This is a genomic window from Actinoallomurus vinaceus (assembly GCF_039542055.1).
GTDB lineage: Bacteria > Actinomycetota > Actinomycetes > Streptosporangiales > Streptosporangiaceae > Actinoallomurus > Actinoallomurus vinaceus.
Genome location: NZ_BAABHK010000001.1, coordinates 621,954 through 1,068,994 on the forward strand (window position 1 = coordinate 621,954; position 447,041 = coordinate 1,068,994).

The 447,041-nt window shown below is 70.1% G+C and carries 461 protein-coding genes, 4 tRNA genes and 5 pseudogenes (1 of these 470 only partly in view); 309 read left to right on the forward strand and 161 right to left on the reverse strand.

From position 1 onward, the window contains the following. Together ABEA24_RS02645 and ABEA24_RS02650 are read right to left on the reverse strand one after the other, a co-directional pair. On the reverse strand, window positions 1-253 hold the start of the coding sequence (locus ABEA24_RS02645; protein WP_345428965.1) for a GH25 family lysozyme. It extends 584 nt beyond the left edge of the window; 253 of the gene's 837 nt are visible here — the first part of the coding sequence; it begins with the start codon at window positions 251-253; its stop codon lies off the left edge, out of view. A 123-nt stretch (window positions 254-376) separates the two neighbouring features. Further along, on the reverse strand, window positions 377-1,255 hold the full coding sequence (locus ABEA24_RS02650) for a LysR family transcriptional regulator (protein ID WP_345428967.1): 879 nt from the start codon (window positions 1,253-1,255) through the stop codon (window positions 377-379). 124 nt (window positions 1,256-1,379) lie between these two features. On the opposite strand from ABEA24_RS02650, the gene ABEA24_RS02655 reads away from it, so the two are divergent. The 3 genes from ABEA24_RS02655 to ABEA24_RS02665 all read left to right on the forward strand — a co-directional run bounded on the left by ABEA24_RS02655 (window position 1,380) and on the right by ABEA24_RS02665 (window position 3,558). Further along, entirely contained in the window at window positions 1,380-1,781 is a 402-nt protein-coding gene (locus tag ABEA24_RS02655; RefSeq protein ID WP_345428969.1) for a carboxymuconolactone decarboxylase family protein, read from the forward strand. Window positions 1,782-1,909: 128 nt separating this feature from the next. Continuing rightward, on the forward strand, window positions 1,910-2,248 hold the full coding sequence (locus ABEA24_RS02660; protein ID WP_345429604.1) for a YciI family protein: 339 nt from the start codon (window positions 1,910-1,912) through the stop codon (window positions 2,246-2,248). A 5-nt stretch (window positions 2,249-2,253) separates the two neighbouring features. After that, window positions 2,254-3,558 (forward strand): RNA polymerase sigma factor, encoded by a 1,305-nt coding sequence (locus tag ABEA24_RS02665; RefSeq protein WP_345428971.1) that lies wholly within the window; start codon window positions 2,254-2,256, stop codon window positions 3,556-3,558. Between the two features lie 5 nt (window positions 3,559-3,563). On the opposite strand, the gene ABEA24_RS02670 is transcribed toward ABEA24_RS02665, so the two are convergent. After that, a complete protein-coding gene (locus ABEA24_RS02670) occupies window positions 3,564-4,175 on the reverse strand; it encodes a PadR family transcriptional regulator (RefSeq protein WP_345428973.1) in 612 nt (203 codons plus the stop codon). Between the two features lie 100 nt (window positions 4,176-4,275). Between ABEA24_RS02670 and ABEA24_RS02675 the strand changes: the two genes are divergently transcribed. Beyond that, window positions 4,276-5,148, forward strand: coding sequence for an alpha/beta fold hydrolase (locus ABEA24_RS02675; RefSeq protein ID WP_345428975.1), 873 nt, complete (start codon window positions 4,276-4,278; stop codon window positions 5,146-5,148). Window positions 5,149-5,157: 9 nt separating this feature from the next. Here the strand turns inward: ABEA24_RS02675 and ABEA24_RS02680 are convergent, their stop codons facing one another. Next, a complete protein-coding gene (locus tag ABEA24_RS02680) occupies window positions 5,158-5,946 on the reverse strand; it encodes an SDR family NAD(P)-dependent oxidoreductase (protein ID WP_345428977.1) in 789 nt (262 codons plus the stop codon). 68 nt (window positions 5,947-6,014) lie between these two features. Further along, on the reverse strand, window positions 6,015-6,590 hold the full coding sequence (locus tag ABEA24_RS02685) for a TetR/AcrR family transcriptional regulator (protein ID WP_345428979.1): 576 nt from the start codon (window positions 6,588-6,590) through the stop codon (window positions 6,015-6,017). Between the two features lie 146 nt (window positions 6,591-6,736). On the opposite strand from ABEA24_RS02685, the gene ABEA24_RS02690 reads away from it, so the two are divergent. After that, complete coding sequence (locus tag ABEA24_RS02690; RefSeq protein ID WP_345428981.1) at window positions 6,737-8,224, forward strand: hypothetical protein; 1,488 nt, start codon at window positions 6,737-6,739, stop codon at window positions 8,222-8,224. A gap of 43 nt (window positions 8,225-8,267) precedes the next feature. Here the strand turns inward: ABEA24_RS02690 and ABEA24_RS02695 are convergent, their stop codons facing one another. Then, complete coding sequence (locus ABEA24_RS02695; protein ID WP_345428983.1) at window positions 8,268-9,455, reverse strand: efflux RND transporter periplasmic adaptor subunit; 1,188 nt, start codon at window positions 9,453-9,455, stop codon at window positions 8,268-8,270. 180 nt (window positions 9,456-9,635) lie between these two features. Between ABEA24_RS02695 and ABEA24_RS02700 the strand changes: the two genes are divergently transcribed. The 5 genes from ABEA24_RS02700 to ABEA24_RS02720 are packed head-to-tail and all read left to right on the forward strand — an operon-like array spanning window position 9,636 to window position 14,043. Further along, entirely contained in the window at window positions 9,636-10,862 is a 1,227-nt protein-coding gene (locus ABEA24_RS02700) for an efflux RND transporter periplasmic adaptor subunit (protein ID WP_345428985.1), read from the forward strand. Further along, window positions 10,859-11,602, forward strand: coding sequence for an ABC transporter ATP-binding protein (locus ABEA24_RS02705; protein ID WP_345428987.1), 744 nt, complete (start codon window positions 10,859-10,861; stop codon window positions 11,600-11,602). The genes ABEA24_RS02700 and ABEA24_RS02705 overlap by 4 nt, the downstream gene beginning before the upstream one ends. Further along, the gene (locus tag ABEA24_RS02710) at window positions 11,599-12,861 is read left to right on the forward strand and encodes an ABC transporter permease (RefSeq protein WP_345428989.1); all 1,263 of its coding nucleotides are present in this window, start codon (window positions 11,599-11,601) and stop codon (window positions 12,859-12,861) included. Before ABEA24_RS02705 ends, ABEA24_RS02710 begins: the two co-directional genes overlap by 4 nt. A 16-nt stretch (window positions 12,862-12,877) precedes the next feature. Beyond that, entirely contained in the window at window positions 12,878-13,576 is a 699-nt protein-coding gene (locus ABEA24_RS02715; RefSeq protein ID WP_345428991.1) for a DUF5666 domain-containing protein, read from the forward strand. Window positions 13,577-13,602: 26 nt separating this feature from the next. Beyond that, a complete protein-coding gene (locus ABEA24_RS02720; protein ID WP_345428993.1) occupies window positions 13,603-14,043 on the forward strand; it encodes a PT domain-containing protein in 441 nt (146 codons plus the stop codon). 288 nt (window positions 14,044-14,331) lie between these two features. Here the strand turns inward: ABEA24_RS02720 and ABEA24_RS02725 are convergent, their stop codons facing one another. Then, window positions 14,332-15,486 carry an NADH-quinone oxidoreductase subunit D gene (locus ABEA24_RS02725; RefSeq protein ID WP_345428994.1) on the reverse strand — a complete coding sequence of 385 codons (1,155 nt, stop codon included), beginning with the start codon at window positions 15,484-15,486 and terminating at the stop codon, window positions 14,332-14,334. Between the two features lie 93 nt (window positions 15,487-15,579). On the opposite strand from ABEA24_RS02725, the gene ABEA24_RS02730 reads away from it, so the two are divergent. The 3 genes from ABEA24_RS02730 to ABEA24_RS02740 are packed head-to-tail and all read left to right on the forward strand — an operon-like array spanning window position 15,580 to window position 18,880. Beyond that, window positions 15,580-16,245 (forward strand): PH domain-containing protein, encoded by a 666-nt coding sequence (locus ABEA24_RS02730; RefSeq protein ID WP_345428995.1) that lies wholly within the window; start codon window positions 15,580-15,582, stop codon window positions 16,243-16,245. Continuing rightward, on the forward strand, window positions 16,242-17,693 hold the full coding sequence (locus ABEA24_RS02735; protein ID WP_345428996.1) for a PH domain-containing protein: 1,452 nt from the start codon (window positions 16,242-16,244) through the stop codon (window positions 17,691-17,693). Before ABEA24_RS02730 ends, ABEA24_RS02735 begins: the two co-directional genes overlap by 4 nt. Then, on the forward strand, window positions 17,690-18,880 hold the full coding sequence (locus tag ABEA24_RS02740; RefSeq protein ID WP_345428997.1) for a cytochrome P450: 1,191 nt from the start codon (window positions 17,690-17,692) through the stop codon (window positions 18,878-18,880). The genes ABEA24_RS02735 and ABEA24_RS02740 overlap by 4 nt, the downstream gene beginning before the upstream one ends. Window positions 18,881-18,909: 29 nt before the next feature. Here ABEA24_RS02740 and ABEA24_RS02745 read toward each other — a convergent pair whose 3' ends face one another. Continuing rightward, on the reverse strand, window positions 18,910-19,917 hold the full coding sequence (locus ABEA24_RS02745; RefSeq protein ID WP_345428998.1) for an SAM-dependent methyltransferase: 1,008 nt from the start codon (window positions 19,915-19,917) through the stop codon (window positions 18,910-18,912). Window positions 19,918-20,007: 90 nt separating this feature from the next. On the opposite strand from ABEA24_RS02745, the gene ABEA24_RS02750 reads away from it, so the two are divergent. The 8 genes from ABEA24_RS02750 (at window position 20,008) to panD (ending at window position 28,253) form a co-directional block, all read left to right on the forward strand. Beyond that, on the forward strand, window positions 20,008-21,216 hold the full coding sequence (locus ABEA24_RS02750; protein ID WP_345428999.1) for a sensor histidine kinase: 1,209 nt from the start codon (window positions 20,008-20,010) through the stop codon (window positions 21,214-21,216). Continuing rightward, window positions 21,213-21,896, forward strand: coding sequence for a response regulator (locus ABEA24_RS02755; protein WP_345429000.1), 684 nt, complete (start codon window positions 21,213-21,215; stop codon window positions 21,894-21,896). Before ABEA24_RS02750 ends, ABEA24_RS02755 begins: the two co-directional genes overlap by 4 nt. A 140-nt stretch (window positions 21,897-22,036) precedes the next feature. Continuing rightward, window positions 22,037-22,801 carry an ABC transporter ATP-binding protein gene (locus tag ABEA24_RS02760; protein ID WP_425551144.1) on the forward strand — a complete coding sequence of 255 codons (765 nt, stop codon included), beginning with the start codon at window positions 22,037-22,039 and terminating at the stop codon, window positions 22,799-22,801. A gap of 1 nt (window position 22,802) precedes the next feature. After that, window positions 22,803-25,313 (forward strand): ABC transporter permease, encoded by a 2,511-nt coding sequence (locus ABEA24_RS02765; RefSeq protein WP_345429002.1) that lies wholly within the window; start codon window positions 22,803-22,805, stop codon window positions 25,311-25,313. Between the two features lie 165 nt (window positions 25,314-25,478). Beyond that, window positions 25,479-25,790 carry a chaplin gene (locus ABEA24_RS02770; protein ID WP_345429003.1) on the forward strand — a complete coding sequence of 104 codons (312 nt, stop codon included), beginning with the start codon at window positions 25,479-25,481 and terminating at the stop codon, window positions 25,788-25,790. Between the two features lie 117 nt (window positions 25,791-25,907). Continuing rightward, window positions 25,908-26,828 carry a Rossmann-like and DUF2520 domain-containing protein gene (locus tag ABEA24_RS02775; RefSeq protein WP_345429004.1) on the forward strand — a complete coding sequence of 307 codons (921 nt, stop codon included), beginning with the start codon at window positions 25,908-25,910 and terminating at the stop codon, window positions 26,826-26,828. Beyond that, window positions 26,825-27,694 (forward strand): pantoate--beta-alanine ligase, encoded by an 870-nt coding sequence (gene panC, locus ABEA24_RS02780; RefSeq protein ID WP_345429005.1) that lies wholly within the window; start codon window positions 26,825-26,827, stop codon window positions 27,692-27,694. The genes ABEA24_RS02775 and panC overlap by 4 nt, the downstream gene beginning before the upstream one ends. 133 nt (window positions 27,695-27,827) lie before the next feature. Beyond that, on the forward strand, window positions 27,828-28,253 hold the full coding sequence (gene panD, locus ABEA24_RS02785) for an aspartate 1-decarboxylase (protein ID WP_345429006.1): 426 nt from the start codon (window positions 27,828-27,830) through the stop codon (window positions 28,251-28,253). A gap of 6 nt (window positions 28,254-28,259) precedes the next feature. Here the strand turns inward: panD and ABEA24_RS02790 are convergent, their stop codons facing one another. After that, a complete protein-coding gene (locus tag ABEA24_RS02790; RefSeq protein WP_345429007.1) occupies window positions 28,260-28,484 on the reverse strand; it encodes a hypothetical protein in 225 nt (74 codons plus the stop codon). 42 nt (window positions 28,485-28,526) lie between these two features. Further along, window positions 28,527-29,468 (reverse strand): LLM class flavin-dependent oxidoreductase, encoded by a 942-nt coding sequence (locus tag ABEA24_RS02795; RefSeq protein WP_345429008.1) that lies wholly within the window; start codon window positions 29,466-29,468, stop codon window positions 28,527-28,529. Between the two features lie 147 nt (window positions 29,469-29,615). Between ABEA24_RS02795 and ABEA24_RS02800 the strand changes: the two genes are divergently transcribed. The 5 genes from ABEA24_RS02800 (at window position 29,616) to ABEA24_RS02820 (ending at window position 35,106) form a co-directional block, all read left to right on the forward strand. Continuing rightward, window positions 29,616-31,241, forward strand: a complete 1,626-nt coding sequence (locus ABEA24_RS02800) for an L-aspartate oxidase (protein WP_345429009.1) — start codon at window positions 29,616-29,618, stop codon at window positions 31,239-31,241. After that, complete coding sequence (gene nadC, locus ABEA24_RS02805) at window positions 31,238-32,134, forward strand: carboxylating nicotinate-nucleotide diphosphorylase (protein ID WP_345429010.1); 897 nt, start codon at window positions 31,238-31,240, stop codon at window positions 32,132-32,134. Before ABEA24_RS02800 ends, nadC begins: the two co-directional genes overlap by 4 nt. Beyond that, window positions 32,134-32,925 carry a type III pantothenate kinase gene (locus ABEA24_RS02810; protein ID WP_345429011.1) on the forward strand — a complete coding sequence of 264 codons (792 nt, stop codon included), beginning with the start codon at window positions 32,134-32,136 and terminating at the stop codon, window positions 32,923-32,925. Before nadC ends, ABEA24_RS02810 begins: the two co-directional genes overlap by 1 nt. A 52-nt stretch (window positions 32,926-32,977) precedes the next feature. Next, window positions 32,978-34,465 (forward strand): bifunctional lysylphosphatidylglycerol synthetase/lysine--tRNA ligase LysX, encoded by a 1,488-nt coding sequence (lysX, locus tag ABEA24_RS02815; RefSeq protein ID WP_345429012.1) that lies wholly within the window; start codon window positions 32,978-32,980, stop codon window positions 34,463-34,465. A gap of 185 nt (window positions 34,466-34,650) precedes the next feature. After that, window positions 34,651-35,106, forward strand: coding sequence for a DoxX family protein (locus ABEA24_RS02820; protein ID WP_345429013.1), 456 nt, complete (start codon window positions 34,651-34,653; stop codon window positions 35,104-35,106). 13 nt (window positions 35,107-35,119) lie between these two features. Here the strand turns inward: ABEA24_RS02820 and ABEA24_RS02825 are convergent, their stop codons facing one another. From ABEA24_RS02825 to ABEA24_RS02850, 7 genes are all read right to left on the reverse strand, one after another. Next, on the reverse strand, window positions 35,120-35,653 hold the full coding sequence (locus ABEA24_RS02825; protein WP_345429014.1) for a GNAT family N-acetyltransferase: 534 nt from the start codon (window positions 35,651-35,653) through the stop codon (window positions 35,120-35,122). Between the two features lie 44 nt (window positions 35,654-35,697). Further along, a complete protein-coding gene (locus tag ABEA24_RS02830; RefSeq protein ID WP_345429015.1) occupies window positions 35,698-36,297 on the reverse strand; it encodes a DUF1266 domain-containing protein in 600 nt (199 codons plus the stop codon). A 47-nt stretch (window positions 36,298-36,344) separates the two neighbouring features. Then, window positions 36,345-37,196: a helix-turn-helix domain-containing protein gene (locus ABEA24_RS02835; RefSeq protein ID WP_345429605.1), complete on the reverse strand. Its 852-nt coding sequence runs from the start codon at window positions 37,194-37,196 to the stop codon at window positions 36,345-36,347. Between the two features lie 237 nt (window positions 37,197-37,433). Continuing rightward, entirely contained in the window at window positions 37,434-37,661 is a 228-nt protein-coding gene (locus tag ABEA24_RS02840; RefSeq protein WP_345429016.1) for a hypothetical protein, read from the reverse strand. Further along, window positions 37,619-38,407, reverse strand: a complete 789-nt coding sequence (locus ABEA24_RS02845; protein ID WP_345429017.1) for a hypothetical protein — start codon at window positions 38,405-38,407, stop codon at window positions 37,619-37,621. Before ABEA24_RS02845 ends, ABEA24_RS02840 begins: the two co-directional genes overlap by 43 nt. Before the next feature lie 294 nt (window positions 38,408-38,701). Further along, a complete protein-coding gene (locus ABEA24_RS53385; protein WP_425551130.1) occupies window positions 38,702-38,794 on the reverse strand; it encodes a DUF397 domain-containing protein in 93 nt (30 codons plus the stop codon). 2 nt (window positions 38,795-38,796) lie between these two features. Then, on the reverse strand, window positions 38,797-39,588 hold the full coding sequence (locus tag ABEA24_RS02850) for a helix-turn-helix domain-containing protein (RefSeq protein WP_345429018.1): 792 nt from the start codon (window positions 39,586-39,588) through the stop codon (window positions 38,797-38,799). Between the two features lie 126 nt (window positions 39,589-39,714). Between ABEA24_RS02850 and ABEA24_RS02855 the strand changes: the two genes are divergently transcribed. Then, window positions 39,715-39,921, forward strand: a complete 207-nt coding sequence (locus ABEA24_RS02855) for a hypothetical protein (protein ID WP_345429019.1) — start codon at window positions 39,715-39,717, stop codon at window positions 39,919-39,921. A 41-nt stretch (window positions 39,922-39,962) separates the two neighbouring features. Here the strand turns inward: ABEA24_RS02855 and ABEA24_RS02860 are convergent, their stop codons facing one another. Further along, the gene (locus tag ABEA24_RS02860) at window positions 39,963-40,436 is read right to left on the reverse strand and encodes a GNAT family N-acetyltransferase (protein ID WP_345429020.1); all 474 of its coding nucleotides are present in this window, start codon (window positions 40,434-40,436) and stop codon (window positions 39,963-39,965) included. 18 nt (window positions 40,437-40,454) lie between these two features. Further along, window positions 40,455-42,404 carry a tetratricopeptide repeat protein gene (locus ABEA24_RS02865; protein WP_345429021.1) on the reverse strand — a complete coding sequence of 650 codons (1,950 nt, stop codon included), beginning with the start codon at window positions 42,402-42,404 and terminating at the stop codon, window positions 40,455-40,457. A 457-nt stretch (window positions 42,405-42,861) separates the two neighbouring features. Between ABEA24_RS02865 and ABEA24_RS02870 the strand changes: the two genes are divergently transcribed. Both ABEA24_RS02870 and ABEA24_RS02875 read left to right on the forward strand, forming a co-directional pair. Then, the gene (locus ABEA24_RS02870; RefSeq protein ID WP_345429022.1) at window positions 42,862-44,070 is read left to right on the forward strand and encodes an MFS transporter; all 1,209 of its coding nucleotides are present in this window, start codon (window positions 42,862-42,864) and stop codon (window positions 44,068-44,070) included. A 309-nt stretch (window positions 44,071-44,379) separates the two neighbouring features. After that, the gene (locus tag ABEA24_RS02875; RefSeq protein WP_345429023.1) at window positions 44,380-44,868 is read left to right on the forward strand and encodes a hypothetical protein; all 489 of its coding nucleotides are present in this window, start codon (window positions 44,380-44,382) and stop codon (window positions 44,866-44,868) included. Between the two features lie 172 nt (window positions 44,869-45,040). Here ABEA24_RS02875 and ABEA24_RS02880 read toward each other — a convergent pair whose 3' ends face one another. Next, the gene (locus tag ABEA24_RS02880) at window positions 45,041-45,232 is read right to left on the reverse strand and encodes a DUF5999 family protein (RefSeq protein ID WP_345429024.1); all 192 of its coding nucleotides are present in this window, start codon (window positions 45,230-45,232) and stop codon (window positions 45,041-45,043) included. A gap of 150 nt (window positions 45,233-45,382) precedes the next feature. Further along, on the reverse strand, window positions 45,383-46,150 hold the full coding sequence (locus ABEA24_RS02885) for an IclR family transcriptional regulator (RefSeq protein WP_345429025.1): 768 nt from the start codon (window positions 46,148-46,150) through the stop codon (window positions 45,383-45,385). A 159-nt stretch (window positions 46,151-46,309) separates the two neighbouring features. Here ABEA24_RS02885 and ABEA24_RS02890 point away from each other — a divergent pair, with 159 nt between their 5' ends. Then, a complete protein-coding gene (locus ABEA24_RS02890; protein WP_345429026.1) occupies window positions 46,310-47,533 on the forward strand; it encodes an ABC transporter ATP-binding protein in 1,224 nt (407 codons plus the stop codon). Between the two features lie 456 nt (window positions 47,534-47,989). Beyond that, on the forward strand, window positions 47,990-48,724 hold the full coding sequence (locus ABEA24_RS02895) for a CHAP domain-containing protein (protein WP_345429027.1): 735 nt from the start codon (window positions 47,990-47,992) through the stop codon (window positions 48,722-48,724). A 28-nt stretch (window positions 48,725-48,752) separates the two neighbouring features. Here ABEA24_RS02895 and ABEA24_RS02900 read toward each other — a convergent pair whose 3' ends face one another. Further along, the gene (locus ABEA24_RS02900; RefSeq protein ID WP_345429028.1) at window positions 48,753-49,757 is read right to left on the reverse strand and encodes a LacI family DNA-binding transcriptional regulator; all 1,005 of its coding nucleotides are present in this window, start codon (window positions 49,755-49,757) and stop codon (window positions 48,753-48,755) included. 469 nt (window positions 49,758-50,226) lie between these two features. On the opposite strand from ABEA24_RS02900, the gene ABEA24_RS02905 reads away from it, so the two are divergent. From ABEA24_RS02905 to ABEA24_RS02920, 4 genes are read left to right on the forward strand one after another with little or no spacing between them, the layout of a single operon-like run. Beyond that, window positions 50,227-50,457, forward strand: a complete 231-nt coding sequence (locus ABEA24_RS02905) for a helix-turn-helix domain-containing protein (RefSeq protein WP_345429029.1) — start codon at window positions 50,227-50,229, stop codon at window positions 50,455-50,457. Between the two features lie 44 nt (window positions 50,458-50,501). Beyond that, window positions 50,502-51,017: an amino-acid N-acetyltransferase gene (locus tag ABEA24_RS02910; protein ID WP_425551131.1), complete on the forward strand. Its 516-nt coding sequence runs from the start codon at window positions 50,502-50,504 to the stop codon at window positions 51,015-51,017. Then, window positions 51,014-51,601, forward strand: coding sequence for an RDD family protein (locus tag ABEA24_RS02915; RefSeq protein ID WP_345429030.1), 588 nt, complete (start codon window positions 51,014-51,016; stop codon window positions 51,599-51,601). The genes ABEA24_RS02910 and ABEA24_RS02915 overlap by 4 nt, the downstream gene beginning before the upstream one ends. Further along, window positions 51,598-52,119 (forward strand): RDD family protein, encoded by a 522-nt coding sequence (locus ABEA24_RS02920; protein ID WP_345429031.1) that lies wholly within the window; start codon window positions 51,598-51,600, stop codon window positions 52,117-52,119. Before ABEA24_RS02915 ends, ABEA24_RS02920 begins: the two co-directional genes overlap by 4 nt. Here the strand turns inward: ABEA24_RS02920 and ABEA24_RS02925 are convergent. Next, window positions 52,105-55,386 (reverse strand): UvrD-helicase domain-containing protein, encoded by a 3,282-nt coding sequence (locus ABEA24_RS02925; protein ID WP_345429607.1) that lies wholly within the window; start codon window positions 55,384-55,386, stop codon window positions 52,105-52,107. The genes ABEA24_RS02920 and ABEA24_RS02925 overlap by 15 nt on opposite strands. Before the next feature lie 813 nt (window positions 55,387-56,199). On the opposite strand from ABEA24_RS02925, the gene ABEA24_RS02930 reads away from it, so the two are divergent. From ABEA24_RS02930 to ABEA24_RS02940, 3 genes are all read left to right on the forward strand, one after another. Beyond that, window positions 56,200-56,520, forward strand: coding sequence for a histone-like nucleoid-structuring protein Lsr2 (locus ABEA24_RS02930; RefSeq protein ID WP_345429032.1), 321 nt, complete (start codon window positions 56,200-56,202; stop codon window positions 56,518-56,520). Window positions 56,521-56,762: 242 nt separating this feature from the next. Further along, window positions 56,763-59,270, forward strand: coding sequence for an ATP-dependent Clp protease ATP-binding subunit (locus ABEA24_RS02935; protein WP_345429033.1), 2,508 nt, complete (start codon window positions 56,763-56,765; stop codon window positions 59,268-59,270). A 103-nt stretch (window positions 59,271-59,373) separates the two neighbouring features. After that, complete coding sequence (locus ABEA24_RS02940) at window positions 59,374-60,285, forward strand: SAM-dependent methyltransferase (RefSeq protein WP_345429034.1); 912 nt, start codon at window positions 59,374-59,376, stop codon at window positions 60,283-60,285. Between the two features lie 10 nt (window positions 60,286-60,295). On the opposite strand, the gene ABEA24_RS02945 is transcribed toward ABEA24_RS02940, so the two are convergent. Continuing rightward, entirely contained in the window at window positions 60,296-60,910 is a 615-nt protein-coding gene (locus tag ABEA24_RS02945; RefSeq protein WP_345429035.1) for a PadR family transcriptional regulator, read from the reverse strand. A gap of 76 nt (window positions 60,911-60,986) precedes the next feature. Between ABEA24_RS02945 and ABEA24_RS02950 the strand changes: the two genes are divergently transcribed. After that, on the forward strand, window positions 60,987-61,844 hold the full coding sequence (locus ABEA24_RS02950; RefSeq protein ID WP_345429036.1) for an SDR family NAD(P)-dependent oxidoreductase: 858 nt from the start codon (window positions 60,987-60,989) through the stop codon (window positions 61,842-61,844). Window positions 61,845-61,871: 27 nt separating this feature from the next. Continuing rightward, window positions 61,872-62,717, forward strand: coding sequence for an SDR family NAD(P)-dependent oxidoreductase (locus ABEA24_RS02955; protein WP_345429037.1), 846 nt, complete (start codon window positions 61,872-61,874; stop codon window positions 62,715-62,717). A gap of 16 nt (window positions 62,718-62,733) precedes the next feature. Here ABEA24_RS02955 and ABEA24_RS02960 read toward each other — a convergent pair whose 3' ends face one another. Next, window positions 62,734-63,261: a DinB family protein gene (locus tag ABEA24_RS02960; RefSeq protein ID WP_345429038.1), complete on the reverse strand. Its 528-nt coding sequence runs from the start codon at window positions 63,259-63,261 to the stop codon at window positions 62,734-62,736. Between the two features lie 20 nt (window positions 63,262-63,281). Then, window positions 63,282-64,157 carry an HhH-GPD family protein gene (locus ABEA24_RS02965; RefSeq protein WP_345429039.1) on the reverse strand — a complete coding sequence of 292 codons (876 nt, stop codon included), beginning with the start codon at window positions 64,155-64,157 and terminating at the stop codon, window positions 63,282-63,284. Window positions 64,158-64,222: 65 nt separating this feature from the next. On the opposite strand from ABEA24_RS02965, the gene ABEA24_RS02970 reads away from it, so the two are divergent. Beyond that, complete coding sequence (locus tag ABEA24_RS02970; RefSeq protein ID WP_345429040.1) at window positions 64,223-64,891, forward strand: hypothetical protein; 669 nt, start codon at window positions 64,223-64,225, stop codon at window positions 64,889-64,891. An 8-nt stretch (window positions 64,892-64,899) separates the two neighbouring features. Here the strand turns inward: ABEA24_RS02970 and ABEA24_RS02975 are convergent, their stop codons facing one another. After that, window positions 64,900-65,469, reverse strand: coding sequence for a TetR/AcrR family transcriptional regulator (locus ABEA24_RS02975; protein ID WP_345429041.1), 570 nt, complete (start codon window positions 65,467-65,469; stop codon window positions 64,900-64,902). Window positions 65,470-65,563: 94 nt separating this feature from the next. Between ABEA24_RS02975 and ABEA24_RS02980 the strand changes: the two genes are divergently transcribed. Continuing rightward, the gene (locus tag ABEA24_RS02980) at window positions 65,564-66,412 is read left to right on the forward strand and encodes an SDR family NAD(P)-dependent oxidoreductase (protein ID WP_345429042.1); all 849 of its coding nucleotides are present in this window, start codon (window positions 65,564-65,566) and stop codon (window positions 66,410-66,412) included. Here ABEA24_RS02980 and disA read toward each other — a convergent pair. After that, window positions 66,403-67,482 carry a DNA integrity scanning diadenylate cyclase DisA gene (gene disA, locus ABEA24_RS02985; protein ID WP_345429043.1) on the reverse strand — a complete coding sequence of 360 codons (1,080 nt, stop codon included), beginning with the start codon at window positions 67,480-67,482 and terminating at the stop codon, window positions 66,403-66,405. The two genes, ABEA24_RS02980 and disA, sit on opposite strands and share 10 nt — an antisense overlap. Before the next feature lie 92 nt (window positions 67,483-67,574). Continuing rightward, a complete protein-coding gene (gene radA, locus ABEA24_RS02990; RefSeq protein ID WP_345429044.1) occupies window positions 67,575-68,975 on the reverse strand; it encodes a DNA repair protein RadA in 1,401 nt (466 codons plus the stop codon). Between the two features lie 150 nt (window positions 68,976-69,125). Here radA and ABEA24_RS02995 point away from each other — a divergent pair, with 150 nt between their 5' ends. Beyond that, window positions 69,126-69,974 carry an SGNH/GDSL hydrolase family protein gene (locus tag ABEA24_RS02995; protein ID WP_345429045.1) on the forward strand — a complete coding sequence of 283 codons (849 nt, stop codon included), beginning with the start codon at window positions 69,126-69,128 and terminating at the stop codon, window positions 69,972-69,974. 11 nt (window positions 69,975-69,985) lie between these two features. Here ABEA24_RS02995 and ABEA24_RS03000 read toward each other — a convergent pair whose 3' ends face one another. Then, on the reverse strand, window positions 69,986-70,573 hold the full coding sequence (locus ABEA24_RS03000) for a class I SAM-dependent methyltransferase (RefSeq protein ID WP_425551145.1): 588 nt from the start codon (window positions 70,571-70,573) through the stop codon (window positions 69,986-69,988). A gap of 146 nt (window positions 70,574-70,719) precedes the next feature. Here ABEA24_RS03000 and ABEA24_RS03005 point away from each other — a divergent pair, with 146 nt between their 5' ends. The 6 genes from ABEA24_RS03005 (at window position 70,720) to ABEA24_RS03030 (ending at window position 75,077) form a co-directional block, all read left to right on the forward strand. Next, entirely contained in the window at window positions 70,720-71,601 is an 882-nt protein-coding gene (locus ABEA24_RS03005; RefSeq protein WP_425551132.1) for a sugar phosphate isomerase/epimerase family protein, read from the forward strand. Next, window positions 71,598-71,792, forward strand: coding sequence for a hypothetical protein (locus ABEA24_RS03010; protein ID WP_345429048.1), 195 nt, complete (start codon window positions 71,598-71,600; stop codon window positions 71,790-71,792). The genes ABEA24_RS03005 and ABEA24_RS03010 overlap by 4 nt, the downstream gene beginning before the upstream one ends. Continuing rightward, entirely contained in the window at window positions 71,789-72,373 is a 585-nt protein-coding gene (locus tag ABEA24_RS03015; RefSeq protein WP_345429049.1) for a TetR/AcrR family transcriptional regulator, read from the forward strand. The genes ABEA24_RS03010 and ABEA24_RS03015 overlap by 4 nt, the downstream gene beginning before the upstream one ends. Before the next feature lie 216 nt (window positions 72,374-72,589). Further along, a complete protein-coding gene (locus ABEA24_RS03020; RefSeq protein ID WP_345429050.1) occupies window positions 72,590-73,312 on the forward strand; it encodes an ABC transporter ATP-binding protein in 723 nt (240 codons plus the stop codon). Next, window positions 73,309-74,043: an ABC transporter permease gene (locus tag ABEA24_RS03025; protein WP_345429051.1), complete on the forward strand. Its 735-nt coding sequence runs from the start codon at window positions 73,309-73,311 to the stop codon at window positions 74,041-74,043. The genes ABEA24_RS03020 and ABEA24_RS03025 overlap by 4 nt, the downstream gene beginning before the upstream one ends. 107 nt (window positions 74,044-74,150) lie before the next feature. Next, window positions 74,151-75,077, forward strand: coding sequence for a proline dehydrogenase family protein (locus tag ABEA24_RS03030; protein WP_345429052.1), 927 nt, complete (start codon window positions 74,151-74,153; stop codon window positions 75,075-75,077). A 156-nt stretch (window positions 75,078-75,233) separates the two neighbouring features. Here ABEA24_RS03030 and ABEA24_RS03035 read toward each other — a convergent pair whose 3' ends face one another. Both ABEA24_RS03035 and ABEA24_RS03040 read right to left on the reverse strand, forming a co-directional pair. Then, entirely contained in the window at window positions 75,234-78,530 is a 3,297-nt protein-coding gene (locus tag ABEA24_RS03035; RefSeq protein WP_345429053.1) for a S8 family peptidase, read from the reverse strand. A gap of 154 nt (window positions 78,531-78,684) precedes the next feature. Then, on the reverse strand, window positions 78,685-81,969 hold the full coding sequence (locus ABEA24_RS03040; protein ID WP_345429054.1) for a S8 family serine peptidase: 3,285 nt from the start codon (window positions 81,967-81,969) through the stop codon (window positions 78,685-78,687). 148 nt (window positions 81,970-82,117) lie between these two features. Between ABEA24_RS03040 and proC the strand changes: the two genes are divergently transcribed. Further along, complete coding sequence (gene proC / locus ABEA24_RS03045; protein WP_345429055.1) at window positions 82,118-82,912, forward strand: pyrroline-5-carboxylate reductase; 795 nt, start codon at window positions 82,118-82,120, stop codon at window positions 82,910-82,912. 81 nt (window positions 82,913-82,993) lie between these two features. Next, window positions 82,994-83,392, forward strand: coding sequence for a hypothetical protein (locus ABEA24_RS03050; RefSeq protein ID WP_345429056.1), 399 nt, complete (start codon window positions 82,994-82,996; stop codon window positions 83,390-83,392). Window positions 83,393-83,476: 84 nt separating this feature from the next. On the opposite strand, the gene ABEA24_RS03055 is transcribed toward ABEA24_RS03050, so the two are convergent. From ABEA24_RS03055 to ABEA24_RS03065, 3 genes are read right to left on the reverse strand one after another with little or no spacing between them, the layout of a single operon-like run. After that, complete coding sequence (locus ABEA24_RS03055; protein ID WP_345429057.1) at window positions 83,477-84,451, reverse strand: DNA-3-methyladenine glycosylase family protein; 975 nt, start codon at window positions 84,449-84,451, stop codon at window positions 83,477-83,479. A gap of 46 nt (window positions 84,452-84,497) precedes the next feature. Further along, entirely contained in the window at window positions 84,498-84,746 is a 249-nt protein-coding gene (locus ABEA24_RS03060) for a hypothetical protein (protein WP_345429058.1), read from the reverse strand. A gap of 5 nt (window positions 84,747-84,751) precedes the next feature. Further along, window positions 84,752-85,099: a DUF6247 family protein gene (locus ABEA24_RS03065; RefSeq protein WP_345429059.1), complete on the reverse strand. Its 348-nt coding sequence runs from the start codon at window positions 85,097-85,099 to the stop codon at window positions 84,752-84,754. A gap of 247 nt (window positions 85,100-85,346) precedes the next feature. Between ABEA24_RS03065 and trpS the strand changes: the two genes are divergently transcribed. Further along, the gene (gene trpS, locus ABEA24_RS03070) at window positions 85,347-86,327 is read left to right on the forward strand and encodes a tryptophan--tRNA ligase (RefSeq protein WP_345429060.1); all 981 of its coding nucleotides are present in this window, start codon (window positions 85,347-85,349) and stop codon (window positions 86,325-86,327) included. Window positions 86,328-86,477: 150 nt separating this feature from the next. On the opposite strand, the gene ABEA24_RS03075 is transcribed toward trpS, so the two are convergent. Further along, window positions 86,478-87,521 carry an alpha/beta hydrolase gene (locus ABEA24_RS03075; RefSeq protein ID WP_345429061.1) on the reverse strand — a complete coding sequence of 348 codons (1,044 nt, stop codon included), beginning with the start codon at window positions 87,519-87,521 and terminating at the stop codon, window positions 86,478-86,480. Between the two features lie 126 nt (window positions 87,522-87,647). Here ABEA24_RS03075 and ABEA24_RS03080 point away from each other — a divergent pair, with 126 nt between their 5' ends. Genes ABEA24_RS03080 through ABEA24_RS03090 form a run of 3 tightly spaced genes read left to right on the forward strand, consistent with a single transcriptional unit; the run spans window position 87,648 to window position 89,698 of the window. Further along, the gene (locus tag ABEA24_RS03080) at window positions 87,648-88,322 is read left to right on the forward strand and encodes a FadR/GntR family transcriptional regulator (protein ID WP_345429062.1); all 675 of its coding nucleotides are present in this window, start codon (window positions 87,648-87,650) and stop codon (window positions 88,320-88,322) included. After that, complete coding sequence (locus tag ABEA24_RS03085) at window positions 88,319-89,503, forward strand: CynX/NimT family MFS transporter (protein ID WP_345429063.1); 1,185 nt, start codon at window positions 88,319-88,321, stop codon at window positions 89,501-89,503. Before ABEA24_RS03080 ends, ABEA24_RS03085 begins: the two co-directional genes overlap by 4 nt. 48 nt (window positions 89,504-89,551) lie before the next feature. Continuing rightward, window positions 89,552-89,698, forward strand: a complete 147-nt coding sequence (locus ABEA24_RS03090; RefSeq protein ID WP_345429064.1) for a hypothetical protein — start codon at window positions 89,552-89,554, stop codon at window positions 89,696-89,698. A 3-nt stretch (window positions 89,699-89,701) separates the two neighbouring features. Here the strand turns inward: ABEA24_RS03090 and ABEA24_RS03095 are convergent, their stop codons facing one another. Beyond that, complete coding sequence (locus tag ABEA24_RS03095; protein WP_345429065.1) at window positions 89,702-89,875, reverse strand: DUF1272 domain-containing protein; 174 nt, start codon at window positions 89,873-89,875, stop codon at window positions 89,702-89,704. 52 nt (window positions 89,876-89,927) lie between these two features. Between ABEA24_RS03095 and ABEA24_RS03100 the strand changes: the two genes are divergently transcribed. From ABEA24_RS03100 to ABEA24_RS03125, 6 genes are all read left to right on the forward strand, one after another. Next, a complete protein-coding gene (locus tag ABEA24_RS03100; RefSeq protein WP_345429066.1) occupies window positions 89,928-91,091 on the forward strand; it encodes an acetoin utilization protein AcuC in 1,164 nt (387 codons plus the stop codon). A 5-nt stretch (window positions 91,092-91,096) separates the two neighbouring features. Continuing rightward, the gene (locus ABEA24_RS03105; protein WP_345429067.1) at window positions 91,097-91,903 is read left to right on the forward strand and encodes a phosphatase; all 807 of its coding nucleotides are present in this window, start codon (window positions 91,097-91,099) and stop codon (window positions 91,901-91,903) included. Between the two features lie 108 nt (window positions 91,904-92,011). Then, window positions 92,012-92,215, forward strand: a complete 204-nt coding sequence (locus ABEA24_RS03110) for a helix-turn-helix domain-containing protein (protein WP_067466901.1) — start codon at window positions 92,012-92,014, stop codon at window positions 92,213-92,215. A gap of 133 nt (window positions 92,216-92,348) precedes the next feature. Beyond that, complete coding sequence (locus ABEA24_RS03115) at window positions 92,349-92,447, forward strand: 30S ribosomal protein bS22 (RefSeq protein ID WP_018654693.1); 99 nt, start codon at window positions 92,349-92,351, stop codon at window positions 92,445-92,447. Between the two features lie 83 nt (window positions 92,448-92,530). After that, entirely contained in the window at window positions 92,531-93,535 is a 1,005-nt protein-coding gene (locus ABEA24_RS03120; protein WP_345429068.1) for an NAD-dependent epimerase/dehydratase family protein, read from the forward strand. 10 nt (window positions 93,536-93,545) lie between these two features. After that, the gene (locus tag ABEA24_RS03125) at window positions 93,546-94,475 is read left to right on the forward strand and encodes a lysophospholipid acyltransferase family protein (RefSeq protein WP_345429069.1); all 930 of its coding nucleotides are present in this window, start codon (window positions 93,546-93,548) and stop codon (window positions 94,473-94,475) included. Window positions 94,476-94,768: 293 nt separating this feature from the next. Here ABEA24_RS03125 and ABEA24_RS03130 read toward each other — a convergent pair whose 3' ends face one another. Next, a complete protein-coding gene (locus tag ABEA24_RS03130) occupies window positions 94,769-95,656 on the reverse strand; it encodes a helix-turn-helix transcriptional regulator (RefSeq protein ID WP_345429070.1) in 888 nt (295 codons plus the stop codon). Between the two features lie 273 nt (window positions 95,657-95,929). Between ABEA24_RS03130 and ABEA24_RS03135 the strand changes: the two genes are divergently transcribed. Together ABEA24_RS03135 and ABEA24_RS03140 are read left to right on the forward strand one after the other, a co-directional pair. Then, window positions 95,930-96,910 carry an aldo/keto reductase gene (locus ABEA24_RS03135; protein WP_345429071.1) on the forward strand — a complete coding sequence of 327 codons (981 nt, stop codon included), beginning with the start codon at window positions 95,930-95,932 and terminating at the stop codon, window positions 96,908-96,910. Window positions 96,911-97,012: 102 nt separating this feature from the next. Next, complete coding sequence (locus tag ABEA24_RS03140) at window positions 97,013-97,984, forward strand: aldo/keto reductase (RefSeq protein WP_345429072.1); 972 nt, start codon at window positions 97,013-97,015, stop codon at window positions 97,982-97,984. Window positions 97,985-98,316: 332 nt separating this feature from the next. On the opposite strand, the gene ABEA24_RS03145 is transcribed toward ABEA24_RS03140, so the two are convergent. Then, window positions 98,317-99,192 carry an HAD family hydrolase gene (locus tag ABEA24_RS03145; RefSeq protein ID WP_345429073.1) on the reverse strand — a complete coding sequence of 292 codons (876 nt, stop codon included), beginning with the start codon at window positions 99,190-99,192 and terminating at the stop codon, window positions 98,317-98,319. Between the two features lie 64 nt (window positions 99,193-99,256). Beyond that, window positions 99,257-99,928 (reverse strand): sigma-70 family RNA polymerase sigma factor, encoded by a 672-nt coding sequence (locus ABEA24_RS03150; protein ID WP_345429074.1) that lies wholly within the window; start codon window positions 99,926-99,928, stop codon window positions 99,257-99,259. 145 nt (window positions 99,929-100,073) lie between these two features. Here ABEA24_RS03150 and ABEA24_RS03155 point away from each other — a divergent pair, with 145 nt between their 5' ends. From ABEA24_RS03155 to ABEA24_RS03200, 10 genes are all read left to right on the forward strand, one after another. Beyond that, a complete protein-coding gene (locus ABEA24_RS03155) occupies window positions 100,074-101,636 on the forward strand; it encodes a putative quinol monooxygenase (protein WP_345429075.1) in 1,563 nt (520 codons plus the stop codon). Next, on the forward strand, window positions 101,629-101,874 hold the full coding sequence (locus ABEA24_RS03160; protein WP_345429076.1) for a glutaredoxin family protein: 246 nt from the start codon (window positions 101,629-101,631) through the stop codon (window positions 101,872-101,874). The genes ABEA24_RS03155 and ABEA24_RS03160 overlap by 8 nt, the downstream gene beginning before the upstream one ends. Window positions 101,875-102,150: 276 nt before the next feature. Next, the gene (locus tag ABEA24_RS03165) at window positions 102,151-102,855 is read left to right on the forward strand and encodes a redox-sensing transcriptional repressor Rex (protein ID WP_345429077.1); all 705 of its coding nucleotides are present in this window, start codon (window positions 102,151-102,153) and stop codon (window positions 102,853-102,855) included. Between the two features lie 70 nt (window positions 102,856-102,925). Beyond that, window positions 102,926-104,191: a glutamyl-tRNA reductase gene (locus ABEA24_RS03170; protein ID WP_345429078.1), complete on the forward strand. Its 1,266-nt coding sequence runs from the start codon at window positions 102,926-102,928 to the stop codon at window positions 104,189-104,191. 29 nt (window positions 104,192-104,220) lie between these two features. Next, the gene (gene hemC, locus ABEA24_RS03175; protein WP_345429608.1) at window positions 104,221-105,093 is read left to right on the forward strand and encodes a hydroxymethylbilane synthase; all 873 of its coding nucleotides are present in this window, start codon (window positions 104,221-104,223) and stop codon (window positions 105,091-105,093) included. Next, window positions 105,090-106,697: a bifunctional uroporphyrinogen-III C-methyltransferase/uroporphyrinogen-III synthase gene (locus tag ABEA24_RS03180; protein ID WP_425551133.1), complete on the forward strand. Its 1,608-nt coding sequence runs from the start codon at window positions 105,090-105,092 to the stop codon at window positions 106,695-106,697. Before hemC ends, ABEA24_RS03180 begins: the two co-directional genes overlap by 4 nt. A 19-nt stretch (window positions 106,698-106,716) precedes the next feature. Continuing rightward, a complete protein-coding gene (hemB, locus tag ABEA24_RS03185) occupies window positions 106,717-107,703 on the forward strand; it encodes a porphobilinogen synthase (protein WP_345429079.1) in 987 nt (328 codons plus the stop codon). Between the two features lie 206 nt (window positions 107,704-107,909). Further along, window positions 107,910-108,575 carry a bifunctional DNA primase/polymerase gene (locus ABEA24_RS03190; RefSeq protein WP_345429080.1) on the forward strand — a complete coding sequence of 222 codons (666 nt, stop codon included), beginning with the start codon at window positions 107,910-107,912 and terminating at the stop codon, window positions 108,573-108,575. A 19-nt stretch (window positions 108,576-108,594) separates the two neighbouring features. Next, complete coding sequence (gene hemL / locus ABEA24_RS03195) at window positions 108,595-109,887, forward strand: glutamate-1-semialdehyde 2,1-aminomutase (RefSeq protein WP_345429081.1); 1,293 nt, start codon at window positions 108,595-108,597, stop codon at window positions 109,885-109,887. Window positions 109,888-110,412: 525 nt separating this feature from the next. After that, entirely contained in the window at window positions 110,413-110,862 is a 450-nt protein-coding gene (locus tag ABEA24_RS03200) for a hypothetical protein (RefSeq protein ID WP_345429082.1), read from the forward strand. 468 nt (window positions 110,863-111,330) lie between these two features. Here ABEA24_RS03200 and ABEA24_RS03205 read toward each other — a convergent pair whose 3' ends face one another. From ABEA24_RS03205 to ABEA24_RS03235, 7 genes are all read right to left on the reverse strand, one after another. Beyond that, window positions 111,331-112,041, reverse strand: a complete 711-nt coding sequence (locus tag ABEA24_RS03205; protein WP_345429083.1) for a winged helix-turn-helix domain-containing protein — start codon at window positions 112,039-112,041, stop codon at window positions 111,331-111,333. A 5-nt stretch (window positions 112,042-112,046) separates the two neighbouring features. Further along, the gene (locus ABEA24_RS03210) at window positions 112,047-113,585 is read right to left on the reverse strand and encodes a PH domain-containing protein (protein WP_345429084.1); all 1,539 of its coding nucleotides are present in this window, start codon (window positions 113,583-113,585) and stop codon (window positions 112,047-112,049) included. Continuing rightward, the gene (locus tag ABEA24_RS03215) at window positions 113,582-114,073 is read right to left on the reverse strand and encodes a PH domain-containing protein (protein ID WP_345429085.1); all 492 of its coding nucleotides are present in this window, start codon (window positions 114,071-114,073) and stop codon (window positions 113,582-113,584) included. The genes ABEA24_RS03210 and ABEA24_RS03215 overlap by 4 nt, the downstream gene beginning before the upstream one ends. A 315-nt stretch (window positions 114,074-114,388) precedes the next feature. Further along, window positions 114,389-115,942: an MFS transporter gene (locus tag ABEA24_RS03220; protein WP_345429086.1), complete on the reverse strand. Its 1,554-nt coding sequence runs from the start codon at window positions 115,940-115,942 to the stop codon at window positions 114,389-114,391. Window positions 115,943-116,159: 217 nt separating this feature from the next. Beyond that, a complete protein-coding gene (locus ABEA24_RS03225; RefSeq protein WP_345429087.1) occupies window positions 116,160-117,077 on the reverse strand; it encodes a TIGR03619 family F420-dependent LLM class oxidoreductase in 918 nt (305 codons plus the stop codon). Continuing rightward, window positions 117,074-117,943: a dihydrodipicolinate synthase family protein gene (locus ABEA24_RS03230; protein WP_345429088.1), complete on the reverse strand. Its 870-nt coding sequence runs from the start codon at window positions 117,941-117,943 to the stop codon at window positions 117,074-117,076. The genes ABEA24_RS03225 and ABEA24_RS03230 overlap by 4 nt, the downstream gene beginning before the upstream one ends. 47 nt (window positions 117,944-117,990) lie before the next feature. Beyond that, window positions 117,991-118,896 carry an EamA family transporter gene (locus tag ABEA24_RS03235; RefSeq protein WP_345429089.1) on the reverse strand — a complete coding sequence of 302 codons (906 nt, stop codon included), beginning with the start codon at window positions 118,894-118,896 and terminating at the stop codon, window positions 117,991-117,993. A 74-nt stretch (window positions 118,897-118,970) separates the two neighbouring features. Here ABEA24_RS03235 and ABEA24_RS03240 point away from each other — a divergent pair, with 74 nt between their 5' ends. Continuing rightward, window positions 118,971-119,900: a LysR family transcriptional regulator gene (locus ABEA24_RS03240; protein WP_345429090.1), complete on the forward strand. Its 930-nt coding sequence runs from the start codon at window positions 118,971-118,973 to the stop codon at window positions 119,898-119,900. A 213-nt stretch (window positions 119,901-120,113) separates the two neighbouring features. Continuing rightward, window positions 120,114-120,959, forward strand: coding sequence for an NmrA family NAD(P)-binding protein (locus ABEA24_RS03245; protein WP_345429091.1), 846 nt, complete (start codon window positions 120,114-120,116; stop codon window positions 120,957-120,959). Between the two features lie 43 nt (window positions 120,960-121,002). Here the strand turns inward: ABEA24_RS03245 and ABEA24_RS03250 are convergent, their stop codons facing one another. Continuing rightward, window positions 121,003-121,818 carry an alpha/beta fold hydrolase gene (locus ABEA24_RS03250; protein ID WP_345429092.1) on the reverse strand — a complete coding sequence of 272 codons (816 nt, stop codon included), beginning with the start codon at window positions 121,816-121,818 and terminating at the stop codon, window positions 121,003-121,005. A gap of 200 nt (window positions 121,819-122,018) precedes the next feature. Between ABEA24_RS03250 and ABEA24_RS03255 the strand changes: the two genes are divergently transcribed. The 4 genes from ABEA24_RS03255 to ABEA24_RS03270 all read left to right on the forward strand — a co-directional run bounded on the left by ABEA24_RS03255 (window position 122,019) and on the right by ABEA24_RS03270 (window position 125,686). Next, window positions 122,019-122,579: an RNA polymerase sigma factor gene (locus tag ABEA24_RS03255; RefSeq protein ID WP_345429093.1), complete on the forward strand. Its 561-nt coding sequence runs from the start codon at window positions 122,019-122,021 to the stop codon at window positions 122,577-122,579. A gap of 14 nt (window positions 122,580-122,593) precedes the next feature. After that, window positions 122,594-123,769: a CU044_5270 family protein gene (locus ABEA24_RS03260; protein ID WP_345429094.1), complete on the forward strand. Its 1,176-nt coding sequence runs from the start codon at window positions 122,594-122,596 to the stop codon at window positions 123,767-123,769. A gap of 180 nt (window positions 123,770-123,949) precedes the next feature. Beyond that, window positions 123,950-124,882 (forward strand): ATP-binding cassette domain-containing protein, encoded by a 933-nt coding sequence (locus ABEA24_RS03265; protein ID WP_345429095.1) that lies wholly within the window; start codon window positions 123,950-123,952, stop codon window positions 124,880-124,882. 3 nt (window positions 124,883-124,885) lie between these two features. Beyond that, window positions 124,886-125,686 (forward strand): ABC transporter permease, encoded by an 801-nt coding sequence (locus ABEA24_RS03270; protein ID WP_345429096.1) that lies wholly within the window; start codon window positions 124,886-124,888, stop codon window positions 125,684-125,686. A 150-nt stretch (window positions 125,687-125,836) separates the two neighbouring features. Here the strand turns inward: ABEA24_RS03270 and ABEA24_RS03275 are convergent, their stop codons facing one another. Continuing rightward, window positions 125,837-126,745, reverse strand: coding sequence for an alpha/beta fold hydrolase (locus tag ABEA24_RS03275; protein ID WP_345429097.1), 909 nt, complete (start codon window positions 126,743-126,745; stop codon window positions 125,837-125,839). A gap of 63 nt (window positions 126,746-126,808) precedes the next feature. Between ABEA24_RS03275 and ABEA24_RS03280 the strand changes: the two genes are divergently transcribed. The 6 genes from ABEA24_RS03280 (at window position 126,809) to ABEA24_RS03305 (ending at window position 132,955) form a co-directional block, all read left to right on the forward strand. After that, window positions 126,809-127,405, forward strand: a complete 597-nt coding sequence (locus ABEA24_RS03280) for a helix-turn-helix domain-containing protein (protein ID WP_345429098.1) — start codon at window positions 126,809-126,811, stop codon at window positions 127,403-127,405. Window positions 127,406-127,414: 9 nt separating this feature from the next. Then, window positions 127,415-128,329: an LLM class flavin-dependent oxidoreductase gene (locus ABEA24_RS03285; RefSeq protein WP_345429099.1), complete on the forward strand. Its 915-nt coding sequence runs from the start codon at window positions 127,415-127,417 to the stop codon at window positions 128,327-128,329. A gap of 110 nt (window positions 128,330-128,439) precedes the next feature. Beyond that, entirely contained in the window at window positions 128,440-128,964 is a 525-nt protein-coding gene (locus ABEA24_RS03290; RefSeq protein WP_345429100.1) for a PadR family transcriptional regulator, read from the forward strand. Further along, window positions 128,961-129,680: an ABC transporter ATP-binding protein gene (locus ABEA24_RS03295; protein ID WP_345429101.1), complete on the forward strand. Its 720-nt coding sequence runs from the start codon at window positions 128,961-128,963 to the stop codon at window positions 129,678-129,680. The genes ABEA24_RS03290 and ABEA24_RS03295 overlap by 4 nt, the downstream gene beginning before the upstream one ends. Window positions 129,681-129,784: 104 nt before the next feature. Next, complete coding sequence (locus ABEA24_RS03300; protein WP_345429102.1) at window positions 129,785-132,142, forward strand: FtsX-like permease family protein; 2,358 nt, start codon at window positions 129,785-129,787, stop codon at window positions 132,140-132,142. 120 nt (window positions 132,143-132,262) lie between these two features. Then, window positions 132,263-132,955 (forward strand): prolyl oligopeptidase family serine peptidase, encoded by a 693-nt coding sequence (locus ABEA24_RS03305; protein ID WP_345429103.1) that lies wholly within the window; start codon window positions 132,263-132,265, stop codon window positions 132,953-132,955. Window positions 132,956-133,088: 133 nt separating this feature from the next. Here the strand turns inward: ABEA24_RS03305 and ABEA24_RS03310 are convergent, their stop codons facing one another. Continuing rightward, window positions 133,089-133,409, reverse strand: coding sequence for an ATP-binding protein (locus ABEA24_RS03310; RefSeq protein ID WP_345429610.1), 321 nt, complete (start codon window positions 133,407-133,409; stop codon window positions 133,089-133,091). 12 nt (window positions 133,410-133,421) lie between these two features. Here ABEA24_RS03310 and ABEA24_RS03315 point away from each other — a divergent pair, with 12 nt between their 5' ends. From ABEA24_RS03315 to ABEA24_RS03325, 4 genes are all read left to right on the forward strand, one after another. Beyond that, window positions 133,422-133,823, forward strand: coding sequence for a DUF5753 domain-containing protein (locus ABEA24_RS03315; protein WP_345429611.1), 402 nt, complete (start codon window positions 133,422-133,424; stop codon window positions 133,821-133,823). 2 nt (window positions 133,824-133,825) lie between these two features. Continuing rightward, entirely contained in the window at window positions 133,826-133,930 is a 105-nt protein-coding gene (locus ABEA24_RS53390) for a DUF397 domain-containing protein (protein ID WP_425551146.1), read from the forward strand. 61 nt (window positions 133,931-133,991) lie between these two features. Continuing rightward, the gene (locus ABEA24_RS03320; protein ID WP_345429104.1) at window positions 133,992-134,468 is read left to right on the forward strand and encodes an HIT family protein; all 477 of its coding nucleotides are present in this window, start codon (window positions 133,992-133,994) and stop codon (window positions 134,466-134,468) included. Between the two features lie 143 nt (window positions 134,469-134,611). Beyond that, window positions 134,612-134,839 (forward strand): helix-turn-helix domain-containing protein, encoded by a 228-nt coding sequence (locus ABEA24_RS03325; protein ID WP_345429105.1) that lies wholly within the window; start codon window positions 134,612-134,614, stop codon window positions 134,837-134,839. A gap of 72 nt (window positions 134,840-134,911) precedes the next feature. Here the strand turns inward: ABEA24_RS03325 and ABEA24_RS03330 are convergent, their stop codons facing one another. Beyond that, window positions 134,912-135,469, reverse strand: coding sequence for a hypothetical protein (locus tag ABEA24_RS03330; RefSeq protein WP_345429106.1), 558 nt, complete (start codon window positions 135,467-135,469; stop codon window positions 134,912-134,914). Between the two features lie 264 nt (window positions 135,470-135,733). On the opposite strand from ABEA24_RS03330, the gene ABEA24_RS03335 reads away from it, so the two are divergent. Beyond that, on the forward strand, window positions 135,734-137,434 hold the full coding sequence (locus ABEA24_RS03335) for a serine/threonine-protein kinase (protein ID WP_345429107.1): 1,701 nt from the start codon (window positions 135,734-135,736) through the stop codon (window positions 137,432-137,434). Between the two features lie 50 nt (window positions 137,435-137,484). Here the strand turns inward: ABEA24_RS03335 and ABEA24_RS03340 are convergent, their stop codons facing one another. Beyond that, window positions 137,485-138,660 (reverse strand): L,D-transpeptidase, encoded by a 1,176-nt coding sequence (locus ABEA24_RS03340; protein ID WP_345429108.1) that lies wholly within the window; start codon window positions 138,658-138,660, stop codon window positions 137,485-137,487. A gap of 187 nt (window positions 138,661-138,847) precedes the next feature. On the opposite strand from ABEA24_RS03340, the gene ABEA24_RS03345 reads away from it, so the two are divergent. From ABEA24_RS03345 to ABEA24_RS03370, 6 genes are all read left to right on the forward strand, one after another. Continuing rightward, window positions 138,848-139,480, forward strand: a complete 633-nt coding sequence (locus tag ABEA24_RS03345; protein WP_345429109.1) for a histidine phosphatase family protein — start codon at window positions 138,848-138,850, stop codon at window positions 139,478-139,480. 55 nt (window positions 139,481-139,535) lie between these two features. Next, on the forward strand, window positions 139,536-140,111 hold the full coding sequence (locus tag ABEA24_RS03350) for a TlpA family protein disulfide reductase (protein ID WP_345429110.1): 576 nt from the start codon (window positions 139,536-139,538) through the stop codon (window positions 140,109-140,111). 46 nt (window positions 140,112-140,157) lie between these two features. After that, the gene (locus ABEA24_RS03355) at window positions 140,158-140,889 is read left to right on the forward strand and encodes a cytochrome c biogenesis CcdA family protein (RefSeq protein WP_345429111.1); all 732 of its coding nucleotides are present in this window, start codon (window positions 140,158-140,160) and stop codon (window positions 140,887-140,889) included. A 25-nt stretch (window positions 140,890-140,914) separates the two neighbouring features. After that, window positions 140,915-142,501 (forward strand): cytochrome c biogenesis protein ResB, encoded by a 1,587-nt coding sequence (resB, locus tag ABEA24_RS03360; RefSeq protein ID WP_345429112.1) that lies wholly within the window; start codon window positions 140,915-140,917, stop codon window positions 142,499-142,501. Between the two features lie 5 nt (window positions 142,502-142,506). Next, window positions 142,507-143,463, forward strand: coding sequence for a c-type cytochrome biogenesis protein CcsB (ccsB, locus tag ABEA24_RS03365; RefSeq protein WP_345429113.1), 957 nt, complete (start codon window positions 142,507-142,509; stop codon window positions 143,461-143,463). A 109-nt stretch (window positions 143,464-143,572) separates the two neighbouring features. Continuing rightward, window positions 143,573-144,721: a L,D-transpeptidase gene (locus tag ABEA24_RS03370; RefSeq protein WP_345429114.1), complete on the forward strand. Its 1,149-nt coding sequence runs from the start codon at window positions 143,573-143,575 to the stop codon at window positions 144,719-144,721. 59 nt (window positions 144,722-144,780) lie between these two features. On the opposite strand, the gene ABEA24_RS03375 is transcribed toward ABEA24_RS03370, so the two are convergent. Then, window positions 144,781-145,128 carry a PLD nuclease N-terminal domain-containing protein gene (locus tag ABEA24_RS03375; RefSeq protein WP_345429115.1) on the reverse strand — a complete coding sequence of 116 codons (348 nt, stop codon included), beginning with the start codon at window positions 145,126-145,128 and terminating at the stop codon, window positions 144,781-144,783. A 140-nt stretch (window positions 145,129-145,268) separates the two neighbouring features. Between ABEA24_RS03375 and ABEA24_RS03380 the strand changes: the two genes are divergently transcribed. Together ABEA24_RS03380 and ABEA24_RS03385 are read left to right on the forward strand one after the other, a co-directional pair. Further along, on the forward strand, window positions 145,269-146,234 hold the full coding sequence (locus tag ABEA24_RS03380) for a hypothetical protein (RefSeq protein ID WP_345429116.1): 966 nt from the start codon (window positions 145,269-145,271) through the stop codon (window positions 146,232-146,234). Between the two features lie 10 nt (window positions 146,235-146,244). Then, window positions 146,245-146,508: a hypothetical protein gene (locus tag ABEA24_RS03385; protein ID WP_345429117.1), complete on the forward strand. Its 264-nt coding sequence runs from the start codon at window positions 146,245-146,247 to the stop codon at window positions 146,506-146,508. Window positions 146,509-146,539: 31 nt separating this feature from the next. On the opposite strand, the gene ABEA24_RS03390 is transcribed toward ABEA24_RS03385, so the two are convergent. Beyond that, window positions 146,540-146,755 (reverse strand): BldC family transcriptional regulator, encoded by a 216-nt coding sequence (locus ABEA24_RS03390; protein ID WP_252840677.1) that lies wholly within the window; start codon window positions 146,753-146,755, stop codon window positions 146,540-146,542. Window positions 146,756-147,065: 310 nt separating this feature from the next. Here ABEA24_RS03390 and ABEA24_RS03395 point away from each other — a divergent pair, with 310 nt between their 5' ends. Continuing rightward, window positions 147,066-148,067, forward strand: a complete 1,002-nt coding sequence (locus ABEA24_RS03395; RefSeq protein WP_345429118.1) for a threonine ammonia-lyase — start codon at window positions 147,066-147,068, stop codon at window positions 148,065-148,067. Window positions 148,068-148,246: 179 nt separating this feature from the next. Beyond that, the gene (locus ABEA24_RS03400) at window positions 148,247-148,597 is read left to right on the forward strand and encodes a DUF4229 domain-containing protein (protein ID WP_345429119.1); all 351 of its coding nucleotides are present in this window, start codon (window positions 148,247-148,249) and stop codon (window positions 148,595-148,597) included. Between the two features lie 151 nt (window positions 148,598-148,748). Here ABEA24_RS03400 and ABEA24_RS03405 read toward each other — a convergent pair whose 3' ends face one another. Next, window positions 148,749-149,441, reverse strand: a complete 693-nt coding sequence (locus tag ABEA24_RS03405) for a demethylmenaquinone methyltransferase (RefSeq protein WP_345429120.1) — start codon at window positions 149,439-149,441, stop codon at window positions 148,749-148,751. Between the two features lie 262 nt (window positions 149,442-149,703). Here ABEA24_RS03405 and ABEA24_RS03410 point away from each other — a divergent pair, with 262 nt between their 5' ends. The 16 genes from ABEA24_RS03410 to ABEA24_RS03485 all read left to right on the forward strand — a co-directional run bounded on the left by ABEA24_RS03410 (window position 149,704) and on the right by ABEA24_RS03485 (window position 167,651). Next, window positions 149,704-150,984: a geranylgeranyl reductase family protein gene (locus ABEA24_RS03410; protein ID WP_345429121.1), complete on the forward strand. Its 1,281-nt coding sequence runs from the start codon at window positions 149,704-149,706 to the stop codon at window positions 150,982-150,984. A 96-nt stretch (window positions 150,985-151,080) separates the two neighbouring features. After that, on the forward strand, window positions 151,081-151,440 hold the full coding sequence (locus ABEA24_RS03415; protein WP_345352310.1) for an NADH-quinone oxidoreductase subunit A: 360 nt from the start codon (window positions 151,081-151,083) through the stop codon (window positions 151,438-151,440). 2 nt (window positions 151,441-151,442) lie between these two features. Then, entirely contained in the window at window positions 151,443-151,997 is a 555-nt protein-coding gene (locus ABEA24_RS03420) for a NuoB/complex I 20 kDa subunit family protein (RefSeq protein ID WP_345429122.1), read from the forward strand. Continuing rightward, the gene (locus ABEA24_RS03425) at window positions 151,994-152,740 is read left to right on the forward strand and encodes an NADH-quinone oxidoreductase subunit C (RefSeq protein WP_345429123.1); all 747 of its coding nucleotides are present in this window, start codon (window positions 151,994-151,996) and stop codon (window positions 152,738-152,740) included. Before ABEA24_RS03420 ends, ABEA24_RS03425 begins: the two co-directional genes overlap by 4 nt. Continuing rightward, the gene (locus ABEA24_RS03430) at window positions 152,737-154,083 is read left to right on the forward strand and encodes an NADH-quinone oxidoreductase subunit D (protein WP_345429124.1); all 1,347 of its coding nucleotides are present in this window, start codon (window positions 152,737-152,739) and stop codon (window positions 154,081-154,083) included. Before ABEA24_RS03425 ends, ABEA24_RS03430 begins: the two co-directional genes overlap by 4 nt. Beyond that, complete coding sequence (nuoE, locus tag ABEA24_RS03435; protein ID WP_345429125.1) at window positions 154,080-154,748, forward strand: NADH-quinone oxidoreductase subunit NuoE; 669 nt, start codon at window positions 154,080-154,082, stop codon at window positions 154,746-154,748. Before ABEA24_RS03430 ends, nuoE begins: the two co-directional genes overlap by 4 nt. Continuing rightward, window positions 154,745-156,043, forward strand: a complete 1,299-nt coding sequence (gene nuoF, locus ABEA24_RS03440; protein ID WP_345429126.1) for an NADH-quinone oxidoreductase subunit NuoF — start codon at window positions 154,745-154,747, stop codon at window positions 156,041-156,043. The genes nuoE and nuoF overlap by 4 nt, the downstream gene beginning before the upstream one ends. Further along, window positions 156,040-158,481 carry an NADH-quinone oxidoreductase subunit G gene (locus ABEA24_RS03445; protein WP_345429127.1) on the forward strand — a complete coding sequence of 814 codons (2,442 nt, stop codon included), beginning with the start codon at window positions 156,040-156,042 and terminating at the stop codon, window positions 158,479-158,481. Before nuoF ends, ABEA24_RS03445 begins: the two co-directional genes overlap by 4 nt. Further along, window positions 158,478-159,824 (forward strand): NADH-quinone oxidoreductase subunit NuoH, encoded by a 1,347-nt coding sequence (nuoH, locus tag ABEA24_RS03450; protein WP_345429128.1) that lies wholly within the window; start codon window positions 158,478-158,480, stop codon window positions 159,822-159,824. The genes ABEA24_RS03445 and nuoH (ABEA24_RS03450) overlap by 4 nt, the downstream gene beginning before the upstream one ends. Further along, window positions 159,817-160,344: an NADH-quinone oxidoreductase subunit NuoI gene (gene nuoI / locus ABEA24_RS03455; protein ID WP_345429129.1), complete on the forward strand. Its 528-nt coding sequence runs from the start codon at window positions 159,817-159,819 to the stop codon at window positions 160,342-160,344. Before nuoH (ABEA24_RS03450) ends, nuoI begins: the two co-directional genes overlap by 8 nt. Next, complete coding sequence (locus ABEA24_RS03460) at window positions 160,341-161,171, forward strand: NADH-quinone oxidoreductase subunit J (RefSeq protein WP_345429130.1); 831 nt, start codon at window positions 160,341-160,343, stop codon at window positions 161,169-161,171. Before nuoI ends, ABEA24_RS03460 begins: the two co-directional genes overlap by 4 nt. Continuing rightward, complete coding sequence (gene nuoK, locus ABEA24_RS03465; protein WP_345429131.1) at window positions 161,168-161,464, forward strand: NADH-quinone oxidoreductase subunit NuoK; 297 nt, start codon at window positions 161,168-161,170, stop codon at window positions 161,462-161,464. Before ABEA24_RS03460 ends, nuoK (ABEA24_RS03465) begins: the two co-directional genes overlap by 4 nt. Before the next feature lie 19 nt (window positions 161,465-161,483). Further along, window positions 161,484-163,415 (forward strand): NADH-quinone oxidoreductase subunit L, encoded by a 1,932-nt coding sequence (gene nuoL / locus ABEA24_RS03470; RefSeq protein ID WP_345429612.1) that lies wholly within the window; start codon window positions 161,484-161,486, stop codon window positions 163,413-163,415. Window positions 163,416-163,455: 40 nt separating this feature from the next. Then, the gene (locus ABEA24_RS03475; protein ID WP_345429132.1) at window positions 163,456-164,991 is read left to right on the forward strand and encodes an NADH-quinone oxidoreductase subunit M; all 1,536 of its coding nucleotides are present in this window, start codon (window positions 163,456-163,458) and stop codon (window positions 164,989-164,991) included. 85 nt (window positions 164,992-165,076) lie between these two features. After that, the gene (gene nuoN / locus ABEA24_RS03480; RefSeq protein WP_345429133.1) at window positions 165,077-166,639 is read left to right on the forward strand and encodes an NADH-quinone oxidoreductase subunit NuoN; all 1,563 of its coding nucleotides are present in this window, start codon (window positions 165,077-165,079) and stop codon (window positions 166,637-166,639) included. A 16-nt stretch (window positions 166,640-166,655) separates the two neighbouring features. Further along, entirely contained in the window at window positions 166,656-167,651 is a 996-nt protein-coding gene (locus ABEA24_RS03485; RefSeq protein WP_345429134.1) for a polyprenyl synthetase family protein, read from the forward strand. Window positions 167,652-167,743: 92 nt separating this feature from the next. Here the strand turns inward: ABEA24_RS03485 and ABEA24_RS03490 are convergent, their stop codons facing one another. Further along, complete coding sequence (locus tag ABEA24_RS03490) at window positions 167,744-168,316, reverse strand: hypothetical protein (RefSeq protein WP_345429135.1); 573 nt, start codon at window positions 168,314-168,316, stop codon at window positions 167,744-167,746. A 271-nt stretch (window positions 168,317-168,587) separates the two neighbouring features. Here ABEA24_RS03490 and ABEA24_RS03495 point away from each other — a divergent pair, with 271 nt between their 5' ends. The 5 genes from ABEA24_RS03495 (at window position 168,588) to ABEA24_RS03515 (ending at window position 173,730) form a co-directional block, all read left to right on the forward strand. Continuing rightward, a complete protein-coding gene (locus ABEA24_RS03495) occupies window positions 168,588-169,403 on the forward strand; it encodes a trypsin-like serine peptidase (protein WP_345429136.1) in 816 nt (271 codons plus the stop codon). A 93-nt stretch (window positions 169,404-169,496) separates the two neighbouring features. Beyond that, window positions 169,497-170,402, forward strand: coding sequence for a trypsin-like serine peptidase (locus tag ABEA24_RS03500; RefSeq protein ID WP_345429137.1), 906 nt, complete (start codon window positions 169,497-169,499; stop codon window positions 170,400-170,402). Window positions 170,403-170,622: 220 nt separating this feature from the next. Continuing rightward, window positions 170,623-171,543: a trypsin-like serine peptidase gene (locus tag ABEA24_RS03505; protein ID WP_345429138.1), complete on the forward strand. Its 921-nt coding sequence runs from the start codon at window positions 170,623-170,625 to the stop codon at window positions 171,541-171,543. A 65-nt stretch (window positions 171,544-171,608) separates the two neighbouring features. Continuing rightward, entirely contained in the window at window positions 171,609-172,517 is a 909-nt protein-coding gene (locus tag ABEA24_RS03510) for a trypsin-like serine peptidase (protein ID WP_345429139.1), read from the forward strand. Window positions 172,518-172,845: 328 nt separating this feature from the next. Continuing rightward, window positions 172,846-173,730 (forward strand): hypothetical protein, encoded by an 885-nt coding sequence (locus ABEA24_RS03515; protein WP_345429140.1) that lies wholly within the window; start codon window positions 172,846-172,848, stop codon window positions 173,728-173,730. Window positions 173,731-173,737: 7 nt separating this feature from the next. Here ABEA24_RS03515 and rarD read toward each other — a convergent pair whose 3' ends face one another. Further along, window positions 173,738-174,643: an EamA family transporter RarD gene (rarD, locus tag ABEA24_RS03520; protein ID WP_345429141.1), complete on the reverse strand. Its 906-nt coding sequence runs from the start codon at window positions 174,641-174,643 to the stop codon at window positions 173,738-173,740. 103 nt (window positions 174,644-174,746) lie between these two features. On the opposite strand from rarD, the gene msrA reads away from it, so the two are divergent. The 8 genes and pseudogenes from msrA to ABEA24_RS03560 all read left to right on the forward strand — a co-directional run bounded on the left by msrA (window position 174,747) and on the right by ABEA24_RS03560 (window position 179,653). Continuing rightward, entirely contained in the window at window positions 174,747-175,403 is a 657-nt protein-coding gene (gene msrA, locus ABEA24_RS03525) for a peptide-methionine (S)-S-oxide reductase MsrA (protein ID WP_345429142.1), read from the forward strand. A gap of 267 nt (window positions 175,404-175,670) precedes the next feature. Continuing rightward, window positions 175,671-176,765 carry a hypothetical protein gene (locus ABEA24_RS03530; RefSeq protein WP_345429143.1) on the forward strand — a complete coding sequence of 365 codons (1,095 nt, stop codon included), beginning with the start codon at window positions 175,671-175,673 and terminating at the stop codon, window positions 176,763-176,765. A gap of 13 nt (window positions 176,766-176,778) precedes the next feature. After that, entirely contained in the window at window positions 176,779-177,204 is a 426-nt protein-coding gene (locus tag ABEA24_RS03535) for a hypothetical protein (protein WP_345429144.1), read from the forward strand. Continuing rightward, a complete protein-coding gene (locus ABEA24_RS03540) occupies window positions 177,201-177,428 on the forward strand; it encodes a hypothetical protein (RefSeq protein ID WP_345429145.1) in 228 nt (75 codons plus the stop codon). The genes ABEA24_RS03535 and ABEA24_RS03540 overlap by 4 nt, the downstream gene beginning before the upstream one ends. Window positions 177,429-177,493: 65 nt before the next feature. Beyond that, window positions 177,494-177,595, forward strand: a pseudogene (locus ABEA24_RS03545) (peptide-methionine (S)-S-oxide reductase MsrA); the annotation flags it as partial. Next, window positions 177,592-177,912, forward strand: a complete 321-nt coding sequence (locus ABEA24_RS03550; protein ID WP_345429146.1) for a hypothetical protein — start codon at window positions 177,592-177,594, stop codon at window positions 177,910-177,912. The pseudogene ABEA24_RS03545 and the gene ABEA24_RS03550, both read left to right, overlap by 4 nt. Next, window positions 177,909-178,427, forward strand: coding sequence for a flavoprotein (locus ABEA24_RS03555; protein WP_345429147.1), 519 nt, complete (start codon window positions 177,909-177,911; stop codon window positions 178,425-178,427). Before ABEA24_RS03550 ends, ABEA24_RS03555 begins: the two co-directional genes overlap by 4 nt. Window positions 178,428-178,447: 20 nt before the next feature. Beyond that, on the forward strand, window positions 178,448-179,653 hold the full coding sequence (locus ABEA24_RS03560; RefSeq protein ID WP_345429148.1) for a helix-turn-helix domain-containing protein: 1,206 nt from the start codon (window positions 178,448-178,450) through the stop codon (window positions 179,651-179,653). A gap of 90 nt (window positions 179,654-179,743) precedes the next feature. On the opposite strand, the gene ABEA24_RS03565 is transcribed toward ABEA24_RS03560, so the two are convergent. Then, on the reverse strand, window positions 179,744-180,013 hold the full coding sequence (locus tag ABEA24_RS03565; protein ID WP_345429149.1) for a hypothetical protein: 270 nt from the start codon (window positions 180,011-180,013) through the stop codon (window positions 179,744-179,746). 602 nt (window positions 180,014-180,615) lie between these two features. On the opposite strand from ABEA24_RS03565, the gene ABEA24_RS03570 reads away from it, so the two are divergent. After that, on the forward strand, window positions 180,616-181,164 hold the full coding sequence (locus tag ABEA24_RS03570; RefSeq protein WP_345429150.1) for a GrpB family protein: 549 nt from the start codon (window positions 180,616-180,618) through the stop codon (window positions 181,162-181,164). 161 nt (window positions 181,165-181,325) lie between these two features. After that, on the forward strand, window positions 181,326-181,697 hold the full coding sequence (locus ABEA24_RS03575) for a MerR family transcriptional regulator (protein ID WP_345429151.1): 372 nt from the start codon (window positions 181,326-181,328) through the stop codon (window positions 181,695-181,697). Window positions 181,698-181,739: 42 nt separating this feature from the next. Here the strand turns inward: ABEA24_RS03575 and ABEA24_RS03580 are convergent, their stop codons facing one another. Together ABEA24_RS03580 and ABEA24_RS03585 are read right to left on the reverse strand one after the other, a co-directional pair. After that, window positions 181,740-182,741, reverse strand: coding sequence for an aldo/keto reductase (locus ABEA24_RS03580; protein ID WP_345429152.1), 1,002 nt, complete (start codon window positions 182,739-182,741; stop codon window positions 181,740-181,742). A 165-nt stretch (window positions 182,742-182,906) separates the two neighbouring features. After that, window positions 182,907-183,431, reverse strand: coding sequence for a hypothetical protein (locus ABEA24_RS03585; protein ID WP_345429153.1), 525 nt, complete (start codon window positions 183,429-183,431; stop codon window positions 182,907-182,909). Between the two features lie 334 nt (window positions 183,432-183,765). Between ABEA24_RS03585 and ABEA24_RS03590 the strand changes: the two genes are divergently transcribed. From ABEA24_RS03590 to ABEA24_RS03605, 4 genes are all read left to right on the forward strand, one after another. Beyond that, the gene (locus ABEA24_RS03590) at window positions 183,766-184,395 is read left to right on the forward strand and encodes a hypothetical protein (protein ID WP_345429154.1); all 630 of its coding nucleotides are present in this window, start codon (window positions 183,766-183,768) and stop codon (window positions 184,393-184,395) included. Window positions 184,396-184,498: 103 nt separating this feature from the next. After that, window positions 184,499-185,215 carry an HD domain-containing protein gene (locus tag ABEA24_RS03595; protein ID WP_345429155.1) on the forward strand — a complete coding sequence of 239 codons (717 nt, stop codon included), beginning with the start codon at window positions 184,499-184,501 and terminating at the stop codon, window positions 185,213-185,215. A gap of 108 nt (window positions 185,216-185,323) precedes the next feature. Next, window positions 185,324-185,527, forward strand: a complete 204-nt coding sequence (locus tag ABEA24_RS03600) for a DUF4236 domain-containing protein (RefSeq protein ID WP_345429156.1) — start codon at window positions 185,324-185,326, stop codon at window positions 185,525-185,527. A gap of 169 nt (window positions 185,528-185,696) precedes the next feature. Continuing rightward, entirely contained in the window at window positions 185,697-187,922 is a 2,226-nt protein-coding gene (locus ABEA24_RS03605; RefSeq protein ID WP_345429157.1) for a protein kinase domain-containing protein, read from the forward strand. Between the two features lie 1,218 nt (window positions 187,923-189,140). On the opposite strand, the pseudogene ABEA24_RS03610 reads toward ABEA24_RS03605, so the two are convergent. From ABEA24_RS03610 to ABEA24_RS03630, 5 genes and pseudogenes are all read right to left on the reverse strand, one after another. Then, window positions 189,141-189,311 (reverse strand): annotated as a pseudogene (locus ABEA24_RS03610) (ISKra4 family transposase); the annotation flags it as partial. 57 nt (window positions 189,312-189,368) lie between these two features. Further along, entirely contained in the window at window positions 189,369-192,350 is a 2,982-nt protein-coding gene (locus ABEA24_RS03615; RefSeq protein ID WP_345429158.1) for a tetratricopeptide repeat protein, read from the reverse strand. 295 nt (window positions 192,351-192,645) lie between these two features. Beyond that, window positions 192,646-193,734 (reverse strand): hypothetical protein, encoded by a 1,089-nt coding sequence (locus ABEA24_RS03620; RefSeq protein ID WP_345429159.1) that lies wholly within the window; start codon window positions 193,732-193,734, stop codon window positions 192,646-192,648. 111 nt (window positions 193,735-193,845) lie between these two features. Beyond that, complete coding sequence (locus tag ABEA24_RS03625) at window positions 193,846-194,268, reverse strand: TrkA C-terminal domain-containing protein (RefSeq protein WP_345429160.1); 423 nt, start codon at window positions 194,266-194,268, stop codon at window positions 193,846-193,848. Between the two features lie 21 nt (window positions 194,269-194,289). Continuing rightward, a complete protein-coding gene (locus ABEA24_RS03630) occupies window positions 194,290-194,484 on the reverse strand; it encodes a hypothetical protein (protein ID WP_345429161.1) in 195 nt (64 codons plus the stop codon). On the opposite strand from ABEA24_RS03630, the gene ABEA24_RS53395 reads away from it, so the two are divergent. Beyond that, window positions 194,395-194,598: a class I SAM-dependent methyltransferase gene (locus tag ABEA24_RS53395; RefSeq protein ID WP_425551147.1), complete on the forward strand. Its 204-nt coding sequence runs from the start codon at window positions 194,395-194,397 to the stop codon at window positions 194,596-194,598. The two genes, ABEA24_RS03630 and ABEA24_RS53395, sit on opposite strands and share 90 nt — an antisense overlap. Window positions 194,599-194,662: 64 nt before the next feature. Here ABEA24_RS53395 and ABEA24_RS03635 read toward each other — a convergent pair whose 3' ends face one another. Continuing rightward, window positions 194,663-194,911 carry a hypothetical protein gene (locus tag ABEA24_RS03635; protein WP_345429162.1) on the reverse strand — a complete coding sequence of 83 codons (249 nt, stop codon included), beginning with the start codon at window positions 194,909-194,911 and terminating at the stop codon, window positions 194,663-194,665. A gap of 231 nt (window positions 194,912-195,142) precedes the next feature. On the opposite strand from ABEA24_RS03635, the gene ABEA24_RS03640 reads away from it, so the two are divergent. The 4 genes from ABEA24_RS03640 to ABEA24_RS03650 all read left to right on the forward strand — a co-directional run bounded on the left by ABEA24_RS03640 (window position 195,143) and on the right by ABEA24_RS03650 (window position 197,971). Next, window positions 195,143-195,910, forward strand: a complete 768-nt coding sequence (locus tag ABEA24_RS03640; protein WP_345429163.1) for a helix-turn-helix domain-containing protein — start codon at window positions 195,143-195,145, stop codon at window positions 195,908-195,910. Then, complete coding sequence (locus tag ABEA24_RS53400) at window positions 195,907-195,996, forward strand: DUF397 domain-containing protein (RefSeq protein ID WP_425551148.1); 90 nt, start codon at window positions 195,907-195,909, stop codon at window positions 195,994-195,996. The genes ABEA24_RS03640 and ABEA24_RS53400 overlap by 4 nt, the downstream gene beginning before the upstream one ends. Before the next feature lie 22 nt (window positions 195,997-196,018). Continuing rightward, the gene (locus ABEA24_RS03645; RefSeq protein ID WP_345429164.1) at window positions 196,019-196,408 is read left to right on the forward strand and encodes an Imm7 family immunity protein; all 390 of its coding nucleotides are present in this window, start codon (window positions 196,019-196,021) and stop codon (window positions 196,406-196,408) included. Between the two features lie 114 nt (window positions 196,409-196,522). After that, window positions 196,523-197,971, forward strand: coding sequence for a serine/threonine-protein kinase (locus ABEA24_RS03650; protein WP_345429165.1), 1,449 nt, complete (start codon window positions 196,523-196,525; stop codon window positions 197,969-197,971). A gap of 14 nt (window positions 197,972-197,985) precedes the next feature. On the opposite strand, the gene ABEA24_RS03655 is transcribed toward ABEA24_RS03650, so the two are convergent. Beyond that, window positions 197,986-199,806, reverse strand: coding sequence for an ABC transporter ATP-binding protein (locus ABEA24_RS03655; RefSeq protein ID WP_345429166.1), 1,821 nt, complete (start codon window positions 199,804-199,806; stop codon window positions 197,986-197,988). 90 nt (window positions 199,807-199,896) lie between these two features. Further along, on the reverse strand, window positions 199,897-201,672 hold the full coding sequence (locus tag ABEA24_RS03660) for an ABC transporter ATP-binding protein (protein ID WP_345429167.1): 1,776 nt from the start codon (window positions 201,670-201,672) through the stop codon (window positions 199,897-199,899). A 356-nt stretch (window positions 201,673-202,028) separates the two neighbouring features. Between ABEA24_RS03660 and ABEA24_RS03665 the strand changes: the two genes are divergently transcribed. Together ABEA24_RS03665 and ABEA24_RS03670 are read left to right on the forward strand one after the other, a co-directional pair. Continuing rightward, the gene (locus tag ABEA24_RS03665; protein ID WP_345429168.1) at window positions 202,029-202,373 is read left to right on the forward strand and encodes a hypothetical protein; all 345 of its coding nucleotides are present in this window, start codon (window positions 202,029-202,031) and stop codon (window positions 202,371-202,373) included. A 203-nt stretch (window positions 202,374-202,576) separates the two neighbouring features. Next, window positions 202,577-203,854, forward strand: a complete 1,278-nt coding sequence (locus tag ABEA24_RS03670; RefSeq protein ID WP_345429169.1) for a D-arabinono-1,4-lactone oxidase — start codon at window positions 202,577-202,579, stop codon at window positions 203,852-203,854. Window positions 203,855-203,886: 32 nt separating this feature from the next. On the opposite strand, the gene ABEA24_RS03675 is transcribed toward ABEA24_RS03670, so the two are convergent. From ABEA24_RS03675 to ABEA24_RS03700, 6 genes are all read right to left on the reverse strand, one after another. After that, on the reverse strand, window positions 203,887-204,594 hold the full coding sequence (locus ABEA24_RS03675; RefSeq protein ID WP_345429170.1) for a hypothetical protein: 708 nt from the start codon (window positions 204,592-204,594) through the stop codon (window positions 203,887-203,889). 53 nt (window positions 204,595-204,647) lie between these two features. After that, on the reverse strand, window positions 204,648-206,447 hold the full coding sequence (gene asnB / locus ABEA24_RS03680; protein ID WP_345429171.1) for an asparagine synthase (glutamine-hydrolyzing): 1,800 nt from the start codon (window positions 206,445-206,447) through the stop codon (window positions 204,648-204,650). Window positions 206,448-206,591: 144 nt separating this feature from the next. Next, the gene (locus ABEA24_RS03685) at window positions 206,592-207,185 is read right to left on the reverse strand and encodes an HD domain-containing protein (RefSeq protein ID WP_345429172.1); all 594 of its coding nucleotides are present in this window, start codon (window positions 207,183-207,185) and stop codon (window positions 206,592-206,594) included. Window positions 207,186-207,392: 207 nt separating this feature from the next. Beyond that, window positions 207,393-208,022 (reverse strand): DJ-1/PfpI family protein, encoded by a 630-nt coding sequence (locus ABEA24_RS03690; protein ID WP_345429173.1) that lies wholly within the window; start codon window positions 208,020-208,022, stop codon window positions 207,393-207,395. A 10-nt stretch (window positions 208,023-208,032) separates the two neighbouring features. After that, on the reverse strand, window positions 208,033-209,004 hold the full coding sequence (locus ABEA24_RS03695) for a GlxA family transcriptional regulator (RefSeq protein WP_425551134.1): 972 nt from the start codon (window positions 209,002-209,004) through the stop codon (window positions 208,033-208,035). A 49-nt stretch (window positions 209,005-209,053) separates the two neighbouring features. Further along, window positions 209,054-209,800 (reverse strand): TetR/AcrR family transcriptional regulator, encoded by a 747-nt coding sequence (locus ABEA24_RS03700; protein WP_345429175.1) that lies wholly within the window; start codon window positions 209,798-209,800, stop codon window positions 209,054-209,056. A 90-nt stretch (window positions 209,801-209,890) separates the two neighbouring features. Between ABEA24_RS03700 and ABEA24_RS03705 the strand changes: the two genes are divergently transcribed. Further along, entirely contained in the window at window positions 209,891-210,754 is an 864-nt protein-coding gene (locus ABEA24_RS03705) for an NmrA family NAD(P)-binding protein (RefSeq protein ID WP_345429176.1), read from the forward strand. Window positions 210,755-210,847: 93 nt separating this feature from the next. Here ABEA24_RS03705 and ABEA24_RS03710 read toward each other — a convergent pair whose 3' ends face one another. The 8 genes from ABEA24_RS03710 to ABEA24_RS03745 all read right to left on the reverse strand — a co-directional run bounded on the left by ABEA24_RS03710 (window position 210,848) and on the right by ABEA24_RS03745 (window position 218,982). Beyond that, window positions 210,848-212,236 (reverse strand): serine hydrolase, encoded by a 1,389-nt coding sequence (locus ABEA24_RS03710; protein WP_345429177.1) that lies wholly within the window; start codon window positions 212,234-212,236, stop codon window positions 210,848-210,850. A gap of 132 nt (window positions 212,237-212,368) precedes the next feature. Further along, the gene (locus tag ABEA24_RS03715) at window positions 212,369-213,571 is read right to left on the reverse strand and encodes an alpha/beta hydrolase family protein (RefSeq protein ID WP_345429178.1); all 1,203 of its coding nucleotides are present in this window, start codon (window positions 213,569-213,571) and stop codon (window positions 212,369-212,371) included. 101 nt (window positions 213,572-213,672) lie between these two features. Continuing rightward, entirely contained in the window at window positions 213,673-214,716 is a 1,044-nt protein-coding gene (locus ABEA24_RS03720; RefSeq protein WP_345429179.1) for an ABC transporter permease, read from the reverse strand. Continuing rightward, a complete protein-coding gene (locus ABEA24_RS03725; protein ID WP_345429180.1) occupies window positions 214,713-215,606 on the reverse strand; it encodes an ABC transporter ATP-binding protein in 894 nt (297 codons plus the stop codon). The genes ABEA24_RS03720 and ABEA24_RS03725 overlap by 4 nt, the downstream gene beginning before the upstream one ends. Next, window positions 215,603-215,998 (reverse strand): GntR family transcriptional regulator, encoded by a 396-nt coding sequence (locus ABEA24_RS03730; RefSeq protein WP_345429181.1) that lies wholly within the window; start codon window positions 215,996-215,998, stop codon window positions 215,603-215,605. Before ABEA24_RS03730 ends, ABEA24_RS03725 begins: the two co-directional genes overlap by 4 nt. A gap of 133 nt (window positions 215,999-216,131) precedes the next feature. Beyond that, window positions 216,132-217,082, reverse strand: a complete 951-nt coding sequence (locus tag ABEA24_RS03735) for a ribose-phosphate diphosphokinase (RefSeq protein WP_345429182.1) — start codon at window positions 217,080-217,082, stop codon at window positions 216,132-216,134. A gap of 80 nt (window positions 217,083-217,162) precedes the next feature. Next, window positions 217,163-217,825 carry a response regulator gene (locus tag ABEA24_RS03740; protein ID WP_345429183.1) on the reverse strand — a complete coding sequence of 221 codons (663 nt, stop codon included), beginning with the start codon at window positions 217,823-217,825 and terminating at the stop codon, window positions 217,163-217,165. Then, window positions 217,822-218,982, reverse strand: coding sequence for a sensor histidine kinase (locus ABEA24_RS03745; RefSeq protein ID WP_345429184.1), 1,161 nt, complete (start codon window positions 218,980-218,982; stop codon window positions 217,822-217,824). Before ABEA24_RS03745 ends, ABEA24_RS03740 begins: the two co-directional genes overlap by 4 nt. A gap of 119 nt (window positions 218,983-219,101) precedes the next feature. Between ABEA24_RS03745 and ABEA24_RS03750 the strand changes: the two genes are divergently transcribed. The 5 genes from ABEA24_RS03750 (at window position 219,102) to ABEA24_RS03770 (ending at window position 224,205) form a co-directional block, all read left to right on the forward strand. Further along, window positions 219,102-219,995 (forward strand): ABC transporter ATP-binding protein, encoded by an 894-nt coding sequence (locus ABEA24_RS03750; protein WP_345429185.1) that lies wholly within the window; start codon window positions 219,102-219,104, stop codon window positions 219,993-219,995. After that, window positions 219,992-220,984, forward strand: a complete 993-nt coding sequence (locus ABEA24_RS03755; protein ID WP_345429186.1) for an ABC transporter permease — start codon at window positions 219,992-219,994, stop codon at window positions 220,982-220,984. The genes ABEA24_RS03750 and ABEA24_RS03755 overlap by 4 nt, the downstream gene beginning before the upstream one ends. Before the next feature lie 68 nt (window positions 220,985-221,052). Next, window positions 221,053-222,660, forward strand: a complete 1,608-nt coding sequence (locus ABEA24_RS03760) for an alpha/beta hydrolase (protein ID WP_345429187.1) — start codon at window positions 221,053-221,055, stop codon at window positions 222,658-222,660. 68 nt (window positions 222,661-222,728) lie between these two features. Beyond that, complete coding sequence (locus tag ABEA24_RS03765) at window positions 222,729-223,241, forward strand: isochorismatase family protein (protein ID WP_345429188.1); 513 nt, start codon at window positions 222,729-222,731, stop codon at window positions 223,239-223,241. 133 nt (window positions 223,242-223,374) lie between these two features. Then, window positions 223,375-224,205 carry a maleylpyruvate isomerase family mycothiol-dependent enzyme gene (locus ABEA24_RS03770; RefSeq protein ID WP_345429189.1) on the forward strand — a complete coding sequence of 277 codons (831 nt, stop codon included), beginning with the start codon at window positions 223,375-223,377 and terminating at the stop codon, window positions 224,203-224,205. 16 nt (window positions 224,206-224,221) lie between these two features. On the opposite strand, the gene ABEA24_RS03775 is transcribed toward ABEA24_RS03770, so the two are convergent. Then, complete coding sequence (locus tag ABEA24_RS03775) at window positions 224,222-225,103, reverse strand: alpha/beta fold hydrolase (RefSeq protein ID WP_345429190.1); 882 nt, start codon at window positions 225,101-225,103, stop codon at window positions 224,222-224,224. Between the two features lie 56 nt (window positions 225,104-225,159). Here ABEA24_RS03775 and ABEA24_RS03780 point away from each other — a divergent pair, with 56 nt between their 5' ends. After that, window positions 225,160-225,747 (forward strand): TetR/AcrR family transcriptional regulator, encoded by a 588-nt coding sequence (locus ABEA24_RS03780; RefSeq protein ID WP_345429191.1) that lies wholly within the window; start codon window positions 225,160-225,162, stop codon window positions 225,745-225,747. Window positions 225,748-225,826: 79 nt separating this feature from the next. Here the strand turns inward: ABEA24_RS03780 and ABEA24_RS03785 are convergent, their stop codons facing one another. Then, window positions 225,827-226,675 carry an ABC transporter permease gene (locus ABEA24_RS03785; RefSeq protein ID WP_345429192.1) on the reverse strand — a complete coding sequence of 283 codons (849 nt, stop codon included), beginning with the start codon at window positions 226,673-226,675 and terminating at the stop codon, window positions 225,827-225,829. Beyond that, window positions 226,672-229,368, reverse strand: a complete 2,697-nt coding sequence (locus tag ABEA24_RS03790; RefSeq protein ID WP_345429193.1) for an alpha/beta fold hydrolase — start codon at window positions 229,366-229,368, stop codon at window positions 226,672-226,674. Before ABEA24_RS03790 ends, ABEA24_RS03785 begins: the two co-directional genes overlap by 4 nt. Before the next feature lie 164 nt (window positions 229,369-229,532). Here ABEA24_RS03790 and ABEA24_RS03795 point away from each other — a divergent pair, with 164 nt between their 5' ends. From ABEA24_RS03795 to ABEA24_RS03820, 6 genes are all read left to right on the forward strand, one after another. Beyond that, entirely contained in the window at window positions 229,533-231,299 is a 1,767-nt protein-coding gene (locus ABEA24_RS03795) for a hypothetical protein (protein WP_345429194.1), read from the forward strand. A gap of 46 nt (window positions 231,300-231,345) precedes the next feature. Continuing rightward, a complete protein-coding gene (locus ABEA24_RS03800; RefSeq protein WP_345429195.1) occupies window positions 231,346-232,020 on the forward strand; it encodes a response regulator in 675 nt (224 codons plus the stop codon). Continuing rightward, complete coding sequence (locus ABEA24_RS03805) at window positions 232,017-233,480, forward strand: ATP-binding protein (RefSeq protein WP_345429196.1); 1,464 nt, start codon at window positions 232,017-232,019, stop codon at window positions 233,478-233,480. Before ABEA24_RS03800 ends, ABEA24_RS03805 begins: the two co-directional genes overlap by 4 nt. Continuing rightward, window positions 233,477-234,013: a hypothetical protein gene (locus ABEA24_RS03810; RefSeq protein WP_345429197.1), complete on the forward strand. Its 537-nt coding sequence runs from the start codon at window positions 233,477-233,479 to the stop codon at window positions 234,011-234,013. The genes ABEA24_RS03805 and ABEA24_RS03810 overlap by 4 nt, the downstream gene beginning before the upstream one ends. Window positions 234,014-234,029: 16 nt before the next feature. Next, entirely contained in the window at window positions 234,030-234,575 is a 546-nt protein-coding gene (locus tag ABEA24_RS03815) for a hypothetical protein (RefSeq protein WP_345429198.1), read from the forward strand. 780 nt (window positions 234,576-235,355) lie between these two features. Then, window positions 235,356-236,177, forward strand: a complete 822-nt coding sequence (locus ABEA24_RS03820; protein WP_345429199.1) for a SecDF P1 head subdomain-containing protein — start codon at window positions 235,356-235,358, stop codon at window positions 236,175-236,177. 122 nt (window positions 236,178-236,299) lie between these two features. On the opposite strand, the gene ABEA24_RS03825 is transcribed toward ABEA24_RS03820, so the two are convergent. The 5 genes from ABEA24_RS03825 to ABEA24_RS03840 form a co-directional block, all read right to left on the reverse strand. After that, complete coding sequence (locus tag ABEA24_RS03825; protein ID WP_345429200.1) at window positions 236,300-237,100, reverse strand: crotonase/enoyl-CoA hydratase family protein; 801 nt, start codon at window positions 237,098-237,100, stop codon at window positions 236,300-236,302. A gap of 159 nt (window positions 237,101-237,259) precedes the next feature. Further along, complete coding sequence (locus tag ABEA24_RS03830) at window positions 237,260-238,291, reverse strand: 2-oxoacid:ferredoxin oxidoreductase subunit beta (protein WP_345429201.1); 1,032 nt, start codon at window positions 238,289-238,291, stop codon at window positions 237,260-237,262. Continuing rightward, a complete protein-coding gene (locus tag ABEA24_RS03835) occupies window positions 238,288-240,126 on the reverse strand; it encodes a 2-oxoacid:acceptor oxidoreductase subunit alpha (protein ID WP_345429202.1) in 1,839 nt (612 codons plus the stop codon). Before ABEA24_RS03835 ends, ABEA24_RS03830 begins: the two co-directional genes overlap by 4 nt. 254 nt (window positions 240,127-240,380) lie before the next feature. Next, window positions 240,381-240,521, reverse strand: coding sequence for a putative leader peptide (locus ABEA24_RS53405; RefSeq protein WP_425551135.1), 141 nt, complete (start codon window positions 240,519-240,521; stop codon window positions 240,381-240,383). A gap of 178 nt (window positions 240,522-240,699) precedes the next feature. Continuing rightward, window positions 240,700-242,232, reverse strand: a complete 1,533-nt coding sequence (locus ABEA24_RS03840) for a hypothetical protein (protein ID WP_345429203.1) — start codon at window positions 242,230-242,232, stop codon at window positions 240,700-240,702. Between the two features lie 1,320 nt (window positions 242,233-243,552). Here ABEA24_RS03840 and ABEA24_RS53410 point away from each other — a divergent pair. Then, complete coding sequence (locus ABEA24_RS53410) at window positions 243,553-243,942, forward strand: endonuclease domain-containing protein (RefSeq protein WP_425551136.1); 390 nt, start codon at window positions 243,553-243,555, stop codon at window positions 243,940-243,942. A 122-nt stretch (window positions 243,943-244,064) separates the two neighbouring features. After that, on the forward strand, window positions 244,065-244,409 hold the full coding sequence (locus tag ABEA24_RS53415) for an NADH-quinone oxidoreductase subunit A (RefSeq protein ID WP_425551149.1): 345 nt from the start codon (window positions 244,065-244,067) through the stop codon (window positions 244,407-244,409). Between the two features lie 38 nt (window positions 244,410-244,447). On the opposite strand, the gene ABEA24_RS03850 is transcribed toward ABEA24_RS53415, so the two are convergent. Beyond that, a complete protein-coding gene (locus ABEA24_RS03850; RefSeq protein ID WP_345429205.1) occupies window positions 244,448-245,068 on the reverse strand; it encodes a Uma2 family endonuclease in 621 nt (206 codons plus the stop codon). Between the two features lie 179 nt (window positions 245,069-245,247). On the opposite strand from ABEA24_RS03850, the gene ABEA24_RS53420 reads away from it, so the two are divergent. From ABEA24_RS53420 to nuoH (ABEA24_RS03865), 3 genes are read left to right on the forward strand one after another with little or no spacing between them, the layout of a single operon-like run. Next, window positions 245,248-246,603, forward strand: coding sequence for an NADH-quinone oxidoreductase subunit B (locus tag ABEA24_RS53420; protein WP_425551137.1), 1,356 nt, complete (start codon window positions 245,248-245,250; stop codon window positions 246,601-246,603). Next, window positions 246,593-247,267 (forward strand): NADH-quinone oxidoreductase subunit C, encoded by a 675-nt coding sequence (locus ABEA24_RS03860; RefSeq protein WP_345429206.1) that lies wholly within the window; start codon window positions 246,593-246,595, stop codon window positions 247,265-247,267. Before ABEA24_RS53420 ends, ABEA24_RS03860 begins: the two co-directional genes overlap by 11 nt. Next, window positions 247,260-248,225, forward strand: a complete 966-nt coding sequence (nuoH, locus tag ABEA24_RS03865) for an NADH-quinone oxidoreductase subunit NuoH (RefSeq protein WP_345429207.1) — start codon at window positions 247,260-247,262, stop codon at window positions 248,223-248,225. Before ABEA24_RS03860 ends, nuoH (ABEA24_RS03865) begins: the two co-directional genes overlap by 8 nt. Window positions 248,226-248,424: 199 nt before the next feature. Here the strand turns inward: nuoH (ABEA24_RS03865) and ABEA24_RS03870 are convergent, their stop codons facing one another. Then, a complete protein-coding gene (locus ABEA24_RS03870) occupies window positions 248,425-248,856 on the reverse strand; it encodes a hypothetical protein (protein WP_345429208.1) in 432 nt (143 codons plus the stop codon). A gap of 197 nt (window positions 248,857-249,053) precedes the next feature. Between ABEA24_RS03870 and ABEA24_RS03875 the strand changes: the two genes are divergently transcribed. The 3 genes from ABEA24_RS03875 to ABEA24_RS03885 all read left to right on the forward strand — a co-directional run bounded on the left by ABEA24_RS03875 (window position 249,054) and on the right by ABEA24_RS03885 (window position 250,951). Then, window positions 249,054-249,344, forward strand: coding sequence for a hypothetical protein (locus ABEA24_RS03875; RefSeq protein WP_345429209.1), 291 nt, complete (start codon window positions 249,054-249,056; stop codon window positions 249,342-249,344). Window positions 249,345-249,533: 189 nt separating this feature from the next. Then, window positions 249,534-250,370: an alpha/beta fold hydrolase gene (locus ABEA24_RS03880; protein WP_345429210.1), complete on the forward strand. Its 837-nt coding sequence runs from the start codon at window positions 249,534-249,536 to the stop codon at window positions 250,368-250,370. A 14-nt stretch (window positions 250,371-250,384) separates the two neighbouring features. Then, window positions 250,385-250,951, forward strand: coding sequence for a TetR/AcrR family transcriptional regulator (locus ABEA24_RS03885; RefSeq protein ID WP_345429211.1), 567 nt, complete (start codon window positions 250,385-250,387; stop codon window positions 250,949-250,951). Between the two features lie 32 nt (window positions 250,952-250,983). Here ABEA24_RS03885 and ABEA24_RS03890 read toward each other — a convergent pair whose 3' ends face one another. Genes ABEA24_RS03890 through ABEA24_RS03905 form a run of 4 tightly spaced genes read right to left on the reverse strand, consistent with a single transcriptional unit; the run spans window position 250,984 to window position 254,262 of the window. Next, entirely contained in the window at window positions 250,984-251,622 is a 639-nt protein-coding gene (locus tag ABEA24_RS03890) for a response regulator transcription factor (RefSeq protein ID WP_345429212.1), read from the reverse strand. A 9-nt stretch (window positions 251,623-251,631) separates the two neighbouring features. Continuing rightward, on the reverse strand, window positions 251,632-253,014 hold the full coding sequence (locus tag ABEA24_RS03895) for a sensor histidine kinase (RefSeq protein ID WP_345429213.1): 1,383 nt from the start codon (window positions 253,012-253,014) through the stop codon (window positions 251,632-251,634). Then, window positions 253,002-253,523: a hypothetical protein gene (locus ABEA24_RS03900; protein WP_345429214.1), complete on the reverse strand. Its 522-nt coding sequence runs from the start codon at window positions 253,521-253,523 to the stop codon at window positions 253,002-253,004. Before ABEA24_RS03900 ends, ABEA24_RS03895 begins: the two co-directional genes overlap by 13 nt. 52 nt (window positions 253,524-253,575) lie before the next feature. Then, window positions 253,576-254,262, reverse strand: a complete 687-nt coding sequence (locus tag ABEA24_RS03905) for a ComEA family DNA-binding protein (protein WP_345429215.1) — start codon at window positions 254,260-254,262, stop codon at window positions 253,576-253,578. A gap of 107 nt (window positions 254,263-254,369) precedes the next feature. On the opposite strand from ABEA24_RS03905, the gene ABEA24_RS03910 reads away from it, so the two are divergent. The 8 genes from ABEA24_RS03910 to dacB all read left to right on the forward strand — a co-directional run bounded on the left by ABEA24_RS03910 (window position 254,370) and on the right by dacB (window position 263,484). Next, window positions 254,370-254,861 carry a NuoI/complex I 23 kDa subunit family protein gene (locus ABEA24_RS03910; RefSeq protein ID WP_345429216.1) on the forward strand — a complete coding sequence of 164 codons (492 nt, stop codon included), beginning with the start codon at window positions 254,370-254,372 and terminating at the stop codon, window positions 254,859-254,861. Next, complete coding sequence (locus ABEA24_RS03915; RefSeq protein ID WP_345429217.1) at window positions 254,858-255,517, forward strand: NADH-quinone oxidoreductase subunit J family protein; 660 nt, start codon at window positions 254,858-254,860, stop codon at window positions 255,515-255,517. The genes ABEA24_RS03910 and ABEA24_RS03915 overlap by 4 nt, the downstream gene beginning before the upstream one ends. After that, window positions 255,517-255,882, forward strand: a complete 366-nt coding sequence (gene nuoK / locus ABEA24_RS03920; RefSeq protein WP_345429218.1) for an NADH-quinone oxidoreductase subunit NuoK — start codon at window positions 255,517-255,519, stop codon at window positions 255,880-255,882. The genes ABEA24_RS03915 and nuoK (ABEA24_RS03920) overlap by 1 nt, the downstream gene beginning before the upstream one ends. Further along, window positions 255,879-257,900, forward strand: coding sequence for an NADH-quinone oxidoreductase subunit 5 family protein (locus ABEA24_RS03925; protein WP_345429219.1), 2,022 nt, complete (start codon window positions 255,879-255,881; stop codon window positions 257,898-257,900). The genes nuoK (ABEA24_RS03920) and ABEA24_RS03925 overlap by 4 nt, the downstream gene beginning before the upstream one ends. Then, the gene (locus tag ABEA24_RS03930; RefSeq protein WP_345429220.1) at window positions 257,897-259,429 is read left to right on the forward strand and encodes a complex I subunit 4 family protein; all 1,533 of its coding nucleotides are present in this window, start codon (window positions 257,897-257,899) and stop codon (window positions 259,427-259,429) included. The genes ABEA24_RS03925 and ABEA24_RS03930 overlap by 4 nt, the downstream gene beginning before the upstream one ends. Then, entirely contained in the window at window positions 259,426-260,883 is a 1,458-nt protein-coding gene (locus tag ABEA24_RS03935) for an NADH-quinone oxidoreductase subunit N (RefSeq protein ID WP_345429221.1), read from the forward strand. The genes ABEA24_RS03930 and ABEA24_RS03935 overlap by 4 nt, the downstream gene beginning before the upstream one ends. 62 nt (window positions 260,884-260,945) lie before the next feature. Next, window positions 260,946-261,803 carry a zinc metalloprotease HtpX gene (htpX, locus tag ABEA24_RS03940; RefSeq protein ID WP_345429222.1) on the forward strand — a complete coding sequence of 286 codons (858 nt, stop codon included), beginning with the start codon at window positions 260,946-260,948 and terminating at the stop codon, window positions 261,801-261,803. 121 nt (window positions 261,804-261,924) lie between these two features. Further along, complete coding sequence (gene dacB, locus ABEA24_RS03945; protein WP_345429223.1) at window positions 261,925-263,484, forward strand: D-alanyl-D-alanine carboxypeptidase/D-alanyl-D-alanine endopeptidase; 1,560 nt, start codon at window positions 261,925-261,927, stop codon at window positions 263,482-263,484. 141 nt (window positions 263,485-263,625) lie between these two features. On the opposite strand, the gene ABEA24_RS03950 is transcribed toward dacB, so the two are convergent. Together ABEA24_RS03950 and map (ABEA24_RS03955) are read right to left on the reverse strand one after the other, a co-directional pair. Beyond that, window positions 263,626-264,147: a GNAT family N-acetyltransferase gene (locus tag ABEA24_RS03950; protein ID WP_345429613.1), complete on the reverse strand. Its 522-nt coding sequence runs from the start codon at window positions 264,145-264,147 to the stop codon at window positions 263,626-263,628. A gap of 101 nt (window positions 264,148-264,248) precedes the next feature. Continuing rightward, window positions 264,249-265,007 carry a type I methionyl aminopeptidase gene (gene map, locus ABEA24_RS03955; protein ID WP_345429224.1) on the reverse strand — a complete coding sequence of 253 codons (759 nt, stop codon included), beginning with the start codon at window positions 265,005-265,007 and terminating at the stop codon, window positions 264,249-264,251. A 36-nt stretch (window positions 265,008-265,043) separates the two neighbouring features. Here map (ABEA24_RS03955) and ABEA24_RS03960 point away from each other — a divergent pair, with 36 nt between their 5' ends. Beyond that, window positions 265,044-265,313: a helix-turn-helix domain-containing protein gene (locus ABEA24_RS03960; RefSeq protein WP_345429225.1), complete on the forward strand. Its 270-nt coding sequence runs from the start codon at window positions 265,044-265,046 to the stop codon at window positions 265,311-265,313. Window positions 265,314-265,746: 433 nt separating this feature from the next. On the opposite strand, the gene ABEA24_RS03965 is transcribed toward ABEA24_RS03960, so the two are convergent. Continuing rightward, on the reverse strand, window positions 265,747-266,238 hold the full coding sequence (locus ABEA24_RS03965; RefSeq protein WP_345429226.1) for a YajQ family cyclic di-GMP-binding protein: 492 nt from the start codon (window positions 266,236-266,238) through the stop codon (window positions 265,747-265,749). Window positions 266,239-266,397: 159 nt separating this feature from the next. Between ABEA24_RS03965 and ABEA24_RS03970 the strand changes: the two genes are divergently transcribed. The 5 genes from ABEA24_RS03970 to ABEA24_RS03990 all read left to right on the forward strand — a co-directional run bounded on the left by ABEA24_RS03970 (window position 266,398) and on the right by ABEA24_RS03990 (window position 271,170). Further along, window positions 266,398-266,479: transfer RNA gene (locus tag ABEA24_RS03970), tRNA-Tyr, on the forward strand. Window positions 266,480-267,271: 792 nt separating this feature from the next. Further along, window positions 267,272-267,805 (forward strand): hypothetical protein, encoded by a 534-nt coding sequence (locus tag ABEA24_RS03975; RefSeq protein ID WP_345429227.1) that lies wholly within the window; start codon window positions 267,272-267,274, stop codon window positions 267,803-267,805. 47 nt (window positions 267,806-267,852) lie between these two features. Then, the gene (locus ABEA24_RS03980; RefSeq protein WP_345429228.1) at window positions 267,853-268,872 is read left to right on the forward strand and encodes a hypothetical protein; all 1,020 of its coding nucleotides are present in this window, start codon (window positions 267,853-267,855) and stop codon (window positions 268,870-268,872) included. 31 nt (window positions 268,873-268,903) lie between these two features. Further along, window positions 268,904-270,238 (forward strand): Dyp-type peroxidase, encoded by a 1,335-nt coding sequence (locus ABEA24_RS03985; RefSeq protein WP_345429229.1) that lies wholly within the window; start codon window positions 268,904-268,906, stop codon window positions 270,236-270,238. A gap of 62 nt (window positions 270,239-270,300) precedes the next feature. Further along, window positions 270,301-271,170, forward strand: a complete 870-nt coding sequence (locus tag ABEA24_RS03990) for a bile acid:sodium symporter (protein WP_345429230.1) — start codon at window positions 270,301-270,303, stop codon at window positions 271,168-271,170. Between the two features lie 547 nt (window positions 271,171-271,717). Here the strand turns inward: ABEA24_RS03990 and ABEA24_RS03995 are convergent. The 4 genes and pseudogenes from ABEA24_RS03995 to ABEA24_RS53425 form a co-directional block, all read right to left on the reverse strand. Continuing rightward, on the reverse strand, window positions 271,718-273,277 hold the full coding sequence (locus tag ABEA24_RS03995) for a tyrosine-type recombinase/integrase (RefSeq protein ID WP_345429231.1): 1,560 nt from the start codon (window positions 273,275-273,277) through the stop codon (window positions 271,718-271,720). Continuing rightward, window positions 273,277-273,474 (reverse strand): helix-turn-helix transcriptional regulator, encoded by a 198-nt coding sequence (locus ABEA24_RS04000; protein ID WP_345429232.1) that lies wholly within the window; start codon window positions 273,472-273,474, stop codon window positions 273,277-273,279. Before ABEA24_RS04000 ends, ABEA24_RS03995 begins: the two co-directional genes overlap by 1 nt. 228 nt (window positions 273,475-273,702) lie before the next feature. Continuing rightward, a pseudogene (locus ABEA24_RS04005) lies at window positions 273,703-274,236 on the reverse strand (DUF3987 domain-containing protein); the annotation flags it as partial. A gap of 28 nt (window positions 274,237-274,264) precedes the next feature. After that, window positions 274,265-274,594: pseudogene (locus ABEA24_RS53425) on the reverse strand (DUF3987 domain-containing protein); the annotation flags it as partial. 11 nt (window positions 274,595-274,605) lie between these two features. On the opposite strand from ABEA24_RS53425, the gene ABEA24_RS04010 reads away from it, so the two are divergent. Next, window positions 274,606-274,893 carry a nucleotidyltransferase domain-containing protein gene (locus ABEA24_RS04010; protein ID WP_425551150.1) on the forward strand — a complete coding sequence of 96 codons (288 nt, stop codon included), beginning with the start codon at window positions 274,606-274,608 and terminating at the stop codon, window positions 274,891-274,893. A gap of 105 nt (window positions 274,894-274,998) precedes the next feature. Here ABEA24_RS04010 and ABEA24_RS04015 read toward each other — a convergent pair whose 3' ends face one another. Together ABEA24_RS04015 and ABEA24_RS04020 are read right to left on the reverse strand one after the other, a co-directional pair. Then, window positions 274,999-275,859, reverse strand: a complete 861-nt coding sequence (locus ABEA24_RS04015; RefSeq protein ID WP_345429234.1) for a DUF1963 domain-containing protein — start codon at window positions 275,857-275,859, stop codon at window positions 274,999-275,001. A gap of 203 nt (window positions 275,860-276,062) precedes the next feature. Next, window positions 276,063-277,082 carry an AraC family transcriptional regulator gene (locus ABEA24_RS04020; protein ID WP_345429235.1) on the reverse strand — a complete coding sequence of 340 codons (1,020 nt, stop codon included), beginning with the start codon at window positions 277,080-277,082 and terminating at the stop codon, window positions 276,063-276,065. A gap of 208 nt (window positions 277,083-277,290) precedes the next feature. On the opposite strand from ABEA24_RS04020, the gene ABEA24_RS04025 reads away from it, so the two are divergent. After that, on the forward strand, window positions 277,291-277,611 hold the full coding sequence (locus ABEA24_RS04025; protein ID WP_345429236.1) for an EthD family reductase: 321 nt from the start codon (window positions 277,291-277,293) through the stop codon (window positions 277,609-277,611). 371 nt (window positions 277,612-277,982) lie between these two features. Here ABEA24_RS04025 and ABEA24_RS04030 read toward each other — a convergent pair whose 3' ends face one another. Continuing rightward, on the reverse strand, window positions 277,983-278,462 hold the full coding sequence (locus tag ABEA24_RS04030; RefSeq protein WP_345429237.1) for a hypothetical protein: 480 nt from the start codon (window positions 278,460-278,462) through the stop codon (window positions 277,983-277,985). 76 nt (window positions 278,463-278,538) lie between these two features. Here ABEA24_RS04030 and ABEA24_RS04035 point away from each other — a divergent pair, with 76 nt between their 5' ends. After that, window positions 278,539-279,027 (forward strand): hypothetical protein, encoded by a 489-nt coding sequence (locus tag ABEA24_RS04035; RefSeq protein WP_345429238.1) that lies wholly within the window; start codon window positions 278,539-278,541, stop codon window positions 279,025-279,027. Between the two features lie 171 nt (window positions 279,028-279,198). Then, on the forward strand, window positions 279,199-279,852 hold the full coding sequence (locus ABEA24_RS04040) for a class I SAM-dependent methyltransferase (protein ID WP_345429239.1): 654 nt from the start codon (window positions 279,199-279,201) through the stop codon (window positions 279,850-279,852). On the opposite strand, the gene ABEA24_RS04045 is transcribed toward ABEA24_RS04040, so the two are convergent. Continuing rightward, the gene (locus ABEA24_RS04045; protein ID WP_345429240.1) at window positions 279,831-280,529 is read right to left on the reverse strand and encodes an AraC family transcriptional regulator; all 699 of its coding nucleotides are present in this window, start codon (window positions 280,527-280,529) and stop codon (window positions 279,831-279,833) included. The two genes, ABEA24_RS04040 and ABEA24_RS04045, sit on opposite strands and share 22 nt — an antisense overlap. A 149-nt stretch (window positions 280,530-280,678) precedes the next feature. Between ABEA24_RS04045 and ABEA24_RS04050 the strand changes: the two genes are divergently transcribed. Beyond that, a complete protein-coding gene (locus ABEA24_RS04050) occupies window positions 280,679-281,239 on the forward strand; it encodes a DinB family protein (RefSeq protein WP_345429241.1) in 561 nt (186 codons plus the stop codon). 39 nt (window positions 281,240-281,278) lie between these two features. On the opposite strand, the gene ABEA24_RS04055 is transcribed toward ABEA24_RS04050, so the two are convergent. From ABEA24_RS04055 to ABEA24_RS04065, 3 genes are all read right to left on the reverse strand, one after another. Continuing rightward, window positions 281,279-281,941 carry a VC0807 family protein gene (locus tag ABEA24_RS04055; protein WP_345429242.1) on the reverse strand — a complete coding sequence of 221 codons (663 nt, stop codon included), beginning with the start codon at window positions 281,939-281,941 and terminating at the stop codon, window positions 281,279-281,281. Then, the gene (locus ABEA24_RS04060; protein ID WP_345429243.1) at window positions 281,938-282,540 is read right to left on the reverse strand and encodes a TetR/AcrR family transcriptional regulator; all 603 of its coding nucleotides are present in this window, start codon (window positions 282,538-282,540) and stop codon (window positions 281,938-281,940) included. The genes ABEA24_RS04055 and ABEA24_RS04060 overlap by 4 nt, the downstream gene beginning before the upstream one ends. Window positions 282,541-282,638: 98 nt before the next feature. Beyond that, the gene (locus tag ABEA24_RS04065) at window positions 282,639-283,271 is read right to left on the reverse strand and encodes a TetR/AcrR family transcriptional regulator (RefSeq protein ID WP_345429244.1); all 633 of its coding nucleotides are present in this window, start codon (window positions 283,269-283,271) and stop codon (window positions 282,639-282,641) included. Window positions 283,272-283,352: 81 nt separating this feature from the next. On the opposite strand from ABEA24_RS04065, the gene ABEA24_RS04070 reads away from it, so the two are divergent. Continuing rightward, entirely contained in the window at window positions 283,353-284,246 is an 894-nt protein-coding gene (locus tag ABEA24_RS04070) for an NAD(P)H-binding protein (RefSeq protein ID WP_345429245.1), read from the forward strand. 99 nt (window positions 284,247-284,345) lie between these two features. Here the strand turns inward: ABEA24_RS04070 and ABEA24_RS04075 are convergent, their stop codons facing one another. Together ABEA24_RS04075 and ABEA24_RS04080 are read right to left on the reverse strand one after the other, a co-directional pair. Further along, window positions 284,346-284,618 (reverse strand): hypothetical protein, encoded by a 273-nt coding sequence (locus ABEA24_RS04075; protein WP_345429246.1) that lies wholly within the window; start codon window positions 284,616-284,618, stop codon window positions 284,346-284,348. Window positions 284,619-284,641: 23 nt separating this feature from the next. After that, a complete protein-coding gene (locus ABEA24_RS04080) occupies window positions 284,642-285,400 on the reverse strand; it encodes a L,D-transpeptidase (protein ID WP_345429247.1) in 759 nt (252 codons plus the stop codon). A gap of 93 nt (window positions 285,401-285,493) precedes the next feature. Here ABEA24_RS04080 and ABEA24_RS04085 point away from each other — a divergent pair, with 93 nt between their 5' ends. Beyond that, the gene (locus ABEA24_RS04085; protein ID WP_345429248.1) at window positions 285,494-286,183 is read left to right on the forward strand and encodes a response regulator transcription factor; all 690 of its coding nucleotides are present in this window, start codon (window positions 285,494-285,496) and stop codon (window positions 286,181-286,183) included. Continuing rightward, window positions 286,173-287,963 (forward strand): sensor histidine kinase, encoded by a 1,791-nt coding sequence (locus ABEA24_RS04090; RefSeq protein ID WP_345429249.1) that lies wholly within the window; start codon window positions 286,173-286,175, stop codon window positions 287,961-287,963. Before ABEA24_RS04085 ends, ABEA24_RS04090 begins: the two co-directional genes overlap by 11 nt. A gap of 68 nt (window positions 287,964-288,031) precedes the next feature. Here the strand turns inward: ABEA24_RS04090 and ABEA24_RS04095 are convergent, their stop codons facing one another. Further along, on the reverse strand, window positions 288,032-290,473 hold the full coding sequence (locus ABEA24_RS04095; protein WP_345429250.1) for a HelD family protein: 2,442 nt from the start codon (window positions 290,471-290,473) through the stop codon (window positions 288,032-288,034). A 311-nt stretch (window positions 290,474-290,784) separates the two neighbouring features. Between ABEA24_RS04095 and ABEA24_RS04100 the strand changes: the two genes are divergently transcribed. The 3 genes from ABEA24_RS04100 to ABEA24_RS04110 all read left to right on the forward strand — a co-directional run bounded on the left by ABEA24_RS04100 (window position 290,785) and on the right by ABEA24_RS04110 (window position 293,207). After that, a complete protein-coding gene (locus ABEA24_RS04100; protein WP_345429251.1) occupies window positions 290,785-291,210 on the forward strand; it encodes a GlcG/HbpS family heme-binding protein in 426 nt (141 codons plus the stop codon). A 123-nt stretch (window positions 291,211-291,333) separates the two neighbouring features. Continuing rightward, entirely contained in the window at window positions 291,334-292,182 is an 849-nt protein-coding gene (locus ABEA24_RS04105; RefSeq protein ID WP_345429252.1) for an LLM class flavin-dependent oxidoreductase, read from the forward strand. A 95-nt stretch (window positions 292,183-292,277) separates the two neighbouring features. Further along, window positions 292,278-293,207, forward strand: a complete 930-nt coding sequence (locus tag ABEA24_RS04110; RefSeq protein WP_345429253.1) for a phosphotransferase family protein — start codon at window positions 292,278-292,280, stop codon at window positions 293,205-293,207. A gap of 16 nt (window positions 293,208-293,223) precedes the next feature. Here the strand turns inward: ABEA24_RS04110 and ABEA24_RS04115 are convergent, their stop codons facing one another. Beyond that, the gene (locus tag ABEA24_RS04115) at window positions 293,224-293,892 is read right to left on the reverse strand and encodes a YdcF family protein (RefSeq protein ID WP_345429254.1); all 669 of its coding nucleotides are present in this window, start codon (window positions 293,890-293,892) and stop codon (window positions 293,224-293,226) included. A 527-nt stretch (window positions 293,893-294,419) separates the two neighbouring features. Here ABEA24_RS04115 and ABEA24_RS04120 point away from each other — a divergent pair. The 3 genes from ABEA24_RS04120 to ABEA24_RS04130 all read left to right on the forward strand — a co-directional run bounded on the left by ABEA24_RS04120 (window position 294,420) and on the right by ABEA24_RS04130 (window position 297,277). After that, window positions 294,420-294,956 carry a hypothetical protein gene (locus tag ABEA24_RS04120; protein ID WP_345429255.1) on the forward strand — a complete coding sequence of 179 codons (537 nt, stop codon included), beginning with the start codon at window positions 294,420-294,422 and terminating at the stop codon, window positions 294,954-294,956. Between the two features lie 94 nt (window positions 294,957-295,050). Continuing rightward, window positions 295,051-296,385: an alpha/beta hydrolase family protein gene (locus ABEA24_RS04125; protein ID WP_345429256.1), complete on the forward strand. Its 1,335-nt coding sequence runs from the start codon at window positions 295,051-295,053 to the stop codon at window positions 296,383-296,385. A gap of 463 nt (window positions 296,386-296,848) precedes the next feature. Continuing rightward, the gene (locus tag ABEA24_RS04130) at window positions 296,849-297,277 is read left to right on the forward strand and encodes a hypothetical protein (protein WP_345429257.1); all 429 of its coding nucleotides are present in this window, start codon (window positions 296,849-296,851) and stop codon (window positions 297,275-297,277) included. A gap of 119 nt (window positions 297,278-297,396) precedes the next feature. Here the strand turns inward: ABEA24_RS04130 and ABEA24_RS04135 are convergent, their stop codons facing one another. Continuing rightward, a complete protein-coding gene (locus ABEA24_RS04135; RefSeq protein WP_345429258.1) occupies window positions 297,397-298,644 on the reverse strand; it encodes an MFS transporter in 1,248 nt (415 codons plus the stop codon). A gap of 105 nt (window positions 298,645-298,749) precedes the next feature. Here ABEA24_RS04135 and ABEA24_RS04140 point away from each other — a divergent pair, with 105 nt between their 5' ends. After that, entirely contained in the window at window positions 298,750-299,241 is a 492-nt protein-coding gene (locus ABEA24_RS04140) for an Lrp/AsnC family transcriptional regulator (RefSeq protein WP_345429259.1), read from the forward strand. Between the two features lie 201 nt (window positions 299,242-299,442). On the opposite strand, the gene ABEA24_RS04145 is transcribed toward ABEA24_RS04140, so the two are convergent. The 3 genes and pseudogenes from ABEA24_RS04145 to ABEA24_RS04150 form a co-directional block, all read right to left on the reverse strand. Further along, on the reverse strand, window positions 299,443-299,961 hold the full coding sequence (locus ABEA24_RS04145) for a hypothetical protein (RefSeq protein ID WP_345429260.1): 519 nt from the start codon (window positions 299,959-299,961) through the stop codon (window positions 299,443-299,445). Window positions 299,962-300,013: 52 nt separating this feature from the next. Then, window positions 300,014-300,226: pseudogene (locus ABEA24_RS53430) on the reverse strand (SigE family RNA polymerase sigma factor); the annotation flags it as partial. Window positions 300,227-300,322: 96 nt separating this feature from the next. After that, window positions 300,323-301,228, reverse strand: a complete 906-nt coding sequence (locus ABEA24_RS04150; protein ID WP_345429261.1) for an amidohydrolase family protein — start codon at window positions 301,226-301,228, stop codon at window positions 300,323-300,325. Window positions 301,229-301,490: 262 nt separating this feature from the next. Between ABEA24_RS04150 and ABEA24_RS04155 the strand changes: the two genes are divergently transcribed. The 4 genes from ABEA24_RS04155 (at window position 301,491) to ABEA24_RS04170 (ending at window position 305,121) form a co-directional block, all read left to right on the forward strand. After that, window positions 301,491-302,156, forward strand: a complete 666-nt coding sequence (locus tag ABEA24_RS04155; RefSeq protein ID WP_345429262.1) for a DUF4097 family beta strand repeat-containing protein — start codon at window positions 301,491-301,493, stop codon at window positions 302,154-302,156. A gap of 102 nt (window positions 302,157-302,258) precedes the next feature. Beyond that, window positions 302,259-303,434: a serine hydrolase domain-containing protein gene (locus tag ABEA24_RS04160; protein WP_345429263.1), complete on the forward strand. Its 1,176-nt coding sequence runs from the start codon at window positions 302,259-302,261 to the stop codon at window positions 303,432-303,434. 98 nt (window positions 303,435-303,532) lie between these two features. Then, window positions 303,533-304,438, forward strand: a complete 906-nt coding sequence (locus ABEA24_RS04165) for an ABC transporter ATP-binding protein (RefSeq protein WP_345429264.1) — start codon at window positions 303,533-303,535, stop codon at window positions 304,436-304,438. Next, a complete protein-coding gene (locus tag ABEA24_RS04170) occupies window positions 304,435-305,121 on the forward strand; it encodes a hypothetical protein (protein ID WP_345429265.1) in 687 nt (228 codons plus the stop codon). The genes ABEA24_RS04165 and ABEA24_RS04170 overlap by 4 nt, the downstream gene beginning before the upstream one ends. Window positions 305,122-305,144: 23 nt before the next feature. On the opposite strand, the gene ABEA24_RS04175 is transcribed toward ABEA24_RS04170, so the two are convergent. After that, window positions 305,145-305,957 (reverse strand): MerR family transcriptional regulator, encoded by an 813-nt coding sequence (locus ABEA24_RS04175; RefSeq protein WP_345429266.1) that lies wholly within the window; start codon window positions 305,955-305,957, stop codon window positions 305,145-305,147. 114 nt (window positions 305,958-306,071) lie between these two features. On the opposite strand from ABEA24_RS04175, the gene ABEA24_RS04180 reads away from it, so the two are divergent. Then, a complete protein-coding gene (locus ABEA24_RS04180; protein ID WP_345429267.1) occupies window positions 306,072-307,199 on the forward strand; it encodes an acyl-CoA dehydrogenase family protein in 1,128 nt (375 codons plus the stop codon). Here ABEA24_RS04180 and ABEA24_RS04185 read toward each other — a convergent pair. Then, window positions 307,174-308,187 (reverse strand): alpha/beta fold hydrolase, encoded by a 1,014-nt coding sequence (locus ABEA24_RS04185; protein WP_345429268.1) that lies wholly within the window; start codon window positions 308,185-308,187, stop codon window positions 307,174-307,176. The genes ABEA24_RS04180 and ABEA24_RS04185 overlap by 26 nt on opposite strands. Window positions 308,188-308,583: 396 nt before the next feature. Between ABEA24_RS04185 and ABEA24_RS04190 the strand changes: the two genes are divergently transcribed. From ABEA24_RS04190 to ABEA24_RS04215, 6 genes are all read left to right on the forward strand, one after another. Further along, window positions 308,584-308,659 (forward strand) — tRNA-Thr (locus ABEA24_RS04190). Between the two features lie 99 nt (window positions 308,660-308,758). Continuing rightward, window positions 308,759-308,835 (forward strand) — tRNA-Met (locus tag ABEA24_RS04195). Window positions 308,836-308,910: 75 nt separating this feature from the next. Continuing rightward, window positions 308,911-309,075, forward strand: a complete 165-nt coding sequence (rpmG, locus tag ABEA24_RS04200; RefSeq protein WP_345429269.1) for a 50S ribosomal protein L33 — start codon at window positions 308,911-308,913, stop codon at window positions 309,073-309,075. A gap of 147 nt (window positions 309,076-309,222) precedes the next feature. Continuing rightward, on the forward strand, window positions 309,223-309,660 hold the full coding sequence (locus ABEA24_RS04205) for a MaoC family dehydratase N-terminal domain-containing protein (RefSeq protein WP_345429270.1): 438 nt from the start codon (window positions 309,223-309,225) through the stop codon (window positions 309,658-309,660). Between the two features lies 1 nt (window position 309,661). Further along, window positions 309,662-310,087 (forward strand): MaoC/PaaZ C-terminal domain-containing protein, encoded by a 426-nt coding sequence (locus ABEA24_RS04210; RefSeq protein ID WP_345429271.1) that lies wholly within the window; start codon window positions 309,662-309,664, stop codon window positions 310,085-310,087. After that, complete coding sequence (locus ABEA24_RS04215; RefSeq protein WP_345429272.1) at window positions 310,087-311,172, forward strand: UDP-N-acetylmuramate dehydrogenase; 1,086 nt, start codon at window positions 310,087-310,089, stop codon at window positions 311,170-311,172. Before ABEA24_RS04210 ends, ABEA24_RS04215 begins: the two co-directional genes overlap by 1 nt. A gap of 3 nt (window positions 311,173-311,175) precedes the next feature. Here the strand turns inward: ABEA24_RS04215 and ABEA24_RS04220 are convergent, their stop codons facing one another. Together ABEA24_RS04220 and ABEA24_RS04225 are read right to left on the reverse strand one after the other, a co-directional pair. Continuing rightward, window positions 311,176-312,093, reverse strand: coding sequence for a GNAT family N-acetyltransferase (locus ABEA24_RS04220; RefSeq protein ID WP_345429273.1), 918 nt, complete (start codon window positions 312,091-312,093; stop codon window positions 311,176-311,178). Between the two features lie 26 nt (window positions 312,094-312,119). Beyond that, window positions 312,120-313,157 (reverse strand): adenosine deaminase, encoded by a 1,038-nt coding sequence (locus tag ABEA24_RS04225; protein WP_345429274.1) that lies wholly within the window; start codon window positions 313,155-313,157, stop codon window positions 312,120-312,122. Between the two features lie 160 nt (window positions 313,158-313,317). Between ABEA24_RS04225 and ABEA24_RS04230 the strand changes: the two genes are divergently transcribed. From ABEA24_RS04230 to ABEA24_RS04240, 3 genes are all read left to right on the forward strand, one after another. Beyond that, window positions 313,318-314,292 (forward strand): hypothetical protein, encoded by a 975-nt coding sequence (locus tag ABEA24_RS04230; RefSeq protein WP_345429275.1) that lies wholly within the window; start codon window positions 313,318-313,320, stop codon window positions 314,290-314,292. A gap of 79 nt (window positions 314,293-314,371) precedes the next feature. Further along, window positions 314,372-314,887: a SigE family RNA polymerase sigma factor gene (locus tag ABEA24_RS04235; RefSeq protein WP_345429276.1), complete on the forward strand. Its 516-nt coding sequence runs from the start codon at window positions 314,372-314,374 to the stop codon at window positions 314,885-314,887. Window positions 314,888-314,890: 3 nt separating this feature from the next. Beyond that, a complete protein-coding gene (locus tag ABEA24_RS04240) occupies window positions 314,891-315,631 on the forward strand; it encodes a hypothetical protein (RefSeq protein WP_345429277.1) in 741 nt (246 codons plus the stop codon). 242 nt (window positions 315,632-315,873) lie between these two features. Here the strand turns inward: ABEA24_RS04240 and ABEA24_RS04245 are convergent, their stop codons facing one another. Then, the gene (locus ABEA24_RS04245; protein WP_345429278.1) at window positions 315,874-317,076 is read right to left on the reverse strand and encodes a pyridoxal phosphate-dependent aminotransferase; all 1,203 of its coding nucleotides are present in this window, start codon (window positions 317,074-317,076) and stop codon (window positions 315,874-315,876) included. A 171-nt stretch (window positions 317,077-317,247) separates the two neighbouring features. Between ABEA24_RS04245 and ABEA24_RS04250 the strand changes: the two genes are divergently transcribed. The 9 genes from ABEA24_RS04250 (at window position 317,248) to rplL (ending at window position 323,274) form a co-directional block, all read left to right on the forward strand. Next, window positions 317,248-317,321: transfer RNA gene (locus tag ABEA24_RS04250), tRNA-Trp, on the forward strand. A gap of 102 nt (window positions 317,322-317,423) precedes the next feature. After that, window positions 317,424-317,666, forward strand: a complete 243-nt coding sequence (secE, locus tag ABEA24_RS04255; RefSeq protein ID WP_345429279.1) for a preprotein translocase subunit SecE — start codon at window positions 317,424-317,426, stop codon at window positions 317,664-317,666. Between the two features lie 49 nt (window positions 317,667-317,715). Continuing rightward, window positions 317,716-318,447, forward strand: coding sequence for a transcription termination/antitermination protein NusG (nusG, locus tag ABEA24_RS04260; RefSeq protein ID WP_345429280.1), 732 nt, complete (start codon window positions 317,716-317,718; stop codon window positions 318,445-318,447). 154 nt (window positions 318,448-318,601) lie between these two features. Continuing rightward, window positions 318,602-319,036 (forward strand): 50S ribosomal protein L11, encoded by a 435-nt coding sequence (gene rplK, locus ABEA24_RS04265; protein ID WP_345429281.1) that lies wholly within the window; start codon window positions 318,602-318,604, stop codon window positions 319,034-319,036. A 75-nt stretch (window positions 319,037-319,111) separates the two neighbouring features. Continuing rightward, entirely contained in the window at window positions 319,112-319,834 is a 723-nt protein-coding gene (gene rplA, locus ABEA24_RS04270; protein ID WP_345429282.1) for a 50S ribosomal protein L1, read from the forward strand. Between the two features lie 219 nt (window positions 319,835-320,053). Beyond that, window positions 320,054-320,902 carry an SCO4651 family lipoprotein gene (locus tag ABEA24_RS04275; protein WP_486303919.1) on the forward strand — a complete coding sequence of 283 codons (849 nt, stop codon included), beginning with the start codon at window positions 320,054-320,056 and terminating at the stop codon, window positions 320,900-320,902. A 192-nt stretch (window positions 320,903-321,094) separates the two neighbouring features. After that, the gene (locus ABEA24_RS04280; protein ID WP_345429284.1) at window positions 321,095-321,937 is read left to right on the forward strand and encodes an SCO4651 family lipoprotein; all 843 of its coding nucleotides are present in this window, start codon (window positions 321,095-321,097) and stop codon (window positions 321,935-321,937) included. Window positions 321,938-322,236: 299 nt separating this feature from the next. Further along, window positions 322,237-322,812 carry a 50S ribosomal protein L10 gene (gene rplJ / locus ABEA24_RS04285; protein WP_345429285.1) on the forward strand — a complete coding sequence of 192 codons (576 nt, stop codon included), beginning with the start codon at window positions 322,237-322,239 and terminating at the stop codon, window positions 322,810-322,812. Window positions 322,813-322,887: 75 nt separating this feature from the next. After that, on the forward strand, window positions 322,888-323,274 hold the full coding sequence (gene rplL / locus ABEA24_RS04290) for a 50S ribosomal protein L7/L12 (protein ID WP_345429286.1): 387 nt from the start codon (window positions 322,888-322,890) through the stop codon (window positions 323,272-323,274). Between the two features lie 78 nt (window positions 323,275-323,352). On the opposite strand, the gene ABEA24_RS04295 is transcribed toward rplL, so the two are convergent. Next, window positions 323,353-323,973 (reverse strand): hypothetical protein, encoded by a 621-nt coding sequence (locus tag ABEA24_RS04295; RefSeq protein WP_345429287.1) that lies wholly within the window; start codon window positions 323,971-323,973, stop codon window positions 323,353-323,355. Window positions 323,974-324,382: 409 nt separating this feature from the next. On the opposite strand from ABEA24_RS04295, the gene ABEA24_RS04300 reads away from it, so the two are divergent. The 41 genes from ABEA24_RS04300 to map (ABEA24_RS04500) all read left to right on the forward strand — a co-directional run bounded on the left by ABEA24_RS04300 (window position 324,383) and on the right by map (ABEA24_RS04500) (window position 362,121). After that, a complete protein-coding gene (locus ABEA24_RS04300) occupies window positions 324,383-325,405 on the forward strand; it encodes an ABC transporter ATP-binding protein (RefSeq protein ID WP_345429288.1) in 1,023 nt (340 codons plus the stop codon). Next, complete coding sequence (locus ABEA24_RS04305; RefSeq protein ID WP_345429289.1) at window positions 325,405-326,199, forward strand: MlaE family ABC transporter permease; 795 nt, start codon at window positions 325,405-325,407, stop codon at window positions 326,197-326,199. The genes ABEA24_RS04300 and ABEA24_RS04305 overlap by 1 nt, the downstream gene beginning before the upstream one ends. Next, window positions 326,199-327,050: an MlaE family ABC transporter permease gene (locus tag ABEA24_RS04310; protein ID WP_425551138.1), complete on the forward strand. Its 852-nt coding sequence runs from the start codon at window positions 326,199-326,201 to the stop codon at window positions 327,048-327,050. The genes ABEA24_RS04305 and ABEA24_RS04310 overlap by 1 nt, the downstream gene beginning before the upstream one ends. Window positions 327,051-327,100: 50 nt before the next feature. Continuing rightward, window positions 327,101-328,408: an MCE family protein gene (locus ABEA24_RS04315; RefSeq protein WP_345429290.1), complete on the forward strand. Its 1,308-nt coding sequence runs from the start codon at window positions 327,101-327,103 to the stop codon at window positions 328,406-328,408. After that, window positions 328,405-329,424, forward strand: coding sequence for an MCE family protein (locus ABEA24_RS04320; protein WP_345429291.1), 1,020 nt, complete (start codon window positions 328,405-328,407; stop codon window positions 329,422-329,424). The genes ABEA24_RS04315 and ABEA24_RS04320 overlap by 4 nt, the downstream gene beginning before the upstream one ends. 36 nt (window positions 329,425-329,460) lie before the next feature. Continuing rightward, entirely contained in the window at window positions 329,461-330,504 is a 1,044-nt protein-coding gene (locus ABEA24_RS04325) for an MCE family protein (protein WP_345429292.1), read from the forward strand. Window positions 330,505-330,523: 19 nt separating this feature from the next. Then, window positions 330,524-331,789, forward strand: a complete 1,266-nt coding sequence (locus ABEA24_RS04330; protein WP_345429293.1) for an MCE family protein — start codon at window positions 330,524-330,526, stop codon at window positions 331,787-331,789. Further along, complete coding sequence (locus ABEA24_RS04335) at window positions 331,786-333,222, forward strand: MCE family protein (protein ID WP_345429294.1); 1,437 nt, start codon at window positions 331,786-331,788, stop codon at window positions 333,220-333,222. Before ABEA24_RS04330 ends, ABEA24_RS04335 begins: the two co-directional genes overlap by 4 nt. Next, complete coding sequence (locus ABEA24_RS04340) at window positions 333,186-333,713, forward strand: hypothetical protein (RefSeq protein WP_345429295.1); 528 nt, start codon at window positions 333,186-333,188, stop codon at window positions 333,711-333,713. The genes ABEA24_RS04335 and ABEA24_RS04340 overlap by 37 nt, the downstream gene beginning before the upstream one ends. Beyond that, window positions 333,710-334,330, forward strand: coding sequence for a hypothetical protein (locus ABEA24_RS04345; protein WP_345429296.1), 621 nt, complete (start codon window positions 333,710-333,712; stop codon window positions 334,328-334,330). The genes ABEA24_RS04340 and ABEA24_RS04345 overlap by 4 nt, the downstream gene beginning before the upstream one ends. A gap of 355 nt (window positions 334,331-334,685) precedes the next feature. Continuing rightward, window positions 334,686-338,156: a DNA-directed RNA polymerase subunit beta gene (rpoB, locus tag ABEA24_RS04350; RefSeq protein ID WP_345429297.1), complete on the forward strand. Its 3,471-nt coding sequence runs from the start codon at window positions 334,686-334,688 to the stop codon at window positions 338,154-338,156. Window positions 338,157-338,295: 139 nt separating this feature from the next. Beyond that, on the forward strand, window positions 338,296-342,171 hold the full coding sequence (locus tag ABEA24_RS04355) for a DNA-directed RNA polymerase subunit beta' (RefSeq protein ID WP_345429298.1): 3,876 nt from the start codon (window positions 338,296-338,298) through the stop codon (window positions 342,169-342,171). 261 nt (window positions 342,172-342,432) lie between these two features. Further along, a complete protein-coding gene (locus ABEA24_RS04360) occupies window positions 342,433-344,781 on the forward strand; it encodes a hypothetical protein (protein WP_345429299.1) in 2,349 nt (782 codons plus the stop codon). A gap of 458 nt (window positions 344,782-345,239) precedes the next feature. Next, window positions 345,240-345,614, forward strand: a complete 375-nt coding sequence (rpsL, locus tag ABEA24_RS04365) for a 30S ribosomal protein S12 (RefSeq protein ID WP_019632621.1) — start codon at window positions 345,240-345,242, stop codon at window positions 345,612-345,614. 1 nt (window position 345,615) lies between these two features. After that, window positions 345,616-346,086, forward strand: coding sequence for a 30S ribosomal protein S7 (gene rpsG, locus ABEA24_RS04370; protein ID WP_345429300.1), 471 nt, complete (start codon window positions 345,616-345,618; stop codon window positions 346,084-346,086). Between the two features lie 40 nt (window positions 346,087-346,126). Further along, the gene (gene fusA / locus ABEA24_RS04375) at window positions 346,127-348,238 is read left to right on the forward strand and encodes an elongation factor G (protein ID WP_345429301.1); all 2,112 of its coding nucleotides are present in this window, start codon (window positions 346,127-346,129) and stop codon (window positions 348,236-348,238) included. Window positions 348,239-348,315: 77 nt separating this feature from the next. Beyond that, window positions 348,316-349,509, forward strand: a complete 1,194-nt coding sequence (gene tuf, locus ABEA24_RS04380) for an elongation factor Tu (protein WP_345429302.1) — start codon at window positions 348,316-348,318, stop codon at window positions 349,507-349,509. Between the two features lie 102 nt (window positions 349,510-349,611). Further along, complete coding sequence (gene rpsJ / locus ABEA24_RS04385) at window positions 349,612-349,920, forward strand: 30S ribosomal protein S10 (RefSeq protein ID WP_345429303.1); 309 nt, start codon at window positions 349,612-349,614, stop codon at window positions 349,918-349,920. A gap of 14 nt (window positions 349,921-349,934) precedes the next feature. After that, window positions 349,935-350,582: a 50S ribosomal protein L3 gene (rplC, locus tag ABEA24_RS04390; protein ID WP_345429304.1), complete on the forward strand. Its 648-nt coding sequence runs from the start codon at window positions 349,935-349,937 to the stop codon at window positions 350,580-350,582. Then, window positions 350,583-351,197, forward strand: a complete 615-nt coding sequence (gene rplD, locus ABEA24_RS04395) for a 50S ribosomal protein L4 (protein WP_345429305.1) — start codon at window positions 350,583-350,585, stop codon at window positions 351,195-351,197. Beyond that, the gene (gene rplW, locus ABEA24_RS04400; protein WP_252780425.1) at window positions 351,194-351,493 is read left to right on the forward strand and encodes a 50S ribosomal protein L23; all 300 of its coding nucleotides are present in this window, start codon (window positions 351,194-351,196) and stop codon (window positions 351,491-351,493) included. Before rplD ends, rplW begins: the two co-directional genes overlap by 4 nt. A gap of 41 nt (window positions 351,494-351,534) precedes the next feature. Continuing rightward, entirely contained in the window at window positions 351,535-352,368 is an 834-nt protein-coding gene (gene rplB, locus ABEA24_RS04405) for a 50S ribosomal protein L2 (RefSeq protein WP_345429306.1), read from the forward strand. Between the two features lie 9 nt (window positions 352,369-352,377). Next, window positions 352,378-352,659, forward strand: coding sequence for a 30S ribosomal protein S19 (rpsS, locus tag ABEA24_RS04410; protein WP_345429307.1), 282 nt, complete (start codon window positions 352,378-352,380; stop codon window positions 352,657-352,659). A 37-nt stretch (window positions 352,660-352,696) separates the two neighbouring features. Beyond that, window positions 352,697-353,077, forward strand: a complete 381-nt coding sequence (gene rplV, locus ABEA24_RS04415; protein ID WP_345429308.1) for a 50S ribosomal protein L22 — start codon at window positions 352,697-352,699, stop codon at window positions 353,075-353,077. Continuing rightward, window positions 353,077-353,943: a 30S ribosomal protein S3 gene (gene rpsC / locus ABEA24_RS04420; RefSeq protein ID WP_345429309.1), complete on the forward strand. Its 867-nt coding sequence runs from the start codon at window positions 353,077-353,079 to the stop codon at window positions 353,941-353,943. The genes rplV and rpsC overlap by 1 nt, the downstream gene beginning before the upstream one ends. Before the next feature lie 7 nt (window positions 353,944-353,950). Beyond that, window positions 353,951-354,370, forward strand: a complete 420-nt coding sequence (rplP, locus tag ABEA24_RS04425; RefSeq protein ID WP_252780460.1) for a 50S ribosomal protein L16 — start codon at window positions 353,951-353,953, stop codon at window positions 354,368-354,370. Beyond that, a complete protein-coding gene (gene rpmC / locus ABEA24_RS04430; RefSeq protein WP_252780978.1) occupies window positions 354,370-354,618 on the forward strand; it encodes a 50S ribosomal protein L29 in 249 nt (82 codons plus the stop codon). The genes rplP and rpmC overlap by 1 nt, the downstream gene beginning before the upstream one ends. Then, entirely contained in the window at window positions 354,611-354,883 is a 273-nt protein-coding gene (rpsQ, locus tag ABEA24_RS04435; protein WP_252780482.1) for a 30S ribosomal protein S17, read from the forward strand. Before rpmC ends, rpsQ begins: the two co-directional genes overlap by 8 nt. 79 nt (window positions 354,884-354,962) lie before the next feature. After that, entirely contained in the window at window positions 354,963-355,331 is a 369-nt protein-coding gene (gene rplN, locus ABEA24_RS04440; RefSeq protein WP_252780494.1) for a 50S ribosomal protein L14, read from the forward strand. Further along, window positions 355,331-355,645: a 50S ribosomal protein L24 gene (gene rplX / locus ABEA24_RS04445; protein ID WP_345429310.1), complete on the forward strand. Its 315-nt coding sequence runs from the start codon at window positions 355,331-355,333 to the stop codon at window positions 355,643-355,645. The genes rplN and rplX overlap by 1 nt, the downstream gene beginning before the upstream one ends. Beyond that, entirely contained in the window at window positions 355,645-356,220 is a 576-nt protein-coding gene (gene rplE / locus ABEA24_RS04450; RefSeq protein WP_345429311.1) for a 50S ribosomal protein L5, read from the forward strand. The genes rplX and rplE overlap by 1 nt, the downstream gene beginning before the upstream one ends. A 1-nt stretch (window position 356,221) precedes the next feature. Further along, the gene (locus ABEA24_RS04455) at window positions 356,222-356,407 is read left to right on the forward strand and encodes a type Z 30S ribosomal protein S14 (protein WP_252780511.1); all 186 of its coding nucleotides are present in this window, start codon (window positions 356,222-356,224) and stop codon (window positions 356,405-356,407) included. Window positions 356,408-356,514: 107 nt separating this feature from the next. Further along, on the forward strand, window positions 356,515-356,913 hold the full coding sequence (gene rpsH / locus ABEA24_RS04460) for a 30S ribosomal protein S8 (protein ID WP_345429312.1): 399 nt from the start codon (window positions 356,515-356,517) through the stop codon (window positions 356,911-356,913). 16 nt (window positions 356,914-356,929) lie between these two features. Beyond that, window positions 356,930-357,466 carry a 50S ribosomal protein L6 gene (gene rplF / locus ABEA24_RS04465; RefSeq protein WP_345429313.1) on the forward strand — a complete coding sequence of 179 codons (537 nt, stop codon included), beginning with the start codon at window positions 356,930-356,932 and terminating at the stop codon, window positions 357,464-357,466. Between the two features lie 2 nt (window positions 357,467-357,468). Further along, window positions 357,469-357,855: a 50S ribosomal protein L18 gene (gene rplR, locus ABEA24_RS04470; RefSeq protein WP_345429314.1), complete on the forward strand. Its 387-nt coding sequence runs from the start codon at window positions 357,469-357,471 to the stop codon at window positions 357,853-357,855. A gap of 46 nt (window positions 357,856-357,901) precedes the next feature. Next, the gene (rpsE, locus tag ABEA24_RS04475) at window positions 357,902-358,510 is read left to right on the forward strand and encodes a 30S ribosomal protein S5 (protein WP_345429315.1); all 609 of its coding nucleotides are present in this window, start codon (window positions 357,902-357,904) and stop codon (window positions 358,508-358,510) included. After that, on the forward strand, window positions 358,507-358,689 hold the full coding sequence (rpmD, locus tag ABEA24_RS04480; RefSeq protein WP_345429316.1) for a 50S ribosomal protein L30: 183 nt from the start codon (window positions 358,507-358,509) through the stop codon (window positions 358,687-358,689). The genes rpsE and rpmD overlap by 4 nt, the downstream gene beginning before the upstream one ends. A gap of 1 nt (window position 358,690) precedes the next feature. Next, a complete protein-coding gene (rplO, locus tag ABEA24_RS04485; protein ID WP_345429317.1) occupies window positions 358,691-359,143 on the forward strand; it encodes a 50S ribosomal protein L15 in 453 nt (150 codons plus the stop codon). A gap of 157 nt (window positions 359,144-359,300) precedes the next feature. After that, the gene (gene secY / locus ABEA24_RS04490; protein WP_345429615.1) at window positions 359,301-360,602 is read left to right on the forward strand and encodes a preprotein translocase subunit SecY; all 1,302 of its coding nucleotides are present in this window, start codon (window positions 359,301-359,303) and stop codon (window positions 360,600-360,602) included. Continuing rightward, the gene (locus tag ABEA24_RS04495; protein ID WP_345429318.1) at window positions 360,602-361,255 is read left to right on the forward strand and encodes an adenylate kinase; all 654 of its coding nucleotides are present in this window, start codon (window positions 360,602-360,604) and stop codon (window positions 361,253-361,255) included. Before secY ends, ABEA24_RS04495 begins: the two co-directional genes overlap by 1 nt. Window positions 361,256-361,320: 65 nt before the next feature. Continuing rightward, entirely contained in the window at window positions 361,321-362,121 is an 801-nt protein-coding gene (map, locus tag ABEA24_RS04500) for a type I methionyl aminopeptidase (protein WP_345429319.1), read from the forward strand. Between the two features lie 108 nt (window positions 362,122-362,229). Here the strand turns inward: map (ABEA24_RS04500) and ABEA24_RS04505 are convergent, their stop codons facing one another. Then, window positions 362,230-363,324 (reverse strand): hypothetical protein, encoded by a 1,095-nt coding sequence (locus ABEA24_RS04505; RefSeq protein WP_345429320.1) that lies wholly within the window; start codon window positions 363,322-363,324, stop codon window positions 362,230-362,232. A gap of 186 nt (window positions 363,325-363,510) precedes the next feature. Here ABEA24_RS04505 and ABEA24_RS04510 point away from each other — a divergent pair, with 186 nt between their 5' ends. After that, window positions 363,511-363,948, forward strand: a complete 438-nt coding sequence (locus tag ABEA24_RS04510) for a DUF1707 domain-containing protein (protein WP_345429321.1) — start codon at window positions 363,511-363,513, stop codon at window positions 363,946-363,948. Between the two features lie 14 nt (window positions 363,949-363,962). Here the strand turns inward: ABEA24_RS04510 and ABEA24_RS04515 are convergent, their stop codons facing one another. The 4 genes from ABEA24_RS04515 to ABEA24_RS04530 all read right to left on the reverse strand — a co-directional run bounded on the left by ABEA24_RS04515 (window position 363,963) and on the right by ABEA24_RS04530 (window position 367,715). Continuing rightward, complete coding sequence (locus ABEA24_RS04515) at window positions 363,963-365,318, reverse strand: S53 family peptidase (protein WP_345429322.1); 1,356 nt, start codon at window positions 365,316-365,318, stop codon at window positions 363,963-363,965. 152 nt (window positions 365,319-365,470) lie between these two features. After that, on the reverse strand, window positions 365,471-366,460 hold the full coding sequence (locus ABEA24_RS04520) for an ABC transporter permease subunit (RefSeq protein WP_345429323.1): 990 nt from the start codon (window positions 366,458-366,460) through the stop codon (window positions 365,471-365,473). Further along, on the reverse strand, window positions 366,457-367,326 hold the full coding sequence (locus tag ABEA24_RS04525) for an ABC transporter ATP-binding protein (protein ID WP_345429324.1): 870 nt from the start codon (window positions 367,324-367,326) through the stop codon (window positions 366,457-366,459). The genes ABEA24_RS04520 and ABEA24_RS04525 overlap by 4 nt, the downstream gene beginning before the upstream one ends. Further along, window positions 367,323-367,715 carry a GntR family transcriptional regulator gene (locus ABEA24_RS04530; protein WP_345429325.1) on the reverse strand — a complete coding sequence of 131 codons (393 nt, stop codon included), beginning with the start codon at window positions 367,713-367,715 and terminating at the stop codon, window positions 367,323-367,325. The genes ABEA24_RS04525 and ABEA24_RS04530 overlap by 4 nt, the downstream gene beginning before the upstream one ends. A gap of 309 nt (window positions 367,716-368,024) precedes the next feature. Here ABEA24_RS04530 and infA point away from each other — a divergent pair, with 309 nt between their 5' ends. The 8 genes from infA to truA all read left to right on the forward strand — a co-directional run bounded on the left by infA (window position 368,025) and on the right by truA (window position 372,992). Next, entirely contained in the window at window positions 368,025-368,246 is a 222-nt protein-coding gene (gene infA, locus ABEA24_RS04535) for a translation initiation factor IF-1 (RefSeq protein ID WP_067912209.1), read from the forward strand. Between the two features lie 119 nt (window positions 368,247-368,365). Beyond that, window positions 368,366-368,479, forward strand: a complete 114-nt coding sequence (rpmJ, locus tag ABEA24_RS04540) for a 50S ribosomal protein L36 (protein ID WP_141956754.1) — start codon at window positions 368,366-368,368, stop codon at window positions 368,477-368,479. 172 nt (window positions 368,480-368,651) lie between these two features. Continuing rightward, window positions 368,652-369,032, forward strand: coding sequence for a 30S ribosomal protein S13 (gene rpsM, locus ABEA24_RS04545; protein ID WP_345429326.1), 381 nt, complete (start codon window positions 368,652-368,654; stop codon window positions 369,030-369,032). Between the two features lie 61 nt (window positions 369,033-369,093). After that, complete coding sequence (gene rpsK, locus ABEA24_RS04550; protein WP_345429327.1) at window positions 369,094-369,495, forward strand: 30S ribosomal protein S11; 402 nt, start codon at window positions 369,094-369,096, stop codon at window positions 369,493-369,495. Window positions 369,496-369,512: 17 nt separating this feature from the next. Continuing rightward, window positions 369,513-370,142 carry a 30S ribosomal protein S4 gene (gene rpsD, locus ABEA24_RS04555; protein WP_345429328.1) on the forward strand — a complete coding sequence of 210 codons (630 nt, stop codon included), beginning with the start codon at window positions 369,513-369,515 and terminating at the stop codon, window positions 370,140-370,142. Between the two features lie 91 nt (window positions 370,143-370,233). Next, entirely contained in the window at window positions 370,234-371,247 is a 1,014-nt protein-coding gene (locus ABEA24_RS04560; RefSeq protein ID WP_252840846.1) for a DNA-directed RNA polymerase subunit alpha, read from the forward strand. Window positions 371,248-371,375: 128 nt separating this feature from the next. Next, on the forward strand, window positions 371,376-371,888 hold the full coding sequence (rplQ, locus tag ABEA24_RS04565) for a 50S ribosomal protein L17 (RefSeq protein ID WP_345429329.1): 513 nt from the start codon (window positions 371,376-371,378) through the stop codon (window positions 371,886-371,888). A gap of 252 nt (window positions 371,889-372,140) precedes the next feature. Beyond that, the gene (gene truA, locus ABEA24_RS04570; protein ID WP_345429330.1) at window positions 372,141-372,992 is read left to right on the forward strand and encodes a tRNA pseudouridine(38-40) synthase TruA; all 852 of its coding nucleotides are present in this window, start codon (window positions 372,141-372,143) and stop codon (window positions 372,990-372,992) included. Window positions 372,993-373,059: 67 nt separating this feature from the next. On the opposite strand, the gene ABEA24_RS04575 is transcribed toward truA, so the two are convergent. After that, window positions 373,060-373,578, reverse strand: coding sequence for a hypothetical protein (locus tag ABEA24_RS04575; protein WP_345429331.1), 519 nt, complete (start codon window positions 373,576-373,578; stop codon window positions 373,060-373,062). 141 nt (window positions 373,579-373,719) lie between these two features. Between ABEA24_RS04575 and ABEA24_RS04580 the strand changes: the two genes are divergently transcribed. Further along, window positions 373,720-374,445 carry a TetR/AcrR family transcriptional regulator C-terminal domain-containing protein gene (locus ABEA24_RS04580; RefSeq protein ID WP_345429332.1) on the forward strand — a complete coding sequence of 242 codons (726 nt, stop codon included), beginning with the start codon at window positions 373,720-373,722 and terminating at the stop codon, window positions 374,443-374,445. Here the strand turns inward: ABEA24_RS04580 and ABEA24_RS04585 are convergent. From ABEA24_RS04585 to ABEA24_RS04595, 3 genes are all read right to left on the reverse strand, one after another. Beyond that, complete coding sequence (locus ABEA24_RS04585; RefSeq protein ID WP_345429333.1) at window positions 374,430-375,632, reverse strand: hypothetical protein; 1,203 nt, start codon at window positions 375,630-375,632, stop codon at window positions 374,430-374,432. The genes ABEA24_RS04580 and ABEA24_RS04585 overlap by 16 nt on opposite strands. Before the next feature lie 238 nt (window positions 375,633-375,870). Then, the gene (locus ABEA24_RS04590) at window positions 375,871-377,085 is read right to left on the reverse strand and encodes a hypothetical protein (protein ID WP_345429334.1); all 1,215 of its coding nucleotides are present in this window, start codon (window positions 377,083-377,085) and stop codon (window positions 375,871-375,873) included. A 38-nt stretch (window positions 377,086-377,123) separates the two neighbouring features. Then, on the reverse strand, window positions 377,124-377,873 hold the full coding sequence (locus tag ABEA24_RS04595; protein WP_345429335.1) for a CAP domain-containing protein: 750 nt from the start codon (window positions 377,871-377,873) through the stop codon (window positions 377,124-377,126). A 274-nt stretch (window positions 377,874-378,147) separates the two neighbouring features. Here ABEA24_RS04595 and rplM point away from each other — a divergent pair, with 274 nt between their 5' ends. The 4 genes from rplM (at window position 378,148) to ABEA24_RS04615 (ending at window position 381,015) form a co-directional block, all read left to right on the forward strand. Next, window positions 378,148-378,591: a 50S ribosomal protein L13 gene (gene rplM / locus ABEA24_RS04600; protein ID WP_345429336.1), complete on the forward strand. Its 444-nt coding sequence runs from the start codon at window positions 378,148-378,150 to the stop codon at window positions 378,589-378,591. 33 nt (window positions 378,592-378,624) lie between these two features. Then, window positions 378,625-379,131 carry a 30S ribosomal protein S9 gene (gene rpsI, locus ABEA24_RS04605; RefSeq protein ID WP_345429337.1) on the forward strand — a complete coding sequence of 169 codons (507 nt, stop codon included), beginning with the start codon at window positions 378,625-378,627 and terminating at the stop codon, window positions 379,129-379,131. Between the two features lie 174 nt (window positions 379,132-379,305). Further along, window positions 379,306-380,646, forward strand: a complete 1,341-nt coding sequence (glmM, locus tag ABEA24_RS04610; protein WP_345429338.1) for a phosphoglucosamine mutase — start codon at window positions 379,306-379,308, stop codon at window positions 380,644-380,646. Between the two features lie 162 nt (window positions 380,647-380,808). After that, window positions 380,809-381,015: a dodecin family protein gene (locus tag ABEA24_RS04615; protein ID WP_345429339.1), complete on the forward strand. Its 207-nt coding sequence runs from the start codon at window positions 380,809-380,811 to the stop codon at window positions 381,013-381,015. A 52-nt stretch (window positions 381,016-381,067) separates the two neighbouring features. Here ABEA24_RS04615 and ABEA24_RS04620 read toward each other — a convergent pair whose 3' ends face one another. The 9 genes from ABEA24_RS04620 to ABEA24_RS04660 all read right to left on the reverse strand — a co-directional run bounded on the left by ABEA24_RS04620 (window position 381,068) and on the right by ABEA24_RS04660 (window position 387,512). After that, the gene (locus ABEA24_RS04620) at window positions 381,068-381,484 is read right to left on the reverse strand and encodes a hypothetical protein (protein WP_345429340.1); all 417 of its coding nucleotides are present in this window, start codon (window positions 381,482-381,484) and stop codon (window positions 381,068-381,070) included. 9 nt (window positions 381,485-381,493) lie between these two features. After that, complete coding sequence (locus tag ABEA24_RS04625; protein WP_345429341.1) at window positions 381,494-382,024, reverse strand: DoxX family protein; 531 nt, start codon at window positions 382,022-382,024, stop codon at window positions 381,494-381,496. Between the two features lie 90 nt (window positions 382,025-382,114). Further along, window positions 382,115-382,597 carry a hypothetical protein gene (locus ABEA24_RS04630; RefSeq protein WP_345429342.1) on the reverse strand — a complete coding sequence of 161 codons (483 nt, stop codon included), beginning with the start codon at window positions 382,595-382,597 and terminating at the stop codon, window positions 382,115-382,117. Beyond that, window positions 382,594-383,097: an RNA polymerase sigma factor gene (locus ABEA24_RS04635; RefSeq protein WP_345429343.1), complete on the reverse strand. Its 504-nt coding sequence runs from the start codon at window positions 383,095-383,097 to the stop codon at window positions 382,594-382,596. Before ABEA24_RS04635 ends, ABEA24_RS04630 begins: the two co-directional genes overlap by 4 nt. Continuing rightward, window positions 383,094-383,987: an alpha/beta fold hydrolase gene (locus ABEA24_RS04640; RefSeq protein WP_345429344.1), complete on the reverse strand. Its 894-nt coding sequence runs from the start codon at window positions 383,985-383,987 to the stop codon at window positions 383,094-383,096. The genes ABEA24_RS04635 and ABEA24_RS04640 overlap by 4 nt, the downstream gene beginning before the upstream one ends. Window positions 383,988-384,110: 123 nt before the next feature. Further along, window positions 384,111-384,827 carry an ABC transporter permease gene (locus ABEA24_RS04645; protein WP_345429345.1) on the reverse strand — a complete coding sequence of 239 codons (717 nt, stop codon included), beginning with the start codon at window positions 384,825-384,827 and terminating at the stop codon, window positions 384,111-384,113. After that, entirely contained in the window at window positions 384,824-385,735 is a 912-nt protein-coding gene (locus ABEA24_RS04650; RefSeq protein ID WP_345429346.1) for an ABC transporter ATP-binding protein, read from the reverse strand. The genes ABEA24_RS04645 and ABEA24_RS04650 overlap by 4 nt, the downstream gene beginning before the upstream one ends. After that, window positions 385,732-386,622 (reverse strand): ABC transporter permease, encoded by an 891-nt coding sequence (locus ABEA24_RS04655; RefSeq protein WP_345429347.1) that lies wholly within the window; start codon window positions 386,620-386,622, stop codon window positions 385,732-385,734. Before ABEA24_RS04655 ends, ABEA24_RS04650 begins: the two co-directional genes overlap by 4 nt. After that, window positions 386,619-387,512: an ABC transporter ATP-binding protein gene (locus tag ABEA24_RS04660; RefSeq protein WP_345429348.1), complete on the reverse strand. Its 894-nt coding sequence runs from the start codon at window positions 387,510-387,512 to the stop codon at window positions 386,619-386,621. Before ABEA24_RS04660 ends, ABEA24_RS04655 begins: the two co-directional genes overlap by 4 nt. A gap of 291 nt (window positions 387,513-387,803) precedes the next feature. On the opposite strand from ABEA24_RS04660, the gene ABEA24_RS04665 reads away from it, so the two are divergent. From ABEA24_RS04665 to ABEA24_RS04680, 4 genes are all read left to right on the forward strand, one after another. Beyond that, complete coding sequence (locus ABEA24_RS04665) at window positions 387,804-388,496, forward strand: hypothetical protein (RefSeq protein ID WP_345429349.1); 693 nt, start codon at window positions 387,804-387,806, stop codon at window positions 388,494-388,496. Window positions 388,497-388,635: 139 nt separating this feature from the next. Further along, window positions 388,636-389,355 (forward strand): VC0807 family protein, encoded by a 720-nt coding sequence (locus ABEA24_RS04670; RefSeq protein ID WP_345429350.1) that lies wholly within the window; start codon window positions 388,636-388,638, stop codon window positions 389,353-389,355. A 32-nt stretch (window positions 389,356-389,387) separates the two neighbouring features. Beyond that, window positions 389,388-390,401, forward strand: coding sequence for a glycoside hydrolase family 113 protein (locus tag ABEA24_RS04675; RefSeq protein WP_345429351.1), 1,014 nt, complete (start codon window positions 389,388-389,390; stop codon window positions 390,399-390,401). A 92-nt stretch (window positions 390,402-390,493) separates the two neighbouring features. After that, the gene (locus tag ABEA24_RS04680) at window positions 390,494-391,945 is read left to right on the forward strand and encodes an ATP-binding protein (RefSeq protein ID WP_345429352.1); all 1,452 of its coding nucleotides are present in this window, start codon (window positions 390,494-390,496) and stop codon (window positions 391,943-391,945) included. Between the two features lie 67 nt (window positions 391,946-392,012). Here ABEA24_RS04680 and ABEA24_RS04685 read toward each other — a convergent pair whose 3' ends face one another. Further along, window positions 392,013-393,269, reverse strand: a complete 1,257-nt coding sequence (locus ABEA24_RS04685) for an SUKH-4 family immunity protein (RefSeq protein ID WP_345429353.1) — start codon at window positions 393,267-393,269, stop codon at window positions 392,013-392,015. Between the two features lie 93 nt (window positions 393,270-393,362). Next, window positions 393,363-393,776, reverse strand: coding sequence for an ATP-binding protein (locus ABEA24_RS04690; protein ID WP_345429354.1), 414 nt, complete (start codon window positions 393,774-393,776; stop codon window positions 393,363-393,365). 88 nt (window positions 393,777-393,864) lie between these two features. On the opposite strand from ABEA24_RS04690, the gene ABEA24_RS04695 reads away from it, so the two are divergent. From ABEA24_RS04695 to nagA, 6 genes are all read left to right on the forward strand, one after another. Further along, entirely contained in the window at window positions 393,865-394,680 is an 816-nt protein-coding gene (locus ABEA24_RS04695) for a helix-turn-helix domain-containing protein (RefSeq protein WP_345429355.1), read from the forward strand. Continuing rightward, window positions 394,677-394,832: a DUF397 domain-containing protein gene (locus ABEA24_RS53435; RefSeq protein WP_425551139.1), complete on the forward strand. Its 156-nt coding sequence runs from the start codon at window positions 394,677-394,679 to the stop codon at window positions 394,830-394,832. Before ABEA24_RS04695 ends, ABEA24_RS53435 begins: the two co-directional genes overlap by 4 nt. 34 nt (window positions 394,833-394,866) lie before the next feature. After that, window positions 394,867-394,989, forward strand: a complete 123-nt coding sequence (locus ABEA24_RS04700; RefSeq protein ID WP_345429356.1) for a DUF397 domain-containing protein — start codon at window positions 394,867-394,869, stop codon at window positions 394,987-394,989. Window positions 394,990-395,064: 75 nt separating this feature from the next. Continuing rightward, window positions 395,065-395,535: an AAA family ATPase gene (locus ABEA24_RS04705; RefSeq protein ID WP_345429357.1), complete on the forward strand. Its 471-nt coding sequence runs from the start codon at window positions 395,065-395,067 to the stop codon at window positions 395,533-395,535. Beyond that, complete coding sequence (locus ABEA24_RS04710) at window positions 395,532-396,287, forward strand: tRNA(His) guanylyltransferase Thg1 family protein (RefSeq protein WP_345429358.1); 756 nt, start codon at window positions 395,532-395,534, stop codon at window positions 396,285-396,287. The genes ABEA24_RS04705 and ABEA24_RS04710 overlap by 4 nt, the downstream gene beginning before the upstream one ends. Before the next feature lie 57 nt (window positions 396,288-396,344). Beyond that, window positions 396,345-397,499 (forward strand): N-acetylglucosamine-6-phosphate deacetylase, encoded by a 1,155-nt coding sequence (gene nagA, locus ABEA24_RS04715; protein WP_345429359.1) that lies wholly within the window; start codon window positions 396,345-396,347, stop codon window positions 397,497-397,499. Here the strand turns inward: nagA and ABEA24_RS04720 are convergent. Beyond that, window positions 397,496-398,374, reverse strand: coding sequence for a helix-turn-helix transcriptional regulator (locus ABEA24_RS04720; protein WP_345429360.1), 879 nt, complete (start codon window positions 398,372-398,374; stop codon window positions 397,496-397,498). The genes nagA and ABEA24_RS04720 overlap by 4 nt on opposite strands. 149 nt (window positions 398,375-398,523) lie before the next feature. Between ABEA24_RS04720 and ABEA24_RS04725 the strand changes: the two genes are divergently transcribed. After that, window positions 398,524-399,942 (forward strand): MFS transporter, encoded by a 1,419-nt coding sequence (locus ABEA24_RS04725; RefSeq protein ID WP_345429361.1) that lies wholly within the window; start codon window positions 398,524-398,526, stop codon window positions 399,940-399,942. A 328-nt stretch (window positions 399,943-400,270) separates the two neighbouring features. Beyond that, a complete protein-coding gene (locus tag ABEA24_RS04730) occupies window positions 400,271-400,786 on the forward strand; it encodes a hypothetical protein (protein ID WP_345429362.1) in 516 nt (171 codons plus the stop codon). A 42-nt stretch (window positions 400,787-400,828) separates the two neighbouring features. On the opposite strand, the gene ABEA24_RS04735 is transcribed toward ABEA24_RS04730, so the two are convergent. Together ABEA24_RS04735 and glmS are read right to left on the reverse strand one after the other, a co-directional pair. After that, window positions 400,829-401,359: a DUF1697 domain-containing protein gene (locus tag ABEA24_RS04735; RefSeq protein WP_345429363.1), complete on the reverse strand. Its 531-nt coding sequence runs from the start codon at window positions 401,357-401,359 to the stop codon at window positions 400,829-400,831. A gap of 4 nt (window positions 401,360-401,363) precedes the next feature. Then, complete coding sequence (gene glmS / locus ABEA24_RS04740) at window positions 401,364-403,208, reverse strand: glutamine--fructose-6-phosphate transaminase (isomerizing) (protein ID WP_345429364.1); 1,845 nt, start codon at window positions 403,206-403,208, stop codon at window positions 401,364-401,366. Window positions 403,209-403,320: 112 nt separating this feature from the next. On the opposite strand from glmS, the gene coaA reads away from it, so the two are divergent. After that, the gene (gene coaA / locus ABEA24_RS04745; RefSeq protein WP_345429365.1) at window positions 403,321-404,277 is read left to right on the forward strand and encodes a type I pantothenate kinase; all 957 of its coding nucleotides are present in this window, start codon (window positions 403,321-403,323) and stop codon (window positions 404,275-404,277) included. 76 nt (window positions 404,278-404,353) lie between these two features. Here coaA and ABEA24_RS04750 read toward each other — a convergent pair whose 3' ends face one another. Then, a complete protein-coding gene (locus ABEA24_RS04750; RefSeq protein ID WP_345429366.1) occupies window positions 404,354-405,745 on the reverse strand; it encodes an MFS transporter in 1,392 nt (463 codons plus the stop codon). Window positions 405,746-405,949: 204 nt separating this feature from the next. Here ABEA24_RS04750 and ABEA24_RS04755 point away from each other — a divergent pair, with 204 nt between their 5' ends. The 10 genes from ABEA24_RS04755 (at window position 405,950) to tsaD (ending at window position 414,676) form a co-directional block, all read left to right on the forward strand. Beyond that, on the forward strand, window positions 405,950-406,828 hold the full coding sequence (locus ABEA24_RS04755; protein WP_345429367.1) for a helix-turn-helix transcriptional regulator: 879 nt from the start codon (window positions 405,950-405,952) through the stop codon (window positions 406,826-406,828). Window positions 406,829-406,841: 13 nt separating this feature from the next. Further along, window positions 406,842-407,198 carry a holo-ACP synthase gene (locus ABEA24_RS04760; RefSeq protein WP_345429368.1) on the forward strand — a complete coding sequence of 119 codons (357 nt, stop codon included), beginning with the start codon at window positions 406,842-406,844 and terminating at the stop codon, window positions 407,196-407,198. A gap of 13 nt (window positions 407,199-407,211) precedes the next feature. Next, entirely contained in the window at window positions 407,212-408,708 is a 1,497-nt protein-coding gene (locus ABEA24_RS04765) for an NAD(P)H-hydrate dehydratase (protein WP_345429369.1), read from the forward strand. 53 nt (window positions 408,709-408,761) lie between these two features. Further along, on the forward strand, window positions 408,762-409,886 hold the full coding sequence (alr, locus tag ABEA24_RS04770) for an alanine racemase (protein WP_425551140.1): 1,125 nt from the start codon (window positions 408,762-408,764) through the stop codon (window positions 409,884-409,886). Continuing rightward, complete coding sequence (locus tag ABEA24_RS04775; protein ID WP_345429370.1) at window positions 409,883-410,965, forward strand: alpha/beta fold hydrolase; 1,083 nt, start codon at window positions 409,883-409,885, stop codon at window positions 410,963-410,965. The genes alr and ABEA24_RS04775 overlap by 4 nt, the downstream gene beginning before the upstream one ends. A 29-nt stretch (window positions 410,966-410,994) precedes the next feature. Next, window positions 410,995-411,417: a tRNA (adenosine(37)-N6)-threonylcarbamoyltransferase complex ATPase subunit type 1 TsaE gene (tsaE, locus tag ABEA24_RS04780; protein ID WP_345429617.1), complete on the forward strand. Its 423-nt coding sequence runs from the start codon at window positions 410,995-410,997 to the stop codon at window positions 411,415-411,417. 139 nt (window positions 411,418-411,556) lie between these two features. Continuing rightward, window positions 411,557-412,285, forward strand: a complete 729-nt coding sequence (locus tag ABEA24_RS04785) for a hypothetical protein (RefSeq protein WP_345429371.1) — start codon at window positions 411,557-411,559, stop codon at window positions 412,283-412,285. A 218-nt stretch (window positions 412,286-412,503) separates the two neighbouring features. Next, the gene (tsaB, locus tag ABEA24_RS04790) at window positions 412,504-413,166 is read left to right on the forward strand and encodes a tRNA (adenosine(37)-N6)-threonylcarbamoyltransferase complex dimerization subunit type 1 TsaB (protein ID WP_345429372.1); all 663 of its coding nucleotides are present in this window, start codon (window positions 412,504-412,506) and stop codon (window positions 413,164-413,166) included. Further along, entirely contained in the window at window positions 413,163-413,648 is a 486-nt protein-coding gene (rimI, locus tag ABEA24_RS04795) for a ribosomal protein S18-alanine N-acetyltransferase (protein WP_345429373.1), read from the forward strand. The genes tsaB and rimI overlap by 4 nt, the downstream gene beginning before the upstream one ends. Next, window positions 413,645-414,676: a tRNA (adenosine(37)-N6)-threonylcarbamoyltransferase complex transferase subunit TsaD gene (gene tsaD / locus ABEA24_RS04800; RefSeq protein WP_345429374.1), complete on the forward strand. Its 1,032-nt coding sequence runs from the start codon at window positions 413,645-413,647 to the stop codon at window positions 414,674-414,676. Before rimI ends, tsaD begins: the two co-directional genes overlap by 4 nt. On the opposite strand, the gene ABEA24_RS04805 is transcribed toward tsaD, so the two are convergent. Further along, window positions 414,657-415,418 (reverse strand): TetR/AcrR family transcriptional regulator, encoded by a 762-nt coding sequence (locus ABEA24_RS04805; protein WP_345429375.1) that lies wholly within the window; start codon window positions 415,416-415,418, stop codon window positions 414,657-414,659. The genes tsaD and ABEA24_RS04805 overlap by 20 nt on opposite strands. Before the next feature lie 83 nt (window positions 415,419-415,501). Here ABEA24_RS04805 and ABEA24_RS04810 point away from each other — a divergent pair, with 83 nt between their 5' ends. Then, window positions 415,502-416,410, forward strand: a complete 909-nt coding sequence (locus ABEA24_RS04810; protein ID WP_345429376.1) for an NmrA/HSCARG family protein — start codon at window positions 415,502-415,504, stop codon at window positions 416,408-416,410. 65 nt (window positions 416,411-416,475) lie between these two features. Here the strand turns inward: ABEA24_RS04810 and ABEA24_RS04815 are convergent, their stop codons facing one another. From ABEA24_RS04815 to ABEA24_RS04830, 4 genes are all read right to left on the reverse strand, one after another. Further along, a complete protein-coding gene (locus tag ABEA24_RS04815; RefSeq protein ID WP_345429377.1) occupies window positions 416,476-417,279 on the reverse strand; it encodes an ABC transporter permease in 804 nt (267 codons plus the stop codon). Next, window positions 417,276-418,250, reverse strand: a complete 975-nt coding sequence (locus ABEA24_RS04820) for an ATP-binding cassette domain-containing protein (protein WP_345429378.1) — start codon at window positions 418,248-418,250, stop codon at window positions 417,276-417,278. The genes ABEA24_RS04815 and ABEA24_RS04820 overlap by 4 nt, the downstream gene beginning before the upstream one ends. Window positions 418,251-418,610: 360 nt before the next feature. Then, entirely contained in the window at window positions 418,611-419,483 is an 873-nt protein-coding gene (locus ABEA24_RS04825) for a DUF4097 family beta strand repeat-containing protein (protein ID WP_345429379.1), read from the reverse strand. Window positions 419,484-419,551: 68 nt separating this feature from the next. Beyond that, entirely contained in the window at window positions 419,552-420,076 is a 525-nt protein-coding gene (locus tag ABEA24_RS04830) for a toxin-antitoxin system HicB family antitoxin (RefSeq protein ID WP_345429380.1), read from the reverse strand. A 496-nt stretch (window positions 420,077-420,572) separates the two neighbouring features. Here ABEA24_RS04830 and ABEA24_RS04835 point away from each other — a divergent pair, with 496 nt between their 5' ends. Then, window positions 420,573-421,004 carry an SSI family serine proteinase inhibitor gene (locus ABEA24_RS04835; protein WP_345429381.1) on the forward strand — a complete coding sequence of 144 codons (432 nt, stop codon included), beginning with the start codon at window positions 420,573-420,575 and terminating at the stop codon, window positions 421,002-421,004. A 277-nt stretch (window positions 421,005-421,281) separates the two neighbouring features. Beyond that, the gene (locus ABEA24_RS04840; RefSeq protein WP_345429382.1) at window positions 421,282-421,647 is read left to right on the forward strand and encodes a hypothetical protein; all 366 of its coding nucleotides are present in this window, start codon (window positions 421,282-421,284) and stop codon (window positions 421,645-421,647) included. Between the two features lie 354 nt (window positions 421,648-422,001). Here the strand turns inward: ABEA24_RS04840 and ABEA24_RS04845 are convergent, their stop codons facing one another. The 4 genes from ABEA24_RS04845 to ABEA24_RS04860 form a co-directional block, all read right to left on the reverse strand. Further along, complete coding sequence (locus ABEA24_RS04845; RefSeq protein ID WP_345429383.1) at window positions 422,002-422,922, reverse strand: phosphotransferase family protein; 921 nt, start codon at window positions 422,920-422,922, stop codon at window positions 422,002-422,004. A 161-nt stretch (window positions 422,923-423,083) separates the two neighbouring features. Further along, window positions 423,084-424,328 carry a coiled-coil domain-containing protein gene (locus ABEA24_RS04850; RefSeq protein ID WP_345429384.1) on the reverse strand — a complete coding sequence of 415 codons (1,245 nt, stop codon included), beginning with the start codon at window positions 424,326-424,328 and terminating at the stop codon, window positions 423,084-423,086. A gap of 146 nt (window positions 424,329-424,474) precedes the next feature. Then, entirely contained in the window at window positions 424,475-424,690 is a 216-nt protein-coding gene (locus ABEA24_RS04855) for a TFIIB-type zinc ribbon-containing protein (RefSeq protein WP_345429385.1), read from the reverse strand. Between the two features lie 247 nt (window positions 424,691-424,937). After that, window positions 424,938-426,131, reverse strand: coding sequence for a class I SAM-dependent methyltransferase (locus ABEA24_RS04860; RefSeq protein WP_345429386.1), 1,194 nt, complete (start codon window positions 426,129-426,131; stop codon window positions 424,938-424,940). 349 nt (window positions 426,132-426,480) lie between these two features. Between ABEA24_RS04860 and groES the strand changes: the two genes are divergently transcribed. From groES to ABEA24_RS04880, 4 genes are all read left to right on the forward strand, one after another. After that, on the forward strand, window positions 426,481-426,792 hold the full coding sequence (gene groES / locus ABEA24_RS04865; protein ID WP_425542373.1) for a co-chaperone GroES: 312 nt from the start codon (window positions 426,481-426,483) through the stop codon (window positions 426,790-426,792). Window positions 426,793-426,882: 90 nt separating this feature from the next. Beyond that, window positions 426,883-428,505 (forward strand): chaperonin GroEL, encoded by a 1,623-nt coding sequence (gene groL, locus ABEA24_RS04870; protein ID WP_345429387.1) that lies wholly within the window; start codon window positions 426,883-426,885, stop codon window positions 428,503-428,505. A 266-nt stretch (window positions 428,506-428,771) separates the two neighbouring features. Beyond that, window positions 428,772-429,359 (forward strand): sigma-70 family RNA polymerase sigma factor, encoded by a 588-nt coding sequence (locus ABEA24_RS04875; protein ID WP_252841151.1) that lies wholly within the window; start codon window positions 428,772-428,774, stop codon window positions 429,357-429,359. Continuing rightward, a complete protein-coding gene (locus ABEA24_RS04880) occupies window positions 429,356-430,135 on the forward strand; it encodes a hypothetical protein (RefSeq protein ID WP_345429388.1) in 780 nt (259 codons plus the stop codon). Before ABEA24_RS04875 ends, ABEA24_RS04880 begins: the two co-directional genes overlap by 4 nt. 110 nt (window positions 430,136-430,245) lie before the next feature. On the opposite strand, the gene ABEA24_RS04885 is transcribed toward ABEA24_RS04880, so the two are convergent. Next, entirely contained in the window at window positions 430,246-430,632 is a 387-nt protein-coding gene (locus tag ABEA24_RS04885; protein WP_345429389.1) for a DUF5319 domain-containing protein, read from the reverse strand. 132 nt (window positions 430,633-430,764) lie between these two features. Between ABEA24_RS04885 and guaB the strand changes: the two genes are divergently transcribed. The 4 genes from guaB (at window position 430,765) to ABEA24_RS04905 (ending at window position 436,732) form a co-directional block, all read left to right on the forward strand. Then, window positions 430,765-432,267, forward strand: a complete 1,503-nt coding sequence (guaB, locus tag ABEA24_RS04890) for an IMP dehydrogenase (RefSeq protein WP_345429618.1) — start codon at window positions 430,765-430,767, stop codon at window positions 432,265-432,267. A gap of 57 nt (window positions 432,268-432,324) precedes the next feature. Next, window positions 432,325-433,437: a GuaB3 family IMP dehydrogenase-related protein gene (locus ABEA24_RS04895; protein ID WP_345429390.1), complete on the forward strand. Its 1,113-nt coding sequence runs from the start codon at window positions 432,325-432,327 to the stop codon at window positions 433,435-433,437. Between the two features lie 96 nt (window positions 433,438-433,533). Beyond that, window positions 433,534-435,279 (forward strand): glycerol-3-phosphate dehydrogenase, encoded by a 1,746-nt coding sequence (glpD, locus tag ABEA24_RS04900; protein ID WP_345429391.1) that lies wholly within the window; start codon window positions 433,534-433,536, stop codon window positions 435,277-435,279. A gap of 157 nt (window positions 435,280-435,436) precedes the next feature. Next, entirely contained in the window at window positions 435,437-436,732 is a 1,296-nt protein-coding gene (locus ABEA24_RS04905) for a phospholipase D-like domain-containing protein (protein ID WP_345429392.1), read from the forward strand. Window positions 436,733-436,903: 171 nt separating this feature from the next. Here the strand turns inward: ABEA24_RS04905 and ABEA24_RS04910 are convergent, their stop codons facing one another. Beyond that, complete coding sequence (locus ABEA24_RS04910) at window positions 436,904-437,554, reverse strand: TetR family transcriptional regulator (RefSeq protein ID WP_345429393.1); 651 nt, start codon at window positions 437,552-437,554, stop codon at window positions 436,904-436,906. Between the two features lie 200 nt (window positions 437,555-437,754). Here ABEA24_RS04910 and ABEA24_RS04915 point away from each other — a divergent pair, with 200 nt between their 5' ends. The 3 genes from ABEA24_RS04915 (at window position 437,755) to ABEA24_RS04925 (ending at window position 441,410) form a co-directional block, all read left to right on the forward strand. Beyond that, window positions 437,755-439,332, forward strand: coding sequence for a succinic semialdehyde dehydrogenase (locus ABEA24_RS04915; RefSeq protein WP_345429394.1), 1,578 nt, complete (start codon window positions 437,755-437,757; stop codon window positions 439,330-439,332). Between the two features lie 8 nt (window positions 439,333-439,340). After that, window positions 439,341-441,062, forward strand: a complete 1,722-nt coding sequence (locus tag ABEA24_RS04920) for a GMC oxidoreductase (protein WP_345429395.1) — start codon at window positions 439,341-439,343, stop codon at window positions 441,060-441,062. Between the two features lie 123 nt (window positions 441,063-441,185). Then, window positions 441,186-441,410, forward strand: a complete 225-nt coding sequence (locus ABEA24_RS04925; RefSeq protein ID WP_345429396.1) for a hypothetical protein — start codon at window positions 441,186-441,188, stop codon at window positions 441,408-441,410. Window positions 441,411-441,574: 164 nt separating this feature from the next. Here the strand turns inward: ABEA24_RS04925 and ABEA24_RS04930 are convergent, their stop codons facing one another. Continuing rightward, a complete protein-coding gene (locus ABEA24_RS04930) occupies window positions 441,575-442,297 on the reverse strand; it encodes a DNA alkylation repair protein (RefSeq protein WP_345429397.1) in 723 nt (240 codons plus the stop codon). A 69-nt stretch (window positions 442,298-442,366) separates the two neighbouring features. Continuing rightward, window positions 442,367-443,269 carry a zinc metalloprotease gene (locus ABEA24_RS04935; RefSeq protein WP_345429398.1) on the reverse strand — a complete coding sequence of 301 codons (903 nt, stop codon included), beginning with the start codon at window positions 443,267-443,269 and terminating at the stop codon, window positions 442,367-442,369. 215 nt (window positions 443,270-443,484) lie between these two features. On the opposite strand from ABEA24_RS04935, the gene guaA reads away from it, so the two are divergent. Together guaA and ABEA24_RS04945 are read left to right on the forward strand one after the other, a co-directional pair. Next, a complete protein-coding gene (guaA, locus tag ABEA24_RS04940) occupies window positions 443,485-445,056 on the forward strand; it encodes a glutamine-hydrolyzing GMP synthase (RefSeq protein WP_345429399.1) in 1,572 nt (523 codons plus the stop codon). A 264-nt stretch (window positions 445,057-445,320) separates the two neighbouring features. Continuing rightward, window positions 445,321-446,946: a serine/threonine-protein kinase gene (locus tag ABEA24_RS04945; protein ID WP_345429400.1), complete on the forward strand. Its 1,626-nt coding sequence runs from the start codon at window positions 445,321-445,323 to the stop codon at window positions 446,944-446,946. The last annotated feature ends 95 nt before the right edge of the window (window positions 446,947-447,041 follow it).

The window sequence follows — 447,041 nt, forward strand, 5'->3', positions numbered from 1 at the left end:
CCGCGTTCCAGTCGACGTTGCCCTGCCAGCCGCTGACGTCCAGGCCGGGAATCCCGTCCGGAGCGACCGCCGGCCGAGCCGACTGCGCGTGCCGCGCGGCCGCACCTCCGGCGTGGTCCTGTTCGGGATGGGCGAGTCCACCGCCGGGCGTAGGAGTGGCGGCCGCCGCCGTGCCGGCGGTCAACGCACCGCACGCGAGTGCTCCGGTCGCGAGGATGGTGACGAAACGGCGCGTGCGCTGAGCTGAACGCATAGCAGCGCTCCTTCCGTTCAAGATCGTTTCTGCCGGGGTGATACGACTCGGCGTCATCGAAGGTCGTTCGGGGGCGCTGGTAACAGAAAGATCACAATGCGCGGCGGTATTGCCGGTGCGGTATCAGGCGAGGTCGGCGAGGACCTCGCGGAAGCGTTCGACGAGCGGGCTCGTGTCGGCCGTCCGCCAGACGAGGTAGAGGGTGGTCGAGGTGTCCGCCAGCGGGCGGGCCGCGACGCCGACCCGGCGCAGCGCGCGATGGGAGTCGGGCATCACGGCGGCACCGAAGCCGGCCGCGACCAGTGCGAGTAGCGTCTGCGCGCTCCGTCCCTCCGCCGCGATCCGGGGCACGACGCCGACGTGGTGGCAGAGCGCGATGATCTCGTCGTACGAGCGGGGCGAGACGTCGCGTGGCCAGAGGACCAGCGGGATCTGCCCCAGCGTCGACAGCGGCGCCGGCTCGGGCGAGTGGGCGAGCGGATGCCCGGCGGGCATGAACAGTGTGAGCGGCTCCCGCCACCAGGCCCGCGTGGCCAGCCGGGCGTCCCGCATGGGCAGCCGCTGGACCGCGATGTCGAAGCGCCCATCAAGCACTCCGGCCGACATCTCCGCGTCGTTGAAGCTCTCCGCCAGGCGCAGGTCGACGCGCGGCAGCTCCCGGCGTATCCGCCCGAGCGCCCCGCCGAGCGGCCCGTTGATCCCCGAGCCGGCGAAGGTCACGGTCAGCCGCCCGGCCAGCCCCCGCGCCGCCAGCCGTACGTCCTCCAGAGCGCCTTCCGCCTCCGCCAGCACGGTGGTCGCTCGCCGTACGAGGGCCTGCCCGGCAGCGGTCGGCGTCAGCCCCCGGCCCTCGCGGGAGAACAACTCGACGCCCAGCCGTCGTTCGAGCTCACGGAGCTGCCGGCTCAACGTCGGCTGCGTCAGGTTCAGCCGGCGAGCCGCGGCGCTGACGCTTCCCTCCTCGGCGATCGCGACCACGTAGCCGAGCAGTCTCAGATCCATCCATACCTCCAAGGCATGGGAAGCATAGCCATCGATGCTCTCAGCGCAGATCGGGCCGTCGCCCAGGACAGGCTTGGGACATCGCACCGGGAGAGCCGATGCGAACGACTTCTAGGAGTGACGGATGACCCGCGAAGAGCGTTACGAGCACGGTATGAAGGTCCTGGAGCAGGTGGACGGTGAGGCGGGTCAGCGGATCGTGAACTCCCTCGCCGACACCTCACCCGAGCTGGGGCACCAGGTGGTCGCGTGGGCGTTCGGTGACATGTACGCCCGCCCCGAGCTGCCGCCCCGGGACCGGCAGCTGGTCACCCTGGGCGTGCTGACCGCGCTCGGCGGCTGTGAGATCGAGCTGGACGTGCACATCAACGCCGCGCTCAACGTCGGCCTCACGCCCACTGAGATCTCCGAGGCGCTGCTGCACTCGGCCGTCTACTGCGGCATGCCGAGGTCCATCAACGCGACCCTCGTCGCCAAGAAGGTCTTCGCCGAACGGGACCTGCTCCCGATCACGAACGTGGCGTAGCCGAAAATTCTTCGGGGGTCGGTGTCCATATGACCGGGGGACGCTCGTAGTCATGGTGTGCGGCCGCGAGGCCGTGCGAGAACAGAACGGATGACCACCGGACGTACGGGAGTCGAGTCGTGAAGTACATGCTGCTGATCCACGCGGGCGACGAGGGCGCGCCGGAGACGGCCGAGCAGTCCTTCTTCGAGGACTGGGTGGCCTACGACAAGGCGGTGAAGGAGGCGGGGATCTGGGTCTCCGGGCACTCGCTCGCCGATCTGACCACCGCCACGACGGTGCGGGTGGACGCCGCGGGCGAGCGGATCGTCACGGACGGGCCGTTCGCCGAGACTCGGGAGGTGCTCGGCGGCTACTACGTCATCGACGTGCCCGACCTCGACGTCGCGCTGGACTGGGCCGCCCGCTGTCCCGGCGCGCGCGTCGGGTCGATCGTGGTGCGGCCGGTCGCCGAGTTCGAGGTCTGACAGTGATGGACGAGCGACCGGCCGATGCCGTGTCCCCGGCGGAGGCGCCGGTGAGGTCTTCGGTGGAGGCGGTGTTCCGTGAGGAACGAGGCCGGTTGCTCGCCGCGCTGGTCCGCCGCTTCGGTGATCTGGATCTGGCCGAGGAGGTCACCTCCGAGGCGATCGAGGCGGCGTTGGTGCGCTGGCCGGTCGACGGTGTTCCGCCCAAGCCCGGTGCCTGGCTGATGACCACGGCTCGGCGCAAGGCCGTCGACCGGCTGCGGCGCGATCAGGCGTACGCCGCCCGGCTCGCCATGCTGCAGGTGGAGGCGGAACGCGCCGACCCGGCGCCGCCCGCCGACATCGACGGAGGCCTGCCCGACGAGCGGCTGGAACTGTTCTTCGCCTGCGCTCACCCGGCGCTGGCCGCCGAGGACCGCGTGGCACTGACCCTGCGCTGCCTCGCCGGGCTGACCACACCCGAGGTCGCGCGGGCCTTTCTCGTCCCGGCCGAGACGATGGCCAAGCGGATCGTACGGGCCAAGAAGAAGATCCGTCAGGCCCGGATCCCGTTCCGCGTGCCCGACGCGCAGGAGTTGCCGCGGCGGCTGTCCGGGGTGCTCCAGGTCCTGTATTCGATCTTCACGGAGGGGTACGCGGCCAGCGCGGGCCCGCGGCTGCAAAGGCTCGAGCTGGCGGAGGAGGCCATCCGGCTGGCGCGGATCCTGCGCCGGTTGCTGCCCGCCGAGCGCGAGGTCGCCGGCCTGCTGGCGTTGATGCTGCTGGTCCATGCCCGGCGTGACGCCCGCACCGGCCCGGATGGCGAGCCCGTACTGCTCGCCGACCAGGACCGTGGCCGGTGGGACCGCACGATGATCGAAGAGGGCCGGGATCTGGTGGTCGTCGCGCTGACCGGCGGCCCGCCCGGCCCGTACGGAGTGCAGGCCGCGATCGCCGCGCTGCACGACGAGGCGGTGGACGCGGCGTCCACCGACTGGCCCCAGATCGTGGCGCTGTACGACGTGCTCCTCGCCCTCACGCCGTCGCCGGTCGTCGCACTCAACCGGGCGGTGGCGGTCGCGATGCGCGACGGTCCCGAAGCGGGTCTGGCGCTGCTCGACGAACTGGCCGACGAGCCGCGGCTGCGCGACTACCACCCGTACCCGGCCACGCGAGGCGACCTGCTGTGCCGGCTCGGCCGGTTCGGCGAGGCCGCGGCGGCCTACCGGCAGGCGATCGCCCTGGCCGGCACCGACCCCGAACGCGCACACCTGCGACGCAGGCTCGCCGCCGTCGAGCCGACCAGCCGGGACGACGCATCCGGCGCCTGACCGCTCTATGAGCGGCTCGGATCCATGGGGGGCTCGGCCGAACCGGCCGGGGCTTGTTCTTCGGCGGCGCGGCGGAGCGAGTCGGCGAGCCGGGTGACGAAGCGGTGCTCGGTCTCCAGGAGGGCGAGGTGGTACTCCTCGTCGACCAGGAACACCCAGGACACGCCGGCGTCGGCGGCGGCTCCCGCGGCGGTGCGGATCTCCTCGATCTCGGCCGCCAGCGCCCGCAGCCTGCGGTCGAGCAGGCCGGCCGCGTCGTCCGGCGGCAGGACGCTGATCAGCGACAGCGCCACCCCGAAGTGCGGGTACTCGCGCTGCGGCTCGGCGACCAGCTCCCGCAGCCAGTCCCGCATCTCGTCGCGGCCCTCGTCGGTGATCGCGTACACGGTGCGCTCGGGCCGCGCGCCCTCGCGGACGGTGCCCTGCTCGGCGACGAGGCCGACCTTGGCGAGCTGCTTGATCACCATGTAAAGCGAGCCGTGGTTGTACCTGACGCTGCGGTCCTTGTCGGTCTCCCGCAGCCGCTTGCCCAGCTCATAGGGGTGCATCGGCGCCGCGGACAGGAACGCCAGCACCGCCAGCGCGAGCGGGTTCGACACCTTACGCTGCTTCGCCATCACACCTCCGGTCGGTCCTGATTATAACTCAGTGGATAGTTGTCATCGACTATTCGGCTCCTTATAGTCAGTATCAACTATCACCAGGATCGGAGATTCCATGGACGCCAGCACCCTGACCGAGCTGTCGCTGGTCTCCAGGGACGGCACGACGATCGGCTACCGCCGGCTCGGCCGGGGCCGCGGCATCGTCGTCGTCCACGGAGCGATGTCGTCCGGCTACCACCACCTGCAGCTCGCCGAGGCGCTGGCCGGCGACTTCACCGTGCACCTGATGGACCGGCGCGGCCGCGGTCTCAGCGGGCCGTACCACGACGACCACGACATCGCACGCGATGTGGAGGACCTGGAGGCGGTGCTCGCCGCGACCGGCGCCCGCAACGTCTTCGCCGTCAGCGCCGGAGCGCTGATCGCGATGCAGGCGGCACTGACGCTGCCCGCCATCGAGCGGCTCGCCCTCTATGAGCCGCTGCTGTTCCCCGACCGGGAGACCGGAGCCAGGGTGATGGAGCGCTACGACCGGGAGCTGGCCCAGGGGAAGGTGGCGGCGGCGCTCGCCACGGCCATGAAGGGCGCGCAGCTTGGGCCGGCGTTCCTGAACGCCATGCCGCACTGGCTGCTGACCGCCATGACGAAGGGCATGGCGAGCCGGACGCCCGAGGGCGACTACCCCTCCTTCGCCGAACTGGCCGCCGCCCTGCACTACGAGGGCCACCTGATCACCGAGGTGAGCGGTCGCCCGGACGTCTTCCGGGACATCCGGGCGAGCGTGCTGCTGATCGGTGGCGGCAAGAGCTCCGCGCTGCTCAAGAACGCCCTGGCCCGCGTGGCGGAGGCCGTGCCCGACGCCACGCGCGTCGAGCTGCCCGGCCTCGACCACTCCTCCACCTGGAACAAGGAGCTGCGTGGCGACCCCGAACCCGTCGCACGCGTCCTCGCGGAGTTCTTCCGCGCCGCCGTACCCGCGGGGTGAGACGGGCTCTTAGGAGGCCTTCAGGGTGCCGCCGTCGATGACGTGGTCGGCGCCGTGGATGTTGGCGGCGCGCTCGGACAGCAGGAAGGCGACCAGGTCGGCCACCTCTTCGGGCTTGGTGATGCGTCCCGAGGCGATGCCGAACTGCCCGGGGAGGTTCTCGAGAAGATCGCCGTGGCTGACGCCAGAGGCATCGGCCACCTTGCCGCCGAAACCGTTCGGGTCGGTCCAGAGTGGGCTCGCGACCGGACCCGGGGACACGGTGTTGACGCGAACGCCGTGCGGTGCCAACTCCTCGCTGAGCCGCTTGCCGAACTGGGTCAGTGCCGCCTTGGCCTCGGCGTAGCCGACCGGTGACCCGGTGGGCACGCGGGCGTTGATCGACGAGATGTTGACGATCGCGCCCTTGCGTTCCAGGATGCTCGGCAGCGCCGCCCTGGTCGTCCAGACCGCGCTGAACAGGTTGAGATCGAAGATGGTCTGCCACTGCTCGTCGTCGACGTCGAGAATGCCGCCCAGGGACAGCTTGTCCGGGTCGCCTGCGCCGACGTTGTTGACCAGGAAGTCGATCCCGCCGACCGCGGCGATCGCCTGCTCGACCACCCCCGTCGCCCCGTCGCGCGTGCTCAGGTCGACCGATACGGTCGCGGCGGCCGCCTTCTCCAGCTCCGGCGTGATGGTGCGGGAGGCGCCCACCACCCTGACGCCTTCCGCGGCCAGGGCCTGGGCGATGGCGAGGCCGATGCCGCGGCCGGCACCGGTGACGATGGCGGTCTTTCCGCTGATTCCGAGTTCCATGATCTTCCCTTCTTGAACTGCGGGTCAAAAACTAGGGCGCAAAAAGGGCCCCGGCGGGGCCTTGTGAGTCAGAGGCCCGCCAGAGCCGTGTCGATGATCCGGTACAGGGCCGGCCCGTCGAACGCCTTGGCCATGACGCGCAGCCCCAGGACGGTGTTCATGAGGAACTGCGCCTGCGCCCTGGCGTCGATCTCGGGGGCGACATCGCCGTCACGCCGGCCCTGCTCGATGCGGGCGGCGAGCAGGTCGATGGTGTGTTCTCCGATGCGGCGAACGGTCCGGGTGGCCTCCGCGTCCTTTCCGCCCAGCTCCAGTGCGGTGTTCGCGGCGAGGCAGCCGCGCCGGACCGGCCCGTTCAGGTCCATGTCCACGAGGAACCTCAGGTAGGCGCGGATGCGCTCCTTGGCGGTGCCCGGCCGCGAGAGGAGCTCCTCGGTCATCTCGGAGCCGGTGCGGTCGTAGAGCGCAAGGACCTTGTCGAACAGCTCGCGCTTGGAACCGAAGGCGTTGTAGAGGCTGCCCTTCGCCACCCCGGTCGCCTCGGCGAGGTCGGCGGGGGAGGTGCCGGCGTAGCCGTTGGTCCAGAACGTCTCCATCGCCTGCGCGACCACCACGTCCGGCTCGAAGCTCTTCGGTCTCCCCATGGCTGCACCGTAGCGAGTATTTGACCTGGAGGTCAAATAAACTCCGAACGCGATCACCGGTGGCCTGGTGCGGCCAACCCGCTTGCGCGCAATGCCTGGAATGTAAGGTTTGTGATCTTGATTCTGGGCTGTGGCGGAGGATGGTCATGGGGTTCCGGAGATCTGCGCTCATCACCGGGCTCGGCGGGGCCCTCGTCCTCGCCTCGCTGCCCGCGACCGCGTCGGCCACGACCTGGCGATACCTCACGATCAAGGGGCTGAGCCGGGCCGGGAAGGTGCCCTGGATCACGGCGCAGATCTACGACCCGGCCGCCCAGAAGTCCTGGCCCGTCATGGGGCGCGACAACGCCGTGGCGAAACTCCCGGACAAGCGGACGTACGAGATCTACGCGACCCTCGCCCGTGCCGAGCCGAACGAGGCGCCGGAGAACACCGTCGTCCTCACGACCTTCAAGCTGTCCAAGGGCCACGACAAGGTCACGCTGAGCGCCAAGAGCGGGAAGCCGATCGACGTCTCCGTCGGCGACTCGTCCGTGCAGGGCCGGATCCGGGTCCACGTACGGCACGGGGCGATGGACTTCACCACCGACGACGTCCCCGGGCGCTTGTACGCCGTGCCGGTCAAACGGTCCGGGGTGACGTTCAGCCAGGGCAGCACGTGGACGGGCTCCGGCGTGCTCTACCGGCTCGGCACCTCGTACTCCGGCGGCGTCCCGGCGGGGGTGACCCAGCACGTCACGAAGGCGGACCTCGCGTCCGTCAAGGTCACCTACCGGTCGTTCGGCGACGGCATGAAGGTGAACCCGCGCTGCCGGGGCGCCATCTGGGGCGGCGACGACGAGATGTGGCTGGACGCGCCCGCCACCGTGACCGAGTACGTCCAGCCGGGCGCGGCCTGCAAGCGGGAGCTCTGGTACGAGTCGTCGTCCCACCCGCTGTTCGGCAACGTGACGGTCGGCACCCGTACGTACGCCAAGGGCGAGGCGCTTGCGGAGACCTGGAACGCGGCGGTGTTCGCGCCCGCGGCGCCCGGCGGCTACCGGACCGGGGACACGCTGCACTACGCGCCCGCCAACCTGCTGTCCGACGGCCCCGGCAACTGGGGCTTCGACCAGTTCACGATCGCGAACGTGAAGCTGCGGACCGGCACGAAGACGCTCGGGCTCGACGCGTACGAGCCGGACGTCACGCTGGGGAAGAAGACGGCGGCCTACCGCCTCGACGTGACGGCGACCCGCGACGGCGCCGAGGCGACCCTGTCGGACCGCGTCCAGGTGAGCTGGGTCTTCAAGTCCGCGCGGACGTCGAAGAAGACGGCGCTGCCGCTGACCACGGTGCGGTTCGCCCCGCGCGGCCTCGACGACCGGAACGCCGCCGCGCCCGGCTCCACCACCGAGATCCCGGTCCGCGTCGTCACCAACCCCGGCGCGACGGCCCACGCGGTCACCACGCTGAAGGTCGAGGCGTCGACCGACGGGGCGAAGACCTGGCAGACCCTCCCCGTCGCGAACGGAGTCGCCTCGGTCGTTAACCCGGCCCAGGCGGGGTACGTCGCGCTGCGGGCGACCGTGGTCGACAACGCCGGGAACCAGGTGACCGAGACGATCTCACGGGCCTACCGGGTGACGGGCTGACCCACCGGCCGGGCGGGGCGCCACCGGGTGGCGGGCTGAGCGGCTACCCGGACGTCACCACCCGCTCGCCCTTCGACAGACCCGACTTGACCTCGACGTACGTGTCGCCGCGCACGCCGACCGTGACCGTACGGGTGACGGTCCGGTCGCCCTGCCGCACCCGGACCGTGGACGTGCCGTTCGCCCCGGTCCGTACGGCCGAGGACGGGACGTAGAGCACGTCCGCCGCGGACGCCGTGGTCACCGACACGGTCCCGGACTGGCCGATCAGCACCTTCGACGGCACGTCGTCGAACGCGATCATCACTCCGTACTTGACGAGCCGGTCGCTGGTCGTGGCGTTCGCGTCGATGTGCGTGACCGACCCGCCGTACGTCTTCGTGCTGTCGGTGCTGAGGGTGATCTTCGCTTCCTGGCCGATGCGGATGTGCGCGACGTCGTTCTGGGAGAACGTCGCCTTCAGCTGCAGTTCGTTCAGGTCCCCGATGGTGATGAACGTGGATGACGAGGCGGTGTCGCCGGCCTGGCCGTTCACGGCGAGAACGGTGCCGTCGATCGGCGCCTTGATGACCGTTCCGGCAAGGGTGCGTTCCGCCTGGGTCAGGGTGTTCTTGGCCTGGATGACCCGCGCCTCGAGTTGCGCCGTCGACGTCGTTCCGCCCGGCGATCCCGATTTCCCGGTGGTGGGCGATTTCGAGGCGCCGGGATTCCGTGTACTGCTCGGCCGGCTCGACGGCTTTTTCGTCGTGCTCGGCTTCGTTGACGGCGTCGGGGTGGGCGTCGCGGTCGTCGTCGGCCGGTAGGCGGCCAGGGCGACCGTCCCGCTCCCCGTCGCCGCCGCTCCGGTGGCACCCCCGCTCGTCGTGGCTCCGGCGGCGCCCCCGCTCGTCCCGCTGGTCCCGTTCGCGGCGGCCGACTCGGCGGCGGTCAGCGCTGCGCGGGCGGCGGCCACGTCTTCCAGGGCCTTCGTCTGGTCGATCCGCGCCAGGCGGGCACCCTCCTTCACCTTGGCGCCGACCTTGACGTACACCTTCCTCACCGCTCCGGATGTGCTGAACGCCAGGTCCCTGCTGTCGGCGCTCGCGACGTTGCCCGCCGCGCCCGCCGATGCGGTCACCCCACCCTCGGCCACCGTGGCGTACGTCGTGGCGGCTCCGCTCCGGCCGCCCGTGCCGAGGGCGACGGCCGTCACCGTGCCGACCACCACGACGCCGAATAGGCCGGTCGCCATCTGGGTACGTTTACGCCGGAAATCCGGTGCGGACAGCCGAAATCTCATGGCGCGCCATGATGACGAGCCCAGATGATGGAAGTCTGGGCCGAAAATGAGAGTTTCCTTGAAGGCCGACTCTCATCGTTTTCTTATCTTCGGATTAGGGGAATTCAACTTCGCGCCGCCAGCTTGTGCGGGGTGAAACGTCTACTCAGGCGCAGATCCCTCGTGGTCAACGGCGCGCTCGGCGTGCTCCTGGCCACCGGCATCGGCGTCGGATATCTCTCGCTGACCGGCGGAGACGACTCGGCGGGGGCGTCCGCCCTCACCCGTACGACGCAGGTCGTGCGCGGCACCGTGGTCTCGTCGGTGTCGGCCTCGGGATCGGTGGACAGCGCCCGGAGCCGGTCGCTGTCCTTCACCACCTCCGGCACCGTCGCCAAGATCTACGTCCAGGCCGGCGACAAGGTCTCCAAGGGCGAACTGCTCGCCCTCCTCGACACGACCTCGGCCGAGGAGAACCTCAAGTCGGCCAAGGCGAACCTCAGCGCCGCCGCGGACGGCGACACCTCCAGCGCCTCGGGCTACTCGTCGTACGTCTCGGCGAAGAACGCCTACAACCAGGCCGTCCGCGCCCTCGCCGGGACCGAACTGCGGGCGCCGTTCTCCGCGACGGTCGTCGCCCTCAACGGCACGGTCGGGGGCTCCTCCAGCGGCTCCGGCTCGTCCAGTTCCTCGTCCTCCGGGTCGCAGAGCTCCGGGTCCGGCTCCTCGGGCGGCCCGTCCGGCGGCGGCACCGGCGGCTCGTCCTCTTCCTCCTCCACGAGCAGCTCGTCGAGCAGTTCCTCCGGGAGCGGCTTCATCGAGCTGGCCGACCCGAAGAAGCTCAAGGTCACCGGGGAGTTCACGGAGGCGGACGCGATCAAGTTGAAGACCGGTCAGCGCGCCACCGTCTCCTTCGACGCGCTCAGCGGCGTGACCGCCACCGGCAAGGTGACCCAGATCGACATGTCGCCGACCACCAGCAACAACGTCGTGCAGTACGGCGCCACCATCACCCTCACCAAGATCCCGGGCTCCGTGCGGATCGGCCAGACCGCGACCGTGCAGGTCACCACGGCCACGGCGCAGAACGTCCTGTACGTCCCGACGGCGGCCGTCCGGACCGCCGGCGGGCAGAGCACGGTCACCGTCCTCCAGGGCGGCAAGCCGGTGATCAAGCCCGTCCAGACCGGCGTCAAGGGCACCCAGGGAACCGAGATCAAGTCCGGGCTGAACGAAGGCGACCAGGTCCAGATCACGACGACGACCACCAGCACGAGCGGCTCGACCGGCTTCGGCCGGGCCGGTGGCGGTGGCCTGGGCGGTGGCATCGGCGGCGGTGGCGGCGCGCCGGGCGGCGGTCCCGGGGGAGGACGGCCGTGACGCCCGGGCACCCGGTCCTCGACGTCCAGGCGCTGACCAAGGTGTACGGCCACGGCGACACCGCCGTACACGCCCTGCGCGGCGTGTCCCTCCGCGTGGAGCGCGGCGACTACGTCGCGATCATGGGAGCGTCCGGGTCCGGCAAGTCGACGCTGATGAACATCATCGGCTGCCTCGACGTGCCGACCGGCGGCCGCTACCTCCTCGACGGCACCGACGTCGGCGCGCTCGACGAACGCCGCCTGTCCATCCTGCGCAACCGCCGGATCGGGTTCATCTTCCAGTCGTTCAACCTGATCCCGCGGATGTCCGCGCTCGCCAACGTCGAGCTGCCCCTGGCCTACGGCGGCATACGGCCCGCGGAGCGCCGGCGGCGGGCCCAGGCCGCGCTCCGGCAGGTCGGCCTCGCCGACCGGATGGACCACGAGCCGAACGAGCTGTCCGGCGGCCAGCAGCAGCGCGTCGCGGTCGCCCGTGCCCTCGTCACCGCGCCGGCGCTGCTGCTCGCCGACGAGCCCACCGGCAACCTCGACACCCGCTCCACCGCCGACGTGCTCGCCATCCTCGACCAGCTCAGCCTGTCCGGCCGCACGATCGTGCTGATCACCCATGAGGACGAGGTCGCGGCCCGCGCCAAACGCGTGATCCGGCTGGTCGACGGCGAGATCATCGAGGACCGTCGGCAGTCCCGGGTGGACGGCCCGCCGCCCGCCGCGTCGCTCGCGGGGGGCGTGCGGTGAGCGCCTGGGAGATCCTGCGGTTCGCCCTGCGCGGCCTGACCGCCAACAAACTGCGCAGCGGGCTGACCATGCTCGGCATCCTCATCGGCGTCGGCGCCGTGATCATGCTGGTCGCGGTCGGCAACGGCTCCTCCGAGCAGATCAAGAACAACATCTCGCGGCTCGGCGCCAACTCCCTCACCGTCATGAAGTCGACCTCCGGCGGGGGCGCGGGCGGCTTCGGAGGCTTCGGCGGCACGCGGAGCCGCCAGCAGACCAACGGCCCGCGGACGCAGGCCCGCGACCTCACCGTCGACGACGCCAAGGCCCTCGTCGACCCGGTGAACGCTCCCTCCGTCAAGAGCGCCTCCCCGGTCACGACGTCCTCCTCCGTGACGACCACGTACGAGGGAACCAGCCACTCGATCAGCCAGTTCGTCGGGACGTACCCCGGCTACTTTGCCGCCGCGAACAAGGAGATCGCTCGGGGAGCGGCGTTCACGGACGACGACGTGACGAGCGGCCGAAAGGTGCTGGTGATCGGCCAGACGGTGGCCGAGGACCTGTTCGGCACCGTCGACCCGCTGAACAAGCAGGTCAACGTGGGCGGCACGCCGTTCACGGTCGTCGGCGTGCTCAAGGAGTCCGGCTCCTCCGGGATGCAGGACGCCGACGACGTCGCGATCGGCCCGCTCACCGCCGTCCAGCAGAACATCACCGGTTTCGGATCCCTGAGCTCCATCGTCGTGGAGGCCAAGAACTCCAAGGTCACCGACCAGGCCCAGAGCGAGATCACCGACATCCTGAACCAGCGGCACGAGATCTCCGGGTCCAACAGCGCCGACTTCCAGATCCTGAACCAGGCGAGCCTGCAGTCGGCGGTCAGCGCCTCCAGCAAGACCTTCACCGTGCTACTGGGCGCCGTCGCGGCCATCAGCCTGCTGGTCGGCGGCATCGGCATCACCAACATCATGCTCGTCACCGTCACCGAACGGACCCGCGAGATCGGCATCCGCAAGGCCATCGGAGCGCCGAAGGGCGCGATCCTCGGCCAGTTCATCGCGGAGGCGACCGTGCTCAGCCTCCTCGGCGGCGTGCTCGGCGTCGTGGTCGGCGTCGTCGGCAGCCTGTTCAAGGTCGTCGGCGTCCAGCCGGTGATCGTGCCGTCCTCGATCGCGCTGGCGCTCGGGGTGTCCGTCGCGATCGGCCTGTTCTTCGGCAGCTACCCGGCCAACCGCGCCGCCAAGCTGCGCCCGATCGAGGCCCTGCGCCATGAGTGACCCGAAGGAGAACGCCATGAGCGGCCGCAGAATGTGGACGCCGTACGGGGAGGGCGGTGGGTCTCCGGCGTCGTACGGGGAGGGCAGTGCGTCTCCGGCACCGTCCGGGGAGGCGAACGCGTCTCCGGTGCCGTCCGGCGGACCGGAGGCGTCTCCCGCCTCCGTGACCCGGGACGACGTCCTCTCCAACTCGCCGTTCGACGGCGACCTGGAGGCCGAGCTCGCCAAGGCCCCGAAACCCCGGCGGCTCCCGGGCCTGACCGCCTACCTCGGCGCGGGCGCGCTGCTCGCGGCCGGTTTCGGCATCGGCGCCCAGGTCGACCGGCACTTCGGCCACCAGGCGACGACCACCGCCCAGGGCACGCGAGCGATGCCGGGAGGCGGCATGCCGGGCGGCGGGATGCCCGGCATGGCCGGCGGCCGGTCGGGCGGGACCGGGGGAGGCCGGGCCGGGACCTCCGGGGCGGCCGGAGCCGGCTCGGGCTCGGCCACCACCGGCACGGTCCAGAAGATCGACGGCAAGACGATCTACGTCAAGACCGCGAACGGCGTCGTGCGCGTCAAGGTCACGGGCACGACCAGCCTCCGCGTGCTCCGCTCCGGCTCGGCCTCCGCTCTCAAGACCGGCACCACCATCGTCGTCCAGGGCTCTCAGGCCCAGGACGGAACGCTCACCGCCACGTCCGTCACCCAGGGCACGTCATCCGGCGGTTGAGCGCGAATCCCTCATGAGGAGGACAAATGATCACTAAGCAGATGACGATCCGCCTTGTCGGTGGCACGGCCGTCGCCGGGACCCTCCTGCTCAGCGCCGCCTGCGGCGGCGGCAGCGACAAGGCCTCGGCGCAGACCGGCGGGCAGGCCGCCCAGGGCGGCGGCCCGAACTCCAGTGCCATGGCCGCCTACCGCCAGTGCATGGAGAAACAGGGCGTGAAGATGCCCAGCCGCGGACCGGGCGGGCCGGGCGGCCAGGGCGGCCCGAGCGGCAGACCGACCGGAAGGCCCTCGGGCATGCCCACCGGCAACCCGACGGCCAGGCCCTCGGGGCGGCCGAGCGGCATGCCGACCCTGTCCGCGGCCCAGCAGAAGGCGTTGAAGGCCTGCGCGTCCCTGCGCCCCAGCGCCGGCCCCGGCGGACCGGGCGCCCCCGGCGGCCAGGGCGCGAACCAGAGCGGCTCCTGACTGAAATAGTCGCTTAACGTGTCCAGGCGAGTGCTGTCAGTGTGAGAATGGCGGCTGTGATGGATGGCGTGAAGCGATGGAGAGACACCAGGCACGGCCAGGCCGCCGCCGAGTCCGAGCGGATCGCCGCGCTCGGAGAGGCCCTGATGGCCGAAGCTTCGGAGACGAGTGGCTCGTCGTCGCCTGACAGGTGACCGAGCCAAGGCAGCGTCGGGAATGCTGACGGGCGGGCGGCGACCAGGTGATCGTCGCCCGTCGGCGCTCGCCGGATCCGGCGCGCTCTGAGGGCTACTTGTCGATGTCGCCGACGACGAAGAACATCGAGCCGAGGATGGCGATCATGTCGGCGACGAGGTGGCCGGGGAGCATCTCGCGGAGCACCTGGATGTTGTTGAACGACGCCGACCGGAGCTTCAGCCGCCACGGGGTCTTCTCGCCGTGGGAGACGAGGTAGTAGCCGTTGATGCCGAGCGGGTTCTCCGTCCAGGCGTACGTGTGGCCCTCCGGGACCTTGAGCACCTTCGGCAGCCGTACGTTGATCGGCCCGGGCGGCAGCGTCTTGAGCCTGGCGACGCAGGCGTCGGCGAGGTCGAGGGAGGCGTGCACCTGGTCGAGCAGGCACTCGAACCGCGCCAGGCAGTCGCCCTCCGTGCGGGTGACCACGCGCAGCACGTCCTGCAGCTCCCCGTAGGCGAGGTACGGCTCGTCGCGCCGCAGGTCGAAGTCGACCCCGGACGCGCGGGCGATCGGGCCCGACACGCCGTACTGCTCGATCTGCTCGCGGGTCAGCACGCCGACGCCGCGCGTACGGGCCCGGAAGATCTCGTTGCCGCTGATGAGCCGGTCGAGGTCGGCGATGCCGTGGCGTACGGCCGCGACCGCGTCGGTGACCCGGCCGAGCCATCCGGCGGGCAGCTCCTCCTTCAGTCCGCCGACCCGGTTGAACATGTAGTGCATCCGGCCGCCGGAGATCTCCTCCATGACGCGCTGCAGCTGCTCGCGCTCCCGGAAGGAGTAGAAGATCGGGGTGATCGCGCCGATCTCCAGGGGGTAGGAGCCGAGGAACATCAGGTGGTTGAGCACGCGGTTCAGCTCGGCCAGGAGCGTCCGTGCCCACACCGCGCGGACCGGCACCTCCATGCCGAGCATCCGCTCGACCGCGAGGACCACGCCGAGCTCGCTGGCGAACGCCGACAGCCAGTCGTGCCGGTTGGCCAGCACGATGATCTGTCGGTAGTCGCGCACCTCGAACAGCTTCTCCGCGCCCCGGTGCATGTACCCGATGATCGGCTCGGCGGCGGTGATCCGCTCGCCGTCCAGCGTGAGCCGCAGCCGGAGCACGCCGTGCGTCGACGGGTGCTGTGGTCCGATGTTGAGCGTCATGTCCTCGGTGGCGAGGTCCTTGGTCCCCGCCCCTACGCCCACGATCCGCTCGGTGCTCACGACCCACTCGCCTTCTCACATCGCTCCGATCACCCATCGTGCCATGCGAGGTCTCGCGGAACGTGGCCCGGTTGGGGTTGACTTGGGATCGACATGAATGCAGGCGATCAGTATCCCAATCAGCGCGAGCCACAGGACATGCCGCCGGGCAGTCCGAGCATCCTGCCGCCCGGCGCGTCCGCCGCGCCGCAGCAAGGGCCCCCGTTGCCACCGCCGCCCGCCCCCGCCGGCCCGCCCGGGCCCTCTCCGGTGCCGATCGGCGCCCGCGCGGAGCAGGCGTTCGACCCGCCGAGCGGCATGACGTGGGCGCGGGTCTCGCCGCGGCTGACCTGGCATCGGCGCATCGCCGTGCTGCTGTGGGCGCTGCCGGTCACGATCGTCGGGGCCTTCGTGATGTCCCGGACGAGCGGCCTCGCCGGCGGGCTGATCTGGCTGGCACTGGTCCTGGTCTCCTGCGGGATGGGCTGGATCATCGCCGAGCTCACCTACCGGTCCTGGGGCTTCGCCGAGCGCGCCGACGACCTCCTGGTCACGCACGGCTTCTTCGTCCGTCACCTCGTGGTCGTGCCGTACGGGCGCATGCAGTACGTCGACGTGACCGCCGGGCTGCTCGAACAGTGGCTGGGCGTGGCGACCGTGCGCCTGCACACCGCGACGGCGGCCACCGACGCGCGCATCCCCGGCCTGCCCGCCCGTGACGCCGCGATCCTGCGGGACCGGCTCGCGCAGAAGGGCGAATCGAGGTCGATCGGGCTTTGAACGGTCCCTACGGTCCGAACCGGCCGCCGTACGGCCCGACCCACGTGCCGCGCCCGCAGTTCGGGCCGCCGATGTACGGGCCGCCGCCGCCGGGATATGGTCCGCCGCCGTACGGGCCGCCGCCCCGGCCTCCGGTGCACTTCTCCCAGGGGGTGCACCGGCTGCACATGGCCACCGCGGTGATCAACGCGGTCGGGGTCGTCGTCATCGCCTTCGTGCTCGGCGGCTACTCGCTGCTGGTCACCCAGACCGACAGCGGCATCGCGCTGATCCTCACGCCGAAGGTGATCGCCCGCTTCCTGGTCGTGATGCTGCCGGTCAGCGCCATCGCGGCGGCCGTCGGCTTCTGGACGTGGTGGTCGCTGAAGTTCTGGATCGCCGGGGACGACCTGGTGGTCGAGACCGGCATCCTGCGCCGCCGCAACCGCCGGGTCCCGCTGTCGCACATCCAGGCGGTCGACGTCGTACGGCCGCTGGTGTCCCGCCTGTTCGGGCTGGCCGAGGTGCGGGTGGAGCTGGCCGGCGGGGACCAGGCCGAGACGAAGTTCCGCTACCTCGGGCGGCCGATGGCCGAGCAGCTGCGGGCGGAGCTGCTGGCGCGGGCCGCCGGGCTGCCGGGCCACACGCCCGAGGCGCCCGAACGCCCGTACTGGCGGGTCGGGTTCGGCGCGCTCCTCGGGTCGCAGCTGATGAAGCTGCCCGTCATCGGGGCCCTGCTGCTGTTCGTCGCGCTGCTGGCGTTCGGCGTCGTCTTCGGCGAGCTGGGGGTGCTGGCCGCCGCGCTGCCGGTGCTGCTCGGCCTGGCCCGTGGCGTGATCGCCCCGCTGGTGATGCACACCAACTTCAAGGCGGCCCTGTCGCCGGACGGCCTGCGCCTGCGGTACGGCCTGATGGAGACCCGGATGCAGACCGTGCCGCCCGGCCGGGTGCAGGCCGTACGGGTCGTGGAGCCGCTGCTGTGGCGTGGGAACGGCTGGGCGCGCATCGACGTCACCGTCGCCGGTTACGTCGGGGAGCGGCAGGCGCTGTCGTCGGTGCTGCTGCCGGTCGCGCCCCGGCACGTCGCCATCCAGATGGTCGGCCTGGTCTTCCCCGGCACGAACCCCGAGAAGGTGCCGCTGTCGCCGTCGCCCCGGTCGTGGCTGGCGCCGTTCGGCAAGGGCGAGGCCGGCACCGACGACTCCCTCTTCGTCACCCGCCGGGGCCGCGTGTGCCGGCGGCTCGACGTGATCGCCCACGCGCGGGCGCAGAGCGTCCGCCTCACCGCCGGCCCGCTGCAGCGGCTGCTCGGGTTCGGCACCGTCCACATCGACGCGCCCGCCGGACCGGTGCAGGTCGCCGCGGAGAACCGCGAGCTCGGCGAGGCGCGGGCGATCGTCGAGTCGGCGGCCGGGCGGGCGGACCGGGCCCGCGCCACCGACGCCCGTTCCGACAGGTGGGCCAGATGATCGATTACGCGCCCGGGTCGCCGGAGTTCGTCGCCGACCCGTACCCCGCGTTCGAGCGCCTCCGCCGCGAGTCGCCGGTCTTCTTCCACGAGCCGACGGACCAGTGGATCATCACCCGGTACGCCGACGTCAACGCGCTGCTGCGGGACCGGCGGCTCGGCCGGACGTACCTCCACGTCGCCACGCACGAGGAGTTCGGGCGGCCGGCCCCGGCGGAGTTCCTCGCGCCCTTCTGGGACCTCAACAACGCGGGCATGCTCGACATGGAACCGCCGGACCACACCCGGCTGCGGCGGCTGGTGTCGAAGGCATTCACGCCGCGCATGGTCGAGGACCTGCGGCCCCGGATCCGGGCGCTCGCCGAGGGCCTCGTGCGCGGCCTCGTCGAGCGGGGCGGCGGCGACCTGGTCGCCGAGGTCGCCGAGCCGCTGCCGGTGACCGTGATCGCCGAGATGCTCGGCGTCCCCGAGGGCGACCGGCACCTGCTGCGGCCCTGGTCGGCGGACATCTGCGGGATGTACCAGCTCGACCCGTCGCAGGAGATCCAGCACGCGGCGGTGCGCGCCTCGATCGAGTTCTCCGACTACCTGCGCGACCTTTCCCGCGCCCGCCGGAAGGACCCGGGCGACGACCTGATCAGCGCCCTGTGCCAGGTCGAGGGGCTCACCGAGGGCGAGCTGATCGGCACGTGCGTCCTGCTCCTCAACGCCGGACACGAGGCGACCGTGAACGCCACGGGCAACTCCTGGTGGGCGCTGTTCCGCAACCCGGGCGAGCTGGAGCGGCTGCGCGCGGACCACGGCCTGATCGGCACGGCCGTGGAGGAGCTGCTGCGGTACGACACGCCGCTGCCGCTGTTCGAACGCTGGGTCTTGGAGGACATCGAGGTCGGCGGCGTGCCGATCCCGCGCGGCGCCGAGGTCGCCCTGCAGTTCGCGTCGGCCTGCCGGGACCCAGAGGTGTTCGCCGGCCCGGACGCGCTCGACCTGTCCCGTACGCCCACTCCGCACCTGGCGTTCAGCGCGGGCATCCACTTCTGCCTGGGCGCTCCGCTGGCCCGGGTGGAGCTGGCCGAGTCGTTCCGCGCGATCCTCGGCCTCGCTCCGAAGCTGAGCCTCGCCGCGGAGCCAGAGTGGAAGCCGGGCTTCGTCCTACGCGGCCTGCGGGCGCTTGAGGTCGCGGTCTGAGCCGTCTCCAGCGCGGCCCGCGGCGCCCTTCAGGCCGAGGTCTGAGCCGTCTCCAGGACGGCGGGCACGTCGATGCCGACGGTCTGCACCAGCCATCCGAAGCTGCCCAGGCCTGACGGGTCGATGAGCTCGGCGTCCTCGCCCGCGGCGCGCAGCGCCTGGATGTAGCCGCGCGGATCGGAGCGGGCCAGCTCGAGCGGGGGACGCTCGCCGCGCAGACCGAGCGCGCGCAGCGCGGCACGCTGGGTGGTCAGCACGGTGGCGGTCGCTCCCGCCTCCCGGCCGGCCTCGACGCAGGCGTCGAGGGCGACGTGCGCGGTGATGTCGCAGGAGCCGTCGGGGACCGGGGAGACGCAGCGGCCGTCGCGGTAGCCGGTCAGCGTGCCGTACGGCGGGCGGTGGTCCCGCTCGTGCGCGTAGTCGACGGCCAGGGCCAGACCGCCGCGGAGCCGCTCGAGGACGGACGCCCACGCGGCGCACCGGTACCGGCCGACCTCCGCGCGGTCGCCGGGCTCGCGCAGCGGCCACCAGCGTTCGAGCCACTCGGCGTCCTCCGGCGCGGGCGCGGGGCCCGGCAGCTCGGCACCGCTCCGCGGGTCGACGACCACGAGGCGGGGACCGTCGCCGGTCAGCTCGACGACGTCGAGGGGGACGTTGTCGAGCCATTCGTTGGCGATGACCAGCCCGGTGATCCGCTCGGGGAGGGAGGGCCGCCACTCGATCGCGGGGTTCAGCCCCTCCGGGCGCGGGGCGACCTCGACGGCGACCGGGCGCAGCCGCCCGGACAGGCCCGCCACGGGCAGGATCTCGGTGAGGAGCTCCCCGCACCCGGCCCCCACGTCGACGAGGTCGAACCGGGGCGGGTGCCCGAGCGCCGCGTCGACCTCGACGATCAGGCGCGCGATGGCGAGCGCGAACCGGTGTGAGGCGTGCACCGAGGTCCGGAAGTGCGCGGCGGGGCGCTCGCCCCGTGTGTAGAAACCCTCGGGCCCGTACAGCGCCCGCTCCATCGCCGTCCGCCAGCCGACCTGACTCACGTCTTGACCGTACCGCGTGCGCCCCACGGCGGACGCCGTGTCAGACCTTCGGCTGACGCGGACCCCGATGGTCGAACGTACGCTGTTGCGGTGTTCGTCCGTCTTTTCCGCTGGCTCCGGCGGCACCCCCGGCTCGTCGACCTGCTGTGGGCGTTGCCGATCCTCGGCACCTCGCTGAGCGTGATCGGCACGTACACCCACCCGAACATCATGTATCAGCGCCCCGTCGCCTGGTACGCCTACCTGGCCATCGTCTCGGCCATGTGCGTCCCGATGATCTGGCGTCGCCGGTGGCCGCGTGCGGTGTTCGCGTTCATCTCCTGCGTCGCGTTCGTGCAGTGGGCGTTCAACGCCCAGGTCGGACCGGCGGACCTCAACCTGTTCGTCATGCTGTACACGGTCGCGGCCGAGTGCGCGTTCCTCTGGTCGATCGCGGCGGCCGCCATCGTCGAACTCGGCGCCGTGCTCGCTGTGTGGCGCTGGTGGGTGGATCAGGACGCGGGCCAGAAGTGGAGCACGCTGATCCCCTTCACGATCTTCGCCGGGGCGATGTGGGTGTGGGGGCTCTACGTCAGCACGCGGCGTAAGTACACCGCCGAGCTGGAGGAGCGCGCGAAGCGTCTGGAACGAGAACGGGACGCGCACATGCAGGTCGCGGCGGCGGGCGAGCGGGCGCGGATCGCCCGGGAGATGCACGACGTGATCGCGCACAGCGTCAGCGTCATGGTGGTCCAGGCCGACGGCGCGTCGTACATGGTGGACATCGACCCGGCACGGGCCAGACGGGCGATGGAGACGATCGGGGCCACCGGACGGCAGGCGCTCACCGAGATGCGGCGCATGCTCGGCGTGCTGCGCGAGGGTGACGACGCCGGCCCGTACGCGCCACAGCCCGGCATCGAGCAGCTGACCGAGCTGGTCGGCCAGATCCGTACGGCCGGATTGCCGGTCGACCTCACGGTCGAGGGCGTGCCCTCGGAGCTGCCCACCGCGCTGCAGCTGACGGTCTACCGGATCGTGCAGGAGGCGCTGACGAACACCCGCAAGCACGCCGGACCCGCGGCCACGGCAGAGGTGAACCTCTACTACGGTGATGACGCGGTGGAGATCCGCATCCGAGACGACGGCCGAGGTGCCGCCGCTCCCGACGACGGGCGGGGGCACGGCCTGGTCGGCATGAGCGAGCGGGCCGCCCTGTACGGCGGGTCGGTGCGCACCGGGCCACGGCCCGGCGGCGGGTACGAGGTCTCTGCCCGCCTGCCGGTGACCGAGCCACGAGCGGAGACGAGTGCGGCATGACGGACGAGGCGACGCCGATTCGGGTGATGCTCGTCGACGACCAGGAGCTCGTGCGCGCGGGTTTCCGCATGGTGCTCGACGCGCAGCAGGACCTGGAGGTCGCCGGTGAGGCCGGCGACGGCGAGCAGGCCCTGCGCGTCCTCGCGCGGACCCCGGCGGACGTGGTGCTCATGGACGTGCGCATGCCGCGCATGGACGGCATCGAGGCCACCCGGCTGATCTGTGCGCTGCCGGACGCCCCCAAGGTGATCATCCTGACCACGTTCGACCTGGACGAGTACGCCTTCGCGGCGCTGAAGGCCGGGGCGGCGGGGTTCCTCCTCAAGGACGCCGGGCCCACCCAGCTGATCGAGGCGATCCAGGCCGTGTGCAGCGGCGACGCGGTCGTCGCGCCCAGCACCACGCGACGCCTGATCGACCGCTTCGTGCCGCATCTGCCGGCCGAGGAGCCAGCGCCGGACGGCAGGCTGGACACGCTGACCGCCCGCGAGCGCGAGGTGCTCCACCTCGTGGCCAAGGGCCTGTCCAACGGAGAGATCGCGAGCCGCCTGTACGTCTCCGAGGCGACGGTCAAGACGCACGTCGGGCGGATCCTCATGAAGCTGGAGCTGCGCGACCGGGTCCAGGCGGTCGTGTTCGCGTACGAGACCGGCCTGGTCCACAGCGGCACGTCCGACTGAACGCCCCTGCGGTGTGACACCGCCGTACGACCCAGGTTTGACATCGGGCGGACACGTCACCGAGAAAGCTGACGAAACGCTGTCCTGAGGTCCGATGGCGGATCCGCCGCCGAAATCTAGCTTCGTTCACGACATTCCGGATCAATGAGGAGTCAGTCGTGACAAGCACCGTCGTAGGCGCTCCGCCCGCCGTCCTGGCCGAGCACGTGGTCAAGGAGTACGGCTCCGGCGACGCCGCCGTCCGCGCTCTGCACGGGGTGAGCGTGGGGTTCGCCCGCGGCGCCTTCACCGCGATCATGGGCCCGTCCGGGTCCGGCAAATCCACCCTCATGCACTGCCTGGCGGGCCTGGACACCGTGAACGAGGGCACGATCCGCATCGGCGACGTGGAGGTCACCCGGCTGTCGGACAGGCAGCTCACGCTGCTCCGCCGCGACCGGGTCGGCTTCATCTTCCAGGCGTTCAACCTGCTGCCCACGCTCACCGCCGAGCAGAACATCCTGCTCCCCCTCGAACTGTCCGGTCGCAAACTGGACCGCCGGTGGTTCGACCACGTCGTCGACACCGTCGGGCTGCGGCCGCGCCTGAGCCACCGGCCCAGCGAGCTGTCCGGCGGCCAGCAGCAGCGGGTGGCGTGCGCACGGGCGCTCGTCAGCCGGCCCGAGGTGATCTTCGCGGACGAGCCGACGGGGAACCTCGATTCCAAGTCCGGAGCCGAGGTCCTGTCGTTCCTGCGGTCCTCGGTGCGGGAGATGGGCCAGACGATCGTCATGGTCACCCACGACCCGGTGGCGGCCTCGTACGCCGACCGCGTGGTGTTCCTGCGGGACGGGCGGATCACCTCCGAGCTGTACGGCCCGACCCCGGACAGCGTCCTGGACGCGCTGAAGAGGCTGGAGGCCTGAGGTGCTGAAGACGACACTGGCCGGGCTCCGCGCCCACCTGCTGCGCCTCATGCTCACCGCCCTCGCCATCACGCTCGGCGTGGGCTTCGTCGCGGGCACGTTCGTGCTCACCGACACGATGAAGGCCGGGTTCGACCGGCAGTTCACCGCCTCCGCCGACAAGGTCTCGGTGGCCGTCCTCGCGGACGGCGACAAGAAGGTCCCGGAGGCGACGCTGGGCGCGATCCGCGCAGTGCAGGGCGTCCAGGACGCCCAGGGGCAGGTACGCGGCGACGCCCCGCTCCTCGGCAAGAACGGCCGGGTGTACGGCGACACGCCGACGGTGGGCATGTCGATGGCCACCGGGGCGCTGGCCCGCTACACGATCGAGAAGGGCCGCGCTCCGGCCGGCCCGGGCGAGGCCGTCCTGGAGAAGACGGTGGCCGGGCACACGGGCTACCACGTCGGCGACACGATCCGGGTGCTGGACAAGAAGAGCGTCCCGCACACGTTCACGGTGACCGGACTGGTCGACGTGGGCGTCGATCAGGAGATCGGCTTCCGCGGCGCCGTCGGCTTCACCGAACCGGTCGCAGCCGAGATGACCGGCGAGCGCGGTTACGTCGAGGTCGACGTCAAGGCCGCCCCCGGCGTCTCCGCCGAGGGACTGCGCACCGCCGTCGCCCAGGCGGCCGGATCGTCGTTCACCACGGTGACGAGCCACGGGCTCGCCAAGCGGCTCGCCGCCCGATCCGGCCTGGACGTCAACCAGATCGCGACGTTCTTCCTGGCTTTCGCGATCGTCGCGCTGTTCGTGGCCGCCCTCGTCATCTACAACACCTTCAACATCCTCATCGCCCAGCGGACGCGGGAGATGGCGCTGCTGCGCTGCGTCGGCGCGACCAGGGGCCAGGTCTTCCGGGGCGTCCTGATCGAGTCGGCGGTCGTCGGCCTGCTGGCCTCGGTCCTCGGCGTGGTCGTCGGAATCGGGCTCGGGTACGGCGCGGCCCTCGTCTTCAACTCCGGGACCGGCATGCCGGGCGGCTCGCTGGTCGTCTCGGCCACCCCGTTCCTCGTCGGCATCCCGGTGGGCCTCGTCGTGACCGTGCTGTCGGCCCTGATGCCGGCCCGCGCGGCGACGCGCGTGCCGCCGGTCGCCGCGCTCCGTACCCAGTCGGAGGGGCCGGTGCGGGGACGGGCCGGAATCATCCGCATCATCGTCGGTGCGCTGCTCACCGCGGCCGGAACCGGGGTGGCCACCCTCGCGCTGACCACCAAACCGGGGCAGGGCCCTTTCCTCATGGTCATGGTGGCGGGCGCACTGGTCTTCCTGGGCGTCGTCGCGCTCAGTCCGCTGCTCGTACGGGCGCTGAGCGGGATCGTCGGGGGGCTGCCCGCGCGGATCTTCGGGGTGCCCGGCCGCCTCGCCCTGGCGAACTCCCGGCGCAATCCCAAGCGCGCGGCGGTCACCACGGTGGCGCTGACGGTGGGCGTCACGCTGATGACGATGTTCTCGGTGGCGCTGGCGTCCGTACGGTCGACGGCGGACAACAGCCTCACCCACCAGTACCCGGTCGACTACCAGCTGAGCGCGCAGGCGAGCACGCAGGCGAGCGAGGACCGGCCGATCCCCGGCGGCGCGGTCGCGCGGCTGCGCGCCCAGCCGGACTTCTCGGCCGTCATCGAGGTCCACACGGCGTCCGCCAAGGTGAACGGGCAGGACGGGGACGTCGGGTCGATGACCCAGCGCTACCTCGGCCGTGATCTCAAGCCGACGGTCGCCTCCGGCTCGCTGGCCGACCTGCGGCCGGGCGCCGTGGTACTGCACCAGAACGAGGCGAGCGGGCTCGGCGCGCGGGTCGGCGGGACGGTGTCCCTGCAGACCCGCCAGGGCACCGCGACGCTGCGCGTGGCCGCGATCGTGTCGGGCGAGTCCATCCTCCCGGAGGTCCTGCTCGACGAGACGGACTTCACGCGGTCGTTCGGCTCGAAGGACCCGGACCGGGTCTTCCTGATCGCGAAGAAGGGGGTGTCGGCGACCACCTCGCGCGCGGCCGTCGACACGGCGCTCAAGGACTACCCGATCGTGCGGGTGGCCTCTGCGGCCGATATCAAGAATCAGCTGTCGGACGCCCTGGACCAGGTGTTCCTGGTCGTCGCGGCCCTGCTCGCCCTGGCGATCGTCATCTCGCTGATCGGCATCGCGAACACCCTGACCCTGTCGGTGGTGGAGCGGACCCGGGAGTCGGCGCTGCTGCGGGCGCTGGGCCTGACCCGGCGGGGGCTGCGCCGGATGCTGTCGCTGGAGGCCCTGATCATCTCGGTGATCGGCGCGCTCATCGGCGTGGTGCTCGGCGCGGCGCTCGGCTGGGTGGCGATCTCCGCCGCCATCGACAACGCGGTGCTCGGTCTGCCGATCGGCCGGATCGTCCTGTTCCTCGTCCTGGCGGCCTTCGCCGGCGTGGCCGCGGCGATCATGCCCGGAAGGCGCGCCGCGCGGACGTCGATCGTCGAGTCGCTGGCCGCCGAGTAAGGGGCGGTCAATATCGACAGACGGCGACAATGCAGTCACTTATTGTAACGATACGATTACGCCCAGGTAGATCCGCTTACTGTTACCTAGGAGTATCTGGATAACTACCGTACGTACCGGCCGCCCTCCGGGGCGGCTGTGAACCGAAGTACGGGAGGAATTCAGGTGCTCAAGAAACTCACCGCGGCCGGGGTGGCCGCAGCGGCCGTCACCGGCGCGCTGCTGCTCGCCGCCCCCGCCAACGCCGGGATCATCGGCACGAGCGGCGAGGGAGGCGTCCTGTCCGGAAACCAGGTCATCGTGCCGATCACGGCCCCGATCAACGTGTGCGGCAACGCCGTCTCCGTCATCGGCGTCGCGGGCGCCGGCTGCAAGGGCGGCGCCTCGGTCGGCGCCCCCGGCGGCTACCACCGCCCGCCCTGCCACCACCACCGGCCGCCGTGCCACCGCCCCCACCGCCCGTGGTCGTCGTCCTGACCCGGTAACCCCGAGCAAGCGTTCTCCGGCCCGCCCGCAGTGCCACCGGGCGGGCCGGTGCGCTTTCTCGATTCCGGCCGAAGGTAGGCTGTGGGCCGCTCTGCGGATGGAGGTCGGATGACCGCGTCGTCCCACGACCGGCCGGGACGGCTGGCCGTCGGCGTGGTCGGCGTCGGCCGCGTCGGCTCGGCCCTCGGCCACGCGCTCGCCCTCGCCGGCCACACGGTCGTGGCCGCCGCCGGCGTCTCCGACGCCTCGCGCGAACGCGCCCGGGAGCGACTGCCCGGCGTTCCGCTCCTTCCGGTCCAGGACGTCGTCGCCGCCGCCGACCTGGTCCTCCTCGCCGTTCCCGACGACGCGCTCCCGCCACTGATCGCCGGGCTGACCGCCACCGACGTCAAGGTCGAGGGCAAGCTGCTGGCGCACACGAGCGGCCGGTACGGCGTCCGCGTCCTCGACCCCGCCACGCGCGCCGGCGCCCTCCCGCTCGCCATTCACCCGGTGATGACCTTCACCGGACGGCCCGACGACGTCCATCGGCTGGCCGGCATCTGCTTCGGCGTAACCTCGCCCGAGCCGCTGCGCCCCGTCGCCGAGGCCCTCGTCGTCGAGATGGGCGGCGAACCCGTCTGGATCCCCGAGGACCGGCGCGCGCTCTACCACGCGGCACTCGCCGGCGGCGCGAACCACCTCGTCACGCTCGTGGCCGAGTCGATGGACCTGCTGACGCGGGCGGGCGTCGAGGCGCCCGGCCGGATGCTCGGGCCGCTGCTCGGCGCCGCGCTCGACAACGCCCTGCGGCTCGGCGTACGGGGCCTGACCGGTCCCGTGGTCCGCGGCGACGCCGGCACGGTCGCCGAGCACGTCACCGAACTCGCCCGCGTCTCGCCCGAGGCGCTGGGCGCGTACGTCGCGCTGGCCCGGCTCACCGCCGACCGCGCGCTGGCCGCCGGGCTGCTCCGCGCGGAGGACGCCGAGCGCCTGCTCGACGTCCTCGGGGGCAGCCGCGGAGACGACACCGAGGGGAACCGGCCATGACACCCGTCATCGCTCGCACACGTGAGGAACTCTCCGCCGCCCGGGGCTCCCTGCACGGGACCCTGGCGCTCGTGCCGACCATGGGCGCGCTGCACGAGGGCCACCGGTCGCTGCTGCGCCGGGCCCGCGAGGTCGCCGACACCGTCGCGGTGAGCATCTTCGTCAACCCGCTGCAGTTCGGGCCGAACGAGGACCTCGACCGGTACCCCAGGACGCTCCCCGACGACATCGAGGTGTGCGCCGCGGAAGGCGTCGACCTGATCTTCACGCCCACGGTCGACGTCATGTACCCGTCCACCGCGCTCGGCGCCCGGGTCACGGTCGACTCCGGCCAGATGGGCACGATCGTGGAGGGCGCCTGCCGCCCGGGTCACTTCGACGGCGTGCTCACCGTCGTCCTCAAGCTGTTCAACCTCGTCCGCCCGGACGTCGCCGTCTTCGGCGAGAAGGACGCCCAGCAGCTCGCGATGATCCGCCGGATGGTCACCGACCTGAACGTCCCCGTCCGCATCGTCGGCGCCCCGACCGTGCGCGAGGAGGACGGGCTCGCGCTGTCCAGCCGCAACCGCTACCTGTCCCCGGCCGAGCGCCTCACCGCCGTGTCGCTGTCCATGGCCCTGCGCGCGGGCGCCGACGCGGTCGACGACGGCCCCGCCAAGGTCGTACGCGCGGCGCGGACGGTCCTCGACGGGGCGATCGCCAGCGACCCGCCGCTCGAACTCGACTACCTCGTGCTCGTCGACCCGGAGACGTTCCAGGAGATCGACGACGCCCACACCGGCCCGGCCGTCCTCGCCGTCGCCGGCCGGGTCGGCACCACCCACCTGATCGACAACATCCCCCTCCACTTCGGCCCCGCGGAGTGAGCCCCAGACAGGCCGAATCGACAGTGGCTGCGTCGGCGCCCCCGTACCCGAGAACTGACCCGTTGTAGGGTGAGCGAACCGCCCTTGACTTGCAGAAGACGCAGGCAGGGAGCCTGAGTTCGGGAGTGCCGCGATGCTGCGTACGATGTTCAAATCCAAGATCCACCGCGCCACGGTGACGCAGGCCGACCTGCACTACGTCGGCTCGCTGACGATCGACGAGGACCTCATGGAGGCGGCCGACCTGCTGCCCGGCGAACAGGTCCAGATCGTCGACATCGACAACGGCGCCCGCCTGGAGACGTACGTCATCACCGGCCCGCGCGGCAGCGGCGTGATCGGCATCAACGGCGCCGCCGCGCACCTTGTGCACCCCGGCGATCTGGTGATCATCATCAGCTACGGCACGATGACGGACGAGGAGGCCCGGTCGTTCCAGCCGCGCGTCGTCCACGTCGACCGCGACAACCGCATCATCGACCTGGGCACCGACCCGGCCGAACCGGTCCCGGGCACGATGACCGTCCGCGGCGACGCCGTGGAGGACGTCCCCGCCTGACACCGCTCAGCGGTGGGCGTTGCGCGGGTGGTTCTTGGCGGTGCGCTCGTTGCCGCGCCGGTAGTTACCGGTCCAGCGCGCCATGACCTCCTGCGGGTCGCCCAGCTCGACCTCGGCGAGGAACGCCGCCGCCCGGTCGCCGCGCAGAGTCGTCGCGGCGCGGCCCCGGTGCTCGATGAGCACCGAGCCGTCCGCGCGGACCGTGTGGTCGAAGCCCTCTGGAACGGCCATACCGAGCATGCTGGCACCCCGGGCGCCTGCGCACTACCGAATTTATGCCCGTAGCGCGGGGAGCAGCGCGGCGATCTGGTCGAGCTGGTCGCGTTGGGCGCTCAGGTCGAGCGCGCCCAGGCGGAGCACCAGGTGGCGCGCTCCTGCGGCGACATACCGGCCGAGGCCGTCGAGGACCTGGTCGGCGGAGCCGGTGACGACCGCCTGGATCTTCTCCAGCTCCTCCAGCGGCATGCCGTACGTCGCCCGCGCGTAGTCCTCCAGCGCCCGGCGGCCGTTCTCGACGCTCTCATCGACCCGTACGGAGACGAACAGGGCCGGAGTGACGTCCTCGGGCGGACGGCCCGCCTCGGCGGCGGCCTTCCGTACGTCGAGCAGGCCCGTCTCGTAGTCGGCGGGGTCGGGCGGGTACGGCAGCCAGCCGTCGTACAGGCGCCCGGTGCGGGCGAGCGCGGCTGGGGTCGCGCCGCCGAGCCAGATCGGCGGGCCGCCGGGGCGGAAGGGCATGGTCGCGGGCGGGATGTCGTCGAACTGGAGGATCTCGCCGTGGAAGGAGGTCGCTCCGTTCCACAGGTCGCGCCAGAGCGTCACGGTCTCGTCCAGCCGGGCGAAGCGCCGTTCCCACGGCACCTCGGACAGTGTGTAGAAGGGCCGCCCGAACCGGCCGGGGAAGCCCGCGCCGACCGCCACCGTCAGCCGGCCGCCGGACAGCAGGTCGATCGACGCCAGCTGCTGTGCGGCCTGGATCGGGCGGCGCAGGAACGGCAGCAGCGCGCCGGTCCCCAGCGTCACGTGTTCGGTCGCCGGGGCGAGCGCGGCGAGCATGGTCAGCGCCTCGATGCGCGGGCTGATCAGGGAGTCGTTGACGAAGAGCGAGGAGAACCCCGAGCGCTCGGCGTGGACGCCGAAGGCGACGAGGTCGCGGGGGTCGCCGTCCGGGCCCCACTGCGCGCTTCCGGTCGGAAGCAGTACGCCGATGTCCATGCCGCCGATGCTCACAGCCGGTGTTCGGCGGCCACAATTCCCCGCCGGGAATGACGCGGGCACGGCGCGGCGGACCCGGAGGAATGGGGCATCGGGGGCGAGGGGTTATAGTCAATCTGACGAGAACTCACCTCCGGAGGAGGGTCCATGATCCCTCGACGCCTCACCGCCCCCGACCCAGGCTGGACCACCGACGCCGACATCGTCGTGATCGGCTCCGGCATCGCCGGACTCGTGACGGCGCTGCGGGCCCGTACGGCGGGACGAGTGCTGCTCGTCACCAAGGCGCTGCTCGACGACGGGTCCACGCGGTGGGCGCAGGGCGGCATCGCGGCGGCACTCCACCCCGACGACTCCCCGGAGGAGCACCTCCAGGACACGCTCACCGCCGGTGTGGGCCTGTGCGACCCCGAGGCCGTACGCGTGCTCGTGACCGAGGGCCCGGACGCGGTGCGCCGGCTGATGGACCTCGGCGCCGAGTTCGACCGGAACGACGACGGGGGCATCGCGCTGACCCGCGAGGGCGGGCACCTCAAGCGCCGGATCGCCCACGCGGGCGGGGACGCCACCGGCGCGGAGGTCAGCCGCGCGCTGCTGGCGGCCGCCAAGGACCAGGGCATCGAGGTGATCGAACACGCCCTCGTGCTCGATCTGCTGACGGAGAACGGCCGGGCCGCCGGCGTGACACTGCACGTCATGGGGGAGGGGCGCCGCGACGGCGTCGGATCCGTCCGCGCCCGCGCGGTGATCCTCGCGACCGGCGGGCTCGGCCAGGTCTTCCAGGCCACCACGAACCCGGAGGTGTCGACCGGCGACGGCGTCGCGCTCGCGCTGCGCGCCGGGGCGGCCGTCGCGGACCTGGAGTTCGTGCAGTTCCACCCCACCCCGCTGTGGCTGGGGCCGGACACGAAGGGCCGGCAGCCGCTGATCTCCGAGGCCGTCCGCGGCGAGGGCGCGTTCCTCATCGACGAGCGGGGCGACCGGTTCATGGCCGGGCGGCATCCGCTGGCCGACCTCGCCCCGCGTGACGTCGTCGCCAAGGCGATCATGTCGATGATGCGGGAGACCGGTGCCTCCTGCGCGTACCTCGACGGTCGGAACCTCGGGCCGCGGATCTGGGAGACGCGCTTCCCGACGATCCTCGCGGCGTGCCAGGCGCACGGCATCGACCCCGTGCACGAGCCGATCCCGGTGCTCCCCACCGCGCACTTTTCCAGCGGCGGCGTCCGTACGGACCTGTGGGGCCGTACCTCCGTGCCGGGCCTGTACGCCTGCGGCGAGGTGGCCTGCACCGGCGTGCACGGCGCGAACCGGCTCGCGTCCAACTCCCTCCTCGAGGGCCTCGTCTTCGGGCAGCGGATCGCCGAGGTGCTGCCCGGCGACCTCGCCGCCGAGGCCCCCGCGGGGACTCCCGGTGACCTCCCGGAGGCGCGGCTGCTCGACCCGAGCGTGCGCGCCGAGGTGCAGCGCATCATGACCATCGACGCGGGCGTGCTGCGGAACGGTCCAGGACTGGAGCGGGCCGCCGAGGAGCTCGCCGTCCTCGCGGACCGGACGACCGGCCGGCCGTGCACCGAGGCGTGGGAGGCGACCAACCTGCACACCGTCGCCTCCCTGATCGTGGCGGCGGCGCGGCGCCGGGAGGAGACCCGGGGCAGCCACTGGCGGGAGGACTTCCCCGACGCCGACGAGACCTGGCGGGGTCACCTGGTGTCGACCCTCGCCGACGACGGAACCCTCACCACGAGCTACGACCCCCAGGAGCTTTCGTGAACGCCGAGCTGGAGACGAAACTGCGCGCCGCCGGACTGGATCCACAGGCTGTGGACGGCCTCGTCCGTACGGCCCTGGCCGAGGACGGCGGCAAGGACGTCACGAGCGAACCGATCTTCGGGTACACCGCGACTGGCCGCGCCGACATGGTGGCCCGGCAGCCAGGCGTCGTCGCCGGGCTCCCCGTCGCCGAACTCGTCTTCGCCTCGGTCACCGCGGTCGACTACTTCCTGGAGATCGGCGGCGACCTCAAGGTCGTGACCCGCGTCGAGGACGGCTCCCGCGTCGCCCCCGGAGACGTCCTGCTCACCGTCGAGGGCCCGCTGGTGCCGCTGCTGCGCGCCGAGCGCACCGCGCTGAACTTCCTCACCCACCTGTCCGGCGTCGCCACCCTCACCCGGCAGTGGGCGGACGCGATCGCGCACACCAAGGCCCGGGTCCGGGACACCCGCAAGACACTGCCGGGGCTGCGGGCGCTGCAGAAGTACGCCGTCCGCTGCGGCGGCGGCGTGAACCACCGCATGTCCCTCGCGGACGCGGCCCTGATCAAGGACAACCACGTGGCGGCCGCCGGGTCGGTGACCGCCGCGTTCACCGCCGTGACCGCCCCGGGCCTGCACGTCCAGGTCGAGTGCGACACCCTCGACCAGGTACGCGAGGCGCTGGCCGCCGGGGCCGGATCGATCCTGCTGGACAACATGAGCGTCGCCGAGATGACCGAGGCCGTACGCCTGACCGAGGGCCGGGCCGAGCTGGAGGCCAGCGGCGGGCTCACTTTGGACGGGGCCCACGCTGTGGCCGAGACCGGAGTCGACTACCTTGCCGTGGGAGCGCTGACCCATTCGGCACAGGCGCTCGACATCGGCCTTGACCTCCTCACAGCGGGGACCTGATGCTGCTCACGATCGACGTCGGTAACACCCACACGGTGCTGGGCCTCTTCGAAGGGGAGGAGGTCATCGAGCACTGGCGGATCAACACCGATGCGCGGCGCACAGCCGACGAGATCGCCGTCGTCCTGCAGGGCCTCGTCCAGCAGAGCCCGCTGCTGGCCGAGACCGACATCAGCGGCATCGCCCTGTGCTCGACGGTCCCCTCCGTCCTGCACGAGATGCGGGAGATGTGCCGCCGCTACTACGGCGACGTCACCGCCGTCATCGTCGAGCCCGGCGTCAAGACCGGCGTGCCGATCCGGATGGACAACCCCAAGGAGGTCGGCTCCGACCGGATCATCAACGCGCTGGCCGCGAACCACATCCACGGCGGCCCCGCGATCGTCGTCGACTTCGGCACCGCGACGACGTTCGACGCCGTTTCGGCCAAGGGCGAGTACGTCGGCGGCGCCATCGCCCCCGGCATCGAGATCTCCGTGGACGCGCTGTCCGCCCGCGGCGCGCAGCTGCACAAGGTGGAGCTCGTACGCCCCCGCAGCGTCATCGGCAAGAGCACGGTCGAGGCACTGCAGTCGGGCATCATCTACGGCTTCGCCGGCCAGGTCGACGGCGTCGTACGCCGGATGTCGGAGGAACTGGCCGACGACCCGGAGCAGGTGACCGTCGTCGCGACCGGTGGCCTGGCCCCGCTCGTCCTCGACGAGTCCCGCTGCATCGACGTGTACGAGCCGTGGCTCACGCTCATCGGCCTGCGCCTGGTCTACGAGCGCAACGTCGGCGTCTCCGGCTGAGCACCGGTCCGGCGGCCGAGGTGGGTGCGCCGGACCGGTAGCCTTCTTAGCCGTGAGCGAGTCGTACGACGATCTTCCGGAGCAGATGCGGGTCCGCCTTGAGAAGGTGGACCGGTTGCGCGAGCAGGGCGTGGACCCCTATCCCCTCGGGTTCCCGCGTACCGCGACGATCGCGGAGGTCCGCGCGAAATACCCCGACCTGGAGCCGGGCGCGTCGACCGGGGAGAAGGTCGGCGTCACCGGCCGCGTCATCCTGGCCCGCAACACCGGCAAGCTCTGCTTCGCCACGATCCGCGACGGCAGCGGCGACATCCAGGTCATGCTCTCCCTCGCCAACGTCGGCGAGGAGGCCCTCGAATCCTGGAAGCGCGACATCGACCTCGGCGACCACGTCGGCGTCGAGGGCGAGGTCATCACGTCGCGGCGCGGCGAGCTGTCCATCATGGCCGACCGGTTCGCGCTGACGTCCAAGTCGCTGCGCCCGCTCCCGGAGAAGCACGCCGGCCTGACCGACCCCGAGCAGCGCGTACGCCTCCGCTACGTCGACCTGATCGTCAACGACGAGGCGCGCCGGATGGCCCGGCTGCGCAGCGACACGGTCCGGGCGATCCGTGAGTACCTCACCGGCCGCGAGTTCCTCGAGGTCGAGACGCCGATGCTGCAGCCGATCCACGGCGGCGCGGCGGCACGCCCGTTCGTCACGCACATCAACGCGTACGACATGGACCTCTACCTGCGGATCGCGATCGAGCTGTACCTCAAGCGGCTCGTCGTCGGCGGCATCGAGAAGGTCTTCGAGATCAACCGCAACTTCCGCAACGAGGGCGCGGACTCCACGCACAACCCCGAGTTCACGATGCTCGAGGCGTACGAGGCGTACGGCGACTACGACACGATCGCCACCCTCACCCGCGAGCTGTACCAGGCCGCGGTGGTCGCCGCGCTCGGCACGACCGTCGTCGTCCACAAGGGCGAGGAGATCGACCTGGCCGGCGACGAGTGGCCGCAGGTCACCCTGTACGGCGCGGTGTCCGACGCGGTCGGCGAGGAGATCACCACCGAGACGCCGATCGAGGACGTCCGGAAGATCTGCGAGCAGCGCGGCCTGGAGTTCGACCCCAAGTGGGGGCAGGGCAAGCTCGTCCAGGAGCTGTTCGAGGCGCTGGTCGAGCACACCCTCGTCCGGCCGACCTTCGTACGCGACTACCCCCTCGAAACCTCGCCGCTCGCCCGCACCCACCGCGACAACCCGCTGCTCACCGAGAAGTGGGACCTCATCGGCTTCGGCACCGAGCTGGGCACGGGTTACTCCGAGCTGATCGACCCGGTCGAGCAGCGCCGCCGGCTGACCGAGCAGTCGCTGCTGGCCGCGGGCGGCGACCTGGAGGCCATGCAGCTCGACGAGGACTTCCTGCGGGCACTGGAGTACGCCATGCCCCCCACGGGCGGCGTCGGCGTCGGCATCGACCGGATGATCATGGCCTTCACCGGCAAGAACATCCGCGAAACGATCCTGTTCCCGCTCGTCAAGCCGGAGTGACCCCTCGACCCGTGCCCGGCAGGTGACGCGTTCACCGTACTTTCAGGGGCCAGGCACCTGATCACCGGCATAGCCGCTGGTCAGCGCGACTGCGGCCTTGTCAAGAGTAATGACTCATTGACAATTCAATAGTCAGAGCACATCCTGACCGCGCGATCGGACGTCAACCGGAGGGGTGTGCTCTCATGAATCTGAATCGGCTCGACGGCCCGGTGCTGTCCTTGTTCCGCGTCGTCGTGGGACTGCTGTTCCTGTTCCACGGCATGTCCTCGCTGTTCGGCGTGTTCGGCGGGGCACGCGGGAACGGCCACGCCATCGCGGTCGGCACCTGGCCCGGCTGGTACGCAGCCCTCATCCAGCTGGTCTGCGGCGCGCTCGTCCTCATCGGCCTGCTGACCCGCCTCGCCGCGGTCCTCGCGTCAGGCTCGATGGCGTACGCCTACTTCACCGTCCACGTGCCGAAGGGGATCATCCCGCTGCAGAACGGCGGCGAGCCGGCCGCGATGTTCTGCTGGGCGTTCCTCCTGATCGCCATCCTCGGCCCCGGCGCCTGGGCCGTCGACTCGCTGGTAGGCCGCTCGCGGGCCACGGTCACCGCGCGCGCCACCGACCCCCACCCCGACCCGGCCACAACGGCCTAGGAGCCGTTCGCGATCACCAGACGGCTCCCTCACGCCAATCGCAGACGAGCTCGCCGGCCAGGTCCAGCGCCGCCGTCAGCGGAAGGACGTGAACGGAGCCGTCCTCTTCCTCCGTACGTTGGACCCCGGCCGGCGCGAGCACCGAGGTCGGCCCCTGCCAGGGCTTCCAGCCACGCGCCTGATAGAAGGGCACCGCCGCATCGGAGGCACCGAGCGCCCCCAGTTCGTAAGCGCCACGCAGGATCCGTTCGAGGGGATCCATCAGGACCGCGCCGAGTCCCCGGCGGCGCCGGTCGCTGCGCACCCCGACAGCCTCCACGTACCCGGTACGGAGCGCCCGCCTGCCGTGTAGCACCCTCCGCTGGACCAGGGAGGCGTGCCCGACCAGCTCGGCGCCCTCCCACGCCAGGACGTGCATCCCACCTCGGGCGTGATCCCAGTCCCGGTCGTCGAAATCACCCTCGAAGACGTCGTCGAGGAAGGCGCGCGTCGTCTTGAGGACGGCGGCGTCCAGCTCACCGGTGTGCGCCGTACGTATCTCGATCATGGCCCCATCCTCGCCATGCACTCCCGACGCGGACAACCGCCGCCTTAGGCGCGGTGGCGGTCCTGCTCGCCGATCGCCTGCCAGGGGACCATGACCCACGGGCTGTCCGGCGCTTCGAGGAGGGTGCGGATGTGCTTGTCGGACACCGCCTGAGGTGCCGGGAAGTCCTCGTCCGGGGTACCGCGCAGCATGCCCATCCAGACGATGCGGCCGAGAAGGTAGTCGTCCGCGTACTCCTTCCACGACCCGTACGCCGCCGCGGTCGGCCGGACGACGTTCCACAGCAGCTGCCAGGCCTCGCCCTCATCCAGGTGACCGGCGGCGAACGCGTTCCGGACGACGTCCACGTAGAGCGCCACGTCCCACGCCAGCGGCGACAGGCCGAACCGCTCCGCGATCTGCGCCCGGTAGCCGCGCTCGGCAAGACCGTTCAGCGAGTCGAGCACGTCGTCCTGCGAGGAGATCTCCCAGTTCTCGGTCAGCCACCGCCGCGCGCGTTTGTCGTCGATGCGCTTGAACGGATACAGCGTCGTCCGCGACGCCTCGGACCCCCGGTTGACCGGCGCGCAAAGCGACACGATCCACAGCTGATGCGTCGTCAGCGGAACCGGATACTTCTCCTCGACCTTCGGCCCTCGCAACATAACGGTGCACCTTACGACAAACGACACGCCGCCATTCGCTGCGGGCATCAGGCGCGGCCGGGATTCCCCCGCATGCGATCTAGGACTCGCCGGGCATAGCCGTCGGTGGCCTGGATCTCGGCGAGTGGGACGAGCGGCAGCCGGACCCGTGTCAGCATCGGAACCTTGCGGAAGATGGAGATCGGATGCAGGCAGTTCGTGGGCAGCTCCTCGATCTCGGTCCATAGGGCGGGCTTCAGCTCATCCACCAGCCGCAGCCGGAACTCCCCGTGGGTACATCGGTAGCACAGCGGAGTCCTGCCGTGCTCGGCACCGACACCCGCTCGCCCACGGCCGTCGGCGCTCGCCGCCTCTTTCTGCTCTTCCTCGGCCTCCCGAGGATCGAGTGACCCGGGGCCGCCCCACTGGAGCCAATACACGTTCCAGCGGGAGGCGCGCATCTCGTGGAAGAGCTCCGTCAGCCGGTCGAGCGAGTCACCGTCGCGCGACACCACCATCTCGAAGGCGGTGACCGGCACCGGGGCCGCCTGGAGCGCCGCCGCCATCAGCCCGTCGGCGATGTACGGGGTCTCGGCGAACCAGGAGACGAACGACGTGAACTCGATCTTCCAGTCGGCGATCCGCTCTTTCAACGGCAGCCCAGCCGTCTTGGCGATGGCGGCATCGATCGCTTCCCACATCGGCTGGGCCTCCAGATGCAGATCCAGCTCCATCGCCCCGAGAATCCGATCGGCGAGAGGAAGGGTCAACTTCCGGCTGCCGTGTTCGATGGCGCTGATGCTCGACACACTCACCCCGGACCGCGCGGCGAGCACCTGCAGCGTGAGCTGTCGAGATATTCGAGCATTCCTGATCAGTGTGCCAAGCCGTTGATTGCTGTCATTCGACATGAACGCCATCGTGCGCCCGGCCGGGCCACCGCATCCATCCACCGTTCACAGTCTGTGGAAAACTCGCCACGCCACATGCACGTGCAGCAACCCACGGAGGCAGCCCTCTCGTTCCAAGGCTTCCCGCCAAGCGGGAAAACTCTCGCCTGAGTAGAACGCGCTGGAGCGATGGCACGGCCGTCGGTGGAGACTCCCCCTGCCGGGCCAGCTGCACCCCAGAGCACGATCGGCTGCCTGAGCCCGGCATCATCTTCTCTCTGCGGAGAGATCGGGTGGCAACGCGGCGGTCGGGGTGAGGGCAGGGCTGGGGACGGTGAGCTTGGTGAGCCCCAACAGGCAGGTGAGCATGGCCGCGGCGGCGAAGGCGGCGGCGAAGGCGTATCCCCAGTGGGCGCCGGCAGTGTCGATGATCTGGCCGGCGGCGGCCGAGCCTACGGCGGTGCCGACCGAGATCGCCGAGGTGAGCCAGGCCATTGCCTCGGTTTGCCGATTCGGCGGCGCTGTCCGGTGGCCGCACTGCCCAGGGCGTAGCCGCCGAGGATGAAGCCGGCCAGCGGCTTGTGCCCATGCTCTTGGGCGAAGTCCACGGTGGCCAGGTCGATCGCGGCGAGCATCGCGCCGAAGAACAAGCCCACCGGCGCCAGCGTGACCAGGCCCCGCGCGGGCAGCAGGTGCCCGCGGACACCGCGCCTCACATCCACCGGGCCCGCGGGAGGCTGGGTGGCACGCTGCGCGGCCAGCAGCAGCGAGCCGGCCACACACGTGGCCGCCGCCACTGCCAGCCCCGCCGCCGGATGGACCTCGGTGGCCAGCAAGGTGACCAGCACCGGCCCTGCCACAAAGATCACCTCATCTGCCACCGACTCCAGCGAGAACGCGGCCTGCAGCAACGGCGAGCCACCCAGTAGCGCGCTCCACCGAGCCCGTACCATCGAGCCGAGCTGCGGGGTGGCGGCCCCGGCGAGCCCGCTACAGGGGATCAGAGCCCAGCCCGGCGCGCGCAGTTCCGCGCAGCCGATGAGGCCGACCGTCGATGCCGCGTACACCCGCACCAACGGCGGCAGTACCCGGCCCTGGCCGAACCGGTCGGCTAGCCGGGCAGCCAGCGGCGACACCAGCGCATATCCAGCCGACCCGGCCGCGGCCACCTCACCCGCCAGCCCGTACCGGCCCGTGATCGAGGCGACCAGCAGCACGCCCAGAACCTCAGGTGCGCGCATCAAGATGACGCAGGCGCCCAACCCGCATCAACTCATTTGCCGCGTCGCCTGCGCCGCGTCTCTGTCGGCCTTCGCCACGGTGGCCATGACAGAGGCGGGCGCAGCGATGCACGTGTACCAATCTGGGGAGTAAGCCGTTTCGTTCTAGGGCTTCTCGTGAGATGGGAAAACTCTCGCCTGAGTAGAAGGCGCTGGAGCGATGGCACCGCCGTCGGCGGAGACCCCTGCCAGGCCCCGCCGCAGAGCACGATCGGCTGCCCGAGCCCGGCTCGCCGCCGCGGTCGCTCTCTTCGGTCAGGCGCCGGTCTCGTCTTCAGACCACTCGGCGATCTCGACGCAGTGTGATTCACCTTGTGCGCTGTAGGTGCTCTTGCGCCATTGCGACATTGTTACGCCTCCTCCGCGTATGCCCGGATCATCTCTGCCGACAAGTCTGGTGGCAATGCCAAGGCGGCGAGCTGCTCGAACGAGCGTTGTGCGCGGAGCACTTCGGTCGGCGTATCGATGAGTTGGCCCTGAGCCCAGCCATCGGCGTACGCGACATCTGGTTCGTCAGGCAGCCGGAGTAGCAGTAACGGGCCGCCAACGGCGTCATGCGCGCCGGCAGAGAACGGAAGCACCTGGAGGGTCAGGTTCGGACGGGGAGCGGCGAGCGTGGTGAGCTGCTCGCGCATCACTGTCGCGTCGCCGATTCGTCGGCAGAGCACTGCTTCATCGATTACGACGTGAAACGTCGGCGGGGGCTGACGGCTGAAGATCTCTTGACGCTTCATGCGTCTCTCGACCGAGTGACCGATCTCCTCCGGTGAGAGGCCATTGCCCGGTACCTCGTGGAGTGCCCGGGCGTACGACCTTGTTTGCAGGAGGCCGGACACCAATCGCATGTCGTACTCGGAGATTGCGACTACCCGCTCTTCTAGCTCCACCAGGTCACGGAAGGCGGTGCTGTCGTCCTGGGCCTTCTTGGCGAGTTCGGTCATGACGCCGGGGAGATTGAACAGGGCGTCGGCGTGCTCGCCGAAGCCGGGCGGGGGCTTGCGGCGGCCCTGCTCCACGGAGGCGACCGTCCATACCGACCAGGGGACGCTGTCGGCGAGTTGTTCGCGCTGCCAGCCCAGGCGTTCGCGGTGGCGGCGTAGTTCGGTGCCGAAGTAGGAGACGAAGCCGGAGGAGTTCGCCATCGGTACGGGCTCCTTGTACACGCGGGGGGAGTGCTCAGGGGTACGAGCTGTACTCATTCCGCAGCGTAATCATCCGGTGACAGCATCGTCAGGCAGATGGACAAGTCTGATCACAGGAGGTCACCGATGCTGATGAAGGTCGAAGGCGTGTACGTGTCCACGTGCGCCCACGTGCCCGAGAACACGCCGCTGCGAGTTGTCCGGCACGCGGACGAGGAGATCACTTCCGTACGGTTCGGCGAGGACGAGCTTCTCGTCGTCGAACTCGACGACGGCATGGTCCCGACGCTCATCGAGGCCCTGCAGACCCCGTACGAGCCCAGCAAGTCCTGACCATGCTCAACGAACGGGCGGGGCTGCCGCCCCGCCCGAGGTCACCCGGCGCTCTGCCTGATGTCTGCCTGGAGCAGGCGCGGCGACGATGTGAACTCATGGCGGGTGTAGGCCGAGATCGCCTCGTCGCTGGAGTGGACGGTCACGCGCTCGAGTCCAAGGTCGCGTCCGAGTGCCAGGACCGCGTCGATCAGCCGGCCTCCCAGTCCGCCGTTGCGCTCCTCCGGCACCACGTACACGCATTGCACGTCACCCGAGGCTCGCTCGAACGTGCGGGGGTGGGGGACGCGCTGAACGATCGCCAGGAATGCCATGCCGATGATCACGTCGCCGCGGGCCATGACCAGGCACCGATGAGATGACCGGTTCTCTTTTGCCCAGGCCACGAAGCGCGGGACGAATTCCTCCAGCGGGGTTCCGGACGTGCCGTGGAGCTCTTCCACCCACCGCCAACGCAGCTCAGCGACAACTTCGAGATCCTCAGGCCGGGCGGGACGAATCGCGATGTCGGTCATCTGATCATCTTGACGCCTTCAATCGACGGACTCGAGTTCGATCCGCAGCTGCACGATGTCCGGATCGTTCGGAGCGAGCGTTAGCGCGTGCGCGATGTCGGCGCGGGCCTCGGCTAGTTGTCCGGCGGATCGGTGTGCGACGGCGCGGTTGTACAGCAGTGCTGCGTCTTCGCCGACAGCCAGGGCGCGCGTGAGGTCCCGTACCGCGGCTATCGGGTCGCCGTTCGCCTCGGCCAGCGCCGCACGGCCGGCGAGCGCCGCGACGAGTCCGGGGTCCGTGGCGAGTGCCGTGTCGAAGTCGCGGCGGGCCTGTTCGACATCGTCGGCGGCGGCCGCCAGCTGGCCGCGTACACAGGTCAGGTGCGGGTTGCCGGGATCCGCGGAGAGCCCGGTCCGTACGTCATCGGCCGCGCCGTCATCGTCGCCGATCATGGCTCGCAGTCCGGCCCGGTTCACGTACGCGTCGACGTATCCGGGGTCGAGTTCGAGAACCCGGTCTAGATCACGCAATGCTCCAGAGGCGTCGTCGCTTGCCTGACGGAGGACGGCGCGGTTGAAGTGCATCTCGGGGAAAGGCGGGCCGAGACGGATCGCGATGTCGTACGCGGCCAGCGCCGCCTCGTCCTGTCCCGTCACGTGCAGCAGATTGGCGCGGTCGAAGTGGTATTCGGCGTAGTCCGGGTCGACGGCGAGCAGCGCGTCGTACGCGCGCAGGGCCTCCTCGGTATCGCCGAGCATGGCCAGCAGACGCGCCCGGTTGGACAGCAGGGTGCACCGATCGAGGAGATGCCGGTCCGGTGGCAGCTCGCGATCCATTCGCAGGATGCCCGCGTCGACGAGCCGCAGCGCCTCCGTGGGGTTCCCCAGCCGGAGTTCGACCAGGGCTTTTCCGTTCTGGTAGAAGATCTCGTAGAAGGTCCGGTCCTGTGGGTCGGGGAGCAGTGACGCGACGGCGATCGCTGCGTTGATCGATGCCATCGCCCGCATGTGGTCGTGTCGTTTCGGGTCGTGGTGGCGGGTGTAGAGCATCGCGGTCTCGTAGGCGGCGACGCGGTGCACGGCCGGATCGGCGGAGGCGGCGCGCGCCTCGTCGTAGAGCGCCTCGCTCTGTTCGCCCTGGCCGAGCAGCGCGAGGGACAGCGCCATCTGCCGGGTGAACCGCCACCGGCTGCCGCTCCCGGGTTCGGTTCGTGCCCGCCCACGTCGGCCGAGGTCGACGCACGCCTCGTGGAAGGCCAGGGCGAAACAGTGATCCTGCGCGGTGGCGAGCGCGGTGACGGCGGCGTCGGGGTCGGTGCCGCGTTCGCGGTGGTACGGGAGGGCGCCGAGACGCCACGACCAGTCTCCGACGGCGAGTTCGTCCGCGCGGGCGTCGTGCAGCCGCGCTCGCTCGCTTGCTTCGAGTTGTTCGTAGGCCCGGAGCGCCTGCGGGTCGTCGCATGTGCCGTCGGCGGCCACAACGCGTGCAGCGAGATCGGCTGAATCCTCGGCTTCGGTCGGCGCGGCGTCGGTGTTCCCTTCGATGGCCTCGGCCTGTGGCCAGTCATCGGTCGAGGTCCTGGTGCACAGGAGCAGGGACAGTAGCGACGGATCGAATCGCCGCAGGAGTATCGCGATCAATTCGCGGTCCGTCGCGTCGGCCTGGTCGACGTTCTCCAGGACCAGAGCGGCGGATCCCGTATTCAGCCGCCTGAGGTACTCATGCAGAAAGTCGGTGAGTCCGTGGGCGATCCGCGCCGTCCGGAGGCGAGAGTGGACGCGGGTGCGTTCTGCATCCGGGATCTGATGGAAAAGCGTCTCCCGCCCGATCGGAATCGTGGCGCGAAGTTCCGGCGCGACGGTGCGGATCTCCAGGTCGTGTCGCTCGACCAGGTCCGGTGCGATGGCGAGGGCCGTGGGAGCGACCGCCCTGATGATCGCGCCGCCCGCGGTGTAGGGGCCGCGGAGGGCGGCATGCGCGTCGATCACCGGCGTTAAGAGTTTCGGCAGGCCCAGGGAATCGACGAGGCTTTCTCGATCCCATCTCGGGGGCGCGGTCATGACGCGATGACGAGGCGACACCTCAAGCTCCATCTACGGTATCGGTGTCTGGCGACTGCCGGGCCTTATCGGCCACGGCTCGGCAGTCGCCGAGGCTTTCAGTAAATTACGCGCTGCCGTGCGCCGTGGCCGCCTTGCTGGCCAGTTGTTTTATCTCTGGCTTTTGCACGGCTATTTTCTTCATGCGTAACGCCCCTCCCTTCGTGTGCGACCATGGATTGGGCTCTCGATCACTCAACACCGCAGGTCACGGCATGTCAAGTGGTTGACCCATGATCGATGATGTCGGATATCATGCCTTGCATGCACCTCGCCGGTGATTATTCATCTGCATTCCCGTGCTTCGCTCAGTCTCTTGATGTCTGCCGCTAAAACAACCTCGGAATTGTGGCGTCACCGGGACTTCATGCTGCTGTGGGGCGGCCAGACGATCAATATGACGGGCACGCAGGTCAGCCAGCTGGCGGTCCCCCTGGTCGCGCTGTCCGTGCTGCACGCGTCGGCGTTCCAGGTGAGCCTGCTGTCGGCCATGGGATTCGTGCCGTACGTGCTCGCCGGGCTGCCCGCAGGCGCGCTGGCCGACCGTTTCCGGCGCCGACCGCTGATGGTGTGGTGCAGCCTCTTCCAAGGACTGGTCCTGGGATCCGTTCCGGTCGCCGTCGTGTGCGGTGCCCTCACCCTGGGGCAGTTGATCGTGGTCGCGTTCATCGTCGCCTTACTCGCTGCCCTCTTCGATCCCGCGTATCAGAGTTATCTGCCGTCGCTGCTGCCGGCGCGGCAGCTCATCGACGGCAACGGGAAGCTGGGCGCCTCTTACGCGTTCGCGACGGTGGTCGGGCAGAGCACGGCCGGCTGGCTGGTCGCCGCGCTGGGAGCCGCCGGGACGATCGGGGTCGACGCGGTCTCCTCACTGATGAGCGCGGCGTCCCTGAAACTGATCGCCGCGCGGGAACCGTCTCCGGAACGGCGTGGCACCCGGATGCGGGCGGAGATCGGCGAAGGTCTCCGCTACGTGTTCCACGACCGGCTGATGCGACCCGTCGTCCTGGCGAACACGATGGTCTCGGCAGGGATCGGCGCCTCGTGGTCGCTGTGGGTGCTGTACGTCGTCCGCGACCTGCACTGGCCGATGGTCGTCGCCGGTCTGTGCCAGGGGGTCGCCGCCGTCGGCGGCGTGCTGGGCGGACTGTGCACCGAACCGCTCGCCAGGCGGCTCGGCCTCCCGTTGCTGATGCTGGCCACCACGCCGATGTACGTACTGGACCTGGTGCCGACCGTGCTCGTCGGACCGGGGCTGACCGGTCAGATCGTGGTCACCGTCGGATACTTCGTGGCCCTGGCCGGAGAGTTCGCCTACGTCAACGCCAACCTCAGCTACCGGCAGCTCATCTGCCCGCCGGACCTGCTCGGCCGGATGAACGCCACGACCCGGTGGCTGTCATGGGGCATCCGGCCGCTGTTCACCCTGATCTTCGGCCTGATCGCCACCTGGATCGGCGTACGGGCGGCGCTCGGCCTCGCCGCCGGCCTTTTCGCGTTCCCGTTCGCCGTCCTCGTCGCCTCACCGCTGCGCGGGCGCGCGCGAGCACGTTAATTCGGGTGCTCGGGGGAGCGGGCGGGTGTTACGTGCGATCGTCTCGGGCGCGCTGAGCCGGCGGCGCTGAGCGGTCCATCGGCGGTCGGTGACATGCGGCGCGGGCATCTCTCCTCGCGGGAATCTCCCCCGTGAGGGGGAGGTGCCTCACCGCCGCGAGGGGTCCGGCCGGGCGCGCCGCGCGTGATCGTTGAGAGGTCAGCGCAGCCCGCATTTGGAGGTCCGATCACCGTGGTCGCCCGGCCCGTCCCGATTACCACCGTCGACGTCGCACGTCCCGAGTCCGCTCAGGCTCGGCGTGGGGGCGATGTGTCCCGCTGGGCGGTCATCGCCGCGTGGGCGACGGTGCTGTGCACGGTCCCGTCGTCGATCTGGCGGCTCGCGCTCGGTGTTGGCGTCGACGTCGGCTTCACCGGCCGGCTCGGGCACATGTACACGGGGACCGCGATCCTGGCGTACGTCCTGCTCCTGTCGGTGGCCTCGCAGGCCGCCGCGTTCCTCACGCTGGGGTTGGTACGGCCGTGGGGCGAGGTCGTGCCGGGGTGGGTGCCGTGGCTGGGCGGGCGTCGGATTCCGCCACTGGTCGCGATCGTGCCGGCGTCGGTCGGTGCCGTCGCGGTGATGGGGCTGTGCGCGGCGGTCACCCTGACGTCGCACGGTCCGCTGGACAATCCCGACTTCCCGCACGGTACGGCCGGCGTGATCATGGACGTCTGTTACGCGCCGCTGCTGGCGTGGGGGCCGCTCGTGGCGGTGCTGACGATCGCGTACGCCCGTCGCCGGGCGCGGAGGGACTGAGACGTGAACGCCGGGGCCGACACGGTGGGCATGTCGACCCCGGCGTCCAACCGGGGGACCGGGGGGTCCCGGGGGGTGTGGGGGGTGGGGGTGGGGGGCGGCCCGGCTAGGGCCTCATGCGGCCGTCTCCGGCCGTTTTCCTCTGATCCGCAGGCGAGGATGGTTGTTGGCTTTAGGCGGCGTAAGCGATCTCCTGGTGGATCGGGACGCTACGACCGTCGGGGAGCAGCTCGCCGGTGTCCTCGAAGACGATGACGCCGTTGCAGAGCAGTCCCCACCCCTGCTCGGGGTGGTAGGAGACGAGGCGGGCCGCGTCGTGATCGGGAGCGTCCGCCGTCGGGCACGTCGGCTGGTGCTGGCACATCGCGGAACCTTCCCTTCCTTCACTGGGCATGTAGTCGTTCTCATTCATCAGCATGCCGTGCGATCTGCGCCCGCGAAGTGGGAAAAATACCCGGACGACTACCTGAACCGAGTACGTAGGTATACGTATGCGGGCCGCCGGAAGACCCGGTCAGGGGTGGATCAGGTGGTACGCGGCGTACTCGATGCGTTCGCGGGCCTGGAGGAGGAGCGCGGAGATCTCGCGTTCGCGGGCGTCATCGAGCCGGATGGCGGGGACGGACACGCTGATCGCGTCGCGGGCCGGGCGCTGGAGTCGCAGGGCGACCCCGACGCAGCAGACGCCCGGGGTGTTCTCCTCGCGGTCGATGGCGTGGCCGCGCTCGCGGACGCGCCGGAGCTCGGCGCGGAGCGCGTCGTGGTCGGTGATGGTGTGCTCGGTCTGGCGTTCGAGCTCGGCGCGGAGCACGGGGTCGGGGCGGTCGGCCAGCAGGGACTTGCCCAGCGAGGTGCTGTGCGCGGGCACGCGCCGGCCGACGCGGATGACGGGCCGCAGGTTGTGCCGCGACGGCCGGGAGGACAGGTAGACGACGTCGTAGTCGTCGAGGCGGCCGAAGTGCACCGTTTCCCCGGTGGCCTCCGCGAGCCAGTCGAGGACCTCGTGGGCCATGCCGACGACGGGGTCGCCGTCGATGTACGACGCGCCGACGAGCAGTGCGCGCATGCCGATGCGGTACAGCGTGCCCGTGGGGTCGGTCTCCACCCAGCCCAGCTGGACGAGGGTGCGCAGCAGGGCGTACAGGCTGCTCTTCGGGTAGCCGAGTTCCTGCTGGATCTCGGTCAGGCTGTACATCCCGCCCTGGCGGGCGAAGAAGTCGAGCAGCGCGACGGTCCGCGTCGCGGACTTGACGCCCGGCGCGGCCGGCTCGGTCGCGTCCATTCAGCCCCTCCAGAGCACCCGGCCTGCGCTCCCGCGCGGCTCCGGCGATCACGCCGGAGCCAGAGGACAGCTTAGTCCGGTTCAAGTCTTGTTCATATATGCGAACACTGGTTATGGTTGTGGACACTTTTAGCGGTCGAGCATCCGGAGGGTTCCCTTATGGCGAAGATCACCCTGAGCCATGTGGTCAAGGCCTACACGAACGAAGTGAAGGCGGTGGACGACCTCAACCTGGAGATCCAGGACGGGGAGTTCATGGTCCTCGTAGGCCCGTCCGGGTGCGGCAAGTCGACCGCCCTGCGGATGATCGCGGGCCTGGAGGACATCACCGGCGGTGAGATCTCGATCGGCGACCGGGTGGTCAACAACCTGGCCCCCAAGGACCGCGACATCGCGATGGTCTTCCAGAACTACGCGCTGTACCCGCACATGACGGTCGAGCAGAACCTCGCGTTCGGCCTCCAGCTGCGCGGCACGCCGAAGCCGGAGATCAAGAAGCGGGTCAACGACGCCGCCAAGATGCTCGGCCTCGAGCAGTTCCTCAAGCGCAAGCCGGCCGCCCTGTCCGGTGGTCAGCGGCAGCGTGTCGCGATGGGCCGCGCGATCGTCCGTGAGCCGCAGGCGTTCCTGATGGACGAGCCGCTGTCGAACCTGGACGCCAAGCTCCGCGTGTCGATGCGCGCCTCCCTCAACCAGCTGCACGACCGTCTCGGCGTCACCACGGTGTACGTCACGCACGACCAGATCGAGGCCATGACCCTCGGCGACCGGGTCTGCGTGCTGCGCGAGGGCAAGCTCCAGCAGGTCGACACCCCGCAGAACCTCTTCGACAACCCGGTCAACCTGTTCGTCGCCGGGTTCATCGGTTCCCCGGCGATGAACTTCGTGACCGCCGAGCTCGTCCGCGACGGCGGCGCCCACGTCGCCTTCGCCGGCTTCAAGCTGCCCGTCCCGGACTCGGTCCTGGAGGCCCGCTCCGGCCTCGACGACTACTTCGGCAAGGAGATCATCCTGGGCATCCGGCCGTCCGACTTCGAGGACGCCGGGCACAACGGCAGCGACTGGCCGACCATCCAGGCGCACGCGGACGTCACCGAGGAGCTCGGCAGCGAGATCAACGTGATCTTCACGATCGACGCTCCGCCGGTCGAGCACAAGGACACCGCCGACCTCGCCCACGACGCCGACGAGGACGACGCCGCGATCCCGCTGGCCGAGAACAAGGCGCTGTGGACCGCCCGCGTCAACGCCCGCTCGCACGTGCGTCCCGGGCAGGACATCGAGCTGTCGGTCGACACCAGCCGCCTGCACTTCTTCGACGTTGGCACCGGCCTGGCCATCGGCCACCCCGAGGCCGCCACGGTCGCCGCCGCCACGGCCTGAGTCCGCATCACCGACCGGGGATCTCCGCGCCGTCGGCGCGGAGATCCCCGTGTTCGTTTTGGGGACTGGGCGCGTGCCCGCAAGGTTCCATCGGTGTGATTTACATCACATAAATTTGATGTAGTGAAGCATTCTTTGTTACGTTTTTGCAGGTCAGTGGCGTAATCAGGGCCGCTGTACTGGGCGCATGCGCGCCAAGAGGAGGACCCAGCCGGAGCACGTCACCTGATCCGACCAAGGCCGCCGGCCCGACCACGAGGCCGCGCAGACACTTTCCCTGGATCCTTTGTTCAAGTCGTCCGCAAACGCGGGTCCCGCTGAGCCCGCGTCATCGCGGAGCCGAGTGTCCCATCGCACCACTGGGGCGAATCGGCACGTCACCTCATTGCTCGCAGGGCAGCTTTCACGTCCGATCCCGTCAGTCGACCGGGCGGAGTGGAGGCGAAGGAGTACCCCGTGTCACCACGACACACAACGCCTGCAGCTACGTTCAAGCGCAGGTTCGTCATCGGCGCCCTCTCCGGAGTCGCCGTCGGCGCCACCACGATCGCGTTGGTCTCCGTCGGCCCGACGTCTGACGATCCGACCAGGCTCATCTTTTATCGCGCGGCGGCGCCGGGCCACCCCGCGCACATTCCCGTTCCGGCCAAGCCGGCGAAGTACCTCCCGAAACCCCCGCCCGCGAAGAGGCGTCTGCCAAAGCACCTGCCCTCCGCCGCGGACGTACTGAAGATCGCCCTTTCCCAAGTCGGCGTCACGGAGAACGCCGTCGGCGGGACCAAGTTCAACCAGTGGTTCATGTCCACCTCTGCCGCTTTGCTGGGCGCGCAACAGTACGGCGGGTCGGTCAGCGACTACGCGAACGCCGCTTGGTGCGACATGTTCGTCTCCTGGGTCGGTGCTCAGGCCGGTGTTCCGGGGATCGGTGTCGACGCGTACACGCCGTCGCACGCCAGGTGGTTCGAGCAGCAGGGCCGCTGGGGCGGCGTTGCCAAGCCCGGCGCGGTCGTTTTCTTCTCCTTCTCCGGAGACAAGAGCATTGGCGGCATCGAGCACACCGGTCTGGTCATCAAGGACAACCAAGACGGCACTATCCAGACCGTCGAGGGCAACACCGACGACACCGTCAAAGTTCGCATTCGGGATATTTCAGACGTCGTCGGCTACGGCTACCCGGACTACGCCCGATAGCCCTGGCTCAGGTAGCCCCTTGGGCGCGTCAGGCGGACTCGCGGAGGATGAGCTCGGGGGACAGGACGACCTGCCGGTGCTCGTGCTGCTCCGAGTCGCCGGTCTCCGCGAGCGCGAGCTCGGTCGCGGTCCGGCCGAGCTCCTCGCGCGGCTGGCGTACGGTCGTCAGCGGCACGACGGCCGTCGCGGCGAGGTCGATGTCGTCGTAGCCGACCACGCTGATCTCCGTGGGCACCTTCACGCCCGCCCGTACGAGTTCGTTGATCAGTCCGATCGCGAGCAGGTCGTTGCCGCAGAAGACCCCGGTCGGCAGGGGGTCCAGATCGAGCAGCCGCCGCGCCGCCGCGCGCCCGTCCGCCGCCGTCATCTCCGGCTGCTCGAGCGTCGTCAGCGCGTGCTCGTCCAGTCCCGCGTCCCTGGCGGCGCGTACGGCGCCGTCGTGGCGCTCGCGGACCGGCCCGACCGACAGCGGGCCGGTGACGAACACGAGCCGGCGGTGGCGCCGGCCGAGCAGGTGGCGGGCTGCCAGCGCTCCGCCCGTGCGGTGGTCGACCGCCACCGAGCAGACGTCCGCGGCGGTCCGGTCGAGCAGCACGACGGCGAGCCCGCGCCCGTGCAGTTCGGCGACGCGGTCCGCACCGAGGTCCAGCGGGCTGATCAGCAGGCCGGAGACGTTCTGCTCCTCCAGGAAGTCCAGGCAGCGCTGTTCCTTCGTGAGAGAGCCGTCGCTGGTACACCAGAGGGCGTCGAACCCCTCGGCGTTCATCGCCGCCTCGGCGGCCCGGCCGACATCGCTGAAGTACGGGTTGGCCATGCTCGGGACGACCACGCCGAGGACGTGGCTCTGCCCCTGCCGGAGCTGTCGTGCGGTCTCGTTGCGGACGAAGCCGAGCTCGCCGATGGCGGCCTGAACGCGTTGCCGGGTCGCTTCGGCCACCAGATTTGGCCGATTTAGGACATTCGAAACCGTGCCCACCGAGACTCCCGCATGTATCGCCACATCTCGGATGCTGATGCGCGTCAACGCTTCCACCTTCCCGGTGAGTGCGGTTTTCGCAGGTCGACAAGGGTGAACAACTGTGGCCGATGTGTTATGTAGCGGAACGGATATGAGTGTCTACGCGTCGTAACATGCGAACCCTTGACGCCCCGCAGACGGCCGCTTAGCGTTCCGGAACGGAGCGTAGCTTGAAACGATTCACGATCTTTGCCGGATCGCTGCGCGAAAGGATGGGGGCGAGGGCGCACACATGACCCCACCCGGACACGCCGAAATCGGTCCCGGCATCAATGCCGGGACGTTTCCTCGTGCCAGCGGCTTGGCACCCGAGGCGACGTTCCCGCTCAACTCTCCAACGTATGAATCGTTACCCGGAGTTCCCGCCTCGCGCATCCTCATGCGGACGGGCGGCCGACTCCGGTCAAGCGCGCTCCGGCCTACCCGTGCCCATGCGGCGGTCGCCGCATCCCCGCAGCCATCACCCGGGACGAGGGAGGACGGAGTGGAACAGGCCACACTCACACGCCGTGGCACCGACGATCCGCGTCTGAGCGAGGACGAGCTCCGCTTGCTCGCGCAGATCGCCACAGGTGTCACCGCAGATGTGGCGGCGCGGAGACTCGAGCTCAGCGCGCGCACCTTGCGGAGGAGGCTGCGATCGATCTGTGACCGCCTAGATGTGAGTACCCCAATCGAGGCCGTCGTGTGGGCGGCACGGAGGCAGCTCATCTGATCGGTGACGAGGCAGCCCGGCGTTCCGGCTAGTGTCCCCTGTTTGTGGAGATAGCGATCCGCCGTGCCCGCGTGACCGACGTCCGGGCGATCCGGCGGCTGATCGACCTGTACTCCGGGCCGGGTCGGCTGCTGGAGAAGCCCACCGTCACCCTCTACGAGGACGTCCAGGAGTTCTGGGTCGCGGAGGACCGGGAGAGCGGTGACGTCGTGGGCTGCGGGGCGTTGCACGTCATGTGGGAGGATCTCGCCGAGGTTCGTTCGGTGGCCGTCGATCCGTCCCGGCACGGGCGTGGGGTGGGGCACCGGATCGTCGCGCGGCTCCTCGAGACCGCGCGCGAGCTCGGTGTGCGCCGCGTGTTCTGCCTGACGTTCGAGGTGGAGTTCTTCGCCCGGCACGGGTTCCGGGCGCTCAAGGGCACACCGGTCTCGCCGGAGGTGTACGAGGAGCTGCTGCGCAGCTACGACGACGGCGTCGCGGAGTTCCTCGACCTCGAGCGGGTCAAGCCGAACACCCTGGGCAACACCCGGATGCTGCTGCACCTGGAAGGTAGGGAATGAGCGAGCCATATCCGCCGTACGGCCGGTCGGCGGAGTACGCGGAGCACGGGTCGTACGGCGGCGATCACCACGGGTCGTACGGCGAGCAGGAGCCGCAGGCGGAGCTGATCCTCGCTCCGATCGCCCGGCGGGCCGGCGCGCGGCTGATCGACGCGGGGCTGCTCGGGGTGGTGGGGTTCGCGCTGATCCTGCCGTTCATGATCGCGGCAGTGGGCCTCAACGAGCCGGGCAACCACGTCAAGAACGGCGGCGGCATCTGGTCGGGCACGGCCGTCGTCGGCTGGATCCTCGTCCTGGGGATCCTGCCGTTCGCGTACGAGGCGGTGCAGCTCGCGCTGTGGGGGCAGACGCTCGGCAAGCGGGTGCTGCGGCTGCGGGTGCTCACCGAGACCGGCGAGCCGCTGACGCCCGCCCGCGCGGCGGCCCGGGCGGCGGTCAACAACGTCGTGTACCTCTTCGGCTGCGGGGTCGGCACGGTGATGGCGTACCTCTGGGCGATCTGGGACCGGCCGTTGCACCAGGGGCTGCACGACCGGCTGGCGGCCACCGTGGTGGTCGACGACCGAGAGTTCGCGGACGAGTGACCGAGGAGGCCGTCGACGCGGTGGCCGAGCCGTCGCAGCGTCTGGTCGCCCGCATCATCGACACTCTGATCGTCGGCGTGCCCATCGGTACGGGCGCGGCCGAGCTCTTCCCCCGCGAGACCGCGCAGACCGTCGTGGCGCCCATCGCCTTCGCCGTCGTCTTCTTCCTGTACGAGGCGGTGCAGCTGGCGATCTGGGGCCGTACGGTCGGCAAGCGTCTCACGGGCCTGCGGGTGATCTCCGTGACGGGGGAGCGGCCGACCGTCGTGCAGGCGATGATCCGGTCGGCGATCTACGCGCTGCCGCCCGCCGCCCGCCCGGTCCCGGTCCTCAACGTCCTCGCCGCGATCTTCTGGCTGGCCGAGAACGGCCTGCTGTTCGAGGGCTCGTACCGCCAGGCGCTCCACGACCGCGCGGCCGGCACTCTCGTCATCGACGTACGGCCGCGCGCCCTGGACGAGCCCGGCCCCGCGGAGGGGCCGGAACTCGCTGAGGAGCCGGGCTCAGATCAGCCGTAGCTGACGGTCGCGGGATCGGCGGCGGGCGGCCTCCGGGCGGGTCACCAGTTCGGCGGGGATCGAGCGCAGGAACGGCGACGGCTCCCGGCGCCGCGTGGACGACAGGAAGAGGTGCGTCTGCGCCCGCGTCATGCCCACGAAGAACAGCCGGCGCTCCTCCGCCTCGTCGCTGTCCGGCAGCCGCAGCGGCAGCAGGCCGTCCTCACAGCCGACCACGAACACGACGGGGAACTCCAGGCCCTTGGCCGCGTGCAGCGTCAGCAGCGCGATGCGGTCGGCGCGCGGGTCGTACGCGTCGACCTCGGCGCCGAGCGCCAGCTCGCCGAGGAACGCCTCCAGGTCGTCGCCGCAGCGGACGGCGAGCGGCGTGAGCAGCTCGGCCGCGGACCGCAGCACGGCCTCGTCGTGGATCTCGATGAGCGCGCCGGTGGCGGCGCGGAGCCGGTCGCGCAGCGGCCCGCCGTGGTGGCGCAGCTCGTGCGCGAGCTCCCGGACGCCCGGCCGCTTGAGGAGCCGGTCGTGTGAGCGCTTCTGGAACGGCATGCCGGCGCGCGTGAGCGCCTCCATCACCGGCTCGGACTGCGCGTCGGTCCGGTACAGCACCGCGATGTCGGAGAAGTCCAGATGGTCGGCGTGGTGGCCGTCGGAGCGCCCGGAGTCCATCGAGTGGAAGGACGCCCCGCCCAGCAACCGGTCGATCGTGCCCGTGACGTACTCGGCCTCCGCCTGGGCGTCCGCCGTCTCGTGCACCTGGATGAGCCGGTCGCCGGAACGCTGCGGGACGAGCGTCCGGCCGGGGACGAGGCTGGTGGCGGCGATCGCGCGTACGGCCCCGTCGACGATCGCGGGCGCGGAGCGGTAGTTGCGGGTGAGCTGCACCGTCGTCGCGCCTGTGAAGTCGTTCTGAAAACGCAGGAAGAAACCCACGTCCGCGCCACGGAAGGAATAGATCGCCTGGTCCGGGTCGCCGATCGCGGTCAGCCCGCCGTCGGGCCGGGTCAGCAGCCGCAGCAGGGCGTACTGCGTCTCGTCGACGTCCTGGTACTCGTCGACGCTGATCCACGGCCAGCGGTCGCGGTACGCCTCGGCCAGCTCCGGATCCTCCTCCAGGAGGCGTACGGGCAGGCGGAGCAGGTCGGTGAAGTCGGCGAGGCCGCGTTCGCGCAGCCGCTTCTCGAACTCGCTGCGGGCCTCGGACTCCTCCAGACCGCCGCCCGGCCCGTCGAACCCGGCGAGGAGCCGCCGCGCCTCCTTGTCCGAGCCGCTCATCTCCCGGGCGACGTCGAGCCGGTCGGTCTCGTCGGCGATGCGGAAGCCGTCGGTGAGCCCGGCCCGCGCGTGCTGCTCGCGAAGGATCAGCGCGCCGAGGCCGTGGAAGGTCGTCACGGTGAGCCGGGCGGCGCGGCCGGGCAGGAGCGCGTCGAGGCGCTCGCGCATCTCCTCGGCCGCCCGCCGGGTGAACGTGATCGCCAGGCAGTGCTCCGGCGGGACGCCGCGCTCGCCGACGAGGTGGGCGATCCGGTGGGTGAGCGTGCGGGTCTTCCCGGTGCCGGGCCCGGCGATGATCAGCAGCGGGCCGCCGGGATGCGCGGCCGCCGCGCGCTGGTCGGGGTCGAGACCGTCCAGCACCGACCTCCCGGAGCGCCCGTCGGGCGCCGACTCCGTGGACCGCTCGTCCGGCGCTGATTCGTCGCGGTGCCCGTCCGGCGAGGGGCCGTCGGCGGCATCGCCTTCCTCGGCGGCCTCCACGGCCTCCAGAATGTCCTGTTGCCCCTCGATAGGTGTTTCGTCCGACATGGCCTCGTCGGGCGTCTCCGCGGCCTCTGACGGCTCCGGGGCGGTGCTCTGGGACGGCGGAGGACGGTCGTCGGCGCCCGGCACGTCGAACAGGCCCGGCTCCCGTACGGCCGGCGTGGGCGCGGCGAGGGTCTCGCGCAGGTCGAGGGTCTCGGGCAGGTCGAAGAGGCCCGAGTCGTCGGGCGCGCCGAGGAGGCCGACGGCGCGCTTGCCCTCCCGGCGGAGCTCGCCGTGCTCGAAGAGCCGGATCACGCCGTACTCGCCGTCGTACCCGGCGTCGCGGATGACCTCTCCGCGCCGCAGCCGGGCGATGGCCTCGGCCAGGAGGTCGCCGCCCGCCCGCCGTACGTCGTCGAGGGGCACCTCGTCGAGGATCGCGAGCTCCGGCCCGAGCGCCGCGACGAGCTCGGCGATGTGCCCCAGCACGGACTTCGAGCGCGGCCCGACCCCGCGGATCTCGCTGACGATCTCCGGCAGCGGGATGAGGTTGCGGAAATTCGCCGCGCCCTCGGGCCGCCTTCCCTCCGGGTGGTCGGCGAGCTCGTCGACGCGGTACAGCACGCCGACGGTCAGCGGCCGGCCGCAGGAGGGGCAGCGCCCGTCCTGTGCCTTGGTCTCCTCCGGCTCCAGCCGCACGCCGCACTTGCGGTGCCCGTCGAGGTGGTACTTGCCCTCCTCCGGGAAGAACTCGACGCTCCCGGCGTATCCCTCGCCGGTCTCCAGGGCGGCGCGCAGGGCGTAGTAGTCCATGTCCGTGTCGAAGGCCGACGCCTCGCGGGCGAGCGCGGGCGGGGAGTGGGCGTCCGAGTTGCTCACGAGGCGGTACCGGTCGAGCGATTCGACCCGCCAGTTCATGAGGGGGTCGGAGGAAAGGCCCGTCTCGACCGCGAAGATGTGGTCGGCCAGATCGTCGTAACAGTCGGCGACGGCGTCGAACCCGGATTTGGACCCCAGGACGGAGAACCACGGCGTCCACACGTGCGCGGGAATGAGGTACGACCCGGGGTCGCTCTGCAACGTGATCTCGAGGAGGTGCCGGGAGTCGAGGCCGAGGATGGGCCGCCCGTCGGAGGTGAGGTTCCCGATCCTGGCCAGCGCGGAGGTGATGCGCTCGGCCGCGTCGAACGAGGGGGCATAAAGAAGGTGATGTACCTTCCGTGTACGTTCACCCTTTTTGTAGATCGTGGAGATCTCGACCGAGAGCAGAAAGCGCACCGGAGCCCGGCACGCGGGCGGTAGTGTGCGAGCGACCCGTCGCTCGAGCTCGGGCCGCAGCCGGAACAGGCCCGGTTCGGCGGGAACGAGGTTCTGCCGGAGCTCCTCCATCCATGCCGGATGCGTGAAATCCCCGGTGCCCACGACCGATACGCCTTTGCGCCCGGCCCACCAGGCCAAGTGTTCAAGGTCACAGTCCTTGCTGCAGGCGCGGGAGTACTTCGAATGGATATGAAGGTCCGCGTAGAACATCACGTCGTCGCCTGTCGTCTCGATCGTCCGACCCAACCCCATTGGATCCTGCCATGCTCGGAGACTTACGATCGCCGGATCGTGGGGCCGGGCGGATTCGCGGAGCCCCTTCGCCACAGGGGATCCCGGACTCCGCGGCAGGGCGGCACGGCGCATTCCCGTCCCGTGCTGGGGCTTAAGAGCCGGTTCGACACGGTTATTCGCCATGCCGGGAGCATCGCGAAAACGGAGGGACGGCCGGGTTTACGGGCACGGTCTCATCGCCGCAGCTCCGCCGCCTCCACCCCAGGACGCTGCGGGAACACCGGCAGTGGGCTTGTTCGTTGACCTTGGGCCTCGCGATCGGGCCGCCGAATCCCGCTGCTCCTGCAGGGCCCGATGTTCGCCGGCGCCCGGCTGGGAAAGGGGTGGGTGTCGCCACGGCGACGCGCTGCGCGACAATTTCACCATGAGGATGCACGCCCATGGGCACTGAGTCCGGGCGAGCGTCCCGTTAAACCCGACCGGAACGGAAGGCGTGGGTTGGATGTGGAAGGACCTCGCGGCGCTCGCGCCGCCTCTCACCGTGGCAGCTGCGTTCTTGGCAGGCGTGTTCTGGGTGGTGCGACGAGAGATGGGCGGTAAGCGCCGTCGCGAACGCACCCCGGAGAACCGCCGGAGCGGCCAGTAACCCCAGGGATCCGGAGCGATTGCTGGGGATAACGCTGCGTAACGGGCGTGCTAAACTCGGATCTGTGGTTCGAATTGTCATCGACCACTGTGGCGGTATATCTTTGGCAACCGAATGCAGTTTGCTCCGGTGAAAGGTCAGTCTCCATGGCAGAGCAGATCATTAAGCGCCTCATCGACGACCTCGATGGTGGCGAGGCGGAGGAGACGGTTCCGTTCTCCGTCGACGGTGTCTCCTATGAGATCGATCTCAGCAGCGACAACGCAAAGAAGCTGCGCGATTCTCTGTCGCCGTTCGTGGAGCACGCGCGGAGGGCCGGCGTGGGACGCCGCCGCCGCAGCCGTGCCGCCTCGAGCCGCGAGCGCAGCGCGGACATCCGTGCATGGGCGAAGGCGCGTGGCATCAAGGTCAACGAGCGTGGCCGTATCCCGGCGACTGTCGTCGAGGAATACGAGCGCGCGCACTGACCCGCCGCAGAGACACCACAGACCGGCCCGTTGCCCGACCTTTATCGGCGGCGGGCCGTTCGCTTGCGGCGTACGGGGAACATCCAGGGCCCGCGCGGTAGTTGGATGAGGATGAACAGCCCTAGCCCGGGGAATCTCTTCTGGTACGGCGCCGAGGCAGTGACCGCGGGGCGGGCTAGCATGCGGGAGGACAGGGTCGGACATGCCGGCCTCTGCCCGACCGCTCTGTGAGGAGCGACGAGATGTTCGAGAGGTTTACGGACCGCGCGCGGCGGGTTGTCGTCCTGGCTCAGGAAGAGGCCAGGATGCTCAACCACAACTACATCGGCACCGAGCACATCCTCTTGGGCCTCATCCACGAGGGCGAGGGTGTTGCCGCCAAGGCTCTGGAGAGCCTGGGCATCAGCCTCGAAGCCGTCCGCCAGCAGGTCGAAGAGATTATCGGCCAGGGGCAGCAGGCTCCTTCGGGACACATCCCGTTCACTCCGCGGGCGAAGAAGGTCCTTGAGCTGTCGCTGAGGGAGGCGCTGCAGCTCGGCCACAACTACATCGGGACCGAGCACATCCTGCTGGGCCTGATCCGCGAGGGTGAGGGTGTGGCGGCCCAGGTCCTGGTGAAGCTCGGGGCCGACCTGAACCGCGTCCGCCAGCAGGTGATCCAGCTGCTGCACGGGTACCAGGGCAAGGAGCCGGCGTCGTCCGGCGGCCCGTCGGAGGCGGCGCCTTCGACCTCGCTCGTGCTGGACCAGTTCGGCCGCAACCTGACCCAGGCCGCGCGCGAAGGCAAGCTCGACCCCGTCATCGGGCGAGAGAAAGAGATCGAGCGGGTCATGCAGGTGCTGTCCCGCCGTACCAAGAACAACCCGGTGCTGATCGGCGAGCCCGGCGTCGGTAAAACCGCGGTCGTCGAGGGCCTGTCCCAGAAGATCGTCAAGGGCGAGGTCCCCGAGACGCTGAAGGACAAGCAGCTCTACACGCTGGACCTCGGGGCCCTGGTCGCCGGTTCGCGCTACCGCGGTGACTTCGAAGAGCGCCTGAAGAAGGTGCTCAAGGAGATTCGCACGCGCGGCGACATCATCCTGTTCATCGACGAGCTGCACACGCTCGTCGGCGCGGGTGCCGCCGAGGGCGCGATCGACGCCGCCAGCATCCTCAAGCCGATGCTGGCCCGCGGCGAGCTGCAGACGATCGGCGCGACGACGCTGGACGAGTACCGCAAGTACCTGGAGAAGGACGCCGCGCTCGAGCGGCGGTTCCAGCCGATCCAGGTGGCCGAGCCCTCGCTCAGCCACACGATCGAGATCCTCAAGGGCCTGCGGGACCGCTACGAGGCGCACCACCGCGTGTCGATCACCGACGCCGCGCTCGTGGCCGCCGCCCAGCTCGCCGACCGCTACATCAGCGACCGGTTCCTGCCCGACAAGGCGATCGACCTCATCGACGAGGCCGGCTCGCGGATGCGCATCCGCCGCATGACCGCGCCGCCGGACCTGCGTGAGTACGACGAGAAGATCGCCGACGTGCGGCGCGAGAAGGAGTCCGCGATCGACGCGCAGGACTTCGAGAAGGCCGCCGCCCTGCGCGACAAGGAGAAGCAGCTTCTCCAGTCCAAGGCGCAGCGGGAGAAGGAGTGGAAGGCCGGCGACATGGACGTCGTCGCCGAGGTCACCGAGGAGCTCATCGCCGAGGTGCTCGCGACGGCCACCGGCATCCCGGTGTTCAAGCTCACCGAGGAGGAGACCACACGGCTGCTCCGTATGGAGGACGAGCTGCACAAGCGGGTCATCGGCCAGAACGACGCCATCAAGGCGCTGTCCCAGTCGATCCGGCGTACCCGCGCCGGCCTGAAGGACCCCAAGCGCCCCGGTGGCTCGTTCATCTTCGCCGGCCCCTCCGGTGTCGGTAAGACCGAGCTGTCCAAGACCCTGGCGGAGTTCCTGTTCGGCGACGAGGACGCGCTGATCCAGCTCGACATGTCCGAGTTCATGGAGAAGCACACGGTCTCGCGGCTGTTCGGCTCCCCGCCCGGATACGTCGGGTACGAAGAGGGCGGCCAGCTGACCGAGAAGGTCCGCCGCAAGCCGTTCTCCGTCGTCCTGTTCGACGAGATCGAGAAGGCCCACCCGGACATCTTCAACTCGCTGTTGCAGATCCTGGAGGACGGTCGCCTGACCGACGCCCAGGGCCGGGTCGTGGACTTCAAGAACACCGTCGTGATCATGACGACGAACCTCGGCACCCGCGACATCTCCAAGGGCCTGTCCGTCGGGTTCGCCCGCGACAACGACGAGCAGGGCTCGTACGACCGGATGAAGGCGAAGGTCAACGAAGAGCTCAAGCAGCACTTCCGGCCTGAGTTCCTCAACCGTGTCGACGACACCGTGGTCTTCCACCAGCTCACGCCGAAGGAGATCATCCAGATCGTCGACCTGATGATCGCCAAGGTGGACGAGCGGCTGAAGGACCGCGACATGGGCATCGAGCTTCGCCAGGAGGCCAAGGACCTGCTGGCCGAGCGCGGGTACGACCCGGTGCTGGGCGCCCGTCCGCTGCGCCGCACGATCCAGCGGGAGATCGAGGACAACCTGTCCGAGAAGATCCTGTACAACGAGCTGCGCGCCGGCGAGATCGTCATCGTCGGTGTCGAGGGCAGCGGCGAGACGGCGAAGTTCACCTTCACCGGCGAGCCCAAGCCCGGCTCCGTCCCCGACTCCCCGCCCCCTGCGGCCGAGTCCATCAACCACCCGTAACCCGGTACGACGTCAGAGGCCCCGCACTCCGAATGGAGCGCGGGGCCTCCGCCATATCCCGCACTGGGATCCGCCGACTGCCGGGTGAGGCGGAGTCGGTTCGGTGGACCCGCTGTCGGGCGGTGTGCCGTGGATTAAGATCATTTACTCCAGGACGCTGTACGGAAAGGTCGCGCGTGGGGATGAGCGGGATCAGCGCCGGCAACGGCTCGACCGGGCGGTCCAAGTGACGGATCTGCGGACCGATATCGCGCATTCGGCGCGGATCTACGATTACATGCTGGGCGGCAAGGACAACTTCGCGGCCGACCGTGCGGCCGCCGACGAGATCGTCAAGCATCTGCCCACGTTGCCGGTATCCATGCGGGCCAACCGCGACTTCATGCTGCGCATGACTCGTTACCTGGTCCGTGAGATGGGCATCCGGCAGTTCCTGGACATCGGCACCGGCCTGCCGACCTCGCCGAACCTGCACGAGGCCGCTCAGGCGATCGCGCCGGAGACTCGCGTCGTGTACGTCGACAACGACCCGATCGTGCTGGCGCACGCCCGGGCGCTGCTCACCAGTTCGCGGGAGGGCGGGACCGCCTACATCGACGCGGACCTGCGGGACAGCAAGACGATCCTCGAGTCGGCTCAGCTCCGCGACACCCTGGACCTGAGCCGCCCGGTCGCGCTCACCCTCATCGCGATCCTGCAGTTCTTCACCGACGAGGACGAGGCCCACGAGGCCGTACGGGCCCTGGTGGAGCCGCTCGCGCCGGGCAGCGTGCTGGCGATCTCGGTCGTGCCCGACGCCGAGCGAGAGAGCCCGCTGTCCGACGGCGTGGCCGCCTACCGTTCCCAGGGCATCCCGATGAAGATGCGCACCAAGGCCGAGACGGAGCGTTTCTTCGACGGCCTGGACCTCATCGCGCCGGGCGTCGCCAAGGTCACCGAGTGGCATCCTGACGAGTCGGCCGATCCGGACGACCGGGTTCCGCACATGTACGGCGGTGTCGCGGTCAAGCGCTGATCGCCGGGCCTCAGGCGCCGGCTTCGGCGGTCGGAGGTGCCTCAGGGGCGTCTTCGGTGGCCGGTACGGCCGGGGGGACGGTCTGCGCCCACTCGGCCCAGTCGGCCAGCGCCTGATAGATCCGGACGGCCGCCTCCACGGCCACCCGCATGGAGCGGGTCTGGGGGGCGGTCCCGAAGTCGCCGCGGTCCTTGGCCGCCGCGTACCCGCGCGCCATGTCGGCGACCTGGGAGAAGAACTCCTGCTCGCGGCGTAGGTGCGCGTGGAGGTCGTCGGTCTCCATGAGCCAGAAGAAGAACGACCGGAGCACCGATTCGGTCCGGAGGGTGTGGTCGACATCCTCCTCGGTCAGCCAGCGGCGGACCTCGGCCAGCCCGGCATCGGTGATCCGGTAGGCCTTTCGGCCGCGCGGGCCGTGACTGTCCACCTCGATCATCCCGGCGTCGGCGAGCCGGGACAGCTCGGCGTAGATCTTCGGGTGCTGGGCCGGCCACACCGGGCCCAGGTGCTCCTCGAAGCGCCGGGCCAGGTCATAGCCGCTGGCGGGCCCTTCGGCGAGCAGTCCGAGCAGCCCGTGCCGCAGTGACACTCCGTCACCGTCCTCCCTCGCGATCCGTCGGTCCATCTTGACATGTCCTCCAGCACGCCTGATGATCGTCATGTCCCAAGGTACATGTCCCAAAGTACATGTGAGGTTGATCATGAGCCGGACAGGGAACGGGCGGGCCGTCTTCATCACCGGGGCCGCCGGCGGCATCGGCACCGCGACGACGCGGGCCCTCGCCGAGCGGGGCTACCGCGTCTACGCCGGCGTACGCGGCGAGACACCGCACTTGCAGGAAGCCGGAGGCGTCCAGCAGATCCGCGTCGACGTCACCGACCCGAAGAGCGTCGCGGAGGCCGCCGCGGAGGTCGCGCGGCTGCAGGACGGCCAGGGCCTCCACGCCGTCGTGAACAACGCCGGCATCATCATCCAGGGCCCCTTGGAGCTGGTGCCGGCCGAAGATCTGTACCGCCAGTTCGCCATCAACGTCTTCGGTCCCGCCGAGGTCACCCGGGCGTTCGCGCCACTGCTGCGGAAGGCGCACGGTCGCCTGATCAACATCAGTGCGCCGTCGGCCGTCGTCCCCCTGCCCTTCGCGAGCCCCATCTCGGCGAGCAAGGCGGCGCTCGACGCCCTGTCCGACGCCACCCGGGTGGAGCTCGGGGCTCAGGGCGTCGCCGTGATCACGGTCGTCCCCGGTGCGATCGACACGCCCATCTTCACCAAGGCGGAGGCCGCCGCCGAGTCCGCCTTCGCCGACGCCGATCCGGCACGGCTGGCGATCTACCGGTCACGGCTGGAGGCGGTGGCCGCCGCCATGGCGAAGATGCGGACGTCCAAGCCGGAGACGGTCGCCGACACGATCGTGAAGGCCATCGAGGCCACCAGGCCGAAGACGCGGTACGTCGCGAACACCGACGCCCGAGCGGCGCTGGTCCTGTCCCGGCTGCCCGTCCGGCTCCGCGACCGGGTGCTCACCGGCATCCTCGGCCTGCGCAAGGCCGAGGCCGCCTGATCCGGTCACGTCTGAGAGGAGAGACAGATGACGAACTCTGGGATCGCCCTGGTCACGGGCGCCACCGCCGGGCTCGGCCGCGCGGTCGCCACAGCCCTGGCCGAGCAGGGGATGCACGTCCTCGTGCACGGCCGGGACGCCGAACGCGCTGCGGGCGTCGTGGAGCGGATCGAGAAGGCGGGCGGAACCGCCCAGGTCCACCTCGCCGACCTCGCCTCGCTCGCGCAGGCCCGGGACCTGGCCGACCGGGTGAGTGCGGAGCACGGCTCGCTGCGGCTGCTGGTCAACAACGCCGGCGTCGGGGCCGGGCGCCCGCCCTACCGCCGGCGGCGCCTGAGCGCGGACGGCCACGAACTGCGCTTCGCCGTCAACTACCTGGCCCCGGTGCTGCTCGCCCGACGGCTCGCACCGACCCTGCGGAAGGGGGCACCCGCCCGGATCGTGAACGTCGGCTCGGTCGGACAGGCCCCGGTCGACTTCGCCGACCTGCGTATGGACGCCCACTACAGCGGCACTCAGGCGTACTTCCGCAGCAAGTTCGCGCTCGCAGCCTTCACCTTCGACCTCGCGGACGAGTTGGCCGACGACGGCGTCACCGTCAACTGCCTGCATCCGGCGTCGCTGATGAACACCCACATGGTCCGCGAGGCGATGGTCCCGCCCATGTCGACCGTCGGCACGGGCACGAAGGCCGTGATGAACCTGGCGGCCGGCCCGGCCGGAGGCGCGGTGACGGGCCGCTACTTCGACGGCACGAGCGAGGCCAGGGCGCACGAGGGAACGTACGACCCGGCGATCCGGTCCCGGCTGAGCAGGGTCACCGCCGAGCTGCTGGCACCCTTCCTGACGGACGACGACCGGGCCGCCGGGTAGGTCGGGCCACGACCGGTCAGTGGCCGGTGGCGCCGTCGATGCGCTCGCGGAGCAGGTCGGCGTGGCCGTTGTGGCGGGCGTACTCCTGGATCATGACCGAGTAGACCCACCGGAGGCTCATCTCGACCTCGCGGCGTGGATCGAGGAACGTCTCGTCGAGGGAGCGCCCCGACATGACTCGGCGGACGAGCTCGATCTCGCACAGGTACGCGGCGAAGTCCTCCTCCGCGTCGGCGGCGTCGACGTCGAACTCCGCGTCCAGGTCGTCGTCGGTGACGTACAGGTAGCCGGCCCGCTCTCCGGCGAACCGGTACCGGAACCAGTCACGCTCCACCTCGGCCATGTGGCGGACGAGGCCGAGGAGCGACAGGTTCGACGGCTCGACGCAGCGCCGCTTGAGCTGCTCGGCGGTCAGCCCGGCGCACTTCCCCAGCAGCGTCCGCCGGTGGTGGTCGAGCCAGGCCTCGGCGCTCGTGCGCTCATCGCCGGTCACCGCCTCGTAGGGAACGGGATCGCGGTCGATCTCCGGTGCGGTCCAGATCATGTCTCACCAGCTCCACGGGGTCAGCGGGGGAGGGCGAAGCGGCCGTCGTCGAGGGGGTCGATCAGGCCGTCCTCGATCAGCGACGAGAGGGCGCGCTCACGCTGCCGTACGTCGTCCCAGGCGTCGTCGAGTGCGGCGCGCTCCACAGGGCCGCTGGCGTGCCGGAGAACGGCGAGGAGGCGGCCCCGGCACTGGCGGTCCGTCCCGGCGTACGTCTGACCCTTGCGCGCCGGGCCGTCGTACGCGGGCTTGCCGGCCAGCCGCCAGGCGCAGGAGGCGGTGACAGGGCAGTCGGCGCAGCGCGGCGTCCGGGCGGTGCACACGAGCGCCCCCAGCTCCATCACGGCCACGCCCCAGGTCGCGGCCGTCTCGGCCGCCTCGGGCAGCAGCGACTCGGCGAGGCGCACCTCGGCGGCGGTCTGCGTCTTCGGCGGGTACTCCACGCCGGTGACCATCCGGGCCAGCACCCGGCGCACGTTGGTGTCCAGGACGGCGTGCCGCTGCCGGTACGCGAAGCTCGCCACCGCCGCGGCCGTGTACGCGCCGACGCCCGGCAGCGCGCGCAGGTCGTCGTGGGCCGACGGCACCTGCCCGTCGTGGCGCTCGACGATCGCGCGGGCGCTCGCGTGGAGGTTCAGCGCGCGCCGGGGGTAGCCCAGCCGTCCCCAGGCGCGCACGGCCTCGCCGGGCGGCTCGGCGGCCAGCGCGGCGGGCGTCGGCCACCGGGTCAGCCACGCCTCGTACGCGGGCAGCACCCGGGACACGGGGGTCTGCTGCAGCATGATCTCGCTGACCAGAACCGCCCACGGAGAGGCGTCCGGGCGCCGCCAGGGCAGGTCCCGGGCGTGCTCGGCGTACCAGCTGAGGATGGGTTCGGCGTAGCTAGGTCGGTGCATGGTGATTCGATCCTGACACGGCGGGTCGCGGTACCGCGCATTGATCGAAAAAGGATACTGAGCGTATGGACTCCGACACGCAACGAGACCAGGGGGAGGCGGACGCCTACTGGCGCCGCCGGGTCTACGTTCTGGCCGGGGGGATCACCGCCATCGGCCTGATGGCGTGGGCCTGCTCGGGTCCCGACCCCAAGAAGCCGACGTCCCAGATGCGCAACGCCGCGGCCACGATGAGCCCGTCGGCGGTCGTCGTGACTCCGGTGACGACCCCGGCGTCTCCGGCGTCGCCGGCGTCTCCGGCGGCCACTGTGACGGTCACGGTCACGCCCACGGCCGCGATCGCCGGGAAAGCGCGCAGCGGGGATCGCTGCGCCGACGCGGACATCGTCGTCGCGCTCACGCCGACCAAGGACGTCTACCGGAGCGGAGAGCACCCGCGGTTCCGGCTCAGCGTGGTGAACACCGGGCGCCGGGCCTGCACCTTCGACGTGGGCGCGAAGGCGTTGCGGCTCCGGATCACCTCGGGCGCGGACCCGGTCTGGTCGTCCGACCGGTGCGCGGACGGCCCGCCGTCCGACATCCGGCTCCTCCGGCGTGGCGTCCCGTACATCACGGACGTCGACTGGGACCGTACGCGCTGCGGCGGCGACTCCCGCGCGCTGCCGGGGACGTACGTGGTCACGGCCAAGGGCCGCGGGATCCGTACGGACGGCCAGGTCTTCCGCCTGCGGTGAGGGTGTGTTCAGTCGTCGGCGAGGGCGGCGACCATGCGGGCCACGAGCGTCCGCGTCTCCTCGAAGGCGGCGTCGCTCAGGGCGGGCGAGCCGATGAGCGAGCGCATCACACCGAGGCCGAGCAGCAGAGCGCCCACCAGTTCGGCGCGTAGGGCGGCGTCCGGGCCGCCCATCCGCTCCGCGAAGCCCTGGAGATAGTCCGCGCAGATCCGTTCGCGCAGTTGGTCGCGTATTGCCGTGCGGCCGGAGGAGCGCAGCATCACCAGGAGCGGGTGCTCGCCGTCGAACTCTTCCCAGTCGGCGAAGACGACGTCGTGGAGCAGGCCGTCGGTGATGTGGGTGATCGGGCGGTCCGGGTCGCCGAGCCGGCCGGCCGGGACCTCGACGGTCACCGCTTCGCCGTAGAGCCGGTCCTTCGAGCCGAAGTAGCGGAAGACCAGCGCGGGGTCCACACCCACGTCGCCCGCTATGTCGCGTACACCCGTGCCGTCATAGCCGTGCTGGGCGAAGCGCAGACGGGCCGCTTCGAGCAGTGCCGCGCGGGTGGCCGCCTTGTCGCGGCGCCTGGGCTGGGTCATGAAGTCAGCATAAGTCATCAGTCGTTGACTTGATGTGAGGCCTCGCCTAGCATCCCTTGTCATCAATCGATGACTTATGGCGGAGGGGCCACGCATGCGCACGTACGTGATCACTGGCGGTACGGACGGGATGGGCCGGGGGCTGGGGCTGCACTTCCTCCGGCGCGGAGACCGGGTGATCGCGGTGGCGAGCGGGGAGACCAAGGGCCGGGCCTTCCTCGCCGAGGCGGACCGGCTCGGCGCCGCAGACCGGGCCGTGTACGTACGGGCCGATCTCAGCGCCGTGGCGGGCATGCGCAGGACCATTGACGAGGTGATGGGGGTCACCGACGCGGTGGACGGGCTGGTCTTCGGAGCGCAGCGCTTCCGCCCCGAACGCGAGGAGACCGAGGACGGCCTCGAGTTCACCTTCGCGCTCGCCTACCTGAGCCGCTTCGTGATCGGTCACGGTCTGATGGAGCACCTGGAACGCGCCGACGCGGCCGTCATCATGAACATCGCCGGACCCGGCGGTATGCCGGGCAAGATCAACTGGGACGACCTTCAGTTTCGTGAGGGGTACAAGGGGATGCGGGCCGCGATGCAGGCCTCCCGCTGCAACGACCTGCTCGGAGTCGGGTTCGCCGCCCGGCATCCGGCCGCCCGGACCCGCTACGTCCTCTACAACCCCGGCTTCGTGGCCACCGCCATGGCCGACCCGCTGCCGCAGCCCCAGCGGGCCGTCACCAAGGCGCTCGCCCGGTTCTTCGCGACGCCGGTCGACAAGGCGATCGTGCCGATCGCCGGCCTGCTCGACGACCCGCCCGGGCCCGTCGTCACCGCGTTCAAGCGCGGCACGCCGCTCTCACTCACCGGCAAGGATTTCGACCCCGCCGCCGCGGAGCGGCTTCACCAGGTGACGACGGACCTTCTGGCGCCGATCACCGCCAGGGATCAGACATAGCGCTCGAGGATCGAGGACTCGGCCAGGCGGGACAGGCCCTCGCGGACGCTGCGGGCGCGGGACTCGCCGACGCCGCCGACCGACTGCAGGTCGTCGATGCTGGCGGCGAGGAGCTTCTGCAGGCCGCCGAAGTGCTCGACGAGCCGCTCGACCAGCAGGCTCGGCAGGCGGGGGACCTTGGCGAGCAGGCGGTAGCCCTTCGGGCTGACCGGCGTGTCCAGCGGGTCGTTGCCGCCGAAGTCGAGGACCTCGGCGACAGTGGCCAGATCGAGGAGCTCGTTGGCCGAGAGCACGTTGAGCGCCTCGAGGATCTCCGCGACCGAACGGGTGGGATTGTCCGGCTGGTAGTCGCGGACGATCAGCTCGCGGTCCACGTCGACGCCGGAGACCAGCTCGTCGAGCTGGAGGGACAGCAGCCGCCCGTCGGTGCCGAGCTCGACGACGTAGCCGTTGATCTCGTCGGCGATGCGGCGGACCATCTCCAGGCGCTGCACGACCGCGCTGACGTCGCGGGCGGTGACGAGGTCCTCGATCTCCAGCGCCGACAAGGTGCCCGACACCTCGTCGAGCCGGAGCTTGTAGCGCTCGAGCGTGGCGAGGGCCTGGTTGGCGCGGGACAGGATCGCGGCGGAGTCCTCCAGGACGTAGCGCTGGCCGTCGAGGTAGAGCGCGATGATCCGCATCGACTGGCTGACCGACAGCACCGGGTAGCCGGTCTGGCGGGCGACCCGCTCGGCCGTGCGGTGCCGGGTGCCGGACTCCTCGGTCGGGATCGTCGGATCCGGCATGAGGTGCACGCCGGCCCGTACGATCCGGGTGCAGTTGGCGTCGATGACGATCGCGCCGTCCATCTTGGCGAGCTCGCGCAGCCGGGTGGAGGAGAACTCGACGTCGAGCTCGAATCCGCCTGTGCACAGCCCGGCGACGACGCGGTCGTACCCCATCACGATGAGCGCGCCGGTGTGGCCGCGAAGAATGCGTTCCAGCCCGTCACGGAGCTGCGTACCCGGAGCGATGCCGGCAAGGGTTGCGCGGCGTCGCTCGTCTTTGCCCTTGTCTTGTGCTGGCACGTGACCCCCGGAGGTCGCTGGACGGCGGTCAGTTTATCGGTGAACGCGGAAAGCCGACCCCGCTCCCCTCGCTCGGTCGTGGCGCGCCCGCCTCACGCGTCCGCGCTCGCGGCGGCGAACGCGATGCCGAGCGCCGTCCACACGTCATCCACTTCTGCCACTTGCATACCCTCATCCGTCACGATCGTGCCACTGGTCCGGCCGTTGGTCGGATCGAGTGAGCCGCCCGGAACGATGGCGCGCCGGTAGCCGAGCCGGGCCGCCTCGGACAGGCGCCGCTTGGCCGCCTGCACGCCACGGACCTCGCCGGCCAGCCCGACCTCGCCGAAGGCGACCAGGTCGGACGGGAGCGTCGCGTCGTTGGCCGCCCCGGTGACGGCGAGCGCGACGGCCAGGTCGACGGACGGCTCGCCGAGCCGCACGCCGCCCACCGTCGCGGCGTACACGTCGCGATCGTGCAGCTTGACGCGGCAGCGGCGCTGCAGCACGGCGAGCATCATCGCGACCCGGGAGGAGTCGAGCCCGGACGTCATGCGCCGGGGGTTGGCGAGCGGCGACGGGGCGACCAGCGACTGCACCTCCGCCACCAGCGGCCGCCGGCCCTCCAGCGTGACGGTCACGCAGGTGCCCGGGGCGGGCTTCTCCTGGCGGGTCAGGAACAGGCCGCTGGGGTCGGCGAGCCCGATGATCCCCATCTCCGACAGGTCGAAGCAGCCCAGCTCGTCGGTCGGGCCGTAGCGGTTCTTCACCGCACGGATCATGCGCAGCCGGCTGTGCCGGTCGCCTTCGAAGTAGAGCACGACGTCGACGAGGTGCTCCAGGACGCGGGGGCCGGCGATCGAGCCGTCCTTGGTCACGTGGCCGACGACGACCGTGGTGATGCCGCGCTCCTTGGCGACCCGGATTAGGTTGGCGGCCACCTCGCGGACCTGGCTGACGCCGCCGGCGGCGCCGTCGATCTCCGCGGAGCCGATCGTCTGGATCGAGTCGACGACGATCAGCTCGGGCTGCACGGCGTCGATCTGCCCGAGGACGGCGGCGAGGTCGGTCTCGGCGGCGAGGTAGAGGCGGTCGGCGACCGCGCCGATCCGGTCGGCCCGCAGCCGGACCTGCTCGGCCGACTCCTCGCCCGTGACGTACAGCGCGGTGCCCCGGCCGGCGTGCAGCGCCGCGACCTCCAGCAGCAGGGTGGACTTGCCGATGCCGGGCTCGCCGGCCAGCAGCAGCACCGCGCCCGGCACCATGCCGCCGCCCAGCACGCGGTCCAGCTCGTCCAGCCCGGTGGCGGTGGTCTGCGCGGCCTGCACGTCGACCTCGCCGATCGGCCGGGCCGGCGCGCTGACCGGGCCGGGCGTCACGACCCGCGCGGGCTTGGCCGCGCCCGCCACGTCGACCGTGCCCCACGCCTGGCACTCCCCGCAGCGCCCGACCCACTTGGACGTCTGCCAACCGCACTCGGCGCAGCGGTACGCCTGCTTAACGCTCTTCGCCATGCCCGCGACTGTACGGCCCGCCGACGACAAATGAGAGTGACCTTGGTGGCCGAGGGTGACATAGTAGTCACCGACCGACTCCGGACAGGGATGTTGACGGATCCTGTCCGCCGGGTCTTACTGGCGGCCAGAGGGGCAGGGGAGGGTGCGATGCGCAGGTGGATGGCGCTCGTGGCGATGGTTCCGGCGCTCATCATGGGCGGCCCGGCGCGGGCGGCCGGCGGCCGCTACGTCGCGCTCGGCGACTCGTTCACGTCGGGGCCCTTCATCCCGCACCGGCACGGCACGCCGATCGCCTGCCTGCGCTCCGACCACAACTACCCGGCCATGGTGGCGCGGCTGCTCGAGCCGACCGCGTTCACCGACGTGAGCTGCAGCGCCGCCACGACCGAGGACATGACCCGGGCCCAGCCCGTCCTGTTCGGGCACAACGTCCCCCAGCTCGACGCGGTGACCCGGGACACCACGCTGGTGACGATCGGTATCGGCGGCAACGACATCGGCTACAGCCGCATCGTCCTGGCCTGCGCGACGCTCAGCCTCACCGCGCCCCACGGGGCGCCCTGCACGCGGCACTTCGGCGCGACCCTCGACCAGCGGATCGCCGCGACCGCACCGAAGATCGCGGCGCTCCTGCGGGACGTGCACGTCCGCGCGCCGCGCGCCCGCGTCCTGCTCGTCGGCTATCCCCGCATGCTGCCCGCCCGTACGGGCTGCTGGCCGACCGTTCCCACGGCCGACGGCGACGTCCCGTTCCTCGACGGGTTCGAGCGACACCTCAACACGATGCTCGCCGAGCAGGCCCGGCTGGGCGGCGCGGGCTTCGTCGACGCCTACACCAGCGCCCAGCGGCACGACATGTGCGCCGCCGACCGGTGGGTCGAGGGCATCCTCGTCACCAGCCCCGCCGCCCCGGTCCACCCGAACGCCAAGGGCATGCAGGCCGTCGCCGACCGGGTCCTCGCGGCGCTCGGCGCGTCCCGCGTAGCCGCCGACTGACGGGGTAGTTGTCAGTAGTGCCGCCACCATAGGTTGACGGCGTAGTCGACCTCACAGCCCTCGACCTCGCCGAGGAACTCCTCGGCGAGCTCGGCCGGAAACTCGATCTTCAGTACGGCCTCGAGGTCCGCGCGGTCGTCGAAGCGCCAGCGAATGTCCAGCGGCGTACGGGAGAACCCATGCCGAGACCAGAACCGCTCGACCGCATCGGGGTCGTAGGACGGCAGCCAGCGCCGGAACCACGTCCCGAAGGTCGACCGCGTGGCGTCGTTGTCGATGACGAACGCCGCGCCGCCGCGCCGGACGACCCGGCCGAGCTCCGCCAGTCCCGGTTCGGAGCCCGGCCCGAAGAAGTACGCCCAGCGGGCGTGGACCACGTCCACCGACCTGTCGGGAACGGGCAGCGCCTGGGCCGCTCCGACACGCACGGCGACGTTGGCGACCCCGGCCACCCGGCGGCGGGCCAGCCCGGCCAGGCCCGCGTGCGGTTCGACGCCCACGACCTTGCCGGCGGTCCGCGCGAACGCGGGCAGGTGGAAGCCGGTGCCGCAGCCCACGTCGAGCACGACCGCGCCGTCCCAGGGCCGGATCTCCCGCATGGCCTGCTCGATCCGGCCGTCCGGGTCGGCGGCGCGGTTCTCGAGTTCGTAGACCTGCGGACTGTTCCAGATGTTGGGGCTCGCTATGGCTCCGGCGGCGATCACGCCTCCACGGTAGACGCCGGGACGGCGGGCCGGACCAGGCGATGGAACGCATAGGCTTGCCGATTGTGGAAGAAGTCCTCCAGGTCCCCGACGCGCCCATCGTGCTGTCCTCGGCGTCGGTCTACCCGGAGAAGACGCCGGCCGCGTTCGACCTCGCCGCGCGCCTCGGGTACGACGGCATCGAGATCATGGTCACCGCCGATCCGGCGAGCCAGGACATCGACGTGCTGCGCAGACTCTCCGACTATCACCAGGTCCCCATCACGTCGATCCACGCCCCGTGCCTCCTGCTCACCCAGCGCGTCTGGGGCCGGGAGCCCTGGGGCAAGCTGATGCGCTCCAAGGACGCCGCCGAGAAGCTCGGCGCCGACGTCGTCGTGGTGCATCCCCCGTTCCGCTGGCAGCGGGAGTACGCACGCGAGTTCGAAGAGGGGCTCGCCCGCATGCAGGAGGAGACCGACGTCGTCTTCGCGGTGGAGAACATGTTCCCCGTGCGGGCGCGGACGGCCGAGGTCGGCATGTACTCCCCGCACTGGAACCCCGTCGACCAGCCGTACCCCAACGTCACGGTCGACCTCTCGCACGCCGCCGTGTCCGGCTCCGACCCCCTCGAGATGGCGGACGCCCTCGGCGACCGGCTCGCGCACATCCACCTCGCCGACGGCATCGGCATCGTCAACCGCGACGAGCACCTGGTCCCCGGCCGGGGCAACCAGCCGTGCGCCGAGCTGCTGGAGCGCCTGGCCGCCCAGCGCTACACCGGCCAGGTCGTCGTCGAGATCAACACCCGCCGCGCCGTCGACCGCGACCAGCGCGCCGACGACCTCGCCGAGTCGCTGGCGTTCGCCCGCCTCCACCTGGCCGCGGCCGCCCCCGTCGGTTCGTGGCAGGTGAACTCCGAGGGCGAGGTCTCACCGTCGTGACCGCCGCCGCGGCTCCGTCGCCCGTACGGGCCGCGCCGGGACGTCCGGCCGTACGCGACCGCGTCGGTGGTCGTACGGGCCGCGTCGGTGACGCTCGGCCGTACGCCGTGCGGGAGGTGTCGCAGGTGACGGCGCCGACGACCGTACGGGCCGTGCCGGAGCGTACGCGGCTCGGGGAGGCTCGCGGATGACGGCGCCGACGCGCCGCCCCGGGCGCCGGCCGGGTCCCACCTCGTCGCGTGAGGACATCCTGGCGGCCGCGCGGGTGCTGTTCGGCGAGCGCGGCTACGACAAGGCCTCGATCCGGGCGATCGCCCGCGAGGCCGGAGTGGACCCGGCGTTGGTCCACCACTTCTTCGGCGCCAAGGAGGAGCTCTTCGCGGCGGCCATGGAGTTCCCGGTCGATCCGGGAGTGTTCCTCCCGCAGGTGCTGAGCGGTCCGCGTTCGGAGCTCGGCGAGCGGCTGACCCGGACGTTCCTGCGGATCTGGTCGGATTCGCGGCTCAGGCCGCAGTTCATCGGCATCCTCCGGTCGGCGGCCACCACCGAGCAGGGGGCGGCGCTGCTGCGGGAGTTCATCACCGGCACGATCCTCGCCCGGGTCGCCGAGGCCCTGGGCACGCCGCGGCTGAACGTCACCGCCGCGGCGGCGCAGATGGTCGGCGTCGTGATGCTGAGGTACGTCCTGGAGGTCGAACCGCTGGCGTCCGCGACCGAGGACGAACTGGTGGCGCTGCTCGCGCCGACCCTGCAGCGCTACCTCGGCGACTGAGCCCGCCGCAGCGGCACCTCGCCGGGCCGACCCTGCGGCGTCAACTCGGCGACTGAGCCCGCCGCGGCGCCACCTCGCCGGGCCGACTCTGCGGCGCTACCCCGACGTCTGAGCCTGCGCCGGCGCCACCGCGCCGTCCGGGCCCGTCGCGTCCTTCGGCGGGACGGCATCCCCAGGACCCTTGACGGCGCCGTACTGCGGGCATAAATTCAACGCATGATGAATTGTGCCGTCGAGGTCCGGGACCTCCGCGTCGCCAGGGGCGGGCGGACGGTCCTGCACGACCTGACCTTCGAGGTGCCGCGCGGCGCCGTCGTGGGGCTGCTCGGGCCGAGCGGCTGCGGCAAGACCACGCTCATGCGCGCGATCGTCGGCGTGCAGATCGTCCAGAGCGGCACGGTCACCGTCCTCGGCCACTCGGCCGGCCACCGCGAGCTGCGCCGCCGCGTCGGCTACGCCACTCAGAACCCGGCCGTCTACGCCGACCTGACCGTCCGGGAGAACCTCCGGTACTTCGCCGCCGTGCTCGGCGCCGGCCGGAGCGACGTGGACCGGGTCGTCGAGGAGGTCGGCCTGGCCGGCGCCCGCGACCAGGTCGCCGCGAGCCTGTCCGGCGGGCAGCTGCACCGGGCGAGCCTCGCCGTCGCGCTCCTGGGCCGGCCTGAGCTGCTCGTCTTCGACGAGCCCACCGTCGGGCTGGACCCGGTGCTGCGCGGCGAGCTGTGGGAGCTGTTCCACGAGCTGGCCGGCCGGGGCGCGACGCTGCTCGTCTCCAGCCACGTCATGGACGAGGCCGCCCGGTGCGAGCGGCTGATCCTCATGCGCGAGGGACGGATCCTCGCCGACGAAACCCCCGACGCGCTCCGAGAGCACACCGGCACCGACGACCTCGAACAGGCGTTCCTCAAGGTCATCGAGCGGGAGAAGGTGGCGTCGTGAGCCCGGCCATCACGCTCGCGACGGCGCGGCGCATCCTGACCCAGCTCCGCCACGACCACCGCACGCTCGGCCTGATCGTCGGCCTCCCCACGCTGCTGATGATCCTGCTGCGCTACGTCCTCGACCGGCCGGAGGCCTTCGACCGGTACGGGCCGATGCTCCTGGCCGTCTTCCCCTTCACCGTGATGTTCATCGTGACGAGCATCGCCACGCTGCGGGAGCGGACCGGCGGCACGCTGGAGCGGTTGATGACCATGCCGCTCGGCAGGCTCGACCTGCTCCTCGGGTACGCGCTCGCCTTCGGCCTCACCGCCCTCGTCCAGGTCGGGGTCGCCGCCACCGTCGCGCTCACCTGGCTGGGCCTCGACCTGCGCGGCTCGGTGTGGACGTTGCTCGCGCTGACCCTGCTCGCCGCGCTGCTCGGCGTGGCGCTCGGGCTGTTCGCCAGCGCGTTCGCGCGTACGGAGTTCCAGGCGGTGCAGTTCATGCCGGCCTTCGTGCTGCCGCAACTCCTGCTGGCCGGGCTGTTCGTGCCCCGCGACGAGATGGCCACGGCACTGCGGTGGGCGGCCGACGCGATGCCGCTGGCCTACCTCGTCGAGGCGATGCGGGAGCTGACCGGCCATACGGCGCTCACCGGGACGCTCGTCCGCGACATGACGGTCATCGCCGGCTGCACCGCCCTCGCCCTGCTGCTGGGCGCCGCCACCCTCCCGCGTCGTACCCCCTGATCCGCGCTCCGGCGCTCCCATGATCCTCGTTCACCTGGGCGATCAATGGCTGGCATAGCCTGATGGGCGATCGGGACAGTGTGGTCCCTCGGGAGGAAGGGGGAACCTTGCTCCGCCAGGCTCTCTTGGCCGCCTCACGCAGCGGTGGCGTACGCCGGATCGTCGAGACCGCGCCGTACACCAGAAGCGTCGTCCGCAGGTTCGTCGCGGGAGAGACCGCGGCCGACGCCCTCGCCATCACCGACGGGCTCGTCTCCGATGGGCTGATGGTCACCATCGATCATCTCGGCGAGGACACCGTGGAGGCCGTCCAGGCCAAGGCGATCACCGCCGAGTACGAACGACTCCTCGAGCGGATCGCCGAGGCCGGGTACGGCTCCCGCGCAGAGGTGTCGGTCAAGCTCACCGCGCTCGGGCAGTTGCTCCAGGACGGCGAGCGGACGGCCCTGGAGAACGCCCGGCGCATCTGCACGGCCGCCCGCAACGCCCGCACGACCGTGACCCTCGACATGGAGGAGCACACCACGGTCGACTCCACCCTGCGCATCCTGAAGGAGCTGCGGCAGGACTTTCCCGACACCGGGGCGGTCATCCAGGCGTACCTCCGCCGCGCCGAGGAGTACTGCGCCGACCTCGCCGATGAGGGGTCGCGGGTCCGGCTCTGCAAGGGCGCCTACAACGCGCCCGACTCGGTGGCGTTCACCGGGAAGGACGCCGTCGACAAGTCCTACGTCCGGTGCATGCGGGTCCTGATGGCCGGGCGCGGGTACCCGATGATGGCCACCCACGACCCCCGGCTCATCGAGATCGCCGGGGCCCTCGCCGTACTCAACGAGCGCACGCCCGACAGCTTCGAATACCAGATGCTGTACGGCATCCGCCCGAACGAGCAGCGCCGGCTGACCGAACTCGGCGGGCAGGTGCGGGTCTACATCCCGTACGGCGCGGAGTGGTACGGCTACCTCATGCGGCGGCTGGCCGAGCGGCCCGCCAACGTCGGCTTCTTCCTGCGGTCGCTCGCCTCGAAGTCCTGAGGTGCGTGGGAGAGGCGGACGGGCCCCGGCTCAGGGGATAACGCACCGGGAGGTGCGAGCCGGGGCCGTCCGCCGAAACCCGGGCCCCAAGGCCCGGGTTCGGGACATACATGTCCCGATCTTTATTGCCCTTTCGGGCCGATTGGTTTCCCTCGATCAGCCTCCGGTGTAGGCGCGGATGATGGTCTGGTCGATCTTTCCGCCGCCGTTGTCGGTGGCCTGGACCCGCAGGGACACCGCCTGGCCCTTCGTGACCTTGGGAAGCTTGGCGGTGTACTTGCCGCCGGTTCCCGCGGTGACGGTGACGGCCTTCCAGGTCTTGCCGTCGTCGAGGGAGGTCCACAGCTTCAGGCCGGTGGCCTTGGCAGCGGCCGATCCCTTGACGCGGGCGACGGTGAAGGTCGCGGTGTCACCGCTGGGGTGGTTGAGCAGGTCCAGCGGCAACGCGTAGTCCACGGTCAGCAGCGGCACCCGCGTCTCACCCGGCTTCGACCGGAACGTCCACGTCGTCGACGTCTTGGTGGAGATGGGCAGCGCCGCGGACACGTCGGTGGTGTAGTCGAGCCGGTAGGTGCCGGCCTTCTCCGGGACGGTGAAGTCGCCGATGTACCCCTGGACCTTGCCGGACGCCGCCTTGCCGTCCGCGTACAGGCGCATCGACCGCTTGATCTTCTTCTCCCAGACATCGTCGCCGGCCTGGTTGTCCAGGCCGTCCGGCTCGTTCTGGGTGTCGTTCAGCTCCACGTGGATCCCGTCACCGGTCCGGGTGACCGGCTCGATCGCGTATCCCAGCATCGGATCGGTGGCCGAGTACGGTCCGGGGTGGAACGGCGAACGGAACCAGTTCATGGTGTACCGGTGGCCGGCCGCGTAGTGCCGGAGCGGCAGCTGGGCGAACCAGGGGAACTCGGTGAAGCTCCCCTCGAGACCGGCCTCCTCCAGCCAGCGGACGCCGGGCTCCCCGGTGACGTAGTCGACGCGCGTCGACCCGGTGGTGACCTGGTTGCCGCCGCCTTCGCTCACCAGGTATCCCACCGGAGACATGCCGTAGCGGTGCGGGTCGACCGCGGTCTTGGTCGAGCCGTCGACCGAGCCGAATCGCTGGTCGAGGCGGGCGAAGTCCTTCAGGTCGGGCTTGTAGTCGACCGAGGCGGGAACCCTGCCGCCGAGGTCGTGCAGCACCGAGTAGACGGTCTTCGCGCTGTCCAGGGCGAACGCCGCGTAGGCATGGAACGAACCGGTCCGTGCCGTGCCGGTCGGGACGCTGTAGACCGCCGGCGACGCGGTGCCGTCGAACACGGCGACGTCGACCGCCCAGTTGAATCCGCCGGCCGTGCGCTCGACGTGCAGGGTCGGGTCGGCCATCGTGGTGCCCGGCGCGGACGCCTTCACCGGCTTGGCCTGGGCGCCGTCGAGGGTGACGGTCGTGTCGCCGGTCACCGACACCTCCGGCGTCCCCGCGAACGCCATCCGCGTCTTGTTCTTCGTGTCGTCCCAAACGGCGCCGAGGACGGCGTACCGCCCGGCGGGCACCCGCAACGTCGTGGTCCCGGTCGCGCCCACGGTGGCCTGACCGTTGAACAGGTTCGGGTCGTCCACGCTGACCACCGACGCCCCCGCGCCGAAGGCGCCACTCGGCGTGCCCGGCAGCGCGGTCGCCTTCACCGTCAGCGTGTGCAGGACCGGTTCGGCGTAGGCGCCCACCGGCGTGCGCAGCGACACGCCGGTCGCGGTCGCGGTCACCACCCCGCTGTAGCCGCCCGCGGTCGTGAGCCCACGGGGGTCCAGGGTGACGGCGGCGGACGCGGACCCGCCCGCGGGAACGGTGACGGAGGCCGGCACGCTCAGACCCTTGGCCGCGTGGCCCGCACGGTCGGCCAGGGTGGCCGCGAGCTTCAGCGTGACCGGCTTGGCGCCCGTGTTCGTCCAGCTCAGCTGCTTGGTCAGGGCACCGGTCGCGCCGTGCGGGATCGGCCCGAAGGAGGCGGCGGGCTGGTCGCCGATGACGGTGGCCGCCGTCGCCGCGCCGACGTCGAGCCGGCCGCCGCCGACCTGGAAGACGGTTCCCGGCACTCCGTGGGCGGTGGACACCAGCGCGGCCTTGAGCCGGGCGGCCGTCCAGGAGGGGTGCTTCTGCAGCAGGTCCGCGGCGGCCCCGGCGACGTGCGGGGTGGCCATGGAGGTGCCGCTGGAGGAGGTGTAGCGGGAGTCCACGGGCGTTCCCATGGAGGTCCCGGCGGCGCGCGCGGCGATGATGTCGACGCCGGGGGCGGAGATCTCCGGTTTGACGGTCCCCTGGTCACCGCGGCTGGAGAAGTCGGCGACCTTGTCGTGGCCGTCGACCGCGCCGACGGTCAGCGCCGAGGCGGCGATTCCGGGGGTGCCGACGGTGTTCGTAGCCGGCCCGTCGTTCCCGGCCGCGATGACGAACAGCGTGTTGTTCTTGGCGGTGAGGTCGTTCACGGCCGTGGACAGGGGATCGTTGGCCGGGTCCTCGACCGGGCCGCCGAGGCTCATGCTGACGATCCTGGCCTTGGGAGCGGCCCACTCCATTCCGGCGATGATGCCGGATTCCTCGCCGCCCCCGTCGTCGCCGAGGACCTTGCCGATGATCAGGTCGGCGTCGGGGGCGACGCCCTTGCGCGCGCCCTTGGCGGCCGCACCGGTGCCCGCGATCGTCGCGGCGACGTGCGTGCCGTGCCCGAAGCGGTCGACCGTGTCCTTGGCCTGGCTGAAGTTCTTCTGCTCGGCGATCCGGCCCTTCAGATCCGGGTGGGTGGCGTCGACGCCGGTGTCGAGGATGGCGACCTTGACGCCCTTGCCGGTGGCGCCGGCCTTCCAGGCGGCGGGGGCGCCGATCTGGGTGAGGTTGTGGTCGAGGGCCAGGGCATGGACCTTGCGGTCGAGCCAGATGTGCTTGACGCTCCCGGCGAGTGCGCTGCGGGCCAGCGCGGGCCCCTGGGACTTCGGCTGGTGTACGGCGGTGGCGCCGAGACTGTGCAGCGTCCTGCCCGCCGCCAGCGCCTTCACCGCGCCGCCGCCCTGCACGATCAGCGGCAGGTCGGACCGCTTGGCGTCGTCGTCACCCTCCTGGATCAACGTGGTGACGTCGAACAGCGCCGGGTCGTACAGCTTGCCGACCTTCCCGACGACGTCCCCGGGGATCACCTTGACGGTCCCGTCCGGCCGGATGTCCTTGAGGAACGGCACGTTGCCGCGTCCGGAGCCGGGCTTCACCGACACGAGGGGAGGGCGATTCTTCACGGTCCGTACCTGCACGACGTCCCCGGTGACCAGCGTCACCTTCCAGGACCGGCCCGCAGGGAGCCTCGCCGCCTTCGCGGCCTGCGAGGACGTCGCGGTACGGGCGGGCGTGGCGTGTGCGGCGGCCGGGACCCCGGCGACCGCGGCACCGGCGAGGGTGATCGCCACGCCCGCGCTGAGTCTTCTCATTCGGCGACTCGATTCTCTTGGACAACATCTGTCACAGAGGATTGGTCGCAGAACCCGGGATGTTTCCGACGAATTCCGGATGTATTCGGGCGGATGCTCCGAGTGGCCGGTGATCCCTGGCGGTCGCCGGCGCGGCGACCGCCAGGGAGACGGCTCAGTTGCCGGTGTAGGCGCGGATGACGGTCTGGTCGATCTTGCTGCCGCCGGAGTCGGTGGCCTGGACGCGCAGGGACACGCCCTGGCCGTTGCCGGCCTTGGGGAGCTTGGCGGTGTATTTGCCGTTGCTCCCGGCGGTGACGGTGGCTTCCTGCCAGGTGGTGCCGTCGTCGAGGGAGGTCCACAGCTTCAGGCCGGTGGCCTTGGCGGTGGCGGATCCCTTGACGCGGGCGACGGTGAAGGTGGCGGTGTCGCCGTTCGGGTGGTTGAGCAGGTCCAGCGGCAGGGCGTAGTCCACGGTCAGGAGCGGCACCCGTGTCTCACCCGGCTTCGAGCGGAACGTCCACGTCGTCGACGTCTTCCCCGACACCGGCGTGAGTTTCGAGGTGTCCAGGTCGTAGACGAGCCGGTAGGTGCCGGCTTTGGCGGGCACGCTGAAGTCCCCGTAGGAATGCGCACTCGTGCCGGCGAGGCTGTCGTCGGCGTAAAGCTTCATCGAGTGAGTGGCCTGCCCAGGCAGGTCGTCACCAATGGCGACCGTGCAGTCGAATCCGTCGACGCGGTCCTGAAGGGGCACCAGTTCGACGTGGATGTTCCCGGGCGCGCGGGTGACCGGCCGAGGAACGCAAAAGCTGCCGGTCTCCCCGGTCGCGGAGTACGGACCGGGCCGGGTCGGCTGGCGCATCCAATCCTCGGTGTACACCCCGCCGGGGGAGTACGTCCGTACGGTTTCCTGAGGGAGCCGGCCGACCGTGTCATTCGCCGGCCCGGCCTCGTCCTGCCAGCGGACCCCGCCGGTGGCGGTCACGTAGTCGGTGCGCGCCGAGCCGGCGGCGACGTCTTCAGGTGTCTGGTCGACCATGAAGCCCGCGGGGGTCACGCCGCGCCGTACGTGCCTGACGGGCGTGCTCGTGTCGCCGCCGAGCGCGTGGAAACGCTCGTCGATACGTGCGAACTCCTCCTGGTCCGCGGTGTAGTCGATCTTGTCGGGGACCCGGGAGCCAAGGTCGTGCAGCAGGCTGTAGACCTTCGTGCCGTCATCACTCGACACTCGGCCGCCGACGTAGACATTCAAGGTCCCGGTCTTCGGGGCGTCGATCGGGGTGCTGTAGAGGGTCGGATAGTCGAGCTGGAAATTCCAGATGCCGTCAGCGGTGCCGCGTTCGATCTGGAGGGACAGGTCGCTCATCTTCGACGCGCCCGGGGCTGCGATCTTCACCGGTTCGGCCTTCGAAGCGTCCAGTGACAGCGCGGTGTCCCGGTCGACGTTCACCTCTGAGGTGCCCGCGAGCGCGATCGGCGCCGACTCCGAACCCGTCTCCTCGATCAGACCGAGCACGATGTAGCGGCCGGTTGCGACCGGCACCGTGGCGACACCCGAATCGTCGATCGCCGAAAGGGTCGAGAGGGTGTTCGGGTCGTCCAGGTTGATCACCCACGCCTCCGCCACGGTGCTCCCCTTGGGCGCGTCCGGAAGGGGCGTTGCCTTGAGAGTGAGTGTGTGGGTCTCCGGTTCGGCGAACGCGCCGAGTGGGGTGCGCAGCGTGACGCCGCCCGCCTGCGCGGTGACCGCACCGCTGTAGTAGCCGCCGGTGGACAGGCGGCTGGGGTCGAGGGTCAGCGTCGCGGACGCCGAGCCGCCCGCCGGGACGGTCACCGACGCGGGCACCTGGACGGCGCCGGGGTCGTGGCCGGCGTGGTCGGTGAACGCCGCCGACAGCCGCATTTCCACCGGCGAGGAGCCGGTGTTGGTCCAGCTCAGCTTCTTGGTCACGGTCTGCGTCGAGCCGTGGGGGATCCGGCCGAACGCGACGCCGGAGTCGTCCGCGGTGACGGTCGCCGCGACGGCGGCCGCCACGTCGAGACGCCCGGCGCCCACCTGGTACACGCTGCCGGTCACGGCGTGCGCGGTCGACGTCAGGGCCGCTTTCAACCGGGCCGGCGTCCAGTCGGGGTGCTTCTGCAGCAGGTCGGCCGCGGCTCCGGCGACGTGAGGTGTCGCCATCGAGGTGCCGCTGGCGGCGGTGTAGTACGCGTCCACCGGGCTGCCCATCGTCGTGCCGGCGGCCCGGGCGGAGACGGTGTCGACGCCGGGCGCGGCGATGTCCGGCTTCAGGAGACTGCCACCACGGCTGGAGAAGTCGGCCGGCTTGTCGTCGCCGTCGACGGCACCGACGGTCAGCGCGGCGGGCGCGATACCGGGGGACCCGACGGTGTCGGCGTCCGGCCCGTCGTTGCCGGCCGCCACGACGAAGAGCGTGCCGTACTGGGCGGTGAGGTCGTCGGCGGTCTTCGCCACCGGGTCGCTGTCGGGGTCGGCCGTGTCATCGACCGGGCTGCCGAGACTCATGCTGACGATCTTGGCCTTCGGGGCCGCCCACTCCATGCCCTTGATGACGTCCGACTCGTAGCCACTGCCGGTGTCGTCCAGCACCTTGCCGATGAGCAGGTGGGCGTCCGGGGCGACGCCTTTGCGTTGGCCGTGGGCGGCGGCGCCGGTACCGGCGATGGTGGCGGCCACGTGGGTGCCGTGGCCGAACCGGTCAACCGTGTCCTTGCTGTCGGTCGCGAAGTTCTGCTGCTCGGCGATCTGGCCCTTCAGGTCCGGGTGCGTGGCGTCGATCCCGGTGTCCAGGACGGCGACGTCGACGCCCTTGCCGGTGGCTCCGGCCGTCCAGGCGGCGGGAGCCCCGATCTGCTCCAGGTCGCGGTCCAGCTTCGTGGCCTTCACCTTGCGGTCCAGCCAGATGTGCTGCACGCCGGAGGCCAGCTTTCCGGAGGCGGTCAGCGCGGCCGGGCGCTTGCCCTTGGGCTGGCGTACGGCGGTCGCGCGGACGGCCTTCAGGCTGCGTCCCTGGGCATCGCCGCCCTGCACGATCAACGGGAGGGTCGAACGTGAGGCGTCGTCGTCCCCCTGTTCGATCAGCGTGGTGACGTTGAAGAGCGCGGGATCGATCTTCTTGCCGATGAGTCGTCCTACGTCGACCGGGATGACGCGGATCGTTCCATCAGGCCGGATGTCCCGGACGAACGGCACGTTCGTCCGGCCCTTTCCCGGCTGGACGGACACCATCGGTGGGCGGTTCTTGACCGTATGGACCTGGACGGTGTCCCCGGTCACCAGGGTCACCTTCCACGATCGGCCCGCGGGAAGCCTGGCCGCGGCCGTCTTCGCGGCCTTCGGGGTCTTGGGGGTGGCGGGGGTGGCGTGCGCGGTGGCCGGGAATCCGGTGGCCGCGAGTCCGGCGAGGGTGATGGCCACGCCCGCTCTGGGTCTTCTCATGCAGCGACTCGATCCTCATTGACAACATCGGTCGCAGAGGATCACCCGCAAGAGTCAGTTCCTTTCCGCCGCTTCGACGGCCGCCAGGTCACGGACCTGACGGGGCGGGCGGCTCGGTACGCTTCTGGGAGACGGGAGGCTGACGAAGATGATCGCGATTCTCGGTGCCGGAAAGATGGGCGAGGCACTGCTGTCCGGGGTGCTGCGGGCCGGGCGCAAGTCGTCCGAGCTGCTGGTCACGACGCGGCGCGAGGAGCGCGGGGCGCAGTTGCGCGAGCGGTACGGCGTCCAGGTCGTCACCAACGCCGAGGCCGCCGCGACCGCCGACACCCTCGTCCTGGCCGTCAAGCCGCAGGACATGGGCACGCTGCTCGCGGAGCTGAAGGACCACGTCCCGGCCGGGCGGCTGGTCATCTCCCTGGCGGCGGGCATCCCGACCGCGTTCATCGAGGAGCGGCTGCCCGAGGACGTCGCGGTCGTCCGGGTGATGTCCAACACGCCCGTCCACGTCGACGAGGCGATGAGCGTGATCTCCGCCGGCACGCACGCCGGTGAGGAGCACCTCAAGCTGACCGAGGAACTGCTGAGCCCGGTCGGCAAGGTGCTGCGCATCCCCGAGTCGCTGCAGGACGCCGCGACCGCGCTGTCCGGCAGCGGCCCCGCGTACTTCTACTACCTCGTCGAGGCGATGGTCGACGCGGGCATCCTGCTCGGCATGCCGCGCGCCGCCGCGCTCGAGATGGTGATCCAGTCGGCGGTCGGTGCGGCGGTCATGCTGCGCGACTCCGGCGACCACCCGGTCATGCTGCGCGAGGCGGTCACCTCGCCCGCCGGCACGACGATCTCGGCCATCCGCGAGCTGGAGCGCCACGGCGTCCGCGCCGCCGTCATCGAGGCCATCGAGGCCGCCCGCGACCGCGGCCGCGAGCTCGGCGCCGGCTGACCCGCGAAGCTTTTTCGGCCGGGAGGTGCATTTCTCGGCCGGGAATTGAACCGATCGGCCCGTGGGAACGGTAAGACGGGTATGGGCCTGATACTTCGCCTGCTCGTCGTCGCGGGACTCGCGGCCGACGCGATCATTCACATCCATCTGGCCGGGGACATGGGATCGCCGGGCGGCGGCCTCTCGGAGGGCACGCTGTTCTGGATCCAGGGGATCGTCGCCGCGCTCGTCGCCATGCTGGTGCTCGTGCGCGCCACCCGGCTCACGTACGGCATCGCCTTCGTCGTCGCGGCCAGCGCGCTCGGCGCGGTGCTCCTCTACCGGTACGTCGACGTGGGGTCGCTCGGACCTCTACCGAACATGTACGAGCCGGTGTGGTACACCGAGAAGGTCGTCACGACCGTCGCCGAGGCCGTGGCGACCGTCGCGGCGGCGCTCGGCCTCTGGCACGTCTCCACCCGGGAGCGCGTCAGCGGGTGACCGGCGGTCTCGACGATCCCGGCACGCGTGGCCGGGGTCAGCGGGTGACCGGCGTTTCTCGGCGATCCCGGTGTGGGGAGCCGGTCAGCGGGTGACGCGGCGGCCCCGGGCGATCTCCGCCGTCTCCAGCTCGCGCCGGACGCGCAGCAGCAGCCCCACCCACGACCGGTAGGGCCGCCAGGCCTCGGCGATCGCCGCGAGCCGCGCCGGACTGGGGTCGTGCAGGCCGTACTCGTGTGCCATCTCGTCGTGCAGCCGGCGCTCGGAGGCGGGGAACACATCGGGGTGCCCCGCGCCCCGGATGAGGATGAGCTCGGCGGAGAACAGCCCGATGCCGGGGATCCGCTGTAGCTCGACGAGGGCCTGCGCGGTCTCCATGGCCCGCAGCCGCCCGGCGTCGAGGTCGCCGTCGAGCGCGGCGCGGGCGATGCCGTGCAGCCGCTCGATCTTGACCGGCGGCAGCCCCGGCACGTCGGTGACGGTCAGCAGCCGCTCCGGACCGGGGAAGCTCGCGAGTCCGCCGACCCGGTCGCCGAGGCGCTCGGCCATGCGCTGCTTGATCGCGGCCGCCTGCACGATGCGGATGCGGTGCCCGATCACGCTCCAGCAGGCCGCCTCGTACGGCGAGTGGAACAGCACCGGCCGCAGCCCCGGATGCTCCTGCCGCAGCCGGGCGACGTGCGGGTCGTCGATCGCGGCGAAGCCCGTGCCGTCGACGTCCAGCGAAAGGATGCGCCGGGCGTGCTCGGTGGCCGGGCCCACGTCGTCGGGGTGCGCGTCGATCTCGGCGAGGACCCGCGTCTCCCGCTCGCCTCCGGGACGCCCCAGGACGCCGCCTTCCCCCGTCGTCGAGTCCCTTCGGCTCGCTCCCAGGTCACCCTCCTGGCGGAGCCGGACGCCGACGGGCCGCCACGACGGCGCGGCGGGGAAGGCCAGCGCGAGCGTGCCGCGATGCCGTCCCGCGTCCGGCCGCCCGGCCGGCGTGAACCCCTCGAGGAACCGGATGCTCGCCGCCAGGTCGAACGGCCCGCGGACGGGCAACGCGACTGTTTCCGTCATACCGCGATGGTCGCACCGAGGTCGGACTTTTTTGGCGAAGCCTGGCTCAACCGGCCCACATGACGTAATGGATGATCACCACGCCGAGGTCGTCCCACGGCTGAAACTCAACGATGCCGAACCCACCGAACACGGCTTCTCGGAAGCCTGGAGCGTCGGCCGACGCCGTGATCATCGGCTCATAGGGGTCCTGGAGAACGTCCACGAGCGTGAGACGGAGAGCTTTCGCCGCCGACTCGGGCAGGCCGGCGATCTGACGGATCGCCTGAGGGGTTAACTGGACCCTGAACGCCACGAATGCTAACCGTAGCGGTGTGTATGCGCTCTGGTAGCGAATTCGTTCCAGTCGGGAAAGGCCTCTTCGACCGGGACGGTGTCCGCGGTCCCGTTGAGGATCGCCTGGCGGCTGGCGTCGAGATCCTCGTAGTAGTTCGGATTCTGCTCGAGCACGTTATCGAGGATCCTCACCTTAGTGGCCCATCTCTCGAGTTTGTGCTGCAGGATCCGGTATCCGGCGGGGTCGTGGGCCGCGTCGACGGCCTCCCGGTAGTCCTTGAGGAACACGGAGCGTTCGCGTTCGGGCAGGCTGCGGAGGATGATCTGCGGGTCGCGCGGGTCCTCATAGTGCTCTACCGGCTGGGCGCTCATGGTGCAAGCGTATGCTCACCAACGCTTCCACGTCGGCAGGGTCGGCCAACTGAACGCTCACGTTTCATGGCCGTACCGGCGCCCGACGTTTCCGGTGGTCTAGACTGACGCCATGCGAGGATCGCTGAGCAGTAGCTGGTGGGCCGCCTGACGGCGGCCGATCCATTCTCGCGATCCATCCAACGGCCGCCGCCTCGGCGGCCGTTACCCGCGCGCCGGCGAGGCGGCTCTGTCCCAGGGAGTCACCGTGGCCCGCGTTCTCAGTCTCTTCACCCCGTCCGGCCGTCCGACTCTCGGCAACCTGCTCGGCGCGCTGCACCCGTCCGCGCAGCGGCTCGGCCCGGACGCGTCCCGTACGGACCACGTGTACGGGATCTCCGACCTGCACGCCCTCACGACCCCGCACGACCCGGCGCTGCTGAACGAGCGGTCCCTGGAACTCGCCGGCCTGGCGGTCGCCGCCGGGATCGACCCGGCGCGGTGCGTGTTCTTCCGGCAGAGCGCCGTCCCCGCGCACACCGAGTTGTCGTACCTCCTGGAGAGCACCGCCTACTACGGCGAGATGCACCGGATGATCCAGTTCAAGGAGAAGTCGGCGCGCCAGGAGGCCGTCCGCCTGTCGCTGCTCACCTACCCGGCGCTGATGGCCGCGGACATCCTGCTCTACCAGGCGACCGAGGTGCCGGTCGGCGCGGACCAGTCCCAGCACGTCGAGCTGACCCGTGATCTGGCCGAGCGCTTCAACCGGCAGTACGGCCCGGTGTTCGCGCTGCCGCGTGCGGTGCACCCGGCCACGGCGGCCCGCGTCATGGACCTGGCCGAGCCGTCGCGGAAGATGAGCAAGTCGGTCGACTCCCCGGGGACGATCTACCTGCTCGACCCGGTCGACGTCGTACGACGCAAGGTCATGCGGGCGGTCACCGACTCCGGGTCGGAGGTGGCGTACGACCCGGAGGGCAAGCCCGGGGTGTCCAACCTCCTCGACATCCTGTCCGCGTGCACGGACGTGCCGGTCGAGACGCTGTCGTATGCCTCGTACGGCGCGCTGAAGCGGGACACCGCCGACGCGGTGATCGGGCTGCTCGAGCCGCTGCAGAAGCGGTACGACGAGATCGCCGCGGATCGCGCCGAGCTGGAGGAGGTGCTGCGGGCCGGAGCCGAGCAGGCCCGCGCCCTGGCCGAGCCGACGCTCGCGGCGGCCAGGAAGGCCATCGGGCTGACCGCCTGAAGAGAGCCCACCGCCCGGCCGCCTCGAACGACGCGGCCGGGCGGCCGACGGCGCCGCGGGAGGCACGGTGCCGGCGGTACCAGTCAGGCAGCCCCGGGGCGAGTCAGGCGGCTACGGGACATCGGCGGCGGGCCAGGGCGGCTCCGCGAGTCAGGCGGCTGCGGGGGGTGGGGCGTCGGCGGCGGGCCGGGTCGCCTCGGGGAACGAGCCGTGGTCGACATTGCGGCGGATGAATCGGGCGGCCTCCCGCATCGCGGCGTCGGCCTCCGGGAGCAGCCGGTTGAACATCTGGAAGACGTGCATCTGCCCGGGCCACACCTGTAGCTCGTACACGGCTCCCGCCTCGGCCAGCACCTCGGCGAACCGCTCCGCCTCGTCGCGCAGCACCTCGATGCCGCCGACCTGGATGAGGAACGGCGGAAGGTCGGCGCTCGCGCAGTTGAGCAGCGACAGCCTTGGATCGCTCCAATCACCGGACCCGACGTACAGCCGGCCGAATCGCGTCGCGACGGCCGGGACGATGAACGGATCTTTGCGCAGCATCTGCGAGGTCGTCGCCAGCTCGCCGGTCAGGTCGATCCAGGGCGAGAACAGCGCGACGCCGGCGGGCTTCGGCAGGTCCGTACGGCAGGCCTCGCCGGCCAGGGAGGCCGCGAGATGCCCGCCGGAGGAGTCCCCCACGACGGTGATCCGCTCCGGGGGCAGGCCGCGCGCCAGCAGCAGCCGGTAGGCGTCCAGCGCGTCCTCGAACGCCGCCGGGAACGGGTGCTCGGGCGCCTGCCGGTAGCGCGGCACGAGCACCGGCATGCCCGTCTCCATCGCGAGGCGAGTGGTGATCACCCGGTGGGTGCGCGGGGAGCAGATCGCGTACGCCCCGCCGTGCAGGTAGAGGACCACGCCGTTCCGCGCGTCGCCGCCGGGCGGGCGGAGCCACTCGCCGCGGACCGGCCGCCGGATCTCGGGGCTCTCCACGCACGGGTCGTTGAACGGCTCGACGCTGACGCGCGGATCGGCGCGCAGGCAGTAGGCGCCCGCGCCCAGGAGGCTGCGCCACAGCCGGACTCCGGCCGGGCCGCCCTTGACGCGGCCGGAGAAAGGCCGGATCCCCAGCCGGATGGCCGCGGCGAGCGCGCGGCTCTGCGAGCTGGGGATCCGTTCGTACGGTGGGATCTCGGCGTCTTCGACGTTGGCCAACGCAACCGCCCCCTAGGCCAGGAGTCACCTACTTAGTTAGATGCCCCACATGTCCGCTTCTTCACGTCACAAACATGTAGAGTTGGACATCAGACGTCTGACATCTGGCAGGAGAGAGGTCCCGGCGTGTCGCTACAGCCGGTGCAACGCGGGTCGGCGGTCGAGGCCGTGCTCGACCAGATGCACGAGCAGGTCGCCTCCGGCGCATGGCCGGTCGGCGCCCGGATCCCGGGCGAGCACGAGCTGAGCGCCCTGCTGCGGGTCAGTCGGCCCGCCGTCCGCGAGGCGATCCGCGCCCTCAGCCACGTCGGCGTGCTGGAGGTACGCCGGGGCGACGGCACGTACGTGCGCAGCGCCGCCGACCCGCGTCCGCTGCTGCGGCGGGTCGAGCGGGCGTCGCTGCGCGACGTCTTCGAAGTGCAGCTCGCCTACGACGTCCAGGCGGCCAAGCTCGCGGCGGTGCGCCGCACCGCGGACGACCTGAGCCGTCTCGAGGCGCTCCTGCGCGACCGCGACGCCGCCGATGATCCGGCCGCCTTCGGTGAGGCGGACTCCCGGTTCCACCTGGGCGTCGTCGAGGCGGCCGGCAACCCGCTGCTGGCCGAGGCGTTCCGGTTCTTCCGGCACCGGCTGCGCGAGTCGCTGAGCGTGCTCCGCGAGGACCGCGACCTGCCCGAGGCCGGTCCCGCCTTGCACCACGCCGTGCTGCAGGCGATCGCCGAGGGCGACGCGGAGGCGGCCGGCCGCGTGGCGGCCGCCATCGTCGAACCGACCCTTCGCGCGCTGGAGGATGTCCTGTGAGGCGTTACGCCGGGATCGTGCTGATCGTCCTTGTCGCGCTGAACCTGCGCCCGGCGATCGTCGCGGTCGGCCCGCTGCTCAGCCAGATCCAGGGCGACCTGCACCTGTCGGGCGCGGCGGCGGGCGCGCTGACCACGCTGCCGCTGGTGTTCTTCGGCTCGTTCGGGCTGGTCCTTCCCCTGCTGCGGCGCTCGCCGCGCGGGGAGCCCCTGCTGGTCGGCAGCATGCTCCTGCTCGTCGTCGCCCTGCTGGTGCGCGTGCTCCCCTCGCAGCTCGCGCTGTTCGGCGGGGCGCTCCTGGCCGGGATCGCGATCAGCGTCGGCAACATCGCCGTCCCGGCGATCATCAAGCGGGACCACCCGCAGAAGATCCTCGCCGTCACGGCGGTCTACACGATCGCGGTGACCTGCGGCGCCGCCGTCTCCTCGGCCATCGCGGTGCCGATCGAGCACGCCGCCGGGTCGACCTGGCGGCTGCCCCTCGCGCTGCTGGCCATCCCGGCGGCCCTGGCCGCCGTCGCGTGGCTGCCCCGCGCCCGGACGGCCGTCGCCGCCGTACCGCCCGCCGCCGGATCGCCCCAGGTGTGGCGCTCGGGGCTGGCCTGGCAGGTCACCGCGTTCATGGGGATCCAGTCGCTCACGGCGTACGTCGTCTCCGGCTGGCTGCCGACCCTCTGCCAGGACCGGGGGCTGAGCGAGACGGCGGCCGGCTACGCCCTCGGCGTCACCAGCCTCCTGCAGGCCGTCGGCGCGCTGGCCGTCCCGGTGATCGAACGCCGGCTGCGCGACCAGCGGCCCCTCGTCGCGCTGACCGCCGTGCTGGGCGTGATCGGCTTCGCGGGCATCGCCTGGGCCCCGATCGGCTCGGTCTGGCTGTGGATCATCGTGCTCGGGCTGGGACAGGGCATCGGGTTCGCCACCGCCCTGTCGTTCATCGGCCTACGCGCCCCCGACGCGCACGTCGCCGCCCAGCTGTCCGGGATGGCGCAGGGCATCGGCTACGTCATCGCCGCCCTCGGCCCGCTCGCCATCGGCGCGCTGCACGACGCCACCCACGGTTGGAGCGTTCCCTCCAGCGTGATGCTGGTCGTGTTCGTGGCCCTGGTCGTGCCCGGCCTCGGTGCAGGCCGTACCCGCACGATCGGCGCCGAGCCCGAACCCGTCCTCGTCAGCCGCCGCTGACCTTCGGCGCGGTCTCGGTGATCATGACGCCCCGCATGCCTGCTCGCGGTGCCGCTCCTCACCACCGACTTCGACTACCGGTACGTCCTGCCGGCGGTGCCCTTCGCCTGCACGGCGGCGTCCCTGGCGATGCCCCAGCGGCGTTCCGGCCGCCGTGTGGAACGGCCTGTGGAGCCCGTCACGCTGCCGAGGTGAGCGTCAGATGCGGGTGGGGCGACGGACCAGTTCGCCGGCGCAGTTGGGGCACTTGTGGGCGAGCTGCCGCGTGCAGGGCCCGCAGTACGAGCACTCGAAGCTGCAGATGTAGGCCAGGCCGTTCTGGTCAAGGGTTGCGGCGCAGCGCTCGCACGCGCCGCGCATCTCGAGCGCCATGGCCGCGCAGCCTACATGTAGCGTGACCGGTGGGGTCCACCGATCGGGAGGTATGCCGGTGAGTGCCACGTTTCGGGTTTTCTGGGACGACCGGCTGCTGTCGTACGACTTCGGGGCCGAGCATCCGCTGAACCCCGTCCGTGTCGAGCTGACGATGGCGCTCGCCCGTGAGCTCGGCGTGTTCGACGCGCCCGGCGTGTCGGTCGAGGGGTTCGAGCCGGCCGACGACGCGCTCCTGACGCTCGTCCACGACCCGGCCTACATCGAGGCCGTACGGGCCGAGCGGCTGGACGTCGCGCGCGGGCTCGGGCTGGCCGACAACCCGGTCTTCTCCGGCATGCACGACGCGTCCGCGCTGGTGGCGGGGGCGTCGGTGGCGGCCGCGCGGGCGGTGTGGACGGGCGAGGCCGAGCACGCCGCCAACGTCGCCGGTGGGCTGCACCACGCGATGCACGGCGCGGCGTCCGGGTTCTGCGTGTACAACGACCCGGCCATCGCCATCGCCTGGCTGCTGGAGCAGGGCGCCGAGAAGGTCGCGTACGTCGACGTCGACGTCCACCACGGCGACGGCGTGCAGGCGGCCTTCTACGACGACCCGCGGGTGCTCACGATCAGCCTGCACGAGACGCCGCGCACGCTCTTCCCCGGCACCGGGACGCCTCAGGAGACCGGTGCGAAGGGCACGTCGGTCAACGTCGCCCTGCCGCCCGGCGCCGGCGACCGGCACTGGCTGCGCGCCTTCGACGCCGTCGTGCCGCCGCTGCTGCGGCAGTTCGCCCCGGAGATCCTGGTCACCCAGCAGGGCTGTGACAGCCACGAGCTCGATCCGCTGGCCCATCTGACGCTGAGCATCGACGGGCAGCGCGCCGCGTACCAGGCCCTGCACCGGCTGGCCCACGAGACGGCCGGCGGCCGCTGGATCCTGACCGGCGGCGGCGGTTACGAGCTCGTCCACGTGGTCCCGCGCGCCTGGACCCACCTGCTGGCCGAGGCGTCGGGGCGGCCGATCCCGCCGGACACACCGACCCCGGAGTCCTGGCGCGAGTTCGTCCGTGGCCGTACCGGGCGGCACGCGCCCGAACGCATGACCGATGGAGCCGACACGGAGGTGCGAACGTGGGAGAGCGGGTACGACCCGGCGGATCCGGTGGACCGGGCGGTGATGGCGACACGGCAGGCGGTGTTCCCGGAGCACGGCCTGGACCCGATGATGTGATCCTCGTGGACGAGCCGGTGCCGACCCGTGACGAGCTGCGGGAGCACCTGGTCCGCACGCTCATTGCGGGGCCGGTCGCCACGCCGCGTCAGGGCAACCTCCTGCACTACCGGCGGATGGCGGCGCGCAAGCCGTACTACCTGTTCGGCCTCGAACTGGAGAACGACTGGACGTTCGATGAGATCTTCGCGCTGATGGTGAAGAAGTGCGGGATCGATCCGGACCCGTCGCACCTGTACGGGGACGACACGATCGACCCGGACCTCACCATCGACGCCCTGGAGGCCATGGCCGGGCGGCTCGGGGAGGCGGCGGAGCGCCGGGAGACGGTGCTGCTGGCCACCGGGCATCCGGCCGGGCTATTGCCGGTGTACCTTGCGGTGGGCCGGGCGCTGCGGGCGCGGGGCTGCCGGGTGCTGACGCCCGCGGCGGGATGGGCGTACGGCGTGGAGACGCCGCGCGGGGTGGAGCGGCGGCACATCCGCTACATCGAGAGCGTCGCGGCGCTGAGCGGCGGCGGGTCGCTGCACCATACGCATGATCCGGACCCGATGCGCGCGATTTTGCGAGAACTTTCCGGAGGTCGCGGACCGTGGCCGGATCTGGCCATCGCGGACCACGGGTGGGCCGGGGCGGCCGGCCAGGAGGGCATCGACACGCTGGGATTTGCGGACTGCAATGACCCCGCCCTGTTCGCAGGGGAGGCGGAGGGGAAGATCCGTACCGTGGTTCCCCTGGACGACAACGTGCTCCCGCATCACTACACGCCGCTCACTGTGTATCTTTTGACACATTCGGACCTGATTGATTGAACTCCCCTCTTGCGACTCGCGATTCACGATTTACGCTGGAGGAAAGTACACGGCCGTGATCAAAGTCACCCAAAGGTCTGACGCGCGGCGTGTGGAAGAGGGCGTCCGATGAGCTCAGGCGAGCGACCTCTGAGCGAGGTCAGGTTTCTGACTGTGGCCGAGGTGGCGTCGGTGATGCGGGTGTCCAAGATGACCGTATACCGCCTCGTTCACTCGGGAGAACTACCGGCGATTCGCGTGGGACGATCGTTCCGCGTACCAGAACAGGCTGTCCACGACTATCTACGGGACGCGTACATCGAAGCGGGCTGACGCTCGGCCTTCGCGGCATAGCGGCGGCCTGCGACCGATCGGCGTCGAGGCGGCGGTACCCTTGGGCACCGGGCCATGTGCCCGCCAAGGGTGCTGATCGCCCGTCTCCTGCTGATCATCGAGTGAGGGTTCCGTGGGCTCTGTCATCAAGAAGCGTCGTAAGCGCATGGCCAAGAAGAAGCACCGTAAGCTGCTGAAGAAGACGCGCATCCAGCGTCGCAACAAGAAGTAACGCAGCCGTCCACGGATGGGGGGACACCGGTGCCTTCGACGCGTCCCTCCGCGAGCGCAGCGCCAGGCCCCGGTTCGAGCCGGGTGGTCCTGGTCACCGGCGTGTCCCGGTTCCTCGGAGCACGGGTGGCCGACGCGCTGCAGGCCGAGCCGAGCATCGAGCGGGTCATCGGCGTCGACACCGTGCCGCCCGCGGCGCCCCTCGGGCGCACCGAGTTCGTCCGGGTCGACATCCGCACGCCGAGCATCGCGAAGGTCATAGATTCGGCGCGGGTGGACACGGTCGTGCACCTCAACCTGGTGACCATGACCGCGGCCGCGCGGATGACGACCAAGGAAGTCAACGTCATCGGCACGATGCAGCTGCTGGCCGCCTGCCAGCGGTCGGCGGCCATGCGCAAGCTCGTGGTGCGCTCGTCCGCGGCGGTGTACGGCTCGTCGCCTCGCGACCCGGCCGTGTTCACCGAGCGGGACGAGCCGGTGGCCCCGCCGACGCACGGCTATGCCAAGGACGCGGTCGAGGTCGAGGGGTACGTCCGTGGCCTGGCCCGGCGCCGCTCCGACCTGACGGTCTCCGTGCTGCGCTTCGCCAACTTCCTCGGCCCCAACGTCGACAATCCGCTGAGCCGCTACTTCCAGATGCCGGTGGTGGCGACGGTGTTCGGCTACGACCCGCGCCTGCAGTTCATCCACGAGGACGACGGGGTCGAGATCCTGCGCCGGATGGCCGTGGAGGACCATCCCGGCACCTTCAACGCGGCCGGCGACGGCGTCGTGCTGCTCTCCCAGGCCCTGCGCCGGGCCGGGCGGCCCATCCTGCCGCTCCCGGCGCCCGCCGTGCAGACGCTCGGCGACGTCGGCCGCAGGTTCGGCGGGCTGAAGGGCTTCTCGCCCGAGATGCTGCGCTGGCTGACGTACGGCCGGGTGATCGACACGACCCGCTTGACGAACGAGCTCTCGTGGCGCCCGAAGTACAGCTCCGAAGAGGCATTCGCGGATTTCGCCGATTCGCAGGGGCTCGGCCACAACCTCCCGACAGGAATCTTTGACCTGGTCACCGGCGGGGTAAGGGGCTTCAGCAGGAGGTGACCACGATCTGATGTCCGAGGAAGCGAGAGCGGAGATGCGCCACGAGGCCGAGGTGATCCCGCTCCACGGCGACAGGCCCGACCGCGGTACCGAGCCGCCGGGAGAGCTCGAGCAGAGGATCGCGGGGGCGCTCCGGTTCGTGCGCCACCGGCTGAACGGCGACTACCAGGTCGACGAGTTCGGCTTCGACCCGGAGCTGAACGACCGCCTGCTGATGCCGCTGGCCCGGCAGCTGTACGAGCGATGGTTCCGCGCCGAGATGTTCGGGTTGGAGAACGTCCCCGACGAGGGACCCGCCCTGGTCGTCGGCAACCACTCCGGCACGCTGCCGCTGGACGGTGTCATGCTGCAGGTCGGGCTGCACGACCACCACCCGGCAAAGCGCAACCTGCGCCTCCTCGGCGCCGACCTCGTCTACCAGATCCCGGTCCTGGCCCACCTCGCCCGCAAGAGCGGCCACACGCTGGCCTGCCAGGCCGACGCCGCGCGCCTGCTGGCAAAGCGCGAACTGGTCGGGGTGTTCCCCGAAGGGTTCAAGGGCGTCGGCAAGCCGTACAGCCAGCGGTACAAGCTCCAGCGGTTCGGCAGGGGCGGGTTCGTCGCCACCGCGCTGCGCGCCCAGGTGCCGATCATCCCGGCCGCGATCGTCGGCGCGGAGGAGATCTACCCGAAGATCGCCGACCTGCGGTCGATCGCCCGGCTCTTCGGCCTGCCGTACTTCCCGATCACGCCGACGTGGCCGATGTTCGGGCTGCTCGGCCTGGTGCCGCTGCCCTCCAAGTGGATCATCGCGTTCGGCGAGCCGATCATGACGGACGAGTACGACCCCGAGCAGGCCGACGACCACATGACCGTGCTCAACCTGACCGACCAGGTCCGCGAGACGATCCAGAACATGCTGTACGACCTGCTCCGCCGTCGCGCCTCGATCTTCTTCTGACCGAGCCGGCGGGGCCGGCGCGAAAAAAGGCGCGGGTCACCACCATGGAGGCGACCTGTAAAGGCCAGCCGGCGACGCGATCGTGGCGACAGTGGCTGGCGGGCAGCGCGCTGCACTAGTGGAATACGCGCGGGCTGCCGTTGGACGCTCGGCGACCGCGAACCCGCATCTCCGTATGTAGATCACTGCGCGGCCGGCGTTCAGCTGCTGGCGTGAGATCCCCGCAGTAACTCGCAATAGCGCACCGCGAAGCTGCCCAGGTGACGTTGCTCGCGTTGTGGGTGTCGCCCGTGTCAGCTGGCTGGGTTGTGTGTCTCGTCGGGGGCGTGCGGCCCGGCGGTGGAGGTGCTGGTCCAGCTGGAGAGGATGTTGAGGGCCTCGGCGGAGCGGGAGGCGGGTTCGGGGGTGTAGATGACGATCGTCTGGTCGGGGTCGCCTTCGACGGCCAGGACCACGTAGTCGAGGGTGAGGTCGCCGACGAGCGGGTGGCGCAGGCGTTTGGTTCCGGTGGTGTGGGCGAGGACATCGTGGTCGGCCCACATGCGGCGGAAGGTGCCGCTGTGCAGGGACAGCTCACCGATCAGTTCGGTGAGCTGTGGGTCGTCTGGCTGGCGTCCGGAGTACAGGCGCAGCGTGGCCACGCAGTCGCCGGCGACCCGCTCCCAGTCGGTGTACAGCGTGCGGGCGGTTTCGTCGAGGAAGACGAAGCGGGCGGCGTTACGTTCGCGGTGGGGTCGGGCTTCGAAGTCGGTGATGAGGGCGTAGCCGAGTCGGTTGGCCGTCAGGACGTCCATGCGTCGCCCCAGGACCATGGCGGGGACACTGAGTGATTCCAGGGCTCGATAGACGGCCGGGCGGACCCTTTGCGGGGCGAGCGGTCGCTTGCGGCGAGTCCGGGCCGCAGTGGGCTGGGCGAGATCGAAGAGGTGGGCGCGTTCGGTGTCGTCCAGTTGCAGGGCGCGGGCGACGGCCTCCAGAACGGTTTCGGAGACGCCCCGGGTGTGGCCCCGCTCCAGGCGGATGTAGTAGTCGACGCTGACCCCGGCGAGTTGGGCGGCTTCCTCGCGGCGCAGTCCCGGCACCCGGCGGGCGCCCGGGTGCGGGGCGATGCCGGCCTGCTCGGGGGTGATCCGTGCCCGGCGGGTGCGCAGGAACTCACGGATCTCGGTACTGCGGTCCATGCGTCCACCGTACGGCGGGTCCCGGCTGGTCGGGGCCATGGAGGGGGTACTGGCAGACCCCCGGTGGAGCGGTACCCCGCACGGGGGTCCGGGCGGGGCTGTCGGGTGGTTGTCTGGATAGCGGACCCGCTGAGCGGCATGAGCGGCTCGACCCGGCTGACATTGCCGAGGGGATCGCCTACATCGTGACCTGGCCTCGGCACGCCTCGATCGCCGAACCCTCGGTTATGCCCACCGACCAGGCCTGACGGCCGCCACGACAAGGAGTATCCGATGAAACACGTATCCCTGGGTGGGCTTGATGTCTCTCGCATCGGCCTGGGGGCCATGACCATGGCCGGCACCTACACGACGGGCGGGGGACTCGATGACGCAGAGTCGATCCGCACCATCCACCGGGCGCTGGGCCTCGGGGTCACCCACATCGACACCGCCGAGATCTACGGCCCCTTCCACAGCGAAGAAGTCGTTGGTAAGGCCATCAAGGGCCGGCGCGACGACGTTGTCGTGGCGACGAAGTTCGGTCTGGTCTCCCACTCCGGTGGCGGCCCCGGCGTTACCGACAGTAGCGCCGGCAACGTGAGGGCCGCGGTCGAAGGCTCGCTCAAGCGGCTCGGCACCGATTACATCGACCTCTACTACCAGCACCGCGTCGACCCGAACACTCCCATCGAGGAGACCGTCGGCGCGCTGGCCGAGCTGGTTGCCGAGGGCAAGGTGCGCCACATCGGGCTGTCCGAGGCCGGCCCCGAGACGATCCGCAGGGCGCACGCCGTGCATCCGGTGGCCGCGCTGCAGACGGAATACTCCCTGTGGACCCGCGACGTCGAGGCCAAGATCCTCCCGCTGCTGCGCGAGCTCGGTATCGGATTCGTTCCCTACTCGCCGCTCGGGCACGGTCTTCTGACCGGGCAGATCCGCACTGTCGACGATTTCGCCGATGACGACTGGCGCAAGACCAACCCGCGTTTCACCGGCGAGAACTTCCAACGCAACCTGCGCATCGTCGACGAAGTGCAGGCCATCGGCGCCGAGATCGGAGCCACGCCGGCACAGACCGCGCTGGCGTGGCTGCTGACCCGCGGCGACGACATCGCCCCCATCCCCGGAACCCGGCGGGTCTCGCGCGTCGAAGAAAACACCGCCGCCGACGGCATCGAACTCAGTGCCACTCAGCTCGACCGTTTGAACAACCTCACCCCGGCCTCGGGCGAGCGCCACGACGAGGCGAACATGGCCAGCATCGACCGCTGAACACCGTCGCCCGGCCGGCCGCAGAACTGGCGGCAGCTCGAACCTGTGCACTTCTGAGCCCGGCTTGACTTAGAGCGCGCTCTAAGGGGGAGTCTGGTCGCCATGGAGAAGAGAAGACTGGGCACGCAGGGACTCGAAGTGTCGGCGCTCGGCCTGGGCTGCATGGGCATGACCTGGGCGTACGGTCAGGGCGACGACCAGGAGTCCACCGCCACGATCCACCGGGCGCTGGAGCTCGGCTGTGACTTCTTCGACACGGCCGAGATCTACGGCCCCTGGACCAACGAGGAGCTCCTCGGCCGGGCGCTGAGCGGCCGCCGTGACGAGGCGGTCATCGCCACGAAGTTCGGCTGGGACATCGACGAGAACGGCGAGCGTCAGGGCCTGAACAGCCGTCCCGAGCACATCAAGCAGGTGCTGGAGCAGCAGCTGCGGCGTCTCGGCACCGACCACGTCGACCTGCTCTACCAGCACCGCGTCGACCCGGAGGTGCCGATCGAGGACGTCGCCGGCACCGTCGGCGAGCTGGTCCAGGAGGGCAAGGTCCGGTTCTTCGGCCTGTCCGAGGCCGGCGCGGAGACGATCCGCCGGGCCCACGCCGCGTTCCCCGTGTCGGCACTGCAGTCGGAGTACTCGCTGTGGGAGCGGGCACTGGACGACGAGATCCTGCCGGCCATCCGGGAGCTCGGCATCGGCCTCGTGCCGTACTCGCCGCTCGGGCGCGGTTTCCTGACCGGCGACGTCCGCCGGGCCGAGGAGTACGGGGAGGACGACTACCGTCGCAACGACCCGCGCTTCCAGGGCGCCAACTACGACGCCAACGTCAAGGCCGCGGAGGCCGTCCGGGAGATGGCCGCGAGCAAGGGCGTGACGGCGGCGCAGCTGGCCCTGGCCTGGCTGCTGCACCAGGGGCAGGACGTCGCGCCGATCCCCGGCACCAAGCGGCGTGCGAGGCTCGAGGAGAACCTCGCCGCCGCCGAGATCAAGCTCAGCGAGGCGGAGCTGAAGGAGCTGGAGCTGCCGGTCGCCGGCGCCCGCTACCCGGAGGCCATGCTGCGCCTCAGCGGCCGCTGAGCGGACGCGACAGGGCCCGCCAGGGCGGCACCTCGGGGGTGCCTCGCCCCTGGCGGGCTCCGTCGTCCTGGGAACGATGTCGTTACGTGGGGCCGGGTCGTGTCCGGCGCGCCGCGTCGTGCGTCGGGCCCGGGGTCGTTCACGGTGGCGGACGGCTCGCGGCGTGCCACGGCCCGGCCGTTGGTCGTCAGCCCGCACCCGGTTCAGCGCGGCTGGGGTCGTGGCGGCGGAGGGTCATTCCGGCGGCGATGGCGCCTGCGGCGGCTCAGCGGTCGCGGTGGTGACGGAGGGCCGCTCCGGCGGCGATGGCGCCTGCGGGCACCCGCTGCGGCTCAGCGGTCGCGGTAGTGGCGGCGGAGCGCGATGCCGGCGGCGACCCCGCCGACGAGGGCTCCGGCTCCGGCGGCGGTCGGCAGCGCGACCATGGTGACCTTGCGGCCGGTGCGGAAGTCATGGACCGGCCAGCCGTGTTCGCGGGCGTGCTCGCGGAGGTCGGCGTCGGGGTTGACCGCGTGGGGATGGCCGACCGCGGTCAGCATCGGCAGGTCGTTGTAGGAGTCGCTGTACGCCGAGCAGCGCGACAGGTCCAGGCCCTCGCGCTTGGCGAGCGCCCGCACGGCACCGGCCTTGGCGGGGCCGTGCAGGAGGTGACCGACCAGCCGCCCGGTGTAGACGCCGTTCTCGGTCTCGGCGACGGTGCCGAGGGCGCCGGTCAGGCCGAGCCGGTGCGAGATGATCCGGGCGAGCTCGACCGGCGTGGCCGTGACGAGCCAGACCTGCTGGCCGGCGTCCAGGTGCTTGAGCGCGAGGGCACGCGTGCCGTGCCAGATCCGGTCGGCCATCTTCTCGTCGTAGATCTCCTCGCAGAGGCTGACGAGCTCGCTCACGCTGCGCCCGGCGACGAACGCCAGGGCGGCCTCGCGCGCGGTGCTGATGTGCTCGGCGTTCTCCGAGCCGCGCATCCGGAACGACGCCTGACCCAGCGCGAACAGCGCCAGGTCGCGGAAGGTGAACAGCTTGCGGGCGGCGAGGCCGCGCGCGAAGTGGTAGATCGACGCGCCTCGGATCAACGTGTTGTCGACGTCGAAGAACGCCGCGGCACCGGGATCGGGCACCGCAGGCGGCTCGTCGATCTCCGCAGCCGCCGCGGCCGCCTCACCTGCCAGTTCGGCGTCCTCGGCATCGTCACCCCATGGCCACAACCGCATGAGACGAGGGTAACCACTTTCGATCAGCCGTAATCGACAGGGACCGTCAGTCATCAGTGTCGCTTCAGTGAACATCGGGCGGGACGGACCGGGCGAGGGAGCGCACGGCGCGGTGCTGGAGCGCCTTGATCGCCCCGCTGTTCTTTCCCATGATCACGGCGGTCTCGGCGACCGAGAGGCCGTGCAGGAACCGCAGGACGACGCACTCGCGCTGTTCCGAGCCCAGGGCCCGGACCGCCGAGAACAGCGCCCGGTGCGTGAAGGAGTCGAGGACGGCGCGCTCGGGGCCCTCCTCCCAGCGGTCCCCGTCATCGGGCTCCGCCGTGCAGATCTCGAGCCGGTACCGGCTGGACTTGAAGTGGTCCAGGACGAGATTGCGGGCGATGGTGACGAGCCAGGCGCCGAAGTCCTTGCCCTGCCAGGTGAACACGCTCATCCGGCGCAGCGCCCGCAGGAACGTCTCGCTGGTGAGGTCCTCGGCGAGGGGGTGTGCGCCGACGCGGTAGTAGACGTAGCGGTAGACGAGGTCGACGTAGCGGCCGTACAGGGCGGCGAAGGCGTCGGACTCGCCGGCCCGGGCCCGGAGCACGAGGTCACGCAGCTCGTCCTGGTCGTCGGCGGGTTTCGGGGCGACCGTGCCGCCGGTCGCCTCGGGGGACGCGAGAGGGGGATCGAGGGTGAGACTGCGCATCCAGTACTCCTCGGTGCTGAGCGGCCACCGGATGTGTGCGGACATGCTAGATACCAGCGAGTAACTATGGCAATGGCGGCCGATGACGAATCAGCTCGTATATCCGCTCATGCAGCGCATAGCGATTTCCGCGGGCGGACCGGGCGATCCGTTACCTGTCCACTCCAGTGATCGGGCACCATGGGGGGCGATGGTCAACGTCGCGGTGGCACTTTTGGCGACCCTCGCCGCCTTCGGGTGCGCGGGGCTGCTCGCCGTGCGCGCGTTCCCCGAGCGGCGGATCTACCTCTTCGCCTGGACGGGCACGCTCGCCGCCCTCGGCCTCGCGCTGGGCGCGATGACCGCCGGGTTCGCGACGGGCTTCTCGCCCGCCCTGCTGCGGTTCGTGGAGCTGTTCGGCGGGCTGCTGGCACCGTTCAGCCTGGCGCTCGGCGTCGTCGAGCTGGTGGCCCGCACGGTGCAGGCGCGCTTCGCGGCACGGCTCATCGCCGGCTCGTACGTCGTCGTGGCCGTGGTCATCATCCTGCTCGACCCCATCATCGGCACCTTCGGCAAGAGCCTGCCGAAGGTCCCCGGTCACTATTCGTCGCTGCCCAAGCTCATCCTCGACGGGGGCCACGTCTTCGCGGTCGTGTCGCTCGTCTCCTGCGTCGCGGTCACCGCGATGCGCGGCAACAAGCGCGACCGCGCCGCCACCGAGATCATGCTCACCGTGGCCATGGTCGCGCTCGCGGGGGTGCTCGTGGTCACCGCGACGCGCGGCTTCCTGCCCGGACCGCTGGCGCCGCTCGCGCTCGGCGGCGCCGTCGCCCTGATCTGGTTCGGGACCGCCCGCGTGCTGCCGCAGCAGGCCCACGACGACGAAGACGAAGAAGAAGCGGAGCCGTACGACGAGATGTCCAACTACGCAGGGCAGCCTCCCCACGGGCGGCCATCGGTTCCGCAGCAGGGCATCCCTCCCCAGGGCCGGCCGGCGGGCGGGCAGTACTCCGGCCAGCCGTCGTTCGCGCCGGCGCCCGGGACGTCGGGACCGCTGCCGTTCCCCTTCGGGCAGTACGGCCGGATCACCATGTACACCCTGATCGACGGGCACCAGGAGGCGTTCGACCGGCTGGCCGCCGAGGTCACCCGCACGGTGATCGAGCGCGACCCGGGCACTCTGGTCTACGCCTGCCACTCCGTCGACAACGCGCCGCTGCAGCGGATCTTCTACCAGCTCTTCCACGACGCCGCCGCGGTGGAGAACCACACGCGGCAGCCGCACGTCCAGCGGTTCGCGGCCGAGGCGCGGACCCACGTCGCGGGCACGAACGTCATCGAGCTGACCACCACCGCCGCGAAGGTCGCGCCGCCGCCCGACGCCCAGCGTCCGCCGCAGAACGGGCACCGTCCGCCCCACGAGGCCGCCCGCCCGGCGTACGAGCCCCCGCGTCCGGCCCAGGAGCCGCCGAGGCCGCAGTACTCGACCGGGGAGTCCCCGAGGCCGCAGTACTCGACCCAGGACACGCCGAGGCCCGCGTATGCGGCCCAGGAGCCGCCCAGGCCGCAGCACCCGGCCCAGCGGCCGATCCACGATCCGAATCGCCTGCCCCACGACGCGACCGCCCCGCGCCCCGCTCCGCATGACGTGACCGGCCCGCGTCCGGCTCCCCACGACGTGACCGGCCCGCGCCCGGCCCCTCCGCGACCGAACGGGCACCCCTCCCAGCCGCCCCACCCGTCGAACCCGTCCGTACGCTGGCCTCATGGCTGACACGTCCCGCGTCCTGCTGCTCGGAAAGCCGGGCTGCCACCTGTGCGACGACGCGCGCGAGGTGATCTCGCGCGTCTGCGGCGACCTCGGCGTCGGCTGGGAGGAGCGCGACATCACCGCCTCCGAGGAGGACACGCGGCGCTACTGGGACCAGATCCCGGTCACGTTCGTCGACGGCGTGCAGCACGACTTCTGGCGGGTCGACGAGCGTCGCCTGCGCACCGCTCTGAGCTCCTGACCGTCCGCCTTTACCGTAGGTGCCGGTGAGGTGTCGATGTCTCGTTGGTCACATCCTCCGCGGCCGGGAGAAGCGGCCGCAGCGCCCGGGAGACGCCGCTGAGCTGCGCGCCGACGGGGTTTCCGGCATCCCCTGGCGGTTCCGGGGGCGGCGAGCGGCGTGAGACCCGACTTTGTGCGCGCGTTCACAAAGGCTTAATCTGAGGAAAGTCCAGGCGACCGGGCCGACGGGCGACTCAGGACCGGCCGCGTCGTCGAGTCCTAAAAGAGCAGGCTTGTGACCCGTCGATCCACCCTCGGTGCGCGAAACCGGGGCATCCCAGAGGCGACCGTGGCCAGGCTTCCGGTCTACCTCCGCGCCTTGCACACGCTCGCCGACCGCGGCATCGTCACCGTCTCGTCGGAGGAGCTCGCCGCCGCCGCGGGCGTCAATTCGGCCAAGCTCCGCAAGGACCTGTCGCACCTCGGGTCGTACGGCACCCGGGGTGTCGGCTATGAGGTGCAGTACCTCGTCTACCAGATCTCCCGTGAGCTGGGCCTCACCCAGGACTGGTCGGTGGCCATCGTCGGCCTCGGTAACCTCGGCCGCGCCCTCGCGGGGTACGGCGGGTTCGCCTCCCGTGGTTTCCGGATGGCCGCGCTGCTGGACGCCGATCCGGCGATCGTGGGGGAGCGCATCAACGGCCTGACCGTCGAGCACATCGACAAGCTCGAGCATGTGATCACGGACTGCGGGATCTCGATCGCGGTGCTGGCGGTGCCCGCGTCGGCCGCCCAGGCGGTCTGTGATCGGGTGGTGGCGAGCGGGGTCACGAGCATCCTGAACTTCGCCCCTGTTGTCCTGACTGTGCCAGATGGGGTCGATGTGCGTAAGGTCGACCTGTCGATCGAGCTTCAAATCCTCGCGTTCCACGAGCAGCGGAAGGCCGGAGGCCCCGCCGGAGTGGAACACGAGTATCTCGAGGCGGTGGATGGCCAATGAGCCGAGCGGGTGTGCCGATACGGCCGCGTACGCGCTGCTCAGGGCCCGCAGGTGAGGGACGGGAACACCAGTGAGCATTCTCGTGGTCGGGCTGAGTCACCGCAGCGCCCCCGTCGCGCTGCTGGAACGCGCCGCGGTCACCGGCGAGCGCCTCGTCAAGCTGCTGCACGACGTGCACGGCGCTCCGAACGTCGGCGGCGTCGTGGTCGTCTCGACGTGCAACCGCATCGAGGTGTACGCCGACGTCGACAAGTTCCACGCGGGCGTCTCGGCCATCTCCGAGCTGCTCTCCCGGCACTCGGACGTGCCGCTGGACGAGTTGTCCCGGCACCTGTACGTCCACTACGAGGAGCGCGCGGTCCAGCACGTCTTCTCGGTGGCCTGCGGCCTGGACTCCATGGTCGTCGGCGAGGGCCAGATCGCCGGTCAGCTCCGCACCGCCCTCAAGCTCGCCCAGAAGTACGGCACCGTCGACCGGGCGCTGAACGAGGCGATCCAGCAGGCGCTGCGCGTCGGCAAGCGGGCGCGCAACGAGACCGGCATCGACCGGGCGGGCGCGTCCCTCGTCAGCGTGGGGCTGAGCCGGGCGGGCTCCCTGGAGGGCCGGCGGGCCCTCGTGGTGGGCGCCGGTTCGATGAGCTCCCTGGCGGTCGCGACGCTCGCCCGGGAAGGCGTCGGCGAGATCGTCATCGCCAACCGCACCTTTGAACGCGGCGTCCGCCTGGCCAAGGCGACCGAGGCCCCGGCGCGGGCGATCCGGCTCGCGGACCTGCGGGAGGCGATGGCCGAGGCGGACATCGTCGTCTCGTGCACCGGCGCCACGGGCCTCGTCATCACCCCGGACATGGTTCGGGGCCCGGTGTTCCTGCTCGATCTCGCCCTGCCGCACGACGTCGACCGGGCGGTCCGCGACCTGCCCGGCGTCACCCTCGTGGGCCTGGACGACCTCAGCGAGTCCGACGACGCGCCGGCCGAGGCCGACACCGACGCCGTCCGGCGGATCGTGTGCGAGGAGGTCAAGGCCTTCCAGCTCGGCCTCGTCGCGGCGACGGTCGCCCCGACGGTGGTCGCGCTGCGCAGCAAGGCGGCGGAGGTCGTCGAGGCCGAGCTCGGCCGGCTCGGCGGCCGGCTGCCCGAGCTGGACGACCGGGCGCGGCAGGAGATCGCCCAGACCGTACGCCGCGTCGTCGACAAGCTGCTGCACGCCCCGACCGTGCGCGTGAAAGAGTTGGCGGGTTCCCCGGGCGGCGACACATACGCCGACGCGCTGCGCGAACTCTTTGATCTCGATCCCAAGGCCCCGGAGTCGGTCATCCGGGCGGAGGATGTCCTGTGATTCTGAAACTCGGTACCCGGCGCAGCCTGATGGCGATGACCCAGTCCGGGCTGGTCGCCGACGAGCTGACCGCCCGTACCGGCCGGGCCGTCGAGCTCGTCGGCGTGACCACCGAAGGCGACGTCTCCAAGGCGCAGCTCGCCCAGATCGGCGGCACGGGCGTGTTCGTCAACGGGCTGCGCGAGCGGCTCCTCTCCGGTGAGATCGACTTCGCGGTCCACTCGCTGAAGGACCTGCCCACCGGGCCCGCCGAGGGCATCACGCTCGCGGCGATCCCGCCGCGCGACGACCCCCGGGACGCCCTGTGCGGGCCGGCCAAGCTCGCCGACCTGCGGCGCGGCGCCAGGATCGGCACCGGGTCGCCGCGCCGGGTGGCGCAGCTGCGCGCGCTCCGCCCCGACCTCGACGTCGTGCCGATCCGCGGCAACGCCGACACGCGGCTGCGGAAGGTCACCGACGGCGAGGTGGACGCGGTCGTGCTGGCGTTCGCCGGGCTGACCCGGATCGACCGGCTGGAGGCCGTCTCGGAGATCTTCGAGCCGGACCAGATGCTGCCCGCGCCGGGCCAGGGGGCCCTCGCCGTGGAGTGCCGGTCCGACCGCGCCGATCTCATCGAGCTCCTCGCCACCCTCGACCACGCTCCGACCAGGGCGGCGGTTACCGCCGAGCGGATGCTCCTGGCCACGCTGGAGGCGGGCTGCTCGGCTCCCGTGGGCGCATACGCTGCGTGGTACGACGAAATCGTGCATCTGACCGGCGTCGTTGTCGGGTATGACGGTGAACGGCAGATTCGGTTGTCCGAAAGCGGCTCCCCTGACGATTCCGAGCGCCTGGGACGCGATCTCGCGCTCCGGATGCTCGCGGAGGGGGCCGACCAGTTGATGGGGGAGAGCACATCTTGAGCCCCGCGAGCAAGAAAGCCGTGACCGACGAGGGCGAGGCCCCCGCGAAGTCCGGCGCGACGGCGTCCGGCGAGCGGCAGGGCCGGGTGGCCTTCGTCGGCGTCGGCCCGGGCGATCCGGAACTCCTGACGCTGCGCGCGGTCAGAATCCTCGGCACGGCCGACGTCATCGTGGTCCACGAGACGATGGCGTCGCTGTTCAGCGCGCACTTCAACCCCGCCGCCGAGGTGATCGGCCCGGCGGGGGCCAGCCTCGTGAGCCTGGCCCGTTCGGGCAAGGTCGTCGCCCGGGTGCTCGGCGGCGACCCCGGCCTGAGCTGCGCCCTCACCGAAGAGGCCAAGGTCTGCGCCAAGTCCAAGGTCCCGTTCGAGATCGTCCCGGGCGTCTCCTCGGTCACCGGTGTCCCCGGCTACGCCGGGGTCCCGCTGATCGACGGCAAGCACCGTGACGTCGTGGTCGTCGACGCCCAGGAGGGCGGCGTCGACTGGAGCGCCCACGCCGGCGCGGCGACGCTCGTGATCCTCGGCGCGGAGCACACCATCGGCGAGATCGCCAAGGGCCTCATGGTCGCCGGGCGGTCCGACACGACGCCGGTGGCGGTCACCTCGATGGGCACGACGACCGAGCAGTACACCGTCGACTCCACGCTCGCGAAGGTCGCCTCCGAAACCAAGCACCTGGAGTCGCCCGCGCTGCTCGTCGTCGGCGACATCGTCCGCTGGCGCGAGAAACTGTCGTGGTTCGAGACCAAGCCGCTGTTCGGCTGGCGGGTCCTCGTGCCCCGGACGAAGGAGCAGGCGGCCTCGCTGTCCGACCAGCTCCGCTCGTACGGCGCCGTCCCCGACGAGGTGCCCACCATCTCGGTGGAGCCCCCGCGCACGCCCCAGCAGATGGAGCGTGCCATCAAGGGCCTGGTGACCGGCCGCTACGAGTGGGTCGTCTTCACCTCCACGAACGCCGTACGCGCCGTGCGTGAGCGGTTCGAGCAGTACGGCCTGGACGCCCGCGCCTTCGCCGGCCTGAAGGTCGCGGCCGTCGGCGAGCAGACCGCCGCCGCGCTGGTGGAGTTCGGCGTCAAGCCCGACCTCTCCCCGAAGGACCAGCAGTCCTCCGAGGGCCTCCTGGAGGTCTGGCCGCCGTACGACAAGGACCTGGACCCGATCAACCGGGTGCTGCTGCCGCGCGCCGACATCGCCACCGAGACGCTCGTCGCCGGGCTCACCGAGCTCGGTTGGGAGTGCGACGACGTCACCGCCTACCGGACCGTACGCGCCGCTCCGCCGCCCGCCCCGATCCGCGAGGCGATCAAGGGCGGCGGGTTCGACGCGGTGCTGTTCACCTCGTCCTCGACGGTCCGCAACCTCATCGGCATCGCCGGCAAGCCGCACAACGTCACCGTGATCGCCTGCATCGGGCCGCAGACCGCGCAGACCGCCGAGGAGTACGGCCTGCGCGTCGACGTCATGGCGGACAAACCGTCGGCCAGTGCCCTCGCCGAGGCGCTGGCGGAGTACGGTGCCAAGCGGCGGGCCGCCCAGGCCGAGGCCGGCGACCCGCTCCGCAAGCCGAGTGAGATGCGCCGCGGCGCGCGCCGGCGCAAGTAATCGCTGAAAGAGGGTCACCGTGACCGCGCAGTTCCCCGTCGTACGCCCCCGTCGGCTCCGCCGCACCCCGGCCCTGCGACGTCTCGTCGCCGAGACGCACGTGCATCCGAGCGATCTGGTGCTGCCGCTCTTCGTCAAGGAGGGCATCGCCGAACCGCAGCCGATCGCGTCGATGCCCGGCGTCATGCAGCACACCCGGGAGTCCCTGCGCAAGGCGGCGTACGAGGCGGCGGAGGCCGGCGTCGGCGGGCTGATACTGTTCGGCATCCCCGCGGTCAAGGACGGCCGCGGCTCGGCCGCCGACGACCCGGCCGGCATCGTGCAGAAGGCGCTGCGCGACCTGAGCGGCGACCTCGGCGACTCCATAGTGATCACGGCCGACCTGTGCCTCGACGAGTACACCGACCACGGGCACTGCGGCATCCTCACGTCCTCCGGTGAGGTCGACAACGACGCCACCCTGGAGCGCTACGCCTCCATCGCCGTCGCTCAGGCCGCGGCCGGCGTCGACGTCGTCGCCCCGAGCGGCATGATGGACGGCCAGGTCGCCGCGATCCGCACCGCCCTCGACGAGGGCGGCTACGGCAACGTCGCGATCATGGCGTACGCCGTGAAGTACGCCTCGGCGTTCTACGGGCCGTTCCGCGACGCCGCCGAGTGCGCGCCGCAGTTCGGCGACCGGTCGGCGTACCAGCAGGACCCGCCCAACGCCGAGGAGGCGATTCGGGAGGTCCTCCTCGACCTGGACGAGGGCGCCGACGTCGTCATGGTGAAGCCGGCGCTGACCTACCTCGACGTCATCCGCCGCGTGCGCGACGCCGTCCACGTTCCCGTCGCCGCGTACCAGGTCAGTGGCGAGTACTCCATGGTCGAGGCGGCCGCCGCCCAGGGCTGGATCGACCGCGACCGAGCGATCATGGAGACGCTCGTCTCGATCCGCCGCGCGGGCGCCGACATCATCCTCACCTACTGGGCCACGGAGGTCGCACGCTCGTTGCGCGCCTGACCCGGCACCGCCGGTTCAAGGGCCGTTCGCCCTTCCCATTCGCTTCGCGGCCGGGCTCCTCGCCCGGCCACTCGGCTCGCCGCGGCGGGTTCACTTCCGGGTGACCCGCGTGGTGGCGGGTCACGGCTTCGCCGCTTTTCGGGGGTTCCCGCAACCCGCGAGTCACCGGCGCGCCATCATCGGAAGAGGAGCGGAGGGGGAGCAGGATGCTGGATGTAACAGCGAAACGAGCGAACCGGTCGGCCGGCCGCCGCAAGACGGGCGAGTCGGTCCGACGCGAGCGCATGGCCGCCGCCGTCCAGGAGTACGCCGCCCTGGGCTGGCCCTGTTATCCGGGTGAGCATCCCGGCGACGACACCCGAGCGTGTTCCTGCGACCGGATCGGCTGCCCGTCGCCCGCGGCCCATCCACGGTCGCAGGTGTGGCAGCGACAGGCCACGGTCGACACCGAAACGCTGGCGAGCTGGTGGATGAGGGACCCGGACGCCAACATCGTCCTGCCGACGGGCCGGGTCTTCGACGTCTTCGACGTACCGGCCAAGGCGGGCCAGACGGCGCTCGAACAGATGGAGCGGGAGGGCGTCCCGGTGGGGCCGGTCGCCGCCCACGGTGACGAGCGCTATCTCTTCTTCGTCGCCACGCGCGGCGCGCCCGTCGACGAGGACGAGTGGTGGAACTGCCACCTCGACACCGTCCCCGAGAGCATCGAGGACAGTCCGGGAATGCGCTGGCACTGCCGGGACAGCTACGTCCTCGCGCCGCCGTCGGTGCTGCCGTTCGGCCGCGAGGTGACCTGGGTCAGGGAGCCGCACAACGCGCCGCTGCCGGACCCGGTGCGGCTACTGGAGATCCTGGCCGACGCCTGCGAATGACGTCTGGGAGACTCGTGGGGTGACTTCCACGAAAAGTTCCGAGGCACTCTTCGATCGGGCAGGTGCGGTCATACCGGGCGGAGTCAACTCCCCGGTGCGCGCCTTCGGGGCCGTGGGCGGCACCCCGCGGTTCATGGCCTCGGCTCGCGGCCCGTACCTCGTCGACGCCGACGGCAACGAGTACGTCGACCTGATCTGCTCGTGGGGGCCGATGATCCTCGGCCACGGGCACCCGGAGGTCGTCGAGGCCGTGCGGCGGGCCGCCGAGCACGGCACCTCGTACGGCGCGCCCACCGAGGGCGAGGTCCTGCTCGCCGAGGAGATGGTGGCCCGCACGCCGATCGAGAAGGTCCGCCTGGTCAGCTCGGGCACCGAGGCGACGATGTCCGCGATCCGCCTCGCGCGCGGCTTCACCGAGCGCTCGAAGATCGTGAAGTTCGCCGGCTGCTACCACGGCCACTCCGACGCGCTCCTGGCCGCGGCGGGATCGGGCGTCGCGACGTTCGGCCTGCCCGACTCGCCGGGCGTCACCGGCGCGGCCACCGCCGACACGATCGTGCTGCGCTACAACGACATCGCCGCCGTCGAGGAGACGTTCGGCGAGTACGGCCACGAGATCGCCTGCGTCATCACCGAGGCCTGCCCGGCCAACATGGGCATCGTCCCGCCGACCGAGGGCTTCAACGCCGCCCTCAAGGGCATCTGCGAGCGGTACGGCGCGCTGCTCATCATGGACGAGGTGCTGACCGGCTTCCGCGTCTCCCGCTCCGGCTGGTACGGCCTGGAGGGCGTCCAGGGCGACCTGTACACCTTCGGCAAGGTCATGGGCGGCGGCCTGCCCGCGGCGGCGTTCGGCGGACGCGCCGAGATCATGGACCGGCTCGCCCCCGCCGGCCCCGTCTACCAGGCGGGCACCCTGTCCGGTAACCCGCTGGCCACCGCCGCCGGCCTGGCGACGCTCCGCGCCGCCACCGAAGAGGTCTACGCCCGGATCGACCACGCCGCCACCGTCGTCGCCGAGGCCGCCACGGACGCCCTGACCAAGGAGGGCGTGCCCCACCGGCTGCAGACCGCGGGCAACCTCTTCTCGATCTTCTTCAGTGACGAGCCGGTCCTGGACTTCGACCAGGCACAGCGCCAGAGCACCCGCCGCTACGCCGCGTTCTTCCACGCGGCCCTGGACCACGGCGTCTACCTGCCCCCGTCGGCGTACGAGGCCTGGTTCCTGTCGGCCGCCCACGACGATGCCGCCCTGCAGCGCATCACCGACGCTCTCCCGCACGCCGCCCGCGCCGCCGCCGAAGCCGCCTGATCGGCGAGGTCAGAACAGCCCGAGGTGCGGCAGCGGCTTCTCGGCGGCGGGGGTGAGGCGCTCAGCGTCAGCAAGCGCCTCCTTCGCGTCGCAGGGGCTGTCGCGTCCTCGGGCATGGCGGGGCGTTCGAGTCCGTTCGGATCGGTGGGCGCGCGCTCGGCGGCGCCTTGTCCCCAGCGGTTCCCCGGCTCCTGCTGATGCCGGTCGGCGTCAGCCTCATTCATATGCGCGTTTCCTCGTTGTTTCGTCCCGGTTTTCCTGATGTTCAATTTCGGTCGAGTCGCTCTGCGCAACCGGTAATCGCGGAAAGTGGCGACCTGTGTTGGTCGGGGCCTTGACCTGCGACGATGCGGGGATATTCCGAATCGGCGGTTGAAGTGTGTTGTTTCCCGCAAAAATGCTTCAATCGTCCCCCTTGTCGGGTTCGGATCCGTCGTGCCATGATCGCCGCACGCGCCCTCCCGCGAGAGAAAAGACGGTTGAGGGGCATGTCATCCACATGGGTGGCATTGAGGAAGGATCACGGTGAAGCGCAAAAGTCTCATTTCTTCAATCGTCATGGCCGGGGCGATCCTGGCTGGAAGCGTTGCCCTGGCCCCCGCCGCGAGTGCTGACCCGACCGCGTCGATCTGCGGATCGAATTACCACACGGTCTACGGCCCTAAGTGGGAGTACTCCTACTACAACGTGTACGCCGGTGATGTATACATCGCGTACAACGCGTCGAATGGTTACAACTGCGCTTACTTTTACATCGGTGATTCGACCACTAAGGGTTCGCTGGGATGGCAACACGCCATCCAGATCAAGAGCGCGAACGGCGGCTCCAGCGTCGTCAACGCCGGGCGCTTCAACTCCTTTGCCGGACCGGTATACGTCTATTCCCCGAGTGACTGCGTCAAGGCGGTCGGATACGTGACCGACCCCAAGGGAAACGACAGGTGGTATGACACCGGGTGGAAAGCCTGCACGTGATCAGGTCGACCGCGGCCCTGGACCGCATCACCGACGCTCTCCCGCACGCCGCCCGCGCCGCCGCCGAAGCCTCCTGAGCGCGACTCGATCGTTCGCATAAGCCGAATTTGCCTTCGGCTTATGCGAACGAACATGCCGGGTGCCCTGCCGATGCGGGAAACGATGACCGGAGTATGCACCACACCGCTCGCCAGAGAAAAAGAAGACCCGGCCCACTAGTAGGAGCCGGGTGGTCGCCGCTCTCGCAACGTTCGATCAGAACAACCCGAGGTGGGGGAGCGGCTTTTCGGCGGCGGAGATGATCTGCTCGGCGTGGCAGCGATCTTGATGGGTGGTGGCGTGGGTGCGCAATGCCTTCTTCAGTCACGGCTCGCCGTGCGCGGCCGAGCCGCGCAGGGACTGTAGGTCGCCGTTCTGAAGCAGCCGCTCGATCACGGCCACGCCCTGGCTCCAGCGGTTCGCAGATCCTCACTGTGGGTCGATCGGTATTTCACCGAATGCAACCACAAGAGATGAGCTCTTGACCTGCTGAATCAGCGGATCTGCCGGGTCCTGCCAGCGTTCCCGGGGGCGAATGACCGGATTTACCGGAAAGTCGATGCGCTGTTGAGCGCGGTCGGCGGCATCGTAGACGTCGCTCCTCGCCGGCTGACCGAGGACGAGGACGTCGATGTCGTTCGGTGGTGGCCCCGGTTCGCCGTGGTAGCGGGCGGCCCAGGACCCGTAGATGACAACGGCGTCTACTCCGTCGACGTCGGCGAACTCGTCCGTGATGACGAGGTGAGGGCCGACCGTCATGAGGAGCAAGCGGGTCAAGGGCTCGCTGATGCGGTTCGCGGTATTGGCGCGCAGGAGTTGGGAGCGGCCGACGGGCCGGGTTCGGATCAGGTCGGCGTCGATCAGACGATGCACGTCGCGGTGGAGCGTCGACGGGCTCACGTCGAGTGTCCGAGCCAGGTCGGCGAGTGTGTAGTCGTGGTCGGGGTGAAGGAAGAGCGTGGCGAGCAGGTCGGCCTGATTGGCCGACCGGAAGATCGGCAGCAGGGGCGAGGCATCTGTTCGCATAAACCGAATATATCTTCGTGAAAAGCGAACGTCGACCGTGGGTGGACCACTTTCGCACCGCGGCGTCGTACCCGTACTCGAAGTTGTCGACGCTCTCGAGGCGAGCAGGACCATCGCGCTCAGGACGGCGTTCGCTGAAGGAATGGTGTGAGTAGATCGGGGACCGCTTCTTCGGCGAAGGCCAGACCGTCGGAGACGGCGACGTCCCGGATCTTGTAGCAGTGTTCGCCGGCGGCTGTGGCCGCCCCTAGCGTGAGGAGACCCGCGCGGCGCTGGAAGATCGATCGGGTGATGCTCCAGCCGATGACGTCCGCACGCTTCAGCGCCACCGTGGAGCGTGCGAAGGCACCGGACCGAGTGACCAGGTAGCGGCCGCGCAGTCCATGGCCGAGGGCGCGGTAGGCGGTGAACGCCAGCGCCACCGCGGCCGGTAGCAGCACCAAGGCGCAGATGACGGCCGCGTACAGGAACGATGAGGACAGCCATACGCCGAGTACGGCGAGTGCGGAGACGGCCGATGCGGTCACGATCAGCCCGCGGCCGATCCGCCTCCGCAGGACGACGCGCGGGTGTGTCCTGAGCGCGGCCGAGGCCGTGGGCGACTCGGTCTCGGCGAGTACGTCGGCGGCCGCGCGGAGCACCTCGGCGCGGGGCATCGGTGGCGACAGCAGGCGCCGCCGGCGGTTCTCGTCCCGGTTGCCGAGGCCGCCGGCCACCGCGTTCAGGCGTGCGCCTCCGGCCCAGCGCAGGAGCATCGGCTCGCGCAGCTCCACACCGCTCAGTCGTCGTTCTTCGATGGTGACCGACCGGGTGACGAGCAGGCCGCGGCGGACCCGGAGGACGCCGCCGTCCGCGCGCTCCAGGCGGTAGCCGCGCCAACCCTCGATGAGGGTGGCGGTCGAGACGACGGCACCGAGCACGACGATGATCAGCACGGTCCCCAGAAGGCCGAACCACAGGGGCACGGATCCGTAGCTTTGCTCGACGGCCTTGACGAAGCCGAACCGAAGCGGATCGATCTTCATCTCGTGCAGCGTGCGGTAGGCGGTGCCGACGGCGGCCAGGAGACCGCCCACGCCCCAGATGGTCAGCGGCCCGTAGCGCACCCAGGACCAGTCCATGGCGGCGATCGGGCCGTCCTCGTCGGCCGGCCACCCGGTCGCGGCGTCACGGCGGCTGAGGAGCCGTCGTCGCAGTTCGGCGGCCTGTGTCTTGCCGACGCCGTCCAGGGTGAGCCTGCGGCCCGTCGCGGAGGTCTGTTCGCCGGTGCCGATCCGGACGGACGTGAGCCCGAAGATCCGGTGCAGGGGGTTCGCGGTCAGATCGATGCTGCGGACACGGTCGACGGGGAGGGTGCGCTCGCTGCGGAACAGCAGCCCGGAACGCAGTTCGATCCGCTCATCGGTGATCCGGTAGCGGGTGGTGAGGAAACGCATCAGGCCGAAGCCGGTCACCGCGAGGAAGGCGACGAGGATCGACCCGAGGGTGAGCAGTGCCTGGAGGCCGAGCCCTCCGCCGGTGACCAGAAGAGTGCCACCGAAGGAGGCCAGCGGTGCGGCCAGCAGGCTCATGTTGGCCGGGATCAGGCGGACGTTGAGCCTTTCCCAGGGGACGACCGGAGGGCTCGCCGCGCTCTGGGTCACGGAGCCGGGCGTCATGCGGCGTCTCCCGGCGTCGCCTGCGTGCACCTGGTGAGGTGCTGCACCACGTCGGCCGCGACGCGGTGGTCCAAGCCCTTGATCTTGACGGCGCCGGCGGTCGAGGCGGTGGTCACGGTGATTCCGGAGAGCCCGAAGAGCTGCTGCACCGGGCCGCGAAGGGAGTCCACGGTCTGGACGCGGGACAGCGGCACGACCCGCCATCGCTGCCAAAGCCATCCCGACGACGCGTACACCGCCTCGTCCGTGGTCTCCCAGCGGTGCACCCGGTACCGCCAGACGGGCATGACGGCCATGTAGACGAGCCCGGGAACCAGGGTGCCGACCAGGCACCAGGCGAACCAGGTCCGGGCCGGCGGGATGCACAGGAAGAGGATCGCGAACACGATCGGCACCGGGAGCGCGAACAGCGAGGACTGGGCGGTCCACCAGCCGATGGCTCGGCGCTCCACACGATTCCGGGGCGGGCGGAGAGTAAGGCCGGCCATGCGTTCGTACGACCTCACAGTGCCCCGCCAACGGCGGTTGCACTAGGGATGAGTGCCGTCAAAAAGGGGCTCATGCGACCTGTGACCTTCCCTGCTCTCGTACGATCCGCTTTGCCGTCGCACGCAACGCTATGTCCGCGTCCGACCACGCTGCGACGACCGAACGGCGGGTTCGGTGTCAACCGATCGGTGGACACCCGGGCACGGTCGCATCGGTGGACCTCTTCGCAACCGCGATCGCCGAGATGCTTCGGGTCCATGACCTCGGAGCATCTCGGCGATCGCGAAGGGCACCGAGGCTGGGGATTCCCGCCCTTATCGATCGATCACCTCGAGCTGGGGCGTCTGTTCGGCGGGGGCGGTGTCCTGGGCGGGGACCGAGACGGGGACGTCGCGGAGGACGATGAGGGTGACCAGAGCCGCGGCGGCCAGGACGATGCCGCCGGACAGGCCGGTGACGTTCAGACCGTGGGTGAAGGCGGTCTTGGCGGCCTCCAGAAGGGCCAGGCCGGCCTGACCGGGAACGTGAGCGGCGCTGCCGAGGGTGTCGCGGGCCGCGCGCAGGGTCTCGGCGGGGACGCCGGCCACCTGCACGTTCGCCATCTGGTGGTGGTAGACGGCGGTGCCGATCGAGCCGAGGATCGCGAAGCCCAGTGCCCCGCCCAGCTCGCTGCCGGTCTCGGAGACGGCCGAGGCGGCGCCTGCCTGCTCGGCGGGCGCGGCGGCCAGGATGAGGTCGGCGGTGAGGGAGGTGGCCACCAGCATGCCGGCGGCGAGCAGCCCGGCGCCGGTCAGGATGACGACCAGCGACTGATGGGCGTGGACCTGCGTGGTCACGGCGAGCCCGCAGGCCGAGATCAGCAGGCCGGCGGTGATGACGAAGCCGGGGCGGACCTTCTTGGCGGCGATCCCGGAGATCGTCATCGCGACCATGATGAAGGGCATGACCGCCAGCGACCACAGCGAGGCCTTGAACGGGCTCATGCCGTGGACGACCTGCAGGTCCTGCATCGTGTAGAAGCTGAAGCCGAGCATCGCGAAGTTCGTCACCGTGTTGACGCCGACCGACGCGCTGTAGGTCCGGTGCCGGAACAGCCGCAGGTCGATCAGCGGGTGGGCGGTCGTCCGCTGGCGGTGCCAGAACACGACTCCGACGGCGAGACCCGCCATGATCGAGATCACCGGCACGAGCGCGTAGCCGTCCACGGCGAGTTCCTTGATGCCGTAGACGATCGGCAGCACGGCGCCCAGTGAAAGCAGCGAGCCGAGCAGGTCGAACCGGCCGGCGACAGGGTTGCGGAACTCCGGCAGCAGCACCGGCCCGAGCGCGAGGAGCAGCGCCATCGCCGGCAGGTTGAGCAGGAACGCCGAACCCCACCAGAAGTGGTCCATCAGCAGGCCGCCGATGATCGGCCCGACGGTGACGCCGCCGGTCATGGCGCCGGTCCACACCGCGATCGCGGTCTTGCGCTGGCCGGCGTCGTGGAACATGTTCCGGATCAGCGCCAGCGTGGAGGGCATCAGCGTCGCGCCCGCCAGTCCCAGCACCGCGCGAGCGCCGATGAGCATCCCGGCGCTGCCGGCGTACGCCGCGGCGACCGAGGCGGCGCTGAAGGCCACGGCGCCGATGAGCAGCAGGCGGCGCCGGCCGATCCGGTCGCCCAGCGCGCCCATGGTGATCAGCATGCCGGCCAGCACGAAGCCGTACATGTCCATGATCCACAGCAGCTGGGTGCCGGACGGCTTCAGGTCGGCGCTGATGAACGGCATCCCGAACAGCAGCACACTCACGTCCATCGAGACGATCAGGCATGGCAGCACCAGTACCGCCAACCCGATCCATTCCTTCGTGCCCGCCTTGACGTTCACGTCCGTGTCCTTTCCCTCGAGGGGATCGCTGAGCGAACGGACACACCTTCGCCGGGGCCGCTCACCGAACGCTCACCATCGGCTGACCGCGACCGTGCGCGCCTGGTCAGGCCGCCGGAAGGGTGTCCGAGATCAGCGTGGACGCGGCGGTTTCGGCGAACAACGACGAACTCCGCAATGCACTATTAACCCGCGGCTTCACAGTCGCGGACGGCGCTCACGGGGCGAGGGCCACGAGGATCTCTTCGGCGCGGGCGGTGGCGGAGGCGGGCTCGATGTCGGGGGAGCCGACGAGCGGGTCCCAGTTGAGGTCGTAGAACAGCTCGGTGACGCCCTGCTCGCCGAGCCAGGCGGCGTCCTCACGGATCTGGTCGTACGACCCGGACAGGCGCAGGCGCTCGCCGGACTCGTCGTGGGCCTCCGCGCCCGCCCGTACGACACCGCGGACGACGACGCGCACGGACTTGGGGTCCTTGCCCGCCTCCTCGGCGGCGCGCTGGACGATCGCGATCTGCTCGTGGATGCGGGACAGGTCGGTGGCGCTGCGGCTGAGCCAGCCCTCCGCGATCCGGCCGGCGCGCTTCAGCGCGGCCTCGGCGACGCCGCCCAGGAGCACGGGCGGGTGCGGCTTCTGCACGGGCTTGGGCGCCTGCCGGCTCGGCGGGATGGTGTAGAAGTCCCCGTCGAACGCGCTGACCTCGTCCTCCCACAGGGTGCGCAGCGCGGCGACGAACTCCTCGGCCCGCCTGCCGCGCCGCTCCGGTGACGTGCCGCTGGCGACGAACTCCTCGTGCTGCCAGCCGGCGCCCAGCCCGAGGTCCAGCCGCCCACCGGAGAGCACGTCGAGTGAGGCGATCTCCTTGGCGAGGTACACCGGGGTGACGAACGGAAAGTTCATCAGGGAGACGCCGAGGCGGATCCGCGAGCTGCGGGCGGCGGCGTAGGCCAGCGTGATGAGCGGATCGAGCACGCTGCGGTAGACCGGGGCCAGCGCCTCCTTGTCGGCCGGGGTGAGGAGGCGGTGGAACGTCCACAGCGACGCGTAGCCGAGGTCGTCCGCCCGCTCGGCGAAGTGACCGACGTTCTGCGGGGTGGCCCATGCCCCCGACACCGGGGCGCCGAATCCGATCCTCATGCTCCCAATGTTCGCAGCCGGTCGAGCGCGGCCGTCACCGAGGCCGCGGACGGCGGCCGCAGCGGCGATCGTACGGCGGCGTCGGCGATCAGACCGCGCTCGGCGAGCACCGCCTTGATCACGCTGGGGGACGGCTCGGCGAACAGGGCGTTCACCAGGGAGAGCAGGGTGTTGTGCAGGTCGAGGGCGCGGGCGGCGTCCCCGTCCCGTACGGCGTCGGCCATGGCGGCGAACGCGGCGGGCGCGACGTTCGCCGAGGCCGTGATGCCGCCCGCCGCGCCGAGCTGCAGGAGCGGGTAGAGGTACGCGTCGTCGCCGCCGAGGACGCCCTGTCCCTCGGCCAGCAGGGTGAGGGTGTCCGCGTCGATCGCTCCGGCACAGTGCTTGATCCCGGCGACGTGCTCGGTGGCGAGCAGCTTGAGGAGCGTCTCGGCGCGCAGGGTCTTTCCGGTGCGGTACGGGATGTTGTAGACGAGCAGCGGCACGCCGACCGCCGCGCCGATGGCCGCGAAGTGGTCGAGGACGCCTTCGTCGGTGGGGCGCACGTAGTACGGCACGACGGTGAGCAGCAGGTCCGCGGCGACGCCGCGGTCCACCGCCTGCCGGATCGACTCGTCGGTGCCGATCGTGCCCGCGCCGACGGTCAGCGGCGTGCCGTACGCGTCGCTGATCCTCCGGCAGGTGCCGATCACGGTGCTGCGCTCGTCGGCGGTGAGCAGCGCGCCCTCGCCCGTGGTGGCGAGGACGACCAGTCCCGCGGCGCCCTCGTTGAGGACGTGGTGGGCCAGACGTTCGAGTGAGGGGACGTCGAGGGCCCCGTCGGATCCGAACGGCGTGACGAGAGGGACGTGGATCCCGCGCGGCATGGAACCTTCCTTCGGAACGTGGATCCCGCGTGGCATGAGACCTTCCTTCAGCGGGTCGGGGCGAGGACGCCCGGGGCGTCGGGCGTGGCCACGGACGGGGTCCGGCGGCGGAGGCTGCCGAGGGCGACACCGCCGACGATGAGGCCGGCCGCGACGACGTCGGGGACGGTGATGTCCTCGCCGAGGACGAGTGCGGCCGAGGACATGCCGAACAGCGGCACGAGGAGCGAGTAGATCGCGACTTGGCCGGCGTCGTACCGGCGTAGTAGCCAGCCCCAGAGGCCGAATCCGACCAGCGTCGACAGGTAGGCGATGTAGGCGAGCGCGCCCAGGCCGCCCGGGGAGATGTGCGTCAGCGCGTGCAGGTCGGCGTGAGGCCCCTCGAAGATCAGGGACAGGGCGAGCAGCGGCAGCGGCGGCACGAGGCTGACCCAGACCATGAACGCGAACATGTCCGGCGGCTGCGCCTTACGCATGCCGATGTTGGCCAGCCCCCACATGCCCGCCGCGACGACGCAGAGCACGAACGCGAGCACCGGTCCGCCCTGGCCCAGCGAGACGGCGATCACCGCGATGCCGGTGAACGCTACGAGCATGCCCGCGATCTGGGCACGTCGCATCCGCTCGCCCAGCATCGGGACGGCGAAGGCCGCGGTGAACAACGCCTGGGTCTGCAGGACGAGCGACGCCAGCCCGGCCGGCATGCCCATGTGCATGCCGATGAACAGCAGGCCGAACTGTCCCACGCCGAGCGGCAGGCCGACGAGCGCCATCCGCCGCCAGGGGATCGCCGGCCGGCGGACGAACAGGACGGCGGGGAACGCCGCCGCGACGAAGCGCAGCGCGGCGAACAGCAGGGGCGGCAGGGCGCCGAGCCCGACGTGGATGACGACGAAGTTGATCCCCCAGATCGCGGCGATCATCACCGCGATGGCGACGTGGCGAGGTCTCATGTCCTCGATCGTCGCTGCGCACGACGTTTTAGGACAAGCGAATCTTTCTTAAGGTCTCCGTGTAGCATGGCTACATGTTGGATCTGGAGCGGCTGCGCGCCCTCAACGCGGTGGCCATGTACGGTTCCGTCAGCGCCGCCGCCGAGGTGCTGCACGTCACGACGTCCGCCGTCTCCCAGCAGGTCGCCAAGCTGGAGCGGGAGACCGGGCAGAAGCTCCTGGAGCGCAACGGTCGCGGCGTCCGCCTCACCGACGCCGCCGCCCTCCTCGCCGCGCACGCCGAGCGCATCCTCGCCATGGTCGAGGCGGCCGAGACCGACCTGGAGGCCCACCGCGGGGCCGTCGTCGGGGAGCTCTCGGTCGCGGCGTTCCCCACCGCCGCGCGCGGCCTGATGCCGCCCGCGCTGGCCCTCCTCGCCAAGGAGCACCCCCGCCTGACCGTCTCCCTCCGCGAACAGGAGCCGCACTCGGCCGTGCCCCTCATCGCGCGCGGCGAGATCGACCTCGGCATCGTGCAGGACTGGTTCAACGTGCCACTCGCGATCCCGGACGGGCTGGTCAAGGCGCCGTTGCTCGACGACGTCGCGGACGTGGCACTGCCCGCCGACCACCCGCTCGCCGGCCGCGACGTCATCGACCTGGACGACGTGCGCGGCGGGGCGTGGATCGCCCAGTCGGCTGGCGCGATCTGCCGCGACTGGCTCGAGCACACCCTCCGCTCCGCCGGCCTCGAGCCGAGGATCAACCACACCGCCGACGAGTACGCGACCCAGCTCGCCCTCGTCGCCGCCGGTCTGGGCTGCGCCGTCCTGCCGCGCCTCGGGCGCTGCGACGTGCCGCCGGGCGTCCGCATCGTCGCCGTACGCCCCGCGCTGACCCGTCACGTGTACGGCATCTGGCGCGCCGAGGCGGCCCGCCGCCCCGCCATCCGTACGGCCGTCGCCGCCCTCCGTACCGCCGCCGGCATGGGGAATCTCGAACTCGCCGCCGAAATCGCCGGGTAATACCCGGCTGAGCAGGGCGGAAGCGCCGCGGAAATTCTCTTTTCCGTCTTCCGGCGTCGTCGCGTTCCCGCAGGTCAGCGCCGAATGTGAACAGCATGTTCGCGTTTGCCCCGCCCGAATCCGCCGGTGAGGATGAGAGCACCGCGAAACCGGCCCCGAAAAGGGTCTGTTCGCCATGCCCGCATTCCGTCGCGCATTCCAGGGGGAGACGCCATGCCGATACTGGTCACCGGAGCGACCGGCACCGTCGGGAGCAGCCTCGTCCGTCAACTCGTGGCCGCGGGTCACGAGGTACGGGCCGTGACCCGGGACCCCGGCTCCCGGGCGGCGGCCGCCCTGCCCGCGCGGGCCGAGGTGGTCGCGGGCGACTTCGGCCGGCCCGAGACCCTCGTCCCCGCCCTGCGCGGGATCGACCGGATGCACCTCGTCGCCATCGGCGAGTCGCTGACCACCGGACGACGGATCCTCGACCTGGCCGAGGAGGCCGGCGTACGGCGTGTGGTGCACCTCGGCCACAACGACCCCGGCCGCGACGACGACGATCCCATCGAGTCGGACCATCGCGCCCTGCACAAGGCCATCGAGAACTCCGGCCTGGAGTGGACGCACATCTTCCCCGGTGAGTTCATGGCCAACACCCGGGAGTGGGTCGCGTCGATCCGGACGGAGAGCGTCGTCCGGGCGCCGTTCGGCGACTGGACCAGCGCGATGGTCCACGAGGCCGACATCGCCGCCGTCGCCATGGCCGCCCTGCTCGACGAGGGCCACGCGGGGAAGACCTACGTCCCGACCGGACCGGAGCCGGTACGACGCCGCGACGCCGTGCGGATGATCGGCGACGCCATCGGCCGGGAGGTCCGCTTCATCGAGCTGACCCCCGAGGAGGCCCGCGAACACTGGAAGGACCGGTACCCCGAGCAGGTCATCGAGTGGTTCCTGGAGATGGGCCGGTACCTCGACGGCAACGCCTGGGTCTCGCCCACCGTCGAGGAGGTCACCGGCCGCCCCGGCCGCACGTTCGCCCAGTGGGCGACCGACCACGCCACCGACTTCCGCTGACCCGGACGATTCCGTGACCGCCCGGGTCGTCTCGGCGGGCACGTCAGCCCTTGATGAAGTCGAGCAGGTCGGCGTTGAGCTCGTCGTGGTGGCTGGCGAAGATGCCGTGTCCGGCGGTGGGGTACTCCTTGTACACGGTGCCCGGGATGAGCTCGGCGCTGCGGCGGCCGGTCACGTCCACCGGTGCGGAGAAGTCGGCGGCGCCGTGGACGACCAGGGTGGGGATGGTGATCTCGCGCAGTCCCGCGCGGTGGTCGGCGTGGAACAGCGCGTGCTGGAACCTCAGCACCGCCCACGGTGAGGTGGCCTCGCACGCCCGGATCATCCAGTCGATGAGGGCCGGGGACACCGCCGGGCCGAGGTGGGTCGCGAAGAAGACCTGTGCCTGGTCGGAGAGCCACTTCGGCCGGTCGGCGCGGATCTTGGCGTCCATGGCGTCGAAAAGGGCCTCCGGAATGCCGGCCGGATTGTCGTCGGTCAGCTTCAGGAAGGGCATCATCGCGGAGATGAACACCGCGCGGTCGACGCGCTCCTCGCCGTGGCGGGCGAGGTAGCGGGCCACCTCGGCGCCACCCAGCGAGTGACCGACGAGGATGACGTCCCGCAGGTCGAGGTGCTCTATCAGCGCGGCCAGGTCGTCGGCGGTGGTGTCCAGGTCGTATCCGCCAGAGGGGCGGTCCGAACGCCCGTGGCCACGCCGGTCCAGCGCGATGCACCGGTACCCCCGCTCGGCGAAGAAGGGGATCTGGTACTCCCACATGTCGGTGCTGAGCATGCAGCTGGCGACGAAGACGATGGGTCGGCCCTGACCGTAGTCCTCGTACGCCAGGCGGGTCCCGTCAGTGGTCTCGAAGAACATCGGTTCGCTCCCTCTCGTGAATCTCACGTTCCCTGACGTCGTGAAGCGTCTCAGCGGAGAGGGAGCCGGGTCGATTACGTCACAGGTAACAGGCGGGCCTACCTCCTGATCTGATCTTCTTCGGACCGAGCGGTAAACGCCGGACGGACCGTCGGAAGTACTGGTGAAAGGTCACCGACTCACCGAAGGGCAGGGATTCCATGGACGACTCCGAGGATTCCCGGAAACGCTTCACCGAGCTCTACGACGAGAACTACCGGCGCGTGCTCGGCTACGTGACCACTCGTACCGAGCCGCACCTGGCGGAGGACATCGTCAGCGAGACGTTCGTGGTCGCGTGGCGCCGCCTGGACCACATCCGCGAGCCGGCGCTGCCCTGGCTCATCGGCGTGGCCCGCAACCTGCTGCTCAAGCAGCGGGACAGCGGCTTCCGAAGACGCGCGCTGGCCGATCGGGTCGCCGCGATGACCACTGACGAGGACCTCGTGGCGTGGGACGTCGCGGACCACGTCGTCGAGCGGGACAGAGCCCTGGCGGCCGTCGCCGGGATGTCCGAGGCCGACCTCGACGTGCTCTCGCTCGTTATGTGGCACGGCCTGGCCCCCCGCGAGGCTGCCAAGGTCGTCGGCTGCTCGACGGCGGCGTTCTTCGTCCGCCTGCACCGTGCCCGGCGTCGCCTCGCCAAGGCGATCGACAGCGCCCCCGCGTCCCGTACCCGCCGCCACGCCGCCTCCCGCGCCGCCGACAAGGCCGCTCGATGAACTCTGGAGCTCAGATGAACGACAACGCCGAAGACATGTTCCGTACGCTCAAGCCCAGGGGCCTGGACACCATGGTCGCCGAGGCGCACGCCCGCCGCCGCGAGGAGGATCTCGCCAAGGCATGGGACGGCAGCGGATCCGACCGCGTCGTTTCCGTACCGACCGCGCGGCGCCGGATGCCGCGCGTGCTGGTGGCCGGTCTCGCCGCCGGCGCGGTCGCCGCCACTGCGGCGGGCGTCATCGTCGCCACCGACGGCTCGCGAGGCGCCGGAGGGAGCCGACCGGCCCCATCGGGGACCGTACGGATCATGGACGCGCGCGCCGTGCTCCTGGCCAGTGCCGACAGCGCCGCCAAGGCGCCCGCCACCAGCGGGGCCTACTGGTACACCCGCGAACGCGAGACCGGCCGGATCAGTCCTCCGACGCCCGAGGAGCAGAAGGCGATCGCCAAGAGGATCGGCAAGGCGAAACTCTGGCGTGGACTGGCCTCCCCACCCCTCAGCGCGTCCGTGAGCAAGACGCAGGACAGCTGGTACGGCCGCAACCGCCACGACCGTACGATCGTCGGCATCGACCCCAAGATCTCCTTTCCTACACCGGCCGACGAGGCCAAGTGGAAGAGGATGAGCCTCCGGGAGAAGCGGCACTGGGATCTGGACATGACCGCGAAGCCGCAGGTCAACAACTACAACTTCGCGGATCTCAAGCTATCTCTCACCCAGCGGGACAAGACGATCGAGGCGCTGGCGAAGCTGCCGTCCGACCCGGCGGCCCTCGAGAGGGTGATGCGCACCTGGTTCAAGCACGAGAATCAGCTGGCGCAACAGCACGACGGCGAGCCGATGGGCGACGACTTCTCCCAGTACGTCTTCGGCGAGGCGCAGGACCTGCTGGCCGGGCCGCTGACGCCGGGCGCGAAAGCCGCGCTGTACCGGCTGCTCGCCAAGCAGCCGGGCATCCGCTATCTCGGCACGGCCACCGACCCGATGGGCCGCAGGGGCGCGGTCCTGGCGCTGGGCAGCGGCGGCGATGCCGTCCGGCAGGCCAAGAGCGACGGGGAGATCCGTCTGATCGTCGACCCGAACACGGGGCGACTCCTCGCTCAGGAGTCCGGGGACCGCAAGGCTCCCTCCCTGACCATGACGTACGAGGCGATGGGCTGGGTGAACTCCCTCGGCGCCCGTCCCTGAACCGTCCGTTCCCGAACCGCGCCCTGGGCAGCCTCGGGGGAGGCCCAGGGCGCGCCGCCGACCGACGGGCGACCGGGCCGACCTGACGAAAGTCAGGGGCCCGTGGTGCCGATCGTGCGATGTGGCACCGGTCCGCCGGACCCTAGGTTCGCACCCACGGATAGCGACCGGGGAGAGGCGATGATCACCCTTCGTGGGCTGACCAAGCGGTACGGGGAGACGACGGCGGTGCGGGACTTGTCGCTGGACGTCCTGCCGGGCCGGGTCACCGGGTTCCTGGGACCCAACGGCGCGGGCAAGTCCACCACCATGCGGATGATCCTCGGGCTGGACCGGCCGAGCGCGGGCGAGGCCCTCATCTGCGGGCGGCCGTACGCCACGCTGCGGAACCCGCTGCGGAGGGTCGGCGCGCTGCTCGACGCCAAGGCGGTGCACCCCGCGCGGAGCGCCCGCGCGCACCTGCTGGCCATGGCGCGCAGCAACGGCATCCCGGCCCGGCGGGTGGGCGAGGTCCTCGACGCCGTCGGCCTCGCGTCGGTGGCGCGCAGACGGGTGGGGACGTTCTCGCTGGGCATGAGCCAGCGGCTCGGGATCGCGGGCGCGCTGCTCGGCGACCCGGAGGTCCTCCTGTTCGACGAGCCGGTGAACGGCCTGGACCCCGACGGGGTCCGGTGGGTACGGGAGCTGGCGCGGTCGCTGGCGGGCGAGGGCCGCACGGTCCTGGTCTCCAGCCACCTGATGAGCGAGATGCAGCTGACCGCCGACCAGCTGATCGTGATCGGAAAGGGCCGGCTGCTGGCCGACGCGCCGATCGCCGACATGCTCGGCGGCAGCTCGCGCAGCCGGGTCGTCGTCCGCAGCCCCGACATGGAACGGCTGCGCGCACTGGCCGACGCGCTCGCCGCGGACCGGTCGACGGTGGAGCGGATCTCCGGCCACGAACTCGCCGTCCGGGACGGCTCCGTGGAGCGGGTGGGCGACCTCGCCCACCGGCTGGCGGTGCCGCTGCACGGGCTGGAGGAGCGGACGGCGTCACTCGAGCAGGCGTACATGGAGCTGACCGCCGACAGCGTCGAGTACGGGACGGCGGCGGCGCTGGAAGGGCGGGTCTGAGCGATGACGGTCACGACGACGGCCCACCGGGCTCCCCGTATCCGGGAGGGCGGGCTCCACGGGGCGATCGCGGCGGAGTGGACGAAGCTGTGGTCGGTCCGCTCCACCTGGTGGTGCCTGCTGAGCGCGGCGATGGTGACGGCGCTGGTCTGCGCGCAGCTCGCCGTCTCGCACGTCTACGACAACACGCACGCCGGCCGCCCGCACCCGGGCGTGGCCTCCGCCGGTGAGCTGGCGATCTCGGCGATGAGCCTGGTCCAGGTCGTGGTCATCGCCCCCGCGATGCTGATGATCACGTCGGAGTACTCCACCGGCCTGATCCGTTCGACGCTGCTCTGGACCCCGGTACGACACCGGATGCTGCTGGCCAAGGTGATCGTGCTGGCACCCGTGATGTTCGCGATCGGGACGGCCCTCGGGCTGCTGGGCGCCGGGGCGGCCCGCCCGATGCTGGGGAGGTGGGGGACGTTCCCGGTGACCGGCGTGGTCGCCGACGCGCTGAGCGTCGGCGCGTACATCGCCGTCGTCGGGGTGTTCACACTGGGCGTCGGCGCGGTGCTCCGCAGCGCGGTCGGCACCCTGACCGGCGTCTTCCTGGTCCTCATGGTGGTGCCGACCCTGCTCGGCGTCGCCGGCGGCGCGGGGGAGAAGGTCGCCGACGCCCTGCCGAGCATCGCGGGGCAGCACTTCATGCGAGGTGACGCCGATCCGTACGGCCCGGCAGGCGGTCTGGCCGTGACCGCCGCGTGGGCGGTGGCCGCGCTGCTGGCCGGCGCATGGGTCCTGCACCGGCGCGACGCCTGACACGGCGGCCGGTTCCGTCGAACGACCATCGCGGCCCGGCGGGCCCCGCCGTCCCCGGACGGTCGGCCCGTCAGGGTCCGGCCGTCTCGCGTCGTGCCCGGGACGGTCGGCCCGCCGGGCTCCGGGCGCCCTTCGTCGGGCCCGGGACGGTCAGGTCTGCGCGGCGCGGAGGAGGTCGGTGATGGCGCCGAGCACGGCATCGGCGCGCTCCTCGTGCATCCAGCCGTGCCCGGCGTCGTCGAGGACGCGATGCTCGCCGCGGGGAACCGAGGCGGCCAGTTCCGCGTGGATGGTGCGCTTCATCTCGTTGATCTCGCGGAGGAGGTCCCCGGGCCACAGGTGGGCCTGCGTCGGGTCGTGGCCCATGGCGGTGAGCACGATCAGGGGGACGTCGGGCAGGGCCGGTGCGCCTCGGAGCTCGTCGGCGACGTCGGTGTAGAGGTTCTTGTCCTCGTTCCACGCGGTCCGCCACGCGGTGAGGTGGTGCTCGATCAGCGCGTCCCGTACGGAGTCGGGCCAGGCCGCGAAGTGCCGGGCGAGTGCCTCCCGGGAGAGTTGGATCTGCTCCTCGGTCGGCTCCGGCAGGTCCTGGCTCTTCATCTTCTCCAGCATCTCCGGCACCTGCTTCGGCGCGCGGACGAGGAAGTCCTCATGCGTCGGGTCCAGCAGGAGCAGCCCGGCCACCTCGCCGGGGAACCGCTGCGCGTAGTGGCGCGCGTAGGCGCCGCCGAGGGAGTGGCCGACCAGCACGTACGGGGCGGGGATCCCGGCGGCGGGCAGCAGGGCGCGGAGTTCGTCGGTGACCGCGGCGGCCGTACGGGGCAGGCCGACCGGATCGCTCCAGCCGGTGCCCGCCCGGTCGTAGAGCACGCTCGTGGTCAGCTCGGCGACGCGGTCGTGCGTGTTGACGTAGTCCAGGCCGACGAGACCGGCCCCCGGCAGGAAGACCACGGCCGGTCCGCCGGAGCCGGAGCGGTGCAGCATCAGCCGCCGCCCTCCGACGTCGTACAGGCGGCCCAGCGGGGGCTGGGGCCGGGTCTCCGGTGTCGCGCGGTTCATGACCACTCCTCGACTCAGCTTTCTCAACTTTGCGAACGGTATCAGATGTGAGATCGTAAGGCCATGGACACCGTGGACCTGCTCCTCCACCCGGTGCGCCTCCGCGTCGTGCACGCGATGTCCGGCGGGCGGGCGCTCACCACCGCTCAGCTGTGCGAGCTGCTGCCCGACGTCTCGAAGGCCACCGTCTACCGGCATGTCGCGCTACTGGCCGAGGGAGGCCTCCTCGAGGTCGACGGCGAGCAGCGAGTACGCGGCGCCGTCGAACGCCGCTACCGGCTGCGCCGGGAGCGAGCGGTCATCGACGCCGAGACGGCCGCGTCCACGTCACGGGAGGACCACCGCCGCGTGTTCGCCGTGGCCATGGCCGCCCTGCTGGCCGAGTTCAACGCCTACCTCGACCGCGACGACGCCGACCCGGCCGCCGACCTCGTCGGCTACCGGCAGCACGCCATCTGGCTCAGCCCGGAGGAGCGCGCCGAGATGATCGGTGAGCTGCGCGACGTGATCGTCTCCCGCATGCGGAACGGGCCCGCGTCGGACCGCACCCGCCACCTCCTCAGCCCGATCCTCTTCCCCGCCGAGAGCCCGGGCAGGTCTGGGGAAGATATCGGCGAGGCGCCCGACGCCGTACAGGGATGGCCGGCTCGGCCGGAGTAGTGTCGGAGGGTGCGTTTCGCGATCTCCATTCCGCAGTTCTTCGGCGACGGCGAGTTCGACCCCGGCGCGTTCCGGGACTACCTGACGCGGGCGGAGCGGGCCGGCTTTGACAGCGCGTGGACCCAGGAACAGGTCCTCGGCACGATGCCGCACTTCAGCCCGATCGAGACGATGACCTACGCGGCCGCCTGCACCGAACGCCTCCGGCTGGGCTGCGCGGTGTTCGTCAGTACCCTCCACAACCCGCTGCACCTGGCCAAGAGCCTCAGCACGCTCGACCAGCTGAGCCGGGGCCGCCTGGAGATCGGCGTCGGCACGGGTGGGCGGGGGAGGGACTTCGCGGCGTTCGGCATCGACCCGGACGGCTACGTCGCCCGCTTCACCGAGGGCATCCGGCTGATGAAGGCCTTCTGGACCGACGAGAGGATCACCTTCGACGGGCGGTTCTGGCAGGTCGACGGCGCCGCCATGGAGCCGAAACCCGCCCAGAAGCCGCACCCGCCGCTCTGGTTCGGCGGCAACCACCCGAACGCGCTGCGCCGCGCGGTCCGGTACGGCGACGGCTTCTTCGGAGCGGGCTCCCAGACGACCGAGCGCTTCGCCGAGCAGGTCCGCGTCGTACGCGAGGCCCTCGCGGAGGCGGGCCGTCAGGACTTCCGCATCGCCAAACGCGTCTACGTGGCCGTCGACGACGACGCCGAGCGCGCCCGCAAGCGCGTCACCGACGCCCTGAACCGCCTGTACGGCCGCTCCGGAGGGGACGAACTGACCCCCGTCGCGGTCTTCGGCCCGCCGGACGCGTGCGTCAGCGGCCTGCGCGACGTCGCCGAGGCGGGCGCCGAGATGATCCTCTTCACCCCGCTGTTCGACCACGCCGAGCAGCTGGAGCGCCTCGCCGCCGAGGTCATGCCCCACCTGTCCTGATCCGGGGCTCGCCCGGTCGATCTCGGCCTCGGCTGGGATCCCCTCTTCGTTCGTGACCTTGATGCGGTTATCTATACACCGCGACTATAGACGATGTTTATAGTGGAGCCATGTCAGTCGCACAGACCTTGCTCGGCCTTCTGGAGTCGGGCCCGCGGTACGGCTATGACCTCAAGCGCGCCTACGACGAGCGGTTCGGGCGCGACCGTCCCGTGCACTACGGGCAGGTGTACTCCACCCTGGCCCGGCTGCTGAAGAACGGCCTCGTCGAAGTGGAGAGCGTCGAGCCCGGCGGCGGGCCGGAGCGCAAGTGCTACGCCATCACCGACGCCGGCGTCACCGACGTCGAACACTGGCTCGGGCGGCCGGAGAAACCCGAGCCGTATCTTCAGAGCACCCTGTACACGAAGGTGGTCCTCGCCCTGCTGACCGGCCGCGCCGCCACCGAGCTCCTCGACGCCCAGCGGGCGGAGCACCTGCGCCTGATGCGCGAGCTCACCCGCCGCAAGATGGAGGGGGACCTCGCCGACAAACTCATCTGCGACCACGCCCTCTTCCACCTCGAAGCGGACCTGCGCTGGCTGGAGATGACCGCCGCGCGGCTCGACGAGCTGGCCCTGGATGTGCGCCGATGAGCCACGCGATCCCCTCCGAGGCGCCGGCGACCGGCCACCTTTCCGATGCGCCGCCGCTGCTGTACGGCGTCGACCTGCACAAGGCGTTCGGCCCGAGCAAGGCGCTGGACGGTGCCTCGCTGCACGTCCGCGCCGGCGAGGTGGTGGCCGTGATGGGCCCGTCCGGGTCCGGGAAGTCGACGCTGATGCACTGCCTGGCCGGCATCCTGCGGGCGGACTCCGGGCGCGTCGTCTACCGCGACGACGACCTGACCACCATGTCCGACGCGCACCGCAGCGCGCTGCGCCGCACCGAGTTCGGGTTCATCTTCCAGTTCGGGCAGCTCGTACCCGAGCTGTCATGCCTGGAGAACGTCGCGCTGGCGCTGCGGCTCGGCGGCGCCCGGCAGCGGGCGGCCGAGGCGCGGGCCGCCGAGTGGCTGGAGCATCTGGAGGTGGCCGACGTCGCCGCGAAGCGGCCCGGGGAGATCTCAGGCGGTCAGGGCCAGCGGGTCGCGGTGGCCCGCGCGCTGGTGACCGGCCCCAGTGTGGTGTTCGCGGACGAGCCGACCGGCGCGCTGGACTCGTGGAACGGCGAGAAGGTGATGGGCCTGCTCACCACGGTCGCCCGGCGGACCGCCACCGCCGTGCTGCTGGTGACCCACGACGCGAGGGTCGCCGCCTACTCGGACCGCGAGGTCGTGGTGCGCGACGGCCGGACCCGGGAGCCGGTGTGAGCGGCCCGGACGGTGGAGGCGGAGATGGCGTGAGCGGCCCGGACGGCCGACGCGGAGCTGACATGAGCGGGCCGGACCGGGGAAGGCCGGACGCAGGAGTCGGCGTGAGCGGGCCGACCCGGGGCGTACCGCCGGTCGGTTCACGGTCGGCGGCAAGCGGCCCGTACGCCCGGTGGGCCCGTGACCTCGCGATCGGTGCCCGGCTGGCGTTCGCCGGCGGGCGCTCCGGATGGGTCAGAATCGCGATGATCGCGGTCGGCGTCGGGCTCGGCGTGGCGATGCTCCTCGTCGCGGCCTCGATGCCGACGATGCTTCAGGAACGTCACGAGCGGACCTCAGCGCGCGCCAACAGGATGGGCGTGCAGTCGCCCCGTTCGGACCGCTCGCTTCTCGTCGGCATGGCGGACACGGAGTTCCGCGACAAGGACATCAGAGGCCGGGTGCTCCGGCCCGAGGGGCCCCGCGCGCCGCTTCCGCCGGGCGTGACGGCGTTTCCACGGCCGGGCGAGATGGTGGTGTCACCGGCACTGGCCGACCTGCTGTCCTCGCGCGAAGGCGCGCTGTTGCGGGCCCGGCTGAACTACCGCATCGCCGGTACCATCGGCCCTCGGGGCCTTGAGGGCGCGCGGGAGTACGCGTTCTACCTCGGCAGCGACCGGCTCACCGAACAACCCGGCCACGTCGCGCGGGTCACGGCCTTCGGCTACCACTCCCCGAGCGAAGGCCTCGGACCGGTATTGCTGCTGCTTGTCGTCATCGCCTTCGTCGTCCTGCTGCTGCCGATCGCGGTGTTCATCGGCACGGCCATGCGCTTCGGCGGCGAATCCCGCGACCGTCGGCTGGCCGCGCTGCGCCTGATCGGCGCCGACCAGCGAATGGCTCGGCGCTTCGCCGCGGCCGAGGCGATGGTCGCGGCCGTGTTCGGGCTGGTGGTCGGCGCGCTGGTGTTCCTGGTCGTACGGGTGTTCGTTGAGCGGATTGCGATATTCGGGGTCGGTTTCTTCACCGCCGACGTCCGGCCGGCCCCGGCGCCGGCGGCGCTGATCGCGCTGGCCGTACCCGCCTCGGCCGTCTCCATCGCCCTGTTCTCCCTCCGGAAGGTCATGATCGAGCCGCTCGGCGTGGTCCGCCGTGCGGCCCGTGCCCGGCGCCGGCTCTGGTGGCGCGTGGCCGTACCGGTCAGCGGCCTGGCCCTGCTCTATCCGCTCCTCGACAGAGGGGGAGATTTCAACCAGTACCAGGTCGCCGGTGGTGTGGCGTTGCTGCTCATCGGCGTCGCGACGCTGCTGCCGTGGGTCGTCGAGGCCGTGGTCGGACGCCTCGGCGGCGGACGGCCGTCCTGGCAGCTCGCGGTGCGCCGGCTTCAGCTGGACAGTGGGACATCCGTACGTGCCGTCAGCGGCATCGTGGTCGCCGTCGCGGGTGCGATCGCACTCCAGACGATCTTCGCTGCGGCGAGCGACGACTCTGTGAAGCGGACCGGCCAGGACCCATCGCGCGCACAGGCCCAGGTGTCCTTCGGCAAGACGATCGACGGCACGCGGGCCGCCGAGGTCGCGGCGCGGTTGGGCTCCGCACCCGGCGTACGCGGGGTCATCGCCGAGGCGACCGCCGCCATGGCCCCCGGGGGTGCGAAGGACGATGCGTCGGACTTCCCGCTGACCGTGGCCGACTGTCCCGCCCTCCGGGAACTGCTCCGGATCGACCGATGCGCCGACGGCGACGTGTTCTTCACCGCTCCGCAGGAGCCGGACACCCCGCGTCCTGGCACCACCGTCCGGATCGGCCCGGACGAGGGCGTCGGCGCGACCCCGGGTCCATCCTGGCGGATCCCCGCGTCGGCGCACCCGACCGGGCAGCGAGCGGATCCGCGCGGCACGACCCAGACGGGCATCTTCGCCACGTTCTCCGCCCTCGACCGCCGGATCCTGCAGAGGACACGCATCACAACGCTCGTCCGGGTCGATGGTGGGAACAGGGACGCTCTGGAGCACATGCGCAATGCCGTCGCGACCATCGACCCGATGGCCGACGTCACGGTGCTGAGCAGTACCCGGACCGACGGCCGGTTCAACGCGATTCGCCGCGGCCTGTTCATCGGCGTGGTCGCCGCCCTGCTGGTGATCGGGGCGAGCCTGCTGGTGACCAGCCTGGAGCAGATGCGGCAACGACGCCGGCTCCTGGCGATGCTGGTCGCCTTCGGCACTCCGCGCTCCGTCCTGAACTGGTCGATGCTGTGGCAGACGGCCGTGCCGATGCTGCTCGGCCTGATGCTGGCCATTCCGGCCGGGGCCGGTCTGGGTGCGCTGCTACTGCAGATCGTCAACGAGCCCGTCAGCGTCAACTGGGGCGTCGTCGCCGGCATCTGCGGTGTCGCCGGCGGCGTGGTGCTCCTGGTGACCGCGCTCAGCCTCCCGGCCCTACGGCGCCTGATGGACCCGGAGGGCCTGCGGACCGAGTGAAACCTGGATCCGTTCCGCCCACCGCAACGGGCGGAACGGATCCGGACCATCCCTCGCTCGCTACCTCATGTCCGTAGGGCGGCGCCCGTTTCGGGGCCCGGGGACCTCAAAGAATGGCTCATGCCGGCCCATCTCGTTATAACCGGATCGAACGACTGCTGCCCGCCATCGGTGATCGGAGAGATGATGCCCGAAGACACGGAAGCCCTCGGCGCCAGGCATCTGCGGTTCGACGGTCCGCCGCCGGTCGAGATGCGCGGCGACCGGATGACTTACCGGGATGCCGTGGTCGCGCATCTGGGGGGCGACTCCGCCGGTGGGCACCTCGCTGCGCTGCTTGCGGTTACCGGGCACCGCGCGGATCTCGACGGCGACGTCGGTCTGGTGGGCGTGAGCAGCGCCATCCAGGCCTGCGTCGATTGGTATGGCCCCGCCCATTTGGCGGGGATGCAGGCTCAGTCGCATCCGCTCGCCACCGAAGATCACGATGCTCCCGACTCACCTGAATCCCGGTTGCTCGGTGCGCCAGTCCAGACGGTTCCCGAACGCGCCGCCCTCGCGAGTCCGGTTACGCATGTGTCCGCCGGAGCAGCGCCGATTCTCATCATGCACGGTGTCGAAGATCGGCTCGTTCCGTTCGAACAGAGCAGGATGCTCGCCGATGCCTTCGACCGCGCAGGCGCGTACGCCCGGTTCATCTCTGTCGATGGCGCCGATCACGTTTTTGCGGGGGTTGACCATCGCCCGCTGGTCACGACCAGCATTGAGTTCCTCTCAACGACACTCCGGGCGGCTGTGCCGCAGGCTCGGTGACTTGTATTCGAGCTGCCGGTAGTGGCCGATCGGCATCGGGCGGGCCACGGCGAGCCCGGTCCCTCATTCCGCGCTCGCCGTGGCCCTCGCCGGACGACCGGCTTCGGGGGAAGACCCGATCGCCCGGGGCTCGTCATCCGCCGCAGCGGGCCCAGATCGTCTTGCCGTCGCTCTTCGCCCGCCAGCCCCAATCCGTGGCGAACGCCTGCACGATGAACAGCCCGCGGCCGCCCTCCTCGTCCGGGTCCGCGTCGCGCAGCACCGGCTCGCCGTCGCCGTAATCCCGCACCTCGACCAGTACGGTCCGCTCGCCCGGCCGGCTGATCGTGAGCTCGAAGACGGCGCCGAGCCGGGCGGCGTTCGACACGAGCTCCGTCGTGACGAGGCGGACATCGTCCAGCAGCTCCGGGAGCGCCCAGTCCTGCAGCCGCCGCTCGACCGCCAGCCTGGCCACCTTGGCGGAGCCATTGTCGCCACGCGTATGGAACGCCAGCAGATCCTCCGCCGCGACGAGCCTCCGTGGATCGTGCTCCTGCTGGCGGAATACGCCATCCGCCGCAAGATCGGTGGCCCCGCGGTGATGCGCGCCCAGCTCCAACGCCTCCTCGACGCGATGAAGGAGCCGAACATCACCATTCAGGTCCTTCCGGAGGACGCACCGGTATACCTCTCGATGCCTTTCACGATCATGGGATTCGACAATGGGCCGGACGTGGTCTACGCGGAGACAGTGGAGATTCCAAGTGGTATGACGAAAGAACATCGGCACGTCGGGAGGCTCAAAGCCCGCTTCGACCTGGCCAGGGCGGCGGCATTGCCTGCCGCGGCGTCCGAGGAGCTCATCCGTTCCGCTCTGGAGGGCACGTGAACGTGGAAGGACTGCCGCCGGTCCAGTGGCGCAGGAGCACGCGGAGCAATGAGGAAGGCGGCCAGTGCGTGGAAGTCGCGGTCGTCGAGACGTTGCTCGATCGGTGATCGCCGAGGGTTTTCGTTGGTCGAGCACCGACAATCCTCGGCGGAAGCGGCCGGGGGAGCGGTGACCGTCTCAACGGATTCGTGCCTCTCGTGTGACCTGATCTCCGGGGCGCGACCGTTGCCGGGCGGGCGCATCCGCGAGAGCTCGGGCTGGGTGGTGGAGCACTGTGTCGGGCCACTCGGCGTGGGCACCGTCGTGGTCAAGCCACTCCGCCATGTCGTGCACGTGGCCGACCTGGACGAGGCCGAGAGCGCGGCGCTCGGTCCCTTGCTACGCCGGACGGCGGCGGCCGTCACCGAGGTGGTTCGGCCGGAGCAGGTCTACGTCTGCCTGTGGTCGCACGCGGGCGGGGTGCCCGGCCATATCCACTTCGTCGTCCAGCCGATCATCAAGGCCGACATGACGCGCTTCAACGCAGGTGGGCCGGAGTTGCAAACCGCGATGTTCCGCGCCGGCGAGTTTCCGGACGAGTACGAGGTCGAGGAGGTCTGCATGCGCCTCCGAGATGCCTTCACCGGCGGGGACCGCATCGAGTGAGCGACAGAGACGTCAAGACTGGATGCCGCTCGGCTCAGCGACGCTGCATGCTACGCCGTCCCGTCACGAGGGATTTTTCCCTCGTGACGGGACGGCGCTCTACACACCGGTCGTCTGTGGAGCTGTTGCGGAAGGAGGTGGCTATGGCCGCGTATGCCGAGCTGAACACTCAGCAGGCAGCGGACCTGCTGAACGTTTCGCGTCCGTGCTTGATCGGCTTGTTGGAAGCGGGAACGATCCCGTGTCGGCTGGTGGGAAAGCACCGGCGCATCACCGTTGAGACGCTGATGGAGTACAAGCGGCGTGACGACCAGGAGCGACGCGCCGCCGCCGAAGATCTCGCCGCGCTTGGCCAGGAATTCGGGGCGTGACCATGACCTTCGTTGTGGTCTGCGACGCGAACTCCCGGACGACTCGGAGGTCGGCTCGACCGGTTTTCCTGCTCAGGAGTCCGGCCAGATGCGGCGTTTGGCGGGGACGGCCATCAGGTCGCCGACGACGAACTCCTGGCGCGGTCCCTGCCAGGCGTACGGCATGAACACCGCGAGCGCGCAGCCCGCCTGGTGCTCGACCTCCATGGCGACGGCGTCGACGGTCCCCGGCGGGGGCTCCGAGGTGCCGTTCTGCCAGTCGGTGGACCTGCGGATCTGTACGTTGACGGGGGTCGTGTCGCCCGGTGACGGCTCCTTCATGCGCACGTAGTAGGCGAGCGTGGCACAGCGCAGCTCGGCCGCTCGCGCGCGGTAGTCGTCGGCGAGGTGGTACAGCGTGGCGGCGGTGGCCGTCTCGTCGTACGCGTAGTCGACGTCGTGCTGCGCGGCCATCCGAAGCACCCCGTCGGCGTCCATGACCAGCCCGAACGGATAGAGCATCCGGCCGCCGGGCTCTGGACGGAGGTTGTTCTCGGCGCCTTCGAGAATGGCCGCGAGGCAGGCGTCCATATCCCCTCGGGCCCGGCGAGGCACGGAGCCGTCCATGAGCATGAGGGTCAGCGTCTGCATGGGATGGGGATACGTGGGTGCGATTTCGCCTGCGGCTCGCCAGGAGGACACGGCCAGAGATCCTACCGACCGTGATGCGCCCGATACGACGGCTTGTCGGAAGCGTGTCTGGTGAGTGCGGGTAAACGCCGTTCTCGGCCTTCAGGTAGCGGATGGCCGTCGCGGCGCTGGTGCGACCCGCGTGATCGGCTGTTGCTCTGACGGAAGACACAACCGTGCGTTATGGTGCAGACTCCCCCTGTTGATCATCTGGGAGTAGTTCCCATGCCGGAAACCGAGCCGCTGCGCTCTGAGGATCCGTCCGTCGTGGGGCCTTACCGGCTGACCGGGCGGCTCGGAATGGGCGGCCAAGGAGTGGTCTATCTCGCGTCCGCGCCCGACGGGACGAACGTCGCGGTGAAGCTGCTGCGCGAGGAGCTCGCCGCCGACCCCCGCGTCCGTGAACGCTTCATGAAGGAGATCGCCGCCGCCCGCCGGGTCGATCCGTTCTGCATCGCGCAGGTCCTCGACGCGTCCGCGGAGGGATCACGGCCGTACGTGGTCACCGAGTACGTCGACGGTCCCTCGCTGCAGCAGTCGGGACCGCGTGACGGCACGGCGGCCCTGCAACGGCTCGCCGTCGCCACCGCCACGGCGCTCACGGCCATCCACGACGCGGGGATCGTCCACCGGGATTTCAAACCGTCCAATGTGCTGCTCGGCCCCGATGGGCCCCGGGTCATCGACTTCGGGATAGCCCGCGATACCGAGGCTCCCCTCACCCTCACCAGCACCATCATGGGCACGCCGGCGTACATGGCTCCCGAGCAGTTCGAGGGGCGGTCCATCGACGCGCCCGCCGACGTGTTCGCCTGGGGATCGGTGATGGCCTTCGCGGCCAATGGGCGGCCGCCGTTCGGCGCGGACTCGTTTCCGGCGATCATGAATCGGGTCCTCCAGGGCGAGCCCGACCTCGGTGATCTTCCGGAGCCGCTGCGCTCACTGGTGGTGGCCTGCCTGGCCAAGGACCCCGCCCGCAGGCCGACCATGCAGGATGTGATGTTGCGCCTGGTCAGCGCTCGTTCGGCGGCGACCGGCCCGCAGCAGGCGGCCGCCACCCCACCGCCTCCCGCCTCCTTGCAGCCGCCGCCGGTCACCGTCCCGCAGCCTCTCGCGGGTTCGCCCCAGCCGCCGCCTGGACCTCCGCCCCAGTCGCCGGCCGGACCGCAGCGGACGCCCGCCGTCCCACCGCCCCCTGGCCCCCAGCCGCCGTTCATTGCGCCGCGGCCTGTCGCGGGTTCGCTCCAACCGCCGACCGGCCCTCCGATGCCGGGGTCCGCCCCGAGCGGGCGGCGGCCCGACGCCGCGAGGCGCCGCCTCGTTCTGCTGGCCGGGGCGGGAGCGGCGGCCGTACTGGCGGGCGTCGTCGTCGCGGGCGCGATCCTCTGGCCGGGCATGTCGGAGGCCGAGGACCCCGGGAAGGGATCCGGCCGCGGCAAGGCGGAAGCCGCGCACGGAACCGGGCAGGAGACGCGGAACCCGACCGCGTCGGGAGGCCCGGGGGACGGTGTCAGCGGGAAGCCGTCGGCCGGCCCCTCGTCACCGAACTCGACGAAGACGCCCGGTGGCCCCTCGCCCAAGCCGAGTGCCGGCAAGACCCAACCGAAGACCCGGTCGGCGAGGCCGACCACGACCAGGTCGAGCGGAACCGGCGGTGGCGGAACCAGCGGTGGCCGTCCCGGGCTGGTGCTGACGGCGATCGGCACCAAGAGCGGGAGCTGCTACACGAAGGGCGGCTACCAATATCAGATCAATTATCCCAACGCCCGACACTGGGTCTATGTCGACGGCGACGAGGTGGACAGCAGCAGCGAGAGATACTCGAAGGTCGGTCCCGAGACCTTCTGGGGCTCCGGAAACCACGTCGTCAAGCTCTACATGCAAGAACCCAACATCGTGAGGACCATCTCGTTCACGATGTGCTGACCGCGGGACCGACACCGCGCGGAGCCCGTACGGGGCCGATCTCCGGCCGGTCAGCGCTGGAGGTCACCGTTCTTCACCCATGCGTCCCAGGAGTAGTTCCAGAACTTCCAGTCGCCGGCGTTCGTCTCGTCGACGAATCGGCGGTCCGTACCGGTGATCTTGACGATGTCGCCGCGCTGGGCGATGCCGTAGAAGTAGCGGGCTCCGGCGGGCGTGGTGCGGACGCAGCCGTGGCTGGCGTTGCGGTTGCCGAGGGCGTCGTACTCTCCGACGCTCTGGTGGACGTACTCGCCGCCGTCCGTGATCCGGACCGCGAGGTGGACGTCCTCGTCGTAATGCTCACAGCCGGACTGGCCCTGCTGGCAGTTCGGGGACACCATATGCACCACCTCGGCCTTCTCCTTGGTGAGGTGGATGCCGCTGGTGGTCGTGTACTCCCGGGTGGTGGCCTTCCCCATGCTGATCTTGAACGTCTTCACGACGCCGTCGTGGTTCACCTTCATGTAGTGCGTCTTGGCGCTCGCCGCGGTGACGTTCGACGCGCCGATGGCGAAGGTCTTGGTCAGGTCGGCCGTGCCGTACACGCCCTTGGCCGCGCGTACGCCCGCCAGGTGCGCGGTGAAGACCACCTTCTGGTGCGGCTGCCAGTAGCGGTGGGTGCGGTAGACGACCTGCCGGTCCGACATCCAGTGCCAGGCGCCCTCGTCCGCCTTGTCCGCCTTCACCTCGAGGGCGTGCTGAACCTGGTCCCGGTTGGCGACCGGGCCGTCGAACGTCACGATGATCGGCATTCCCACGCCGACCTTCTCCCCGGCCTGCGGCGTGACGTCGGCGACGGCGATCCGGCGTCCCGCCGGGGCAGTACGGAATCGGCTGCTCACCGCGGTGACCCGGCCCTTGGAGTTCCGCGCCACGGCCTTCACCTGGTACCAGACGCCCGGCTTGAGAGTCCAGGTGGTCTTCCACGACCTGTGGTCGGCGGCGAATCCGCCCGGCGCCGTCGCACCGTCCGCCCGTACGTCCACCTGCTCCAGCTGCCCGCCGGAGGCGGCGACCGCGACGCCCTGGTCCGGCCGGGCGGTCCGCGCGCCGTCCACCGGAGTGATCTTGATGGTCGCGTCCGCCGCGACCGCTGTGGCCTTCGAGCCCCCGCCGGAGCAGGCGGTCATCGTGGCGACAGTCGCGGCTGCGAGGGCCAGACCGGCGAACAGCCGCCGATTCCTCATGTCGATCTTCACTCTCTATGAGATGCGGATAAGGCCAAGAGGTTCGCGGGAACGTACTCAAGGATCTCGGAGACCGGACCGAACGCCGCCATCCCCCCACGGCGTGTCCACGAAGGCGGCGCGGTTTCGCCGACTCGCTGGTGGGGTCGGCGGCAGCGCCTCCGGGGGCCGGTAGTGTGGGTGCGCTATGAAGACGATCGTTCATCTGCTGCGCCACGGCGAGGTGCACAACCCCGAGGGTGTCCTGTACGGGCGGCTGCCGGGATACCACCTCAGCGACGACGGCCGGCTGATGGCGAAGGCGGCGGCCAAGTGGTTCGACGGGCGTGACATCACCGTGCTCGTGTCCTCCCCGATGGAGCGCGCCCAGGAGACCGCCGAGCCGATCGCCGAGACGCTCGGGCTCGAGGTGGGCACCGACGAGCGGCTGATCGAGGCCGCCAACCACTTCGAGGGCCGTACGTTCGGCGTGGGCGACGGGTCGCTGCGCCGGCCGGAGCACTGGCCGTTCCTCTGGAATCCGTTCCGGCCGTCCTGGGGCGAGCCGTACGTGGAGATCGCCCGGCGGATGCTGGCGGCCATGGCCGACGTGCGCGACGCCGCGCGCGGGCACGAGGCGGTGTGCGTGAGCCACCAGCTGCCGATCTGGGTGACGCGGCGGAAGGTCGAGGGCCGCCGGATGTGGCACAACCCGGCGCGCCGCCAGTGCGGGCTGGCCAGTGTGACCAGCTTCACCTACGACGGCGACCGCATCGTCAAGGTCGACTACGCGGAGCCGGCGGGCGACCTGTCCCGCCGCCCCGGTGTGCCCGGCGCCTGAGCCCTCCTGCACAATAGAAGCGAGTACTACACGATGTAGTAGTAGGAGTGTGCCCGTGACCCCCCGTGCCCTGACCCTTCCGGCGGTCGTTCTGCTCGGCGCCGGCGCGCTCGCCGGATGCGCGGGCACCGGTTCGGGACAGAACGGCACCGGCTCCGACTCGCGGTACGTCGCCGGCGACAACTCCAGCCAGATCCTCAAGACCCGCAAGGCCGCGCCGCAGGTGAAGGGCACCACGCTCGACGGCAAGCCGTTCGACCTCGCCGGGCAGACCGGCAAGGTCGTCGTCGTGAACTTCTGGGCGTCCTGGTGCGCACCGTGCCGCGCCGAGGCGCCGACGATGGAGCAGATCTACGAGAAGACCAAGGGCTCGGGCGTGCAGTTCCTCGGCGTGGACATCAAGGACGGCAAGGACAACGCCCAGGCGTTCATCCGCACCTTCAAGATCAGCTATCCGAGCCTGTACGACCAGGCCGGGCAGATCGCGCTCGCCTTCCGCGACATCCCGCCGAACGCCGTGCCCTCCACGCTGATCATCGACCGGCACGGCAAGGTGGCCGTCCGCGTCATCGGGAGCGTGCCCTACTCCCGCCTCCAGGACCTCGTCACCAAGGTCGCCGCCGAGAAATGAGACGTTCCACGATGCGCCGTCGGGCCGTGGCCGCCGTGGAGGGCCGATGAGCACCATCACCAGCGGATCGCTCGTCATGGCGTTCCCGATCGCGGCGGCGGCCGGGCTCGTGTCGTTCCTGTCGCCGTGCGTGCTGCCGCTCGTGCCCGGCTACCTGTCGTACGTCACCGGCATGAGCGGCGCGGACCTCGCCGAGCGGAAGCGCGGGCGGCTGCTGCTCGGGGTGGCGCTGTTCGTCCTCGGGTTTACGGTCGTGTTCGTCAGCGCCGGGCTGGCGTTCGGCGGGTTCGGCGCGCTGCTGCAACGGCACGCGGCGGTGATCACGAAGGTGCTGGGCGGCGTCACGATCGTGCTCGGCCTGGCGTTCATGGGCTTCATCCCCGGGCTGCAGCGGACCTTCAAGTCGAGCCGGCTGCCCACCGCCGGGATCGCCGGGGCGCCGTTCCTGGGCGCGCTGTTCGGCCTGGGCTGGACGCCGTGCATCGGCCCGACCCTGGCGGCCGTGCAGGCGATGGCCTACACCGAGGCGAGCGCGACCCGCGGCGCGCTGCTGTCCTTCGCCTACTGCCTGGGTCTGGGCGTGCCCTTTCTGCTCACCGCCGTCGCGTACCGTAAGGCGCTGGGCGCGTTCGGCTGGGTGAAGCGCCACTACCAGGCCGTGACGCGGATCGGCGGCGGCCTGCTCGTCGCGATCGGGGTGCTCCTGGTGACCGGGCTGTGGAGCGACCTGACGATCCAATTGCAAGGCTGGGTGTCCGGCTTCAAGACGGTGATCTGATGGTGTTCGACAAGGGGGCCCGCCCGTGAGCGTCGACGCTCCCGAGACTCAGGCCGCGCCGCAGGCGCCGAAGGACCGCCCGGTGGGCATCGGCATCCTCGGCTGGCTGCGGTGGGGCTGGCGGCAGCTGACCTCGATGCGCACGGCGCTGGTGCTGCTGTTCCTCGTCGCGCTCGGCACCGTGCCCGGGTCGTTCCTGCCGCAGCGTGGGCAGGCGCCGGAGAAGGTCGCGACCTTCTTTGACCAGCACAAGACGCTCGCGCCGTGGCTGGACAAGCTGTCGCTGTTCGACGTGTTCGCCGCGCCCTGGTTCGCGGCGATCTACATCCTGCTGTTCGTCTCCCTGGCCGGCTGCGTGCTGCCACGGACCAAGCAGCACTTCGCCCAGCTGCGGGCCCGCCCGCCGAAACCCCCGCGCAACCTCGGCCGGCTGCCGGAGTCGGCGTCGTACGAGACGGCCGCCGCCCCCGACGAGGTCCTCGCCGAGGCGCGGACGGTCCTCAAGGAGCGGCGGTTCCGCGTCGACGCGTACGACGACGCGGTCGCCGCCGAGAAGGGGTACCTGCGGGAGACCGGCAACCTGATCTTCCACCTCGCCCTGCTCGTGCTGCTGTTCGCGGTCGGCTCCGGCACGGCGTTCGGCTACAAGGGCAACGTCCTGGTGACCGAGGGCGAGGGCTTCTCCAACACGCTCACCTCGTACGACGCGTTCAAAGGCGGCCGCAGCTTCAACTCCTCGACGCTGCCGCCGTTCACGGTGTGGCTCGACTCCTTCAATGCCGACTACCTCGTGAGCGGCCCCAACCGCGGGCAGCCGACCAGCTTCGCGGCGAAGATCCGATACCGGAACGGCCTGAAGTCCCCGGTCAAGTCGTACGACCTGCGGGTCAACCACCCGCTCAACGTGGACGGCGCCCGCGTCTACCTCCTGGGCCACGGGTACGCGCCGCACTTCACCGTCCGCGACGGCAAGGGGCAGGTCGCCTTCCAGGGGGCGGTGCCGTTCCTGCCGACCAACGAGGCGACGTACGCCTCCGAGGGCGTCATCAAGGTGCCGGACGCCCAGCCCGACCAGCTCGGCTTCATCGGTCTGTTCTGGCCCACCGCGGTGCCGAACCAGCAGGGCAAGGTCGTGTCGGCCTTCCCCAAAGCGTTGAACCCGCAGGTGGCGCTGTTCGCCTTCAAGGGCGACCTCGGCCTGTCCAACGGCGCCCCGCAGTCGGTGTACCGGCTCAACACGAAGAACCTCAAGCCCATCCTCATGGGGAACAAGGTCAAGCCGCTGGTCCTCAACCAGCCGCTGCCGTTGCCGGGCGGCGCCGGATCCGTCACCTTCGACGGCTTGAAGCAGTACGTCACCTTGTCGGTCAACCACGACCCCGGACGGGTCCCCGCGCTCGCCGCCGGCATCGTCGCGATCATGGGCATCGTCGCCTCGTTCCTCGTGCGCCGCCGCAGGGTGTGGGTGCGTGCGAAGGCCGCCGAGGGCGGGCGTACCGTGGTCGAGGTCGGAGGACTAACACTCGGCGGCGCGACCCCGGACTTCGACGCGATCGTCGAGCGGCTGAAGAAGGCCGCGCCCGAAGAACCCCCGAATACGAACGAGGAGTGACGACCGTGGTCGACACTTATCTGGCGAACCTGAGCAACCAGCTGATGCTCGGCGCGGTGCTGCTCTACGTCGTCGCCATGGTCGGGTACGCCGCCGACATCGCGTTCGGGCGGCGGCGCGCCATGGCCGCGGCGCCGAGCGAGGCGAAGGTCCTCGTCGGCGCGGGCGGTCCCGACACCGCCGAGGACTCCGAGGCCGTCACGGACGCCGAGGACGAGGGCCGCCGGATCGACTGGGGCCGGTTCGCCGTCCTCATCAACGTGCTCGCCTGGGGCGTCCACGGCGCCGAGATCGTCACCCGGGGCATGGCCGCCGACCGCGTGCCCTGGGGCAACATGTACGAGTTCGTGTCCGCGATCACCTTCGCGGCCGTGACCGTCTACATGGTGATGCTCTGGCGCTACAAGATCAACTGGCTGGGCCCGTTCCTCATGGTCGCCGTCGTGATCGCGCTCGGCGTCGCCACGATCTGGCTGTACGACGACCCGGGCCCGCTGCGTCCGGCGCTGCACTCGTACTGGATCGCCATCCACGTCACCGCCGCCGTGACGGCCACGGGCGTCTTCACCGTCGCCGGCGTCGCCACGATCCTCTACCTCGTCAAGGCTCGGAACAAGCCCGTCAAGCCGGGCGGCATCATGGAGCGGGTCCCGGACGCCGAGACCCTCGACCGCATCTCGCACCGGACCATGATGTTCGGCTTCCCGATCTGGACGTTCGCCATCATCGCCGGCGCGATCTGGGCGGACTCCGCGTGGGGCCGCTACTGGGGCTGGGACCCCAAGGAGACCTGGTCGTTCATTACCTGGGTCGTGTACGCCGGGTACCTGCACGCCCGCGCCACGGCGGGCTGGCGGGGCCGGAAGGCGGCCGTCATCTCGCTGATCGCCTTCGGGTGTCTCCTGTTCAACTTTTTCGGAATCAACTACCTCGTTTCCGGGTTGCACTCCTACGCTGGCTGATTACTTAAGCCCCACTGGCAACTTTTTACCCTCTCCGGGCGTCAGATGGGTCGTGGGTGAATCTGGGAGGACTCGGGTGGTTAACAGGCGGTCGGCCGTTGGCGTGGTCATGATGGCGGCCTTGCTCGCCGGGGCGTCCGCGTGCTCGGGCAACAGCGAGGCCGGGACGAACGGTGAGGGCGGGACGAAGGCCCCCGACGCGCAGGTTCGCGTCACTCCGGCCAACGGCACCGGCTCGGTGCGCCCCGACCAGGGCGTCTCGGTCGCCTCCTCGGGCGGCAAGCTCGAGCAGGTCACGGTGGCTCAGGGCGGCAAGGCGGTGCCGGGCGACTTCACACCCGACCACACGCAGTGGAAGACCAAGTGGACGCTCCAGCCCGGCGCGTCGTACACCGTGAACGTCACGGCCAAGAACGCCAAGGGCAAGACCACCACGACCACGAGCAAGTTCTCGACGCAGAAGGCCACGCAGACCTTCAAGATCACTGACATCACGCCGCAGCCCGGCGAGAAGGTCGGCGTGGGCATGCCGATCATCGTGACGTTCGACAAGCCGATCGCCAACAAGGCGAACGTCGAGCGGGCCCTCGAGGTCAAGTCGGACAAGGGTGACACCGGCGTCTGGCACTGGATGTCGAGCCAGCAGGTCGTCTTCCGCACCGAGAAGTTCTGGGGGTCGCACCAGAACGTCACCTTCACGGCCCACTTGTCCGGCGTGCGGGGCCTCAAGGGCGTGTACGGGAAGACGGACACCACCCGGGCCTTCAAGATCGGCGCGTCGAACGTCACCGTCGCCAACTCCAAGACGCACTACATGAAGGTCAACCACGACGGCGTCATCAAGAAGTTCCCGATCAGCACGGGCGTGGGGACGACGACGGAGTACACCACGACCAGCGGTCTGCACATCACGCAGGAGAAGTCCGAGAGCGTGACGATGGAGTCGCCGAACCGTAAGAAGGGCGACCCGGGCTACTACAAGGAGGTCGTCAACCTCGCGGTCCGGATCACCAACAAGGGTGAGTACGTCCACCAGAGCGTCGGGGAGTACGACGCGCTCGGCAACCGCAACGCCAGCCACGGCTGCGTCCGCACCTCGCCGACCGGCGCCCGGTACTTCTACAACATCGCCCAGCGCGGCGACATCGTGAACGTCACCGGCACCAGCCGCAAGCTGGCCAACGAGACGGACTCCAACGGCTGGGTGTTCTGGGCCCTGTCCTGGGACAACTGGGTGAAGGGCAGCGCCCTGCACTGACCCGCAGAGCACGCCTCTCCGACCCCGGCCGCCGTCCTCGGCGCCGGGGTTCGGTCATTTCAGGAGTCGTCGCCCCGGAGGCGGCGGTCGAGCTGGCGCAGGAAGTCCGGATCGTCGTCCGGGCCCAGCGGGCCGCGCTCGGCCGGGGCCGACGCCCGGCCGTCATTGCCCGCCGAGGTGAGGAAGTCCGGCGGCCACGCGGTGACGCCGGCGGTGACGAATCGGCGGCGCCGACCGAACAGGAGCCAGGCGATCGCGCCGAGTTCGAAGCCGAGCAGCACGATGAGGAACCACGCGAACTTCGGCAGGTGCCGGGTTTCGCTCTCATCGGTGGACAGCACCTCGAACAGGCAGAACAGCCAGACGCCGAGTGCGACAAGGACGAGCACGACGGCAAGGACGAGCATGGTCGCAGCGTAACCCGCAGACCTGAATGCCACCGTAGGGGTGGCCGCAACGGGCCGCAGCGGATCGTCGCCCGCATCGGGGATGACGCGTCCCTGGAGGCTGGCTTACGCTTCCGCCTAACCGAGCGAGGGGACGTGTCATGCGTTACCGGGTGAACCGTCGCCAGCAGCTCGACGCACCCGCCGACTCCCGGACCGGGCGCCATCGCCGGAGCAAGGACTCCGCGGGCGACGCCGATCGGTCCGCGCGGCCCGAACGGTCCGTCGCCCGGTCCCGCCGCCTGCAGCCGAGGGACGCGCTCGGCCGGTTCCGCAAGCTCCGCCCCGACGAGGAGCGGCAGATCGCCGAGCGGAGCGACCGGGCGGCGATCGAGCGGGTGGACACCCCGGTCCCCGAGCGACCGGACGAGCTCCGTTACACCTGGCGGGACATCGAGCTCGACGAGGAGCTGCCCCGCGCCGCGCCCCACCGACCGGACGCGCCCGACGTACGGGACGGACGACGGCACTGCGGGGCGCTGGAGGACGTCCTGTACCGCCAGTGGTTCCCCGACGGCGGTCCGGTGCCCTCGGACGTCGTCCGGGCCGTCGACAGCCTCGCAGAGCTGCCCGATCTGCTCAAGGACAAGCTGGCCGAAGGCCTCAACGGGATCTACGTCGGCTCCGGAGGCGTCCCGGACCTCGACGACATGGACTATCTCCGCGGCGAGCCGCTCCCGTCGGGCAAAGGAACCTGGGACATCTGCGCCGGAGCGTACGGCGATCGTACGATCGTGGTCGGTGACCGCCCGTCACCGACTCCGGACGTGATGCTGCATGAGATCGGTCACGCCCTCGATGACATCGACGGCACGACGACCGAAGACGGCGGCCGACAATGGCAGTCCGACACTCCGGAGTTCCGTGCGCTGTACGCCCAATGTCTTCCACACTTGGAGAGTGAGTTTCACCGGCAGGCGGAAGATCTCGGTCGCCACGAGTTCTTCGCGGACGCCTTCGCCGCGATCGCGTCGCGGCAACGGCCCGCGCTTGTCGACATGCTCGGCGGGGATACCCGGACGGCGCTCAATGTGATGCTTTTCTTCAACCGTAAATACGGGATTTAGGTGATCTGCGATGTACGTGATCAGGCTCCCCAGCGGTAACCTGCGGGTGCCCGCGAGCGTGCTGGCGCGCGGACGACAGTCACACGGCGGCTCGGGGAGCGTGATCGGACAGGCCTATGTGGAGATCGGCCCGGAGGATCCCGACTACCAGCGGCTTCTCGCCCAGTCGATCTCAGAAGAGGAGATGGCGGAAAAACGCCGCCGGTGGCGCGAGGACGATGAGGCGCTGCGCGCCGAATTCGAGGAGTTCAAGGCCCGACAGCCAGAGGAGTGACGGCGAGTCGCGGTCGCCGTCGGTCGCGCGTCTAGCGGCTCAGTTCGCTGCGTACGGAGGCCTCGACCGGCTCCTCGCCTCTCAGCAGGGCGTGCACCTCGGATTCCCGGAAACGGCGGTGCCCTCCCGGGGTCCGGATGCTGCTGATCCGGCCTGCCGCGGCCCAGCGCGTGACAGTTTTCGGGTCGACCCGGAACAGGGCGGCGACCTCACCCGGGGTCAGCAGGCGCTCGCTCGTACTCTCCACGTTTTCTCTCCCCCTTTGTCCCGCTCTCGTCGCGGGTGGACTGTTTCTCAGTCTGCCGTGTCAAGACCGATTTCTCCCTTGTTTTCGGAAAAGATCACGCTACGTAGTTTTGTGACATGCAGTAATGACTACACGTGACCGGTCAGTTGCGAGTTCGGCGTCGGGCGGTCGGTTCGCCACCCGGCAGACGGCTGGATGGCGCCGACCTCACGGTGAGATGACGGCAGCCCGACGGTGAGATGGCCACCACTTCTGGATCAGGCGGCGACCGGCGCGCGGCGACCCGCTCACTCCCCGTAGGGTGCTGGATATGCCCGATCTTGTGACTTTGGAGGAGATTGAGGACGCCGCCACGCGGCTGTCCGGCGTCGCCGTCCGCACCCCCTTGGTGCCGCTTCGCGGTAAGGCGCCCTCCGCTCCTCTCCTGCTGAAGGCCGAGTCGCTGCAGCCGGTCGGCTCCTTCAAGCTCCGCGGCGCGTACGCCGCGATCAGCGCACTGCCCGAAGAAGACCGGAAGAGCGGCGTCATCGCGCACTCCAGCGGCAACCACGCGCAGGCCGTCGCGTACGCCGCGAACGTCCTCGGCATCCCGGCCGTCCTCGTGATGCCGCACACGGTCCCCGCCGTGAAGGTCGACGCCTGCCGCCTGCTCGGTGCGGAGATCGTCTTCGTCGAGCCGACCATCGAGGCCCGCGTCGAGACGGCCGACCGGCTGGCCGCCGCCCACGGGTACGCGCTCATCCCGCCGTTCGACGACCCCCGGATCATCGCCGGGCAGGGCACGATCGGCCTGGAGATCCTCGACGAGGAACCCGAGGTCGACGCGGTCTTCGTGCCCATCAGCGGCGGCGGACTGATCTCCGGCATCGCCACGGCGATCAAGGCGAAGCGGCCGGACACCAAGGTCATCGGCGTGGAGCCGGAGCTGGCCGCCGACGCGAAGGCGTCCTTCCTGGCCGGCCGGCGGATCGGCTGGCCGGCCACCGAGACCGGTCGTACGATCGCCGATGCCCTGCGCGTCGAGCGCGTCGGCAAGCTGCCGTTCGAGCACCTGCGCGCGTACGTCGACGACATCATCACCGTCGGCGAGGACGAGATCCGGGCGGCGATGCGGCTGCTCGCCCGCCGCGCGGGCCTGGTCGCCGAGCCGGGCGGCGCGGTCGCGACCGCTGGGCACCTCGCGTCGACCGCCTCCCGCGGCCGCCACCACGCGGGCCGCCCCCAGCGTCACGTCGCCGTCGTCTCCGGCGCCAACGTCGACCCGAAGCTGTACGCCGAGATCCTCGCGGAGGAGCCGGCCGGGACCGAGTGACGTCCAGGGGTGTCCGGCGGACGAAGATGGACGCCCCCCTGGTCCGGGGCCCGGCGGTACGGAGTGGCGCGGGTCCGGGAGCCCGGCGGCTCGGGGCGAGCCTGTCCGGGAGCCCGGTGGCGCGGAGTAAGGCGGGCCCCGGACGGACCCGCGCAGGGGAGGGATAGTCTCAAAAGGTCATGCGTTCCGTATTCCTTTACACCCTCGCCCGGCTCGCGCTGTTCGGCGCGACCGCCGGAGTGCTGTTCCTCGCCGGGGCACGCGGCTTCCTGCTGCTCGCGCTGGCCGTGCTGATCAGCGGCATCGTCAGTTTCGTGCTGCTGTCCCGGCAGCGCGACGCGATCTCGAGCTCCGTGACCCGCCGCGCCGCCCGGATGCGGCAGAGCCTCGCCGAAGGCGCCGCCCGCGAGGACGTCGACGAGGAGGACACCGCCTCCTCTGCTCAGCAGCCGGGCCGCGCGGACGACGATCCGGAGCCGGTCGCCGGCAGCCGGAAGCCCGCGCCGAACGGCCCGGACGCCGCGTCTTAGCCGCGACGGCGCCGTCGTGCTCCGGCCGTCTTGGTGACGCCACGAGGCTCAAGCGCGCGAAACGACGACGCCGTCCGGGCCACGTATCAGGTGGCCCGGAGGACGGCGCCCCTGCCGTGAACCGGGGTCGCCTGGTCCGCGGCGGGGCTTCTCAGCGGACGGCGTGGTGGAGGGCGACGGCGCCGAAGGTGAGGTTGCGCCAGCGCACCGAGGTCCAGCCGGCCTCCTGCATCAGCCGGGCGAACGCCGCCTGGTCGTGCCAGGCCGCCGTCGACTCCGCCAGGTAGTGGTAGGAGTCCGGGTTCGAACTGACCTTGGCCATCAGCGGCAGGCCGACCTTCAGATGCAGGCCGTGCATGGTCCGTATCACCGGGTTCGGCGGCCTGCTGACCTCACAGACGACCAGCCGCCCGCCCGGCCTCGTCACCCGGCGCAGCTCCGCGAGCGCCTGAACGGTGTCGTTGACGTTACGGATCCCGAACGAGATGGTCACGGCGTCGAACGACGAATCCGCGAACGGCAGCCGCAGCGCGTCCCCGGCGACGAACCGCACGCCCGTCGAGCCGTTCCGGCGCATGCCCTCCTGCAGCATGCCGAGGGAGAAGTCGCAGGCGACGGTGTGCGCGCCCGCCTGCGCGAACGGCACCGTGGAGGTGCCGGTGCCGGCCGCCAGGTCAAGGACGGTCTCGCCGGCCCGTACGTCCAGGGCCTTGACGACCTCACGGCGCCACAGCCGGTCCAGGCCGCCGGTCATCAGGTCGTTGAGCAGGTCGTAGCGCGCGGCGGTGCGGTCGAACATCGCCGCAACCTCGGCCGGTCGCTTGTCCAGGGATGCGCGCGTCATGAACGGTAAGCGTACGCAAGCCCTCGGTTAACGCCGCATGCGGGATCGCGCGTACGATCGGGCCGCGCGCGTGGTTCCCAAGCAACGTCACGCAAGGTTTACACTCACGGTGTAAGCCGCTTGTGAAGTGCTTCACAAAAGAACAAGAGAGCCAGACGCACCCCGGGTCGCACCCGGCTCCAGGCAGCCCCGTACGATCCGTCGCGGCATCGCCCCCGCACCCGGGGCGGCACAACCGAAACCGTGCACCCGAAGGATTCTCGTGACCGAGCCAGTGTCCGTACCGCAGCAGGACTCCGCGACCGAGGCCGACGTCATCGTCGTCGGCGCCGGCCCGGCGGGTTCGACGACGGCCTACCACCTGGCGCAGACGGGCCTGAACGTCCTCCTGCTGGAGAAGACGACGTTCCCGCGCGAGAAGGTGTGCGGTGACGGCCTGACCCCGCGCGCGGTCAAGCAGCTGATCAAGATGGGCGTCGACATCGACGCGCCCGGCTGGATCCGGAACAAGGGCCTGCGGATCATCGGTGGCGGCACCCGCCTCGAACTGCCCTGGCCCGACCTGGCGAGCTATCCCGACTTCGGGCTGGTCCGCACGCGGATGGACTTCGACCAGATCCTCGCCGAGCGCGCCGTCGCCGCCGGGGTCAAGCTCCGCATGAACACCAACGTCACCGGCCCGGTCCTCGACGACCGTACGGGCCGGATCACCGGCGTCGTCGCCAAGACCGACGACGGCGAGGTCACCTTCAAGGCGCCGCTCGTCGTCGCCGCGGACGGCAACTCCACGCGCCTGTCGCTCGCCATGGGCCTGCGCAAGCGCGACGACCGGCCGATCGGCGTGGCGGTCCGGCGCTACTACACGAGCCCGCGCCACGAGGACGACTACCTCGAGTCCTGGCTGGAGCTGTGGGACGGTGACCGGCTGCTGCCCGGCTACGGCTGGATCTTCGGTGTCGGCGACGGCACCTCCAACGTCGGCCTCGGCCTGCTCAACACGAGCGAGGCGTTCAAGAACGTCGACTACCGCGCCCTGCTGAAGAGCTGGCTCGCCGGGATGCCGGAGGAGTGGGGCTACCAGGAGGACAACGCCACCGGCCCGGTGCGCGGTGCGGCCCTGCCGATGGGCTTCAACCGGACGCCGCACTACACGCGGGGTCTCCTGCTGGTCGGCGACGCCGGCGGCATGGTCAACCCGTTCAACGGGGAGGGCATCGCGTACGCGATGGAGTCCGGGGAGATGGCCGCCGAGATCATCGCCCAGGCACTGGGCCGGCCCACCGCCGCGCAGCGCGAGCGTGCCCTGCACGACTACCCGCGCGTGCTGAAGGAGGCCTATGGCGGCTACTACACGGTCGGGCGGATCTTCGTGAAGGCGATCGGTGATCCGCGCCTCATGAAGTTCGCGACACGCCACGGCCTGCCGCACCCGACCCTGATGCGGTTCACGCTGAAGCTGCTCGCCAACCTGACGGATCCGCGGGGCGGCGACTCGATGGACCGGATCATCAACGCGATGTCGAAGCTGGCACCGGCGGCGTGAGACCCCGAGAGAAGAAGTGATGATCGCCTTGCCTAGGATTTTCACAGCGCCGGAGGCGTGTTCGAAGGCACTCACCGAGAGGGGGGTGTAGGGATCTTGAACCTCTACGTTCCTATTGTCGTACTGGGCGCGCTCGCGCTGCTGTTCGCGGTCGGCTCGGTGGTCATGGGGTCCTTCACCGGACCCAAGCGCTGGAACCGCGCCCGGCTCGAGGCATACGAATGCGGTATCGAACCGACACCGCAGCCGGTCGGCGGCGGCCGCTTCCCGGTGAAGTACTACCTGACGGCGATGCTGTTCATCGTCTTCGACATTGAGATCATCTTCCTGTACCCCTGGGCGGTCGCCTTCGACCACATGGGGCTGTTCGGTCTCGTCGAAATGGTGCTCTTCATCGTCACCGTCCTCATCGCGTACGCCTATGTGTGGCGTCGCGGTGGTCTGGAGTGGGACTGACAATGGGTCTTGAAGAGAAACTCCCCGCCGGTGTCCTGCTGACCACGGTCGAGCAGGTCATCGGGCTGGCGCGCAAGAGTTCGGTGTGGCCGGCGACGTTCGGCCTCGCCTGTTGCGCCATCGAGATGATGGCGACGGGCGACCCGCGCCACGACTTCTCCCGATGGGGCATGGAGCGCGCCTCGGGCTCGCCGCGGCAGGCCGACCTGATGATCGTCGCCGGCCGGGTGAGCCAGAAGATGGCCCCCGTGCTCCGGCAGATCTACGACCAGATGGCCTCGCCGAAGTGGGTCATCGCGATGGGCGTGTGCGCCTCCTCCGGCGGCATGTTCAATAACTACGCGATCGTGCAGGGCGTCGACCACATCGTCCCGGTCGACATCTACCTGCCCGGCTGCCCGCCGCGGCCGGAGATGCTCCTCGACGCGATCCTCAAGCTGCACGACAAGATCCAGAACACCAAGATGGGCGTGCACCGCAAGCGGGAGATCGAGGAGCTCGAGAAGGCCAAGCTCCGGCAGCTGCCCCTCCTGGACCAGCCCGAGGTGGTGTTGTGACCTCCCAGCATCCTGAGCAGCAGGCCGAGCAGGCCGCCGATCAGCTGCCCGCGCACGCCGAGGAGGAGCGCCGGGACCAGCCGATCGCCCGCACGGGCATGTTCGGCGCGAAGACCACCGGCGACACCTCCGGGTACGGCAAGCTCGTCATCCGGCAGTCGCCGAAGGTCTCCAGCCCGCGCCCGTACGGCGGTCCGCGCACGACCGGCGCCGAGGGCGAGTTCGACGAGATCGCGAACGAGCTCGAGCGGGCCTACCCCGAGTTCGGCGAGGCGATCGAGCGGGTCGTCGTGGACCGGGGCGAGCTGACGCTCGTCATCCGCCGCGAGCACCTGGCGCAGGTCGCCCAGGTCCTCCGGGACGACCCGAAGCTGCGCTTCGAGCTGTGCACCGGCGTCTCCGGCGTGCATTACCCGGCCGACACCGGCGCCGAGCTGCACGCGGTCTACCCGCTGCTGTCGATGACCCACAACCGGCGCGTCCGGCTGGAGGTCACCTGCCCCGACGCGGACCCGCACGTCCCGTCGCTCGTCGCGGTCTACCCGACCAACGACTGGCACGAGCGCGAGACGTACGACTTCTTCGGGATCGTCTTCGACGGCCACCCGGCGCTGACGCGGATCATGATGCCGGACGACTGGCAGGGCCACCCGCAGCGCAAGGACTACCCCCTCGGCGGCATCCCCGTCGAGTACCGCGGGGCGAAGGTGCCCCCGCCCGACGAGAGGAGGTCGTACGTATGACCGCCACCGATTACGACGCCTACGGCACGGGCGAGGCGACCGAGGGCACCGTCTACAACGTGGGCGGCCAGGACTGGGACCAGATCGTCGACGCCGCGGCGTCCGGCGACGAGGACCGCATGGTCGTCAACATGGGTCCGCAGCACCCGTCGACGCACGGCGTGCTCCGGCTCATCCTGACGCTCGACGGCGAGACGGTCGACGAGGCCCGGCTGGGCATCGGCTACCTCCACACCGGCATCGAGAAGAACATGGAGTACCGGACGTGGACCCAGGGGACCACGTTCTGCACCCGCATGGACTACCTCGCGCCGCTGTTCAACGAGGCGTCGTACTGCCTCGCGGTGGAGAAGCTGCTCGGCGTCACCGATGACATCCCGGAGCGGGCGCAGGTCATCCGGGTGATGATGATGGAGGTCAACCGGATCTCCTCGCACCTGGTCGCGATCGCGACGTTCGGCCTGGAGCTCGGTGCGACCACCGTCATGCTCAACGGGTTCATCGAGCGCGAGTACGCCCTCGACATCTTCGAGATGGTCGCGGGCCTGCGGATGAACATGGCCTACATCCGGCCGGGCGGCGTCGCGCAGGACCTCCCGCCGGGTGCGATCGACAAGATCGGTGACTTCGTCAAGCGGGAGAAGCAGCGGCTCAAGCAGCTGCGCAAGCTCCTCGACGCGAACCCGGTGTTCGTGGCGCGGACGAAGGACATCGCCTACCTCGACCTGACCGGCTGCATGGCGCTGGGCGTCACCGGCCCGGTCCTGCGCGCCGCGGGCCTGCCGTGGGACCTGCGCAAGACCCAGCCGTACTGCGGCTACGAGACGTACGAGTTCGACGTGCCGACGGTGCAGACCTGCGACGTGTACGGCCGCTACCTCGTCCGCATGGCGGAGATGGAAGAGTCCTTGAAGATCATCGAGCAGTGCCTCGACCGGCTGAGCTCCGGCTCCGCCAAGTCGGGCCCGGTGATGATCGAGGACAAGAAGATCGGCTGGCCGGCGCAGCTCGCGCTGGGGCCCGACGGCATGGGCAACTCGCCGAACCACATCGCGCACATCATGGGCCAGTCCATGGAGGCCCTCATCCACCACTTCAAGCTGGTGACCGAGGGATTCCGCGTGCCGGCCGGCCAGGTGTACGCCGCGGTGGAGTCGCCGCGCGGCGAGCTCGGCTGTCACGCGGTCAGCGACGGCGGCACCCGCCCGTTCCGGGTGCACTTCCGCGACCCGTCGTTCACCAACCTGCAGGCGGCCCCGGCGATGTCCGAGGGCGGCCAGGTCGCCGACATCATCGCCGCGGTGGCCAGCATCGACCCGGTCATGGGGGGAGTCGACCGATGAGCTTCGAGCCAGACGTGCTGGAGCGGCTCGAACGGGACGCGAAAGAGATCATCGCCCGCTATCCGAAGCCGCGGTCGGCGCTGCTGCCGATGCTGCACCTGGTGCAGTCCGAGGCCGGGTACGTCAGCGAGGACGGCATCCAGTTCTGCGCCGACACGCTGGGCATCACGCCCGCGCAGGTCACCGGCGTCGCGACGTTCTACACCCAGTACAAGCGCGAGCCGGTCGGCGAGTACCACGTCGGCGTCTGCATCAACACGCTGTGCGCGGTCATGGGCGGCGACCAGATCTGGGAGGAGCTGTCCGAGCACGTCGGCGTCGGCCACGACGAGGCGACCGAGGACGGCAAGGTCAGCCTTGAGCGCATCGAGTGCAACGCGGCCTGCGACTTCGCCCCCGTGGTGATGGTCAACTGGGAGTTCTTCGACGACATGACGCCGGAGAAGGCCAAGCAGCTCGTCGACGACCTGCGCGCCGGCAAGGCGGTCGCGCCGACCCGCGGGCCGGGCTCGGTGTGCAGCTGGAAGCAGGCGTCGCGCGTGCTCGCGGGCTTCAACGACGGCCGCGCCGGAGAGGGCGTGCAGGCCGGTCCGGAGTCGCTGGTCGGCCTCGAGCTGGCCAAGCGCGAGGGCTGGACCGCTCCTGCGCCCGAGGAGACCAAATGACGACCCTTACCCCCATCCTCACCAAGACGTGGGACCAGGCCGACTCGTTCACCCTGCGCGGGTACGAGAACGCCGGCGGGTACCAGGCGTTCCGCACGGCCCTGGGCATGAACCCGGACGACCTCATCCAGGCGGTGAAGGACTCCGGCCTGCGCGGCCGTGGCGGCGCGGGCTTCCCGACCGGCCTGAAGTGGGGCTTCATCCCGCAGGGCGACGGCAAGCCGCACTACCTCGTCGTCAACGCGGACGAGTCCGAGCCGGGCACGTGCAAGGACATCCCGCTGATGATGGCCAACCCGCACGTGCTGATCGAGGGCATCATCATCAGCTCGTTCGCGATCCGCGCGAACCACGCGTTCATCTACGTGCGCGGTGAGGTCCTGCACGTCATCCGCCGCCTGCAGCAGGCGGTCGCGGACGCGTACGAGGCGGGCTACCTCGGCAAGAACATCCTCGGCACCGGCTTCGACCTGGAGCTCGTGGTCCACAGCGGCGCCGGCGCGTACATCTGCGGCGAGGAGACGGCGCTGCTCGACTCCCTCGAGGGGTTCCGCGGCCAACCCCGGCTCAAGCCTCCCTTCCCGGCGGTGGCCGGCCTGTACGGCGGCCCCACCGTGATCAACAACGTCGAGTCGATCGCCAGCGTTCCCGGCATCGTCGCGAACGGGGCCGACTGGTTCGCCGCGATGGGCACCGAGAAGTCCAAGGGCTTCGGCATCTTCAGCCTCTCCGGCCACGTGACCCGGCCGGGCCAGTACGAGGCGCCGCTGGGCATCACGCTCCGCGAGCTGCTCGACATGGCGGGCGGCATCCGGAACGGCCACCGGCTGAAGTTCTGGACGCCGGGCGGCTCCTCCACGCCGCTCTTCACCGACGAGCACCTCGACGTGCCGCTGGACTTCGAGTCCGTCGGCGCGGCGGGCTCCATGCTCGGCACTCGGGCGCTGCAGCTCTTCGACGAGACGACCTGCGTCGTACGGGCGGTGCTGCGCTGGAGCGAGTTCTACGCGCACGAGTCGTGCGGTAAGTGCACGCCGTGCCGCGAGGGCACCTACTGGTACAAGCAGATGCTCAAGCGCCTGGAGAAGGGCGAGGGCAGCGAGAAGGACCTCGACACCCTCCTCGACCTGTCGGACAACATCCTCGGCCGGTCGTTCTGCGCGCTCGGCGACGGCGCGACCAGCCCGGTGACCTCGTCCATCCAGTACTTCCGCGACGAGTACATCCAGCACTTCGAACAGGGCGGCTGTCCCTTCGACCGCGCCGCCTCGACCGCGTGGGCAGGTGCCAAGTGACCGTTACCGACAGCACCGGGGTCGAGAAGCGCGAGGACCTGATCACCGTCACGATCGACGGCTTCGAGGTCAGCGTTCCGAAGGGCACGCTGATCATCCGGGCCGCCGAGCTGCTCGGCATCCAGATCCCGCGGTTCTGCGACCACCCGCTGCTCGACCCCGTCGGCGCCTGCCGCCAGTGCCTGGTGGAGATCCCGGACGCCGGCAACGGGCGGCCGATGCCCAAGCCGCAGGCGTCCTGCACCACCACGGTCATGCCGGGCATGGTGATCCAGACCCAGCTCACCTCGCCGGTGGCGGACAAGGCCCAGCACGGCGTGATGGAGCTGCTGCTCATCAACCACCCGCTGGACTGCCCGATCTGCGACAAGGGCGGCGAGTGCCCGCTGCAGAACCAGGCGATGTCCAACGGCCGCGGCGAGTCGCGGTTCGTCGAGACGAAGCGGACGTTCCCGAAGCCGGTCGCGCTCTCCACCGAGGTACTGCTGGACCGCGAGCGGTGCATCCAGTGCGCCCGCTGCACCCGGTTCTCCGACCAGATCGCCGGCGACGCGTTCATCGACCTGTTCGAGCGCGGCGCCAAGGAGCAGGTCGGCACGGCCACCGACGAGCCGTTCCAGTCGTACTTCTCCGGCAACACGGTGCAGATCTGCCCGGTCGGCGCACTGACCGGCGCGGCGTACCGCTTCCGCTCCCGGCCGTTCGACCTGGTGTCGACGCCGAGCGTCTGCGAGCACTGCGCCTCCGGCTGCGCCCAGCGCACCGACCACCGGCGCGGCAAGGTGACGCGCCGGCTGGCCGGTGACGACCCGCAGGTCAACGAGGAGTGGAACTGCGACAAGGGCCGGTGGGCGTTCACGTACGCCACCCAGGCCGACCGCCTGACCCACCCGCTGATCCGTAACGAGGACGGCGTGCTGGAGCCGGCGTCCTGGCCGGAGGCGCTGAGCGTCGCCGCCGAGGGCCTGGGCCGCGCCCGCGGCAAGGCGGGCGTGCTGACCGGCGGCCGCGTCACGCTCGAGGACGCCTACGCGTACAGCAAGTTCGCCCGGATCGCGCTCGGCACGAACGACATCGACTTCCGCGCCCGCGCGCACTCGGGCGAGGAGGCGGAGTTCCTCGCCGCGACCGTCGCCGGTCGGCCGATCACGGTGTCCTACGCGGATCTGGAGAAGGCCCCCGCGGTGCTGCTCGCCGGCTTCGAGCCGGAGGAGGAGTCGCCGATCGTCTTCCTGCGGCTCCGCAAGGCGGCCCGCAAGCACGGCCTCAAGGTCTACTCCGTCGCCCCCTACGCCACCCGCAGCCTGGGCAAGATGTCCGGCACACTGCTGAAGACGGCCCCGGGCGCCGAGGCCGAGACGCTCGGCGACCTGATCACCGGCACCAGCCTGGACGACGCGGGCAAGGCCGCGGCCGAGCTCCTCAAGGCCGAGGGCGCGATCGTGCTCATCGGCGAGCGGCTCGCCACGGTGCCCGGCGCGCTGTCGGCCGCCGGCCGCCTGGCCACGGCCACCGGCGCCCGCCTCGCGTGGATCCCGCGCCGGGCCGGTGAGCGCGGCGCCGTCGAGGCGGGCGCGCTGCCGACCCTGCTGCCGATCGGCCGCCCGGTCACCGACGCCTCGGCGCGCGCCGAGGTCGCCCGCGCCTGGACCGTGAGCGGCCTGCCGGAGACGCCGGGCCGCGACACCGAGGGCATCCTCGCCGCCGCGCGGGACGGGAAGATCGACGCGCTGCTCGTCGGCGGCGTCGACCCGTACGACCTGCCAGACCCGGTCGCCGCGCTGGAGGCGCTGGAGAACACCCCGTTCATCGTCAGCCTCGAGCAGCGGGTCAGCGCGGTCACCGACCGCGCGGACGTGGTGCTGCCGGTCGCGACGGTGACGCAGAAGGCCGGGACGTTCGTCAACTGGGAGGGCCGCGGCCGCCAGTTCGACGTCGTGCTGAAGACTCCCGGCGTGATGTCGGACCTGAAGGTGCTGGCCGCCATCGCCGACCAGCTCGACGTCCACCTGGGCCTGCCGGACTCGGCGGCGGCCCGCCGCGAGCTCGCCGCGCTCGGCGCGTTCCGCGGCGACCGGCCGAGCCTGCCGAGCGTGCCCGCCGCCGTTCCCGCCGACCCGGGCAAGGGCGAGGCGCTGCTGGCGACCTGGCGGATGCTGCTCGACGCGGGCCGGATGCAGGACGGCGAGCCGTACCTCGCGGGCACCGCGAAGGCGGCGGTCGCCCGCCTGAGCGCGGCGACGGCCGAGGAGATCGCAGTGGACGGGAAGGTCACCGTGGCCACGGCGCACGGCGAGATCACCCTTCCGCTGGAGATCGTCGACATGCCGGATCGCGTGGTCTGGCTGCCTGAGAACTCCCCGGGCTGCGCGGTCCACCGGGACCTGGGCGTTTCGGCCGGGGCGGTCGTGAAGATCCAGAACGGGAGCGTCGCATGAACGCCACCCACGTCCTCGCCGAGGGCGCCACGCTGAACAGCTTCGGCCACGACCCGTGGTGGCTGATCGGCGCCAAGGCACTGGTGATCTTCGTGTTCCTGCTGCTGACGGTGCTGATCACCGTCTGGGCGGAGCGCCGGATCATCGGCCGGATGCAGCTGCGGCCCGGCCCGAACCGCGCCGGCCCCTTCGGCATCCTGCAGGCGCTGTTCGACGGCATCAAGGGCGCGCTGAAGGAAGACATCGTCCCGCGCGGCGTGGACAAGGTGGTGTTCTTCCTCGCGCCGATCCTCGCCGCCGCGCCCGCGATGGTGTCGTTCTCGATCATCCCGTGGGGCGGGGTCGTCTCGATCGGCGGGCACAAGACGCCGCTGCAGCTGGCCGACCTGCCGGTCGCGGTGCTGCTGCCGCTGGCGATGGCCTCGATCGGCGTGTACGGCTTCGTGCTCGCCGGCTGGTCGTCGATGTCGCCGTACGCCCTGCTCGGCGGTCTGCGCTCCAGCGCTCAGGTGATCTCGTACGAGATCGCGATGGGCCTGTCGTTCGTGGCGGTGTTCCTGTTCGCCGGGACGCTGTCCACCTCGGAGATCGTCGCGGCGCAGGCGCACGGCAGCGCCTTCAAGGTCGCCGGGATGACGTTCCACACGCCGTCCTGGTACGCGATCCTGCTGCTGCCGTCGTTCGTGATCTACATCTTCACGATGATGGGGGAGTCCGGCCGTATCCCGTTCGACCTGCCCGAGGGCGAGGGCGAGCTGGTCGCCGGCTACCACACCGAGTACTCGTCGCTGAAGTTCATGATGTTCTACCTCGCCGAGTACGTGAACATGACGACGCTCTCGGCGCTGTGCGTGACGCTGTTCCTCGGCGGCTACCGCGCCCCGTGGCCGATCACCTGGTTCTGGTCCGGCGCCAACGCCGGCTGGTGGCCGATCCTGTGGTTCCTCATCAAGATCTGGATGTTCACCTTCTTCTTCATCTGGCTGCGCGCCGCCCTGCCGCGGGTCCGCTACGACCAGCTGATGAAGCTCGGCTGGAAGGTCCTCATCCCGGTCTCGCTCGGCTGGATCCTCTTCGTGTCGGCGGTGCGTGCCCTGCGCAACGAGAGGCACGACGTCGTGCCGATCATGCTGATCGCCGCCGTGGTCGCCCTGCTCCTGCTGCTCGGCTCGTTCGTCTGGGAGCGGACGTCGGCGGGCGAGGCGGTGCCGGAGGAGGCCGAGGCCGGGGCCGATGGCGACCCGATGGCGGGCGGGTTCCCGGTGCCGCCGCTCGACGCGCCGCACTACCACGGCGTCGGCAACGCCCGTGCGTCCAACTCTGCGGAGGCCACCCGTGCTTGATTTCCTGAACCCGATCAAGGGGTTCGGCGTCGCTTTCCACCAGATGCTCAGCAAGACCGAGGTGGTGGAGTACCCCGAGGTCAAGAAGCCGACGGCGCCACGCTTCCACGGCCGTCACCAGCTGAACCGCTGGCCCGACGGCCTGGAGAAGTGCGTCGGCTGCGAGCTGTGCGCGTGGGCCTGTCCGGCGGACGCGATCTACGTCGAGGGCGCGGACAACACCGAGGAGGAGCGGTTCTCCCCGGGTGAGCGCTACGGCCGCGTCTACCAGATCAACTACCTGCGGTGCATCCTCTGCGGGCTGTGCATCGAGGCGTGCCCGACGCGGGCGCTCACGATGACCAACGAGTACGAGCTCGCCGACGACAGCCGCGAGAGCCTCATCTACACCAAGGAGATGCTGCTCGCGCCGCTGATCGAGGGCATGGAGGCTCCGCCGCACGAGATGCGTCTCGGCGAGACCGAGGAGGACTACTACCTCCTCGGCGCCAAGAGCGAATCCAAGGACGGTGCCAAATGACCGGGGTAGTCGCCGCGGGCGCGCACCAGACCGGCGAGAGCGCGATCTTCTGGATCCTCGCGATCGTCTCGGTCGGGGCGGCCCTCGGCATGATCCTCACGCGTAAGGCCGTGCACGCTGCGCTGATGCTGGCCGCGGTGATGTTCTCGCTCGCGGTGCTGTACGCCGTTAACGAGGCGCCGTTCCTGGCGCTCGTGCAGGTGATCGTCTACACCGGCGCGGTGCTGATGCTCTTCCTGTTCGTCGTCATGATCATCGGTGTCAGCTCGACCGAATCCCTGGTCGAGACGATCAGGGGGCAGCGCGTCGCCGCCGCCATCGTGGGCATCGGCTTCGCGGTCCTGCTGTTCGTCGGGTTCGGCCACGCGACGCTGCCGAAGTCGGCCGGTCTGAAGGACGCCAACGCCAACGGCGGCAACGTCATGGGCCTGGCGCGGCTGATCTTCACCAAGTACGTCTTCGCGTTCGAGGTGACCAGCGCCCTGCTGATCACAGCGGCGCTGGGCGCGATGGTGCTGGCGCACCGCGAGCGGCTCCGCCCGAAGCCGACGCAGAAGCAGCTGTCGATGGCGCGGATCAAGAGCGACCGCGTCTCGCCGCTGCCGCCGCCCGGCACGTACGCCCGCCACAACGCCGTCGACATGCCGGCCCTGCTGCCGGACGGCAGCATCTCCGAGCTGTCGGTCAGCCCGGTCATCGCCCGGCGCCGTACCGGCGAGCACGAGGACCTTCACGGCACCACGCCCGAGGCCGCCGTCGAGCGCGAGACCAGGACGGTCAAGGCCGTGATCGAGAAGCCGGTCGAGGTCGAGGAGGAGGAACAGTGACGAGCCACTATCTGGTTCTGTCCGCCATCCTGTTCACGATCGGCGGGATCGGCGTGCTCATCCGCCGCAACGCCATCGTGGTCTTCATGTGCGTCGAGCTCATGCTCAACGCCACCAACCTGGCGTTCGTGAGCTTCGCCCGCATGCACGGCAGCCTCGACGGGCAGATCATCGCGTTCTTCGTGATGGTCGTCGCCGCGGCCGAGGTCGTCGTCGGACTGGCGATCATCATGACGATCTTCCGGAGCAGGAAGTCCTCGTCGGTCGACGACGCCAACCTGCTGAAGTACTGAGGACATCTCGATGACCACGATGAACGCTGTTCTTGCCGCCGCGGGGCCGGAACTCCACCCCCAGGCGGCCGAGGGCGTCCAGTCCGCCGCCTGGCTGCTGATCGCCCTGCCGCTGGCCGGCGCGGCGATCCTGCTGCTGAGCGGGCGCCGCACCGACAAGTGGGGCCACCTGCTGGGCACCGCGATGTCCCTCGGGGCCTTCGTCGTCGGTGTCCTCACGTTCGTGCAGATGCTGGGCCAGTCGGCCGAGGGGCGCAGCCGGTTCGTGCACCTCTTCGAGTACATCCCGGCCGGGTCCCTGAAGATCAATATGAACCTGCTGATCGACCCGTTGTCGATCAGCTTCGTGCTGTTGATCACAGGCGTCGGCTCGCTGATCCACATCTACTCGATCGGCTACATGAGCCACGACCCGGACCGGCGGCGGTTCTTCGCCTACCTGAACCTGTTCGTGGCGGCGATGCTGCTGCTCGTGCTCGCCGACAACTACGTGGGCCTGTACATCGGCTGGGAGGGCGTCGGTCTCGCCTCGTACCTGCTGATCGGGTTCTGGCAGCACAAGCCGAGCGCGGCCACCGCGGCCAAGAAGGCGTTCATCGTCAACCGGGTCGGCGACTTCGGCCTGTCCGTCGCGGTCATGGTGATGTTCGCGACGTTCGGCTCGGTGAGCTTCCAGGACGTCTTCGGGCACGCCTCGGAGGCGTCGCAGGGCACCATCACCGCGATCGGCCTGCTGCTCCTGCTCGGCGCCTGCGGTAAGTCCGCGCAGCTGCCGCTGCAGTCCTGGCTTCTGGACGCCATGGAGGGCCCGACCCCGGTGTCGGCGCTCATCCACGCGGCGACCATGGTCACCGCGGGCGTCTACCTGATCGTCCGCTCGCACGTCATCTTCGAGCTGTCGCCGGACGCGCGGCTGCTCGTCACGATCGTCGGCGTCGCCACGCTCCTCGCCGGTGCGCTCATCGGTTGCGCCAAGGACGACATCAAGAAGGCCCTCGCCGGCTCGACGATGTCGCAGATCGGCTACATGGTGCTGGCCGCCGGCCTCGGCCGCCCCGGCTACGTCTTCGCGATCGCGCACCTCATCGCGCACGGCTTCTTCAAGGCCGGCCTGTTCCTCGGCGCCGGCTCGGTCATGCACGCGATGAACGACGACGTCGACATGCGCAAGTACGGCGGGCTGCGGAAGGTCATGCCGATCACGTTCGCGACGTTCGGCCTCGGCTACCTCGCCATCATCGGCTTCCCGGGCCTGTCCGGCTGGTGGACCAAGGACGGCATCATCGACGCCGCCTTCGAGAAGGGCGGCACGTCCGGTCAGATCCTCGGCTGGCTCGCGCTGCTCGGCGCCGGCATCACCGCGTACTACATGTCACGCGTGATGTTCATGACGTTCTTCGGCGAGAAGCGCTGGGACGAGGACGTGCACCCGCACGAGTCGCCGAAGGTCATGACGATCCCGCTGATCCTCCTGGCCATCGGCTCGATCGCGGGCGGTGCCTTCCTCATCGCCGGCGACCGGTTCGCGAAGTTCCTCGCACCGGTCGTGGGCGAGCCGGAGGGGGCGCACAAGCTGGTGACGCCGTACACGATCATCGTGTTCGCGCTCATGGTGGTCGGCATCGGCATCGCGTACCTGCAGTACCTGCGACGTCCGGTCCCGCGCACCGCCCCGGCGGGCAACCCCGCGGTCACCTTCGCCCGGAAGGACCTGTACGGCGACGCGCTCAACGAGTCGCTGTTCATGCGGCCCGGCCAGTGGCTGACCCGCCTCACCGTCTACTTCGACAACCGCGGCGTCGACGGCCTCGTCAACGGCCTCGCCGCGTTCATCGGAGGGACGTCCGGGAGGGTGCGGCGCGTGCAGACGGGCTTCGTCCGCTCGTACGCACTGTCCATGTTCATCGGCGCTGCCCTCGTGGTCGGTGCCCTTTTCCTGGTGAGGATCTAGTGGTCGCCACGACTTCCCTGCCGCACCGGAAGGTCGCCTCATGCTGACTGCCCTCATCGCGATACCCGCCATCGGGGCGCTGCTGGTCGCGCTGCTGCCGAAGGACAGCGACGAGCTGGCCAAGCGCGCCGCGCTCGTCGTCACGCTGATCGTCGCGGTGCTCGGCATCGTGATGGCGGCCGGTTTCAAGACGGACGGCGCGCGGTTCCAGTTCGTCGAGAAGTACTGGTGGATCAAGCAGTTCGGCGTGCACTACGCGGTCGGCGTCGACGGCGTCGCGCTCGTGCTGATCCTGCTGTCCGTGATCCTGGTGCCGCTCGTCGTGCTGGCCTCCTGGACCGACGCGGGCCGCTCCGGCGGCGTCGACACCCCGCCGAAGCGGTCGGTGAAGACCTACTTCGCGCTGCTGCTCGCGCTCGAGGCGATGATGATCGGCGTCTTCGCGGCGACCGACATCTTCCTCTTCTACGTCTTCTTCGAGGCGATGCTGATCCCGGTGTACTTCATCATCGGGTCCTACGGCGGGCCGCAGCGCTCGTACGCCGCGGTGAAGTTCCTGCTGTACTCGCTGTTCGGCGGTCTGCTGATGCTCGCCGCCGTCATCGGCCTGTACGTCGTGTCGGCCAACGCCGGCCACGGCACGTTCCTGTTCGACGAGCTGCGCACGCTGCACATCGCGCCGACCACCGCCAAGTGGCTGTTCCTCGGCTTCTTCATCGCCTTCGCGATCAAGGCGCCGCTGGTGCCGTTCCACACCTGGCTGCCGGACACCGCGGGCCAGGCGCCCGCCGGCGCCGCCGTGCTGATCGTCGGCGTGCTCGACAAGGTCGGCACCTTCGGGATGCTGCGGTTCTGCCTTGAACTGTTCCCGGGCGCGGCCAAGTGGTTCACGCCGGTCGTGCTGACGCTGTCGGTGGTCGGCATCGTGTACGGCGCGGTCCTCGCGATCGGCCAGGTCGACATCAAGCGTCTGATCGCCTACACGTCGATCTCCCACTTCGGCTTCATCACGCTGGGCATCTTCGCGATGACCACACAGGGCCAGAGCGGCGCGACGCTGTACATGGTCAACCACGGGTTCTCGACCGGCGCGCTGTTCCTGCTCGCCGGGTTCATGATCTCCCGTCGCGGGTCGGCGCGGATCGACGCGTACGGCGGCGTGCAGAAGGTCGCGCCGCTGCTGGCCGGGACCTTCCTCGTCGCGGGCCTGTCAGGCCTGTCGCTGCCGGGTCTGTCGAGCTTCGTCTCGGAGTTCCTGGTCCTGGTCGGCACGTTCACCCGCTACAAGGTGCCCGCGGTCATCGCGACGGTCGGCATCATCCTGGCCGCCGTCTACATCCTGTGGATGTACCAGCGGACCATGAACGGCCCGACCGCCGAGGCGGTCAAGGGCATGAGGGACCTGTCCAAGCGCGAGCTGATCGTCGTCGCGCCGATCATCGCGATCATCGTCGCGCTCGGCTTCTACCCGAAGCCGGTGCTGGACGTCATCAACCCGTCGGTGAAGCAGACCCTGGTCCAGGTCCACCAGCAGGACCCGAAGCCGACGATCGCCGAGAAGGGAAGCCACCAGTGACCCGGAGCGAGTCCGCCGCAGCGAGCGGAGTCGTCGGTCGAGGGACGAGGCCGGCGGCGGAGCGAGTGAGAAGGGCGAGCGACCAGTGAACACGGCTGTAATCGCGGCGGGAGATATCCCGGCGCCCCATCTCGAGTACGGGCGGCTCGCCCCGATCCTGATCGTGCTCGGGGCGGCGGCCGTCGGCGTGCTCGTCGAGGCCCTCGCGCCCCGCGCCCAGCGGTACGGGCTGCAGGTGCTGGTCTCGGCGGTCGGCCTGGTCGCGGCGTTCGCCTGGACGATCGCGCTCGGCCTCGGTGACCAGCCGCACCACGTCGCGGCGATGGGCGCGATCGGCGTCGATGGGCCGACCCTGTTCATCCAGGGCACGATCCTCGTCCTCGCCATCATGTCGATGCTGCTGATCGCCGAGCGGACGCACGAGGCCAGCCCGTTCACGGCCCAGGCCTCCACGGTGCCCGGCAGCCCCGAGGAGCGCGAGAGCCTCGTCGCGGGCCTCGTGCAGACCGAGGTCTTCCCGCTGGTGCTGTTCGCCGTCGGCGGCATGCTGATCTTCCCGGCGTCGAACGACCTGCTGACGATGTTCGTGGCCCTGGAGGTCATGTCGCTGCCGCTGTACCTGCTGTGTGGCCTGGCGCGGCGCCGCCGCCTGCTGTCGCAGGAGGCCGCGGTCAAGTACTTCCTGCTGGGCGCGTTCTCGTCGGCGTTCTTCCTCTACGGCACCGCGCTGCTGTACGGCTTCGCCGGCTCGGTGCGGCTGTCGGACATCTCCGCGGCGATCAGCAAGCAGAGCGGCACCGAGCCGCTGCTGCTCGCGGGCGTCGCGCTGCTCTCGGTCGGCCTGCTGTTCAAGGTCGGCGCCGCGCCGTTCCAGGCGTGGAAGCCGGACGTGTACCAGGGCGCCCCGACGGCGATCACCGCGCTGATGGCGTCCTGCACCGTGGTCGCCGCAGTCGGCGCGGTCCTGCGGGTGTTCTACGTCGGCCTGGAGACGCTGCGCTGGGACTGGCGTCCGATGATGTGGGCCGTCGCGATCCTCACCATGCTGGTCGGCGCGGTCGTCGCGATCACGCAGACCGACGTGAAGCGGATGCTCGCCTACTCCTCGATCGCGCACGGCGGCTTCCTGCTGACGGGCGTGATCGCGACCAACAAGGCGGGCCTGTCCAGCACGCTGTTCTACCTGGCCGCGTACGGCTTCACCACCGTGGGCGCCTTCGCCGTCATCACGATGGTCCGGGACGCCGGTGGCGAGGCCGGGCACCTGTCCCGCTGGGCGGGGCTGGGCAAGACCCAGCCGCTCGTCGCGGGGACGTTCGCGTTCTTCCTGCTCGCGTTCGCCGGTATCCCGCTGACCAGCGGGTTCACCGGTAAGTTCGCGGTGTTCCAGGCCGCGGTCGCCGGCGGCGCGCTGCCGCTCGTGATCGTCGGTGTGGTGTCCTCCTCGATCGCCGCGTTCTTCTACGTTCGGGTGATCGTGCTGATGTTCTTCAGCGACCCGGCGCCGGACGGGCCGACCGTGGCGTTCAGCCCGACGACCGCGGCTGCTGTCGGAGTTGGGGCGTTCGTTACCCTGGTCCTCGGTGTGATTCCCGCCCCTGCGCTCCACCTGGCGCAGTCGGCGGCAAACCAGCTGTTCGTTCGCTGACCCCTGGGGAGAGTCTGTGAGTAGTGCCCTTCTGGGCCTTCCGGCCGTCGATGACACGCTCGCAGCGAATATCCAGGGGAGACTGGACGACGTCGAGGAGGCGCTGCGGGACGCCGTGAGGAGCGACCACGCGCTCATCACGGACGCCTCGCGGCACCTCGCCGACGCGGGCGGCAAGCGGTTCCGGCCGATGCTGGTGCTGCTCGCCGCCCAGTTCGGCGACCCGACGGCGCCCGGCGTCATCCCGGTGGCGGTCGTGGTCGAGCTGACCCACCTGGCGACGCTCTACCACGACGACGTGATGGACGAGGCCGTGATGCGCCGGGGCCAGGTGTCGGCGAACTCCCGGTGGAACAACACCATCGCCATCCTCACCGGCGACTTCCTCTTCGCCCGCGCCTCCGACCTGCTGGCCGACCTCGGGCCGGAGGCCGTGCGCATCCAGGCGCGCACCTTCGCCCGGCTGGTCCAGGGCCAGATCCAGGAGACCGCAGGCCCGGCCGAGGGCGCCGACCCGCTCGAGCACTACATCGAGGTCGTGGCGGGCAAGACCGGCTCGCTGATCGCCGCGTCGGGGCACCTGGGCGCGCTCCTGGCGGGCGCCGCCCCGGAGGTCGTCACGACGCTGACGTCGGCCTGCGAGAAGATCGGGGTCGCGTTCCAGCTGTCCGACGACATCCTCGACATCGCCTCGGAGTCGGAGGAGTCGGGCAAGACCCCCGGCACGGACCTGCGCGAGGGCATCCGTACGCTGCCAGTGCTGCACGTCCTGCGCTCGGCGGCGGACGAGGACGCCCGCCTGCGCGAGCTGCTGTCCTCCGACCTCACCGACGACGCCCGGCACGCCGAGGCGCTCGCCCTGCTGCGCGCGCACCCGGCGATGGACCGCGCCCGCGCCGACCTGCGCCGGTGGGCCGACGAGGCCCGCGCGGAGCTGCTGACCCTGCCCGACGTGCCCGCGCGGGCGGCGTTCCTCTCCCTCTGCGACTACGTCCTGACCCGGACGTCCTAGAACGCGCCCTAGGGGCCTGGCTCGAAGTCCCGCTGTCCTACCGCACGGTGCCCAGGCGCCGCTCGCTACGGACGGGGACTTCGAGACAGGCCCTAGCCGCGTCGGCGGCGGGCGAGGAGCAGGCCCGCGCCGCCGAAGATCAGCACCGCCATGACCCCGCCGATCGCGAAGAACGGCATGTTCGAGTTCTTCTTGCTCTGCGACGCGGCGGGGCTGGCGCTGAGCGTGGTCGTCGACGACTGGGGGTGGGGTGACCCGCCGGCGGCGGTCGGCTGCGACGTGACGGGCTTGTGGGACTGCTTGCCGGGCAGATCGGTCTTGCCGGTCTTGGCGACCACGACGACCTGACCGCGGACGGTACGGCCGTTGCCGCACGACGCGGTGATGGCGTAGGTGCCGGGCTGCAGGTCCTTCTTGAGTCGCGGATCGCCCTCACCGGTGTCCGCCTTGCCGTAGAGCGTCACGTCGCGCGTGAACGCCTCCGACTTCGCGATGTGCGGCGTCGGGCCGACACTGCAGTCGGGAACGGAGATGTGGATCCGCTGCCCGGCATGCGGCGTGTCCGGTGTCACACCGATGCCCTGCGCGGCGGCGGGCGCGGCGCCCAGACCGGTCACCACGGCGGCCGTGACGGTGACCGTGACGGCCTTACGTGCTGGTCGCACTGCTTCCTCCTCCGAGCCCCGCGGGCTCTCGCCCCCCCTGCGCGAGCGGCGTCTGGTCAACCCCGGGACATGCAAGTTACTGCATATCTTGATCAAGCGCCGAGAGGTTAGGGCTACGCTATTGATTCGCTTTGCTTGTGTTAACAGTTGTCAATAGACGGGGTAGCTGGTGCGGTCGACGAGGATCCTCCCAATTGTCCTGATTCCCGCGACGCTGGTCACCGTTGCCGGACCGGCGGTCGCCAGACCCGCAGGTGATCACGGTACCTCGGTGAGAATCCAGGTGGACGACCCGTACGGTGTCGCGGACGCGGCCACGCTCGCGTTCTGGACGCCGAAGCGGATGGCGGCGGCCACTCCGCTCGACGGCCGCCCGACGCAGGCGTCGAGCGCCACGCTGGGCGTGCAGTCCAGCAGGCCGACCGCGCACACGTGGTCGGGCAGCCCGGTCGTCGGGGCGCTGTTCTCCAGCGACGGCAGCGGCAGCCACTACTGCACCGCCAGCGTCGTGGACACGCCGAAGAAGAGCCTGATCCTCACCGCCGCCCACTGCGTGTACAGCACGAAGGGCAAGGCCAAGAACATTGCCTTCGTGCCGCGCTACAGCAAGGGCAGCCGCCCGTACGGCGTCTGGACCGTGGGGTCCATCTACGTCGACAAGCGCTGGATGAAGAACCGCGACCCGGACCTCGACTTCGGCTTCGCGACGATCGGCACGCAGAACGGCAGGAAGATCGCGAACGTCGTCGGCGCGAACCAGCTCGTCTGGAATCAGGGCTACACCAATCGGGTGCGCGTCATCGGCTATCCCATGAAGAAGTACGCGTCCGTCGACAAGCCGATCTACTGCACGGTCACCACCCACAAGGCCTTCAAGTACCAGATCCGGTTCGACTGCAACGGCTACTACGGCGGCACCAGTGGCAGTCCTTGGATCAAGAATTACAACACCACCACCCGGCGTGGCCAGGTGCTCGGCGTCATCGGCGGGTACCAGGAGGGCGGCAAGTACGACTGGCGGTCGTACAGCTCCGTGTTCGACAAGGACATCAAGAAGCTCTTCGCGGATGCCAAGGCCGGCGGTTAGTGAGCGACACGGCCGCCGAAAACCCGGCGGCGGCGCGGCGATGATGCGATAGTTCGTTATCGTGTACGCCTGCGCACGGAGGGTGAGTCACCGGTGAAGACCAGACGACTGTGCTGCGCCGTCCTGACCGGCCTGGCGTCGCTCACCCCGGCCCCACAGGCCTGGGCCGCCGGAAGGCACGGCGCTCACCCCGTCACCTTCGTCGACCGCGCCGCCGGCGCGCGCAGCGCCGCGTACTGGACCGCGGCCCTCATGGCGTCGGCGACCCCTCTCGACCCCCGCGACGTGCACCTGGCGCGGCGGGCCGGGCCGCCCGCGGCGGCCCCCTCGGCCTTCGCCACGGCCGGCAGCCGCGTCGTCGGAGCCCTCTTCTTCGGCAGCGGCAGCGGCCGCCACTACTGCACCGCCAGCGTGGTCGACTCCCCGAAGAAGAACCTCCTCATCACGGCGGCCCACTGCCTGTACAGCCCGACCAGCCACACCTGGAACAGCCACATCGTCTTCGTCCCGAAGTACAGCCAGGGCCGCCGCCCGTACGGCACCTGGCCGGTCTGGCTGATGGTGACCGACCAGCGCTGGCTCGACCATGGCGACCCGGACGCCGACGTCGGGTTCGCCGCCGTGCAGGTGATAGACGGCCGGCGCATCGCCGACGTCGTCGGGGCGAACGAGATGCTCGTCAACACGGGCTTTTCCAACCGCGTCACGGTCATCGGCTACCCGTCGAAGGCCAACTACCCGAGCGACCGCCCGATCCGCTGCACCGGCCGCACGTACCAACAGGACGATCGCCAGCTCCGGTTCGACTGCGGCGGCTTCACCGGCGGCACCAGCGGCAGCCCGTGGATCGCCGAGTACGACGACCAGGCGCAGCGCGGCTACGTGGTCGGCGTGATCGGCGGCTATCAGCGAGGCGGCGAGTACGACTGGCGGTCCTACAGCCCGCTCTTCGACGACGACATCAGCCGCCTCGCCGTCACCGCCAACAACCAGGCCTGAGCGAGGCGCCGCCGGCGCCGCGATCGTTGCGGTCCGTCGGCAGACGGCCACATTCGGCCACGTCCTGACGGCTGTGGTCTTGTCGGCCTGCGGAGATGACTCAGTGGCGGCGACCGGAACGGACGCTGTGCGCCTGATCACCCGAAATCTTGGTGTCGGCCCCTAATGATCATGGAATAGTGCGTCGTCGTACTGTTTTCGATCATGAAAGTTGGGGTCCGTGAGGATCAGACGACTTCTCCAGGGTGCGCTGCTGACGGCATCGGTGTTCTCCATCACGGTGCCGCCCGCCATGGCCGCGGTGGGCGGTGGCGGCACGGTGCACGCGGTGAGCCACTTCGACCAGAGCGCCGCGGAGATCAGCGCGTACTGGACGCCGGCGCGAATGGCCGCCGCCACGCCGGTGGGCAGCCGGGACGACGAGACGAGGGCCGTGGTCGGCCCCCAGGCCATACCAAACCCTACGCACGAAGGCAGCAAGGTCGTCGGCGCGCTGTTCTCCAACAACGGCAGCGGCGACCACTTCTGCACCGCAAGCATCGTCTACTCATCGAACCACAGCCTGCTCCTGACCGCGGCACACTGCCTGTACTCCCCGGAAAAGCACACATGGGGCAGCAAGATCGCATTCGTCCCCGGCTACAGCGCGGGGCACAGGCCGTACGGTGTCTGGACCGTCTCGACGATGACGGTCGACAGCCGTTGGATCAGCACCAATCACGGCGACCCTGACCTCGACTTCGGCTTCGTCCGCGTGAACAGGCTCCACGGCAAGAACATCACCGACGCCCTCGGATACAACAGCCTGCTCATCAACCAGGGCTTCAACAAGCGGGTGACGGTCATCGGCTACCCGGGGAAGAAGTACGCCTCCATCGACAAGCCGATCAAGTGCCTCACCACCACGTTCAAGCAGGCGAAGTACCAGCAGGGTTTCGACTGCAACGGCTTCTACAACGGCACCAGCGGCAGCCCGTGGATCATGCACTACAGCAACGGGAGCGGGATGGTGATCGGCGCGCTCGGCGGTTACCAGCGGGGCGGCAACAGCCCCTCGCGGTCCTACAGCGCGGTCTTCGACAACGACATCAAGAAACTCAAAGACCACGCCAACGCCTGCACGCACGCGCACTGCAACTGAGGACGGCCGTCAGGCCGCCTCGCGACGGGCGTCGTAACTGTTTCGATCACGAAAGCTGGAGCCTGGTGAAGATCAGCCGAATAGTCGAGGGCACGCTGCTGACAGCGTCGCTCTTCTCGATGGCGGTACCGCCCGCCATGGCCGCCGGGGACGGCAGCGCGGTGCGCCCGGTGAGCCACGTTGAAAAGAACACCTCACAGATCACCAAGTACTGGACGCCGGCGCGAATGGCGACCGCCACGCCGGTGACCAACCGGAACGACGAGACGCTCCTGCCGGCCGGCCCTCCGTCCGGCACGCCGTCCGCCAAGTACAGCGGCGGCAGCAAGGTCATCGGCGCGCTCTTCTACAACAACGGCAGTGGCAAGCACTACTGCACCGCCAGCATCATCAACGCGCCGAAGCAGAACCTCCTTCTGACCGCTGCGCACTGCCTGTACAACCCGCACAACCACAAATGGAACAGCAACGTCGCGTTCGTCCCCGGCTACAGCGCGGGGCACAGGCCGCGCGGCGTCTGGCCCATCTGGATGATGGCGGTCGACAAGCGGTGGGCCAACAACGCTGACGCGGACCTCGACTTCGGCTTCGCCGCCGTCAACGGCCGCATCGCCCACACCATCGGGTACAACACGATCTGGATCAACGAGGGCTTCAACCGGCGGGTGACGGTCATCGGGTACCCGGCGAAGGCCCACAACCCGCCGGACAAGCCGATCTCGTGCGCCAACACGACGTTCAAGCAGGCGAAGTACCAGCAGGGCTTCGACTGCAAGGGCTTCTACGGCGGCACGAGCGGTAGCCCGTGGATGATGAACTACAACAGCCACACGCAGACCGGGTATGTGATCGGCGCGCTCGGCGGCTACCAGGAGGGCGGCTCCGTCGACTGGCGGTCCTACGCCGCGGTCTTCGACAACGACATCATCAAGCTCAGGAAGTACGCGAACGACTGCCAGCCCTCCCACTGCTGAGGACGGCCGTCGGGTCGCCTGAGCGATGGGCTCCGGCCGGACCACCGCACCGCTTCGAGCGGGCGGTGCGGAGCCCAGCCGCACGGCGGTCGCCTACGTCTGCGGCTCCGTCACGGCGAACGCACCACGCCTGAGGCCCGCCTTTCCGGCGTCCACATCCGGTCAGCCATGGCGACCAGATGATCCTGCCGACCTGCGGAGACCTTCCCGGCCGGACGATCGGAACGCAGGTGTCGGCGGTCTGATCATCCGAATCCTCGTACACCGACTTCATGATCACGAAATAGTGCGGCGTCGTACTGTTTTCGATCATGAAAGCGGGGGCCTGGTGAAGATCAGACCATTGCTCCATGGCGCGCTGCTGAGCGCGTCACTGTTCTCCCTCGCGGCGCCGGCTGCTGCGGCCGACACCCACACGGTGCGGGCGGTGAGCAGCGATCAGGACGCCGCGCGGGTCACCGCATATTGGACCGTCGCCCGGATGGCGGCCGCCACCCCGGAGGGGCCCCGACCGTCCGGGAAGACACCGGATCCGGCCGGACCGTCGCTCGCGGCGAACGGGGGCAGCCGGGTCGTCGGCGCGCTCTTCTACAACAAGGGCCATGGCATCCACTTCTGCACCGCGAGCGTGGTCCACTCGTACACGAAGAACATCATCCTCACGGCAGGGCACTGCCTGTACGACCCGCACCACCACACCTTTAGCACCAACCTCGCCTTCGTGCCGGGCTACAACAATGGCAGCCGTCCGTACGGCGTCTGGCCCGTCCACGGCAAGGGCTTTCTGGACGGGCGCTGGCTCAGCCACGGCGACATCGACCTCGACTTCGGCTTCGCCAGGCTCGACAAGGTGGGTGGACGCCACATCGAGGACAGGGTCGGGGCCAACACGATGCGCGCGACCCAGGGCTTCCACAGGTGGGTGACGGTCATCGGTTACCCGGACAAGAAGTACCACCACGCCGACGGGCCGATCTCGTGCTCCAACTGGACGTTCAAGCACTCGACGTTCCAGCAGGGCTTCGACTGCGGGGGCTACTACAACGGCACCAGCGGTAGCCCGTGGGTCATGAACTACAACAAGCACACGCAGAAGGGGATCGTGATCGGCACGCTCGGCGGTTTCCAGCAGGGGGGCGCTACCCCCTCGCGCTCCTACAGTGCCGTCTTCGACAGCGACGCCTTTAATCTCCTCGTCAAGGCGGACCACTAGTCCTGACTCAGGCTGCCTCGGCGACGGGCTCCGGCCGGACCACCGCGCGCCGCTTGGAGCGAGCGGTGCGGAGCCCGTCCACGCTGAGGATCACCAGGGCCGCCCAGACCAGCAGGAACCCGACCCACCGGCTCGCCGGCATCGCCTCGTGCTGGACCACCAGCCCGATCAGGAACTGCAGCACCGGCGCCAGGTACTGCAGCATGCCGATGACCGTGAGCGGCACGCGCGTCGCCGCGGTGTTGAACAGCATCAGCGGGATCGCCGTCACCACCCCCGCGCCCACGAGCAGGGCGATGTGCCCGCTCCCGTGCCCGGTGAACGTCGGATGCGACGCGAACAGCGTGTACCCCAGGGCGGGCAGGAACAGCACCGCCGTCTCCACCGTCAGGCTCTCCGCCGACCCCGTTGCGGCGAACTTCTTGACCAGGCCGTACGTGCCGAAGCTGCAGGCCAGCAGCAGCGCGATCCACGGCAGTCGGCCGTAGTCCGCGGCGAGGATCGCGACGGCGACCACGCTGATCCCGATCGCCGCCCACTGCCAGGCGCGCAGCCGTTCCCGGAAGACCAGAACGCCGAGCAGCACACTGACCAGCGGGTTGATGAAGTAGCCGAGGGCCGCCTCGATCGTGTGCCCGTTGTTGACGGCGTAGATGTACGTGCCCCAGTTGACCGTGATGATCACCGCGGCGAGGGCCAGCAGCGCGATCCGCCGCGGCCGCATCGTCTTGAGCCAGCCCCAGTTCCGGCGTACGACGAGGATCACCAGCACGGCGGCCAGCGACCACATCATGCGGTGGGCGAGGATCTCGAGCGGCCCGGCCGGCTTGAGCAGCGGCCAGTAGAGGGGGAACAAGCCCCACATCGTGTACGCCGCGATGCCGGACAGAATGCCACGACGGTTATCAGCCACGGAGAAATGGTAGCAAGTCGTAATCAGCGTAGATGCTGAACAGTACTGTCAAGCGGTGCTTCACGAACGAGGTCTCGTTTGCTCCGGGGGATAGCCTGCAAGGGTGTTCGGATTCGCGAAGACGAAGATGATCAGTCCCGACGAGGCCCTGCCCGGACGGGACACCCCCATGCCGGTGGCTGAGCGGCACACGGTGCTCGGCACCCCGCTCGCCCCGCCCTATCCGCCCGGCACCGCGATCGCCGAGTTCGGCGAAGGCTGCTTCTGGGGCGTCGAGCGCGCCTTCTGGAAGATCCCCGGCGTCGTGTCCACCGCCGTCGGCTACGCGGGCGGCTATACCAAGAACCCCACGTACGAAGAGGTCTGCTCCGGCCTGACCGGCCACACCGAGGCCGTGCGCGTCGTCTACGACCCGGCCAAGATCTCCTACGAGCAGCTGCTGAAGGCCTTCTGGGAGGGCCACGACCCGACCCAGGGCATGCGCCAGGGCAACGACGTCGGCACGCAGTACCGCTCGGTCATCTTCTACCGCGACGACGCGGAACGCGAGGCCGCCCTCGCCTCCCGCGACGCGTACCAGAAGGTCCTGACCACGAGCGGCTACGGCGAGATCACCACCGAGATCGTCCCCGCCGGTGAGTTCTACTTCGCCGAGGACTACCACCAGCAGTACCTCTCGGACGCCAAGAACCCCAACGGCTACTGCGGCGTGGGTGGCACCGGTCTTAGCTGCCCGGTGGGCGTGGCGCGCGCCGAGTAGGGCGTGACCTCGGGCGGGGTCCTCTACATCGTGGTCTGTGCCGCTCCGGCGGCCTCCGGAGTTGAGGGCCTGGTCTTCTTGCGCAGGCGGCGGGGTGGCATGTCTACGTGATCGCCACTCCGCTGGGCCTTCGCTTCATCGATGCCGACCGGCTCGCCTCGTTGACCGGTGAGCCGGTACGGAGTGTCAATCCGCTCAAAGCGTGGAGATCGTGTTATGCCACTTTGGTCCTGAGCCGATCGACACATCACGATGACGCTCAGGTGCGTGATCGCGCTCCTGCGGCACCTCAGCGTTCGCTGTTCGGTATTGACCGAACAGCGAACACTTGGAATGCTGGACTGCATGGATCCTGCGGCTCTGGCCGTCGACGCCTTCGCGCAGTTGGGCATCGACGCCCGGCTGCCTGTTGACGCATCCGATTGTGGTGCCGATCTCGTGCTGGACCCGGACGGTATCGGGTTCAGGGTCCAGGTGAAGTATCGCGCTTTGGTGACCGACGATGTGGCGGAGAGGCTGCTGTCGGAGACGATGCCGCGAGATGCGGCTCTCCTAGTGATCGCCGACCGGGTGACCGATGTGGCACGCGCGGTGCTGACATCCCGGCGTGCGGGCTACCTCGACTTGCGGGGCCGGCTGGCACTCCGTACGGACCGCCTCGTGATCGACGCCGAGGTTGAGCCGGTGAAAGAGCGGGCCGGGCGCACCGGCGCACTGAGCGGCAAGGCGGGGCTGGAGGTCGCGACAGCACTGCTGATGCATCCCGAGCGAGCGGTGGTGGTACGCCAACTGGCACGCGAACTGGGGCGATCACCCAGTACGGTCTCCGACGTCCTTGCCGCTCTAAGGCAGGACAACCTCATCGACCCTGGCAACGCGGTCACCGGTTCGCGGCTGTTCTGGCAGGTTGCCGACCGATGGCCCACTTCACGGACCTATCTCGCCCGGCCGCCGATGCCCGGTGAGGCGAGCTTGACCGCCCCGCTGCGACTCGGCCTCGATGATGTCGAGCACATGTCCGGGTGGGCGTTGACCGACTCCGCTGCTGCGGTCGCCTACGGTGCACCCTTGGCGTTTCGCTCTGATCAGGTGCTCGATTTCTACGTGCCCGATCACTCTGTCGTCCGGCGCGCGACGACTCTGCTCGGCGTCGCCGGCGGCACCTCGCACGCACGGGCCACAGTGCGCGCTGCCCCCGTGCCCGCGGTCGTGCAGGGGAGAATCAACCTGGAGACGAACGCGCTTGAGTGGCCTCTCGCGCATCCGCTGTTCGTCGCGCTGGATCTGGCCCAGGACGTTGGCCGGGGCCGCGAAATCCTCGCCGCCTGGACCCCTGATGATCGGTGGACTCGTGTCTGGTAGCCGCGTCACCTTCGTGGGCGATGCGATGGCCGCAGTCGTCCAGGGTGTCATCGAGGTCCGTACGCTCATCGTCGGTGGGCTCGCGGTCCTGTCGCGCTTGTCGAGTCCCTATCGTGCCACGGTCGACCTAGACGTCGTCGATCGTCTGGTCGGCGGCGTGCCTCATCTTGAGGTGCTCCGCGCGGCCGACGGTGCCAAGCCAGTTGAACCGGCGGCGGTCCTACTGCCCACCCCGTACGTACGGCCTGCCTCGCTGGCTCAGATCCGTGCCGTCGACGCCGCGGTTGCATACGACATCGCGCTCCATGTCGACCTCTGGTTCGTACGCAGGCGCCCGGAAACGCTCCACTGGATCCGTAACGCAGCCGGTGCGGATGTCACACTCGACGATCTCGACCTCGTCGCGGAGTTGCTGAACGCCGCCGCGCAGCGCGGGTGAGGAACATCGGGTCACAGCACCGGTCCCCTTTCAGTTATCAGCTGGTCACCGGGCCACTGCTGGACCGTCTCATCGAGCTCCGGGCAAACCCGTGGGATGCGGTGCCGGAACGTCCAGGCCAGTCGATGGTGAGACACGCGTTCTTCGGTGCGGACGACCAGGGCATGTTGACCTTCAACATTCATGAGCAGACCGAGACTCTGCGGATCATCGACATCATCTGAGCAGGCTGACAGTCTGGTCTTCGGGGCGGCGATGGCTCGATGGAAGGAGCACTCTCGTGGATCGCTTCCACCAGCAGTATCTTTCAAGCGATAAAAACCCCAACGGCTACTGCGGCGTCGGCGGCACCGGTGTGAGTTGTCCGGTGGGCATCGCTCGGGCCGAGTGAACGACACCGTCTTCGACGAGGTCTCGGTTCTGTGGGCGGAGCATCTCGGGCTGACGTTCCCGGATGACCTCAAGTGGCTGGAGGTTGACGGCGAACCGGTCGGGCTGCTCGACAGCGACATGGCCGGTTGCGTGAGTAGCTATCTAGGCGGAGCGCTGGACGCCGAGAAGCGCGTCATTCTGGGTGACTGCAGCCGGGTGCTCCAGAAGCTTCTTCCGAAGCTTCGCCGTGGCGAAGGGCGTCGATACGCGGAGCGCCTGGCCCGGATGGCCGATCTCATCCTCAGCGACTCGCCGCCCCAGTTGAGTGAGACGTGACCTTGGGCAACGTCCTGTACATCGTGGTCTGTGCCGCTCCGGCGGCATCCGGCGTTGAGGACCTGGTGCTCCTTGCGCAGGCGGCGGGATGGCGTGTCCATGTGATCGCCACTCCGCTGGGCCTGCGCTTCATCGATGCCGACCGGCTTGCCTCGTTGACTGGTGAGCCGGTGCGGAGCGAGTGGCGCATGCCGGGGGAGCCTAAGGCGCTGCCTCCGGCCGACGCGGCGATCGTCGCCCCGGCGACCTTCAACACGATCAACAGGTGGGCGACCGGCATCACCGACACGTTCGCCGTCGGTGTGCTGTGTGAGCTGGCGGGATTCGGAGTCCCGATCGTGGCGGTTCCGCTGCTCAAGGACGCGCTTGCCCGTCATGTGGCGTTCGGTCCCAACCTCGACGCGTTGCGCTCGATGGGCGTGCGGGTGCTGTTCGATCCGTCTGCGCCGCCGGATGCCCGTATGCCACCCTGGGGGCAGATCCTCACAGAGCTTGACGCACTTCGGGCACCGTAGCCCCTGGCGAAAGGCACAGCGTGGACGCTCGCGCCGAGATCGGTCGTCGTATCGCCCGCCAGAGACGGCGGCGGGGATTGAGCCAGGCCGTGCTGGCACAACTGGTGGGGCGCTCTGAGAGTTGGCTGAGCCAGGTGGAGCGGGGTCTCCGATCGATCGACAGTCACTCGGTGCTTCTCCAACTCGCTGAGATCCTCGGCGTCGACATCAGTCAGCTCACGCCAAGCGAGACGGGTACGGAGACGGTGAAGTATGAGCCGGTCGCGGGCATCCGCGACGCCATGACGCGATACGGAGCGCTGCCCGGAGTGATCAACTCGCGGGCGAAGGTCTATCGTCGGCCGAGCCTGCGGTGGCTGAGTCGTGAAGTACGCCGGATCAACGGCCTGTATCAGGCAGCCCGCTACGACGATGCCGGACGGCCGCTGCCAGGTCTGATCGAGACGGTCGAGGAGTCACGTCTGTCGTGCGCCGCTGCGGAGCGCCGGGCGGCTGACACCTTGCGCGCGCTCGTCTACCACTCCGTGACGATGACACTTAACCGAGTCGGTGAGCCGGAACTCGCCTGGGCGGCGGCTGACCGCTCGATCGCGGCGGCAGAGTCGGCGGAGCGTCCACTCCTGGCTGCCGTGAGCGCGTATCGGCTCGGGTACGTCCTGATCGGGCTCAAGCGTGCGGGGCAAGCGGAACACCTCTTGCTCGGTTCCGCCGATGCCCTCGCGGCTTCGAGCCGACGTGCCAAGCCTCCTGTTCTGTCCATTCGCGGGGGCCTATATCTGGCGGCGGCAGCACGCTTCGACAGGGCAAGCGCTGACCGGCATCTCCGGACGGCGCGAAGGATCGCGGAACAGGTCGGCAACGACCGTAACGACTTCTGGTCCGCGTTCGGACCGACCAACGTCGTTATTCACGAGGTGTCGGCCGCCGTCGCGTTCGGAGACGCCAAGCTCGCGCTCTCACGTGGCGAACCGCTGGACGTCCGGCGGTTGGGGCCTGGGCTTCGTGGACGACGTGCTCAAGTGCTCCTCGATATCGCACGTGCCCACGGTCAGCAGCGCAAGGACGCAGCCGCGGTACACACCCTGCTCAAGGCCGAGCAGATCTCACCGGAACTGATCCGGTACGACCCACGCACGAACGCGCTGCTCACCGAACTCGTCCGGCGCGAACACCGTGTCAGCACCCCAGAGTTGAGAGGACTCGCGCGCCGGGCTGGCGTCGTCTGACCCGCACTAGATTGCGGCTTCTTTGCCCTTACCGCAGTGCGGGCCAGCCTGGTCCGGCGGCGGGACCCTCGGGCTATGGCACCCCAAGAGTCATCGCAGCCGATCCCCGAAGTACTCAGCCCCACGCAGGAAGAGCACGAGCGGGAGATTCGCCTCCTGGCTGATCTGGTGCGGGAACTGGTCGGCTTCGGGTTTCAGGTCGGGATGAGTGACGCGGGTCCGGCCGTGTTCATCCGTTCGGCCAAGGGGCGGCTTGTCGTCGTGGTCGCGGTGAGTGGTGACTACTTCGAGTGGAAGTCGGGGGATGACAGTCACCTGGTGACAGATCCGGCTGGTGCGGCTGCTGCCATTGCCGCGCATGTCTGGACACGGGCTGGTGAAGCATGGGCGGCACGGCGACCGGGGGAGCCGTCCAGGACCACAGCGGACAGGACCGGAATCGACGGTGAGCGGTGCGGACGGCTGAATGCCGCAGGCACCCGTAGGGCGAAGTTCTGCCGGCGGCACTGCGCCCCTGGACCGCGAACCGGCGGCGGTGCGGTCACGCCTCTGACCTGCGGTCGGGGACCTCGATGCTTCTCGTCGTTTCGTGCTTGATCACATCGTCATGTGCCCTCAGTGCGCCCTGTAATCAGACCCTCCGGTATGCCTTCGGGGAAAGCCGGTTTCCCAGTTTGGAAGATTTCGGACCGCGATCTTGCGAACTGCTCCGACCCAGGTAAGCGCGGGTTTGCGGCTGTCCGCGACTCCCCGTGAGTCCCCCTTGATCACCGTCCTAACGGGCACGCCTTGGCGACGCTCGCCGCAGCGCGAGCTTCCACCTCAACCACTGACCGCCCTCGCGCTGCCTGCGAGTTGCGGCCATCCCAGAGCCCGGGGCCCTGCCGGAGGTGTCTGAGCAGCGCTATGTGTTCTGGGCTGCTGCGGAACGGGCCGTTTGTATGGGTGACAGGATGGCGCCTATGGCCAGGCCGATCATCGAAGTCGTTGAGTACGATCCGGCATGGCAGGCTTTGGCTGCCGCTGCGATTGAGGAGATAGCGCAGGCGTTGCCTGGGGCCATGGTGGAGATTGAGCACATCGGCTCAACTGCTGTGCCGGGGTTGGCGGCCAAGCCCGTCATCGACCTGATGGCTGCGGTCACTGATCTGGAGATCGTTGAGCGGCTCCAGGGAACTTTGGTAAAGCTGGGTTATCAGCGTCATTTCAACGGCATGGTCGACCGTCTGCTGTACGTGCGTGCCGCCGGCGGCGTGCGCAGCCACATCCTGCACGTCGTCAGGCTGGAGAGTTGGCCAACCCGCAACCAGCGGATTTTGCGCGATTACCTGCGCGAGCATCCAGACGACGCCGAGCGGTATGCCCGGCTGAAGCGGGAGATGGCTGCGGCTGGGGTCGCTCCTGGCGACTATGTGCGGGCGAAGACGGCCCTGATCCAGGAGATGACGGATCGGGCACGGGCGGAGCGTGGCTTGCCGTCGGTGCCCGTATGGGAGAAGACGGAGCGGTAATACAAGTCCGGCTGTCTGCCCGGTGGGCCGCCCGATCGGCACGGCCGGAGGGACCGGCGCCTACGGCGCACGCCCGTAGGGCGTGTCGGAGCGGGCAGCCTGCGGCGGCGCTCGCGCCGCCGCCTTGATCTAGAGTGCGCTCAAGGTTGAATCATCGGAGGATGACGTGGTTCTCACCGGGCGATGTCGCCGACCGTACGGGTTTGAGTCTGGACACGCTGCGCTACTACGAGCGCGAAGGGCTGATCGGCCCGGTACGGCGTGACTCGGGCGGGCGGCGCCTGTACAGCGGTGGGGATCTGGCCTGGCTGGGCGTGGTGACCTGCCTGCGGCGGTCCGGGATGGGCATCGCGGACCTGCGGCGATTCGTCGGAGTGGTGCGCGGCGGGGCGCCCGCGTCCACGGAGCCGGTCGAGATGCTTCGGCTGCACCGCAGCCGGTTGGTCGAGGACATCGAGCACATCCGCGTCGCGCTCTCAGTGATCGACGGCAAGATCGCCCACTACGAGCGGGCCGGCGCCCGGTCCGCCTGACCTCCGGCCGCGTCCGGCCGGAGGCCGGCGGCGTACGGGCGGTCAGCGCCGTACGAACCGCGACTGCAGCTTGTACGGGTACGGCGGCTCGATGTCGCTCGCCGCGGTGAGCCGGTCCACCTGTTCGGCGGTCAGCGACCACTCGACGGCGGCGAGGTTGTCCTTCACGTGGTCGACGGTGCGCGCGCCGATGATCGGGGCGGTGACCGGCGTGCGCTGCATCAGCCAGCGCAGCGACACCTGCGCCGCCGTACGGCCGGTCTCCGCGGCGATCGCGGCGACCTCGTCGACCACCCGCCAGGTGCGTTCGGTGGCGTACTTGCTCCAGGGAATCGTTCCGGAGTCCTCGCCCTGCTTGACGCGGCTGCCCTCCGACGGGGCGGTCGTGCCGCGCCGGTACTTGCCGGACAGCCAGCCGGCCCGCAGCGGTGACCAGGGGATCACGCCGAGGCCTTCGGATCGGCAGACGGGGAGCAGTTCCCACTCGGCCTCGCGGTCGAGCAGGTTGTAGAGCGGCTGGAGGCACACGAACGGCTCCCAGCCGTGCATCGCCGACAGGTCGAGGGCCTTCTGCAGCTGCCAGCCGCAGAAGTTGCTGGCGCCGACGTACCGAACGGTTCCGTTCCGTACGAGCGTGTCCAGGGTGGACAGGGTCTCCTCGAGCGGCGTGGCGTCGTCCCAGACGTGCACCTGGTACAGGTCGATGTGGTCGGTGCCGAGCCGGCGGAGGCTGGCGTGCACGGCGTCGAGGATGTGCTTGCGCGACACGCCGCCGTCGTTCGGGCCCGGGCCCGTCTTGCCGAACGCCTTCGTGGCGATGACGAAGTCGTCGCGGTTCTTGTTCTTCAGCCAGCGGCCAAGGATCTCCTCGGACCCGCCCTGCGCGTAGACGTCGGCGGTGTCGAGGAACGTTCCGCCCGCCTCGGCGTAGGCGTCCATGATGTGGTGACTCGTCTGTTCGTCCGTCTCCACGCCGAACATCATCGTGCCCAGGCACAGCTCGCTGACCTGGAGACCGGACCTGCCGAGAAATCGATGCTCCATGCCACGGACGCTAGGGCGTGGAGCGCGCTCCAGGTCAAGGGCGGCAGGCGCCGCAGCGCGCCGCCGGGATCCGCATGAGACGCGGCCCCGGCTCCTTCTAACGGTGGGAGCCGGGGCCGCGTTCGATGCTGGATCCTTGACGGGCGTCAGAGGGCCGCGTGTTACTCAGTACTTGTAGTACGGGTTCTTGATGTACTTCTTCGTGGTGCACTTCGGGATGTTGGCGACCGGGTAGTCCTGGCAGACCTGCACCTTGACGCCGCGCATGAACGCCTTGCGGCCCGTGGTCACCTTCCAGTCGATGTGCTTGCCCTTGCCGCAGACCTTCTTGCTCGTGTACTCATCGTCGTTCGCCTTGGCGAGGTCCGCGATGATCCGGGCCCTGGCGCACGTCCTGTTGCCCGCCGTGGCCGACGAGATATCGGTGATCCTCACGGCCCACTCGGCCTTGTCACCGACCCACCCGTCGTGCCAGCCAACCCAGCCCTTTCCCTTGGGAATGCCGCTCAGGCGGGTGCCCAGGCCGCTCAGGACGAAAGAGGTCTTCTTCGAGGCGGCGATCTCGATGGGGGAGGAGGTCTTGGCGGAAGCGGGAGCGGTCGCGGCCGAGGCCATCGGCGCCAGCGCGAAGGAGGCCGCGACCACCGCCGAGAGCATGCCGACGCGACGGGAGATTCGCTGAGTGGACATCGTTTCCTCTTGGGGGTCGGAGGGATGATGCGATGGCCCACATCATGGTGATCGGCGGGTAGTCCAAAGAAGATCCTCAGGTCCTAATCCCTGATGGTGCCCCAGCACTACTTGGATGTCGTGGCGGTTGTTCACCGCAGGCTCCGGCGGTCTCCGGCGCGCGGGTAGATGTGCCGTACGCAATCGCAAATCGACCGAGCCTTTCGCTGATGGATCGCACACACTGCTCGGCGGGGCGTCAAGATCGTTTGGCTGCTTCCCGGCCGCAGGCCCATCTACCTGACGTTTTCTCCGTTTGTAGCGCTATAGTGCCCGCATTACGGAAGGCGGCGCGGTGACGCAAAATCAGCATCGAGGCGGCGGTAACAGCGCCCCTCTCTTCCTCATTCTGGGCGGCGTCGCGGGCGTGGTGGTGGAGTTCGCCATCAACCTCGTCCTGTCCTACACGGTGAAGACCTCAAGCCTGTCGGTCATCTACGTCCTCGGCGGGTTCGAAGCGGTGATCACAGGCCTGGTGACCGGCGGTGTCACGCTCCTGGGCCGCCCCCGGCACTATGGCCTCGCCGTGGCGGCGGGCTTCGTCGCACTGATCGCCGGCGTGATCGGCGACCTGCTCGCTCGTCCCGTCATATGGATCCTGCACGACCTGCCGGTGAACGCCAGTACGTTCACCGGCTACTTCACCCACCAAACGGTCGTCTCCTTGCTGACCAACCTGCTGCCGATCGTCGCGGCGGCGGTGCTCACCGCGGTGGGCGTATCAAGAAACGCGCGTACTCCCGCAGCGGTTGCTCCACCTCCGGGGTACTGGAACCAGTCCTCTTCCTATGGACCGCCTCAGCCAGGACCCGGGATGGGCGCCCCGCCGTACGCGCCGCCGGGACCGGCCGCCGGCGGCCCGCCTCCCCAGGGCTGGGAGCCGCCGATGGGCCCCGGAGGACCGCCGCCGCCCGTTCAGCCGTAGAGGGCCCGGTCCGGAACCGGCTGATCTTTTGCGGCGTCCCAGTTTTCACACGGGACGGTCGAACGCTCCCAGGTGGGGCACCGCCCCGTGGGAGGGGAGCACGGTGCCCAGCTACCTGCAGACGCTGCCATTGCACACGATCACCGAGGTGTACGGCGAGGCCGGCCTGCGCGATCGGTTCTCCCGTGAGATCGAACGGTTCGCGGAGCCGGACTGGCGTCGGCTCAACAAGGCGCTCTCCCTGGCGAGCGACCTCCACCGCCAGGATCGCCGCGTGCGCGAACCCGTGGTCAACCATCTGCTGCGCGTGGCACTACGGGTGATGTGCCACTACGAGGTGGACGACGTCGACATCGTCGTCGCGGCCCTCCTGCACGACTCCGTCGAGGACCATCCCGTCGAACTGGCGGGCGACGGCCACGACGACCCTGCCGAGGCGGCCCTGGAGGTCCTGTCCGCCGAGTTCGGTCCGCGCGTCGCCGGACTCGTACGTGCCGTGACGAACCCGGCGTACGACCGAACCCGCGACGTCCACGCCCAGTATCGGGCGCACGTCGTCGCCAGCCTGGACCGCCACCCCGCGGCCCGGGTCATCAAGGTGTCCGACTTCACCGACAACGGTGTCGGGCTCATTCACACCACCGGCCCGAAGGTCCGCAAGCTCGCCATGAAGTACCGCCCGCTCGTCCCAGAGTTGAAGGAACTGGTCAACCGCCCCGACACCCCGCTGGCGGCCCCGGTCAGACTGCACATCGTCCGCCAACTCGACCGCGCCGACCAGCGGTTCACCGCCATTCTCCAAGACCCCCGCGAGCGTTGACAGGCACCTCACCGGTATCCGCCAACGTCAGCGAGGGCCTGCGTTTGACGAACGCCGTGCGGGGCACTTTCGCGTCAATTGCCGTCGATTCATGAAGGGAGCACGACGATGGGCGTGATGTTCCGCAAGCGCCAGAAGTTCGGTCCCCTGATTCTCAATTTCACCGAGCACGGGTTCTCCTCGTGGTCCATCAAGATCGGGCGCTGGTCGTGGAACTCGCGGGCCCGCGCGCACCGGGTCGACCTACCGGGCCCGCTGTCGTGGAAGCAGAACAAGTCCCGCAGGCGAGAGAGGGCGTCCGATCACCGGTGATCGGTGAGAGTAGCGTGGCAGAGATTCCCGATATCAGTCTCGCTTGACCGCACCGGTCCTCATCGCCCTTGCGAAGGCTTCGCCTGAACCAAGACCGCTGACGAGATCCTCGAACGCCTCGCCTCATATCTTGATCGGATCCCTGACGCAGGACACTAGGATGCTCACTATGGAGCCGGTGGAGCCCATAGAGGAAGAGCCGACGTCCTCACCGACTGTGCCTGCCAGTGGAGCAGGCTCGGCATTCGGTTCCCAACCGACGGCTCATCTACTGCTCGACCGCTATGAGCTGCTACGGGTTCTCGGCGCCGGAGGCATGGCGTCCGTCCACCTGGCCTATGACCACACGGCGCGCAGGCAGGTGGCGGTCAAGTTCATGCTGCCTGACCTGGCACATAAGGTCGAATTCCGCCGCCGTTTCGAGCGCGAGGCGAAGGTGGCCACCGGGCTCGACCATCCAAGGATCGTGACGGTTTTCGAGAGCGGGCGCGCATCCCTGGACGGCGACAACGTGCCCTACCTGGTCATGGAGTACATCGAGGGCGAAACGCTGGCCCGGCACGCGGACCGGCTGCGTGCCAAGGGTGAACGCATGTCGGTGCCCGAAGCGCTCGAATTGACCGCCCAGGTGCTCGACGCCCTGGCCTGCGCCCATGAGCAGGGCGTGATCCATCGCGACATCAAGCCTGGCAACGTGATGATCACGTCCAACGGATCGATTAAAGTGATGGACTTTGGAATCGCCCGGCTTGCCGTGCCGGATGTCACCAAACTCACCCAGAGCGGAGCAGTGCTCGGAACTCCGCACTACATGTCCCCCGAACAGTTCGAGGGACGCGAAGCGGGACCGGCGTCCGACCTGTACTCCGTGGGCACGATGCTGTTCGAGCTTCTGGCCGGTGAGCCGCCGTTCTCCGGTGATTCCTTCGTGGCGATCCTCCGCGCTGTCATCGGCAGGCCACCGCCCGCGCTGGACAGGCTGCGCCCGGACGTTGGCGTGGGAGTCGCCCGGTTGGTCCGGCAGGCGCTCAGCAAGAGTCCGCGCGATCGGGCCTCCAGCGCGAAGGTCATGGCGTCGCGGTTGCGCGATCTCGCCGAGGAGCACCGGCGGGGCACAGTCGTTCTGACCCCTGATGACCTGTGGGAGCCGGATCCGCCGGCGAAGCGCGGGCATGCACGCCTGCGCCGTCGTCCTGCGCGGCCTGGAGCGGCGCGCCGATTGCTCGTTCGCCTCGCGATACTGGCCGCCACTGTGGCGGCCGCAGCGCTGGTGGTCTCGGCGGAAGGCTGGCCTCTGGGGGTCAGGCCCGTGGCGACCCGAGCTCATCCAGTGGGGTGGCACCCTTGGCGCCTGGAGGTCGACCGGACCGATTCCATGGTCCCAGGGCTCGGCGGTCAGTCGTCCAAGCTCTTCATGACGACGTCCACGGGTGTGCTGGCCATCGACAGGGAGAAGGGCCGCAAGCTGTGGGAATTCGGCGCTCCCACCATGACGAGTTCGGGTTCCGGCCGCGATCTGGCGGTCTCCACAGACGCCATGGTCTATTTCGCCAGTGACTCGACGGTGTACGCGCTGTCAGCGTCGGATGGGACGCCCCGATGGCATCGGCAGCTCTTCTTCGAAGGCAGCAGCGCAGGTATCGAGGTCGCCACGGCAGGAGGCGACCTGTTCGTGGAGACGCCGGATGCCGTGCTGCGGCTCGACCCGGCCACGGGAGCCATCCGGTGGCAATGGCAGCCGAACCATTGTGGAATGGTGATAAGTGAAGTGTTCGTCGCGACGCCGGACGTGCTTCTCGCGGCATGCCGATCCCCGACTAATATCACCACTCTGGAGGCTCTCGACACACAGCGCGGTAGAGAGCGCTGGCACCGCACGGTCTCGGGCGTCTTCATGCCGCGCATCCTCCAAGCCGGCTCGCGAGTGTTCTACCTGGGACCGAGTAAGCCCGCGGACAATGATCACCTGGCCACCTCGCTGGACCTCCGTTCCGGCGCCTTGCTGTGGCAGCACGAGGTCGGGACGTACGCGGCCCTGGACTACGTCGACCACCGTCTGTGGCAGTGGAAGGATGACCGACTGGCCGTCTTGGACCCGGCCACGGGGGAGGCCACCCGGACCCTCAGGGTCCGGAAGTACGACACCTCTTCCCCGGGGTCCCAACATGTCGTGGCGGCCTCCGCCGACCTCATAGTCCTCAACGCCTCGGCCACCATTTACGCCTACCGCTCGTCCGATGGCCGACAGTTGTGGCACTACCGCGCCGATAGTATTGCGGGTCTGCTGGCCGACAACACGCTCGTCCTGCTGAAACGAGATGGCCCGATGGCAATAGACGCCGTCAACGGAGCAGGACCCTGCAAGTTCCTCTACTGCCCCGGCCAACTCCTGTGACCTCGAACCGAACCTCTCCTTTCCGCTACGCATCAGAACCGCACGACAACCGTCCACTGGCGGCCTCGCCGCGCCAACGACGGTCACCGAGGATACTGCCGAGTCCTCGACATCTACGGTCGGGCTCTATTGGCCTTGGGCCGCCCATTCCTCTTCCAGAATAGAATGGACTATTGAATCACGCCGTCGACCGGATACAAGTAGGCGTCCGCGAATGCGAACTTCGACAACCATGCCGAGTTTCTGCATGAGGCGATCAGAAATCGCGTTCTCAGGAGAGCGAGCGCCCCAGATACGATGCAAGCTGAACTCGTCGCGCCCGTGGGCCCATTCCTTAGTGTTACCACCATGTACGTACCAGATGGCGACGTCGGCCGGTCCGATCCGAGGACGGCAGCGAGTGCCGCCGTCGGACGGTGTCGAACGCTCATCTCTAACACCTCCTTTCAGCTGCATCGATCGCGTGATCGAGCGCTGACAGCGAGGTTCATCGCGGAGCAGCGGGCGTGGCGCCGATCGAAGATGGCTTTCGGTCATGTGTCTATGCAGGCGCTTTTAATCCATAGGTTCTGGGTTCGAGTCCCAGGCGCCCTACCACTCGTCTGGTCGCTGACCTGCGGTTTCTTACCGCGGGCGGATCTTGTAGTGATCATTTCGGCGACGTGGGTGCTCCCTGGGTGCTCTTTGGTCGTGATCTTGTCGGATGCGGTCACCATCGCGGGTTGCTTCGGCAGTATCGGACGTGGCCCAGGCCGAGTGGGCCCTGACCGATACGTTCGCAGCTGAGGGAACTCGCCTCTGCGCTGCACGACGCTGTCCGGTTCCGGCATCCATCCGCCAATGACGCCGGGCAGTGGTGCACTACTGGATGGTTCCGGCGCAGGACTTGCATGTTCGGTGCGTCGCCGCCCTCCGAAGCGTTCATCGATCCAACCGATACTGGGCGCAGACCTGGGGGGATTCTGTCACCGGGCCCGGCACACAGATCAGCTGCATGCCGACCTGAGCGTCCGCACGGTCTTCAGCAAGACACTCCTGAGGTCGGGCGCGGCGAAGGCCCCTCGCGTGCGAACCGGCGGGCGATGGACGTACCGATTCCCGGCCCTGCCTCTCTCGCTATCGGTCCTCGACCACGCTGGGAAGGGTCGGGCGTAATCGCGTGCGCTGATCATCTTGCGGTACGGGAGTTCGTGGACCGCTGGGTGACGGCGCCAAGCGCTCACCGTTGGAGATCACGGCCCGGAGCTTCAAGATCGCCTCGGCTCCCGCCAGTCCCCACCGTGCGCCGGTGATCTCCAACCGGTCACCGACCAGATGCCTGGCTGTTCCTTCGATGACGCCGGTGGCGATCGGCCAGCCCTGCTCCAGGGCGTGGTCGTAGCGCGGGTATTCGTGGTGGCCGGCCAGGCGGCCTATGCCGGCGTCGTGACAGCACTCATCACGCGGTCACCGTCCTTCGACAGTGGCGAAGTCATCGCGCGCGTGCTTCGCGCGTACGACGTCGGGATGGTCGGTGCCCAAGGCGCGGACCATGTCGGGAAGCAGGTCGTCATAGAGCCGCACCGCCCCGGCCGCGTCGCCCGAGAGGCCCGTGCAGTAGGCGAGGTTCTGCCGCGCCTGAACGGTGACCGCGTGGCCGGGGCCAAGCGCGCGCTCGCACGCCGCGACACTCGCCTCGTGCAGGGGCAACGCCTCCTCCGGCCGGCCCGCCAGCGCCGTGAAGTGGGCGACGTCCACCCGCGCCAATAGTGTGTCCTCGTGATCCGGGCCGTGCACCCTGGTCATGTCGTTCATCGTGTCGACGCACATCTCCAGGGCCCGGGCCGGGTCCCCGGCCCGCCCGACAGAATGGGCAAGGTTCAAACGGGTGATGAGCGTGTGAGGGTCCTCGGGTCCGTGGGCGCGGACAATCTCGGGGAGTAGCTCTTCGTTGAGCCGTACGGCTGCGGCCGCGTCCCCGGTCAGGTCCGCGCAGTAGGCGTGGTTGATGCGTGCCAGGAGTGTCGTCGGGTGGTCGGGGCCGAGCGCGCGCTCGCACGCCGCGACACTCGCCTCGTGCAGGCGTACCGCCTCCTCCGGCCGGCCCGCCAGCGCCGTGAAGTGAGCGACGCTTATTCGGGCCCCGAGCGTGTCCGCATGGTCAGGGCCGAGGACACGGGCCATGTCGGCGAAGAGTCCGATGTACATCTCCAGGGCCCGGGCCGGGTCACCGGCCAGCCCGACGCACCAGGCGTGGTCAAAGCGGGTTTTCAGGACGTAGTGGTGCTCGGGTCCGAACACCCGCAGCATGTCGGGGAGCAGGGACTCCCGGATGTCACGCGCCCGAACCGGGTCGTACGGCTCGACGTAGTCGGCCAGCCTTGCCCGTTCACCCAGCGTGAACGGATGTTCGCCACCCAACACGCGCGTGAGGTCGGCGACCAGTTCACGGGACAGTCCGGCGGCCTCCTCGTGGCGCGGCGTCCGGTCGATCATCGCGGCGAGGTTCGCGCGCGCCGTGAGGCAGTCTTCGTGATCCGCGCCGAGCGAGCGCTCCAGATCGGGGAGGAGGTCACGGTACAACCGCGCCGCATGTCCTGCGTTTCCGGCCTCACCCGTGGTCATGGCGACGTTGATCCGAGTATTGAGTGTGTACTCATGCTCGGAGCCGTACGCACGGATCATGTCGGGCACCAGGCCGCCGAACATCTCCGCGGCCATGGCGTGGTCTCCGGTCCTGCGCACGCACCAGGCGAACTTGAAGCGGGTGAGCAGCACGTCGGTGTGCTCAGGGCCGAAGACATGAAGCATGTCGGACAGCAGCGTGCCGTGAAGGAGCCGTGCCCGCGCCGGATCGTCCGGTTCGATGTAGTCGGCCAGCCTCCGCCTTTCCCGCAGCGTGAACGGGTGGTCGGGGCCAAGTGCACGTTCGAGATCGGTGACCAGTTCGAGGGAGAGCCCGGCGGCCTCCTTGGGACGCGCCTGGAAGGTGGCCGCGGCCAGGCCCGAGCGAGCCACGAGGGTGGCCTCATCATCGGCGCCGAGCGTCCGCTCCGCGTCACGGACGATCTCACAGTAAAGCCGCACCGCCTGTTCCACGTCTCCGGCCTTCGCCGTGGCCGAGGCGAACTGGCGTCGGTTTAGCAGCGTGTCCCGGTGACCCGCGCCGAGTACCCGCTCCATGTCGGGCAGCACGTCGCGATAGCGCTCGAGCGCCTCGGCGATGCGACCGGCTCGGACCGTCAGGAAAGCGAGGTTCGCACGCGTCACGAGCGTGTGATGGTCGTCGCGCCCGCGCGTGCGAACGAGGTCGGGCAGGAGCTCGCCGAACATCCGGGTCGCCGATGCCGTGTCACCGGCCTCCATCGTGTAAAAGGCGGCATCGAAGCGCGCGTCGAAGGTAGTCAGGTGGTCTGAGCCAAGGGCCCGTGTACGGTCCGCGGCCAGGTCACCGAAAAGCCGGATCGCTTTAGGAAGGTCCCCGGCCTCGGCGGTATGGCGGGCGAGGTGGCCGCGAGCCGTGAGCGTCCAGTCGTGATCCGGGCCGACAACCCGCTCGAGGACGGGCACCAGCTCCGCGTAGTGGGGGACCGCCCCGTCGGCGTGGCCCGAAGCCTCGACCTGGTCTTCCAGCAGGTCCAACAGGTCCTGCCGGGCCGACTCGGTATGCCGGTGGCCGGGGCCGAGAACCCGGGCCCAGTGCCGGACGACGTCATGCAGGATCTCCACCGCGTCCCGCCACTGCCCGGTCTTGCCGAGCCAGACGCCGAGCCAGTGCCGGCTGGCGAGAGTATCGGGATGTTCGGCGCCGAGCACCTGGTCGCGTCCGGCGGCCACGACGCGCAGCACATTCGCCGCTTCGGCGAACTCGCTGGCCTCCCCGAGCCAGCGGCCCAGGTCGTGGCGCAGGGCCAGCGTGCGCGGATCCGCTGGCCCCAGGTCCCGATCGGCGGCATCGACGGCGCGTTGTATTCGGGCGATGGCCGTCGTCCAGTCGCCGGCATGTGCCGCCCGGACGGCCAGCCCGTGATCATAATCATCTTCGCGATCGGACGGCGCGTTCGGTGTATCGGCGACCTCCTCGGCCGGTCGGACGGTTTCTCGGCGATCGCCGGAACCTCGACCATCGGCAGGCGCCTCTGGCGCGTTGCCGGCGAGCCGGCCCAGCGCCTTCGCCCCGAAGGCGCGCGCCCTGTCCACCTCCGCCTGCGCCGGATAGCCATACGTCTCCGGGTGCGCGCAGACATTGCGCACCTCGCGCAGGTGATCCAAATCTACGAACCGCAGACCAGTGAGCCGGGCGAGGTACCCGACGGGAAGCTCATCGGGTGGTACGACCTGCCGCAACACACCCCAAGCGCGAATGACGTCACCGGAGCCGCGCGGCTCGGTCTCTTGGAATCGCCGGACCCGGCGCAGTCTCCGCCCCTCAGCCGCACCAGATGGCATGATCGGATCGTATCCGCCGTTTACCGACAATTCCCGGTCACCACTGAGCGGCCACTTCGACAGCCGCAGCCTGAACGCCATCGCCACGAAAGCATGAGGGGTGTCCGTTTTTCCTTCCACGCGCTGGGCCGGCCGAGCCCCCCAGGGCCGCTCTCCCGGAAACAGGGAAGCGGCCCTGGGGGAGGTGTTCAGCGTTCAGCCGTCACCACTTTCTTAGCGATCCGAAGTTCGAACCGCAGGGGGCGGCACGCGGTCCGGCGACCCCCGCCCACGTCCGGTTCACCGGGGCCAGGGGTCACTGCCCCAAGATCGTTCCTTCTTTATGGGCGACGAGGTTGGTGCCGAGCACACGGGCGAACTGCTGCCAGCGTGCGTACGCGCCGCCCTGGCTGAACCACTGGAGCACGGTGTCGTTGACCGCATGCGCGGTGACCCGTAGGTGGGTGTAGCCGGAGCCGTCGTTGAAGAAGGTGAACTGCACGGTCGACCCGGCGCCGTCGAAGTGACCTGGTTGGGCCACGTAGATGATGTACCCGCTGGAGTCGTACGGGTAGGCCTTGACGGGTGCCTGCACGGCCCCGAAGAAGTCAGACAGCGGCAGCTGCTGTCCGAAGGAGGGGTAGCCCGCCGGCGCGCCGGGGATCGGGAAACTGCAGTTGAAGCAGCGGTGGAGCTCCTTGAACACGTTGGGGATGGTCGACTTGACCTTCACTCCCACCGAGCCGAGCTTGACGTTCAGGGGCAGGTCCCAGTTGTACAGGTGCTGGGAGAAGCTGGACGGCCCGAGGGCGATGGCTGGGCTGTCGCCGTGTCCGTTGCCGAAGTAGAAGGAGGTGCCGTTGATCTTCAAGCGAACAAACGTGTGCACGGTCGCCGGCTGTTTTTGGGGGCCGTACGCGCTGCCGGTGTGGTGGCCGCCTGTGCACGGCGCCTGCGTGACGCCGCCGTATCGGTGGCTGGCGTAGTCCCATAGCTCGATGCCGATGGAGCAGGAGCCGCTGTATCTTCCGACCTTGTTGACGTAGATGTCGGGATAGGCGGTGGTCCCGGTACCGCGGTCGTTGATGCACACGCCGATTCGGAAGCCGGTGTTGCCGACGATGTAGTCGTTGCAGCCGCCGTGAGAGGCCGCGGAGGTGGTGCCTGCGTTCGCGTCGGCGCTCGCCGCGGTGAGGGTGGTACTGCCCTGCCGCGCCGTGGAGGGAAGGGCGTGGTCGAGGTCGGTTGGCGTGACCGGCGCCGGGCTCGTGGTGCTCGGCGCGGTGGGGAGGGCGTCGGCGTGGGCGGGGTTGGTGGCGGCGGTGATCCCTGCGGTGAGGGCTGCGATGATCGTGGTGGCGATGGTGAGCGTCAGGCGCCGTAGCGCGGTGGGGGGATGATGCATCCCAGGTCCTTTCACGAATGGCCGAATGGCGCAGGGGCGATAGCCGGTTCGCCGCGCAGGAGAACGGCCCGGCAGTGATATTTGTAAGGCTGCAGTTGTCCATTTACCGCTCTAAGTGGACAAATTTGGTAGCCGGTTGTCCAGGCGGGTTCGCGAGGATTGTCCAGAGCCCCTCGACCAGCACAGACATCCCCACAGGGCGAATGAGAGATCAGCCGTCCATCTGCCGAACGGTCGTTCCTGAGCATTGGTCGAAGACGGTCCCGCGCTGTCGGCACGTAGCCTGCTGAAGCCGGCCCGCGTGGCGATCACGACGATCCGGTCACCGCGTTCGACGACGTGGTCGGCAGACCAAGTCCAATCGAATCCCTGGCCGCTCTCGTAAGCCACCGCGAGCACCGTCATGTCTCCGGGGACATTGACCTCGGCCAAAGGACGCCCTTCGATGACGGAGCTCGCCGCGATCACGATCTCTGCGACGAGCAGGACGGTGCGGCCGACCGGGACCACGCCGATGATCTGTCGCTCCAGCATCGCTGCCCCGCTTCCTCCGCGTCACCGCCGCCGATTACCGCCCCGGATCTCGTACGCCATAGAGACGAAAACCCTCGGCAGAAGGGTGCCGATCACGAGGCGTTCGATGAGGTGCTGGCCAAGGAGGTGCTGCACCATGCCGCCGACAAGGAGGCGGCGTTGCGGGCACTGGCCGGGCTGGTGGCACCGGGCGGGCGGCTGCTGCTCGTAGCTCATCGAAAGGATCCGTGGTCGAGCATCTCTCGCGCCTCTGCGGGATACCTGTCGATCAGGACGCGGAGATGGGCGAGATCCGCGATGCGCAGCACACCGATCGTCCGACGACCGTAGAGCGCCCTACGGAAGTCGTCGATCGATCGCATCAGACGTGCTTCGGGCGTGAGCTCCGGTGGATTCATGTCGTGGCCTCCGGAGCGACCACGTTCTTGATCACGTGGGCCGCCCATTCGAGGTCGTCCGCCGGGCAGATCTTCTCGTCCCAGCTCCAATGAAAGAAGAGCCGGCCGTCCTCGTCTGCTTTCAGGGTGATGATCTCTGTCATCTCCGGGTGTGCGGCCTCGGGAGGAGATACGCGGACGCGTGTGGGTGCGAGCTGGAGGGCGTCGAGCCCCCGCTGCCTGCACGCGTCCGCGAGGCGATACATGAGCCGATGCACCTCCTCTTTCGCCATCGTCGCTCGATCTTGCGGGCGAGCGTGAACGTCGTCGTGTGGCACGGCCGGATTCCTCTCTGGAGTGGCTGTTCGCCGTCCAGCGTCGCGGCCTTTCGCCGAATCCGGCACCATTACCGCTGACAATCCATAAGCTCTGCGATAGATCCGGACTCCGGATTCCACGAGTTGAACATTGAGTAATTCCGGCATACGGGGCATGCCATGAAATTCACGCCGATGGCGATATGGGGGCGTGAGCTGCGGCACTATCGGCAGGGTGCGGGGCTCACACAACAGGAACTGGCCGACGAGATCACCTACTCCAAGTCGCTGATCAGCCAGATCGAGACGGGGCAGACCCCGGCGACCGAGGAGTTCGCGGAGGCGTGCGACGAGCGCCTGCAGACCGGTGGCGCCCTGGTCCGGCTCCTGGACTATCGCAGGGGTAACGGATTCCCGGTCTACTTCCGTGACTGGGTGCCGCTCGAGGCGAGCGCGAGCATCCTGCGCGCCTTCGAGCCGAACGTCATCTACGGCCTCCTCCAGACTCCGGAGTACGCGACGGCGATGCTCTACGGCAACGAAGCGGCTGCGGCAGTGCGCATCGAGCGCCAAAGCATTCTTAGCGGCGACAGCCCACCTGCGCTTCACGTCGTGCTCGACGAGTCGGTGCTCTACCGCGAAATCGGCTCTCCATGCGTGATGCGCGACCAACTTCGGTACCTGATAAACGTCATCTCACCCACGGTCACCGTCCAGATCGTGCCGCAGGAGAATCATGCAGGCGTGCAAGGCGCTTGGGTGCTCGCCACAATGTCCGACGGAGCGGCAGTAGCCTACGTGGAGACGGCGGCGCGCGGATTCGTCACCGACAGTCGAGAGGACCTGGCACGACTCACCGCGGCCTGGGAGTCGCTGCGGTCGCAGGCGCTCTCCGTCAAGGCGTCAATAGAGCTGATCGAGAAGGCGGCGGAACGGTGGACGACGTGATTTGGCGCAAGTCGAGCCGTAGCGGCAACGACGGTGGTAACTGCGTGGAACTTTCGGTGGTCGTCGTGACACGCGATGACGAGTGAATGAGTTCCGTACGCTGGCCGAGTGTTCGAATATCACGGCTGGGTGAACATCCGGGAGTCGACGGGCGATGACGATGGCGAGTTGTTGCACGCCATGGTCGACCGCATCCGTGAACTCCTCGCGGGCGTCGAAGACGATGCTGCCATGCTCGATCTGCGCTGGATGAACGGTGAGCCGTACCTGCATTTCGCGGGGATGAGGAATCACCGCAACCCGCGGGTCATCGATCTTCTCCAGCGCGTCGGCCGGGTTGCTCCCGGGTCGTTCGGACTCCTGTACATCTGGGACGACGAGGATCCTGGACGCGAGAACGAGTTCCGTGTGTTCAGACTGGTCCGCGGCGTCGTCACCGAGCATTCCGACACCTTGCTGTCTCCCTGTATGCCAACGGTGGAGGACGAGTTGGACTGAAGGAAGGCGACGACCGTGACGGGTCGCCGGGCTCTTCCCGGTCTTCGGCTGATCCGATCGCGTCCGCGCGTGAATGGCTAAGATCACGTCGGACGACCGGCGGCGGAGGAGCGGATGCGGCAAGGACTGCCTCTTCAGCCTGGAGATCCCGCCGAGATCGCCGGATATCGCGTCGTCGGGCGGCTGGGCGTCGGAGGGCAGGGCACGGTGTTCCTCGGGCACGCCCCGGACGGATCGGCCGTCGCCGTCAAGGTGCTGCATACGCGGTTCGACGGGGATGCCAAGGCGCGGGCCAGGTTCGCTCGGGAGATCGGCGCGGCCCGGCGGGTGGCCTCGTTCTGCACCGCCCGGGTGCTTGCCGCCGAGGTCGCGGGCGACACCGCGTACCTGGTCAGTGAGCTCATCGCCGGGCCCGCGCTCTCGGCGGTGCTCGCCGAGCGTGGCCCGCTGACCGGCGACGATCTGCATCGGCTGGCGGTCGGTACCGCGACCGCGCTGGGGGCCATCCACCAGGCGGGCGTCGTCCACCGGGATCTCAAACCGTCGAACATCCTGCTCGGGCCGCAGGGGCCACGGGTGATCGACTTCGGGATCGCCCGGGCGATGGACGCCACCGGCACGATGACCAGCCAGATCGTGGGCACTCCGGCGTACATGGCGCCCGAGCAGGTCGCCGGGGAGGCGGTGGGACCGGCGACCGACGTCTTCGCGTGGGGCGCCACGATGACGGCGGCCGCCACGGGCCGTCCGCCGTTCGGCCAGGACACGGTTCCCGCCATGTTCAATCGCATCCTTACGCAGCCACCGGACCTCGGGGACATGGCCGAACCGCTCCGCGGCATCGCCGCCGCATGCCTCGCCAAGGCACCGGAGGCACGGCCCAGTGCGGAGGAACTGCTGCACTGGCTGCTCGGCGGTTCCGCTCCGGAGCTTGCGGCGGGCCCCACGCGAGCCGCCGAGACGGTCGACCTCGGCCCGTCGCCGCGTACCCAGGAGCTCTCCCCGGCCGCCACGGTCCGGTGGAGACCGCCGTACCCGGAGTCCACGGCGATGGCTTGGGTGACGTACGCCGTCGGCCTGCCGTTCGGCCTCGTGGCGGTCGGGGTCGCGCTCGGCGCGTCCGGGACGGCCAAGCTCCTCGCGACGCCGGTCGCGCTGCTCTTCTTCCTCGCGTTGATGTGGAACCGGCAGGTCGCCGCGCGGCCGCTCAGGGCGGCGACGGTCGAGGTGGACGTGGACGAGACGGGCGTCGCCGCGCGCGTCGACACGCTTGACCTGCGATGGGAATGGCGTTCGATCGACAGGGTGGCCGTAAGTCCTCTCGGGAGCTCCACGTTGTGGGGGTCGATGACGCGGTTCTCCGGGATCTACGCGGTCCGGCGGCCGGGCGCCGCGCCCCTCGACCGTCTGCCGGTCCGGCGCCGGTTTCCGGTGTGGGGCCTGCGCTCGGGGGACGGATGGGAGCTGCTGCTCCCGCTCGGCCGGACGACCGATCCGCAGGTCGGCGAGGTCACCGACCGGTTGCGGCGGTACGCGGGAGAGCGCTGGACGCCCTTCTTCTGAGGTCTCCGGCGAGGTCACGGCCGACGCGGAGTCTCGTCGAGCATCTCGGGATCCTCGGCTTCGGTGATGAGTTCGTCCGTCCACAGCCGCCGCATCTCCGGGCAGTCCTCCAGCAGCTCGTCCAGCGGTCCGCGGCCGGCGACGCGGCCGCGGTCGAGAACGATGACCTGGTCGGCGCGTTCGAGCGCCGCGCGCCGGTGGGACACGACCAGCAGCGTCGCGGGCCCGCGTCCGTCCTGTGCGGCGTCGGCGAGCCGGTCCCACAGGAGTTTCTCGGTCTCGACGTCCAGTGCGGAGGACAGGTCGTCGACGACGAGCAGATCCGGCGACCGCAGGAGGGCGCGCGCGGCCGTCGCCCGCTGCACCTGGCCGCCCGACAGCCGTACGCCGCGAGGGCCGACGACGGTGCCGAGACCGTCCGGCATGCCGGCCAGGTCCTTGTCGAACACCGCGAGTTCGACCGCGGTGGCGAGCCGGTCGTCGTCATTCGGCCGGCCGAGCAGGAGGTTCTCCCGGAGGGAGTCGGAGAACAGCCGGGGAACCTGGCTCGCGTACGCCACGCGCCCGGGAACGAGGTACGTGCCCGGGTCGTCGACGCGCCGGTCGTTCCAGGTGATCGTTCCGGCGTCGAGCGGCACCAGCCCGAGCAGCGCCCGTACGAGGGTGGTCTTGCCCGCCCCGACGGCGCCGGTGACGACGGTGAACGACCCGCGCTCGATCCGCAGATCGACGGCGTGCAGGCGTTCGCGCACGGTCAGCCCGCGGGCCTCGACGACCTGCAGAGGGTCGTCGTGGCGGGGCGGTGACGGCAGGGCGGGCGGCTCACGGCGGAACCACACGCCGCTGACCCGGGCCAGGTCTTCGACGTCCTCGTACGGGGCCATGAGCCGACGGAGTCGTTCGACGGCGACCGCAGCCTGGGGCAGGCGGTACAGGAATGTGCCGGCGGAGCGCGGCAGCGCCGTCAGCCATCCGACATAGGTGGTGAACAGCGCGAGGTCGCCCACCGTGAAGTCGCCGCGGTGCATCGCGGGAGCGGCGATGAGCAGGACGAGGCCGATGCCGATCTCGACGGTCGCGTCCGTCGCGGTGTCGAGGAGGTCGGTGGTCAGCCGGTCCTTGACGGCGGCGTTCCGCCGTCGGCGGTTGTGGTCGCGGAGGCGCCGCAGCACCGCCTCCTCGGCTCCGGCCGTTTTGATCGCCAGGACGCCGGCGAACGCCTCGCCGATGTGAGCCGTCACCACCGCGCCGAGTTCCCGGGCGCGACGGTGGAGCCGCCGGATCAGCCCGCCGAGCAGCCTGCTCAGCACACCGGCGGCGATCATCGGCAGTGCCAGGGCGAGCGTGACGGCGGGGTCGATCGCCAACATGATCACCAGTGCGGTGAGGCCGAACAGCGCGGTGCCGGTCAGGTCGATCAGGTCGTCGGTGACCTGGACGAGGTCGTCGACGTCGTCGCGCACCCGCGCGACCGCCTCGCCCGACGAGTGCGGAAGTCGCGTCGCGGCGGTCCCGCGCGCGGTGAGGATCGAGCGCAGCACGTTGACGCGCAGCGTGGTCACCGCCGCCTCCCACCAGTAGACGCCGTACGCCCACGCGGTGACGATCACCACGCCACGGACGACCTCCAGCCCGACGAACGCCGCGCAGAGCCACAGGGCCGCCCGCAGGTCGGCGGTACGGTCGCCGCTGAGCCCGTCGAACACCGCCTTCAGCAGCAGCCCGCCGCCGATGGGCAACAGGTACGTCGGCAGCCACAGCAGGCCACCGGCCACGTAGCGGCCCAGCCCGGAGGAACGGGCGAGGCGGGACATCACGAGCGGTACGGGCCTCATCACGCCACCCCCGCCGCGTCAACGAGCCGCGCGAACCGGTTGCTCATCGCGCCACCTCCGCCGCACTCAGGAGCCGTGCGAACCTGCTGCTCATCGCGCCACCTCCACCATGCTCAGGAGCCGTGCGAACCGGCTGCCGGGGTCCACCGCGAGCTCCTCGCGGCGGCCGTACTCGACGATCCGGCCGCCCTCGACGACCGCGATCCGGTCCACCCGCGCCAGGGAGGACAGGCGATGCGCGATGAGGACGCCGGTCCGGCCGGCGAGGAGCCGGTCGACGACCCGTTCGATGCGCCGCTCGGTCGCCGGATCGAGCCGGCTAGACGCCTCGTCCAGCACCACGAGGCCGGGGTCGGTGAGGAACACCCGGGCGAACGCCAGCAGTTGCGCCTCACCGGCCGACACGCCGGCCGCGTCGCCGCCGAGTGCGGTGTCGAGCCCGTCGGGGAGGCCCGCCAGCCAGTCGCCGAGGCCGACCTCGGCGAGGATCTCCCGGAGGCGGTCGTCGTCGGCGAGCCCCGGCCGGAACAGCGTCAGGTTGTCCCGGACGCTCGCGGCGAACAACTGCACGTCCTGCGTGACGACGCCGATCCGCCGCCGTACGGACGCCGGGTCGGCGTCCCGCAGGTCCAGCCCGCCGACCCGTACGGCGCCCTCGGTCGGGTCGTACAGGCGCAGGATCAGCCGGGCGATGGTGGTCTTCCCGCTGCCCGTACGGCCGACCAGGCCGAGGGTCTCGCCGGGCGCCAGCGTGACGTCGATGCCGGACAGGACCGGCTCGCCGTCGTCGGCGTACGCGAAGCCCACGCCGTCCAGGCGCAGGCCGAGCGGGCCGGACGCGGGCAGCGGCCGTGGGTCGGCGGGTTCGGGCAGCGTACGGCGTTCGGCCAGCAGGTCCCGGACACGGGCGACGCCCGCCAGGGCCGCCTGGTACTGCCGTAGCTGGTCGATCAGCCGCTCGAACGGCGTCCGCACCATCTGTGTGTACTGGAACAGCAGCACGCCGGTGCCGACGGTGAGCGTCCCGGACTGTCGGGCCCACGCGGCGAGGCCGATCACCAGCGCCGTGCCCGCCGCGAACGCCACCGACGTGCCGGCGAGGAGACCGCTGCCGATCCGTTCGGACCGGAACTCCGCGCGGTACATGCGTCCGCTCGCCGCGTGGAGGCGGTTCACGGTGTGCTCGCCGGCGCCGTTCGCGCGGATGTCCTCCACGCCGGCGAGCCGTTCCTCGATGTCGCCGGCCAGCGCCGCGTACGCCGCCCGGGAGCGGGCGGCCGAGGGCACGGCGAGCTTCTGCGCGCGAGCCATCCCGAACCCGATCAGCACGCAGTACGCCAGGAGCACGGCGCCGACGCGCGGATCGACGGTCAGCACGACGACGAGCACGCCCGCGAGCAGCAGGACGCCGGCCACGACGTCCAGCAGGAAGGCGACGACGAACTCGGCGATGGCGGCGACGTCGCCGTCGACCCGCTCGATCATCTCGCCGGGCGTGCGCCGCCCGTGGAAGGTCATGTCGAGACCGAGCGCGTGCTCGGCCAGCCTCTCGCGGAGGCGGTTGGTGCCGTCCCAGGCGAGGCGGCTCGCCAGCCAGGCGGTCAGCGTCCGGGCGGCCTGCCCGGCGACGGCGAGGGCCAGGTAGCCGACGGCGACGAACGCCAGATGCCGGGTTCCGGCCCCGCCGATCGCGTCGTCGACGAAGCGCCGGGTGATCTGGGGTGCGGCGAGCGGGAGCACGGTCGCGGCCGTGACGGCGGCGATGAGCGCGGCGCCCGCGCGGGGTCCCGGACGCAGACAGCCCAGGACGGTGGTCGGTCGGGTCTTACCGGCGTCTCTCCGCGCCGGTCGTCGGAAGGGTCGCACGAAGCGTCATGTCCTCTGCGTAGGTGGCGATTGCCTGCTGGGGGGACATGTACGCAGTGCGCATGACCATCTCCTCGGTCGACCGGACGTTCGCCGGGAGTACAACATCCGGCACCGACCACGAGCAACGGATTTTCCGCGATGCGGGTCCGGCGTGGTCCGGGTAGGTGGGAGTTTTGTACCTGATGAGGCCGCTTTGTCGCGCTCATTTTCGTCATTCTGGAAATGCCTCGCATGCCAGGCGACGAACCACTAAATTCCCCCGCGTATCCGTCGGCCGCAGAGCCCCCAGGCGTCTGGGCCGACGTCAACGGATTCGGCTCCTCACGGAGCCGGCCGCACGGGGAAAGGACCAGATGAAGATCTCGACCCGCCTCGCCACGGTCGTCGGCGCCACCGCGATCGCGGCGGGTGCCTTCACCACGATCGCCGGCACGGCTGACGCGGCGACCTCCGCCCAGGCCGCGAAGCTGAAGTGCCACTACAACGTGGTGCACCTCCCGAAGAACTACTACCTGTGGGTCTTCAAGAAGGCCAACGTCAAGTCCACCCACGTTGGCCGGCTGTCTTATAAGGCCAAGCGTGTTCCCGGCGCGTGCAAGGTCACGAAGGGGAAGGGCGGCCTCACGTTCATCAAGGTGAAGGCCAGCAACGGCAAGCAGGGTTACGCGGGTGCCCCGTACCTCAAGAAGGTGAAGTAACGGCGTTCCGCTCGTTGTGGACACAGCCCGGTCCCTCTTGAGGGACCGGGCTGTACCTTCTCGGTACCGGGTCACGTCCACGCCTCCGGGCCGTCACCGCGGTCTCTCCGCGCCCTGATCAGCGTTTCCCGGCCTGTACGGCATATCGTGCTGTGTCCGAGCTGATCGGCGGAGTGCTATGCGGGCGAAGGGTGCGTGATCCGGTGGCCGATGGAGTGTGGAACTGGGCGGGGAACATCGCGTTCCTAGCAGATGAGGTCTGTCACCCGGCCTCACTGGAGGAGGTACGGAGCCTGGCCACGCGCGGCTCGAAGCTCCGGGTGCTGGGCAGCGGCCACTCGTTCAACGACATCGCCGACACACCGGGCAGCCTGGTCTCGTTGGCGAAGCTGCCCCCGACGGTCGAGATCGACGGCGCCGCCGGCCGGGTGAAGGTCGGCGCGAACGTGCGGTACGCCGAGCTGAGCAGCCGACTGCACGACGAGGGGTACGCCCTGCACAACCTCGCCTCCCTGCCGCACATCTCCGTCGCCGGGTCGATCGCGACGGCGACGCACGGCTCGGGCGAGGGCAACGGGAACCTGGCCACGGCGGTCTCCGGGCTGGAGATCGTCACAGTCGGCGGCGACCTCGTCTCGCTCAGCCGTGACCGGGACGGGGACCGGTTCAACGGGGCCGTCGTCGGACTGGGCGCCCTCGGGATCGTCGTGAGCGTGACGCTCGACGTCGAGCCCGCGTTCGAGGTGCGGCAGCGGGTCTATGAAGGATTGCCGCTGGAGGTGCTGGACGAGCACTTCTCCGCGGTGGTCTCCGGCGCGTACAGCGTCAGCCTCTTCACGACCTGGCGCGCGCCGCGGATCGACCAGGTGTGGGTGAAGGAACGCGTCGACCCGGCGGGCGAACGTCCCATGCCCGAGGACTGGTTCGGCGCCCGGCCCGCCGACGGATCGCGGCATCCGGTCCCCGGCATGTCCGCGGTCGCCTGCACCGAGCAGTTGGGCGTTCCGGGCCCATGGTTCGAGCGGCTGCCGCACTTCCGGCTCGATTACGCGCCGAGCAGCAGCGGCGATGAGCTGCAGTCGGAGTTCCTCCTGCCGCGCCGGCACGCCGTCGACGCGCTCCATGCCGTGGACGAGGTCCGCGACCGGGTCGCCGCCGTCCTGCAGGTCTGCGAGGTCCGGACGGTCGCGGCGGACGACCTGTGGATGAGCACGGCGTACGGCGAGGACACGGTCGCCCTCCACTTCACCTGGGTGAAGGACGCCGACGCGGTACGGCCCGTGCTCGAACTCCTGGAGGAGCGCCTGGCGCCGTTCGACGCCCGGCCGCACTGGGGCAAGCTCTTCACCACCCCCGCCGACACCCTGCGCTCCCGCTATCCACGGCTGTCGGACTTCCACGCCCTCGCCCGCCACTACGACCCGAACGGCGCCTTCACCAACGACTTCCTCACCCGCCACCTCTTCGCCGGCCTCGACTGACCGGCAGCACCGATCAGCCGAGACCGGCCCGCTCACTCGGAGTGCGCACCCCTGGACTCGTATCGGCGCCGTACCGCATCGAACGCGGCTTGGGCCGCCGCGTGCTCCTCTTCGGTGAGGTCCATCGGCCGATGTGCGAAAGAGTTGTCCACGAGGGTCTGCACTCGCAGTCCCGACTGTTCGCCCAGTGTCGTCAGCGCCCCGGTCACGCGGAGCAGCAGGGATATCGCCTGCGTGGCCTGGTCCATCTCCTGGTGGGAGCCGAACTTCTCGACGAGGTCGCGGAGCCCGCGAAGCGAGTCGGGCGCGGATGTGGCGGCAGCTCGCTCGGGTCGGTCGTCCTGCGCGCCGGTGTCGCCTTGCGATGACCTTCGCGACTCCCAGCGTCGTCGTTGCTCTCCCAACGCGTCCAGGATGTCGCCGAGCCCACCGTGCGCCCAGTCGATCCGCCAACCCGGCCAGGTGTGCGCCATGACCGCGAGGACGGCTGCCTGGTAGGCGGCATCGTTGTCGCAGCCTGATTGCCAGAGCAAACGCTGCTCGTCATGGTCGATGAGGGCGGCTCCCTCGCATTCGAGCTCGGATATCCACCACTCGACGGACCGCTGGCCGAGAGCGAACCGGGTCGCCGCCTGTGGGCCCGGAAGCAGATCCAGCTCCATGGCGTACCCGCCGAACTGGGAATACCGCCGTGCCCACGAACCGTCCTTCTTCACCACGTAATGCGCTCGCGATCCCATGGACTCAGGGTAATTGAAAAGTAACGTAGAGCAATGAGGATTTGGTGTGTTCGTCAGGCGCGCTGGGGGCGGTAGGACGTCAGCCAGTCGTTCAGGGAGACGATGCGTTCCATGGCCATGCGGTCCTGTTGGAGGCTGGTCCGGCCGAGTGGGCGTCGGAGGGCCTCGCGGGCGGCGTGCTCCGCGACGTAGGGCCGTATGGGGGCGTTCGGGTCGGCGAGGATGCCGGACAGGCGGTCGCGGACGGCCCGCTCGTAGCTCGGGTTCTGGGTCGCCGGGTAGGGGCTCTTGCGCCGCTGGACGACCGACTCGGGGAGGAGGTCGGCGACCGCGCCGCGCAGGAGGCTCTTCTCCCGCCCGTCGTAGGTCTTGTGGCTCCACGGCGTGTTGAAGACGTACTCGACGAGCCGGTGGTCGCAGAACGGCACCCGCACCTCCAGGCCGACCGCCATGCTCATCCGGTCCTTGCGGTCAAGGAGGAACCGGACCATCCGGGTCAGGTGGAGATAGCAGATCTCCCGCATCCGCCGCTCGTGCCCGGTCTCGGCGGGCAGCCGGGGCACCTCGTCGAGGGCCTCGTGGTACCGGTCGGTGACGTACTCGTCCACGCGCCGGTTGAGTTCCCCGTCGAGGAGTGCCTGCCCGGCGGACATGCCGAGCATCCAGGGGAAGGTTTCGGCGGCGATCGCCTCCGGGTCGTGGAACCAACGGTAGCCGCCGAAGACCTCGTCGGCGGATTCGCCCGACAGCGCGACCGTAGAGTGCCGCCGGATCTCGGCGAACAGCAGGTACAGCGAGGTGTCCATGTCGCCGATGCTCGGCAGGTCGCGGGCGCGCATCACCGTCTCGTTGGCCTGCGGCGAGGAGAGCTCGTCGCTGCTGAGGATCACGTCGGCGTGGTGCGACCCGACGTGCTTGGCCACCTCGTGGACGTACGGCGCGTCGGCCGTGTCCCGCATGGCGTCGGGCACGAACCCGCCGCTCTCGTCGGTGAAGTCGACCGCGAAGGACCGTACGGTGCCGGCCCCGAGTGCGCGGTCGGCCAGTGCGGTGAGCGCGCTGGAGTCCAGGCCGCCCGAGAGGAGGGTGCACAGCGGTACGTCGGAGATGAGCTGCCGTTCGACGATGTCCTCGAGGAGTTCGCGGACGTGGTGGACGGTCGCCGGGACGTCGTCGGGGTGCTCGCGGGCGGTCAGCGCCCAGTAGCGCCGGTCGGTGACGCCGTCGCGCGAGACCCGGACGACGTGCCCGGGCTCGACCTCGTACATCCCGTCGAAGACGGCGTGGCCCGGGGTCTTGGCGGTGGTCAGGAGTTCGAGCAGGCCCTCGTCCCTGATGCGGGCGGTGAACAGCGGATTGGCCAGGATGGCCTTGGGCTCGGAGCCGAAGAGCACTCCGTGCGGGGTGGGCGCGTAGTACAGCGGCTTGATCCCCATCCGGTCCCGGACGAGCAGGAGCTCCTCCGTCCGCTGGTCCCACAGGGCGAAGGCGTACATCCCGTTGAGACGGTCGACGAGGTCCGCGCCCCAGCGGAGGTACGCCTGGAGGACGACCTCGGTGTCGCTGCGGGTGCGGAAGCGGTGCCCGTGGGACTCCAGCTCCCGGCGGAGCTCGCGGAAGTTGTACGCCTCACCGCTGTAGACGAGGGTGACGGGGCCGTCGCTCATGGGCTGGGTGCCGCCCTCGATGTCGATCACGGCGAGTCGCCGGTGCCCCAGCGCGACGTGCGGCTCGATCCAGAGGCCCTCGTCGTCGGGACCCCGGAGCGCCATCGTCCGTGTCATCGCGAGTGCGGTGGCGCGCTCCCCGGTGAGGTCGCGCTCGTAGTCCACCCAGCCGGCTATGCCGCACATCGGAGCACCTCCCAGATAGCTGCATGATGCACATGACAGACGTTAACTCGGGACGTCAGAAACATGGAAGTTACAAACCTCACGCCCATCGGGGTCTGGACGTCCGCCCCGAGACGTGCGCCGTCGGGTGCCCCTCGCCGGGGGTCAGTCGGCCGCGGGTCCGTTCCCGCCGTTCACGACCGCGGGGAGCCATTCGAGCGACCCGGTGCCGAGGGCCTCGTCGGCCAGTTTCTTCCCGGACGGCGTCTGCAGCGCGGCCAGCGAGCTGTCGATCCACGGCTGGATGTTGTGATGCCCCTGGTCGCGGTACTCGATGGCCTGCAACAGGCAGTCCAGCTTGTCGGCGTCCCGCGCGCAGCGCGCCTCCAGGCTGGTCTTCTGCTCGTACTCCGCGACCGAGCCGGAGATCAGATCGGCCACCGGACCCGGCAGGCCCTGAACCTGATCCGCGGTGACCTTCTCGTTGGGTGCCCGGGTGACGTACCGCTTGGCCAGGTACGGGATGTCGGTCAGCCGGGTCTCCTGGCTGTCGTGGAAGAGGCTGAGGAGAACGGCGCGTTCGGGATTCGCGCCCTCCATGGCGGCCAGGACGCCGGCCAGCACGGCGGCCCGGAAGGAGTGGTCGGCGATGCTCTCCGGCGCGGCGACGCCCGCCACGAGCCAGCCGGTCCGCTTGTACCGCTTGAGCAGCCCGATCTCGTAGGCGAATTCCGTCAAGCGCGTCAGCTCGTCCGGCATGCCAGCCCCCTTCGCTCTCGGCCGTCCGGGTATCTCACGGTAGACGACTTTTCCCAGATCAAACGGTAAGCGCAGGGCAGATCTCGGCGTGAAGATCCAATAGGGGAGTGACGCGGGAGCCGCCGGGTGGTCCGTCCGGCATGGCGGGACGGCTTCAGGAGATCGTCATCGACCGCGCGGATCCCCCACGGCCGGCGCGTTTCCGGGTCAGCCGGGCGCCAGGTGGGTGGCGACGAAGTCCAGTGTCTCCGGGGACGCCTTGGCGGGCGAGCCGCTGTCGAACGGCGGCTGCGGGTCGTACTCGATCCACAGCTGGATGGCCTGCGCGGCGACGTCACCGCCGATCCGGGCGGCGAGGGTCAGCGCCATGTCGATGCCGGCCGAGACGCCCGCGGCCGTGAGGATCCGGCCCTGTTCCACGGTGCGCTCGGGGACGTATCGCGCGCCGGTCGCCTCGAGTTCCTTCCGGAGGCCCCAGTGGGTCGTCGCGTCGAGACCCCGCAGCAGCCCGGCCGCGCCGAGGATGAGCGAACCCGAGCACACCGACGTGGTCCACCGGGTCGTCGGGTGCACGCGGCGCACCCAGTCGACGTACCGCTGGTCGCCCAGGACGACGTCGCGGGTGCCCGGCCCGCCGGGTACGACGAGGACGTCACACCGGTCGATCTCCTCCAGCGCCGCCTCGGCCATGACGGTGAGCGCGCCGTCAGTGCGGACCGGGCCGCGCTCCATCGCCGCGAAGACGGCCGTGGCGCCCGGGAGACGCGACAGCACCTCGTACGGCCCGACGGCGTCGAGCGCGGTGAACTCCTCGTACAGTGCGAAGACGATCTGCATGCTCTCTCCTTCAGGAGGTCGGCGTGCGGCCGCGGAAGCGGCGCCGGTAGTCGCCGGGGGTGACGGACACGGTTCGCTTGAAACCGCGGTGCATGGTCTCGGGGGTGCCGAAGCCGCACTCACGGGCGATCACGTCGAGGGGCCGTTCGGTGGTCTCGAGGAGCCGGCGGGCCGCCTCGACGCGCACGGACTCGACGTACGACGCCGGGGTGACGCCGACGCCGTCGCGGAACACGCGGGCGAAGTGGCGCGTGCTCAACCCGGCGCGGTCGGCCAGCGCCTCGACCGACAGATCGGCGGTGAGGTGGTCGGCGATCCATCGCTGCAGCTCGCGCAGGCCGGGCCGGTCCGGTCGCCCGGCGGCCAGCTGGGCGCTGAACTGCGCCTGACCGCCCGGCCGCTGCACGAACACCACCAGCTGCCGGGCGATGTCGCGGGCGGTGGCCGGGCCGAGGTCGTCCTCGACCATGGCGAGGGCCAGGTCGATCCCGGCGGTGACTCCGGCGGAGGTCCAGACGGGATCGTCGCGTACGAAGATCGGGTCGGGGTCCACCTCGACCTCGGGGAAGTGTTCGGCCAGCAGGCGGCAGGCCGACCAGTGGGTGGTCGCCCGCCGGCCGTCGAGCAGCCCGGCCTGGGCCAGCAGGAATGCTCCACTGCACACCGAGCCGACCCGGCGGGCGCGCCGTGCGACCGAGGAGATCCAGGCGATCGTACGGTCGTCGCCGATGACCTCGGCGGTGCCCGCACCGCCGACGACGATGAGCGTGTCGACGGGGTCGTCGTGGAAGGCGCGGTGCGGAACGATCGACAGCCCGCTGGAGGCCGCGACCGGCGCGCCGTCGACGGAGACGACCTCGGTGGCGTACGCGTCGCCGGCGAGCGAGAAGACCTCCAGCGGCCCGGTCAGATCCAGTGACTGGAACCGGGGGTGGACGAGGAAGGCGATCCGCACAACACCAGACTCGCCCCCGGGCCTCATGGCCGCAATGACGCGAATATGACGATTCCGGCCATCCAGCGGCGTCGTCTCAATCGCCGGCGGCGAGGCGGTCCAGCCACTCCCTCAGTAGATGCTGCTCCGCGGCGCTGAGGGTCGTCTGTTCGGGTAGCGCGACGCGCAAGGCCCGGGCGGCGCCGGCCGGGCCCGCCTCTTGCACGGCCGGCTGCCGATCGGTCACCGCGGCGACCATGGACTCTCGGAGAGTGGTCAACAGGGCCGGGTCGCGCCGGTCCTCCGGCTGGGACAGCCAGGTGAGGACCGCGCCGCGCGCCGTGGCATGGATGATCATGGCCGCGAGCTCTTCGTCGACGCGGAGCCAGCCGCCGGCGGCGAGGCGCCGGACACGGCCCATCAGGATCTCCATGCCGGCCTTGAAAGCGGCCGACGTGGCCCTCGTGGGCTCGCTGTACATCAGCGTGTACAGCGCGGGATTGGCCAGACCGAACTCGACCGCCAGATCCCAGCCGGCCCGCAGGTCCTCGATCAGGTCCTGCGGGTCGGGGTCGACGTGCTTGGCCGCGAGAAACGCGGCGAAGCCGTGCTCGGCGACCGCGTCGAGCAGCCCGTCCTTGTCGCCGAACAGCCGGTAGATGGCCGGTGGCTGCAGTCCTGCCGCGACGGCGACCGCGCGGGTGGTGACCGCATCGCGACCTTCGCGCTCCAGCAGGTCGATGGCGGCTTCGATAACCCGCCGGCGGGTCTGCTCGCGGCCGGTGGCCGCGGTGTCGGATCCGGCGGGGGCGGCGTCGTCCCGGTCGCGTGAACGTCGTGGCATGTATCAACGATACAGGACGTATGGTTCCATCGTTATTATCAGTGTTACGCTGATTCTGTTTCCACTGGAACCATATCGTTGGAGTGCATCATGATCGTCGTGACCGGCGCCACCGGGCAGCTCGGGAGTCAGATCGTCGAGAGGCTGTTGGCGCGTGTGCCGGCCCACCGGGTCGGCGTCAGCGTCCGCGACCCGCAGAAGGCAAAAGCGCTCGCCGACCAAGGGGTGCGGGTGCGTCAGGGCGGCTTCACCGACACCGCCGGCCTCGCCCACGCCTTCGAAGGCGCTTCCCAAGTGCTCATCGTCTCCGTCGACAAGATGGGAGACGAGGCCGTCCGGCAGCACCGTGCCGCGATCGATGCGGCCGTCGCGGCAGGTGCCCGCCGCATCCTCTACACCAGCCACATGGGCGCCGGCGTCTCGTCGCGCTTCCAGCCCTGCCGCGACCACGCCGCCACCGAGGAGGCGCTGCGAGCCTCCGGCGTGCCGTTCACCTCACTGCGCAACGGGTTCTATGCCAGCAGTGCGATGCGGTTCCTCGGCCACGCGCTGGAGTCCGGCCAGGTCACGCTCCCCGCAGACGGGCCGGTCAGCTGGACCGCGCACGCCGACCTCGCCGAGGCGGCCGCCGTCATCCTGGCCGACGAGGGCCGCTTCGACGGCCCCACGCCGCCGCTCACCGCGGCGCAGGCGCTCACCTTCGACGACATCGCCCGCATCGCCTCCGATGTCACGGGCCGCATCATCACCAGGACCATCGCACCCGACGACCGGTTCCGGGAGCACCTGGTCGGCGACGGCGTCCCTCCCGAGGTGGCGAATCAGCTGCTGGGCGTCTTCGCCGCCGGCCGCGCCGGCGAATTCGCCGCCGTCGACCCGACACTGGCCACCCTGATCGGCCGCGAACCCATCGCCCTGGGCACCGTGCTGCGCGAGCGGCTGTCCAGCGACTGATCTTCGGACGGCGCTTTCAAGGACGGCTCAGCCGACATGCAAGCCGAAGGGGCCGGGGAATATCCCCGGCCCCTTCAGTGCGTCACGCGTCGGTCAGCGCTGGGCCTCATAGGTGTCCATCGTGCGGCCGAGGATCGCGAACTTCTCGGTCCGGTTGACCGACGGCTGAACCTCCTGGCGGTTCGGGTCGATGTACCGGTAGCCGAGGTTGCTGAACGCGGTGATGATGTAGCGCCGGTTCGCCTTGCCGGGCAGCGACTTGACGATGCCCGCGTCGCTCACCGCGTTCTCCGACAGGCCGGTCTTGTGGGCGAACGTCACCTGGGCGGCGTCCTGGCAGGGCTGCACCGGGTACTGGTACTTCCCGTCGGTCGGGTCGTTGTTGACCGTCACGGTCCCGTCGGCGCCGATCCACCGCTGCGAGATGCGCTGCGGCATGCCGGCCGTCGGGTAGGTGTAGCCGCAGTAGTTCGTCGTCGACAGGACGTTGTTCCAGCCCTGATCGCCCAGCTCCTTCATGAAGAACTCGCGGGAGGACGCGCTCAGGACGTCGCTGGTGACCGCCTTGCCGTTCGGAGCGGTCCACGCCGTGCCCGACACGCCGTTGACGAGCGCCAGCAGCTTGGCGGTGTCCAGCGACGACATGTTGATGCCGGAGGTCCAGTTTCCGCCGTTGGCGGGGTTGGTGCCCTTCAGCTGCAGTGTCTCCAGGCCGATGTCCTGGAAGGTCTGGTTGAGACCGTCGATCGCGCCCTTGTCGTTCAACAGCTTGATCATCGCGCACGCCGAGCCGTTGTCGGAGACGGTGATCATGCGATCGAAGTAGTTGCGGACGGTGTCGGTGGTGGCGGTGCCACACAGGTCGGACGCCTGCGTCGGCTGGTAGGCGTACGTGTCGTCCAGCTTGATGGTGCCGTTGTCCACGAGCTGCAGGATGCCGAAGCCGACCAGCAGCTTGAGGGTCGAGGCGGGGTAGGGCGACATGTAGTCGATGGGCGCGTTCTCCCGGCCCGGAACGACGTCGGTGTCACCCTGTCCGTTGTTGGTGTTCCAGAGGTTGGTGTCCCAGTGGCGGTAGCGCACCGCGGTGGTGTGGAAGTTCTGGTCCACCGGGACGATGACGCCGTCCTTGTACGTCGGGCTCGTCACGACGGTGCCGGAGGAGACGGGCCGGCCCTTGCTGTCGAGCTCGAGGACGGTCACATCGACGTTCGGCTGCTGGTGGATCTGCGTGGCGGCCGCGAGGGCCGCGGCCTTCAGCTTGGGGGCACGATCCCGGCCCGCGAGCTTCTTCTCCGGGTCGACGTCGACGGAGGCGGACCTGGCGGCCTGCGTCGACGTGGGGGGCTCGGTGTCCAGGACCTCGCCGAACTTCAGCGAGGCGATGGTCTTCTGGAGCTGACGCGCGACACCGCTGGTGTCGGGCTCGGCCGCGTGCGCCGGCTGCGCGACGGTGGCCAGCAGCATGGCGGCACCGCCCATCGCAACCCAACCCCGACCGCGCCTGCGACTTCCTCTCAAGATCATTCCGGCAAAGTATCTATACGGGTACGTATGGTGCATCCGTTTTAAAGATCTTTTTGCATGGAAGTCACAGGCGGTTCGTACGGGTCGCTACGCGCAGGTCTTCGTGTCCGGAGAGCACGCCTTGACCTCGGGATAGCGCGCCGACGGCCGGTCCAGCAGCGGTTGCGGCCGGTGACGCAGGTGCAGGTCGAAGAAGGCACGGGTGTAGGCGCGCGTGATGTCCAGGGCGCGGGCGCCGGGCAGGTCGGCATTGCGGTACACGCCGAGCTGTTCCACCAGCAGCGAGTCGTCGGTGAAGGACGCGTGCTCCGCGCCGGCCACCACGAGCCAGCGCCTCCACCCGGTCAGGAGTCTCCAGTCACGGTCCCAGGTGGTGTCCGCTCCTCCCGGGCTGTGCTTCGCCTGCGTGCCCAGGAACAGGAACGGACGTGACAGCCCGCCTTCGGGGATCGTGGTCAGCGTGGTCCCGTCCATGTCGATCCCGGCGCGTATCCGGGAGTCCTTCAGCATGGCGCCGATGGCGCTCGCACCGCCCACCGAGTGGCCCTCCATCGCGATCCGGGACGGGTCGATGAGCGAAGCGCCCTTCCACTTCGGACGCGACCGGGTCAGCTCGTCGAGGACGAAGGAGACGTCGGCCGCCCGGCTCTTCACCAGCTTCTCGTTGAACTCCTGATCCTTGTGGACGTCGCACGCCACGCACGTGGTGACCCGCCCGTCGGGGAACGTGGTGGCGAGGCTCTCGTACGTGTGGTCGATCCCCACGGCCACGTAGCCCCTGCTGGCCAGGTCCTCGCCCAGGGCCGTGAGGGTGCTGCGGGGCTCGCTCAAGCCGGGGGAGAGCACCACGAGAGGGAGAGTCCGCTCGCGTCCCGCCGGTCTCGCGTCGAGGACCGCGTTGGTCTTCGTCTTGCTCAGCGCGTCGGACGGCACACCGGTGATGTCCGCCCCTTTCAGGAGCAGCTCGGACTCCTTCGGCGTCACGTACGGTGCCCGTGGGCCGGTCCGCGACTTCGCCGGGTACCACAGGGAGACCATGAGCTCCCTGGCCTGCGCCGTGGGGACCCAGGGGTCGGGGCGAGAGGTGTCCTTCAGGTAGAGGGACGTGGTGCCGACGGGATCGGGACCCGTCGGTTTCGGCAGCTGGAGCGTGCCGCCCGGCGCCGGCGAAGCGGCGGCGGAGGTGGGTGCCGTCGCGGCCGCGGGCGCGGAGGACACGGGCGAGGAGCAGGCGGCGGCGAGGGCCAGGAGGCCGGCGGCGGCGACCAGGCCCGGGATCGGATGGCGCATGGGAGGTTCGTCCTTTCGGTCGGGGGTTGCTCCCCTGCGGGCAGGGGTGAAGGGCCCAGGCGCCGTCGCCGGCGCTGGGGTCGATCCGTCGTGGACGCCTGTCAGGCCAGGCGGCGGACTCGCCGGACGCAGAGCGCGGTCAGAGCGACGGCGGCCACGAGGAACATCGCCGTCTCGGCCCACTGCAGGGTCCAGTACCGATCGGCGGGCTGGTACGTCACGAGCTGCCGGTAACCCAGATCGGAGAGCCTGGCGAAGCAGGCCTGCTGTGCGGCCGTGGCCGGCTGCCCCGGTGGTGGCGCGCAGTGGGTCGCCCATGCGGGCAGGCTGCCGACGACACGGCCGGCGGGGCCGAGGGTCTGGTTGGAGATGATCCAGGCACCGGGGCTGTCGATGGCCACGGTCACGTGGGGCGGCGCGTCGCGGGCGGGGGTCATGAACCCGCGCAGATTGGCCGTCGTGATCCGGGTGGTGAGGCGCGCGGGCGTGACGAGGTGCGGCCGGATCCAGAGGGGAACGGCGATCTGCACGGCGACGAAGACGGCGAGCGTTGCCGCGATCGCGGGCATCGTACGGCGGACGACCGCCCCGGCGGTGACACCGAGGGTGAAGGCGAACACCGCGTAACCGATCGGGACGACCCCGTGGGCGGCGAACGAAACGGGTGAGAACCGCCCGCTCAGGAGATCCTGGACGCCGGACGCGCGCGGCGCTGGCGCACGACGGCCGACGGCGGCGCGGGTGATCGGGGCGGACCACCACGTCGTCATGAGGCTGAGCAGCCCGGCGGCGGTCACGGCCGCCAGGCCGACGACCGTCATCTTGGTCGCCAGCCAGCGGGTGCGGGTGACGCTCTGGTTCCACACCAGCCGATGGGTGCCGGAGTCCAGCTCCCGGGTGATCAGCGGGGCGCCCCAGAAGACGCCGATGACGGCCGGCGCCGCGAGCACGGCCGCGAGACCCAGGAAGTACACCGCCTTATCGGTGCCGTCGGCGTTGAACCGGTCGAGGAAGGCCCCGGGACCGGTGTCGTAAAGGTGGGTCAGCCGAGGGCCCGTGACCAGCAGCAGGACGGCGAGCGCGACGAGGGCGGTGTACAGCGCCACGGCCTGGGCGCGGAACTGACGCCAGGTCAGCCAGATCACCGGAGCACCTCCAGGACGGGACGGGTGTCGCGGCCGACATCGGGCCGGCTCATGTAGGCCAGGACGAGGTCTTCCAGACCGACCTGGCTCACCGTCCAGGAAGGGTCATGGATCGGGCCGTCGGTGCGCACGACCAGGGTGGTCTGCCGGTCGGTATGGCCGGCGGTGACGACATGCTGATCCGAGGGAAGGGTGGCGGGGTCACGACGCGGCCCGGTGAGCCGGTGGTGGCCGGCCAGCAGCTCGTCGACCTCGCCGGCCACCTGGACGCGCGACGCGCTGAGCACGACGAGGTGGTCGCAGACGCGTTCGAGATCGGCCACCACGTGCGAGGACAGCACGACGCTGAGCTCGTGCTCGGCGACGGCCTCCATCAGATCCTGCATGAACTCGCGCCGGGCGAGCGGGTCGAGGGCCGCGACCGGCTCGTCGAGGAGGAGCAGCTCGGGGCGTTTGGCGATGCCCAGGGTGAGGGCGAGCTGGGCGCGCTGGCCGCCCGACAGCCGGCCCGCCCGCTGGGCCGGGTCCAGCCCGAGCCGCTCGACGCGCGCACGCGCCAGGGCGTCGTCCCAGCCGGTATTGAGCCGGGCGCCGAGCCGGAGATGGTCGGCGACGCTCAGCGCGGCGTAGGTCGGGGTGTCCTGGGAGACGAAGCCGACCTTGGCCAGTTGCTCCGGCCCATCGGCGGGCCGGCCTCCGCACACCTCGATCGTCCCGGTCGTCGGCGCCAGCATGCCGGCGGCGAGGTTCAGCAGCGTGCTCTTCCCGGCGCCGTTCGGGCCGACCAGCCCGGTGACATGCCCGGCCGGGATCTCCACCGTGCAGTCGGACAGCGCCCAGCGCCGCCGGTACCTCTTGCCCAGTCCCCGGGCCCGGAGGATGGCGGTCACGCGATGTCCTCCTGCGCGGCGGCCCGGAACGTCGTCATGAAAAGGGCCTCGATGCTCTCGTCGTCGAGCCCGGCGAGCCGGGCCTTCGCCAGCCAGCGGCGCAGGTCCTTACGGAGCGGGCCGTGCGCGGCCAGCGTGGAGTCGGTCAGCGTCCGGGTCACGAAGGTGCCGACGCCCGGGCGCGGGGCGACCAGGCCCTCGTGTTCGAGCTCGCGGTAGGCCTTGAGCACGGTGTTGGGATTGATCGCCAGCCGGGCCACGACGTCTTTGACCGTCGGGAGCCGGTCGCCCTCGCGCAGCAGGCCGAGCCGCAGCGCGTGGCGCACCTGCTGGACCAGCTGTTGGTACGGCGAGAGGCCGGATCGGGCGTCCAGGTAGAAGTCAATCACCATTCCTCCATTTAGCTAAGACCCTAGTACTTTAGGGCACTAGCGTGATCATGTGTCAAGGAGAATTCGGGCATGCCGAAGCGCCGGCGCCCGGCCGGAGGAGGTGCTATCGGGACGTCGTCAGATCAGGAGTCGATCAGGACTCGAACAGGACGCTGATGCTCTCGCGGCGGTGGATGCGGGCGATCGCCTCGGCGAACAGCGGCGCGACCGAGACCTTCTCCACCTTCGGCGACAGCCGTACGGGCTGGTTCTCGACGGTGTCGGTGACGTAGAGCCGGGAGATCGGGCTGGAGTCGAGACGTTCCATCGACTTGCCGGTGAACACCCCGTGCGTCACGGCCGCGCGCACGCTCCGGGCGCCGCGGTCGATGAGGCACTCGGCGACCTCGGTCAGCGTGCCGGAGGTGATGGTGAAGTCGTCGACGATCACGGCGTCGCGGCCGCGCACGTCGCCGATCAGGTCGATGACCCGCGCCGTCTCGGTGTGGTCGACGCGTTCCTTGTCGGCGATGGCGAGGGGTGCGCCGAGTCGCTTGGCGTACTTGCGGGCCTGCTTGGCGAAACCGGCGTCGGGGGAGACGACGACGAGATCCCCGGAAGCACCGATGGCCTCGGCGAGCACGGGCAGGGCGTACAGGTCGTCGACCGGCCGCGTGAAGAACCCCTGTATCTGCGGCGCGTGCAGGTCCATCGTCACGACCCGGTCCGCGCCCGCCGCCTCGATCGACTGCGCGCACACCCGCGCGCGGATCGACACCCGGGGCTCGTCCTTCTTGTCGGCCTTGGCGTAGCTGAAGTACGGCATCAGCACGGTCACCGACGCGGCGCTGGCCCGCTTGAACGCGTCGATCCAGAACAACAACTCCATGAAGTTGTCGTTGGCCGGGAACACCGTGGACTGCACGAGGTGCACGTGCCGTCCCCGGACGTTCTGGTTGACCTTTACGAACAGGTTGCCGTCGGAGAAGCGGATGACCTCCCCGCAGCCCGGTTCCACGCCGAGGTGCGCGCAGATCGCGGCGGTGAGCCGCGGGCTGCCCGATCCGCTGAACACCAACAGCTCTTCGAGGTCGGAACCGGTCACCAGCATCGCCTCCCCGCGCGTCGGCCTCGATCATGCCCGAAACAAGCCCGTTCGTCACGCTCGGGTCGCGTCGCTCGCCGTCATCCCCCGCCTGAGGCGTGCGCGAGCCCGTTCTCCCAGGCCCACGCGGCGATCTGTACCCGGTTACGTACGCCGAGCTTCATCTGGACGCTGGCCAGGTGGCTCTTGACCGTGCTGACCGAGATGAACAGTTCTGCGGCGATCTCCTGGTTCGTGCGGCCGCGGGCGATGGCCCGGACGACCTCGGTCTCCCGTTCGGACAGCGGCACCGCCGTCGGCGTGGTCGGAGTCCCGGCGGGCGCGAGATGCTTCAGGAGCCGCACGGTGACCGACGGGGAGATCAGGGCCTCTCCGGTGCGCGCGGCGCGTACGGCCTCGACGAGCAGCGTCGGCCCGGCGTCCTTGAGGATGAAGCCGGCGGCGCCCGCGCGCAACGCCCCGTAGACGTATTCGTCGAGGTCGAAGGTGGTCACGATGACGACCCGGAGCGGGTCGGGGACACCCGGGCCGGCCAGGGCGCGGGTGACCGCGATGCCGTCGAGACCGGGCATCCGGATGTCGACGAGGCACACGTCCGGCCGCAGCCGCCGGGCCAGGGCGACGGCCTCCGCGCCGTCCGCGGCCTCGGCGACGACGGTGATGTCCGGCTGGTCCTCCAGGATGAGCCGCAGCCCGCCGCGGACCATCGCCTGGTCGTCGGCGATCAGCACCCGGGTGGTCATGAGCGGCCCGGGGCGGGAAGGGTGGCGCGCACCGACCAGCCGGCCCGGGGACGGGGCCCGGCGTCGAGGGTGCCGCCGAGGGCCTCGACGCGTTCGCGCATCCCGACGAGGCCGTACCCGCCCGGGTGAGGGAACCGCGACGCGCCCGCCGGGGGCGCGTCGTCGGTGACCTCGACGGTGATGTCCCGCCGGCCGTGGGCGAGGGCCACGGTGACCTCCCGGGCCCCGGAGGCGTACCGGGTGATGTTGGTGAGCGACTCCTGGACGACCCGGTAGACCGTCGCGGTGACCTGCGGCGGCCACGCCGGATCCGGAGGCCCGTCGGGCAGGTGCAGCCGCACGGCGGGGCCGCGCGAGGCGAAACGGTCGACGAGCTCCGTCAGCCGCTCCGGGCCGGAGGCGAGCCCGGCCGCGTCGTCGGCGTCCCTGAGCAGGCCGATGACCTGGCGCATGGACACGAGCGCCTCGGTCGCGGCGGTCTCGATGCCCGCCAGGGTGTCGTCGAGCGTCGCGGCGCCCCGGCGGGCGGCGATGCGGGCCGCCTGAGTCTGGAGCACGATGCCGGTGATGTGGTGGGCCGCCGAATCGTGCAGCTCCCACGCCAGTTCCAGCCGCTCGCCCCGCCGCACGGCCTCGAACGCGGCGCGGCGGCGCGCGTCGAGGCGGCGCAGCAACAGCCCGGCCCCCACGGCGACGACCCATCCCTGCGCCATGATCCAGGTCGCCGAGTACGACACCGGGGCGCCGGTGGCGAGGAAGTGGGAGTACCGCTCGAGGCTCCCGGCCACCACGACCACCCCGCCCGCCGCGATGGCCGCCGCCGTACGGACCGGCAGCACGCGTACCGCGGAGGCGATGAGCACGACCAGCGCGAGAACCGCCGCACCGGCCGGCTGCCCGGGCAGTCCCCAGCGCCAGGCGACCAGCTCGGCCGCTCCGGCGACGGCGAGCCCGATCGCCGCGGCCCACGTACGGGACCGCTCCCGCAGCAGGGCGGCCACGGACACCACCGCCCCGACGGCGAGGATCGACGTCCAGTCGCCGTGCCGGTCCATGATGGCGCGGATCTCATAGCCCAGCGCCGCCGTGAACACGATGCCGAGCCCGGCGTTCACGGCGACCCGGGGCCGCTCGACCAGGCGATCCAGCAGGTCCATGGCTGCTCAGCGTACGGACATCCGCGATGCGACGGATCAGCCGAAAGTACGACCGGTTCGGCGCGAACCGTACTTCCGGCCGGTGGGCGCGCCGGGCCGGGGCCCGCACAGTGAACCGCATGCCTCTCATTCCGGAGAAGAACACGGTCCTGCGGGCCCGGGGACTGGGCAAGCGATATCGCCGGCGCTGGGCGCTCGCGGACTGCACCCTCGACATCCCGGCGGGGCGGGTCGTCGGGCTGGTCGGCCCCAACGGGGCCGGGAAGTCGACGCTGCTCGGCCTGGCCGCCGGCCTGCTCACACCGACGTCGGGCACCGTCGAGGTGTGCGGCGGACGACCCGGTGCCGACCGGGCACAGCTGGCCAGGGTCGGCTTCGTGGCGCAGAACACGCCGACCTACGCCAGGCTGAGCGTCGCCGACCACCTCAGGCTCGGCGCCAAGCTCAGTCCAGGGTGGGACGCGCGGCTGGCACGAGAGCGGATCCGCCGCCTCGGCCTGCGCCCCGACCAGCAGGCCGGGAGCCTGTCCGGCGGCCAGCGCGCTCAGCTGGCCCTGACCATCGCCATCGCCAAGCGGCCTGAGCTGCTCATCCTCGACGAGCCAGTCGCCGCCCTCGACCCGCTCGCCCGACGCGATTTCCTCCAGGATCTCAGCGAGGCCACCGCCGAGCAGGAACTCAGCGTCGTGCACTCCTCCCACCTGGTCTCCGACGTCGAACGGGTCTGCGACCACCTCATCGTCCTCGTCGCCTCCCGCGTACGGCTGGCCGGTGATGTCCGCGAACTGCTGGCCACCCACCGCCTGCTCACCACGCCCCGGCTGGACCCCGGCACCCTTCCCGCCAGCCTGCAGGTCGTCTCGGCTCACCACACCGACCGGCAGACCACGATGCTCGTCCGCTCCGACTCCGAGGTGTACGACCCCGCCTGGACGGCCGGCCCGGTGGGCCTGGAAGACCTCGTCCTGGCCTACATGGGCCAGTCCGTTCCCGTTGCGGAGGCGCACCGATGATCTGGCTGACCTGGCGTCAGTTCCGCACGCCGGCCGCGGTGGTCTACGGCGCCATCGCCGTCATCCTCGGCGCCCTGGCGGCCACCGGCCCGCACCTGGCCCACCTGTACGAGACCCGCGGGGATCGATTCCTCGACAGCGTCGGCGGCTTCGAGGCGAACCTCTATGTCGTCACCACTCTGGCACTGCTGGCCCTGCCCGCCCTCATCGGCATGTTCTGGGGTGCCCCGCTGGTCACCCGCGAACTCGACGCCGGAACCCATCGGCTGGCCTGGACCCTGACCACCCGCACGCGCTGGCTGGTCGCCAAGCTCGGCCTCATCGGCCTGGCCGCCGTGGCCGCCGCCGGACTTCTCAGCCTCGCGGTGACCTGGTGGGCCGACCCGATCGACAAGGCCATCGCGGCCAGGAGCGGTGCGCCCGGACCCGGGTTCCTCATCTTCCCGAGGATGTCCCTCGAGATCTTCGGCTCCCGCGGGACCGTCCCCCTCGGCTACGCGGCCTTCTTCTTCGTCCTCGGGGTGATCGTCGGGGTCGTCGTCCGCCGCACCCTGCCGGCGATGGCCATCGTGCTCGGCCTCTTCGTCGTCACCCAGATCGCCATGTACACGCAGGTCCGGTCGCATCTCCTCACCCCCGAACACCTCACCACGACGATTACCGCGCGCAATCTGACGAGCATCAACATGTTCAACCACCTCACGGTGGTGGTGAACCGGCCCGGCGCCTGGGTCCTCTCCCAGCAGACCGTGAACGCGGCGGGCCACCCGGTGACCGTGCCCTCCTGGGTGCTCGAATGCCCCGGTTCAGGGCCGAAGAGCCAGGCGTGCTTCGCCAAGCTCACCGGGCTGGGCTACCGGCAGCTCGTGACCTACCAGCCCGCCGACCGCTTCTGGAGCCTGCAGCTGACCGAAACGGCGATCTATCTGGGCCTCGCGTTCGGGCTGGCCGTCCTCTGCGTCTGGTGGATCCGCCGACGTCTGTCCTGACCTCGGCATCCGGCTCGACCACTCGCCTCGGCAGCGGCACACGCCGCCGCGATCCCGAAAGGACCAAATTGACCGACCACCGACGTCTCTCCAGACCTGGCACGACCCGTGCCAGGCGCGCCACCGTCCTGTGGACGGCCGGGCTGCTCGCCGCCGTCTCCCTGCCCGTCGCGATGTCACTGTCGGACGGCCGGGCGGCCGCGCCGACCGCGGTGTCGGAGCCGGCACCGTCGGCTCCGGCCCTGAGCTGGCAGTCCTGCGACGGGGACTTCCAGTGCGCCACGGCGCGGATCCCCCTGGACCATCGGAACCCGCGCGGCAGGACCGTCAGCGTCGCCGTGATGCGGCACCGGGCGACCGACACCGCGCACCGCATCGGCTCGCTGTTCGTCAACGGCGGCGGCCCCGGCGCGCAGCTCGCGGGCTTCACCGCCGCCTACCGGCACGTCCCCGCGACCTGGCGGGCCCGGTACGACATCGTCGCCTTCGACCCCCGGGGGTTCGGCGAGAGCACCGCCGTGCGCTGCTTCCCGACGACCGAGGCGGAGAGCGCGTTCCTGTCCGCCGCGCCGATCGGCTTCCCCGTCGGGGCGCGGGAGACCTCTGCCTGGGTCCGTACGTGGTCGCGCTTTGCCGCGCGCTGCACCAAGCGCGACCCCGACCTCCTCCAGCACGTCAGCACGGCCGACGTGGCCCGCGACATGGACCTGCTGCGCCAGGCCGTCGGCGACCCCACGCTCAACTACGTGGGCCTGTCGTACGGGACCCTGCTCGGCACCACGTACGCCAACCTGTTCCCGCTCAAGGTCGGGCGGATGGCCCTGGACGGCAACGTCGACCCGGTCGCCTGGACCCAGGCGAGCGGCGGGCTGCCGAGCTTCGTACGCGAAGGCAACGACCAGGCGTCCGCCGAGGTCCTCAAGGACTTCCTGGACCTGTGCGGCAAGGCGTCCACGGCCGCGTGCGCCTTCTCCGCGGGCACCCCGGCGGCGACACGCGCCAAGTACGACACGCTCCTGCGCCGGCTGCGGCAGCACCCGGTGACCATGGGCACTCCGCCGGACACGCAGACCTGCGGTTACGCGTGCGGGGTCCTCAGCATTCCCCTGGGCAGCGTGGCGGCATGGCCGGAAGCGGCGGGCCTGCTCCAGCAGATGTGGGAGAAGTCGTCCGGGGCGAGCACCTCCTCCGCCGCGGCGAAGCGGCGGGCCGGGACCGGCACTCCTTCGCCGGACGTCTACGCCGGGCGGGAACAGTTCCTCGCCACCGTCTGCTCCGACAGCCCCAACCCCCGCGACCCGCGCGCCTATGAGGCCGCCGCGCGGCTGGCCTACGCCCGGTCCGGACCTTCGGCCCTGGACCCTGCGTGGGCCACGGAACCGTGCGCGGGATGGCCCCTGGGCAAGGACCGCTACGCCGGACCGTGGAACCGGCGCACCGCCAACCCCATCCTGCTGCTCAACAACACCAAGGACCCGGCCACGTCCTACCGGAAGGCGGTCACGGTCTCCCGGACCCTGGCCCGGGCCCGCCTGCTGACCGTCGACGGGTACGGCCACACGGTCTTCTCCAATCCCAGCTCGTGCGCCCTGGAGCACGAGACCCGCTACCTGCTGACCGGTGCCCTGCCGCCGGCCGACACCGTCTGCAGGCAGGACGCCGTGCCCTTCTCCTGACGCATGTCTGCGGCGGGAGCATCAGGGACCGGCCTGTGCTCCCGCCGCCGGCCGTACGATCGCTGCCCATGACCGACATGATCAATCCGCCGACGGCCGCGCTCGTCACGATCGACCTGCAGGCGCGCATCCTCGAGAGCGCGAAGGCGCCGCGCGACGGGGCCGAGGTCGTCGAGCGGTCTCGCCGCCTCGCGGAGGAGTTCCGGGCCCGCGGCGGCCTGGTGGTGCCGGTGCGCGCCCACCGGCCGGGCGAGCAGCCGCCCGGCAGCGAGCTCGTGGACGAGCCGCAGCCCGGCGACCTGCTCATCACCAAGCACACGTGGGGGGCGTTCCACGAGACCGGTCTTGACGACGAGCTGCGCGCGCGGGGCATCGACACACTCGTCATCACGGGGATCGCGACCAACTTCGGCGTCGAGCAGACGGCGCGCATCGCCGACGAACTGGGCTACCGGCTCTTCCTCGCCGAGGACGCCATGGCGAATCTGAAGGCCGAATGGCACCGGTTCGCCGTCGAGGTGATCTTCCCCGCGCTCGGCACGGTCTGCTCCACCGACGAGGTCATCGCCCGCCTGGGCTGAGCACCGCGGCCTCGCGGCCGCATGAAACGCTCGGCTAAGGGAGGAGTGAGCGATGGACGTCCTGATCAGAGACGCCGTGGACGCCCTGCAGAAGTCCGTGGAGGGTGAGACGACGGGCCACTAGGGTCACGTCATGGTGACCTTTGGCCCGGCCATCGACGTTCGTCCGCTGTTCCCGCGTGAACGGCGGGCCATGCTCGAGCTTCTCGGTGGGCTGGGCCACGCCGATTGGGCCAGGCCGACCGTGTGCCCCGGCTGGGATGTGCACGATGTCGTCGGTCATGTGCTCAATGACCACATGCGACGTCTGTCCAGCGGCCGTGACGGGTACGGCGGCGCGGTGTTCGCCGATGACGAGACGCTTCCCGTCTACCTGGCGCGCGTCAATGAGAAGTTCGTCCGGGCGTCCCGGCAGCTCAGCCCGCAACTGATGATCGAACTGCTGGACCACTTGGGGCCGCGGCTGGACGCCATGTGGGCGGCACGAGATCTCCGGGCCCCCGCCGACGTGAACGTGTCCTGGGCCGCGACCGACCTGGACAATCCCGCCTGGCTCGACATCGGCCGTGAGTACACCGAGTACTGGGTCCACCAGCAGCAGGTGCGCGATGCCGTCTCCGTTCCGGGCGCCACCGAACCTGACCTCATGGCTCCGGTGCTGGACATCTTCGCGCGCGCCCTGCCGCACGCCTTGCGGACGCACGACCGGCCGGAAGGCAGCGCGGTTCACCTGGAGGTGACCGGCCCGGCCGGCGGACGATGGGGCGCGGTCCGGCGAGGCGGACGATGGCGGATGGCCGAGCACGCAGGGGAGCCGACCGCGCGCGCCTCGATGGACCAGGACACGTTCTGGCGGCTGGCGACGAGAGGCATCACCGTGGAGCAGGCCCGCGGGCGCTCGACGGTGAGCGGCGATCCGGAGCTCACCACGGCCATCACGGCACTGCTCGCGGTCGTCGCCTAGGCCTTGGGGCGGCGGGTCAGTCGATCTCGTCGGTGAAGCGCAGGACGCGGTCGTTGACCTGGGCGGCGCACTGCCCGGAGATGGCGTGGGTGGCCTCGGGCCACAGTTCGGCCCGGACGTCGGGGATCAGTCGTCGCGCTCGTTCGCAGGCGGTCCGCGGGTGGTGGATCACGCTGCGGCCGGCGACGACGGCGAGGACCGGCATGGAGAGGGAGCGGAGCTGGTCGTCGTCGAACAGGGCCGGTTGCGGTGCTCCCGTACGGAAGCCGCGCATGCCGGCGTCGATGACCCGGCCGACCGGATCCGCGAGCGGATCGCCGCCCTGGCCGTCGACGTAGCGGAGGAAGCGCGGCGTCGCCCACGAGGACAGGAACGGGATCAGGACGGGGATCGTGCGGAGGATCAGGCCGAGCGGCATACGGGCGAGCGTGTTGGCGGGATCGAGCATGGTCGCCGAGGCCACGCGCTGCGGACGCCGTACGGCCGCGTTGCAGGCCGTCCAGCCGCCGATCGAGACGCCGACGAGGTGAGCGCGGTCGAGGCCGAGCCCGGCCAGGGTCTGTTCCAGCCATGCGGCCTGGTCGTCCGCGTCGCGGATGGGGGCCGTCTGGACACTGGCTCCCGGCTCGCCCAGCAGATCGACGGCGAAGACGGTGCGGCGCCGCGCGAGCGCCTCGATGTTGGGACGCCACGAGACCGTCGTCCCGTTCGTGCCGTGCAGCAGGACGAGCGGCACGCCGGGCGCCGCTCCGAACCGGTACGCGCGGACGTCGCCGAACGCGGTGGCGACGTCGTGGACCTCGGCCGGTGCGGGCAGGAGCCGCATGCCTTCCTCGTAGGCGGACCGGAAGTGCCGCTCCGCCGCCGGAGACGTGAACCGGCCGATTCGATGGGGCATGGCGCGTCCCTCCTTTCGCAATATGATCGTATTGTAAACGAGTGAGGGGGAGGGCCATGCCGAGACGGGTGGACCACGACCAGCGGCGGGCGGAGTTCGCCGAGGCGGTGTGGCGGATCGCGGCGGAACGCGGGCTGGAAGCGGTGACGATGAGCACGGTGGCCGCCGAGGCCGGGACGTCCGTCGGCCGGATCCAGCACTACTTCCCGAGCAAGGACGATCTGCTCGCCTTGGCCGCGGCGACTCTTCGCGACCGGATCGACCAGCGCGTCCGCGCCGCGATCGGCGGGAGCCCTCCCGCTCCGCGCGGCCCGATGGCCACGCTCCGAGAGCTGCTGCTGGCCTTCCTGCCGACGGACGAGGAGGGCCGCGTCCTGGCGCGGGTCGGGGCCGCCTTCTTCACCCACACGCTGCGCCATCCGGAGTCGGCCGCTCGGTACCGTCGCGGTCACGAGCTGATCCTGTCCGCCGTGGCGGATCACCTCCGGCGTGTACGGAAGCCGTCGTCGGGCTCCGACGTCGAACGCGAGGCCCAGATCCTGGTCGCGCTCGTGCAGGGCCTCGCCGACCAGCTCCTGCTCGGGCACGTCACCGCCGAGGAGGCCGCCGCGATCCTCCAGTACCAGCTCGACCGGGTGCCCTAAGAGCCCGCGCGGAATGGGCGCTGGACCAGGGCGCCGCGATCCCGGCACTCCATTCCACGCGGGCTCTTAGCCGCGCTGCTCAGCTGACGATGTCCTTGGCGCGGAAGCGGCGGACGGCCAGGGCGATGAACACGGTCGCGTACGACGCGGACAGGGCCGTGCCCTTGAGCATGCCGGTCCACTCCAGGTGGGGCTGGAGGGCGTCGGTCCAGGCGAACATCCAGTGCGTCGGCAGGAACTCCCGCCAGTGGCCGAGCGCGGTGACCGCGTCGATGATGTTGCTGAGGATGACGAGCCCCACCGCGCCGCCGACCGCGCCGAGCGGCGAGTCGGTCGTCACCGACAGCAGGAACGCCAAGGCGGCGACGACGAGTTCCGAGGCCATGATGTAGCCGACGACGATCAGCATCCGGGTCAGGGCGGTGCCGTTGGGCAGGGCGACGTCGCCGCCGGGGACCCGCAGGCGGGCCCAGCCGAAGACGTAGATCCCTGTGATCATCGCCATGGCGGGCAGGCTGACGACGGCCAGCGCCGCGTACGTGAGGGCGACGATGAGCTTCTGGCGCAGCAGCCGCGTGCGCGGCACCGGGGCGGCCAGCAGGTAGCGCAGGGACGCCCAGCCCGCCTCGCTCGCGACGGTGTCGCCGCAGAACAGCGCCACCGCGACCACGAGCAGGAAGCCCGCCGACGCGAACAGCGTGAACGCCGTGAAGTTCAGTGCGCCGGCCGTCGCGACCGTGACGAGGCCGGGGGTGTTCGCGTCGTTCGCCGACGGCGAGCCGCCGATCTTGAAGGCGGCGGCGAGCACCCAGGGCAGGACGAGCAGCACCGCGAAGGCGATCCAGGTCCGGCGGCGGCGCAGCTGCCGGACGGCCTCGACGCGCAGCGGCAGCGTCCGGCGCCTGCGGTAGGTGAGGTCTGCGCTCACGATCCCTCCCCGATCAGGGTGAGGAACGCGTCCTCCAGGCGGCGGTGGGGCATCACGCGGTCCACCGGGACGCCGGCGGCGACGAGCGCCGCGACGACGGCCGACGGGCCGGAGCCGTTCAGGCGCACCAGGACGCCGGGGTCGTACGGCTCCGCGCCGTCGACGCCTTCGAGTCCGGTCAGCACGCTCATGGCGCGGTCGACTTCCGAGGTGCCGATCAGGACGGAGCCGTCGTGGCCGGCGATCTCGGCGACGGGGCCGGCGGCGACGAGGGTGCCGCGGTGCATCACGACGACGTCGGTGCAGGTCTGTTCGACCTCGGCGAGCAGATGGCTGGAGATGATGACGGTGCGGCCTTCGGCGGCGTACCGCACGAGGACCTCGCGCATCTCGGCGATCTGCGGCGGGTCCAGGCCGTTGGTCGGCTCGTCGAGGACGAGAAGGTCGGGCAGGCCGAGCATGGCCTGGGCGATGGCGAGCCGCTGCCGCATGCCCTGGGAGTAGGTGCGGACCGGGCGGCGGATCGCGTCGCCGAGTCCGGCGATCCGCAGGGCCTCGTCGAGGTACGCCTCGCCGCGTCCGGCGGCCTTCCAGTACAGCTCCAGGTTGTCGCGGCCGGACAGGTGGGGCAGGAAGCCGGGCCCTTCGACGAACGAGCCGAGCCGGGACAGCACCGGCGCCCCGGGGCGTACGGGCTCGCCGAAGATGCGGATCTGGCCGGCGTCGGGGTGGATCAGGCCCATGAGCATGCGGAGGGTGGTCGTCTTGCCCGCGCCGTTCGGTCCGAGCAGGCCGCAGACCTGTCCGGGTTCGACGCGGAAGGAAAGGTCGTCCACGGCGAGGTGGCCGTTCTTGTACCGCTTGGTCAGCCCCACGATCTCCAGCGGCACCGCGGGGTCGCCGCGCTCACCGCCGCGTCGGCGCCGCCCGCGCCCGGTGGCGACCAGGGCGACGGCCGCCGCCACGGCGATCGCCGGGAGGCCCCAGACCCACCCGGGCAGCGGCACCGGCGGCGTGCGCAGCGCCGGGTCGACGGGGACGGTCAGCGGGGAGTCCACGGACACCCGGTAGGAGGCGGGCCGCGCCGGCGAGGCGTATCCCATGTCGGTGGTGCCGAAGACGACGCGGATGCGGTGTCCCTGGTCGAAGCGGTGGTCCATGGGCGGCAGGGTGACGTCCGCCGTGCCGCTCACGTTCAGGGGCGCGACGAGGCGGCGGGCCGGTTCGGCCTGGCCGTCCGGCCCGACGTCGTACACCTTCGCGAACAGCGTCGCGGGCCCGCCGGCGACCCGGACGCGTACCCGCGCCGACCCGGTCAGCTGCACGGGCGCGTCGAGCGGCTCGGTGTCGAACGCCGCCGACTGGCCGGGCATGTCGAGCTGGACGCCGCCCGTACCGAAGCCGCTCACGCCGCCGAGCGCGCCGAGGCCGGGCAGCGTGGAGATCGACGCGGGGGAGCCGCCGGCCGGGTTCTGGATCGTCTGTTCCTGTCCGCCGAGCGGGAGCGTACGGCGGGCGGTGCCGGTCAGGCCGGGGTAGCGGGGCGCGGTCGCGGCGGTGACGACGACGCGCTGGGTGGAGGAGTCGATGCCGCCGGTGCGGGTGACGGTGAAACCGCCGGATGTCTCCGCCGCCGAACCGCCCGAGGTCGACGCGGGCCCGCCCTTCAGGTAGCGGTCGAACCAGCCGGTGACGAGGTCGCGGACACGCGCGGTCTCCGGGTCGCCGCCGTCGTGACCGCCCTGGAACCAGACCACCTTGACCGGCGCGCCGGTGACCGCGCGGGCGTTGCCGTCGGCCTGGTCGAGGGGGAACAGGGAGTCCGACTGGCCCTGGACGAGGAGGGTGGGGACGTGGATCCGGCCGGCCACCGACGAGGGGCTGGACCGGCGCAGGGTCGCGATCGCCTCGGGTGTGGGCCGACCGGTCTCGGCGACCTTCTGGTACATCGCGCACAGCGACGGCAGGAACCGTCCACAGGCTGTGGACGACGCGCCGCCGGTGAAGAAGACGCCGGCCCAGACCTTCTTGAACACACCGCCCGGGAGGTCGGTCGGGGCCGGGAGGTCGGTCGGGGTCGGTTGGTCGGGAAGAGCAGGTTGGTCGGGGGGAAGCGCGGCGCCCTTGCCCGTGGCGTCGGGGAACAGGGAGTCGGCCAGGTCGTACCAGGTGATCTGCGGGGCGATGGCGTCGACGCGCCGGTCGTACGCGGCGGACAGCAGGGTGATCCCGCCGCCGTACGACTGCCCGGCGAGGCCGACGCGGGGATCGCCGGGGCCGTCGAGGCGCACCTCCGGGCGGCGGGCCAGCCAGTCGATCAGCTGCCGGACGTCCTTCACGTCGTAGTCGGGGGAGTCGAGGGTGATCTCGCCGTCCGAGCGGCCGAAGCCGCGCGCCGACCAGGTGAGCACGGCGTACCCGTGCCGCGCCAGCCGCTCGGCCTCGTCCCGCGTATCGTCCTTGCTGCCGCCGAACCCGTGCGCGAGCAGCACCGCCGGGGCGCGTCCTCCGCCGGCGGGCGCGAAGAAGGTCGTGTCCAGGCCGACGTGCTGATCGTTCTTCGGGCCGTCCACGACCTGGATGCGCTGCTCGAAGGTCCGTACGCGCGGCGCGTCGCCCGACGCCGCCCAGGTGATGCCCCCGGCGACCGCGGCCACCACGCCGACGACCGCCGCCCACCGTCCCCGCCTCATGAGGCAAGACCCTACGGTCTATCTCGAAGTCCCGCTGTCCTCCTGCGCGGCGTCCAGGCGGCGCTCGCTACGGACGGGGACTTCGAGACAGGCCCCAGCCCGTGTAACAGAACGCGGACATCGCGCGGACGGCGTCATGACACGCGTTCGCGATCTTGGTCCGCATGACCCTCTCCAGCACTCTCGACGTCCGGACGCCGGACCGGCCGCGGACGCGGCCCTCGGTCCGGACACGGCAGCCGTCCTGGCCGCTGCTCGTCCTGGCGGGCTGGCTGGCCCAGGTCGGCATCCGGTTCGTCCTCGCCGGCGGGCAGAGCGTCCCCGCGGCGTTCCCCGACGAGAGCGGCTATCTGCTGGCCGCGCGGTGGCTGGCGGGCGGCCCGGGAGGCGATCTGTCGGGCAGCACCTTTTACCAAGGCGGGTACCCGCTGCTGCTCAGCCCGGCGTTCTGGCTGAGCCACGATCCGCAGACCTGCTACCGGATCGTGCTGGGGATCAACGCCCTCGTCGGCGCCGCGATCTTTCCCCTGGCCGTGGCGGCGCTGCGCCGGATGCGGCTGCCGCGCCCGCACGCGTACGTGCTCGCCTTCGCCGCCGCGCTGCTGCCCGCGGCGACGGTGTTCGGCCCGCTCGCGCTGACCGACGCGGTGCTGCCGGCCCTCATCCTCGGCTGGCTGCTGGCGCTGCACTCGTTCTTCCGCGCCTGGTTCCAGGGCACGGACGGGCGGCGCGCGGCGGTGGCCGGTTCCCTGGCGAGCCTGGCCGCGGCCTACGCCTACACCACGCACGCGCGCGGCGCCGTGATCCTCGCCGTGCACCTGTTCGTCCTGGCGGCGATCGCGGCGTACGGTCTCGTCACGCGGCGTCTGGAGGCGAAGGCGGCGCTGGTTCCGGGGGCCGTCGTCATCGCCGCGGCGGCCGCGGGCTGGACGCTGAACGGCGCGGTACGGGCCGCGCTGTATCCGCACGGCGTGCGCGACCTCGGCGGGCTGCTCTCGACGCGGCTCACCACGGTCGGGGGCCTGGAGTGGGCGGTCTTCGGCGCGGCCGGACAGATCTGGTACCTCGTCGTCGCGACGTGGGGTCTGGCGGGGATCGGGCTGGTCGCCGCCGCCCGTACGCTGTGGCGGCCCTGGAGCGACCCGGCCGCCCGGATCCTGTCCGGAGTGCTGCTGGCCGCGACCTTCGGGACCGCCCTGGCGTCCTCGGCGGCACTGCCGGACGAGCACCGGGTCGGCAACTACTTCTACGGCCGCTACCTGGCGTGTCTCGCGGTGGCGCACGCGCTGTGCGGTCTCGCGGTGCTCATGCGGCGGCGCCGGTCCATCGTCGGGTACGCCCTCGCGGCGGGCGTCGTGTGCGCGGGGGCGGGGCTCTCTGCGGCGATCTACGCCGGGGACCGGCTCACCGACTACAACTTCATCGCCTTCGACTTCCCCGAGACGTGCTTCCTGACCTGGGACTGGACGGCGTTGCGGCTCGGCACGGCCTCCCTGACGGGCCTCGCGCTGCTGGGCGTCCTGGTCGCCGTGGCGTACACGCCCCGCTCGGCCTGGACGATCGCCGTGGGGCTCGCGGCGTTCAATCTCGTCGCCGCCGCGGTCATCGCCAAGCCCTGGCTGCCGCCGCGTGAGCCGATCTTCCGGCCCGGCCCGTCGTACGGCGGGGTGGCGGTCGACGCGAGCCTGACCTGGCGCGTGTGGGTCCGGCAGGCGTACCAGATCTCGTGGACGCCGATCACCTTCTTCCACGCGGCGAACGGGCAGCCGCCGACCGGAACCTGCATGGTGATCGTGCCGGTGGCGGGCGGTGCGGCGCCCGATGCGTCGTGGCCACGGCACCCGGCCGGCTGGCGGGTCACGGCGTCGGGAACGGCCCCCGCGCCCTGGGCCGCCTGGAAAAGTTCGTCCTGTCACAGAGTTGTGACATGACCGCTTTGTTCTGATCACTTCCTCGGCGGTCTTGATAATGGGCCCCGTGGCGACAATCTTGCTCGTAGAGGACGACCCCTCGGCGCGGGCCGCACTGGAGTTCGCGCTGTCCCGGCTCGGACACTCCGTGACGGCCCGGGAGACCGGCGAACTCGGCCTGGAGCAGGTGCGCACGCAGCGCCCGGAGATCGTCATCCTGGACGTCATGCTCCCGGGCATCGACGGGGTCGAGGTCTGCCGGCGGATCCGCGCGGACGACTCTCTGCCGATCATCCTGCTCACCGCCCGCAGCGACGACATCGACGTGGTCGTCGGCCTGGAGGCCGGGGCCGACGACTACGTCGTCAAGCCCGTCGAGCCGCGCGTGCTCGACGCGCGGCTGCGGGCGGTGCTGCGCCGGGTCGAGCGCGACCCAGGGGACCGTTCCACCCACGGTGACCTGGTCATCGACCGGGGGACGATGAAGGTGCGGCGGGCCGGCGAGGACGTGCACCTCACCGCCACCGAACTCCGGCTCCTCCTCGAGCTGTCCCGCCACCCGGGACAGGTGCTGACCCGCCAGCAACTCCTCGCCTCCGTCTGGGAGCACGACTTCCTCGGTGACTCCCGGCTCGTGGACGCCACCGTCCAACGCGTCCGGTCGAAGATCGAGGACGTGCCGTCCCGGCCGAGGTTCATCGAGACCGTGCGCGGCTTCGGCTACCGCTTCGTCGCGCCATGATGGGCCTGCGCGCGAGGCTCGTCGCGGCGTTCGCCGCCGTCGCGCTGCTGGCCTCGGCGATCACCGCGGGGATCGCCTACTGGCTCGTGCGGCTGGCGATGCTCGAGCGGGTGCAGAACGCCGTCGTCAACGACGTGCGGACCACCCTCAACCAGACCGTGCCGACCCAGCTGCCCAACATGATGCTGACCGCCGACCTCCTCCAGCCGATCAGCACGGCCCTGGCCCGGCAGCCCGGCCGCCGGTCCTGGGTGCTCGGCGACCAGCCCGGAGGATGGGCCACGAGCGGCGCGAAATTCCCCTCCCACATGCGCATCCCGCCCAAGCTGATCGCCGCGGTTCGCGGCGAGGGCCGCCACGACGAGCTCGCCCGGCCGCTGCGAGGACAGCAGATCTACTTCCAGCGGATCACCTACCGCGGCGTTCCGTACCTGGTCGTCGGCACGCCGGTCTACCTGCCGACCACCAGTGGGCGCACCGCGAGCCCGATCGAGGCGTACGTCATCGCGAGCCTCTCGCGGGAACGCGACGACCTCGACCGGATGGCCACCTCGGTCGCCGTCGGGGGCGGTGCCGCCGTCCTCGTGGCCCTGTTGCTCGCGCTGCTCGCCGCGCGGAGTGTGCTGCGGCCCGTACGGCGGCTGGCCGCGGCCGCCCAGGGACTGGGCGCGGGAGACCTGCACGGGCGAGTCGAGGTCCGCGGCCGGGACGAGCTGGCGCGCCTCGCCCGGATCTTCAACTCCAGCGCTGAGGCCTTGGAGGCCAGCGTCACCGAGCTGCGCGAGATGGAACGCTCGGCCCGCCGCTTCGTGGCCGACGTGTCCCATGAGCTGCGCACGCCGCTCACCGCGATGACCGCCGTCACCGACGCGCTGGAGGAGGAGGCAACCGGGAGCGCCGCGACGGCCGCCAATCTCGTGGCGGAGGAGACGCGCCGGCTGCGCACCCTGATCGGCCACCTGCTGGAGATCAGCAGGTTCGACGCCGGGGCGGCGGCACTCGTCCTGGACGACGTGGACGTGCCGCAACTGATCCGGCAGAGCCTGCGGCTGCGCGACTGGCAGGAGAAGGTGGAGACCGATCTCGCCCCGCAGCTGCGCGCCCGCGTCGACCCCCGCCGCTTCGACATGATCCTCGCCAACCTGGTCGGCAACGCGCTCAAGCACGGCGAACCGCCGGTCACCGTACGGCTGCGCCGCTCGTACGTGCCGGACGGGCCGGGCATCCGGCTGCGCGTCTTCGACAGCGGTCCCGGAATCCCGAAGGAGATCCGCAAGCACGTGTTCGATCGCTTCTACAAGGCCGACGCCGCGCGGACGCGGAGCGAGGGCAGCGGCCTGGGCCTGGCCATCGCCCGCGCCAACGCCGAGCTGCACGGCGGCGAGCTGTACCTCCTCGACACCGACACGGGAACGGCGTTCGAGCTGTGGCTCCCCGACATCCCGGCGGAGACCGCGTGACCGCCCGGTCCGGCATCCGCGGAGCCCGCACCGCCCGGGCCGGTGCCCGCCTGGGACCCGCCTGCGCCGCGCTCCTCCTCACCGCGTCCTGCGGGGTACGGTCGACCAGCGTGATCGCGGGTGGGGATCCGGCGGTCGCGCAGCAGGCCGTCCCGCAGACGACCGTCTACCTGGCGCGCGGCGGACGGCTGGTCCCGGTCCGCCGCGTCGCCTTTCCCGGCGTTCCCCAGGCCGCGCTGAACGCCCTGTGGGAACAGGGCGCCAAGATCCCGGAGGACGCACAGGGCATGTCGAATCCAATGGCGGACCTCGATGAGTTCCATGCCGTCTACCGCAGCGGGGACCTGCCGCCGAGGACGCTCACGGCCTGGTACTCCTCCAGTCGGCCGGTGTCGGACCTGCTCCGGGCCCAGATCGTGTGCTCGGGCACGGCACAGCCCGGCATCGAGGAGGTCCAGCTCATCGATCCGGCCACGTCGGCCGGGCGGTGGCCGCTGCGGTGTTCGTCGTTCCGCCGGTACCTGGCCGGATGACCGCCCGGGAGGCCGAATGAGACGAGTCCTGCGCTGCGTGGTTCCCTTCGTCCTGGCGGTGCTGGTGACCGCCTGCGGGGTGCGGCCCACCGGGGTGATCGGGGCCGGCGAACCGGCCGTGGCCCAGCAGGCCGTCCCGCAGACGACCGTCTACCTGGCCCGCGGCGAGCGGCTGGTCCCGGTGCGTCGTGTGGCGTTCCCCGGTGCCCCCCAGGCCGCGCTGTACGACCTGTTGAGCCGCGGGGCGACGTCCACGGAGATCGCGGCGGGCATGCGCAACCCCCTCAACGACGTCAGCCTGCTCGACATCACCTTCCGCCAGGACCTGCTCGTCGTCGACTACTACGCCGACATGCCGCTCTCGCGACTGGTCAAGGCCCAGATCGTGTGCTCCGGAACCGCCCAGCCGGACATCCATCGCGTCCAGCTGGTCGGCTGGGTGTACAAGGGGCCCGGCAACACCGTCTTCGACGGGGACTCCCGGCATCCTCCGCAGGGCTGGGTGGCCTTCGTCGACCGCGAGCGGAAGTGCTCCCAGTACGCCAACCTGTTGGCGTCGTGACCGGGTTCACAGCGACCGGAGCGCGGGCAGCAGCTCACGCTCGGCCCAGGAGATGAGGGAGTCCTGGTGTTCGGCGCCGATCTGCACGGACGGCGCCTCGGCCGAGACCTTCGCCGAGCGCGGCGATCACACGGCGTTCCCCTCCGGGCGAGGCCGATCGCGCTTTCCGCTTTCCGGCGGCTACCCGGACAGGACCAGCGAAAACATGGGATGGTCGGCCCGGCGCGATCGAGGGGCGAGCGGGTGAAGGGCGGGGACACGCCGCCGTACGCCGCCCGCGGCCCTGGCGCGCCGGGCCTTCCGCATGATGCGATTGACTCGACGACGGCCTGATTCCCAGGCGAGACTTCCGCCCGCCCCCCACGCGGAGGAGACGACACCTTGAGGTTCGCGGTTCACCGGTCCGCCCGCCGACCGGCCTCCCCGCATGGACACCCTTCGGAACCGGCCGACGGCGCCGAGGCCGGCACGACACGTCCGATGCCGCCGTCTCCGCCTGCCCCGGCATCGACGGGCGGCGCCGAGACGGGCGTCACGCGTCCGGCTCTGTCCGCCGAGGGCGGCGTCGAGACGGGGGCCGCGCGTTCGACCTCGTCCGCCACCGCGCAGGCGGGCGGCGCCAAGGCCACCGGCACGCGGCCGACGCCTGCCCCGGGCGGCGCCACGCGGCCGCTGCCCCCGATTGCGCCTCCGCCGGCCCCGATGCCGCCGGTTCGTACCGACACGACAACCGCCGGCGGCGGAGAACCGTCCTCCACGGGGAAGGATCGGAGGTCGGTGATGCGGATCGGGCGGCGCGGCGGCGGGCGGCCAGATCGCAGCCCCGCCGAGGGCGGCGCACGGCGCACCGGCGGCAGGTCGGTCGTGGGGACCGCGCGGCGTGCCGGCACACGGCCGGGGCTGATCGCGATCGTCCTCATCCTGTGGCTGGTCATCGCCGCGATCGCGCTGACCGGGACGCTCATCGTCGCGTTCTCCCAGGAGCACCCGGCGCGGTTCCCCTCGCCGCTGAAGGTCTACCCGGTCACCCAGCAGCTCGTCGGCCAGCAGTGCCCGGCCGGCGTGCAGGGGATCGTGGGCCAGAGCAACATCGGCCCCGTCTGCTACGAGCTGGCGACCGGCATCACCATCAAACGGGTGAACGACATCCACGTCGAACGGGCCCCCAAGGCCGGCGGATACGCCGTTTCCCTCACCCTGACCCCCGCCGACGGCCGGGCGCTGAAGAGCCTCACCCGCAACGCCGCAGGCCGGGCCTTCGCGCTGACCGTCCGCGAGCAGATCGTGGCCGCGCCCCGGGTGGACGCCCCCATCACCAAGGGACGGGTGCTCATCACCGGCAACCTCACCCGGATCGCCGCCGAGGACATCGTCGCCCGTCTCAAGGACGGAAAGGCAGTGCCGTCGCCCGCGCCGGCGCCGACCTGGCAACCTCCGGCGACGACCCCCCCGCCAACCGCGCCGACGACCCCTCCGACGGGGCCGACGACCACGGGGCCGACTCAGCCGACGACACCCTCGAACTCGTCGACGACCACCCCGTCGGCGACCCCGGGTTCGAGCACGACGACGCCGGCCTCGCACACACCCATGTCGGTCTGATCAGCCGTCGAAGGACTCGACCGGGCAGACGCGGGCGTCGCACGAGCCTCTGTCGGTCTGATCAGCGGTTGAAGGACTCGACCGGGCAGACGCGGGCGTCGCACGAGCCTCTGCCGGTCTGATCAGCGGCCGAACGAGCCGTGGCGGCCCATGCCGTCCCGGAACCGCTGGACGTCGGCCAGGCCGGTCTCCCCGAGCACGGCCCTGCCGTGCCGGAACTCATTGGAGATCGCGGCGTCCTCTTCCAGCCCCTGCTGTTCGATGAGGGACATGCGGTCGTGCCGCATGCAGGCCTGCGGGAACGCGGCGATCTGCGCGGCCAGCTCCTCCGCGGCCTCCCGCGCCCGCCCGTGCGGCACGACGCGGTTCACCAGGCCCATGTCGTACGCCTCCGGCGCGGGCACGGCGCGGCCGGTCAGGATCAGGTCCGTCGCCCGTGACGCGCCGATGAGGCGCGGCAGGCGTACGGTGCCGCCGTCGATGAGGGGGACACCCCAGCGGCGGCAGAACACCCCGAGAACGGCGTCCTCCTCGGCGACGCGCAGGTCGCACCAGATCGCGAGCTCGAGGCCGCCCGCGACGGCGTGCCCGCTGATCGCCGCGATGACCGGCTTGGACAGCCGCATCCGCGTCGGGCCCATCGGGCCCTCGGCGGAGTGGGACACGTCGTGGGCCGAGGCCCCGGCGCTCGGCGCATCGAGCCGGTTGCCCCGCTCGGTGCCCAGGGCCTTCAGGTCGGCGCCCGCGCAGAACGTGCCGCCCTCACCCCACAGCACGGCGACGTTCGCCTCACCGTCGGCGTCGAACGCGCGGAACGCCTCGGCCAGCGCACGCGCGGTCGGCCCGTCCACCGCGTTGCGCACCTCGGGACGGGCCAGCACCACCGTCGTCACAGGCCCCTGCTTTTCCACCCGCACGCTCATGACACCGCACGATTTCATGATTCACGTGCGGGCGGAACCACGCGCGCCCACCGCCGCACTCGCTTCGTGGCCGGGCTCGTCCCTCACCCGGCCACGTGCTGGTCTCCAGCCCCCTGTCGGGGCCCCAGCCTCTAGCTCGCTTGTCGGCTCGCCGTGGGGTCAGTCGATGCGCCAGGTGTCCCCGCTGCCGAGCAGGGCGGCCAGGTCGCCCGCGCCCTGCTGGGCGACGGCCTCGTCGATCTGGGTGCGCATCAGCTCGTCGTACGACGGGCGCTCCACCTGCCGGAAGATCCCGATCGGCGTGTGCTCGAACGTCGGCGAGTCCAGCCGCGACAGTGCGAACGCGAGCGACGGATCGGGGTTCTTGGCGTCGTGCACGATGACGTCCGGGGAGTCCGCCGGCACGACCTCCAGCGAACCGGATGCCGACCGGCGCAGCGCCTTCTCACGGTCGGCGCCGAACACGATCGGCTCACCGTGTTCCAGCCGGACCGTCACGTCGTCACGGGTCTCCGGGTCCTTCAGCGGCAAGAACGCGTCATCGTTGAAGATGTTGCAGTTCTGGTAGATCTCCACCAGCGCCGTGCCGTTGTGCTGGGCGGCCTCCCGCAGCACCGACTGCAGGTGCTTGCGGTCGGAGTCGATCGTCCGCGCCACGAACGACGCCTCCGCGCCGATGGCGAGGGAGATCGGGTTGAACGGGGAGTCCAGTGACCCCAGCGGCGTCGACTTGGTGATCTTCCCGACCTCGGACGTCGGGGAGTACTGGCCCTTGGTCAGCCCGTAGATCCGGTTGTTGAACAGCAGGATCTTCAGGTTGACGTTGCGGCGCAGCGCGTGGATCAGGTGGTTGCCGCCGATCGACAGCGCGTCGCCGTCACCGGTCACCACCCACACCGACAGGTCCGGGCGCGAGGACGCCAGCCCGGTCGCGATCGCCGGGGCGCGCCCGTGGATCGAGTGGAACCCGTAGGTGTTCATGTAGTACGGGAACCGCGACGAGCAGCCGATGCCCGACACGAAGACCACGTTCTCCCGCTTCAGGCCGAGCTCCGGCAGGAAGCCCTGCACCGCGGCGAGGATCGCGTAGTCACCGCACCCGGGGCACCAGCGGACCTCCTGGTCGGTCTTGAAGTCCTTCGCGGTCTGCCGCTCGGGGTCCTTCGGAACGAGGGCGAGAGGGTCGCTCATGAGTTGATCACATCCCGGATGACGTTCGCGAGCTCTTCGGCCTTGAAGGGCAGTCCGCGGACGCGGTTGTAGCCGATCACGTCGACGAGGTAGCGACCGCGCAGGATCAGCGCGAGCTGGCCCAGGTTGATCTCCGGCACGACCACCTTGTCGTACGAGCGCAGCACCTCTTCGAGGTTGGCCGGGAACGGGTTCAGGTGGCGCAGGTGCGCCTGTGCGACCTGCTCACCGGAGTTGCGGATGCGGCGCACCGCCGCGGTGATCGCGCCGTACGTGCCGCCCCAGCCGAGCACGAGCACGCTCGCCTCGCCCGACGGGTCGTCCACGGCCAGCGGCGCGATGTCGCGGGCGATGCCGTCGATCTTCGCCTGGCGCAGCCGCACCATCAGGTCGTGGTTGTTCGGGTCGTAGGAGATGTTGCCGCTGCCGTCGGCCTTCTCGATGCCGCCGATGCGGTGCTCCAGCCCCGCCGTGCCCGGTACGGCCCACGGCCGCGCCAGGGTGTCCGGGTCGCGCTTGAACGGCTGGAACTCCTCCTCGCTCGCCTGCGCGAACGCCGGCTCGATCTCCGGCAGCGAGTCGACGTCGGGCACCTGCCACGGCTCGGAGCCGTTCGCGAGGTAACCGTCGGACAGCACGATCACCGGCGTGCGGTACTTCACCGCGATCCGCGCCGCCTCGATGGCGGCCGCGAAGCAGTCCGACGGCGTGCTCGGCGCCACCACCGGCACCGGCGCCTCGCCGTTGCGGCCGTACAGCGCCTGCAGCAGGTCGGCCTGCTCGGTCTTGGTCGGCATGCCCGTCGACGGGCCCGCCCGCTGCACGTCGATGACGACCAGCGGCAGCTCCGTCGAGACGCCCAGGCCCACCGTCTCGCTCTTCAGCGAGATGCCCGGACCGGACGTGGTCGTCACGCCGAGCGCACCGCCGAACGACGCGCCGAGCGCGGCGCCCACCGCCGCGATCTCGTCCTCGGCCTGGAAGGTGCGCACGCCGAACCGCTTGTGCTTGGACAGCTCGTGCAGGATGTCGGAGGCCGGCGTGATCGGGTACGACCCGAGGAACAGCGGCAGTCCGGACCGCACACTCGCGGCGATCAGCCCGTACGCCAGGGCCATGTTGCCGGAGATGTTGCGGTACAGCCCCGGCGGCAGCGGCGCCGGCTTCACCTCGTACGACACCGAGAACGACTCGGTCGTCTCGCCGTAGCTCCAGCCCGCCTGGAAGGCCGCGATGTTGGCCTTCATGATCTCTGGCTTCTTGGCGAACTTCACCTCGAGGAACCGGACCGTCGCCTCGGTCGGCCGGTGGTACAGCCAGGACAGCAGACCGAGCGCGAACATGTTCTTCGCCCGCTCCGCGTCCTTCTTGGAGATGTCGAAGTCCTCGAGCGCCTTCACCGTCATCGACGTCAGCGGCAGCGAGTGCACGCGATACTCGTCGAGCGAGCCGTCCTCGATCGGGTTCGTGGCGTACCCGACCTTGGCCAGGGCGCGCTTGGTGAACTCGTCGGTGTTCACGATGAGGTCCGCGCCGCGCGGCAGGTCGCCGACGTTGGCCTTCAGCGCCGCGGGGTTCATCGCGACGAGGACGTTCGGCGCGTCACCCGGCGTGAGGATGTCGTGGTCGGCGAAGTGCAGCTGGAAGCTGGACACGCCGGGGAGCGTGCCGGCCGGCGCACGGATCTCGGCGGGGAAGTTGGGCAGTGTTGACAGGTCATTGCCGAAGGCGGCCGTCTCCTGAGTGAAGCGGTCGCCGGTCAGCTGCATGCCGTCACCGGAGTCACCGGCGAAACGGATGATGACGCGGTCGAGTTGCCGGACCTGTTTGGTCACAGAGCAGGACCTCCTCGACGCGCGGCACTCGGGCGGAGGGAGGCATCCGCGTCCGACGTGCCACTTAGGCTTACCTTCATGCTACGTCCCGGATCACGTGGATATTTCAACATCGCCGCTAAGGGCATGCTTGTGAGATGCGTCGCAGCGCCGAGAAATTCGCCCCGCCGGCACCCCCGACCGTAGTGATTTCCCAGGCCAGGGCATAGCCATGCATGCGAAGGCGCCTCGGCGCGCCGCGAGAGGCGGCCGGATCAGGCCGCCGGTCCCGAACACAGGGCGCTCGCCGACCGGCAGAGGTCGACGTGCAGTCGCGCGAAGAGCAGGAGTCGGGACACCCGCCGAACTATAGGCCCTCGCCCTGGGCATCCCCCGAAGCGGGGCGGCCACGGCATGTCACCGCCCCCAGCACACGGACCCGATTCAGCCGGTCTGCCCCTGCCCGGGCCCGGTTCAGGCGGCCTGCCTCTGCCCGGGCCCGGTTCAGGCCGTTGGGCCCTGCGCGGGCCCGGTTCAGGCGGTCTGCCTCCGCGTGGGCTCGGTTCAGCCGGTCTTCCTCTGCCCGGGCCCGGTTCAGCCGGTGCGCTGCTCCTGCGCCAGCTTGCCCAGCAGTCCGTTCACGTCGGCCGAGGAGTTGACGGCCGCGTCGAACGTCGCCTTCGCGTGGACGGTGAACCGCCCGTTGTGCGACCGGTACCAGGACGACCAATCCCCGCCGCTCGTCCGGCAGGAGAGGCTCGTCTGACGATCCACGCTCGTCGACCCCGCGTCCGTGCACGTCGACACCGTCCCGCCGGACCCGCTGAACGCCACCTTCATCGTGACGTGGACGGATCCCGAGGAGCCGCTCACCGTCGTCGCCCGGACGTCGGCCCGCACCGTACAGCCCGACTCGCCGCAGCTGCCGAACTTCACCTTGCTGACCGGCAGCACGGTCAGATCGGGATCGTAGGCGTTCGCCAGGCCCTGCACGTCGCTGCGGAGCGCCGTGAACACCGTGGTGACCGAGCCGGCCGGCAACGCGGTGACGTCGAACCCGTACCGCTCCGAACCCGAGTAGCCCTCGACCCGGAGCAGACGACGCGGCTCGCTCTTGGTGATGTAGTACGTCCGCGGGCCGATCCTCATCTTGATCGCCTTGATGCCGTTGACCCTCGTCCGTACGGCGAGCGGGTCGTTCACCGCCCCCCGGAGCGCGGACGCGAGCCGCGCCGACGACAGATCGGTCAGGTTCAGCCTGGCGAGATCGTCAGGAGCCTTCGTCCACTTGCCGTCCGCCTTGCCGGCCCGTTCGGCGGACAGCCCGCCCTGGGCGGTCCAGAAGCTCCGGTCCGCCCTGAGGTAGGTCGTCCCGTCGACGTCGAGCCGCGTGACCTGCGACCCGCCCGCCGTGTAGGTGCCACGCGCACTCCCCGCCTTCGTGACGCTGAACGTCGACTGCCCGCCGTCGTACGTCCCCGTGAGCGTCACCCCGGACGCCTGGCCGAGCGCCTGGCCGGCCTTGTTCGCGGCCTTGCCCGAGGTCGTCTTCGGGTCGTCATCCGGTCCGCTCAGCGCCACGACGCCGATGACCGCCAGCAGGACCAGCAGCACACCGCCGCCGGCCAGTACCGCGATCAGCGGGCCCTTCGACTTCTTCGCCGGCTGCGGCCCGAACCCGTACGGCTGCGGAGGGACGCCCCAAGGCTGCCCCCCACCCCAGCCAGGCGGCCCGGCCGGTTGCCCCGCGTACGGTCCGGCTCCGGCAGGGCTCCCCGGGTAGGGCGTCGTCGGCCCGCCGGTTCCTTCCGCGTACAGCCCGGGCCCGCCGGGCCCCTCCGCGTATGGCCCAGGTCCGCCAGGTCCCTCCGCGTACGGTCCCTGCGCAGCGGTTCCCTCCGCGTACGGCCCGGGTCCACCGGGGCTGCCCGGGTACGGAGACGGCCCGCCGGGTCCCTCGGGGTACGGCCCGTAGCCGCCCGGTGCGCCGGGCGAGCCGACAGGGCCCGGCGCACCGGGAAATGCCGACCCTTCGGGCGGTTGCTGACCCTGGCCTCCGCTCGGCGGCTCGGGCGGCAGCCACGCCGTCCCGTACAGGGCGTCCTGCTGAGCAGACGCCGGCGGCATGGGGGATTCCGGACGGCCTGGCCAGACCCCGGTCTCAGCGGGCGTCGCCGACGGCCCGACCTGCCCGGCCTCGCCCTGCCACACGCCGGTCTCAGCAGGCGCCGCCGATGGCCTGTCCTGTCCGACCTGCTCGTCCTGTCCGGCCTTTCCGGGCCACACATCGGTCTCACCGGGCGCCGCCGATGGCCCGGCCGGTCCGTTCTGGCGCGGCGGCTCGGCCGGTTCAGGGGAACCCTGCGCATCAGCCGATGCTCCGACCTCTGCCGCTCCCTCTGGCCGTGCCGCCCCTCCGGGCTGCGTTGGGGCTCCGGCATGCGCCGGTCCTCCGGGCTGTGGCGGGGGCTTCGGGGAGTCGGGCCGGTCGGGGGTCGATCCTCCCTCTTGCGGGGACGACTCGCGGAGCTCGGGCGGTGTGCCCTGCGCCGAACCTTCGGCCTGCGCGGGCGGTTTCGCGGCCTCCGCTCCTTCCGGCGGTCCGGCGGGCGCGGCCGCGTCCGGTCGATCCGGCTGTTCCGGTTCCGGCTGTTCGGGCGACGGCCCCTGAACGCCGTCTCGATCCGTGCTCAATGAAGTCCCCTGTATCCGTTCGTCGCCGTGACCCTATGTTTGTGCTGATCGTCGGACAAGGCGGGGAAGCGGTTCTGTTACCCGCTCGATGCCCGTACGCCCGTGTCGGGCCTCTGGCAGCCCTCGGCCGCTGTCGGGCGTGTCGTCGACGAGGCGGGGCCGATGTCCCGGTGCTCTTACCGTCCGGCCGTTCTCCCGATGGTTATCCACAGGCTGTGGAGAAGAGTGGTGCGGGACGCGCGGCTGCTGAAGGCTCTTGACGTATGGATCCGGTGACCTTCATCTCCCGAAACGGCGGCGCCGTCACGCTCGCCCAGCTGATCGGCCAGGTCGGCCGTCGGCCGCTGGGCCGTGCCCTCGCCGAGGGGTGGCTGGTCCGTCCGTTCTGGGGCACCTTCGCCTTACCCGGCACGCCGCGCGCCGTGGCGGCCGCGGTCCGGTACGGCGGCGTCGTGTCGCATGGCTCGGCCGCGCTGCTGTGGGGATGCCGGATGCTCCGGTCGCCGGACGTCTGCCACGTGACGGTGCCGGCCACGAGCCGGAAGCGGGCGACCGACCCCGGCGTCCGGCTGCACTACGCCGATCTGCCGCCGGACGACCTACGGGGCAGCGAATGGTCGCTGACCTCGCTCGCCCGTACGGTCGTGGACTGCGCGCGCACGCTTCCGCTCGGGGAGGCCGTGGTGGTCGGCGACTCCGCGCTGCGTCGCGGTCCGGTGCGCGTCGCCGGGGCGTGCGACGAGGTCGGCGCCGATGAGTTGTCCCGCCGGGCCGACGCCCTGCGCGGGCCCGAGGCGCAGCGGATTCGCCGTGCCCTGCGGCTCCTGGACCCGCGGGCCGAGTCGGTGCTGGAGTCGCTGTTCGGGGTTCCCGGCACCGGCGACGCAGGTGCGGCTCCTCGGCGGGGAGCTCCAAGTCGACTTCTACTGGCCGTCGGCCCACGTGGTGGTCGAGGTGGAGGGGTACGAGACGCATTCCGGCCGGTCGGCGTGGCTCGAGGACTGCCGCCGCCACAACCGGCTGGTGGTCAACCGCTATCGGTCACTGCGTTTCACCTGGGAGGACGTCCTTTACGGCCGGGACTACGTCGTGGAGACACTGCGCGTCGCGCTCGCGCAGGCCGGCGCACCGAAGGCTCGGTGAACGTCATCGGCATGCGCCTTCGCCGTCCCCCTGGTGTGGCTCGCCGGCCCGCCGACGGTCGTGGAGTGGCCGCCGATCGGATTACGCTGATCCCCATGCACGGCTATTACGGGAACTACCTGATGGTCGTCGTACTGTTCGTGATCGGCGGTGCGATCGTGGGCGGCGCGCTCCTGGCCAACCGGGCATTGCGCCCGCATCGGCCGACCCCGGAGAAGCTCACGACGTACGAGTGCGGCGTCGACCCCGTCGGCGAGGGATGGGCGCAGTCGTACGTCCGCTACTACGTCTTCGCCTACCTGTACGTCGTGTTCGCGGTCGACGCGGTCTTCCTCTTCCCCTGGGCGACGGTCTTCTCCGCCAAGGGGTACGGCTACGTCACGCTCGGCGAGATGTTCGTCTTCCTCGCCTTCATCGCCGCCGGTCTGGCCTACGCCTGGAAGAAGGGCGTCCTGAGCTGGGTCTGACCCGCCGCGCCCGCTGTTCCGGGAGGCAGGATCGCCGCTCAGTCGTCTTGAGGCAGCAGGTCCGCCGGGTCGAACTCCAGGGGATACGGCACCGTGACCCGGCCCTTCCTCCCCGCGGCCAGGCGTTCGGCGAGTCGGTACGAGCCGCTTTCCTCATCGAGTTCATGAACGAGCACGACGGGAGGCTGCTCGCCGGGCAGCAACTCGCGGAACCTCATCGGTTCGACCCGCCAGAAGTAGGGGATGCCCGCCCCGGCGTAGATGGCGGGTTTGAACTTCCGGTCGGCGCCGGTGCTCCCTGGGGAGACGACCTCCACGACCGCCAGGACGTCCTCGGCCTCGAGGAATCCCCGATCCCCGAGTTTCACGCCGGGCCGGATGACGACGATGTCCGGCACGAAGGCCGTCGCATCGCTCTTCAGCCGTACGGTCACGTCGGTGAAGACCTTCGTCTTCGGAGGCGCGCTGACCTTGAGGCGCAGCCGTAGTTCATCCCGGACGGCCTGGTGCCTGATCGCCGGCCACGGGCTCACGAGGAGCGTCCCTTCGAGGACCTCGTAGCGGACCTTGTCCTCAGGCATCTGGAACAGGTGATGGATCGTGAACGGCTCTCCCTCGCTGGGGAGGTACCGCGGCGGGAGGGGCTGTTCGGGTGCCACTTCGGCCACCACTCGTCGTCACCGTCCTCGCTCGACATGGAGATCAATGTACGCAGAGTGATTGAGTGACTACAGAATCGGCTGCGCACTGTGACCGACCTGTGACAAGTGTGCCCCATGGCTTCGGTCCTCATCCACCTTGGCGTGAGCGCGGTTCGCGGACGCGTAAGAATGGGGGCATGGGTGCCGTCGATCTCCCCGAGCCGCGTATCGGGCCCGCCTCCCGGCTTGCCCCGAAGCCGATCAAGTTCGTGCTCAACTGGGGGCGGCGGTACTCCCTGTGGGTGTTCAACTTCGGGCTCGCGTGCTGCGCGATCGAGTTCATCGCGACGTCGATGTCGCGGCACGACTTCATCCGGCTCGGCGTCATCCCCTTCGCGCCCGGGCCCCGGCAGGCCGACCTGATGGTGGTCTCCGGCACGGTCAGCGACAAGATGGCGCCCGCCGTGAAACGGCTCTACGAGCAGATGCCCGAGCCGAAGTACGTCATCTCCTTCGGCGCCTGCTCCAACTGCGGCGGGCCGTACTGGGACTCCTACTGCGTGACGAAGGGCGTCGATCAGATCATCCCGGTCGACGTGTACGTTCCGGGCTGCCCGCCGCGGCCGGAGGCCCTCCTGCACGGGATCCTCAAACTGCAGGAGAAGATCGCCGCGGAGTCCCTCGGCGAGCGGTACACCGGGACGGCAGAGGCGGTCGCGCCGCCCCCGCCGGTCGTACGGAAGCCGCCGACGCCGGCGGTGCTCCGCCGTCCGCTCGTGCTGCCGCCCGTGCCCGAGCCCGAGGAGATCGAGGCGGCCGAGCAGCCGACGCAGAAGCTGACCGCCCTGGGCGATGAGGTCGGGTCGACCGGCACGCAGGAGCTGCCACCGGCCGTGCCTTCGCCCGGCCGGCCGTCCACGCCCGATGCGGACGGGGCATCGGCCAGCGCCGAGACGCAGGACGTCCCCTTCCCGGACGTCCCCGTGCCCGGCGAACCGGTCTCTCCGGCCGCCGAGACGCAAGAGATTCCGGTGCCGGAGCCGCCCGCCGAGGACACGAAGAGCACCCAGGATCTGACCCCGGTGGAGGACACGGAGACGACGCGAGATCTTCCTCCGGCGGAGGAGGTTCGCCGGGCCGTCGAGGATTCCCAGCCGACGGAGGTGCTGCGGCCGGTCGAGGACGCGGGGAGGACCCAGAAGCCTCCGCCGCCGTCGGAGACCGGTCCGGCCGCCGACGAGGAACGGACGGAGACCCTCCCGTCGGTGGAGGAGGTTCGCCGGGCCGCCGGGGATACGGGCGCAGAGGAGCCGACCGAGAAGCTTCCTTCGGTGGAGGAGGTTCGCAAGGCGGCCGAGGAGAAGGGCGCGGCGAAGCCGGCCGAGGCGCGGCCGCCCGCCGAGGCGGAGGACGAGCGGCCACGGCAAGCCGGCACGGCGGCGCAGCAGAGGGCGCGGTGGTTGAGCCGCCGGTTGCGGCGATTCGCCGAGCCGCCGCCCGTGGGCGGCGACACCGATCACACCATCATTCCGGGGCTGAGCGATGACGATTGAGCTGGCGGTGGCGTGGACGCGCCGGTTCGGGGACGACGTGCGCAGCGAGGACGCCTTCGGCATGCTGACCGTCGACGTGCCGCCGGAGCTGTGGGAGGAGGCGCTGACGTTCGCGCGGGACGACCTCGGCTGCGGCTTCTTCGACTGGCTGACCGCCGTCGACGAGCTGGAGCGCGGGTTTGCGATCGTCGCGCACGTCCACTCTCTGGAGCAGGGACACCATCTGCTGGTCCGGACGATCGTGCCGCGTGAGGATCCACGGTTGGTGACCGCGATCGCGGTCTACCGTGGCGCGAACTGGCACGAGCGGGAGACGCATGAGATGTTCGGCGTGATCTTCGACGGGCATCCGGATTTGAAGCCGCTCCTGCTCCCGGACGGGTTCGAGGGGCATCCGCTGCGCAAGGAGTTCGTGCTGGCCGCGCGGGTGGCCAAACCCTGGCCGGGGGCCAAGGAACCGGGGGAGTCCGGGCACGGCGCGCCGAGCCGCCGCCGCATGCTGCCGCCCGGAGTGCCGCAGGACTGGGGCCCCGCAGCCCGCCAGAGTCCCCCCGCGGACGAGCGCCGGAGCCCGCGCCGCGGCGCGTCGACGGGCGAGGCCCCCGCGGAACAGCCCGCACGCCGGCGAGCGCGCGGCATTGACCCGGAGGGCGGCGATGTCTGACGTTCTGGTGGTCGTCGTCAAGCTGCTGCTGGTGGTCGGCGCGTTCGCCGTGCTGCCGCTGCTGGTCGGGCAGGCCGAGCACAAGGTCATGGCCCACATGCAGGGGCGCCTGGGCCCGATGTACGCCGGGGCGTTCCACGGCTGGGCGCAACTGGTCGCGGACGGGGTGAAGTTCGCCCAGAAGGAGGACGTGATCCCGGCCGCCGCCGACCGGCGGATCTTCCAGCTCGCGCCGGCGGTCGCGCTGATCCCGTACCTCGTCGTGCTGGTCGTGATCCCGGTGGGGCCGGGCGGTCAGGTCGCCGTCTCGATGGATCCGGGGCTGTTCTTCGCGCTGGCGATGATCGGCGTGGGCGTGCTCGGCGCGATCATGGCCGGCTGGGCGAGCGCGAACAAGTACAGCCTGCTCGGCGGCATGCGGGTCGCGGCGCAGCTGCTCTCGTACGAACTGCCGATGGTGCTGGCGGCGTCGTCGGTGGCGATGGCGGCAGGCAGCCTGAACCTCTCCACGATCGTCGATCAGTGGCGGTGGTGGTGGCTGCCCTGGCAGGTGATCGGCGGGGTGGTCTTCTTCGTCGCGGGCCTGGCCGAGCTGCGCCGCCCGCCGTTCGACATGCCGGTCGCCGACTCCGAGATCATCTTCGGCCCGTACACCGAGTACGCCGGGCTGCGGTTCGCCCTGTTCCTGCTGGCGGAGTACGCCGGGATCGTGGTGCTGTCCGCGCTGACGACCGTGCTCTTCCTGGGCGGTTGGAAGGGGCCGGTGCTCGATGAGCAGTTCGGCTGGCTCTGGACGCTGATCAAGGTGTTCGCGCTGTCGTTCGTCGTGATCTGGCTCCGGGTGAGCTATCCGCGGCTGCGCGAGGACCAGCTGCAGAAGCTCGCCTGGGCGGGCCTGGTGCCGCTCGCCCTCGTACAGCTCGCCCTCACCGGCGTCATCAAGATCGCCATCGGCTGAGCCGTGTCCGTGCGGTGACGGTTGCCGGGTCGTGGACCGTCATCGCGCCCTTCGCGCTCAGCCTGCACGACACGCTCAGTGCCGCGAAGGCGGGGCGATGCTCTCGGGGTCGGCGCGCTTCTGAGAGTCCGCCCCCGGGGCGGGATGGCGCGTCACGGCCGGGCCGTCGAGTGCCGGCTCGACGGCCCGGCGCCGCCGCTCAGCCGCGCGGTGCAGGGACGATCTGCTCGAACCACGTCAGGATTCCCGGCAGTGCCAAGCGGATCGAGGCGTTGTGGTCGACGTTCGCGCCCAGGTCGATCACGTTCGCGCCGCCGAGTCGCGCACCGCAGTTCCGGGCGTTCTGGATCGGCACGTTCACATCGCCGCTTCCGGCGTAGAGCCGGACCGGGATGCGCGGCCGCCACGAGCACGTGCCGTCGCTCTCCCGCATCGCCCGCAGCAGCGCGCCGCTCGGCTGCCGGGCCCAGTTGCCGAACGCGGGCGTCAGCAGCTGCCGAGGGTCGGCGGGCAGCGCGCCGACGATCGCCTGTTCGTCGTGCCGACCGTCGAACAGGCCCTCCACCACTCCGGCGTACGGCTCCTGGAACGCTTCCGCGGGCCGGTCGTACAGGTGGTAGATCCGGTTCATCGCGGTGATCCAGTACGCGAAGTAGAAGACGCACCGCCCTCACCGCCGCGCTGGGGGAGAGCACCGGGACGACCAGCTACCACCTGCGGAAGCTTGCCGAGCTGAACCTCATCGAGGAGGTCGCGGAGAAGTCTCGCGGCCGAGAGCGGTGGTGGCGGCCGCTGCCGTTCAGCCACCAGACGCCCGATCCCGCGACGATGACGCCGGCCGAGTACGCCGCCGCCGAGAACTTCGCCAGGCTGAAGCTCGCCGCCGACACAGAGCTCTACATACGTGCGCTGAAGGAGTACGCCGGGCCGGAGGGCTGGGCCCAGGTCCAGCGGCACAATGACGCCTACCTCGGGAAAGAGGACCTCCACGCCTTCATGCGCGACTACCTCGCACTGGTCGAGCGCTACTCACGAACGCGGGCGGACGCCCCTGAGGAAGCTCGCCGGATCGCCTTCCGCTTTTTCTGCGTCCCCGACGATCCGTCCGCCACGGAGTGACGGGGTCGGACAGAGGAGAGCAGTTGCCCCCGTGCGGAGGGTGCCGACCCGACCGGGCCTACGCCCGGTCGGACGGTCGCTCGTGAACCACCGCCTGCACCCCGGCCCGGCCTCGATCACGGAGGACTTGACGGCTATGGCTAATCGGATTAGCTTTATAGCTATCAAGATTAGCCAAGGGAGATGGCAATGACCGAGTTCCTGAGCATCGACGGCGGACGGATCGCCTACGACGTGACCGGTGAGGGCCCGCTGGTCGTGCTCTCGCCCGGCATGGGGAACCTGCGCAGCGCCTACAGCGCCCTGGCCCAGCGGCTCGTCGCGGCCGGGTTCCGGGTGGCGACCACGGACCTGCGCGGGCACGGCGAGTCCAGCACGGGCTGGGCGTCCTACACCCGCACGGACACGGCCGGCGACCTGCTGGCGCTGATCCGCCACCTGGGCGGCCCGGCCGTCGTCGTGGGGCACTCCTTCTCCGGCGGGTCCGCCACGATCGCGGCGGCCCAGGAGCCCGAGCTCGTCAGCGCCATCGTCGAGATCGACCCGTTCACCCGGGCGCAGAAGCTCGACTTCGGCGGCTTCCTGACGAACGGCCGGTACCGCAAGGGCCTGAGCCTGCTCATGAGGACGGCGATGACCGGCAGCGTGAAGCGGTGGGCCCGCTACCTCGACCACGCCTTCCCCGGCACGAAGCCCGCCGACTTCGCCGAGCGCGTCGACGCGATCCGCGTCAACCTGAGCGAGGACGGCCGCATGGCCGCCATGCGGAAGATGGGCATGTCCAAGCCGGTCGACGCCGGCGCGCAGCTCCCGAACATCCGGTGCGCGGCACTGGTGATCATGGGCACGCTCGACCCCGACTGGGCCGACCCGAAGGCCGAGGCGGACGGCATCGTCGCCGAGATGCCCGCCGGGCGCGGCACCGTCGCGATGATCGAGGGCGCCGGGCACTACCCCCACACGCAGTTCCCCGAGGAGGTCGCCGCGGTGATGGTGCCGTTCCTCAAGGAGCACACGGCGGCGTGACCGGAGGAGGACCCATGCCACGGGGAAGACTCACCGCCGCCGACGTCGTCCGGGCCGGGGCCGAGCTGGCCGACGAAGTCGGATACCAGGACCTGGCGATGGGCGCGCTCGCCCAGCGGCTCGGCGTCCGCACCCCGTCCCTGTACAAGCACGTCGACGGCCTCGACGATCTGCGGCGCCAGATCGCCACCCTCGCGGTGACCGAACTCGGCGAGGCCGTCCGTGCCGCCATCCAGGGCAAGGCCGGCTCGGACGCGCTGGCCGCCTTCGCCCGGGCGTTCGCCACCTACGTCACCGCCCACCCGGGCCGCTACACCGCGACGATCGGGGCCGAGGTCTCCGGGCCCGGCGACGAGCTGTACGACGCGAGCGCCCGGGTCCTCGAGTCGATGGCCGCGATCCTGCGCGGCTACGGCGTCGAGGAGGGCGAGATGGTCCACGCGATCCGCACCCTGCGATGCCTCTTCCACGGGTTCGCCGCGCTCCAGTCCTCGAACGGCTTCCAGTGGAGTGACGACGCGGCCGAGAGTTTCGACTGGATGATCGACTTCGTCGACCGCGGCCTCCGGGGCGAGAGCTAGGGGGTGTCCGGTGGAGATCCACCGGACACCCCCTAAGACCTGAGGTAGTGGAGGACCGCCAGCACGCGGCGGTGATCGTCGCCGGACGGCGCCAGGCCGAGCTTGGTGAAGATGTTGGCGATGTGCTTCTCCACCGCCCGGTCGGAGACGACGAGGGTCTTGGCGATCGCCGCGTTCGCCCGGCCCTCGGCCATCAGGGCCAGCACCTCTCGCTCGCGCGGGGTCAGCGCGCCGACGCCATGGTGACGCGAGCCCAGCAGCTGCTTGACCACCTCCGGGTCCAGGGCGGTCCCGCCCGCGGCGACCCGCCGCAGCGCGTCGACGAAGTCGTCGAGGTCGGCGACGCGTTCCTTGAGCAGGTAACCGACGCCCGCGGGTGATCCGGCCAGCAGGTCGGCGGCGAACCGGGTCTCGACGTACTGGGAGAACAGCAGGAGCCCCACGCGTGGATGGTCACGGCGCAGGTCGAGCGCCGCACGCAGTCCCTCGTCCGTGTGCGTCGGCGGCATCCGGATGTCGATGACGGCGACGTCCGGGAGGTGCGCCGCGACCGCCTCCCGCAACGCCGCGGCGTCCGCCACCCCCGCGACCACCTCGTGTCCGCGCGTGGCCAGCAACTGGGCCAGCCCTTCCCGCAGGATGACGGCGTCGTCCGCGATCACAATGCGCACGGGCGGATCCTACGCGTGAGAGGGGAGTTCGACGGTGACGACCGTGGGCCCGCCGGCCGGGCTGACGACCTCCAGGAGGCCGTCGACCGGCCGGATCCGCTCGGCGAGCCCCGGCAGGCCCGACCCCGCGCCGACGATCGCGCCGCCCGAGCCGTCGTCCCACACGCGCAGCCGCAGACGATCGTCGCGCTGAACGACCTCGATCCTGGCCCGGCTCGCGCCGCTGTGCCTGATGACGTTGGTCAGCAGTTCGGCGGCGCAGAAGTACGCGATCGACTCGATCGCCGCCGTCGGCCGTACGGGGATGTCGGCGCGCAGCTCCACGGGCAGGCCGGCGCCCGCCGCGAGAGTGGCCAGGGCGGCGTCCAGTCCGCTGTCCAGGACCGGCGGGTGAATGCCGCGGACGAGTTCGCGCAGTTCGGTGATTGCCGCCTTTGCCGTCGACTGAGCGGCGGTGGCGAGCTCCCGGACCGGGCCGTCCGGCGCGGTCTCCCGCATCAGGGTGAGCTGCATGGTGAGCGCGACCAGACGCGCCTGCGCGCCGTCGTGCAGGTCCCGCTCGATACGGCGGAGTGTCGCGGCGGCGTCGTCGACCGCGCTCGCTCGGGTCTCCTCCAGGGTGCGGATGCGCTCAGCGGTTTCGGACGCGCCGAGCAGCCGCCGGATCAGCATCCGATCCAGCAGCACGACCGCCCGCACCGCCCACGGCGCGACGAACAGGAGGACGACGCCGGCGGCCGCGACGACCAGATTGCGCGGCCAGGTGTCGAAGTGGAGGCCGCCGACCGGGAGGCCGTTCCGGATCAGGCCGCGCTCGTCCTGGGCCGTCATGTCGTTCCAGCGGAACGCGCGCTGAATCGGGTAGGTCAGCGCGACGACGCTCCATCCCCAGGTGCAGAGGACGACGTAGAGGTACAGCGCGGCAAGGGGAAGCCGCAGGAGGAAGTAGGCCATCGCCCGCCAGCCGGCGGCGTCGCCGAGCGTGGTCTGGACCCGGCCGTAGAAGCCGGTGCCCGGTCGCGGCGACGCCGGCGGCCGTACGCGCTCCCCGAGGAGCCGCCCGGCGGACGCGCGGTACAGGCCGCCGAACCGCCGGGCGCCGGCCAGCGCCAGCGCGAGCAGGGGGATGCCGACGGCGGTGACGGCCAGGCCCGCGCCGAGCGCGAGCGTCGCCACCGCGTAGCAGAATCCGGGGACGGCCAGGGGGATGCTCGTGAGGGCGTACAGCAGCTCGGCCGCGGTCCGCCGGCCGAACGACGCCCGCAGCGCGCCCGCCACCCGGGAACCCGCCCGCGCTCGCCGCCCGAGGGCCGGGGCCGCGCCCGACTTCGCCGCCCGCGCTCGCCGGCCGAGGGCCGCCCGGGACGCCGCGCCCGGGCTCAGCCGTCGCATCGCCCCAGGATCCGGACGTGGAGCGCGTTCAGGCCGCGCAGGATCCACGGCATGAGGAACAGGAACGTCAACCCGCCGAAGACGGCGTGGAACGCCCACGCTCCGGCGAACGTGGGACCGCCCCACGCGTGCTCGTACGATCCGCCCATTCCGATCGCCCAACGTACCGGGTAGCCCAGGTTCATGGCCACGAGCAACCAGCCGTAAGCGGTGATCACAAGGCTGATGTAAGCGAGCGGCAGGGCCGCGATCCCCCGCAGGCGGGTGGCCCGCACCTCGCGGCCGAGGAGCGCGCCCGCCAGCCGGCGCTGCAGCCGCCCGCCGTCGGCGATCGCCAGCAGCGCGGCGACGGGTGACGCGAGGACGTAGCCGGTGCGCCGCCAGGGCTCGGCGGTGAACGGCGCCCGCCACCAGGCGGCGGTCAAGGATCGCGAGGTCAGCACGGTCATCGAGGTCTCCCCGGTCGAGCGGCGAAGTCGTGCCTCCATGCTCGCGACCGAGCGCCTCACGGCGCGATCGTGGCAGTACGGAAACCGGAGGGTTCGGTTTACCCCACCCCCCTCAATGGAGGAACAGGCCGTACTCGGCGATGTCGGGGACGATCCGGGGCGGCAGGTCGGCCTGCATCGCCAGTTCCTCGGCCGAGATGAACGCCCCGTGCTCGGCCCGGCAGCGGACGATCCGGTCGACGATCTCCGGCGTCACACCGGGCAGCATGCTCAGCGCCTGCGGCGGGGCGTGGTTCACGTCGATCAGCCCGCCGTCGTCGTACGCGCGCGGGCCCAGGTCGGGTCGGCCGATGCGCAGCTCGTGCGCCATGACGCGATCTTCCGTCGCGATCCGGCGGGCCTCCTCACGGAGCGTCCGCCGGTACCGCGCCGCCTCGACGACCCGGCGGTTCCGCTGGTCGCTGGGGTCGGCGGGCGGGTAGAGGCGCTGGCGGATACCAATGGCGTGCATCCCGCTGAAGATCCATGTGCCGAGCAGCAGGAGCAGGCCGAACGTGTGCGGCACGTCGCCCGGCGCGACCAGCGCCTCGTACGACGCCACCAGCGCGCCGGTGTACCCCGCCGCAGCCACCGCGAGCCCCGCCGACCGCCGCCGGACCGCGGCGTACAGGAACGAGACCGGCGAGCCGAGACCCACCGTGATCAGCGGCACCACCGCCCAGCCCATCCCGTCGGAGGGAGGCTTCGGCGGAAGCCGCGACGGCCGTCGTTCAGGCGGGGGCATCGGCGACCGCGTCATGGGCCGATGGTAAGCCGGGCGACCCTCGAAGTGCCTCACTCCACTGTGACGCGATAGGTATAACGTCGGTTTCAGAACCCGCTCTCTATACGTAATCATGGTGAACCGTGGCACGGCTTCCCGGAACTGGCCTGGCGAAGGGTCTCGCGGTGACGCTGCGGACGATGACGCGGCGGTCGATCACGCGGCAGTACCCCGAGGTGCAGCCTGACCTGCCGCCGCGCAGTCGTGGCGTCATCGCGCTGTTCGAGGAGAACTGCACCGTCTGCATGCTCTGCGCCCGCGAATGCCCCGACTGGTGCATCTACATCGACTCGCACAAGGAGACGCTGCCCGCGCCGGAGGGCGGCCGGGCGCGCACCCGTAACGTCCTCGACCGGTTCGCCATCGACTTCGCGCTGTGCATGTACTGCGGGATCTGCATCGAGGCGTGCCCGTTCGACGCGCTGTTCTGGTCGCCGGAGTTCGAGTACGCCGAGTACGACATCAACGAGCTGACCCATGAGCGCGAGCGGCTCCGCGAGTGGATGTGGACGGTTCCGCCGCCGCCCGCGCACGACCCCGGCGCGGAGACGCCCAAGGAGCTGAAGACGAGGTGACCGCGGCGGACGTCGTCATCGTGCTCCTTGGAGTGGTGGCCGTGGGCGCCGGCGTGCTCGTCGTCGGCACGCGGCAGCTCGTGCACGCCGCGCTGTGGCTGGTCGTGTCTTTCGGTGCGCTGGCCGGCTCGTACGTCGTGCTGGCGGCGGAGTTCGTCGCCTGGGTGCAGGTGCTGATCTACGTCGGCGCCGTGGTCGTGCTCCTGCTGTTCGGGATCATGCTGACCCGCGCGCCGATCGGCCGTTCGGATGATCTCGACTCCGGCAACCGGGTCGTCGCCCTCGTCGTCGCGGCGGCGACCGCGGGTGTGCTGGTGACGACGCTGGTCCGCGGGTTCCGGTCGGCGTACGTGCCGATCAAGGACCGGGTCGGCAGCGGGTCGTCGCACACCCTGGGCGCGAGCCTGTTCCAGACGTGGGTGCTGCCGTTCGAGGCGCTGTCGGTGCTGCTGCTGGCCGCGCTGATCGGCGCGATCGTGCTGTCCCGTACCGACATCCGGGGCGCGGGCCCCGAGCCCGACGAGGAGCCGGAGCCCCGGCGGCGGCCCGCCGCACCGCGCGGCCCGGTCGCACGGCGGATCGGCGCGGCGAAGAGACGGACCGGACCCGACGAGGAGGACACGATCGTGCTGTCCCGCGTGGACGAGGAGATCTGATGCATCTCGTCTACCCGGTGGTGATCGCGGCCCTGCTGTTCTCCGTGGGCGTGTACGGCGTGCTGGCCCGCCGCAACGCGATCCTCGTGCTGATGTCCGTCGAGCTGATGCTCAACGCCGTCAACCTCAACCTCGTCGTCTTCGACATGAAGTGGGCCGACCGGCTGCACGGCGGCCAGGTGCTGACGCTGTTCGTGATCGTGCTCGCGGCCGCCGAGGTGGGCATCGGCCTGGCACTGGTGCTGCTCATCTACCGCAACCGCCGTACGGTCGACGTCGACCGGCTCCGCACGCTCGCCGAGGGCGACCCGGACCCCGACGCCGACGTGGGCGCCATGACCGACGACGAAGGGGTGCGCCGGTGATCGTCGTGGCGGCCGTCGCGGTCGTGCTCCCGTTCGCCGCCGCGTTCGCCGGCATGCTGTTCGGGCACACCGTGTCGCATCTGCTGTCCCCGCTGGTGCGCCGGCTGCGCACACCGAAGCCGGGCGCCGCCCGGCGCGGCGCGCTCGTGCTGGCCCGGCGGATGCCCGCGAACGGCCCGGCCCTCATCGCCGTCCTGCCCGTCGCGGCGTCGACGGTGCTCACCGCGATCCTGGCCCTGGACCAGCTGCGGAGCCCGGGCACGTACGTCGGCACGCTGGCGCGCGTCCCGACGGGGACCATCCCGATCGCGGTGTCCCTGCACGTCGACGGGCTGGCCTCGGTGGTGGCGTTCCTCGTCTGCTGCGTGGCGCTGGCGGTGCAGGTGTACTCCGTCGCCTACATGAGAGACGACCCGCGCTACTCCTCGTACGCCGCGTTCGTGTCGCTGTTCACCGCGGCGATGCTGCTCGTGGTCCTGTCCGGCGACCTGCTCGTGCTGTACGCCGGGTGGGAGGTCATGGGCGTCTGCTCGTACTTCCTGATCGGCCACTACTGGCACGACAGGGCCACCTCGCGTGCCGCGGTCAAGGCCTTCCTCGTCACCCGGCTGGGCGACGTCGGCTTCCTGTTCGGGATCTTCGTGCTCGGCGTGGCGGCGCACTCCTTCGAACTACGCGTCGTGATCGGGCGGCTTCCGTATCTGTCCCACACCGCGCTGCTGGCGGGCACGCTCCTGCTGCTGTGCGGCGTCGCGGGCAAGAGCGCGCAGTTCCCGCTGCACACCTGGCTGCCGGACGCCATGGCCGGTCCCACGCCGATCAGCGCGCTGATCCACGCGGCGACGATGGTCGCGGCCGGCGTGTACGTCGTCGCCCGGCTCTACCCGGCGTTCTGGTTCGCGCCGACGTCGCTGGCGGTGCTCGGGGTGATCGCCGCGATCTCCATGCTCGGGGCGGCGCTGGCCGCGCTCGCTCAGGACGATCTGAAACGCGTGCTGGCCTACTCGACGATCAGCCAGCTCGCGTACATGGCGGCGGGCCTGGCCGTCGGGACGCGTGACGGCGCGGTGTTCCACCTGCTGACGCACGGGGCGTTCAAGGCGCTGCTGTTCCTCGGCGCGGGCTGCGTGATCGTCACGGTCGGCTCGAACATGATGAGCGCGATGGGCGGGCTGCGCCTCGCCATGCCGGTGACGTTCTGGTCGATGACGGTCGGCTTCGCGGCGCTGGCCGGGATCCCGCCGGCCAGCGGCTTCTTCAGCAAGGACACGATCCTGTCCCAGGCCTGGGTGGCCACGCACCCGCAGAAGTCGCCCATGTACCACGCGTTCGCCTACGCGCCTCTGCGCGGGTTCGGGAAGGCCGAGAGCCCGGGGTACGACTTCGTGCTGCGGCACGCCCTCCACGGGACCCCGCCGGCCATCCCGTCGTGGGTGGCGTGGCTGGTGCTGGTGACCGCGCTTCTCACCACGGCGGTGACCGCCGCGTACGCCACGCGGACCTGGCTGGTGACGTTCTTCGGTGAGCAGCGGTCGGCGTTCCGGGCCCGGGAGGCGACACCGTTGATGCGCTGGCCGGTGGCGGTCCTCGCCGTGCCGGCCCTCCTGCTCGGGCTGATCGGGCCGTTCAGCGAACGGCTGCGGCCCGAGTGGGGGATGGCGGTGGTCTCGCTGCTGTGCGCCGCCGCCGGAGCGGGCGGCGTGTACCTCGTGTGGAACAACGACCCGGCCCTGGACCCGGTGCGCCTGCTCGGCCCGGCGCGGCCGGTCCTGCGCGCCGCGTTCTATGTCGACACCGTCTACGACGTCGCGATCGTCCGGCCGGTGCTGGCCCTGGCCCGGCTGGTCGTCCGCGCCGACGCGCGGGTCGTCGACGCGGGTGTCGAGGGCTCCGGGCGGGGCGCTCGACGGCTCGGCGGCCTGCTGCGGGCCACCGAGAACGGCAACGCCCAGGCGTACGTCTCCGGGCTCTTCGCGGGAGTGGTGCTGATCGTGGTCGCGGTGGTGGTGCTGACATGATCCTCGCGGCGATGCTGGTCGTGCCTCTCCTCGGCGCGCTGGGGATGCTCGTGCCGCTGCCCGGGAGCCCGCGCCGGGTGACCCGCCTGTCCCGGCTGTACGGGCTGGCCGTCACGGGCGTGACGCTCGTGCTGGCCGTCGCGGCGGCCGGGGCGTTCGACTACGGCCGGCGCGGCCCGCAGCTCGGCGTGAACGTCACCTGGGCCGGTTCCATCGGGCTCCGCTTCCACCTGGGCGTCGACGGGATCTCGCTGCCGCTGATCGTGCTGACGGCGGCGCTGACGTTCCTGTGCATGGTCTACACGGCCCGGGTGCTCCCTTCGGGGCGAGGTGAGTCGCCGCAGGCGCTGATCGGGCTGATCCTGCTGCTCGAGGTCGGGATGCTCGGCACGTTCGTCGCCCTCGACCTCCTGCTGTTCTTCGTGTTCTTCGAGGTCGTCCTCATCCCGATGTACTTCGTGATCGCCGACTGGGGCGGCTCGGACGGCAAGGACTCCGCCGTGCGCGCCCGGGCGGCGGCGAACAAGTTCATCCTCTACACCCTGCTCGGCTCGGGCTTCCTGCTCGTCGGCATCCTCATCGTCGCGGTGAACGCCGGCACGCTCGACATGACCGCCCTCACCGCGCGGCACGGCGCCGGCCTGTCCCACGGACTGCAGGTCGCCGCGTTCGCGCTGCTGGCGCTGGGCTTCGCGGTCAAGACGCCGATGTGGCCGCTGCACACCTGGCTGCCGGACGCCCACACCGAGGCACCCACCGTCGGCTCGGTGCTCCTCGCCGGGGTGCTGCTGAAGATGGGCACGTACGGCTTCGTCCGCATCGCCGTGCCGATGGCGCCGGAGGGCGCGAAGGTGTGGGCGCCGTGGCTGGGCTTCCTCGCGGTGATCGGGATCGTGTACGGCGCGCTCGCCTGCCTCGCGCAGCGGGATCTCAAGCGCATGATCGCCTACTCGTCGATCGGGCACATGGGCTTCGTGCTGCTGGGCATCGCGACGCTCACGCCGGTGGGCCTGAACGCCGCGCTGTTCGGCAACATCGCGCACGGTCTGATCACCGGCCTGCTGTTCTTCATCGCCGGGGCGGTCAAGGAGCGGTACGGCACCGGTGACCTGGACGCCCTGGGCGGTGGCATGCTCGCCAAGGCGCCGTACCTCGGTTCGATCCTCACGTTCGCCGCGGTGGCCAGCCTGGGGCTGCCGGGTCTGGCCGGGTTCTGGGGCGAGATGCTCGCGCTGCTCGGCGCGTACGAGCCGCACGCCGGGCTGCCGAGGCCGACGTTCGTGACCTTCATGGCGGTCGGGGGCCTCGGGGCGGTGCTCACCGCGGCGTACTTCCTGCGGATGCTGTCCAAGGTGACCCACGGCCCGGTGGCCGACCGCTGGCGCGACACCCGGTTCGCCGACGTCATGTCGCACGAGCTGCTGGCCTGGACGCCGCTGATCACCGCCACGGTGTTCATCGGGCTGTGGCCGAAGACGCTCCTCGCCCTCACCGACGGGGCCGTCCACCTGCTCCTGGGGGGCCGATGATCCAGTCGATCGACTACCTGGCGATCCTCCCGGCGCTGATCGTCGCGGTGGCGTCGGTCGTGGTGCTGCTGGCCGACGCGTTCGGCGCGGCCGCGAAGGCCGTCGGCGCGCTCACCGCCCTGTCCCTGGCGGCGGCCGCGGTGGCGCTGCCGTTCGGCCACGGGCGGTCGACGTTCTGCGCGGCCGCCGTCCGGCCCGGCGGCCAGGCCTCCTGCTCGTACGTCGCCGACGACTTCACCGTGCTGTTCCAGGCCGTGGTGCTGCTCGCGGCCATCGTCGTCGTGCTGCTGTCGCACGGCGAGATGCGGCGGTCGGCGCTGCCGGTGGGGGAGTACCACTTCCTGCTGCTCGCGGCGATCCTCGGCGCGCTGCTGCTCGCGGCCGGCCGGGACCTGATCACGCTCGTCGTCGCGCTGGAGACGCTCTCGCTGCCGGTGTTCGCGCTCGTCGCGCTGCGGCGGTACGACGGGACGGCGTCCGAGGCGGCGCTGAAGCTGTTCCTGGTGTCGGTCGTGTCGTCGGCGGTGACGCTCTTCGGCATCAGCCTCGTGTACGGCGTCACGGGCGCGATGCACCTCGACCGGGTGGCCGCCGGCCTGGCCAACGTACACGGCGACCTGCGGCCCGTGGCGGCGGCGGGCATCGTCCTGACCATCGCCGGCTTCGGCTTCAAGATCGCGGCGGTGCCGTTCCACTTCTGGGCCCCGGACGTCTACCAAGGTTCCCCGCTGCCGGTCGCGGCGTTCCTGTCGGTCGTGTCGAAGGCGGGCGGCTTCGCCGGGCTGACCCTCGTGCTGACCGCCGGGTTCTGGCCGTTCGGCCACACGTGGGGACCGCTGATGGGCGTGCTGGCCGCGGCGACGATGACGCTCGGCAACCTCCTCGCGCTCCGCCAGACCGACGCCGTGCGCCTGCTCGCGTGGTCCTCGGTGGCGCAGAGCGGCTACATCCTCGCGCCGATGGCAGGGGGCGCCCGCGTACGCCCGCACGAGTGGATGACGGCCACGGCGGCGTACGTCGCGATGTACGCGATCATGAACATCGGGGCGTTCGCCGTCGTCACGGTCGTCGCCCGGCGCGGGGGCCGCGACCTGGAGTCCTACCGGGGCCTGGCGCGCGTCAACCCGGGCAGCGCCCTCGCCCTGGCGTTCTTCCTCCTCTGCCTGGCCGGGCTGCCGCCGGGTGTCATGGGGCTGCTCGCCAAGGTCGTGGTGTTCCGCGCGGCGGTCGGCGGCGCGGCCACCTGGCTCGCGGTGATCATGGCGATCAACACCGTCATCGGCCTGTACTACTACCTCACGTGGGCCGCGCGGCTCTTCGCCACTGGAAAGGCCAAGCGCGTACGCGTCGGCCGCGCGGGCGGAATCGCGATCGCGGTCGCGCTGGCCGGGGCTGTCGTCGTTTCCGTGGCTCCTGAGCTGGTACTGCACGCGGCGGCCCTGGCAGTGCCCTGACAGGGAACATCTCTCCAGGTCAGCCCGTTGATTCTTACGGGGACAAGGGGAGGTGTCGCTAGTTGCGTTTCAACGGTGTCAAGACGGCGGCCCTGCTGGGGGTCATGTCGGCGCTGATCCTCCTCATCGGAGGCGCGTTCGGCGGCCGTGCCGGTCTGACGATCGCCCTCGTGATCGCCTTGATCACGAACGGCGTCGCCTACTTCTTCAGCGACCGCATCGCGCTGTCGGCCATGCGCGCCCGGCCGGTGAGCGAGGTCGAACAGCCGGTGATGTACCGCATCGTCCGCGAGCTGTCGACGGGTGCCCGCCAGCCCATGCCACGCCTGTACCTCTCACCGACGATCGCGCCGAACGCCTTCGCCACCGGGCGCAACCCGCGCAACGCGGCGGTCTGCTGCACGACGGGCATCCTTCAGATCCTGGACGAGCGCGAGCTGCGCGCGGTCCTCGCGCACGAGCTGTCGCACGTCTACAACCGCGACATCCTGATCTCCTCGGTTGCGGGTGCCCTCGCCGCCGTCGTCACCTGGGTGGCGAACCTCGCCTGGCTGATCCCGTTCGGGAACTCCGACGACGAGGACGGCCCCGGCGTGTTCGGCGCGCTGCTCATGATGATCCTCGGCCCGATCGCGGCCACGATCGTGCAGCTGGCCATCAGCCGCACCCGGGAGTTCCAGGCCGACGCGTCCGGCGCCCAGCTCAGCGGCGACCCGCTCGCCCTCGCCTCCGCCCTGCGCAAGATCGAGAGCGGTACGCGCCAACTGCCGCTGCCGGAGGACGGCCGCCTGACCGCGGTGAGCCACCTGATGATCGCCAACCCGTTCCGGGGCGAGGGGCTGGTCCGCCTGTTCTCGACCCACCCGCCGACCGCCCAGCGCATCGCCCGCCTCGAGGAGATGGCCGGCTACCGCCGCTGATCCGTTCGGTATTCGGGCGGCGTCGGCCGTGCGGCCGGACCAGGTCGATTTCGCGGCAATCAGTAGTAAATCCCGTAAGTGCGACATGCGGGGTGTGCCGTGATCGTTACGATCGGCTGTCATGAGTCGATCTTTGAAAGGGACGCTCGCCGTGCTGGCGGGCGGAGCGGTCGTCGCGACGACGGCCGTGGCCCTCGCGCAGACGGATACGAGCACGGCGACTCCGACGGCGGCCACCAGCGGCGACCTCAAGACCGACATCGACAACATCCTCACGGACAGCCGCCTGAACGGCGCGAGCATCGGTGTCATCGTCCGCAACGCCAAGACCGGCGCGGTCCTCTATGACCGCAACTCCGACACCCAGGAGATCCCGGGCTCGAACAACAAGATCGAGACCTCCACTGCGGCGTTCGGGATCCTCGGCGCCGGCTACCGGTTCAAGACCACCGTCTACACGCGTGGCGCGAACCTGTACCTGAAGGGCACCGGTGACCCCACCCTGCGGGGAGCCGACTACGACAAACTCGCCGCCGCGGTCGCGGCCAAGGGCATCAAGAAGATCAAGGGCAACCTGATCGCCGACGACACCTGGTTCGACCAGGAATACACCCCGCCGGGCTGGGACCCCACGGACCTGCCCTACTCCTACGGGGCCGGAATCTCGGCCCTGAACGTCTCCCCGGACGACGTGTTCGACGCCGGATCGATCGGCGTGACCATCACCCCGGGCACGGAAGGCCAGCCCGTCAAGGTCACCCTGAACCCCCCGACGAGCGTCGTGCAGATCGTCAACCACGCGACGACGGGGAAGGCGGGAACGAGCTCCACCGTGTCCGTCGACCGTACGGGCGGCACGAACAAGATCGTCGTCACCGGCTCGTACCCGGCGAACGGCGGTAAGGAGGACCACCTCTCCACCGCGCCGAACCCGACGCAGTACGCGGCCGACGTCTTCCTCCGGGCCCTCAAGGCACACGGTGTCAAGGTCGTCGGGGCGACCAAGCGGGCCGCGACCCCCAAGGGCGCCAAGGCCGTCACCACCCGGAAGTCGATGACGCTGTCCCAGCTGGCGACGCCCTTCCTCAAGCTGAGCAACAACCAGATCGCCGAGATCCTGACGAAGGCGATCGGCCGCAAGGCCGCGGGCAAGGGCACCCGGACCGCGGGCATCGCCGCGATCTCCCGATACCTGAAGACGCTCGGCGTCGACACCACCAAGGTCAAGCAGACCGACGGCTCCGGGCTCTCCCGGACGAACAAGACGACGCCCAAGCAGGCGAGCGTCATCCTCAAGGCGGTGCAGAGCAAGCCCTGGTACTCGACCTGGTACAATGCGCTGCCCATCGCCGGCCAGGCCGACAAGCTCGTGGGCGGCACCCTGGCGTCGCGGATGAAGGGAACCGCCGCCGCCGGGAACGTCCACGCGAAGTCCGGCACCCTGACCGGCGTCACCGCGCTGAGCGGCTACGTGAAGGACGACACCGGACAGCCGCTGATCTTCTCCATCATGTTCAACGGTTACCAGGGCGGTGCGCCCAAGGACATCGAGGACAAGATCGCGATCCGCCTCGCGTCGGGCAAGTCCGCCGCCACGCAGAGCACCCTCCGCAAGGAGACGGCGCAGAACGGCGGCAACCTCGAAAGCTCCTGGACCAAGGGCAAGGCCACGAGCCGCTGATCTTGGGCAAGTCTGCGAACCGCTGATCGCGGCCGTCGGTTCCTGAGCGGCCGGATCGGGCCGGTGCCCCGTACGCACGGACCCGTGCGTACGGGGCACTGCTCTGTCTCCGGCCCGGCTAACTGCTCGTCTCCGGCCCGGCTATCCGCCGAGGGAGCCGTCCGGGCGGAGGTCCTTGCCGTAGCAGATCTCGACGTACGGCCCCGTGCAGTAGGCCGGGATCTCGGCGTAGCCGTGCCGAACGTACAGCGACCGTGCTTCGATCAGATCGAGACGGGTGTTGAGGACCATCCGCCGGGCGCCCAGCGCCCGCGCCTCCTCCTCCAGGAACTCCAGGAGGAGGCCCGCGCCCTTCTTGCCGCGGAAGGCCGGACGCAGATACACGCGGGTCAGCTCGGCGGTGTCGGTGCCCGTGTCGGTGTCGGTGTCGGTGTCGAGCAGCAGAACGCCGCCGCAGGCCGCGGCCTCCCCGCCGTACCTGCCGACGACGAACTGCCCCGCGGGTGGGACGAGCAGGTCGGCACCGTCCCCCGCCAACCCCTCGTCGACCTCCTGCGAGGTCGCGGGCCGCTTCCAGTAGCGGCTTGCAACCTCGGCGTAGTACTCCCGGCGCAGCCGGGTCGCGTCCGGAGACCCAACGGGCTCAGGGCCCAGCTTCCACATCGTCACGGCAGGTAGTCCTACCGGACGGCCGGCCCGGCCGGCGAATTCCGGCCGGAGACTCACGCGGTGAGGCCGCAGGCTCAGGCGGTGAAGCCGGAGACTCACGCGGTGAGAATCACCGGACCGTCCGCGGTGATCGCGATCGTGTGCTCGAAGTGGGCGGCCCGGCTGCCGTCGGCCGTGGCGACCGACCAGCCGTCGGCGAGCGTACGGCCCTCGCCGACACCGCTCTCGATCAGCATCGGCTCGATCGCGATGACGAGCCCCTCACGAAGCCGCAGCCCGCGCCCAGGGCGCCCGGTGTTCGGTACGTCAGGCTCCTCGTGCATGGCCGCCCCGACACCGTGGCCGCCGTACCCGTCCAGCAGCCCGTACGGCCGTGCGGTGGTCTCCACGGCGTACCCGATGTCGCCCATCCGACCGCCGGGGACGGCCACCGCGATCGCGGCCGTCAGCGCCGCCCGAGCGGTCTCCACCAGCCGCTTCGCGTCATCGTCGACCTCCCCGACCGGCACCGTCACCGCCGCGTCACCGTGGTAGCCGCCGACCTCCGCGCCGAAGTCGACGGACAGGATCTCCCCGGCCTTCAGGACCCGTCCGTCCGGGATGCCGTGCACGATCACGTCATCGGCCGACAGGCACAGCACCCCCGGGTACGGAGTGGGCGCCCAGAACGGGTGGTAGCCCAGGAACGAGGAGCGGGCCCCGTGCTCCTTGATGCAGGCGGCCGCGATCGCGTCCAACTCGGCGAGGCTGACCCCCGGCTCGACCGCGTCGGTCACCCGGCGCAGCGCCTCCCCGACCACCCGGCCCGCCTCGCGGATCCGATCGATCTCGGCCTGACTCCTCAATGTCACCATGGGGTAGATTTTAATACCAGCCTTATAATCCTCGGTATGGTGCGAACCCCGCTCACCGAAGACCAGCGCGACCGCGGCCGGGCCCTCGGCCAAGTGCTCCGAGCCGCCCGCGGCCCGCGCAGCGCGGCCTCCGTCGCCACCGAGGCCGGCATCTCCCTCGACACCCTGCGCAAAATCGAGCGGGGCGCCATCGCCGCACCCGCCTTCTTCACCGTCGCCGCCCTAGCCCAGGCACTCGACCTCGACCTCACCGACCTCGCCCGCCGCCTCACCCCCGAAGACGACCGCTCCCGCCTAGCCGGCTGAGGCCGACGGGCCCTGCTCGGGGCTCCCGTGTGACCCCGCGGCGCGTATCGGCTTTACCGTCCCGGGCGGCGCGTGGCACGCTGCACGCCCATGAACCGACGGGAATTCTGGGACCTGATCGAACAGGCGCGCGCCCAGGCGCCCGAGGGCGACGCCGAAGAGCTCGCCGAGTAGCCGCCGAAGGCCGGGCCGCTCTTCGGCTTTGCCGCCGATACTGACCCGCAAACGCGGACGAACCGTGCACCGTACCGGCCACGCCGACGGCAAGGTGGCAACACCGCCGCCAAAGAGCCTCGGCCTCGGACGGATCCATGGACCGGGCGGTGGGTGCGCGTCCGTCCGCCGGCCCGGGCCTCGTCGAGAGGCCCGGGCGCTTCGCCGACGGCCTGTTGGGCTGCCGTGACGCCGAGCCGCCAGGTAGGCGGCCTCGTCGTCAGCGGTAGTTCGTGAACTGCAGGGCGACGTCCAGGTCCTTGCCCTTGAGCAGGCTGATCACCGTCTGCAGGTCGTCCTTCTTCTTCGAGCTGACCCGCAGCTCGTCCCCCTGGATCTGAGCCCGCACACCCTTCGGGCCCTCGTCCCGGACGATCTTGCCGATCTTCTTGGCGTCCTCCTGGGAGATGCCCTCCTTCAGCCCGATGGTGAGCTTGTAGAGCTTCCCGGACGCCTTGGGCTCGTCGGCGTCGATCGCCTTCAGGGAGACGCCGCGCTTGACCAGCTTCTCCTTGAAGACGTCGAGGACGGCGTTGGCCCGCTCCTCGCTGTTGGCCTGAACCTCGATGGTCTCGCCCGACCACCGGATCCCCGCGTCGACGTTACGGAAGTCGAACCGGTTGGCGATCTCCTTGGCGGCCTGGTTCAGAGCGTTGTCCACCTCCTGCCGGTCGAGCTTTGACACGATGTCGAAAGAGCTTTCCGAAGCCACGGTTCATGTCCTCACGGATAACGACGATCTCTCTGAAGAGCCTAGTGAGCGCAGGCCCGCTCCCGGGCCACCGACGCCGGTGATCGGGCCGCCGGAACCGATGTCACCCTTGGGCCCAGAGTCCGCTATCCTTCTGAGCGTCGCTACGGCGGCTAACGAGGCGGGTTGCCCGAGTGGCCAATGGGAGCGGACTGTAAATCCGTCGGCTTAGCCTACCCAGGTTCGAACCCTGGACCCGCCACAGCAGTGGGAATCGACCCCTGACCAGTAGAGATGCGGTCAGGGGTCGATCTTGTTCTGTCCGGCTGTCTACGGCTGTCGGCGGTCATGTGCGGGTGGCTGTGCCAAATACGTGCCGAAGTCCAGTCAGTGGTCTGGTGCCAAGATTCGCTCGCATGTTCGAATACTGGGCGTGTTTCTGTCACCTGTCGTCCGAGATCGCCGAACCGGGCGATACCTGTTCCTGCTGGCTTGGGAACAACGAGGCAACGGGTCGTGGCAGGCACGAGTCGCCTGGGTCGAGCAGCGGCCGGCGAGTTGGCGTGTCGCTGAGGCGTGGATGCGAGGCCAGGATCTAGAGCCAGTCGAAGGCCAGAACTACCGACAGGTGCCGCGTCGATACGAAGAGCCGGACTTCTGAGCCCCTTCAAACGTAAGGCGAGGGACGAAGCCCAGCCCCGGACATCGGGCAGTCATGCGCTTCCACGCGCGCGTAGTCGTCGTCGCTCACCCCGGCATCGTTTCATGTATGCGTTTCACAGGGCAGGCCATTTGCAACGACCCATGAAACATTCCTCTTCCAGGACGGCATGCGCCCGGCCGCCTGTTTCGCAGGTGATCGCCTATGAAACAGGCCGCGCCATCCCTTGCCGTACTGCTGAGCCCTCGGAGGCGGGCATACGCCGAGAGATGGCGCTGACGGTCGGCGATGAGTGGAACACCCAGGTTCTTCGTCGCTGGTGCGTGGGATAATTGCCTTGTCAGGTGGCCGTTGGCCTGTTCCCCCTCTGGCAGTGTGGGGGGAGGAGCTGGCATGGACATCACGCCGCAGGCGGTGGTGATCCCCAAGGAGACCGACCACCTCGAACAGGGCAAGTACGGCCCGGTGTTCCCGCGGACCCCGGCGTGTTATGGGTTCACCATCATCGCCGGCGTCAAGCCCGGCCGGGCCGAGGCCATCCGTAACCACGGTCACACGCTGGCCAAGGCATTGGAAGCCGATCCGCATCTTCTGGCGCCGTTGAAGCTGCACTACCTGCGCTGGGTGCTGTTCGACGACGACACCCGGTTCATGTACCAGGGGATCTTCGACACCGACTTCGACAAGTACACCGAGGACGCCATCGCGTTGTTCAGCAAAGCGGGGGTGAGCACGGTGTTCGAGAACCTGGTGGGCTTCCCCGAGGACTGGAGGACCAATCCCGAGGCGTTCGTCAGGTTCGTCCGCGAGCATCACTGTCCGAGCTTCATCGAGTACGGAGAGTACCCGTACGTGACCGCCGATGAGATCAAAAGGGCGCTGCGGATCAAAGGCGCCCTGTCGGAGATGCTTGACCAGATGCAGTGAGATCGGGCCGGCGCCCCGGTCTCACCGCGGCCGATCGGAGGCGAGTCATGGGTGAGTCGAGGACCGCGCGCATCTACAACCAGAACCACGTGCCGCGTCCCCGCACTCCGGGCCGGCGGCGGGTGAGCATCTACGTCTCGTGGAGTTATCCGGCCGAGGTGGGCAGGAACCCGGCCGAGCTCGACAACCGATTCTCCACGATGACCGAAGTGCGGCGGGCGAACTGGCCGGCGTATGAGGACCCCCGCTGGTGTGATCCGCTGCGCTTCCAGCAGGGCATCGCCGGGTCGCTGGAGCTGTTCTTTTGGGGGTGGGCGCCGTTCCAGCAGTTCGCCGAGGAGACCACCGGCCATCCCGTGCCGGTGTATCAGCGTGTCGACCAGGCTGGTTTCCGCACCCTGCTGGACGAGCGGGTGCTGGATGACACCGACACCTTGTTCGTCTTCGGCCTGGACCACATGATCACCGGGCAGGAGGCCGAGCCCGCAGAGATCGAGGCGTTGCGGCACTTCCTGGCCCGTGAGGGCACCTGCCTGGTGCTGGGGCCCCATCACGAGGTGGGAGCCTCCGACGATCTGGCCGTGCGCGACGCCGAGTACCACCATCACGGAGACGCGCTGGTGCCCCGCCAGCAACGCTTCGCCCGCTACGTCCGCGGCCTGATGCGCGGGCTGGGCGTTCCGGTGGAGAACCGTTACGGGCTGCGGCCGGCGGTGCAGGCGTCTAAGAAGATCGCGCCGTTGTCGGTCGATCGGGACCTGGATGCCAGGGGATGGCTGGACGGTGTCACCACCTTCAACTTCCACATGCACCTGCCGCACTACGCGGTGACGACCGGCGAACCGGACGTCATTCATGTCCTGGCCAGGCAGCCGATCGACCTCTCCAGGCCGGCGCACCCCTTCACCGAGGCCGGCAACACCGAGTTCAACATGTGCTTGTGGATGCCCCCCGCCGGGGAACGGGCCGGCGACGTGTTGCTGGCCGACTCCACGATCTTCAGTTCGCTGTTCGGCGGCGATGAGAGCCTGCGCGCCTTCTGGAAGAACATCGTCGCGGCGAAGTGACGCCCGGCCACCGAGAGAGAGGGGGAAATCGGTGAACACGCGACCACGTGCCGCGCTCGAACTCGACGACATCCAACGCGGGGTCCTCAGCCCCCGGCCGACCCCGTACGCGGCGACCTACATCCTGTTCCGCATCGACGACCGGACACACGGCCGGGAGCTGATGCGGCGCGTGCGCGCCGTGGTGACCTCGGCCGCCGACACGACAAGCCCGCTGGGCGACGCCTGGGTGAGCGTCGCGCTCACCTTCCGCGGCCTCAAGGCCCTGGGGGTGCCACCGCACGCCTTGGAGACCTTCGCCTGGGAATTCCGGCAGGGAATGGCCGCCCGGGCCGCGGCACTCGGCGACGTCGGGGACAGCAGCCCCGAACGCTGGGAGGCGCCGCTGGGCACACCCGACGTCCATGTGGTGCTCACGGCCCTGGCACCCGACCACGCCCGCCTGCAGGCGGCCATCGACCGCGCCCGACCGGCCTATCAGTGCCTGCCCGGGGTGAGCGCGATCTGGCGGCAGGACTGCCATGCACTGCCCACCGAGACCGAACCCTTCGGCTACCGCGACGGCATCAGCCACCCGGCCGTCGAAGGCAGCGGCATCACCGGCTCCAACCCGCTGGAAACACCGCTCAAGGCCGGAGAGTTCGTGCTCGGCTACCCCGACGAACTCGGCGGCATCCAGACCCCGCAGCCCGAGATCCTGGGACGCAACGGCACCTACGCCGCCTTCCGCAAACTCCACCAGCGCGTCGCCGTCTTCCGCCGCTACCTCAAGGACAACGCCACCGGCCCCGAGGACGAGGAACTACTCGCCGCCAAGATCATGGGCCGCTGGCGCAGCGGCGCCCCGCTGGCGCTCAGCCCCACCCGCGACGACCCCCGCCTGGGCGCCGACCCCCACCGCAACAACGCCTTCCTGTACGAACACCACGACCCGGCGGGGTTCACCACCCCCGGCGGCTGCCACATCCGCCGGGGCAACCCCCGCGACGCAGCAGTGGCCGGAGAGCCGAGGCTGCACCGGATGATCCGGCGCGGCACCGCCTACGGACCGCCGCTGCCCGAAGGAATGCTGGAGGATGACGGGGCCGACCGCGGCCTGATGTTCGCCTTCATCGGAGCGCACCTAGGCCGGCAGTTCGAGTTCGTCCAGTCCCAGTGGATGAACGACGGGGTCTTCTTCGGCGCGGGCAACGCACGCGACCCTGTCATCGGCTCGGGCGACGGCCCCGATGAGTTCACGATCCCGCGGCGGCCGCTGCGACGGCGCCTGCGGGCGCTGCCGCGCTTCGTCGTCACCCGCGGCGGCGAGTACTGCTTCATGCCGGGGCTGAACGCCCTGAGCTGGCTCGGTGATCTCCACGACTGAGGGCGCGGCGAAGACCCGCTGAGGCTTCCATCGCCCGCGGCCGTCACCCCGGAGGGAAGGTCATGGAAACGCTGCATCTGCTGTTCAACGCGATCACCGTGATCTTCATCGCGGCCACCATGTTCGCCGCCGGCCTGGGAGCCACGCTGCCGGCGTTGCGCGCGATCCTCGCCACCCCGTTACTGCTGGTACTGGCGCTGGTGGCCAACCTGGTGGTCATCCCGCTGCTGGGGTGGGGAATCGCCACGCTGTTCGGCCTGCCCACCGCGGCGTTCATCGCGATCGTGCTGGCCGCTTCGTCACCGGGTGGGCCGTTCGGGGCGAAACTGGGAATGATCCAAAAAGGAGACGTGGTCGCGGGCGCGGCGATGCAGGTGCTGCTCGCCGCCGCCGGCAGCGTCACCTTCGGCGTGACGGCCAACGCCATCCTCACCGCGGCCAAGGTCGGCACCGGAATCTCCCTGCCGGTCGCGGCGCTGGTACGGACCGTGGCCGTCCTGCAGCTCATCCCGTTCGCCGTCGGACTCCTCACGCGCCACTACGCATCATCCACAGCGCGATCATGGCATCCCGCCGCCGTCACGGTCTCGAACGTGACGTTCCTGATCGTGCTGGCCGGGATGCTGCTGGGCAACTGGCGCGAGGTCGTCGCGCTGATCGGCTCTCGCACTCCGCTGGCCGGATCCGTCCTCGCCGCAGTCGCCTTCGCCAGCGGCACCCTGCTGGCCACCGGGTCACCGGCCCGCCGCACCACCATGGGAGGCGTCGCGGCCGTGCGCAACGCCGGCCCCGCCCTGGCCGCCGTCGGCATCGCCTTCAGCGACACACCAGCCGTACTGGGAGCACTGGCCACGGTCCTGCTCAGCGGCCTGGCCGCAGCCCTGCCGATCGCAGCAGTGCTCAGCCGCCGACAGGCCAACGACATCACCTGAGGTCGAAATGGCTCATCGGGATTGAGGAGACGTCCGGCCGAGACTTATCCGGCGATAACAGCTAAAGCTCAGCACCTGCGGGGCACCACATGCGACGTTCCCGCCTCATTCCTTAAGAGCTCTGGAACGACCAGTCACGCCAAGCCCGGCCCACCCGCGCTCCTAAGCGTGACTTTTCGTTCCGCTGCTACATCAGCCCCGCCCCCGCACCGGAGCACCCGAGCGGGGGCGTCGCACATGTACGAGAGGCGCGATCGCCACGGCGATAGCCCTACGCCGGGCCCCTCTACCCGCCGCATGATCTCGTCGACCACCGCCGGCGCAGTCAGTTCGCGGATCGTACGGGCGGCCGGCGTCCCCAGCGAGGAGGCTTCCAAGAGCTCTGCGAATTCATCCACGCCCACTTATAGGCAGCGGCTCGACATCCGCCCGCGCCCGGCACCACGCCGCTACCGACTCGTTATCCGACAGGTCGACGGTGTCGACTCCGCCCCGGTGTTAACCTCCAGGCGTTGTCCGGACATCCGCCGAGTGGGGCCCGCCGTGTCTAGAGACTGCGGACGCGCCTTCTCCGCCGAGCAGGCCCCGCCGAGCGGTCCACCGAGACTCCACCCTCTCCCGAACGTGTCCAGGCGGAGGATTGATCGGGCCTTGTTCGGTCAGTCTCTGGCTGACTTTGCGGCATGGGGGATCCCGACGATGGGAGTGGGGCACGGAAGCCCTCGGTCACGCCGCTCTGCGTTGCGGCGAGGATGCGGCGCTTGGCCTCCTCTTGCTGTCCCGCAATGCATTTGGCGTAGACCCGCAGCAAGACGTCAACGCTGTGGCCGGCCCACTCGGCGATTTGTGGGGGTGCGACTCCCGCGTTGAGCCACGTCGAGACGGCGGCATGGCGTAGGTCGTACGGGCGACGGGCCACGAGCGAAGCCGTCTCCTCATCGGTGAAGGCGGCGGCGCGGGCGTCGTGGAAGACGGCGAGGTAAGCGCGGTCGGTGAGGATGCCGCCGCGCGGGCCGACGAACACCCGACCACCCGGCGCGGAACCGAACTCCTTGAGGTGATCGAGAAGCAGCCTCACCAACTCGGGGTGGATCGGGACAGGGCGGGTCTCGCCGGGCGCCCGGTGCTTGAGCTCCCGTCGTTCGCGGGCCAGACCGTTGTTCGTCCACTGGCTACCGCTGCGTGGCTCGGAGTGGGTCAGCAGCATCTCACCCCACCCTTCATCCGGCAGGCTGACCAGATTCTCGCGGCGCAGATCTACCGCTTCCTCGGGGCGTAGGGCGGCGTAGTACATGCAGCCGAAGAAGGCCACCATGCGCGCCCCACGGGTGCCCTGGGCGCGTACGGCGTCGAGGAAGCGCCGCGCTTGCTCGCTGTTGACCACGACGCGTGGATCAATGGTCTTGAGCGTCCGGGGCTTGTTCCACTTGATGCTGCGGAGCGGGTTGTCAGGAAGGACGTTGATCTCAATCGCGTACTGCATGATGTTGGTCAAGGTCATGCGCTTACGAGTCGCTGTGCTCGCCGCAGCGGTGCGGCCGTCTTTGGTTCTGCTGATGCGGTCCAGCAGTGCGCGGACGCGGACGGCGCCGCTTCCCGGCTGTGCGAGTTCCTTGACCGGCACCGTGTTGCCTTCCAGCCACCGCACGACAGCGCTGATGTCGGAGGGGGGTTCGGTCACGCCTCGCATACGAGCGCTGAATGCCCACGTCCGGAGGGCGCGGCGAATCTCGTCTCGGCTGTGTGGGCCGTCGCCGATGAGCATGACCTCGCTGGCGTCGGTGAGGGCTTCGGCGATGCCTCGCCGATGGTTCGGTGACGCGTAGGGCCACTTCGCCGCCGTGTAGTCCAGCGTCAGCGTGTACCAGGTCGTCGCGGACTCCTCGCGCTTCCACGAGACCGGTCGACCGGTGTCGAGGCTGAACGCCTCGCCATTGCGCGCCGCTGCCAGCAGCGAGGAACGGAAGCTGTCGGCCTGTGCGGCCTTGCGGAAGGGCTCCTTCCACTGCTTGCCGCCGGTCTTCCACCGGACGTAGTAGGTAGTGACCTTCTTGCCCTTGTAGACCTCGGTCTTGTAGACGCGGACGTCGTAGGTGATGTCGTGCATCAGGCGGCGTCCTCTCGTGCGTCGAGCCAGCGATCGAACTCCGCGCGGCGGATACGGAGGCTGCCGTTCGGCAGGGTGATGCAGCGGGGGGCTCTCCGCTTGGCGCGCCAGTCGTAGAAGGTCGAGGGGGAGATGCGGAGTTCTTTGCAGATTTCGGCAACGGTGAGCTTGTCGCCGGAGCGTTCGGCGGTCTTCACGGAGCGGGTTCCTCCGGGGTTGTGATCGGTCGGGGTGGCGTGGCCGGCGGCGTGCTTGGTGGCTGTTCGCCGGTCACGGTGCGTGTCTGTCGGGGTGGGAGGGTGGTGGGCGTGCGGGGGTAAGCGCGTAAGCGGAAATCAGCAGAATTGTTTTTGCTGCTTTTCGCTTACGTGCTTCAAGGCTGGGGAGCGGTCCGGTGGCGAGGTGGTGATGACGCTGTGTGGCCGTCATCGGCTCGTCTCCAGCGCGGCGGGGTGTACCTCGTAGAGCGGGGCGGAGGGGCGTCCGCGTCCGGTGCGTGGGGGCGGTGGCAGGCGGCGGATCCAGCCGTGGCTTTCGAGGACGCGTAGGGCGGGGTCCAGGTCGGTGACCTTCTTGAACCTGGCGCGTAGCGGGGGTTGGACGTCGCGGGCGGCGAATCGGGCCGCGCCGGTGTTGCGTGCCCAGTCGAGGATGGCGCGGGCGTCGGCTGTGGCGGGGTCGGCACCGATGGCGTCGTAGGCGGCTTTGGCGTGGTGGGTGAAGTAGTCGACGATGTCGCGGGCGTCGGCGAAGGTGTCGGCGTCGATGGGCTTGCTCCAGCCGTCGCGTAGGTGTTTGGCGAGGTGGAGGAGTCCGGCGATGCGGACGGTGGCGCCGACGAGTTTGCCGCCCCAGTCGGTCATGTGGGCCAGGTCGCCGGCGCCGGGGGCGAACCGGGGCTCGACGTCGGCGAGCATCGCCGTGACGGCCGTTGCGGCTTGGTCGGTGAAGGTGAGGGCGGTGGGCTCGGTGAGCCGCGGTAGCGCCGAGCTCGGCCAAGGCGCTGGGCTGAGTGCAAATTCCGAGGGTGACGGTGGCGGCCTCGATCCGTTCGGCGCGGCCCATCCGGTCGACGCGCATCTCTTCGCCCGCGTGGCCTTTCTTCAGCACGGCGAAGTTGGGTGCGCCGGAGTAGCGGCCGGCCGCGATTGAGAAGATCTCCCCTTCCGGTGACAGCACGGCCATCCGCCCGCCCTGCTCAGCCAAGAGGATGGTGAGGCGTTCGACGGTGGCGTCATCGGAGAACAACCGCGGCTCGGACGGGACAATCGCCTCATCGAGCGCGAGCTTGGCCTCGGTGGCTTCGTGGATGGCCAGGGCCTTGGCGTCTGGCCTCCAAAGCTCCGACCACCGCCCGAGGACGGGAGATTGACTTGCATCCGGTCACCCCGGCGGCCCAGGGAGGCGGAACGCAGGCGCTGCCCGACGGCAGTTCGTTCTACTACCCTGCACCGGTAGAGGGAATGATCGCCGGTCGCACCGTGAGATGTGTAGATGCGGTTACGCAGGTCAACGCCCATCTCGGCTATGAGCCGTCCGATAAGGATCGTCGGGACATGCTCACGCTTCATGCCGCTACGGGCGTGGAGCTGCCAAGCGTGTTTCGACCGGAGTGATACACGGACTCGGGGCGGTCCCTGGCTTTCGCCCTGGGGGGTGCCGTGGCGTTCACACGCCAGCACCTTGCGGCGTAGACGCGCGGGCCATTAGCGTCCCGGCGGTCACCAGATGTCCGGGGTCGCGATCGCCCGGCTGAAGTCGCCAGCCTGCAACGCCTCGGTGGGGATCGACCAATGCATCCAGCCGTCGTCGCCGCCGAGGCCCCATCCATACGGTCCGTATCCGGACAGTTGGAGTAGGTGGTGATAGTCGTTTGGGTCCTCAGCCCTTGGAAATGCCCCCACCGGCGAGCTTCCCGTCGGGAATTCCGGGCGGCCGAAGGCGATGTCCTCGGAGTCGAGCGCGCCCGGCCGTTCCGACCAGTCGGTGAGCAACTCTTCGATGTATAGGTCGGGCATGGCCCTGGCCCTGTCGTCGGCCTCGGGTCCAAGGTCGAGCGTGCGCCAGGCTGGGTCCCAGGTGTCTGGGAAGGCGAACCCGGGCGATGCTGCCCACGCGACCGGTGTGAAGACACTCGACCGGACTGGTGGGTTCGTCTCAACGGCGTGCGCCGAACGGGCCGCGATCACTCTCCCCACCTGTGGGTCGCTGGTGTCGAACTTGAGTGCCAGTTCATACACGGCGGGGTCGCACTGCTCGGAGTCGCTGTCCAGGTAGAAGAAGTTGAGCAGGCCTGTCTGGGCTGGAAGAAGGTCACCGAGCCAGGGGGCCAAGGCGTCGGTGTCGAGGACGGCGAGCAGGCTCAGCGGAAAGCCTTCGCAGGTCGGCCAAGGCGTGCCAGGTTCGAGCATGGCCCGGCCGCCGAATCGGCTGTGTCCGGCTTCCTCGCCGGGCGCGGCTTCGGTGAGTGCAAAGCCGGGCCCGGGCGAGATCGACGAAGCGTGTGGCGAGCTCCGCACCAAGACGTTCGGCGCAGAATTCACGCAGTTCGGCGAGCGTGGTTTTTGGATCCATTCGAGCATCCAAGCATCCGACTGCGACAGGTCTGTCTTGGGCCATTAACAAGCTGTGAGCCTCGATGATCAAGGGGAAACAGTGGTCACTCACTGTTACACCGGCGAGCAGGTCGGCGCCTGTGACAGCCCGGAACCGGACGATTCCCAAGATCCGGAAAACACGCGGAACGCGCCGGTGGCGTTGAGGGAGCCGACCGGGTCGCGGGTCATCAGCGACCCCGTAGGTCTCCTCGCCAGCGAGTTGGTGGCGTGCCGTAGCGGTTCTTGAACGCGCGGCTGAATGCCGCCTCGGACGTGTAGCCAACCCTCTGCGCGATGTGCGTGACCGGAAGGGAGGTGTCGCGCAGCAGGTCGGTGGCGGCGTCCAAGCGTACGTGTGCGAGATAGGCGGCCGGCGGCATCCCAACGCGAGCGACGAACCGCGCAGCGAACGCCGACCGGGAAAGGCTGCACGCTCGGGCCAGCTCCTCGACCCTCCAGTCGTGGCCGGGGTCCCGGTGAATGGCACTCAAGGCCACACCGATCTGCGGGTCGAGCGCACCGGGCAGCCAGTTCGGTTCGGCGTCCGCGCCGGCGGCCCAGGCACGCAGAATCTGGATGAAGATCAGATCGAGGATGCGGGCGACCATCACCGCCGATCCTTGAGAGGGCGATTGCATCTCGAATACGAGCATCCTGCGGGCGACTTCGAGCCCTTCGAGCGCTGGGCCGTGGGCGCCGCGCAGGATGATCACGGCCGGGAGGCTCCCGAGCAGGTGGCTCGCCTGCGGGTCGCCGATCGTGAATGTTCCGCAGAGCCAGCGCGTCGGCTCGGGTGCGTCGTTTTCGGCTGCGCCGGCAGGCACGATCGCTTGCGCGCGCTTGCCTGCGTTGCTGATGCGGTGCGGGTCTCCACGCGGGAGCAGGACGACATCGCCGCGGCTTACGCGCTCGACGCGCGGGTCTCCGTCGACCCGAAGCATGAGTTCGCCCTCTTCGATGATGTGCAGGCTGCCGATATCGGCGAAGCCGATGGAGAAAGTCCGCGGCGGAGCGTACGCAACGATCCGTTCTCCGCTCAGACGGACCCTCCGGAGCAGCTCCGAGAGCAAATCGTGCGACTGACTATCTGGGGCGAGGCCGAGCGCGGCATCCTCAAGCGCTGGCGGATCGGCAAACTCATGCGGCGATCCGAGCAAATCGGCTGACGTCGCTGGACGATCAGCAAAATTTCCTGGCGGAGCGGTCATGGTCGCTGCCCATTCCTCTAACTACGATCAACGAACAGTGAGTGGGGCCAACAAACGGAAGGACTTAGGGCCACGTTGGGAGCTCTGTCATGTGCCAACTTCTTCTATCGAAGAAGCAGCTGCGCTGGCGAAAGTTCGCCCGACATCATCGCCCAGGTCCGGGTCTGCTCGCTTGTATCAACCGAGACTAACAACCAGGAGATTATCCATGACGGAGCACGACAAGCCCACCAAAATCAGCTTTGTCTATTCCAACCCCACCGACCCGGACGCCTTCGAGGCAGCTTACTCCGAGCAGGTCGCGCTGGCGCGCAAGCTCCCCGGCCTGACTCGGCTGCAGACGTCGAAGGTCTGGCCCAAGGAGGACGGCAGCCCGACTCCGGCGTACCGACTGTTGGACCTGTACTTCGCCGACTACGCGGCGGCCAGCGCCGCCGCCGCAGAGGCGGGTCCCCTCGTCGCCGCTACCCGCGAACACGCCACCGGAGGCGTTGTGATCGCATTCGCAGAAGTTCTCGAGGACGCCTAGGCCGAATAAGACGGATTCCAGTCCCGTCGTCACTGCGGCAACCAATTGCCGGGAGGGGGGAGGTCCCCCTCCCGGCCCACCCGGTCACAGATATTGAGCCTCTTTTCGGACGAAGCGCAGGACGACGCGGGTCGTGCGGGTGGTCAGCGTTCGTGCGGTTCCTAGTGGGGCCGTCATCTCTCGGCCTGGTGGGTGTACGGCCTGCGATCGGTCCGCCGCTGGACGGCTTGCGACAGTGTTGCCGGCGCCGCTTCCGTTCCTCGGGCCGTGAACGGCCCTGCGGTACGGGTCAGCTCAACATGTTCCGGACGCTCGGCGGGGGGTTGGATGAATAGATCGCTGTTCGTTTGTTGCGCGCGCCGAGGTTGAGGTCAGATGCCGCTGCGGTCCCAGCCGGCGTCGAGGTTCTGCAGGAGTTCCTTAGCGGCAGGACGGTGATGGCCGCCGGCGGATGGGTCCCCTGCCACCCTTCGCAGCATGTCCGCCGCTGCCCGTACCCTCTCCGCGATGCCCTCGCATACATCCACGGGGCCGCGCTCCGGATCGTCGTAGATCTCGCACTCTGGATCGGCCACGAAGCAACCCCACCAATCCAACAGTGCATCGAGAGCTTCCATGCGCGCCGGGCCTGGCTGATCGGCGATCACTTCCAGAAACAGGGTGGTTGCAGGGACCGCAGCCGGATACAGCGTCCCAGCGTGATCGTTGCTGACCGCGTACCGCAGATCCGCTACCGCCCTGGCGGCGTGCTCGGCCGACCGAGGATCGCGTAGCGCGTCTACTGCGGCCCGGGCAGACTCCGAACGGTAGGCGCAGGCGTCGGTAATCCGTGACCAATCGATGGCATCCACTGGCACTCCTACGCAGAGACGGGAAAGACAGGAACGGGTGAACGCGCACGGGCGGTGATCCCTAGACTCCCGCCACGTGTCATGGATTCCGATGCTGTCTACTGTGCTTGGAGCCGTCGTTGGCCTGGGTTCGGCACTCGTCGGCGATCGCATCCGCTGGCGGCGTGAACAAGGCGACCGCTGGCTCAACGTCCGGCGTGAGGTCTACGTCGCCTACCTGAACGCGTTGCATGAGGCGAACCAAGGGATGCGAGCCGTGTCGCTCGGTGACTTTCCTTCCGAAACGACCCGTGACCATGCAGCGAGGGCGGCCTTTCGGGGTGCCGGTGTGAATCAGGCCCAAGAGCACCTGGTGCTGATCGCCTCAGAACCGGTCATCCAAGCCGCGGTCGGGGCGTCCACGGCGCTTCGCAAGCTCCGTGACCGGATTCGCGCCGGCCAGGACCACACCTCCGCCGACTACCAGGCCGAGTTCGAAGTCTTCAGCGATCATCTCCACGACCTCCGTAATGCCATCCGCCACGACCTGGGCGTGGGAACCCTTCGCGCACAGGTTCCACTCTGACCGGACAACCCTCAACGGAAGCTGTCGGCCTGCGCGGCTTTGCGGAAGGGCCTCTTCCACGGCTTACCGTGTGCGGTCACTGAGGCTCGTCTGGCCGAGTGGGGGATCGCGATCGGCCAGACGAGCGGTTTGTTCAAGACCGGGCTCCGTCGCGCGGTCGAGACTGCCGGCATGAACGAGAACGTCTTCACCCCCGCCCTGGGCCGCTTCGCGCCCACCAGGTTCTACGATCACGTGGTCGCGCTGACGCGCGAGCGTCTGTGGCGGGCTCTGGCCGCCATGTATGTGGCGCCGCGGCCCGATGAGGTGATCGTCGATGTGGGTTGTGGCACTGGCTCACTGGCGCTGTTGTTGGGGCGTGTGGAGCCGCGGGCCCGGATCGTCGGCCTGGACCCCGATCCCGATGTGCTGGCGGTGGCGCGGCGCAAGGCCGATGCTGCTGACGCGGCGGTGCGGTGGCAGGTCGGCATGGGAGATGCGTTGCCGGAGTTGCTGGGCGCGGAATCGGCGGACACCGTCGTGTCCAGCCTCGTGCTCCACCAATGCCCGGTCGCGGTGAAACGGGCGGTACTCGCGTCGATGTCCGCGGTACTGCGCCCAGGCGGGAAACTGGTGATCGCTGACTATGGACAGCAACGGACGAGGCTGATGCGCCTGGCGTTCCGGACCGTCCAGCTTGCGGACGGAAAGGAGGACACCCAGCCCAACGCCGACGGTGCCCTTCCGGGACTGATATCCGACGCCGGTTTCCGTGACGTGCGGGAGGTCGAGGTGGTGCCTACGGCCACCGGTTCGATCTCGGTCTACGTCGCGCGCCGGGAATGACCGCGCAGCACCGGCAGCACGGCCGCGGGTGTGAGGCCCATCATCTCGCGCATCCAGCGGGTGAGGTGCGCTTGGTCGGCGAAGCCCGCCATGATCGCCGCGTCGGCCAGCGACTGACCCGCCCGCAGCTCCTCAGCCGCCCGATGCAGCCGCGCCCACACCCGCCAGCGCGTCAGCGGCATGCCCACCTGATGCCGTGCCAAGGCGCGCAGGCGTTGCGGTGAGAGGCCGACCATCGCGGCCAGACTCGCCATCGGAACATTTCGATCCCTCAGTGTGTTCAGCGCCTCCACCAGCCGAGGATCAAGCTCGCTGGACGGGCACACGCCCGCCCGGCCGATGTCTTCCTCCCGCAAGTCGCGCATCTCGGGGACGGCAGTGATGCCGTTGTCGCAGCGGTCGCGCAGCCGGTCGGCGAACGCGCAATGCGGCTCGACGAAGAAGGTGCGCACTTCCGCTGCGGCGAACATGCGATGCCGCGCCATCGGCCGTACGACCAGCGCCACGGCCCGATGATGGGTTGCGGACGCGTCCACCATGGCAACCTCGCCCCGAACCGCGATGGCGATCTGGAAGGCGGCATGACAGTGAAAGGCGCTGTCCGTCGTCGAGCCTCGATACACCGCATAACCCTCGCCGACGGCGAAGCGAGGCACTAACTCCGTCCCGGCGTTCACATTCTCGATACTGCCAGCCAGACCAGAACGGAGCCAACGATGCACGCCGAGGTCTACTTGTTGCGCAGCCTCCGCATGGTCCGGCGCTTTGTCACGGAGCTGCGGAAATTCGCTGGCGAGCCGGGTGCCCGAGAACCAACATGGCCAGAGTGAGCGACCAACCCCAGCGGTGGACTCAGGCGACCGTCTACCCGGACATGTGGGCAGACCCGGACGAGGATCCCCGCGACAACACCGGAGCCAGTCCGGAAGGCGAGCTGGCGACGCTGCAGGACTACCTGACGAACTACAGACTGACCCTGCTGATGAAATGCGAGGGTCTGGGCGCGGAACAGCTGGCCCGTCGGTCGGTGCCGCCGTCGACCATGTCGCTGCTCGGCCTGCTCCGGCACCTCGCCGAGGTGGAGCGGGGCTGGCGTGGCTGGATCCTGCCCGGCGACCCCCCACCGAAGCTGTACGGCGCGGGCGACGCCGACTTCGATGGAGCGGTCGCCGAACAGGCGGTGGTCGACGCCGCGTACGCCGACCTGGCCCGTGAGCAGGCGGCCACCGATGCCCTGCTGGCCGAGTACCCGGATCTGAGCGTGCGTCTGGGGAAGGACGCCATCGCCGTCCGGGAGTTGCTGGTGCACCGGATCGAGGAGTACGCCCGGCACTGCGGCCACGCGGATCTGCTGCGGGAGTGCATCGACGGTCGCGTGGGCCAGTGAGGCGTTGAGTACGACGACCCGGTGACCGCCGCCAGGACGTCAGGCTTCGAGGTCGGCCTTGCGGATGTACCAGACGTGCCAGGCGATCAGGCAGGCCAGCATGCCGAACCACACCAAGGTGGTGACCAGGGAGATGAGGTCGATCGGCAGCGTGTAGACGAGTACGACGTGTGCCACCGCGTGGGCCAGCAGTACGGCGCCCCAGACGGCCGTGTCGATGCGCAGCCCGCGCCGGAACCGGGCGTCGGTGTCCCAGCGGGCCGCCCACGCGGCCGCGCCTTCGGCGCCGCGCTTGATCTCGGCGATCGCGCGGCCGAACGTCAGCTGGGCGGGCCTGCCGATGACGACCGTGACCAGCATCCACGCGCCGAACAGGCCGCCCAGCGCGGCGGTCCACCCCTCACGGATCGCGAGGGTGCGCGGGTCGTCCGACAGCAGGCCGAGCACGACGGAGAGCACCAGGACGCTCAACGTGACCAGGGCGATGAGGTCGACCCGGCGGTTGCGCACGATGGTCCACACCACGTACGGCGTGGCCACCAGGACGCCGGCCATCAGCGCCCACCACTGGCTCACGCCCGCGCCGCGCAGGCCGTAGAACAGCGCCATCGGCACGACCACTTCGAACAAGACGGTCATCACGTTGTCGCGGATCACCCGGCGCAGGCCCGCGTCGGGCGCGGGCTTCTCGTCGATCATCATGCGGATCCCCCCTCGGGATCGGCTGCGGTCGCCCGCACGGCCAGTTCGGCGAGCTCGCGGCCGATGCGGGCGAGCTCGTTGGGTTCGGGTACGGCGGTGGCCGTGGTGACGACGACGGCGTCGAGGCCACTGATGAGGGCGATCGCCATGGTCCGCGTGTCGAAGGGGCGGAAGACTCCGGCCGCCTGTCCGGCGCGGAAGTGCTCCTCGACCATGGCGAGACGTGCGTTGACGGCCGCGCTCTGGGAGCCGGAGTTCTTCACGATGTCGATCAGCGCCCGTACGGGGGCGGGGTGCTCGCCGACGAGTGCGACGTTCGACTCGATGTAGGCGCGCAGCTGTGCGATGTGGCCCTCGGCCGCGTCGATCTGCGGCTGCATGTACGCCCCGGTGATCTGCTCGATCTCGGCGACGCACGCCGCGAGCAGGTCGTCCTTGCCTGCGAAGTGGTAGCTGATCATGCCGGTGCTCGACAGGCCCGCGTGCTTCGCGATGCGGCTGAATGACGCCTTGGCGTAGCCGACCTCGGCGATCACCTCGATCGCCGCCGTCACGATCTGGGCGCGTCTGCCCGACTCGGTGAACGTTCTTGCTCGCATGAGCAAAAATTAGCTCACTCAAGCAAATCCGGCAAGTCGTACAGCCCAGGGCCCGGATGGCTATCTCGCCGGGTCGCCGATGGCGTTCGCGGCGCCGCTCAGCCGGGCAGGGCCGTCGAGACCAGCCGGCGGATCGCGTTCAGGTCGACGTGCTCGGCCAGGGCGATCTCCTCGGGCGCGTCCTTGAGCACCTCCTCGACGTTGAGCAGCGTGCGGAACAGTCGCGGCAGCACGGTCCGGTTGAGCAGGTCCTCCGCGAGCGCCGCGCCGGCCACGTGGTCCATCGCGTACCGCTCGGCGAGGTAGACGCTCAGCCGCTCGTAGGTGCCGGCGAATATGGCGTCGAAGTACGCGTTCGAGCTGCCGGGCAGCCGTTCGGCTTCGGCGATGCTCAGCCGGCAGGTCCGTACCTGCGGCTCCCAGGCCATCAGCTGCAGGAACCGCCCGCAGAACAGCGTCACCGCCTCCGCGGGGTCCTCGGCGTACGCGTCGGGGGTCCTCAGCCGGGCCAGGTACAGCTCGCGGACGAGGTCCATGACCGCGAGGAACAGCTTGTCCTTGCTCTCGAAGTGGGCGTACAGGGACCGCTTGGACGTCCCGGCGCGTGCCGCGACGGTGTCCATCGACGCCCGTTCGTAACCCGTCTCGAGGAACACGTCCTTGGCCACGAACAGGATGTGGCGGCGCAACTCCTCACCACGCCGCTGTCGCGGTTCGCCTTCCTGCCTCATCGGCTTGCTACTCCAAAAGTAAACGGTACGGTAGAGTTTACTTGTGCAGAGATCCTCATCCCGCACCTCTGGAGGGCACTCGTGATCGTCATCACCGCTCCTACGGGAAACATCGGACACAAGGTTCTCGACACGGTCCTCGCCGGCGACCAGCCGGTTCGCGTCATCGTGCGCGACCCGGCCAGGCTGTCCACCGACGTCCGTGACCGGGTCGAGGTCATCCAAGGCTCGCACGGCGATCCACAGGTCGTCATACGCGCCTTCGACGGCGCGGACGCCGTGTTCTGGCTGCTGCCGCCCGACCGCCAGGCCGCCGGCGCCGATGAGGCCTACGTCGGCTTCACGCGTCCCGCGGCCGAGGCGATGCGCAGCCAGGGCGTCAAGCGCGTCGTGGACGTCAGCGCCCTGGGCCGCGGCACCCCGTACGCCGGCCGGGCCGGGCACGTGACCGCCTCGCTGGCCATGGACGACCTGATCGCCGGCACCGGCGTGGCGTTCCGCGCTCTGGCCGCGTCCACGTTCATGGACAACGTGTTCCGGCAGGTCCGCGTGATCAAAGAGCAGGGCGTCTTCTTCGACGCCGTTTCCCCCGATATCAAACGGCCCACCGTCGCCACCCGCGACATCGCCGCCGTCGCCGCCCGCCTGCTGCTCGACACCACCTGGACCGGTCAGGAAGAGGTCCCGGTGCTCGGCCCCGAGGACCTGTCCTACAACGACATGGCCGCCGTCATCTCCGAGGTCCTCGGAACCCCGGTGAAGTACCAGCGGATCCCCGGCCAGGCGATCAAGGATCGGCTCACCGGTTCCGGGACGTCCGATGCCATGGTCCAGAGCATGCTGGACATGATGGCCGCCAAGGACAACGGCCTGGACGACGGCGTCGCCCGTACGCCGCAGCACGCGATCGACACCCCCACCACGTTCCGGCAGTGGTGCGAGGACACCCTCAAGCCCGCGGTGCAGGCCGCATGACAGAAATGCGCCGATCGCGCGTCCCGCTCGGAGGACCCGCGGCCTCGGGCATACGGCAGGCCCGCACGACGGGAGACGTGCGGGCCTGCGGTTCAGAGATCAGCCGGTGTAGTTCGGGTCCCTGTGGAGGCAACCGCCGGCCCTGATCGGGCACCCCCTCTTGTCGACACCCAGTCGCGGTCTGCCCGTCTTGGGGTCTTGGCCCGCCTTGTCCGACGGGTCCTTGCCTGCCTTGTCCGACGGGTCGCGGTGCGACACCGGGTTGCTGTGCGACGGCGGCTTGGGCGTGGTGGTGGCCTCGGCGGCGGCCAGTCCGGTGCCGGCCAGGCCGACGCCCAGCACGACGGCCGTGATCAGGGACTTCACGCGCATCGGTGTTCCTCTCGGTGGTTGTTTCATTGCTCGACGACGACGGGTGTGCCGATCGTCAGGTTGTTGGCCATCCAGGTGATGTCGTCGTTGCTGACCCGCACGCAGCCGTGGCTGGCCTTGCCGCCCAGCGCCGATTCCTCGTTCGTGCCGTGGACGGCGAGCTGTCCGGGGCCGCCGGCGAACTTCTTCAGCGTGGGCGAGAAGCCGCTCAGCCCGAAGGCGTACGCCCCGTAGGCGCTGTGCGGATTCGGCGGTTTGACCAGCTCGGTGAAGTAGAAGCGGCCGGCCGGGGTGGGGGTGCCACCCTCGCCGGTGGCGACCTTTCCGGTGCGCAGCACCTTGTCGCCGTCGAAGACGGTGAACGTGAACGCCTTCGCGTCGATCTCCACCCGGAGGGTCGTCGACGACAGCGTGACGTCGGACGCCTTGACCCAGCCGGTGCTGCCGTTGGGCCGGATCGGCAGCAGCACCTTGAGCCAGTCGCCGTCCCTGCCGTCGACGAGGAAGACCCGGGTGGCGCCCATCTCGTTGGGGCTGGACAGCGTCTTCCAGACCGCGCCGTCGCCCTTCTGCCTGTGCACGGCGATCTGGCGGCCGCGGACGGTCGCTATCTCCGCGCCGCCCTGCTGCCGCGGTTGCCGTGTCTCGGCGGCGGCCGCCAGGCGGTTCGCCTTGGCCGGGCCGCCGCCCGTTCTGCCGTCATCCGCCGAGCCGCAGCCGGCCGACCCGACGATCAGGCCGGCGGCGAGCAGGGCGCCGGTGTACGTCCTGAGGTGGCGCATGCCGGGAGATGCTGGCCGAGGAATGTGAAGAACCCGTGTGGCCGCTGTGATGATCCCGTGGTGCCGGTCTCGGGTCTCGTACGCTCGGCGGCTATGTGCGCGAATGTCCTGATCGCGGAGGACGATGTGAAACAGGCGGAACTGCTGCGCCGCTACCTCCAGCGCGAGGGACACACGGTGCTCGTCGTCCACGACGGGCGAGCCGCGATCGACGAGGCCCGTGCGCACCGCCCCGACCTCGTGCTGCTGGACGTGATGATGCCGGGCGTCGACGGGCTGGACGTGTGCCGTGTACTGCGCGCCGAGTCCGAAGTGCCGGTGCTGATGCTGACGGCCCGCTCGACAGAGGACGACCTGCTGCTCGGCCTCGACCTCGGCGCCGACGACTACGTCACCAAGCCGTACAGCCCGCGCGAGCTGATGGCCCGGGTCCGTACGCTGCTGCGGCGCGCCGGGCGGGGGAGCGGCGAGCAGGTGTACCGGGTGGGCGGCATCACGGTGGACCCCGAGCGGCACACCGTCCTCGCGGACGGGCGCGAGGTCGAGTGCACGCCCGCGGAGTTCCGCATCCTGGAGGCGCTGGCCGCGCGACCGGAGCGGGTGTTCACCCGGGCGCAGCTGCTGGAGCACCTGCACGGTTTCGACCGCTTCATCACCGAGCGCACGGTCGACGTGCACGTGAAGAACCTGCGAAAGAAGATCGAGCCGCAGCCACGGCGGCCGGTCCGCCTTCGCACCGTGTACGGCGTCGGATACAAGCTGGTCGACGACCGTGCGCCATAGCCTGCTCGTCCGGCTGGTCGCCAGCACGGTGCTGATCGCGGTCTGCTCGATCGTGGCGACCGCGTGGCTGGCCGCGCGCAGCACGTCCGGCGAGATCCGGCATCAGCAGGGCCAGACGCTCGCCAGCGACGCCCGCATCAACGACGCCTTGCTCGGCTACGCGGCGAGCCACCCGCGGTGGGACGGCGTCGAGGACACCGTGCGCGACCTGGCCCGCCGGAACGATCGGCGAATCGCGCTGGCCACCGAGGGCGGTACCCGGATCGCCGACTCGGCGACCGGCCGGCCGCCACTGCCCGCCCGTGCCTCGGCCGTCGTCGACCCGCTCGCCGTCGACGTCTCGCTGGTGCCCGGCGCGGCCACCGACCGGATCGACGCGCGCGCGGTCGGGCCGTTCCGGCTGCCGGACTCCGAACGCGTACGGCTGCGCAAGGAGGTCGACGCGCAGGCGGCCTGCGGGCTCAGGCGGGGGCTGCGACCCGGAACGGTCGTCGTCGGCCCCGGCGGCCGCCCGTACATCCGCGACGACGGCCAGTCCGCCCGGACGACGGGCGCCGACCCCCAGCGACCACGCGTCGGCACGCTGACCGGCCCGTCGACGTGCGCGGTGGATCCGTCGGGTATGCCGCGTGCGTCGCGTACGCCCGGGCCGACCGCCACCGAGAAACGCGCGCTCAAGCAGCTCGCCGCCCTGGTCACGACGTGTATGCACAGACGGGTCGACGTGGGGCTGGACGAGACCGGCAAGCCGACGGCGCCCGCTTCGGCCGCGGAGTGCCTGGCCGGCGCGCGCCGCACCCAGCTGAAGCCGTACGTCGCGCCGGCCGCGCTGCTCTACATCGGCTCGCCGGAGGATCGGACGCCCCGAATCGACCCGTACGGCATCGCGGGGGTCACCGCGGTGATCCTCGGGCTGGCGGTGGCCATCAGCGTCCTGGTCGCCACCCGGCTGGTACGGCCGGTACGGGCGGTGACCGCGGCGGCCCGGCGGATGCGCGCCGGCGACGGCTCGGCGCGGGTCAGGGTGCGCGCCAAGGGCGAGGTCGGTGAGCTGGGCGCCGCCTTCAACGAGATGTCCGAGCACCTCGACCGCATGGAGCGGCAACGCAAGGCCATGGTCAGCGACGTATCGCACGAGCTGCGCACCCCGCTGGCCAATATCCTCGGCTGGCTGGAGGCCGCGCAGGACGGCGTCGCCGAGCTGGACCCGGCGCTGACCGCCTCGCTGGTCGAGGAGGCCACGCTGTTGCGGCACATCGTCGACGACCTGCAGCAGATCACGCTCGCCGACGCGGGCAGGCTGCGGCTGCACCCCGAGCCGGTCGACGCCGTCGATCTGGTCAAGCAGATCGCCACCGTCCACCGCGCCGCGGCGGCGGCCGCCGGCCTGACGCTGACCACCGAGGTACGAGGGTCGCTGCCGCTGGACGCCGACCCGGCACGGCTGCGGCAGGCGGTCGGCAACCTGATCTCCAACGCGATCCGCTACACACCGGCCGGCGGGCGGGTGACGCTGCGCGCGTACGCCGACGGCGGCGACGTGCTCATCGAGGTGGCCGACACCGGGCCGGGCATCGCACCCGAGCACCTGCCGTACGTCTTCGACCGGTTCTGGCGGGCCGAGAAGTCGCGCAGCCGGCAGACCGGCGGTAGCGGCCTGGGGCTGGCCATCGTCCGGCATCTCGCCGAGGCGCACGGTGGGTCCGCCACCGTGCGCAGCGAGCCGGGGCGCGGTGCGACGTTCGTGCTCCGGCTGACCGGGAGGACGGAGACCGCCTGATCACGCCGGAGGTGCCTTCTCCGGCGTGATCACGCGATCTGAGGCGGTGGAAGGGGCGTTCGCGCGGCTCAGGCCGTCGGGGTCATCCGGGCGACCTCGACAGGCGGCGGACCCGGGTGGAGGACGCCGAGGCGCTGAGTGGCGCGGGTGAGGGCGACGTACAGGTCGTTCCGGCCGCGCGGGGAGGCGGCCAGGATCGCGGCGGGGTCGGCGATGAGGACCGAGTCGAACTCCAGGCCCTTGGCCTGGCGGACGGTCAGCACCACGACGCGGCGCTCCAGATCGGGATCGGCGCCATAGGCCGCGCCGGGGACGGCGGTGGCGACGGCGGCGGCCAGTTCCGTGAGGCGGGCGTCCGGGACGATCACGGCCATGCGTCCCTCACCCAGGGAGGCCGTCTCCCGAGCCGTGCGCTCGGCCAGGATCTGCGGGAGGTCGGCCGGGCCGGTGGTGAGGCGCCAGGGCGGCACGCCCGTCTCCCGTACCGAGCGGGGCGGCTCCAGAGCGGGGTCGAGGGTGGCGAGCAGGTCGGCGGCGGCAGCCATGATCTCGGTCGGGGTGCGGTAGTTGACGGTCAGCTGTGCCAGGCGCCACCGGTCGCCGACGAGGGGCCGGAGCACCCGGCTCCACGAGGAGGTGCCGGCCGCGTCGCCGGTCTGGGCCACGTCGCCCACGATGGTCATCGAGCGGGTCGGGCAGCGTCGCATGAGCAGCCGCCAGGCCATCTCCGACAGTTCCTGCGCCTCGTCCACGATCACGTGCCCGAACGCCCAGGCGCGGTCGGCGGCGGCCCGCTCGGCCACGGTGCGGTGGGTCACGACCTCCTGCCGTTCGGCCAGCTCCTCCGCGCCCAGCAGGTCGGCGGCGGTGAGGATCTCCGATTCCTCGCCTTCCTCCAGGTCGCTGGACCGGGAGCCGACCGAGATGTCCAGCACGCCCCGCGCGTAGGCGATCTCCTCGCGGCGCTCGGCCGCCGCCCGCGCCCGGGCGGCCGCCTGCGCGGTGGCCTCCCGGTCGTCCTCGCCCAGCAGTTCGGCCGCCTCGTCCAGCAGCGGTACGTCCGCCGGGGTCCAGCCGCCGGGTTCGCGCAGCAGCAGCCCGCGCTCCGCCTCGGTGAGGCCGGGCGCGGCCGAGGCGAGCCGTCGCGGATCGGCGAACAGGTCCTCCAGCAGTCGCTGCGGCGTCAAGGTCGGCCACAGCTCGTTCAGCGCGGCCCGTACGCCCGGACCGGCGGCGAGCTCCCGGCGCAGCTCCCCGAGGTCGGCCTCGTCGAGCAGCGGCCGTGGCTCCCCGGCGGTGTCGGCGAAGGGGTCGGTGCCGAGCAGTTCCTCGGGATATCCGGCGGCGAGCAGGGCCTTCACGTCCGCCGCGCCGAGCGTGCCCCGCCCATCGCCGTCGAGCGGCTCCCCGCTGTCGTCGAGGACGACGGACTCGAGCCGCTCGGCGACCTGCCGGGTGAGGACGTCCAGGATCTCGCGGACGAAGATCCGCCGCGCCTGGTTGTGCAGCACCGGTCCGCTCAGCGCCGTCTCCGCGGCGCGCCGGTAGTCCTCTTCCTCGAGCCGCAGCGTCTCGTCGCCGTACGGGATCTCGACCGGACCGCCGGGAGCGGCCTGCCGGTCCCGTACGGCCGCGGCCACCACCTCGGCCATCACCGCCCTGCCCTTGATCTCCGCGGTCGCCGGCGGTTCGGCGCGTCGCGCCAGGACCCCGGGGAAGAGCCCGCCGACCGTCGACAGCACCACATTCGTCTCGCCCAGGCCGGGCAGCACCTGGCCGATGTACCGCAGGAAGGTGGCGTTCGGGCCCACCACCAGGACGCCGCGCTCCGTCAGGTGCCGGTGCGTGTACAGGAGGTACGCCGCGCGGTGCAGCGCGACGGCGGTCTTCCCGGTCCCGGGTCCGCCCTGCACCACCAGGACCCCCCGATGGCCGGAGCGGATGATCTCGTCCTGCTCGGCCTGCAGGGTCTCGACGATGTCCCGCATCCGGCCCGTGCGCCCGGCGTTGACCGCCACGAGCAGCGCGGCCTCGCCGATCAGCCCCTCCTTGCCGGCGTCGTCGTTCAGGGCCTCGCTGTCCAGAACCTCGTCGTCCAGGTTCACGATCCTGCGGTCGCGCGTGGTGATGTGGCGGCGGCGCCGTACGCCCTCCGGCGCCGCGGCCGTGGCCACGTAGAACGGGCGCGCGGCCGGGGCCCGCCAGTCGATCAGCAGTGGATCGCCGTCGTCGGAGTCGTCGAAGACGCCGATCCGGCCGATGTAGTGCCGCCCGCCGTCGCACAGATCGAGCCGGCCGAAGCACAGGCCGTTCTCGGCCGCGTCGAACCTCGCCACCCGGTCGGCGTACCGGGCGACCGCCGCCTCCCGCTCGAGGCGCGCCTGCCTGGTCCCGCCGTTCTCCCGCAGCGCCCCGGCCAGCCGCTCCGACGCCTGTTCCCGCAGCTCATCGACCCGCCGATAAAGCGTCGAGACGTATTCCTGTTCACGCTCGATCTCGCTGTTGGACAATTGCGCCTCTCTTTGGTAAAATGACACTAAGAATTACCGTGGTGACCAACTTTTGAAGACAATTCGGCAACCAGGGTAGTTCTTTTTTCGTGAGGGGGTTCGCCGGTCCGGACCCCAGAGTGCCTCCCAAGATCGCCGAGAAACAGTCTTGTTCTCCCCCGCCGCGTCAGCCGTCACGCTGCACCGCAGGTCACCGCGGGGAATCGCCGCTGGCTCGACATTGATGTACGGCGTCCGACGGCCAGCGCGCGGCCGACCGGCCGGGTGAGTCGGGTTGCATCGGAGACGATCTTGGTCCTAATTTCAGGTTCATGTCTGATACTCCGCGCATTCCTGGGTTGACGTTGGCCGACGCGGATTGGTTGGTGCACGCCGCGTTGGCGGTCCGCGCGGAGCGAGGTTTCCCCCCGCTCGCGGTGGCCGTTGTCGACGTTGCCGGAGAAGTGATCGTCCTGCGGCGAGACGATGGCGGCATGCCGATGACCAGTCGAATCGCCGTGGCCAAGGCGCGCACCGCGCTGCTCGCACTGAAGCCCTCCGGCGCGATCGACCTGCCCGGGGGGATCGTCGACAGCATCCAGCACCTCTACGGCGGCGATTTCGTCCCGCGGGCCGGCGGTGTCCTGGTCACCGACGGTGAGCTGATCCTCGGTGCCGCAGGCGCATCCGGTGCCCATGGCCTTGAAGACGAAGAGGCCGTGCAAACGGCCGTGCGGCGGTGGCAGGAGAACCGCTAAGATCAGTACCACTCTGAACCGGCACTCCCTGGAAACACAGCCGCAGAACGGGAGTCCCGCCTCGGGTCTACGAGGTGATGGAGGGGCGGCACCGCGAATTCGTCCCTGCACGGAGAGATTCTCATGGACATCGGCCTTGGCCTGCCCATCACCGACCCCGTAGCCCTACTCGACTGGGCGCGGCGCGCCGACGCCGGCCCCTTCACCACCCTCGGGCTGCTCGACCGACTGGTCTACGACAACCCCGAACCGCTCGTCACCCTGGGCGTGATCGCCGGCGCGACCGCCCGCGTCCGGGTACAGACCGAGGTGCTCATCGCACCTCTGCGCGACCCCGTCCTGCTGGCCAAGCAGGCCGCCACCCTCGACCGCATGTCCGGCGGCCGCCTCGTCCTCGGCCTCGGCGTCGGCGGCCGCGCCGACGACCACGCCGCCTCGGGCACCGACCTGCGCACCCGAGGCCGGCGGCTCGACGAGCAGATGGCCGTCATGCGCCGGGTGTGGGCCGGCGAGCCGTACAGCGACGAAGCCGGCCCGATCGGACCCGCGCCAGCCCGTCCCGGCGGCCCGCAGGTACTGTTCGGCGGCTTCCAGCCGGCCGCACTCGAACGCGTCGCCCGCTGGGGCGACGGCTTCCTGGCCGCCGCCCCGCCGTCCTGGGCCGGCGGCCTCATCGACACCGTACGGAGGGCGTGGGCTGACCACGGCCGCGACGGCTCGCCGCGCATCGTCGCCCAGGCCAACGTCGCCGTCGGCCCACCCAAGGTGATCGAGGACGCCCGGACGTCCATCGGCGCCTACTACGCGTTCACCGGCAACCCCGCACACATGGTCGACGGCATGCTCACCACGGCCGACCAGATCCGCGACGCGATCGCCCAGTTCGCCGACCTGGGCGCGGACGAGGTCATGCTCTACTGCCACGGCCGAGACCCCGACCAGGCCGACCGCCTCGCCGACATCATCGCCTGACCGATCCCGCCGCACGGCGGGTCTGCCCTGCGACGGCGCGTAGCACCGAACCCTCGGTCCTCGCGCCGTCGCATGGTGTGGGTAGCGTGCAAGGCGTGATCTCCAACGATGCTGCGGAGCCTGCCGGGGGCAGAGGCGCACAGCGCTTCGCCGCTGCGGACACTCTGCGTACGTTGAACCGCGCGGGCACGGTGGCGGGAATCGACGTCGCGGGAGCGCAACTCCTGCGAATCGGTGAGAACGCGGTCTACCGCCTGTCGGATCGGATCATCGCTCGGATCGCGCGCACTGCGGCCTATGAGCCGGACGCGCGCAAAGAGGTGGCGGTGGCCCGCTGGTTGCAAGGGCAGGGATATCCGGCCGTACGGGCGCTGGCCATCGATCAGCCGATCGTTGTCGATGACAGGGTGGTGACCTTCTGGGACGTGGTCTCGGACAAGGAGTCGTACGGCTCGACGGCCGAGGTCGCGTCCCTCCTTGTCTGGTTGCACCGGATGGAGCCACCGACTTCGCTCGAGCTCCCGTCACTCCAGCCGTTCGCCCGCGCCGAGCTGCGGATCGACGGCAACAACTGGTTCGGCTCAGAAGATCGGAACTTCCTCCGCGGCCGGTTGGGCGAGCTTCGGGCCGGCTATGCAGACCTCGAGTTCGCTTTGACTCCCGGGGTTATTCACGGCGATGCCAGCGTTGGCAATGTGATCCATGACGATGCCGGAGATCCTGTCCTGATCGACCTCGACGGCTTTGCGATCGGTCCCCGCGAGTGGGACCTGGTGGTCACGGCGCTCTACTACGACAGCTTCGGCTGGCATACGCGACAAGAGTACGACGCTTTCGCTAAGACTTACGGCTTTGACGTCATGGAGTGGTCGGGGTACGCGATTCTGCGTGATATCCGAGAGTTCCTTATGGTCACCTGGTTGAGCCAGAAGGCCGGCGACGACGAGCGGGCGGCCGCCGAGGCGCGCAAGCGGATCTCTGCTCTCCGCGCCGGATCAGACAGAAGAGATTGGCAGCCGTACTGAGTTTCAGTTGGACGCCTTATGTTGACTGGACGAGTCTGCTCGTGAAACCTGCGTTGACCAGGCAAATGTACGCGGCTTTTACGTCGGCGGGCATCTCCTGGGGAATAGCGAAACCTCGCTTGGGGTATTCGATGACACGCTGAGTGTCGCCCACGAGCATGTTGATCACTCGGTCGACATCGCCGATGCTTTCGAGGTATTCATCGAGCGGCAGCGGTCGCGAAGCGCAGATGACCTCGAGTTCGGGCCACAGCTTTCTTGCCGTCGCATAGGCGCGGCGTTGCTGATATGGGCGGGAGACCAGGATGGCGGATTTGACCTCGATACCCTTCTCGGCGAGCAGCCTCCTCGTCAGTTCGATGTTCTGGCCGGTATTGGTGGCGTTCGTTTCGAGGTGGATAACCTCATCTGGAACGCCAAGTTTGATGGCATGTTCTCGATAGTGGACTGCTTCTCCCCGTGGGAAGCGTTCTACTGTCGTCGGAGCGTTGGCGCCGGTGAACACGATGAACGGAAACATGCCCTGGTGGAAGAGGTCGGCGGTGAAGGTCGCTACGCCCAGGTCGTGACTGCCCAATCCGATGGCCACGTCGCATCGGCGGAGCGTGTGCTGCAAGTTGTGGTAGTCCCACAGAATTTGAACGTCAGCACGGAGCGCGTCGGGCAAAGACACGTCAGCAGGCAACCGATGCTCCTCAGTCGGGGATCTTGAAGGTGTACGACCATGTGAACCGTGCGGCGGCGTGGACGCCTCGGGCGAACTCAACGATGCGGCCATCGGTGGTGAAAGTCTTTCCCGAGGAACTGACGCAGGCGGTCATCAGGGCGCAGTCGTGGCCCTGGCCGTCACCGCGTCAGGGTGCACGCTGGACCGTCGGCGTGGACGCGCGGTCAGGCGAGAGCTCCCCGGGGCGGTATCGTTCGCGCGCTTGAGAAGTCTGGGATCGTGGACCGGCTTGTGACGATGTCGGGGCGTCCCGGGGGAAGCTTGCGCGATTCGGGCGAATCGCGCGGGCGGGCCGAGGGCGTGCTGTCAGGCGTTTCTACGGAGATGACAAATTTCTCGCCTCAGTAGACACCACTGATACGAGGTGCCCGGGGTCCGGCGATGACCTGCCGTCGCCGGACCGCGACCGTACGAGCTTCACATGCCCTTGCCCATCACAACCCACACCCCTGGAATCAATCCCGTGAGGGACGAAGCGGACGCGTATGGACGTGTTGGAGATCCTGGCGGAGTTCGGTGCCACCGGTCGGGTGGGGCTGCTCTCGACGGGTGCGGATCTGCGGGAACTCGTCGCCGTCTACGGCATGCCGTGGGACGTCGGACGGGTGGACAAGTCGCGGCGGTGGCCGCACCTGTACGCCTACGGTGATGTGGAGTTCGTCGTGTGCCGGTGCCGCATCGTGGCGTCGATCACGGTGCCGACCTGGCGGGGGAGCCTGGAGCTGCCCACGGGGGACGGCCGCGCCGTGGTTCTGCCGGCGGAGGTGACCTACGCGCAGGTCGTCGACGCGCTGGCGGCGGTCGGCTGCGCGTGGGAGCCGCTGCCTCCGATACCGGGCCAGTGCGGGCTGCGTACCTGTTCGCGGGAGGAGCGCATCGACTTCACCTTCACGACCGACGACGGGCCCGAGCCGGTCCTCCACGGCGCCGGGACCTGGTATCACGCCCACGGCTGCATCCCGGTGGAGGTGGCCGCCGCGCGCTTCCCGGATGACTTTCCCGCAGAGCAGCCCGGAGTCTGACGGCGGTGGGGCGCAGAGGGATACCTCAGAGGTACGGCGAGGTGGTTCCTGAGCGGGATGCCGATGCGCGGTCCCGCCGTACATAGTCGGTGGCATGCGAAAGATGATCTCGGTGGGGGCCGCGGCCGCGCTGCTGTCGCTCGTTCCCGTCCACGCGACGCCGGCGGCCGGGACCAGGTTCCTGTCCGCCGTGCACGGGACGTCGGCCGCCGAGCCTCGGCCGGCTCCCGCACCGGCGACGCCGCGGTCCGTGGCGGCGAGCGCGGTGAAGGTCCGGCTGCCCGCGCCCACGGGGCCGTACGCGGTGGGTACCACGTCGCTGCATCTCGTCGACCGGTCACGGCCTGACCCGTGGCGGCCGGCCGAGCGCCGTGAGCTGATGGTCAGCGTGTTCTACCCCGCCTCCCGGGTCACCGGCCGTCCGGTCGCGCCGCAGCTGGCGCCCGGGGACGCACAGGGGTTCGACACGTTCGCGGGTCGCGCGAACTACGGCGTCGAGCCGGGCACCGTGGACTGGGCGGCGACGCGCACCCACGCGTACGTGGACGCCCCGGCCGTACGGGGGCCGCGGCCGGTCGTCCTGTACTCGCCCGGCGTCGCCGACCCGCGCACCTGGAACATCGCGCTGGCCGAGCAGCTCGCCTCGGCCGGGTACGTCGTCGTCGCCATCGACCACACCTACGAGGCGTCGGCGGTGGAGTTCCCGAGCCACCGGATCGCCCGTACGGTGCTGCCGGAACGTCTCGCCGAGGCCAAGCGCGACGGCACACTGGTTCGGCTTCAGAAGCAGGTCGTCGCCGCGCGGGTCGCCGACACGCGGTTCGTGCTCGACGCGCTGCGGGCCCTCCACGCGGGGAGCGATCCGGACGCCGATCACCGCCGGCCTCCCCGGAACCTCGCGGCGGTGTTGGACCTGCGGCGGATCGGCATGCTCGGCGCCTCGGGCGGGGGCTTCACCGCGGCGCAGGCGATGTACGAGGACTCGCGGATCAGAGCAGGCGTCGACCTGGACGGCACGCTCGGGTTCGGTGACGATCCGGCCCATCCGGAGCTCGCGCCGGTCGCCGAGCACGGCCTCGACCGGCCGTTCCTGCTGATGGGAAGCGCCGGACCGGGCGGCAGCGACCACCGGACGGAGCCGTCGTGGAGGTCGTTCTGGGCGCACGGCCGGGGCTGGCGGGCGGATCTGACGCTGCGCGGCTCCCGGCACGGTTCGTACACCGACGCCGAGGCGATCCTCCCGCAGCTGCGCGGTCGCGTCCCCGATAAGACCATCGCCGATGACATCGGCACGGTCGACCCCACCCGCGCCATCATCGCGGAACGCGCCTACGTCTCGTCCTTCTTCGACCGCTGGCTGCGCCGCAAGGACGACGGGCTACTCGACGGTCCCTCACCCCGCTACCCCGAGATCGGATTCATCCGCTGACCGTCCCCCATACGGCCTCGAACTCGGGGAGCACAATGCCCCCGTGGAACGAACGATTCCGCTTTACACGACGGAGCAGCCCCTGGCCGCTGAACAGCGCGTGGTGGCCGGATGGCTGGAATGGTGCCGGAGAGGAACGTCGGCGAGGCCCTGAACGCCCTCGCGTCCGCTGCCATCGGCAACGGCGCCCACGCGGTCGTGGGAGCGCGCATCGAGCCAGACCGGTCATCCTCCGGCACCACCCCGGTCCAACGGGAAGGCATGCCGCTATTCACTTCATGTGACGCTGACGTAACGGTGGCGAAACGGTGGCGGAATGCGCTGCGTGCAAGTGCATCGTCCGCGTGCGGACGCCTAAACCGATCATTGACGCGGATATCGGCCATCAGTATCTTGATTTTGCCAAGGCCGGATAGGGGTGCACTGGGCATACCTCATCCGGCTGCGCGCTTCAGGAGGCTTCATGAAAACGAGGAGCATGGTCGCGGCCGTCGCCGCGACCGGTGCGATCGCGGGCGTCGGTGTGGCCGTCGCGCCCGCCGCGATGGCGGACTCGATCTGCGGATCGGGCTACACCCAGTACTGGTCGAAGAACATCAATGCCGGAGACGGCACATTCGCAGGCACCGTAAAGCTCTTCGACTCGCCGAACAATTCCAAGTGCGTATACTTCACGGTGAGTAGCGGCACAAAGGGCTCCGCCGGATGGGGCCACAGCATCAATATCGAGCCTCGCGGCGGCGGGACCGCACACCACGACGCCGGCAATTACAACAGTTACGCGGGACCGCTGTGGCTCTCCGCCCCGACCTGCGTGCACGTCTGGGGAAGCGTATACGGCCCGGCGCCCGACAAACTCTTCAGCTACGATGACAATAGCCTCTGCCATTGATCCTGGCGAGATCTAGCCTAGAACATTCGTAAGGTCGGTCGGGTCCGCGCAGCGGCCCGACCGAACTACGTTTCCGGCACAGCTTCACTTTTCCCGCAGAATAACCGGCGTGGGCGACGTCAGCGGTCGTCCCGGGCCCAGTCGAACGGCCTTCCGCCGCCGGGGGTGCGGCGCTCGCCGCCGAACAGGACCAGGACCAGCGGCACCGCCACGAGCGCGCAGGAACCGGCAGCCAGGGCCGGGTACCCGCCGGCGGACAGGATGAGGGTGGACGCCAGACTCGCGGCGGCGGCGATGCTCCACACCGCCGCGTCGACGGCGCCCTCGACGCGGGCCCGCTCGGCGGCGGGCAGGTCGCGGGCGAGCAGGCCGCTGCCGCCGACGAAGCACAGGTTCCACCCGTAGCCGAGCAGGAAGAGGGCCCCGGCCAGCGGCGCGGTGTCGCCGCCGGGCACGGCGGCCGCGAGCAGCGCGGCGAGCGCCAGGGACAGCAGCCCGGCGAGCATGACGGGCCGCGCGCCGGCGCGGTCGAAGAGCCGTCCCGTCAGCGGCGACAGCGCGAACATGCCGAGTGTGTGCATGGCCAGGGTCACGCCCACCGCGCCCAGCCCGTGGCCGTGCTGGTGCATGTCCATCGGCGCGGCGGTCATGACGGCGACCATGACGACCTGCGCTGTGACCATGACCGCCAGCGCGGATCGGGCGGCGGGCGTCCGCACCAGGTCGCGGAGCGGCATGGGGGAGGCGGCAGCCGGTGCGCGGTTCGAGGGGGCTCCGGTGGCGGCGATCGCGGCGACCGACGTGGCGACGGCCGCGACCAGGAAGGGTCCGGCCATGGCTGGGGCGCCGAGCCGGCTCGCGGCGGCGCTCGACGGGTCGAGCAGCAGTGGGCCGCCGACCGCGCCGATCGTGCCGGCCCAGATGACCGTGCCGATGGCGTACCCGCGCCGGTGCGTCGGGTACAGCTCGGCGGCGCCGTAGCGGGACAGCTGGGCTCCGGCGTTGCCGAGGCCGAGCACCAGCATGCCGATCGTCAGGGCGAGGACGTCCCCGGCGGCCACCGCGACGACCGCGAGGCAGGCCCCGAGCGCGGCCGCACTGTACCCGAGGACCAGTCCGGTCCGCCGGCCCCGGCGTGCCGTCAGCCAGGTCAGGGCGAGCGCGCCGACGCCCGTTCCGACGACGCCGGCGGTGTTCGGCACGGCGCCCCAGCGCATGCCGAGCCGGTCGCCGGCCACGATCGTGCTCACGGCGCTCGCCATCGCCATCGCCGCGTTCATCAGGGCGGCGCCGGAGAAGAAGGCCGCCATGGCGCGTCCGCGCCGCACCGTGACATTTGGGGGGTTCGCGACAGGAGTCGTACGCATGCGACAACGCTAGAAATCCGCACCTTCGAACTGAACGGGCGATCAACGGAGATCCGCCCGATCTCCCTCTTGTTCGGAAGGAGATCCGCGGTGCAGGGTTTCCGAATGGACAGACCACTGGATGAGACGGACTGGCACATCCTCGCCGAGCTTCAGCGCGACGGACGGCTCTCGTACAACCGGCTCGCGCAGATCGTCCACCTGTCACCGCCGGCCGTCGCCGAGCGTGTCCGCCGTCTGGAGGAGGCGGGCGTGATCACCGGCTACCAGGCGCGGATCGACGCCGCGCGGGCCGGGCTGCCGCTGACGACGTTCGTGCAGATGCGGTGCGCGCTCGGCCGGTGCCTGCTCAAGGCGACGACGGCCGAGGATTTCCCCGAGGTCACCGAGGTGCACAAGCTCAGCGGGAGCTGGTGCTCGATGCTGCGGGTCCGCGTCGCGTCCATGCGGCATCTGGAAGGGCTGCTCGAGCGCCTCGGCGAGCACGGCGAGATGAACACCCACGTCGTCCTGTCGACGCAGTACGAGGGGCGTCCCGTCGAACTGCCGGCGGACGAGGCGCGCCCGGTGACCCAGCCGACCGGGTGGAGCCGCTGAGCCCCCGGGCACCCTCAACGCGCCGCTGAGCCCACCCTTCAGCCGCCCGCCGGGACGCTCCCCACGAACCGCCGACGCGGCAGGTCCGGCGGCGGCGCCGACCGCCGCCGCCGGACCTGCCTCACCAGGCGAAGTCGACGGTGTCGGTCTTTCCCATGTCCTCAGGAAGCGGCACCGGGAACGACGTGCGCTGTCCCGTTCTCAGATCGACGCGAACGATCCGGTGGCCGCCGACGTAGAGCGCGAACCGTCCCGTGCCGTCCACGTCGATACCTCCGGAGTCGTTTCCGGGGCTTCGCCGTTCTTGATCGTCCAGGTTCGCCGCTGCCCGGTGGCGATGTCCGCGACGCCGACCCCGGTGCTCAGGCGATAGGCGAGGCGACGCCCGTCCGGGCTGAGCGTCACGGTCGTCGACTCGGCCGACTCGGGCACCGTCAACCCGGGGATGAGCCGCGTATCCGGCCGCCTGTCCTCGCTCAGGTGCACCCGGAAGTAGCTGAACTCGCCGCCGGCAGGAAGGGAGAGCCCGGCGATCACGAACGTGCGGTTGTCCGGTGCGGCCGCGACCTGCCCCCACGACGACCACACGCCCCGCGGGAGCGGGATCGTGTAGAGGACCTTTCCGGTGACGGCGTCCTGCACCACCGGACGCACTGGCGTGTACGACGCGTCCTTGTCCGTGGGCCGGGCGAAATGAGCGATCGAGTCGCCCGCGGTCACGATGAACTCCATTCATCACGGCCGTCCGCACATACGCGGCCGGGTCGTGCGGGCGACCGTCGCGGAGCCACCGACGCTGCAACCCGTAGAACGCCTCCTGCACGACGTCTTCGGCGGTGGTCCGGTCCCCGACCAGCAGCAGGGCCGCGCGGGCCAGCCGAAGCGAGCTCGCCCGGTACAAGTCGCTGATCGCGTCTTCGGGCGTGACCTCCAGGGGGTCGCTCGTACGCATCGTCACCTCATCGCTCGGGGGATCTCCACACATAAGACGCCCCCGGTCGCGCGATGCTGAGCCAGGCGCCGATTTTCCGTAAGCGCGTACGCAGTCAGGCCGACACGATCACGCTGAGGCCCGGAACGCTCAGCGGGTGAACAGCCGGGCGGCGTTGTCGTGGCAGACGGCGCGCAGCCAGTCGTCGCCGAGGTCGAGCCGCGTGAGCACCGCGAGCTGGTGGGCGTAGGAGTACGGGATGTTCGGGAAGTCGGTGCCGAGCAGGATCCGGTCCCCCAGGTCGGAGAGCCGGGAGGTGAGTTCGGCGGGCCAGGGGGTCAGGTTCTCGGTGAAGTCGGTGAACGCCATGGTCGTGTCGAGGCGCAGTTCCGGATGGCGTTCGGCGAGGGCGAGGAACTCCGCGTACTCCGGCAGGCCCATGTGCGCGACGATCGCGATCAGCCGGGGATGGCGGGCCAGGACCTCGGCGAAGGCGGCCGGGCCGGTGTGGCGGCCGGGTTCGGGGCCGGATCCGCAGTGCACGACGACCGGGGTTCGTGACTCCGCCAGCAGCCCCCAGACGGGGTCCAGGAGCGGGTCGCGGGGGTCGTACCCGCCGACCTGGACGTGCGCCTTGAACACCTGGGCCCCGGCGTCGATCGCCTCGGCGACGTACGCGCCCGCCGCCGGCTCGGGGAAGAACGTCGCGGTGTGGAGGCAGTCGGGCGTGCGCGCGGCGAAGTCGGCCGCCCAGCCGTTCAGCCAGACGGCCATCGCGGGGCGATGCGGGTAGAGCATCGCCGTGAACCGCCGTACGCCGAACTCCCGCAGCAGGCGCAGCCGCCGCTCCTCGTCGTAGCGGTACCGGACCTCCCAGGGCAGACCGGCCTCGGTGAAGCGGTCGAAGTACGCCCAGACCTTGGCCAGGACGTTGTCCGGCATGAAGTGTGTGTGGACGTCGATGAGGCCGGGCAGGCCCAGCGACCGCCAGAACGCCGGGATGTCCGCGTCGTCGTCCGGCGGCCGTACGGCCCGGTGCTCGGTGGACGAGGTCATGACCGCATGATTCCAGAACCGCATTCGGTCGCCCGGTAGGGGCAGGGGGCGACGGGCGTCGGATGCCTCCACGATAGCGTTCACTCTCAATCCATTGCAAAGATCAGAGTGACAATCGTTGCGTTGAGCTGGAAGCGGTTGCAACGATCTTCTAGCCTCTACCTGCATCTATGATGATTTTGCGCAACAAGCTTGTTGCGTAGTACTGGAATGCAACGTAGCGTTTCCAGTGTTCGAAACAACGAGTCGCAAGGAGCGCACGATGCAGAAGTTCGACACCCCCGCCCCGATCACCGCCGTCCTGGACATCCCCGCCGGACGCGTCCGGTTCATCGCCGCCGACCGCGCCGACACCACCGTCGAGGTCCTGCCCGCCGACGCCTCCAAGAGCCGCGACGTGAAGGTGGCCGAGCAGACCACGGTCGAATACGGCGACGGCGTTCTGCGGATCGGGGCCTCGGCGAAGAACCAGCTCCTCGGCCCGTCGGGATCCATCGAGGTGACCGTCCAGCTGCCCGCCGGGTCCCACGTCGAGGCGAAGGCGGCCAGCGCCGAATTCCAGGCCGTCGGACGGTTCGGCGACGTCGCCTTCGACGGCTCCCACGGCTCGATCGAACTCGACGAGGCCGAGAGCGTCCGCCTCACCATCGCCGCCGGTGACGTCGAGGTCGGCCGCCTGGGCGGTCCCGCCGACATCAGCACCCAAAAGGGCGACATCCGCATCACCGAAGCCGTGCGCGGCACGGTCACGCTGCGCACCGAGGCCGGCGAGATCTCGGTCGGCGCCGCCGCCGGCGTCTCGGCCTCCCTGGACGCCGGCACCTCCCACGGCCGGATCCACAACGCGCTCAAGAACACCGAAGGCGCCGCCCAGCTCGACATCCACGCCACCACTGCCCACGGCGACATCACCGCCCGCAGCCTCTGAGAAGTCCCGTAATCGCAAGATCGAACACTGTGCGTAAGGAGATTCATGATGGGAAAGAGCAACAGCGGTTTTTCTGAGACAGGGCTGCGCAGACTGCGTGACGTGCTGGCACGGCATGTCGATTCCGGGAGGATTCCCGGGCTCGTCGCCCTGGTCGACCGGGGCGGTGAGACGCACGTCGAAGCGATCGGGACGATGCGTCATGACGGTGGCGCGCCGATGCGCCGGGACACGATCTTCCGGATGGCCTCGACGTCCAAGCCGGTCGCGATCGCGGCGACGATGGTCCTGCTCGACGAGTGCCGGCTGCGGCTGGATGACCTGGTGGAGCCGTGGCTGCCCGAACTCGCCGACCGTCGGGTGCTGAAGCGGATCGACGGCCCGCTGGACGACACCGTGCCGGCGCGGCGGCCGATCACCGTACGGGACCTGCTGACCTCCACGTTCGGGCTCGGCATGGATATGACGTCGCTGGGCACTCCGATCATGGGTGCGATCTTCGAGCAGGGGCTCACGCCCGATCTGCCGGAGCCGATGCCCGAGCCGGATGAGTGGATGCGCCGCCTTGGCGCGCTTCCGCTGATGTACCAGCCCGGAGAGCGCTGGCAGTACCACATCAGCAACGATCTGCTCGGCGTGCTCGTCGCCAGGGTCACGGGCCAGTCGTTCGAGACGTTCCTGCGCGAGCGCATCTTCGACCCGCTGGGGATGAAGGACACCGGTTTCCACGTGCCGGCCGACGAGATCGACCGGCTGCCGACCCTCTACGCCCCAGACCCGCAGACCGGAGAGTTCCTCGTGTGGGACGAGGCCAAGGGGGGACGGTGGAGCGGGCCGCCGGCGTTCCCGGGCGGTGGCGGCGGGCTGGTCTCCACCGTCGATGACTACCACGCCTACTTCCGGATGCTGCTGAATGGCGGGATGCACGGGACCGAACGAATCTTGTCCCGGCCCGCCGTCGAGCTGATGACCACCAACCGCCTCACGCCCGAGCAGAACGCCGCCCGAAACGCCATGGCCACCGACAACGTCCATGTGTCGTTCGGCCAAGGGCAGCACGGCGGCTGGGGCATGGGGATGGCGGTGCGCACCTACCGCGGCGACTACGCGTCCATCGGCCAATTCGGCTGGGACGGCGGAAGCGGCACCTCGACCTACGCGGACCCGGACAAGCAGCTCACCGGAATCCTGCTCACCCAGGTCGGGATGTCGGTCCCGGATTCGGCGCGGCTCATCCACGACTTCTGGACCACGCTCTACCAGGCGATCGACGACTGACACCTGACGCCGGGCCGCCCGAGGGTGAGATCCCCCCGGGCGGCCCGGCGCCGCATTCCACTTGACGATCCTTATAGCTAACCGTTATCTATTGACCGATGCCGGTGATCACGATCGAGGGACTCACCAAGCGGTACGGCGACCGGGCGGTCGTCGACCGGCTGGGCTTCACCGTCGAGCAGGGCTCGCTCGTCGGATTCCTCGGCCCGAACGGGGCCGGTAAGACGACGACACTCCGCATGCTCCTCGGCCTCGTCAGGCCGACGTCCGGCCGCGCCCTGGTGTACGGCAGGCCGTACCGCGAGCTGGCAGACCCCGCCAGGGCGGTCGGCGCGGTGGTGGAGACGATGACCGCGCACCCCCGGCGCACGGCACGCCACCACCTGCGCATGCTCGGTATACGCGTCGGCGTCGGCGCCCGCCGGGTCGACGCGGTCCTCGGCCTCGTCGGCCTCACGGACGCGGCCGACCGGCGCGCCGGGGGATTCTCGCTCGGGATGCGGCAGCGGCTGGCGCTGGCCGCGGCGCTGCTGGGCGACCCGGGAGTGCTCGTCCTGGACGAACCGGCCAACGGGCTCGACCCGGAGGGGATCCACTGGCTGCGCGGATTCCTCCGATCGCAGGCCGCAGAGGGACGTACGGTGCTGGTGTCCAGCCATCAGCTGGCGGAGGTCCAGCACACCGTCGACCAGGTGGTCATCGTCGCCGGAGGTCGCCTGGTCGCCGCCGGATCGCTCGACGACCTGCGGAGCCGGGCGTCCGGCAGGGTGCACGTGCGGTCGCCCGAGGCGGAGCGGCTCGCCGGACTGCTGGCCGCCGCCGGTGCAACGGTGCGGCCGGCGGGGCCCGGCCGGCTGGAGGCCCCGCCGGGCTGGGCCGAGCACATCGGCCTGCTGTCCGCCGAACACCGGATACCGCTGTTCGAACTGCGCGAGGACGCCCCGGATCTCGAAGAGGTCTTCTTCCGTCTCACCCGCACCGCCGAAGACCGGGAGCCGCGATGATCCGGCAGCTGCGGTCCGAGCTGTACGCCCTGCGGACGACGCCGGGCCCGTGGCTGACGATGTCCGCCGTCGCCGCCCTCCACCTGTTCCTCGTGGCCGTGATCGGGTCGCAGGGCGACCCGGGAGCGGCCTGGCACGGGCTCGGGCCGTCGGCCGGAGAGCTGACGGGATACCCGATGCTGCTGCTGGGCGTCGTGGCGGCCGCCCAGGATCACCGTTTCCGGACGATCGTCCCCATCCTTCTGACCACGCCGGGGCGGCGCCGCGTGCTGGCCGCCAAGGCCGCCTGCGTGGCGATGGTCGCCACGGTGGCGGCCTCGGTCGCGCAGACCGTCTGGCTGGCCGCCGCCATCAGGCGGCACGGCGGCGCCGCCATGCACACCCACCAGCCCGGCGACCTCCTGCGGCTGTACGCCGTCACCGTCGGCGGGGTGGTCCTGCTGAGCCTGCTCGGCGTGGCGCTCGGCGCGATCCTGCGCAACGCGGCGACGGCGTTCGCCATCGTCCCGATCGGCGCGATCGCCGAGGCGGTGGCGCCGCCGGCGCGCTACCACGGTCCCTTCACCAGCGGACTGGCGGCCTTCGGCCCGCGTCCCGGCCCCGGCGCGCTCTTCCTCACCGGCTGGACGGTCGTCGCCCTCGCGATCGCCGTCGTCACGGTGGCCCGTGACGTCACGGACTGACCGCGCAGAACGGCGGCGGGCCGTCAGCGCGTCACCGTCTCCTGGAGCTCCGTGACCCACGTCTCGGGGGCGCCCTGTCCGTACCGGAGGTAGACCTCGCGCGCCAAGCCGGTGCTGCGGTAGCCGTTCTCCTCGATCCACCGGGCGAGCCGCTGGAAGGACGCGTCCGCGTTGTCCATGGGCCCGTGGTGGATGAGGGTCGCCGCCTGCTCCGCCCCGGGCAGGTCGACGAGGTCGAACTCGTACGCGCCGCCCGGGTCGGCGTTCACCGGGGCCCCGGCGTGCACCCGCACCCCGTCGGGCGCCTGCTCGTAGTACGCGACCGCCGGGCCGGTGATGGCCAGCCCGGCCGCGTCGAGCCGCTTGCACAGCTCCTCGTACAGCGGCTGGATCACCGGGCTGATCTTGTCGGACTCGTAGCTCTCCGCCGTCGCGCTGAGCTCCGCGAGGCGGACGGCCGGAACACTCTTGATGACGACGTCCGTGGACATGACGCCCTCCGTTTCGATCATCCGGAGCCTCGCCTCGACCCGGGCCAGACGCGCCGTCTCCTCGGCCACGTGGGCCGCCAACTCCGCCCGGCGCAGCCGGAGCATGCCGTGCAGCTCCTCCGTCCCGACCTTCTCGTCGAGGATCCGCCCCACCTGTTCCAGGCTGAGGCCGAGGTCCTTGAGCGCGATCAGCCGGTTGAGCCGGGCGAGCTGCGCCGCGTCGTAGGAGCGGTAGCCGGTGGCCGGATCGACCCGGGCGGGCCGCAGCAGGCCAAGTGCGTCGTAGTGCCGCAGCATCCGTACGGACACGCGGCCGAGTCGTGCGAAGTCTCCGATGCTGAACATGACATGTCCCGGTGTAGGTCCTCACACAGTGTCAGAGTCAACGGCTGACCGGAGTCGGAGATGTCCGATTAGAGTGTTCCCGGCCAAGAATCCGATTCGGTTATCGGAGGACGCGTGGACGCCCAGGACTTCGCAGACGTGCTCGACGCCGTACGGACCTTCGTCCGCGATCGGGTGATCCCGCGCGAGGACGAGATCGAGACGACGGACCGCATCCCGGACGACCTCCGGCAGGCCGCCGCCGAGATGGGCCTGTTCGGGTACGCGCTGCCGGAGGCGTACGGCGGGCTCGGCCTGTCCATGAGCGAAGAGGTGCGCCTGGCGTTCGAACTCGGTTACGCCAGCCCCGCGTTCCGCTCGATGTTCGGCACCAGCAACGGCATCGCCGGTCAGGTCCTGGTGAAGGCGGGCACCGACGAGCAGCGCGACCACTGGCTGCCGAGACTGGCCGCCGGCCGGGCCGTCGCGGCGTTCGCGCTGACCGAGGCCGAGGCGGGCTCCGACCCCAGCACCCTGACGACCAAGGCCGTGCGTGACGAAGATCACTATGTGCTCGACGGGGCCAAGCGCTTCATCACCAACGCGCCCGAGGCGGACGTGTTCATGGTGTTCGCCCGGACCGGCGGCGAGGGGCCGCGGGGGATCTCCACGTTCATCGTCGAGGCGGGCACGCCCGGCCTTGCCGTCGGCCCCTCCGACGAGAAGATGGGCCAGCGCGGCGCGCACACCGCCGAGGTGTACTTCGACGGCGTACGGGTCCCCGCGACGGCGATGGTCGGCGAGGAGGGCACCGGCTACCGCACCGCGATGACGTCGCTCGCGCACGGCCGCGTCCACATCGCGGCGGTCTGCGTGGGCGTCGCGCAGCGCCTCCTCGACGAGACGGTCGCGTACGCCAAGGAACGGCGCCAGGGCGGGCAGCGGATCGGGGACTACCAGCTGATCCAGGGACTGATCGCCGACTCCCAGACGGAGCTGTACGCGGGCCGCTCGATGGTCCTGCGGGCCGCGGAGGCGTACGACGCGGGGGAGGACCGCAGGCTCGGCCCCTCCTGCGCGAAGTACTTCTGCTCGGAGATGGTCGGCCGCGTCGCCGACCGCGCCGTCCAGGTCTTCGGCGGCATGGGCTACATGCGCGGCGTCGCCGTCGAGCGGCTGTACCGCGACGTCCGGCTCTTCCGGATCTACGAGGGGACCAGCCAGATCCAGCAGGTCGTCATCGCCCGCGAACTGCTCCGCTGACCCGGGCGGGCACGCGAGAAGACTCAGGACTCCACGGCGGGGCAGCGGGTGCCGCGCGGCCGAACTGCCGCGCCACCGACTCCGCCCACGGGTAGCCGGTGGCCGGGTCGTGCACGGCGTTGGACAGCAGGATCGGCGGGGTGCCGCGCGCCGTGAGGCGGTGCTGCGGGTTCGCGGTCGGCGCGCCGAGGCACGCGGCCGTCATATGCAGGGGCAGCAGGTACGGCAGGTCCGGCGCGGCCTTGGTCATCGTGCGGACCAGCGAGGCGTACTCACGGTGGTCGCGCACCGGAAGACGCCAGTCGGAGCAGAAGACCGGCGTCGCCGGCGGAAGCGCCGCGGGGGAGGTGGGCGAGGCCGGTATCGGCGCGCTCGCCTCCATCGCGGCGACCTTCTCGGCTTGGTCCATCACGCCCTCCAGCACCATGGCCCGGACCCGGCGCGGATACGTCTCGGCGTACTGCGCCCCGAGCATCGTGCCGTACGAACTGCCGTGGAAGGTCAGCTTCGCCTCGCCGAGGGCGGTCCGGACGGCGTCCAGGTCCCGTACCGTCTGCGCGGTGTCCAGGTGGTCGAAGACCGGGCCGGTGCGCGCCCGGCAGTCCGCGCGGAGCCGCCGGTTGTACGCGAGCGTGGCCTCGAAGGCCGCCTGATCCTCGATCTTCGGGCTCGGACGCCGGGCGAGCAGGTCGGGAGAGCAGGTCACCGGACTGCTACGGCCCACGCCGCGCGGGTCGAAGCTCACGATGTCGAACCGTCGGCGGATCTCCGGGCTGAACCGGTCGATCCCCGTCACCACCCGGTCCACCCCCGAGTCGCCCGGCCCGCCTGGGCCGAACACCAGCGCGCCGACGGGCACCCCGGGCCCGGTGGCCGTACGGCGGGCCAGCGCCAGGCCGAACGTCGGCCCGTCCGGGTGCGCCCAGTCGACCGGCACCGAGAGGGTGGCGCACTCCGCCCCGGGGACTCCGGATCGCACGGAGCCCACTGCGGACTCCTCGGCGACGCGTGCGCCGGCCCGGCGACGAGGCCCGATACGGCGGTGGTGACGGCCCCCAGCGCGACCACGGCGGCCGTCCCGGCGCGCCGCACGGCGCCGCGATGACCGGACCTTCCTTCGAACAACATGAATCTTCCTCCCGAACGGACGTCGAGGAGACGTCCGGTGAGGCGTGCGGACCCGGCCGGGCACCTTGCGGACGTTGATCACGCTAGGGGCGTGATCACCGGTTCGGCCCCGGTCTCAGGGACGCGTCAGGGACGTCTCAGGGCCGGGCCCGAACGTATGGGTGCGCAGCTCGGAGAGGTCGCCGGCCGCCGCGGCGAATCGATTTCGTGTCCGGGCCGCGCAGCGTGTATGGTTACGGAGCGCGGAAGGGCGCACGCCCCCTTAGCTCAGTCGGCAGAGCGTCTCCATGGTAAGGAGAAGGTCTACGGTTCGATTCCGTAAGGGGGCTCCAGCAGCCGATATCCCGGTCCGCCAGAGTGGGCCGGGGTTTCGTCTGTTCGGGCGTGTCCGGAGAGTCCGGTATCCTTTTCTCCGGTCGCCCGACCTTCGCGGCGGAGTAGCTCAGTCAGGCAGAGCAAGCGGCTCATAATCGCTGTGTCGCCGGTTCAAGTCCGGCCTCCGCTACCACCTCACCGATCACCTCTCGCAGGTGATCCGGTGCAGGTCGTTGTCCAGTGTCCCTCACCAGAAAGGCACTCCATCGTGGCTGCCACCGACGTACGGCCAAAGATCACGCTGGCCTGCCAGGAGTGCAAGCACCGCAACTACATCACGCGGAAGAACCGGCGCAACGACCCGGACCGCCTGGAGCTGCAGAAGTACTGCCCGAACTGCCGTAAGCACCAGGCGCACCGCGAGACCCGCTGAGGCGGGAGCGGGCTCGCCGTCGGCGTTCCCTGACGTTCACAGCCCGTCCCGGCATCGCTGCCGGGGCGGGCTGAACCACGTCTGTTAACGTCGCCTCATCGCCTCCCCTGGCGCGCACGTGGGTATTCCCGGGAAGGGACGGATTGAATGGCGCTGAACCGCGATTTCATCGGGCGGGCCTTCCCGCCGTCGGAGCCGTACGAGGTCACCCGGCTGAAGATCAGGGAGTTCGCGGACGCCATCGGCGATCTGAACCCGATCTACCGTGACGCGGAGGCGGCCAAGTCCGCCGGGCACCCCGACGTGATCGCGCCACCGACCTTCCCGATCGTGATCTCGATCACCGGCGCCGGCCTGACCGACCCCGAGCTCGGCCTCAACTACTCGATGGTCGTCCACGGCGAGCAGCGGTTCGAGTACGTCCGCCCGCTCCACGCGGGCGATGTCGTCACCGCCGAGTCGAAGATCGCCGGCATCCGCTCCATCGGCCGCAACGAGCGCCTCGAACTCCAGACGGTGATCAAGACGGTCGACGGCGAGCACGTCTGCACGGCCCACAACGTCATCATCGAGCGAGGTGCCTGAGATGACCGCCACGGTGAAGTACGACGAGGTCGAGGTCGGCCAGGAGCTCCCCGCCAGGACTTACAAGGTCGAGCGCCTCGACCTGGTCAAGTACGCCGGCGCGTCCGGGGACTTCAACCCGATCCACTGGAACGAGCCGTTCGCCAAGTCCGTGGGTCTGCCCGACGTGATCGCGCACGGCATGTTCACGATGGCGCAGGGCGGCCGGTACGTCACCGACTGGGCCGGCGACCCGGGCGCGGTCATCGACTACGGCGTGCGGTTCTCCTCGATGGTCGTGGTGCCCAATGAGGGCGGCACCGAGATCGAGATCACCGGCGTGATCGAGGACAAGCTCGATGACAACGCGGTCGTCGTCGCGCTGACCGCCCGCTCGCGCGGCGAGAAGGTCCTCACCCGCGCCAAGGCGACGGTCCGTCTCGCCTGATGGCGGTCCGCTGCGAGCAGGTCGACCTCGCGGGCTACACCACGCTGCGGCTGGGTGGGCCCGCGCGGTGCTTCGTCGAGGCCACGACGGACGACGAACTCATCGACACCGTCCGCCGCGCCGACCGGGAGGGCGAGCCGGCGCTCGTCCTCGGCGGCGGCAGCAACCTCGTCGTCGCCGACGCGGGCTTTCCCGGCACGGCGGTGCACATCGCCACCCGCGGCGTGTCCGTCGCCGCGTTTCACGCTCACCGCCGGCGGAGCGACGGCCGCGTGCTCGTACGCGCCCGGGCGGGCGAGGAGTGGGACCCGTTCGTCGCCCGGTGCGTCGAGGAGGGCCTGTCCGGCGTCGAGTGCCTGTCCGGCATCCCCGGCCTGCTCGGTGCCACCCCGATCCAGAACGTCGGAGCGTACGGTCAGGACGTCAGCGAGACGATCGTCGAGGTCCGCGCGTACGACCGGGAGCGCGGCGAGGTCGTCGTCCTCGACCGCGACGCCTGCCGGTTCGGCTACCGCACCAGTGCCTTCAAGGGCGCCGACCGGCACGTCGTGCTGGAGGTGACCTTCGCCCTCGAACCGGCCGACCTGTCCGCGCCGGTCCGCTACGCCGAACTCGCCCGGACACTCGGGGTCGAGCCCGGCGAGCGGGTCCCGCTGCTGGAGGCCCGCGAGGCGGTGCTCGGTCTGCGCCGGGGGAAGGGCATGGTCCTCGACCCTGCCGACCCCGACACGCGCAGCGCCGGGTCGTTCTTCACCAACCCGATCCTCGACCCGGATCAGCTCACCGACCTGGAGAAGCACGTCGCCGACCGGCTCGGCCCGGACGCCGTGTTCCCGCGCTACCCGGAGCCCGACGGCCGTACGAAGACCTCGGCGGCGTGGCTGATCGACAAGGCGGGCTTCACCAAGGGGTACGGCCAGGGCCCGGCCCGGATCTCGACGAAGCACACCCTCGCGCTGACCAACGCCGACGGCGGGCGTACCGAGGACCTCCTGGCCCTGGCCCGCGAGGTCCGCGACGGTGTCCGCGAGGCCTTCGGCGTCACGCTCGTCAACGAACCGGTCTTCGTCGGCGTACGCCTCTGACGGTCAGGGCAGCAGGACGTACACGACGTCGTCGATGCGGGTGCCGTCCGGGCCGTCGAGACGCGACCGCTGCACCCCTTCGAGGGCGAAACCGGCCTTCTCCAGCACGCGTTGCGACGCCGCGTTGTCCGGCGCGGTCCCGGCCGCGAGCCGCGGGATGCCGATCTCGAACGCCCAGGCGCTGAGCAGGCGTACGGCGCGCGTCACGATGCCCCGGCCGCGGAACGCCGGCAGCATGCTGTAGCCCATCATCGCCGACCGGCTCCAGGCCTCGTAGTACAGGCCGATGTCGCCGGCGAACTCGTCGTTCACCCGGATCGTGAAGTCGGCGCGGTTGCCCGCCAGCCACTCGCTGGGGGCGTACTCGCAGCGCCGCGCCACCTCGGCCCGCGGCCGCACGTGCCTGACGACCGACCGGGCGCGTATGTCCGGCAGGTTGATCAACGTGAGCAGCTCGTCCACGTCGACCGGGCCGAGCGGACGTAGGCTCACCTCGCCGTCCCGCAGCTCGCCGCCCCGCAGGTCGGGGAGCGGCCGCGCGGCCGGGCCGGGCGGGTCGCCGGGCAGCCAGGCCCAGACGATGTCGTCCGGCCGGCCGCCGTCCGGTCCGCTGTTCCGGCGTACGGCCTCGCGGGTGAACCCGGCGTTCAGCGCGACGCGCTGGGAGACCGTGTCGGCCACGTCGGTGACCATCTCCAGCCGCCCGTCCGCCTGCTCGGCCATGGTCCGCACGGCCTTGCTCGCGACTCCTCGCCGCCGCTCTTCGGGTATCACCCAGACGCTCAGCTCGCGGACCCCGGGCCGGGCCTCGATGAGGCTCAGCCCGCCGGCCAGCCGGTCACCGTCGAGGACGGCGTGCGTGACGGGAAGGTAGGGCGCCAGCCTGGCGGCCTCTTCGGCAGTCGCGGTACGGATGATCACGGTGTCCGATCATTCCATTTAGTCCGTCACGGTGCCGCTGTTTTCAGCGGTGTGCCGAGCCAGGCGTCGATGCCGTCGAGGAGCCGTTTCTGCATCTCCGGAGGGGCCGCGGAGCCCCGGATCGAACACCGCGCCAGCTCGGCCAGCTCCTCGTCGGTGAACCCGTGGTCCCGCCGCGCCAGCTCGTACTGGCGGGTCAGCCGTGACCCGAACAGCAGCGGGTCGTCGGCGCCCAGTGCGATCGACACACCTCCCTCGAAGAGACGGCGGAGAGGGACGTCGTCCGGCGTCGGGTAGACCCCGAGACCGACGTTCGACGACGGGCAGACCTCGAGGGTGACGGCGCGGGCGGCGACGGTCTCCATGAGGGCCGGGTCCTCGACGACGCGCACGCCGTGCCCGATCCGGTCGGCCCGCAGCGCGTCGAGGCAGGCCCGTACGCTCGCGGGGCCGAGCAGTTCCCCGCCGTGCGGGACGGACAGCAGACCGGCCCGCTTGGCGATCGTGAAGGCCCGGTCGAAGTCGTACGCCCGGCCGCGCCGCTCGTCGTTGGAGAGCCCGAACCCGACGACCCCCTGCCCGGCGTACTGGGCGGCCAGCCGCGCCAGCGTCCGCGCATCGAGAGGATGCCGCGTGCGGTTGGCCGCGATGATGACGCCGATCCCGACCCCGGTGGCCTCGGAGGCCTCCCGCGTGGCGTCCATCACCAGGTCGGTGAAGGCCGTCAGCCCGCCGAAGCGGCCGCCGTACCCGCTCGGGTCGACCTGGATCTCCAGCCACCCGGAGCCCTCCGCGGCCTCGTCCTCGGCCGCTTCGCGCAGCAGCCGCCGTACGTCCTCTTCGTCGCGCAGCACCGACCGGGCGATGTCGTACAGGCGCTGGAAGCGGAACCAGCCGCGCTCGTCCGTCGCACGCAGGCGGGGAGGCCACTCCTCGACGAGGGCGTCGGGCAGGTGCACGCGGTGCTTGCCGGCGAGCTCGACGAGCGTGGTGTGCCGCATCGAACCGGTGAAGTGCACATGCAGATGGGCCTTGGGCAGAGTTGCGATCGGACGGGCCTCCATGCACCGATCTTGCCGTATGCGCTGCTCGGGCCTGCGGCGACCTCCCCCGAAGCGCATCCGCGAGGACTCCCGAAAAAAGTTTGAGAAGCCGTGCAACCCCGTCTGGGACACACGCGTATATGAGGGGCGCGAGAGTCAAACCGCGCTGAAAGGGATAGACGTGATCAACCTCAAGCTGGCTCTTCTGGCCACCGGCGCCGTCGGCGCCATCACCGCCGGCGGCGTCGCCTACGCGACCGTCTCCAGCAACTCCCCGGCACCCTCGGTCAAGCCCGTCGCGGACGGCGCGAAGAAGGCCGTCAAGGACGCCACCGGCAAGCTCCCGAACGGGGCACCGACCTGCGTGAGCGTCCCCACGGACAAGCTGCCCAAGGACAAGCTCCCGAAGGCAGAGCTGCCCAAGGACAAGCTCCCGAAGGCAAACCTGCCCAAGGACAAGCTCCCGAAGGCGGAGCTGCCGAAGGGCGAGCTGCCCAAGGACAAGCTCCCGAAGGGCGAGCTGCCCGCGGCCGGGCTCCCGAAGGACAAGCTCCCGAAGGCGGAGCTGCCGAAGACCGGCGAGAAGCCGAACGTGCCGGTGGCGGTGCCCGCCGACAAGGTGAAGGCCCCGGGCAACCTGCCGATCTGCGCCCCCTCTGCGGGCCAGCCCTCCGCGGCCTCCGCGCCGGCCGCCGTCCCGACCGCGAAGCCGGGCCTGCCGAAGGTCAACGTGCCTGACGCGAAGGCCCTGGACTGCTCCTCCGTCCCGCCGGTCCTCAACGTGCAGAACAACAAGGCCAAGGACGTCACGCTGCCCAACGGCATGCACCTCGCCGCCTCCCACAGCCACTCGATCACCCTCCAGAGCGGTAAGGTCTGCACGGTCGTCCAGAAGTTCACGGCCACGGGCGGCAACTTCCTGACCGTCGAGCGGTTGAACACCCCGCCGCAGACCACGGTCAAGGAGCTGGCCGCGGAGCTGAAGCTGCCCGAGGGCGGCCTCGCCTCCGTCGCCGGCGCCCAGACGTGGGAGAGCCCGGCGGGCACCGGCGTGCTGTGGATCACCGACCAGGGCTACGCGGTCTACCTGACCGGCAGCCCCGCGTACGCGACCCAGCTCCCGGCGATCGCCACACAGCTGCGTCAGCTTCACTGAGGCTCGGCGCGGGTGGCCCTGCGCGGTGGGCCACCCGCGACCGATCGACATAAATAGGGCGTACGACGGACGGAGTGCCTTGGCGCGTCGAGACGACGAGTCATTCGTCGAGTTCGTGGCGGAGCGCGGTACTGCGCTGCTTCGAACTGCCCAGCTGCTGTGCGGGGGGCGGACGGATGCGGAGGATCTGCTGCAGACGGCCCTGGAGAAGGCGTATCGGCACTGGGGTCGGATGAAGCCCGGCAGTAATCCGGAGCCGTACGTCCGCAAGATCCTGGTCAATCTGTCCGTCAGCCGGGCCCGACGCTGGCGGGTCCTCCGCGAGGTGCAGATGGCGGCTCCGCCGGAGACGCCGACAGCCTCCGAGGCAGGCAACGTCGAGCTGCGTGGCGTGCTCATGGAGGAGCTGAAGAAGCTCGGGCCACGCCAGCGGGCGGTGCTGGTCCTGCGCTACTGGGAGGACATGTCCGAGGCGGAGACGGCCGCCATGCTCGGTTGTTCGGTCGGCACCGTCAAGAGTCAGGCCGCGCGGGGCCTCGCCCGCCTCCGCGAACGAATGGGAACGTCCGCACAGGCGGCGGCGTCAAGGGGGTGAACCATGGATCTGGAGAACGAACTCCGGCAGGCCATGGCGGAGCATGTCACGGGGGTGTCGGCGTCCGGCACGCTGGCGCATGACGCAAAGCGCCGCCATCAGCGGACGGTCCGGCGGCGAGCGACGATCGCGGTCGCGGCGGCCGGGGTCGTCGTCGCGATCGCGGTCATCCCGACCTATCAGGCGATCAACCCGCAGACCGTCAGCAATCCCGGCCCCGAAGGCGGGCACAAGAAGAGCGGCGGCGGGATGACGGCCACTCAGGTCACCCCATCGCCGTCCGCGTCGTCGAAGACCAAGTCGGCGTCCCCGTCCGCGAGCGCGTCCGCTCCGGGGCACTCGAGCGCACGGCCCTCACGGCATCCGAGTAGCGGTTCGCACGTCGATGTTCCCGGTGCCGCCAAGGCACTGCTCGGCTACCTGCCCGTGGGCATCGACCCGACCGAGAGCTGCGACGGCACGAAGACCGGCGGGCGCCGGATCACGACCTGCCGTTGGACCGGCCCGGCCGGCTGGATCGAGGTGCGGCTCGTACGCGACGCCACACTGCGGAAACCGGCGGACATGGGGTTCGCCCCGCCCACCGCGGAACACGCCGAGGTGCACGGCCACACCGCGTTGCGCACCGCCGGCTTCGGTCAGGTCATGTGGATCGAGCGCAGCGGGCTCGGCGTCTACGTCGGGGTCAGCCCCACGCTCGGCACCCAGCTGATGCACATCGCCGAAGGCGTCCGCGCCGACTGAGAACACACCCGCGGCCTGAGCACGGCCGGGAGTCGACTGAGCCCGCCCGAAGTCGAATCCCGGTCGCAGCCGGACGCCGATACCCCGATCCGCGAGGGCCGTACCGGAGACGCCCCGCGAGCACCGTGGCGCTCGCGGGGCGTCGTCATGTCCGCCACCCGGACGGGGAGGCCGGTCGCCGGCCCGGACGTGATCACGTCACGGGCCGACGCGGATCGGCCGCCGTCGCCGTCCGGGAAGGGTCAGTGGGCCTCGGCCAGCAGCTTGGCGACGCGGCCGACGCCCTCGGCGAGGTCCTCGTCGCCCAGCGCGTAGGACAGGCGGAAGTAACCCGGCGTGCCGAACGCCTCGCCCGGCACGAGCGCGACCTCGGCCTCCTCGAGGATCAGCGCGGCGAGCTCGACGGAGGTCTGCGGGCGCTTGCCGCGGATCTCCTTGCCGAGCAGCTCCTTGACCGACGGGTAGGCGTAGAACGCGCCCTTCGGCTCGGGGCACACGACGCCGGGGATCTCGTTGAGCAGCCGCACGATCGTCTGGCGGCGGCGGTCGAACGCCTTGCGCATCTCGGCCACGGCCGACAGGTCGCCGCTCACCGCGGCCAGCGCCGCGGCCTGTGAGACGTTCGCCACATTCGAGGTCGCGTGCGACTGCAGGTTGGTCGCGGCCTTCACGACGTCCTTCGGGCCGATCATCCAGCCCACGCGCCAGCCCGTCATCGCGTAGGTCTTGGCGACCCCGTTGAGCACCAGGGTGCGGTCGGCCAGCTCCGGGACGACCACCGGCATCGAGGAGAACTCCGCGTCCCCGTAGACGAGGTGCTCGTAGATCTCGTCCGTGATCACCCACAGGCCGTGCTCGGCGGCCCAGCGGCCGATCTCGGCGACCTGCTCGCGCGTGTAGACCGCGCCGGTGGGGTTGGACGGGGAGACGAAGAGCAGCACCTTCGTACGGTCGGTGCGGGCCCGCTCGAGCTGGTCGACGCTCACGAGGTAGCCGGTGGTCTCGTCGGCGACGACGTCGACCGGCACACCGCCCGCCAGCTTGATCGACTCCGGGTAGGTCGTCCAGTACGGCGTGGGCACGATGACTTCGTCGCCCGGGTCGAGCAGCGCGGCGAACGCCTCGTACACCGCCTGCTTGCCGCCGTTGGTGATGAGCACCTGCGACGCCTCGACCTCGTAGCCGGAGTCGCGCTTGGTCTTCTCCGCGACCGCCGCCTTCAGCTCGGGCAGCCCCCCGGCCGGCGTGTACTTGTGGAACCGGGGGTTGCGGCACGCCTCGACGGCTGCCTCGACGATGTAGTCCGGAGTCGGGAAGTCGGGCTCGCCGGCGCCGAATCCGATCACCGGACGCCCCGCGGCCTTCAGCGCCTTGGCCTTGGCGTCGACGGCGAGCGTCGCGGACTCGGAGATCGCGGCGATCCGAGCGGAGATTCGAGTGCTCATGCTCCCTATCGTCGCAGACATCGCGGCAGGTCTCAGCTCGGTATCGGGGCAGGCCGGGGCGGCACGAAGGGCGCGATCGGCGTTTGGTTCGACGCGAGGGTGTTTGAGACGTAGACTGCGTGACCTAGTGGCGTCCCGCATGGTTCTCGCGTGCCATCGGGTCCACTGTGAAGGGCAGTAGCTCAATTGGCCAGAGTCCCGGTCTCCAAAACCGGTGGTTGGGGGTTCGAGTCCCTCCTGCCCTGCGGAATACGGTTCGTGCACGGCGCACGTGCGCGGGCGTCCTGAACGCACGCCCACACCGGAAGTTCGCGAGACACAACCGACGAGGGGATGCGTCGACAGCAATGGCGACCGAGATGAGCGGCGAGACCGCGATCAAGGGCAAGGGGAAGTCCGTCAAGAAGCGGACCTCGCCTCTCCTGTTCTACCGCCAGGTCGTCGCCGAGCTCCGCAAGGTGATCTGGCCTACGCGTAACGAGCTTGTCACCTACACGACCGTGTCGCTGATCTTCGTGATCATCGTCGTGGCGATCGTGTTCGGTCTCGACAACGCGTTCTCCTGGGTTGTGCTGAAGCTCTTCGGCTGATCGCGTGCCGGATTCCATCAGCAACCCACAGACGAGAGAAAGAGTGACCGTGTCCGAGTCCCCAGAGCTTCACGACGAGGCCATCGAGGAGGCCGAGTCGGTGGAAGCGCCGGCTTCGGCCGAGGCTGAGGAAGTCGCCACGGAGTCCGACGAAACGTCCGCCCAAGCGTCCGAAGAGGCGTCCGACGAGGCGTCGGACCCGGTCGAAGAGTTCACGACCCAGCTGCGGCTCCTTCCGGGTGAGTGGTACGTCGTTCACTCGTACGCCGGCTACGAGAACCGCGTGAAGACCAACATCGAGCAGCGCACCCAGTCGCTCAACATGGAGGATTACATCTTCCAGGTCGAGGTGCCGCAGCACGAGGTCACCGAGGTCAAGGGCGGCAAGCGTCAGAAGGTCAACGAGAAGGTCCTGCCGGGCTACATCCTGGTCCGCATGGAGCTCACCGACGAGTCCTGGGCGGCCGTCCGCAACACGCCGGGCGTGACCGGCTTCGTCGGGCTGTCCAACACGCCGTCGCCGCTGCACCTCAAGGAGGTCGCGACGCTGCTCGCGCCCGAGCCCGAGGAGCAGGCCAAGACCAAGGAGACGGCGAAGGCTGCGGCCACCGTCGACTTCGAGGTCGGCGAGTCCGTCACCGTCATGGACGGTCCGTTCGCGACCCTCCCCGCGACCGTCAACGAGATCAACGCCGAGGCCCAGAAGCTCAAGGTGCTGGTGTCGATCTTCGGTCGGGAGACCCCGGTCGAGCTGTCCTTCAACCAGGTCTCCAAGATCTGACGTCGGAGCACGACGCTCCGACGCATACCCTCAGATGTCCCCGCGTGCCCGCGGGGGAAGCGGTCCCAACGCGGCGGTCGACGTTCCAGCCGCCGCGTCGCCCGTCCGTACGGGAGTAGGGGCCGACGAAACAACCGGAACGAAGGGGTGAGGCATGCCTCCCAAGAAGAAGAAGATCTCCGCGGTCGTCAAGGTCCAGCTGCAGGCCGGCCAGGCGACGCCCGCGCCGCCGGTGGGTACCGCCCTCGGCCCGCACGGCGTCAACATCATGGACTTCTGCAAGCAGTACAACGCGGCCACGGAGTCCCAGCGCGGCAACGTCATCCCCGTAGAGATCACCATCTACGAGGACCGCTCGTTCACGTTCGTCACCAAGACCCCGCCCGCCGCGCAGCTGATCAAGAAGGCCGCCGGCGTCGACAAGGGCAGCGGCGAGCCGCACAAGAGCAAGGTCGGCTCGATCACCCGCGACCAGCTCCGGGAGATCGCCGCGACCAAGATGCCGGACCTCAACGCCAACTCGCCCGAGCAGGCCGAGAAGATCATCGCCGGCACCGCCCGTTCCATGGGCATCACCGTCGCCGACTGACCTGCGGCGCACCGGTAAATCGGTGGGAGGGCCGAGCGCCGGCCCGTACCACGAGCTCCACGACAGGAGAGAGAAATGAAGCGCAGCAAGGCGTACCGCAACGCCGACACCAAGATCGACAAGTCGGCGCTGTACAGCCCGGCCGAGGCCGTGAAGCTGGCCAAGGAGACCTCGCCGACCAAGTTCGACGCCACCGTCGAGGTCGCGTTCCGGCTCGGGGTGGACCCCCGTAAGGCCGACCAGATGGTCCGCGGCACCGTCAACCTGCCGCACGGCACCGGTAAGACCGCCCGTGTGCTGGTCATCACCGGTGGCGCCAAGGCCGACGAGGCCCGCGAGGCCGGCGCCGACCACGTCGGTTCCGACGACATGATCGAGCGGATCCAGGGCGGCTGGCTCGACTTCGACGCCGTCGTGGCGACCCCGGACATGATGGGCAAGGTCGGCCGGCTCGGCCGTGTGCTCGGCCCCCGTGGCCTCATGCCGAACCCGAAGACCGGCACCGTCACCACCGACGTGGCCAAGGCCGTCACCGAGATCAAGGGCGGCAAGATCGAGTTCCGCGTGGACCGTCACGGGAACCTGCACTTCATCGCCGGCAAGACGTCCTTCACCGAGAAGCAGCTCGTGGAGAACTACGCCGCCGCGCTGGAGGAGATCCTGCGGCTCAAGCCGTCGGCGGCCAAGGGGCGCTACATCAAGAAGGCGACCCTGAGCACGACGATGGGCCCGGGCATCCCGGTCGACCCCAACGTCACGCGCAACCTCACCGCGGAGCTGGAAGAGTCCGCGAGCTGACGCATCGGCGAACCACGAAGGGGCGCTCCCGTTTTCGGGGGCGCCCCTTCGCGTTGCTCATCCCCGGGTACGACTCACGTCGCACACGGGAGTATGGGATCTGGTCCCCTCGGGGGATGTTTAGGAGATCTTGAGCGGCAACACTCGATAGTGCCGGATCCAGGCGTTCGCGCTCTCATCGTGCCGGGGGCCGTACGCGATACGCAGGAAGGGTTCACAATGGTTCGTCGATATGCCGTGGGTACGGCCGCTGGTGCCGCCCTGATGGTCTCTCTCGCCGCGTGCGGGAGTGCCAACGGGGGAGGCGGCGCCGACGCCGTGAACGTATCCGCCGCCCAGGCGATCAGCCTCGCGGCGCAGAAGACCAGCACCGTCAAGTCCTACAAGGTCGACATCACCGAGAGCGGCACCGGGCAGGCGTCTTCCAAGGCGCACGGTGTCGTCCAGGTCCGGCTCACTCCCGACCTCGCCGCCGTCGGCACGCTCGACCAGGCCGGCTTCGGCGGCCACTCGGTGGAGTCGGGTCTGCGCGCGATCCTGCTCGGTGACAACCTGTACGGGAAGGTCCCCTCCCAGCTCACGCAGTTCACCGGCGGCAAGCCGTGGGTGAAGTTCTCGGTCTCGAAGGCCGCGCAGCAGGCCGGCGTGGACCTGAACGAGATCCTCAAGCAGGCCGACCCCGCCCAGCAGACGAAGATCTTCACCAGCTCGAAGGACGTGCGCAAGGCCGGCACCCAGACGATCGACGGGGTGAAGACCACCCACTACACCGGGACGATCACCGCGAAGGACGCCGCGGCGCAGCTCAACGGCAAGACCAAGCAGTCGTTCCAGGACCTCTACCAGAAGGGCGGCGCGAAGAGCGTCGCGTTCGACCTGTGGGTCGGCGCGGACAACCTGCCGCGCAAGCTGACGGCGAAGAGCGCCGCGTCGGACGGCGCGGCCACCGCCACCATGGTCTACAGCGACTACAACAAGTCCGTCAGCGTGTCCGCGCCGCCGGCGAGCCAGGTGGCCGACGGCAACCAGCTCATGCAGAACCACGGCGGCACCGGCCTTCCGGGCTGACCCGGGTTCGGCCACATCCCGGTCGACCGCTCTCGTGACGCGCCCCGCGGCTCCCCGCCGCGGGGCGCGCGGCTTTCCGACGTGGGGAAAGTGGCGGGATTGAACCGATGTGATCCCTGTGGCGTCCTAATGTTCTGTCCGCCGCCGCAGGCTGCCGCGCAGCGTGCGCACACCGACCTCGAAGGAAACGCGATGATTCGCCGAACCGCCGTCCTTGCCGTCACCGGGTCCGCCCTGGCCCTGTCCCTCGCCGCCTGCGGCGGCGGAGGAGACGGCGGCAAGAAGGCGCAGGGAAGCGAGCACACGTCCGCCAACGCGGCGCTCGCGGCCGAGCAGGCCGTGAACACGGTGTCGCAGAAGGCCAGCGAGATCAAGACGTTCCAGGCCGAGGTCTCCTCCCACACCACGATGTCCGGGCAGCAGACGTCGATGACCGGCCGGATCTCCTACCGGCTCAAGCCAGGTCTGGCGATGAAGATGAGCATCCCGAGCATGTCGGTCAACGGCCGGAAGACCGGCGGCTTCCAGGAGGTCCTCCTGGGCGACAACCTGTACATGAAGACGGCGGCGCTCTCGAACCAGAACGCCGGCAAGCCGTGGGTCAAGATGTCGCTCAGCAAGCTCGGCGCCCAGAGCGGCATCGACATCAAGTCGCTCATGAACCAGTCCCAGCAGGCCGACCCCTCGGCCAACGTGCGGATGCTGACCGCCTCCAAGGACGTGCGCAAGGTCGGAGCCGAGACCGTCGACGGCACGCAGACCACCCACTACCAGGGCACCTACTCCGTTCAGCAGGCGCTGGCCAAGCTCGGCAGCGACCAGCGTGAGAAGATGCAGCAGCTCGTCGCCAAGACCGGGCTGGACAAGATGGAGTTCGACCTGTGGGTCGACGACCAGCAGCTCCCGCGCAAGATGGCGGTCAAGAGCCCGGCGGGCAGCCAGGTGCAGACGAACACCACGACGACGTACAGCGGCTTCAACAAGCCCGTCTCCATCGCGGCCCCGCCCGCGAGCCAGACCAGGTCCGCCGGCTGACGTCCGCGGCATCGCGCGGGATCGGCGGATACGACCGGTCCCGCGGTGCCGGGCCGACGGCCCGCGCCCGTACGCGATTTGGCCGTGTGCCGATGCATCGCGTACTCTGTTCTACGCCGAAGACCGCCGGTCGTCACCCACGGGGTGACTGAAGGTCCCGCACAGCGGGCGGCCCGCGTAGGTGAGATCGAGAGCTGAGACGTGACCCGGTGCTGGTCATGTTCAACGCCCCGTGCGCCTACGCCGGGGCGTTCTGCATTTTCTGGGCCTTTGACCGGCGCACATCTGGAAGGAGGCCCATGGCGAGGGCGGACAAGGCGGCGGCGGTCGCCGAGCTCAAGAGTGAGTTCGAGAGCTCGAGCGGTGCCGTGCTGACCGAGTACCGCGGGCTCACCGTCGCGCAGATCAGCGAGCTGCGCCGATCGCTCGGTGAGAATGCACGTTTCGCCGTGGTGAAGAACACGCTGACCAAGATCGCCGCGCGCGAGGCCGGGGTCACCGAGGAGCTCGAGCAGCTGCTCCAGGGCCCGTCGGCGATCGCGTTCGTCAAGGGCGATGTGGTCGAGGCCGCCAAGGGCCTGCGTGACTTCGCCAAGGCCAACCCGAACTTGGTGATCAAGGGCGGCGTCGTCGACGGCAAGCCGATGACGTCCGATGACATCACCACGCTCGCCTCCCTCGAGTCCCGCGAGGTCCTCCTCGCGAAGCTCGCGGGTGCGATGAAGGCGTCGATGGGCAACGCCGCCGCTCTCTTCAACGCCCTGCCGGTCAAGGCCGCTCAGCTGGCCGAGGCCCTGCGGGTCAAGCGCGAAGAGGAAGGCGGGGCCGCCGCGGCTCCCGCCGAGGCGCCGGCCGAGACGTCGGACGAGGGTTGATCCCGCGGTCGTAACAGACCTGAAGTACCCCACCCGCACGAGCGACGCGGGTTTTCAACAGGAGGAAGCAACACCATGGCGAAGCTCAGCACGGACGAGCTGCTCGACGCTTTCAAGGAGATGACCCTTCTCGAGCTCTCCGAGTTCGTGAAGCAGTTCGAGGACACCTTCGAGGTCACGGCCGCCGCCCCCGTCGCGGTCGCCGCCGCCGGTGGCGCCCCGGGCGCCCCGGCTGCCGAGGTCGAGGAGAAGGACGAGTTCGACGTCGTCCTCGAGGCCGCCGGTGACAAGAAGATCCAGGTCATCAAGGAGGTCCGCGCCCTCACGAGCCTGGGCCTCAAGGAGGCCAAGGACCTGGTCGACGGCGCGCCGAAGCCGCTGCTGGAGAAGGTCAACAAGGAGACGGCCGACAAGGCCAAGGAGGCCCTGGAGAAGGCCGGCGCGACGGTCACCGTCAAGTAAGGCGTCTTCTCCCGGCGCTTTCTCAGCGCTCTTCGAGGGCGGTCACCCATCCGGGTGGCCGCCCTTCGCCGTCTCCGCCTACCAGGTGAGGAAGCCGGGGAAAGCGGCGGCGTCCGGGAGGGGCGTCCCCTCGGGTAGGTCACGGATGAAGACGACCGCCTCCTCGTCCTGCCCGTAGGAGATGGGCTCGAGGGTCTGGCCGACGACGAGGACGTTGCCGCTCCGGCGCCAGGCGGCGTAGCGCCAGCAGTACGGGCCGGTCGACACGGTGCCGCCCTCGGTCCGTACGTCGGCCCCTGGCGGGCCGAGCACCTCGGTGAACCGGCCGACGGCGGTGTCGACGCAGGCGTCGAAGTCCGCGCGGCCGGCGTCCTTCCGGCTGGACCAGCCCGGCTGCGTCCCCCAGCCGTCCTCCGGCCACAGCTCGCCGCCGACGTCGTAGAAGTGGGCGAACGGCAGGTAGAGGCAGTCGTCGCCGTGTACGAAATGGCCGAGGTCGGTGACGAAACGACACTCGTCCATCGGCACCTCGCCCTCGTCGCTCCAGCCGAGTCCGAGCATCGCGCGGTCGGCGACCGCCGGGTCGTCCCACGGCAGGTCCATGAGGCCCACGATCCGCCGGGCGAATTCAGGGGTGATGGGGCAGGTGGCGACGTAGGAGTGGATGTCGTCGTCGGCATGGGGCAGTGATTCGCTCATCGCGGGGATTATCCCGAAGGTCGACAAGGCCGAGGAGGCCGTGACTTCCGGGCTTACCTATCAAGCGCTTGGTTGATAGAATTCGGCCCATGCAAGTGATCATTTATCGACGTTCCGTACGCGTGTCCGGGCGGGCGGTCACCGGCCGACCCCTTCACAAGGAAACTGTTGGACCGCTAGTCTCATAAGTCGGACTCGAGTAACGATCTGCTTACAAGGCAGCCTGTGCGTCGACGACTACGGTTTTACCTCTTCCAATCGAGCGAGGGATGACTACGGTAGGTGGACGCGGCACGCACGATGGCCCCCGGCCACGGTTCAGTGGCTCTGTGTGATCCGGCGACGTAACCCATCGGTAACTCGCTCGTTGTACCGGACACCCCCGGGCTGGCTGGACGAAAGGTGACGAGTGGGCGTCGAAATCAGAGTCGAAGGGCTGACCAAGTCCTTCGGGCGTCAGGTCATCTGGGAGGACGTCACGCTGACGCTGCCCGCCGGCGAGATCTCCGTCCTCCTCGGACCCTCCGGCACCGGCAAGTCGGTGTTCCTCAAGACGATGGTCGGGCTGCTCAAGCCGGACCGCGGCCACTGCTGGATCGACGGCAAGGACATGCCGAACCTCCGCGAGCACGACATGTACGAGGTGCGGAAGCTCTTCGGCGTCCTGTTCCAGGACGGCGCGCTGTTCGGCTCGATGAACCTCTTCGACAACATCGCCTTCCCGCTGCGCGAGCACACGCGAAAGTCGGAGTCCGAGGTCCGGCGCATCGTCATGGAGAAGATGGAGATGGTCGGGCTCGCCGGAGCCCAGCAGAAGTTCCCCGGCGAGATCTCCGGCGGCATGCGGAAGCGGGCCGGGCTGGCCCGCGCGCTCGTGCTCGATCCGCAGATCATCCTCTGCGACGAGCCCGACTCGGGCCTGGACCCGGTCCGTACGGTGCTGCTCAACCAGCTGATCGTCGACCTCAACGCCGAGATCGAGGCGACGATCCTCATCGTCACCCACGACATCAACACCGCCCGTACGGTGCCGGACAACATCGGCATGCTGTTCCGCCGCGAGCTGGTGATGTTCGGTCCGCGGGAGATGCTGCTGTCCAGCGAGGAGCCGGTGGTCCGGCAGTTCCTCAACGCGCGCAAGGTCGGCCCCATCGGCATGTCGGAGGAGAAGGACCTCTCCGAGCTGGAGGCCGAGGCCCGCCTCGGGCGCGACCCGGGCCCCCTGCCGCCGATCCCGCCGCAGCTGATGACCAGTGACGGTCGCCTCCGCCGGACCCAGCACGCGCCCGGCGAGTGGCTGCGCGCGCACGGCGTCACCCCGCCGGCGGGGTCGTTCATCGACGAGATGGGCCGTGACTGGCTCCAGGAGTGGCCGCGGTACGTCGCGGCGATGTCGGCGGGTGCCGGGCAGCACCACGAAGGGGCTCGCTGATGGCGCGCGCCGGCAAGGTCGCCGACGGTGTGGCCAACGCCACGCTGCGCGAGCCCGGCCGGTTCTTCGCGCTGTCGCTCGACACCTTCCGGGCGATGTTCAAGTGGCCGTTCCAGTGGCAGGAGTTCCTGCAGCAGGCGTGGTTCATCGTCAGCGTCACCGTGGCTCCGACGATCATGGTGGCCATCCCGTTCGGCGCGGTGCTGTCGCTGCAGGTCGGCAACCTGATCCGGCAGCTCGGCGCGCAGTCCCAGACCGGCTCGACGGCGGTGCTGGCGATCGTCCGGGAGGCCAGCCCGATCGTCACCGCCCTCCTCATCGCGGCGGCCGCCGGCTCGGCGATCTGCGCCGACCTGGGCGCCCGGAAGATCCGCGAAGAGATCGACGCGATGGAGGTGCTCGGCATCAACCCGCTGCACCGCCTCGTGGTGCCCCGGGTGCTCGCCTGCGCCTTCGTCGGACTGTTCCTCAACGGCATCGTGTCGGTGGTCGGCATCGCCGGCGGCTACGTCTTCAACGTCATGCTCCAAGGAGGCACGCCCGGCGCGTACATCTCCTCCTTCAGCGGCCTCGCCCAGCTGTCCGACCTCTACCAGGCCGAGGTGAAGGCGGTCGTGTTCGGCGTCACCGCCGCGCTCGTCGCCTCGTACAAGGGCCTGACCGCCTCCGGCGGTCCCAAGGGTGTGGGCGACGCGGTGAACCAGACCGTCGTCATCGCCGCCATGGCGCTGTTCGTGGAGAACTTCGTGCTCAGCGCGCTGTACTTCCAGCTCGTTCCGCAGAAGGGCATGTGATGGCGGCCGGCACGTGGGGCGGGTTCCGTTCCGCCAAGCGCGTCATCGACGCGCCGATGGAGCGCCTGGAGGGCTTCGGCCACCAGATGGCGTTCTACGTCCGGGCGTTCGCCTGGGTGTGGCGGGTCGTCATCCGCTACAAGAAGGAGGTCGTGCGCCTGCTGGCCGAGGTCAGCCTCGGCACCGGCGGCCTGGCCGTCATGGGCGGCAGCGTGGCGATCGTCGGCTTCATGACCTTCTTCACCGGCACCGAGGTCGGCCTGCAGGGCTACAACGCCCTGAACCAGATCGGCAGCGCGGCCTTCAGCGGTTTCGTCTCCGCGTACTTCAACACGCGCGAGCTGGCGCCCACCGTGTCGGCGCTCGCGCTGTCGGCGACGGTCGGGTGCGGCTTCACCGCCCAGCTCGGCGCCATGCGGATCAGCGACGAGATCGACGCCCTGGAGGTCATGGGCGTGCCGTCGCTGCCGTTCCTCGTGACGACGCGGCTGGTCGCCGGGATGCTCGCGGTCATCCCGCTGTACGTCATCGGCCTGCTCGCGTCGTTCGTCGCCACCCGGCTGATCGTGACCCTGTCGTTCGGTCAGTCCAGCGGCACGTACGACCACTACTTTTACCTGTTCCTCCCACCCCACGACGTGTTGTGGTCGTTCGGGAAGGTCCTGGTCTTCGCGATCCTCGTCATGCTCATCCACTGCTACTACGGCTACAACGCCAGCGGCGGGCCGGCCGGCGTGGGCCTGGCGGTCGGCCGCGCCGTCCGTACGAGCCTCGTCGTGGTCAACATCGTGGATCTGCTCATGGGGATGGCGATCTGGGGCGCGACCACCACAGTGCGGATCGCCGGCTGAGACGAGAGGTGTGAGTGCGCGATGTCGATTGCTGAGCCGGGGGAGGACACGTGAGTTACACCCCGCCCTTCGGCTCGTGGTCCGAGCGGCTGCGCTACCGCCTGTACGGGGTGGCGTTCGTGCTCGTCGTCGTCCTGCTCGTCGTGCTGATGATCGCGCAGTACAACAAGGCGTTCACGCCCGTCTACCACGTCACCGTGGACAGCGACCGGGCCGGGCTGCAGCTCGTCCCGCACTCCGACGTGAAGGTGCGCGGCCTGATCGTCGGCGAGGTCCGCAAGATCCGGCAGACGCAGAAGGGGGCGGCGATCGACCTGGCGATCGACCCGTCCAAGGCGCAGCTGATCCCGGCGGACTCCTCGGCCCGGATGTTGCCCAAGACGGTGTTCGGCGAGAAGTTCGTCGACATCGTCCCGCCCGGGGGCGCCCTCGGCGGCCGTCACCTGAAGAACGGCGACGTCATCCCGCAGGACCGCTCCACCACCGCCGTCGAGGTCAACCAGGTCCTCGACGACGTCATGCCGATCCTCAACGAGGTCGAGCCGGCCAAGCTCAACGCCACCCTGAACGCCCTGGCCACCGCCCTGCAGGGCCGCGGCGACCAGATCGGGCAGATGCTCGTCGACGCCGACGACTACCTCAAGCGGCTCAACCCGCACCTGCCGACCGTCGTGCACGACCTGCGGCAGCTCGCGGTCGTCAGCGACAACCTCAGCGGCGCCGCGCCCGACCTGATCTCGATCATGCAGAACCTCCAGACGACGAACCGGACGATCGTCGACAAGGAGCCGCAGCTGGTGGCCGCCCTCGACAAGGGGATCAACCTCACCGGCCAGGCCACCGAGTTCACGGCCGACAACGAGCCCCGCCTCGTCGGCGCGATGATCGCCAACCGGCAGTCGCTCGCGCTGCTCGCCAAGTACTCCCCGGGCGTGCCCTGCGTCCTGCAGGGCATGGCCAAGCTCACGCCCCGGCTGGTCGACGCGATGGGCGGCAAGCAGCCGGGCGTGCACGTCACGCTCGAGCTGGTCAAGCCGCGGCCCGGGTACAAGCCCGGCCTCGACAAGCCGGCGTTCAACGACCATCGCAACCCGCGCTGCTACGGCCTGCCGAACCCGAAGGTGCCGTTCCCGCAGTACCAGCTGCTGGACGGCACCGAGGACGACCAGTGGTGGGCCGGCGGCGCGGGCCGGTCCCTGTCCAGCGTCCTGGTCAAGCCGGGCAGCTCCGCCGACGACGACACCCTGCTCAAGGGCCTGCTCGGGCCCGCGATGGGCACCCGCGCCGACCAGGTCTCCGACCTCGCGTCGCTGCTCTACAAACCGGCCGCCAACGGAATGGTGGTGACCGTCAAGTGAAGACGACCTCGGCGGCCGTCAAGCTGCTGATCTTCGCGGTCATCGCGACGCTGGCCACGGCGGTGCTCGCCGTCGCCATCTCCAACATGCAGTTCGTCGCGAGCCGGAAGTACCACCTGATCTTCACGGACGCGGCCGGCCTCAACAACGGCGACGAGGTGCGGATCGCCGGCGTGCGCGTCGGTGAGGTCGACGGCATCAAGCTGTACCAAGGGCACCTGGCCAGGGTCACGATCTCGGTGATCAAGGATCAGACCCTGCCGCGCAGCACGCAGGCGCAGCTGCGGTACCGCAACCTGATGGGGCAGCGCTACGTCTCCCTCACCGAGGGCTCCGGGCAGGGCGGCGACCTGCCGGCGGGCGGCACGATCCCCAAGGAGCAGACCCAGCCCGCGCTGGACCTGACCGCGCTGTTCAACGGCTTCCGGCCGCTGCTGCGGGCGATCAAGCCGCAGGACGTCAACCAGCTGACCTACCAGCTCATCCAGGTGCTGCAGGGCGAGGGCGGCACGGTCAACGGGCTGCTCGCGCACGTCGCCTCCCTGACCGAGACCCTCGGCAACCGCGACGAGGTCATCGGCCGGGTGATCGACAACCTCGACAAGGTGATCGCCACCATCGACTCGCGGGACCAGGAGGTCTCCGCCCTCATCACCAACCTCAAGAGCCTCGTGTCCGGGCTGGCCACCGACCGGCACGCGATCGGCGAGTCGCTCGTCAGCATCAACCAGCTGGTCTACACGACCAACGGCCTGCTCACCGACGTCCGTCCGTCGGTCAAGGCCGACATCGCCTCGCTCGGCCACCTGTCGAAGGTCCTGGCGGCCAACGGCAACCAGCTGGACAAGGCGTTCCAGACGATGCCGAAGAACTTCATGCTGCTGGACCGGGCGGCGTCGTACGGCTCCTGGTTCAACTTCTACCTGTGCGGCCTGGACGCCCGTATCGGGCTGCCCGGCAAGGTCTCCTTCAACACTCCGCAGATCCTGAACGAGAACGCCCGATGCAAGGGGTGATCAGGTGAACGAGGCAGCGACGAGGGGAGCGCGGCGGTGAGAGTCTCCTTCCGCGACCGGGATCCCCTGGTGATGGGCATCGTCGGCATGTCGTCGGTGGCCGTACTCGTGTTCGCCGCGTTCAATCTCACGGTCTTCGAGGGCGGCACCGTCTACCACGCCGCGTTCACCGAGGCCAGCGGGCTCAAGCCGAACGAAGAGGTGCGCGTCGCCGGCGTCAAGGTCGGCAAGGTCAAGAGCGTCGGGCTGGAGGGTGACCACGTGAAGGTCGCCTTCACCGCGAACAGGGTCCGCTTCGGCACCCAGTCGCAGGTCCGGATCAAGATCTCGACGCTGCTGGGCGCGCACTACCTGGAGATCGTGCCGAAGGGCGACCGGCACCAGTCCACGCGCGCGGAGATCCCCACGTCGCGCACCGCCCCGTCGTACGAGGTCGTGCCGGCTCTGCAGGACCTCTCCGGTCAGCTGCAGAAGATCGACGTGCCGCAGCTCGCGAAGGCGCTCAACACGCTGGACCAGACGCTGAAGTACTCCCCGGACAACGTACGCCGGACGCTCAGTGGACTGCGGAAGATCTCCCAGGCGATCTCCTCCCGCGACGACGAGCTGGGCAGCCTTCTCGGCCACACCCGCAGCCTGACCGGCCTGCTCGCCGACCGCAGCGGCGACCTCGCCCAGCTCGTGTCCGGGGGCGGGCTGCTGCTGCAGGAGCTCAACGACCGGCGCCAGGTGATCACCTCGCTGCTGTCCGGTACGGTCAGCCTCTCCAACCAGATCACCGGGGCGATCGAGGAGAACCGCGCGACGCTGAACCCCGCGATGCGCCAGCTCCACAACGTCGTGAACATCCTGCTGCGCAACCAGGGCAACATCGACAAGTCGCTCAAAACCCTGGGGCCCTTCGTCACCGTCTCGGCGGACGCCACCGCCCAGGGCCGGTGGTTCGACGGCTACCTGCAGAACCTCATCCCGCTTCCGGTCAAGATCGGCCCGGCTCAGCCCCCGATCAACGACCAGAAGAGCGGGACCGGGAAGCGCGCCCCCAGCGGCACGAGCACGGCCGGCGCGGGCCGTGAGTGAGATGAGAGGTACGGACGAGGTGTCTCGATCGGAGCGGCCGAAACGCCGTAGAGCCGCGCGGATCCTCGCCGCGGCGCTCACACTGACCGCGGCGGTCTCGGGCTGTTCGTTCCGCGGGATGTCGTCGGTGCCGCTGCCCGGCGGCATCGACACCGGGTCCGATGCGTACGACGTGAAGATCGTCTTTTCGAACGTCCTGGACCTGGTCCCGCAGTCGCAGTGCCGGGTCGACGACGTCCCGGTCGGCAAGGTCACCAAGATCCGCCTGGTGGACTGGAAGGCAGAGGTCACCTGCCGGCTCCGCGGCTCGGTCGACCTGCCGGGCAACGCCGTCGCCACGATCTCCCAGACCAGCCTCCTCGGTGAGAAGTTCGTGGCGCTGTCCGCGCCGCAGGGGCAGGCGCCGCAGGGGAAGCTGGCGCAGGGCGCGCTGATCCCGCTGGAGCGCACCACCCGCAACACCGAGGTCGAGGAGGTGCTGTCGGCGATGTCCATGCTCATCACCGGCGGCGGCCTGGAGCAGGTCTCCACGATCAACCACGAGCTCAACGCCGCGATGCAGGGCCGTACGACGCAGATGCGCGACCTGCTCGGCCGCGTGAACACCTTCGTCGGCACGCTCGACCGGCAGAAGGCTCAGATCGTCACCACGATCGACAAGGTCGACCGGCTGGCCGCCACGCTCGCCCGGCACAACCAGACGATCGCCGACACGATCGACAGCACCGGCCCGGCGGTGAAGATCCTCGCCCAACAGCGGCAGGACCTCACCAAGCTCCTGGTCAACATGGACAAGCTCGGCACCGTGGCCACCCGGGTGATCAACCGCTCGCACGACGACACGGTCGCCAACCTCAAGTCGCTGCAGACGGTCCTGCAGAACACCGACAAGGCCAGCAACGTCATCCCGAAGGTCCTCGGCGGCCTGTTCACCTTCCCCTTCCCGCAGACGGTCTCCCAGGCGCTCAAGGGCGACTACGGCAACCTGTTCGCCACCCTGGACCTCGACGTGGGCAACATCTCGCACAACTTCCTCGCCGGCACGGCGCTCGACGGCGCGGCCAAGACCGCCGAGAAGCTGCAGGCGTCCCTGCCGGCACCCCGCACCAGCGTCCCCGACAATCCGCTCGGCGTCCTCCCACAGGGCGGCACCGGCGGGTCCGACCAGAACGGCACCGGCGGCTCGCAGCAGGGCGGTGGCGGCGGCATCCTGCCGCCTCTGGGCATGCGCGGCGGCGCGCCAGGCGACGATCTGGGCGCCCTGCTGAGCGGAGGCACCGCATGATCATCAAGCGTGGCGTCAAGATCCAGCTGACGATCTTCGCGATCATCACGGTGCTGACCATGGCCTACACCCTCGTGAACATCATCGGGCTCGGTCAGTCCGTCCTCGACCTGCGCTACCGCGTCTACGTCGACATGGCCGACTCCGGCGGCATCTTCACCAACGCCGAGGTCACCTACCGCGGGGTCACGGTCGGCCGGGTGGGGCCGCTCCACCTGACGAAGGACGGCGTCCGCGTCGAGCTGCGCATCAACCGCGACCGCAAGGTCCCGAACAACGACGTGCAGGCGTACGTCCTCAACCGGTCCGGCGTCGGCGAGCAGTACGTCGACCTGCGCCCCGCCGGCAACGGGCCGCCGCTGAAGAGCGGCGACGTCATCCCGCGAGGCCAAACGCACCTGCCCGTCCAGACGTACGAGCTGCTGCACAACATCGACGCGCTGGTGCGGACCGTGAACCCCAAGGACCTCGGGACGGTCATCGACGAGCTCGACAAGGGCCTGTCGGGCGAGGGCCCGGACCTGCAGTCACTGATCGACTCCAACAAGAAGATCCTGGCCGCGCTGAACGACACCTACCCCGAGACGATCGCGCTGCTCAACAACGGCCGTACGGTCCTGGACACGCAGGTCGACGAGGGGTCGGTCTTCCGGGAGTTCTCCCACAACCTCGCCTCGCTGACGGCCGAGCTCAAGCGCGACGACCCCGACGTCCGCAAGTTCCTGAACGTCACGCCGGGCGCGCTCGACCAGGGCCAGGACCTGCTCGACCGCCTCGAGCCGACCCTGCCCACCCTGCTCGCCAACGGCTCGGTGGTCGGGTCGGTGCTGACCTCGCGCACCACGCAGTTGCGGACACTGCTGACCACCTATCCGCTCATCGTCGGCGGCGCCTTCAGCGTCACCCCCGGCGACGGCACGGTGCACTTCGGCCTGGAGCTCAACTTCAACCAGCCGCCGGTCTGCACCAAGGGTTACAGCGGCACACGCGTGCGCTACCCGCAGGACCTCCGGCCGGCGACCATCAACCCCAACGCGTCCTGCAAGGCGCCCAAGGACGCCACGACCGCCGTCCGCGGCTCCCGCAACGCGCCTCCGGCCGGTCCCTACCCGAAGCTGCCTGCGGGCGCGACGTCCGGTGCCGGCTTCCCGTACGAGACCTCGGACGGCTCGAGCAGCAGCCGTTCGGACGCGGCGAAGCAGACGTCGGTCACCGGCGGGTCGTCGTCGGCGGCGGGCGGCTCGGCGGCGGGGGGTGCCGGTTCCGGACAGGAGGGCTCCTCCGGTCTGCAGACGCTGTTCGTCAGCGGCTACGATCCCCGGACCCGCGTTTACGTGGGGCCCGACGGGAAGCAGTACCGCCTGGGCAAGGTGAGTCAACTGACGGGAGACGCTTCATGGCAGACGCTTCTGCTGAGCCCGATCGTCGGCTGAGCGCCCGCCGCCTGGGGGTGACGTTCGCGCTGCTGGGGGTGGCCCTCGTCGCCCTCACGGTGTGGGCGTCGGTCCGGCTCGTGCCCAAGACGTACGCCGCCGACACCCGTAAGTCCGACATCGAGGCGGTGCAGACCGTCGGCCGCCGGGTCGTCACGAACTTCTACTCGATCAGCTACCAGAGCTTCGACCAGGACGCCCAGCGCGTGTACGCCGACATGGCCGACAAGTTCAAGGCGCAGGCCGTCCAGCAGCTCGGCACCACCTGGAAGCAGACCGTGGTGGGCAACAAGCTGGTCTCCAGCGCGGCGGTCTCCGCCTCCGGAGTGATCAACATCGACGCCAAGTCGGCCGAGGTCATGGTCACCGTACGGCGGACCGCGCAGTCCGCTCAGGTCACGACCCCGTCCTCGTCGTGGCAGAGCGCGCAGGTCCAGCTCACCAAGGTCGGTGGTCACTGGCGGGTCTCCGGGATGGGAGGGCTGCAATGACCGCGGTCACCAGGCGCAAGGACAAGAAGACCGAGGAGACGCCCGCCGAGGAGAAGGCGGCGGAGGGCGCGGCGCAGCGGTCGCCGGCCACCGTGCCGCTCGTCATCCTGGCGTGCGCGGTCCTCGTCGTGGCCGTCGGCTGCGTGGCGCTGTGGCACCAGCGGAGCGAGGACGAGGCGGTCCAGAGCGCCCGCGAGGACGGCCTGGCCGCCGCGCAGTCCGCGGCCAAGGACCTGCTGTCGTACAACTACCGGACGCTGGACTACGACCTCGGCAAGGCGCGCTCCGAGATGACGCCGGCGATGGCGAAGTCCTACGACGAGTACTGGAAGATCTTCCGGCCGTCGGTGGAGAAGAGCCAGACCCAGGCGCTGACCCAGATCCAGGTCGCGTCGGTGACGCAGGCGACGCCCGGCCGCGTCGAGGTGCTGCTCTTCGTCAAGATGATCTCGGTGAACGCCGCGCACAAGGAACCTCAGGTCGACACCTCCTGGCCGCGACTGACGATGAGGAAGATCGGCAAGAAGTGGTTGATCGACGGCCCGCGGATGACCACCCCGCCGCCGTCGTCATCGGGCCCGACCTCGACGCCGACTCCGTCCGCGTCGAAAAAGTGACGTTGATCCACATCCGAGCCGCCGCGCGGTCCTGCGCGGGGGCGGCCGCCGGCGTGCGCGAGGACGGCGAGGTGCCCGCTTCCCCGTAAACTATGGGCTTCCTCACCCTCGCCGAAGGGGCGGAATGTCCATGTCTAGTCTTGACGTGGGGCCGCTGACGAGCGATGCTGCGGAGCAACTGTGATGCATACCGTGGCACTGCGCTCGACAGCGGTGTAGCGTTCGGCTACACTGCCCCTTTGCGCTGCCCTCTGACAATCCACACATCGACACCCCCGTTTTGGCGGGGTCTATCGACGTGGATCGTCTGGCGTGCGCGTCGTCAGTCCGCCGCGAGCCCTCGGAAGGACCACTCTTGGCAGCCTCGCGCAACGCCTCGACTACCGCAACCGGTCCGAACCGCGTTTCTTTCGCGCGTATCAAGGAGCCTCTGGAAGTTCCGGACCTCCTCGCGCTGCAGACCGAGTCCTTTGACTGGTTGCTCGGTAACGAGAGGTGGAAGGCCCGGGTCAATGCGGCCCAGCAGGCCGGTCGTAAGGATGTCCCGACCCAGTCGGGACTTGAGGAGATCTTCGAAGAGATCAGTCCCATCGAAGACTTCTCCGGCACCATGTCCCTCTCGTTCCGGGATCACCGGTTCGAGCCGCCGAAGTACTCCGTCGAGGAGTGCAAAGACAAGGACATGACCTTCTCCGCCCCGATGTTCGTCACGGCGGAGTTCATCAACAACTCCACGGGGGAGATCAAGAGCCAGACGGTGTTCATGGGTGACTTCCCGCTCATGACGCCGCGAGGCACCTTCATCATCAACGGCACCGAGCGCGTCGTCGTGTCGCAGCTCGTCCGTTCGTCCGGCGTCTACTTCGACCGGGCACTGGACAAGACGTCCGACAAGGACATCTTCGGCGTCAAGGTCATCCCGTCGCGCGGCGCGTGGCTGGAGTTCGAGGTCGACAAGCGCGACAACGTCGGCGTCCGCATCGACCGCAAGCGCAAGCAGAGCGTCACCGTCCTGCTCAAGGCGCTCGGTTGGGACGACGCCCGCATCCTTGAGCGCTGGGGCGACTACGAGTCCATGCGCGTCACCCTCGAGAAGGACCACACCACCGGGCAGGACGACGCCCTGCTCGACATCTACCGCAAGCTGCGCCCGGGCGAGCCTCCGACGAAGGAGTCCGCGCAGACGCTGCTGGAGAATCTCTACTTCAACCCGAAGCGTTACGACCTGGCGAAGGTCGGCCGCTACAAGGTCAACAAGAAGCTCGGCCTCGACATCGAGCTCAGCCAGGGCACGCTGACCGAGGACGACATCGTCACGACCATCGACTACCTCGTTCGGCTGCACGCCGGCGAGGAGGAGGTGACGGGCCCGGCGGGCCGGACGATCCCCGTCGAGACCGACGACATCGACCACTTCGGCAACCGTCGTATCCGCTCGGTCGGCGAGCTCATCCAGAACCAGGTCCGCCTGGGCCTGGCCCGCATGGAGCGCGTCGTCCGCGAGCGCATGACGACGCAGGACGTCGAGGCGATCACGCCGCAGACCCTGATCAACATCCGCCCGGTCGTGGCGTCGATCAAGGAGTTCTTCGGCACCTCGCAGCTGTCGCAGTTCATGGACCAGACCAACCCGCTCGCGGGCCTGACGCACAAGCGGCGTCTGAACGCCCTCGGCCCGGGCGGTCTGTCCCGTGAGCGGGCGGGCATGGAGGTCCGTGACGTCCACCCGTCGCACTACGGCCGCATGTGCCCGATCGAGACGCCGGAAGGCCCGAACATCGGTCTGATCGGCTCGCTGAGCTCGTACGGGCGGGTCAACTCGTTCGGCTTCATCGAGACGCCGTACCGCAAGGTCGTCGACGGCCGGGTCACCGAGCAGATCGACTACCTCACCGCGGACGAGGAGGACCGGCACGTCGTCGCGCAGGCGAACACGCCGCTCGAGGACGACGGCACCTTCGTCGAGAACCGCGTCCTGGTCCGCCGGAAGGGCGGCGAGGTCGAGTTCATCCCGCCGTCCGAGGTCGACTACATGGACGTCTCGCCGCGCCAGATGGTGTCGGTCGCGACGGCCATGATCCCGTTCCTCGAGCACGACGACGCGAACCGCGCGCTCATGGGCTCCAACATGCAGCGCCAGTCCGTCCCGCTGCTGCGCAGCGAGGCGCCGCTGGTCGGCACCGGCATGGAGTACCGCGCGGCGACCGACGCCGGCGACGTCATCACGGCCGAGAAGGCCGGTGTCGTCGAGGAGGTCTCGGCCGACTACATCACCGTGATGAACGACGACGGCACGCGCACCACCTACCGTGTCGCCAAGTTCAAGCGGTCCAACCAGGGCACCTGCTTCAACCAGAAGCCCATCGTGGACGAGGGCCAGCGGGTCGAGGTCGGCACCGTCGTCGCCGACGGTCCGTGCACGGACAACGGCGAGATGGCGCTCGGCAAGAACCTCCTGGTGGCGTTCATGCCGTGGGAGGGCCACAACTACGAAGACGCGATCATCCTCTCCCAGCGTCTGGTGCAGGACGACGTCCTGTCCTCGATCCACATCGAGGAGCACGAGGTCGACGCCCGTGACACCAAGCTGGGCCCGGAGGAGATCACCCGGGACATCCCGAACGTCTCCGAAGAGGTCCTGTCCGACCTGGACGAGCGCGGCATCATCCGCATCGGCGCCGAGGTCACCACGGGCGACATCCTGGTCGGCAAGGTCACCCCGAAGGGTGAGACCGAGCTGACCCCGGAGGAGCGCCTGCTGCGCGCGATCTTCGGCGAGAAGGCCCGTGAGGTCCGCGACACCTCCCTGAAGGTGCCGCACGGCGAAGAGGGCAAGGTCATCGGGGTCCGCGTGTTCAGCCGGGAAGAGGGCGACGAGCTCCCGCCGGGCGTGAACGAGCTGGTCCGGGTGTACGTCGCCCAGAAGCGCAAGATCACCGATGGTGACAAGCTCGCCGGTCGTCACGGCAACAAGGGCGTCATCTCCAAGGTGCTGCCGATCGAGGACATGCCGTTCCTCGAGGACGGCACCCCGGTCGACATCGTCCTCAACCCGCTCGGTGTGCCCGGCCGTATGAACGTCGGCCAGGTGCTGGAGACCCACCTCGGGTGGGTGGCCAGCCGAGGGTGGAAGGTCGACGGTGACGACGCCGAGTGGAAGCGCCAGCTGAAGGCCATCGGCGTGGACGCGGCCGAGCCGGGCACCAACGTCGCCACTCCGGTGTTCGACGGCGCCCGCGAGGAGGAGATCACCGAGCTGCTCGACAGCACCCTGCCGAACCGTGACGGCAACCGCATGGTGCAGAAGACCGGCAAGGCGCGGCTGTTCGACGGCCGCACCGGTGAGCCCTTCAAGGACCCGATCGCGGTCGGCTACATCTACATTCTGAAGCTGCTCCACCTGGTCGACGACAAGATCCACGCGCGTTCGACCGGTCCGTACTCCATGATCACCCAGCAGCCGCTCGGCGGTAAGGCCCAGTTCGGTGGCCAGCGCTTCGGTGAGATGGAGGTCTGGGCGCTGGAGGCGTACGGCGCCGCCTACGCCCTCCAGGAGCTGCTCACCATCAAGTCCGACGACGTCCTCGGCCGCGTGAAGGTGTACGAGGCCATCGTCAAGGGCGAGAACATCCCTGAGCCGGGCATCCCTGAGTCCTTCAAGGTGCTCATCAAGGAGATGCAGTCGCTGTGCCTCAACGTCGAGGTGCTCTCCAGCGACGGCATGTCCATCGAGATGCGTGACACCGACGAGGACGTCTTCCGCGCCGCGGAAGAGCTCGGCATCGACCTGTCCCGGCGTGAGCCGAGCAGTGTCGAAGAGGTCTGAGGAACGGGGAGCCGACGAGTGAACGACGTGGGGGGCGGCACGGGCGCGCGACAGCGCCCGGCCGCCCGCCCGCGGAGTGAGCGAGAAGGCGCCACGGGCCTCGGAATCGGCATACGACAACAGGGGACTGGTTAACAAAGTGCTCGACGTCAACTTCTTCGACGAGCTGCGGATCGGCCTGGCCACGGCTGACGACATCCGGCAGTGGTCGCACGGCGAGGTCAAGAAGCCGGAGACGATCAACTACCGGACTCTCAAGCCGGAGAAGGACGGGCTCTTCTGCGAGAAGATCTTCGGTCCGACCCGGGACTGGGAATGCTACTGCGGTAAGTACAAGCGCGTCCGCTTCAAGGGAATCATCTGTGAGCGCTGCGGCGTCGAGGTGACCCGCGCCAAGGTCCGGCGTGAGCGGATGGGCCACATCGAGCTGGCCGCGCCCGTGACGCACATCTGGTACTTCAAGGGTGTGCCGAGCCGGCTGGGCTACCTGCTCGACCTGGCGCCCAAGGACCTCGAGAAGATCATTTACTTCGCGGCGTACATGATCACGCATGTCGACACCGAGATGCGTGAGCGCGACCTGCCGTCGCTGGAGGCCAAGGTCTCCGTGGAGCGGCAGCAGCTCGAGCAGCGCCGTGACGCCGACATCGAGTCCCGGCAGAAGAAGCTCGAGGCCGACCTGGCCGAGCTCGAGGCCGCCGGGGCAAAGGGTGACCAGCGTCGCAAGGTGCGTGAGGGCGCCGAGCGGGAGATGAAGCAGATCCGCGACCGGGCGCAGCGTGAGATCGACCGGCTCGACGAGGTCTGGAACCGCTTCCGCAACCTCAAGGTCCAGGACCTCGAGGGCGACGAGCTGCTCTACCGCGAGATGCGCGACCGTTTCGGCCGCTACTTCGAGGGCGGCATGGGCGCCGCGGCGATCCAGAAGCGCCTGGAGAACTTCGACCTCGACGCCGAGGCCGAGCGGCTGCGGGAGACCATCCGCAGCGGCAAGGGCCAGAAGAAGGCCCGCGCCCTCAAGCGCCTCAAGGTCGTCTCCGCGTTCCTCAACACCCGCAACAGCCCGCGGGGCATGGTGCTCGACTGCATCCCGGTGATCCCGCCGGACCTGCGCCCGATGGTGCAGCTCGACGGTGGCCGGTTCGCGACGAGCGACCTCAACGACCTGTACCGCCGGGTCATCAACCGGAACAACCGGCTGAAGAGGCTGCTCGACCTCGGCGCGCCCGAGATCATCGTCAACAACGAGAAGCGGATGCTGCAGGAGGCCGTCGACGCGCTGTTCGACAACGGCCGCCGCGGCCGGCCCGTCACCGGGCCGGGCAACCGTCCGCTCAAGTCGCTGTCCGACATGCTCAAAGGTAAGCAGGGCCGGTTCCGTCAGAACCTGCTCGGCAAGCGTGTCGACTACTCCGGCCGTAGCGTCATCGTCGTCGGCCCGCAGCTCCGGCTCCACCAGTGCGGTCTGCCCAAGCAGATGGCGCTGGAGCTGTTCAAGCCGTTCGTCATGAAGCGGCTGGTCGACCTCAACCACGCGCAGAACATCAAGAGCGCCAAGCGCATGGTCGAGCGGGCCCGCCCGGCCGTGTGGGACGTGCTGGAAGAGGTCATCACCGAGCACCCGGTGCTGCTCAACCGGGCGCCGACGCTGCACCGCCTGGGCATCCAGGCCTTCGAGCCGCAGCTGGTCGAGGGCAAGGCCATCCAGATCCACCCGCTCGTCTGCACCGCGTTCAACGCGGACTTCGACGGTGACCAGATGGCCGTGCACCTGCCGCTGTCGGCCGAGGCCCAGGCCGAGGCGCGCATCCTGATGCTCTCGACCAACAACATCCTCAAGCCGTCCGACGGCAAGCCGGTCACCATGCCGACCCAGGACATGGTCATCGGTCTGTTCTGGCTGACGACGGAGAAGGAAGGCGCCGACGGCGAGGGCCGCGCGTTCGCCAGCATCTCCGAGGCGATCATGGCCTACGACCGGGGCGACCTGCACATCCAGGCCAAGATCAACCTCCGGCTCAAGGACGTCCCGCCGCCGCGTGGCTGGGTCGCCCCCGAGGGCTGGGAGACCGGTCAGCCGATCCGTCTCGAGACGACGCTCGGCCGGTCGCTGTTCAACGAGGCCCTGCCGCCGGACTACCCGTTCGTCAACTACGAGGTCGGCAAGAAGCAGCTGTCGGCGATCGTCAACGAGCTGGCCGAGACCTACCCGAAGGTCGATGTCGCGAACGCGCTGGACGCGCTGAAGGACACCGGCTTCCGGTGGGCCACCCGGTCCGGCGTGACCATCGCGATCGACGACGTCATCGCCCCGCCGAACAAGGCGGAGATCATGGCGTCGTACGAGCGGCGGGCCGACAAGGTCCAGCGCGAGTACGACCGCGGTCTGATCACCGACGACGAGCGCCGTCAGGAGCTCATCGAGATCTGGACCCACGCCACGGCCGACGTCGCCAAGGACATGGAGGCGGCCTTCCCCGCCACCAACCCGATCTGGATGATGATCAACTCCGGTGCGCGTGGTAACCCGCTGCAGCTCCGGCAGATCGCCGGTATGCGTGGTCTGGTCTCCAACCCGAAGGGTGAGACCATCCCGCGGCCGATCAAGTCGTCCTTCCGCGAGGGCCTGTCCGTGGTCGAGTACTTCATCGCCACGCACGGCGCCCGTAAGGGTCTGGCCGACACCGCCCTGCGTACCGCCGACTCGGGTTACCTGACCCGTCGTCTGGTGGACGTCGCGCAGGACGTGATCGTCCGCGAGGACGACTGCGGCACCGACCGTACGATCAAGTTCGCGATCGCGACCAAGGGCGCCGACGGCACGCTCACCAAGGTGGCCAACTCCGAGAACAGCCTCGTCGGGCGCAACCTCGCGAACGACATCGAGGTGGACGGCACCGTCCTGTTCACGGCGGGCACGGACCTCAACGACGTGGTGCTCACCCGCCTCATCGAGGTGGGCATCGACGAGGTGCGCACCCGCTGCGCGCTGGTCTGCGAGTCCAAGATCGGTGTCTGCGCGATGTGCTACGGCCGTTCGCTGGCCACCGGCAAGCTCGTGGACGTCGGCGAGGCGGTCGGCATCATCGCCGCCCAGTCGATCGGTGAGCCCGGCACCCAGCTGACGATGCGGACCTTCCACACCGGTGGTGTGGCAGGTGTCGACATCACGCACGGTCTGCCGCGTGTCCAGGAGCTGTTCGAGGCGCGTATCCCCAAGGGCGTCGCGCCGATCAGCGAGGTGGCCGGCCGTATCCGCATCGACGAGACCGAGAAGACCCGCAAGATCGTGGTCATCCCGGACGACGGTGGCGAGGAGATCGCCTACCCGGTGCCGATGCGGTCGCGGCTGAAGGTCCAGGAGGGCGAGCACGTCGAGGTCGGGCAGCAGCTCATCCAGGGCGCGATCAACCCGCACGAGGTGCTGCGCATCCTCGGCCCGCGCGCGGTCCAGCTGCACCTGGTCGACCAGGTGCAGGAGGTCTACCGGTCGCAGGGTGTGTCGATCCACGACAAGCACATCGAGATCATCGTTCGGCAGATGCTGAAGCGGGTCCAGGTGCTGGAGTCCGGCGACACCGACATGCTGCCCGGCGTCGAGCTGGTCGAGCGGCCGAAGTTCGAGGAGCTCAACCGCGCCGTCGTCGCCGAGGGCGGTCAGCCCGCGGTCGGCCGGCCGCAGCTCATGGGCATCACGAAGGCGTCGCTGGCCACCGAGTCGTGGCTGTCGGCGGCCTCCTTCCAGGAGACGACGCGGGTCCTCACGGACGCGGCGATCCACGCCAAGTCCGACCCGCTGGTCGGCCTGAAGGAGAACGTCATCATCGGTAAGCTCATCCCGGCCGGTACCGGCATGCCGCAGTACCGCAACATCCGGGTCGAGCCCACCGAAGAGGCCAAGGCCGCGGTCTACTCCGTCGGGTCCTACGACGAGGGCGCCGAGTACGCCTTCGGTCAGGGCTCCGGCGAGGCCGTTCCGCTGGAGGAGTACGACTTCGGTCAGTACAACCGCTAGTTTCCAGCCAGGCCAGGGGCCGCCTCCGGGTTTCCGGGGGCGGCCCCTCGCCCTTTTCCGCCACAACCGCGTACGAGGCCGGTGATTTGCGGTCATGCCGGTGACCAGGCAGTCTGGTGCGGTGAACCAGCGGAGGACGCATCGGCCGGTGGCCGACGACCTGACCAGGAGCGCCGTGCGACGGCGCTCTTCGGGCGAGGTCGTGCGGCCGGCGTGCCGAAGGCGAGTCGCCCGCGGAGCCGGCGCTGAAGGAGCCCGACGATGACCGAGCAGAACGGCAGCCAGGGATCCCACTGGCCACCGCCCGAGCAGCCAGGATCGTCCGAATCGCCGGACAGCGACAAGAACGCGGCCCCGGGCGGGCAGGAGCAGCCGAAGGACGCGGCGCCGCCGGTGCCCGAGGAGCCGTCCGAGGACGTCCTCGAGTCGGGCCGCACCGTCATGTTCGGCGCCCCGCGGCGCCCCATCACTCCGCCCGCGCCCGCCGAGGGCGAAGACAAGGGCGAGAGCGACGCGAGCACGTCCGGTGCCGCCGGCGAGCAGGCACCGCCGCCGTACGGGACCACAGGACAGCCGGGGACGTACGGCCAGCCGGGCACGCCGCCCGCCTATGGCACCCCCGGGGCACCGCCCCCGCCGCCTCCCTACGGTCAGCAGCCGTACGGTCAGCCGGGCACGCCCCCGCCGTACGGCCAGCAGCCCTATGGTCAGCAGCCCTACGGCCAGCCGGGTGAGCAGCCCCCGCCGCCGTACGGCCAGCAGCCTTACGGTCAGCCGCAGGCCGGTCAGCAGCCGTACGGGCAGCCGGGCACACCGCCGCCCTACGGTCAGGCCCCGTACGGCCAGCCGGGCACGCCTCCGCCGTACGGTCAGCAGCCCTACGGGCAGCCTGGCGAGCAGCCCTCTCCGTACGCCTCACCGGGCCAGCAGCCCGGCTCGCCCTACGGCGCGCCTGGCGAGCAGCCCGGCTCCCCGTACGGCCAGCCCGGCCAGCAGCCGGGCTCGCCCTATGGTCAGCAGGGGGAGCCGTCGGCGTCGCCGTACGGGCAGCCTGGCGAGCAGCCGGGCACGTCGTACGGCTCGCCGGGCGAGCAGCCGGGTTCGTCCTACGGTCAGCCGGGCCAGCAGCCCGGGTCGCCCTACGGACAGCAGCCGTACGGGCAGTCGCCCGCGGGCCCGTCCTCATACGGTCAGGCGCCCGGTGAGCAGGGCGGGCAGCAGCAGCCGTCGTACGGCGAGCCCGGGCCCTACGGGCAGCCCGGATACTCCCAGCCGTACGGTCAGCAGCCCTTCGGCCAGAGCGCTCCCGCGTTCGGCGAGCCGGGCGGGTCCTCGACCCCGTCGCCGGGTACGGAGGAGGACGAGGCCGAGCGCACCTCGGTCGTGCCACCAGGGGGCGGGTTGGTCGGGCAAGACCGGGAGGTCGGTCGGGGTGGGTTGGTCGGGCAAGATTTGACCGGCGAACACCAGGCTCCGCCCGCGGACGGTGGCTTCGGCGCTGCGGCGACCACGGCCTTCCGGCCCTCCGAGGCCGAGGACGGCACCGGGAGCACGGGCGAGCACCTGCCTCCGTCGTCGTTCGGCGCGGCGTCTCCGGCGGCCGGCGGCACCGACCGGCCTCAGCCGCCCTCCACGATGCTGGACCGGCCGCTCGACGCGGAGTCCTCCGGCGGCGAGCAGCCGTCGCGGACGGGCGACGCACCGGCCTTCGGCGCTCCCGCGGGCGACGTCCCCGCGTACGGCGTCCCGGGTGCGGGCGAGTCCGCGCCGAGCGGCTCTCAGCCGAGCGACGACCAGAGCGATGACGAGAGCGGCGGCACGGAGCGCACGATGCTCGTGCCTCCTCCGGAGGCGGGCTTCGCGGCCCAGAGCCGTGTCGACGAGGATCCCCGTCCGTACGGCTCGGACCAGCCTCCTGGCGCGGCGCCGGACATCGACGGCATCAGCACCACCGCCTTCGGCCAGCCGTCGGCTCCCACGCCCTCCTCGGCCGGGGAGCAGCCGCCGTACGGCGGGCAGCCCGTCGGGGAGTCCGGTCCGATCCCGTGGGCGCCTCCGACACCCGGTGGCGAGTCCGGCGGGGGTCCGCAGCACGACTCCGGCCCGCAGCCCGCGCCGCAGGGCTTCCCGCAGCAGGGCTACGGTCAGCCGGCCTACGGCCAGCAGCAGGGGTACGGCCAGCAGCAGGACTACCGGCAGCAGGGCACCGGCCCACAAGGCCAGGGGCAGCAGGCCTACGGCCAACAGGGGTACGGCCAGCAGCCGGGTTACGGTCAGCCTGGTCAGCAGGCGCCCGGTCAGCAGGGTTATGGCCAGCCCGGTCAGCAGCAGCCCGGTCAGCAGCAGCCCGGTCAGCAGCAGCCCGGTCAGCAGCAGCCCGGTCAGCAGCAGGCCGGCCAGCAGGGCTACGGCCAGCCGCAGGCGTACGGGCAGCAGCAGCCGTCGCCGTACGGCGGGCAGCAGTCCTTCGGCCAGGAGGGCGGCTTCCCCGGCTACGGCCAGGCCCAGTCCTCCCGAGAGGACGAGTCGCGGCGCAAACTCTTCATCGCCCTCGGCGCGGGCACGGTGGTGCTGGTGATCCTCATCATCGTGCTGATCCTCGCCTTGTGAGCCCGGAGGCTCGGGGTCGCCTCTTTCCCCGAGCGGACGGGTAGGACAGAATGCCGACGGGAACATCCGTCGGCATTCTGGCGTTCTCACTGTGAACGTCCCCCGGCGATTTTCGGCGTGGCGGGGCTTGTTTTGACCTCGCGCGTGGGTGTTAGGTAGTCTCTCCCTTCGTGCCCGCGGGTTCGCGGGTTCAGCGTGCGTGCACAACCGGTCGTGGTGGCCGCCCTTGCGTGGTGGCGAGCCTGACCAGCGTGCGGTACGGATTCGACTCCCCCGAGTTCGTCGGCCTGTCATGGGCCGCCGGAGATGTGGCGGGCGCGACACGCCCGACCACGGGGGTGGGGGACGAGGATAAAACTGCAGGTCCTGGCCGCGTAAGTGGTTCGCGACCTGGAGTCGTGCGAGAGCACGACAGCCAACCAGACTTACCGGCTCGGTACGAGGAAGACGGAGACGCGGTGCCCACGATCCAGCAGCTGGTCCGCAAGGGCCGCCAGGACAAGGTGACCAAGAACAAGACCCCGGCGCTCAAGGGGAGCCCGCAGCGCCGTGGAGTCTGCACGCGCGTCTACACGACGACGCCCAAGAAGCCCAACTCGGCGCTTCGCAAGGTCGCCCGTGTCCGGCTGACGAGCGGGATCGAGGTCACGGCCTACATCCCCGGCGTCGGACACAACCTGCAGGAGCACTCGATCGTGCTCGTGCGCGGTGGCCGTGTGAAGGACCTCCCCGGTGTTCGGTACAAGATCATCCGGGGGTCGCTCGACACCCAGGGTGTTCGGAACCGGAAGCAGGCGCGCAGCCGCTACGGCGCGAAGAAGGAGAAGAGCTGACATGCCTCGCAAGGGTCCCGCAGGCAAGCGCCAGCTGATCGCTGACCCGGTGTACAACTCACCGCTGGTCACCTCGCTGGTCAACAAGGTCCTGCTCGACGGTAAGCGGTCGATCGCGCAGCACATCGTGTACGACGCCCTCGAGGGGTGCCGCGAGAAGACCGGCAACGACCCGGTCGTGACGCTGAAGCGCGCGCTCGACAACGTGAAGCCGACCCTCGAGGTCCGCAGCCGGCGTGTCGGCGGTGCCACCTACCAGGTGCCGGTCGAGGTGCGCCCGGCCCGCAGCACCACGCTGGCGCTGCGTTGGCTGGTGCTGTACGCCCGGCAGCGCCGCGAGAAGACGATGACCGAGCGGCTGATGAACGAGCTGCTCGACGCGAGCAACGGCCTCGGCGCGAGTGTCAAGAAGCGCGAGGACACCCACAAGATGGCGGAGTCCAACAAGGCCTTCGCGCACTACCGCTGGTAATCCCAGCATTTAGTCGTACGAGACAACGAGGACGCGAGAAGTGGCTACCAAGACCGGCGTAGACCTGGCCAAGGTCCGGAACATCGGGATCATGGCCCATATCGACGCGGGCAAGACCACCACCACCGAGCGGATCCTGTACTACACCGGCGTCAACTACAAGATCGGTGAGGTTCATGAGGGCGCTGCCACCATGGACTGGATGGAGCAGGAGCAGGAGCGCGGCATCACGATCACGTCTGCCGCGACCACCTGTCACTGGACGGTTGACGACGTCGATCACACCATCAACATCATCGACACGCCCGGTCACGTCGACTTCACCGTCGAGGTGGAGCGTTCGCTGCGCGTCCTCGACGGTGCCGTGGCGGTGTTCGACGGCGTCGCCGGTGTCGAGCCGCAGTCGGAGACGGTCTGGCGACAGGCCGACCGCTACAACGTGCCGCGGATCTGCTTCGTCAACAAGCTGGACCGCGTAGGCGCGGAGTTCCACCGCTGCGTCGACATGATCGTGGACCGGCTGCACGCCACGCCGCTGGTGCTGCAGATCCCGATCGGCGCCGAGGCCGACTTCAAGGGTGTCGTGGACCTGGTCCGCATGAAGGCCCTGGTGTGGAGCGCCGAGGCCGCCAAGGGCGAGATGTACGACGTCGTCGACATCCCCGACACGCACCTCGACGCCGCGCGTGAGTGGCACGACAAGCTGGTCGAGACGCTGGCCGAGGCCGACGACGAGATCATGGAGCTGTACCTCGAGGGGCACGAGCCCACGACGGAGCAGCTGCTCCCGGCCATCCGCCGGGCCACGATCGCGGGCAACCTCACCCCGGTCACGTGCGGCACCGCGTTCAAGAACAAGGGCGTTCAGCCCCTGCTCGACGCGATCGTCAACTACCTCCCCTCGCCGCTCGACGTCGAGGCCATCAAGGGCCACGACATGCGCGACGAGGAGAAGGTGATCGAGCGCAAGCCGAGCGAGGACGAGCCGTTCGCGGCGCTGGCGTTCAAGATCATGAGCGACCCGCACCTCGGCAAGCTGACCTTCATCCGCGTCTACTCGGGCGTGCTGGAGTCCGGTTCCTCGGTCCTGAACAGCGTGAAGGACCGCAAGGAGCGCATCGGCAAGATCTACCGCATGCACGCGAACAAGCGTGAGGAGATCGAGCGCGTGGGCGCCGGCGACATCGTCGCGGTGATGGGTCTCAAGCAGACCACCACCGGCGAGACGCTGTGCGACGACAAGAACCCGGTCATCCTGGAGTCGATGACCTTCCCCGCGCCGGTCATCAACGTCGCGATCGAGCCGAAGACAAAGGCCGACCAGCAGAAGCTGGGCACCGCGATCCAGCGGCTCGCCGAGGAGGACCCGTCCTTCCAGGTGCGGACCGACGAGGAGACCGGCCAGACCATCATCTCCGGCATGGGCGAGCTGCACCTCGAGGTGCTGGTCGACCGCATGAAGCGCGAGTTCAAGGTCGAGGCCAACGTCGGCCGGCCGCAGGTCGCCTACCGCGAGACCATCCGCCGCAAGGTGGAGAAGGTCGAGTACACCCACAAGAAGCAGACGGGTGGCTCCGGCCAGTTCGGTCGCGTGATCATCGACCTGGAGCCGCTCGGCGGCGGTAGCGACGGCTACGAGTTCGAGAACAAGGTCACCGGTGGCCGCATCCCGCGGGAGTACATCCCGTCGGTGGACGCGGGCTGCCAGGAGGCGGCCGAGTTCGGCGTGCTCGCCGGCTACCCGCTCGTCGGCGTCAAGGTGACGCTGCAGGACGGTGCCTACCACGACGTCGACTCCTCGGAGCTGGCGTTCAAGATCGCCGGTTCCATGGCGTTCAAGGAGGCGGCCCGCAAGGCCGACGCCACGCTGCTGGAGCCGATGATGGCCGTCGAGGTGACGACGCCCGAGGACTACATGGGCGACGTCATCGGCGACCTGAACGGCCGGCGCGGCCAGATCCAGGAGATGGGCGAGCGTTCCGGCGTCCGCGTCATCAAGGCGATCGTCCCGCTCTCGGAGATGTTCGGCTACGTGGGTGACCTGCGCAGCAAGACCCAGGGCCGGGCTGTGTTCACCATGCAGTTCGACTCCTACGCCGAGGTTCCGGGGAACGTCGCGCAGGAGATCATCGCCAAGGCGCGGGGCGAATAACCGCACCGCGGCACCAGACCAACCACTGAAGGAATGCGGTCGTCAAGACGGCCGAGGATCGTAACAAGGAGACACCGGTGGCCAAGGCCAAGTTCGAGCGGACGAAGCCGCACGTAAACATCGGCACCATTGGACACATCGACCACGGTAAGACCACGCTTACCGCGGCGATTACCAAGGTGCTCCATGACAAGCACCCCGACCTCAACCCCTTCACGCCGTTCGAGGACATCGACAAGGCGCCGGAGGAGCGCGAGCGGGGCATCACGATCTCGATCGCCCACGTCGAGTACCAGACGGAGAAGCGTCACTACGCTCACGTCGACTGCCCGGGTCACGCCGACTACATCAAGAACATGATCACGGGTGCCGCGCAGATGGACGGCGCGATCCTGGTCGTGGCGGCGACCGACGGCCCGATGCCGCAGACCAAGGAGCACGTGCTCCTGGCCCGCCAGGTCGGCGTGCCGTACATCGTCGTGGCCCTCAACAAGGCCGACATGGTCGACGACGAGGAGATCCTCGAGCTCGTCGAGCTGGAGGTCCGTGAGCTGCTCTCCGAGTACGAGTTCCCGGGCGACGACGTTCCGGTCGTCCGCGTCTCGGCGCTCAAGGCGCTCGAGGGCGACGCCGAGTGGGGCGCGAAGATCGCCGAGCTCATGGACGCCTGCGACGAGAACATCCCGGAGCCGGTCCGTGAGACCGACAAGCCGTTCCTGATGCCGATCGAGGACGTCTTCTCGATCACCGGTCGCGGCACCGTCGTCACCGGCCGTATCGAGCGTGGCGTCGTCAACGTCAACGAGACGGTCGACATCATCGGCATCAAGGAGACCGCGACCAGCACCACGGTCACCGGTGTCGAGATGTTCCGCAAGCTGCTCGACCAGGGCCAGGCGGGCGACAACGTCGGCCTGCTCCTGCGCGGCATCAAGCGGGAGGACGTCGAGCGCGGCCAGTGTGTCATCAAGCCGGGCACGAACACCCCGCACACCGAGTTCGAGGCGCAGGTCTACATCCTGTCCAAGGACGAGGGTGGCCGGCACACGCCGTTCTTCAACAACTACCGTCCGCAGTTCTACTTCCGGACCACGGACGTGACCGGCGTCGTGCACCTGCCTGAGGGCACCGAGATGGTCATGCCGGGCGACAACACCGAGATGCGTGTCGAGCTCATCCAGCCGATCGCGATGGAGGAAGGCCTCCGCTTCGCGATCCGCGAGGGCGGCCGCACCGTCGGCGCCGGCCGTGTGACCAAGATCATCAAGTAGTACCACCGCGAGGCGGCGGCCGGGCTCGCCACAGAGCCCGGCCGCCGCACCGCGAGATAGCAGACCCAGCGGCACTAGGAAGCAAAGGACACCGAGGCCACCATGGCGGGACAGAAGATCCGCATCCGGCTCAAGGCCTACGACCACGAGATCATCGACACTTCGGCGCGCAAGATCGTCGAGACGGTGACGCGCACGGGCGCGAAGGTCGCCGGCCCGGTGCCGCTGCCGACCGAGAAGAACGTGTACTGCGTCATCCGCTCGCCGCACAAGTACAAGGACAGCCGCGAGCACTTTGAGATGCGCACGCACAAGCGGCTGATCGACATCATCGATCCGACGCCCAAGACGGTCGACTCGCTCATGCGGCTCGACCTGCCGGCCGGCGTCGACATCGAGATCAAGCTCTAAGGACGCATCGAGAGATGAGTAAGCAGAGAAAGGGCGTCCTGGGCGAGAAGCTCGGCATGACCCAGGTCTTCGACGATGAGGGCCGGATCGTGCCGGTAACCGTCGTCCAGGCTGGGCCGTGCGTCGTCACCCGGGTCCGTACGCCGGAGGCCGACGGCTACTCCGCCGTCCAGTTCGGCTACGGCCAGATCGACCCGCGCAAGGTCAACAAGCCCCTCACCGGGCACTTCGAGAAGGCCGGCGTCACGCCGCGCCGTCACCTCGTTGAGCTGCGCACCGACGACGCCACCGAGTACGAGCTCGGCCAGGAGATCACCGTCGAGGTGTTCGAGGCGGGCCAGCGGATCGACGTCACCGGCCGCAGCAAGGGCAAGGGCACCGCGGGTGTCATGAAGCGCCACGGCTTCAAGGGCCTCAGCGCGTCACACGGTACCCAGCGCAAGCACCGTTCGCCGGGTTCGATCGGCGGGTGCGCCACTCCGGGCCGCGTGTTCAAGGGCCTGCGCATGGCCGGTCGGCACGGCAACGCCCGTATCACCGTCCAGAACCTCACCGTGCACGCCATCGACACCGAGAAGAACCTGCTGCTGATCAAGGGCGCGGTTCCCGGTCCGAACGGCGGCCTCGTCCTGGTTCGCACCGCCGCGAAGGGGGCGAAGTAAGTGACCACCAAACTGGAGATCGAGCTGGCCCCGGAGCTTTTCGAGGCCAAGGTCAACGTGCCGCTGATCCACCAGGTGGTCGTGGCACAGCTGGCCGCCGCTCGTCAGGGCACGCACAAGACCAAGACCCGCGGTGAGGTCTCCGGTGGCGGCAAGAAGCCGTACCGGCAGAAGGGCACCGGTCGCGCTCGTCAGGGCTCCACCCGTGCGCCGCAGTTCGCCGGCGGTGGCATCGTCCACGGCCCGCAGCCGCGCTCGTACGAGCAGAAGACGCCGAAGAAGATGAAGGCGGCCGCGCTGCGCGGCGCGCTGTCGGACCGCGCCCGGTACGGCCGCGTGCACGTGGTGTCGAACCTGATCGAGGGCGACACGCCGAAGACCAAGACGGCGCTGAGCGCGCTGCGCGGGATCACCGAGTCGGAGAAGGTCCTCCTGGTGCTCGACCGCGAGGACGAGCTCACCTGGAAGAGCCTGCGCAACGTTCCCGAGGTCCACGTGATCGTCGAGGACCAGCTCAACACCTACGACGTGCTCTGCAGCGACGAGGTGGTGTTCACCGAGGCCGCGTACCAGGCGTTCGTGAGCCGTGCGAGCGGGAAGGAGAGCGCGAAGTGAAGATCGCCGACCCGCGCGACATCCTCATCGCGCCCGTGATCTCCGAGAAGAGCTACGGGCTGCTCGATGAGAACAAGTACACGTTCGAGGTCCGCACCGACGCCAACAAGACCCAGATCCGGCAGGCCGTCGAGGCCGTCTTCGGGGTCAAGGTGACGGGCGTGAACACCATCAACCGGCAGGGCAAGCGCAAGCGCACCCGGTTCGGTTATGGCAAGCGCAAGGACACCAAGCGGGCCATCGTGAGCCTGGCCGACGGTGAGCGGATCGACATCTTCGGAGGCCCGGTCTCCTGACCGGGGCACCGAAGAGACGAAATAAGGGATGAACGAAAAAGATGGGCATCCGTAAGTACAAGCCGACGACCCCGGGCCGTCGTGGTTCGAGTGTGGCCGACTTCGTCGAGGTCACCCGGACCGAGCCCGAGAAGTCGCTCGTGCGTCCGCTCCCGAAGAAGGGCGGCCGTAACACGCACGGCCGCATCACCGCCCGGCACCAGGGCGGCGGTCACAAGCGCTCGTACCGCGTCATCGACTTCCGGCGCGCCGACAAGGACGGCGTCCCGGCGAAGGTCGCGCACATCGAGTACGACCCGAACCGCACCGCGCGGATCGCGCTGCTGCACTACGCCGACGGGGAGAAGCGCTACATTCTCTGCCCGACCGGCGTGAAGCAGGGCGACCGCATCGAGAACGGTCCGGCCGCCGACATCAAGCCGGGCAACTGCCTGCCGCTGCGCAACATCCCGACCGGTACGGTCGTGCACGCCATCGAGCTGCGGCCGGGCGGCGGCGCCAAGCTGGCCCGGTCGGCCGGCTCCGGCGCGCAGCTGCTGGCCAAGGAGGGCAAGTACGCCACGCTGCGCATGCCCTCCGGTGAGATGCGCATGGTCGACGTCCGCTGCCGCGCCACCGTCGGTGAGGTCGGCAACTCGGAGCAGTCGAACATCAACTGGGGTAAGGCCGGCCGTATGCGATGGAAGGGCAAGCGCCCGACCGTCCGCGGTGTGGCGATGAACCCGATCGACCACCCGCACGGTGGTGGTGAGGGCAAGACGTCCGGTGGTCGTCACCCGTCGAGCCCCTGGGGCAAGCCCGAGGGCCGCACCCGTAAGGCGAACAAGCCGTCCGACCGGCTGATCGTCCGTCGTCGTAGCAAGAAGAAGCGGTAGGAGCCCACGATGCCACGTAGCCTTAAGAAGGGCCCTTTCGTGGACGGCCACCTCATGAAGAAGGTGGACGTGCAGAACGAGAAGGGCACCAAGAACGTCATCAAGACGTGGTCGCGTCGCTCCATGATCGTTCCCGACATGCTCGGGCACACGATCGCCGTGCACGACGGCCGCAAGCACGTTCCGGTGTTCGTCACCGAGGCCATGATCGGTCACAAGCTCGGGGAGTTCGCCCCGACGCGGACGTTCAAGGGCCACATCAAGGAAGACCGCCGCAGCCGCCGAGGCTGAGCGAAACCGCAGAAGGTACGAGAGCGAGGAAACAGCGATGGAAGCCAGGGCCCAGGCGCGGTACGCCCGCGTCACGCCCAGAAAGGCCCGCCGCGTGGTGGACCTCATCCGTGGCCTGCCGGCCACGGAGGCTCAGGCGGTGCTGCGGTTCGCCCCTCAGGCTGCGAGCGAGCCGGTGTACAAGGTGCTCTCGAGCGCCATCGCCAACGCCGAGCACAACAACCAGCTCGAGGCCGACACGCTCTGGGTGAGCCGGGCGTGGGTCGATGAGGGACCGACGCTGAAGCGCTACCAGCCGCGGTCGATGGGGCGCGCGTACCGCATCAACAAGCGGACGAGCCACATCACGGTCGTGGTCGAGTCGCGGCCGGAGGGCGAGAAGTCCAACGGTCGTAAGAAGACGAGGAGGACCCGCTAGTGGGGCAGAAGATCAACCCGCACGGGTTCCGGTTGGGCATCACCACCGACTTCAAGAGCCGGTGGTACGCCGACAAGCTGTACAAGGACTACGTCAAGGAAGACGTGGCGATCCGCCGGATGCTGACCCGCGGCATGGACCGCGCCGGCATCTCGAAGGTCGAGATCGAGCGCACCCGTGACCGCGTCCGCGTCGACATTCACACCGCCCGTCCCGGCATCGTCATCGGCCGGCGGGGCGCGGAGGCCGACCGTATCCGCGGCGACCTCGAGAAGCTGACCGGCAAGCAGGTCCAGCTGAACATCCTCGAGGTCAAGAACCCGGAGGTCGACGCGCAGCTCGTCGCCCAGGGCGTCGCCGAGCAGCTGTCCAGCCGGGTCGCGTTCCGCCGTGCGATGCGTAAGGCCATCCAGAGCGCCATGAAGAGCGGCGCGAAGGGCATCAAGGTCCAGTGCGGCGGCCGCCTCGGCGGCGCCGAGATGTCGCGCTCGGAGTTCTACCGCGAGGGCCAGGTGCCCCTGCACACGCTCCGCGCGGACATCGACTACGGCTTCTACGAGGCCCGGACCACCTTCGGCCGGATCGGCGTGAAGGTCTGGATCTACAAGGGCGAGGCGCCGACGAGCCGCGCCGAGCGCGAGGCGCAGCAGGCCAAGGAGCGGGCCGCCGGTGGCGGTCGCCGCGAGCGGCCGCAGCGTCGTGGCGGCGGTGGCGGTGGCGGCGGTGGCCGTCGTGGCGAGCGTGGTGGCGACCGCGGTGGTGACCGCGGCGGTCGGCAGCAGCAGCAGCCGGCGAGCGCGCCCACCGGCGCCGAGCAGCAGTCCAACGAGGCGGCCACTCCGTCCAGCACGGGTGAGGGGAGCTGAATTACCAATGCTGATCCCTCGCAGGGTCAAGCACCGCAAGCAGCACCACCCGAAGCGGCGTGGGATGGCTAAGGGCGGCACGAAGGTCACCTTCGGCGAGTACGGCATTCAGGCCGTCGAAGGCGCCTACGTGACCAACCGGCAGATCGAGGCCGCTCGTATCGCCATGACCCGGCACATCAAGCGTGGCGGCAAGGTGTGGATCAACATCTACCCCGACCGCCCGCTGACCAAGAAGCCGGCCGAGACCCGGATGGGTTCCGGTAAGGGCTCGCCGGAGTGGTGGATCGCCAACGTCAAGCCGGGGCGCGTGATGTTCGAGCTGGCCGGTGTGCCCGAGCCCCTGGCTCGTGAGGCGCTCCGCCGCGCGATGCACAAGCTCCCGATGAAGTGCAAGTTCGTGAAGCGTGAAGTGGGTGAGGCGTGATGGCCAAGGGCCTTACCGCTGACGATCTGCGGACCCAGCCCGAGGCTGAGCTCGTCACCAAGCTCAAGGAGGCGAAGGAGGAGCTGTTCAACCTCCGCTTCCAGGCGGCGACGGGCCAGCTCGAGACTCACGGACGGCTTCGGGAAGTGAAGCGGGAGATCGCCCGCATCTACACCGTGATGCGGGAGCGTGAGCTCGGCATCGTCGAGTTCGCCGAGGAGCCCGTGGAGGAGTCCACCGATGAGTGAGCAGAACACCGAGACGCGGAACTACCGCAAGATCCGTGAGGGTCTCGTGGTCAGCGACAAGATGGACAAGACCGTCGTCGTCGCCGTCGAGGACCGCGTCAAGCACCCGCTGTACGGCAAGATCATTCGCCGTACGACGAAGTACAAGGCGCACGACGAGGCCAACGCCTGTGGCGTCGGCGACCGGGTTCGTCTCATGGAGACCCGCCCGATGTCCGCCACCAAGCGGTGGCGCGTCGTGGAGATCCTTGAGAAGGCCAAGTAACTGGCAGTCGCCGCCAAGCGGCTGAGGATCGAATCCGCCAGGCTCATAACGAGAACCGGCGTGAAATACAGGAGTAGACGTGATCCAGCAGGAGTCGCGACTCAAGGTCGCCGACAACACGGGTGCCAAGGAGATTCTGTGCATCCGCGTTCTCGGCGGCTCGGGTCGGCGCTATGCGGGCATCGGTGACATCATCGTCGCCACCGTGAAGGACGCCCTTCCCGGTGCCGGCGTCAAGAAGGGTGATGTCGTTAAGGCCGTCGTCGTACGCACCCGCAAGGAGCGGGGCCGTCCCGACGGCTCCTACATCCGCTTCGACGAGAACGCGGCCGTCCTGATCAAGGACGGCGGCGACCCGCGCGGCACGCGCATCTTCGGCCCGGTCGGCCGGGAGCTGCGTGAGAAGCGGTTCATGCGCATCATCTCGCTGGCGCCGGAGGTGCTGTGATGAAGATCAAGAAGGGCGACGAGGTCGTCGTCATCGCCGGCAAGGACAAGGGTGCGACCGGGAAGGTCATCCTGGCCGACCCCAAGCGCGAGCGCGTGGTCGTCGAGGGCGTGAACATGGTGAAGCGCCACTCCAAGGAGACCAACTCGGGCCCGCGTGGCGCCAAGGAAGGCGGGGTCGTCACCAAGGAGGGGCCGATCGACGTCAGCAACGTGATGTTGCTGGAGAACGGCAAGCGCACTCGCGTCGGCTACCGCATCAACGAAGACGGCACGAAGGTCCGTATCTCGCGCCGTACCGGTAAGGAAATCTGATGACCGCCGACACGACTACGCAAGAGACCCCGCAGCCGCGGCTCAAGCTGCGCTACCGCGAGGAGATCGCGAAGGCGCTGAAGGAAGAGTTCGGCTACGCCAACGTCATGCAGATCCCGGGCGTGACCAAGGTCAAGGTCAACATGGGCGTCGGTGACGCCGCCCGCGACTCGAAGCTCATCGAGGGCGCGGTGCGCGACCTGACGACCATCACGGGCCAGAAGCCCGCGGTCGCCCACGCGAAGAAGTCCATCGCGCAGTTCAAGCTGCGCGAGGGCATGCCGATCGGCGCCCACGTGACGCTGCGCGGCGACCGCATGTGGGAGTTCCTCGACCGGCTGCTCTCGCTGGCGCTGCCCCGGATCCGTGACTTCCGCGGCCTGTCGCCGAAGCACTTCGACGGCAACGGCAACTACACGTTCGGGCTCACCGAGCAGGTGATGTTCCACGAGATCGACCCCGACAAGGTCGACCGCCAGCGCGGCATGGACATCACGATCGTCACCACCGCGAAGACCGACGACGAGGGCCGGGCGCTCCTGCGAGCCCTGGGCTTCCCGTTCAAGGAGAACTGAGATGGCGAAGAAGGCTCTGATCGCCAAGGCGAACCGGAAGCCCAAGCACGCCGTGCGCGCCTACACTCGGTGCTCGCGGTGCGGGCGTCCGCGTGCCGTCTTCCGCAAGTTCGGCCTGTGCCGGATCTGCTTCCGGGAGATGGCGCACCGCGGCGAGCTGCCCGGCATCACCAAGTCCAGCTGGTAACAACCGGCTTCTCGATAATGACCGACCGGGCGCCTGGACAAAGGCGCCCACGACCGCGTCGTAGGTCCAGCAGTTACGGAAACCGCGGCGAGGAGGGCCAGTAGGCCATGACGATGACCGACCCGATCGCAGACATGTTGACGCGTCTGCGGAACGCGAATTCGGCATACCACGACACCGTGGGCATGCCGTACTCGAAGATCAAGGCGCACATCGCCGAGATCCTCCAGCAGGAGGGTTACATCTCGGGATGGAGCGTCGAGGACGCCGAGGTCGGCAAGAAGCTCGTAGTCGACCTCAAGTTCGGTCCGAGCCGGGAGCGCTCGATCGCCGGACTCAAGCGGGTGTCCAAGCCGGGCCTGCGGGTCTACGCGAAGAAGGACAACCTGCCGAAGGTCCTCGGTGGTCTCGGCGTCGCGATCATCTCGACGTCCTCCGGCCTCATGACCGACAAGCAGGCCGGCAAGCACGGCGTGGGCGGGGAAGTCCTCGCCTACGTCTGGTGAGGGGAGGGACACAAGCATGTCGCGCATTGGACGTCTGCCCATTCCCGTCCCCAGCGGCGTCGACGTCAAGGTCGATGGCCAGGAGGTCACGGTCAAGGGCCCCAAGGGCGAGCTGAAGCACACGGTGGCCCGGCCGATCGACGTCGTCCAGGAGGACGGCGAGATCAAGGTCGGCCGCCCCAGCGATGAGGGTCCGATCCGTGCGCTGCACGGGCTCACCCGGTCGCTGATCAACAACATGGTCATCGGCGTGACGCAGGGCTACAGCAAGACGATGGAGATCGTCGGCGTCGGCTACCGCGTTCAGGCCAAGGGCAGCAACCTCGAGTTCTCGCTCGGCTTCAGCCACTCGATCACGGTCGAGCCCCCGGCGGGCATCACCTTCCGTGTCGAGCGGCCGACCCAGTTCGTGGTCGAGGGCATCGACAAGCAGAAGGTCGGCGAGGTCGCCGCGAACATCCGCAAGCTGCGCAAGCCCGACCCGTACAAGGGCAAGGGCGTGCGGTACCAGGGTGAGCAGATCCGCCGCAAGGTCGGAAAGGCTGGTAAGTAGACATGGCTGCGAGCAAGACTCAGGTCCGTTCGCGGACCGCTTCGCGCGCCGCGTCGCGGACCCGCCGGCACCTGCGCGTCCGCAAGAAGGTCCAGGGCACGCCGCAGCGGCCGCGCCTGGTCGTGACGCGTTCGACCAAGCACATGTTCGCGCAGATCATCGACGACCTGGCCGGTCACACGCTGGCGTCGGCGTCCACGCTGGACGACACGCTCCGTACGGCCGAGGGCGACAAGACCGCCAAGGCGCGCAAGGTCGGCGAGCTCCTCGCCGAGCGGGCGCGCGAGGCGGGCATCAGCGCGGTGGTCTTCGACCGCGCCGGGCACCGCTACCACGGCCGCATCGCGGCCCTGGCCGACGGCGCCCGAGAGGGCGGGCTGGAGTTCTGATGGCCCGCGTATCGCACCTGATGACGCACGAGAAGAGGAACCACTAATGGCAGCACCACGTCGTGGCGGCGGCGAGCGGCGCGACCGGCGTGATGACCGCCGCGGTGGCGCCGACAAGGGACAGTCGTACATCGAGCGCGTCGTAGCGATCAACCGGGTCGCCAAGGTCGTCAAGGGCGGCCGGCGCTTCAGCTTCACGGCGCTCGTCGTCGTGGGCGACGGCAACGGCACCGTGGGGGTCGGTTACGGCAAGGCCAAGGAGGTGCCCGCGGCGATCGCCAAGGGCGTCGAGGAGGCCAAGAAGCACTTCTTCAAGGTGCCGCGGATCCAGGGCACCATCCCGCACACCAGCCAGGGTGAGGAGGCCGCGGGCGTCGTCATGCTCAAGCCGGCCAGCCCCGGTACCGGTGTGATCGCGGGTGGCCCGGTGCGCGCGGTGCTGGAGTGCGCGGGCATCCACGACGTCCTGTCGAAGTCGCTGGGCTCGTCCAACGCGATCAACATCGTGCACGCGACGGTCGCGGCCCTCAAGCAGCTCAACCGGCCCGAGGAGATCGCGGCCAAGCGTGGGCTGCCGATCGAGGACGTCGCTCCGGCCGCGATGCTCCGTGCCCGCGCCGCGGGCAGCGAGCCCCGGCAGGAGGCGGCATCGTGAGCAACCTGAAGATCACGCAGGTGAAGTCGCAGATCGGTGGCAAGCAGAACCAGCGTGACACCCTGCGAACGCTCGGGCTCAAGCGGATCGGCCACAGCGTCGTCCGTGAGGACCGCCCCGAGGTGGTCGGGATGATCAACACGGTTCGCCACCTCGTGACCGTCGAGGAGGTCGACTGACATGGGCGCAGAGACCCCGCTGAGGCCGCATCACCTGCGGCCGGCGCCGGGCGCCCACAAGGCCAAGACCCGTAAGGGTCGTGGCGAGGCGTCCAAGGGCAAGACCGCCGGACGCGGCACGAAGGGCACGAAGGCCCGTACCACCGTGCCCGTCGGCTTCGAGGGCGGCCAGATGCCGCTGATCCGCCGGGTTCCGAAGCTCAAGGGCTTCAAGAACCCGTTCCGGGTCGAGTACCAGGTCGTCAACGTGGCCAAGATCGCCGAGCTCTTCCCTGAGGGCGGCGAGGTCACGCCGGAGACCCTGGTGGCGAAGGGCGCGGTGCGCGCCGGCCGTCCGGTCAAGATCCTCGGTACCGGTGACATCTCCGTAACGGTTCAGGTCAAGGCGCACGCCTTCTCCGGCTCCGCGAAGGAGAAGATCGCTGGTGCCGGAGGCACGGCCGAAGAGCTGTGAGTCAAAGCCCTTGTGGGATTCGCCCCCGCCGTACGGTGGCGGGGGCGGCAATCCCCGCAAGGGCTGTTAGAGTTCGACCGGCGACACTATCGCCGCAACTTGTGGATCGACTGAGGCCCGTGAGCGGCCCAAGGCCGGAAACCGCGCAGGAGGAATGGTGCTGACCGCGTTCACTCGGGCGTTTCGAACACCCGACCTGCGCAAGAAGCTTCTCTTCACGCTGTTCATCATGGCGGTGTTCCGGCTGGGCTCTCAGCTGCCGGCACCGGGCGTGAACACCGGAGCCGTGCATCGCTGCATCGACACGGTGAGCAAGGGGGCCAACGCCAACGTCTATGGCCTGGTCAACCTGTTCAGCGGCGGTGCGCTGCTGAAGCTCTCAATCTTCGCCCTGGGCATCATGCCCTACATCACGGCGAGCATCATCCTGCAGCTGCTGACCGTGGTGATCCCACGTCTGGAGGCACTCCGTAAGGAGGGCCAGGCCGGGACCACGAAGATCACCCAGTACACCCGTTATCTGACGATCGGGCTGGCGATCCTTCAGGGCACCGGCATCGTCGCCATGGCGAGCACCGGCAACCTGCTGCAGGGCTGCACCGAGGACCTGCTCTGGAACAAGGGCTGGTTCACCATCGTCACGATGGTCATCACGATCACGGCGGGCACCTCGGTGATCATGTGGCTGGGCGAGCTGGTCACCGACCGCGGCATCGGCAACGGCATGTCGATCCTGATCTTCACCCAGGTCGTCGCGGTCTTCCCGTCCGAGTTCTGGAACATCTACAAGACCAAGGGCGGCTTCGTCTTCGCGATCGTGCTCCTGGTGGGCATCGCGATCGTCGCCGGCGTGGTCTTCGTCGAGCAGGCGCAGCGCCGCATTCCGGTGCAGTACGCCAAGCGGATGGTCGGTCGCCGGATGTACGGCGGCACCTCGACCTACATCCCGCTCAAGGTGAACCAGGCGGGCGTCATCCCCGTCATCTTCGCCTCGTCGCTGCTGTACCTCCCGCAGCTGATCGTGCAGATGTGGCACAGCTCGAACCCGGTCGCCACGTTCATCAACAAGTACCTGGTCAAGGGTGATCACCCGATTTACATGGCCCTGTACTTCCTGCTGATCATCTTCTTCACCTACTTCTACGTCGCGATCACGTTCAACCCGACCGAGGTCGCGGACAACATGAAGAAGTACGGTGGCTTCATTCCGGGCATCCGCCCGGGCCGGCCGACCGCCGAGTACCTCGACTACGTGCTCACGCGGATCACCGCGCCCGGTGCCCTTTACCTCGGACTGATCGCGCTGGTGCCGATGGTGGCGTTCGGCATCATCGGTGCGAGCCAGAACTTCCCCTTCGGTGGCACCAGCATCCTGATCATGGTCGGCGTCGGGCTGGACACGGTGAAGCAGATCGAGAGCCAACTCCAGCAGCGTAACTACGAGGGCTTCCTGCGGTAGTGCGTATCGTGCTTGTGGGCCCCCCGGGAGCGGGCAAGGGGACTCAGGCCCAGTTCATCTCATCGCACCTGTCGGTCCCGAAGATCTCGACAGGTGACATCTTCCGCGCCAACGTGAGCGGCAACACCCCCCTCGGCCGCAAGGCCAAGGAGTACATGGACCGCGGTGACCTCGTCCCGGACGAGGTCACCATCGCGATGGTGCGCGACCGGCTGGCGGAGGACGACGCGCAGGAGGGCTTCCTGCTCGACGGCTTCCCGCGCAACGTGCCGCAGGCGGAGACCCTCAAGAAGATCCTCTCCGAGATGGACCAGCGGCTCGACCTCGTCCTCGAGCTCGTGGTCGAAAACGACGAGGTCGTACGCCGGCTGTCCGGGCGCCGTACCTGCCGCAAGTGCGGCCGGATCTGGCACGTGGCGTTCGACCCGCCGTCCAAGGAGGGCGTCTGCGACGTCTGCGGCGGCGAACTGTTCCAGCGTGACGACGACCGCGAGGAGACCATCAGGCACCGCCTGGAGGTCTACCAGGAACAGACCGCGCCCCTCGCGTCGTTCTACGCCGATGAGGGCATTCTGGTCGGTATCGACGCGACAGGGCCCGTCGAAGAGGTCACCGAGAGGGCGCTCGCCGCGCTTCGTCCGTTCACCGACTGATCCCGGTGGGGGAGGCGCGGCCGGATTCTCCGGGCGCGCCCCGGATCTACCTGCGGAGCATAAGAGTGTGGAAGAAGCGTAATCCGGCCATTCAGATCAAGACGCCGGGCGAACTGGACGTGATGCGCGAGGCGGGCCTCGTCGTCGCCCGTACGCTCGAGCGGCTCGTCGAGGCCGTCAAGCCCGGCATGACGACGGCGGACCTCGACGCCATCGCCGAGGAGTCGATCCGGTCTGAGGGCGCGACACCGTCCTTCAAGGGCTACCAGGGGTTCCCGGCGTGCATCTGCACCTCGATCAACGAGGAGATCGTGCACGGCATCCCCAACCCGTCCAAGGTGCTCACCGAAGGTGACGTCATCTCCATCGACTGCGGCGCGATCGTCGACGGCTGGCACGGCGACTCGGCCGTGACCGTGCCCGTCGGCGAGATCACGGCCGAGGAGCGCAGGCTCCTCGAGGTCTGTGAGGAGTCGCTGTGGCGCGGCCTCGCGGCCGGGAAGGCCGACGGCCGGCTGAGCGACATCGGCAACGCCGTCGAGACGTACATCCGCGGCCAGGGCGACTACGGCATCGTCGAGGAGTACGTCGGCCACGGCATCGGCACCGAGATGCACATGGACCCGGCGGTGCCCAACTACGGGCTGCCGGGCCGCGGGCCGCTCCTCGTCCCGGGCATGTGCTTCGCGGTCGAGCCGATGGTCAACCTGGGCACGGCTGAGACGATCCTCCTCGAGGACGAGTGGACGGTCATCACCGGCGACGGCCGTCGCTCGGCCCACTTCGAGCACACCTTCGCCGTCACCGAGGACGGCCCCTGGGTCCTGACGGCCCTGGACGGCGGGGAACGCCTGAAGTCCGCCTGACCGTCGCTCCTGGACCGGCGAGGTCGTCGTCTGGGCGTCTCAGGGCTTCGCGCACCCGACTGCGACGGAGAAGGCGGTCCCCGCGAGTCAGCGGCCCCCGGCCGTGCGTCATCGACGACGCCCACGGCGGCCGCGCTGCTGCGGGTGAGGGTCTGGTTCCGGATCCTCGATGACGGGCCGGGTGGACAGGTACCACTCACTGCGGTCTCTACATCGCAGAATCAGGTAGCCGCGTCGTGGCAGCCGAAGGGTCCGCATGCCGTCGTCTGTGCCGGAGACGGAGTGGTCGTACTTCGATCCGGGAGTCCCGGCGGGCCAGCGGGGCGGTCGGCAGCGGCAGTCACGGTCCCGAAGGCATCCGCACACGAACGTTACGTTCCAGAACTCCTTTGTTTTGATCTGGACGGTGAGCAGCGCTGGACCGCCGTCATAGAACAAGACTTCGTCGTATTCGCCGCGCCACTCCGAACCCAGGGGCGGCGCCGACGTGATCGGCCGCACGCGCGCTGACCACCGCTGGCCACGTTCGGTGGTCTCGACCCGCAGATGCGTCACCGACGGCCGCAGTGGGCGGCGTCCGCGGTACGGGCTGCGGTCCAGGACAGAGTGCCCGTCGACCCTGGTTTCGTCCTCGGTGCGGACCACCGGAGACACGAAGAGGTTTCCGTCACCTTCGGCGACCAGTTCGACCAGGGCGAGGCGGCCAGGCTCGGGGCGGTCGATCAGGAATTCGGTGGTCCCGGGTCCGCGTCCGGTGGTCAAGAAGCGCTCGCCGGTCTCTTCCTCCGGCTTGCCGGGCAATGTCGTGGTGTTCTCGACCGCTTCGGCGCCCGGAAGCGCGTCGATCGGGATGGGACGACCATCGAGCCGGGCCTGCAGCCGGATCAGCGCGCTGCGCCCGTCCCGCAGCGCCGCCACGGTCGCCGCCCGCGTACGGGCTGACGCGGCGCGGTCATAGGAGTCCAGGGCGAGCCGGTACTCCTTCAGCGTCGCGGGATTCGACGTCGGCCCGAGCGGATCGAACGTCAACGCCTGCAACTCTTCCCCGAAGGCGGTGACCGACTCCTGCACAGCGGGAAGAACCTGCCGGCGGACCCGCAACACCAGCGACCAGCAACCGCATCCAGCGGCGAAGGCGACCACCGCCACCAGCACATACCCGATCACGCCGATGATGATCGCATGCCCGGCCACCTCGGGCACCAGGCGATTCCCGGGCGTTGGAACACAGGGCGCCGGACCGGCGGAGGCCGACTCCGCCCGACCACCTGACGCCGCCGGGCGCCTGGCTCGGACAGGCAGACGGCTGTGGCGGCGATGGAAAGTGGCGTGTCGCGGCGTAGCCTCTGGATTGAGAGAATTGGGGGCTCCTGAGGGAGAGGATCAACAATGGCGTTCAATCCTGAGATACGGGCCTCCGACACCGACCGTGACCGGGTCGCGGCGGCACTGCGGGAGCACTGTGCTCAGGGACGCATCGGCGTCGACGAGCTCAACGAGCGCCTCGACCTCGCCTACCGCGCGCGGACACTCGGTGACCTGCAGAAGGTGACGAGCGACCTTCCCGAAGAGGACATGTACGAGCTGCCGGTGCCGGCGTCCCGGAGCTCGATGCCGGCACGTCGTCCGTCGGGCGAGGTGTACCGGAAGGGCATGCGCGCGGGCTGGGCGAGCTACGCCTCGGTCAACCTGGTCTGCATCGTCATCTGGCTGCTGAGCGCCGTGTCCTCAGGCTCCTGGTATCCCTGGTGGATCTGGGTGGCGGGTCCCTGGGGCGCCCTACTGCTGGCGGGCCAGCTCTTCGGCTCGCACGACGAACGCCGCTGAGCGGCCCTCACCCCTTATCGCGCTCGTCCCGCGGCGTAGCGAGCGAGCAGGGGGACGAGTACGCGGGCGTTCGGGCTGCCCCAGCCGGTGACCGGGTCGTAGCCCGGTATCGCCGGGTAGCCGGTGATGGTCTTGTCGGAGACGGTCACGGTGTTGTTCCCCGTGGTGACGTCGTGGAAGGCCGTCCGGCGGGCGAAACTGTGGCCGATGCGGTAGATCGCGGGGTTGACGAAGCCCACGTCGTGTCCGGCGGCCTGGTCGGCCAGGGCGATCAGCCCGGCCCAGAGCGGGGTGCTGGCGCTGGTGCCGCTGGCTCCGCGGATGGTGTATTCCTGGTCGTTCTTGCTGATGACCATCGCCATGCCGGTGCTGGGAGCGGCGTCGGCGGCCACGTCGGGCACCGCCCGAGCCGTGCTGGTAACGCCTTTCTGATAGGCGGGCCGGGAGAACAGGTGGCTGAACCCGCCACCGGTTCCCTGGGAGTGCGACGGGACGCTCCACGTGGTCTCGCCGGTGTACGCGCCGGTCTTGTGGTCGGCCGTGAGGATCGTTCCGCCGGCGGCGAGCACGAGCGGGTCCGAGGCCGGCGCGCTGACCTCCTTGACCGGGTCCCAGGCGTCCTGGGGCGTGGATCCGGGGCAGGGCCTGCTCACGGCGCCGGTGTCGCCTGAGCCGGCGACGACCGTGACGTGGCGATCCCGGGCGGCCTGCAGCACCTCGTGCTGCCGGGCGACCTGGGCATGGGTGAGGCAGTGCTCGCCCCAGCCGGCGCTGATCGAGATCACGTCACCCTGGGAGAGGCCGCGCCGCAAGGCGCCGGTCAGCGCGGCCATGGCACTGGCGGGGCTGCTCAGAGCCGTCGGCTCGACCAGGACCACGCGGATGGTCGCGGCGGGGGCGACCGCGTGCAGAATCTGTACGTCCTGCACTTCTTCTGCGGTGGCCAGCCAGGGCGAGACGTCTCCGGCGAGGGTGGCGTCGATCTTCAACCGTACGGCGGGCAGGCCGAACAGGTCGTCGAATCGCTTCATGCCCTGGCGGATGTCGCTGACCTTGGGCGGAGCCGCCCGTTGAGCCCCGAGGGCGGGTACGACGATGGTCTTGCCGCGGCCGTCGATCCCGCGGTCCAGCAGTGGCTGGATGCCGTACGCCACTCGGAGTTGGCGCGGGGTGTAGCAGGTGGCCAGGGAGTCGCAGGCCGTCGCCACGCTGTCGGGTGGAGTCGCCGATGCCGGTCGGACGGTGCGGTCGTCTGTGGTCGCGCATCCCGCTGCGGCGATGAGCATCCCGGCCGCGGCCACGCCCGTCGCGACCCGGATCCGCGACGGATGCGGTGAGACGTCCGGGCGGACGCCGATTCGAACGATCATGTTTTCTCCTTCAGGGCATGCCGGTAGAGCTCGCGGTGTTCGGAAGGGTTCGAGGTGGCCCGAGGCACGCGGCCAAAGAGGTGGGCCGGACGGCGCGCACCGGCTCTTTCCGCCGTGGCGCACGTGGTCGCGTGGCCCGTGCCTTTCGGGCGTCAGGCGCTGCGGCGGTGCAGCAGGCGGATGGAGATGCCGAGGAGTACGGCGGCGAGGCCGATAAAGAGTGCGGCCTCGATGACCTGGAAGGTCCAGAACCGGTCCGCGGGCTGGTAGACGACTCTGAGCCGCACTCCGAGCCCGCGTAGATAGGAGTCGGCGGCCGGGCCGTGGAGTGCCTGGGTTCGCCGGGAGATCTCATCCTGGACGGCGGAGGAGATCGGGTGACCGGTCCTGTCGGCCAGTCCAACGTCGAGGGTCCAGCCCGGCGTGCCGGGCGTGGTGGGCACGGCCATCGGGCCGATGCCGCCCCAGTGGCCGGTCGGGGGGAGCAGGCGGGTCACCGGCGTCTGGTACCGCTGCCGCAGCCAGAACTCCACCGGAAGGCGTACCGCCATGAAGGCGGCGAATGCCGCGGCGATCGCCGGCACGGTGCGGCGGAACAGCAGGCCGGCCAGGACGCCCGCCGCGAAGGCGAAGAGCGTGTATCCGGTGAGGGAGAGGCCTTCAAGGTCGAACGCCCCTGGTGAGAATCTGCCGGACACGTCGTCTATCGGGCTCCGGAACCAGCCGAAGACGGCGCTGAGGCTCGCGGTGATCACTACGATCCCGAGACCGACCAGCAGGATCTTGTCGGTCAGCCAGCGGGTTCGGGGTACGGCCTGGGTCCAGGCCAGCCGCCAGGTGCCGTGCTCGTACTCGCGGCCGAGCAGGCTCGCGCCGACGATCGCGCCGATCAGGCCGGGTACCGGAGTGAACCAGGTCAGCAGGTGGTTGGCGATGCCGTTGAACTGGCTCATGAACGTGGACATGGCCGATTGGCAGCCGTCGCCACCGGTGCCCCGGACCAGGCACGGTCCGACGCCGTGCTGGGCGTAGGCGTCACGGATCGCGTGACCGTAGGGCAGGAAGACCAGGGCCGTGAGGCCGATGAGCGCCAGGCCGGCGAGCGCCTGGGCGCGGTGCTGCCGCCAGGTGAGCCAGATCATCGGGCGATCTCCGTGGGTCGTTCGAGGTAGGCGAGGATGAGCTCTTCCAGCCCGACCGGGTGAGATCGCCAGGTCGGATGCAGCTCGGGCCGGTCCGTCCCGGCGCGGACCAGCAGATCGGTGTGGCGATCGCTGTGCGTGGCGCGTACGAGCCCGGGGACCGCCGGTTCGTCATCGGTGCGCGGGCCGGTGAGCATCCGGTGGTCGGCCAGTACGTCCTCGATCTCCCCGGCGAGCTGGAGCCGGCCGTCCTTCAGCAGCATCAGCCAGTCACAGACCGCCTCCAGGTCGGCGATCACGTGGGAGGACAGCAGGACGGTGATCTCGTCTTCGGCGACGGCGGCCATCACCGTGCGCATGAAGTCGCGGCGCGCGATCGGATCCAGGTTGGCCAGCGGTTCGTCCAGCACCAGCAGTGCGGGACGCTTGGCCAGGGCCAGCGCCAACGTGACCTGGGCCTGCTGGCCGCCGGACAGTGCTCCCGCGCGCTTGGCCAGCGGGATCCCGAGCTCATCGAGCCGCCGTTCGGCCAGCGGCTGATCCCAGCGCAGGTTGAGCGAGCGGCCCATCCGCAGCAGGTCGGCGACCGAGAATCCCTGGTAGAGCGGGTGCTCCTGGGCGACGAAACCGACCCGGGCCAGCGCCTCGGCCGAGCCGTCGCGGGCGTCCTGGCCGAAGACCTCGACGGTGCCCTCCGTCGGGCGCAGCAGGCCGGTGACCAACTGCAGGAAGGTGGTCTTGCCGGCGCCGTTCGGGCCGACCAGGGCGATCACCGACCCGGCGGGCAGCCGCACGGAGCAGTCCCGCAACGCCCACGCCCGCCCGTACCGCATGCCCAGCCCTTTGGTCTCCAGCGCCGGGCTCACGCCACTCCCTCCGCCCGTAGCTCGTTGCGGATGGTGGCGAACATGGCCGTGACCGTCTCGTCGTCCAGCCCGGAGGCATAGGCGTCGCGGACCCACTGCTCGAGCGAGCGCCGCAACCGGGCGTACGGCCCTGGGGCCACCGGCTCGATGGAGGCGGTGATGAAGGTGCCCTGCCCTGGCCGGGCGGTCACCATCCCCTCGTTCTCCAGCTGGCGGTAGGCCTTCACCACCGTGTTCGGATTGATCGCCAAGGAGGCGACCACCTCCTTCACGGTGGGCAGCTGGTCTCCGGTCCGCAGGTAACCCAGCAACAGCGCCTGGCGCACCTGGTGGACGATCTGCAGATAGGGCGGGACGCCGCTGGATCCGTCCAATCGGAACTGGAACACCTCTCGCTCCCTTCTTCTATGATGTTAGTAGAACGGTAGTGATCGTCTCGGCGCGGCGTCAAGGCGAGGTCTCGGGCGCGGGTGCGAAGTGATCGACGAAGGGGCGGAATGAAGCGCCCCCTCGACGGGTTGAGGGGGGAGGGTGACGCCCTCGACACGGGGTCCGGACACGGATTTCGTATTCCGTGGCGTGTGACGTAGACTCTTTTGTCGGTCCCGTGTTGGCTCATGCCCTCATGCCCATGGTGCATGCCGGGTGCTCCACGGAGACCGTTCTCCTGACGAACCGATCAGTGAAGCGCGGAGGACATGCCCAAAAAAGAAGGGGCCATCGAGATCGAAGGCACCGTCGTCGAGTCACTCCCGAACGCCATGTTCCGGGTGGAGCTCGACAACGGGCACAAGGTGCTCGCCCACATCAGCGGAAAGATGCGGATGCACTACATCCGTATCCTGCCCGATGACCGCGTCGTCGTGGAGCTGAGCCCCTACGACCTCACGCGCGGTCGGATCGTCTACCGCTACAAGTAACCACCCACTGGGGTTGCCTTCCCCGCGTATAGTCGGTTGGTGAGCGGCTTCGGCAGTGATGCCGTCGTGGCTTGCCTGCGACTCGGCAGCGCGGGGGTGACCCTGCAAGAGGAGACCCAGTGAAGGTCAAGCCGAGCGTCAAGAAGATCTGCAGCAAGTGCCGCGTCATCCGTCGGCACGGCCGGGTCATGGTCATCTGCGATGACCCGCGCCACAAGCAGCGTCAGGGCTGACGTACAACACAGCCGCGCCATTCACACGACGTGACATGGCGCGGCCGGACATATTCCGACGTTCCGCGGCTCCCGTGAGGGAGCGACCCCCGGTCGGAGGCCGGGGCCCCACCCGGGCAGGGGCGGGGATGCGGTGCGCAGACCTCCGTGAAACAGAAGGGAACTGCCCGAGATGGCACGCCTCCTCGGCGTCGACCTCCCGCGCGAAAAGCGCCTCGAGGTCGCTCTCACCTACATCTTCGGCATCGGCCGTACCCGTGCCCTCGAGACGCTGAAGGAAACCGGTATCAACGGTGACCGTCGGGTCCACGAGCTCGGTGACGACGAGCTGATCCAGCTCCGTGACTGGATCGAGGCCAACTACCGGATCGAGGGCGACCTGCGCCGCGAGATCCAGGCCGACATCCGTCGCAAGATCGAGATCGGCTGCTACCAGGGTGTCCGGCACCGTCGCGGCCTGCCGGTGCACGGTCAGCGGACGCAGACCAACGCGCGTACGCGCAAGGGCAAGAAGAAGACGGTCGCCGGCAAGAAGAAGGCCGGCAAGAAGTAGTAGTCCTCGGCCCCCCGCCCGGGGCCGACGGATCGACGACCTCCAGGAGACTTGAGAGCAGATGCCGCCAAAGAGCCGCCAAGGCGCCAAGAAGGTGCGCCGCAAGGAAAAGAAGAACGTCGCTCACGGGCATGCCCACATCAAGAGCACGTTCAACAACACGATCGTCACGATCACGGACCCCGTGGGCGCCGTGATCGCTTGGGCCAGCGCCGGTCACGTGGGCTTCAAGGGCTCGCGTAAGTCGACGCCGTTCGCCGCTCAGATGGCGGCCGAGGCCGCCGCGCGCCGCGCCATGGAGCACGGCATGCGCAAGGTCGACGTCTTCGTGAAGGGCCCGGGCTCGGGCCGCGAGACCGCGATCCGGTCGCTGCAGGCGACCGGCCTCGAGGTCGGTTCCATCCAGGACGTCACCCCGGTGCCGCACAACGGCTGCCGTCCGCCGAAGCGCCGCCGCGTCTGAGTTAGGGAAGAAGAGAGATGGCTCGATACACCGGCGCCGACTGCAAGCTGTGCCGCCGCGAGAAGATGAAGCTGTTCCTCAAGGGCAGCAAGTGCGAGGGCCCGAAGTGCCCGATCGAGATCCGGCCGTACCCGCCGGGTGAGCACGGTCGTGGCCGTCCCAAGGAGAGCGAGCACATGCTCCAGCTCCGGGAGAAGCAGAAGGCCCGTCGCATCTACGGCGTCCTCGAGGCGCAGTTCGTCAACTACTACAAGGAGGCGAACCGCCGGACGGGCAAGACGGGTGACAACCTGCTGAGCCTGCTCGAGCGCCGCCTCGACAACGTGGTCTACCGCGCGGGCTTCGCCAAGAGCCGCGACATGGCCCGTCAGCTGGTCAAGCACGGTCACTTCCTGGTCAACGGCAGGAAGGTCGACATCCCGTCGTACCGCGTCAGCGAGCGCGACATCATCGAGGTGCGCCAGAAGTCCCTCGAGGACACGCCGTTCGTGGTGGCGCGCGCCGAGGTCGGCGAGCGTCCGGTCCCGGCGTGGATCGAGGTCGTGCCCGACCGGATGCGCATCCTCGTGCACTCCATGCCGGTCCGTCAGCACATCGACGCGCCGGTCCAGGAGCAGCTCATCGTCGAGTGGTACGCCAAGCGCTGACCACTCGTGCGGGCGCACGCCCCCTGGCGTGCGCCCCGCAGTGCGAGATCGCGGCAGTCATATAGCGGGCGCCGCGGGAAGGAAGTAAGAAATGCTCATCGCACAGCGACCGACCCTCACCGAGGAGCAGGTCGACGAGTTCCGGTCGCGGTTCACGATCGAGCCGCTGGAGCCGGGCTTCGGCTACACCATCGGCAACTCGCTCCGCCGTACGCTCCTGTCCTCCATCCCGGGTGCCGCGGTCACCAGCATCCGGATCGAGGGCGTTCTGCACGAGTTCTCCACGATCCCGGGGGTCAAGGAGGATGTCACCGACATCATCCTGAACCTCAAGGAGCTCGTCGTCTCCTCCGAGCACGACGAGCCGGTCGTGATGTACCTCCGCAAGCAGGGCCCCGGTGAGGTCACCGCCGCCGACATCGCGCCGCCGGCCGGTGTCGAGGTGCACAACCCCGAGCTGCACATCGCCACGCTGAACAACAAGGCGAAGCTGGAGATGGAGCTCACCGTGGAGCGTGGCCGTGGCTACGTCTCCGCTGCCCAGAACAAGCAGCCGGGTCAGGAGATCGGGCGCGTTCCCATCGACTCGATCTACTCCCCGGTGCTGAAGGTCACCTACAAGGTCGAGGCGACGCGTGTCGAGCAGCGCACCGACTTCGACCGGCTGATCGTCGACGTCGAGACCAAGCCCGCGATGCTGCCGCGCGACGCGGTGGCGAGCGCCGGCAAGACCCTGGTCGAGCTGTTCGGCCTGGCCCGGGAGCTCAACGTCGAGGCCGAGGGCATCGACATGGGCCCGTCGCCGACGGACGCCGCGCTCGCGGCGGACCTGGCGCTGCCGATCGAGGAGCTCAACCTCACGGTCCGGTCCTACAACTGCCTCAAGCGCGAGGGCATCCACACCGTGGGTGAGCTCGTGGCCCGCAGCGAGCAGGACCTCCTCGACATCCGCAACTTCGGTGCCAAGTCGATCGAAGAGGTCAAGCAGAAGCTCAACGACATGGGCCTCACGCTGAAGGACTCCCCGCCCGGGTTCGACCCGACCGCGGCGGCCGACGCCTACGGCGACGAGGACCAGAGCTACGCGGAGACCGAGCAGTACTAATCATTTCGGTCGCGGGCGGTCCCCAGGGGCCGCCCGTGGTCAACGACACTCGGTGAGGCGCACCGCCTCGCCGGACCGACACCGGTACCTGGTACGGCCGGTGCGGGTTGAAACAAGGAGAGGGATTCATGCCCACGCCCACCAAGGGCCCTCGTCTCGGCGGCAGCCCGTCGCACCAGCGGCTGATCCTGGCGAACCTCGCCACGGCCCTGTTCGAGCACGGTCGCATCACGACGACCGAGGCCAAGGCCCGGCGGCTGCGTCCGCTGGCGGAGAAGCTGATCACCAAGGCCAAGCGCGGTGACCTCGCCGCGCGGCGCCAGGTCCTCTCCGTCGTGCAGGACAAGGGCGTCGTCCACACGCTCTTCACCGAGATCGGCCCGCGGTTCGAGAACCGTCCGGGCGGCTACACCCGGATCACCAAGCTCGGCCCGCGTAAGGGCGACAACGCCCCGATGGCACTGATCGAGCTGGTGGAGGAGGCCGCGGCGTCCGCGGTGACCACCCGGACGACGGCCGCTCCGGCCACGGAGGCCCCGGCGCCCGCCGCCGAGGAGACCGAGGAGACCCCGGCAGCGGCGGCCGAGGAGCCGGCGGCGGAGGCTCCGGCCGACGAGACCGAGGCCGACGAGAAGAAGTAGCCGTCGTTCGCAACAAAGCCCGCCGTGCCCCTACGGGACGGCGGGCTCGTTGTTTGAAAGACTTGTGTCCGACCTGCTCTTCCGCCCGACGGCGGGAGGCTGGACCGATCATGAAGGGGACGCCGGTGGACCGTTGCGCCGCACGTGCGTGTGGCCGCGACCCGGCCGTCCTCGGCTCGCTCACGGTAACAGGAGGGGGGCGGCGGCGTTCCCGGTTCGGCGCTTGACCGAAGACCGGACGCCGCGATCCCGATGACCGCTCTGGTACGTCTCCGGCTCGACCTCGCCTACGACGGGTCGGGCTTCGCCGGCTGGGCGCGTCAGCCCGGACGACGGACGGTGCAGGGCGTCATCGAGGACGCCCTGGGGCGCGTGCTGCGGCTCGACCCGCCGCCGGTGCTGACGGTCGCGGGCCGTACGGACGCCGGGGTCCACGCGCGCGGCCAGGTGGCGCACGTCGTCGTCCCGGTCGCCGCTTACGCGCAGGTCAACGGAACGCTGCCGCGACGCCTGGCGGGCGTTCTCCCGCCCGACGTCCGGATCTGGCGCATCGGGCAGGCGCCGGAGGGCTTTGACGCACGGTTCTCCGCGCTGTCGCGCCGGTACGAGTACCGGGTCTGCGACAACCCGGTCGGTGTCGATCCGCTGCGGCGTCACGCGGTGCTCTGGCACCCACGGCCTCTCGACCTGGACCGGATGAACGCCGCCAGCGCGCTGCTGCTGGGCGAGAACGACTTCGCCGCGTACTGCCGCAGGCGTGAGGGCGCGACGACGATCCGGCGGCTGCTGCGCTACGACTGGGAGCGCGAGTCGGCCGACGTCGCCGTCGCGACCGTCGTCGCCGACGCGTTCTGCCACTCCATGGTCCGGGCCATCGTCGGCGCGCTGCTGGCGGTCGGCGACCGCCGCAGGCCGGTCGAGTGGCCGGCGGAGGTGCTGACCGCGGGCGTCCGCGACTCGGCGGTCCAGGTGCTCCCGCCGCACGGCCTGTCGCTTGAGGAGGTCACCTACCCGGAGGCCGCGCTGCTGGCCAGCCGGGCGCAGGAGACCCGTCGGGTTCGGGTCCTCGGCGTGACACCGACGGAGGAGCGCCAGGCCGGCTGACACGGGACGAATGACGACGGCCGGGTGTGCACGCGTGGTGCACACCCGGCCGTCGTCGTGATGGTGGTCAGATGACGGTGGCGGCCAGGGCGAGGACGGAGCCGACGAACACCACGGTGTGGCGGATGTTCTGCAGGATGGGCATCACCCACCGGGGGAAGGCGCCTTCGGCCGCGTCCAGCAGGGCGGGCACGTCGATGCGCAGCAGGGTGGGGTCGCCCTTACGCCTGAATGCGGCGCGCACGGACTTGGCGGCGGTGAGCTGGCTGTAGAGGATCAGGCAGTTGCCGACCAGGACCAGCGACTGGAAGATCCAGGTCAGGGTCTGGCCCCAGTGGTTGCCGGCCAGGTTGAGCGCGGCGAGGACCATCATGATCGCTGCGACGGTGGCGGGGACGGCGGTCTCGTGGCCGCTGGCGTCGAACTTCAGGCCGTTCTCCTCCAGCACGGTGATCGGGACGTTCTGGCGTGCCAGCTCTGCCTCGGCGGCCGCCTTGGCGGCCGGACCGAAGCGGTGGCGCACCAGCGGGATGCTGAGGAAGGCCAGGGCGACGAGCAGCTGCAGGACCGCGGCGAAGATCAACATGGGGGTTCCCCTTCTCTGGCGCTCACCTGCGCCACTGTCGACTTGAACTAAGTGCAAGGCGACGGTAGTCGATCACTTGAATTAAGTGCAAGTAGGTTTGAACTAAGTGCAAGTTGAGCTGGCCGCTACTAGGGTGGGGGCATGGCACGCGACACCCTGACCCGGGAACAGATCGTCCAGACCGCCATCGAGCTGCTCGACGCCGAGGGCCTGGAGGGCTTGAACATGCGGAGCCTGGGCAAGCGGCTGGGTGCCGCCGCCACGGCGGTCTACTGGCACGTCAAGAACAAGGACGACCTCGTGCTCCTCGTCGGCGACCGGGTGTGGGACGAGATCGAGCTGCCCGATCTGGACGCGGTCGACTGGCGCACGGCGGCCACCACGATGGCCACCGGCCTGTACACCATGCTGACCCGGCATCCCTGGCTGGTGCAGGGCTTCGGCTCCTACCTGTTCTTCGGGCCGGGCAAGGCGCGCTATGACGATCACAGCCTCGCCGTCTACGAAGCGGCCGGCTTCGTCGGCGCGGACGCCGACCGGGCCGCCGGGACGGTCTTCACCTTCGTGCTCGGCAACGCGCTCGGCGCGGCCGCGGCCGTCTCGCTGACCCGGCGGCTGAGCCGTGGCGGCGGGAACGCCGAGGAGCTGGTCCAGGAGACCATGGCCAAGGCGGCGGAGGTCGCCGAGCGCTTCCCGCGTCTGCGCGTGCGCCTGGACTCGTCAGCGGCCGCGGACTACGCCGGGGCGCCCGACCAGACCTTCGAGTACGGCCTGCAGGTCATCCTGAGCGGCCTTGAAGCCGAACACGCCGCCCACCGTACCGTCGGGCTCGAACGCGAGCTGATTCCCCCTCAGTCGTCCTTCTGACGTGCCTCGATCGGCTTGAGCGTGGTGTCGCGGAAGCCCGTGCCGACGTCCTTGAGGGTCTTGTCGTCCGACTTCGGCTTGTGCGCGTCGGCGTACATGGCGTACGCGTAGATGATGTAGCGGCCGCGCTGCACGCTCACCGGGTACCCGCCACCCTGGTCGATCTTGGTCGCGTCGGTCGCCCTCATGCCGCGGAACCACTCGTAGTGCGCCATGTCCTGGGCCTTCATGGCGGCCGCGGCGGCGGCGTCCGTCGGCATCGCCGCGATGCCGGTGGTGACGGCGATCTTCTTGTCGTCGGAGACGAAGGTCGCCCGGACGACCCTGCGGCAGTGCTGGCGGGTCAGCTCGGCGCTGAACGCTCCGTTGGCGGTCAGGTTGCACTGGTTGTTGGGCACGGTCTTCATCAGGAGGAAGGTGTGCCCGGCCACCTTGATCTTGGTGTCCGGGAAGACCTCGTCGACGCCCAGGGGCTTGGGATCCTTCTTCTCGTCCCTGATGTCGATGGGCGTCGGCTTGGGCTTCGGCTTGGGTTTCTCGGACGTCTTGGCGGGCGTCGGAGTGGTCACGACGGGCGTGGGCGTCGGCTGCGTGGCGTGCGTCGGCGGGGCGGCCGTGTGCTTCTTCGGCGCGTCGTCGGACATCGTCGTGTAGGCGAGGACACCTCCGCCGCCGAGCAGGAGCGCGGCCAGCGCGCCGCCGCCGATGAGGAGCACCCCGGGCGCACCGGCGCCGCCCCGCCGTGACCGGCCGGGCCTGCGGGGTCCGTGGGGTCCACCGGGCCCGCCGGTGTACGGTCCGGGCTCTCCGGAGCCGATCTGAGGCGTCGGCCGGGTGCCGTCCATCTCGGGCTCGGGCTCCGGCTCCGGAGGCTCGTCCGGGACCGTGCCCGGCGGGAGGATCGCGTCCGGCATGAGCGGTGGGGTGGTGCTCTCCGCCGCGGACCGCGGCGGTTCGCCCATGCGACGTGCCACCGTCACGGCGGCGCTCGGCTCCGGCTCCAGCACGTCCGTCACGGTCTTCTCCGCGTCCTCGGTCGTGTCCGCGAACGGGGACGCGGATGCCGCCCCTGCGGCCGGGCCGGACGGCGTCGGAGCGGGGCCGTGCGGGGTCGCGAAGGACACGGTTGCGTGTGCGTCCGGATCGGGGAAAGGCCCGGGCCCGGGGCGCGGGGGTGGCGCGGTCATGCTCTCCTCGGCGTCGGGCGTCGGGGGCGGTCCGGGAGGGGCCGGGTCGCCCGGCGGCGCATCGGCGGCCTGGGGGGTGACGAGGGGGTCCTCGGCCGGGGGGCCGCCGCGGCCCGACCCCGGCGGTGCCGGGGGCGGCGGGTACGGCGGCGGAGGCTCCGGCCCTTCCTTTTCGGACGGTACGAAAGTCTCGTCACGGCCAGACATGGGTCACTAGATTATTAGCGAATGGCGGCCATTATGCGGGTTTGCCGACCATTGACCGATAGTTCAGGGCTGGTCGCAGATTGCTACCTACTGTCGCATTCTGGACGAACGCGGTGACGCCGGAGTAGTCGCTCGTGGCGATCTTCTTCCCGGTCGGGTACTGCACCCAGCTCATGATCAGGTAATGGCCCTCGGGGTCGGCGGTCGTGAGCGACAGCCCTTTACCGACCTTGCTGGTGGACCCCGTGCCCGGCAGTGGCAGGACGTACGCGTCCTTCGGGCGGGACGCCTTCTGCGCGGCACTGGCCACGCTGTCCGTCTTGAGGTTGAGCACGCCGATGGTGCCGACGAACTTGCCGTTGCTGAACGTCGCCCGCAGCACCTGGGTGCAGCCCGCCCGCTTGACGGCCTTGACGAAGGTCGTGCCGTGCACGCCCTTCGCACAGCTGGACTCCGAGCGCCATGCCGTCAGCACGTAGCTGCGGCCGCCTGCCTTGAACTTCCTGTTCTTGAAGATCTCGCTCAGCGTCAGCGGCTTCGGGTCGGTCGCCCGGCTCGCGAGCCGCTCGCCCTTCCCCGTCTCGGTCGGCGTGGGCGTCGGGTTCGCCGTCGGCGACTGCTTCGGGGCGGCGGCCGCCTTGGTGCTCGCCGCGGGCGGCTTCGGCTTGTCGTCACCGCCGCCGCCGGACAGCGCGAAGGCCGCTCCGCCGCCGAGGACCACGACGCCGGCGGCGACGGCCGCGCCGATGATCAGGGGCTTCTTGCCGGAGCCGGACCGCTCCTCGCCGCCGGGGGCGAAGGAGGCCGCGTCATCGCCGTACGCGCCCGGGACCTCTCCGTACCGACCGGGGCCGCCAGGAGGCCCGTAGCCGCCCGTCCCGGCCCCGTACGGGTTTTCCGTCGAGTCGCCCGGGCCAGAGCCGTAGCCGCCTGCTCCGCCTCCGTACGGGCCTTCCGCGGGGCCGCCGGGGCCGGAGCCATAGCCGCCGGCCTCCTGGCCGTGGAACCGTGTCTCCTGCTCGGGTCCGCCCGGCTGCTGAGCGCCGTAGGGAGGGGCCTGGTCGTACGAGGGCGGGCCGCCGTACCGGTTCGCGGGCTCCTCGTCCTGGCGAGGGCCGGCGCCGTACGGGCGATCGAAAAGGGAACCACCGCCGTTGGCCTGGTCCTCGGCCGGGCCGTACGGCGACTGCGGCGGCTGCGGGGGGCCCCAGCCGCCGGGTTGCTGTTTATCACCCGGAAAAGCCATGAACGCGACCCTACCTGGTCGAATGCGTGATCAAACGCTTACTCGTAGCCGAAGTCCTGCGTCCACCAGGGGCCGCCCGAGCCGTACGCGACGCCGATTCCGACGGCCTTGAGCTTGCAGTTCAGGATGTTCGCCCGGTGCCCCGGACTGTTCATCCACCCTTGTAGGACGGCCGCTGCGGTCGGGTAGCCCTTCGCGATGTTCTCCGCGCCGGGGACCGTGTACCCGGCCGCCTTGATGCGGTCCCAGGGGCTCCGGCCGTCCAGCGAGTTGTGGTCGAAGTAATTCCGGTCACGCATGTCCGCGGAGTGCAGCCGGGCCGCGGTCCGCAGTCGCGTGTCCACCCGCAGGGCCGTGCAGCCGTGCTGGGCGCGCTGGACGTTGGTGAGGCGGACGGCCTCGCTCTCCGCCCGGGCGGCGGCCGACGTCCCTCCGCTATTGGCCGGGGCGGCGGCCTTGGTCGACCGGGTGGCGTGCGGAGTGGCGCTGTGCGACGGCGACTTCCGCTTGGGGGCCGGGCTCTTGGACCGGTGGGCCGTCTTCGACGGGCGCACGCCGGGGGCGGAAGGGCGGACCGCCGCACCCTGGGGGCTGGGTGGGACGGCGGCGTCGCGCACCGGGGTGGTGGCGGGCAATGGAGAGTGCCGCTGCGCGGCCTTCCAGAGTGAGTTGGCGGCCAGGCCGCCGGAGACGAAGACCGCGATGGCCAGCAACACGAATGCCTGGACGCGGCGTTTCACGCGCTTCGCGGACAGGGGATCCTCCTGGGGGCTGCGGAGGACCAGCACTATATGCCCGTTAAGTGCGTCAAGTGCGACGTTCCGGGATAGTCCCAGGTATAAGGTGTCCAAGAGGGCAGCCGTACGATCGTCACGTCTGACGACGGAACGACGGCTCAGGGCGCTCGCTTTGCCCGCTGGCGTGTGGGCCGGTATTCTGCTAGTTCGTTGTGTGCGTCAGCGTGCCCGTCATCGGGTCGCTCGACCCACCGGGCCTGCGGCGGCACAGACCGTCCGGCGGACCCAGTCTCTGTTGTCAGACACGAAACGAAGGCTTACGACCGTGCGCACCTACACCCCTAAGCCCGCTGACGTTCAGCGTCAGTGGCACGTCATCGACGCGACCGATGTCGTGCTGGGTCGGCTGGCCAGCCAGGTCGCGACACTGCTTCGGGGTAAGCACAAGCCGATCTACGCCCCGCACCTCGACACGGGTGACTTCGTCATCATCATCAACGCCGACAAGGTGGCGCTGTCGGGCAAGAAGCTCGAGCAGAAGAAGGCCTACCGTCACTCCGGCTACCCGGGCGGTCTGCGCTCCGTCGGCTACGGCGAGCTGATGAAGAAGAACCCCGAGCGTGCCGTGGAAAAGGCGATCAAGGGCATGCTTCCCAAGAACTCGCTGGGCCGCAAGATGGCCAGCAAGGTGAAGGTCTACGCCGGCCCGAACCACCCGCACCAGGCGCAGCAGCCGGTTCCCTACGACATCAAGCAGATCGCGCAGTAACGCGCGGTATCGAAAGAGATCCAGAGGAGTACCGTGGCCGAGCCCACCGGTGTCGAGACGCCCCTTGAGGGCGCCGAGTTCGAAGAGTACGTGGGGGACTACACCTCCGAGTCCGCGGAGGTCGTCGTCGAAGACGCTCCTCGCCCGGTGCTGACCGGCCCGGCCGCCGGCACCGGCCGCCGCAAGGAGGCCATCGCGCGCGTCCGCATCGTCCCGGGTTCCGGGAAGTGGACGATCAACGGTCGCTCCCTGGACACGTACTTCCCCAACAAGGTCCACCAGCAGGTCGTGAACGAGCCGTTCGTGACCCTCGGCCTTGAGGACCAGTTCGACGTCATCGCCCGCGTTGGCGGCGGCGGCGTCACCGGCCAGGCCGGTGCGCTGCGGCTGGGCATCGCCCGCGCCCTGCAGCTGGTCGACCCCGACAACCGCCCGGCCCTGAAGAAGGCCGGCTTCCTCACCCGTGACGCGCGGGCGAAGGAGCGGAAGAAGTACGGCCTCAAGAAGGCCCGTAAGGCTCCGCAGTACAGCAAGCGTTGATCCTGCCTGTCCGCCACCCTGCCCGTTCCGCTCATGCGGCGGGCCGGGTCGGCGGACAGGATCTCGGCGGTCCCGCCACGCGGTGGGGCCGCTGATCGCTTTTCTTCCGCGGTCGCGTCTCGGCGAGCGGATCGGGGCGCGGCCAGTCCGTGCGTTCGATCGTGGGGTGTTGTAGTGGCGCGTCTGTTCGGGACCGACGGCGTACGCGGGGTCGCGAATCGCGACCTGACGGCTCACCTCGCGCTCGACCTGTCGGTCGCGGCCGCCCGCGTCCTCGGCGAGGTCGGCGCGTTCGAGGGACACCGGCCCGTCGCGGTGGTCGGCCGGGACCCGCGCGCCTCCGGCGAGTTCCTCGAGGCCGCCGTCGTCGCCGGCCTCGCCTCCGCCGGCGTCGACGTGCTCCGGCTCGGTGTGCTCCCCACCCCCGCCGTGGCGTATCTCACACAGTCGCTCGGCGCGGACCTCGGCGTCATGCTCTCCGCGTCGCACAACCCCGCGCCCGACAACGGCATCAAGTTCTTCGGGCGCGGCGGGCACAAGCTCCCCGACGACATCGAGGACCAGATCGAGGCCCACCTCGGCGAGGAGTGGGCCGGCCCGACCGGCCCCGGCGTGGGGCGGGTCCGCGACGCGCAGGGTGAGGTCGAGAGCTACATCGCCCACCTGCTGTCGACGCTGCCCGGCTCCCTCGACGGCGTGCGCGTCGTCGTCGACTGCGCCCACGGCGCCGCCTGGGGCGTCTCTCCGGAGGCCCTGCGCCGCGCCGGCGCGTCCGTCGTCGCCATCGGTGCCTCGCCCGACGGTCTGAACATCAACGACGGCTACGGCTCCACCCACCTGGATCACCTGCAGCGCGCGGTGCTCGAGCACGGCGCGGACGCCGGCATCGCCCACGACGGCGACGCCGACCGCTGCCTCGCCGTCACCGCCTCCGGCGAGGCCATCGACGGCGACCAGATCATGGCGATCCTCGCGCTCGAGCTGCGGGAGGCCGGCAAGCTGCCCGGTGACACGGTCGTTGCCACGGTCATGTCCAACCTCGGGTTCAAACTCGCCATGCAGGAGCAGGGCCTGGGCGTCGTCGAGACGGCGGTCGGCGACCGCTACGTCCTGGAGGCGATGAAGGCCGGCGGGTACGCCTTCGGCGGTGAGCAGTCCGGCCACGTCATCATGCTCGACCACGCCACCACCGGCGACGGCGTGCTCACCGGACTGCACCTCCTGGCCGCCATCGCCCGCCGGGGCCGCCCGCTCGACGAGCTCGCCAAGGTGATGACCCGGCTGCCGCAGGTGCTCGTCAACGTCAAGGGCGTCGACAAGTCCAAGGCGAAGACGTCTTCCGAGCTGGCCGCCGCGGTCCAGGCCGCCGAGACCGAGCTCGGCGACAGCGGACGGGTGCTGATCCGCCCGAGCGGCACCGAGCCGATGGTCCGCGTCATGGTCGAGGCCCCCGAAGAGGAGCAGGCCCGCACCGTCGCCGAGCGCCTCGCCGAGGTCGTCCGAACCGCTCTCTGACCACTCGAGCGCGGCGAGCCGGTGCAGGCGCCTCGGGCGCTCCGAGCATCGTCATCAATTTACGTGGGCGGCCGATACGCCCAGCGTGGGTGCGGGTAGACGTCGATCACGACGGCCGTGCCGTCGAGCGGCGGTCACCCACGAGACGAAGGTCGAGCACCCATGGCATCAGTGGCGCGTGTCACCGAGATCAGCGCCATCTCGGAGAAGAGTTTCGAGGACGCGGTGAAGGTCGGCATCAGCCGGGCGGGCGAGACGCTGCGCAGGCTCCAGTCCGCATGGATCAAGGAGCAGCAGGTGCAGTTGTCCGAGAGCGGGGACATCACCGGCTACAAGGTGAACATGCTGGTCACCTTCGTCCTGGAGTGACCCGGCGAACGCGCCGACTCCAGTCGGGGGCGCGTTCGCCGAGCCGCGTCGGTCAGGCCGTCAGCAGCCCGGCACCGAGGCTCAGCACGCCCGCGGCGAGGGAGAGCGCTCCCGTCCACACCACCCAGATGAACCGGTTGGGCCCCGTGGCGTTCCGTCCCGCCGAGGCGGCGAAGAACCCGGCGGACATGAGGATCGCCGCGACGGGCACGCCCAGCCGGGCCACCCACAGCAGCACGCCGCTCAGGCCGGTGGCGTCTGCGTAGAGCAGGCCGATCAGACTGAGCAGCACGAGGACCCCGGCGTGTCCGTGGCCGGCCCGCGCGAACGCCTTCTGGAAGTCGGTCATCGGCACCCCGCCACGGGCGATCTTGGTCATGAACCAGCCGCCGACCTCGATGGTGACGATGGTGAGCAGAACGGCACCGGCGATCATCCGTGACTCGGTGCTGAGGGTCAGGGCGTGCATGGCGATCTCCTAAGGTGTGGGCGCCAGGTCGGCGGAGCCCCGGCGCAGGCGCTGAGCGAGGCGCCGGAGCGCCGTGTCGTCGGCCGATCGGGTCGTCCAGACGGCGACGGCGATGTAGAGGATCTGCTCGGGGACGCGCAGCCACAAGGACGTCGGCTGCTCGCCGTGGAACGGCACGTGGTCGACGGCCGCGTAGACGTTCGCGGGGATCAGCAGGACGAACAGGGCGACCAGTGCGATCCCGGCGGCCTGCCGCGTCGCCGGGATCACCAGTCCGACGGCGCCCAGGAGCTCCAGGACGCCCGTCAGGTACACCATCGCGTCGGCGAACGGCACGAACGGCGGGACCATCCGGACCAGGTCGGCGTGGTTCGGCATCACGGTGACGCTCGCCGGAACGAAGTGCGCGCTCGCGGTCATGACGAGCATGAGCGCCAGCGCGTGCGCCGCACTGGCCGACCAGCCGCCGAACCGCCGTACGCCGAGCGCCCCTAGCAGGCGGAAACCCAGCAGGCCACCGGCGAGAACGAGGTAGACCATGGCCCTCCGATCACAGTGGATAGTGACACTATCCAATCCTGGACACTGTCACTATCCAATAGGTCGGAGAAAACCGCAAGGCGGACGCGGTCAGCGCTCGGTGCGCGCGGCCGTTCGCTCGGCGATCCGTCGGATCACCCCGGAGCCCGGGGTACCGCCGAGGACGTGCGACAGCGGATGGACGAGCCGAGCACCGGGCACGCGCAGCGCACCCATGAACGCGAACCTCGTACGATCCGCCTCGGCCACCGCCGCCATCCCGCCGATCAGGAATCGGCTCTGCATCCAGCACCATCCCGGGCGGAGCACGACGTCGAACCGTGCTCGCTGGCCGAACCGGCCCCGTGCCAGCGCCTCGAACCGGTCCCCGTCCGCCCGGGTGACCCGCATGGTGCGGACGTCGGTGAGCAGGTGCGGGAACTCGCTCTCGAGGTCGGCGGCGACCGCCCACACCTCCTCGAAGGGCAGGGCGAGCACGTCCTCGGCGTACACCGCGCCGGGGACGGCCGCCGCCATGATCCGCAGTCGCCGTACGGAGTCGAGGCCGGCCTCGGGCCATATCGTGTCGGTCATCGCCATGCCTTCCGGAAGCTGAGCCGAGCCCTGTGCAGCCGTGACTTCACCGTCCCGGTCGAGATCTCCAGCAGTTCGCCGACGGCCCGTTCTCCGTGTCCCTCCAGATCACGGAGCACAAGGACCGCGCGGTGCTCCGGTGACAGCCGGCGCAGGACGTCACGGATGTCCGCGGCCAGTTGTGGATCGCCCGGCTGGGGCACGTCGTCCAGTTCGGCGGGCCGGGCGCCCTGCGAGCGCCGCGCCATCCGTACCGCCTCCCGTACCGCGATCGACCGTGCCCAGCCGAAGAGCGCGCCGGGATCGCGCAGCCCCCGGATGCCACGGAAGATCGCGATGAGCGCCTCCTGCGCGGCGTCCGGGCCGTCGTCCAGCGCGATCGGCCCGCAGATCCGGCCGACGTACGGGGCCAGCAGGTCGAGCAGGTCGTGCATGGCCATGCCGTCGCCGCGCTGGGCGGCCCGGACCAGCGCTGCGGCACGCTCCGACCCGTCGTTCACCCGATCCCCGCGCGCATCGATCCGGCGGACAGCGTGGTGATCGCGTCGGCGACGAGGACCGGATGCTCGTCCGCGAGGTAGTGGCCGCCGGGGACGACCCGGACCTCCAGATCGGTGGCGTGCCGCTCGCCTCCCGCCAGCGCCTCGTGAGACATCGCGAAGTCGTTCGCGCCGAAGAGGATCGTCGTCGGCACCGTCAGCCGGAGCGCCCGGTGTCGGTTACGGACGAGCCGCGGGATGTCCCGCAGCACGTACTGCCAGTGCAGTGCCCGGCCGGCGTGAGCCCGCTCGCGCGGCCGTACGGACTCGGTGAACTCGTCGAGGTCGGCACGTCGCCACACTCCCGCGTCGGTCACCCCTCTGCGAAGGATGTACCGGGTGAAGGCGGGCCAGTGTCGCAGCACGAAGCCGCCGGCCACCGGGTACTCCCACGGGATCGTGTACCACACCCGCCACGCGTGCCGGATGAGACGCCGGTGCTCCGGCCACGGATGGATCATGCTGAGCGCCAGGAACCGGCCGAAGCGCTCGGGGGCCCGGAGGCAGACCATGAAGCCGACCCACGCCCCCCACTCGTGGCCGACCAGGAGCGGCCGGTCCAGGCCCAGCGCGTCAATGAGCGCCAGCACGTCGTCCACCCGCGTGTCGGTGTCATAACCCTTGTAGGGGGCGTCGGACCAGCCGAACCCCCGGAAGTCGGGCATGATCAGCCGGTGGCGGTCGGCGAGCAGCGGTACCACGTGCCGCCACGCGTACCAGTGCTGCGGGAACCCGTGGAGCAGCAGGACCGGCGGTCCCTCCACCGGGCCCGCCTCGGCCACGTGGAAGCGCACTCCACCCGCCTCGACGAACCGGTGTTCCACTCCCTCGACGTGCGGCATCGCTCGCATCCGCGCTCTCCTCCCTACGGCCGACGACGCCCCGGTGAGTCGCCGTTCATCCATAGGGAGGAGCCGATCCGCCCGAACGTTCCCGCCGATTTCTCGTTCCGGCGGGACCGGGCACCGGTCCGGTTACTCGGTGCCGGTGATGGACAGGGTACGGAGCTTCCAGCCGGCGTACGCGACGCCCGCGACGGTCACGACGATCAGCAGCGGCACGGCGGTGGACGTGCCGACCCCGGCCTTGACGGCGGTCGCGTTGGTGACCATGTCCGTGACGCTGATGCCCCACTGCTGGATCGACAGCGTCTTGGCGCCGGAGGCGTACCGTCCGATGAGGCTCTCCCAGACGAGGGCGTAGATCAGCCCGATCGTCACCGCGAACCGGCTGAGCACCGCGATGGCGATGAACAGCGCGCAGTACGCGAGGCCGGCGACCAGCGCCCCGATCGCGAACCCGGTCGCCAGCCCGGCCGTGAGGCCGGTCATGATGACGCCCGAGATGAAGATCGGCACGACGCCGAACAGGACGACGAGGACGACCGCGACGGCGTACTTCGTGGTGGAGATGACCGGGCGCGCGATCGGCTTGGTCATGATGTACATGATCTGGCCGTCGTCGATTTCCGGCCCGATCACCCCGGTGCCCGCGAGCAGCGCGAGCAGCGGCAGCAGCGCCCCGAGCCCGAACTGCTTCAGCAGCAGCGTGGCGTTGTCCAGGTCGCTGTGGCCGCTGACCCGCAGTCCGATGCTCAGGAACAGCAGCAGCGCGGGCAGGGCGAACAGCAGCAGGGCCCGCCGCCGGCTCAGCATCCCGCGGAACGTGATCGAAGCGATGACAGTGTTCACGATGCCACCAGGTACGAGAAGACGCTTTCGAGGGACTCGTCGGCGGGGGAGACCTCCCACAGCCGGATGTCGGCCTGCCGGGCCAGCTGCGGCAGCTGCACGGAGAACCGCCGGAAGTCGACGGCCTCGACCTCGAGCCCTCCGGAGGTCAGCTCGACGCCCCGCGTCGACGGGTCGGCGATGAGCGCGGCGGCGAGGCGGCGGTCGTCGCTGGACCGGACGACGAACATGTGCGGGCGGTCGGTCATCAGCCGCCGGATGGCCCGGAAGTCGCCGGAGGCGGCGTGCCGCCCGGCGACGACGACCTCGATGTGGTGCGCGAGCCGCTCGACCTCTTCGAGGATGTGCGAGCTGAACAGCACCGTACGGCCCTCGGCGGCCATCTTCCGGATGAGGTCCATGAGGTGCAGCCGCTGCCGGGGGTCCATCCCGTTGAACGGCTCGTCGAGCAGCAGGACCGGCGGGTCGTGGACGAGCGCGGAGGCCATCTTGACGCGCTGCTTCATGCCCTTGGAGTAGGTGCCGATGGCCCGGCCGGCGGGCTCGACCATCTCCACCTGCCCGAGGGCGCGTTCGGCGGCGGCCTCGGGATTGGGCAGGCGGTGCAGCTTGGCCATCGCGCGGACGAACTGGCGGCCGGTGAGGAAGTCGTACGCGGTCTCCCGCTCGGGCACGAGGCCGATCTGCCGGTACACCGACGGGTTCTTCCAGATCCGCTGACCGTCGACGGTCACCTGTCCGCTGGAGGGGGCGAGGAAGCCGCCCATCATGTGGATCAGGGTGGACTTTCCGGCGCCGTTCGGCCCGAGCAGGCCGGTGACGCCCGGTCCGATCGTCATCGTGACGCCGTTGACCGCGACGACGTTGCCGTACCACCGGGACACGTCCCGGATCTCCAGAACGGTCATCGGGAACCCGCCTTCCGGAACCGCAGGTAGAGGATTGCGACGGAGCCGGCGACGAGGGCCGCGCACACGAGGGTGAACACCGGTCCGCCGAGGCCCGAGGGCGGTGGCTCGGGCGCGGACTGCTTCGCGTGGAGCGCCCAGACCTGGACGCCGTCGACGAGGTTGAACGGCGCGAACAGGCCGGCCCACTGGGCCAGGGTGAACTGCGTCTGGTTCTCGGCGATGCCCTGGACGGCGGCGACCGCCGTCGTGCTGAGCAGGTAGACGGCCATGACGGCGGTCACGCCGAACCCGCGGCGCGGCGTGAACGCGGCCACGACGAGGCCGATGCCGGCGAGCACCAGCGCGTAGATCAGGCAGCCCGCGACGCCGCCGAGCCAGTGCACGGTGTGCGTGCCGAGGTGCTTCTGCTTGGTGACGAGCGCGCCGACGAAGAGGAGCGTCACGGGCGTGGCCAGCAGGATGAACAGCGCGGTCGTGAACGCGGTGTACTTGGCCAGCACGTAGTCGAGGCGGCTCACCGGGCGGGAGAAGTACAGCGGCGTCACGTGGAACCGCAGGTCGCGGGAGGCGAGCACCGGCGCCTGCGCCGCCAGGAAGATCGCGATGAGGGGCTGCAGGTACGTGGCGTAGGCCGAGTACCGGATGAGGTTCACGTTCTGCCCGGCCCCGACCTGGGCGGCGATCGCCGTGATCGCCACGCTGATCGCGGCGGGCATCAGCATGATCGCGAAGAGCAGGAACGGCATGATCTTCGCCTTGACCGGCCGCCCCAGGCCGAACGCTGCGCGCAGGTTGTACGTGAACAGCGACCGGACGGCGTACGCCCGGCCGAGGCGTTTGCCGTCGTAGTGCCGGTACCCGATGTCGTGGATGACGCTCGTCACTGCGAGAACACCTCTTCGATGCGGTGGCGGCGGTTCTCCATGCGGACGAGGGCCAGTCCGAGGTCGGCGACCGAGTCGCGGACGACGTCGTACGTGGTCTCGCCGGCGATGTCGACGAGCAGCAGACGGCCGTCCGGGCGGACGCGCAGCCCGGTCGCCGCGAGGTGCTCGCCGAGGCGATCCATCTCCTCCTCGACCTCGACCGCGAGCACGCCGCTCGCCTGCGTGAAGGCGGCGACCGCCTGCGACCGCAGCAGGTGCCCGCCATCGATGATCACCAGGTGGTCGGCGACCCGCTCGAGTTCGCCGAGCAGGTGCGAGGTGACGAGGACGCTGATGCCGAACTGGCTGCCGATGCGCCGGACGAGGGCGAGCATCTCGTCGCGTCCGGCCGGGTCGAGCCCGTTGGTGGGCTCGTCGAGGAAGACGAGCTTCGGGTCGTGGACGAGTGCCTGGGCCAGCTTGACGCGCTGGCGCATGCCCGTTGAGTAGCCGCCGATCGGGCGGTACCGCTCCTCGTACAGCCCGACGTGGCGCAGGGTGTCGGCGGCGCGCTCCCGCGCCGCGGTGGCCGGCAGGCCGGACACCCGGGCGACGTGCACGATGAACTCGGTGGCGGACATGTCCGGCGGAAGGCAGTCGTGCTCGGGCATGTAGCCGACCAGCTCGCGGATCTTCATGGACTCGCGCGCGATGTCGAGGCCGAGCACCTGGGCCTGGCCGCTCGTGGGTTCGAGCAGGCCGAGGAGGATCTTGATGAGCGTGGACTTGCCCGCACCGTTGGCGCCGACGAGTCCGACGACCCCGGGCTCGATGTCGACGGTCAGCTGATCCAACGCGAGCACGCCGGGGAAGCGCATGGTGAGCCCCCGGGTGGCGATGATGGACATGGTCCGAACCTAGTGGAGCGGCAACGTAGGCGTCGTCACTCTTCGGCACTACGTCTGCCCGTCTTTGGGATGATTCGGCGCCGCCGTTCGACCGATTCCGCCGCGCCGTACGGACGCGGTCGCCGCCTCGCGCGGTAGGGCGCCCTGGCGCGCAGCGGCTCCGCCCTCGACGCGACCGGGCCCGCGAACACGGCCTTCAACGGCAGACCTGCGCGAATACCGTCACACCCCGTGATGACCCTTTATGGCAGCATTCATCCGTCATAGCTGGGCAAAGTAGGAGCAAAAACCATGGGGTGGTGCGAAATGCGGCAGCAATGGCGAACCCGGCTCGGAATCGTGTCGGCCGTCTTCCCGCTGGTGGTCGCGGCGGGCTGCGGGACGAGCGGTACGCCCGCGAGCGGAGGTGCCCCCGCCTCGGGCTCCGGCAGTGCCAAGCTCCCGATCGGCGACGGGAAGGCGCCGATGCCCTCGCCGGGCACCTGCAAGGTCGGCAAGCGGGACGGCCAGCCCTTGCCGGACCGCGACTGCACTCCGGGCGCCGTCAACCCGGACGTCACGCAGTCGAACATCAAACGGACCATCTGCAAGGTCGGCTGGACCAAGACCGTACGGCCGTCCTCCTCAGTGACCCGGGTGATGAAGGCCAAGTCCGCGCGCTCCTACAGCCTCGGCCGCGAGGTACAGAGCGAGTACGACCACCTGGTGCCGCTCGAACTGGGCGGCGCGCCGGACGACCCGCGCAACCTGTGGGTCGAGCCGGGGCGCATCCCGAACCCCAAGGACGCGGTCGAGCACAAGCTCAACGACGCGGTCTGCTCCGGCCTCGTCCCCCTCGCCAAGGCGCAGCGGGCCATCGCCGTCCGGTGGGTCACCGCGTTCGACGACACCGGCCTGCGGGTCAGCGGCAGCAAGGTGTGCCTGCGCGACAACCCGAGCAAGTGCGCCGACAGCCGCCACGGCGGCAGCAGGGACGGCGACTGATCGGCGAAGGCGGGCACAGATCACCGGACCGATATCGGCCGTGACATTCGTACCGGTCCACCGTGGATCGATGGATCTGCCGGGTGACCCTCCGTTCCAGCGAAGCTTGCATCACTGACAAGCGAGCGAAGGAACGAAGATGGCGCAGATCACCTCCCCCGTCACGGCCGACCGGGCCGGCGCGAAGGGCTCCGCTCCGGAGGCGCGCCCGCAGTCCAACGGCGGAGAGCTGCTGAACAACCTCAAGCCGCTGGTGGTGGACGTCGCCCTGCCGGTGGGTTCGTACTACCTGCTGCACAAGGGGCTGGGGCTCGGCCTGGTCATCTCGCTCGCGCTCAGCAGCGTCGTCCCGGCGGCGCGCACGATCGTCGACGCCGTCCGCCGCCGGACCTTCAACGGACTGGCGGGCCTGATGCTGCTCGTCAACGTGGCCGGGATCGCGCTCAGCTTCGTCACGGGCGACGCCCGCCTGATGCTGGCCAAGGACTCCGGCGTCAGCAGCGTGATCGGCCTGAGCATCATCGTCATGGCCCTCCGCGGCCGGCCGCTGATGTCCGCCGGCCTCAAGCCCTTCATGACCAAGGGGAACGCGGCGAGGATCGCCGCGTGGGACCGGCTGACCGCAGGTTCGGTGGCGTTCGGCCGCCTCGAGCGCCGCTACAGCCTCATTTGGGGCGCCGCCCTGCTGAGTGAATGCGTCGCCCGCCTGATCGGCGCCTTCACCCTGCCCATCGAGACGATGGCCTGGCTGTCCAGCGTGATGCTGATCGGCGCGATCGTCCTCGGCATCGTCGTCGGCATGGCCGCCACCCAGCCGATCGAGAAGATGGTCGAGGCCGCAGCCGAGACCGCCGCCTGACCCGTCGAACCCTGAATAAAGGAGGACAGACCATGCGCGCCAAGGGCATCAACTACGACACCGGCTTCTTCCCCGGCGGTGAGAACTCGCGGACGGTCTTCGAGCCCGACGTCGTACGCCGGGAGATGCAGATCATCGCCGACGACCTGCACTGCACCGCCGTACGGATCTCCGGTGGAGACCCCGAACGGCTGACCGTCGCCGCCGAGCACGCGGCCGCGGCCGGCCTGGAGGTCTGGTTCGCGCCGTTCCCCTGCGAGCTGACCCCGGGCCAGATGCTGGAGCTGTTCACCGACTGCGCCGAGCGCGCCGAGGACATTCGCCGCCGGGGCACGGAGACCGTACTGGTCACCGGCTGCGAGGTCAGTCTCTTCGCCAGCGGGTTCCTGCCCGGCGATGACGTCTACGCGCGGATCGCCGCGCTGACCTCCGGCGATCCGGCCGTGTACGCGACGTTCGGCGACGTTCTCGCCAAGGTGAACGCCTTCTTCGCCGAGACGGTGAAGGCCGCCCGCGACCGGTTCGGCGGCCGGATCACGTACGCCTCCGGTCCCTGGGAGCAGGTCGACTGGACGCCGTTCGACATCGTCTCCGTCGACGCCTACCGCGCCGAGGAGAACGCCGAACGGTACGTCGAGGAGCTCCGCTCGCACTTCCGGCACGGCAAGCCGGTGGCGGCCTCCGAGTTCGGCTGCTGCACCTACCGGGGCGCCGCCGCGCGCGGCGGCACCGGCTGGATGATCGCCGACCGCGAGTCGGACCCGCCCCGCCTGAACGGAGACTACGTACGGGACGAGGCCGAGCAGTCGACCTACATGCGCGAACTGCTGGAGATCTTCGAGCGGGAGGGTGTGGACAGCGCCTTCTGGTTCACCTTCGCCGGTTACCACCTGCCGCACCGCCCGGGCGACCCGGTCCACGACCTCGACATGGCGTCGTACGGGGTGGTCAAGATGCTGGAGAACGGCCACGGGACGGCCTACCCGGACATGAGCTGGGAGCCGAAGGAGTCCTTCCACACCCTCGCCGCCGCCTACGCCGGCTGATGCCAAGTCAAGTGATCGACATTGGGCGTTAGTAGTAACTGTACTTATGGTAGGTGCAGTTATCATAAGTACAGTTACGCTAGTCTGGGCAGATGCTGCTCACCAAGCCACAACGCGTCTTTGACCGCTCGTACGAGTGGTCGGCACTGGCCCGGTTCGCAACGTCGGTGAGTCCGCATGCCCGGCTGGGGCTGGTCAGTGGCCGACGCAGGCAGGGGAAGACCTTCCTGCTCCGAGCGTTGGCCGAGGCCACCGGCGGGTTCTACTTCACCGCCGTCGAGGCGACCGCGACGGATTCGCTGCGCGAGTTCGGCATCGCCCTCGCCGAGCACGCGGGGAGCCGCGCGCCGTACGCGCTGAACGACTGGACCGACGCCCTTCGGGTGCTCGGCGAGACCGTGGGCGGCGGGCTGGCGATCATTGATGAGTTCCCGTATCTCATCAAGGCGGACCCGGCCATCCCATCGATCTTCCAAAGAAGGCTCGACGAACTCGCCTCGCGTCCCGGGGAGGACAGCCCGCGCTTCCTGCTGTGCGGCTCGGCGATGTCCGTCATGGGCCGGCTGCTCGCGGCGAACGCACCCCTTCGAGGCCGGGCGAGCATGGAGCTCCTCGTCAACCCGTTCGACTATCGGACCGCGGCGGAGTTCTGGCAGATCGACGATCCCAAGCTCGCGGCGCTGGTGCACTCGATCGTCGGCGGGACGCCCGCGTACCGGCAGGAGTTCGTCGGCGGGGACACGCCGGAATCCCTGGCCGACTTCGACGACTGGGTCGTGCGAACGGTTCTCAGTCCATCGGTCCCGCTCTTCCGTGAGGCTCGCTACCTGCTGGCCGAGGAGACCGACATTCGGGACCCGGCGCTGTACAACTCGGTGCTCGGCGCGATCGCCGCGGGGAACGCCACGCGCGGTGGGATAGCGAACTACATCGGCCGTAAGTCGTCGGAACTCGTCCATCCTCTGAACGTCCTGGAGGACTCCGGGCTCATCGCCCGTGAATCCGATCCATTCCACGCGCGCCGGTCCCGATTCCGCATCACCGAACCGCTCATCACCTTCTATGAGGCGGTGATGCGCCGCTCATGGACGCAACTGGAGCAGCGCCAGGCGCAGCAGGTGTGGAAGCGCAGCCGTCCGACGTTCCTGGCACAGGTCGTCGGGCCGCACTTCGAAGCCATGTGCCGAGAGTGGGCAGTGCGGGCCGATGACGATGTCTTCGGCGACATGCCGGGTGAGGTCGTGGCCGGAGCCATCGCGGATCCGGCCGGCAAGACCCAGATCGAGATCGATGTCGCGGTCCTCTCCTCCTCCGAAGAGCGGCGGATCCTGTCACTCGGCGAGGCCAAGTGGGGCGTCACGATGGGGCTGCGTCATCTGGACCGGCTACGGCGGGCCCGTGACCTGCTCTCGGTGAAGGGGTACGACACATCGGACACCTGGCTCGCGTGCTACTCGGGCGCGGGTTTCGACGACGAACTCCGCGCCGCGGCAAAGCGCGACCGCATCCTCCTCGTCGACTTGGAGCGGCTGTACGCAACATGACCCGAAGCCGGTCCGAGATGCCGCGCCGTCCATTCCGACGGCAAAGAGGCCGACAGCGGCTACAAAGTCAGGCCTGGTGGCCGGCGGGGCCGAGAATGAAGGTCGTCCCCTCATCTTCGGGTACCTTCAGCCCGAGCTTCGTCTCCGCGAGGATGCCGGCGATCTCCTCGCGGTCGCCTGCCCACCCGAGGTAAAGCTCGTCGACCAGGTCGCCCCTGGCGTCGAAGGCCGTGTCATGGCTCTGGGTGTTCCAGAAGACGGCCCTGGGCGACTCCACGTCCTCGGTTCGCTCGGCTACGCGCTCCCAGCATCCCGACGTGGTGGGCCAGAGGGCAGGCTCGGCGACGTACCCCTTCGCGGCCAGACGTTCGAAGGCCCGCAGGATCCGGCACAGGTCGGAGGTCTCCGCGGTGGCCAGGCAGGTTACGGTGCCTTCGCCCGGTTCCTGGGGGCCGTGGGCCGCCGCCATCAACCGCTCCATCGCGGCATCGAAGTCGTCGTCGTCCTCGTCCTCGTCCTCCGGCTCGTCCTCGGGGACGCGGGCCACGAGTCCCTCCCAGGCGAAGACCGACTGAATCTCCGACGGAATGCCGCCCCTCCAGCGGACGTCGACGTCCCGGAGCAGGGCGCCGTCGGCCGAGAACGCGTCCGAGAAGTCCTCCGGCAGGGTCAGCAGTCCGTATTCACCGGTCGCGGACGCGAACTCCTTGCCCGTGACGTGCCGCCACCCCTTCTCGTCCAGCCGATCGAGCACCCGGTCGAAGGCCTCGCTGTGCGACTCGGCAGGCGAATGCGCCCGCTCACGCCTGGCGGCTTCCCGCCGGAGACGAGCGACCACCATCGCCCACCAGCAGTGCGGATGCTTGAATGCCTCAGGATCGAGCTCCTTGAGCCCTGCGGCGATCTCCGCGAGGCGGGCCTTGTCGTCCGCGGGCCGCTCCGCCCAGGGCGAGTGCACGTACGCGCCCAACCGGCGAACGAACTCGGCGAAGGCACGCAGCGTGGTGTTCACGACCTCGAACTGGGGCTCCTCGTCACCGTCCCCTAGGGAAAGGAGCACGACGATCCCCTCGTTCACATCGAGGAAGTACAGCATGTCGCCGTCGGGCCCGGCTCCGCCCAGGACCAGGGCCCGATTGTCCTCGCTCAGCGGGCGGACGGTGAACAGCCCGAGCGGCCCGTCCGGGATGTCCGCACAGAAGTGCCCGCCCGCGAGCCTGGGCAGCCCCGTCTCGGTGAGCAGCGCGAGGTCGGCCGTGGACAACCCGAGTCCCTTCCCCACCTCGACGTCCAGGGTGACGACATCCTCCTCGCCTGCGGCCACGGGATTCCCTTCGGAGGGTTGGGTCTTCCGACGGGAAATGACCGTAGTGCCCTGATCTAGCGGTGTCTCCGGATCATCAACATTGATGATCATCTAGAAAGTGGCCGCCGCGACGTCGAACCAGACCACCATCTGGCCGTTTCCCAGCACCTCGAAACCCCAGTCCTGGGCCAGTGCGTGCATGATCGGCAGGCCGCGTCCGCCTTCGCCGTACGGGTCCTCGACGTAGTGCGGAAGGGTGTCGCCTCCCCTGTCGAGGACCTTGACCCGCACGGTGCTCTCGCGTACGTACGCGAGGACCGTGACGGTGTCTCCACGGCTGTGCCGGACGCTATTCGTGAACGCCTCCGAGAGCAGCAGGACGGCGTCGTCGCACGCCGGATGTGTCGTGCCGAGCAATTCGGTGAGCCATCGCCTGGCGTCCGCGACCGTCTCGGGTGTTGCGGGGAAGATCTGACTACCTGAGCGCATCGGCGACGGCAGATGGCCGGGGATTCTGCGATTCATGCGCACAGCCTGTCTCCGTCGAATTACTCTCGGCTACATCTCGAACGCTCCACGTGAAGATCGAGCACTCCATCTGTCTGGAGCCCCCATGAGCAACGAGCCCATCGACCCGAAGTCGTCCGCCCGCGCGTTCTACGCCGTCCAGCTGAAGCGGCTGCGCACCGAGCGCAAGCTGACCCAGGCCGAACTCGGCGGCCATCCCGCGGTCATGGTCTCCGACAAGCTCATCGGCCACGTCGAGAACTGCTACCGCCCACCGACCCTCCGACTGTCCAAAGGCCTGGACAGGGCGTTCGACATCCGCGAGTTCTTCGAGGGCCTGTACGCCGCCATCAAACGCGAGTCCGGAATCCCCTCGCAGTTCTGGGACTATGCAGAGCAGGAAGCGCTCGCATGCGGCATCAAGTCCTACCAGAACTTTCTGATTCAGGGACTCCTCCAGACCGAGGAGTACGCTCGCGAGGTCCTACGGGTTGGTCAGCGTCCGGATCGCCTTGACGAGCTGGTCGCTGCACGACTGAATCGGCAGGAGATCCTGCGCGGTGATGTCCCGCCATGGTTGACCGTTCTTCTGGATGAGTCCGTCATCCGCCGCGTCGTCGGCGACTCTGGAGTTATGCAGCGGCAACTACAGCATCTCCTGAGACTCATGCAGGAGCCGAACATTACGATCCGGGTCGTCCCGGCTGGGGCTCCGGTCTATTTGTCTGGCGCATTCAATCTGCTGAGCTTTCACGAGGGGCCCGGTATCGCCTACGTAGAGGGCGTCGGCGGTCATGGCCAGATCATCGAGCCCGGAAGACAGGTCAGCGACCTTGAAGTACTGTTCGATCAGGCTGGAGCCCAAGCTCTGCCGGTCGGGGACTCGGCGAAGCTCATCCAGGCGGTCTTGGAGGATCTGTGAGCACTATCCGGGCCTTGGGGACGTGGCGTAAGAGCAGCTACAGCGGTCAGGAAGGCACCGACTGTGTCGAAGTCTTGCGTGTCGACGGGCCGCCGGCCGTGAGTCCGGGTGAGCCGAGAACCGATCGGTTCGGTGGCGTTGCCGGCCGCTGACTCGGAAGTTCATCCGAGTCACCTTGGAGGATCCATGATCACGCTCCACTGTCTGTCCGTGGCGTGGCGCAAGAGCACCTACAGCGGGATGAACATTGACTCGGATTGCGTGGAGGTCATGCGGGTCGACGAGTCGTTCGCCGCGAACCCCGGGTGACCTGAGGGCCGATCGGTGCGATAGACCGGCATCTATGACGGGCCATGCGCTCATGCGAGCAGGCGGGTTCTCGGGATGCCGACGCTGGCGATCCTGATCGGGTTGCAGGCGTCGGGGAAGACGACGTTCTACCGGCAGTGGCTGTCGCCTGCGTACGTGCACGTCAGTAAGGACGATTTCCCGAAGGCGCGGCGGCGGCAAGTTCGTCAGATGCGTCTCGTCGAGGAGGCGCTGGCCGATGGCCGGGACGTCGCCGTCGACAACACCAATCCCTCGCCCGAGGAGTGGAGGCCGCTGATCGAGGCCGCGCGGCGGCACGGGGCGACGATCGTGGGGTACTGGTTCCCTCGCGACGTCCCCGGTTCGCTCGCGCGCAACGCCACGCGTCCAGGGAAAACCCGGGTGCCCGACGTCGGGATCTATGCGACCCTCAAACGCCTGCGCCGCCCACGGCGCTCCGACGGATTCGACGCGCTGCACTCCGTCCGATTCGACGGGGCGGGCGGATTCGACGTCCGGCCGTTGGCGGAAGAGGAGACAGGGTGAGGACCAACGAACTCGAGGCGCGGATGCGGGCACTCGAGTGGTTCCACTCGTTGACCGTGCTGCCGGGCGCGTGGGCCGTCATCCGGGTGGACGGGCGTTCCTTCTCCCGCTTCACCGAGGACCGCTTCGACAAGCCCTTCGACCAGCGTTTCTCCGGTTTCATGACGGAGACGGCACGCGCCCTGGTGACCGAGCTCGGCGGCCGCTACGCCTACACCGAGAGCGATGAGATCTCCGTCCTGCTCGACCGGTCCTCCGAGCTGTTCGGGCGGGAGGTGGAGAAGCTCGTCTCGATCGCCGCGAGCGTCGCCACCGCCGCGTTCACCCTGGCCGTCGGCGAGGCGGTCCACTTCGACGCCCGCGTCTGGGTGGGCACCGGCGTGGACGATGTCGTCGACTATTTCTCCTGGCGGCAGGCGGACGCGGCCCGGTGCGCCCTCAACGGCTGGTGCTACTGGACGCTGCGCGGCGAAGGCCGGTCACGCCGGGAGGCGACGCGGATGCTGCAGCGCACGAGCGTCGCGGACAAGAACGAGCTGCTCTTCGCGCGCGGCGTCAACTTCAACGACGTTCCCGCCTGGCAGCGCCGCGGAATCGGCCTCTGGCGGGAGAGCTTCGAACGGCCGGGACGCGATCCGATCCGGGGCGCCGTCACCGCCGTACGGCGACGGCTCCACGTCGAGAGCGACCTTCCGATGAAGGACGACTACCGCGACCTCATCCGTCGGCTCGCCGAACCCCACTCGCTTTGAAACACGGTGCCCCACCCTCATGCGGTGATCGATCCGCCGTCTGAATAATGTGCACTTGTGATCACATGTGCGAACGCCCGGGTCGTGACCGTCCGGCGTGTTCTGGATCCCGGCTGGCTGACCGTCCAGGACGGGCGGATCCGGGGCGTCGGCGCGGGTGATCCTCCGCCCGGCGACGGGCCGGTGCACGACCTCGGGGGCCGGTACGTCCTGCCGGGCTTCATCGACCTGCACATGCACGGGGGAGGCGGCGCGCAGATCACCACCGACGACGCCGAGGAGATCCTCTCGGCGGTGGCGTTCCATCGCGCGCACGGGACGACGCGTACGCTCGCCAGCCTGGTCACCGACGAACTCGATCGGATGGCCGCCTCCGTCCGTACGATCGCGGACATCATCCGTGGCGATGACGACACGTCGATCGTGGGCGTCCACCTTGAGGGACCGTTCCTCAACCCGGCCAAGCGCGGCTCGCACCACGCCGAGTTCCTGCTGGCCCCGGACCTGAACGCGTTGCGGCACCTGCTGTCCGCCGGGGACGGCACCGTCAGGGTGGTGACGCTCGCACCGGAGCTGCCCGGCGGCATGGACCTGCTTCGCGAGGTCGTCTCGGCAGATGTGATCGCCGCCGTCGGGCACACCACGGCCGACTTCGATCAGGCCCGGGAGGCCTTCGGATCCGGGGCGCGCATCGCGACGCACCTGTTCAACGCGATGCGCGACTTCCACCATCGCGACCCGGGACCGGCCGGCGCCGCGCTGGCCGACGACGCCGTCACCTGCGAGCTGATCAACGACGGTTTCCACGTCCACGAGGAGGCGGTCCGGATCGCCGTGGGCGCCGCAGGGCCGGAGCGGATCGCGCTGATCACCGATGCCACTCCCGCCGCCGGGATGACCGACGGGAGTTTCCACCTGGGACCCGTCCCGGTGTTCGCCCGGGACGGCAAGGTGACGTTGTCCGACGGCACGATCGCGGGCAGCACCCTGACGATGGACGCCGCCGTCCGGCACGCGGTGCGCTGCGTCGGTCTGCCGATCACCACGGTGGCCATCGCGGCGGCGACGACCCCGGCCACCGTGCTCGGCATCGCCGACCGTACGGGCAGTATTCACCCCGGCAAGGACGCCGACCTCGTGGTCCTCTCCGACCGGCTACAGGTCGAGACGGTGATCAAGCGTGGCGTCGTCGTCCACGGGACCCTGCCCTAGCGCGTCACCGGCTCCTGGCGGTGGGCGGACTCGGCGCCGAGGTCGGCGAGGAGGCGCAGGGCCGCCGCAGAGGGGGAGCCCGGCTCGGCGTTCCAGACCATGACGCGCTGGCCCTGGTCGTCCGGGAGCGGCAGGACCTCCTCGGACAGGGTGAGCGTGCCGACGAGCGGGTGGCGGTACTCGCGGGTGTTGTGCATGCAGTCGCCGACCGGGTGCGCGGACCACAGCGCGGCGAACTCCGGGCTCTTCATCGCCAGCTCGCCGACCAGCGCGGTCAGCGCCGGGTCGTCCGGGTGGCGGCCGGCGGCCAGGCGCAGGTAGGCGACGGCGTCGCGCGCCTTCTTCCGCCAGTCCGCGTACAGCTCGCGGGTGTGCGGGTCGAGGAACAGCAGTCGCGCCATGTTCGGCCGGTCCGCCGGGCGCTCGGGGGCGTCGACGTCCAGGTGCCCGGCGAGCAGCGCGTGGGCCATCGGGTTCCACGCGAGGGCGTCGGTGCACCGGCCGATGACCATGGCGGGGACGTCCCCGAAGGACTCGATCATCAGCCGTACGCCGGGTCGGACCCGCTCCGGGCGGGGGCGCCGCCGCGCGGCCGGGGTGGGGCGGGCGAGGCCGTGCAGGTACGCGCGTTCGCCCTCGTCGAGGTTCAGCGCCCGGGCGATCGCGTCGAGGACGGCGTCGGAGGCGTTCTGGCTCTGTCCCTGTTCCAGCCGCGTGTAGTAGGCGACGCTGACTCCGGCCAGCTGCGCGAGCTCCTCACGCCGGAGCCCGGGGACGCGGCGCCGGCCGCCGTAGTGGGTCAGCCCGACGTCCTCCGGCCGCAGTCGCGCCCGGCGTGACCGCAGGAATTCCCCCAGTTCCGCCCGCTTGTCCATGTCATCCAGTATGTCGCCGCGTCCGGCCCGGAGCCTGACCCTGCCAGTGGTACGAACCCGGGGCGTACGCGAGACAGGGGACTGGGTACGGCCCGCCGCGCGCCGGAGTCTCTTCCCGTACGAACTTCCCATCACGGAAAGGGACGGTCATGGCCGTTCTGGAAGAGGTCACCGGCCGGGCTCGGATGACGGCGCGGCAGCGCATGGTCCTGGGTCTGCTGCTGGGCGCGCAGTTCATGCTGGCCGTCGACTTCTCGATTCTCAACGTCGCGCTGCCGGCCGTCGGCGAGGGCCTGGGCTTCGGCCTGCACGCCCTGCAGTGGGTGGCGAGCGGCTTCGCCCTGCCCGCCGCCGGACTCACCCTCCTCTCGGGACGGGTCGCGGACCTGTTCGGGCGGCGGCGGATGTTCCTCATCGGCATGGCGCTGCTGGCCGCCGGATCGCTGATCGGCGGTCTCGCCGTCTCGCCGGCGATGCTGCTCACCGGCCGGGTGGTGCAGGGCATCGCCACCGCGATCGGCACTCCGGCGGCGCTGTCGCTGCTCACCACGTCCTTCCCGGAGGGGCCGCTGCGTTCCCGGGCGCTCGGGCTGAACGGTGCGCTGATGTCCGCCGGGTTCACCACCGGCGCGGTCCTGGGCGGCGTGCTCACCGATCTGCTGAGCTGGCGCTGGGCGTTCCTGGTCAACGTGCCGATCGCGGTGTTCATCCTCGCCGTCACGCCGAAGCTCATCACCGGGGGCCGGGCCGCCGCGGGGACGCGGCTGGACGTCGCGGGCGCGGTGACGGTGACGGCCGGGCTGCTCGCCCTCGTCTACGGCGTCACCGCGGCGGGGGAGCGAGGCTGGACGGCCCCGGTCACGCTCGTCTCCCTGGCCGCCGCCGCGGCGCTGCTGGTGGCCTTCTGGTTCGCCGAGGCGCGGGCGGCCGCCCCGCTCGTGCCGGTACGGATCCTGCGGCGGCGCACGGTGGTGTGGGGCAACGCCGCCGGGCTCATCGCCTTCCTCACCGAGACCTCGCTGGTCTTCTTGATGACGCTGTACCTGCAGGAGGTGCTCCGCTACTCGCCCCTGGTCACCGGGCTGGCGTTCGGCGTCCTCGGCGCGGGCACCGTCACCGGCGGACTCCTCGGCGCCCGCGTGATCGCCCGGCTGGGGACGTACCGGGTGCTGGTCGGCGCGTTCGTCGTCCAGGCGGCCGCGACCGCGTCACTGGTCGCGCTCGGGGACGCGCACCGGTGGATCCTGCTGTTCCTGGTCGCGACCTTCGTCGGCGGCGTCGGCAACATGCAGGCGATCGTCGCCTTCATGGTGACCGCCACGTCCGGGCTGCCGGACGACGAGCAGGGGCTGGCCACCGGGCTCGCGACGATGACCCAGCAGATCGGGATCACCATCGGCATCCCCATCATGAGCGCGATCGCCGCCGGCCGTACGAGCGCGCTCGGTGGCCCGCACGCCACGGCGGTCCTCGGCGGAGTACGGCTCGCCGTACTCGTCAACGCGGCGATCACACTGGCCGGCGCGTTGCTGGTGGCGGCCCTGCTGCGACGCCGCACCGACGAATGAGCGCCTGCGACAGTGGTCCCCGGCGCGGGCCGTCGACCAGCCCGCTCCGGGTGAGCGCGCGTCGGGCGGGCTGTCACTTCCGGTTCGGCAATCAGTTGCCTTTCGGACATGTCTGAATAACCGATGGCTTACCGCGATCCAGCTAGATGATCACTGAGTGATGAGGGCGTGACGGTCCTTGTCGCGTGGCCGGCCCCCGCGGGGCGCCCGTACGGGGCCGTGCCGGTGAGATCGCAATCCACGCGCAGATTCGCGAGGCGATCGATTCTGACGGCCGTACCACCGAGATGAGTCGGTGGCGGCGGCGAGATCCGAAGGGAATTCCGTAATGGGCAACGTGAAGAGCAGGCTGGCGGCCCTGGGCGCCATGAGCGCCATTGGGGCGGCCATGGTCGTCGTCAATGCAGCGCCGGCGTCGGCCGCGGTCTGGAAGCACACGAACTGGGCCTACACGAAGGACTCCGGCGGCGCCGGAGGAAGGGCCCGAATCGAGATCTCCAAAGAGCGGGGCGGAAAGTGGGGCGGCAACTACACCCGCCTGACCAAGCTCGTGGTCCTGGACCGGGACGGCAACGACCACAAGGTCGCCTACGCGAGCGTCTGGACGAAGAACAGGAACGGGAAGTGGGCGATGGTGACGACCAACGCGCCCGGCGACGCTCCCCGCTACTGGCAGACGTGGGACGACTCGAAGCACGGCATGGGGAACAAGGATTACCACTGGCTCAGCTACTACTACACGAGCGGCCGGACCATCAGGGCGAAGGTCTGCCTCGTGAACAAGGTCCTGCAGACGAGCGGCGCCAAGTACTGCAGCTGGACCAAGCCGATCAGAGTGCCCTGACGGCACCGATCCGGCTCATGATCCGCCGGCGGGGCGTTCGGGTCACCCCTCCGCCAGTTCCAGGAGCCGGGTGACGGTGTTCCAGTTGCGGACGGTCGCCTGGAGGCCGAGGCGCCTGGCCAGGATCGGCGGGAGTTTCGCTCGGCCGAGGCCGTTCGGGAAGTAAAAATAGAGGTCTTTTTCGCCCAGCCCGAGCTCTTCGGGGGCGAACTCCGCCGGATCGAGGGCGCGCAGCCGCTCGTGGTCCGGGGGCTCGGCCAGGAACGCCACCGCGAACTTGGCCGGGTCCCGGACCTCGAGAGGGTTGTTCTCGACGATCGCGCGCAACTCGTCGGCCGTGCGCACCATCACCGGGACCGTACGGCCGAGGGCGGCGGCGAGCCCGTCCTCGATCGCGGCGGCGATCTCCTCCGCCGGCGCCTCCGGCGCGGTGAACACGGCGTTGCCGCTGTTCAGATGGGTCCGGACGTCGGTGTGACCGAGCCCGGCCAGCACGTCCTTGAAGTCGGCCATGGCGACCTTGGTGTCCCGGCCGACGTTGACCCCGCGCAGGAGGGCGACGTAGCGCACCATGGCCCTACTCGACGGTGACGGACTTGGCGAGGTTGCGGGGCTGGTCGACGTCGTGGCCCCGGGCGGTGGCCAGCTCGCAGGCGAACACCTGGAGCGGGATCGTCGCCACGAGCGGCTGCAGGAGCGTCGGCACGGCCGGCACCCGGATGAGCGTGTCGGCGTACGGGGCGACGGTCTCGTCGCCCTCCTCGGCGATGACGATCGTGCGGGCCCCGCGGGCGCGGATCTCCTGGATGTTGGAGACGATCTTGTCGTGGAGGATCGGCCGGGCGCGCGGCGGCACGACGACGACCACCGGCAGGTCCTGCTCGATCAGCGCGATCGGACCGTGCTTCAGCTCACCGGCGGCGAACCCCTCCGCGTGCATGTACGCGAGCTCCTTGAGCTTCAGCGCGCCCTCCAGGGCCACCGGGAAGCCCACGTGGCGGCCGAGGAACAGCACGCAGCGCTCGTTCGCCAGCGAGCGGGCCAGCTCGCGGACCGGCTCGACCGTGCCGAGGACGGCCTCGACCTTCTCCGGCATGGTGTTGAGCAGCTGGACCATCGCGAAGACCTCGTCGCCCCACTTGGTCCCCCGGACCTGCGCGAGGTACAGCGCGATCAGGTAGACGGCGACGAGCTGGGTGAGGAACGCCTTCGTCGAGGCGACGGCGATCTCCGGGCCGGCGTGGGTGTACAGCACGCCGTCGCACTCGCGGGGGATCGTCGAGCCGTTGACGTTGCAGATGCCGAGCACGTTGGCGCGCTGCTCGCGGGCGTGCCGCACGGCCATCAGGGTGTCCATCGTCTCGCCGGACTGCGAGATCGCGATCACCAGGGTCGTACGCGTGAGGATCGGGTCGCGGTAACGGAACTCGCTGGCCAGCTCCACCTCGCACGGGATCTGCGCCCAGTGCTCGATCGCGTATTTGGCGATCATGCCCGCGTGGTACGCCGTGCCGCACGCCACGATGATGATCTTCTCGACGTCGCGCAGCTGCTGGTCGGACAGGCGCATCTCGTCGAGGGTCAGCCGCCCGTCCGCGCCGACGCGGCCCAGCAGGGTGTCGGCGACCGCCCGCGGCTGCTCGGCGATCTCCTTCAGCATGAAGTAGTCGTGGCCGCCCTTCTCGGCGGCGGAGACGTCCCAGTCGACGTGGTACTCCTTCACCTGCGCCGGGGCGCCGGCGAAGTCGGTGACGGTGACGCCTTCCGGGCGCAGCTCGACGACCTGGTCCTGGCCGAGCTCGATCGCGTCGCGGGTGTGCGCGATGAAGGCGGCGACGTCGCTGGCGAGGAAGTTCTCCCCGTCGCCGACGCCGACGACCAGCGGGGAGTTGCGGCGCGCACCGACGACGAGGTCCGGCTCGCCCGCGTGCACGGCGACCAGGGTGAACGCGCCCTCGAGACGCCCGCAGACCCGCCGCATCGCCTCGGTGAGGCCCATGCCCTTGGCGACCTCCTCCTCAAGGAGGTGCGCGACGGCCTCGGTGTCGGTGTCGGAGGACAGCTCGTGGCCGCGCTCCTCCAGCTCGACGCGCAGGGCCGCGAAGTTCTCGATGATGCCGTTGTGCACGACCGCGACCGCGCCGGTGCAGTCGGTGTGCGGGTGGGCGTTGCGGTCGTTCGGCGGCCCGTGGGTGGCCCACCGGGTGTGGCCGATGCCCGCGTGACTCTGCGGCGGCGGGCTGTCGGCGAGCGCCTCGCGCAGGTTGACCAGCTTGCCGGCCCGCTTGGTGACCGTCAGCTTCCCGTCGGCCAGAACGGCCGCGCCGGCCGAGTCGTAGCCTCGGTATTCCAATCTGGCGAGCCCGTCGACGACCACGTCGAGAGCGGACTGCGAGCCGACGTACCCCACGATTCCGCACATGGGACGCCAGCGTAATGGCTCCAGGTGGGCGACTAGACCAGTGCCGTCGCCAACGTCCGCATCCGGTAAAGATCACCCGTAGTGCACTTCAGGAAACGCTATGGTTACGTCCATGATCGCTGGTGGGGGCGGCGTGCCCAGCCCCTCTGTCGAGCCCAGCCCCTATGTCGAGTTCGGCCGCGACGAGTGGCGGGAGCTGCGCGCGGGGATGCCGCTCTCACTCACGCCGGACGAGCTCGAGGCCATCCGCGGGCTGAGCGACCCCATCGACCTCGGCGAGGTCGAGCAGGTCCACCTGCCCGTGGCCCGGCTCATCGGCCTGTTCCGGGCCGCCGACGGCCGCCTGCGCGACGCGGTGGGCGCCTTCCTCGGCGAGCCGGTCGCGCCCACCCCGTTCGTCATCGGCATCGCCGGCAGCGTCGCCGTCGGCAAGTCGACGGTGGCGCGCCTGCTGCGGACGCTGCTCGCCCGGGGGCCCGGCGAGCCGGACGTCGAGCTCGTCACCACCGACGGCTTCCTCTACCCGAACGCGACGCTCGCCGAGCGCGGGCTCATGGACCGCAAGGGCTTCCCGGAGTCGTACGACCGCCGGGCGCTGCTGCGGTTCGTGTCCGCGGTGAAGGCGGGCGCGGAGGAGCTGTCCGTCCCGGTGTACGACCCGCTGGCGTACGACATCGTGCCCGGTGCCCGGCAGGTCGTCCGGCGGCCCGACATCCTCATCGTGGAGGGCCTTAACGTGCTGCAGACGGCCCGGCCGGGCGGTCTCGCGGTATCGGACCTGTTCGACTTCTCGCTCTACGTCGACGCCCGGGTCGACGACATCCGCCAGTGGTACATCGATCGCTTCTTCGCCCTCCGGCGTACGGTGTTCACCGACGAGCGGTCCTTCTTCCACCCGTACGCGCAGGTGGACGAGGACAAGGCGGCGGCGTACGCGGAGAAGCTCTGGCGGGACATCAACGAGGTCAACCTCGTGGCCAACATCCTGCCCACCCGGGACCGCGCCACCCTCGTCCTGCACAAGGACCGCGACCACCGGATCCACCGCGTACGCCTCCGCCGCATCTGAGCGTGCCTGACGGCGCTCGTTCCGCGAGCGCGGGGCGCGCCGTCCTCCTTCGTCCGGTCGCCGCTCCCGGCGCTCCTCAGCCCGGACGACGCGCGCCGCGCACGACCAGCAGCGAGCAGCAGGCACCGAGGACCGCGACCGCCGCGAGCGCGGTGCCCGTCACCGCCAGGGCGTGCCCGGTCGGCGGAGCCACGCTGAGGAACAGCGTGCCGAACGTCGCGACGCCCACCACCTGACCGAGCTGGGTCATCGTGACGAGCAGGCCGCTGGCGTCCGCCGCGTCCCCGACCGGGACGTCGGCGAGCGCCATCGCCAGCATCGGGCTGAACGCCCCGCCCAGGCCGAGGCCGGTCAGGCCCATCGCCACCTCGAGCCCCACCCCGCCGGACCGGAAGGCGCCGAGCCCCACGTAACCGAGGGCCGCCACCAGGAAGGCCGCCGGGACCATCAGGCGGTGCCAGCGGGCGGGCACCCGCCGCCAGTTCAGGCTGGCCAGCGCGAAACCTCCGGCGCCGGGGATGAAGGACAGGCCGGCCCGCAGCGGCGTCTCGCCCAGGCCGCCCTGCAGGTGCAGGGCCAGGCTGAACAGGAACCCGCCGAAGGTCGCCATGCAGACGAAGATCGCGGCGGCGCCGGGGAGGACGCCGGGCGTGCGCAGCAGCCGGCCCGGGATCAGCGGCGCGGCCGCCCGGCGCTGCAGGGCCACGAAACCGCCGAAGAGCACGACGCTGCCCGCCAGCATCAGCCAGCCCCACCCGGGCCAGCCCTCCTCGTGCCCGAGCACGAGCGGCACGACGAAGCACACGACCGCCGCGGACAGGCCGAACACGCCGGGGAGGTCCAGGCGGCGTCCCGGCTCGCCGGTGTCGCCCGGCAGGACGCGTGGCCCGGCGAGCAGCAGCACGATGCCGATCGGAACGTTGACGAGGAACACCGGGCGCCAGCCGGTGCCGAGGATGTCGGCGCTGACCAGGGCGCCGCCGACGACCTGCCCGACGACGGCGCCGCCGGACAGCACGGCCGAGTAGACGCTCAGCGCCCGCGCCCGGGCGGTGCCGGTGAAGCTGCGCTGGATGAGGCTCATCACCTGGGGCACCATGAGCGCGGAGCCCGCTCCCTGGACGAACCGGAACGCGATGAGCAGGCCGGTCGACCCGGCCAGGCCGCACGCCAGGGACGCGGCGGTGAACACCGCCAGCCCGCCCAGGAAGGCGCGCCGGTGCCCGAGGATGTCGCCGAGCCGCGCACCGGTGATGAGCAGCATGGCGTACGCGATGGTGTACCCGGCGATGACGAGTTGCAGGCCCGCGCCGGAGGCGTGCAGGTCGGTACGGATGGTGGGGGCGGCCACGTTGACCACGGTCACGTCGAGGACCGCCATGAACTGGCCGAGCATGATGATCGTCAGTAGCCCGCCGCGGCGGACCGGTGGGGGCGCCGTACGGGCGTCGAGGGTGATCTGGGCCATGCGTCGAGCCTGCGGGCGGCGCGGTACGGGTGGTGAGAGCCCAGTGATACTGGTGCTGCCAGCACCTGCCACCGTGCCTCCTCGACACGGTGGACCGCCGTCGAGCGCTGCGTCGCCGGCGGCGCGGTACGGGTGGTGAGGGCCCGCTGATACTGGTGGTGACAGCACCTGGCAAGGTCGCCCGGTTTGACCCACCATGGACGGGTGACCGTGACGACCCCGCGCCGGCGGACCGAGCTGGCCGCCTTCCTGCGCAGCCGCCGGGAGCGCATCACTCCTGCGGAGGTGGGCATCCCGGCCGGTCTGCGCCGCCGCACGCCGGGCCTGCGCCGCGAGGAGGTCGCCCAGCTCGCCGGGGTCGGGGTCACCTGGTACACCTGGCTCGAGCAGGGCCGGCCGATCAACGTGAGCGTCCAGATCCTCGACGCGATCGCCCGCACGCTCCGTCTCGACCAGACCGAGCGCGAGCACCTCTACCGGCTGGCGGACATCCCCTCGGCGCCCGGCCCGGTGCTCCATGACCGCCTCGAGCCCCAGGTGCAGACGGTCCTCGACGGTCTGGTGCCGCTCCCCGCCGCGGTGATGACCAGCCGCTATGACGTCCTAGCGTGGAACGCCGCCTACGCGGCGCTCTGGCCGAGGGTGCGGGAGAACGACGTGCCCCGGAACCTCCTGTGGCGGTTGTTCGTGACCCCGGAGTGCTGCAGCCCGATGGTGAACCGCGACGTCGAGCTGCCGCAGATGGTCGCGACGTTCCGCGGGGCGTTCGGCCGGCACCTCGGCGAGCCCTCCTGGACCGAGCTCGTCCAGCGCCTGTCGTCGGCCAGCCCCGAGTTCGCCGAGATGTGGGCCGCGCACGACGTCGCCGTCCCGTCGACCCGCGTGAAGGTCTTCCGGCACGCCTCGGCCGGCGTGGTCCGGCTGTCGGTGGTCAACTTCGCCGTCACCGCCACCCCGGAGACCCGGATGGCGGTCTACACGCCGGTCGACGCGGAGAGCCGCGAACGCGTCCAGTGGCTGCTCGACCATCCCGGTGCCCCCGCCGTCGACCACGTCCACGAGGTGTCGGCCCGCGCGGAGTGATAAACCTGGTCTAGTGATCGTCGGAGTGGGGATCGACGTCGTGGACGTCGCCCGGTTCGCCAGGTCGCTGGAGCGCACGCCGAACCTCGCCCTCCGGCTCTTCACCGACCACGAACGCGAGCTGCCCGTACGGTCCCTGGCCGCGCGGTTCGCCGCCAAGGAGGCACTGGCCAAGGCGCTCGGCGCGCCGGGTGGCCTCCAGTGGACCGACGCGGAGGTGCGCCGGGCCGAGAACGGCCGCCCGACCCTGCACGTCAAGGGCACCATCGCGGAGGCGGCAGGCCGGCTGGGCATCACCACATGGCATGTGTCGCTCAGCCACGACGGCGGCGTCGCCGTCGCGGTGGTCATGGCCGAGAACACCCGATGAGGAGGCGAGCGTGATGCGGTACGCGCACGAGGTGGACAAGGTACGGACCGCCGAGCGAGCGCTGATGGCCCGCCTGCCCGAAGGCACGCTCATGCGGCGCGCCGCGGCCGGCCTGGCGGCGGTCTGCGCCCGGCTCCTCAGCAGCGGGCGCGAGGTCGGTCTGGGGGTCTACGGCGCGCCGATCGTCCTCCTGGTCGGCAGCGGCGACAACGGCGGCGACGCCCTGTACGCGGGCGCGGGCCTGGCCCGGCGCGGCGCGCGGGTCACCGCGATCCTCGCCGGGGCCAAGACCCACGAGGGCGGGCTGGCCGCGCTCCGCGCCGTCGGCGGCCGGGCGGTGCCCGCCACGGACGAGGCCGGTGCCGCGGCCGAGATCGACCGCGCCGACCTGATCGTCGACGGCATGCTCGGCATCGGCGGCCGCGGTGGCCTGCGCGAGCCGTACGCCTCCCTGGCCGTACGCGCGGCGGACAGCGGGGCGGTCGTGGTCGCCTGCGACCTGCCCAGCGGTATCGACGCGAGCACGGGCCAGGTCGACGGCCCGGCCGTCCAGGCGGACGTCACCGTGACCTTCGGTACCTACAAGCCGGGCCTGCTCGTCGACCCGGGCGCCCGGCACGCGGGCGTGGTCGAGCTCGTCGACATCGGGCTCGGCCCGTACCTTCCCGACCCGGACGTCTGCGCGCCCCGCGGCGACGACGTCGCGGCCTGGCTGCCCCGCCCGACCCACGAGTCGGACAAGTACCGGCGCGGCGTGGTCGGCGTCCTGGCGGGCGGAGAGGCCTTCACCGGGGCCGCCGTCCTCGCCGTCGGCGGGGCGGTGCACGGCGGCGCCGGCATGGTGCGGTTCGCGTCGTCGGAGCACCCGGTGGAGCTGGTCCGGCAGCGCTGGCCGGAGGCCGTCACCACCGTCATCGGCGACTCGCTGGACCAGGTCGGGCGCGTACAGGCGTGGGTGGCCGGGCCCGGACTCGGCACCGACGAACGGGCCGAGGCGCTGCTCGCCCAGGTCCTCGCCACGGACCTGCCGGTCCTCGTGGACGCCGACGGGCTCACGATCCTGTCGCGCCGCCGGGACCTGCTGTGGCGGACCCCACCGACCCTCCTCACCCCGCACGCCGGGGAGCTGGCCCGGCTGCTCGGCACGGACGCCGCCGAGGTCGAGGCACGGCGGCTGGAGCACGTGCGCCGCGCCGCCGAGGAGCTGAACGCCACCGTCCTGCTCAAGGGCTCCACCACCGTCATCGCCGAGGCCGAACGCCCGGTGCGGGTGAACCCGACCGGCACGCCCTGGCTGGCCACGGCGGGCACCGGCGACGTCCTGTCCGGCCTCACCGGCACACTGCTGGCCGGCGGCCTGCCGGCGATCGACGCGGCGGCGGCCGGTGCGTACCTGCACGGCCTGGCCGGACGGCTGTCCGCCGACCCGAACGGCGCCGGCGCCGCGCCGATCAGCGCGTACGACGTCGTCGACGCCCTGCCCGCCGCCTTCCGCACCCTGTCCGCCTGACCGGGCCGCGAGGATGGCCGGAGCTCACGTCGGTGGCTGCCACACTGGAACGCATGGTGAACGTCCCCGCGACAGCGCGTGTCGACCTGGCGGCGATCAGGCATAACGTCGGAGTCCTCCGCGAGACGGCGGTAGGTGCCGAGGTCATGGTGATCGTGAAGGCCGACGGGTACGGGCACGGCATCGTCCCGGTCGCGCACGCCGCGCTGGCGGGCGGCGCGAGCCGGCTCGGCGTGGCCTCGCTGGCCGAGGCGCTGACGCTGCGGCGGGCCGCCGTCGACGTGCCGCTGCTGTGCTGGCTGTACGGCCCTGGCGAGCCGTTCCACGAGGCCGTCGCCGCCGACATCGACCTGTCCGCCAGCTCGGTGGGCCAGGTGGAGGAGATCGCGCAGGCCGCCGTCCGCGCGGGCCGTACGGCGCGGCTGCACCTCAAGGCCGACACCGGGCTGTCCCGCAACGGCGTGACCGCGGCCGAGTGGCCCTCGGTCGTCGACGCCGCGCTCCGGGCTCACGCCGACGGGCAGGTGCGGGTGGTGGGGCTGTGGTCGCACATGGCGTGCGCGGACGAGCCGGGCCATCCGTCGATCGCCGCGCAGCTGAAGATCTTCGCCGAGGCCGTCGAGCTGGCCGAGAAGGCCGGCGTACGCCCGGAGGTCCGGCACCTGGCCAACTCCGCGGCGACGCTGACGATCCCGGAGGCGCGCTACGACCTCGTCCGGCCCGGCATCGCCGCGTACGGCCTGACCCCCATCCCGGGCCGTGACTTCGGGCTCCGGCCCGCGATGACCCTCACCGGGCGGCTGGTCAACGTCAAACGGGTCCCGCCGGGCACCGGCGTGTCGTACGGGCATCGCTACGTCACCGAGCGGGAGACGACGCTCGGCCTTGTCCCCCTGGGGTACGCCGACGGGATCCCGCGCAGCGGCACCAACCTTCTGGAGGTCTGGGCGGCGGGGCGCCGGCGGCGCATCGCCGGCACGGTCTGCATGGACCAGTTCGTCATCGATGTGGGCGACGATGTGATCGAGGCCGGGGACGAGGTGATCCTCTTCGGCCCGGGCGACCGGGGCGAGCCCACCGCCCAGGACTGGGCCGACCTGCTCGGCACCATCTCCTATGAGATCGTCACTCGCATCGGCGCCCGCGTCCCCCGCGTGTACGAAGGATCCCCCGCATGAACAAGAAGCGCATCGGTCTGATCGGTGCGGCGGTCGGCACGTCCGCCGCGATCGGCGTCGGCGCGGTCGTCGCCGCCCGCAGGTACGCCGTCGGGCGGGCCCGGCTGGCCCCGGACCCCGACGCGGGCGAGCCGTTCGGTGAGCTGCGCGGGCGCCCGCTGACGGTCGAGGCGACCGACGGGGTGCCCCTCCATGTCGAGATCGACGGACCGGACGACGCGCCCTTCACGATCGTCTTCTGCCACGGGTACGCCCTGAACCAGGACTGCTGGCACTACCAGCGCCGTGACCTGGGCCGGGACGGCGACCTGCGGATGGTCTTCTGGGACCAGCGCAGTCACGGCCGGTCCGGGCGCAGCGATCTGACCCACGCCACCGTCGACCAGTGCGGTGCGGACCTGTTCGCCGTGCTGGAGGCCACGGTCGACCCGGACACGCCGGTGGTCCTGGTCGGCCACTCGATGGGCGGCATGACGATCATGGCGCTGGCGGACGCCCACCCGGAGCTGTTCGAGAGCGGGCGGATCGCCGCCGTCGGCCTGATCAACACGTCCTCGGGCGAGCTGGCGGAGCTGACCCTGGGCCTGCCGATGGCGTTCGGGAAGGTGTTCAAGGCGACGCTGCCCCGGGTGACGCGCACCCTCGGCGGCAAGCCCGCCGAGCTGATCGACCGGGGGCGGCGGGTCGGCGCCGACGTGGCGTTCATGGTCACCCGCCGGATCGCCTTCGGCGACAAGAACGTGAGCCCGACGGTCGTGGACTTCCTCGAGCAGATGATCCGGGCGACGCCGATCGACGTGATCGCGGCGTTCTATCCGACGCTCGCGGCGCACGACAAGCTCGCGGCGCTGGAGGTGTTCGCGGACCTGCCCGCGCTGGTGGTCGTCGCCGACGAGGACCGCCTGACGCCCGCCGCGCACGGGCGGGCGATCGCGAACGCCCTGAACGACGTCGAGCTCGTCGAGGTGGCCGAGGCCGGCCACGTCTCCATGATGGAGCATCCTGAGATCGTCACCCAGGCGCTCGTCCGGCTGATCGACCGTGTGCGCCGCGTCGAGGAAGAGGAGCGGTCGGCGTGAAACCCATCCCGGTTCCCACCGATGAGGCGATGCGCGAGCTGGGCCGCAGGCTGGCCGGCGCGCTGCGCGCCGGAGACCTGGTCGTGCTGTCCGGGCCGCTCGGCGCGGGCAAGACGACGCTGACCCAGGGCCTGGGCGAGGGCCTGAAGGTCCGGGGGCCGATCACCTCACCGACCTTCGTGATCGCCCGGGTGCACCCGTCGCTGGCAGGGGGACCGCCCCTGGTGCACGCCGACGCCTACCGCCTCGGCGGTCTCGACGAGGTCGACGATCTCGACCTTGACCTGCAGGACGCCGTGACCGTCGTCGAGTGGGGTGAGGGCCTGGTCGAGGAGCTGTCCGAGGACCGCCTGGAGGTCACCATCGAGCGGGGTGACTCGGAGGAGCGCACCGTCCGGATCGCCGGGGTGGGGGCCCGCTGGATGGACTCGCCGATCGATCACGTACTGTGACCGACTCAGTCGATTGACAGAACCTGCCGGGGTTCCTTTCCCGCTTGACGCAGACGTTTCAGAGATCTTGCAATACCCTCTCGTTTAAATCTCACCTTCCTGGCAGATCAGGACATATAGGTCGAGGGGGAGAGGTCCGGTGAGCGGTCGTCGTCGCGCTCCCCGCCCGGCCGGACGCAGCAGACGCGTCTGGGCCGTCGCGGGCACCCTCGCAGTGGTCGTCGCGGTCTGCGCCGTCGCGGCGTTCGCCTTCCTCCGTACGGGAGACACCGTCCGGCACAAGGCGTCGTCGAAGGAGGGCGGCGGGCCGCAGAGCTCGCCCATGAGCGCCCCCGGAGGCTCCGAACGCGACGTCGTCCCCGACGCCTGCACCGCGCTGAGCCAGAAGGTCGCCGACGACCTCGCCCCGAGCGCCGACCGTACCGAGATGGACCAGGCCAACCAGTCCGACCAGCACAGCGAGTGCGCGTGGAGCCTCTACGGGGACATGGGCCGGCAGCTGACCGTCGAACTACGCGCCATGAGCGCCCAGGGCAAGAACAACGCGACCGCCGTCGCGGTCCAGACGTACGGCACGGAGTGGGAGTCCGACCGCGCGGGCAAGGACCTCGCCGACACCGTCGAGGTGCGCGACAGCCGTGGCGTCAGTGGCGTCGGTGAACAGGCGTACGTGGTGTACACGGTGGACAAGGGCGAGGTCGGAGCCGCCGTCGCCAACGCCCGCCTCGCCAACGTCCTCGTCACCGTCCACTACTCCGGCGGCGACGGCCAGGACGGCGCCACGAAGCCCCTCTCGTCCTCCGACGCCACCAACGGCGCCCTCTCCGCCGCCCGCGACGTCATCTCCAAGCTCCAGTCCCAGTCCTGACCCGGCCGGACGCCTGTCCCCGGTACGCCCTGCGCTGCGGCGAGTGCCGTGACGGGTTCTGACCCGGCCGGTGGTCTGCGGTCGGTGTGCCCTCCGGCGCGGCGAGTGCCCTGACACGGCGGGACGCCTGTGCTCGGTGCGCTCTCCGGTGCGCCGAGTGCCTTGACCGGTCCTGACCCGGCCGGACCGGTGCCGCGGGCGCGCTACGCTCATAGGTCGTGCTGGTCTTGGCTTTCGACACCGCTACCGCCGCGGTCACCGTCGCCCTGAGCGAGGGCACCTCCGGCGGCACCCGCCTTCGCGCCGAGTCGAACGCGGTCGACCGGCGGCGGCACGCCGAGGTGCTCGCCCCCGCGATCGCGACCGTGCTCGACGAGGCCGGGGTGACCCGCGCCGACCTGTCGGCCATCGCGGTCGGCGTCGGCCCCGGGCCGTACACCGGGCTGCGCGTCGGACTGACGACCGCCCGCGCGCTCGGCGCCGTGCTCGGCATCCCCGTACACGGGGTCTGCACCCTCGACGTCCTCGCCTGGCAGTCCGGCCGCAGCAGTCCCTTCGTCGTGGCCACCGACGCCCGGCGCAAGGAGGTCTACTGGGCGCGCTACGACACCGCCCGCGCCCGCGCCGCCGGGCCCGCCGTCGGCAAGCCCGCCGAGGCGGCCGAGCCGGGTCTGCCCGCCGTCGGGGAGGGCGCGCTGCTCTACGCCGACACGCTCGCCGGGCAGGAGCCCGCGCTGCCGTCCGCGGCCGCGCTCGCCGACCTGGTGATCACCCGGCTGAACGGCGGCGACGGCCCCGCGCTGGTGCCGCCCGTCCCGCTGTACCTCCGCAAGCCCGACGCCCGCGAACCCGGACCCCGCAAAAGGGTGACGCCGGCATGACGCTGCGCCCGATGACCGCCGAGGACCTGCCCGACGTCCTTACTCTCGAGCCCGTCCTGTTCCCCGAGGAGTCCTGGTCGGCGTCCGCCTACCGCGAGGAGCTGGCCGACGAGAGCGGCACGCGGCACTACGTCGTGATCGAGGACGACGACGGGCGCTTCGCCGGATGGGCCGGCCTGGCCGTCGTCGGTGAGCAGGCCGACGTGATGACCATCGGCGTCCGGCCGGAGCTGCAGGGGCGCGGGTTCGGCACCCGGCTGCTGACCGCGCTGCTGGATGAGGCCGCCGCCCGCGGCTGCCCCGAGGTGTTCCTCGACGTGCGCGCCGACAACGACCGGGCGCGGCGGCTGTACGAACGGTTCGGCTTCACCCAGGTCGGCATTCGCAAGCGCTACTACCAGCCGTCCGGGGTGGACGCGATCGTGATGGTCCGTGACGCGCGGCGGAGCGGAGTGCCCGCCGGACAGGAAGTGGGAAAATGAAGGACGAACCCCTGGTCCTGGGGATCGAGACGTCCTGCGACGAGACGGGCGTCGGCATCGTGCGCGGCCACACGCTGCTCGCCGACGCCATCGCCTCGAGCGTCGACGAGCACGCGAGGTTCGGCGGGGTGGTCCCCGAGGTCGCGTCGCGGGCCCACCTGGAGGCCATGACACCGACCGTCGACCGCGCCCTGGCCGACGCCGGCGTGACCCTGAACGACATCGACGCGATCGCCGTCACCGCCGGGCCCGGGCTGGCCGGCGCCCTCCTCGTCGGCGTCGCCGCCGCCAAGGCCTACTCCCTCGGCCTCGGCAAGCCGCTGTACGGCGTCAACCACCTCGCCGCCCACGTCGCTGTGGACCAGCTCGAACACGGTGCCCTGCCCAAGCCGTGCGTGGCGCTGCTCGTCTCCGGCGGGCACTCGTCGCTGCTCCTCGTCCCCGACGTCGCCTCCGACGTACGCCCGCTCGGCGCCACCGTCGACGACGCCGCCGGCGAGGCGTTCGACAAGGTCGCGCGGGTGCTCGACCTCGGCTTCCCCGGCGGCCCGTACATCGACCGCGCGGCCCGGGAGGGCGACCCCGGCTCGGTGTTCTTCCCGCGCGGCAAGTACGACGACGGCACCTACGACTTCTCCTTCTCCGGCCTCAAGACCGCCGTGGCCCGCTGGGTCGAGGCCCGCGAGCGCGCCGGCGAGCCGGTCCCGGTCGCCGACGTCGCCGCGGCCTTCCAGGAGGCGGTCGTCGACGTGCTGACCAAGAAGGCCATCGCCGCCTGCAACGACAACGGGGTCTCCCACCTGCTCATCGGCGGCGGGGTCGCGGCCAACTCCCGGCTCCGCGCGCTCGCCCAGGAACGCTGCGACGCGGCGGGCATCCAGCTGCGGGTGCCCCGCCCGAAGCTGTGCACCGACAACGGCGCGATGGTCGCGGCACTCGGCTCCGAGCTCGTCGCCTCCGGCCTGGCCCCCTCCGACCTCGGCCTGCCCGCCGACTCCTCCCTCCCGATCACCCAGGTGCTCGTGTAGGACGGCGCCGGTGGGCGCGCTGGCGGCAGGTCGGACCGCAGTAGCGGGGTGGCCGCCCGGTGGCATGGACACGCAGCTGCGCGCCGCATTCCGCGCAGAACCTCAGGGCGGTGGTTTCGTGACGCGGAAGGGAGGGCGAGTCACGGAACGTTTCGGCTTTCGTGACGACCGGGGTTCGCAGTCCGTCCAGCAGTAGCCGCACCAGCCGTGTGCCGCGCACCCGGTCCCGGTGCGCCGAACGCAGTGCGGCACCGCCGACGGCCACCGCGGCCAGATCGTCGGCCCGTACGTCGGCGCGTATCGCACCAGCCTGTTTCGCGTCGGACAGCAAGCGCTCCTGCGCCTCGCGGAACCGCTGCGCCGCGGCGGCCATTACGGCGCGCGGCCAGCTCTGGTCGGCGGTGAGCACATCGCAGAAGTGCTGCCGGCCCGCCGACTTCTCGATCACTTCGAGCAGGAACCCGAACAGCGCGTCACCGGGCGTGGCCCGGGCGGCCCACCGATCGGCGGCGGCCACCAGACCCTCGATGTGTTCGGCGAGCACCGCCTCGACCAGGATCTCCTTGCTGGGGAAGTGCCGGTAGACGGTCCCGGCGCCGACCCCGGCGCGCTGTGCGATCCGGCCGAGCGACACCTCCAGCCCCTCCTCGGTGAACACGCGTATCGCCGTGCGTAGGACGATCTCTCGGTTGCGGCGGGCATCGGCGCGCCCGGCGGGTGCCGCTCCCGGTGCTGCTGTCATGTCACGTAATCCTTGTCCGCGGCGGTGAAGCGGGGGGAGCATTCCGGATTGCGCCAGTATCCACCATCTCCGGAAAGGGCACCATGACCACCGCGACACCGGCCAATCCCGACTCCCCGATCCTCGTCACCGGCGCCACCGGCAAGCAGGGCGGCGCCACCGCCCGGCGGTTGCTCGCCGGCGGGCGGCCGGTACGAGCCCTGGTGCGCGACCTGACCGCACCCGCCGCCACCGCGCTGGCCGCCGCGGGCGCCCAGCTCGTACGCGGCGACTTCGACGATCCGGCGAGTCTGCCGCCCGCGCTCGACGGCGCCGCCGCCGTGTTCGGCATACCGCCCGTGGCCTTCGGACCGGCCGGACCCGAAACAGATCTCGAAGTGGCCCGCGGCCGGGTGCTGATCGACGCTGCGGCCGCGGCGGGGATCGAGCAGGTCGTGTTCAGCACCGTTGCCTCGGCATCGGACCTATCACCGGGCTGGGGAGGGAAAGTACTGATCGAGGAGTACCTGCGCGACCACATCGCGCTGCCCACCGTGCTGCGCCCGGTCCGGTTCATGACCAACTATCTCGCCGGCGGGTTCATCGGTATCGACGGCATCTCCGACGGCGTACACCGGCACATCTTCTCTCCGCACAAGCCCATGCAGATCATCGCGCTGGAGGACATCGCCGAGTTCGCCGCGCTCGCGTTCGCGGACCCGGCCCGGTTCGCCGGACGCACGCTGGAACTGGCCGGCGACGAACCGACCCCCGTCGAGGCCGCCGCCGCGATCAGCGAGGCCACCGGCATTCCGATCCGGTACGAGCAACTCACCGACGCCGAGGTGGCCGCGCGCGGCCCGGAGATCGCCGAGACCAAGAAGCGCTGGGAGGCCGGTCACCGCTGGCACGCCGACATCGAGGCACTGCGCGTCATCCACCCCGGACTGCGCACCCTCACCGACTGGCTCACCGAATCCGGCGCCGCCGCCATCCGCGCGCTAGAGCAGTGATCGCCGTGGGTTGTCGGGGCTCCAGCCCCGACAACCCACGGCGAGAAGACGGTCAGCGTCGGTGGTCAGGCGCTGACCGCCTTCTTGTAGAGGCGGGTCGCCAGCGGGACGAACACGATCAGCATGACGGCGATCCAGAGCAGCGAGACCGGGATGGCGTGCTGGAGGGGCCAGGCGTCCGAGGTCTTCAGCGCGGCGCTGGTGTTGCCGAAGAGTTCGCGTGCGGCTTTGGTAAAGGTGGAGACGGGGTTCCACTCGGCGACGACGCGCAGCACCGTGGGCAGCTTGGAGCTGTCGAGGTAGGCGTTGGAGATGAACATCAGCGGGAACGAGACCATGGTCGCGATGTTGTTGAAGCTTTCCGGGGTGCGCAGGGCCAGCGCGACGGTCGCGGTGACCCAGGAGAACGCGTAGGCGAACAGCAGCAGCAGCCCGAAGCCCAGGACGGCCTCGAACGGCGAGGTGTGCACCCGCCACCCGACGATCAGTCCCATCACCGCCATGACGATCAGGCTGGCGAGGTTCATCAGCAGGTCGCTGACGGTCTGGCCGATCAGCACCGCGGACGGGGCCATGGGCAGCGAGCGGAACCGGTCGAAGATGCCCTTCTGCAGGTCCAGGGTGAGCGTGTAGCCGGTGGTCTGCGCGCTTATGAGCACGGCTTGGACGAAGATGCCGGGGAGCAGGAACTCCCGGTACGACATCCCCGGGACGTGGATGACGCTGCCGAAGACGTAGGCGAACATCAGCACGAACACGATCGGGAACATGACCGCGGCACCGAGCAGGTCCGGCGACCGCCTGATCTTCAGGGTGTTGCGCTTGGCGATGGTCCAGCCATCGACGATGGGCATGGTGAGCGCGTTCATCGGGTGGCCTCCTGGGCCTGCGGGTCGGAGCCGGACGCCTGGTGCCCGGTCAGGGTGAGGTAGACGTCGTCGAGGGTGGGGCGCCGCAGGCCGGCGTCCCGGACCCGGACTCCCGCCTCGGCCAGTTGCCCGAGGGCTTGGCGGAGGGCTTCGGGGCCGTCGGTGACCGGGACGGTGATCTGGAGTGATTCGGGCACGGTGCGGATGGTGCCGACGGCGAACCAGGCCAGCATCTGGCGGGCGGTCTCCAGCTCGGCGGCGCTGGTCACGGTCAGTTCGATGCGGTTGCCGCCGACCTGGTCCTTGAGCTCATCAGCGGTGCCGCGGGCGATGGCGCGGCCGTGGTCGACCACCATGATCTGGTCGGCCAGGTGGTCGGCTTCTTCCATGTACTGAGTGGTCAGCAGCAGCGTGCTGCCGGCCGCGACGATTTCGGAGATGGTGTCCCATAGCGCGGCGCGGGCGCGGGGGTCCAGGCCGGTGGAGGGTTCGTCCAGGAACAGCACCGGCGGGTCGGCGACCAGCGCGCCGGCCAGGTCGATGCGGCGGCGCATGCCACCGGAATAGCCCTTCACCGGCCGGTCGGCGGCGTCGGTGAGGTCGAAGCGTTCGAGGAGCTCACGGGCACGGGCCTTGCTGCGCTTGGCGCCCAGGTGGTACAGCCGCCCGACCATCTCCAGGTTCTCCGCGCCGGTCAGGTGCTCATCGACCGCGGCGTACTGCCCGGACAGCCCGATACGGGCGCGCAGCCGCCGGGCCTGCCCAGCGACGTCGAATCCGGCGACCGTGGCCCGGCCGCCGTCCGGGGGCAGCAGCGTGGTCAGCACCCGCACCGTCGTGGTCTTACCCGCCCCGTTCGGGCCGAGCAGCGCCAGCACCGTCCCTTCCGGGACCGAGAAACTCAGCCCATCCAGGGCGGTCACCTCGCCGTACCTCTTGACCAGCCCTTCGGCCGTGATCGCATCGCTCATGAGAAATCTCCTTGCTGATGTTCAGGGGTCAGGACCAGTGGATGTCGTTGGACGAGTTGGACTTGCGCAGGCCGGTGGCCTTGAGCGCTGCAGGTATCGGCGAACTTCGTCAGGGTGCGTCAGGACGCGGTGTGCCGCGCAGGCGGCGGCACATCGCCCTGGGTGGAGGGGGATCGACGAGGGGCGGGGATCGCCCGGGCCTCTGCCGGGACATGGGCGAGGCGAACGCGTTTCCGGGCTCGTGACTCTGCGGGGTCACGGAGGCGGGAGAGGCCGAAGCCCGGTCAGAAGGGAGGGAAGTCGGTCGGCGGATCGGTGCCGCCTCGTGGTCGGACGCCGGGGGGCGCCCGTTCGTACGGCTCAGTCCTGAGGGGCCAGGGCGGCGCGGCGGATCACGATGTCGCCGAGGGAGGTGCGGGCGCGGACCTCGACGGTCCGGTCGGCCTCTCCGGGGCCGTCGGCCGTGTCCAGCAGGTTCTGCACGCTTCCGGCGGTGGTATGCACATCGAGCCAGGCCGCAGTGCCCTCGCGGACGCCGACTTCCAGCTGGCCGGCGGCGCTCTGCATGACGATGGAGCCTTGGGAGACCTCACCGATCCGGATCTTGCCCGCGGAGGTCTTCGCCTCGACGTCGGCATGCGCCCGGTCGATCACGATGTCACCACTGGCGGAGCGGACGCGGACGTCACCGGCGGCCTCGCCGACCAGGGCGGCCCCTGAGGAGGTCTTGATCGTGACGGCGCCGTCGGCGCGGCGGAGGCGTACCTCGCCGACTCCTGTGGTGATCTTCGTGTCGCCTGCCACGCGTCTGGCCGTGACGTCGCCGCCGCCGGTCTTCACCTGCAGCGTGTCGGCGTCCTCGATCCAGATGCCGCCGGCGCCGCTGGACACCTCGCAGTCGCCGAGCCGCCCCGCGCAGTGGACGTTGCCCATCCCGGTTGAGGCGTCCAGGTCGGAGCCCGCGGGGAGTTCGACGTCCACCTGGACGGCGGCGTCCTTTCCGGGGCCCAGGGCCATCAGAGCGGTGCGCTTTTTCGCTTTGACCAGCAGCTGTCCGTCGGTGTACTCGACCCGAATCTCCTCCGCGGCTCGGACGTCGCTCGCCTTCGACGCGTCGGCGGGCCGCACCTCGACGACGGTGTCGGTGCGGTCGGACGCGGTGACGCGAATCTCGCAGCTGAGGAGGATGTCGAGCGTCGCGGAGATCGGCTCGGGGGTGGCGAAGGTGGGCATGATGCCGCCTTTCTGGTCGCAGGGTCGATGACCCCGCCGATGGTCGGTGGTGGTGAAGAGGGCCCGGGTCAGCGGGCCCAGCCGGTGTAGCGGTTGCCGCGCGGGGCCGTGCGCCTGCGGACGTCCTGCTCGCGGTCCGTGCGCTCCACGGCCTCGGCGACGGTGCGGACGAGCCAGGCGTTGACCGAGAGCCCTTCCCGGTCGGCGGCCTGTTCGGCCCTGTTCTTCAGCTCTTCGGGGAGGCGGAGGCTGATCCGTGAGACGGTGCCGTCCTTGGCGCCGTAGGACACCGGCGGTGCGGGCTCCACTTCGGGTGCCGTCGCGCCGGCCGTCTCCTCCTCCGCTCCGGTGGCGGGCGTCTCCACGACGAACTCGGGCTCGCCCCTGCGGAGGCGCACGTCCACCGAGCCGGGCGCGAGCTCTCGCGTGATCTCCTCGGCGGCGGCCGACAGTGCCTCCAGCAGGACGAGCCGGACGGCCGACTGCAGAGGCGCGGTGAGGCGCTCGGCGAGCTCGCGGGCCTCATCGCCGCCGGTCTCGGCGGCGACCGCGAGCTCCTGACGGAGCTGGGCGACGTACGACTCCAAGTGCATGACGTCAGCATGGCACACCGTTTGGCGTCATGACAACACCTAAGTGACGTCACTTTGACGTCACGATGGCTCCATGGCGGTCGCGTGGGCGTTACCGGCTGCCGGCTCGGCGGCGGTGGTTGCAACGGGGTGGTGTGACGTGGCCCACTGATGCGGTTCAATTATTCGGAATATTTTGATTCGCCGGGCGACGGGAGCCGCCTCGTTAACCGCAGAAGGGCTGATGGCGGCTCCGATGTGCGGGCAGCTCAGAACAAGTACATCTTTCAATTGTTCCCTTGTGAGATGGCTGGCCGGGTCCGGACAGGCGGGCGGGGGTTGTGTCGAAGATTTCGCCGCCATAACATCCGTGGGCGCAAGGACTTCGCGACGAAACACAGTTGCAAGGGTCTTTGTGGAAAGGTCCCATCATTATGGCGAGGGAACGCCCAAAAGGCGGACCCTCGTCACGCCGAAATGGCTGTCGAACACAGCCCGGCCTGGCAAGGAGGTAGAAATGCGCATGCCTGATTCGCTGCGTGCCGGCGGACGGCGGTTCACCGCGGTGACCGCACTGGGGGTGGCCGCCATGGTCGCCGGCCCCGTCGCGATGGCGGCACCGCCCGCGCCGTCGACCTGGCCGCAGGGCGTCTACACCCTGTCCGTCAGCCCGGTCGAGAGCGGAGAACCCGCTCGTACGGCCGTTCTGACCTGCGGCCCCGACGGAGGCACCCACCTCGCCGCGTCGGCGGCCTGCGACCAGCTGCGCGCCGTCGAGGGGCGGATCGCCGACCTGCCCGAAGAGGCCGGCGCGTGCACGCTGGTCTACGCGCCCGTACGGGTTACCGCGCAGGGCCGATGGAACGGTCGTTCGCGTCGCTATACGCGGACGTTCTTCAATCGCTGCGCGGCGGTCCGCGCGACAGGAGGCGTGATCTTCGCCTTCTGACGGAGAAAATCCAGGTCGACCGGGGTGTCATCCGGTCACTTCGCGAGCTTCCCTGGACGTCGGCTCGGGACGGCGGGGTCCCGAGTCGACGGAGCTCCGCGCCAAGAGGTGATATCGCTGAACCGCGATTTCGCCGCGCTTCACTCCTGTTCTGCTTCGCGCCGCTGAATTCATCGGCGCACGCCACAAAGAGGTGGACATGCGACGCATTATTCTTTTCATTTTCACGCTATTCGTAACGACGGCGACCACCGCCACCGGCGCGTACGCCGCCACGATGGAACCGGCCTCTCCGGCCGGGGGGCCGACGCTCGTCACCTACACGCGGACGGGCGGGTTCGCCGGCTTCGGTGACACGGTCACCGTCGACGCGGCGGGCGTGGCCCGCGTCTCGTCCAAGCCGGCGGAGATCACCCTCAGCGCCGCCGAACTCGACGGCCTACGCGCGAACCTGGACCGGATCCGGACCTGGTGGTCCTCCCCGGCCGGGTGCGACATCGCCGACCACATCGCCTACTCGATCACCTACGGCGAGCGGCGGGCGCGCAGGTGCCACGTCGTACCGCGTGACTGGCAGCCCGCCGTCTCCCAGCTCGACGACCTGCTGGTACGGGTCCGGGCGGGACGGGCCACCGGGGCCTGAACCGCTCAGCGGCCGCAAACGTGGGCGGGTACGGCCGGAGGGGGACGTACTCACCCATGACCGAGCCCCGCGCCGCCACGGCGCGGGGCTCGGCGAGCCGAGGGCCCCTGACGTAGCGAGCCAGAGAGGCGCGACGCCGCCTGGACCGAGGAGCGACGCCGTCCGATGCGGCGACCGGAGCGACGGGGGAGGGCGGCGTCTGAGGCGCACCGATGGCTGAGCAGGGGCGCTGTGACGTCATCATGACGTCACCTCGCCCTCATCGGGCGGACGCCACGTGCCGCGCGCGGAATCGTCGCCGCCAAGCGGGCGCTCGGCACCGAGCCTGCTCCACGCCCGACCCGGCGGCTCCCGTCAGAAGCGGGCCGGGGCGCCGAGGTCGGCGAGGGCGTGGTCGAGCAGATCCTCCAGGGCCGGGATGTCGCGGTCGGCGATCGTCCGGTCGGGCTGCTCGGGGAGCAGGTCGAGGACCGTGCGCAGGTCCCAGTACGGGTCGTGGCGGTAGCCGCCGGACACCTGGTCGAAGCAGGCGGAGAAACGGTCGGCGACCGTGACGTCGTACCGGAGGGCCAGGGCGCGGCGCATGTGGGCGATGTCGATGGCGATCGGGCCGTACGCGGCGGTGGACCAGTCGACGATGCCGGTCAGGCGGCCGCCCGCCCACAGTGTGTTGTCGGGGTGGTAGTCACGGTGGATGAAGTGCGGCACGGCGCCGGGGGTGGGGCCGGCGGCGACGTCCAGCGCGTGCTCCCACAGCGCCGGTCGGCGGGCGTGCCGCGGGGCGAGCCTGATCTCAAGCCGGTTGTACGGGCGGTAGGGCGGCATCGTCGGCGCCCCCGCGACGTCGTGCACGGGGAGCAGCGCGGCCGCCAGCTGGATGAGGTATTCGGGCAGTTCGGCGGGGGAAGGCCGGGGCGGGTGGCCGGGCAGCCGGGTGATCAGCAGTGCGGGGACGTCACAGTGGGCGCCGGAGGGGTCTGCGGCCACGAGCGTGGGCGTGGGGATCTCACACGCGGTGAGCAGGGTCAGCGCCGCGATCTCGAGCTCGGGGGAGAAGTCGATGTCGATGACGGGCCAGCCGGACGACGCCCAGCGCCGCAGCACCAGGCGATGCACGGTGCCCGAGCGGCTCTCCGCCAGCACCGCGTGGTTGACATGGGCCAGGCCGCCGACGATGGGCCGGACCATTTTCACCTCACTGCCGGGCCCCAGGCATTTTTCGATCCAGCGCAGCGTGGCGGCGCTCGGCGGATCGGAGAGCGTGGGGAAGGTCACGGCCCCCATCAAAACGGATTCGGCCGAGGATCGGTAGTGATTTTATCGATGCGAGGCAGTGCGAATGGCATGTCCTTGCGGGTCGGCCGTACAAATTGCGGTTAATGGGGGAATATTGACGGAGTGGCCGCTCTAAGGTGATTTGTGAGCGGCCACGCCCATCAGTCCTTGCCGTCGCGCCGCGGCCGGAGCAACGCTTCGGCCAGCGCCAGCATCGTCTCCTCCAGCGTGACGAGCCGCTTCATCAGGTCCTCATGGACGGTCGTCACCTGCTTGGTCACATCGTGCTGCACCCCGGCGACCCGCTGGTTGACGTCGTCGTTCACCCCCACGACCTGGCGCAGGAGGTCCTCGCGCAACATCTCCATGTGCTTGGTCAGGTCGACGCGGGAGGCGTCGATGACCTTCGTCAACGTCTCCTCGCTCTCGTCCCGGTCGGGCCGGGCGCGCAACTCGTCGATCAGCGGGTCGACCGCCTCGGACAGGCGCTTCTCCAAGGCGTCGAACCGGTCGGTGGGATCGATGAGCGGGCGGTCGCCGATCGCGGCGATCTTGCGGTGCAGCTCGGCGACCTCCAGCGTCACCGGCAGCCGATCGATCTGCTGGTCGACCCCCTCGACGCGGTCGGAGGCCCCGTCGACCTTGGCCTCCAGCGCCTGGAAATGCCCCTCGACCCCGCGGAGCTTGCCGGACAGGCCTTCCAGGCGGCCGTCGATGCCGTCGAGGCGGCCGCCGACGCCCTCGACCCGGCCGTTGACGGCCTCGAGGCCCTGCTCGAAGCGCTCGGCCATGTCGTTCAGCGACTGGTCGACCTTGCCGGCGACGCCGTTGATCTCATGCTCGAGCTTCTCGGACCGGTGCCCGAGATCGGCGAGTGTCTTGTCCAGCCGGTTGAACCGGACCGACGCGGCCTCCATCGTGCCCGCGAGCCGGTCGAGGCGCTTGGTCAGGTCGTCCATCTGCTGGGCGGCCTGCAGCGTCGCGTCGGTGATGCTCCGGCTGGAGTCGAGCACGGCCTGGATGCGGGCCAGGCCCTCGTCGACGTTCTCGGCGATGACGCCGACGTCGGCCCAGAGGGAGGGCAACTCGGCGACGGGCTTGACCCGCTCGCCCACCGACTCGATGTGCTCGGCCAGCCCCTCGGCCCACTCCGGAGGCTTGCCGTACAGCTCGTCGACCTGCCCGCGGACGGTGTCGAGCTGGGTCGTCAGCCCGGTGAGCTCACGCTCCCGGACCTCGCGGAGCAGCCACTCTATTCCCTCCAGCCGCTGGTGGATCTCGTCCAGGAGCTGCCCCGTCGATCGCTGCTCATAGACGTGATCTTGCGCCGCGCGGGCTAGCAATTCTCGCATTCGGTCCGAGACCGGCTGACCCCCTGTCTGCAGGAAGTTGTGATTGGTGTCCACCCGGGTGCTCCTTCGTTTGCCCTGCCGGAAATGGCGGCGGCGTGGATCGCGAGGAGACACTCTATTGAGCGAACCAAGGTCATCGAGCCGAAGAAAAGAAATTCAGGGAAAAGAGATTCCTAGTCGGCTGCGGCAAATTGCCCTTTTCAGGCGCGACGGTGCCGGCCCTCGTACGAGAGCCCCGCCGGATGGCCGCAGACGGCGGCGATCTGCCCTGTGCCGCGCCACATCAGGCGGTCGAGCTCCCCCCGCCCGAGGAACACTCCGCGGCAGCGGGAGCACTCCTCGAACACGATGCCGCCCCGCTGGAAAGCCACCATTCCGGCACCGCACTTCGGACACCGCAGTACGGCGTCGGCCATCGTTCGCCCCCATGTTCGCCCGCGCCTGCCCGGCGCGCACCCGTCATCGCGCCCGCGGCGCGGGCTTCCGGTCGCCAAGAGTAGTCAGCCGGACACGGTCGTGACCGTGGTCTTTGCCGGACTCTGGCGTGTCGCCCACCCCCGCGCGCCACCACCCACGCCGCGTACCGCGCGGCCCGTGCTCGAACGGCAACCACGGGGCGGTGCCACCGTCGGACCGGCCCTTCGGCGCCCGGCGTCGTCTCGCTCAGGCCTCTTGGCAGATCAGGGCGGTCGGGGCGTCGCCCACGCGGGTGAGTACGAGGACGCGTTCCTCGGTGCCGTCCGTGCGCAGGTCGCGGCGCAGCCGCTCGACGTCGCCCGCGAAGCCGCGCTTCTTGATCGTGAGGGTGCCCGTCCGGTGTTCGCGCAGCGCCGCCCGTACCCGCTTCACCGCGAACGGCAGGACGTCCAGGATCTCGTACGGCCGGGCGAACGGCGTCGCACGCAGCGCGTCCGAGGTGATGTAGGCGATCCGGGGGTCGGCCAGCGCTCCGTCGAGCCGGGCCGCGACTTCGGCCACCAGATGCGCCCGGACCACCGCGCCGTCCGGTTCGTACAGATAGCGGCGCCAGTCGGCGATCGGGGGCGGCCCGAGGTCGGGCTCGGCCGTCAGGGTGGCGGCCTCCCGGCCCGGTCGCAGGACGGTCGCCCGGCGTGGTGTGTCGCCCGCCAGGTGGCCGAGCCACAGCGCCGCCTCCTTCACCTCGCCGCCGTCGGAGATCCATTCGGCCTCCGCTCCCGGGGGCACGGCCTCGTGGGGGATGCCCGGCGCCACCTTGACGCAGCCGCCGGGCGCCCGTCCGGCGATGGCGAGCACGGTGCCCAGCGGCGGCAGGTACGCCTCCGGGTCGAAGACCCGCCCACGGGAGGTACGGCGGCCCGGGTCGGCGAAGACCGCGGCGTGCCCGTCCGGATCCTGTGCCGCGGCGTCGCCCGGCCGTACGTCCGCCAGGTCCTCCAGGGCGAAGGCGCGGAGGTTCGCCCGTGCGACGGCGGCGGTGAGCGGGTCCAGCTCCACGCCGATCCCGCCGACGCCCGCGTGGGCGCGCGCGAGGAGGTCGCCGCCGATGCCGCAGCCCAGGTCGAGTACCGTCCCGCGACCGTCGAGCCGGCCGGCGAACCGCTGCGCCCGGTGCCGGGCGACGCTCGCCCGAGTCGCCTGCTCGAGCCCTTGCGGCGTGAAGTACATGCGGTCCGCGTCGGCCCCGAACTTGGCCCGCCCGCGCACACGGAGCCGCGCCTGCGTGAGCGCGGCGCCGACCAGTTCGGCAGGGTGGCGGGTACGCAGCCGGGAGGCGGTGGCCAGGAGCGTGCGCTCGTCGACGTCGGCGGCGCCGATCTCGCCGAGCAGTCCCTGGCCTTCGGGGGTGAGCAGCCCCTGAAATGCGGCGATGTCCACCCGACGACCGTAGTGGCCGAGCGGCAGTGGGCCGGACCGGGCGGCCGGCGAGCCTGGTGGCGCTGGACTATGCCGGGTCGCCGGGCGGATCCTGTCGGCCCGCATCGGGCCGTCGGGTGATCCTCGCGAAAGTCGCATATAACGACAGGTGGGCGGCGCGCGGGACCCCGTGTTGACGCGTTCCCGGCCACGGCATAATCTCCAACTTGGCACTCTCCCTATGAGAGTGCCAATCAAGCGACAGGCTGGTCTGGCACCCGCGACGGCAGGCCACCGTGGTCGCGTCTCCAACATGCGGCTGGCCGCTCTGGTCGGCCGAGGATACGCAATCGAAGGGGAAGGTCAGATCGTGTCGACCGCCACCAAGGTTGTTCTCAAGCCGCTCGAGGACCGCATCGTCGTCCAGCCCCTCGAGGCCGAGCAGACCACCGCGTCGGGTCTGGTGATTCCCGACACGGCCAAGGAGAAGCCCCAGGAGGGCACTGTTCTCGCCGTCGGGCCGGGTCGCTTCGACGACAAGGGTGAGAAGCGCGTCCCGCTCGACGTCAAGGTCGGGGACGTCGTCCTCTACAGCAAGTACGGCGGCACCGAGGTCAAGTACAACAACGAGGAGTACCTCGTGCTGTCGGCCCGCGACGTGCTCGCCGTCGTCGAGAAGTAAGACCCGAACGAATGCGCCGCCCCGGTCATACCCCTATGAGGGTGGCCGGGGCTGTGCACGTCCACGGACACCCATACTTGGAGCTTCCCAATGCCGAAGATCCTGGAGTTCGACGAGGACGCGCGCCGCGCCCTTGAGCGCGGAGTCAACGCCCTCGCGGACGCCGTCAAGGTGACGATCGGCCCGCGCGGCCGCAACGTCGTCATCGACAAGAAGTGGGGCGCCCCCACCATCACGAACGACGGTGTCACCATCGCCCGTGAGGTGGAGCTCGACGACCCGTACGAGAACCTCGGCGCGCAGCTCGCCAAGGAGGTCGCCACCAAGACCAACGACATCGCGGGTGACGGCACCACCACCGCGACGGTCCTGGCACAGGCGCTCGTCCGCGAGGGGCTGCGCAACGTCGCTGCCGGCGCGTCGCCGATCAACCTCAAGCGAGGCATCGACGCCGCCGCCAACTACGTCTCCGAGCAGCTGCTCAAGTCGGCCCGCGAGGTCGACGACAAGGAGTCGATCGCGCACGTCGCGACCATCTCCGCCCAGGACGCCAAGATCGGTGAGCTGATCGCCGAGGCGTTCGACAAGGTGGGCAAGGACGGTGTCATCACCGTCGAGGAGGCCCACACGATGGGCCTGGAGCTGGAGTTCACCGAGGGTCTCCAGTTCGACAAGGGCTACCTGTCGCCGTACATGGTGACCGACCCGGAGCGGATGGAGGCGGTCCTCGAGGACGCCTACATCCTCATCCACGACGGCAAGATCTCCAACGTCACGGAGTTCCTGCCGCTGGCGGAGAAGGTCGCCCAGACCCGTAAGCCGCTGCTGGTCATCGCCGAGGACGTCGAGGGCGAGGCCCTCGCGCTCCTGGTGCAGAACAAGCTGCGCGGCACGTTCGTCAGCGTCGCGGTCAAGGCGCCGGGCTTCGGCGACCGCCGCAAGGCGATGCTGGAGGACATGGCCGTCCTCACCGGCGGCCAGGTCGTCACCGAGGCCGTCGGCCTCAAGCTGGACGGCGTCGACCTCGACGTGCTGGGCCGCGCCCGGCGGGTGACCGTCACCAAGGACGCCACCACCGTCGTCGACGGCGACGGCGAGGCGGCCTCGATCGAGGACCGGATCCGCCAGATCCGCCGCGAGATCGAGGGCAGCGACTCCGACTGGGACCGCGAGAAGCTGCAGGAGCGCCTGGCGAAGCTGGCCGGGGGCGTCTGCGTCCTGCGTGTCGGCGCCGCCACCGAGGTGGAGCTGAAGGAGAAGAAGCACCGTCTCGAGGACGCCATCTCCGCGACCCGCGCGGCGATCGAGGAGGGCATCGTCTCCGGCGGCGGCAGCGCGCTCGTGCACGTCGCCAAGGAGGGCTTCGACGCGCTCGGGCTGTCCGGCGACGAGGCCACCGGCGCGGAGGCCGTCCGCCGCGCGCTGGTCGAGCCGCAGCGCTGGATCGCCGAGAACGGCGGCAACGAGGGCTACGTCGTCGTCTCCAAGGTCGAGGCGCTGCCGGTCGGCTCCGGCTTCAACGCCGCGACCGGGGAGTACGGCGACCTGATCGCCCAGGGCGTCATCGACCCGGTCAAGGTGACCCGCTCCGCGGTCAGCAACGCCGCGTCGATCGCCGGCATGCTGCTCACGACCGAGGCGCTGGTCGCGGACAAGCCGGAGGAAGAGCCGGACGCCGCTGCCGGTGGTCACGGTCACGGCCACGGCCACTGATCATCGATTCGGCCGGTACGACGGCCGGAAGATCACCCGGATGCCCTCGCCACGGATGTGGCGGGGGCATCCGTCGTCTCGGGGCGCCCGTTCGCTGACTGTATGTAGTTGATCGATCACGTTGAGAGATAAAGGCGGGTCGGGATCAGTACTGTGACCATTCCGTTGTCATCAACGATGGAGACAGGCGCGATCTCGGTGGGCATCATGCTTTCGTGACCGAGGGAGCGATCGCCGGGGCCGCGGTTCGGGGTGCTGCCGACGAAATACGGGGGAGACGTCCGGCGAAAGCCGACGACAACGAGCTCAGGGAACTCACGAGCCTTGCAGTCCAAGGCGACCCGGAGGCGGTCGAGTCCCTGATCGGGCGGGTACGCCCCATGGTCGTACGCTACTGCCGGGCACGGCTCGGCCGGGTGTCGGGGCAGTACCACATCGCGGACGATGTGGCCCAAGAGGTGTGCATCGCCGTGCTCGGTGCGCTACCGCGCTACCGCGACATGGGCCGGCCGTTCGCCTCGTTCGTCTTCGGCATCGCGTCGCACAAGATCGCGGATGCGCTGCGCAGCGCGATCCGCGCCGCCGTGCCCACCGAGGACCTGCCCGACGGCCCCGACGAGCGGCCGGGCCCCGAGGAGACGGTCGTCCGCTACATCGAGGCCGAACGCGCCAGGGACCTTCTCGACCGGTTGCCGGATCATCAGAAGGAATTGGTGCTTCTGCGGGTGGTGGCAGGTCTGTCGGCTGAGGAGACCGGTAATGTACTGGGCATGTCAGCCGGGGCCGTCCGCGTCGCCCAGCACCGGGCTCTCGCCCGTCTTCGAGCGATGGCGAGTGAGGAGTCGATCGCTTGACCGGTGGGGGTACCGCCACTCCCGAGCCGCTCGACCTCAGTGAGATCAGCCGTAGCGGCGACCTGTTCGACGCTCTGGCCGGGCGCCGCGTCACCGATCCGGGCGCCGGATTCGAACCGTCCGACGACCCGGCCGCACGCCTGCTGGCCGCCCTGATCGCCGACGTCGACGTGGACGCGCCGCCGTTGCCCGCGCCCCCACCGCGTGTGTCGTGCGGTGGCTCGAAGACGTCAGGCCGCCCGGTCGTCCGGGCGTTCGTCACGTTCGGCGCGGTCACGGTCCTGCTGACGACGGCGGGTGCCGCCGTCGCGGGCGGCGGGGGCGATCGCGAGCCGAAGGCCCACGCGCCCTTGGCCCGCATCGAGGCCTCGGAACGCTCCAAGGCGCACCTCGAGTCGGTCGTCCGGGCGTTCCCCGGCGGCCCGCGCCCGTCCGTCGGCAGAACGCCCGCCGCGTCACCGCGCCCATCCGAGACGAAGACGTCCGAAGCACCGACGAAACCGCCTGCGGGAGCCCCGGCGAAGGGCCACACCCCCGGCTACGTCGGGCCGAAGCATCCCCGGGGGCACGGCCCGGACACCGGGCACTCGACCAGCCCGTCGCCGACCCCGACCCCGACCGCGCCGGCCGATCCCACCCCGAGCCCGTCCACGTCCCCCACCACGTCGAAGCCATCTGGTGAGACGTCCGCCACGGATCCCGACCGGTCGCGGCGCACGGCCAAGAGGCGCTCTTCGGGCACCGGCCGCACGTCAGCGGATCACGACCGCCGGTAGGGCGGTCTCCTTCAGGTAACGGCGATCACGGCCGGCCGGCGGCCCGCTCAGGGGATCACGGCAGGTACGACGACGAGCCCCTCAGTTCGAAAGGTACGGCGGCGCGGCCCTCAGCTCGAGTGGCCTTCCTCACTGTCGATGACGCCGTCCACGTAACCGCGGGCGTACTCCCAGCTGACGTAGTCCTCCGGGGCGGCGGCGATCGCGGGCTCGTGGACGCGCGGCAGCCCCTCGTCGAGCAGGTGACGCAGGTTGCCGTGCAGGAGGTCCCAGTCGATGTGGTGGGCCCTGCCGCAGTCGCCGCAGTCGACCGTCAGGCCCTTGATGCCCAGCGGCTCGAGCAGGGCACGGAAGACCTCCAGGTCGGCCAGGTCGGCCAGCACGTCCTCCCGCTCCGTCGTGCTCAGCGGAGCGGTCTCGTCGCTCGGATCGCCGAGCGCGGCGGCCGGGTCCTCGGGATCGTTCGCGAACGGGTCGAGCGGAGCGTCATCGTGCACAAACCCACGCTACCTGAGTAACGGTCGCCGATTCGTTCCTTGTGGCGACCCTTCGCGGCCGTTCGACACGCCCGACTAGGATGGGGGCAACGCTTCGCTGATCAGGCCCGACACCGCGACCCTTTCCGGATGATGCCCATGACTTCCGCGCCCGAGTCCGCCAAGTTCGCCTCGCAGGGCCTCACGTACGACGACGTGCTGCTCGTGCCCGCGTATTCCGATCTCGCGCCGGGTGACGCCGACACGTCGACGCGCCTGTCGCGGTCGATCACGCTGCGCATCCCGCTGGTGTCCGCGGCGATGGACACCGTCACCGAGGCGCGGATGGCGGTCGCCATGGCCCGGCAGGGCGGCCTCGGCGTGCTGCACCGCAACCTGCCGATCGACGAGCAGGCCCAGCAGGTCGACCTGGTCAAGCGCTCCGAGGCGGGCATGGTCAACAACCCGGTGACCTGTTCGCCGGACGACACGCTCGCCGACGTCGAGGCGCTGTGCGCGCACTACCGCATCTCCGGCGTCCCGGTGACCGACGCCGACGGCGTCCTCGTCGGCATCGTCACCAACCGGGACATGCGGTTCGAGACGGACGCCGCGCGCCCGGTGCGCGAGGTGATGACCAAGATGCCGCTGGTCACCGCGCCGGTCGGAGTGTCCCGCGACGAGGCGTTCGCGCGGCTGCGCGCCAACAAGGTGGAGAAGCTCCCGCTCGTCGACGGCGCCGGCCGGCTGCGCGGCCTGATCACGGTGAAGGACTTCACCAAGAGCGAGCAGTACCCCTTGGCGACGAAGGACGCGGCCGGGCGGCTCGTGGTCGGTGCGGGCGTCGGCGTGGGCCCGGAGGCCGAGCAGCGCGCCAAGGCGCTGATCGAGGCCGGCGTCGACGCGCTGGTGGTGGACACCGCGCACGGCCACTCGCGCGGCATGATCGAAATGGTCGCCAAGCTCAAGGCCAACAGCAACGCCGACATCATCGCCGGCAACGTCGCGACCAGGGCCGGGGCGCAGGCGCTCGTCGACGCGGGCGCCGACGCGGTGAAGGTCGGCGTCGGCCCGGGCTCCATCTGTACGACGCGCGTGGTCGCCGGTGTCGGCGCGCCCCAGGTCACCGCCATCTACGAGGCCGCGCTGGCGTGCGGCCCCGCCGGGGTGCCGGTGATCGGCGACGGCGGCCTGCAGTACTCCGGCGACATCGCCAAGGCGATCGCCGCGGGCGCCGACACGGTGATGCTGGGATCGCTGCTCGCGGGCTGCGAGGAGAGCCCCGGCGAGCTGATCTTCATCAACGGCAAGCAGTACAAGACCTACCGGGGCATGGGCTCGCTCGGCGCGATGAAGAACCGTGAGCGCGGCGGGTCGTTCAGCAAGGACCGCTACTCCCAGGAAGACGTCGCCGGCGAGGACAAGCTGATCCCCGAGGGCATCGAGGGCCAGGTGCCCTACCGGGGTCCGGTCGCGGCCGTCGCCCACCAGCTCATCGGCGGCCTGCGCCAGGCCATGTGGTACACCGGCTCCCGCACGGTCGGCGACCTGAAGGCGAACGGCATGCTGATGCCGATCACCGGGGCGGGCCTGCGGGAGAGCCACCCGCACGACATCCAGATGACGGTCGAGGCCCCCAACTACCAGGTCCGCTGAGAGTTTCACCGGCCGTGACCCGTCGTGGTCACGGCCGAAGCATGGGAGAGGACGTACATGGCTGAGGTCGAGATCGGGCGGGGCAAGAGCGGCCGGCGGGCGTACGCGCTCGACGAGATCGGCATCGTCCCGTCGCGGCGCACCCGTGACCCGGAGGAGGTCAGCGTCGCGTGGCAGATCGACGCCTACCGCTTCGAGATGCCGCTGGTCGTCGCCCCGATGGACAGCGTGGTCAGCCCGGCGACGGCGATCGCCATCGGCCGCCTCGGCGGCCTGGCCGTGCTCGACCTCGAGGGGCTGTGGACCCGCTATGAGAACCCCGAGTCGCTGCTGGCCGAGATCGCCTCGCTGGACGACGCCACGGCGACGCGACGGCTCCAGGAGCTGTACGCCGAGCCGATCAAGGAAGACCTGATCGGGCGGCGCATCGAGGAGATCCGCGACGCGGGCGTGACCGTGGCGGCCCGGCTGTCGCCGCAGCGCACCGCCCAGTACCACAAGGCGGTCATCGACGCGGGCGTGGATCTGTTCGTGATCCGCGGCACCACGGTCAGCGCCGAGCACGTCTCCGGGCGGGCCGAGCCGCTCAACCTCAAGCAGTTCATCTACGACCTCGACGTCCCGGTGATTGTCGGTGGCTGCGCCACCTACACCGCCGCGCTGCATCTGATGCGCACCGGCGCGGCCGGGGTCCTCGTCGGCTTCGGCGGCGGCTCCGGGCACACGACCCGTACGGTCCTCGGCGTCGCGGTGCCGATGGCGACGGCCATCTCGGACGTCGCGGCGGCCCGGCGCGACTACCTCGACGAGTCCGGCGGCCGGTACGTCCACGTGATCGCCGACGGTGGCATGCGGCAGTCCGGAGACATCGCCAAGGCCCTTGCGGTCGGCGCCGACGCGGTCCTGGTCGGGTCGCCGTTCGCGCGGTCGACGGAGTCGCCGGGCCGGGGCTACCACTGGGGCAGTGAGGCGCATCACGATGAGCTGCCGCGCGGCAAGCGGGTCGAGCTCGGCTCGATCGGCACGCTTGAACAGATCCTGTACGGCCCGTCGAACGTCGCCGACGGTTCGATGAACCTTATCGGCGCGCTCCGGCGGGCCATGGCGACCGCCGGCTACTCCGACCTGAAGGAGTTCCAGCGCGTCCAGGTCGTCGTCGCCCCGCACTGACCCCGCCTTGGGCGCACTCCACTCCCGGTAAGTGTTTTGTGACTGACGGGCCACCGACGTAGCGTGGTCAACGCAGACGTCCAAGGGGGGTGCGCCATGGCGGTTGAGGAGCCTGAGAACGAGGCGAACCGGTCGCGTCTCGGCCCGTCCGAGCGCGCGGCCGCGCTGGACCGGATGGGAAGCGGCGAGGAGTTCGACGTCGTCGTCGTAGGCGGCGGCATCGTCGGAGCCGGTGTCGCGCTGGACGCGGCCACGCGCGGGCTGACCGTGGCCCTGGTGGAGGCCCGCGACTTCGCCGCCGGGACGTCCTCGCGGTCGTCCAAGCTGATCCACGGCGGTCTGCGCTATCTCGAGCAGCGCGACTTCGAGCTGGTCCGTGAGGCGCTCACCGAGCGCGGGCTGCTGCTGGGCCGCATCGCCCCGCATCTCGTCCGGCCGGTGCCGTTCCTGTTCCCGATGACCCATCACGTGTGGGAGCGCGCCTACATCGGGGCAGGCGTGGCCCTGTACGACGGGCTGTCCATCTCGATGGGCCAGGACCGCGGTGTGCCGCACCATCGGCACCTGACGCGCACGCAGGCGCTTCGCATCGCGCCGTCGCTGAAGCGCGACGCCTTCGTCGGCGCGATCCAGTACTGGGACGCCCAGGTGGACGACGCCCGCTATGTCGCGACCGTGCTGCGCACCGCGGCGGCGTACGGCGCTCAGGTGGCCTCCCGCGCCCAGGCCGTCGGCTTCCTGCGCGAGGGCGAGCGGGTGACGGGCGTACGGGTCCGGGATCTGGAGTCCGACCGGCGGCTCGAGGTGCGCGCCAAGCAGGTCGTCAACGCGACCGGCGTGTGGACCGACGACATCCAGGAGCTCGTCGGCGGACGCGGCCAGATCCACGTCCGCGCGTCCAAGGGCGTGCACCTGGTGGTTCCCAAGGACCGCATCCACTCGTCCAGCGGTGTGATCCTGCGCACGGAGAAGTCCGTGCTGTTCGTCATCCCGTGGGGCCGGCACTGGATCATCGGCACCACCGACACGCCCTGGGATCTGGACAAGGATCACCCGGCCGCGTCCAAGGCCGACATCGACTACGTCCTGGAGCACGTCAACGCCGTGCTCAACACGCCCCTCACCCACGACGACGTCGAGGGGGTGTACGCCGGGCTGCGCCCGCTGCTTTCGGGAGAGTCGGAGGAGACCTCGAAGCTCTCCCGGGAGCACGTCGTCGCCCACCCGGTGCCGGGCCTGGTCGTCATCGCGGGCGGGAAGTACACCACCTACCGGGTGATGGCCAAGGACGCCGTGGACGCGGTCGCCCACGGCCTGGACGGCAAGGTGCCGGGGTCCTGTACCGACCAGATCGCCCTGGTCGGCGGCAACGGCTTCCAGGCGCTCTGGAACGCCCGCCACCGCCTGGCGGAGAGCTCGGGGCTGCACGTCGCGCGCATCGAGCACCTGCTGCGGCGGTACGGCACGATGATCGAGGACCTGCTCGCCCTCATCGAGGAGCGGCCGGACCTCGGCAGGCCCCTCGAAGGCGCCGAGGACTACCTGCGCGCCGAGGTCGTCTATGCCGCGACCCACGAGGGCGCCCGGCACCTCAACGACGTGCTGACCCGGCGGACGCGCATCTCGATCGAGACGTGGGACCGCGGCGTCGGCGCGGCGCGGGATGCCGCCGAGCTGCTCGCGCCCGAGCTGGGCTGGTCGCAGGAGCAGACCGAGCGGGAGATCGAGTACTACCACAAGCGCGTGGAGGCCGAGCGCGACTCTCAGGCGCAGGTGGACGACCAGGAGGCCGACGCGACCCGGCGTGGGGCCCCGGAGATCGTCCCGACCACCTCTCCCTGAATCAGATTTCCGGAATGTAAGACGTAGGCGGCCGGTTCCGGTCGTTCGATTATCGTTGAATGCCCCATTTTGGGGACTTCTGTCCATAGAAACTCCTGTATCGTGTCCGGGCTAATGGTGCTAATGCGCCATAAACCCGGTTTGGACAGGAGTTCGTGTGGCGAAGTCGCTGACGCGCACCGTGGGGGTACTCGCGACCGGTCTGCTGGTCGCCGGAGTCGCGGCGGAGGGCGACGCCGCACCGGTCACGCCTGGCCGGGCCGCGGCCGCCGTACGGGCGGCCGGGTCCGACATCGACGCCCAAGCGCTCGGCGACCGCGAGCTGCTCGGCGACGAGGCCGCCCGGAAGGCCTCCGTACGGACGGGGCCGATCTTCAACACGCCGACCGGCGGCAAGGCCAAGCAGCACGCGATCGCGACCCGGATCGCCCAGCTGATCTCCGGTGCCCCGAAGGGCGCGGTCATCTACGTGGCGATGTACCACTTCTCGACGAAGGACCTCGCCAAGCAACTCGTCAAGGCGAAGAAGCGCAAGGTCAACGTCCGGGTGGTGCTGGATTACGAGTCGTCGCGCTACAAGGCGTACAAGACGCTGAAGAAGGCGCTCGGTTCGAATCGGAAGAAGTCCTCCTGGGTGACCCTCTGCGCCAAGGGGCGCGGCTGCATCGGGCCGCAGTTCAACCACAACAAGTTCTTCCTGTTCTCCACCACGCGCGGGGCGAAGAAGGTCGTGCTGCAGACCTCGGCCAACGCGACGTACAACTCCCGCGACCTGCAGTGGAACGACGCGCTCGTGCTGCGGAACGCGGGCGTGTACGCGGCGTACCGGCGTTACCTCTACGACCTCGCCAAGCAGCATCACACCGGCAACTACCACCGGGTCGTGCACGCGGGGAAGTACCGGCTGGACTTCATGCCCTGGTCGTCGGGTGATCCGGTCAGCCAGCACCTCGACAAGGTGTCGTGCGCCGGCGGCACCCGCATCCGCCTCGTCATGGGCCACTTCACCTGGCAGCCGATCGCGCAGCGGCTCTGGAGGCTGGACGACGCCGGGTGCCGGGTGCAGGTGGTGTTCGGCCACGTCGGCCAGTCGGTCCTGCGGGACCTGACCAGGACCGGCGGCCGCCACGGCGGGCCCGAGCTCCGGTACCTGCCCGAGAACGGCAGCGCGTACGAGCATTCCAAGTACCTGCTCATCGACGGCCGGTACCTGGGCAAGAAGCAGAAGGCCGTCTTCACCGGCAGCAGCAACTACACCGACCCCGGCTTCCACGCCCACGACGAGGCGATGATCGGCGCCGTCGACGCCACGCTGGAGAAGCAGTACGTCGCCAACTTCGGCACCGTGTTCGCGCACGGCAAGGCGATCAAGTCGGCGGCCGACGCCAGGTCCGCCGCTCCCGGCGTCGTCGAGCCGGACAACGCCGACGACACCGGAGAGAACGACGACTGACGCCCCGCCCGGGCCACACACCGTCCGGGCCCGGCTCAGGCGGCGTGTCGCCCCACGTCACAGGTCAGGTGGCGTGTTGTCCGAGTTACGGTCCGGGCACCGCGTCGTCCGGCGTCACGGCTCGGGCGGCGTGTCGGCCGGGTTGCAGCCCAGGCGGCACGTCGGCAGAGGTCACGGCTCAGGCGGTGCGTCGTCCGCCGACGGCGCCAGGAGGAGGCCGACGCCGGAGCCGTACAGCTCGGCCGGGACCCGCTCCGGGTCGAGCAGGTGCTGCAGCGTCAGCCCGAACTCGATCGCCATCGCGAGGGACGCCCGGTCCTCGGGGGACATCTCCGAGGACCCGGCCGCCAGGTCGGCGGCGAGTTCCTCCCGGCGGGCGTGGTACCAGTCGGCGATCCGCCAGCCGGCCGAGAAGTCGCGCATCCCGAACAGCCACAGTTCGACCAGCAGCAGCGCCCGCATGCGGGTCTCCTCGTCGGACAGCCGCTCGGCGTAGTTCCGGCCCGCGTCGGCGAGCCGCTCGTCCGATGAGCGCTCGGAGTCGCACAGGCCGGGAATGGCGCCGAGGACGGCCTCGGCCTGGGTGTAGCGCTCGAGCAGGGCGAGGACCAGGTCGGATTTGCTGGCGAAGTTGGAGTAGACGGCGCCCTTCGTGAGTCCGGCCCGGCCGGCGATCTCGTCGAGTGACGCTCCGCGGATTCCGCGCTCCGCCCACAGGTGCTCCGCCGCGTCGAGGAGGGCGGCCCGGGTCTGGGCACGCCGCTCCTGCCGAGGTGTGCGGGCCTCGTCCTTGACAGCGGACTGCTGCGGGTCGGAGATCATTCTTCCCCCTGCTCGTCGTCCTTCTGGCCTCTCTCCCCGGAATACACCGTGGACCGCAATCCGAGCCAGCAAATGCAGAACAAGGTGGCTCTGGAACGTACCGAAATGGCATTGGGGACAGGGCCTGAGGCTCTGACCATGGAAGTAATTAATTACTGTGCGGTAGCCATGAAGAGGGCTCACGTCTTAGAGTTCCCTCCATGAACGCACCCGCAGCGGCGTCCACGGGCGCGCGCGCCACCGCCCCGGACCTCGCTCCCGAGCTCGTCGAACGGCTGACCCGCCGTGTCGCGGCGGGCGACGCGACCGTACGGATCGCCGCGCCGTTCACCGGGGAGCCGTTCGCCACCCTGCCCGTCTCGACCGCGGCCGACGTCGCCGCCGCGTACGACCGCGCCCGAGCCGCCCAGGAGTCGTGGGCGCGGCTGTCCCCGGCCCGGCGCGCCGAGCCGTTCCTGCGGTTCCACGACGCGATCCTCGACCGCCGCGCGGAGATCCTCGACCTCGTCCAGCTGGAGACCGGGAAGGCGCGCCGCCACGCCTTCGAGGAGGTCCTCGACGCGGCGGGAAGCACGCTCTACCACGCGCGACGGGCCCCCGGCCTGCTCCGGCCGCGCCGCCGCCAGGGCATCATGCCCGCCGCCACCCGCGTCATCGAGCTTCGCCACCCCAAGGGCGTGGTCGGCGTCATCTCGCCGTGGAACTACCCGCTCGCCCTCGGCCTGACCGACGCGGCGCCCGCCCTGCTCGCCGGCAACGCGGTCGTGCACAAGCCGGACACCCAGACCGCGCTGTCCACCCTGTGGGCGCTCGACCTGCTCGTCGAGTGCGGCCTGCCCGAGGATCTATGGCAGGTGGTGGTCGGCGAGCCCGCGGAGATCGGCGACCCCCTCATCGAGGGCGCCGACTACGTCGCCTTCACCGGCTCCACGCGGGGCGGGCGGGCGATCGCGGACAAGGCCGCGAACCGGCTGATCGGCTACTCCCTCGAGCTCGGCGGCAAGAACCCCATGCTCGTCCTGGACGACGCCGACGTCGAGCAGGCCGCGCAGGGCGCCATCCGCGCCTGCTTCACCAACGCCGGCCAGCTCTGCATCTCGATCGAGCGGCTGTACGTCCACGACAAGATCTACGACCGGTTCGCCGAACGCTTCGTCCACCGCGTCAAGAACATGCGGCTCGGCGCCGGGTTCGACGCGGACATGGGCTCGCTCACCTCCCAGCGCCAGCTCGACACGGTTACCCGGCACGTGCAGGACGCCGTCGCCAAGGGCGCGAAGGTCCTCGCCGGCGGGCGGCCGCGCCCCGGCGCCGGGCCGTACTTCTTCGAACCCACCGTCCTCGAGGGCGTCACCGAGGCGATGGAGCTCTGCGGCGGCGAGACCTTCGGCCCGGTCGTCGCGCTCTACCGGTTCTCCTCCGACGACGAGGCCGAACGCCTGGCCAACGCCACGCCGTACGGGCTGAACGCCAGCGTCTGGACCCGCGACGTCGCCCGCGGCCGCCGTCTCGCGGCGCGGATCAAGGCGGGCACCGTCAACATCAACGAGGGGTACGCCTCCGCCTACGGCTCGTACGACGCGCCCATGGGCGGTATGAAGGACTCCGGGGTCGGCCGGCGGCACGGTGCCGAGGGCCTGCTCCGTTACACCGAGGCCCAGACGATCGCCAGCCAGCACGGGTTCGGCTTCGAACCGGTCCTCGGCATGTCGTACGAGACCTACGCAGCAGTGATCACGGGGGGTCAGAAGCTGCTGAAACGCCTTCGCCTCAGGTAGGAGCGCACATGGACCACGACGTAGTGGTGATCGGATCGGGATTCGGCGGGAGCGTCACCGCGCTGCGCCTCACCGAGAAGGGGTACCGCGTCGCGGTGCTGGAGGCCGGCCGTCGCTTCGACGACCCCGACGGCGCGCCCGGCGAACGCCACCGCGACCTGCCCAAGACGTCGTGGCGCACGCGCCGGTACCTCTGGGCGCCCGCCCTCGGCCTGACCGGGATCCAGCGCATCCACCTGCTGCGCGGTGAGAAGGGCTCGCGGGTCCTCATCATGGCGGGCGCGGGGGTCGGCGGCGGGTCGCTCGTCTACGCCAACACGCTGTACGAGCCACCGCAGCCGTTCTTCGACGACCCGCAGTGGCGGCACATCACCGACTGGAAGGCCGAGCTCACGCCGTTCTACGCGCAGGCCAAGCGCATGCTCGGCGTCCGGACCAACCCGACCATGACCCCCGCCGACCAGGCGATCAAACGGGTCGCCGACCGGATGGGCCGCGGCGACACCTTCCACCTGACCCCGGTCGGCGTCCTGTTCGGCGAAGAGGCGGGGAAGCCGGTCGACGACCCCTACTTCGGCGGCGCCGGACCGCGCCGCGCGACCTGCACCGAGTGCGGATCCTGCATGACCGGATGCCGGGTCGGCGCCAAGAACATGCTCACCGAGAACTACCTCTACCTGGCCGAACACTCCGGTGCGGAGATCATCCCGATGGCGACCGTCACCGCCGTACGGCCCCGCCCCGGCGGCGGGTACGAGGTCACGTTCACCCGCACCGGCCGGCGCGGCGCCCGCTGGCGGCGCACTCTCACCGCCGAGCACGTCGTGTTCGCCGCCGGGACGTACGGCACGCAGCGGCTGCTGCACCGGATGAAGGCCACCGGCACGCTGCCCCACCTGTCCGACCGGCTCGGCGTGCGCACCCGGACCAACTCCGAGGCGATCCTCGGCGTCGAGCGGTTCCGGAGCAAGGGAGACGACCACTCGCGCGGCCTGGCGATCACGTCGTCCTTCCACCCGGACGAGCGCACCCACGTCGAGCCCACCCGCTACGGCCCCGGCTCGAACGCCATGGGCGCCCTCCGCTCTCTGCTCATCGACGGCGGCGGACGCGTGCCCCGCTGGGCGAAGTTCCTCGGCCGGGTGGCCATACGTCCGTGGGACCTGGTCCGCCTGCCGAACCTCCGTAACTGGTCCAGCCGGTCGATCATCGCGCTGGTCATGCAGACCCGCGACAACTCGATCAACGTCGAGCCGTCCCCGTCCGGCCGCGGCCTGCGCGCCCGCCGCGGCCACGGCGAGCCCAACCCGACGTGGATCCCCGAGGCACACCGCGCGGTCCGGATGCTCGCCGAGGAGATCGGCGGGTTCCCGGGCGGCAGTTGGCTCGACCTGTTCGACATCCCGACGACCGCGCACTTCATCGGCGGCTGCACGATCGGGGACTCGCCGGAGGAGGGCGTCATCGACCCCTACCACCGCGCGTACGGCCACCCGGGCCTGCACATCGTGGACGGCTCCACCGTCTCGGCCAACCTCGGCGTGAACCCCTCGCTCACCATCACCGCCCAGGCCGAACGCGCCATGGCCTTCTGGCCCAACCGCGGCGAAGACGACCCCCGCCCCGCTCTCGGCGCCCCGTACACACGTCTCACCCCGGTCGCCCCGAAGAACCCGGCCGTCCCCGCCGACGCCCCCGCCGCCCTCCGCCTCCCCATCACCCCGGCCTGACCCCGATCGTCTTAAAAATGATCTCCTGAGTAAAACGTGCCCGGATGAGGCCTTCGGGGAAAGCTACCTACTGTGAGGCGATCGTGACCTCGCGTAGTCGACGCAGATGGGGGTGTGCGGACGATGCCAGTCTCGGCCGACCTGGACAAGCTCCTGGACAAGGAGTACGAGAACACGGATCTCAAGGGCCTGCTCAACGCCCCGGTGGAGGCCATCGCCGGGATCAGCGGTGGTGACGCCGAGGCGCTGAAGAAGGCGTTCAACATCAAGACGATCGGCGACCTGGGCCACAACAAGTACATCCAGGCCGCTGCGGCGATCGTCCGACTCGCGGACGCCAGCAAGTAACCGCCTCGGCCGTCCACCTCCGCGGCCGTCGCCTCCCAAAGACCTCTCAGCCCTGGACCAGGGCGGGGAGTACCCTCACGAAATCCCGGACCGGACGTCGCCGAGCGCGCGTCCGGTCCGGAGTGTGTTGGAGAGCTCGCAGAATCGGGCTGTTCGGCTGACGGTCACGACCGGTAGGCGGTCAGGAGGGCGTCGCGGTCGGGTTCGGGGAGGTGGCGGACGGCTTCGCGGATGCTGACGCCGGAGATCCGGTCGGTGCGGTCGCGGACCCAGGCGGCCACCCAGTCGGGGTCCTTCTTGGAGAGCTCGCGCAGGACCCAGCCCAGGGCCTTGCGGATGAAGAACTCCTTCTCCTCGATGAGCGCGTCGCCGTACTTCGTCAGGCGGGTCAGGTCGCCGTCGCCGGAGCGGATGCCGGGGATCAGGGCCAGGAGCGCGGTGCGCCGGATCCAGAAGTTCGCGTCGGCCGACCAGAGGTCGAGGGTCGTGGCGAGCGGCGCGTTCCGTACGACGAGGTCGCCGACCACCTTGATCGCGAGGGCGTCGACGTACGCCCAGGTGTGCGACTCCCGGATCATCCGCTCGGCGACCGCGAGGTCCTCCGCCTCCAGGAGCGGCGCGTTCCGGATCAGGACCTCGATCGCGGCCATCCGGCACTCGTGGACCGGCCGGCACTCGTGGACCGGCCGGCGCCAGAGTCGGTCGGCGAGGGCGAGGGTCTCGTCGCGGGTGAGCCCGGCGGCGGCGCGGACGGTGACCTTGCGGATCGCCGGCACGGTCACCCCGACGTGCTCCAGATCGCTCTTGAGGTAGCGCTTCTCCTGCTCGGCCCGGGCCGGATCGGCGAGGGCACGGAGCTCGGCGGCGATGGCGTCGGCGGTGTCCACCCGGGTCAGTATGGTCCGCTGCAACGACAAAGCGGGCGGCCGATGCCGCCCGCCTCATCGTCGCGTCGCTCAGCCGCGGTAGGCGGCCCACTCCTTCTGCATGCGGGTGCCCTGGCCCGCGGTGAACTGCGTCATGCAGCTGTCGTAGGAGTAGTCCATGAAGTTGTGGATCGGGTCCTTGCCCGACGCCGTGCAGCTGTCCCGGCCGGTCGGGCACTTGAATGCCGGTGAGGACTCGGCCGGGGTGTCGCTCACGTAGTCGCCGGGGGCGTCGCAGCCGCCCTCGAAGGTGTGGTAGAGCCCGAGCCAGTGCCCGGTCTCGTGCGTCGCGGACTGGCCGAGGTTGTAGTGCGTGAGGGATCCGCCGGGGATCGTGGAGTAGTGGATGACCACGCCGTCCATCGTCGGCTTGCTCTTGTACTGCCACGGGAAGGTCGACCAGCCGAGCAGGCCGTCCGACAGTGCGGCGGTGTAGATGTTGAGCGTCCCGGCGCTGCCCTTGTGCAGCTTCGTCTTGATCGTCTTCTCGTACGTGTCGGGCGCGTTGAACCACTTGCTGTTCGTGGTCCAGTCGCTTCCCTTGAGGGCGAAGGAGAAGCCGGTCTTCGACCCGCCGTACGCCTTGTTCATGACGGCGATCTGCTGGGCGATGCGCTTGCGGCTGAGGTCGCCCTTCTTGCCCTTTCCGGTGCGGATGACGTGGAAGTACACCGGGATCTGGTGAGTCGCCTGGATGGAGATGGGCGACCGGTGGGCGAGCAGGGCCTTGAGCTCGCGGTCCAGGGCGGCGGCCTGGGCGGGGGAGACGTCGTTCTTGTCGCGGCGGTGGACGCCTGCGGACATGGTGCGCGCCGAGGCGGACGGGGTGGTGCACGAGGAGGCGGCCGTTTTGGGGGCGGCGGTCGCGCCGCTGATCGGCAGCAGGGCGAGGGTGAGGGACGCGAATCCGGTCAGCGCGGCGGCTGAACGCATGTGGGGGGCCTCCTGGGAGGGGGACGGAGGGAAAGCGACGAAGCCCGAAATATTGCCAAATAAAGATCTCGAAGGGGTTAAAGCGCGCCGGGGAAATCCGGAGGTATCGCCGTCCCTGCGGCATCCGCGCGCGGCCGGTACCGACGGCCGCGGCGTTCACGCAGGCAGGGGGCCCCTAGACTGGGGACGATCCGAACTTCCGAAAGGCGTTCTCGGTGTCCGTCGAGTCAGTCGAGCAGTCCTTCGACACGGTCCTCGTTGTCGACTTCGGCGCGCAGTACGCGCAGCTCATCGCCCGTCGCGTGCGCGAGTGCCACGTGTTCAGCGAGATCGTGCCCTCGACCATGCCGGTCGAGGAGATGCTGGCCAAGCGGCCAAAGGCGATCATCCTGTCCGGTGGTCCCGCCTCGGTGTACGAGCCCGGCGCGCCGGCCGTGCCCACCGGCCTGTTCGAGGCCGGGGTGCCCACGCTGGGCATCTGCTACGGATTCCAGGCGATGGCCAAGGAGCTCGGCGGCACGGTCGCCAACTCCGACATCGCCGAGTACGGCGCCACCCCGCTCACAGTGATCGACCAGGGCACGCTGCTGGCGGGGCTGCCCACCGAGCAGTCGGTGTGGATGTCCCACCGCGTCACCTGCAGCGTCGCTCCCACCGGCTTCGTGGTGACGGCCAGCACCGAGAGCGCCCCGGTCGCCGCGATGGAGGACCCCGCCCGGGGCCTGTACGGCGTGCAGTTCCACCCCGAGGTCATGCACACCGAGCACGGCCTGACGGTGCTGGAGCACTTCCTGACCGCCGCCGGCTGCCGGCCCTCCTGGACGATGGTCAACATCGCCGAGGAGTCCATCGAGGCCGTTCGCGCCCAGGTCGGTGGCAAGCGGGCGATCTGCGCGCTGTCCGGCGGCGTCGACTCGGCCGTGGCCGGCGCGCTCGTGCAGCGCGCCATCGGATCGCGGCTGACCTGCGTGTTCGTCGACCACGGGCTGCTGCGCAAGGGCGAGGCCGAGCAGGTCGAGAAGGACTTCGTGGCCGCCACCGGCGTGGACCTGAAGGTCGTCGACGCCGCCGACCGCTTCCTCGGCGCCCTGGACGGGGTGACCGACCCCGAGACCAAGCGGAAGATCATCGGCCGGGAGTTCATCCGGGTCTTCGAGGAGGCGGCCCGCGAGATCGTCGAGGAGCACGGCGAGGCCGTGGAGTTCCTCGTCCAGGGCACGCTCTACCCGGACGTCGTCGAGTCCGGCGGCGGCACCGGAGCGGCCAACATCAAGTCCCACCACAACGTCGGCGGGCTGCCCGAGGATCTTCAGTTCTCGCTGGTGGAGCCGCTGCGGACGCTGTTCAAGGACGAGGTACGGCGGCTCGGGGAGGAACTGGGCCTGCCTGCGGAGATCGTCTGGCGGCAGCCGTTCCCCGGCCCGGGCCTCGGCATCCGGATCATCGGGGCCGTGACGCGGGACCGTCTCGACGTGCTGCGCGAGGCCGACGCGATCGCCCGCGAGGAGCTCACGCGCGCCGGCCTGGACCGCGACATCTGGCAGTTCCCCGTCGTGCTGCTCGCCGACGTCCGCTCGGTCGGAGTGCAGGGCGACGGCCGCACGTACGGCCACCCCGTGGTCCTGCGCCCGGTGACCAGCGAGGACGCCATGACCGCCGACTGGGCGCGGCTGCCGTACGACGTGCTGCAGAAGATCTCCACGCGGATCACCAACGAGGTCGCCGAGGTCAACCGCGTGGTCGTCGACATCACCAGCAAGCCGCCCGGCACCATCGAGTGGGAGTGACGGGCCGGCTCGTACGAGCCGCGTCCATGTGCCGCCGGCCGGCGTGAGCCGCGCCCGTGTTCATCGCCCGACGAGTCCTCGTACGGCCGATTTCGCCTTCCCGGCCGAGGAGGTCCGTGCCGCCGTACGCGCGCGGCGTCGGCGGGTGCGCGGCCATGACATCGCCGCGATCGGGACCACCGCCTGACATCATCGGCTCCGTCCGCGACGCTAATCGTTTAGATTGATCGTTGATCATGTTGTTCGCCGGACGGGAAGAGGGTCATGCGGAGCGGTCTGGAGCTCAAGCCGGGGGCAGCGCTCGCCGGCCGATATCAGCTGGAGGCGCCTCTCGGTCAGGGCGGGATGGGGGAGGTGTGGCGTGGCACCGACCTTCGCTTGCGGCGGGCGGTCGCCATCAAGGTCCTCTCCTCTGATCTGGCCGTGGATCAGACTGCGGTGGCAAGGTTCCGGCGGGAGGCGGAGACGGCAGCGGCGTTGCAGCACCCCGGTATCACCGTCGTGTTCGACGTCGACGTCCACGAGGATGCGGCCGGGACGACGATGTTCCTGGTGATGGAGTTGCTGGAAGGAAGGGACCTACGCGCTCTCATCGATGCGTCACCGGGTGGCCTTGCGATCCCACAGGTGCTGTCGTTCGCAACCCAAATCGCCGACGCGCTGGCCGCGGCGCATGGGCGTGGAGTGGTACACCGGGACATCAAACCGCAGAACCTGCTTGTGCCACCGGACGGCCGGGTCAGGATCTGCGATTTCGGCATCGCGCATCTCGTCACCGCCACGACGCGGCTCACCATGAACGGCGCTTTCCTGGGGACCCCCCGCTACATGGCGCCCGAACAGTTCCGTGCTGAGCCGACCGATCATCGAACCGACCTGTACGCCTTGGGCTGCGTCGTGTACGAGATGCTCACCGGTTCGCCGCCGTTCAGCGAAGGTGAACTGCACACGCTCATGTACCAGCATCTCAACCAGGCTCCGTCGCCACCGAGTCGCAAGCGACCGGAGACACCCCCGCATCTCGACCGCCTGGTCCTCGACCTGCTCGCCAAGAGCCCGGCCGACCGGCCCGCGAGTGCGGAGGCCGTCGCGTCGTTCTTGCGCTCCACCACCGGCGCCCATGGTCCGGAGCAGGCGGGCGCACCTCAGTTCGCGCACACATCTCCCGATCCGGGGCTCGTCGGCCGACACGACTCGCCACCACGGACGGTCGCCGGCGGTGGCCACCGCCGGGCCCTTGTCACGGGGGGCGCGGGCCTCGCCGCGCTGGTGCTGATCGGCGCCGCCGTCTTCGCGCTGTGGCCTGATTCCACCGGGAAGAAGACGGCGGCGTCGGGGCCGTCCCAGTCACGGCCGTCGACCCAGGGCAGTGGCTCGGCGAGCCCGCAACAGACGGCATCGTCCGGCGGAACGACCCCGACCGGAATGGCGAAACCAGGCCAGACATTCCGGATCGGCCAGACCGCCATTGTGCCGTTTCTCAACGGCAGTGAAGAAAAACTGGCCATCACCGTCACCTCGATTGAGAAAGGTGCGCCCGGTGACCTCGCGCCGTTGAAAGGAACGGGCGAGCAGACCGACGGGATGACGCCCTTCTACGTCCGATACACGGTCAAGAATCTCAACGGTCCCGACCTCATCACCAGTACCTCGATCAACATGGACGCCGTGCTTCCGGGCGAGGCGTTCACCATCTCGACCCAGCCCCACGTCGCCTTCCCCAAATGCGCGGACAGCCCGCCCAACAATGGCAATATGCCCAAGGGATCCTCCTACCAGCCATGCGCATTGTTCCTCGTACCGACCGGTATCGCGATGACCGGCGTCGAATGGGTGCAAGGTCAAACTGAAACCTACGACCACCCCCGTGGCGTCTACTGGAAGCAGTGAATGGACCTCCGGCAGAACGGGCCAGGAAGGCCGACCGAGCGGTGGTATCTCTCCGCGCGGCGCGGCGGGGTGTCAGCGTCCGCCGCTCTGGCGGG

Bases quoted from the DNA above. Each gene is read 5' to 3' on its own strand.
- ABEA24_RS02650 (WP_345428967.1), bottom strand. From the start codon at position 1,255: ATGGATCTGAGACTGCTCGGCTACGTGGTCGCGATCGCCGAGGAGGGA.
- ABEA24_RS02655 (WP_345428969.1), top strand. From the start codon at position 1,380: ATGACCCGCGAAGAGCGTTACGAGCACGGTATGAAGGTCCTGGAGCAG.
- ABEA24_RS02660 (WP_345429604.1), top strand. From the start codon at position 1,910: ATGCTGCTGATCCACGCGGGCGACGAGGGCGCGCCGGAGACGGCCGAG.
- ABEA24_RS02665 (WP_345428971.1), top strand. From the start codon at position 2,254: ATGGACGAGCGACCGGCCGATGCCGTGTCCCCGGCGGAGGCGCCGGTG.
- ABEA24_RS02670 (WP_345428973.1), bottom strand. From the start codon at position 4,175: ATGGCGAAGCAGCGTAAGGTGTCGAACCCGCTCGCGCTGGCGGTGCTG.
- ABEA24_RS02675 (WP_345428975.1), top strand. From the start codon at position 4,276: ATGGACGCCAGCACCCTGACCGAGCTGTCGCTGGTCTCCAGGGACGGC.
- ABEA24_RS02680 (WP_345428977.1), bottom strand. From the start codon at position 5,946: ATGGAACTCGGAATCAGCGGAAAGACCGCCATCGTCACCGGTGCCGGC.
- ABEA24_RS02685 (WP_345428979.1), bottom strand. From the start codon at position 6,590: ATGGGGAGACCGAAGAGCTTCGAGCCGGACGTGGTGGTCGCGCAGGCG.
- ABEA24_RS02690 (WP_345428981.1), top strand. From the start codon at position 6,737: ATGGGGTTCCGGAGATCTGCGCTCATCACCGGGCTCGGCGGGGCCCTC.
- ABEA24_RS02695 (WP_345428983.1), bottom strand. From the start codon at position 9,455: ATGGCGACCGGCCTATTCGGCGTCGTGGTGGTCGGCACGGTGACGGCC.
- ABEA24_RS02715 (WP_345428991.1), top strand. From the start codon at position 12,878: ATGAGCGGCCGCAGAATGTGGACGCCGTACGGGGAGGGCGGTGGGTCT.
- ABEA24_RS02720 (WP_345428993.1), top strand. From the start codon at position 13,603: ATGATCACTAAGCAGATGACGATCCGCCTTGTCGGTGGCACGGCCGTC.
- ABEA24_RS02730 (WP_345428995.1), top strand. From the start codon at position 15,580: ATGAATGCAGGCGATCAGTATCCCAATCAGCGCGAGCCACAGGACATG.
- ABEA24_RS02740 (WP_345428997.1), top strand. From the start codon at position 17,690: ATGATCGATTACGCGCCCGGGTCGCCGGAGTTCGTCGCCGACCCGTAC.
- ABEA24_RS02755 (WP_345429000.1), top strand. From the start codon at position 21,213: ATGACGGACGAGGCGACGCCGATTCGGGTGATGCTCGTCGACGACCAG.
- ABEA24_RS02775 (WP_345429004.1), top strand. From the start codon at position 25,908: ATGACCGCGTCGTCCCACGACCGGCCGGGACGGCTGGCCGTCGGCGTG.
- panC (WP_345429005.1), top strand. From the start codon at position 26,825: ATGACACCCGTCATCGCTCGCACACGTGAGGAACTCTCCGCCGCCCGG.
- panD (WP_345429006.1), top strand. From the start codon at position 27,828: ATGCTGCGTACGATGTTCAAATCCAAGATCCACCGCGCCACGGTGACG.
- ABEA24_RS02790 (WP_345429007.1), bottom strand. From the start codon at position 28,484: ATGGCCGTTCCAGAGGGCTTCGACCACACGGTCCGCGCGGACGGCTCG.
- ABEA24_RS02795 (WP_345429008.1), bottom strand. From the start codon at position 29,468: ATGGACATCGGCGTACTGCTTCCGACCGGAAGCGCGCAGTGGGGCCCG.
- ABEA24_RS02800 (WP_345429009.1), top strand. From the start codon at position 29,616: ATGATCCCTCGACGCCTCACCGCCCCCGACCCAGGCTGGACCACCGAC.
- ABEA24_RS02810 (WP_345429011.1), top strand. From the start codon at position 32,134: ATGCTGCTCACGATCGACGTCGGTAACACCCACACGGTGCTGGGCCTC.
- ABEA24_RS02820 (WP_345429013.1), top strand. From the start codon at position 34,651: ATGAATCTGAATCGGCTCGACGGCCCGGTGCTGTCCTTGTTCCGCGTC.
- ABEA24_RS02825 (WP_345429014.1), bottom strand. From the start codon at position 35,653: ATGATCGAGATACGTACGGCGCACACCGGTGAGCTGGACGCCGCCGTC.
- ABEA24_RS02830 (WP_345429015.1), bottom strand. From the start codon at position 36,297: ATGTTGCGAGGGCCGAAGGTCGAGGAGAAGTATCCGGTTCCGCTGACG.
- ABEA24_RS02835 (WP_345429605.1), bottom strand. From the start codon at position 37,196: ATGGCGTTCATGTCGAATGACAGCAATCAACGGCTTGGCACACTGATC.
- ABEA24_RS02840 (WP_345429016.1), bottom strand. From the start codon at position 37,661: ATGGCCTGGCTCACCTCGGCGATCTCGGTCGGCACCGCCGTAGGCTCG.
- ABEA24_RS02845 (WP_345429017.1), bottom strand. From the start codon at position 38,407: ATGCGCGCACCTGAGGTTCTGGGCGTGCTGCTGGTCGCCTCGATCACG.
- ABEA24_RS53385 (WP_425551130.1), bottom strand. From the start codon at position 38,794: ATGTCGCAATGGCGCAAGAGCACCTACAGCGCACAAGGTGAATCACAC.
- ABEA24_RS02850 (WP_345429018.1), bottom strand. From the start codon at position 39,588: ATGGCGAACTCCTCCGGCTTCGTCTCCTACTTCGGCACCGAACTACGC.
- ABEA24_RS02855 (WP_345429019.1), top strand. From the start codon at position 39,715: ATGCTGATGAAGGTCGAAGGCGTGTACGTGTCCACGTGCGCCCACGTG.
- ABEA24_RS02860 (WP_345429020.1), bottom strand. From the start codon at position 40,436: ATGACCGACATCGCGATTCGTCCCGCCCGGCCTGAGGATCTCGAAGTT.
- ABEA24_RS02880 (WP_345429024.1), bottom strand. From the start codon at position 45,232: ATGTGCCAGCACCAGCCGACGTGCCCGACGGCGGACGCTCCCGATCAC.
- ABEA24_RS02885 (WP_345429025.1), bottom strand. From the start codon at position 46,150: ATGGACGCGACCGAGCCGGCCGCGCCGGGCGTCAAGTCCGCGACGCGG.
- ABEA24_RS02890 (WP_345429026.1), top strand. From the start codon at position 46,310: ATGGCGAAGATCACCCTGAGCCATGTGGTCAAGGCCTACACGAACGAA.
- ABEA24_RS02915 (WP_345429030.1), top strand. From the start codon at position 51,014: ATGAGCGAGCCATATCCGCCGTACGGCCGGTCGGCGGAGTACGCGGAG.
- ABEA24_RS02930 (WP_345429032.1), top strand. From the start codon at position 56,200: ATGGCAGAGCAGATCATTAAGCGCCTCATCGACGACCTCGATGGTGGC.
- ABEA24_RS02935 (WP_345429033.1), top strand. From the start codon at position 56,763: ATGTTCGAGAGGTTTACGGACCGCGCGCGGCGGGTTGTCGTCCTGGCT.
- ABEA24_RS02945 (WP_345429035.1), bottom strand. From the start codon at position 60,910: ATGGACCGACGGATCGCGAGGGAGGACGGTGACGGAGTGTCACTGCGG.
- ABEA24_RS02950 (WP_345429036.1), top strand. From the start codon at position 60,987: ATGAGCCGGACAGGGAACGGGCGGGCCGTCTTCATCACCGGGGCCGCC.
- ABEA24_RS02955 (WP_345429037.1), top strand. From the start codon at position 61,872: ATGACGAACTCTGGGATCGCCCTGGTCACGGGCGCCACCGCCGGGCTC.
- ABEA24_RS02960 (WP_345429038.1), bottom strand. From the start codon at position 63,261: ATGATCTGGACCGCACCGGAGATCGACCGCGATCCCGTTCCCTACGAG.
- ABEA24_RS02965 (WP_345429039.1), bottom strand. From the start codon at position 64,157: ATGCACCGACCTAGCTACGCCGAACCCATCCTCAGCTGGTACGCCGAG.
- ABEA24_RS02970 (WP_345429040.1), top strand. From the start codon at position 64,223: ATGGACTCCGACACGCAACGAGACCAGGGGGAGGCGGACGCCTACTGG.
- ABEA24_RS02975 (WP_345429041.1), bottom strand. From the start codon at position 65,469: ATGACCCAGCCCAGGCGCCGCGACAAGGCGGCCACCCGCGCGGCACTG.
- ABEA24_RS02980 (WP_345429042.1), top strand. From the start codon at position 65,564: ATGCGCACGTACGTGATCACTGGCGGTACGGACGGGATGGGCCGGGGG.
- radA (WP_345429044.1), bottom strand. From the start codon at position 68,975: ATGGCGAAGAGCGTTAAGCAGGCGTACCGCTGCGCCGAGTGCGGTTGG.
- ABEA24_RS02995 (WP_345429045.1), top strand. From the start codon at position 69,126: ATGCGCAGGTGGATGGCGCTCGTGGCGATGGTTCCGGCGCTCATCATG.
- ABEA24_RS03000 (WP_425551145.1), bottom strand. From the start codon at position 70,573: ATGCGGGAGATCCGGCCCTGGGACGGCGCGGTCGTGCTCGACGTGGGC.
- ABEA24_RS03005 (WP_425551132.1), top strand. From the start codon at position 70,720: ATGGAACGCATAGGCTTGCCGATTGTGGAAGAAGTCCTCCAGGTCCCC.
- ABEA24_RS03015 (WP_345429049.1), top strand. From the start codon at position 71,789: ATGACGGCGCCGACGCGCCGCCCCGGGCGCCGGCCGGGTCCCACCTCG.
- ABEA24_RS03020 (WP_345429050.1), top strand. From the start codon at position 72,590: ATGATGAATTGTGCCGTCGAGGTCCGGGACCTCCGCGTCGCCAGGGGC.
- ABEA24_RS03035 (WP_345429053.1), bottom strand. From the start codon at position 78,530: ATGAGAAGACTCAGCGCGGGCGTGGCGATCACCCTCGCCGGTGCCGCG.
- ABEA24_RS03040 (WP_345429054.1), bottom strand. From the start codon at position 81,969: ATGAGAAGACCCAGAGCGGGCGTGGCCATCACCCTCGCCGGACTCGCG.
- proC (WP_345429055.1), top strand. From the start codon at position 82,118: ATGATCGCGATTCTCGGTGCCGGAAAGATGGGCGAGGCACTGCTGTCC.
- ABEA24_RS03050 (WP_345429056.1), top strand. From the start codon at position 82,994: ATGGGCCTGATACTTCGCCTGCTCGTCGTCGCGGGACTCGCGGCCGAC.
- ABEA24_RS03055 (WP_345429057.1), bottom strand. From the start codon at position 84,451: ATGACGGAAACAGTCGCGTTGCCCGTCCGCGGGCCGTTCGACCTGGCG.
- ABEA24_RS03065 (WP_345429059.1), bottom strand. From the start codon at position 85,099: ATGAGCGCCCAGCCGGTAGAGCACTATGAGGACCCGCGCGACCCGCAG.
- ABEA24_RS03095 (WP_345429065.1), bottom strand. From the start codon at position 89,875: ATGGCGCTCGAGATGCGCGGCGCGTGCGAGCGCTGCGCCGCAACCCTT.
- ABEA24_RS03100 (WP_345429066.1), top strand. From the start codon at position 89,928: ATGCCGGTGAGTGCCACGTTTCGGGTTTTCTGGGACGACCGGCTGCTG.
- ABEA24_RS03110 (WP_067466901.1), top strand. From the start codon at position 92,012: ATGAGCTCAGGCGAGCGACCTCTGAGCGAGGTCAGGTTTCTGACTGTG.
- ABEA24_RS03125 (WP_345429069.1), top strand. From the start codon at position 93,546: ATGTCCGAGGAAGCGAGAGCGGAGATGCGCCACGAGGCCGAGGTGATC.
- ABEA24_RS03130 (WP_345429070.1), bottom strand. From the start codon at position 95,656: ATGGACCGCAGTACCGAGATCCGTGAGTTCCTGCGCACCCGCCGGGCA.
- ABEA24_RS03135 (WP_345429071.1), top strand. From the start codon at position 95,930: ATGAAACACGTATCCCTGGGTGGGCTTGATGTCTCTCGCATCGGCCTG.
- ABEA24_RS03140 (WP_345429072.1), top strand. From the start codon at position 97,013: ATGGAGAAGAGAAGACTGGGCACGCAGGGACTCGAAGTGTCGGCGCTC.
- ABEA24_RS03145 (WP_345429073.1), bottom strand. From the start codon at position 99,192: ATGCGGTTGTGGCCATGGGGTGACGATGCCGAGGACGCCGAACTGGCA.
- ABEA24_RS03150 (WP_345429074.1), bottom strand. From the start codon at position 99,928: ATGTCCGCACACATCCGGTGGCCGCTCAGCACCGAGGAGTACTGGATG.
- ABEA24_RS03155 (WP_345429075.1), top strand. From the start codon at position 100,074: ATGGTCAACGTCGCGGTGGCACTTTTGGCGACCCTCGCCGCCTTCGGG.
- ABEA24_RS03160 (WP_345429076.1), top strand. From the start codon at position 101,629: ATGGCTGACACGTCCCGCGTCCTGCTGCTCGGAAAGCCGGGCTGCCAC.
- hemC (WP_345429608.1), top strand. From the start codon at position 104,221: ATGGCGATGACCCAGTCCGGGCTGGTCGCCGACGAGCTGACCGCCCGT.
- ABEA24_RS03190 (WP_345429080.1), top strand. From the start codon at position 107,910: ATGCTGGATGTAACAGCGAAACGAGCGAACCGGTCGGCCGGCCGCCGC.
- ABEA24_RS03205 (WP_345429083.1), bottom strand. From the start codon at position 112,041: ATGGTCCTGCTCGCCTCGAGAGCGTCGACAACTTCGAGTACGGGTACG.
- ABEA24_RS03210 (WP_345429084.1), bottom strand. From the start codon at position 113,585: ATGACGCCCGGCTCCGTGACCCAGAGCGCGGCGAGCCCTCCGGTCGTC.
- ABEA24_RS03215 (WP_345429085.1), bottom strand. From the start codon at position 114,073: ATGGCCGGCCTTACTCTCCGCCCGCCCCGGAATCGTGTGGAGCGCCGA.
- ABEA24_RS03225 (WP_345429087.1), bottom strand. From the start codon at position 117,077: ATGAGGATCGGATTCGGCGCCCCGGTGTCGGGGGCATGGGCCACCCCG.
- ABEA24_RS03230 (WP_345429088.1), bottom strand. From the start codon at position 117,943: ATGCCGCGCGGGATCCACGTCCCTCTCGTCACGCCGTTCGGATCCGAC.
- ABEA24_RS03235 (WP_345429089.1), bottom strand. From the start codon at position 118,896: ATGAGACCTCGCCACGTCGCCATCGCGGTGATGATCGCCGCGATCTGG.
- ABEA24_RS03240 (WP_345429090.1), top strand. From the start codon at position 118,971: ATGTTGGATCTGGAGCGGCTGCGCGCCCTCAACGCGGTGGCCATGTAC.
- ABEA24_RS03245 (WP_345429091.1), top strand. From the start codon at position 120,114: ATGCCGATACTGGTCACCGGAGCGACCGGCACCGTCGGGAGCAGCCTC.
- ABEA24_RS03250 (WP_345429092.1), bottom strand. From the start codon at position 121,818: ATGTTCTTCGAGACCACTGACGGGACCCGCCTGGCGTACGAGGACTAC.
- ABEA24_RS03255 (WP_345429093.1), top strand. From the start codon at position 122,019: ATGGACGACTCCGAGGATTCCCGGAAACGCTTCACCGAGCTCTACGAC.
- ABEA24_RS03260 (WP_345429094.1), top strand. From the start codon at position 122,594: ATGAACGACAACGCCGAAGACATGTTCCGTACGCTCAAGCCCAGGGGC.
- ABEA24_RS03265 (WP_345429095.1), top strand. From the start codon at position 123,950: ATGATCACCCTTCGTGGGCTGACCAAGCGGTACGGGGAGACGACGGCG.
- ABEA24_RS03270 (WP_345429096.1), top strand. From the start codon at position 124,886: ATGACGGTCACGACGACGGCCCACCGGGCTCCCCGTATCCGGGAGGGC.
- ABEA24_RS03275 (WP_345429097.1), bottom strand. From the start codon at position 126,745: ATGAACCGCGCGACACCGGAGACCCGGCCCCAGCCCCCGCTGGGCCGC.
- ABEA24_RS03280 (WP_345429098.1), top strand. From the start codon at position 126,809: ATGGACACCGTGGACCTGCTCCTCCACCCGGTGCGCCTCCGCGTCGTG.
- ABEA24_RS03290 (WP_345429100.1), top strand. From the start codon at position 128,440: ATGTCAGTCGCACAGACCTTGCTCGGCCTTCTGGAGTCGGGCCCGCGG.
- ABEA24_RS03295 (WP_345429101.1), top strand. From the start codon at position 128,961: ATGAGCCACGCGATCCCCTCCGAGGCGCCGGCGACCGGCCACCTTTCC.
- ABEA24_RS03305 (WP_345429103.1), top strand. From the start codon at position 132,263: ATGCCGGCCCATCTCGTTATAACCGGATCGAACGACTGCTGCCCGCCA.
- ABEA24_RS03325 (WP_345429105.1), top strand. From the start codon at position 134,612: ATGGCCGCGTATGCCGAGCTGAACACTCAGCAGGCAGCGGACCTGCTG.
- ABEA24_RS03330 (WP_345429106.1), bottom strand. From the start codon at position 135,469: ATGCAGACGCTGACCCTCATGCTCATGGACGGCTCCGTGCCTCGCCGG.
- ABEA24_RS03335 (WP_345429107.1), top strand. From the start codon at position 135,734: ATGCCGGAAACCGAGCCGCTGCGCTCTGAGGATCCGTCCGTCGTGGGG.
- ABEA24_RS03340 (WP_345429108.1), bottom strand. From the start codon at position 138,660: ATGAGGAATCGGCGGCTGTTCGCCGGTCTGGCCCTCGCAGCCGCGACT.
- ABEA24_RS03345 (WP_345429109.1), top strand. From the start codon at position 138,848: ATGAAGACGATCGTTCATCTGCTGCGCCACGGCGAGGTGCACAACCCC.
- ABEA24_RS03355 (WP_345429111.1), top strand. From the start codon at position 140,158: ATGAGCACCATCACCAGCGGATCGCTCGTCATGGCGTTCCCGATCGCG.
- ABEA24_RS03370 (WP_345429114.1), top strand. From the start codon at position 143,573: ATGATGGCGGCCTTGCTCGCCGGGGCGTCCGCGTGCTCGGGCAACAGC.
- ABEA24_RS03375 (WP_345429115.1), bottom strand. From the start codon at position 145,128: ATGCTCGTCCTTGCCGTCGTGCTCGTCCTTGTCGCACTCGGCGTCTGG.
- ABEA24_RS03380 (WP_345429116.1), top strand. From the start codon at position 145,269: ATGCGTTACCGGGTGAACCGTCGCCAGCAGCTCGACGCACCCGCCGAC.
- ABEA24_RS03385 (WP_345429117.1), top strand. From the start codon at position 146,245: ATGTACGTGATCAGGCTCCCCAGCGGTAACCTGCGGGTGCCCGCGAGC.
- ABEA24_RS03395 (WP_345429118.1), top strand. From the start codon at position 147,066: ATGCCCGATCTTGTGACTTTGGAGGAGATTGAGGACGCCGCCACGCGG.
- ABEA24_RS03400 (WP_345429119.1), top strand. From the start codon at position 148,247: ATGCGTTCCGTATTCCTTTACACCCTCGCCCGGCTCGCGCTGTTCGGC.
- ABEA24_RS03405 (WP_345429120.1), bottom strand. From the start codon at position 149,441: ATGACGCGCGCATCCCTGGACAAGCGACCGGCCGAGGTTGCGGCGATG.
- ABEA24_RS03420 (WP_345429122.1), top strand. From the start codon at position 151,443: ATGGGTCTTGAAGAGAAACTCCCCGCCGGTGTCCTGCTGACCACGGTC.
- ABEA24_RS03430 (WP_345429124.1), top strand. From the start codon at position 152,737: ATGACCGCCACCGATTACGACGCCTACGGCACGGGCGAGGCGACCGAG.
- nuoE (WP_345429125.1), top strand. From the start codon at position 154,080: ATGAGCTTCGAGCCAGACGTGCTGGAGCGGCTCGAACGGGACGCGAAA.
- nuoF (WP_345429126.1), top strand. From the start codon at position 154,745: ATGACGACCCTTACCCCCATCCTCACCAAGACGTGGGACCAGGCCGAC.
- nuoH (WP_345429128.1), top strand. From the start codon at position 158,478: ATGAACGCCACCCACGTCCTCGCCGAGGGCGCCACGCTGAACAGCTTC.
- ABEA24_RS03460 (WP_345429130.1), top strand. From the start codon at position 160,341: ATGACCGGGGTAGTCGCCGCGGGCGCGCACCAGACCGGCGAGAGCGCG.
- nuoL (WP_345429612.1), top strand. From the start codon at position 161,484: ATGAACGCTGTTCTTGCCGCCGCGGGGCCGGAACTCCACCCCCAGGCG.
- ABEA24_RS03475 (WP_345429132.1), top strand. From the start codon at position 163,456: ATGCTGACTGCCCTCATCGCGATACCCGCCATCGGGGCGCTGCTGGTC.
- ABEA24_RS03565 (WP_345429149.1), bottom strand. From the start codon at position 180,013: ATGCGCGGCAATGGCAGCAGCCGCACCAGCCGGATCTGTCACCAGGTG.
- ABEA24_RS03570 (WP_345429150.1), top strand. From the start codon at position 180,616: ATGGCCAGGCCGATCATCGAAGTCGTTGAGTACGATCCGGCATGGCAG.
- ABEA24_RS03575 (WP_345429151.1), top strand. From the start codon at position 181,326: ATGACGTGGTTCTCACCGGGCGATGTCGCCGACCGTACGGGTTTGAGT.
- ABEA24_RS03580 (WP_345429152.1), bottom strand. From the start codon at position 182,741: ATGGAGCATCGATTTCTCGGCAGGTCCGGTCTCCAGGTCAGCGAGCTG.
- ABEA24_RS03585 (WP_345429153.1), bottom strand. From the start codon at position 183,431: ATGTCCACTCAGCGAATCTCCCGTCGCGTCGGCATGCTCTCGGCGGTG.
- ABEA24_RS03600 (WP_345429156.1), top strand. From the start codon at position 185,324: ATGGGCGTGATGTTCCGCAAGCGCCAGAAGTTCGGTCCCCTGATTCTC.
- ABEA24_RS03605 (WP_345429157.1), top strand. From the start codon at position 185,697: ATGGAGCCGGTGGAGCCCATAGAGGAAGAGCCGACGTCCTCACCGACT.
- ABEA24_RS03615 (WP_345429158.1), bottom strand. From the start codon at position 192,350: ATGCCATCTGGTGCGGCTGAGGGGCGGAGACTGCGCCGGGTCCGGCGA.
- ABEA24_RS03620 (WP_345429159.1), bottom strand. From the start codon at position 193,734: ATGCATCATCCCCCCACCGCGCTACGGCGCCTGACGCTCACCATCGCC.
- ABEA24_RS03625 (WP_345429160.1), bottom strand. From the start codon at position 194,268: ATGCTGGAGCGACAGATCATCGGCGTGGTCCCGGTCGGCCGCACCGTC.
- ABEA24_RS03630 (WP_345429161.1), bottom strand. From the start codon at position 194,484: ATGAGCTACGAGCAGCAGCCGCCCGCCCGGTGCCACCAGCCCGGCCAG.
- ABEA24_RS03635 (WP_345429162.1), bottom strand. From the start codon at position 194,911: ATGTATCGCCTCGCGGACGCGTGCAGGCAGCGGGGGCTCGACGCCCTC.
- ABEA24_RS03640 (WP_345429163.1), top strand. From the start codon at position 195,143: ATGAAATTCACGCCGATGGCGATATGGGGGCGTGAGCTGCGGCACTAT.
- ABEA24_RS03650 (WP_345429165.1), top strand. From the start codon at position 196,523: ATGCGGCAAGGACTGCCTCTTCAGCCTGGAGATCCCGCCGAGATCGCC.
- ABEA24_RS03655 (WP_345429166.1), bottom strand. From the start codon at position 199,806: ATGAGGCCCGTACCGCTCGTGATGTCCCGCCTCGCCCGTTCCTCCGGG.
- ABEA24_RS03665 (WP_345429168.1), top strand. From the start codon at position 202,029: ATGAAGATCTCGACCCGCCTCGCCACGGTCGTCGGCGCCACCGCGATC.
- ABEA24_RS03675 (WP_345429170.1), bottom strand. From the start codon at position 204,594: ATGGGATCGCGAGCGCATTACGTGGTGAAGAAGGACGGTTCGTGGGCA.
- asnB (WP_345429171.1), bottom strand. From the start codon at position 206,447: ATGTGCGGCATAGCCGGCTGGGTGGACTACGAGCGCGACCTCACCGGG.
- ABEA24_RS03685 (WP_345429172.1), bottom strand. From the start codon at position 207,185: ATGCCGGACGAGCTGACGCGCTTGACGGAATTCGCCTACGAGATCGGG.
- ABEA24_RS03690 (WP_345429173.1), bottom strand. From the start codon at position 208,022: ATGCAGATCGTCTTCGCACTGTACGAGGAGTTCACCGCGCTCGACGCC.
- ABEA24_RS03695 (WP_425551134.1), bottom strand. From the start codon at position 209,004: ATGAGGCCCGGGGGCGAGTCTGGTGTTGTGCGGATCGCCTTCCTCGTC.
- ABEA24_RS03700 (WP_345429175.1), bottom strand. From the start codon at position 209,800: ATGCCACGACGTTCACGCGACCGGGACGACGCCGCCCCCGCCGGATCC.
- ABEA24_RS03705 (WP_345429176.1), top strand. From the start codon at position 209,891: ATGATCGTCGTGACCGGCGCCACCGGGCAGCTCGGGAGTCAGATCGTC.
- ABEA24_RS03710 (WP_345429177.1), bottom strand. From the start codon at position 212,236: ATGGGCGGTGCCGCCATGCTGCTGGCCACCGTCGCGCAGCCGGCGCAC.
- ABEA24_RS03715 (WP_345429178.1), bottom strand. From the start codon at position 213,571: ATGCGCCATCCGATCCCGGGCCTGGTCGCCGCCGCCGGCCTCCTGGCC.
- ABEA24_RS03730 (WP_345429181.1), bottom strand. From the start codon at position 215,998: ATGGTGATTGACTTCTACCTGGACGCCCGATCCGGCCTCTCGCCGTAC.
- ABEA24_RS03740 (WP_345429183.1), bottom strand. From the start codon at position 217,825: ATGACCACCCGGGTGCTGATCGCCGACGACCAGGCGATGGTCCGCGGC.
- ABEA24_RS03745 (WP_345429184.1), bottom strand. From the start codon at position 218,982: ATGGACCTGCTGGATCGCCTGGTCGAGCGGCCCCGGGTCGCCGTGAAC.
- ABEA24_RS03750 (WP_345429185.1), top strand. From the start codon at position 219,102: ATGCCTCTCATTCCGGAGAAGAACACGGTCCTGCGGGCCCGGGGACTG.
- ABEA24_RS03755 (WP_345429186.1), top strand. From the start codon at position 219,992: ATGATCTGGCTGACCTGGCGTCAGTTCCGCACGCCGGCCGCGGTGGTC.
- ABEA24_RS03765 (WP_345429188.1), top strand. From the start codon at position 222,729: ATGACCGACATGATCAATCCGCCGACGGCCGCGCTCGTCACGATCGAC.
- ABEA24_RS03770 (WP_345429189.1), top strand. From the start codon at position 223,375: ATGGTGACCTTTGGCCCGGCCATCGACGTTCGTCCGCTGTTCCCGCGT.
- ABEA24_RS03775 (WP_345429190.1), bottom strand. From the start codon at position 225,103: ATGCCCCATCGAATCGGCCGGTTCACGTCTCCGGCGGCGGAGCGGCAC.
- ABEA24_RS03780 (WP_345429191.1), top strand. From the start codon at position 225,160: ATGCCGAGACGGGTGGACCACGACCAGCGGCGGGCGGAGTTCGCCGAG.
- ABEA24_RS03790 (WP_345429193.1), bottom strand. From the start codon at position 229,368: ATGAGGCGGGGACGGTGGGCGGCGGTCGTCGGCGTGGTGGCCGCGGTC.
- ABEA24_RS03795 (WP_345429194.1), top strand. From the start codon at position 229,533: ATGACCCTCTCCAGCACTCTCGACGTCCGGACGCCGGACCGGCCGCGG.
- ABEA24_RS03805 (WP_345429196.1), top strand. From the start codon at position 232,017: ATGATGGGCCTGCGCGCGAGGCTCGTCGCGGCGTTCGCCGCCGTCGCG.
- ABEA24_RS03815 (WP_345429198.1), top strand. From the start codon at position 234,030: ATGAGACGAGTCCTGCGCTGCGTGGTTCCCTTCGTCCTGGCGGTGCTG.
- ABEA24_RS03820 (WP_345429199.1), top strand. From the start codon at position 235,356: ATGCGGATCGGGCGGCGCGGCGGCGGGCGGCCAGATCGCAGCCCCGCC.
- ABEA24_RS03825 (WP_345429200.1), bottom strand. From the start codon at position 237,100: ATGAGCGTGCGGGTGGAAAAGCAGGGGCCTGTGACGACGGTGGTGCTG.
- ABEA24_RS03830 (WP_345429201.1), bottom strand. From the start codon at position 238,291: ATGAGCGACCCTCTCGCCCTCGTTCCGAAGGACCCCGAGCGGCAGACC.
- ABEA24_RS53405 (WP_425551135.1), bottom strand. From the start codon at position 240,521: ATGCCGTGGCCGCCCCGCTTCGGGGGATGCCCAGGGCGAGGGCCTATA.
- ABEA24_RS03840 (WP_345429203.1), bottom strand. From the start codon at position 242,232: ATGCCGCCGGCGTCTGCTCAGCAGGACGCCCTGTACGGGACGGCGTGG.
- ABEA24_RS53410 (WP_425551136.1), top strand. From the start codon at position 243,553: ATGAGTTGTCCCGCCGGGCCGACGCCCTGCGCGGGCCCGAGGCGCAGC.
- ABEA24_RS53415 (WP_425551149.1), top strand. From the start codon at position 244,065: ATGGTCGTCGTACTGTTCGTGATCGGCGGTGCGATCGTGGGCGGCGCG.
- ABEA24_RS53420 (WP_425551137.1), top strand. From the start codon at position 245,248: ATGGGTGCCGTCGATCTCCCCGAGCCGCGTATCGGGCCCGCCTCCCGG.
- ABEA24_RS03860 (WP_345429206.1), top strand. From the start codon at position 246,593: ATGACGATTGAGCTGGCGGTGGCGTGGACGCGCCGGTTCGGGGACGAC.
- nuoH (WP_345429207.1), top strand. From the start codon at position 247,260: ATGTCTGACGTTCTGGTGGTCGTCGTCAAGCTGCTGCTGGTGGTCGGC.
- ABEA24_RS03870 (WP_345429208.1), bottom strand. From the start codon at position 248,856: ATGAACCGGATCTACCACCTGTACGACCGGCCCGCGGAAGCGTTCCAG.
- ABEA24_RS03875 (WP_345429209.1), top strand. From the start codon at position 249,054: ATGACGCCGGCCGAGTACGCCGCCGCCGAGAACTTCGCCAGGCTGAAG.
- ABEA24_RS03880 (WP_345429210.1), top strand. From the start codon at position 249,534: ATGACCGAGTTCCTGAGCATCGACGGCGGACGGATCGCCTACGACGTG.
- ABEA24_RS03885 (WP_345429211.1), top strand. From the start codon at position 250,385: ATGCCACGGGGAAGACTCACCGCCGCCGACGTCGTCCGGGCCGGGGCC.
- ABEA24_RS03895 (WP_345429213.1), bottom strand. From the start codon at position 253,014: ATGCGACGGCTGAGCCCGGGCGCGGCGTCCCGGGCGGCCCTCGGCCGG.
- ABEA24_RS03905 (WP_345429215.1), bottom strand. From the start codon at position 254,262: ATGACGCGGTCGCCGATGCCCCCGCCTGAACGACGGCCGTCGCGGCTT.
- nuoK (WP_345429218.1), top strand. From the start codon at position 255,517: ATGCATCTCGTCTACCCGGTGGTGATCGCGGCCCTGCTGTTCTCCGTG.
- ABEA24_RS03930 (WP_345429220.1), top strand. From the start codon at position 257,897: ATGATCCTCGCGGCGATGCTGGTCGTGCCTCTCCTCGGCGCGCTGGGG.
- ABEA24_RS03935 (WP_345429221.1), top strand. From the start codon at position 259,426: ATGATCCAGTCGATCGACTACCTGGCGATCCTCCCGGCGCTGATCGTC.
- dacB (WP_345429223.1), top strand. From the start codon at position 261,925: ATGAGTCGATCTTTGAAAGGGACGCTCGCCGTGCTGGCGGGCGGAGCG.
- ABEA24_RS03950 (WP_345429613.1), bottom strand. From the start codon at position 264,147: ATGTGGAAGCTGGGCCCTGAGCCCGTTGGGTCTCCGGACGCGACCCGG.
- map (WP_345429224.1), bottom strand. From the start codon at position 265,007: ATGGTGACATTGAGGAGTCAGGCCGAGATCGATCGGATCCGCGAGGCG.
- ABEA24_RS03960 (WP_345429225.1), top strand. From the start codon at position 265,044: ATGGTGCGAACCCCGCTCACCGAAGACCAGCGCGACCGCGGCCGGGCC.
- ABEA24_RS03975 (WP_345429227.1), top strand. From the start codon at position 267,272: ATGGACATCACGCCGCAGGCGGTGGTGATCCCCAAGGAGACCGACCAC.
- ABEA24_RS03980 (WP_345429228.1), top strand. From the start codon at position 267,853: ATGGGTGAGTCGAGGACCGCGCGCATCTACAACCAGAACCACGTGCCG.
- ABEA24_RS03990 (WP_345429230.1), top strand. From the start codon at position 270,301: ATGGAAACGCTGCATCTGCTGTTCAACGCGATCACCGTGATCTTCATC.
- ABEA24_RS03995 (WP_345429231.1), bottom strand. From the start codon at position 273,277: ATGCACGACATCACCTACGACGTCCGCGTCTACAAGACCGAGGTCTAC.
- ABEA24_RS04015 (WP_345429234.1), bottom strand. From the start codon at position 275,859: ATGCTCGAATGGATCCAAAAACCACGCTCGCCGAACTGCGTGAATTCT.
- ABEA24_RS04020 (WP_345429235.1), bottom strand. From the start codon at position 277,082: ATGACCGCTCCGCCAGGAAATTTTGCTGATCGTCCAGCGACGTCAGCC.
- ABEA24_RS04025 (WP_345429236.1), top strand. From the start codon at position 277,291: ATGACGGAGCACGACAAGCCCACCAAAATCAGCTTTGTCTATTCCAAC.
- ABEA24_RS04040 (WP_345429239.1), top strand. From the start codon at position 279,199: ATGAACGAGAACGTCTTCACCCCCGCCCTGGGCCGCTTCGCGCCCACC.
- ABEA24_RS04055 (WP_345429242.1), bottom strand. From the start codon at position 281,941: ATGATGATCGACGAGAAGCCCGCGCCCGACGCGGGCCTGCGCCGGGTG.
- ABEA24_RS04060 (WP_345429243.1), bottom strand. From the start codon at position 282,540: ATGCGAGCAAGAACGTTCACCGAGTCGGGCAGACGCGCCCAGATCGTG.
- ABEA24_RS04065 (WP_345429244.1), bottom strand. From the start codon at position 283,271: ATGAGGCAGGAAGGCGAACCGCGACAGCGGCGTGGTGAGGAGTTGCGC.
- ABEA24_RS04075 (WP_345429246.1), bottom strand. From the start codon at position 284,618: ATGCGCGTGAAGTCCCTGATCACGGCCGTCGTGCTGGGCGTCGGCCTG.
- ABEA24_RS04080 (WP_345429247.1), bottom strand. From the start codon at position 285,400: ATGCGCCACCTCAGGACGTACACCGGCGCCCTGCTCGCCGCCGGCCTG.
- ABEA24_RS04085 (WP_345429248.1), top strand. From the start codon at position 285,494: ATGTGCGCGAATGTCCTGATCGCGGAGGACGATGTGAAACAGGCGGAA.
- ABEA24_RS04100 (WP_345429251.1), top strand. From the start codon at position 290,785: ATGTCTGATACTCCGCGCATTCCTGGGTTGACGTTGGCCGACGCGGAT.
- ABEA24_RS04105 (WP_345429252.1), top strand. From the start codon at position 291,334: ATGGACATCGGCCTTGGCCTGCCCATCACCGACCCCGTAGCCCTACTC.
- ABEA24_RS04120 (WP_345429255.1), top strand. From the start codon at position 294,420: ATGGACGTGTTGGAGATCCTGGCGGAGTTCGGTGCCACCGGTCGGGTG.
- ABEA24_RS04125 (WP_345429256.1), top strand. From the start codon at position 295,051: ATGCGAAAGATGATCTCGGTGGGGGCCGCGGCCGCGCTGCTGTCGCTC.
- ABEA24_RS04130 (WP_345429257.1), top strand. From the start codon at position 296,849: ATGAAAACGAGGAGCATGGTCGCGGCCGTCGCCGCGACCGGTGCGATC.
- ABEA24_RS04135 (WP_345429258.1), bottom strand. From the start codon at position 298,644: ATGCGTACGACTCCTGTCGCGAACCCCCCAAATGTCACGGTGCGGCGC.
- ABEA24_RS04140 (WP_345429259.1), top strand. From the start codon at position 298,750: ATGGACAGACCACTGGATGAGACGGACTGGCACATCCTCGCCGAGCTT.
- ABEA24_RS04150 (WP_345429261.1), bottom strand. From the start codon at position 301,228: ATGACCTCGTCCACCGAGCACCGGGCCGTACGGCCGCCGGACGACGAC.
- ABEA24_RS04155 (WP_345429262.1), top strand. From the start codon at position 301,491: ATGCAGAAGTTCGACACCCCCGCCCCGATCACCGCCGTCCTGGACATC.
- ABEA24_RS04165 (WP_345429264.1), top strand. From the start codon at position 303,533: ATGCCGGTGATCACGATCGAGGGACTCACCAAGCGGTACGGCGACCGG.
- ABEA24_RS04170 (WP_345429265.1), top strand. From the start codon at position 304,435: ATGATCCGGCAGCTGCGGTCCGAGCTGTACGCCCTGCGGACGACGCCG.
- ABEA24_RS04175 (WP_345429266.1), bottom strand. From the start codon at position 305,957: ATGTTCAGCATCGGAGACTTCGCACGACTCGGCCGCGTGTCCGTACGG.
- ABEA24_RS04205 (WP_345429270.1), top strand. From the start codon at position 309,223: ATGGCGCTGAACCGCGATTTCATCGGGCGGGCCTTCCCGCCGTCGGAG.
- ABEA24_RS04210 (WP_345429271.1), top strand. From the start codon at position 309,662: ATGACCGCCACGGTGAAGTACGACGAGGTCGAGGTCGGCCAGGAGCTC.
- ABEA24_RS04215 (WP_345429272.1), top strand. From the start codon at position 310,087: ATGGCGGTCCGCTGCGAGCAGGTCGACCTCGCGGGCTACACCACGCTG.
- ABEA24_RS04225 (WP_345429274.1), bottom strand. From the start codon at position 313,157: ATGGAGGCCCGTCCGATCGCAACTCTGCCCAAGGCCCATCTGCATGTG.
- ABEA24_RS04240 (WP_345429277.1), top strand. From the start codon at position 314,891: ATGGATCTGGAGAACGAACTCCGGCAGGCCATGGCGGAGCATGTCACG.
- ABEA24_RS04245 (WP_345429278.1), bottom strand. From the start codon at position 317,076: ATGAGCACTCGAATCTCCGCTCGGATCGCCGCGATCTCCGAGTCCGCG.
- secE (WP_345429279.1), top strand. From the start codon at position 317,424: ATGGCGACCGAGATGAGCGGCGAGACCGCGATCAAGGGCAAGGGGAAG.
- rplK (WP_345429281.1), top strand. From the start codon at position 318,602: ATGCCTCCCAAGAAGAAGAAGATCTCCGCGGTCGTCAAGGTCCAGCTG.
- rplA (WP_345429282.1), top strand. From the start codon at position 319,112: ATGAAGCGCAGCAAGGCGTACCGCAACGCCGACACCAAGATCGACAAG.
- ABEA24_RS04275 (WP_486303919.1), top strand. From the start codon at position 320,054: ATGGTTCGTCGATATGCCGTGGGTACGGCCGCTGGTGCCGCCCTGATG.
- ABEA24_RS04280 (WP_345429284.1), top strand. From the start codon at position 321,095: ATGATTCGCCGAACCGCCGTCCTTGCCGTCACCGGGTCCGCCCTGGCC.
- rplJ (WP_345429285.1), top strand. From the start codon at position 322,237: ATGGCGAGGGCGGACAAGGCGGCGGCGGTCGCCGAGCTCAAGAGTGAG.
- rplL (WP_345429286.1), top strand. From the start codon at position 322,888: ATGGCGAAGCTCAGCACGGACGAGCTGCTCGACGCTTTCAAGGAGATG.
- ABEA24_RS04295 (WP_345429287.1), bottom strand. From the start codon at position 323,973: ATGAGCGAATCACTGCCCCATGCCGACGACGACATCCACTCCTACGTC.
- ABEA24_RS04305 (WP_345429289.1), top strand. From the start codon at position 325,405: ATGGCGCGCGCCGGCAAGGTCGCCGACGGTGTGGCCAACGCCACGCTG.
- ABEA24_RS04310 (WP_425551138.1), top strand. From the start codon at position 326,199: ATGGCGGCCGGCACGTGGGGCGGGTTCCGTTCCGCCAAGCGCGTCATC.
- ABEA24_RS04335 (WP_345429294.1), top strand. From the start codon at position 331,786: ATGATCATCAAGCGTGGCGTCAAGATCCAGCTGACGATCTTCGCGATC.
- ABEA24_RS04340 (WP_345429295.1), top strand. From the start codon at position 333,186: ATGGCAGACGCTTCTGCTGAGCCCGATCGTCGGCTGAGCGCCCGCCGC.
- ABEA24_RS04345 (WP_345429296.1), top strand. From the start codon at position 333,710: ATGACCGCGGTCACCAGGCGCAAGGACAAGAAGACCGAGGAGACGCCC.
- ABEA24_RS04360 (WP_345429299.1), top strand. From the start codon at position 342,433: ATGACCGAGCAGAACGGCAGCCAGGGATCCCACTGGCCACCGCCCGAG.
- rpsG (WP_345429300.1), top strand. From the start codon at position 345,616: ATGCCTCGCAAGGGTCCCGCAGGCAAGCGCCAGCTGATCGCTGACCCG.
- rpsJ (WP_345429303.1), top strand. From the start codon at position 349,612: ATGGCGGGACAGAAGATCCGCATCCGGCTCAAGGCCTACGACCACGAG.
- rplC (WP_345429304.1), top strand. From the start codon at position 349,935: ATGAGTAAGCAGAGAAAGGGCGTCCTGGGCGAGAAGCTCGGCATGACC.
- rplB (WP_345429306.1), top strand. From the start codon at position 351,535: ATGGGCATCCGTAAGTACAAGCCGACGACCCCGGGCCGTCGTGGTTCG.
- rpsS (WP_345429307.1), top strand. From the start codon at position 352,378: ATGCCACGTAGCCTTAAGAAGGGCCCTTTCGTGGACGGCCACCTCATG.
- rplV (WP_345429308.1), top strand. From the start codon at position 352,697: ATGGAAGCCAGGGCCCAGGCGCGGTACGCCCGCGTCACGCCCAGAAAG.
- rplP (WP_252780460.1), top strand. From the start codon at position 353,951: ATGCTGATCCCTCGCAGGGTCAAGCACCGCAAGCAGCACCACCCGAAG.
- rpmC (WP_252780978.1), top strand. From the start codon at position 354,370: ATGGCCAAGGGCCTTACCGCTGACGATCTGCGGACCCAGCCCGAGGCT.
- rpsQ (WP_252780482.1), top strand. From the start codon at position 354,611: ATGAGTGAGCAGAACACCGAGACGCGGAACTACCGCAAGATCCGTGAG.
- rplX (WP_345429310.1), top strand. From the start codon at position 355,331: ATGAAGATCAAGAAGGGCGACGAGGTCGTCGTCATCGCCGGCAAGGAC.
- rplE (WP_345429311.1), top strand. From the start codon at position 355,645: ATGACCGCCGACACGACTACGCAAGAGACCCCGCAGCCGCGGCTCAAG.
- ABEA24_RS04455 (WP_252780511.1), top strand. From the start codon at position 356,222: ATGGCGAAGAAGGCTCTGATCGCCAAGGCGAACCGGAAGCCCAAGCAC.
- rpsH (WP_345429312.1), top strand. From the start codon at position 356,515: ATGACGATGACCGACCCGATCGCAGACATGTTGACGCGTCTGCGGAAC.
- rplF (WP_345429313.1), top strand. From the start codon at position 356,930: ATGTCGCGCATTGGACGTCTGCCCATTCCCGTCCCCAGCGGCGTCGAC.
- rplR (WP_345429314.1), top strand. From the start codon at position 357,469: ATGGCTGCGAGCAAGACTCAGGTCCGTTCGCGGACCGCTTCGCGCGCC.
- rpsE (WP_345429315.1), top strand. From the start codon at position 357,902: ATGGCAGCACCACGTCGTGGCGGCGGCGAGCGGCGCGACCGGCGTGAT.
- rplO (WP_345429317.1), top strand. From the start codon at position 358,691: ATGGGCGCAGAGACCCCGCTGAGGCCGCATCACCTGCGGCCGGCGCCG.
- ABEA24_RS04510 (WP_345429321.1), top strand. From the start codon at position 363,511: ATGGCGTTCAATCCTGAGATACGGGCCTCCGACACCGACCGTGACCGG.
- ABEA24_RS04515 (WP_345429322.1), bottom strand. From the start codon at position 365,318: ATGATCGTTCGAATCGGCGTCCGCCCGGACGTCTCACCGCATCCGTCG.
- ABEA24_RS04520 (WP_345429323.1), bottom strand. From the start codon at position 366,460: ATGATCTGGCTCACCTGGCGGCAGCACCGCGCCCAGGCGCTCGCCGGC.
- infA (WP_067912209.1), top strand. From the start codon at position 368,025: ATGCCCAAAAAAGAAGGGGCCATCGAGATCGAAGGCACCGTCGTCGAG.
- rpsM (WP_345429326.1), top strand. From the start codon at position 368,652: ATGGCACGCCTCCTCGGCGTCGACCTCCCGCGCGAAAAGCGCCTCGAG.
- rpsK (WP_345429327.1), top strand. From the start codon at position 369,094: ATGCCGCCAAAGAGCCGCCAAGGCGCCAAGAAGGTGCGCCGCAAGGAA.
- rpsD (WP_345429328.1), top strand. From the start codon at position 369,513: ATGGCTCGATACACCGGCGCCGACTGCAAGCTGTGCCGCCGCGAGAAG.
- ABEA24_RS04560 (WP_252840846.1), top strand. From the start codon at position 370,234: ATGCTCATCGCACAGCGACCGACCCTCACCGAGGAGCAGGTCGACGAG.
- rplQ (WP_345429329.1), top strand. From the start codon at position 371,376: ATGCCCACGCCCACCAAGGGCCCTCGTCTCGGCGGCAGCCCGTCGCAC.
- truA (WP_345429330.1), top strand. From the start codon at position 372,141: ATGACCGCTCTGGTACGTCTCCGGCTCGACCTCGCCTACGACGGGTCG.
- ABEA24_RS04575 (WP_345429331.1), bottom strand. From the start codon at position 373,578: ATGTTGATCTTCGCCGCGGTCCTGCAGCTGCTCGTCGCCCTGGCCTTC.
- ABEA24_RS04580 (WP_345429332.1), top strand. From the start codon at position 373,720: ATGGCACGCGACACCCTGACCCGGGAACAGATCGTCCAGACCGCCATC.
- ABEA24_RS04585 (WP_345429333.1), bottom strand. From the start codon at position 375,632: ATGACCGCGCCACCCCCGCGCCCCGGGCCCGGGCCTTTCCCCGATCCG.
- ABEA24_RS04590 (WP_345429334.1), bottom strand. From the start codon at position 377,085: ATGGCTTTTCCGGGTGATAAACAGCAACCCGGCGGCTGGGGCCCCCCG.
- ABEA24_RS04615 (WP_345429339.1), top strand. From the start codon at position 380,809: ATGGCATCAGTGGCGCGTGTCACCGAGATCAGCGCCATCTCGGAGAAG.
- ABEA24_RS04620 (WP_345429340.1), bottom strand. From the start codon at position 381,484: ATGCACGCCCTGACCCTCAGCACCGAGTCACGGATGATCGCCGGTGCC.
- ABEA24_RS04625 (WP_345429341.1), bottom strand. From the start codon at position 382,024: ATGGTCTACCTCGTTCTCGCCGGTGGCCTGCTGGGTTTCCGCCTGCTA.
- ABEA24_RS04630 (WP_345429342.1), bottom strand. From the start codon at position 382,597: ATGACCGACACGATATGGCCCGAGGCCGGCCTCGACTCCGTACGGCGA.
- ABEA24_RS04640 (WP_345429344.1), bottom strand. From the start codon at position 383,987: ATGCGAGCGATGCCGCACGTCGAGGGAGTGGAACACCGGTTCGTCGAG.
- ABEA24_RS04650 (WP_345429346.1), bottom strand. From the start codon at position 385,735: ATGACCGTTCTGGAGATCCGGGACGTGTCCCGGTGGTACGGCAACGTC.
- ABEA24_RS04660 (WP_345429348.1), bottom strand. From the start codon at position 387,512: ATGTCCATCATCGCCACCCGGGGGCTCACCATGCGCTTCCCCGGCGTG.
- ABEA24_RS04665 (WP_345429349.1), top strand. From the start codon at position 387,804: ATGGGGTGGTGCGAAATGCGGCAGCAATGGCGAACCCGGCTCGGAATC.
- ABEA24_RS04670 (WP_345429350.1), top strand. From the start codon at position 388,636: ATGGCGCAGATCACCTCCCCCGTCACGGCCGACCGGGCCGGCGCGAAG.
- ABEA24_RS04675 (WP_345429351.1), top strand. From the start codon at position 389,388: ATGCGCGCCAAGGGCATCAACTACGACACCGGCTTCTTCCCCGGCGGT.
- ABEA24_RS04680 (WP_345429352.1), top strand. From the start codon at position 390,494: ATGCTGCTCACCAAGCCACAACGCGTCTTTGACCGCTCGTACGAGTGG.
- ABEA24_RS04690 (WP_345429354.1), bottom strand. From the start codon at position 393,776: ATGAATCGCAGAATCCCCGGCCATCTGCCGTCGCCGATGCGCTCAGGT.
- ABEA24_RS04695 (WP_345429355.1), top strand. From the start codon at position 393,865: ATGAGCAACGAGCCCATCGACCCGAAGTCGTCCGCCCGCGCGTTCTAC.
- ABEA24_RS04700 (WP_345429356.1), top strand. From the start codon at position 394,867: ATGATCACGCTCCACTGTCTGTCCGTGGCGTGGCGCAAGAGCACCTAC.
- ABEA24_RS04705 (WP_345429357.1), top strand. From the start codon at position 395,065: ATGCCGACGCTGGCGATCCTGATCGGGTTGCAGGCGTCGGGGAAGACG.
- ABEA24_RS04720 (WP_345429360.1), bottom strand. From the start codon at position 398,374: ATGGACAAGCGGGCGGAACTGGGGGAATTCCTGCGGTCACGCCGGGCG.
- ABEA24_RS04725 (WP_345429361.1), top strand. From the start codon at position 398,524: ATGGCCGTTCTGGAAGAGGTCACCGGCCGGGCTCGGATGACGGCGCGG.
- ABEA24_RS04730 (WP_345429362.1), top strand. From the start codon at position 400,271: ATGGGCAACGTGAAGAGCAGGCTGGCGGCCCTGGGCGCCATGAGCGCC.
- ABEA24_RS04735 (WP_345429363.1), bottom strand. From the start codon at position 401,359: ATGGTGCGCTACGTCGCCCTCCTGCGCGGGGTCAACGTCGGCCGGGAC.
- glmS (WP_345429364.1), bottom strand. From the start codon at position 403,208: ATGTGCGGAATCGTGGGGTACGTCGGCTCGCAGTCCGCTCTCGACGTG.
- coaA (WP_345429365.1), top strand. From the start codon at position 403,321: ATGATCGCTGGTGGGGGCGGCGTGCCCAGCCCCTCTGTCGAGCCCAGC.
- ABEA24_RS04750 (WP_345429366.1), bottom strand. From the start codon at position 405,745: ATGGCCCAGATCACCCTCGACGCCCGTACGGCGCCCCCACCGGTCCGC.
- ABEA24_RS04765 (WP_345429369.1), top strand. From the start codon at position 407,212: ATGCGGTACGCGCACGAGGTGGACAAGGTACGGACCGCCGAGCGAGCG.
- alr (WP_425551140.1), top strand. From the start codon at position 408,762: ATGGTGAACGTCCCCGCGACAGCGCGTGTCGACCTGGCGGCGATCAGG.
- ABEA24_RS04775 (WP_345429370.1), top strand. From the start codon at position 409,883: ATGAACAAGAAGCGCATCGGTCTGATCGGTGCGGCGGTCGGCACGTCC.
- tsaE (WP_345429617.1), top strand. From the start codon at position 410,995: ATGCGCGAGCTGGGCCGCAGGCTGGCCGGCGCGCTGCGCGCCGGAGAC.
- rimI (WP_345429373.1), top strand. From the start codon at position 413,163: ATGACGCTGCGCCCGATGACCGCCGAGGACCTGCCCGACGTCCTTACT.
- tsaD (WP_345429374.1), top strand. From the start codon at position 413,645: ATGAAGGACGAACCCCTGGTCCTGGGGATCGAGACGTCCTGCGACGAG.
- ABEA24_RS04805 (WP_345429375.1), bottom strand. From the start codon at position 415,418: ATGACAGCAGCACCGGGAGCGGCACCCGCCGGGCGCGCCGATGCCCGC.
- ABEA24_RS04810 (WP_345429376.1), top strand. From the start codon at position 415,502: ATGACCACCGCGACACCGGCCAATCCCGACTCCCCGATCCTCGTCACC.
- ABEA24_RS04815 (WP_345429377.1), bottom strand. From the start codon at position 417,279: ATGAACGCGCTCACCATGCCCATCGTCGATGGCTGGACCATCGCCAAG.
- ABEA24_RS04820 (WP_345429378.1), bottom strand. From the start codon at position 418,250: ATGAGCGATGCGATCACGGCCGAAGGGCTGGTCAAGAGGTACGGCGAG.
- ABEA24_RS04825 (WP_345429379.1), bottom strand. From the start codon at position 419,483: ATGCCCACCTTCGCCACCCCCGAGCCGATCTCCGCGACGCTCGACATC.
- ABEA24_RS04830 (WP_345429380.1), bottom strand. From the start codon at position 420,076: ATGCACTTGGAGTCGTACGTCGCCCAGCTCCGTCAGGAGCTCGCGGTC.
- ABEA24_RS04835 (WP_345429381.1), top strand. From the start codon at position 420,573: ATGCGCATGCCTGATTCGCTGCGTGCCGGCGGACGGCGGTTCACCGCG.
- ABEA24_RS04840 (WP_345429382.1), top strand. From the start codon at position 421,282: ATGGAACCGGCCTCTCCGGCCGGGGGGCCGACGCTCGTCACCTACACG.
- ABEA24_RS04855 (WP_345429385.1), bottom strand. From the start codon at position 424,690: ATGGCCGACGCCGTACTGCGGTGTCCGAAGTGCGGTGCCGGAATGGTG.
- groL (WP_345429387.1), top strand. From the start codon at position 426,883: ATGCCGAAGATCCTGGAGTTCGACGAGGACGCGCGCCGCGCCCTTGAG.
- guaB (WP_345429618.1), top strand. From the start codon at position 430,765: ATGCCCATGACTTCCGCGCCCGAGTCCGCCAAGTTCGCCTCGCAGGGC.
- ABEA24_RS04895 (WP_345429390.1), top strand. From the start codon at position 432,325: ATGGCTGAGGTCGAGATCGGGCGGGGCAAGAGCGGCCGGCGGGCGTAC.
- glpD (WP_345429391.1), top strand. From the start codon at position 433,534: ATGGCGGTTGAGGAGCCTGAGAACGAGGCGAACCGGTCGCGTCTCGGC.
- ABEA24_RS04910 (WP_345429393.1), bottom strand. From the start codon at position 437,554: ATGATCTCCGACCCGCAGCAGTCCGCTGTCAAGGACGAGGCCCGCACA.
- ABEA24_RS04915 (WP_345429394.1), top strand. From the start codon at position 437,755: ATGAACGCACCCGCAGCGGCGTCCACGGGCGCGCGCGCCACCGCCCCG.
- ABEA24_RS04920 (WP_345429395.1), top strand. From the start codon at position 439,341: ATGGACCACGACGTAGTGGTGATCGGATCGGGATTCGGCGGGAGCGTC.
- ABEA24_RS04925 (WP_345429396.1), top strand. From the start codon at position 441,186: ATGCCAGTCTCGGCCGACCTGGACAAGCTCCTGGACAAGGAGTACGAG.
- ABEA24_RS04935 (WP_345429398.1), bottom strand. From the start codon at position 443,269: ATGCGTTCAGCCGCCGCGCTGACCGGATTCGCGTCCCTCACCCTCGCC.
- ABEA24_RS04945 (WP_345429400.1), top strand. From the start codon at position 445,321: ATGCGGAGCGGTCTGGAGCTCAAGCCGGGGGCAGCGCTCGCCGGCCGA.